387 protein-coding genes, 2 tRNA genes and 1 pseudogene (2 of these 390 only partly in view) are annotated in these 461,373 nt (G+C 44.7%); 212 read left to right on the forward strand and 178 right to left on the reverse strand.

Going from position 1 to position 461,373, the window contains the following annotated elements:
* The 7 genes from ACX6CI_RS14665 to ACX6CI_RS14695 all read right to left on the reverse strand — a co-directional run.
* A protein-coding gene (locus ACX6CI_RS14665) for a NifB/NifX family molybdenum-iron cluster-binding protein (protein ID WP_458774389.1) crosses the window boundary here: on the reverse strand, nt 1-243 show its 5' portion. The gene continues 138 nt to the left of window position 1, outside the view; only the first 243 of its 381 coding nucleotides appear in the window; its start codon is at nt 241-243; its stop codon lies beyond the left edge, outside the window.
* A 457-nt stretch (nt 244-700) separates the two neighbouring features.
* Nucleotides 701-949: a LysE family translocator gene (locus tag ACX6CI_RS14670; RefSeq protein ID WP_458774390.1), complete on the reverse strand. Its 249-nt coding sequence runs from the start codon at nt 947-949 to the stop codon at nt 701-703.
* Between the two features lie 307 nt (nt 950-1,256).
* Nucleotides 1,257-1,694, reverse strand: a complete 438-nt coding sequence (locus ACX6CI_RS14675) for a hypothetical protein (protein ID WP_458774391.1) — start codon at nt 1,692-1,694, stop codon at nt 1,257-1,259.
* Between the two features lie 193 nt (nt 1,695-1,887).
* Nucleotides 1,888-3,267 carry a sigma-54 interaction domain-containing protein gene (locus ACX6CI_RS14680; protein ID WP_458774392.1) on the reverse strand — a complete coding sequence of 460 codons (1,380 nt, stop codon included), beginning with the start codon at nt 3,265-3,267 and terminating at the stop codon, nt 1,888-1,890.
* Nucleotides 3,267-3,938, reverse strand: coding sequence for an arylesterase (locus ACX6CI_RS14685; RefSeq protein ID WP_458774393.1), 672 nt, complete (start codon nt 3,936-3,938; stop codon nt 3,267-3,269). The genes ACX6CI_RS14680 and ACX6CI_RS14685 overlap by 1 nt, the downstream gene beginning before the upstream one ends.
* The gene (locus ACX6CI_RS14690) at nt 3,938-6,439 is read right to left on the reverse strand and encodes an ABC transporter permease (protein ID WP_458774394.1); all 2,502 of its coding nucleotides are present in this window, start codon (nt 6,437-6,439) and stop codon (nt 3,938-3,940) included. Before ACX6CI_RS14690 ends, ACX6CI_RS14685 begins: the two co-directional genes overlap by 1 nt.
* A complete protein-coding gene (locus ACX6CI_RS14695) occupies nt 6,439-7,122 on the reverse strand; it encodes an ABC transporter ATP-binding protein (protein ID WP_458774395.1) in 684 nt (227 codons plus the stop codon). The genes ACX6CI_RS14690 and ACX6CI_RS14695 overlap by 1 nt, the downstream gene beginning before the upstream one ends.
* A gap of 135 nt (nt 7,123-7,257) precedes the next feature.
* Between ACX6CI_RS14695 and tenA the strand changes: the two genes are divergently transcribed.
* On the forward strand, nt 7,258-7,950 hold the full coding sequence (tenA, locus tag ACX6CI_RS14700) for a thiaminase II (protein WP_458774396.1): 693 nt from the start codon (nt 7,258-7,260) through the stop codon (nt 7,948-7,950).
* A 73-nt stretch (nt 7,951-8,023) separates the two neighbouring features.
* Here tenA and ACX6CI_RS14705 read toward each other — a convergent pair whose 3' ends face one another.
* The 3 genes from ACX6CI_RS14705 to ACX6CI_RS14715 all read right to left on the reverse strand — a co-directional run bounded on the left by ACX6CI_RS14705 (nt 8,024) and on the right by ACX6CI_RS14715 (nt 10,245).
* Entirely contained in the window at nt 8,024-8,869 is an 846-nt protein-coding gene (locus tag ACX6CI_RS14705; RefSeq protein WP_458774397.1) for a 4Fe-4S binding protein, read from the reverse strand.
* Entirely contained in the window at nt 8,866-9,468 is a 603-nt protein-coding gene (locus ACX6CI_RS14710; RefSeq protein ID WP_458774398.1) for a 4Fe-4S dicluster domain-containing protein, read from the reverse strand. Before ACX6CI_RS14710 ends, ACX6CI_RS14705 begins: the two co-directional genes overlap by 4 nt.
* Before the next feature lie 378 nt (nt 9,469-9,846).
* On the reverse strand, nt 9,847-10,245 hold the full coding sequence (locus ACX6CI_RS14715; RefSeq protein WP_458774399.1) for an H-NS histone family protein: 399 nt from the start codon (nt 10,243-10,245) through the stop codon (nt 9,847-9,849).
* Nucleotides 10,246-10,746: 501 nt separating this feature from the next.
* Here ACX6CI_RS14715 and ACX6CI_RS14720 point away from each other — a divergent pair.
* The 4 genes from ACX6CI_RS14720 (at nt 10,747) to ACX6CI_RS14735 (ending at nt 16,764) form a co-directional block, all read left to right on the forward strand.
* On the forward strand, nt 10,747-12,132 hold the full coding sequence (locus tag ACX6CI_RS14720; RefSeq protein WP_458774400.1) for a sigma-54 interaction domain-containing protein: 1,386 nt from the start codon (nt 10,747-10,749) through the stop codon (nt 12,130-12,132).
* Nucleotides 12,133-12,328: 196 nt separating this feature from the next.
* Entirely contained in the window at nt 12,329-12,934 is a 606-nt protein-coding gene (locus tag ACX6CI_RS14725) for a universal stress protein (protein WP_458774401.1), read from the forward strand.
* 201 nt (nt 12,935-13,135) lie between these two features.
* Entirely contained in the window at nt 13,136-14,947 is a 1,812-nt protein-coding gene (locus ACX6CI_RS14730) for an ABC transporter ATP-binding protein (RefSeq protein ID WP_458774402.1), read from the forward strand.
* Nucleotides 14,944-16,764, forward strand: coding sequence for an ABC transporter ATP-binding protein (locus tag ACX6CI_RS14735; RefSeq protein ID WP_458774403.1), 1,821 nt, complete (start codon nt 14,944-14,946; stop codon nt 16,762-16,764). Before ACX6CI_RS14730 ends, ACX6CI_RS14735 begins: the two co-directional genes overlap by 4 nt.
* Here the strand turns inward: ACX6CI_RS14735 and ACX6CI_RS14740 are convergent.
* Together ACX6CI_RS14740 and ACX6CI_RS14745 are read right to left on the reverse strand one after the other, a co-directional pair.
* Nucleotides 16,737-17,024 (reverse strand): hypothetical protein, encoded by a 288-nt coding sequence (locus ACX6CI_RS14740; protein ID WP_458774404.1) that lies wholly within the window; start codon nt 17,022-17,024, stop codon nt 16,737-16,739. The genes ACX6CI_RS14735 and ACX6CI_RS14740 overlap by 28 nt on opposite strands.
* 204 nt (nt 17,025-17,228) lie before the next feature.
* Nucleotides 17,229-17,696 (reverse strand): HAD family hydrolase, encoded by a 468-nt coding sequence (locus ACX6CI_RS14745; protein ID WP_458774405.1) that lies wholly within the window; start codon nt 17,694-17,696, stop codon nt 17,229-17,231.
* Nucleotides 17,697-17,811: 115 nt separating this feature from the next.
* Here ACX6CI_RS14745 and ACX6CI_RS14750 point away from each other — a divergent pair, with 115 nt between their 5' ends.
* From ACX6CI_RS14750 to ACX6CI_RS14770, 5 genes are all read left to right on the forward strand, one after another.
* Nucleotides 17,812-18,213, forward strand: coding sequence for a HEAT repeat domain-containing protein (locus tag ACX6CI_RS14750; protein WP_458774406.1), 402 nt, complete (start codon nt 17,812-17,814; stop codon nt 18,211-18,213).
* A gap of 2 nt (nt 18,214-18,215) precedes the next feature.
* Nucleotides 18,216-18,512 carry a hypothetical protein gene (locus ACX6CI_RS14755; RefSeq protein ID WP_458774407.1) on the forward strand — a complete coding sequence of 99 codons (297 nt, stop codon included), beginning with the start codon at nt 18,216-18,218 and terminating at the stop codon, nt 18,510-18,512.
* A gap of 237 nt (nt 18,513-18,749) precedes the next feature.
* Entirely contained in the window at nt 18,750-19,217 is a 468-nt protein-coding gene (locus ACX6CI_RS14760; RefSeq protein WP_458774408.1) for an Lrp/AsnC family transcriptional regulator, read from the forward strand.
* Between the two features lie 315 nt (nt 19,218-19,532).
* The gene (locus ACX6CI_RS14765) at nt 19,533-20,207 is read left to right on the forward strand and encodes a hypothetical protein (protein WP_458774409.1); all 675 of its coding nucleotides are present in this window, start codon (nt 19,533-19,535) and stop codon (nt 20,205-20,207) included.
* Nucleotides 20,208-20,237: 30 nt separating this feature from the next.
* Nucleotides 20,238-21,071 (forward strand): 50S ribosomal protein L11 methyltransferase, encoded by an 834-nt coding sequence (locus ACX6CI_RS14770; protein ID WP_458774410.1) that lies wholly within the window; start codon nt 20,238-20,240, stop codon nt 21,069-21,071.
* A gap of 80 nt (nt 21,072-21,151) precedes the next feature.
* On the opposite strand, the gene htpX is transcribed toward ACX6CI_RS14770, so the two are convergent.
* Nucleotides 21,152-21,982 (reverse strand): protease HtpX, encoded by an 831-nt coding sequence (gene htpX / locus ACX6CI_RS14775; protein WP_458778474.1) that lies wholly within the window; start codon nt 21,980-21,982, stop codon nt 21,152-21,154.
* Between the two features lie 191 nt (nt 21,983-22,173).
* The gene (locus ACX6CI_RS14780; RefSeq protein ID WP_458774411.1) at nt 22,174-22,572 is read right to left on the reverse strand and encodes a GatB/YqeY domain-containing protein; all 399 of its coding nucleotides are present in this window, start codon (nt 22,570-22,572) and stop codon (nt 22,174-22,176) included.
* A 182-nt stretch (nt 22,573-22,754) separates the two neighbouring features.
* Between ACX6CI_RS14780 and ACX6CI_RS14785 the strand changes: the two genes are divergently transcribed.
* The 5 genes from ACX6CI_RS14785 (at nt 22,755) to ACX6CI_RS14805 (ending at nt 25,960) form a co-directional block, all read left to right on the forward strand.
* Nucleotides 22,755-23,141 carry a (deoxy)nucleoside triphosphate pyrophosphohydrolase gene (locus ACX6CI_RS14785; RefSeq protein WP_458774412.1) on the forward strand — a complete coding sequence of 129 codons (387 nt, stop codon included), beginning with the start codon at nt 22,755-22,757 and terminating at the stop codon, nt 23,139-23,141.
* A gap of 66 nt (nt 23,142-23,207) precedes the next feature.
* A complete protein-coding gene (locus ACX6CI_RS14790; RefSeq protein WP_458774413.1) occupies nt 23,208-23,867 on the forward strand; it encodes an alpha/beta hydrolase in 660 nt (219 codons plus the stop codon).
* A 48-nt stretch (nt 23,868-23,915) separates the two neighbouring features.
* On the forward strand, nt 23,916-24,305 hold the full coding sequence (locus ACX6CI_RS14795) for a DnaJ family domain-containing protein (protein ID WP_458774414.1): 390 nt from the start codon (nt 23,916-23,918) through the stop codon (nt 24,303-24,305).
* 381 nt (nt 24,306-24,686) lie between these two features.
* A complete protein-coding gene (locus ACX6CI_RS14800; protein WP_458774415.1) occupies nt 24,687-24,998 on the forward strand; it encodes a hypothetical protein in 312 nt (103 codons plus the stop codon).
* Between the two features lie 50 nt (nt 24,999-25,048).
* Nucleotides 25,049-25,960 carry a P-loop NTPase gene (locus tag ACX6CI_RS14805; RefSeq protein ID WP_458774416.1) on the forward strand — a complete coding sequence of 304 codons (912 nt, stop codon included), beginning with the start codon at nt 25,049-25,051 and terminating at the stop codon, nt 25,958-25,960.
* A gap of 122 nt (nt 25,961-26,082) precedes the next feature.
* Here the strand turns inward: ACX6CI_RS14805 and ACX6CI_RS14810 are convergent, their stop codons facing one another.
* From ACX6CI_RS14810 to ACX6CI_RS14830, 5 genes are all read right to left on the reverse strand, one after another.
* Entirely contained in the window at nt 26,083-26,790 is a 708-nt protein-coding gene (locus ACX6CI_RS14810) for a hypothetical protein (RefSeq protein ID WP_458774417.1), read from the reverse strand.
* Between the two features lie 109 nt (nt 26,791-26,899).
* Nucleotides 26,900-27,508: a LysE family translocator gene (locus ACX6CI_RS14815; RefSeq protein ID WP_458774418.1), complete on the reverse strand. Its 609-nt coding sequence runs from the start codon at nt 27,506-27,508 to the stop codon at nt 26,900-26,902.
* Nucleotides 27,509-27,557: 49 nt separating this feature from the next.
* On the reverse strand, nt 27,558-28,334 hold the full coding sequence (locus ACX6CI_RS14820) for an AraC family transcriptional regulator (RefSeq protein ID WP_458774419.1): 777 nt from the start codon (nt 28,332-28,334) through the stop codon (nt 27,558-27,560).
* Between the two features lie 59 nt (nt 28,335-28,393).
* A complete protein-coding gene (locus ACX6CI_RS14825; protein WP_458774420.1) occupies nt 28,394-28,627 on the reverse strand; it encodes a hypothetical protein in 234 nt (77 codons plus the stop codon).
* Between the two features lie 42 nt (nt 28,628-28,669).
* Nucleotides 28,670-30,211 carry an aminotransferase-like domain-containing protein gene (locus ACX6CI_RS14830; RefSeq protein ID WP_458774421.1) on the reverse strand — a complete coding sequence of 514 codons (1,542 nt, stop codon included), beginning with the start codon at nt 30,209-30,211 and terminating at the stop codon, nt 28,670-28,672.
* 241 nt (nt 30,212-30,452) lie between these two features.
* On the opposite strand from ACX6CI_RS14830, the gene ACX6CI_RS14835 reads away from it, so the two are divergent.
* On the forward strand, nt 30,453-32,063 hold the full coding sequence (locus tag ACX6CI_RS14835) for a protein adenylyltransferase SelO (RefSeq protein WP_458774422.1): 1,611 nt from the start codon (nt 30,453-30,455) through the stop codon (nt 32,061-32,063).
* A gap of 69 nt (nt 32,064-32,132) precedes the next feature.
* Here ACX6CI_RS14835 and cooS read toward each other — a convergent pair whose 3' ends face one another.
* The 6 genes from cooS to ACX6CI_RS14865 form a co-directional block, all read right to left on the reverse strand.
* Nucleotides 32,133-34,022, reverse strand: coding sequence for an anaerobic carbon-monoxide dehydrogenase catalytic subunit (gene cooS / locus ACX6CI_RS14840; RefSeq protein ID WP_458774423.1), 1,890 nt, complete (start codon nt 34,020-34,022; stop codon nt 32,133-32,135).
* A gap of 155 nt (nt 34,023-34,177) precedes the next feature.
* Nucleotides 34,178-34,837, reverse strand: a complete 660-nt coding sequence (locus ACX6CI_RS14845; RefSeq protein ID WP_458774424.1) for a Crp/Fnr family transcriptional regulator — start codon at nt 34,835-34,837, stop codon at nt 34,178-34,180.
* Nucleotides 34,834-36,015, reverse strand: coding sequence for an MFS transporter (locus ACX6CI_RS14850; RefSeq protein WP_458774425.1), 1,182 nt, complete (start codon nt 36,013-36,015; stop codon nt 34,834-34,836). The genes ACX6CI_RS14845 and ACX6CI_RS14850 overlap by 4 nt, the downstream gene beginning before the upstream one ends.
* A 305-nt stretch (nt 36,016-36,320) precedes the next feature.
* Complete coding sequence (locus ACX6CI_RS14855) at nt 36,321-36,479, reverse strand: hypothetical protein (RefSeq protein ID WP_458774426.1); 159 nt, start codon at nt 36,477-36,479, stop codon at nt 36,321-36,323.
* A gap of 293 nt (nt 36,480-36,772) precedes the next feature.
* Nucleotides 36,773-38,803, reverse strand: a complete 2,031-nt coding sequence (locus ACX6CI_RS14860) for a response regulator (protein WP_458774427.1) — start codon at nt 38,801-38,803, stop codon at nt 36,773-36,775.
* Between the two features lie 91 nt (nt 38,804-38,894).
* Entirely contained in the window at nt 38,895-39,809 is a 915-nt protein-coding gene (locus ACX6CI_RS14865) for an AEC family transporter (RefSeq protein ID WP_458774428.1), read from the reverse strand.
* Between the two features lie 368 nt (nt 39,810-40,177).
* Here ACX6CI_RS14865 and ACX6CI_RS14870 point away from each other — a divergent pair, with 368 nt between their 5' ends.
* The 4 genes from ACX6CI_RS14870 to ACX6CI_RS14885 all read left to right on the forward strand — a co-directional run bounded on the left by ACX6CI_RS14870 (nt 40,178) and on the right by ACX6CI_RS14885 (nt 43,528).
* Nucleotides 40,178-40,387: a SlyX family protein gene (locus ACX6CI_RS14870; RefSeq protein ID WP_458774429.1), complete on the forward strand. Its 210-nt coding sequence runs from the start codon at nt 40,178-40,180 to the stop codon at nt 40,385-40,387.
* A gap of 59 nt (nt 40,388-40,446) precedes the next feature.
* The gene (locus tag ACX6CI_RS14875) at nt 40,447-40,662 is read left to right on the forward strand and encodes a hypothetical protein (RefSeq protein WP_458774430.1); all 216 of its coding nucleotides are present in this window, start codon (nt 40,447-40,449) and stop codon (nt 40,660-40,662) included.
* A 39-nt stretch (nt 40,663-40,701) separates the two neighbouring features.
* On the forward strand, nt 40,702-41,535 hold the full coding sequence (locus ACX6CI_RS14880; RefSeq protein WP_458774431.1) for an aminotransferase class IV: 834 nt from the start codon (nt 40,702-40,704) through the stop codon (nt 41,533-41,535).
* A 232-nt stretch (nt 41,536-41,767) separates the two neighbouring features.
* The gene (locus ACX6CI_RS14885) at nt 41,768-43,528 is read left to right on the forward strand and encodes a cyclic nucleotide-binding domain-containing protein (protein WP_458774432.1); all 1,761 of its coding nucleotides are present in this window, start codon (nt 41,768-41,770) and stop codon (nt 43,526-43,528) included.
* Nucleotides 43,529-43,553: 25 nt separating this feature from the next.
* Here ACX6CI_RS14885 and ACX6CI_RS14890 read toward each other — a convergent pair whose 3' ends face one another.
* From ACX6CI_RS14890 to ACX6CI_RS14915, 6 genes are all read right to left on the reverse strand, one after another.
* Nucleotides 43,554-44,555, reverse strand: coding sequence for a response regulator (locus tag ACX6CI_RS14890; protein ID WP_458774433.1), 1,002 nt, complete (start codon nt 44,553-44,555; stop codon nt 43,554-43,556).
* A 237-nt stretch (nt 44,556-44,792) separates the two neighbouring features.
* Nucleotides 44,793-47,096: an ATP-dependent helicase gene (locus tag ACX6CI_RS14895; protein WP_458774434.1), complete on the reverse strand. Its 2,304-nt coding sequence runs from the start codon at nt 47,094-47,096 to the stop codon at nt 44,793-44,795.
* Between the two features lie 87 nt (nt 47,097-47,183).
* Nucleotides 47,184-48,596, reverse strand: a complete 1,413-nt coding sequence (gene lpdA / locus ACX6CI_RS14900; protein WP_458774435.1) for a dihydrolipoyl dehydrogenase — start codon at nt 48,594-48,596, stop codon at nt 47,184-47,186.
* A gap of 138 nt (nt 48,597-48,734) precedes the next feature.
* Entirely contained in the window at nt 48,735-49,994 is a 1,260-nt protein-coding gene (locus ACX6CI_RS14905) for a 2-oxo acid dehydrogenase subunit E2 (protein WP_458774436.1), read from the reverse strand.
* A gap of 169 nt (nt 49,995-50,163) precedes the next feature.
* Entirely contained in the window at nt 50,164-52,821 is a 2,658-nt protein-coding gene (gene aceE, locus ACX6CI_RS14910) for a pyruvate dehydrogenase (acetyl-transferring), homodimeric type (RefSeq protein ID WP_458774437.1), read from the reverse strand.
* A 105-nt stretch (nt 52,822-52,926) separates the two neighbouring features.
* Nucleotides 52,927-53,460, reverse strand: coding sequence for a nitroreductase family protein (locus ACX6CI_RS14915; protein ID WP_458774438.1), 534 nt, complete (start codon nt 53,458-53,460; stop codon nt 52,927-52,929).
* Nucleotides 53,461-53,763: 303 nt separating this feature from the next.
* Between ACX6CI_RS14915 and ACX6CI_RS14920 the strand changes: the two genes are divergently transcribed.
* The 4 genes from ACX6CI_RS14920 (at nt 53,764) to ACX6CI_RS14935 (ending at nt 57,138) form a co-directional block, all read left to right on the forward strand.
* Nucleotides 53,764-54,399 (forward strand): LysE family translocator, encoded by a 636-nt coding sequence (locus tag ACX6CI_RS14920; RefSeq protein WP_458774439.1) that lies wholly within the window; start codon nt 53,764-53,766, stop codon nt 54,397-54,399.
* Between the two features lie 57 nt (nt 54,400-54,456).
* Complete coding sequence (gene rsgA, locus ACX6CI_RS14925) at nt 54,457-55,368, forward strand: ribosome small subunit-dependent GTPase A (protein WP_458774440.1); 912 nt, start codon at nt 54,457-54,459, stop codon at nt 55,366-55,368.
* 82 nt (nt 55,369-55,450) lie between these two features.
* A complete protein-coding gene (locus ACX6CI_RS14930; RefSeq protein WP_458774441.1) occupies nt 55,451-55,696 on the forward strand; it encodes a hypothetical protein in 246 nt (81 codons plus the stop codon).
* Between the two features lie 185 nt (nt 55,697-55,881).
* Nucleotides 55,882-57,138, forward strand: coding sequence for a mechanosensitive ion channel family protein (locus ACX6CI_RS14935; protein WP_458774442.1), 1,257 nt, complete (start codon nt 55,882-55,884; stop codon nt 57,136-57,138).
* Nucleotides 57,139-57,325: 187 nt separating this feature from the next.
* On the opposite strand, the gene pyk (ACX6CI_RS14940) is transcribed toward ACX6CI_RS14935, so the two are convergent.
* Entirely contained in the window at nt 57,326-58,744 is a 1,419-nt protein-coding gene (pyk, locus tag ACX6CI_RS14940; RefSeq protein ID WP_458774443.1) for a pyruvate kinase, read from the reverse strand.
* A 283-nt stretch (nt 58,745-59,027) separates the two neighbouring features.
* On the opposite strand from pyk (ACX6CI_RS14940), the gene ACX6CI_RS14945 reads away from it, so the two are divergent.
* Nucleotides 59,028-59,777, forward strand: a complete 750-nt coding sequence (locus ACX6CI_RS14945) for a dienelactone hydrolase family protein (protein WP_458774444.1) — start codon at nt 59,028-59,030, stop codon at nt 59,775-59,777.
* Between the two features lie 97 nt (nt 59,778-59,874).
* Here ACX6CI_RS14945 and ACX6CI_RS14950 read toward each other — a convergent pair whose 3' ends face one another.
* Both ACX6CI_RS14950 and ACX6CI_RS14955 read right to left on the reverse strand, forming a co-directional pair.
* The gene (locus ACX6CI_RS14950; RefSeq protein ID WP_458774445.1) at nt 59,875-62,715 is read right to left on the reverse strand and encodes an FAD-binding and (Fe-S)-binding domain-containing protein; all 2,841 of its coding nucleotides are present in this window, start codon (nt 62,713-62,715) and stop codon (nt 59,875-59,877) included.
* Nucleotides 62,716-63,073: 358 nt separating this feature from the next.
* On the reverse strand, nt 63,074-63,652 hold the full coding sequence (locus tag ACX6CI_RS14955; RefSeq protein ID WP_458774446.1) for a response regulator transcription factor: 579 nt from the start codon (nt 63,650-63,652) through the stop codon (nt 63,074-63,076).
* Between the two features lie 242 nt (nt 63,653-63,894).
* Between ACX6CI_RS14955 and nudC the strand changes: the two genes are divergently transcribed.
* Both nudC and ACX6CI_RS14965 read left to right on the forward strand, forming a co-directional pair.
* Nucleotides 63,895-64,749 (forward strand): NAD(+) diphosphatase, encoded by an 855-nt coding sequence (gene nudC / locus ACX6CI_RS14960; protein WP_458774447.1) that lies wholly within the window; start codon nt 63,895-63,897, stop codon nt 64,747-64,749.
* On the forward strand, nt 64,739-65,275 hold the full coding sequence (locus ACX6CI_RS14965; protein WP_458774448.1) for a WbuC family cupin fold metalloprotein: 537 nt from the start codon (nt 64,739-64,741) through the stop codon (nt 65,273-65,275). The genes nudC and ACX6CI_RS14965 overlap by 11 nt, the downstream gene beginning before the upstream one ends.
* Nucleotides 65,276-65,307: 32 nt before the next feature.
* Here ACX6CI_RS14965 and ACX6CI_RS14970 read toward each other — a convergent pair whose 3' ends face one another.
* The 3 genes from ACX6CI_RS14970 to ACX6CI_RS14980 all read right to left on the reverse strand — a co-directional run bounded on the left by ACX6CI_RS14970 (nt 65,308) and on the right by ACX6CI_RS14980 (nt 69,663).
* Nucleotides 65,308-66,381, reverse strand: a complete 1,074-nt coding sequence (locus ACX6CI_RS14970; RefSeq protein WP_458774449.1) for an ABC transporter ATP-binding protein — start codon at nt 66,379-66,381, stop codon at nt 65,308-65,310.
* A 29-nt stretch (nt 66,382-66,410) separates the two neighbouring features.
* Nucleotides 66,411-68,498 (reverse strand): ABC transporter permease, encoded by a 2,088-nt coding sequence (locus ACX6CI_RS14975; protein WP_458774450.1) that lies wholly within the window; start codon nt 68,496-68,498, stop codon nt 66,411-66,413.
* Between the two features lie 136 nt (nt 68,499-68,634).
* Entirely contained in the window at nt 68,635-69,663 is a 1,029-nt protein-coding gene (locus ACX6CI_RS14980) for an ABC transporter substrate-binding protein (RefSeq protein ID WP_458774451.1), read from the reverse strand.
* 631 nt (nt 69,664-70,294) lie between these two features.
* Here ACX6CI_RS14980 and ercA point away from each other — a divergent pair.
* Together ercA and ACX6CI_RS14990 are read left to right on the forward strand one after the other, a co-directional pair.
* A complete protein-coding gene (gene ercA, locus ACX6CI_RS14985; protein WP_458774452.1) occupies nt 70,295-71,464 on the forward strand; it encodes an alcohol dehydrogenase-like regulatory protein ErcA in 1,170 nt (389 codons plus the stop codon).
* 159 nt (nt 71,465-71,623) lie between these two features.
* Nucleotides 71,624-73,243, forward strand: coding sequence for a response regulator (locus tag ACX6CI_RS14990; RefSeq protein ID WP_458774453.1), 1,620 nt, complete (start codon nt 71,624-71,626; stop codon nt 73,241-73,243).
* Nucleotides 73,244-73,659: 416 nt separating this feature from the next.
* Here the strand turns inward: ACX6CI_RS14990 and ACX6CI_RS14995 are convergent, their stop codons facing one another.
* The 4 genes from ACX6CI_RS14995 to ACX6CI_RS15010 are packed head-to-tail and all read right to left on the reverse strand — an operon-like array spanning nt 73,660 to nt 79,518.
* The gene (locus ACX6CI_RS14995) at nt 73,660-74,910 is read right to left on the reverse strand and encodes a TolC family protein (RefSeq protein WP_458774454.1); all 1,251 of its coding nucleotides are present in this window, start codon (nt 74,908-74,910) and stop codon (nt 73,660-73,662) included.
* The gene (locus ACX6CI_RS15000) at nt 74,897-78,010 is read right to left on the reverse strand and encodes an efflux RND transporter permease subunit (RefSeq protein ID WP_458774455.1); all 3,114 of its coding nucleotides are present in this window, start codon (nt 78,008-78,010) and stop codon (nt 74,897-74,899) included. Before ACX6CI_RS15000 ends, ACX6CI_RS14995 begins: the two co-directional genes overlap by 14 nt.
* Nucleotides 78,010-79,059, reverse strand: a complete 1,050-nt coding sequence (locus ACX6CI_RS15005; protein WP_458774456.1) for an efflux RND transporter periplasmic adaptor subunit — start codon at nt 79,057-79,059, stop codon at nt 78,010-78,012. Before ACX6CI_RS15005 ends, ACX6CI_RS15000 begins: the two co-directional genes overlap by 1 nt.
* A 9-nt stretch (nt 79,060-79,068) precedes the next feature.
* Nucleotides 79,069-79,518 (reverse strand): MarR family winged helix-turn-helix transcriptional regulator, encoded by a 450-nt coding sequence (locus ACX6CI_RS15010; protein ID WP_458774457.1) that lies wholly within the window; start codon nt 79,516-79,518, stop codon nt 79,069-79,071.
* Nucleotides 79,519-79,825: 307 nt separating this feature from the next.
* Here ACX6CI_RS15010 and ACX6CI_RS15015 point away from each other — a divergent pair, with 307 nt between their 5' ends.
* From ACX6CI_RS15015 to ACX6CI_RS15025, 3 genes are read left to right on the forward strand one after another with little or no spacing between them, the layout of a single operon-like run.
* Entirely contained in the window at nt 79,826-80,422 is a 597-nt protein-coding gene (locus ACX6CI_RS15015) for a LemA family protein (protein WP_458774458.1), read from the forward strand.
* Nucleotides 80,423-80,443: 21 nt separating this feature from the next.
* Nucleotides 80,444-81,346: a TPM domain-containing protein gene (locus ACX6CI_RS15020; protein ID WP_458774459.1), complete on the forward strand. Its 903-nt coding sequence runs from the start codon at nt 80,444-80,446 to the stop codon at nt 81,344-81,346.
* Nucleotide 81,347: 1 nt separating this feature from the next.
* Nucleotides 81,348-81,998 (forward strand): TPM domain-containing protein, encoded by a 651-nt coding sequence (locus tag ACX6CI_RS15025; protein ID WP_458774460.1) that lies wholly within the window; start codon nt 81,348-81,350, stop codon nt 81,996-81,998.
* Between the two features lie 58 nt (nt 81,999-82,056).
* On the opposite strand, the gene ACX6CI_RS15030 is transcribed toward ACX6CI_RS15025, so the two are convergent.
* Nucleotides 82,057-82,389, reverse strand: coding sequence for a carboxymuconolactone decarboxylase family protein (locus ACX6CI_RS15030; RefSeq protein ID WP_458774461.1), 333 nt, complete (start codon nt 82,387-82,389; stop codon nt 82,057-82,059).
* Between the two features lie 166 nt (nt 82,390-82,555).
* Nucleotides 82,556-84,961, reverse strand: coding sequence for a helicase HerA domain-containing protein (locus tag ACX6CI_RS15035; RefSeq protein ID WP_458774462.1), 2,406 nt, complete (start codon nt 84,959-84,961; stop codon nt 82,556-82,558).
* 424 nt (nt 84,962-85,385) lie between these two features.
* On the opposite strand from ACX6CI_RS15035, the gene ACX6CI_RS15040 reads away from it, so the two are divergent.
* The 7 genes from ACX6CI_RS15040 to ACX6CI_RS15070 are packed head-to-tail and all read left to right on the forward strand — an operon-like array spanning nt 85,386 to nt 91,471.
* Nucleotides 85,386-86,732 carry a Na(+)-translocating NADH-quinone reductase subunit A gene (locus tag ACX6CI_RS15040; RefSeq protein ID WP_458774463.1) on the forward strand — a complete coding sequence of 449 codons (1,347 nt, stop codon included), beginning with the start codon at nt 85,386-85,388 and terminating at the stop codon, nt 86,730-86,732.
* A 45-nt stretch (nt 86,733-86,777) separates the two neighbouring features.
* Nucleotides 86,778-87,986: an NADH:ubiquinone reductase (Na(+)-transporting) subunit B gene (locus tag ACX6CI_RS15045; RefSeq protein WP_458774464.1), complete on the forward strand. Its 1,209-nt coding sequence runs from the start codon at nt 86,778-86,780 to the stop codon at nt 87,984-87,986.
* The gene (locus ACX6CI_RS15050; protein ID WP_458774465.1) at nt 87,979-88,761 is read left to right on the forward strand and encodes a Na(+)-translocating NADH-quinone reductase subunit C; all 783 of its coding nucleotides are present in this window, start codon (nt 87,979-87,981) and stop codon (nt 88,759-88,761) included. The genes ACX6CI_RS15045 and ACX6CI_RS15050 overlap by 8 nt, the downstream gene beginning before the upstream one ends.
* The gene (locus ACX6CI_RS15055; RefSeq protein ID WP_458774466.1) at nt 88,754-89,377 is read left to right on the forward strand and encodes an NADH:ubiquinone reductase (Na(+)-transporting) subunit D; all 624 of its coding nucleotides are present in this window, start codon (nt 88,754-88,756) and stop codon (nt 89,375-89,377) included. The genes ACX6CI_RS15050 and ACX6CI_RS15055 overlap by 8 nt, the downstream gene beginning before the upstream one ends.
* Entirely contained in the window at nt 89,377-89,985 is a 609-nt protein-coding gene (gene nqrE, locus ACX6CI_RS15060; protein WP_458774467.1) for an NADH:ubiquinone reductase (Na(+)-transporting) subunit E, read from the forward strand. The genes ACX6CI_RS15055 and nqrE overlap by 1 nt, the downstream gene beginning before the upstream one ends.
* A gap of 43 nt (nt 89,986-90,028) precedes the next feature.
* Nucleotides 90,029-91,246, forward strand: a complete 1,218-nt coding sequence (gene nqrF / locus ACX6CI_RS15065) for an NADH:ubiquinone reductase (Na(+)-transporting) subunit F (RefSeq protein ID WP_458774468.1) — start codon at nt 90,029-90,031, stop codon at nt 91,244-91,246.
* 27 nt (nt 91,247-91,273) lie between these two features.
* The gene (locus ACX6CI_RS15070; RefSeq protein WP_458774469.1) at nt 91,274-91,471 is read left to right on the forward strand and encodes a hypothetical protein; all 198 of its coding nucleotides are present in this window, start codon (nt 91,274-91,276) and stop codon (nt 91,469-91,471) included.
* Nucleotides 91,472-91,531: 60 nt separating this feature from the next.
* On the opposite strand, the gene ACX6CI_RS15075 is transcribed toward ACX6CI_RS15070, so the two are convergent.
* Entirely contained in the window at nt 91,532-92,614 is a 1,083-nt protein-coding gene (locus ACX6CI_RS15075; RefSeq protein ID WP_458774470.1) for an alkene reductase, read from the reverse strand.
* Nucleotides 92,615-92,889: 275 nt separating this feature from the next.
* Between ACX6CI_RS15075 and ACX6CI_RS15080 the strand changes: the two genes are divergently transcribed.
* On the forward strand, nt 92,890-93,333 hold the full coding sequence (locus ACX6CI_RS15080; protein ID WP_458774471.1) for an Lrp/AsnC family transcriptional regulator: 444 nt from the start codon (nt 92,890-92,892) through the stop codon (nt 93,331-93,333).
* Nucleotides 93,334-93,402: 69 nt separating this feature from the next.
* Nucleotides 93,403-94,518 carry an alanine dehydrogenase gene (gene ald / locus ACX6CI_RS15085; RefSeq protein WP_458774472.1) on the forward strand — a complete coding sequence of 372 codons (1,116 nt, stop codon included), beginning with the start codon at nt 93,403-93,405 and terminating at the stop codon, nt 94,516-94,518.
* A 107-nt stretch (nt 94,519-94,625) separates the two neighbouring features.
* On the opposite strand, the gene prfB is transcribed toward ald, so the two are convergent.
* From prfB to ACX6CI_RS15100, 3 genes are all read right to left on the reverse strand, one after another.
* Nucleotides 94,626-95,736 (reverse strand): peptide chain release factor 2 gene (gene prfB, locus ACX6CI_RS15090; protein WP_458774473.1). Its coding sequence is split into 2 segments (ribosomal slippage): nt 94,626-95,664 and nt 95,663-95,736, totalling 1,113 coding nucleotides; the frame shifts between segments, so codons are not numbered across the junction.
* Between the two features lie 106 nt (nt 95,737-95,842).
* A complete protein-coding gene (gene lnt, locus ACX6CI_RS15095; protein ID WP_458774474.1) occupies nt 95,843-97,396 on the reverse strand; it encodes an apolipoprotein N-acyltransferase in 1,554 nt (517 codons plus the stop codon).
* A gap of 3 nt (nt 97,397-97,399) precedes the next feature.
* On the reverse strand, nt 97,400-98,272 hold the full coding sequence (locus tag ACX6CI_RS15100; RefSeq protein WP_458774475.1) for a hemolysin family protein: 873 nt from the start codon (nt 98,270-98,272) through the stop codon (nt 97,400-97,402).
* A 608-nt stretch (nt 98,273-98,880) separates the two neighbouring features.
* Here ACX6CI_RS15100 and ACX6CI_RS15105 point away from each other — a divergent pair.
* Nucleotides 98,881-100,284: an ATP-binding protein gene (locus ACX6CI_RS15105; protein ID WP_458774476.1), complete on the forward strand. Its 1,404-nt coding sequence runs from the start codon at nt 98,881-98,883 to the stop codon at nt 100,282-100,284.
* Between the two features lie 23 nt (nt 100,285-100,307).
* Complete coding sequence (locus ACX6CI_RS15110) at nt 100,308-102,587, forward strand: carboxyl transferase domain-containing protein (RefSeq protein ID WP_458774477.1); 2,280 nt, start codon at nt 100,308-100,310, stop codon at nt 102,585-102,587.
* 100 nt (nt 102,588-102,687) lie between these two features.
* Here ACX6CI_RS15110 and ACX6CI_RS15115 read toward each other — a convergent pair whose 3' ends face one another.
* Nucleotides 102,688-103,113 carry a PilZ domain-containing protein gene (locus ACX6CI_RS15115; RefSeq protein WP_458774478.1) on the reverse strand — a complete coding sequence of 142 codons (426 nt, stop codon included), beginning with the start codon at nt 103,111-103,113 and terminating at the stop codon, nt 102,688-102,690.
* A 380-nt stretch (nt 103,114-103,493) separates the two neighbouring features.
* Here ACX6CI_RS15115 and ACX6CI_RS15120 point away from each other — a divergent pair, with 380 nt between their 5' ends.
* The 11 genes from ACX6CI_RS15120 (at nt 103,494) to ACX6CI_RS15170 (ending at nt 118,755) form a co-directional block, all read left to right on the forward strand.
* The gene (locus ACX6CI_RS15120) at nt 103,494-105,044 is read left to right on the forward strand and encodes a sensor domain-containing diguanylate cyclase (RefSeq protein WP_458774479.1); all 1,551 of its coding nucleotides are present in this window, start codon (nt 103,494-103,496) and stop codon (nt 105,042-105,044) included.
* Between the two features lie 45 nt (nt 105,045-105,089).
* A complete protein-coding gene (locus ACX6CI_RS15125) occupies nt 105,090-106,319 on the forward strand; it encodes an ABC transporter substrate-binding protein (RefSeq protein WP_458774480.1) in 1,230 nt (409 codons plus the stop codon).
* On the forward strand, nt 106,319-107,233 hold the full coding sequence (locus tag ACX6CI_RS15130; RefSeq protein WP_458774481.1) for an ABC transporter permease: 915 nt from the start codon (nt 106,319-106,321) through the stop codon (nt 107,231-107,233). Before ACX6CI_RS15125 ends, ACX6CI_RS15130 begins: the two co-directional genes overlap by 1 nt.
* Entirely contained in the window at nt 107,226-108,026 is an 801-nt protein-coding gene (locus ACX6CI_RS15135) for an ABC transporter permease (RefSeq protein WP_458774482.1), read from the forward strand. Before ACX6CI_RS15130 ends, ACX6CI_RS15135 begins: the two co-directional genes overlap by 8 nt.
* A complete protein-coding gene (locus ACX6CI_RS15140) occupies nt 108,026-109,057 on the forward strand; it encodes an ABC transporter ATP-binding protein (protein WP_458774483.1) in 1,032 nt (343 codons plus the stop codon). The genes ACX6CI_RS15135 and ACX6CI_RS15140 overlap by 1 nt, the downstream gene beginning before the upstream one ends.
* A 157-nt stretch (nt 109,058-109,214) precedes the next feature.
* A complete protein-coding gene (locus ACX6CI_RS15145) occupies nt 109,215-111,263 on the forward strand; it encodes a methyl-accepting chemotaxis protein (protein WP_458774484.1) in 2,049 nt (682 codons plus the stop codon).
* Between the two features lie 290 nt (nt 111,264-111,553).
* A complete protein-coding gene (gene sthA / locus ACX6CI_RS15150; RefSeq protein WP_458774485.1) occupies nt 111,554-112,948 on the forward strand; it encodes a Si-specific NAD(P)(+) transhydrogenase in 1,395 nt (464 codons plus the stop codon).
* 28 nt (nt 112,949-112,976) lie between these two features.
* A complete protein-coding gene (locus ACX6CI_RS15155; protein ID WP_458774486.1) occupies nt 112,977-113,858 on the forward strand; it encodes a DMT family transporter in 882 nt (293 codons plus the stop codon).
* 294 nt (nt 113,859-114,152) lie between these two features.
* Nucleotides 114,153-115,244, forward strand: a complete 1,092-nt coding sequence (gene aroC / locus ACX6CI_RS15160; protein WP_458774487.1) for a chorismate synthase — start codon at nt 114,153-114,155, stop codon at nt 115,242-115,244.
* 451 nt (nt 115,245-115,695) lie between these two features.
* Complete coding sequence (locus tag ACX6CI_RS15165) at nt 115,696-117,792, forward strand: chloride channel protein (RefSeq protein ID WP_458774488.1); 2,097 nt, start codon at nt 115,696-115,698, stop codon at nt 117,790-117,792.
* Nucleotides 117,793-117,861: 69 nt separating this feature from the next.
* On the forward strand, nt 117,862-118,755 hold the full coding sequence (locus tag ACX6CI_RS15170) for a DMT family transporter (protein WP_458774489.1): 894 nt from the start codon (nt 117,862-117,864) through the stop codon (nt 118,753-118,755).
* 54 nt (nt 118,756-118,809) lie between these two features.
* Here the strand turns inward: ACX6CI_RS15170 and ACX6CI_RS15175 are convergent, their stop codons facing one another.
* Nucleotides 118,810-119,424 carry a hypothetical protein gene (locus tag ACX6CI_RS15175; RefSeq protein WP_458774490.1) on the reverse strand — a complete coding sequence of 205 codons (615 nt, stop codon included), beginning with the start codon at nt 119,422-119,424 and terminating at the stop codon, nt 118,810-118,812.
* Between the two features lie 241 nt (nt 119,425-119,665).
* On the opposite strand from ACX6CI_RS15175, the gene pyk (ACX6CI_RS15180) reads away from it, so the two are divergent.
* A complete protein-coding gene (gene pyk / locus ACX6CI_RS15180) occupies nt 119,666-121,465 on the forward strand; it encodes a pyruvate kinase (RefSeq protein ID WP_458774491.1) in 1,800 nt (599 codons plus the stop codon).
* An 82-nt stretch (nt 121,466-121,547) separates the two neighbouring features.
* Here the strand turns inward: pyk (ACX6CI_RS15180) and ACX6CI_RS15185 are convergent, their stop codons facing one another.
* A complete protein-coding gene (locus ACX6CI_RS15185) occupies nt 121,548-123,158 on the reverse strand; it encodes a hypothetical protein (protein WP_458774492.1) in 1,611 nt (536 codons plus the stop codon).
* 303 nt (nt 123,159-123,461) lie between these two features.
* On the opposite strand from ACX6CI_RS15185, the gene ACX6CI_RS15190 reads away from it, so the two are divergent.
* The 6 genes from ACX6CI_RS15190 to ACX6CI_RS15215 all read left to right on the forward strand — a co-directional run bounded on the left by ACX6CI_RS15190 (nt 123,462) and on the right by ACX6CI_RS15215 (nt 128,855).
* Nucleotides 123,462-123,605, forward strand: a complete 144-nt coding sequence (locus ACX6CI_RS15190; RefSeq protein ID WP_458774493.1) for a hypothetical protein — start codon at nt 123,462-123,464, stop codon at nt 123,603-123,605.
* Between the two features lie 88 nt (nt 123,606-123,693).
* Nucleotides 123,694-124,170 carry a glycine zipper domain-containing protein gene (locus ACX6CI_RS15195; RefSeq protein ID WP_458774494.1) on the forward strand — a complete coding sequence of 159 codons (477 nt, stop codon included), beginning with the start codon at nt 123,694-123,696 and terminating at the stop codon, nt 124,168-124,170.
* A gap of 111 nt (nt 124,171-124,281) precedes the next feature.
* A complete protein-coding gene (locus ACX6CI_RS15200; RefSeq protein WP_458774495.1) occupies nt 124,282-125,073 on the forward strand; it encodes an acid phosphatase in 792 nt (263 codons plus the stop codon).
* Nucleotides 125,074-125,154: 81 nt separating this feature from the next.
* Entirely contained in the window at nt 125,155-126,642 is a 1,488-nt protein-coding gene (locus tag ACX6CI_RS15205) for a DUF1254 domain-containing protein (protein ID WP_458774496.1), read from the forward strand.
* A 31-nt stretch (nt 126,643-126,673) separates the two neighbouring features.
* Nucleotides 126,674-128,182, forward strand: coding sequence for a DUF1254 domain-containing protein (locus ACX6CI_RS15210; RefSeq protein ID WP_458774497.1), 1,509 nt, complete (start codon nt 126,674-126,676; stop codon nt 128,180-128,182).
* Nucleotides 128,183-128,282: 100 nt separating this feature from the next.
* Entirely contained in the window at nt 128,283-128,855 is a 573-nt protein-coding gene (locus ACX6CI_RS15215; protein ID WP_458774498.1) for a lipid-binding SYLF domain-containing protein, read from the forward strand.
* Nucleotides 128,856-129,057: 202 nt separating this feature from the next.
* Here the strand turns inward: ACX6CI_RS15215 and ACX6CI_RS15220 are convergent, their stop codons facing one another.
* The 11 genes from ACX6CI_RS15220 to ACX6CI_RS15270 all read right to left on the reverse strand — a co-directional run bounded on the left by ACX6CI_RS15220 (nt 129,058) and on the right by ACX6CI_RS15270 (nt 145,489).
* Nucleotides 129,058-129,867 (reverse strand): XdhC family protein, encoded by an 810-nt coding sequence (locus ACX6CI_RS15220; protein WP_458774499.1) that lies wholly within the window; start codon nt 129,865-129,867, stop codon nt 129,058-129,060.
* A gap of 18 nt (nt 129,868-129,885) precedes the next feature.
* On the reverse strand, nt 129,886-130,614 hold the full coding sequence (yqeC, locus tag ACX6CI_RS15225; RefSeq protein WP_458774500.1) for a selenium cofactor biosynthesis protein YqeC: 729 nt from the start codon (nt 130,612-130,614) through the stop codon (nt 129,886-129,888).
* A gap of 4 nt (nt 130,615-130,618) precedes the next feature.
* Nucleotides 130,619-132,901, reverse strand: a complete 2,283-nt coding sequence (locus tag ACX6CI_RS15230; protein ID WP_458774501.1) for a xanthine dehydrogenase family protein molybdopterin-binding subunit — start codon at nt 132,899-132,901, stop codon at nt 130,619-130,621.
* Entirely contained in the window at nt 132,901-133,350 is a 450-nt protein-coding gene (locus tag ACX6CI_RS15235; protein ID WP_458774502.1) for a (2Fe-2S)-binding protein, read from the reverse strand. The genes ACX6CI_RS15230 and ACX6CI_RS15235 overlap by 1 nt, the downstream gene beginning before the upstream one ends.
* Entirely contained in the window at nt 133,340-134,137 is a 798-nt protein-coding gene (locus ACX6CI_RS15240; RefSeq protein WP_458774503.1) for an FAD binding domain-containing protein, read from the reverse strand. Before ACX6CI_RS15240 ends, ACX6CI_RS15235 begins: the two co-directional genes overlap by 11 nt.
* 238 nt (nt 134,138-134,375) lie before the next feature.
* The gene (locus ACX6CI_RS15245) at nt 134,376-135,713 is read right to left on the reverse strand and encodes an MATE family efflux transporter (protein ID WP_458774504.1); all 1,338 of its coding nucleotides are present in this window, start codon (nt 135,711-135,713) and stop codon (nt 134,376-134,378) included.
* A 1-nt stretch (nt 135,714) separates the two neighbouring features.
* A complete protein-coding gene (locus ACX6CI_RS15250; protein ID WP_458774505.1) occupies nt 135,715-136,272 on the reverse strand; it encodes a TrmH family RNA methyltransferase in 558 nt (185 codons plus the stop codon).
* 73 nt (nt 136,273-136,345) lie between these two features.
* Complete coding sequence (locus tag ACX6CI_RS15255) at nt 136,346-137,761, reverse strand: FAD-dependent oxidoreductase (protein WP_458774506.1); 1,416 nt, start codon at nt 137,759-137,761, stop codon at nt 136,346-136,348.
* A 9-nt stretch (nt 137,762-137,770) separates the two neighbouring features.
* Nucleotides 137,771-142,237 carry a glutamate synthase large subunit gene (gltB, locus tag ACX6CI_RS15260; protein ID WP_458774507.1) on the reverse strand — a complete coding sequence of 1,489 codons (4,467 nt, stop codon included), beginning with the start codon at nt 142,235-142,237 and terminating at the stop codon, nt 137,771-137,773.
* A gap of 161 nt (nt 142,238-142,398) precedes the next feature.
* Nucleotides 142,399-143,835, reverse strand: a complete 1,437-nt coding sequence (locus ACX6CI_RS15265; protein ID WP_458774508.1) for an aldehyde dehydrogenase family protein — start codon at nt 143,833-143,835, stop codon at nt 142,399-142,401.
* 13 nt (nt 143,836-143,848) lie between these two features.
* Complete coding sequence (locus tag ACX6CI_RS15270; RefSeq protein WP_458774509.1) at nt 143,849-145,489, reverse strand: acetolactate synthase large subunit; 1,641 nt, start codon at nt 145,487-145,489, stop codon at nt 143,849-143,851.
* Nucleotides 145,490-145,684: 195 nt separating this feature from the next.
* On the opposite strand from ACX6CI_RS15270, the gene ACX6CI_RS15275 reads away from it, so the two are divergent.
* Nucleotides 145,685-146,473, forward strand: a complete 789-nt coding sequence (locus ACX6CI_RS15275; protein WP_458774510.1) for a transporter substrate-binding domain-containing protein — start codon at nt 145,685-145,687, stop codon at nt 146,471-146,473.
* A gap of 91 nt (nt 146,474-146,564) precedes the next feature.
* Here the strand turns inward: ACX6CI_RS15275 and ACX6CI_RS15280 are convergent, their stop codons facing one another.
* From ACX6CI_RS15280 to ACX6CI_RS15290, 3 genes are all read right to left on the reverse strand, one after another.
* On the reverse strand, nt 146,565-146,939 hold the full coding sequence (locus ACX6CI_RS15280) for a hypothetical protein (RefSeq protein ID WP_458774511.1): 375 nt from the start codon (nt 146,937-146,939) through the stop codon (nt 146,565-146,567).
* 406 nt (nt 146,940-147,345) lie between these two features.
* Nucleotides 147,346-147,870 (reverse strand): rhodanese-like domain-containing protein, encoded by a 525-nt coding sequence (locus ACX6CI_RS15285; RefSeq protein ID WP_458774512.1) that lies wholly within the window; start codon nt 147,868-147,870, stop codon nt 147,346-147,348.
* Nucleotides 147,870-148,343, reverse strand: a complete 474-nt coding sequence (locus ACX6CI_RS15290; protein WP_458774513.1) for a MauE/DoxX family redox-associated membrane protein — start codon at nt 148,341-148,343, stop codon at nt 147,870-147,872. The genes ACX6CI_RS15285 and ACX6CI_RS15290 overlap by 1 nt, the downstream gene beginning before the upstream one ends.
* A 226-nt stretch (nt 148,344-148,569) precedes the next feature.
* Here ACX6CI_RS15290 and ACX6CI_RS15295 point away from each other — a divergent pair, with 226 nt between their 5' ends.
* From ACX6CI_RS15295 to ACX6CI_RS15305, 3 genes are all read left to right on the forward strand, one after another.
* Entirely contained in the window at nt 148,570-148,890 is a 321-nt protein-coding gene (locus tag ACX6CI_RS15295; protein ID WP_458774514.1) for a hypothetical protein, read from the forward strand.
* A gap of 75 nt (nt 148,891-148,965) precedes the next feature.
* The gene (locus ACX6CI_RS15300) at nt 148,966-149,100 is read left to right on the forward strand and encodes a hypothetical protein (protein ID WP_458774515.1); all 135 of its coding nucleotides are present in this window, start codon (nt 148,966-148,968) and stop codon (nt 149,098-149,100) included.
* Nucleotides 149,101-149,278: 178 nt separating this feature from the next.
* A complete protein-coding gene (locus ACX6CI_RS15305; protein ID WP_458774516.1) occupies nt 149,279-150,907 on the forward strand; it encodes a hybrid sensor histidine kinase/response regulator in 1,629 nt (542 codons plus the stop codon).
* A gap of 43 nt (nt 150,908-150,950) precedes the next feature.
* On the opposite strand, the gene ACX6CI_RS15310 is transcribed toward ACX6CI_RS15305, so the two are convergent.
* The 10 genes from ACX6CI_RS15310 to galE all read right to left on the reverse strand — a co-directional run bounded on the left by ACX6CI_RS15310 (nt 150,951) and on the right by galE (nt 162,732).
* Nucleotides 150,951-151,196, reverse strand: coding sequence for a hydrogenase/urease maturation nickel metallochaperone HypA (locus tag ACX6CI_RS15310; RefSeq protein ID WP_458774517.1), 246 nt, complete (start codon nt 151,194-151,196; stop codon nt 150,951-150,953).
* Nucleotides 151,197-151,276: 80 nt separating this feature from the next.
* Nucleotides 151,277-152,362: a hydrogenase formation protein HypD gene (gene hypD / locus ACX6CI_RS15315; RefSeq protein WP_458774518.1), complete on the reverse strand. Its 1,086-nt coding sequence runs from the start codon at nt 152,360-152,362 to the stop codon at nt 151,277-151,279.
* Nucleotides 152,363-152,560: 198 nt separating this feature from the next.
* Nucleotides 152,561-152,803, reverse strand: coding sequence for a hypothetical protein (locus tag ACX6CI_RS15320; RefSeq protein WP_458774519.1), 243 nt, complete (start codon nt 152,801-152,803; stop codon nt 152,561-152,563).
* A gap of 331 nt (nt 152,804-153,134) precedes the next feature.
* On the reverse strand, nt 153,135-154,487 hold the full coding sequence (locus ACX6CI_RS15325; protein WP_458774520.1) for a Ni/Fe hydrogenase subunit alpha: 1,353 nt from the start codon (nt 154,485-154,487) through the stop codon (nt 153,135-153,137).
* 1 nt (nt 154,488) lies between these two features.
* The gene (locus tag ACX6CI_RS15330; protein ID WP_458774521.1) at nt 154,489-155,430 is read right to left on the reverse strand and encodes an NADH-quinone oxidoreductase subunit B family protein; all 942 of its coding nucleotides are present in this window, start codon (nt 155,428-155,430) and stop codon (nt 154,489-154,491) included.
* 12 nt (nt 155,431-155,442) lie between these two features.
* Entirely contained in the window at nt 155,443-155,862 is a 420-nt protein-coding gene (locus tag ACX6CI_RS15335; RefSeq protein ID WP_458774522.1) for a hydrogenase iron-sulfur subunit, read from the reverse strand.
* 113 nt (nt 155,863-155,975) lie between these two features.
* Nucleotides 155,976-159,059 (reverse strand): FAD-dependent oxidoreductase, encoded by a 3,084-nt coding sequence (locus ACX6CI_RS15340; protein ID WP_458774523.1) that lies wholly within the window; start codon nt 159,057-159,059, stop codon nt 155,976-155,978.
* 78 nt (nt 159,060-159,137) lie between these two features.
* Complete coding sequence (locus ACX6CI_RS15345; protein ID WP_458778475.1) at nt 159,138-160,586, reverse strand: 4Fe-4S dicluster domain-containing protein; 1,449 nt, start codon at nt 160,584-160,586, stop codon at nt 159,138-159,140.
* Between the two features lie 14 nt (nt 160,587-160,600).
* Nucleotides 160,601-161,095: a hydrogenase maturation protease gene (locus ACX6CI_RS15350; protein ID WP_458774524.1), complete on the reverse strand. Its 495-nt coding sequence runs from the start codon at nt 161,093-161,095 to the stop codon at nt 160,601-160,603.
* Between the two features lie 623 nt (nt 161,096-161,718).
* On the reverse strand, nt 161,719-162,732 hold the full coding sequence (gene galE, locus ACX6CI_RS15355) for a UDP-glucose 4-epimerase GalE (RefSeq protein WP_458774525.1): 1,014 nt from the start codon (nt 162,730-162,732) through the stop codon (nt 161,719-161,721).
* 430 nt (nt 162,733-163,162) lie between these two features.
* On the opposite strand from galE, the gene ACX6CI_RS15360 reads away from it, so the two are divergent.
* Complete coding sequence (locus ACX6CI_RS15360; RefSeq protein WP_458774526.1) at nt 163,163-163,351, forward strand: tautomerase family protein; 189 nt, start codon at nt 163,163-163,165, stop codon at nt 163,349-163,351.
* Nucleotides 163,352-163,356: 5 nt separating this feature from the next.
* Here the strand turns inward: ACX6CI_RS15360 and ACX6CI_RS15365 are convergent, their stop codons facing one another.
* Nucleotides 163,357-165,324 carry a BRCT domain-containing protein gene (locus tag ACX6CI_RS15365; RefSeq protein ID WP_458774527.1) on the reverse strand — a complete coding sequence of 656 codons (1,968 nt, stop codon included), beginning with the start codon at nt 165,322-165,324 and terminating at the stop codon, nt 163,357-163,359.
* A 247-nt stretch (nt 165,325-165,571) separates the two neighbouring features.
* On the opposite strand from ACX6CI_RS15365, the gene ltaE reads away from it, so the two are divergent.
* Nucleotides 165,572-166,594, forward strand: coding sequence for a low-specificity L-threonine aldolase (gene ltaE / locus ACX6CI_RS15370; protein ID WP_458774528.1), 1,023 nt, complete (start codon nt 165,572-165,574; stop codon nt 166,592-166,594).
* Between the two features lie 22 nt (nt 166,595-166,616).
* Here the strand turns inward: ltaE and ACX6CI_RS15375 are convergent, their stop codons facing one another.
* The 3 genes from ACX6CI_RS15375 to ACX6CI_RS15385 are packed head-to-tail and all read right to left on the reverse strand — an operon-like array spanning nt 166,617 to nt 170,511.
* Nucleotides 166,617-167,957 carry a protein kinase domain-containing protein gene (locus tag ACX6CI_RS15375; RefSeq protein WP_458774529.1) on the reverse strand — a complete coding sequence of 447 codons (1,341 nt, stop codon included), beginning with the start codon at nt 167,955-167,957 and terminating at the stop codon, nt 166,617-166,619.
* Between the two features lie 3 nt (nt 167,958-167,960).
* Nucleotides 167,961-168,686: a metallophosphoesterase family protein gene (locus tag ACX6CI_RS15380; protein ID WP_458774530.1), complete on the reverse strand. Its 726-nt coding sequence runs from the start codon at nt 168,684-168,686 to the stop codon at nt 167,961-167,963.
* Between the two features lies 1 nt (nt 168,687).
* Complete coding sequence (locus tag ACX6CI_RS15385) at nt 168,688-170,511, reverse strand: ABC-F family ATP-binding cassette domain-containing protein (protein WP_458774531.1); 1,824 nt, start codon at nt 170,509-170,511, stop codon at nt 168,688-168,690.
* A 253-nt stretch (nt 170,512-170,764) separates the two neighbouring features.
* Between ACX6CI_RS15385 and ACX6CI_RS15390 the strand changes: the two genes are divergently transcribed.
* From ACX6CI_RS15390 to ACX6CI_RS15400, 3 genes are read left to right on the forward strand one after another with little or no spacing between them, the layout of a single operon-like run.
* The gene (locus tag ACX6CI_RS15390; protein WP_458774532.1) at nt 170,765-171,670 is read left to right on the forward strand and encodes a peptidoglycan DD-metalloendopeptidase family protein; all 906 of its coding nucleotides are present in this window, start codon (nt 170,765-170,767) and stop codon (nt 171,668-171,670) included.
* Between the two features lie 29 nt (nt 171,671-171,699).
* Nucleotides 171,700-172,128 carry a bactofilin family protein gene (locus tag ACX6CI_RS15395; protein WP_458774533.1) on the forward strand — a complete coding sequence of 143 codons (429 nt, stop codon included), beginning with the start codon at nt 171,700-171,702 and terminating at the stop codon, nt 172,126-172,128.
* Between the two features lie 40 nt (nt 172,129-172,168).
* Nucleotides 172,169-172,411 (forward strand): hypothetical protein, encoded by a 243-nt coding sequence (locus ACX6CI_RS15400; protein ID WP_458774534.1) that lies wholly within the window; start codon nt 172,169-172,171, stop codon nt 172,409-172,411.
* Nucleotides 172,412-172,518: 107 nt separating this feature from the next.
* Here ACX6CI_RS15400 and ACX6CI_RS15405 read toward each other — a convergent pair whose 3' ends face one another.
* Nucleotides 172,519-172,836: a TusE/DsrC/DsvC family sulfur relay protein gene (locus ACX6CI_RS15405; protein WP_458774535.1), complete on the reverse strand. Its 318-nt coding sequence runs from the start codon at nt 172,834-172,836 to the stop codon at nt 172,519-172,521.
* A gap of 569 nt (nt 172,837-173,405) precedes the next feature.
* Between ACX6CI_RS15405 and ACX6CI_RS15410 the strand changes: the two genes are divergently transcribed.
* Complete coding sequence (locus ACX6CI_RS15410) at nt 173,406-175,301, forward strand: SurA N-terminal domain-containing protein (protein ID WP_458774536.1); 1,896 nt, start codon at nt 173,406-173,408, stop codon at nt 175,299-175,301.
* A gap of 370 nt (nt 175,302-175,671) precedes the next feature.
* Nucleotides 175,672-179,841: a DEAD/DEAH box helicase gene (locus ACX6CI_RS15415; protein ID WP_458774537.1), complete on the forward strand. Its 4,170-nt coding sequence runs from the start codon at nt 175,672-175,674 to the stop codon at nt 179,839-179,841.
* 27 nt (nt 179,842-179,868) lie between these two features.
* On the opposite strand, the gene ACX6CI_RS15420 is transcribed toward ACX6CI_RS15415, so the two are convergent.
* The 3 genes from ACX6CI_RS15420 to ACX6CI_RS15430 form a co-directional block, all read right to left on the reverse strand.
* Nucleotides 179,869-180,273: a cereblon family protein gene (locus ACX6CI_RS15420; RefSeq protein ID WP_458774538.1), complete on the reverse strand. Its 405-nt coding sequence runs from the start codon at nt 180,271-180,273 to the stop codon at nt 179,869-179,871.
* Complete coding sequence (gene cobA / locus ACX6CI_RS15425; RefSeq protein ID WP_458774539.1) at nt 180,254-181,801, reverse strand: uroporphyrinogen-III C-methyltransferase; 1,548 nt, start codon at nt 181,799-181,801, stop codon at nt 180,254-180,256. The genes ACX6CI_RS15420 and cobA overlap by 20 nt, the downstream gene beginning before the upstream one ends.
* Nucleotides 181,802-182,024: 223 nt before the next feature.
* Nucleotides 182,025-182,705 (reverse strand): adenylate kinase, encoded by a 681-nt coding sequence (locus ACX6CI_RS15430; RefSeq protein WP_458774540.1) that lies wholly within the window; start codon nt 182,703-182,705, stop codon nt 182,025-182,027.
* A gap of 343 nt (nt 182,706-183,048) precedes the next feature.
* Between ACX6CI_RS15430 and ACX6CI_RS15435 the strand changes: the two genes are divergently transcribed.
* The 6 genes from ACX6CI_RS15435 to ACX6CI_RS15460 all read left to right on the forward strand — a co-directional run bounded on the left by ACX6CI_RS15435 (nt 183,049) and on the right by ACX6CI_RS15460 (nt 190,090).
* Nucleotides 183,049-184,353, forward strand: coding sequence for a homoserine dehydrogenase (locus tag ACX6CI_RS15435; RefSeq protein WP_458774541.1), 1,305 nt, complete (start codon nt 183,049-183,051; stop codon nt 184,351-184,353).
* A gap of 8 nt (nt 184,354-184,361) precedes the next feature.
* Nucleotides 184,362-185,585: a cofactor-independent phosphoglycerate mutase gene (locus ACX6CI_RS15440; protein WP_458774542.1), complete on the forward strand. Its 1,224-nt coding sequence runs from the start codon at nt 184,362-184,364 to the stop codon at nt 185,583-185,585.
* Between the two features lie 6 nt (nt 185,586-185,591).
* Entirely contained in the window at nt 185,592-186,047 is a 456-nt protein-coding gene (locus tag ACX6CI_RS15445) for an acyl-CoA thioesterase (protein ID WP_458774543.1), read from the forward strand.
* A 43-nt stretch (nt 186,048-186,090) separates the two neighbouring features.
* Nucleotides 186,091-186,167: transfer RNA gene (locus ACX6CI_RS15450), tRNA-Met, on the forward strand.
* Nucleotides 186,168-186,372: 205 nt separating this feature from the next.
* A complete protein-coding gene (ovoA, locus tag ACX6CI_RS15455) occupies nt 186,373-188,478 on the forward strand; it encodes a 5-histidylcysteine sulfoxide synthase (protein ID WP_458774544.1) in 2,106 nt (701 codons plus the stop codon).
* Between the two features lie 466 nt (nt 188,479-188,944).
* Nucleotides 188,945-190,090, forward strand: coding sequence for a hypothetical protein (locus tag ACX6CI_RS15460; protein WP_458774545.1), 1,146 nt, complete (start codon nt 188,945-188,947; stop codon nt 190,088-190,090).
* 24 nt (nt 190,091-190,114) lie between these two features.
* Here the strand turns inward: ACX6CI_RS15460 and ACX6CI_RS15465 are convergent, their stop codons facing one another.
* A complete protein-coding gene (locus ACX6CI_RS15465; RefSeq protein WP_458774546.1) occupies nt 190,115-191,944 on the reverse strand; it encodes a glycosyl hydrolase family 28-related protein in 1,830 nt (609 codons plus the stop codon).
* Between the two features lie 77 nt (nt 191,945-192,021).
* On the opposite strand from ACX6CI_RS15465, the gene ACX6CI_RS15470 reads away from it, so the two are divergent.
* Complete coding sequence (locus ACX6CI_RS15470) at nt 192,022-193,464, forward strand: MBOAT family O-acyltransferase (RefSeq protein ID WP_458774547.1); 1,443 nt, start codon at nt 192,022-192,024, stop codon at nt 193,462-193,464.
* Nucleotides 193,465-193,496: 32 nt separating this feature from the next.
* On the forward strand, nt 193,497-194,483 hold the full coding sequence (locus ACX6CI_RS15475; RefSeq protein WP_458774548.1) for a hypothetical protein: 987 nt from the start codon (nt 193,497-193,499) through the stop codon (nt 194,481-194,483).
* Here ACX6CI_RS15475 and ACX6CI_RS15480 read toward each other — a convergent pair.
* Nucleotides 194,467-195,801: a glycerate kinase type-2 family protein gene (locus ACX6CI_RS15480; protein ID WP_458774549.1), complete on the reverse strand. Its 1,335-nt coding sequence runs from the start codon at nt 195,799-195,801 to the stop codon at nt 194,467-194,469. The genes ACX6CI_RS15475 and ACX6CI_RS15480 overlap by 17 nt on opposite strands.
* A 213-nt stretch (nt 195,802-196,014) precedes the next feature.
* Here ACX6CI_RS15480 and ACX6CI_RS15485 point away from each other — a divergent pair, with 213 nt between their 5' ends.
* The 25 genes from ACX6CI_RS15485 (at nt 196,015) to ACX6CI_RS15605 (ending at nt 230,724) form a co-directional block, all read left to right on the forward strand.
* On the forward strand, nt 196,015-197,118 hold the full coding sequence (locus tag ACX6CI_RS15485) for a BMP family ABC transporter substrate-binding protein (protein WP_458774550.1): 1,104 nt from the start codon (nt 196,015-196,017) through the stop codon (nt 197,116-197,118).
* 100 nt (nt 197,119-197,218) lie between these two features.
* A complete protein-coding gene (locus ACX6CI_RS15490; protein ID WP_458774551.1) occupies nt 197,219-197,860 on the forward strand; it encodes a phosphoribosyltransferase family protein in 642 nt (213 codons plus the stop codon).
* Nucleotides 197,861-197,864: 4 nt separating this feature from the next.
* Nucleotides 197,865-199,385: an ABC transporter ATP-binding protein gene (locus tag ACX6CI_RS15495; protein WP_458774552.1), complete on the forward strand. Its 1,521-nt coding sequence runs from the start codon at nt 197,865-197,867 to the stop codon at nt 199,383-199,385.
* Nucleotide 199,386: 1 nt separating this feature from the next.
* Complete coding sequence (locus ACX6CI_RS15500; protein WP_458774553.1) at nt 199,387-200,466, forward strand: ABC transporter permease; 1,080 nt, start codon at nt 199,387-199,389, stop codon at nt 200,464-200,466.
* A 135-nt stretch (nt 200,467-200,601) separates the two neighbouring features.
* Complete coding sequence (locus ACX6CI_RS15505; protein WP_458774554.1) at nt 200,602-201,531, forward strand: ABC transporter permease; 930 nt, start codon at nt 200,602-200,604, stop codon at nt 201,529-201,531.
* 782 nt (nt 201,532-202,313) lie between these two features.
* On the forward strand, nt 202,314-205,424 hold the full coding sequence (locus ACX6CI_RS15510) for a PAS domain-containing sensor histidine kinase (RefSeq protein WP_458774555.1): 3,111 nt from the start codon (nt 202,314-202,316) through the stop codon (nt 205,422-205,424).
* 22 nt (nt 205,425-205,446) lie between these two features.
* Nucleotides 205,447-208,623, forward strand: a complete 3,177-nt coding sequence (locus ACX6CI_RS15515) for a response regulator (protein WP_458774556.1) — start codon at nt 205,447-205,449, stop codon at nt 208,621-208,623.
* Nucleotides 208,624-208,953: 330 nt separating this feature from the next.
* Entirely contained in the window at nt 208,954-209,214 is a 261-nt protein-coding gene (locus ACX6CI_RS15520) for a hypothetical protein (RefSeq protein WP_458774557.1), read from the forward strand.
* Between the two features lie 170 nt (nt 209,215-209,384).
* Complete coding sequence (locus ACX6CI_RS15525) at nt 209,385-211,733, forward strand: sulfatase-like hydrolase/transferase (protein ID WP_458774558.1); 2,349 nt, start codon at nt 209,385-209,387, stop codon at nt 211,731-211,733.
* A 201-nt stretch (nt 211,734-211,934) separates the two neighbouring features.
* The gene (locus ACX6CI_RS15530) at nt 211,935-212,327 is read left to right on the forward strand and encodes a hypothetical protein (RefSeq protein ID WP_458774559.1); all 393 of its coding nucleotides are present in this window, start codon (nt 211,935-211,937) and stop codon (nt 212,325-212,327) included.
* A complete protein-coding gene (locus ACX6CI_RS15535) occupies nt 212,321-212,746 on the forward strand; it encodes a hypothetical protein (protein WP_458774560.1) in 426 nt (141 codons plus the stop codon). The genes ACX6CI_RS15530 and ACX6CI_RS15535 overlap by 7 nt, the downstream gene beginning before the upstream one ends.
* Nucleotides 212,747-212,764: 18 nt before the next feature.
* Nucleotides 212,765-214,513, forward strand: coding sequence for a SulP family inorganic anion transporter (locus ACX6CI_RS15540; RefSeq protein ID WP_458774561.1), 1,749 nt, complete (start codon nt 212,765-212,767; stop codon nt 214,511-214,513).
* Between the two features lie 155 nt (nt 214,514-214,668).
* Complete coding sequence (locus ACX6CI_RS15545; protein ID WP_458774562.1) at nt 214,669-215,733, forward strand: DUF1214 domain-containing protein; 1,065 nt, start codon at nt 214,669-214,671, stop codon at nt 215,731-215,733.
* Nucleotides 215,734-215,750: 17 nt separating this feature from the next.
* Nucleotides 215,751-217,223, forward strand: coding sequence for a DUF1254 domain-containing protein (locus tag ACX6CI_RS15550; RefSeq protein ID WP_458774563.1), 1,473 nt, complete (start codon nt 215,751-215,753; stop codon nt 217,221-217,223).
* A gap of 67 nt (nt 217,224-217,290) precedes the next feature.
* Complete coding sequence (locus ACX6CI_RS15555) at nt 217,291-218,772, forward strand: DUF1254 domain-containing protein (protein WP_458774564.1); 1,482 nt, start codon at nt 217,291-217,293, stop codon at nt 218,770-218,772.
* A 73-nt stretch (nt 218,773-218,845) separates the two neighbouring features.
* Entirely contained in the window at nt 218,846-219,262 is a 417-nt protein-coding gene (locus ACX6CI_RS15560) for a hypothetical protein (RefSeq protein ID WP_458774565.1), read from the forward strand.
* Nucleotides 219,263-219,608: 346 nt separating this feature from the next.
* On the forward strand, nt 219,609-220,850 hold the full coding sequence (locus ACX6CI_RS15565; RefSeq protein WP_458774566.1) for a threonine/serine exporter family protein: 1,242 nt from the start codon (nt 219,609-219,611) through the stop codon (nt 220,848-220,850).
* A 72-nt stretch (nt 220,851-220,922) separates the two neighbouring features.
* Nucleotides 220,923-221,765, forward strand: a complete 843-nt coding sequence (locus ACX6CI_RS15570; protein ID WP_458774567.1) for a mechanosensitive ion channel family protein — start codon at nt 220,923-220,925, stop codon at nt 221,763-221,765.
* Between the two features lie 193 nt (nt 221,766-221,958).
* Complete coding sequence (locus tag ACX6CI_RS15575) at nt 221,959-223,245, forward strand: metal-dependent hydrolase family protein (RefSeq protein ID WP_458774568.1); 1,287 nt, start codon at nt 221,959-221,961, stop codon at nt 223,243-223,245.
* A 186-nt stretch (nt 223,246-223,431) separates the two neighbouring features.
* Nucleotides 223,432-223,917 (forward strand): hypothetical protein, encoded by a 486-nt coding sequence (locus ACX6CI_RS15580; RefSeq protein WP_458774569.1) that lies wholly within the window; start codon nt 223,432-223,434, stop codon nt 223,915-223,917.
* A 52-nt stretch (nt 223,918-223,969) separates the two neighbouring features.
* Entirely contained in the window at nt 223,970-225,274 is a 1,305-nt protein-coding gene (locus tag ACX6CI_RS15585; protein ID WP_458774570.1) for a carbohydrate porin, read from the forward strand.
* A 117-nt stretch (nt 225,275-225,391) separates the two neighbouring features.
* Complete coding sequence (locus ACX6CI_RS15590) at nt 225,392-226,195, forward strand: hypothetical protein (RefSeq protein WP_458774571.1); 804 nt, start codon at nt 225,392-225,394, stop codon at nt 226,193-226,195.
* Between the two features lie 446 nt (nt 226,196-226,641).
* Nucleotides 226,642-227,868, forward strand: coding sequence for an alpha/beta hydrolase (locus ACX6CI_RS15595; protein ID WP_458774572.1), 1,227 nt, complete (start codon nt 226,642-226,644; stop codon nt 227,866-227,868).
* A gap of 121 nt (nt 227,869-227,989) precedes the next feature.
* Nucleotides 227,990-228,304: a lipoprotein N-acyltransferase Lnb domain-containing protein gene (locus tag ACX6CI_RS15600; protein WP_458778476.1), complete on the forward strand. Its 315-nt coding sequence runs from the start codon at nt 227,990-227,992 to the stop codon at nt 228,302-228,304.
* 44 nt (nt 228,305-228,348) lie between these two features.
* Entirely contained in the window at nt 228,349-230,724 is a 2,376-nt protein-coding gene (locus ACX6CI_RS15605; protein ID WP_458774573.1) for a fatty acid cis/trans isomerase, read from the forward strand.
* A gap of 861 nt (nt 230,725-231,585) precedes the next feature.
* On the opposite strand, the gene ACX6CI_RS15610 is transcribed toward ACX6CI_RS15605, so the two are convergent.
* Nucleotides 231,586-232,449: a YitT family protein gene (locus ACX6CI_RS15610; RefSeq protein ID WP_458774574.1), complete on the reverse strand. Its 864-nt coding sequence runs from the start codon at nt 232,447-232,449 to the stop codon at nt 231,586-231,588.
* A gap of 662 nt (nt 232,450-233,111) precedes the next feature.
* Between ACX6CI_RS15610 and ACX6CI_RS15615 the strand changes: the two genes are divergently transcribed.
* The 12 genes from ACX6CI_RS15615 to ACX6CI_RS15670 all read left to right on the forward strand — a co-directional run bounded on the left by ACX6CI_RS15615 (nt 233,112) and on the right by ACX6CI_RS15670 (nt 247,808).
* Entirely contained in the window at nt 233,112-233,579 is a 468-nt protein-coding gene (locus ACX6CI_RS15615; RefSeq protein WP_458774575.1) for a hypothetical protein, read from the forward strand.
* Entirely contained in the window at nt 233,576-235,135 is a 1,560-nt protein-coding gene (locus ACX6CI_RS15620) for a two-component system sensor histidine kinase NtrB (RefSeq protein ID WP_458774576.1), read from the forward strand. Before ACX6CI_RS15615 ends, ACX6CI_RS15620 begins: the two co-directional genes overlap by 4 nt.
* 1 nt (nt 235,136) lies before the next feature.
* On the forward strand, nt 235,137-235,496 hold the full coding sequence (locus ACX6CI_RS15625; RefSeq protein ID WP_458774577.1) for a response regulator: 360 nt from the start codon (nt 235,137-235,139) through the stop codon (nt 235,494-235,496).
* 36 nt (nt 235,497-235,532) lie between these two features.
* Nucleotides 235,533-237,650, forward strand: coding sequence for a molybdopterin-containing oxidoreductase family protein (locus tag ACX6CI_RS15630; RefSeq protein ID WP_458774578.1), 2,118 nt, complete (start codon nt 235,533-235,535; stop codon nt 237,648-237,650).
* Nucleotides 237,647-238,099, forward strand: a complete 453-nt coding sequence (locus ACX6CI_RS15635) for a 4Fe-4S dicluster domain-containing protein (RefSeq protein ID WP_458774579.1) — start codon at nt 237,647-237,649, stop codon at nt 238,097-238,099. The genes ACX6CI_RS15630 and ACX6CI_RS15635 overlap by 4 nt, the downstream gene beginning before the upstream one ends.
* 73 nt (nt 238,100-238,172) lie before the next feature.
* Complete coding sequence (locus tag ACX6CI_RS15640) at nt 238,173-239,858, forward strand: GAF domain-containing protein (protein WP_458774580.1); 1,686 nt, start codon at nt 238,173-238,175, stop codon at nt 239,856-239,858.
* A complete protein-coding gene (locus ACX6CI_RS15645) occupies nt 239,855-240,292 on the forward strand; it encodes a hypothetical protein (protein WP_458774581.1) in 438 nt (145 codons plus the stop codon). Before ACX6CI_RS15640 ends, ACX6CI_RS15645 begins: the two co-directional genes overlap by 4 nt.
* Before the next feature lie 96 nt (nt 240,293-240,388).
* Nucleotides 240,389-242,089: a sulfite exporter TauE/SafE family protein gene (locus tag ACX6CI_RS15650; protein ID WP_458774582.1), complete on the forward strand. Its 1,701-nt coding sequence runs from the start codon at nt 240,389-240,391 to the stop codon at nt 242,087-242,089.
* A gap of 98 nt (nt 242,090-242,187) precedes the next feature.
* Complete coding sequence (locus ACX6CI_RS15655) at nt 242,188-242,814, forward strand: hypothetical protein (protein WP_458774583.1); 627 nt, start codon at nt 242,188-242,190, stop codon at nt 242,812-242,814.
* Nucleotides 242,815-242,849: 35 nt separating this feature from the next.
* Nucleotides 242,850-245,315: a PEP/pyruvate-binding domain-containing protein gene (locus tag ACX6CI_RS15660; protein WP_458774584.1), complete on the forward strand. Its 2,466-nt coding sequence runs from the start codon at nt 242,850-242,852 to the stop codon at nt 245,313-245,315.
* A gap of 37 nt (nt 245,316-245,352) precedes the next feature.
* Nucleotides 245,353-246,366 carry a protein-tyrosine phosphatase family protein gene (locus tag ACX6CI_RS15665; protein WP_458774585.1) on the forward strand — a complete coding sequence of 338 codons (1,014 nt, stop codon included), beginning with the start codon at nt 245,353-245,355 and terminating at the stop codon, nt 246,364-246,366.
* Nucleotides 246,363-247,808: a sigma-54-dependent transcriptional regulator gene (locus ACX6CI_RS15670; RefSeq protein ID WP_458774586.1), complete on the forward strand. Its 1,446-nt coding sequence runs from the start codon at nt 246,363-246,365 to the stop codon at nt 247,806-247,808. The genes ACX6CI_RS15665 and ACX6CI_RS15670 overlap by 4 nt, the downstream gene beginning before the upstream one ends.
* A 5-nt stretch (nt 247,809-247,813) precedes the next feature.
* Here the strand turns inward: ACX6CI_RS15670 and ACX6CI_RS15675 are convergent, their stop codons facing one another.
* Nucleotides 247,814-250,222: a PAS domain S-box protein gene (locus tag ACX6CI_RS15675; RefSeq protein ID WP_458774587.1), complete on the reverse strand. Its 2,409-nt coding sequence runs from the start codon at nt 250,220-250,222 to the stop codon at nt 247,814-247,816.
* 83 nt (nt 250,223-250,305) lie between these two features.
* Complete coding sequence (locus ACX6CI_RS15680) at nt 250,306-251,493, reverse strand: MFS transporter (protein WP_458774588.1); 1,188 nt, start codon at nt 251,491-251,493, stop codon at nt 250,306-250,308.
* A gap of 337 nt (nt 251,494-251,830) precedes the next feature.
* On the opposite strand from ACX6CI_RS15680, the gene ACX6CI_RS15685 reads away from it, so the two are divergent.
* The 7 genes from ACX6CI_RS15685 (at nt 251,831) to ACX6CI_RS15715 (ending at nt 259,315) form a co-directional block, all read left to right on the forward strand.
* Nucleotides 251,831-252,211: a hypothetical protein gene (locus tag ACX6CI_RS15685; protein WP_458774589.1), complete on the forward strand. Its 381-nt coding sequence runs from the start codon at nt 251,831-251,833 to the stop codon at nt 252,209-252,211.
* A 125-nt stretch (nt 252,212-252,336) separates the two neighbouring features.
* Nucleotides 252,337-253,269 (forward strand): citrulline utilization hydrolase CtlX, encoded by a 933-nt coding sequence (gene ctlX / locus ACX6CI_RS15690; protein WP_458774590.1) that lies wholly within the window; start codon nt 252,337-252,339, stop codon nt 253,267-253,269.
* Nucleotides 253,270-253,556: 287 nt separating this feature from the next.
* Nucleotides 253,557-254,438, forward strand: coding sequence for an ATP-grasp domain-containing protein (locus ACX6CI_RS15695; RefSeq protein ID WP_458774591.1), 882 nt, complete (start codon nt 253,557-253,559; stop codon nt 254,436-254,438).
* Between the two features lie 14 nt (nt 254,439-254,452).
* Nucleotides 254,453-255,361 (forward strand): ABC transporter ATP-binding protein, encoded by a 909-nt coding sequence (locus ACX6CI_RS15700; protein WP_458774592.1) that lies wholly within the window; start codon nt 254,453-254,455, stop codon nt 255,359-255,361.
* Nucleotides 255,358-256,125, forward strand: coding sequence for an ABC transporter permease (locus ACX6CI_RS15705; RefSeq protein WP_458774593.1), 768 nt, complete (start codon nt 255,358-255,360; stop codon nt 256,123-256,125). The genes ACX6CI_RS15700 and ACX6CI_RS15705 overlap by 4 nt, the downstream gene beginning before the upstream one ends.
* A gap of 164 nt (nt 256,126-256,289) precedes the next feature.
* On the forward strand, nt 256,290-256,529 hold the full coding sequence (locus tag ACX6CI_RS15710) for a glutathione S-transferase N-terminal domain-containing protein (RefSeq protein WP_458774594.1): 240 nt from the start codon (nt 256,290-256,292) through the stop codon (nt 256,527-256,529).
* A 314-nt stretch (nt 256,530-256,843) separates the two neighbouring features.
* Entirely contained in the window at nt 256,844-259,315 is a 2,472-nt protein-coding gene (locus ACX6CI_RS15715) for a response regulator (RefSeq protein ID WP_458774595.1), read from the forward strand.
* 56 nt (nt 259,316-259,371) lie between these two features.
* Here ACX6CI_RS15715 and ACX6CI_RS15720 read toward each other — a convergent pair whose 3' ends face one another.
* The 7 genes from ACX6CI_RS15720 to tgt all read right to left on the reverse strand — a co-directional run bounded on the left by ACX6CI_RS15720 (nt 259,372) and on the right by tgt (nt 266,459).
* Nucleotides 259,372-261,801 (reverse strand): glycosyltransferase, encoded by a 2,430-nt coding sequence (locus tag ACX6CI_RS15720; RefSeq protein ID WP_458774596.1) that lies wholly within the window; start codon nt 261,799-261,801, stop codon nt 259,372-259,374.
* Between the two features lie 6 nt (nt 261,802-261,807).
* The gene (locus ACX6CI_RS15725) at nt 261,808-262,251 is read right to left on the reverse strand and encodes a PPC domain-containing DNA-binding protein (protein ID WP_458774597.1); all 444 of its coding nucleotides are present in this window, start codon (nt 262,249-262,251) and stop codon (nt 261,808-261,810) included.
* Between the two features lie 100 nt (nt 262,252-262,351).
* Nucleotides 262,352-262,966, reverse strand: coding sequence for a flavin reductase family protein (locus ACX6CI_RS15730; RefSeq protein WP_458774598.1), 615 nt, complete (start codon nt 262,964-262,966; stop codon nt 262,352-262,354).
* Nucleotides 262,967-263,016: 50 nt separating this feature from the next.
* Entirely contained in the window at nt 263,017-263,712 is a 696-nt protein-coding gene (rnhA, locus tag ACX6CI_RS15735) for a ribonuclease HI (protein ID WP_458774599.1), read from the reverse strand.
* A gap of 77 nt (nt 263,713-263,789) precedes the next feature.
* Nucleotides 263,790-264,710 (reverse strand): response regulator, encoded by a 921-nt coding sequence (locus tag ACX6CI_RS15740; RefSeq protein ID WP_458774600.1) that lies wholly within the window; start codon nt 264,708-264,710, stop codon nt 263,790-263,792.
* A gap of 190 nt (nt 264,711-264,900) precedes the next feature.
* Entirely contained in the window at nt 264,901-265,248 is a 348-nt protein-coding gene (yajC, locus tag ACX6CI_RS15745; RefSeq protein WP_458774601.1) for a preprotein translocase subunit YajC, read from the reverse strand.
* A 92-nt stretch (nt 265,249-265,340) separates the two neighbouring features.
* Nucleotides 265,341-266,459: a tRNA guanosine(34) transglycosylase Tgt gene (gene tgt / locus ACX6CI_RS15750; RefSeq protein WP_458774602.1), complete on the reverse strand. Its 1,119-nt coding sequence runs from the start codon at nt 266,457-266,459 to the stop codon at nt 265,341-265,343.
* A gap of 429 nt (nt 266,460-266,888) precedes the next feature.
* Between tgt and ACX6CI_RS15755 the strand changes: the two genes are divergently transcribed.
* The gene (locus ACX6CI_RS15755) at nt 266,889-268,253 is read left to right on the forward strand and encodes a response regulator (protein WP_458774603.1); all 1,365 of its coding nucleotides are present in this window, start codon (nt 266,889-266,891) and stop codon (nt 268,251-268,253) included.
* A gap of 39 nt (nt 268,254-268,292) precedes the next feature.
* Here ACX6CI_RS15755 and ACX6CI_RS15760 read toward each other — a convergent pair whose 3' ends face one another.
* The 5 genes from ACX6CI_RS15760 to guaB all read right to left on the reverse strand — a co-directional run bounded on the left by ACX6CI_RS15760 (nt 268,293) and on the right by guaB (nt 274,566).
* Entirely contained in the window at nt 268,293-269,369 is a 1,077-nt protein-coding gene (locus ACX6CI_RS15760) for a phosphotransferase enzyme family protein (RefSeq protein ID WP_458774604.1), read from the reverse strand.
* A gap of 144 nt (nt 269,370-269,513) precedes the next feature.
* On the reverse strand, nt 269,514-270,341 hold the full coding sequence (locus tag ACX6CI_RS15765) for a mechanosensitive ion channel family protein (protein WP_458774605.1): 828 nt from the start codon (nt 270,339-270,341) through the stop codon (nt 269,514-269,516).
* A 261-nt stretch (nt 270,342-270,602) separates the two neighbouring features.
* The gene (locus ACX6CI_RS15770) at nt 270,603-271,367 is read right to left on the reverse strand and encodes a LabA-like NYN domain-containing protein (RefSeq protein ID WP_458774606.1); all 765 of its coding nucleotides are present in this window, start codon (nt 271,365-271,367) and stop codon (nt 270,603-270,605) included.
* Between the two features lie 143 nt (nt 271,368-271,510).
* Nucleotides 271,511-273,061 (reverse strand): glutamine-hydrolyzing GMP synthase, encoded by a 1,551-nt coding sequence (gene guaA / locus ACX6CI_RS15775; protein ID WP_458774607.1) that lies wholly within the window; start codon nt 273,059-273,061, stop codon nt 271,511-271,513.
* Between the two features lie 35 nt (nt 273,062-273,096).
* The gene (gene guaB, locus ACX6CI_RS15780; protein ID WP_458774608.1) at nt 273,097-274,566 is read right to left on the reverse strand and encodes an IMP dehydrogenase; all 1,470 of its coding nucleotides are present in this window, start codon (nt 274,564-274,566) and stop codon (nt 273,097-273,099) included.
* Between the two features lie 245 nt (nt 274,567-274,811).
* Between guaB and ACX6CI_RS15785 the strand changes: the two genes are divergently transcribed.
* Nucleotides 274,812-275,423 carry an L-threonylcarbamoyladenylate synthase gene (locus ACX6CI_RS15785; RefSeq protein WP_458774609.1) on the forward strand — a complete coding sequence of 204 codons (612 nt, stop codon included), beginning with the start codon at nt 274,812-274,814 and terminating at the stop codon, nt 275,421-275,423.
* On the opposite strand, the gene ACX6CI_RS15790 is transcribed toward ACX6CI_RS15785, so the two are convergent.
* The 5 genes from ACX6CI_RS15790 to ACX6CI_RS15810 all read right to left on the reverse strand — a co-directional run bounded on the left by ACX6CI_RS15790 (nt 275,407) and on the right by ACX6CI_RS15810 (nt 281,660).
* Entirely contained in the window at nt 275,407-275,691 is a 285-nt protein-coding gene (locus tag ACX6CI_RS15790) for an HU family DNA-binding protein (protein WP_458774610.1), read from the reverse strand. The genes ACX6CI_RS15785 and ACX6CI_RS15790 overlap by 17 nt on opposite strands.
* Nucleotides 275,692-275,829: 138 nt before the next feature.
* Complete coding sequence (locus ACX6CI_RS15795; protein ID WP_458774611.1) at nt 275,830-277,560, reverse strand: 30S ribosomal protein S1; 1,731 nt, start codon at nt 277,558-277,560, stop codon at nt 275,830-275,832.
* A 306-nt stretch (nt 277,561-277,866) separates the two neighbouring features.
* Nucleotides 277,867-279,414, reverse strand: a complete 1,548-nt coding sequence (locus ACX6CI_RS15800; RefSeq protein WP_458774612.1) for a DEAD/DEAH box helicase — start codon at nt 279,412-279,414, stop codon at nt 277,867-277,869.
* 259 nt (nt 279,415-279,673) lie between these two features.
* Complete coding sequence (locus ACX6CI_RS15805) at nt 279,674-280,396, reverse strand: hypothetical protein (RefSeq protein ID WP_458774613.1); 723 nt, start codon at nt 280,394-280,396, stop codon at nt 279,674-279,676.
* 79 nt (nt 280,397-280,475) lie between these two features.
* A complete protein-coding gene (locus tag ACX6CI_RS15810; protein ID WP_458774614.1) occupies nt 280,476-281,660 on the reverse strand; it encodes a type IV pilus twitching motility protein PilT in 1,185 nt (394 codons plus the stop codon).
* A gap of 144 nt (nt 281,661-281,804) precedes the next feature.
* Here ACX6CI_RS15810 and ilvD point away from each other — a divergent pair, with 144 nt between their 5' ends.
* The 8 genes from ilvD to ACX6CI_RS15850 all read left to right on the forward strand — a co-directional run bounded on the left by ilvD (nt 281,805) and on the right by ACX6CI_RS15850 (nt 294,365).
* Complete coding sequence (ilvD, locus tag ACX6CI_RS15815) at nt 281,805-283,643, forward strand: dihydroxy-acid dehydratase (protein ID WP_458774615.1); 1,839 nt, start codon at nt 281,805-281,807, stop codon at nt 283,641-283,643.
* A 303-nt stretch (nt 283,644-283,946) separates the two neighbouring features.
* On the forward strand, nt 283,947-285,719 hold the full coding sequence (locus tag ACX6CI_RS15820; protein WP_458774616.1) for an FAD-dependent oxidoreductase: 1,773 nt from the start codon (nt 283,947-283,949) through the stop codon (nt 285,717-285,719).
* Nucleotides 285,716-287,563 (forward strand): 2-oxoacid:acceptor oxidoreductase subunit alpha, encoded by a 1,848-nt coding sequence (locus ACX6CI_RS15825; protein ID WP_458774617.1) that lies wholly within the window; start codon nt 285,716-285,718, stop codon nt 287,561-287,563. The genes ACX6CI_RS15820 and ACX6CI_RS15825 overlap by 4 nt, the downstream gene beginning before the upstream one ends.
* A complete protein-coding gene (locus ACX6CI_RS15830) occupies nt 287,560-288,612 on the forward strand; it encodes a 2-oxoacid:ferredoxin oxidoreductase subunit beta (protein ID WP_458774618.1) in 1,053 nt (350 codons plus the stop codon). Before ACX6CI_RS15825 ends, ACX6CI_RS15830 begins: the two co-directional genes overlap by 4 nt.
* A gap of 84 nt (nt 288,613-288,696) precedes the next feature.
* Nucleotides 288,697-290,205, forward strand: a complete 1,509-nt coding sequence (gene ilvA / locus ACX6CI_RS15835; RefSeq protein ID WP_458774619.1) for a threonine ammonia-lyase, biosynthetic — start codon at nt 288,697-288,699, stop codon at nt 290,203-290,205.
* Nucleotides 290,206-290,549: 344 nt separating this feature from the next.
* Nucleotides 290,550-292,205: a PAS domain-containing sensor histidine kinase gene (locus ACX6CI_RS15840; RefSeq protein WP_458774620.1), complete on the forward strand. Its 1,656-nt coding sequence runs from the start codon at nt 290,550-290,552 to the stop codon at nt 292,203-292,205.
* Nucleotides 292,206-293,489: 1,284 nt separating this feature from the next.
* The gene (locus ACX6CI_RS15845) at nt 293,490-293,831 is read left to right on the forward strand and encodes a hypothetical protein (protein ID WP_458774621.1); all 342 of its coding nucleotides are present in this window, start codon (nt 293,490-293,492) and stop codon (nt 293,829-293,831) included.
* Between the two features lie 42 nt (nt 293,832-293,873).
* The gene (locus tag ACX6CI_RS15850) at nt 293,874-294,365 is read left to right on the forward strand and encodes a hypothetical protein (RefSeq protein WP_458774622.1); all 492 of its coding nucleotides are present in this window, start codon (nt 293,874-293,876) and stop codon (nt 294,363-294,365) included.
* Nucleotides 294,366-294,558: 193 nt separating this feature from the next.
* Here ACX6CI_RS15850 and ACX6CI_RS15855 read toward each other — a convergent pair whose 3' ends face one another.
* From ACX6CI_RS15855 to map, 5 genes are all read right to left on the reverse strand, one after another.
* Nucleotides 294,559-295,683, reverse strand: coding sequence for a nucleotidyltransferase family protein (locus ACX6CI_RS15855; protein ID WP_458774623.1), 1,125 nt, complete (start codon nt 295,681-295,683; stop codon nt 294,559-294,561).
* Nucleotides 295,680-296,522 (reverse strand): hypothetical protein, encoded by an 843-nt coding sequence (locus ACX6CI_RS15860; protein ID WP_458774624.1) that lies wholly within the window; start codon nt 296,520-296,522, stop codon nt 295,680-295,682. Before ACX6CI_RS15860 ends, ACX6CI_RS15855 begins: the two co-directional genes overlap by 4 nt.
* Nucleotides 296,506-296,793 (reverse strand): PqqD family protein, encoded by a 288-nt coding sequence (locus ACX6CI_RS15865; RefSeq protein WP_458774625.1) that lies wholly within the window; start codon nt 296,791-296,793, stop codon nt 296,506-296,508. Before ACX6CI_RS15865 ends, ACX6CI_RS15860 begins: the two co-directional genes overlap by 17 nt.
* 623 nt (nt 296,794-297,416) lie before the next feature.
* The gene (locus ACX6CI_RS15870) at nt 297,417-297,653 is read right to left on the reverse strand and encodes a hypothetical protein (protein WP_458774626.1); all 237 of its coding nucleotides are present in this window, start codon (nt 297,651-297,653) and stop codon (nt 297,417-297,419) included.
* Between the two features lie 2 nt (nt 297,654-297,655).
* Nucleotides 297,656-298,651, reverse strand: a complete 996-nt coding sequence (map, locus tag ACX6CI_RS15875; protein ID WP_458774627.1) for a type I methionyl aminopeptidase — start codon at nt 298,649-298,651, stop codon at nt 297,656-297,658.
* 586 nt (nt 298,652-299,237) lie between these two features.
* On the opposite strand from map, the gene holA reads away from it, so the two are divergent.
* The 16 genes from holA to ACX6CI_RS15955 all read left to right on the forward strand — a co-directional run bounded on the left by holA (nt 299,238) and on the right by ACX6CI_RS15955 (nt 318,733).
* Nucleotides 299,238-300,605: a DNA polymerase III subunit delta gene (gene holA, locus ACX6CI_RS15880; protein WP_458774628.1), complete on the forward strand. Its 1,368-nt coding sequence runs from the start codon at nt 299,238-299,240 to the stop codon at nt 300,603-300,605.
* Between the two features lie 112 nt (nt 300,606-300,717).
* Nucleotides 300,718-301,032, forward strand: a complete 315-nt coding sequence (gene clpS / locus ACX6CI_RS15885) for an ATP-dependent Clp protease adapter ClpS (RefSeq protein ID WP_458774629.1) — start codon at nt 300,718-300,720, stop codon at nt 301,030-301,032.
* Nucleotides 301,033-301,073: 41 nt separating this feature from the next.
* The gene (clpA, locus tag ACX6CI_RS15890) at nt 301,074-303,347 is read left to right on the forward strand and encodes an ATP-dependent Clp protease ATP-binding subunit ClpA (protein WP_458774630.1); all 2,274 of its coding nucleotides are present in this window, start codon (nt 301,074-301,076) and stop codon (nt 303,345-303,347) included.
* A 438-nt stretch (nt 303,348-303,785) separates the two neighbouring features.
* Complete coding sequence (locus tag ACX6CI_RS15895) at nt 303,786-305,711, forward strand: cache domain-containing protein (RefSeq protein WP_458774631.1); 1,926 nt, start codon at nt 303,786-303,788, stop codon at nt 305,709-305,711.
* Between the two features lie 2 nt (nt 305,712-305,713).
* Nucleotides 305,714-306,103 (forward strand): response regulator, encoded by a 390-nt coding sequence (locus ACX6CI_RS15900; RefSeq protein WP_458774632.1) that lies wholly within the window; start codon nt 305,714-305,716, stop codon nt 306,101-306,103.
* A complete protein-coding gene (locus ACX6CI_RS15905; protein WP_458774633.1) occupies nt 306,100-307,353 on the forward strand; it encodes a formate/nitrite family transporter in 1,254 nt (417 codons plus the stop codon). The genes ACX6CI_RS15900 and ACX6CI_RS15905 overlap by 4 nt, the downstream gene beginning before the upstream one ends.
* Before the next feature lie 247 nt (nt 307,354-307,600).
* Nucleotides 307,601-307,939: a histidine triad nucleotide-binding protein gene (locus ACX6CI_RS15910; RefSeq protein ID WP_458774634.1), complete on the forward strand. Its 339-nt coding sequence runs from the start codon at nt 307,601-307,603 to the stop codon at nt 307,937-307,939.
* A gap of 202 nt (nt 307,940-308,141) precedes the next feature.
* Nucleotides 308,142-309,488 carry a DNA recombination protein RmuC gene (locus ACX6CI_RS15915; RefSeq protein WP_458774635.1) on the forward strand — a complete coding sequence of 449 codons (1,347 nt, stop codon included), beginning with the start codon at nt 308,142-308,144 and terminating at the stop codon, nt 309,486-309,488.
* A gap of 247 nt (nt 309,489-309,735) precedes the next feature.
* Nucleotides 309,736-311,265: an AMP-binding protein gene (locus tag ACX6CI_RS15920; RefSeq protein ID WP_458774636.1), complete on the forward strand. Its 1,530-nt coding sequence runs from the start codon at nt 309,736-309,738 to the stop codon at nt 311,263-311,265.
* A 57-nt stretch (nt 311,266-311,322) separates the two neighbouring features.
* Nucleotides 311,323-312,144, forward strand: coding sequence for an amino acid ABC transporter permease (locus tag ACX6CI_RS15925; RefSeq protein WP_458774637.1), 822 nt, complete (start codon nt 311,323-311,325; stop codon nt 312,142-312,144).
* A 48-nt stretch (nt 312,145-312,192) separates the two neighbouring features.
* On the forward strand, nt 312,193-313,026 hold the full coding sequence (locus ACX6CI_RS15930; protein WP_458774638.1) for a transporter substrate-binding domain-containing protein: 834 nt from the start codon (nt 312,193-312,195) through the stop codon (nt 313,024-313,026).
* Between the two features lie 99 nt (nt 313,027-313,125).
* Nucleotides 313,126-314,040 (forward strand): amino acid ABC transporter permease, encoded by a 915-nt coding sequence (locus ACX6CI_RS15935; RefSeq protein WP_458774639.1) that lies wholly within the window; start codon nt 313,126-313,128, stop codon nt 314,038-314,040.
* A gap of 50 nt (nt 314,041-314,090) precedes the next feature.
* Complete coding sequence (locus tag ACX6CI_RS15940; RefSeq protein ID WP_458774640.1) at nt 314,091-315,434, forward strand: MFS transporter; 1,344 nt, start codon at nt 314,091-314,093, stop codon at nt 315,432-315,434.
* Nucleotides 315,435-315,550: 116 nt separating this feature from the next.
* On the forward strand, nt 315,551-315,961 hold the full coding sequence (gene nikR / locus ACX6CI_RS15945) for a nickel-responsive transcriptional regulator NikR (protein ID WP_458774641.1): 411 nt from the start codon (nt 315,551-315,553) through the stop codon (nt 315,959-315,961).
* Between the two features lie 266 nt (nt 315,962-316,227).
* A complete protein-coding gene (locus tag ACX6CI_RS15950; protein ID WP_458774642.1) occupies nt 316,228-317,949 on the forward strand; it encodes a methyl-accepting chemotaxis protein in 1,722 nt (573 codons plus the stop codon).
* A 49-nt stretch (nt 317,950-317,998) separates the two neighbouring features.
* Entirely contained in the window at nt 317,999-318,733 is a 735-nt protein-coding gene (locus tag ACX6CI_RS15955; RefSeq protein ID WP_458774643.1) for a substrate-binding periplasmic protein, read from the forward strand.
* A 70-nt stretch (nt 318,734-318,803) separates the two neighbouring features.
* Here the strand turns inward: ACX6CI_RS15955 and ACX6CI_RS15960 are convergent, their stop codons facing one another.
* Nucleotides 318,804-319,076 (reverse strand): hypothetical protein, encoded by a 273-nt coding sequence (locus ACX6CI_RS15960; RefSeq protein WP_458778514.1) that lies wholly within the window; start codon nt 319,074-319,076, stop codon nt 318,804-318,806.
* On the opposite strand from ACX6CI_RS15960, the gene ACX6CI_RS15965 reads away from it, so the two are divergent.
* From ACX6CI_RS15965 to ACX6CI_RS16025, 13 genes are all read left to right on the forward strand, one after another.
* On the forward strand, nt 319,029-319,316 hold the full coding sequence (locus ACX6CI_RS15965) for a sensor histidine kinase (protein WP_458774644.1): 288 nt from the start codon (nt 319,029-319,031) through the stop codon (nt 319,314-319,316). The two genes, ACX6CI_RS15960 and ACX6CI_RS15965, sit on opposite strands and share 48 nt — an antisense overlap.
* A gap of 66 nt (nt 319,317-319,382) precedes the next feature.
* On the forward strand, nt 319,383-320,237 hold the full coding sequence (locus tag ACX6CI_RS15970) for a histidinol-phosphatase (RefSeq protein ID WP_458774645.1): 855 nt from the start codon (nt 319,383-319,385) through the stop codon (nt 320,235-320,237).
* 218 nt (nt 320,238-320,455) lie between these two features.
* Entirely contained in the window at nt 320,456-321,580 is a 1,125-nt protein-coding gene (locus ACX6CI_RS15975; protein WP_458774646.1) for a two-component system sensor histidine kinase NtrB, read from the forward strand.
* Entirely contained in the window at nt 321,577-323,355 is a 1,779-nt protein-coding gene (locus tag ACX6CI_RS15980) for a sigma-54 dependent transcriptional regulator (RefSeq protein WP_458774647.1), read from the forward strand. The genes ACX6CI_RS15975 and ACX6CI_RS15980 overlap by 4 nt, the downstream gene beginning before the upstream one ends.
* A gap of 256 nt (nt 323,356-323,611) precedes the next feature.
* Nucleotides 323,612-323,827: a hypothetical protein gene (locus tag ACX6CI_RS15985; RefSeq protein WP_458774648.1), complete on the forward strand. Its 216-nt coding sequence runs from the start codon at nt 323,612-323,614 to the stop codon at nt 323,825-323,827.
* Between the two features lie 60 nt (nt 323,828-323,887).
* Nucleotides 323,888-325,768 carry an ATP-dependent zinc metalloprotease FtsH gene (gene ftsH, locus ACX6CI_RS15990; RefSeq protein ID WP_458774649.1) on the forward strand — a complete coding sequence of 627 codons (1,881 nt, stop codon included), beginning with the start codon at nt 323,888-323,890 and terminating at the stop codon, nt 325,766-325,768.
* Between the two features lie 121 nt (nt 325,769-325,889).
* A complete protein-coding gene (locus ACX6CI_RS15995) occupies nt 325,890-326,795 on the forward strand; it encodes a hypothetical protein (protein ID WP_458774650.1) in 906 nt (301 codons plus the stop codon).
* 12 nt (nt 326,796-326,807) lie between these two features.
* Nucleotides 326,808-328,241 (forward strand): cytochrome c3 family protein, encoded by a 1,434-nt coding sequence (locus ACX6CI_RS16000; protein ID WP_458774651.1) that lies wholly within the window; start codon nt 326,808-326,810, stop codon nt 328,239-328,241.
* Between the two features lie 462 nt (nt 328,242-328,703).
* Nucleotides 328,704-329,105 (forward strand): hypothetical protein, encoded by a 402-nt coding sequence (locus tag ACX6CI_RS16005; RefSeq protein WP_458774652.1) that lies wholly within the window; start codon nt 328,704-328,706, stop codon nt 329,103-329,105.
* A 411-nt stretch (nt 329,106-329,516) separates the two neighbouring features.
* A complete protein-coding gene (locus tag ACX6CI_RS16010) occupies nt 329,517-330,515 on the forward strand; it encodes a methyltransferase (protein ID WP_458774653.1) in 999 nt (332 codons plus the stop codon).
* A gap of 14 nt (nt 330,516-330,529) precedes the next feature.
* Nucleotides 330,530-330,976 (forward strand): YhcH/YjgK/YiaL family protein, encoded by a 447-nt coding sequence (locus ACX6CI_RS16015; RefSeq protein WP_458774654.1) that lies wholly within the window; start codon nt 330,530-330,532, stop codon nt 330,974-330,976.
* 383 nt (nt 330,977-331,359) lie between these two features.
* A complete protein-coding gene (locus tag ACX6CI_RS16020) occupies nt 331,360-332,451 on the forward strand; it encodes a cache domain-containing protein (RefSeq protein WP_458774655.1) in 1,092 nt (363 codons plus the stop codon).
* Nucleotides 332,452-332,457: 6 nt separating this feature from the next.
* On the forward strand, nt 332,458-333,006 hold the full coding sequence (locus ACX6CI_RS16025) for a DUF4388 domain-containing protein (RefSeq protein WP_458774656.1): 549 nt from the start codon (nt 332,458-332,460) through the stop codon (nt 333,004-333,006).
* Nucleotides 333,007-333,046: 40 nt separating this feature from the next.
* On the opposite strand, the gene ACX6CI_RS16030 is transcribed toward ACX6CI_RS16025, so the two are convergent.
* From ACX6CI_RS16030 to ACX6CI_RS16050, 5 genes are all read right to left on the reverse strand, one after another.
* Nucleotides 333,047-334,537 carry a sensor histidine kinase gene (locus ACX6CI_RS16030; RefSeq protein ID WP_458774657.1) on the reverse strand — a complete coding sequence of 497 codons (1,491 nt, stop codon included), beginning with the start codon at nt 334,535-334,537 and terminating at the stop codon, nt 333,047-333,049.
* A 190-nt stretch (nt 334,538-334,727) separates the two neighbouring features.
* On the reverse strand, nt 334,728-336,020 hold the full coding sequence (gene eno, locus ACX6CI_RS16035) for a phosphopyruvate hydratase (RefSeq protein ID WP_458774658.1): 1,293 nt from the start codon (nt 336,018-336,020) through the stop codon (nt 334,728-334,730).
* A gap of 247 nt (nt 336,021-336,267) precedes the next feature.
* A complete protein-coding gene (yedF, locus tag ACX6CI_RS16040) occupies nt 336,268-336,876 on the reverse strand; it encodes a sulfurtransferase-like selenium metabolism protein YedF (protein ID WP_458774659.1) in 609 nt (202 codons plus the stop codon).
* 70 nt (nt 336,877-336,946) lie between these two features.
* A complete protein-coding gene (selD, locus tag ACX6CI_RS16045; RefSeq protein ID WP_458774660.1) occupies nt 336,947-337,993 on the reverse strand; it encodes a selenide, water dikinase SelD in 1,047 nt (348 codons plus the stop codon).
* A gap of 94 nt (nt 337,994-338,087) precedes the next feature.
* A complete protein-coding gene (locus ACX6CI_RS16050; RefSeq protein ID WP_458774661.1) occupies nt 338,088-338,501 on the reverse strand; it encodes a helix-hairpin-helix domain-containing protein in 414 nt (137 codons plus the stop codon).
* 372 nt (nt 338,502-338,873) lie between these two features.
* Between ACX6CI_RS16050 and ACX6CI_RS16055 the strand changes: the two genes are divergently transcribed.
* Nucleotides 338,874-339,698, forward strand: a complete 825-nt coding sequence (locus ACX6CI_RS16055; RefSeq protein WP_458774662.1) for a lipase family protein — start codon at nt 338,874-338,876, stop codon at nt 339,696-339,698.
* A 16-nt stretch (nt 339,699-339,714) separates the two neighbouring features.
* Here the strand turns inward: ACX6CI_RS16055 and ACX6CI_RS16060 are convergent, their stop codons facing one another.
* From ACX6CI_RS16060 to ACX6CI_RS16100, 9 genes are all read right to left on the reverse strand, one after another.
* A complete protein-coding gene (locus ACX6CI_RS16060; RefSeq protein ID WP_458774663.1) occupies nt 339,715-340,125 on the reverse strand; it encodes a YkgJ family cysteine cluster protein in 411 nt (136 codons plus the stop codon).
* 119 nt (nt 340,126-340,244) lie between these two features.
* Nucleotides 340,245-341,273: a histone deacetylase family protein gene (locus tag ACX6CI_RS16065; protein WP_458774664.1), complete on the reverse strand. Its 1,029-nt coding sequence runs from the start codon at nt 341,271-341,273 to the stop codon at nt 340,245-340,247.
* A complete protein-coding gene (locus ACX6CI_RS16070) occupies nt 341,266-341,826 on the reverse strand; it encodes a GNAT family N-acetyltransferase (protein ID WP_458778477.1) in 561 nt (186 codons plus the stop codon). The genes ACX6CI_RS16065 and ACX6CI_RS16070 overlap by 8 nt, the downstream gene beginning before the upstream one ends.
* A 53-nt stretch (nt 341,827-341,879) precedes the next feature.
* The gene (locus ACX6CI_RS16075) at nt 341,880-344,954 is read right to left on the reverse strand and encodes a PAS domain-containing protein (protein ID WP_458774665.1); all 3,075 of its coding nucleotides are present in this window, start codon (nt 344,952-344,954) and stop codon (nt 341,880-341,882) included.
* Between the two features lie 69 nt (nt 344,955-345,023).
* On the reverse strand, nt 345,024-346,568 hold the full coding sequence (locus tag ACX6CI_RS16080; RefSeq protein ID WP_458774666.1) for a chemotaxis protein CheW: 1,545 nt from the start codon (nt 346,566-346,568) through the stop codon (nt 345,024-345,026).
* Between the two features lie 11 nt (nt 346,569-346,579).
* A complete protein-coding gene (locus ACX6CI_RS16085) occupies nt 346,580-346,990 on the reverse strand; it encodes a hypothetical protein (protein ID WP_458774667.1) in 411 nt (136 codons plus the stop codon).
* A gap of 368 nt (nt 346,991-347,358) precedes the next feature.
* On the reverse strand, nt 347,359-348,747 hold the full coding sequence (locus ACX6CI_RS16090; RefSeq protein ID WP_458774668.1) for a sigma-54-dependent transcriptional regulator: 1,389 nt from the start codon (nt 348,745-348,747) through the stop codon (nt 347,359-347,361).
* On the reverse strand, nt 348,740-351,025 hold the full coding sequence (locus ACX6CI_RS16095; RefSeq protein ID WP_458774669.1) for a hybrid sensor histidine kinase/response regulator: 2,286 nt from the start codon (nt 351,023-351,025) through the stop codon (nt 348,740-348,742). The genes ACX6CI_RS16090 and ACX6CI_RS16095 overlap by 8 nt, the downstream gene beginning before the upstream one ends.
* A 58-nt stretch (nt 351,026-351,083) precedes the next feature.
* Nucleotides 351,084-351,863 carry a response regulator gene (locus tag ACX6CI_RS16100; protein ID WP_458774670.1) on the reverse strand — a complete coding sequence of 260 codons (780 nt, stop codon included), beginning with the start codon at nt 351,861-351,863 and terminating at the stop codon, nt 351,084-351,086.
* A gap of 499 nt (nt 351,864-352,362) precedes the next feature.
* Between ACX6CI_RS16100 and ACX6CI_RS16105 the strand changes: the two genes are divergently transcribed.
* The 4 genes from ACX6CI_RS16105 (at nt 352,363) to ACX6CI_RS16120 (ending at nt 354,511) form a co-directional block, all read left to right on the forward strand.
* Nucleotides 352,363-353,040, forward strand: coding sequence for a metal-dependent hydrolase (locus tag ACX6CI_RS16105; protein ID WP_458774671.1), 678 nt, complete (start codon nt 352,363-352,365; stop codon nt 353,038-353,040).
* 27 nt (nt 353,041-353,067) lie between these two features.
* Entirely contained in the window at nt 353,068-353,520 is a 453-nt protein-coding gene (locus tag ACX6CI_RS16110) for a tellurite resistance TerB family protein (RefSeq protein ID WP_458774672.1), read from the forward strand.
* A 64-nt stretch (nt 353,521-353,584) separates the two neighbouring features.
* On the forward strand, nt 353,585-354,028 hold the full coding sequence (locus ACX6CI_RS16115; protein WP_458774673.1) for a flavodoxin domain-containing protein: 444 nt from the start codon (nt 353,585-353,587) through the stop codon (nt 354,026-354,028).
* 132 nt (nt 354,029-354,160) lie between these two features.
* A complete protein-coding gene (locus ACX6CI_RS16120) occupies nt 354,161-354,511 on the forward strand; it encodes a SpoIIAA family protein (protein ID WP_458774674.1) in 351 nt (116 codons plus the stop codon).
* A gap of 93 nt (nt 354,512-354,604) precedes the next feature.
* Here ACX6CI_RS16120 and ACX6CI_RS16125 read toward each other — a convergent pair whose 3' ends face one another.
* From ACX6CI_RS16125 to ACX6CI_RS16140, 4 genes are all read right to left on the reverse strand, one after another.
* Entirely contained in the window at nt 354,605-359,434 is a 4,830-nt protein-coding gene (locus tag ACX6CI_RS16125) for an ABC transporter substrate-binding protein (protein WP_458774675.1), read from the reverse strand.
* Nucleotides 359,435-359,687: 253 nt separating this feature from the next.
* Nucleotides 359,688-359,900, reverse strand: coding sequence for a dodecin family protein (locus ACX6CI_RS16130; protein ID WP_458774676.1), 213 nt, complete (start codon nt 359,898-359,900; stop codon nt 359,688-359,690).
* Nucleotides 359,901-360,189: 289 nt separating this feature from the next.
* The gene (locus ACX6CI_RS16135; protein WP_458774677.1) at nt 360,190-361,413 is read right to left on the reverse strand and encodes a mechanosensitive ion channel family protein; all 1,224 of its coding nucleotides are present in this window, start codon (nt 361,411-361,413) and stop codon (nt 360,190-360,192) included.
* A gap of 40 nt (nt 361,414-361,453) precedes the next feature.
* Nucleotides 361,454-361,906: a CBS domain-containing protein gene (locus tag ACX6CI_RS16140; protein WP_458774678.1), complete on the reverse strand. Its 453-nt coding sequence runs from the start codon at nt 361,904-361,906 to the stop codon at nt 361,454-361,456.
* A gap of 340 nt (nt 361,907-362,246) precedes the next feature.
* Here ACX6CI_RS16140 and ACX6CI_RS16145 point away from each other — a divergent pair, with 340 nt between their 5' ends.
* Together ACX6CI_RS16145 and ACX6CI_RS16150 are read left to right on the forward strand one after the other, a co-directional pair.
* A complete protein-coding gene (locus ACX6CI_RS16145) occupies nt 362,247-364,619 on the forward strand; it encodes a cytochrome C (RefSeq protein WP_458774679.1) in 2,373 nt (790 codons plus the stop codon).
* Between the two features lie 184 nt (nt 364,620-364,803).
* Nucleotides 364,804-365,250, forward strand: a complete 447-nt coding sequence (locus ACX6CI_RS16150) for a hypothetical protein (RefSeq protein ID WP_458774680.1) — start codon at nt 364,804-364,806, stop codon at nt 365,248-365,250.
* Nucleotides 365,251-365,265: 15 nt separating this feature from the next.
* Here the strand turns inward: ACX6CI_RS16150 and ACX6CI_RS16155 are convergent, their stop codons facing one another.
* The 4 genes from ACX6CI_RS16155 to ACX6CI_RS16170 all read right to left on the reverse strand — a co-directional run bounded on the left by ACX6CI_RS16155 (nt 365,266) and on the right by ACX6CI_RS16170 (nt 368,940).
* Nucleotides 365,266-366,300, reverse strand: a complete 1,035-nt coding sequence (locus ACX6CI_RS16155; RefSeq protein ID WP_458774681.1) for an energy-coupling factor ABC transporter ATP-binding protein — start codon at nt 366,298-366,300, stop codon at nt 365,266-365,268.
* On the reverse strand, nt 366,287-366,991 hold the full coding sequence (locus ACX6CI_RS16160) for an ABC transporter permease (RefSeq protein ID WP_458774682.1): 705 nt from the start codon (nt 366,989-366,991) through the stop codon (nt 366,287-366,289). Before ACX6CI_RS16160 ends, ACX6CI_RS16155 begins: the two co-directional genes overlap by 14 nt.
* Nucleotides 366,992-367,095: 104 nt before the next feature.
* On the reverse strand, nt 367,096-367,989 hold the full coding sequence (locus tag ACX6CI_RS16165) for an ABC transporter substrate-binding protein (RefSeq protein ID WP_458774683.1): 894 nt from the start codon (nt 367,987-367,989) through the stop codon (nt 367,096-367,098).
* A 3-nt stretch (nt 367,990-367,992) separates the two neighbouring features.
* Nucleotides 367,993-368,940 carry a substrate-binding domain-containing protein gene (locus tag ACX6CI_RS16170; protein ID WP_458774684.1) on the reverse strand — a complete coding sequence of 316 codons (948 nt, stop codon included), beginning with the start codon at nt 368,938-368,940 and terminating at the stop codon, nt 367,993-367,995.
* Between the two features lie 296 nt (nt 368,941-369,236).
* On the opposite strand from ACX6CI_RS16170, the gene ACX6CI_RS16175 reads away from it, so the two are divergent.
* The 3 genes from ACX6CI_RS16175 (at nt 369,237) to ACX6CI_RS16185 (ending at nt 373,719) form a co-directional block, all read left to right on the forward strand.
* On the forward strand, nt 369,237-370,922 hold the full coding sequence (locus ACX6CI_RS16175) for an ATP-binding protein (RefSeq protein ID WP_458774685.1): 1,686 nt from the start codon (nt 369,237-369,239) through the stop codon (nt 370,920-370,922).
* The gene (locus ACX6CI_RS16180; RefSeq protein ID WP_458774686.1) at nt 370,923-372,224 is read left to right on the forward strand and encodes a sigma-54-dependent transcriptional regulator; all 1,302 of its coding nucleotides are present in this window, start codon (nt 370,923-370,925) and stop codon (nt 372,222-372,224) included.
* A 268-nt stretch (nt 372,225-372,492) separates the two neighbouring features.
* A complete protein-coding gene (locus ACX6CI_RS16185) occupies nt 372,493-373,719 on the forward strand; it encodes a response regulator (protein ID WP_458774687.1) in 1,227 nt (408 codons plus the stop codon).
* A gap of 216 nt (nt 373,720-373,935) precedes the next feature.
* On the opposite strand, the gene ACX6CI_RS16190 is transcribed toward ACX6CI_RS16185, so the two are convergent.
* Complete coding sequence (locus tag ACX6CI_RS16190; RefSeq protein WP_458774688.1) at nt 373,936-374,337, reverse strand: roadblock/LC7 domain-containing protein; 402 nt, start codon at nt 374,335-374,337, stop codon at nt 373,936-373,938.
* Nucleotides 374,338-374,763: 426 nt separating this feature from the next.
* Here ACX6CI_RS16190 and dtd point away from each other — a divergent pair, with 426 nt between their 5' ends.
* Nucleotides 374,764-375,213 carry a D-aminoacyl-tRNA deacylase gene (gene dtd, locus ACX6CI_RS16195; RefSeq protein ID WP_458774689.1) on the forward strand — a complete coding sequence of 150 codons (450 nt, stop codon included), beginning with the start codon at nt 374,764-374,766 and terminating at the stop codon, nt 375,211-375,213.
* A 29-nt stretch (nt 375,214-375,242) separates the two neighbouring features.
* Entirely contained in the window at nt 375,243-378,161 is a 2,919-nt protein-coding gene (locus ACX6CI_RS16200; RefSeq protein WP_458774690.1) for an insulinase family protein, read from the forward strand.
* A 99-nt stretch (nt 378,162-378,260) separates the two neighbouring features.
* Here ACX6CI_RS16200 and ACX6CI_RS16205 read toward each other — a convergent pair whose 3' ends face one another.
* Both ACX6CI_RS16205 and ACX6CI_RS16210 read right to left on the reverse strand, forming a co-directional pair.
* On the reverse strand, nt 378,261-379,598 hold the full coding sequence (locus tag ACX6CI_RS16205; RefSeq protein ID WP_458774691.1) for a sigma-54-dependent transcriptional regulator: 1,338 nt from the start codon (nt 379,596-379,598) through the stop codon (nt 378,261-378,263).
* A 33-nt stretch (nt 379,599-379,631) separates the two neighbouring features.
* Entirely contained in the window at nt 379,632-381,203 is a 1,572-nt protein-coding gene (locus tag ACX6CI_RS16210) for an ATP-binding protein (RefSeq protein ID WP_458774692.1), read from the reverse strand.
* Between the two features lie 431 nt (nt 381,204-381,634).
* Between ACX6CI_RS16210 and ACX6CI_RS16215 the strand changes: the two genes are divergently transcribed.
* From ACX6CI_RS16215 to ACX6CI_RS16240, 6 genes are all read left to right on the forward strand, one after another.
* On the forward strand, nt 381,635-382,015 hold the full coding sequence (locus ACX6CI_RS16215; RefSeq protein WP_458774693.1) for a cytochrome c3 family protein: 381 nt from the start codon (nt 381,635-381,637) through the stop codon (nt 382,013-382,015).
* Nucleotides 382,016-382,046: 31 nt separating this feature from the next.
* The gene (locus tag ACX6CI_RS16220; protein ID WP_458774694.1) at nt 382,047-384,434 is read left to right on the forward strand and encodes a molybdopterin oxidoreductase family protein; all 2,388 of its coding nucleotides are present in this window, start codon (nt 382,047-382,049) and stop codon (nt 384,432-384,434) included.
* A 128-nt stretch (nt 384,435-384,562) separates the two neighbouring features.
* The gene (locus tag ACX6CI_RS16225; RefSeq protein WP_458774695.1) at nt 384,563-384,859 is read left to right on the forward strand and encodes a chaperone NapD; all 297 of its coding nucleotides are present in this window, start codon (nt 384,563-384,565) and stop codon (nt 384,857-384,859) included.
* Between the two features lie 412 nt (nt 384,860-385,271).
* Complete coding sequence (locus ACX6CI_RS16230) at nt 385,272-386,435, forward strand: ABC transporter substrate-binding protein (protein ID WP_458774696.1); 1,164 nt, start codon at nt 385,272-385,274, stop codon at nt 386,433-386,435.
* The gene (locus ACX6CI_RS16235) at nt 386,432-387,577 is read left to right on the forward strand and encodes an ABC transporter substrate-binding protein (protein WP_458774697.1); all 1,146 of its coding nucleotides are present in this window, start codon (nt 386,432-386,434) and stop codon (nt 387,575-387,577) included. The genes ACX6CI_RS16230 and ACX6CI_RS16235 overlap by 4 nt, the downstream gene beginning before the upstream one ends.
* Nucleotides 387,574-390,375 (forward strand): response regulator, encoded by a 2,802-nt coding sequence (locus tag ACX6CI_RS16240; RefSeq protein WP_458774698.1) that lies wholly within the window; start codon nt 387,574-387,576, stop codon nt 390,373-390,375. The genes ACX6CI_RS16235 and ACX6CI_RS16240 overlap by 4 nt, the downstream gene beginning before the upstream one ends.
* Nucleotides 390,376-390,645: 270 nt before the next feature.
* On the opposite strand, the gene ACX6CI_RS16245 is transcribed toward ACX6CI_RS16240, so the two are convergent.
* Nucleotides 390,646-391,062 carry a hypothetical protein gene (locus ACX6CI_RS16245; protein WP_458774699.1) on the reverse strand — a complete coding sequence of 139 codons (417 nt, stop codon included), beginning with the start codon at nt 391,060-391,062 and terminating at the stop codon, nt 390,646-390,648.
* Nucleotides 391,063-391,731: 669 nt separating this feature from the next.
* On the opposite strand from ACX6CI_RS16245, the gene ACX6CI_RS16250 reads away from it, so the two are divergent.
* From ACX6CI_RS16250 to ACX6CI_RS16275, 6 genes are all read left to right on the forward strand, one after another.
* Entirely contained in the window at nt 391,732-392,277 is a 546-nt protein-coding gene (locus ACX6CI_RS16250) for a hypothetical protein (RefSeq protein WP_458774700.1), read from the forward strand.
* A 2-nt stretch (nt 392,278-392,279) separates the two neighbouring features.
* Complete coding sequence (locus ACX6CI_RS16255; RefSeq protein ID WP_458774701.1) at nt 392,280-393,080, forward strand: 4Fe-4S dicluster domain-containing protein; 801 nt, start codon at nt 392,280-392,282, stop codon at nt 393,078-393,080.
* Nucleotides 393,080-394,276: an NrfD/PsrC family molybdoenzyme membrane anchor subunit gene (gene nrfD / locus ACX6CI_RS16260; protein ID WP_458774702.1), complete on the forward strand. Its 1,197-nt coding sequence runs from the start codon at nt 393,080-393,082 to the stop codon at nt 394,274-394,276. The genes ACX6CI_RS16255 and nrfD overlap by 1 nt, the downstream gene beginning before the upstream one ends.
* A gap of 125 nt (nt 394,277-394,401) precedes the next feature.
* Nucleotides 394,402-395,988: a multiheme c-type cytochrome gene (locus ACX6CI_RS16265; protein WP_458774703.1), complete on the forward strand. Its 1,587-nt coding sequence runs from the start codon at nt 394,402-394,404 to the stop codon at nt 395,986-395,988.
* Nucleotides 395,989-396,094: 106 nt separating this feature from the next.
* The gene (locus ACX6CI_RS16270; RefSeq protein WP_458774704.1) at nt 396,095-396,721 is read left to right on the forward strand and encodes a hypothetical protein; all 627 of its coding nucleotides are present in this window, start codon (nt 396,095-396,097) and stop codon (nt 396,719-396,721) included.
* Between the two features lie 51 nt (nt 396,722-396,772).
* Nucleotides 396,773-397,021 (forward strand): hypothetical protein, encoded by a 249-nt coding sequence (locus ACX6CI_RS16275; protein ID WP_458774705.1) that lies wholly within the window; start codon nt 396,773-396,775, stop codon nt 397,019-397,021.
* A 20-nt stretch (nt 397,022-397,041) separates the two neighbouring features.
* On the opposite strand, the pseudogene ACX6CI_RS16280 reads toward ACX6CI_RS16275, so the two are convergent.
* The 5 genes and pseudogenes from ACX6CI_RS16280 to mrcB all read right to left on the reverse strand — a co-directional run bounded on the left by ACX6CI_RS16280 (nt 397,042) and on the right by mrcB (nt 401,539).
* Nucleotides 397,042-397,334, reverse strand: a pseudogene (locus tag ACX6CI_RS16280) (SpoIIAA family protein).
* A 66-nt stretch (nt 397,335-397,400) separates the two neighbouring features.
* Nucleotides 397,401-397,829, reverse strand: coding sequence for a YidB family protein (locus ACX6CI_RS16285; protein WP_458774706.1), 429 nt, complete (start codon nt 397,827-397,829; stop codon nt 397,401-397,403).
* Nucleotides 397,830-398,054: 225 nt separating this feature from the next.
* Nucleotides 398,055-398,735 carry a Rossmann-fold NAD(P)-binding domain-containing protein gene (locus tag ACX6CI_RS16290; protein ID WP_458774707.1) on the reverse strand — a complete coding sequence of 227 codons (681 nt, stop codon included), beginning with the start codon at nt 398,733-398,735 and terminating at the stop codon, nt 398,055-398,057.
* 30 nt (nt 398,736-398,765) lie between these two features.
* A complete protein-coding gene (locus ACX6CI_RS16295) occupies nt 398,766-399,227 on the reverse strand; it encodes a tetratricopeptide repeat protein (protein ID WP_458774708.1) in 462 nt (153 codons plus the stop codon).
* A 20-nt stretch (nt 399,228-399,247) separates the two neighbouring features.
* Nucleotides 399,248-401,539 (reverse strand): penicillin-binding protein 1B, encoded by a 2,292-nt coding sequence (mrcB, locus tag ACX6CI_RS16300; protein WP_458774709.1) that lies wholly within the window; start codon nt 401,537-401,539, stop codon nt 399,248-399,250.
* Between the two features lie 96 nt (nt 401,540-401,635).
* Between mrcB and ACX6CI_RS16305 the strand changes: the two genes are divergently transcribed.
* Entirely contained in the window at nt 401,636-402,307 is a 672-nt protein-coding gene (locus ACX6CI_RS16305) for a uracil-DNA glycosylase family protein (RefSeq protein WP_458774710.1), read from the forward strand.
* Between the two features lie 37 nt (nt 402,308-402,344).
* Here the strand turns inward: ACX6CI_RS16305 and ACX6CI_RS16310 are convergent, their stop codons facing one another.
* The 3 genes from ACX6CI_RS16310 to ACX6CI_RS16320 all read right to left on the reverse strand — a co-directional run bounded on the left by ACX6CI_RS16310 (nt 402,345) and on the right by ACX6CI_RS16320 (nt 404,391).
* Entirely contained in the window at nt 402,345-402,815 is a 471-nt protein-coding gene (locus ACX6CI_RS16310) for a hypothetical protein (protein ID WP_458774711.1), read from the reverse strand.
* Nucleotides 402,816-402,899: 84 nt separating this feature from the next.
* The gene (locus ACX6CI_RS16315) at nt 402,900-403,355 is read right to left on the reverse strand and encodes a hypothetical protein (RefSeq protein WP_458774712.1); all 456 of its coding nucleotides are present in this window, start codon (nt 403,353-403,355) and stop codon (nt 402,900-402,902) included.
* 25 nt (nt 403,356-403,380) lie between these two features.
* Nucleotides 403,381-404,391, reverse strand: coding sequence for an amino acid ABC transporter substrate-binding protein (locus ACX6CI_RS16320; protein ID WP_458774713.1), 1,011 nt, complete (start codon nt 404,389-404,391; stop codon nt 403,381-403,383).
* A gap of 278 nt (nt 404,392-404,669) precedes the next feature.
* On the opposite strand from ACX6CI_RS16320, the gene rsmB reads away from it, so the two are divergent.
* The 4 genes from rsmB (at nt 404,670) to ACX6CI_RS16340 (ending at nt 408,520) form a co-directional block, all read left to right on the forward strand.
* Entirely contained in the window at nt 404,670-406,028 is a 1,359-nt protein-coding gene (rsmB, locus tag ACX6CI_RS16325) for a 16S rRNA (cytosine(967)-C(5))-methyltransferase RsmB (protein WP_458774714.1), read from the forward strand.
* A gap of 170 nt (nt 406,029-406,198) precedes the next feature.
* A complete protein-coding gene (locus ACX6CI_RS16330; protein WP_458774715.1) occupies nt 406,199-406,789 on the forward strand; it encodes a DUF6657 family protein in 591 nt (196 codons plus the stop codon).
* Between the two features lie 62 nt (nt 406,790-406,851).
* Nucleotides 406,852-407,952, forward strand: a complete 1,101-nt coding sequence (locus tag ACX6CI_RS16335) for a M24 family metallopeptidase (RefSeq protein ID WP_458774716.1) — start codon at nt 406,852-406,854, stop codon at nt 407,950-407,952.
* 235 nt (nt 407,953-408,187) lie between these two features.
* A complete protein-coding gene (locus ACX6CI_RS16340; RefSeq protein ID WP_458774717.1) occupies nt 408,188-408,520 on the forward strand; it encodes a hypothetical protein in 333 nt (110 codons plus the stop codon).
* Between the two features lie 73 nt (nt 408,521-408,593).
* On the opposite strand, the gene ACX6CI_RS16345 is transcribed toward ACX6CI_RS16340, so the two are convergent.
* Nucleotides 408,594-409,604: a DnaJ C-terminal domain-containing protein gene (locus ACX6CI_RS16345; protein WP_458774718.1), complete on the reverse strand. Its 1,011-nt coding sequence runs from the start codon at nt 409,602-409,604 to the stop codon at nt 408,594-408,596.
* Nucleotides 409,605-409,802: 198 nt separating this feature from the next.
* Here ACX6CI_RS16345 and ACX6CI_RS16350 point away from each other — a divergent pair, with 198 nt between their 5' ends.
* Nucleotides 409,803-409,964, forward strand: coding sequence for a hypothetical protein (locus tag ACX6CI_RS16350; RefSeq protein ID WP_458774719.1), 162 nt, complete (start codon nt 409,803-409,805; stop codon nt 409,962-409,964).
* Between the two features lie 30 nt (nt 409,965-409,994).
* On the opposite strand, the gene ACX6CI_RS16355 is transcribed toward ACX6CI_RS16350, so the two are convergent.
* The 5 genes from ACX6CI_RS16355 to ACX6CI_RS16375 form a co-directional block, all read right to left on the reverse strand.
* Nucleotides 409,995-410,477 carry a DUF4442 domain-containing protein gene (locus tag ACX6CI_RS16355; protein ID WP_458774720.1) on the reverse strand — a complete coding sequence of 161 codons (483 nt, stop codon included), beginning with the start codon at nt 410,475-410,477 and terminating at the stop codon, nt 409,995-409,997.
* Between the two features lie 11 nt (nt 410,478-410,488).
* Nucleotides 410,489-411,328, reverse strand: a complete 840-nt coding sequence (locus ACX6CI_RS16360) for a metal ABC transporter permease (RefSeq protein WP_458774721.1) — start codon at nt 411,326-411,328, stop codon at nt 410,489-410,491.
* Nucleotides 411,321-412,118: a metal ABC transporter ATP-binding protein gene (locus ACX6CI_RS16365; protein ID WP_458774722.1), complete on the reverse strand. Its 798-nt coding sequence runs from the start codon at nt 412,116-412,118 to the stop codon at nt 411,321-411,323. The genes ACX6CI_RS16360 and ACX6CI_RS16365 overlap by 8 nt, the downstream gene beginning before the upstream one ends.
* Nucleotides 412,115-413,047 (reverse strand): metal ABC transporter solute-binding protein, Zn/Mn family, encoded by a 933-nt coding sequence (locus ACX6CI_RS16370; RefSeq protein WP_458774723.1) that lies wholly within the window; start codon nt 413,045-413,047, stop codon nt 412,115-412,117. Before ACX6CI_RS16370 ends, ACX6CI_RS16365 begins: the two co-directional genes overlap by 4 nt.
* A gap of 176 nt (nt 413,048-413,223) precedes the next feature.
* Entirely contained in the window at nt 413,224-414,330 is a 1,107-nt protein-coding gene (locus ACX6CI_RS16375; protein ID WP_458774724.1) for a SprT-like domain-containing protein, read from the reverse strand.
* 208 nt (nt 414,331-414,538) lie between these two features.
* Between ACX6CI_RS16375 and ACX6CI_RS16380 the strand changes: the two genes are divergently transcribed.
* The 3 genes from ACX6CI_RS16380 to ACX6CI_RS16390 all read left to right on the forward strand — a co-directional run bounded on the left by ACX6CI_RS16380 (nt 414,539) and on the right by ACX6CI_RS16390 (nt 416,838).
* On the forward strand, nt 414,539-415,348 hold the full coding sequence (locus ACX6CI_RS16380) for a M48 family metallopeptidase (RefSeq protein ID WP_458774725.1): 810 nt from the start codon (nt 414,539-414,541) through the stop codon (nt 415,346-415,348).
* Between the two features lie 21 nt (nt 415,349-415,369).
* On the forward strand, nt 415,370-416,671 hold the full coding sequence (locus ACX6CI_RS16385) for a CBS domain-containing protein (protein WP_458774726.1): 1,302 nt from the start codon (nt 415,370-415,372) through the stop codon (nt 416,669-416,671).
* Between the two features lie 92 nt (nt 416,672-416,763).
* Nucleotides 416,764-416,838: transfer RNA gene (locus ACX6CI_RS16390), tRNA-Gly, on the forward strand.
* A gap of 160 nt (nt 416,839-416,998) precedes the next feature.
* Here ACX6CI_RS16390 and lon read toward each other — a convergent pair.
* Nucleotides 416,999-419,434, reverse strand: coding sequence for an endopeptidase La (lon, locus tag ACX6CI_RS16395; protein WP_458774727.1), 2,436 nt, complete (start codon nt 419,432-419,434; stop codon nt 416,999-417,001).
* A gap of 321 nt (nt 419,435-419,755) precedes the next feature.
* Here lon and ACX6CI_RS16400 point away from each other — a divergent pair, with 321 nt between their 5' ends.
* The 5 genes from ACX6CI_RS16400 (at nt 419,756) to acnA (ending at nt 424,534) form a co-directional block, all read left to right on the forward strand.
* Nucleotides 419,756-419,932: a hypothetical protein gene (locus tag ACX6CI_RS16400; RefSeq protein ID WP_458774728.1), complete on the forward strand. Its 177-nt coding sequence runs from the start codon at nt 419,756-419,758 to the stop codon at nt 419,930-419,932.
* Nucleotides 419,933-419,955: 23 nt separating this feature from the next.
* Nucleotides 419,956-420,621 carry a nitroreductase gene (locus ACX6CI_RS16405; RefSeq protein ID WP_458774729.1) on the forward strand — a complete coding sequence of 222 codons (666 nt, stop codon included), beginning with the start codon at nt 419,956-419,958 and terminating at the stop codon, nt 420,619-420,621.
* A 79-nt stretch (nt 420,622-420,700) separates the two neighbouring features.
* Nucleotides 420,701-421,201, forward strand: coding sequence for a ferritin family protein (locus ACX6CI_RS16410; RefSeq protein WP_458774730.1), 501 nt, complete (start codon nt 420,701-420,703; stop codon nt 421,199-421,201).
* Between the two features lie 58 nt (nt 421,202-421,259).
* Nucleotides 421,260-421,739, forward strand: a complete 480-nt coding sequence (locus ACX6CI_RS16415) for a DUF3124 domain-containing protein (RefSeq protein WP_458774731.1) — start codon at nt 421,260-421,262, stop codon at nt 421,737-421,739.
* Nucleotides 421,740-421,870: 131 nt separating this feature from the next.
* Nucleotides 421,871-424,534 carry an aconitate hydratase AcnA gene (gene acnA, locus ACX6CI_RS16420; protein WP_458774732.1) on the forward strand — a complete coding sequence of 888 codons (2,664 nt, stop codon included), beginning with the start codon at nt 421,871-421,873 and terminating at the stop codon, nt 424,532-424,534.
* A gap of 111 nt (nt 424,535-424,645) precedes the next feature.
* Here the strand turns inward: acnA and ACX6CI_RS16425 are convergent, their stop codons facing one another.
* A complete protein-coding gene (locus tag ACX6CI_RS16425) occupies nt 424,646-425,518 on the reverse strand; it encodes a hypothetical protein (protein WP_458774733.1) in 873 nt (290 codons plus the stop codon).
* 242 nt (nt 425,519-425,760) lie between these two features.
* Here ACX6CI_RS16425 and ACX6CI_RS16430 point away from each other — a divergent pair, with 242 nt between their 5' ends.
* Nucleotides 425,761-426,621: a HesA/MoeB/ThiF family protein gene (locus ACX6CI_RS16430; protein ID WP_458774734.1), complete on the forward strand. Its 861-nt coding sequence runs from the start codon at nt 425,761-425,763 to the stop codon at nt 426,619-426,621.
* A gap of 70 nt (nt 426,622-426,691) precedes the next feature.
* Here ACX6CI_RS16430 and ACX6CI_RS16435 read toward each other — a convergent pair whose 3' ends face one another.
* The 11 genes from ACX6CI_RS16435 to ACX6CI_RS16485 form a co-directional block, all read right to left on the reverse strand.
* Nucleotides 426,692-427,162, reverse strand: a complete 471-nt coding sequence (locus tag ACX6CI_RS16435; protein ID WP_458774735.1) for a YfeK family protein — start codon at nt 427,160-427,162, stop codon at nt 426,692-426,694.
* Between the two features lie 43 nt (nt 427,163-427,205).
* Nucleotides 427,206-427,814 (reverse strand): LysE family translocator, encoded by a 609-nt coding sequence (locus ACX6CI_RS16440; protein ID WP_458774736.1) that lies wholly within the window; start codon nt 427,812-427,814, stop codon nt 427,206-427,208.
* A 33-nt stretch (nt 427,815-427,847) separates the two neighbouring features.
* Nucleotides 427,848-428,204, reverse strand: a complete 357-nt coding sequence (locus tag ACX6CI_RS16445; protein ID WP_458774737.1) for a hypothetical protein — start codon at nt 428,202-428,204, stop codon at nt 427,848-427,850.
* Nucleotides 428,201-428,782, reverse strand: coding sequence for a hypothetical protein (locus ACX6CI_RS16450; RefSeq protein ID WP_458774738.1), 582 nt, complete (start codon nt 428,780-428,782; stop codon nt 428,201-428,203). The genes ACX6CI_RS16445 and ACX6CI_RS16450 overlap by 4 nt, the downstream gene beginning before the upstream one ends.
* Before the next feature lie 81 nt (nt 428,783-428,863).
* Entirely contained in the window at nt 428,864-429,892 is a 1,029-nt protein-coding gene (locus ACX6CI_RS16455; RefSeq protein ID WP_458774739.1) for a threonine aldolase family protein, read from the reverse strand.
* A 42-nt stretch (nt 429,893-429,934) separates the two neighbouring features.
* Nucleotides 429,935-430,309, reverse strand: coding sequence for a YkgJ family cysteine cluster protein (locus ACX6CI_RS16460; protein WP_458774740.1), 375 nt, complete (start codon nt 430,307-430,309; stop codon nt 429,935-429,937).
* Between the two features lie 35 nt (nt 430,310-430,344).
* Nucleotides 430,345-431,499: a succinylglutamate desuccinylase/aspartoacylase family protein gene (locus tag ACX6CI_RS16465; protein WP_458774741.1), complete on the reverse strand. Its 1,155-nt coding sequence runs from the start codon at nt 431,497-431,499 to the stop codon at nt 430,345-430,347.
* On the reverse strand, nt 431,480-432,214 hold the full coding sequence (locus ACX6CI_RS16470; protein ID WP_458774742.1) for an ABC transporter permease: 735 nt from the start codon (nt 432,212-432,214) through the stop codon (nt 431,480-431,482). The genes ACX6CI_RS16465 and ACX6CI_RS16470 overlap by 20 nt, the downstream gene beginning before the upstream one ends.
* Nucleotides 432,215-432,217: 3 nt before the next feature.
* Nucleotides 432,218-432,907, reverse strand: coding sequence for an ABC transporter permease (locus ACX6CI_RS16475; protein WP_458774743.1), 690 nt, complete (start codon nt 432,905-432,907; stop codon nt 432,218-432,220).
* 82 nt (nt 432,908-432,989) lie between these two features.
* Nucleotides 432,990-433,769 carry an ABC transporter substrate-binding protein gene (locus ACX6CI_RS16480; protein WP_458774744.1) on the reverse strand — a complete coding sequence of 260 codons (780 nt, stop codon included), beginning with the start codon at nt 433,767-433,769 and terminating at the stop codon, nt 432,990-432,992.
* Nucleotides 433,770-433,822: 53 nt separating this feature from the next.
* Nucleotides 433,823-434,596: an ABC transporter ATP-binding protein gene (locus ACX6CI_RS16485; RefSeq protein WP_458774745.1), complete on the reverse strand. Its 774-nt coding sequence runs from the start codon at nt 434,594-434,596 to the stop codon at nt 433,823-433,825.
* 157 nt (nt 434,597-434,753) lie between these two features.
* Between ACX6CI_RS16485 and ACX6CI_RS16490 the strand changes: the two genes are divergently transcribed.
* From ACX6CI_RS16490 to ACX6CI_RS16500, 3 genes are all read left to right on the forward strand, one after another.
* Nucleotides 434,754-435,425 carry a helix-turn-helix domain-containing protein gene (locus tag ACX6CI_RS16490; protein WP_458774746.1) on the forward strand — a complete coding sequence of 224 codons (672 nt, stop codon included), beginning with the start codon at nt 434,754-434,756 and terminating at the stop codon, nt 435,423-435,425.
* Nucleotides 435,426-435,589: 164 nt separating this feature from the next.
* Nucleotides 435,590-436,663, forward strand: a complete 1,074-nt coding sequence (locus ACX6CI_RS16495) for a hypothetical protein (RefSeq protein WP_458774747.1) — start codon at nt 435,590-435,592, stop codon at nt 436,661-436,663.
* 73 nt (nt 436,664-436,736) lie between these two features.
* On the forward strand, nt 436,737-437,249 hold the full coding sequence (locus tag ACX6CI_RS16500) for a YgjV family protein (RefSeq protein ID WP_458774748.1): 513 nt from the start codon (nt 436,737-436,739) through the stop codon (nt 437,247-437,249).
* A gap of 107 nt (nt 437,250-437,356) precedes the next feature.
* On the opposite strand, the gene ACX6CI_RS16505 is transcribed toward ACX6CI_RS16500, so the two are convergent.
* Nucleotides 437,357-437,983, reverse strand: a complete 627-nt coding sequence (locus ACX6CI_RS16505) for a PEP-CTERM sorting domain-containing protein (RefSeq protein ID WP_458774749.1) — start codon at nt 437,981-437,983, stop codon at nt 437,357-437,359.
* A 357-nt stretch (nt 437,984-438,340) separates the two neighbouring features.
* Nucleotides 438,341-438,733 carry a YkgJ family cysteine cluster protein gene (locus ACX6CI_RS16510; RefSeq protein ID WP_458774750.1) on the reverse strand — a complete coding sequence of 131 codons (393 nt, stop codon included), beginning with the start codon at nt 438,731-438,733 and terminating at the stop codon, nt 438,341-438,343.
* A gap of 187 nt (nt 438,734-438,920) precedes the next feature.
* Between ACX6CI_RS16510 and ACX6CI_RS16515 the strand changes: the two genes are divergently transcribed.
* Nucleotides 438,921-439,676, forward strand: a complete 756-nt coding sequence (locus ACX6CI_RS16515; protein ID WP_458774751.1) for a tRNA threonylcarbamoyladenosine dehydratase — start codon at nt 438,921-438,923, stop codon at nt 439,674-439,676.
* Here ACX6CI_RS16515 and ACX6CI_RS16520 read toward each other — a convergent pair.
* The 3 genes from ACX6CI_RS16520 to ACX6CI_RS16530 form a co-directional block, all read right to left on the reverse strand.
* A complete protein-coding gene (locus tag ACX6CI_RS16520; protein WP_458774752.1) occupies nt 439,667-440,434 on the reverse strand; it encodes an acyl-CoA dehydratase activase in 768 nt (255 codons plus the stop codon). The genes ACX6CI_RS16515 and ACX6CI_RS16520 overlap by 10 nt on opposite strands.
* Before the next feature lie 169 nt (nt 440,435-440,603).
* Nucleotides 440,604-441,881 (reverse strand): double-cubane-cluster-containing anaerobic reductase, encoded by a 1,278-nt coding sequence (locus ACX6CI_RS16525; protein ID WP_458774753.1) that lies wholly within the window; start codon nt 441,879-441,881, stop codon nt 440,604-440,606.
* Nucleotides 441,882-442,148: 267 nt separating this feature from the next.
* On the reverse strand, nt 442,149-444,170 hold the full coding sequence (locus ACX6CI_RS16530; RefSeq protein WP_458774754.1) for an FAD-dependent oxidoreductase: 2,022 nt from the start codon (nt 444,168-444,170) through the stop codon (nt 442,149-442,151).
* A 293-nt stretch (nt 444,171-444,463) separates the two neighbouring features.
* Here ACX6CI_RS16530 and ACX6CI_RS16535 point away from each other — a divergent pair, with 293 nt between their 5' ends.
* On the forward strand, nt 444,464-445,333 hold the full coding sequence (locus ACX6CI_RS16535) for a radical SAM protein (protein WP_458774755.1): 870 nt from the start codon (nt 444,464-444,466) through the stop codon (nt 445,331-445,333).
* A gap of 99 nt (nt 445,334-445,432) precedes the next feature.
* On the opposite strand, the gene ACX6CI_RS16540 is transcribed toward ACX6CI_RS16535, so the two are convergent.
* The 7 genes from ACX6CI_RS16540 to ACX6CI_RS16570 all read right to left on the reverse strand — a co-directional run bounded on the left by ACX6CI_RS16540 (nt 445,433) and on the right by ACX6CI_RS16570 (nt 452,833).
* Nucleotides 445,433-446,650, reverse strand: a complete 1,218-nt coding sequence (locus ACX6CI_RS16540) for an OmpP1/FadL family transporter (protein ID WP_458774756.1) — start codon at nt 446,648-446,650, stop codon at nt 445,433-445,435.
* Nucleotides 446,651-446,968: 318 nt separating this feature from the next.
* A complete protein-coding gene (locus ACX6CI_RS16545) occupies nt 446,969-447,373 on the reverse strand; it encodes an acyl-CoA thioesterase (protein WP_458774757.1) in 405 nt (134 codons plus the stop codon).
* A 217-nt stretch (nt 447,374-447,590) separates the two neighbouring features.
* On the reverse strand, nt 447,591-447,902 hold the full coding sequence (locus tag ACX6CI_RS16550; RefSeq protein ID WP_458774758.1) for a hypothetical protein: 312 nt from the start codon (nt 447,900-447,902) through the stop codon (nt 447,591-447,593).
* 15 nt (nt 447,903-447,917) lie between these two features.
* Nucleotides 447,918-448,835 carry an electron transfer flavoprotein subunit alpha/FixB family protein gene (locus ACX6CI_RS16555; RefSeq protein ID WP_458774759.1) on the reverse strand — a complete coding sequence of 306 codons (918 nt, stop codon included), beginning with the start codon at nt 448,833-448,835 and terminating at the stop codon, nt 447,918-447,920.
* Between the two features lie 8 nt (nt 448,836-448,843).
* Complete coding sequence (locus ACX6CI_RS16560) at nt 448,844-449,617, reverse strand: electron transfer flavoprotein subunit beta/FixA family protein (RefSeq protein WP_458774760.1); 774 nt, start codon at nt 449,615-449,617, stop codon at nt 448,844-448,846.
* Nucleotides 449,618-449,662: 45 nt separating this feature from the next.
* Nucleotides 449,663-451,645 carry a heterodisulfide reductase-related iron-sulfur binding cluster gene (locus ACX6CI_RS16565; RefSeq protein WP_458778478.1) on the reverse strand — a complete coding sequence of 661 codons (1,983 nt, stop codon included), beginning with the start codon at nt 451,643-451,645 and terminating at the stop codon, nt 449,663-449,665.
* 42 nt (nt 451,646-451,687) lie between these two features.
* On the reverse strand, nt 451,688-452,833 hold the full coding sequence (locus tag ACX6CI_RS16570) for an acyl-CoA dehydrogenase (RefSeq protein WP_458774761.1): 1,146 nt from the start codon (nt 452,831-452,833) through the stop codon (nt 451,688-451,690).
* A 243-nt stretch (nt 452,834-453,076) separates the two neighbouring features.
* On the opposite strand from ACX6CI_RS16570, the gene ACX6CI_RS16575 reads away from it, so the two are divergent.
* Nucleotides 453,077-453,490, forward strand: a complete 414-nt coding sequence (locus ACX6CI_RS16575) for a helix-turn-helix domain-containing protein (RefSeq protein ID WP_458774762.1) — start codon at nt 453,077-453,079, stop codon at nt 453,488-453,490.
* A 158-nt stretch (nt 453,491-453,648) separates the two neighbouring features.
* Here ACX6CI_RS16575 and ACX6CI_RS16580 read toward each other — a convergent pair whose 3' ends face one another.
* Nucleotides 453,649-454,479, reverse strand: a complete 831-nt coding sequence (locus tag ACX6CI_RS16580; protein ID WP_458774763.1) for an amino acid kinase family protein — start codon at nt 454,477-454,479, stop codon at nt 453,649-453,651.
* A gap of 43 nt (nt 454,480-454,522) precedes the next feature.
* A complete protein-coding gene (locus ACX6CI_RS16585; RefSeq protein ID WP_458774764.1) occupies nt 454,523-454,735 on the reverse strand; it encodes a hypothetical protein in 213 nt (70 codons plus the stop codon).
* Nucleotides 454,736-455,163: 428 nt separating this feature from the next.
* On the opposite strand from ACX6CI_RS16585, the gene ACX6CI_RS16590 reads away from it, so the two are divergent.
* The 4 genes from ACX6CI_RS16590 to ACX6CI_RS16605 all read left to right on the forward strand — a co-directional run bounded on the left by ACX6CI_RS16590 (nt 455,164) and on the right by ACX6CI_RS16605 (nt 458,653).
* Nucleotides 455,164-455,910 carry a hypothetical protein gene (locus tag ACX6CI_RS16590; RefSeq protein ID WP_458774765.1) on the forward strand — a complete coding sequence of 249 codons (747 nt, stop codon included), beginning with the start codon at nt 455,164-455,166 and terminating at the stop codon, nt 455,908-455,910.
* 257 nt (nt 455,911-456,167) lie between these two features.
* Nucleotides 456,168-456,407 (forward strand): hypothetical protein, encoded by a 240-nt coding sequence (locus tag ACX6CI_RS16595; protein WP_458774766.1) that lies wholly within the window; start codon nt 456,168-456,170, stop codon nt 456,405-456,407.
* A 25-nt stretch (nt 456,408-456,432) separates the two neighbouring features.
* A complete protein-coding gene (locus ACX6CI_RS16600) occupies nt 456,433-457,044 on the forward strand; it encodes a DUF1294 domain-containing protein (RefSeq protein ID WP_458774767.1) in 612 nt (203 codons plus the stop codon).
* A gap of 322 nt (nt 457,045-457,366) precedes the next feature.
* Complete coding sequence (locus ACX6CI_RS16605; protein ID WP_458774768.1) at nt 457,367-458,653, forward strand: cyclic nucleotide-binding domain-containing protein; 1,287 nt, start codon at nt 457,367-457,369, stop codon at nt 458,651-458,653.
* Between the two features lie 188 nt (nt 458,654-458,841).
* Here the strand turns inward: ACX6CI_RS16605 and ACX6CI_RS16610 are convergent, their stop codons facing one another.
* Nucleotides 458,842-461,373: the final stretch of a tandem-95 repeat protein gene (locus tag ACX6CI_RS16610; RefSeq protein ID WP_458774769.1), read on the reverse strand. 6,156 nt of this gene lie beyond the right edge of the window; 2,532 of the gene's 8,688 nt are visible here — the last part of the coding sequence; its start codon lies beyond the right edge, outside the window — the gene reads right to left on this strand; its stop codon occupies nt 458,842-458,844.

Genomic DNA, 461,373 nt, shown 5'->3' on the forward strand with positions numbered 1-461,373 from the left:
TATGACCTCTACACCTGCAGCCTCTACCCTGTTAACAGCGTTCTCACACATGGCTCCACAAACCAGAAGCTCAACCTCATTTTCAACAAGTAGAGTAATAAAGCTCTCATGCAGTCCGGGCTGAAACAATTTCAACTCACGACCAAGGGGTTCAGTATCCCCCAGCTCCACGAATAGCAGAGTACTTGCAGCATCGAACACAGGTGAAATACGGTTGCCCCATACTGTAATGGCAATTTTCATAAGCAAGACTCCTCTCCTTTTCTATTATTAACATATGCAAGGAAAGGACCAAAAATTAGAAAATAGACAACATGCTGAATTATTTGATTATTTCAGGAATGAGGCCAAAAAGACACAGTCGCATTATCGCAACCGTACAAGAATACAGAGTCGCACACAGCACTCATAGATTGCGACTGTGCAACCCTGCGACCCTACTGTCTATCTATGGAATGAAGTAAAAGTGGTGAGAAAGATGGAACTGATTTCTAAGGCCTGAATCAAGCCCCCTTGTAAACATGAAGAAAGTGATTCAACATAAAGATCTATACCTTAATTCAAGATGGGGGAGGGTAGTTGTCGGAGGCCAATAAACTTTTATCAGTTACAATATAGTTTGATCAAAATTGGAAAGTATCAACACTATTATTCGAGCTATACTTTCTGTTCTCCTGGAATCAGCTTTGTAGATACAGTTTCAGGTGTTTTCCTTTATGAGTTTTATCCCCATACCCATGAAAATTGTTCCTATCACCTTATTTAACAAAACTTTTATCTTTGGATTTGAGCGAAGATTTTGAAAGCTAAGTGAAGAAAAATAGGCCAATCCTAAGCACCATATTGTTCCTGTAAAAATAAATATTGCTCCAAGAATTAAATACGAGGAAATCTGATATTCACCTCTAGGGTCAACAAACTGAGGAAGAAATGTCAAAAAGAAAAGCAACCTTAGGGTTCAATATGTTTGTTAGAAGACCTTGCTGGTAAATTTAAAAGGAGTTTGAGATAATTGCTTCTTTAACCTCAAGTTGAGAAACTAGGTCATTTTCATTTCTATAAAGTAACATTGCACCCAAATAAAAAAATAACCAGCACCTATCCATTTTATTAATGAAAAGAGCAGTGCAGATGAGGCAACAACGGCTGAGATACCAACAGATGCTGCAATCGTATGGATGATAGACCCTGAAGTCATGACTTAGAATCAAAGCTGATAACACAAATAAGGGAAAATCTTGGCTACCTCATTAGGATTAAATCTTTTTCAAATTTACACATTTTTTAGTGAAATACTCAGGGAATTCCTCCTTAGGCTTACCAACTGGTTTACCATACAAAACCTTTTGCTTTTCCTCTGCATAGCATAAGGTCATTTTATTACCATTGATTTTATAAATAGCGTATGGGGTCTTTAATTTGCTATTTAGGGCATAAATAATTGTGTACAGCTTATATGGTACATCGCTGGTATCAACGGTATAGGAAAACTTTAACTTATACTCTCCGCCCTTAATATCTAGTGTGTTCCCGTTTAGACCCAAAAGATCACCTTTAAACGTTAGCGATTTAATCTTGTTCGATGGATTTTCAAATGCCCAACTTCCTGCCAACTCTGGGTCAATACTGTTGTTGCTACATCCTGAGAAAATAAACAGCGCAACGAGTGCTATATAAAAAGATGTGATATTCATGCTTTCTTAACCTGTGTCTAAAGTTGTTGTGTGAAACATTCCCTAGTATCAAACATATAGAGCACTATATCCAGGAAATACCGTTAGACAACCTGCAAGATAGCACGGCATTAATTGACCATCAAAGAAAGAGCAAAATGGTCAAACTATATTGTTCGCCGACAGTAGTACAAATAGCATTGTAACTTTCGACTTAGCCTTTGCGACTCCTGCCGTCGCGGTCGGGAAGTTCAATACCGTATTTTTTGAGTTTTCGAAAAAGAGTGCTCTTGTGCATACCGAGTTCTTTGGCTGCGGCCAGGCGGTTGTAGTCACACCGCCTGAGACTCTCAAGGATGATGTCCACTTCAGCTCTTTGCAGATTTGGAACCATCTCTGGGCCAGGCACCGGTACAGTTTTTCCTGATTGATTACCCAGGTATGTTGGAAGATGTTTTTTATCTATTTCACCTTCCTGACAAAGCACAAATCCATGCTCTATTATATTTTCAAGCTCCCGGATATTTCCTGGAAACTCATGGGCAAGAAGCAGTGCCATTGCCTCCTGATTAAGCTGGGTAATACAACGACCTTTAATACGATTGAGTTTCTTGATAAAATGCTCAACCAGAAGCGGCAGGTCCTCTTTTCTCTCTCTAAGCGCAGGAAGCTTGAAGCGAACAATATTAATGCGGTAAAACAGATCACGTCTAAAACTACCCTCTGAAACCTTCTCCTCAAGATCAAGATTGGTTGCCGCAATAATCCTGGTATCTGTCGTACATTTTTCAACACTGCCAAGTGGCTGAAACTCTTTTTCCTCAAGCACCCGCAGCAGACGAACCTGGAACGCGGGGCTGGTATCACCAATCTCATCGAGAAAAATAGTCCCCTTTCCAGCTGCTTCAAAAAGACCTGGCTTATCTTTGTCAGCCCCGGTAAAAGCCCCCGCTTTATAGCCAAAAAGCTCTGATTCCAGCAGAGAGTCGGGCAGAGCACCGCAGTTAATCGCTATAAAGGGTTCATCTTTTCTCCCGGAATGACTATGGATTGTGGACGCAAGAACCCCCTTTCCTGTTCCGGTCTCCCCTTCAATAAGGACCGTTGAATCACTTTCTGCGACCTGGGGAAGAATGTTAAAAATCTGCCGCATGGAGGCACTCCTGCTCACCATATCCCCAAGGACATAACTGGCAGTAATTTCACGCCGCAACTCTTCCACCAGTGAGTGATCTCTGAAGGTTTCCACACCTCCTAAGACCTCACCCTTATCATTTTGCAAAGGGGAAGTAGAAACTCCGATGGGCACACGCTGCTGCTTGTTATTGATTATATAAGTGGAAGTGGAGACAAATGATTTATTCTCCTTCATCGTTCTTTTGAGTGCACAATCCCCCTCACACATATTAGAACGGAAGACCTCCCAACAGAATCGCCCTATGGCCTCTTCTCGTGGTGTCCCTGTAATGTTTTCCGCGGCACGGTTGAAACTCATTATCCGCCAGTTATGATCCACTGTAAACACACCGTCAGAAATCGACTCCAGTATGATTTCATTGGCTGCCTCTGAAAACACTTTTTTCTTATCATCCATCACGAATTTACCGATTCAATAACGCGAATAACATAAGGATAGATATTCTCAACAATCACCTTATACCCTTCTGCATTGGGGTGTATACCGTCACCCTGATTCAGATTTGACCTCGTGGCCACATCTTCAAGGAAAAAAGGCATCAACTCCACACCCTTTTCCCTGGCTATTTGAGGATAGGTCGCATTAAACTCGGCCACGTACTCAGGTCCAAGATTCCACACCATCTGCATTCCCGCAACAAGGACGGCAACATTTCTTTCCTGAAGAATTGTGACAATTTGTCTAAGGTTCTCTTCAAGCAGGTCCGTTGTAACACCACGCAAACCATCGTTTGCTCCAGTCTCAACGATCACAATGTCTGGTTTTTGGGTAAGAATCCATTCAAGCCTTGCAAGAGTCCCACTGCTGGTCTCACCGCTGACGCCTGCATTAATCACCCTATAATCATAGCCATTGGCCTTAAGTTTTGTTTCAAGAAGAGAGGGATAACTCTCACTCAGGTCTACGCCAAAACCGGCAGTCAAACTATCTCCTAAGGCAACAATCGTCTTCACAGGTATTTCCTCTGTTTGTTCTACATTTCGGGCAATGGCTTTCTCTGGCTCCCCAATACAACCAAACAACATACATGCCATCACGATAAAAACTGACACTAGATTTCGCATCATTACTCTACACTCTTTTTTGAAAGGAACTGGCCTGGCTTTTTTCTAATAATTGATAATGATGATACAAGTCCCGTTGAAACCACAATAACAGTTGCTGATCCAAGTAACAGTAAGCAGAACATGAGATCCGGACTGTGTTTGATATCAAAGGCGAAGTTACAAAGCGTCCAACTGGCAATCTGCGAAATAAGGAAGGCGCATCCCCCGCTCACAAGAGCAAGGATGAGGTTTTCTATGGCGAATACCCGCCATACAAAAAAGGAGTTTGCGCCCAGAATCTTATAAAATACCGCCTCTTGTATCCGCGCAAGACGGGTGGCGAGAATTGAACTAACAAGAATGAGAAGACCTGCAACAATAGAAAACAGTGAAAAGAAGGTGATCACAGAAGAAAGTTTTTCCATTATCTTCCCGAGTTCTTTGGCTGTCTCAGCAACATTTATCGTAGAAATATTTGGGTACTTTGCAACAACTCTATTTTCAACCTGACCAATTTCAGCAGATGGAATTGTCAATGCCGCAAAAAAAGTCTGGGGAGCAGGACCAAGGTCTTTCTCTGAAAAAACATAATAAAAGAAGGGATACAGCATCGATTTAGTACGACTTCTCACCGACACCACTTGGGCCTTCAATGTTAAGCCTTGTACATTAAAGGTGAGGATGTCGCCCATGCCCATATTGCCCATTTCTGCAACGGAATCAAGAAGAGAAACAGGAACAAGTCCCGGCTCAACAACTCCTGTACCTAAAAGAGAATCGCCTTCTAAGAGGACCTCATCCTCAAGTAAACTATCCCGATAGGTCAAATTGAATTCCCGGGCAAGACTATCACCCCTTTTTTCCAACTCCTGTTCCCGCACGACCTTTTCACCATTTATAGCAAGGAGTCGTGCTCGAATTACAGGAAACAACTCAGCTCCACCTTCTCCTAGCAACTCCACAAAACCATCTTTTTGGTTTTTTTGAATATCTATACAAAAAAGATTCGGCGCATCGTCAGGGTAGGAGGCAATATAGGTAGATCGAAGATTATTTTGAACAAGGCCTATGGTGAGAAGCAGGGTCAGAGCGGAGCTAAGGGTCACAATGATTGTTTTTGCAGCATTCCCAGGTCGCAACAGACTTCTCAGCGCCTGACGGGACGAAAGCGTTCCCGATGATATCCGCCCCATAAAAAACAATAACAGAACAACCAGCAATGTTGTCACGGCCACCAGAGAGAAGATTCCCGCCACAAAATAGAGTCCAATCTTAACATCATCGAGTTGCCTGATGATAAGCCCTGTAAAAAGAAAGACGCCACAAAGAAAGAAGATATAGGTTGATTTGGAATATTCAGCCTCCGTTTCCTTTCGTAACACCGCAACCGGCTTTACCAAAGAGAGAGAGCGCAGGGGAAAAAATGAAAAGAAGGCAACCACAGCCAGCCCAAGTAAGGTCCCTTCAACAATATCTATTGGCGATAATCCAAGCTGTATATTATCCGGTAGCAGTCCCGCAAAAATTGTAGTGAAATTCTGTTGCAGAATATACGCCCCAAAGATACCAACTCCACACCCCACAAGGCTCAGAGTAAGCACAAGAACGATATAGTGTTTAAAGAGAAATGAGGAACTTGCGCCAAGGGCTCTGATGACCGCCAGACTCTTTTCTTTATGGCGTAAAAGTGCAGCCAGTGAGCTCTGCATCCCAATGCCTGCCAAAAGCATGGTGAAAACGGAAATAAGAGAGAGAAAAAACAGTAGGTTATCAAAAAAACGTTTTACACGGGAGGGGGCACTTACATAGGTAGAAACATTTTCCTGCCCCGGCGTTGCAAGTTGTTCAAAGCTCTTTGCCAAAAGATCGGGATCACTCTCGCCATCCATTTTAATAAGAGCCTCATAATGTGCCCTGCTTCCAGCTTTTAAGAGATCCATCGCTTCCAAGTCTGACGAAGAGACAAAAATACGCGGACCAAAATCAAAGAAATTGACTGGTCTCTGGGACTCTGACTCAATTACATCTGCAATTGTAAGCGATATAGAACCAACCTGAATCTTTTCTCCAACCGCTACCTCAAGTCTTGCGAGCAAAGAAGACGCAACCACAGCCCTGCCCTGTTGCAGTACATCTTGAAAATTGTTTTCGGATGCAAGACGTACAGCCCCATACAGAGGATAGTATTCATCCACTGCCTTGATATTTGCTAGCACCGTCTTTTCCTTGGTGGCAGACCGCGCAACCGAATAGAATTCCCAACTCCTGCTGACGTCAACATCCTTAAGATCTTTCAACTCCCCCAGCTTAGTGACGATTCCTTGAGCGAGGGGATGATGGGAGCGAATGATAACATCACCACCGTGTAATTTACGGGCATCAGCCATAAGTGACTGATTCACATTACGGTGAAAACTATTTATCGCCACCAAACTCACAAGGGACAAGGCAACACAGACCACAAAGATCAGGCCCTGTCCGCGGCTATGGGATATTTCAGAGAGAATGAAGCGAAAATTCATCACATACCCCGCCCTTCTTCAATACGTCCATCATTGAGACGGATAATCCGCCCAGCCCGGGCAGCAAGGGAGTGACTGTGTGTTGCGATGACCAGGGTCGTCTTTGATTCCATATGTAAGCTGTACAAAAGATCAATAATCCCTTCGCTATTTTCTGAGTCGAGATTTCCAGTGGGCTCGTCGGCAAAAACAATCTCAGGTTCATTAATCAGGGCCCGGCAGATGGCAACGCGCTGCTGTTCACCACCTGACATCTGCGACGGATAGTTCCCGGCACGGTGGCTCATCCCCACCGTATTAAGGAGGTCTCTTGCTTTTTCCCTGGCAAGACTATCTTTTTTAAGTTCCGCTGGAAATTGAATATTCTCGATGGCTGTCAGTGATGGAATGAGGTGAAAGGACTGAAAAACAAAACCGATCAACTCATTTCGAATGGGAGCGAGCTCATCCTCAGAAAGGGGTGTGATATCAACAGATGCCAGTTGAACCCGTCCATCGTCAGGCTTATCAAGCCCCGATAGCACGCTTAAAAGAGTAGACTTACCACTCCCACTACTCCCCGCCACCACGACAAACTCTCCGGCATCAACCGCAAGACTGATGTTATCTAAGATCTGAACACGTTGGCCCCCAGGAGTAAAATGTTTTGAGATGTTATCCGCTTCAATAATCTTTGTCGTCATTAGTCAATCCTTTGCAATAGAGCCTCAGTATTATAGAGATACCTGACTACTATAATACCTGTTCAGAGAAACAAAAGAGGGGTATAGTATTTGGCCATTTTTCATTATTTGAACTCAACCATGCAGGACATAAATATGACTGACAACGACAACCAGCCCTTAACACCAACTCTTTTTGATCAACTCAGTTCCGGTTGCGAAAAGGAATGGCAAGCCTACTGCAACCATGAATTTGTCAAACGTATCGGGGCTGGCACTCTTGAGGAAAAATGTTTTCGTCACTACCTGATGCAGGACTATCTTTTTCTCATACATTTTTCACGGGCATGGGCCCTTGCCGTATATAAATCAGAGACACTGGCTGACATGCGTGCGGCTGCAACAACGCTTAATGCACATCTCAATTTTGAAATGGATCTCCATGTTTCCTACTGTGCACAGTGGAACATTACCGAGGACGAGTTGGAAAAGATCGACGAATCAAACGCGAACATGGCCTATACCCGTTACGTACTTGAGCGCGGCCTTGCAGGAGATATTCTCGATCTCCATGTGGCTCTTGCCCCATGTGTTATAGGCTATGCAGTCATCTGTAAACGTTTAATGGAAGATCCGGCCACAAAACTTAATGGTAATCCATATAGAGACTGGATAGAAATGTATGCTGGAGATGAATACCAGGGGATTTCACGAGGTGCAATTGCTCATCTAGACAAACTTGCTGCCTCACGAATGGGTAATGACCGCCTGCAAAGCCTCCAAAAAACATTTAAACAAGCCACAACCCTTGAGATAGGGTTTTGGGAGATGGGGCTGCATTTGAGTTGATACGATACCTACGGAAACAGACAAAAGAAGAGTTGGGAAAAATGAGCATATCAGACACTCGTGTGCTCTTCTTTTACTTTTCCTTCCAGCTATAGTGCAGGGCGTCAAAATGACAGCTGTCCAAACACTCGCCGCAGTTCCAACAATAGCTACTTCCCCCCTCTCCCTGCTGGGGATCAAGACCCATTGGGCAGACCCGCTCGCAGATACCACAATTGACACAATTTGACGTATCGATTGTCACCTGAAGACTTCTTTTCCTACCGATAAAAGCAAGCAGAGCCCCCAACGGACAAAAACTTCTACAAAAAAATCTACGGGTAAGAAGCTCTAAAAATAAGATGAGCAGCAAAATACCCCCCTCAAAAGCAAATGTCTTAAAATAGACCATCATCATAATCTCCCGTCCAACAAGCCCTGGCGGAGAGAGAAAAACAAAAACAGGAGCACCTAAAATCATACTCAGCAGAAGTTCTGCAATAAGAGTAAACCACAACACCTTCTTGGCGACGAGAAGACCATTATTAATATACTTCTTTCCTGTAAAAACTTTTCGAACTCGATCAAATATTTCTAATATAAAAGTTACTGGACAGAGCCAGGAACAAAATACCCTACCAAGAAACAGGGCAAGTAAAACTGGTATAACCATTCCTGCTATAGAAGGGAGGTAAAAAGCCTTACTTATGAGCAGACTTTCTAACCCTTCAAGTGGAGATACGAACCAGAGTTTGCCTATTCCAAGAGATTGATACCATCCTTGAATAAAATTTTGATGCAGATAATAGTTAACAAAAGGGTTAATTAAAATAACAAGAAAGGCCAACGATAAAATAAAAAATCGATACCGCCCATAATACGTTCTTTTTCCGGGCTGACTTTTCTGTAGGCCCAGCTTTTTATTTCCTACACCAATCATTGAGTCACCTTTTCTTTTGCATAGAGCGGCTCAATATTAACTGCTTTTTTCCCATCTACTGTAGTCACAGGACAGGCATGGGTACAAAGACCGCAACCTGTACAAGCATCCTTATCAATGACTGGCCGTAACTGATCAAGCCTGATTGCTTTTTCTGGAAAAGGACATTTATCATAGCAGGTTCGACACATGGTCTTTCCCTCCCATGCTGCGCATACGAACTTGTTGATCACCGCACATCCCATTCTCGTTTCAGTCTGCTTAATTCTCTTCAGACTTCCTGTTGGGCACACATCAACACACTTCATACAGAGGTAACAGGGAATTTTTTCTGCCTCAATTAGTGGAGTCCCTGCATGGACACCTGAACGAATATCCAACATGGTGATTGAACGATAAGGGCAGACTTCCACGCAACGACCACATCGAATACATTTTGCGGGAAATATTTCTTCAGGAACTGCGCCAGGCGGCCGTAGACGGTTTGTTACAACGGGAGACTTCAGGACTGAAGCAAATGACGAATGTGTAAAAACAGGTAGAAGTGAAAGGCAGGCGGAGCTCCCGCCAAGAAATTGTAGAAATTTTCTCCGTTTCACCAGATAACCTCAAATAGAGTTAAGAATGAATTTCAATTAACTGAAAGTAACATACCATAGTTACAAGGCAAAAATAGTATATTTTTTCAGTCTAGAATAACAGAATATTCCAACACAACATTGAGTTTTCTATTTAAATACAATCAATTACTCGATTAAAGAACTCAGCTAGTCCAGGAATGATAACAGGCCATAAACAAAAAAAGTATTGTTGGCCTACCGACCAACAATACTTTATAAAACTTACACTATTAACCGATGCAAACAGGAGATACATCGGGAAAGCTCCCTTGATGCCGCAAACCATTCCCTAATACCTCCGGTTATTGTTTTTTCGTTACAATTTTCCAGGAGGAATTAATCAAACAACGGAAACAATCACGCTTTTATTAGAAATTCCTTCATTTTTTTCCCTTTTTCCACCTGAGCCTTAAACACATTCGGCATACGGCCTTGCCCTGTCCAGGTCACACGTTCGCCCGCATCATTTTTTATCTCATATTTCGGTTCACGCGGAGCACGCTTTGCTGTTTTTTTAGCTGGAATTGCCTGCAATTCTTCGACTGCAATTCCATCAGCTACTAGCATTTCCTGAATTTTTTTAATTTTCTCTAACCGTTCTGCATTTTCTTTCTTTTGCTCTTCAAGTTCCTTAGCACGATCTATAATTATTTTATCCAGCTTCTGTTTAACTTCTTCCAACTGTTCTACAGTTAATTCTTTAACAGCACTTTTAAATCGTCTTGCATGACAAAGAACAGCAGTAAATTCATTCATGGAAATTCCTTTTTATGGGTTAATAATATTGTATGTAACGAAATTTTCACCTTACAATTAATCCCTTTCTCTTACTTGTCTACTTATTTCTCACAATCATATTATATTAATCCATTACAACTAATCCAACTACTATAAACATCAGAATATGTTTCTATATGCACAGGATACGTTTCTCCAAATATATTACACACAGCCCATTAAGTTTCCCAGTTAATCTATTTACACCCATAGACATTTTCGATATAAGCACAAGTCATTTTATCAATATTTCAATATATTATTAACAGGTTAAACAAAACCGAAATATAAGCTACAGAACTGTTTCATTTGCGTACGAGTTGTCAAATCTGATACAGTATGAAACAAACAATCTATTAATAGACAGAGATGAATGAAAAACAATGAAAAACACACTCCCAATTGACTAACTGCGAAAAAAAGTGTTCTTTTGCATTATCTAGTATTCAATTAGCCTAATCTCTTTTCTGGACCTCACCAATGCCGCTTCAACATATACTCCCCAGTATTGATATCACCGAGTTTGCCAAGTTATTATTACAGTATGGTACCGACGGTGTGCTCCTCACTGATTCCACCGGTCGTGTTGTCGCACTGAACGCCACCTATAGTAAAATATTTCAGATACCAGTCTCAGAGGTCCTTGGATGTAATGTATTAGAACTTGTGAAGCAGGGAGCATGGTCTCCTAACCTGTTTCAGCGTGTCATACAGAAGAGAAAAACGATGTCCGTTGTCCAGACTACCCAAAAAGGAAAGTCTATTCTTTCCACCGGAACACCAATTTTTGGTGACAATGGAGAAATCCGTTATGTTCTTTTTAACGATCGGGACATGTCCCTACAATCCCTTCTGGAAAAAGACTCCAGTAAGTCTGTTGAATTAACTATTAATGCCGACACAAAGGACGAGCACTTAGATGCAGAGACAGGACAATATACCCTTAACGGCATTGTTGTAAAAAGCAATGCAATGAAGAGTAAGCTTAACCTGGCTCTCCAGGTTGCGAAGTTTCCTATCCCAGTACTGCTAACCGGTGAATCCGGAGTCGGCAAAACCATGTTTGCCCGTTTTATTCACGACCGATCGTCAAGAAGAGAAGGGCCATTTGTCGCCATAAACTGTGGAGCGATACCTGACCAGCTTGTCGAATCTGAACTATTTGGCCATACCAAAGGTGCATTTACCGGAGCAACCGCAGCAGGAAAAAAAGGGCGAATTCTTGCAGCCGACGGAGGAACCCTGTTTCTTGATGAAATCAGTGAACTCCCATATATACTGCAGGTGAAACTATTACAATTTCTTGAAACAAAGCAGATCTATCCAGTTGGTGGGACAGTACCAATTAATGTTGACTGCACCGTGATAGCCGCGACAAATAATTGTTTAGAAACAATGATGGAAAATAAGTTATTTAGAAATGACCTCTATTATCGCCTCAATGGTATGCCCATCCAATTACCCCCCTTACGTGAACGCAGAGAAGAAATTTCAGTCCTCGCCCGTTTTTTTTTAGAACAATATTCCACCCGCTTCGGCTTAACAGCCACACTATCTCATACGGCCCTTAACACGTTGGAACGACTACCACTCTTAGGTAATGTGCGGGAACTATCTCTGCTTATTCAGAGACTTTTAATTGTTACCGGAGGTGGTGAAATTAATGCGTCCCATGTTCAGGAATGGGCCACAACTAAAGAAGATGATACACCCCAGATAAGATCACAATACGCAGGCACCCTGAATGAACAGGTATCACAATTTGAACAGGACATAATTAAGAAAACCATACAGCAATGCGGCAACCAGGCCGAAGCCGCAAAAATATTAGGAGTACACCAGTCCACTCTTTCGAGAAAACTCTAACCAGTTCATTTCGCAACCCGACCCCGATATGCATAATTGCATCACAAGTCGCATATTCGCATGACAGCATTTCGACAGCCGGGACAAATCCAACACAACCATCTGCAATTAAACACTTTATTATCCTGGCACGACTTCTGCAAAGTAAATTACACATAGAATACTGTAGTTAATTTACTTTAAGTGAGGATCCATCATGAATCAGAACATAACTCATCATAGCGTGCCAAAAATGTCCGAAAACAAAAATCATATACGCAGAATACTGTATGCGACTGACTTAACTCAATCAGCTCCAAAAGTGTATCAGTATGTACTCTACCTTGCTCAGCAGTTTGATGCTGACATCATCTGTTTAAACGTCATTGATAAATATTCTGATGATGCATACCTGACCATCAAGACCTATTTAACAAAAGAGATGCAACAGGAAATTCGTCAACGGGAAACCCAAAAAGCCCTAGATGAAATGGCACGTAGAAATCGTCAGAGTTTTATCCGTCAGCAACTTGGTTTAGAAGATGGCCTCTGTCCTGACCAGCTAGGACTCTCTATAACCGACAAGGTTGTATACGGTAACATTGAAGAGCAGATACTTAAAGCATCTGTTACCGAGGATTGTGATCTCATCGTCATGGGAGCCCATGAAAAACCATATTTTAACTTCACAACAACCCTCTCGAAAAGGGTCATGAAGCGATCTAAGGTGCCTGTCACTGTCGTACCGTTGCCAGGTGAGCGAAAGAAACAATCAAAATGGTTTCTGCCAATTTTCTCCCCTCAGCTTCGCAGCCAGGTTTAAGAAACAAACTAGCGACCTCACTTTGGCTCTGTTTTACTTTCCTTGTAAAACAGGGCCTTTTTTATGCTCAATCACCCCTCTTTTTCTAAGGGAAGTAATCTCTTTAACAAAAATCACAGTGACATCCTGCCAGCTTTTACTTATCTTCTTTAGCTTAACGATATAATTTCTTTTCTCTTAACAACTTCTACGGACCATCATTTGAAAACCCGACTTTCATCCAAGAAAGAAAAGGATAGTTCTAAAAAGATAACGGCAAGTGAGCTTAAAGCCTTACTCGGCCCTCTTTTCAAGGCGCATCGCTACCGACTTCTTATAGGCTTTGCAGCCCTTTTACTGGTCGACCTCCTGCAGCTCACTATTCCAAGGCTGATAAAACGTGCTGTGGATGGTCTGTCAGAGCAAACTATTGATCAGGGGAACCTGCTCCAGATCGGCCTTATTATACTTGGCATAGCGATACTCGTTATTCTACTTCGTTTCTCCTGGCGCTACCTTATTATAGGTTTTTCCAGGTTACTAGAACGAGCTATCCGTAACCGGCTTTTTAATCACATTATCAAAATGGACGCCCAGTTTTTTGAAAAGCACTCAACCGGCGACCTCATGGCCCACCTTGGCAATGATCTTTCCTCAGTACAGATGGCTTGCGGCATGGGCCTGGTTGCCGCAGTAGATGCCCTTGTTATGAGTATTGCAGCCATCGGCTTCATGTTGGCTATTGACCCTGCGCTCACGGGACTTGCTCTTCTCCCCATGCCGATTCTAGCAATATCCACTCGAATTCTCTCTGGCAAACTGCATAAACGTTTTGCAACTGTGCAGGAACAGTTTTCCAGTATGACAGAGTTCTCACGCTCCACACTGCTTTCCATTGACCTCATCAAAGCCTACACAATGGAAAATTTTCAGGAATCACGCTTTAATGTGCTTGGTAGAAATTACGCAAAAGCCAATATCAATGTTGCAAAAATCCAGGGATTGATCACTCCCCTTGCAAGCCTGGTTGGTAGCTGCGGCATGCTCATGATTCTCTTTTTTGGTGGACGACTTGTCATCTCCTCCACAATCAGCCTTGGCGATTTTGTAGCCTTTATCACCTATCTGTATATGTTAATCTGGCCAATGATGGCCATCGGCTGGGTTGCCAACCTTGCCCAGCGCGGCCTCACATCACTTGGTAGGATTCAGCATATTTTAAAGGCCACACCTGACCTAATTGATCGTCCTAACTCTGAAAGCACACCAAGCCTTAAAACTGTTGATTTTTCTCTAAAAAATCTCTCTTTTAGTTACAATTCATCCCTACACCCCGCACTGTCAAATGTATCACTTAATTTTCCTCCAGGCGTGTACGGAATAACTGGAAGAACAGGCTCTGGAAAGTCAACACTTTGCAAAATTCTCACCCGGGTCTATCCTCTAGATGATGGGATGCTCTATTTCTCTGGAACCGATGTGAATACACTTTCCATCGACTATATCCGCTCCCATATTGGTTATGTTAGTCAAGAACCGACTCTTTTTTCCGACACCATAGCCGCAAATATTGGTCTTGGCAGTCCTCTGAGTTCGCGTGAAGAGATCACCCAGGCTGCAATAAATGCTGCCATCCACAAAGACATACTTGAGTTTAAGGACGGCTACGACACCCTTATTGGTGAACGGGGAGTAAAACTTTCAGGAGGACAGCGCCAACGACTGAGCCTTGCAAGAGCTCTTCTTTGTGACCGTCCTGTAATCATTATTGACGACGGGCTATCCGCTGTGGACGTCTCGACAGAACACGATGTCTTCAGCGGAATTAGAAAACATCTTGCCAATAAAACAGTAATAATTGTCTCTAACCGCATTAAACTACTTTCCATGACTGATCGTATAACCATCTTCAAAGAGGGTGAGATTGAATTCCAGGGAAGCCACGAATACCTGCTCAGCAAAAGCCCCCTGTATCAAATCATGCATGAAAAACAGATGAAAAACAACGATTCCCTGGAGTCTTCCGTCCTATGAGAAATTACGGTTATAGCGAGAAGGGACAGCAGGGATCTCTCAGTGATTTTCGACTGTGGCAGCGAATCATTCGCTTTTCAGCACCGTATAAGCTAGGTCTTATTGCGGCAGTGCTCATTTCATTTTTAATAACGGCCTGTACCCTTGCACTACCATATCTTGTGCAGACAGCAATCGACAATTACATAACCGCAGTTGACCTGGCCCAAAACCAGCGTCTGGCAGGCCTTAGCCAAACGACCATGCAATATGGCGTCATTATTATCATCGTCTTTTTTGCCACATTCAGTCAGATACTCACCCTTGAATGGGTTGGTCAATCGGTCATGCACACGGTGCGTCAACGTCTTTTCAGTAATACCTTGTCCCTCGATCTCACCTTTTTCAACAGTAATCCCACAGGAAAACTTGTTACCAGACTGACGAATGATATACAGAACATGAACGAGATGTTCACCTCTGTTATTGTGACTCTTTTTAACGATCTTCTCCGCCTTGCAGGTATCCTAGCCCTGTTGTTTTATATGAACCCGAGGCTAGCCACGATCATGGCATGCTTTGTACCAATTGCCCTTTCCATAACCATAATTTTTGCAAAACTTGCACGGGAGAGATTTAGGGAGATCCGAACAAAACTGGCCCAGATGAATTCATATCTATCTGAAACCCTTGCCGGCATTTCTATACTTCAGATTTTCAACAAACAACAACAGTGTAAGAATAACTTTGAGGAACTGACAGAAGGTTATCTTCAAAAGACCCTGAGACAAATAAAACTCTTTGGAGCTTTTATGCCGCTCACAGAGTTTATGAGTTCTGCAGCAGTGGCAATTATTCTCTGGTACGGAGGGGGAGAAATACTTCGGGATCGCTTAACGCTCGGTGAACTTGTGGCCTTTATTTCCTATATGCGCCTCTTTTTCCAACCGCTAAGGGAACTGTCCCAAAAATATTCTGTTGTGCAGTCAGCCATGGCCTCAGCTGAACGCATATTTCAGTTACTTGACACCAAAAGCGGCATTAAAGAAATCCCTGCACCAAAAAAAATTACAGCACCAAAAGGCCTGCTGGAATTCAACAACATACACTTTAGCTATGAACCACAATCTCCAATACTTCAAGATATTTCATTTTCTCTTCAACCGGGCCAAACAGTAGCACTTGTTGGTACCACCGGTTCTGGAAAGACAACCCTTGTCAATCTCCTCCTTCGCTTTTACGAGCCCCAGAGTGGACAAATAACCATAGACGGCCATGATATCCGTGATCTTGCTCTTAGTGATCTTCGTCAAATGGTTGGCGTAATTCTCCAAGATGTCTTTATCCTTCAAGACACACTATTTGCCAATATTGTTATGGACACAGGGTGTAACAGGGAAACAGTAGAACAGATATTGTTACAGACTGGAATAGACAGGTTCAGTAGCAGATTGTCTGACGGTCTTGATACTATGATTGGGGAGGGAGGTGTCAGCCTTTCAACAGGTGAAAAACAACTGCTTGCCTTTGCCCGGGTACTATGTCGTAACCCTGCAATTCTCATCTTAGATGAGGCGACAGCAGCCATCGATACTGAATCTGAAAATATCCTTGAATCAGCAATAACTGATAGTTTTACCGGCAGAACCAGCCTGGTCATTGCCCACCGACTTTCAACGATCAAACGTGCAGATAAGATCGTGGTAATGGACCATGGTACCATTGTAGAACTCGGCACCCATGAAGAACTCGTCTCGTTAAACGGCCACTACTCAACACTTGTGGCAATGGACCTTGAAGAGGAACAGATTTATACAGGAGCCAGGACAACCATATAATGGATTCCACCCTCAAAAATCGCCACAAACCAGTTACCGCTTGAAACAAAGTACTGTGTATTTTCAATGGTTACAGAGCGTGCACCATCGGGTAAATGGTCAAGTAGAGTCCCTGTGACAAAAGGTCCTGCCCCAGCAAGGGCAGACAACTCAACGACCTCATCAATGGGATCCTCAACAAAATACTTCCCTGCACCCGGTGTAGCCGTTGATAAAATAATCAATACCGGCAAAATCAGATTCCATACAATGGTACTCATAGCATTCCCCCCTTATTTTTCGCAATAATCATCCCCCACGTTACTAATAAAGAATGTGCAGAGAGTATGCCAGACACATATAAGAATTTTTCTCACATGTTTTCAATGGGTTGGTCTGATGATGTTACAATGAGCCGAAGTTTTTATGGGAATATTTTGCACACCAGTTCATTTATTTCCCACTAAAAAAGTGAGATAAACAACCTAATTTCGAAGGGTGGCTACTAAGCGTTTAGGAGTAAGCAACAGATCAAGAGCGTCATTTATATCCTTACACATAACGTCACAACCGTGCATTGCTGTGGGTGACAGCCCCTCTATCTGGAGCACAGCAATACCAACGGACGCTGCTCTAAGCATCATGCCATCATTTCTACCGTTGCCAATAGCAGCACAATGTGGACCTAGAGTTTCAAGATACGAAGCTTTTTGAACATCTTCCTGCCCTTCACTAATGACATGAACTAAGCAAACAAGCCCCTCTACCTTTTGGCGCACAGTTCCGTGGGTATCTGCCGTCAGTACATGGAGCTGTATTTTTTGAGACAGTTGTTGTAAGCGTTCTGTAACTCCTTCTATCAATTCCCCGTCGAGGGCAAGGGTCCCATTATAATCAAGAACCAGATGATCAATTATGAGGTTTCTGTCAGAAGAAAAGTTTATCTCGATCATTTTTTTCTACCTGTAAAGTGTAATAACCTTCTATTACTGTTTTTTATCTTGCCTTGGGCGCAAAGAAGATGCACTGTAGTTTCACCTTATTAACAAACACAAAGGTACAACTTCAATGCAGAAAAATCATGAAGTAAGCGATGAAGAATTAAAAAATGTAATCGCTGATTTTCTTGAAATGGGTCATATCGATAATATTGTGGCAATGTTTCGTCAGGATCCGAGATATTACTCATGGAGTGGAGACATTCTAAAAGACCAACGGTTTAATGTCCGTCTGGGCATGGCCGTACTCTTTGAAGAGCTTAAAATAATTCAACCGACTGAACTGGAAACAGCACTGGATTCCCTACTCCCTCTTCTTGATGCTGAAGAGCCGTTATACCGTGGAGAAGCTGTTTCTCTACTTGGAATAATCAATAGTCCTAAGGCGCGTAAAGCCGTTGAACAGAAAAGAAATGACCCCAACCCCCAGGTTCGTGAGATGGTAGAGCTTGTCCTCGAAGGCGATATATGACAATGGATGAAGAAAAACAACAGGACACAATAGTCGAAGAAGAGCAGACAAATCAGTCAAAAAGACGTACTCCGTGGTGGGTCAGTATTCTTTGTGCCATAGCTACCTACTGCACACTTAAGTACCTATTACCCGGTCTGAATCCACCAAATCAGGTCCTGCAGGATCTTTTTCAAATGGGCCCTACTGCGGCGCCTGTTATGACCATTCCTTTTTTACTCCTGGCAGCTAAGCAACTCTATGATGTTGATATTCCGGATGAAGAGGTTAAGGATGTGGATGAGGGAAAAAAAGATTAAATTAGACTTTGGAAAAAAAGATGACCGCTACCTATTGAGCAACCACTAACCCCGGCTAACAGCAAGAGAGACCGGGACTCAGTTCAGTACCCCCTTGAGGGGTGTAAGTGCCTTCACCTAACTCATCCCCAAAAAGCCGGGAATGAATTCATAAGGCACTAAAAATCTTTCGTATTTAGAGAAAAAAAGCTACTATTTATAATGACCATCAACATATAACCTAATTTTTATCATATAATGATTGACGATACAGACAAAAAAATCCTGACCATTTTGCAAGATAACGGGCGTATTACCAACTCTAAGCTCGCGCAAGAGATTGGCTTATCACCACCTGCGGTCCTTGAGCGCGTCAGGCGCCTGGAATCATCGGGGGTCATAGATAAGTATGTAGCGATACTCGATCGAAAACAGACCGGTTTTGAAATACAGACCATTGTTATGGTCTGTGTCAGCCACCACCAGACGCCCTCGCTTGAAAATATTGTCAATCGACTCACAGGGATGGAAGAAGTACTTGAGTGCCACCAGCTCACCGGAGAAGTGGACTTCCTGCTCAAGGTTGTTGTCAAAGACATGAACAGCTACACTGATTTTGTTAATAATAAGCTTTCAGGGATACCAGGGATTCAGAATGTTAAAACCTCCTTTATTCTTGAAACCATCAAAAACAGTACTTCACTGAATTTCTCAGGAGACAAGTAACTCGCCCCTCCTCAATCATATATGTAAACCTGATACATTTGAAGAAAGATCATGATAAATTCATTAAGCAAAATCAAAGGATGAATTTATAAAGCGCTAACTACTGGAACAAAAGAGTTATTCCGAGAAACATCCAGAAGGGGCACATTCTGCAGGTGATAATTTTCCCATATCGGGGTATATGGGAGAAACTTTTATATTATACTTACATTTTACAGTGACCACTGTTGTACCGTGATAATTACTTTTCTCACAGCTAGAACAGGTAAAATATAGGTTGTATTGCATTTAATCTTTCACAGAGTCGAACGTACCATGAAAAACCGAGAAGATCTTAAGGGACAGGCATCAGCACTTATCAGACAGGGTGATAAGGTTTTAGAAACCGAAACGGCGACCACCAGCAATTCCAATCCACTGGTCAGTGAACAAAAATTCCACGAATTTCGAATTTCTGCACTCTCCTACCTGAGCAGGGTCTTTGGCAACCATAGCACATACTATGAAAGCTTTAAGGCAGAAGTAACCCACGCCACTGCCAGTCGAACACGAAGAGGACTTGCAATCATAAAGGCTGGTCAAAAAGATATTGAGGGTGACTGGCTTGAGACCACCCGGGGTGCGGTCACCAAGGACATCCTAAGTGACATGCTGAAAATGGCAAAAGCTCAAGCGGACCTTAAAAACAATAGTGCCGCTACTATTATGATGGGCAGTATTCTTGATGAACTGCTCCGCTGCCTCTGCCTGAAGGCTGAGATCAAGTTGCACAATGAGATCCAGGGTAAGGCGGTTGCCAAAAAAGGTATACAGCTCACTGGGGAAGCGTACAAAAAGAAGGTGTACGAACGCCAGGAAAACAAACAGATAATAGCCTGGCTTGAACTCTATGATGCCGCCTTAGCTGGCAAAACGGAGGAAGTCACCCCTGGTAAAGTAAGTCAGATGTTAACCGGTATGCAGAGTTTTCTTTCAGCGTGTTCTCTGTAAAATTTTTCGTCCCAATCCCTATTGTTGAATATGGAACAGACGCCTCAACTATTACGACCCGACACCCAGCTCTTTATATACTATATTGAAGGGATAATTCCAGCTCACCACCGGGTTGATCACTCAGGTTTTATCGGTAACTGGGTTGAAGATAATTTTAGTTTTTTATTCTTCACCCAACCGGCAGCAGAAGTCGTCAAAACAGTCCTTAGCTCCTTTCCTGACTTTACTCTCGTTGATGAATATGAGATGAGCTATGGTGAGTGGCAGGGGGGCAGTGTCGAACCCATCCGTATAGGTCGTTTTCTCCTCAACCCAACATGGATTAAAGCCTCCCCTGGCGAAAACGAAATCGCAATTACCCTTGATTCCGGCGTGGTCTTTGGCAATGGCGGGCACCCCACAACTCAGGCCTGTCTTGAGGCCATGGAAATTGCCTGTAATGGGAGTAAAACCAAGAGTATGCTCGATCTCGGTTCAGGAACTGGTGTACTGGCCCTTGCAGGAGCAAAGCTGGGATGTGAAAAAGTTCTCGCTGTGGATTACAACTTCCTTGCTACCAAAACAGCGCGCACCAATGTTTCAATCAATGGTCTGGATAAGCAGATACTTGTTGTAAACGGTAAGGCGGAGGAACACCTCTCATCCATAACCGATCTGCTGGTGGCAAATATCCATTACGATGTGATGAAAGAGTTGGTCAAGCAGGAAGGGTTTTACAAGCAGAAGTGGTTTATTCTCTCAGGTCTGCTCACAAGTGAGGCCGATAAAATTCTCTCATTTTTAAAAGATCAACCGGTTCTTATCCTCAAACGCTGGGGAGAGGGTGAGATCTGGCACACGATACTTGGTATTACTCAGTAACAAGACAAGTACCCTCAGCACAAATAAAAAGCGCCGGGCATTAGAGCCCGGCGCTTTTTTACGTTGTTGTACCAGTATTTTTAAAGATTGCGTAAGGCTGCTATACGATCCTCAAGTGGAGGATGGCTTCTAAACAGATTAGCCAAACCACCCTCTTTAGGACGAATACCAAAGGCTGCAACCTGATCAGGTAACTGCGAAGGTTCGTGACTAGCCTGCAACCGCTCTAGAGCACTCACCATCTTTTCCTTACTGGTCAGAAAGGCTGCACCCTTATCAGCAGTAAATTCTCTTTTTCTTGAAAACCACATGACAATAATGGAAGCGAAGAGCCCCAAAACAAGTTCTAAGACAATAGTTACAGCCATATAACCCATGAATCCAAGCCCGCCTCCTTCCTCATCACCGCTCAGAAAATTGTCGATAATATTTGCAGCAATCCTGGATAGGAAAATAACGAAGGTATTCAGTACGCCCTGGATAAGAGAAAGAGTCACCATGTCTCCACAAGCCACATGGGTGATCTCATGGGCCAGAACAGCCTCAACCTCATCCTTTGACATATTTTGCAGTAACCCTGTAGAAACGGCAACCAGAGCATTATTTTTATTCATACCTGTAGCAAAGGCATTCATATCCGGTGAATTATACATGGCCACTTCAGGCATTCCAATTTCAGCCTCTTTTGCCATGCGCTGCACAGTCTCGTAAAGCCACTTCTCAGTGGGATTGCTCGGTGTCTCAATGACATGAGCCTTGGTAGATTTTTTTGCAATCCACTTAGACATGGCAAGGGAAATAAAAGAACCTCCCATACCAAAAACGCCTGCCATGAGAAGTAAGCCGGAAGTAGAACGACTATCAATCCCGAAAACAGTCATTACAATGCCAAGCAGGACCAGAATAGCCATATTTGTGGCAAGAAACAGCACAATTCGTAACACGTTAATCCTCCATTTTTTCGTCTCTATCTACTCTGCTGAGTATTCCATAACTCCCTCAGGCAGAACCCTTTAATTTACATTTGGTTAATTTAAACATCCTTTTGTCCGCCACAAGCTTTACATCTTCTTTTTAGAATATTTTAAATATAGGCTACCGACTACTTAAACGTTTGCAGTACTTTTTTAACAAGATTTCCCTCAGCTGCTGCACCAAAATGCTGCATAACCGGCTTCATGGCCTGCATAAAATTTCCAAAGGCGGAAAAATCGATATTAGCCTCAATCCAGGCCCGAATCTCTTCCTCTGTTGCCTGCTGGGGTAGATAGCTCTCAAGCACCTTGATATAAGCGGACTCTTCTTCACCCTTTGCAGCAAGTAATTCCCGCTCAGATTTTATAAGTTTTTTAATGATTGCGATCACCTGATCATCACTGAGTTCTTTTTCATTTTGACGACCGAACTCCCCCATGATGATACGAACAGCCTCTTTCTTCTCAGTATCTTTTGCCTTCATTGCCGTGATCAAATCAGTGTGCATCTGTTTCTGTAAACTCATTTCTTCTCCAACAAACTGTAGTATTATATAAATATGTTATATAAATGTATTGTAATCGTACCTGTAAAAGACTTCTAAGATACCATTTACGAAGGATTTACAACAGCAAATTTAGAACACAAATGTATTTGTCGAACCGATTTATGGTCACAAAACTAAAATTTTAATTTTCATTACACAAAATGTTAGACGTCACAGCAGCTATTATTCAAAGAGATGGACAGACTCTCGCTGCACGCAGAAAACCGGGTTCTCATATGGAAGGCTTCTGGGAATTTCCAGGCGGAAAGATTGAACTGGGTGAAAGCCCTGAGGAGTGCCTGCAAAGAGAGTTAAAAGAAGAACTGGGGATTGATTCTGTAATTGGCTCTTTTTTTGCTGAATCATGCTACAATTATGGCACCAAGCATGTCAGACTGCTCTGTTATTTAGTCGAGTATAATAAGGGTTCTTTTTCCCTCAATGACCATGACGAGATCAGGTGGCTCAGCACTGACCAGATCCTTAGCGTCAACTGGGCTCCTGCGGACATCCCCATCGTAAAAAAACTGGGCAAACTAAAAAGATAACTTATCTTATTAGGATCTATAGTAATTGAATACCAATCCTTCTCGACCTAACCCCATGGAACATATATGACACTCCTACCAGCAATAGAAACTGAAACCGGACCAAATCCCAGCTGCTCAGTAATATGGCTCCACGGCCTTGGCGCTGATGGCAATGACTTTGCACCAATCGTCCCTGAGTTACGCTTACCAGAGGAACTCTCTGTTCGTTTTCTCTTTCCCCATGCGCCATCAATTCCTGTCACCGTAAATGGTGGTTTCGTTATGCCTGCATGGTATGACATATTAGAAATGGATATCGACAGAAAGGTTGATACCGATGGTCTCATTGAATCATCTGATCAAATTGAAAAGTTCGTTGATCGTGAAATCGAAAGAGGCATTGACAGCAAGAAAATTGTTATTGCGGGGTTTTCCCAAGGGGGTGCGGTGGCCTATCATTTTGCCCTTGGCTACAACAAACCTCTCGCAGGTCTGCTTGCAATGTCCACTTATTTTGCAACTTCCGATATTTTGAGCTTGAGTGATGAAAACAAATCAATCCCCATTGCGGTCCAGCATGGCCAACACGATCCGGTTGTCCCTGAACTACTTGCCAGAAAAGCTATTGATGACCTCAACTCCAAAGGGTATTCACCAGAGTATACTACCTACCCCATGGAACACTCAGTCTGCCCCGAGCAGATAGGTGACATATCTAAATGGCTACAGAGCGTAATCAGTTAGCAACATACGAAGAGCAGCCAAAGCTGCACTCCAAAAAGGATACATTCAATGGATTTTCTTACATCTATTGCAGAACAGAAGATATTAAAGGCCATGGAAGAAGGTGACTTAAACTCTTCTAAATGGAAGAATAAGCCTCTACCACTTGAAGACGATCACCTCGTCCCCGAAGACCTGAAGATCGCTTATAAGATGCTAAAAAACAGTGGTTATCTTCCACCTGAAGTGGAGGATCGTAAAGAAATTAAACGTATTGAAGATCTCATAGCCGCGACAGAAGATGAGCATGAGCGACTCAGGCAGATGAAGAAACTCAATGTTCTTCTTATGAAAGTAGAAGAAAAACGATCTTTTAGCTCAAACATTGCTGCCCAGGACGACTATTACCGAAAGGTTGTCGAAAAAATTTCGGTGAAAACAAAGGCCAGTAAACAGTAAGGAAATTTTGTACTCAACCTCGTATCGTCATGGGCGCTAGAAAATACCCCTTCGGCGTTTTAAACTTCGCTGAGAGATATTAGTACCTTCCTCCTCCCGGCCACTCCACTCCCTGACCTCTTGTACTTCCTCCACAAGAGGTCTAATATATCCCAGCTAAAACGACCACAAATTAGCGACATAGACTTTTTCCATATTATCTCAATAGTTTGATCTCTATAGAAACTTAATATTTTCGGTAATTATGCCGAAAAGTAGACAGTTTCCCGAAAAAATTGCGTAGAAAAATGACGGATGGGTTTTTCTTTGATAAAATTCAATAAGAAGCAAAGTCTAAACTACGTGTTGATAGCTCAATTCACCCTTTTTCTATGACAACTTATGCGATTTTGTAACGATTGTGGAACAGTTCTGAATCTCTTTGGTAACAGAGAAAAAGAACTTTGCTCCGCCTGCATCCAGCATAAGAAAGAAGCAGAAGTTATCCATATTCCTGCAAAAGTTAAAGAAACTGAAGAGGCCAGTATCCTCAGTGACACAAAAATGTCCTGTGAAAATGGCAAAATCGTCCTTCGCTCAAAAGAAGGCTGGGAACTCTGGAGCGCTAGCCTTAATAGTACAACTGAACTACAAACTATTATCAAAAGAGCCAAACGAATTTATGAAATCAGGCTCCGCCGACAAAAAAATTAATCCAGGCAAAGGTACAGGAACGCCGGGATACATCAAAAAAAACGAATTATATGCCAATAAAAATTTCAATAGGCTCGGGTAAGGGTGGCGTCGGCAAAACCATGATTATGGCCAACCTTGCCATGTTACTTGCCCAAAGCGGTAAGAAAGTATGCCTTGTTGATCTTGATATCGGAGGAGCGGACACCCATATATTGTTCGGACTATTCCAACCCAAAAAAACCCTTACAGATTTTATCACCAGAAATGTCGAAGACATTCAGAATGTAGCTCACACTTTTTATGCACATAATGGTCTACAACTGATTCCAGGCACAGGCGACACGCTGCAAACAGCCAACATGAATTTCCAGGAAAAACTCCGCCTTCTTAAAGCCATAGACAATATAGAGGCTGACATTGTGCTTCTTGATGTGGGTGCAGGGACAAGCTATCATGCTCTTGATTTTTTTATGCACTCAGACATACAGATCTGTGTCACCCTGCCGGACCCAACTTCTATTATGGATCTGTATAATTTTCTTCAACTGGCCACCATCAGAAAGATGCTCACCAGTTTTCTTTCAAAAAGTGATGTTGCAACTGTCTTAAAAACCACCAATTTCAACTCCCTAGGAGAAGTCTTTACCCTCGCCGAACAAACGAGTGAAGGGGCAAGAGACATGGCCCAGGACGCATTGAAATACTTTCACCCACTTCTGGTCGTCAACAGAGACAGCGACAATGGTAGGCTCAATAAGGGTAAACTGAAAAAGATGGTCAACAAATATCTTGGAATTGACATCCCTGAATTAGGTGAAATACCGGATGACCCTCAGGTACAGGTGGCCCTTAAAACGTTCCTGCCCATATCAGAGCTTTATCCTGACTCACCATCCTCAATTGCACTCAAAAGTGCTGCAACTAAACTTGGGAAACTGGTTGATCTTTTCAGTTTCCACAACAGCACAAATAATGCGTGAACATTTACATTCTTCGTAATATTTTATGCTCTTTCATAGTTTCTCTGTATTTACTGTGAGAATATACCGCTTGATTAGCCTCGCCCTCCACACACTACATTTGCACTATACGTTTGATTTCCCTATTCCCCACGAGAGTCCAAGGTAGCCTTAATAAGAAAAACAGCCACAGGAATATAGGCTGAAAGAGCAAGGGCTGCAATATTTGGAAAGATGACACCAGTATCAGGCGCATAGATCAAAAGATAGGCAACCAGAAGTGGAACCTTATCGAACTGGAAGAAGGTGAAAAAGGCCAATACAAACCTGCGCATAAGATCAGGATTGGTATCACTATTCCCTTTGGATGCCATGTAAAAGAGATAACAGGAACCACTAATACCAAGTAAAAACATGATGGTGCCAATGAGTACTTCTGTACTGAGTGCCGAGGCATCTGCTGCCAGACGCATTTCATCGGAAGGGAACCAGTAAATGGAGGAGAGAAAAAGACTTGTTAAGTAGCCGCCAATTCCACCAATCAAATACTTAAAATGTACTGAAGAAGCCTCTTCTGACTCCACCTGTTTTATCTTTAGAAGAAACAGGCCTGCGACCATGCCAAAAAGAATAAAGCCGAGGACAAAATATGGCCAGGCAGGTACCTGTTCATGGATTGGGAAAACCAGCCTGTCTGCATCAACAGGCAATAAAAACAGACCGCCTAAAAACAGAGAACTTACTGCCCCAAATCCTACAAGCAATGCAGTCATCAAACGTGCAAGACCAGTCAGATAACTGAGACCTGAAACCAACGAGGCAAAACCCGCTATAAGAATTCGTACAATCATCTTGTATCTGCTCCATCATCAATTATTAACAGCTTCTCATCACATAGTTAAAAGGTAACTCTTAAATGATGGTGGTGCAAATAAATCGACATGTGAAACTACGGTTTTCTCAAGAAAAACTTAAGAGAACTCCAAAAGATGCAAGTATCACCCCCGACATCTTTTCAATATAGTACATGGTTCCTCCTAACTTATCTTTCACTCCCTTTTGACCAACAAATGCTGCAACCATTGCATCCCACAGAAATACAACACCCACCATCCAGATCCCATAGAGACTCCTTATAAAAAGTGACGTTTCGGGGGATACCATGGTTGAAAATATTGCCAGGTAAAAGATGGCATTTTTCGGATTGAGGATGCCTGAGAGAAAACCCAGGTAAAATTGTTTTACATGGTTCTGTTGGTGCATAAAACCAGACGTTCCCTCAACTGTGATAAATTGCCTGGAAGAGCGAATCAGCATGATCCCTACAAAAATGAGATACCCACCTCCAAGGTAATGTAGCCCCTGCTGCAATAAAGCGGACTGGCTGACCAGTTCGAGGCCCATGATGGCAAAGGCGAGATAGATACCATTTGCCATTGCAATACCCAAGCATAGTGCAAGGCTATAACGCAGGGGAAGACGCAATGCTGCCTGCAGGATGAGAAAGAAATCTGGTCCTGGGCTGAGTAGTGCCAGAAAATGTGCCACTGCAAGTAGTAGAAATTCCATAGTATCCTCCATTGTTAAAATGGGAATACTAAAAAACTATGCAGGAAAATTATTGTACAAAATTGACACGGTACTGGGATGGAGTGATTGTGGTCATCGCCTTAAAATGTCTGTGTAGGTGTGATTGATCAAAGAAACCACATTCTAGTGCTGTTTCTGCTATATCAGCGCCCCGCTGCAGATATTTTTTAGCTCGATCTATTCGGCAATTCATCCTGTAGGCGTGGGGAGTAAGACCTGTGACTTTTTTAAATTGCCTGAGCAGGGTATAGGGGTTTGCACCAATCTCAACAGCAAGACTTTCAAGTGTGATGTCATCCTGTAGGTTTGAGCCGAGCTTACATCGCAGGTCGTCGATACCGGCAGTAACCTCAACCGACTTCTGCCCCACCTGACAGGATACACGAAAAATTGAGACCATAAGTTCAACGAGCTGTTGTTCTTTTTCCAACAGATGACTCTTCTTATCCATGAGGAGTGTCATGGTCGAAATATAGCGTTGATACAAACCTGGACTATCAAGGCGAACAGATGATACTTTCCTGAAGGCTGGAACATCCCATAATGTTCTTTGTACCTGATGGCACCAGTCCACATCGAGGTAGAGCATATAATAGCTTCGCTCACGTGTGCCCACGCTATTACAGGCGTGAATAACCTCTGGATTGATAAGAGCAAGGGAACCCTTTTTGAGGCTACTGTCTTCAGAGCCCACCGTATATGCAACTTCACCACGGTCCACAGCCCCCACACTAAATGTTTTATGCATGTGTGGCTTAAACTGCCCTGCACTCCGTGCTGAATAACGGCATTCAGCAAACGGCATACGACTGTCCTTAAAAAAATGTTCTCTACCCATTGTACGGATTTTTTCCTTTGTAAATCCTAGGACTGAAGATGGTCATGATACAGCCCTTCTTTTATGGCCAGATTGCTTTTTGCACTGTTTTCAAGCCTTGTCCCGATCCTGACCAAAAACTTTCCAAGCAGGAGACTCGTCCGAGCTATGAGGCCTGGATTTGCCCTGTTGTAGAGGTTAACCAATCGACAATGGTTTGCATTTTTCTCCGCCTCAAGTTTCTTTTCCTTAATTATCACTTCTATCAATAATGGATTCATAGTTACACCATTTGTTCTCCCGTCTCAATACTCCCTATTGTTTTAACAAAAGCTACCCAGCCCACTCAGACCGGAATCCCCAGGAGGACGACGAAGCAGTTCCTCCACAGCACCAGCAAGAAGCTCAACACCCTCTTTAATCTGCTCCTCATCAATCCAGGCATAACTGATACGGAAACAGTGGACAAAACGTTGATCGATATCAAAAAGTGGTCCCGGCAGAAACGATACACCCCTCTCAACTGCTGCCAGAAACAGTGCAACACTTGAGTAACCTTTCGGAAGGGTCAGCATCAGTGAAAAACCTCCACCTGGTCGTGACCACTCCACACCTTCCGGCATATATTTCTCAAGACTATCCATCATCACCGCGCAGCGTCTAGCATAGATTACTCTCATCTTATCCGTGTGACTGTCATACCTGCCCGAAGTAAAAACGGTATGTGCAATACCCTGGATAAGCGTTGGACATGAATGGTCCATGAGCCGCTTTAGTCCAGCCAACTGCTGGATACGCTCCCTTGAGCTAATTATCCACCCCAGTCTTAGGCCCGTCATAATCGACTTTGATAACGAACTGATGATGATCGTCTGCTCAGGCCCAAGAGCCCGATAGAGACTTGGCTGAACCTTAGCTGTAAAACTGAGGTCCCTGAACAGTTCATCGGCTATGAGAATACTGGAATTCTTCTTTGCCCATTCAACAAGGCTCTTATACCTCTCACTACTTAAGTGAACTCCCGTAGGATTATGGGAATATGGACAGAGATACAACAGGTATGGATTCTGCCCCTCCCCTTTTACTGGAAGCTGCGCCATGGTTCCCTTGTGATCGACTGAAACAGTCTCTACCCACTGGCCAAGTGCTGTGAAGGCATCCGTTACCCCTTTAAAACATGGGGTTTCACTCAACACCTTGTAGTTCATGTCGAGATTTAACTGGGCCACAAGTGTAATTGCCTGCATGGAACCATTGGTGATAAGCACCTGATCAGGTCCCACAAAACCGTTCTCTTCTGAAAACCTTGACGCTATTTCCTGTCTAAGATCATAGTTTCCAAGGGGATCAGTCTGCTCATACAGCGCCCCCCTATCCCGTGTTATTGTTTCCTCGGTAACCTCGGCTAGAAAATTTTCACCTAAAAATTGCGTGTCAGGCACTCCTCTTGTCATCTGAAGGATCCCCGGTTTGGCTGCAAGTGACATAATGTCAGTGAGCGCCTTGCCAACTCCCATCCGAAGCCTTCTTGCTGCAAATTCGAGAGATTTATTCTGTGCCTCAACAGGCGATGTTCCAATGTCAGGTGAAAACTGTCCGCCTGATTCAACCTCACTTTGCTGATCGTCTGGATTTTGCACAAAAGTGCCCCTACCTACATGACAAGACGTGTGCCCTGTTACTCGTAAATCCTTCAAAGCCCTGCGCACAGTGGCTTGAGTTACACCAATACGTTTCGCCAGATCAATTACAGACGGCAGCCTATCCCCTGGCTTTAACGCCCCTGTCTCTATAGACTCTTCAATAAGAGATTTAATCTGAACATAGAGTGGAACATCTGATTTTTTATCTATTGCGTAATTCATTGCATCAACCTTTCTGTGAGACAAAACAAGCTTTTTAAACGTCAAAAATAGTGAAAACAATGGAAGTTATCAGCATACGACCGCCAAACAACCATATCAATACGGTATCAATACAGTACCTATGCATTTCCTGTCAACAAAAAAGTGTCACAGCCAGACCCTTGCACCACAATGTAGGATGCTTAAGTTGACATGATGGACATCTGTTTTTGCCAGATCAAACAACATCAATAGGTCATCTATGAATTCAATTGCACCAGCAACCGATTTGGAAACACTCGAATTTGATAATAGCTTTATTAGGGAACTCCCTGGAGATACGCAACCTGGCAACCATGTTCGCCAAATTCAACACGCCTGTTATTCAAAGGTACTGCCGAAAAAAGTCAGCAACCCTCAACTTATCGCCTACAGTAAAGAGGTGGCAGACGAACTTGGTCTGTCCGTGCCTAGTTGTACTTCAAAACGTTTTACAGAAATCTTTTCAGGTAATGCCCAGCTTGACGGAATGGAACCATTTGCCATGTGCTACGGCGGCCACCAATTTGGCAGTTGGGCAGGCCAACTTGGCGATGGCAGGGCAATCAATCTTGGTGAAGTGATCACAAAAAGTGGTAACAGACAGGTATTACAACTCAAAGGCGCTGGGCCCACACCTTATTCAAGAAGTGCCGATGGTCTTGCGGTTCTTCGCTCATCAGTTCGTGAATTTCTATGCAGCGAGACTATGTATCACCTGGGCGTACCCACCACGAGGGCGCTTTCTCTTGTCACAACAGGGGAATCAGTAATGCGGGATATGTTCTATAACGGTCATCCTAAAAATGAACCGGGTGCCGTGGTCTGTAGAGTATCCCCTTCATTTATTCGTTTTGGTAACTTTGAAATTCTCTCTGCCAGAAAAGAACTCTCACTCCTAAAGCAACTCACTGACTATACGATCAGAACCGACTTCCCACACCTTGGTGCTCCCTCAAAAACTGTCTACCTCAAATGGTTTCAGGAGATCTGCGATACAACTGTTGCTATGATTCTTCACTGGATGCGAGTGGGCTTCGTCCATGGAGTTATGAATACTGATAACATGTCTATCCTCGGTCTGACCATAGATTATGGTCCATACGGTTGGCTTGAGGGTTATGATGCCAACTGGACACCAAATACAACAGACGCCCATGGCAAAAGATACAGTTACAGTAATCAGCCCCACATGGGCCAGTGGAACCTGTTTCAGCTTGCGAATGCTCTGTACCCACTTATTCAGGACAAAGAGGCCATAGAGGACGTGCTGAAATCCTACTCTACTAGTTTTCAGCTTGGCTGGAATAGTATGATGGCTACTAAACTCGGTCTCTCTACATTTGATCAGGAGACTGATGACGCGCTGATTGGTGATCTCATTGATATACTCCAGGAAGTGGAAACTGATATGACAATCTTCTTTAGAAACCTTGTTAAAGTTCCTGAGTCAGAAGATCCAACAGATACGGCAAGTCCCGACCACCCTCTATATGAAGCCTATTACAGCCCTGAAAAACGAGGCAATGAATGTATCGAAAAGACAAATCGTTGGCTTGGTCAATACCTGAATCGTCTTACAAAAGATCCCAAGAATAACAGGCAGAGAAAGGAGGCTATGAACCTCACTAATCCTAAATATGTGCTGAGAAATTACCTTGCTCAACTTGCAATTGACAAGGCAGAACTGGGGGACAATTCACTTGTGAATGAACTTCTTGAGGTGTTGCGATACCCATATAATGAACAGCCAGAGAACGAGAAATACGCAGTAAAGAGGCCTGAATGGGCAAGAAACAAGGCGGGATGCTCCATGCTTTCCTGCAGTTCATAAGTCAAGTCGTACACAAAGCTCATTTCCCGGGATCTAGTCAATACCGGGAAATGAGCTACCCTTCAAACGTTATGCAGATAAGCCAAGGCCGAGCCTCTTTTCTTTAATTCTCTCATCCATGATTTCTGCAGCTTTGGCAAAATCAGGTTCCACCATGAATGAAGCTCCAAACACATCTTCTAATCCGGAAAGAGCAAGATCAGTAACAAGCTTAGACCCGGTGATCTGTGGAGGAGTTCCAAGCTGTACTGGGATTCCTGATGCTACACAATATAACCCGATAGCAACCGCTTTCTCTGAGTACCATTCAGGTGATGCGCCCCAAACGGGCAGGTCTGAAATATCGACCCCAAGGGCATCTGCCACCAGACCACATAACTGAAGAACCCTAGAATTATCCACACAGGAACCAAAATGAAGAACAGGTGGAATATCCAGAGCTGAACAGATTTTTTTAAGCCCCGGCCCCGCCATCTCCACCCCTTCAGGAACCAAGAGTCCCGCCTTACCAGCAGCGGTCGTTACACACCCGGTGGCAAGTACAAGGATGTCACGCTTTATGAGTTCCTTGGCAAGGCCTACATTTTGGGAATCATGCTGAAACTTTGGGTTATTACAACCGACAATGGCACACACTCCACGTATTGACCCGTCCTTAATGGCATCGAGCAGCGGCTCAAGAGAGCCACCTAACATATCAAGTAGTGCCTCATTGGAAAAACCTGCGACAATATCCACCGGTTTGCCAGGAATTTCAACTTTGGATTGATCGCGCATCTTGTACGCCTCAATGGCCATTTCAATTATTTCCCGCGCCTGGGCACCTGCAGTTTCGGGCTTAAACGAGATATGGGTGGCTCCGGTAAACCGTGCCTTATCTGCTGTGGTAATAAACTTTGTATGATAGCAGGCGGCTGCCTGAACCATGCTTGGCATAATACATTGGTAGTCAACTACCACGGCCTCAACAGCACCGGTCACAATAGCAAGCTCAGTCATGAGGTGGTTCCCCGCCATTGGAATGCCCTGACGACCAAGAAGTTCATTACCAGTACAACAAAGACCACCAATATTAATACCCTCTGCACCAGCGTCCTTTGCAAGAGCCTCCATTTCAGGGCTCTGCGCTGCCGCCAAAACCATTTCTGAAACAACAGGATTATGTCCATGGACGAGAATATTGATCGATTTTTCCTTTAAAACTCCAAGACTCACTGTGGACTTAACAGGCTTTGGAACACCAAAAATAATGTCCGAGAGTTCGGTTCCAATCATCGACCCACCCCAGCCATCGCCAAGCGCGGTTCTGGCGGCATGGAGTAAGGTGCTCACCGCATCGTTATCACAACCCATATGGGTACGATGCATCATCTCAGCAATCTCACGGTCTACGCCTCTTGGCATAACCTGTAATTTACGCCATTTTTCTTTACGCACCTCAGGGACACGACTGATAAAACCGAGCTCTTTTTTCCTGCTGCCAAAATCAGAAAAACAGGCATCAACCAACTCAACAGCTACAGCTTGAACGTCCCTTCCCTCAGTTTCAATACCGAGTTCTCCTGCTATGCGTACAAGCTTATCTTCGTCTACAATACTATAATCCGGCGCATCACCTTCAACTATGGCTTCCAGAACTTCGATTAAATCGCGGCCATGGTCTGAATGGCCTGCAGAACCACCTGCCACAAAACGTCCAAAGTTTCTGGCCACAATAACGTCTCCATCAGCACCACAAACTCCTCGCTTCATTTTTCCGTCTTCTTTGAAGCTGATCCTGCAAGGCCCCATATTACAATTTTTACAGGTCAGGCCAAGTTCGCAGAATTTGCACCCGGGTGTCTGTTGTGCAAAACGATCCCATACGGTTTCTACTCCGTCCTTTTTCGCTTTTTCAATCATTTGCTGTGCGTCTTCCCAGATGGACAATTCAGCGGCTGGTCTTGGATCTTTTGCCATGATACACCTCATATCAGAGTTATCGTTTAGGATGCTCGTACCACTCTTTCATAAAGGTCAGAACATACCAGTAACAAACATATGGGTGAGAGAATATCATATGGCCTAGTTAAAAACTGTCACCTACATGACAAAACGTAAAAAAAGGATGTTGATCAGGAATGGACGACACCTGCTACAGATTCGAGCAGACTAATATCAGGAATGAGGAAATTCCCTCGTCCGGATCGAACGATAAGTTCTGCGCGAACAAGGTCACCCAGAAGAGTAGAGATTGTCTGCCGCGATGCCCCCACAAGACGGGCAATCTGCTCCACAGAGAGGTCGATTGTAACGCTAATGCCACCCTCTGTCTCTGTGCCGTGCCTTCGTGCTTCTCCCGCAAGAAGCGCCACAAGACGAGAATTGGCGTCTTTAAAAACGAGACCATCAATGATGGAAAAAGAGGTTTTAAGAATATTACCCAACACCCGTACCATGGCCTTTGTTACTTCGGGGTCTTTCGCCATCTTACGCCTAAAGGTGGTAACATCTGCCATAAGCAATTCCGTCTCCTCCATTGCCTGGACAAATGTTCTGGTATGGGTGGAGTAGATATCGCCTTTGGAGAGAATCCCTAGATTGAACTCTTTTTCTTCATAACCGAGATAAACCCGTACCCGACCACTTGCAAGAATAAAGATGAGATTCTCTTCCTGGCCAGGCTGGCAAATATAGGCCCCCTTGGTAAAAGAGCGTTGGACCAGAGAAGAGAGCAGCTCTGCAAACTCTGGCCTTCTGAGGTGATCCAGGAGATTTTCTTCTAAGAATTTCACTGCGTCTCACCCCCTGCGGCATCTGGCTTTATTGTAAAAACAAATGGGATGCCCACAAGCCCAATCAGTCCACAAAGAACAAAGGTCTTCTCAAGTCCAATCATATCCGCCACAAAACCGACCAAAACCACCACAGCTGATCGAGCAAGAAAACTAATCATCATAAAGACACCATTGGCAGCTGAAGAGCCATTCACCGAATATTCCTGAACCATTGCCAGCATCACCGGCGTTGTTGACAGAAGCGACACACCAACAACAAGGAGCATGACCAGCTGCAGCCAACCCGAAACAGCGGTGAACATCAGCATGGCAATGGGTGCCACGATAAGACAGAACGCAAGCAATCGTCTCCGTCCAAAACGATCACTGAGGCTTCCCACGGCCAATATTCCAACCACTCCGGCCGCCTCAAAACAGGCAAGGGATATTCCTGCAAGCCACAGGTCGCCACTCTTGGACATAATATAAAGAGGTAAAAATGCAGTCAAACAGGCGTGCATAAAACCTCTGACAATGACAATGCCAGAAAGCGGCAGGAGTAAACCCTTCATCTCCCTGCAGGTCTTACGAATTGAAGGCGTGGAGCGCGGATTGACTGTTACCGGCATATCACGAAACTTGAAATACATAACCACGGAGGCAATGACTCCAAAGACCATAATGGGATAGTAGCCATCAAAGCCTAAAAGAGAAACAGCACCGATAATCGTGATGGGACCAAGGGTTCTCGCAAGCTCCCCTCCAGTCATATAAAAACTCATCCCCTTACCGGTCTTCTTACCTGAAACCTTATAGACAAGGGCCGGTGCCGGCACATGAAATAACGAGACGCTTACACCGGTGAAAAACATGAGAATGAGTAGTACAGTGTAGCTTGGTGCAAGGCCTAAAAGTGACATGGGAATGGCTGTCATGGCTGGAGCCAGGATAATAAAGTAGCGAACACTGATCCTGTCTGCCAGTTTGCCGATGTAGGGGTTAAGCAGTGCGGGAATCTGCATCACCGTGGACAAAAATCCTGCCTGGGTAAGGGAGAGACCAAACTTTTCTATAATCAGCGGTAAAAGCGGTGCCAGAAAACTTGAGTACACATCGTGGATGAAGTGACAAAGTGATAAAAGAAGGACCTTACCCTGCTCAAAGGGTACTTCGTTTTTGTTTTCTGTTGTTTGCACGATATCCCACATAAAAAATGAATCTACACAACATTATGCCAAGGCAAGTATTACTTCGGCTATCATAAAAAGTCACACAGATTCAAACCACACAGGGGATATTCTCTCGCAATTCTACAATTTTGTCAGTCCATATTGCCCAGATTTTAATGGCCGTAAACTCCTTGTAAATGACCTATGGAAGGTAGCGAGGATTAACTACAGAGTTCAACATGCTCTTTAAATGAAAAAGGGAATTCACTGACCATAATTCATGGCCGGTAATCCCCTTTACCTTGTATAACTATAATGAACAAGGATAAGAATTAGTTCCAAATCACCATCGTTTCGAGATACTCTTCCTGCTCTTTCTCGCTCGGTTTTTCACTGGTGTTTTTTGCTGGTGCTTGTCTGTTTAATGCACAGACAAATTCTCTTCCGTCCTTAACCTTCACTAAGATAAATGCTTCGTATGTGCCTCTCATGATCTACTCCTTTATGTTCTATAACATTATTGAAGTTCTTACTGTTAACCAAAATCCGGTATTACATACTGCTCAACCGTTTTGCGGCACCCAAGATCACGTTAACACTGGAGCAACGCTACTTCCCCCCCTACTGGTTACCTGTTGTGGGATTATCTCCCGCCATTCACAGTACACTCAATTAACTACTGTATGGTTTATTATATGTCCGCTTTAGGTGAAGAACCAGCCATTTTGAGAATATTTACTGTCTCTTTACCTTTTATTTCACCTTCAACTTAAATTCTTTGACTCTACGGTGTCTTTTCTGTACAATTTTTGGCCAGTGTCTCTACAATCCGATTTGCATCAGTTACGGCCCTATGAATTCGCTCCATATGCCTCTTCTCTGAGGCAGAATCGTCTTTTGCTGCCAAGGAGAGCTCCGCACTACCATAAATTGCGAGTAGCATATTTTTAAGATCGTGTAACAAGACTTTATTTTCACCTCTCTCCGTTTTCACCGTTTCCCCTTCCTTCACTCTCTCTGACGGGATAGTCCCCTCTTCCTCTGGGGATGCAGGCTCTACTCTTTCTGCCTGATCCGACAACAGAGGCTGCAACCAGTGGTGCAATTTTTTCCTGAGTAGCTCTGCTGTAAATGGCTTGCCCAGATAATCATCCATACCGGCGTTAATGCATTTTTCTCTATCTTCCACGGTCACATGGGCAGTAAGGGCAACTATTGGCAATCTCTTATTTCCTCCCCCCCGGCCCTCTTTTTCACGAATCATCCGAGTTGCAGTGTAACCATCCATCTGGGGCATCTGACAATCCATAAGAACGAGATCAACCGTATTCTCTTTGAGATACTCGACAGCCTCAAAACCGTTTACGGCAAGTGCTACTGAGCAATGCATATTCTCCAGCTGGTTGACCACTACCTCTCTATTTATTTCATGATCTTCAACCACAAGTAGTTTAGGGGGCCTGGTCCAGCCCAAAGCGAGAGTGCTTTTTTTCATCTCGTCTTCAACTTCCCTCACAGTTTCTTCACTTGGCTCAGGGAAAAACAGATTAAAGCTAAAAGAAGCCCCCTCACCCAAAACACTGTTTAAGATGAGCTTACCTCCCATCAAGTCAATAATTCTTGAGGCAATCGCAAGACCTAGTCCGGTTCCCCCATATTTTTGGGCGACCCCACTATCCGCTTGCCTGAATGGTTCAAAAATCATAGCCTGCTTGTCTGGCGCTATACCCAGCCCAGTATCGGTTACAGTAAACTGAATACGTACGCCATCCCGTTTCCGTAATATGACTTTGGCAGAGAAATGAACTTCTCCTTTTTTGGTAAACTTAAGACTATTTGAAACCAGATTGCTAAGCACCTGATTAAGCCGTAGTTGATCTCCCACAACCATTTCAGGCAAATTATTATCAAGGGAACTTGTGAACTGAACTTCGCGATCTTTTTGTAGTCCCTGGTATAGAGCACAAAACTGCACCATCGCAGAAGAGAAGTTATAGGTTTCTGAAGAAATCAAAAATTCGCCGGCCTCAATTTTAGAAAAATCAAGGCCATCGGTTATCACTCTCATCAACCATTCACTGGAGCGTGAGATGAGATTCACATAGTGTAATTGCTGGCGAGACAAATCGGTCCTACTCAATATTTCAGTCACCCCGACCATACCATTTAAGGGCGTGCGTATTTCATGGCTCATGGTGGCCAGAAAATTAGACTTCGCCTTATTGGCTTTCCTTGCCACCTCAAGGCTATTGGTTAACTGGTTAAGTAGAGATGCAACATAGAGGGGAAGAACCACGAGTCCTGCAAACAAGCCAAAGGTCACGTGCGAATTCATCTCATATCTGTCGGAAAACAAAACCACAAAGGAAAATCCCAACACACTGAGTGTTGCAGATAAGGCAAGGTACCGCTGTCCAAATCTAAACCCATTTCCGAAACTGACCCAGAGATAGATGATAAAAAGTGGAGTTCCAAGCATCCCATGAAAATACAGGACTGCTGTTGTCGCTCCATTATCTATAACAATGCCCAATACCCGCCGCACAACCGATACACCGGGGACAATCGTTAACCAGAGCAGAATAAAAAAAGCGATGATAAAAAAAGTTCCTGAGGTAAAAAGAACATACCAATCATCACCGGACAGACTTCTATCCCCCAGTATGGTGTAGAGCAGGTAAGCGAAAGCAATAAGCCCCACCCCAACCCGTAACAGTGCCTGCTGATGTTCAAGGTCCGGACGATTATCCCAATAAGAAACGAGGTTTCTAAATCGGTTAGTGCCCATTTTATAGGTTTTTTCCAACGTCTTCATTGCTCTTTAACCTTTTTAAATACTCTTTACTCTACAATGTATCACACATTGAAAAAGGCGAACAAGCCACATTGCTTTTTTTCTGTGTTAACTACAGTAGAAGTACAACTGAAAGAGAAATAAATGAAAGAAGGGTCGAGATGACAATTGCAGAAGAGGCGAGTTCGGTATCACTATGCATCTGAGAACTCAGGACATAGATGGCAGTGGAGGTGGGCAGGGCAAAAAATAGTAACCCGGCTTTAAACGCCACCCCGACCACCCCAAAAGCGGACAAGGTGCACCAACCAATGACAGGAAAGACTAAAAGCTTAAGAAGAGCACCAATGAGAGACAGACTCAAATTTTCCCGAACCCCGTTAAAGGTTAAGGTTCCCCCTATGGAGATCAGGGCGAGCGGCAAAGACACCATTGAAATAAGAGCCAATGAATTATCAATAAACACAGGAAAAGGAATCGCCAGGCGACTATAGAGAATCCCGGCCAAACATCCCAGAATAAGAGGATTTGAAATCACCGCCCGGGAGATTATCTTTGCCCGTTCTCCAGATTTAAGCTTACCTTCCGAAAACCAGATGAGTACTGTCACAGCAAAGAGATTAACCAGAGGAATGACAAATCCAATCAAAAGACCAAAATACTGAACCCCTTCGGAGCCAAGACTATTGAGAACGACAGCAACCCCAATATAGGTATTAAAACGATAACAACTCTGGGAAAAGGAACCGGCCTGAAAGGGTGTAACCCTGCACACCTTAATGGCAAGAGATGATAACAAAAACATGAACAGAAAGGGTAGTATCCCGGCACAGACAAAGATCCAGTCGATACCTCCTGGAAAAGATGCCCCGCCAATTTTCCAAAACAACATGACAGGAAAAAAAAAATAGTAAATTAACCTGTCCGCTGTCTGTAAAAATTCGTTATTGGTGAGAGACCTGTTTTTAAGAAAACCTCCAATAAGGAGCAGTATAACGATAGGAAATAAGGAATTCAGAACAATCACAATCAGGCCCCATATGAATCATTAATGATTTACTCCGACTTTCTCATGAACATTTTGATCGTCAACTGTCAACAGCTTGTATTTGAGACATATGTTTTCAATTTTTAGCACTGAATTGACTGACAAAATGTTCACCAAAGGTCAACCAATCTAGCATAATCTGCTTTGTTGCTGGACCAATAAACATAACTGATTATCGGAGTCTACGCTTACCTATTCCCTGAAACTCTCATCTCCTGGCCATTGGCTGATGAAAAAGTCAGACTATCTATCATGAAATATCGCTTGAACTCTGCACACTGACTATACTATTGTCAGCTGAGAAAAACCCAATAAAAGATCCATATATATACAAAAAGAGCAACAACATGACAGACGAATACAGTGATCGTTTACGACTCCTTGAAGAGAAATTTGAGTATCAGGAACAGATGATCGACAGCCTGAACGAGGTTATTATCGATCAGCAAAAACAGTTAACGAACCTCACAGAACAAGTCCACTATCTCAAGTCACAGATGGCTGCATCCAATGAAGATCAGCCGGCTGGAGAAGATCCACCACCACCCCATTATTAAAGCTAACCCTGACAAACGGAAAATATGCCAAGATTAGTACGCATACCCCAGGAGGTTACATGGCCCAAAAAACTATCGTGCACAAGGGATACCACGGCACAATCAAAGTAGACACTAGCGATTACTCCCTTTTTGGAACAATCCTTTTCATTGACGAAGAGGTTTCCTACAAAGGGAAAACATTTGTGGAATTAGAATTGGATTTTCAGAAAGCTGTGGAGGGCCATATAAAAGCCTGCATAGAAAAAGGTATTGAACCACCCTTTTCTGAATAGCCTGCCACACGATGAAGCGCAATTAAGGAGAAAACCAGCATGGATATTTATTACGTCGGTGGTCAGTTTGTAAAAGAAGACGAAGCCCTGATCTCTGTAAATGATCTCTCTGTCATACGAGGTTACGGTGTTTTCGATTTTTTACGAACATACAACGGAGTACCCTTCCACCTCAACGACCACCTTAAAAGATTACAAAATTCCGCAAGGCTCATAGGCCTCAAGCTGCCCTTACCTGTAGAAGAGATCAAAGTTCTTATAGAAAAAGGTCTTTCTCTCAGTGCTCACAAAGAAAAAAATGTTAAAATCATAGTAACCGGAGGCTTGAGCGAAGATGGCATTACTCCAGGTGAGACACCACAACTTCTTTTAATGATCACGGCCACCATAGCTTTCCCAGCTTCCTACTATGAACAGGGGGCCAAACTTATAACGAGTCATGTAGACAGGTTTATGCCGGGGGCTAAAACCATTAACTATATTCCGGCAATCCTCTGTAAAAACGACGCTAAAGCACAGGGAGCAGTAGAAGCTATCTTTGTTGACAGGAACGGCTATATGCAGGAAGGAACAACCTCAAACCTCTTTGTCGTGCGAGATGGGTCTCTCATAACCCCACCCTGCGACAGAGTTCTTCCTGGAATTACCCGCCAGGTAGTTCTTGAACTTGCAAAAAAATCCATGGATATTATCGAGCGTCCAATCCATAAAGATGAAGTCAGACTCCTCGATGAGGTGTTTATAACATCTTCAGTTAAGGAAGTTATTCCAATTACCTGTATTGACTCAACAGAAATTAACAACAACTATATAGGCCCAATCACCCAAAACATTATGACCTGGTTTGCGGAGAGAACAGCCAACTATATGTGAGTCTTTCGTAAAAAAACAAGAAGAGTGCAAGGCACACTGTAATACAAGCCTTATTGTTTATGTATATTCTTCATATATTGTCTTTATAATTGATGTAATCCTGTGCGGGTACTTGTACAATTGCACTCTTGCATGAAGCAAACACGGGGGACGGGGTATCTTACCATCAGTCAGGGGCTGAGGATAAGGCATCATAGACACGAGTGCCTTTGAAAGGTTTTTTTACAAAATCATGATCACATTTTTAAACAAAATAGCCAAGCTGCCTTCTATTCAAAATGTTCTTCTCCTTTCACATCAAGGAGAAGTTCTGTTTGGTGAAAGCAGTACGCCGTCCTCCCCTGTTACTCAGCAGAACAGCGCTGCTTTACATACTGTAGTTGCCTCACTGAAAAAACCCCAGACAACCACCCTGCATTTCAAAAAAGGCTTCATCTACCTCCACTCTACGTCCATTGGCTATATTGTCATCACCATGCAAGGTGACAAAAATTTAACAAAGCTCAAAGACGCCTGCCTGAATGTTGCCAAAAAACTTGAGCAAAAGAACGTTGCCAAAAAAGTTTTATTGACGATGCTCGGAAAAAGTGATGACACCTTAAAACCTGAGCTGATAAAGGCACTAATCCCCCACGCCGACAAAGATGTTGCAGTGACCATAATAAATGTCATCGCAAATGCTCCTAGACTCTCAGAAGATTCAAAGGATACTATACTACTGGTTGCATGCCAGACTCTTGGCTACTGCTCATATTTTGAAGCAACCTCCTGTTTGAAGAGTTTGCTGGCAAATCATACTTCGGGAAAAGTCTCCCTCAACCCCTATATCGTTGAAGCAGCCCAACTCTCCATTCGGCAATTAAAAGAGATCAACACCCAGGAAATGCAGGCACCACAACAACCTGTAGTCCCTGCACCATCTCCTCAGCCCCCCCCCACAGCCGGCAAGAGTAAAGCGGCCCCTGTTGCCCCTACTGTCCCAGCAGAACTAAAAAATCTACCAGAGAAGGGGAAAATCGAATCCCTGATTGCAGAGGACAAAAAACCTGCAGCACTAGAGGTAATTATAGATCTCATAAAAACAGCGACTCAAAACAAAGAGTTTGATAAGGCTGAAGCCCTTCAAACATGGTTACTGCAAATTGCGCCCATGGCTTTAACTGAAAGCATCAAGGCTGCAGAGCTCATTGAAGAGAGTAAAAAAGCACTTATCAGTGAAGAATTTTACAGTACCTGGCATGGGATAGTAAAGGTTCTGAACAATGATGAGTTCATTGATTTCTACCATGCCATGAGCATAAAAAATTACCCTAACGGGGAGCATATTGTACAGCAAGGACAAATCCGCGCAGAACTGATGTTTGTCAACAGCGGAAGAGTGCAGTTGTATACCCAAATCGAAGGGAGGGAGATAGGTCTTCAAATGGTCCAAGATGGCGATTTACTAGGGCACGATACTTTTTTTGAGCTCTCAGTATGGACCAGCGGCGCCAAAAGTCTGGGCGCCGAGGTGTATTCACTATCGTTTGAAAATTTACAAAAGCTCGAAAAGAAATTCCCTGGCATAGAATCTAAAATGGCAGATTATTGCAGCCGCTTAGATACATCGACGACTCTGATGCGAAAGATGAAGCGTTCCAGACGACAACTTGAACGAAAAGCAATATCCGCAAGAGTTTCTTATGTATTACTGGAATCAGAAACAGAGACAACTGGTGTAAATGGCAAAGGAGATATCCTGGATATCTCCCAGGGCGGCCTCTGTTTTATTGTGCATTCATCAAAAAGAAAAAACACCCACCAGTTCTTTGGTAAAAAGATACTTCTTAAGATAAACAAGAGCCATACGAGCGCACCAGTGGAACGAAATGGGAAGATTTTAGCGGTTAGAGATCACGATATAATAGGCAATGCCTACTCTGTACATGTGCAGTTCAACACCATACTGACCGGTACTGAGCTCCGTGAAATAGTGGCATTTCACAGACAATAGCCTGTCGGAAAAAAAAGAATATCTGTCAAGAACTACCCCCTAGAGTATTCACAATTTCCATGGCATCAGTTTCAGGAGAACAGCTGATTTCGATGGGGGGTTTACTGGGGAGAAGGATAACCTGTTCAGTCCCATGGCTCACAGCACCAAAGTGAAATCGGCCCAAACCAGCCTGCTCACCAAGTACTGATATGTGTTCTACAACACTTGTCATTTCAACATTCTCAGACATTTCAACAACCTTGTTAGCCTTGACGTCACCTGCCAGTATATTTTTCACTTCACGCAGTGGAGTTGACCTGAGTTTGGTGTAGGTATCTCCGGCCAGACGATCGCGACCTTCCTCCTCATCCTCATCACTCATACTCACCGCCTGCATGATAACTGTCTGCAGGGGCAGGTTGATGTTATCTTCAATGTCGGGGCATTTATTTTCTATGAACACCGTCACATCGCCCCAGCCAAAAACAACATGGGCAGCATCCAGCCCCGATATCATTCCAACTTTGGCCTCAACCAGTTGTCCTTCAACAAAATAGAGAATCCCACCATGGGCCGAACTGTTGTCCAGCACACGGGCAGTACAGGTTTTTGCCTCCATTTCCATAAACTGAAAAAACACAGGTGGCGACACATTGTTCATGATACCGCCCTCCGCTTCTTTCTGAAGATAGTTCATAATACTCTTACCTAATACCTGCGTATCAAATGGTTTGGTAAGGTATTCCAGCACACCCTTGGGAGGTATTTGCTTCTGCATCTCCTCTTTTGATTTTCCAGACAAAATAATTACAGGCATATACGGGAAATTACTTCGTATATGGGCAAAGAGGTTAGCCCCCTTCATTCGCGGCATAATAAGGTCAATGCAGACAAGAGAAAAACAGCCGTTTTCCAGCTTTTTAATTGCATCAAGGCCGTCATTCGCAAAAACCAGACTAAAGTGGTCAGCAAAGCCTGCCAGCTGTTGTTCTACAACTATTTGTATGACGCGATCATCATCGACAAAGAGAATTTTTCGGATCATGGTGTGCGCTGTACGCCTCTCTTCTGAATATTGATTTTACTATGAACTTTCATCTTACACCTTAGATCTGTCTATACCATAATAATTCTTATTCAGTTCCTAGCCAAAATACTATTAGTGCCTTACTCCCAGGCTTCTGTAAAAAAACAGGTAGCGTTGACTCTGAGAAACTGAGTTGAGGTGAATTCATTGTTTCGAGTAATTCACAAGGTACTTATCCCGTCCATCGGGATTAGATTAAGCAGCTAAAGCTTCTAACTTCGCATAGGCTGCAAGGAGCACCATCTCCCCATGATCATCAAAGAGTACGGTGAGACGACCCTGCTTTTTGTCCTTAATTGCTGTAACGACTCCAGAACCAAATGCTGGGTGGAAGACCATGAGGCCCTCAGTGATATCTGAGATACCAAGAAATGCTGGTTGCTGTGTGGTGGGCTTAGTATTACTCTTTTCTTTTGGTGCAGAACGTTCTTTTTTTCGAATGAGCGTTGTTTTGGCCCCTAGGGCCAGGAGATAACTCTCTGCGATAATTACTTCATCAGCAGAGTGATCTTGATCACCCGACGCATCGGATAATGACCTGCCAAGAGATGTTGAGAGACCAATATTTGCCTCATACAAGAATCTGCTTGCCCGAAGGCTGCCTGTGGGTAACTTGCTATAATTCTGCGCGATGTTTCGCTTTAACTGGGCGTCGGTTGGGTGAATACAGACGACTTTTTCAATCCCACGGGTCATGGCCACATAAAAGAGCCTTCGCTCATCTTCAAGATTACCATCCTGTTCCCGGTCTCTGTAAAAAGGAAAACTTCCATTTTCAAGTCCTGGCAGAATAACAAGGGGCCATTCCAGTCCCTTTGCCCTATGAATGGAGGTCAGCAGGATAGTCTCTTCATGCTCACCATTTTTTTCCTGCTGTAGCGCATGTATCTTATCGATCAAACCCGCCATACTCAGATTATGGATACTTGCAAAATTAATAAATGCTTCACAGGTTTTCACCCTGTTTTCAGCGGTTGCTGCACGGGCAGAAAAAGAGTGATAAAACTCATAGAGTTTCAGCTTGTCCACCAGCTTTTTGAGAAAAGGCCCTGCCATCCCGGAACGGCCCTGTCTCTGTATCCACTCCCAGGTCTCTGCCGCCTCACGAAACCGCCTTTTTATAAATGGTGGAACATCACCGTCACACCAATCATTTAGAATGGTGGCTCCCCCACTTAAATTCTCAGTAATGGTGGTCGCAAGGGAGATAATTTCATCCTTTCGTACCCCAAGATGCGGCTGAGAGAACATCGCCTCTAACTGCTTTTGCTGCTCTTCAGGAGAATTATCAGCAAGTGAACCAAACCCGAGTTTGAGATAACCCATCAAGGCAACAATTTCTTTACAGTCAAAAACATCCGCACCCCCCTCAAGCCTATAGGGAACCCCGGCCTCAAGAAGCGCAAGCTCCACCGGAACAGTCTGGGCAAAGAGCCGAACAAGAATTGCAGCTTCCGTGAGAGATCTGCCGCTCGCCTGCCAGGAAACAACCTCCTGCAACACCCCTTTGCCACTTTCCGCCTCAATACAGGAGAGTTCAGTCTGGCTGGTTGACTGGTGGGAGACGCAAATTTTTTTATCTCGTTTTCTGTTATTGGCAATGAGGTGATTTGCAGCAAGTGAGAGCTGGTGCCCATAACGAAAGGTGTATGAGAGCTGGTAATTGGTAGGACGCGTAAAGTCAGTTGCAAAGCGTGTGGTTATATATTCTGGTCGTGCCCCTCTCCATTCGTAAATGCATTGGTCAACATCGCCTACAACCATCACTTTGGCACGACTACCTGCTACCGTTTTAATGAGTTGCTGTTGGCATTCATTTATATCCTGATACTCATCTACAATGATGTGCTCAACCCTGTTTGCAACCCAGCCCGCGAGTTCGTCACTATCAAGCATTGCCATCAAGGGTTCATAAATAAGATCTGAGTAAAAACGGATTTTCTCTTTTTTCCTCGCCTCCTCAAACCGGCGAAATGCTTCAGGGAAAAAATGCAGACGAGGCGATAGATCCTGCTCTTTAAAAACCTTTTTCGGTCCTCGAGTAGTTGACTTTACCTGGTCAACGAAGGTGAGAAACTCTTCAATATCGTCCCCCATGAGATATCCATCTTCTTCGCCTGAGTCACGGTAGGCTTCATTTGCTACCTTTCTGGCGATTCGTTCCTGGATATACTCTTCGGTTACTAGTCGGTACTGAGCGAGCGCTCCTTTTTTTGAAAAACTATTCACTAAGCGCAAGCCAAAGGAATGGAAGGTCCGCACTTCTGGCAAAGGTTTATTAAGAGTAGCAAGATGTTTTTCCATGGCCTCCTGAAAGGCATCTCTCGCTGAACGGTTAAACATCAGGATAAGGATGCTATCTGCTGCTACTCCCGACTCTAGAAGATGACCAATCCTAGCCACCATGGTGGTGGTCTTACCAGAACCCGCAACAGCACTTACACGGGCATGACCACCGCTGTGCTCAACTATTCGTAACTGTTCTTGGGTCAGGTTCATGGAAAATCAGAGATGTATACAAAAACAGAAGACAGGGCCGCAGTACATTTCACTGTGGCCCTGAGGTGATTGAAAAACCAGGTGCGATTATTTCTTTTTAGGCGGCATGACATCAGTAATTGAGCCATCCACAATTTCAGCTGCAAAGGCAAAGGTCTCAGCAAGGGTCGGATGGGCATGTACAGTTAAACTAATATCTTCAGCTGTTGCCCCCATTTCAAGAGCCATTACCGCCTCATGGATGAGTTCTCCCGCATTAATACCACAGATTCCTGCACCAATTAAACGGCCGCTCTTTTTATCAAACAGAGCCTTGGTTACACCGCTCGACGCCCCAGCACTAAGAGCCCTGCCACTGGCACCCCATGGAAATTTACCCTTTTCAAAGTCGATTTTCATGGCCTTGGCTTCTTTTTCCGTAAGCCCCATCCAGGCCACTTCCGGATTAGTGTACGCAACAGATGGAATAGTCATGGGCGTAAAGGCTGCATCGTGGCCCGCAATAACCTCGGCTGCCACCTTACCCTCATGGGTTGCCTTATGGGCAAGCATCGGTTCACCAATAACATCCCCAATGCCGTAAATGTTTGCAACAGAGGTTTTCTGTTTTTCATCGGCAATAAGAAAACCACGTTCATCAAGAGCCAGACCAATCTCCTCAAAACCCATGTCTGCAGTATGGGGCCTTCTACCAACTGCCACAAGTACCGCATCGTACTCACCTGTTTCAGGAGCTTTAGCTCCTTCAAAAGCAACTGTTACTCCAGTATCACCAGGAGTAATTTCGGTTACCTTGGTTTTAGTGTGAATGGTGTATTTCTTTTTAAGCTTCAAAAAAAGCGGCTGGACGAGATCCTTATCTGCAGGTGGAATAATCTGCTCAAGCATCTCAACTATAGTCACTTCAGAGCCAAGAGCGCTATAGATCTGGGCCATTTCAAGACCGATAATACCACCCCCAATGATGAGAAAACGTTGAGGAATAGAGGTGAGGGCCAGTGCATCACTGGAATCCCAGATCCGTGGATCCTCCGGGATACCTGGTAGGGCAAATGGGTATGAACCGGTTGCAACAATGGCGTTTGCAAAGGTGATCTCTTCCTCTGTTCCTTCGCCTCTAACGCTCAGCGTATTAACATCTTTAAAAATGCCCTTACCTTGCACTCGAGTAATCTTGCGCGCCTTACAGAGACCATCAAGACCACCAGTGAGTTGCTCAATCACCGCATTTTTCTTGCCAAGAAGCTTGGTGATATCAATTTCTGGTTTTGAGAAACTCACACCATATTCATCAATTTCAGTTGCTTCTTCAATGACTGTGGCTGCATGGAGCAGAGTCTTTGAAGGAATACAACCCACATTGAGGCAGACCCCGCCAAGGCGTTTTTGCTGTTCAACAAGACAGACAGAAAGACCGAGGTCTGCTGCACGAAATGCAGCGGTATAACCACCGGGACCACCCCCCAACACTACCAGATCATATTTTCCTGCATCAGCCATTTATATACTCCTTAATGGATCAGAAATTCACTGACTGTCCAAGCTTTATACTTGTTTCTTGTGAATGAATTTCGTGAAGATATTTACCCCCACACGGGGCGCTGAACTGTGTTCCGCCGTATGTTCTTTTAGCCGGACTTATATAAGAGTTCTTTTCATGTCTTCAATATTCAGTTTCAGGGCCTTACAGAATCTCGCGGCCTCTGCACCATCAATTACTCTGTGATCATAGGATACAGAGAATGGCAGGGTAAGTCGTGGCACAAATTTTTCACCATCCCAATGGGGCTTCATATAGCTTCTGGAAAGACCAAGAATTGCTACCTGTGGATTGGATACAATCGGGGTAAAACCTGTTCCACCAATTCCGCCAAGACTTGAGATAGTAAATGTGGCACCCTGCAGATCGCCAATACCCAGTTTACCAGCTCTTGCGTTTGTACTGAGCTGTATCACATCGCTCGCTATCTCTGTGCAGCTCTTTTGATCCACATCTTTGATGACAGGTACGACAAGGCCATCAGGGGTATCAACTGCAATACCTATATTGTAGAATTTTTTCAAGATGACTTTATCGCCTTCAGGCACCAGAGAACAGTTGAAAAAAGGAAATGCTTTTAGGGTTGCAGCTACAGCCTTTGTTATAAAAATCAGAGGGCTGAACTTTACCTCACCCTCTCGGGAACCACCATTAAGATCCTTTCTGAAGGCTTCAAGATCTGTAATGTCGGCCTCTTCAAAATGGGTGACATGGGGAACTGTAACCCAGCTTCTATGGAGATGCGGTCCGGATATCTTTTTGATCCGACCTAAGGCCAGCTCTTCCACTTCACCATACTTGCTAAAATCTTCAAGGGGTGGCGCAGGCATTGCAAAACCCTGTGCTCCCGCAGCAGGCACTTTTCCGGCAGCCGCCAGCACATCTTCTTGCAAAATACGTCCGTTGGGTCCGGAACCTTTAATCTGAGTAAGATTTACCCCCTGCTCCCGTGCATAAATACGTACTGAAGGCGTTGCATGGGACACAGCTCCAATCTCCTGTTTTACAACAGGCCCCGCGGCATCCTTTACACTACTTTTTACAGGCTTTTCTTCCTTAGGCTCTGGACTCGCCACAGCTTCCTCCTTTACAGGAGCTTCTTCATTTGCCTCTGCACTTCCGCTAGTCTCTATGAGGGCGATAACATCACCACTTGAGACAACATCGTCCTCTTTAACCAGAATCTCTTTAATGACACCAGCAAGGGGGGAAGGTATGTCCATTACCGCTTTTTCACTTTCAAGGGCAATGATTGAATCCTCCACCTCAACCGTATCACCAGCCGCAACAAAGATTTCTACAACCGCAATTTCCTGAACATCACCAAAGTCGGGAATCAGTATTTTTTCAACAGCCATCTAATATTTCTCCAAGTAAGATTGCAAATTTAGTACCTTATAAATTATTTCGAAGTCGGCGTTTATCTCTGCGTTTTTGCGGCAGAGATAGGTGTAGAATTCGAAATAATTTGGTGAAGGTACTTATCCCGACTTATTTCCCATCTATCGGGGTTAGAATCCACATTAATTATCTCTCAAGTGCGTGAGGCTCATCCGGATTCACACCATATTTCACTATCGCCTCGCTTACCTTTGTATACGGTACTTTGTCCATATCCGCTAAGCTTTTCAGGGCTGCAATAACAACATGGTATTTATCAACCTTAAAGAAACGCCTCAGGGTTTCTCTGGAGTCGCTTCTACCATAGCCATCGGTTCCAAGTATGGTGAGAGGTCTATCAATAAAGCGACGCAGTTGCTCACAGTAGGCCTGAACATAATCGGTACTCATAATTACCGGGCCTTCATGGGAGGCAAGCTGCTCCTCAACATAACTTTTCTTTGGCGGCTGCTCCGGGTGCATACGGTTCCAATCTTCAATGAGAACACCTTCACGGTTCAACTGGTTTGCACCAAGGATAGACCAGACATCAGCCTCGACACCAAAGTCGTCACGCAACAAGTCAGCGGCCTCTATAACTTCTCTAAGGATTGCCCCGGAACCCATAAGCTGGACTTTAAGATCAGCATCACCACCTTTCTGGTAGAGATACATGCCGCGATTAATACCGTCTTCCACCCCTTCCGGCATCTCAGGTTGGGCATAATTCTCATTTAAGAGAGTGATATAGTAAAAAATATCCTCCCCTACTCCATACATCCGCTCAATTCCCTTATGGACAAGAACTGCAACCTCATAGCTAAAGGTTGGGTCGTAGGCCACACATGAAGGATAGACCGAGGCAAAGAGCAGGGCCTGACCATCCTGATGTTGCAGACCCTCTCCATTTAAGGTCGTTCGACCAGCAGTTGCCCCCATGAGAAAACCTCTGGCGCGACTGTCCCCCGCCCCCCAGAGCTGATCCCCGATTCTCTGGAAACCAAACATGGAATAAAAGGTGTAAAACGGAATCATCGGAACCCCATAATTGGTATGGGCCGTTGCAGCTGCAAGCCAGGATGAAATAGCCCCGGCCTCAGTAATCCCTTCTTCCAGAATCTGCCCCTTAGGATCCTCTTTGTACCAGGAAACAGTTTCAGAGTCCTGTGGTTCATAAAGCTGTCCGGTGGGAGCATAGATGCCAAGCTGACGAAACAGTCCTTCCATACCAAAGGTTCTGGCTTCATCTGGGATAATGGGTACAACCTGCTTACCGATTGCCTTATCCTTCACAAGGGTTCCCAGCATACGGACAAAGGCCATGGTTGTTGACAACTCGCGGCCCTTTGAAGAGGCAAGAAGTGCTTTGAATTTCTCAAGAGGCGGCACCTCTATGGGCACATGTTTTGTTTCCCTGTATGGAACAGGTCCACCCAGAGCCTCGCGCCTTTCCTTTATAAATTTTGCCTCAGCACTGTCTTCAGGTGGACGAATAAATGGTAAATCCGCCAACTGATCATCTTCTAATGGCACATGAAACTTATCCCTGAAGGTCTTCAGAGACTCAACATCCATCTTCTTGACATTATGGGCTACCATTACAGACTCTCCAGCCTGTCCCATTCCAAAACCCTTGATGGTTTTCACCAGAATGACAGTTGGCTTGCCCTTAAATTTACTCGCCTCTGCATAGGCGGCATAGACCTTTCTCGGATCATGGCCTCCCCGCGTGAGCTGCCATAGTTTTTGATCATCAATATCTTCGACCAGGGCCATGAGTCTTGGATCATCACCAAAGACCTTTTCTCGCAGATAGGCTGGCCCACGAGCTCGGATGGTCTGAAAATCTCCATCCACCATGGAGCCAAATTTCTTAACGAGTAAACCGTCAGTATCACGCTGCAGGATTTTGTCCCACTCACTTCCCCAAATAAGCTTTATAACATGCCAGCCCGCCCCGCGAAAACGGCCTTCAAGTTCCTGGATAATCTTACCATTACCTCGTACCGGTCCATCAAGGCGCTGGAGGTTACAGTTGACCACAAAGATGAGGTTATCAAGACTTTCCCGTGCGGCAAGAGATAGTGCACCCAACGACTCAGGCTCATCGGATTCTCCGTCACCCATAAACACCCAGACCTTTCTATCACCACACTCTTTCAGACCACGGCTGTCCATATATTTCATGAAACGTGCCTGGTAGATTGCAGCCATAGGCCCAAGACCCATGGACACGGTGGGGAACTGCCAGAAATCAGGCATAAGCCATGGATGCGGATAAGAGGACAATCCGTGCCCATCAACTTCCTGCCTAAAGTTGTTCAAGTGTTCTTCATCCAGCCTGCCTTCCACAAAGGCCCTTGCATAAATTCCTGGAGAAGAGTGACCCTGAAAATAGATCATATCTGCGCCAAAAAGCGCATCAGGACCTCTGAAAAACCAGTTATAACCAACTTCGTACATTGCCGAAACAGAGGTAAAGGTTGCAATATGTCCACCCAAGCCCTTACCGTCTTTATTGGCTTTGGCAACTGTCGCCATGGCATTCCAACGCACATAGGCTGCGACATTTCTTGCAAGAAGAGAGTCGCCTGGAATCTGCTCCTCATTTTCAGGCAAAATGGTATTGGAATATGGTGTAAGCACACCAGGCGAAGTCGAGACACCAAGCGAGCGGGCATAGTCGGTCAGGCTGCTCAGCAGATAATCCGCTTTTTCACCACCTTCATGCACCACAACACCTTCAAGAGAATCGAGCCAATCCTGAGTCTCCTGAGGATCCTGGTCACGAAAATAAAAACTCATAAAACACCTCTTTTATATAATCTGTCAAACACAGTACCTGACAACATAACAGCGCACTATCCGGAGTAAACGAAAAAGGAAGGTCCGGATAAGACGCAACACTCATTATTTCTTTTGACCAAATTTCTCGTAACTCACCCGCTCATAGAGAAGAGAGGAGTCGGGCTGGCCTTCTTTTTCTTCTTTGGGGTAACCAATCGCAACGATAGCCTCAACACGCATGTCGTCCATAAGATTTAAGACCTTCTTGACATATTCCTCTGAAGAAAGAATATCGTCATACTGTCGCTCACGAATCTGAACCCAGCAACTGCCAAGGCCGATATCCGCTGCAGCTAAATGTATATTAAGAGAGGCAATAGAACAGTCTTCAACCCAAACGTCGGAAACAGATGGATCCGCACAAACAACTATGGCCAGAGGCGCATTTTTAAGAAAAGTCGCGCCATGGGGTTTTGATCCTGACAATTCCTCGATCACCTTTTTATCTGTGACCACAACAAAGTGCCATGGATTGAGACTTCTTGACGAGGGGGATCGAAGCATAGCCTCAACGAGGATGTCTACATCACCCTGCTTGACCGGACGACTCTCAAATTGTCGTATGCTTCTTCTTTTTCTTAGGAGTTCAAGGAACATAATTCCACCTTTTTGATAGATATGGGATCAGTAAAAGTGTAACATCCAAATAACATAGGGAGAAATAGTATTCATTCTCTGTTAATTTAAAAGAAGTATAACAAGAAAAAAGACAAACTAACCCCGATAAACGGGATAAGTGCCTCGAAGCTCTCACTATGTTCACTATCTGGTGGCAAGATTAAACTTATGATTTCAAAAACAATTCCTGAGTTTCTCGGAGTCTACGCTACCTGTTTTTTATGACAGGCTTTCAGGAGTAAGGCACTCAATCTGTTCTTTAGCGGAACCAAGAAAAATACCATGGATCCACACACATTTATAACCTGTCTCATTGCTGTAACACTGCTCACCTTAACCCCCGGGGTAGATACCATGCTGGTGATACGCAACACCGGCAGGGGCGGATGGTTGGATGGTGCGACCACATCCCTTGGGATCTGCAGCGGGCTCTTTGTCCATGCAACACTTTCAGCACTCGGAATTTCAATTATCCTCTTGAAAACCGCCTGGGCATTTACCTTACTGAAATATCTGGGTGGAGCCTATCTTATCTGGCTCGGAATCTTCAGCTTAAAAAACGCGGCCGTCAAAAATAATACGGCCCCTCCTGCACGCTTTAATATGTGCCCCGGTTCGTTTCGTATAACACAAGCACTTCGTGAAGGATTTTTATCAAATGTATTAAACCCAAAAACTATACTGTTTTATATGGCCTTCCTGCCACAATTTATTGACCCGGCGGGCAATCATCTGCTTCAGTCCCTATTCGTCGCCTTTATCCATTTTTGTATCGGGATGATTTACCAGTGCAGCCTTGCAGCAATGGTGGGTAAGGCAAAACAGTATATACAGGGTGGTAAGATTGCGAGATCACTCAGTGCAATGACTGGAGCCGTTTTCATTTTTATTGGCCTGCGCCTCGCCACAAGTAAATAAAATAACATCACTCACAACAGGGTACATAATTATATTTTGAAAGAAACTAAACAAAGCATGACAAGAAAAGGTGTTATCGTCGCCCACTACGGTGTGGCTGTGGATGTTCAATTTGCAGACGGTAACAAAGAAATGGTCCGGGTAAAGCGTAATTCTGGTCATGTTGTTGGTGATAACGTCATCATCGAAGATGAAACACTCATTCGTCAGGAGCGTATATCTGAACTTGCACGAATGGACGCAAGGGGCGGTGTCCACATAGTCGGGGCCAACCTCGATGTACTCTGTATAGTTGTCACCTGCGAACCACTGCCTCCTCCAGGATTTATTGACAGGGCTATTGTCGCAGCGCGGGCATCAGGCCACACTCCAGTACTGGTGCTTAATAAATCTGACCTTGCCTGTTTTAACGACTACGAACAGTTCATTCGCCCTCTCTATAAAAATTCTGTGGATATTTTCTCAGTCAGTGCCGAAACCAGCGACAACCTTGAAGAGATAAAAACCTTTTTCAGTGAAGGTCATCGTGGAATATTTGTCGGCTCCACAGGGGTAGGTAAAAGTTCTATCTTAAACAAGATTCTTCCTGAAATTATGCTCGCAACCGGCGAGATCAGCGAGTCCAAGAAAAGAGGACGCCACACCACCACCGTCTCAACACTACATCTACTCGATGGTGGCGGAGAACTTGTGGACTCACCAGGATTTAATGATTTTGGCTTAGTTGACACCAGTGTTGCAGAACTTTCGCTCTTTTTCCCAGGTTTTGAAGCTGCAACTGAAGAACCTTGCAGATTCAGAGATTGTAAGCACCACAACGAACCGGGCTGCTCGGTAAGAGAAGCCCTTGCGGCGGGCAACATCAACCCGGACCGTTATAAGACCTACTTACAGATCCTGGAAGAAGTGGAAGTGATTGATCAGGAACCTAAATACAGAGAGAGAAGAAGTCGACGAAAGAAGAATTAGCCTCATGGTGTTTACTTATCTTGAGACATCTGTTTCACCTACTCTACTACTCAAACAATAGCCGCTCCAAGGACTTAACACCATGAAATCATTTATTCTATGCATCTCACTATCTCTATTTCTCACCACTGGCTGTGCAAGTAGCATTCAAAACCTGCAAAGAGAATCAGCAAGAAATATCGGAAATAACCTTACGCCTACTGAGATATCAGTAACAGAAGTTGATAGAAGTGCCATGAATGTACGTTGGAAAGCCACAGCGCCAGATGGAAGTATATATAATTGCAGTGCAGATGACATGGTTCGTCGAGTCAATTGTGTCAAGTAAAGTAGACGTTGTTAATTAAACAAAGTTACCAGACTTTTCAGTAACAACATTTTGTCACAGTGTACTCACAAACGCATTAGAAGTGTTTGCCTGACCAGCCACAATGCTATCAAATTAATTGATAGTACGCAGTGCCATCAACCAACAGACCCAAAAGAAGATTTAAGCATTAAAGATATATTCATATGAAAACAAATTGGCTCACGTCTTTTTTAGGATCGTACGATCTATCACCAGCTATGGTAGAGCTATTTTCCTACATTCTCACTGTGTTTGCTGTTACCCTCACATCAGCAATAGCAACTCTCATTGTTCGCAAAACTCTGTTAAAATTTGTCGTCAACTGGATTCAAACAAATAATTACAGATGGGATGATCCTCTAGCTGGAAACAAATTACTTTCCAAAATCAGCTGGATTGTACCTGTTACTATATGTTCGCTTGCAATAGATATGTTTCTTAACCCGGATGCGACAATCTACCTTCCCGCTAAGCGACTGATAACAGCAGGCTTTGTTATTGTTGCCGTCCTCAGCCTCACCGCCCTACTCTCTTCTGTTAACGATATCCACCGTATTATCAGAAAGAATAAGGGAGCCAGCCTCCGCGGTTACACTGATGCAGGAAAAATACTAACCTATCTACTCGGGGCAATATTTCTTATCTCCATTTTCACAGGAAAATCCCCATGGGGGATTCTTTCTGTCCTTGGTGGTTTAACTGCGGTCACCATGCTGGTTTTTAAAGACTCGATTCTAGGCTTTGTCGCTTCAATTCAGATTAATTCAACCAACATGGTCCGTCTGGGGGACTGGGTTGAGATACCTCAGTATGGTGCTGATGGTGATGTTATAGATATGTCCATCCACTCGATTCAGGTGCAGAACTGGGATAAAACTATTTCAACAATCCCCACATATGCCCTGGTCTCAAACTCTTTTAAAAATTGGCGAGGCATGTCCGAATCGGGCGGTAGACGAATAAAACGGGCAATAAATATAGATATACATTCAATCCGCTTCTGTGATGAACAGATGCTCACAAATTTATCCAAAACATCCTTACTCACAGATTACATAAACAGTAAACGAGAGGAAATTGAGGAATATAACCAGCATCATAGCCATAACCTCAGCAGCCGCCGACAGACCAATATTGGAGTTTTCCGTGCATATATTATCGCCTACCTCAAAAACAACTCCCACCTCAACCAAGAGATGACATTTCTGGTCAGGCAACTTGCTCCAAGCGAGAACGGACTTCCCCTTGAAATCTACGTGTTCTCAAAAGATCAATCCTGGAACAACTACGAAGCTATTCAAGCTGATATCTTCGACCATCTGCTGGCTGCAGCACCCGAATTTGGGCTGCGAATTTTTCAACACCCAAGTGGCTTTGATTTCCGCTCTATAATGAAGGCGGGTCCATCCGACTGTGCCTGATAACAGTAAGAAACGGATCCGATTTGCTATCATGCCAACATTAGAAATATTGATAAGTATATAATTTAGAAATAGAAAAAGAAGAAAACTGAAATTTGTTTCTTTGCATGAGTGTAAAAAAAACATTTAAGCACACCATGTTGGTTCATTTGAACGAATCAACATGGTGACAAAGAACCGACAACAACTAAATCCTACCGCAATTGCGTCTAAAGTTTGCAGCAGAACTGATCTCAATATAGGAAGCACCTTCCGCCACCCCGAAACTACCGGCAAGAACAACAATAAGGTCCGTGTCCTGAAACTTATTCTCACCAATCATACGGCAAATAGATGCCTTGAGTGGTTGATTCTCTGTGAGGTCAAGCTGTTGATATTCAGCGTGAACACCATAGGACAGAGACAACTGCCGTGTTACCCGCCTATCATACACCTGAGCATAGATAACGTTTGCGCCCCGATAAGCAGCTAGAGCTCGGATTGATTGACCGCTCACCGAATCCGCAACAATAGCCTTAGTTTCAAGACGATTTGCCGCCTTAACCGCCGCCTTGGCCAAATAAGCAGCAAGCTTATTACTACTGTATGGCACATCAATATTACCAGGATTTTTCTCCTCAACCTCCATTGCAATCTTGGACATCATACGAACTGCAAGGTCGGGGTATTTTCCGTTGGCAGTCTCTCCTGAAAGCATCAGAGCATCAGTGTGATCCAAACAGGCGTTAGCTACATCTGAGACCTCTGCCCTTGTGGGTCTCGGAGACTCAATCATGGAGTGAAGCATCTGTGTTGCAACAATGACCGGCTTTCGTCTCTCTATGCACTCACCAATAATACGTTTTTGGATCATAGGGATCTGCTCGGTGGGTATTTCCACCGCAAGGTCTCCCCTGGCAATCATGATACCGTAACAATGATCAAGAATTTCTGTGAGATTTTCAACCCCTTCTGAATTTTCAATCTTGGATATGATCTTCATTGGGGATTTCTTTTCATCTAAGATTTCCTGTACCGCCTTCAGATCTTCTTTATTTCTCACAAAGGAGTGAGCGATAAAATCAAGATCATTATCTGCTGCAAAAGCAATAAATCCTTTATCTTTTTCACTCAGTGCGGGCAGGGTGACGTGAACCGATGGAATATTGATGCTTTTCTTCTGATTTATAACACCATCGTTTTCCACACTGCAAATCAGGTATCCATCCTTCTTATCTTCAACACCAAGGGCAAGCAATCCATCATCTATGAGAATAGAACTCCCCACGGGAACGTCATTGACAAAACCTTCGTGGGAAACATAAACAATATCACCCGTAGATCTTTTCCCAGGTGCCCCTTTGATCCTGACAATGTCACCGGATTTCACTTTCAGTGGTTCGTCTGTGGGACAGGTTCTAATTTCAGGTCCTTTCGTATCGAGCAGGATTCCGATATTTTCAGAAACGGCCCGAGTGTTACGAATTACTTCCAAGGCATCTTCGTGCTCCATATGGGCTGTGTTAAGACGTACAACATTCATCCCTGCAGCATGAAGATCTTTAAGAAATGGAACAGAACAGTTTAAATTAGAGATAGTTGCTACTATTTTTGTTTTTCGGCGCATGAATATATTCCCTGAAGAGTTACGTAATCTCGTAACAAAACTACGAGTTGTTTTCTTTTTGTTTTTTCTTAGTGAGTGAAGGTAGCATTTCGGGACTTCTTGTCCAGTTTTTTTTTAAGACCTTAAGGCACAACATCTATTTCACAACAATTATTCGCCTTGCATCAAGAACTTACGATAACTACAATAGTATTGGGGTTAGTGTTCTATGAATATGATTCCTCAATTATTTCTTATAGCGCAGGCTATACGATTTCCCTCTCAAAGTAACAGGAGATTAATTATGAAATTGTTATTTTCATTTATCTTTTTCATTTCTATCTGCTCTACAAGCTATGCAGATAATACAGGTAATGGTGTTCCCTATTCGGTGGATGGTAAAACCTATGAAGGATATTACGCAGTTGCAAAAGCAGGTGCCCCCCTGGTCATTCTAATCCACGATTGGGATGGGCTTACCGGTTACGAAAAGATGAGAGCCAAAATGCTCGTTGAACTCGGTTATAATGTTTTTGCTGCAGATCTTTATGGAGCAGGAGTTCGCCCTGTTGAGATTAAGGATAAAAAGCAACAGACAGGAGCTCTTTATAAGGACCGGCCAAAGATGAGAAAACTGATCCAGGCCGCAGTAACTCAGGCTTCTGACCTTGGCCTTGATACCCAGAACGCAGTTATCGCCGGTTATTGTTTTGGAGGTGCTGCAGTTCTTGAATTCGCCAGGTCTGGTGCTGATCTTAAAGGTTTTGTAAGTTTTCATGGCGGTCTTGCGACACCTGAAGGGCAGGATTATGAGTCTGCCCAAGGCAAGTACCTTATCCTCCACGGGACTGCAGACGCCATGATTTCAATGAATGATTTTGCAGCTCTCGCGGTTGAGCTTGAAGAGGAAGATCTTAATCATGAGATGGTGAGCTATAGCGGCGCTCCCCATGCATTTACGGTATATGGCTCGAAAAACTATCATAAAGAGGCTGATTTAAAATCCTGGAGACAATTCACCCAGTGGCTTGATTCGACCTTACAAGGTAAATAAAACAGAGAGTCCTTCCTGAAGTAGAATCACACAATGAAGAAAGGGAGATGGTATGACACCATCTCCCCATTTTTAATTCAAAAAACTATTACAAAGATCAATCAGCTACACTTGCCTTTGGACTACTTGCATCATCCACAAGATACAGGATTGACCGGTAGGGAATACCGCCATGGAGCGACAGACCAATCTCACAGGTCTTACTCGTTGAATAACCCGCATCACAAGTACAGACATGGTCTTTTAAATCTTTTAATGCCGCCTCATTGAGTTCAGGGAAGTTAAAGCCCCGATCTCCTGCAAAACCACAGCAATACACATCCTCAGGCATGACAACATCCTTAGCACAGGCCTTGGCGAGCTGTTCAAGCTTATCTTCAAGCCCCATTTTTCTGGTTGAGCATGTCGGATGAACGGCTATCTTTACATCCTGTCGTGTGAAATCGAGCTTATCCATAAGGTACTTCAAGACAAACTCTATGGGTTCCAACAACTCCAAACGCTCATCACTGTTTGCTCGCATTCGATACAAACAGGGGCTGGTGTCACAAAGAACAGGTATCTCACCATTATTGGATGCTACCAGCAGTGCATCTGAGAGTTCTTTTGATTTAGCATCGGCCTGCTTGAGAAAACCTTTTGATTCAAATGCCTGTCCGCAACAGTACTTATCAACCTTTTCTGGATAAATAATTTCATACCCGGCCTTCTTCAAAAGGGAAGCCGTCTTTTGCGGCAGAGCATCCCGTTCGGTTTCTTCCCGTGCAGGACCACTCATGGAGCGACTGGCACAGCTTGGGAAATAGACAACCTTTCTTGGGTTTGCCTCGTTGATCGGCTCAGGTTTTATCTTAGGAACACCTGCTGGCATCTCTTTGTTCCAGAGAGGCAGATTATCAAGAGTTGCCTTTCTGGCAAGCCCTGATGCCGTGTCCATAAATGGGGTTCCCGTCATTTTATGGACAGAGTCAACAATATTGAGGGTCGTGCTGATAGTTGGTACCAGGGGAGCGAAACCACCTGCAACCCAGTCCGCCACCTTATTGGCCAGAGGACCATTCGCTTCTTCACGGAGGGCCTTGACCATCTTACCGGTGTCGATGCCAACAGGACAGCGGGTGGCACAGAGACTATCGGCTGCACAGGTATCTTTACCTGGGTACTCATAGGCCTTTGTTAAAGCCTTTACCTCCTTTGGATCACCACCGCTCTCCATGCGCCTGCTGATTTCTCGGCGACCAACAATACGCTGCCGAGGAGTGAAGGTAATATCTTTGGATGGACAGACCGGCTCACAGAAGCCACACTCAATACATTTGTCAACGATCTGGTGGGTTGCGGGTAGCGGTTTAAGATCCTTAATGTGAGCTTCCGCATCATCGTTTAAAATAACGCCGGGATTAAGCAAATTATCTGGATCAAAAAGAGCCTTGATTTCACGCATTAAATTAAACGCGGCCTCACCCCACTCTTTTTCAACAAATGGAGCCATGTTACGCCCGGTTCCATGCTCAGCTTTCAGCGAACCATCATATTTTTCGACAACGAGTTTAACTACCTCATCCATGAAATCGCGATAGCGGACAACCTCTGACTGGATTGAAAAATCCTGGGTGAAGACAAAATGCAGGTTTCCATCAAGGGCGTGACCAAAGATCAGCGCCTCATCATAGTTATATTTTTTAAAAAGATCCTGGAGATCAAGAGAGGCGTTGGCAAGGTGCTCCCCAGGAAAGGCCACATCTTCAATAATGACTGTGGTGCCGGTTTTACGAACTGCACCAACAGCTGGGAAAAGCCCCTTTCTGATCTTCCAAAGAGCATTGTATTCAGATGGAATATTTGTAAACTCTATGGGACGAACAGTCTCTAGAGCGCCAATAGCCTCTACAATCTGAGCAATCTGACTCTCAAGCACATCAACAGATTCCGCTCTTGTTTCCACAAGAAGGGCAGTAGCTGTATCTGATAAGTCTTTGAGATAGGACGGCATACCATCCTTTTCTTCCACCGATCTTAGCCCTGCACGGTCCATAAGCTCAGCGGCAGCAACCGGCTGATTCTGCAGGATAGGGATTGCCTCACAGGCAGTTTTCACATCAGGATAAATAATTAGGGCACTCGCCTTATGGCGATGCTCCACAACGGTGCGATAAACAACATCAGAAATAAAACCAAGCGTTCCCTCACTACCGATCATAAGATGGGTCATGATATCGTAAGGGTCTTCAAAGTCCACCAGGGCGTTGAGACTATAGCCGGTGGTGTTTTTGATTTTGAATTTATAGCGAATACGATCACTCAGCTCGTCATTTGCCAAAACCTTTTCACGAAGCTGTGCAAGACCATCCAAGATACCACCATGAACCCGCTCAAATTCTGCCCGACTCTTGTCTTCAGCTGTATCCACGGCTGTTCCATCAACCATGACAACCCGCATACTATCCAGGGTCTGGTAACTGTTCTGCTCTACGCCACAACACATTCCACTCGCATTATTAGCTAGGATTCCACCAATTTTAGCACTATCAATGGAGGCGGGATCAGGGCCAATCTTTTTGTCAAATTCAGCGAGAATAGCGTTGGCTTGACTACCAATAATGCCCGGCTCCAGTTGAATTTTTTCTGCCCCATCAAAAACTCTGAAATTCCTCCACCCTTCCCCAAGTCTAACCAGTATTGAGTCTGTAATGGATTGGCCCGAGAGGCTTGTCCCTGCGGCCCTGAATGTTACTGAGAGTTTTAACTTACTGGCCTCCCTGAGGATAAGCTGCACTTCCTTCTCATTTTTTACATTAATGACAATCTTAGGAATGAGACGATAAAAGCTGGCATCGGTGCCATAGGTTATGGTTCGAAGTCGATCTGTGATGATATCTTTTTTAGAAATGGTTCCTGCAATCTTCTTATAAAACTTTTCGTATCTCTCAGGCAACATGGCAGACCTCTAGTTAGGGTTAATTATCACTTGATAATTATACTCATTAGCGCAAAGGTTTCCAGCGATAAATTTCAGAAGCTCTGTAAACTCGGTTCAGTAAAGGGACCAGCCTTCGACAGGCTAGTGTAACATATATATCTTCTCAATATTGCGAAGTAAAATCAAATAGAGAAAAGTATTTCCATGAAAAACAGGCAAACAGAAACGACACTATTTCCTTAGAAATAGCTGCAAAATGGTCTAAATCACTATATAAAAGAGGAAAAGAGAAGGGAAAAATGGCTAAAAAAACCGCCACCTTTTTGTCAGAAAAGATAAAAAGGTGACAAAATTGAAAGTTCGAACGACCAGAAAGCTACTTTTGTTGGCAATCTGGACAGGTGGCAACGATAAACCTGGGATCAGCACCATTATTAATAATATCTTCGCTTGTATGCCATTCACCATCATAAGGACTGAAAACTGACTGACATGTATCGCACATCTCAACTCCGGTCTCAAGCATTTCAAGTTGATTAAGGGCTTCTTTAAGCTCAGAGACCGTTGCAGTAAGAGAAGACTGAGTGCGCACTAACCTTTCTGCGACCCTTACTCGTGCCTGCAGTTCATTATCATTAAAAGGCTTTGTCATATAGTCGTCAGCACCTGCATCAAATCCTCTGACAATATCCATATTACTGTCACGGCCTGTGAGAAGAATTATATACGGAGGGTTCTCAAGACCCATTTCTTTTACACGCCTGCAAACATCAATTCCATCAAGTTCAGGCATTTCCCAGTCAAGAATCGCAATATTGGGAGCATCGGCGTTTTGTAGTTTTGTCCAGGCATCCTGTCCATTCGTTACACTGGTAACACTATATCCCCAATTCTCAAGACTCACCTGAACCATCATTCGAGTGGTGAACTCATCTTCAGCTATAAGTATCTTCAAAATCTTTCCTCTGCATGTATATCTCTGCAACGGGGAGAAGTTGTTGTTCCATCTTCCAACCTCTGCTGCATAAGAGTATTAACTACTGTAAATTCTGGACTATGTTATATACCTGTCTTGACTTTTACCATCAGAATGTCAATACATCAAGAGGCAAACTTTAGAGAGCAAAAAGCCCTATTACCGCGACACAAGCAGTTCAACTGTGCCACAAAGCAACCATCTTATTATTTACACCTAACATGGAACAGAGCAAACACTTTGCACTAAAACAAAGATTTACGCCTGCAGTTGAAAAAGGTGAGCCACATGTGGCTGGCCACTGGTTTATTTTTCGCGGGGATCAATTACTTATAGATAATAAACCGACCCCTGCGCCTACCGGAACCCCCTATAGCCCGGACGATCATGGAATTACGCTTCAGTTCGCCCAGCTTTTTGGGTATTACGATGGGATACCCTGCTTTCTTGCAGCGGTTGACATAGACCAGACCATTCCGTCCATGCGCCCCGTGAACCTGCGTACACTTTTCGGAACAGTGGATGAAGACTACTTCAGCCTTTCAGGTCGGGCCCTTCAGATACTTCACCACACACGGGAGCATATATACTGTTCAAAATGCGCAACCCCCATGGAAGACCGAGCAGGTGAGCTTGCCAGAATATGTCCCCAATGCGGTTTTATCAGCTTTCCAAGAGTCTCTCCAGCTGTGATCATGTCAGTTGTGAAAGGTGACCATATCCTGCTCGGCCGCAGCCCCCACTTTACAAAAGGTATGTACAGCACCCTCGCGGGTTTCGTGGAGGCTGGAGAAACGCTTGAAGAGGCTGTATGCAGAGAGGTGCTCGAAGAAACGAGTATTAGTGCTGGAAAAGTAGAATATGTCACCAGCCAACCGTGGCCATTTCCCCACTCTGTGATGATTGGATTTTCTGCGCAATATATTGAGGGTGATATAGCGATAGACAAAACAGAACTTGAAGATGCCAACTGGTACCACTACAAAGACCTGCCTCAACTCCCATCAAAAATCACCATAGCCCGTCTGTTAATCGACAACTTTATAGAATCATGTGAAAAGCTATATGGAAAATAACAACTCCAGCTTCCCTAAAGCGCTAGCCGCTCCCTCAACTGATAACACTCTTATTACAACAACGTGCATCCAGGAATGTGTTGAGGCCTCTAGAAAGAGTCCAAGAAAACGAATCATCCTCCCCCTGCATAAGTCGGGTGACGCAAGCCTCCACAGGATGCTCAACGCCATTCAGCCGGGCAGCTATATCCAGCCCCATAGACACCTGTTCCCACCAAAGGCTGAATCAGTCATTGTTCTTCAAGGTGCAATGTATGTGTTTATTTTTAATTCAGATGGAAAAATTATAGAGATACACACGGTTCAGGCGGGTGGTATTAACCTTGGCATCGACTCAGAGCCCGGTGTATTCCACACCTTTGCAGCCATAAAGCCAGACACCGTACTCTTTGAAGTAAAGCCAGGACCATACAACCAGGCTGATGATAAAGACTTTGCGACCTGGGCACCTGCTGAGGGTGAGCATGGAGCTAAAGAGTATCTTCAGCATCTTTATGAGAAAGGAGACAACTGGGATAAGAAGTAAGCCACTTCATATGGCAGCTCCCACCACTCATATTATTCAGGAATAGGGGCAATACCTGGTGGTGTGATTAATACTTTTGCCCTATCCCCAATTGCGAATTCCTGATTTCCCGTGGCAGAAACCAAAAAGAGTTCCTGGTTATTCCACTTCACAGTATACTCGATGGCCGCGCCAATATAGGCTTTTGTCACAATAGTACAGGGCAAACCTGGAGCATTATCATCAACAGTTATAAGTGATAGAGCTTCAGGACGGATTGCAATTTCAATACTTTTGTCAATATATTCAGCAGGCATAGGTTTATCAGTTGTAACCTCAACATCATCAATGCGAAGGAGTGATTTTTCCCCTCCCGCGAGCACCTTGCCTTCAACGATATTGGCATCACCCATAAACGTTGCAACAAATTTGGAATGGGGTTGCAGGTAGAGTTCTTTTGGCGTGCCCTGCTGAGCAATTTCACCATCCCTCATGACAACCACTTCATCGGATACTGCTAAGGCTTCATCCTGATCATGGGTGACATATACTGAAGTAACGCCCAATTGCTGCTGCAGACGACGAATATCCTCTCGCATCTGACGGCGCAGTTTACTATCGAGATTACTCAGAGGTTCATCAAACAACATCACTTTTGGTTCAAGAATTAAGGCTCTCGCCACAGCAACACGCTGTTGCTGCCCGCCAGACATCTGATCAATATATCGTTCCTGGAAGTCATCAAGACCAACTGAGCCAAGAGCCTCAGCTACCCGTTGCCGCCGTGTTGCTTTATCGACGCCCTGCATCTTGAGCCCATACCCAACGTTTTGGCCAACAGTCATATGAGGAAATAAAGCGTAGGATTGAAAGACCATGGCAACATCACGCTGGCTGGCAGACAAAACGGATACATCATCATCACCTAAAATAACCTGCCCTGATGTCGGCAACTCAAGCCCCGCAATTAAACGTAAGATGGTTGTTTTTCCGCAACCTGAAGGACCGAGCAGGGTAGTAAGGGACCCAGCCTGTATATCCAGATCAATTCCATGAAGGACAGTGTTATCACCAAAGCTTTTGACAACATTGCGAAGTTGCACTCTGCTTGATTCTTGTTTTATCATATATATTTCCTAACGAGATCTAAGTCTCTTTAAGCTCTCTCTATCCTTGATCTACCAATAAACTTCTCAACCAAAAAAATAACGAGCAGCATGGTTACTATAAGAACTGAACCGTAGGACACAGCCTGTCCGTAGTCACCATCTTCCACTCGGCCCATTATATAGGTCGTCGCCACTTGCGTATCTGCGGTAACTAAAAAGATAATGGCGCTCACCGTTGTCATGGATTTCACAAAACTAAACACAATTGCAGAAATCATCGCAGGTCGGAGCAGAGGTAAGACAATAGTAAATATAGTACGTATCGAGCTTGCCCGTTGCGTCAGTGATGCCTCCTCCAGCGACTTGTCAATTTGCGAAAGTGCTGAGATACCTGATCGAATTCCAACGGGCATATTTTTAAAAATAAAGGAGATAACAATAATAATAGCGGTACCATTGATGAGTATCGGCGCTGTATTAAATGCAAGGACATAACTAATACCAATGACCGTACCGGGAATGGCAAAACTGATCATAGCACTGAAATCAACCACACCTCTGCCGATAAAGCGTTTCCGGGTTGTCACATAGGCGACCATTAAACCCATGAGCGCTGTCAGAGGTGCACCAATTGCTGCAAACTTCAGAGTAGTAATGTAGGAAGGCCAACCGCCGTAACCGATTCCTCTACTCCAAAGCTCTTCATAGTGGGCAAGAGTAGGTGTGTAATCGGCACCCCAGTTCACCACAAAACCGCCAAGTAAAATACTGCCGTATAACACAGCAGTGAAAATCATCCAGGTGAGTGAAACAGAGGTGGCTATCCTGCTTACCCATGGTGGCAAAGGCTGAAAGTACCCCCCGGATCCTTTCCCTGTCACTGTGACATAGGATTTTTTCCCTATCCACTGGCGTTGAATTATAAAGGCCAATAATGAAAATGCCAGAAGCAGGATTCCCAGAGTTGATGCTCGTGCATAATCAAGCTGAGCGCCTACAATACTGAAGTATATTTCAGTGGCAAGCACGTCATAATCACCTCCCAGGACCATAGGATTACCAAAATCAGCCAGAGATGAAATGACAGCAAGGAGAAAAGCGTTGGCGATACCAGGACGCAGGAGTGGAAGTGTCACATAATAAAATGTCTGGGAGGTTGAGGCCCTCATGGTAACAGAGGCCTCCTCAACTGCGGGGTTAATGGTGGAGACCATGCCAACCAGCAACATAAAACAGATTGGAGTAAAGGATAATGTTTGAGCTAAAAAGACCCCCCAGAACCCATAAATATAGGCAGAGCGTTGAAACCAGCCCTCGTTTCCCGTACCAATAAAGAGGCCATCGTTACCAAAAAGAGCGAGGAGGCCATCATTGATGGTTCCATTGCGTCCAAAAATAAGAATGAGGGAGAGGCCTATGACAAATGGAGGTGTGACGATGGGTAGCATGGAAAATATCCGAGCTAACCCTTTAAAACGTTTGGTGATTCGTACTGTAAATAACGAAAAGCATAAACCCAGAAATGTAGATGACATACCGACAGCTACCGCCAGCATCAACGAGTTCTGTAAGGTTCGGGCCACTCCAAAAGAAGTGATATTCTTATAGAACGCCATTGGGGTGAAGGTGCCATCTTCTAAAAAAACAACCTTTGAAAAAATGGTGGAGATGGGAAAGAGCACAAACACTGCAATGGATGCCATGATTAAAACAATGGCAGTTGTCATGAAAGGATCGCCCTGGATGTAGCCCATACGCGCCAAAGCGAGAGAAAATATAAAGAGAAAGAAAGTCAGCTGAAAAGCTGCTCCATACCCCAGCGACTCATTGAAATAGGCTGCTACAAACAGAGTGAGAACAAAGCATGTAATTGAAACTAGAGCATCTATAAAATTCGACCTGCTATGTGACTTCCAGGGACGGAGCAGAAAAAGAAGAGTGATCCCCAGTGGAATAAATGAAGTATTGATACTTTTCCAGGCAAAGGCGTCGATAATTTCTGAGCGTGTAGATTCAAAAAGTCCATACTCCAGCCCCTTCCATGGGAGGATGATCCACGCCAGGAGTCCCAGTAAAACCCACTTATTCCGTGGTTCCATGGAGGAAAAAAAACTGGAAATAGATGTCGTATTCATACGATTAAGGGGGCCAGAATGATCACAAATTTTTTCTTTATTTGCGAGAGGATCAGTACAAGCGGCTCCTGATGTTCACACTTTTACATACATGTGTTCTGCAGAAAGCCGCTATGGGCGGTGAAAATGTGTACAACTAACGTTCTAGAGGTTTGATTTGCTCAACCCAACGGCTGATAAGTGCTTTACGTTTTTCTTCGCTACCATAGGTAACAAAATCGTAATCAATCAACTTCACATCTTCAGGTCGTATTGCTTCTGCAGGAATTGCCGCCTCAACATTGGTAGGAACCTGGAAGGACTGTACAGTTGCCGCAACTTCCATACCCTCTTTAGACAGAGCCCAATCGACAAACTTCTTCGCATTTTCCATGTTACGAGCATTTTTTATAATACTCAGGCCACCAATTTCATAACCAGTTCCTTCGCAGGGAGCAACGAGTTCAAGCGGAAATCCCTTTCCTTTTTCCTTACCATGATCATGTAAGAAGCCGATACCGACCATAGTTTCACCACGGGCAGCATTTTTACCGGGGGCTGAACCCGACTTAGTGTATTGGCCAACATTTTGATGTAATTTTGTCAGGTACTCAAATGCCTTATCTTCTCCCCATAATTGTGTGAATGTTGCCAGTGCTGTGTAGGCTGTACCTGAACTTTGAGGGCTTGCTACCTGTATTTTGCCTTTGAACTCGGGCTTGATGAGATCATTCCAACATTTAGGCATTTCCATTTTGGCATCTTTTAACAGATCAGTATTGACGCTAAAACCTAGAATACCGATATACACACCAGTGGAATGATTTTGTTTTGAAGCAGCCGGATTACGGTACGGTTCTGCAATTTTATCGAGAGCTGGTGATTTGTAAGATTCTAACAATCCATTCACACCCGCCTGGCTATGCGGATCTAAGGTGCCACCATACCAGACATCACCACGAGGATTCTCTTTCTCCGCCAGTATTTTTGCGTATGTACTACCCGATCCATTCCGGGTCATGGAGACTTTTACGTCGAATTTTTTACCAAATTTTTCGCTCGCTTTCTGACACCAATCACCCTGGGCACTGCAGTAAATCGTTAATCGACCTTCTGCTTGCACACTTTGAGTTACTCCAGCTATCATCAGGGCAGCCAACGGTAAGGATAAAAAAAGATTTTTCATACAGGACTCCTACTGTAGTTAGTTGGGTACCTCTATAACATCAGCAAGGTACCTTGTTTAAGGGGATGGCCAATACTGTATTGTATCCGATACCTACAAAACAAAGCACTATTAAAAGTCAGGTGTAAAATAAAAAGCAGTACGCAGAACACCCACCTGATTAAAAAAGTCCAAGGAAACCAACCTACCTCACCCGGGATAAGCCTAACAACACCAGCCTTCACAGGATGCTTAGCGCTATGCAACCGGAAGAATATATCCAGCCCCACCAACATATCAGTTCCCACCTAAGGAGGAGTCGCTCATCGTTCCTCAGGGGCCAAATTATGTGTTTATTTGTAATGGGAATAGGGAGATTCTTGATATCCTTACAGTTCAAGCAGGTGGCATTAGCCATGGAATCGATTCAGAACCAAGTGCCTTTCTCAAAAAAGGCAGTCTAGCAACGCAATTAAACACAACATAAACAGCTATTTACGCATCAATTCTTTACATTTACATTCGTAAATCATAGTAAATTTTTCACTTAACAGGCGACAATATTGATGATACGCTTAAAAAAAAGACAGCTTTGAATCACCGAGGTAATCTTTTTCTATACTCAATTTAACCCGCACATGGGCAAGCTCAGATGGACAATAATATTTTTTTAAACCTTAGAAAATTTCTTGTCCCTGAGATCGTCTATGGGGCTGGTTCGATTGAACTCGCTGGTCGACATGCTGTGAATTTTGGGGCTTCAAAAGCTCTTGTTGTTACCGATTCTGGCGTAGAGGCAAGCGGCTGGACTGAAAAGGTTGAGCACAGTCTGGTCGACATTGGTATTGAGCATGTTACGTTCTCTGAGGTTTCTCCTAATCCAAGAGATTATGAAGTCATGTCCGGCGCTGATGTATTTTTGCAGAGCAACTGCGATCTGATCGTTGCAGTGGGCGGCGGTAGTCCTATGGATTGCGCAAAAGGAATAGGTGTCGTCGCGACAAATGGTGGGTACATTACGGATTATGAAGGAGTGGATGAAATATCTGTTCCGGTGCCGCCTCTCATTTTTATTCCAACCACCGCAGGAAGTTCCGCCGATGTTTCGCAATTTGCGATCATCTCCGATACCAAAAGAAAAGGAAAAATTGCCATTATCAGTAAAATGGTCATCCCTGACATTGCTCTTGTGGACCCACTGACAACGGTGTCCATGCCTCCTGATCTTACTGCAGCAACTGGTATGGATACACTATGTCATGCCTTTGAAGCATATGTTTCGACTGCTTCGTCCCCACTCACCGACATGGCTGCAATATCTGCAGTACGACTGGTTTCTGATAACTTATTAGGTGCATATAGGGAACCTGAGAATACTCGTTACCGTGAAAATATGATGATGGCAAGTCTGATGGCTGGCCTTGCATTCTCTAACGCAAGTCTAGGTATTGTCCATGCAATGGCTCACAGTTTGGGAGGAGCACTGGATCTTCCCCATGGAGAATGTAATGCCATTCTTCTGGAAAAAGCTGTCTTATACAATTACATGTCAGCAGCAGATAAATACAATGAACTTGCAGAAGCAATGGGTCTGGAACTTCACGATACTAGAAAAGATGGAAATGCAAATGCGGTGGCCGATTGTATTACATCTCTTCGAGATAAACTGAATATAGATGAGCGATTGTCCAGTATGGGAGTTGTGCCTGAAACATTTTCACGTCTTGCCGAATTTGCATTTAACGACCCCTGCTTAGCAACAAACCCACGTGAATCTACTCAGGAAGACATTGAAGAGCTTTTTCGACAAATCTATAAATGATTTATTTCTGTCAATTGTCTCTTTACCAAGACCTGAATGTAAATACAGAAAAATGTCGTACCCTTAGCAATATCGGTTTTATGGTAATGTTTTACCTGTTCTAATGGTTAGCGACTAATGTCGTCACTTTCTTTTGGGTATACGCCAACTATCTAAGATATGAAGAAAAAATCGTTCGAATCAGCCCGAGAAAAATTTTTGGGATTTAGTCTGGAGTCATCTCGTAAGAGCTATTATCCACAGTTATTGGAACAACTTGAAAATGCAAAAAATAACGAGAAACGCCTGCAACTTCTGATCGATAACCTACCAGCTCGTATCTCATATGTAGATACCAAGGAAATTTTTGTATTAGCAAATAGCGGATATGAATACATTTTTAAGAAAAAAAAGGATGCAGTAATCGGTAGTTCGTTAAAGGATGTCCTGGGCGAGGTCAATTATAAAAAGGTCAAACCATATGTAGAGAAAGTTTTGGAGGGAACTGAAGTTCAATTTGAAACACCTGTAATTACACCAGACGGCAAGACATTTTGGAATGAAATCAGCTACATTCCCACATTTAAGACTTCAGGTCAGGTTGATGGTTTTTATGTACTTGCCCGTGACCTAACAAGTAAAAAGCGATCGGAAGAGGAAAAAAAGAAACTGGAATCAAAGCTTTATGAAACAGAGAAATTTAAGACCATAGGTACACTTGCTGGCGGTATTGCTCATGATTTTAACAACATGCTAGGGGTGATTACTGGTTACTCTGAATTGATCCTCGCCCAAACAGACTCATCTCATCCATTCTACGCTGAGTTGGAAGAAATTCGTAAAGCAGCTCGGCGCTCTGCGGACCTGACCCGCCAGTTGTTAACGTTTGCTCGCAAGCAAACCGTAACGCCAAAGGTTCTTAATCTGAATCTAACAGTGGAGGGGATGCTCAACATGCTGAGACAACTTATTGGTGAGAACATTAATTTCGTATGGGCCCCCGGAACTAACCTCTGGCCTATTAAGATGGATCCATCGCAGATTGATCAGATTCTGGCGAACCTCTGTATCAATGCAAGGGATGCTATACTCCCAGATGTAGGCAAAATCACTATTGAGACCAAAAATACAACTGTCTGTGATAACACAGATTTTATATCTAAAGAATTTGTGAAGATTGTTGTGAGCGATACTGGTGGAGGTATGGATAAGGAGACATTGAGCCACATCTTCGAACCCTTTTTTACAACTAAAGGTGTTGGTGAGGGAACTGGCCTTGGTCTCGCCACTGTGTACGGCGCAGTAAAGCAGAATAACGGTTTTATTAAAGCCTTTAGCAAACCCGGTCAAGATACAGCTTTCATAATCCATATCCCTCGCTATATAGGGGAGCCAACATCGACCATAGAGTATAAAGAATCCATTCCCCATGGAGATGAAACCATCATGCTCGTAGAGGATGAGCCGACATTTTTAAAAATGACCAAAAGGATGCTTGAGAAACTTGGTTATACTGTGCTTGCAGCAGGACACCCTAAGGAAGCCATTCTTCTGGCTAACAGTTTCGACGATCACATCCATCTTCTCGTAACTGATGTAATCATGCCTGGGATGAATGGTAGTGAATTAGCGAAACAGCTTTTAGAAATTCGACCAGAAATGAAACGTTTGTTCATGTCAGGGTACGCTGACAATATCATAGCCAACCAAGGTGTGCTGAAAGGAGGAATGTTTTTCATTCAAAAACCTTTCACGATAGACGATATTGCCAGCGAGGTCCGGAGGGCTCTTCGGGGTTGAGATTAAATATTTTCTTCATATCTTATATTTACAACACCACGTAGACTCTCCCTCTTGAGATATTTTCCACCACTTAATATCAAGGGGGATGCTAGAAGCGGGGCAAGCAACGATAGTAAACTATGCCCCTTGCCCCTGCGATGCCCCGGATTTCGTTATATTGAATAATGAGAAACTCTTACCCCGATGAACGGGATAAGTGCCTCGAAGGTCTCACAGCGTTCACTATCTGGTGGTAAGACGTAACGTACGATTTCAAATTCAACTCCTGAGTTTCTTTGCTTATGACATGCTTTCTGGAGTAAGGCACTAACCCCGATGAACGGGATAAGTGCCTTGGTGGTAAAACGTAACGTACGATTTCAAATTCAACTCCTGAGTTTCTTTGCTTATGACATGCTTTCTGGAGTAAGGCACTAAAATCCGTCAACCATCCTGATAATCTGAAAATTATTAGAAAACGCAGTCCGTAGAACAGTCACATAATTATACTGCGCCCTTGAAAGACTGGTAATGGCGTCCAGCAGATCAGATTCCCGCTGCAGACCTTCGTCATATTTCAGCTGAGTAATCCGCAGATTTTCTTCGGCCTGCTCAATAGATCGATTCGCCACATTGACGTTATCAAGACTCACTTCAAAATCGATAAAGAGGTTGTCCAAATCAGTTGTGAAGGTATCCTTTAACTCGGCAAGTTCATACTGACCTGAACGGGATGAAAGCTTTGCCTTTGTGACGTTTGCCTCGGTAGCTCCCCCCCTGTACAGATTCATGGATAGTACCACCTGAGCACGCAGTTCATCCTCGTCTTCACTGCCCTGGCCCGTAATAATATCGTCTTCATACAAGGAATAACTGCCCACAAAATCAACATGGGGATAGTATTCGCTTTTCTCTCGTTTAGCCTGGGCGTTACTCACACCGATCAAAGCCTCAAGAGCCTTAATTTCGCTTCTTGTGTCGAGCATAGTCTCTGTATACTTGACCTTGTCCATAACAGCAGGAAGAGTCTTGAATTCCGCAAAATCGAGATCATCAAAACTGATACGACTACCAACCTGACGGGAAAGATCATTGATACTTTTCCTCAGACCCGCATCAGCTGCTTTTAACGTGATATCCGCATTATCATAGTCAACTCTAAAGGTCAGAAGTTCATTCTTTCCGATCAGGCCAACCTCATACCTGCTTTCTCCATCACGGTACACCTTACCAAGGGTTTCAAAAGCTGACTGGGCAACTTTTTTGTTAGCAAGCCGTTCGTAAACAGAGAGGTAGGCGAGAGCCACGGTGAGTTGCAGGTCCTGCTGCACTGCCACAACACTATATTCTTCAACATCCCGCAGTAGTTCTGCTGACTCAATATTATACTTATCTCTAAAACCAGCAAAGAGGTTATAGCTTACAGCTCCCACAATAGTGGAATTCTCCTTAGCCTCATAAACACCATCTTCATCCAAAGCGTTAGCGGTATAGCGTACATCCACAAAGGGTAGGTATGGAGCCTTTGCAATAGTAATATCTTCTACACTCTGTTCAAGACTAGTGACGTACTGCTGCACCACCTGCCGGTTACCAAGTGCCATCTCCTGCATTTCCGTAAGGCTTACGGCCCAGGCGGTAGAACTAAAAAACAATAACAGGACAAACGTATTAATTAACTTCATCAGTTCGACTCCTTTCAAATCGGATTACAAAGGCAAGCAGTGCCGGAATAACAAACAGAGTAAACATTGTTGAAACGCTCAATCCCCCAAGCAGAATACTTCCAAGACCACGATACAACTCACTACCGGAACCAGTGGACATAACAAGAGGGCTCATGGCAAGCACACTTGTGGTTGCGCTCATAAAAATTGGGCGAATCCTTGTTCGTACCGCATCAGAAATTGCATCCAGCCCCACAAGGCCATTATAACGTACATTATTCAGAGATTGATGGACAATGAGAATAGCATTATTTACCACTGTTCCAATCAAAATAATGAATCCAAGCATGGCCAGAACATCAAAACCCTGCCTGGTGATAAAGGTATTTACAGCCAGTAGACCCACAAAACCACCCGCAGCCGCAAGGGGTACTGTAAATAAAATAATAAGTGGGTAGAAAAAGTTTTCAAATAGAGCTGAAAGTAACAGGTAGGTAATCAGAAGTGCCAGCAACAAATTCCACTGTAAAGCTTCTCCTGTCTCCACAAGCTTATCCGCATTGCCACCAATTGTAATGGAAACTCCCGGTAATTTACCTGCAGCCGTGAGTGGTCCCACAAGATCGTTTTCAATGGACTCAATTGCAGTTTGCAGTGGAATGGTGGAAGGCGGTGTCACCTGAAGTGTAATTGTGCGTTTTCTCTCCAAGTGGTTTATCTGGGGCATTGACTGGCTATACTGTAAGTCAGCAACATCTCCTACCTTGATGAGGTCGCCATAGTTATTAACGATGGTTGCATCAAGTATACTCTCAGGGCTTGTAAATTTCGCATCACTACCTTTCACAACCAGATCAATCTTCTTGACTCCCGCAGGACTGAAATCATCAATCCGCCTACCGTCCATTAAGATATCCACATAGACGCCAAGATCTTTTTCACTCAAACCATTGGCTGCCAACTTTTGTTTATTAGGGATAACCAAAATCTCTGGATAACTTGTTTCAAGTGAAGGAATCGGTCGAATCTGAGCACCTTGTATCTTCTGAGAGATACCGCCATAGAGCATCATGGCAGAACCGGCGATGGTATCAATATCTTCACCAGAGATATTCACCTCAACGGTTCTTCCTGCCCCGAGACCTTGTTCGAAGATACCTGCCTGAATACTAACCCCGAAAATACCCGGAATTGAATTCATAATTCTTGAAAAAAGAGGGATCAGCTCAGAGGCCCTTGTCTCATGGGTTGAGATCGCACCAAAGAGAGTAAATCTGTCTGCACCAACAAAGAACATCTGTTTAATCTGAGGAAAACCGTCCTTCCCATCTTCTTCAAAGTACGGCACAGACTCATTATAAATTCCCTCGCCGATCTCTTTAAATTTGTCCACAGAGTAGCCTGGAGGCGGAATCAAGATATTAAGGATTAGATTTCTATTCCCCTGGGGCAGATACTCAGCCGGTGGCTTGAGTGCATATATTGCCACCACTGAGATACTGGTAAAAAGTACCACCGTCAACAATCTGGTGAAGACATTTTTAAGGCAAAATCCGGATATACCCATGATGAATCTGACAAAGATCGGGCCGACATAACTTTTCTGTAGAGTATTCTTACTCTTTTGCTTCGAATTCTTATACAGCTGATTAATAAGGGTTGGAATCACTGAAACCGAGACAAGCAAGCTGATTACGATGGAAAAAGTGATGGCTATGGCAATATCACGAAACAGCTGGCCCGCTTCTTCCTGCATAAAAATTACAGGTAAGAAAACAGCAACAGTGGTTGCTGTGGAGGCAAAGACAGCGCCCCAGACCTCTTTTGCTCCCACATAGGCAGCATCAAAGGCGGATTTTCCGAGCTGGCGGTGTCTATCAATGTTCTCTAAGACAACAATGGAGTTATCCACTAACATTCCGACAGCAAAAGAGATACCCGCGAGACTCACCACATTAAGATTTCGACCGGTTAACCAGAGGAAAATAAAGGTACCAATAACAGAGATCGGAATGGCAATGGCTGTGGCAAATGTTGTTCTCAAACTGCGCAGAAAGGTAAGCAGTACCACCACCGCAAGCAGGGCCCCCACAAGCACATTCTGTTTTACCAGGTCAAGGGCGGTATTAATGTAACCCCGCTGGTCATAGACCATTTCAATATAGAGGCCGTTATCTCCCATTATACCATCGTTGAGCCTATTGACTTCAGCCTCAACAGCATCACTCATTTCAAGGACATTGGCCCCCGTTTCCTTACGAAGCCCCACAACAAGAATCTGCTGACCATTATGGAGTACCGCTGCGGACTCTTTCTGATATCCTTTATCAATACTTGCCACATCTCGTAAATACACCCTTTTGAGCCCATCATCATAGATGACAACATCAAGAGCATCTTCGGGGGTTTGGAACTGACCTATGGTACGTATTCTGTAATTCTTTCTACCAATTCCAAGGACACCGGCAGAGGTGGTGGTGTTGGCCTGGACCACAACACCGGAGAGCTGATTAATACTCACCTTGTTCTGAGCCATTTTTTCCATATCAAGGGTTATATGGAGTTCATCTTCGGTTCCGCCGAAGATGAACATAGAGCCAACACCCTTAATACGCTCAAAGTTCTGGCGGACATTGTCCTCAAAAAAGGTCATAAAATGGGTGATGTCTTCCTTATTTTCTTCCTTTGGTTTCACCACCATCCAGACAATTGGAGAACTATTGGCCCCGGCCGCCTCGATGACTGGCTTATCGGCATTATCAGGATAATTCGAGACTTCATTAAGTTTATTAGAGACCCTCAAGAGAGCATCGGAGACCTCAGTCTCAAGAGCAAAGGAAAGAGTCACCTCACCAAAACTATTATAGCTCGAACTCTCCATCTTGGTCAGGCCTTGCAGGCCCTTCAGCGACTCTTCCTGTTTTTCGATTATCTCTTTTTCAATTTCAAAGGGGGTAGCACCACCCCAGGTCGTCTGCACCGTAATCTTCGGGGTCTCCACATCGGGCGTCAGCTGAATCGGTAGCTGATTGAGCCCAATAAGCCCGAAGGTAACCAGCAGGATAACGGCAACCGCCACCGAAACCGGTTTTTCGAGTGAATACTTTACAATATCCATTATTTCCCTCCAACAACCGTTACGGGCTGATCAGGACGTAATCGTTCGTTCCCTTCAACCACAACCGGAAAACCGGGTACAATATACGGGGTATCAGTTGCAATCATCTGCCCCATATAGGAAACGATATTTACAGGCATAATTGCAGCCTTATCATCTTTGACTGAATAGACAAAATCTTTGCCCTGATATTTTATAATGGCAGCCCGGCTCAAGACACTCAATTCCTTTTTTGCACTGCTTGGAACGAGGACTCTTGCGGACATATTCTGGGCAACAGTATCCATGGGTGGGATTTTGATCTTTAAAAAGATATTTTTAGTTTTTAAATCTGCCACCGGATCTATGCCAATAATAGTTCCTTCAATGTCTCTATTAAAGGCGTTCAGAGTCAAAGGAATTGTCTCTCCTATCTGGACAAACTGGAGCATATCTTCAGCAATGGGTGCCCGGACAAAAAGATCAGATGAGGAGCCGATACTCACAAGCAACTTTCCCTGCTGCACCCATGCACCGGAGTCGACCCCCTTACTCAGTACAACCCCGCTAAAAGGAGCACGAATCACAGAGCGTTTCTGCTCAAGGAGAAGCTTAGCAAGATTATCCTGAACCGCGCGTTTCTCCATCTGAGCGTCCTGATAGGCAAAATAGGCATCATCAAAATCTTTTTCGGAGACACCTGAACTGTTAAACAATCGTTCCAACCGTTTGTAGTTCTTCTCCTGATTTTTTATCCTCAGATCAGATTGAGCAATACGGGTTTTAGACAACGCTATTTCTTTTTCAAGAATTTCAGTGTTGAGACGAACGAGCAGATCACCTTCTTTGACCAGGTCGCCCTGGCTTACCTTAATTTCATCAACCAGACCAACTACCTCTGTGGAAATCTCGCTTACTCGCTCATAGTAGAGAATACCTGTCACAGACTGTGTTGTAGCAACCTCTTTTTTGACAACCTCCCCCAGTACAACCTTTGCTGGTGGTGGGCCTGCGGCATGGGCTGCTGCGGCCAGTGATAGAGCACCAATCATAATAATTTTCTTTAACATTTCGTCCCCTCACCCTTTGTGTTCAGTGACACATTCTATTCTACTTTTTATAATACTCAGTACTTCGATTGTCTGATTCCGTTGAGTTACATCAATATCTTTTAATAGTTCTAGTCGCATATTATCAAAAGCATCGCGCACCTCTTCACGGATTTGCATCCCATCACTCGTCAAATAGACAAGACTTGCCCGCCTGTCCTCAGGATTTTTCTTACGAATTATATATTTTTTGTTCTCCAAACGATCCAGCAACCTCGTGATGTTCGCAGCACTTTTTCCAGAAAGACAGCAGAGCGCACTCTGGGTTTGCCCTTGATCGCTATCCATTCGCTTTAAGACGTGAAGCTGTTCCATCGTTAAATCATATTTCTTTAGCCACTGATCAGCAAAACTCCGCATAACCTGTGCTGTCGTGCTCACTAAATGTAGCAACTGCTCATTATCACATGCGTATTCCATTAATTGCCCCCTTAATATTTAACAAGGCAACTAATACCGTTTTTCCAGCTATTTTGTCAAGCACCATTGCAATATGCCCTACCCCATGCTGCCCTCTCTTCTCTCGCCACGAGCTGAAAATCATCCACAAGGTGTCATCAGTCCCTCACCTGTATGTATGTTCTTTATTTCAGTAGAGTCTTAAGATTTCTTGTTTTTATTGCACTTTTTCTAGAGTAATGTACTAAGAAGAACTACTGTTGATTGCTAGAATCATACAAAACAACAATGCTCCACCATATTTTATTATTATTTTCCAGGAGGAATCATGTTGCGAATCATGCGCTCTTTTTTCATTTTAATCACCTTTTTGACCCCGATTCTCTTTCTAAACGGCTGTGGCTACAACTCTCTTCAAGTAAAAGAAGAAGGGGTATTCAAAGCCTGGGCCGACGTTGAGGCCACACTTCAGAGGCGAGGCGACCTCATTCCCAATCTTGTTGAAACGGTAAAAGGCTACGCCAAACATGAAGCTGAAACTCTGGAAGCTGTTATAAATGCCAGGTCCAAGGCAACTTCAGTACAACTCTCCCCTAAAGACTTGAGTAACCCCCAGGCCATGAGTCAGTTTCAGGCAGCCCAGGGTGGGCTTACTTCAGCCCTTGGAAAACTCATGGTTGTTGTGGAAAGATATCCGGATCTAAAGGCGAACCAGAACTTTCTTGATCTTCAGACCCAGCTGGAAGGGACTGAAAACCGAATCAATGTTGCTCGTCAGCGTTACAATGAGGTTGTCGAACTCTTCAACGGCTCCATTCGTAAGTTTCCTGAAAGCCTCACCAATAGCCTCATCCTCCATCTTGACCGAAAAGAGTACTTTAAGGCGGATGAAGCAGCTAAAGCAGTTCCAAAGGTTAAGTTTTAAGTTGTTATGAATAGTCATAACATGAAATTTTTCTGTAATCTTAAGTGGTTCGTAGTCTTCGGCTGCAGCACATTCTTACTGTTGTTCGTGACCCAGCAAAGTTTGGCCCTTGAAGTTCCCAAACTGAGCCAGCGGGTAACTGATAAGGCCAGAATGCTGAACTCTGCCACTGTGAGCCAGCTCGAACAGGTGCTCACAGTTTTTGAACAGGAAGAGTCGACACAAATTGCGGTGCTTACCATCGGCTCACTACAGGGGGCAAATCTCGAATCTTTCTCCCTTAAAGTAGTAGAGAACTGGCAGCTGGGTAGTGAAGATCTGGACAATGGGGCCCTGCTTCTCATTGTTCGAGATGATAGAAAAATACGCATCGAGGTAGGGTACGGTTTGGAAGGTAGTCTCACTGATCTTACTGCGGGCCGTATCATCCGTAACACAATAACCCCCCAATTTAAAAACGGTAATTTTGACCAGGGAGTGATCGATGGTGTCTCTGCCATGATAGCCGCTGTTCGAGGTGAATACATCGGCGAATCACCACAGAAGAAACAGGGAAAACAAGAAGAGGTAACCGGATATATTATTTTTATTTCCTTCCTACTTTTTAATCTTGGTAAGATTTTTGGTCGCAACAAAGTGCTTGGTGGCCTGGTTGGGGCTGGAGTTCTGCCTCTGGCGATAAGTCTTTTCGTCAGCTTCAGCTGGTACATGTTTTTAATCCTCATTCCGGCGGGGTTTCTCGTTGGCTATCTGTCCAGTCTTCTCATGGGGCGTTCCCGCTCCACAAGAAGAATAGGGGGGAGCCGCAATCGAAACTCCAGTACCTTCCCAGGCGGTTTTGGCGGTGGAAGTTTTGGTGGTGGGGGAGGTTTTAGCGGAGGTGGCGGCGGTTTTGGTGGCGGCGGAGCCTCGGGAGGATGGTGATATGAAAAGTCTTGCAGAGTTGTTCCTTACATCAGAGGAACAGAAAAACATAACCCAATCAGTTCAAACTGCTGAAAAAATAACCTCGGGAGAGATAGTCCCCATGGTCGTTTCAAAAAGCAGCGATTATCCCCTTGCCTCCGTGGTCTGCAGCGCATCGTTTACTATCCCTATAAGTATATTACTCACTGTTATAATTGGACAAATGGCCTGGATTGGCCCCAGCAATATGTGGCTGTTTCTTACCATTTCCTCTCTACTCTTTTTTCCTGTCTACTTTCTGGTACAAAAAACAGACAGACTCAAGTACTATTTTTTACATAGTGACCATGTTGAAACAGAGGTCAGCCAAGCTGCTCTTGCTGCGTTCTACAGCCAGGGCCTGTATAAGACCAAAGCCGATAACGGAATACTCTTATATATTTCAGTCCTGGAAAAAAAGGTGTGTGTTCTGGCGGACTCAGGGATCAATGAGCACATTCCACAGGACAGATGGGATACAGTAGTTGAGGAACTGACAGCAGGAATCAAGCAAGGAGAACAATGTGAAGCTATATGTGCAGCAATTGGGTCAATAGGTACGGCACTACAAGCCCACTTCCCTCATGAAAAGGGTGACAAGGATGAACTACATAACCTCATAATCGGCTAACACCCAAAAAGGCCGCTACAGAAAAACCGCAGCCTTTTTAAAATTCTAGGAAAAAGACTTACTCTCCCCCTTCCCCTTCCAGAATATCACGACACCATGAAATGGCTGCCATGGTCTGAGGGAAACCAATGGTAGAGATTAACAACAACAGGGTGTGGTAAATTTCCTCCCTGGTAGCACCAGCTTTTTGGGCCCTTCGGGTATGTGAATGAACTGAGCCTTCAGACCTTGCTGCGGCAGCTGCTGCAAGTTGAATGAGATGGCTTGTTTTATCATCCAGTGGTCCACTCGCACGTACTGTTGAGCCCAACTCTTGAACGGCACTAATAACATCAGGATACCGCTTTGATACGTCATGGTAGGTTCTACTCGGGATGTGATCCTTAGTCATGGCAAATCCTGTTGATTGCAATTAACACTATATCCTCGGCACCCCTTTTGGCCTGTTCAGAATACCAAGTTCCTCTCTTCCCTCTAACTACATCACATCTAGAGTAAAAAGCAAATGATTTCATAACGCTTTTATAACTTTTTCACCTATCCGAACAAAGAGCTCATTAACCTTCTTGTGCTACGACCAACTCCCAGACAACGGCTACGCGCAGATCAAAAATATCTGAGCGTCTTGGTTTGATTGCAAAGGTCTCTATTTCAAAGTTATCCACCTCATAATTGTCACCAAGCTCAAGCACCTTATCCTCAATTTCTATGGCAAGCTCATCTATGGCTGCCTGCACATCCTGCACAGCCTGCTCGGCTCTTTTCACATCACTTTTTTCCTTAGAAACCCTGCCAACATTGCGGATTCCTGTAGCCGCCTTGCCAATATTTGTGGCTGAGAGTTTTTTCCTACCAAAAAATGCTCCCACGATAGCCGCTCCAAAGGAAATAATTGAATCTGTGGTCTTAGACTGAACGTCCTGCTCCTCCTTATCAACCTTTGCCATGGCTCTTTGAAGTTTTTGTTCCAGTCTTTCCTGCTTAGTTCGATACTTTGACTCCAATTTTTCTATGGCTTCTTCCTTCTTCTCACGCAGATGATCACTCAGGCGTACCTTAAAATCGACCAAGGGTTCCTCCGGGTCAGACTCCAGCCCCAAGGTGGTTACCCGAAACAGCTCCAGCCGCCTATTCTGATAGAGGTAGTCGGAAAAAGATTTCGTAAGACTTTTGAGATCTTTTAAGTCTGCAAAACCGTCTGGAAGGGGATAGTAATGACTATCAGTGGGTGGGGTTGTGACACAGTCATCAAGAGTGTACTCGGGGACAAAACTACTTTCCCAGTCCGGGCGGGAAAATGTCTCATCTAACTGGAGCTGTTCATTAAGTTCAATAACCCTATCAATATTTCGTTTGGCGTTGAAAAACCGCACTGAGGCGGCAAGACCAAGCCGTGGCCTGAGGCAGTTTTCCTCATGTATAACATTGTGCATATAATAGAGTTGCTCGATGTTTTTCGACACAACTGGCGGCAATCCAGCCCCACGAGCTGTTGGGCCAGATCCTGCCGATTCTTGCTCGGTCAGATTACTATCAGGCGCTACCGCACCCTTCCCACCTGCCATGAGTTTTTTTATATCGTTTTTGGAAATAGGTCCCTTCAGATATGACATGACCCAACGGGTCTCAAACAGCACCGGTTCATCTACATGGGCAGAATTCATTAAAAACTGCCGTCCCTTCATATCAGAGAGTAGAGAACGAACCTTAGGTGCATCCAGATTTCCATCACTGGCTCCAACAATGCCTTCAACAACCTTTTCCTGATCCTGCCTGGTCTGTAACCTGCCCACAAACCATGTCCCGATGTTGGATAAGCCCTTATAATCAAGATCTACAGGATTCTGGGTTGAAAGAACGACACCTACCCCAAAGGCTCGAGCCTGCTTTAACAAGAGCATCATGGGCTTTTTTGAGGGTGGATTGGCCGTTGGTGGGAAATAACCGAAAATCTCATCCATATAGAGCAGGGCCTTTAGAGAGGATGCCCCCCGCTGTCTCCGCATCCAACCAATAAACTGATTGAGGAGCATGGTCACAAAAAACATTCTTTCCGCATCACTGAGATGAGAAATTGAAAAAATAGCTGTTTGTGGAGTACCGTTATCCCCGTAAAGTATTTTCTGAATATCCAGTGGTTCCCCTTCTGTCCAGGCCGCAAAGGTTGGGCTTGCCAGAATATTATTGAGGGTCATGGCAAGGGACATCCGATCCTTTTGAGGGTAGAATGTATCAAGAGAAAATACTCCCACCTTGGTAAATGGAGGACTCACGATCTGCCCGATAAGTGCTTCTATGGAAAGGTCTTCCCCTTTCCGCCAGAAATGGAGCAGCAGTGAACTCAGGAGTATATGCTCTTTGCTCTGGAGCGGATCACCATCAATATTCACAAGGGCGAGCAGGCTTGTAGTGGTGGCACCCACAAGGCTATTGAGTGTATCAGTGTCTGCGAGAACAGACTCATCAGGGGCCAGAAAACCACTGAGAACTGAAATTGGAACTCCGGCACTACTACCGGGGGTGTAGATGGTCATTGTGGTTTTAGAGCGTAACGCCCTAATGCGTTCCGGACCCTGCCCCCAAAAGGCCAGGCCTTCTTTCCAAGTTTTAGCAGTGACTGCTGCAAACTCATCCACAGACATATCTTTTCTTGCAGCCTCTGCCGAATCGACCCATGGGGCAAAATCTTCAGGTTTATTTTCTGGAAAGCTCAGGAGCAAATTACCCATATCACCCTTGGGGTCAATTACGATGGAAGGCACATTATCCATGATCGCCTCCTCAATAAGACCGATCCCAAGACCTGTCTTACCACTTCCGGTCATACCGATGATGACACCATGGGTGGTGAGATTCTTATTCTTATATAAAAACGGTAAATCAGAGGGTTCGCCACTTTGCAGATCGAGTTCCCTGCCAAGGTATAAAAGACCTAACTTCTCATATGGGTATTTGTCAGCCATGGTATCCAGCCTCCTTAAAGAATAAATATTTTCACTCTATTGAATTAGATTATATTTACTGTTAACACGATTCCTTAATAATTCAACAATTTGTAATTAGAGTTTACCTCTCATTTACATTTGCCAAATGGGTGTCAGTGTTTAATTATTATTCTCATTATTTGAGCAGAATCGATATTTACATTTGCTGCCAGAAATGGTTCAGTTTATAGTAATTATGAGCAACTGCTACATTCATATTATGTTTTTATGAATGAGCTACCAAGGCACGTATCCCGGCGTACTCCAGAGAACCGGAGTAAATATCGTTTTATGATGTTTTCAGGGGGCGACTTCCATCCAGATCAAACACCCTCACAGGCGTGTACTTTCTGGGTCTCCGGACATTTTTTGAGAAAACTACTATCCTGAGGTTTTCCGTATCATGCAGACAATCCACATAAACAAAGGTCTCGACATTCCTATCTCCGGAGCTCCGATGAACTCCATCAGGGATGGAAACAAGATCGGCCAAGTTGCCCTGTTGGGTGACGACTATATCGGTATGAAACCGACCATGCTGGTCAAAGAGGGTGACAGGGTCACACGTGGCCAGGCGCTTTTCACCGACAAGAAAAATGAGGGGATAATCTTCACCTCACCCGGTTGCGGCATAGTCTCCTCTATTAATCGCGGAGAAAAGAGAAAATTTGAATCAATTGTTATCCGGCTCGATGGGGATGAGGCTGAGGAGTTCTGTACGCCGGGCACTTCACTTGATTCGTATACCCAGGAGACCATACGAGAGCTGCTTATAGCATCGGGGTTATGGACCACCATCAGAACACGGCCCTACGGGAAAAACCCTTCCATCGATTCTTCACCATCATCACTGTTTATTACAGCTTCAGACAGTGCGCCACTTGCAGCAGACCCACAGACAATAATTGAAGACTCAGCTGACGTATATCAGCTCGGCCTGCAGGTTTTGAGAAAAATGCTCCCCTGCCCGATCCACTACTGCAGCCAGGCAACAGAGTTGCTTGACTGTGAACAGACAGGTGGGGTTGATTATTACAGCTTTCAAGGGCCTCACCCAGCGGGATTGCCATCCACCCACATCCATTTCATTGATCCGGTCCACGAAAATAAAACGGTCTGGCATATCGGTTATCAGGATGTTATCGGCATCGGGCACCTGTTTAGCCATGGTACCCTGCCAACTGAGAAAATCGTTTCTCTCTGCGGGGCCGGAACCATAAACCCTGCACTGGTACGAACCAGAATAGGGGCAAACCTTGCGGAACTCTGTCGGCGTGAGCTTTCCCTTGAAGACAGTCGAATCATTTCAGGCTCTGTCCTCAGTGGCAGGGAGTCTGATGGCGTCACAGGTTATCTTGGCAGATTCCACGATCAGGTTTCCGTCATTTACGATTCTACCGGGCGCTCAATTTTCAACTGGTTGCTCCCTGGACTCAAACGTTTTTCAACAAGGCCCGTCTTTGCCTCCGCCTATGTGAAAGATCTGAAGCTGCCTATGAACACAGCTCTCTGGGGTGGAGGACGGGCTATTTATCCCCTTGGCACCTATGACGAGGTGATGCCCCTTGATATCATCGCCACATCGCTTCTCAAATCCATCTCAAAGGGTGACACTGAAAAATCCGTTGCCCTTGGCTGCCTTGAACTCATTGAAGATGATCTTGGGCTGTGCGGTTTCGTCTGCCCCGGTAAAAACGAATTTGGCCCCGTTCTCCGTAATGTTCTTACAGCGGTGGAGCTGGGTGGATAATGTCCTCCCTCCAATAAAATTGAATAAAAAGGTACTAACTGACCTATGAAATTTTTAAGCAAATTCATGGAAAACCTCGGGGAGCACTTTGAAAAAGGTGCCCCCCTTGAGCGCTGGTATCCTCTCTATGAGGCTTTCGACTCCTTCCTTTTTGGATCGAACCAGACCACAAAGATTGCCCCCCATGTTCGCGATTCCATCGATTTAAAGCGGATCATGACGACAGTCCTCATCGCTCTGTTTCCCTGTACCCTGATGGCCATGTGGAACACAGGCTACCAGGCAAACATCGCACTTGAAGCAGCCGGTATGACAAGCTTTGAAGGCTGGCGCGGCGTTATTATGGGAACCATTGGCTGCAACTCGGCAAGCCTTAGCTCAAACTTTATCCACGGCTCCCTCTACTTTTTACCCATCTACATTGTCACCATGATTGTGGGGTCAATCTGGGAGGGTGTTTTTAACATTATTAGAGGCCATGAATTTTCCGAGGCTTTTCTGGTAACCGGCCTTCTCTTCACCCTGACCCTGCCCCCAACTATTCCACTTTGGCAGGTTGCAGTAGGTGTGAGTTTTGGACTCATCTTTGCTAAAGAAGTCTTTGGCGGTGTTGGACGCAACTTTATGAACCCCGCCCTTGTTTCCAGGGCCTTTATCTACTTTGCCTACCCTGCCCAAATTACTGGTGATTACGTCTGGACAGCTGTGGATGGAATTTCCAGCGCCACCCCACTGGCTCAAGTTGCAGGGGCAGACATAAGCGGTGCCATGGGGGGGCTCAATGTTACCTGGATGCAGACCTTTCTCGGCACCATCCCCGGCTCCATGGGAGAGACATCGACTCTTGCCTGTCTCTTTGGCGCCTTTGTACTGCTTTTAACCCGTATTGCCCCGTGGAGGGTGATGGCTTCAGGCCTCATTGGTGCCCTTCTTTGTGCTACATATTTCTATGTGGTTGGAAGTGAAACCAATCCACTCTGGGCCATTCCTCCCCACTGGCATCTTGTCATCGGCGGCTTTGCCTTTGGTCTGGTTTTCATGGCGACTGACCCTGTATCAGCTGCCCATACCCACACCGGCCAATGGTTATATGGCCTCTTAATCGGAGCTGTTGCTATTATGATTCGGGTGGCTAACCCCGCCTATCCTGAAGGAATAATGCTCGCTATACTTCTTGGAAACGTCTTTGCGCCCCTGTTTGACTATTTTGTAATCCAAGCCAACATCAAGAGAAGGATGGTACGCCATGGCTGATGAACATCCACTAAAACCATTTTATTCGGTTCTGGTTCTAGCCTTTGTTTGCTCTGCACTGGTTGCGGGTGCTGCTGTTGGCCTACGGCCTATGCAGGAGGCAAACAGAATCCTTGACCAGAAAAAGCACATACTCTATGCAGCAGGCCTCTATGACAGTGGCAAAAGCATTGAAGAAATGTTTAGCCCTATAGAAACCAGAGTTGTTGAACTGGCAACAGGTAGCTATGTCGGTGAGGGTGTGGTTGACCCAACAAATTTTAAGCAGGCAAGGGCAGCTTTTACAGACGAATTTGGCCGCCCCCTTACAGGCGATGAAGATATTGCCAAGCTCAAACGTGTTGAAAAATATTCAGTGGTTTATCTCGTTAAAAATGGAGATAAGACTGAGCAGATAATTCTTCCGGTTCGGGGCAAGGGACTCTGGTCCACCATGTATGCCTACGTCTCCCTTGACGCTGACATGTCCACTATTAAGGGCGTCTCCTTCTATGAGCACGGTGAGACACCCGGGCTTGGTGGAGAAATTGAAAATATAGCCTGGCAGAGTAGCTGGCAGGATAAAAAGATCTACTCCGAAACGGGAGATGTTGCCCTGGGCTTTGCCAAAGGAAAAGCATCAACCACTGATGAAGCAGTAGTTCACGAGATTGACGGGCTTTCCGGTGCGACACTTACCACCAAAGGAGTTGATAATCTCATGGAATTCTGGTTTAGCGACCAAGGCTTTAAACCTTTTATTTCACTAATGAAAAAGGAGAACTCCAATGGCTGAAAGTAATAAGGAGCTCCTCTCCCGCTCCATTTTTAAACGTAATCCTATTGCCTTATTGGTCCTGGGCATCTGTTCGGCACTTGCGGTCACGGGCCAGATGACCACAGCCTTTGTTATGTCGATCTGTGTAACACTGGTTGTTGCCTTTTCAAGTCTTACCATCAGTATCGTACGTTTTCAGATACCAAGCAGTGTTCGAATAGGTCTACAGATTACGGTTATCGCAACGCTGGTAATCCTGGTCGATCAGGCTCTAAAAGCATTCTATTTTGATCTATCAAAACAACTCTCTATCTATGTTGGACTCATTATTACCAACTGTATTGTTATGGGTCGTGCTGAAGGTTTTGCCATGTCAAATCCTCCCATCCCAAGTTTTATAGATGGTTTGGGTAACGGTCTTGGTTATGGTTTTATCTTAATGTCAGTTGCCTTTGTTCGGGAACTGTTTGGCTCAGGTTCACTCTTTGGCTACGAAATCCTTCAGCTGACGACAAATGGTGGCTGGTATATTAGAAACGGTTTTCTGGTGCTACCAGCCAGTGCCTTTTTCCTGATTGCCTTACTCATCTGGCTCTTACGTACCATTGATCCCGAACAACAGGAGAGCGAATAATGGAACATCTTCTCGACATCATCATCCGTTCAATATTCCTGGAGAACCTGCCTCTGAGCTTTTTCCTTGGCATGTGTACCTTTCTTGCCATTTCAAAACAGGTCAAAACAGCCATCGGCCTTGGTGTTGCCGTCCTGGTTATCCAGATTATCACGGTGCCCATAAACAACCTGATTCTGAACTATCTTCTCAAACCCGGCGCTCTGGCCTGGGCAGGATACCCTGACATCGATCTCAGTTTTCTGGGGCTGCTCACCTATATCGCTATCATTGCAGCTGTCGTCCAGATTCTTGAGATGTTTCTCGACCGCTTTATCCCATCACTCTACAACACCCTTGGAATCTTTTTACCGCTCCTCACCGTTAACTGTGCCATCTTTGGCGGGACTCTTTTTATGGTGGAACGTGACTACAACTTCTCAGAATCCGTTGCCTATGGCTTTGGTTCCGGGGCTGGGTTCTTTCTCGCGGTGGTTTGTTTAGGAGGTATTCGGGAACGACTTGAATATGCTGACCCACCTGCAGGGTTAAGAGGTCTAGGGCTTACCTTTATTTCAGCGGGCCTTATGGCAATTGCCTTCATGGGCCTTGCGGGCATGGAAATGTAACGAGGTCTCACAACTGTAAACGAGTACACAAGGGAATCAGGCAATGACAGAAATATATATCGGAGTGATCTGCTTCTTAGCAATCCAATTCATTCTGGTCACTTTAATTGTAACTGCTAAAAAGACCCTGCTGCCAAGCGGTGCGGTCGAGATTGAAATTAACGGCAACAAAAAATTTGAAGCCAAACCAGGCGGTAAACTCCTCACGACCCTTTCAGAGCAGGGCGTTATACTCTCTTCAGCATGTGGAGGTGGTGGAAGCTGCGGCCAGTGCCGTTGTATAGTTTCTGAAGGCGGCGGCTCGATCCTGCCAACAGAAAAGGGCCAGATCAATAACCGGGACGCCAAACAGGGGATGCGTCTGTCCTGTCAGGTCCCTGTAAAGCGTGACATGAAAATTGAGGTTCCAGCTGATATGCTGGAGGCAAAGAAATGGCAATGCAAGGTCGTTTCTAACGAGAATGTTGCAACCTTTATTAAAGAACTGGTGATTGGCCTTCCCGAGGGGGAGCAGGTCGACTTTAAAGCGGGTGGCTATATTCAGATTGAAGTACCGCCCCACACCATCGACTACCAGAATTTTGAGATTGATGAACGTTTTCTCTCTGACTGGACCAAGTTTAAGATGTTCCAGTATAAGTCACACGTCCACACTCCGGTAACAAGAGCATACTCCATGGCGAACTATCCCGGGGAAAAAGGCATAATTAAACTTAATGTCCGAATCGCAAGCCCACCGCCAGGTCAGGCTGCAATACCACCAGGACAGGTTTCATCCTATATATTTAACCTACAGCCAGGTGATGATGTGACCATCGCAGGGCCATTCGGTGAATTCTTTATGGATGACAGTGATTCTGAAGTTTTACTTGTAGGTGGTGGCGCTGGAATGGCCCCACTTCGCAGCCATGTTTTTGACCTGTTTAAGGGGAAAAATACCGATAGAAAGGTATCCTACTGGTACGGCGGTAGAAGTATGAAGGAGTGCTTTTATCTTGATGAATTTGAAGAGATTGCCAGGAACAACGATAATTTCGATTTTCACCTGGCACTTTCAGATCCACTTCCGGAAGATAACTGGACCGGACATACCGGTTTTATCCACCTTATTCTTTTAGAAGAGTACCTTAAAGACCACCCTGCACCTGAGGATATCAACTACTATCTCTGTGGACCTCCTATTATGAACCAGTCTGTCTTTGAGATGCTCGATAATCTTGGTGTTGAAAGTGAAAATATCCACTTTGATGATTTTGGCTAATTTGAGATCTGTGATTACTATATAAATATGACAACATTTATACTTTCACTACTCCTTACATTCTCCTGCATCCTGGCAACTGCTACGCTTATCAGCTATTGCAAGAGACGACAGGCGAGAACTAAACATGGCCTCACAGGCATGTGCCATAAATCGGGTGCTGAAATGGGGAGTTGCTGTAGCGCTAAGATGTTTGAAGGTAAGGGCGCATCCTGCAAAAAATAAAAAAAGGGAGGAGGCTTTCTACGCCTCCTCCCTTTTTCACTCTATTCTTGTCCTTAGCTTTTACGATTTATACGGCTTATAATCTGTATACCCCTCAGGACCATCAGTATACCAGAGACTCATGTCATCTGATGGATTCAGGGGCCAGTCGTTTTTCAGCCGCTCCACAAGATCCGGATTAGTAATATATGGTCTGCCAATTGCCGCCACATCCGCAAGTCCCGCCTCTAGTCGCTCTTCAGCATCTTCTTTTGAATATCCACAGTTACCGATAATTACACCGTCATAGTGAGCTCTGAACTCAGACAGGGTCATTGGCTCTCCCTGTTCATGGAAACCAAAAGCCAAACCATCCATTATGTGAACGTAGCCTAGGTTTAATGTATTAAGCTCTTTGATCACATGGAGATATGTTTCCCGGTAATCACTACCCCCCATATCGTTAAAAACACCATTCGGCGAAAGTCGTACTCCAACACGTTCAGAGGGCCAAACCTCCATTACAGCAGCAAGAACCTCTCCAAGCAACCGGTATCTGTTTTCAATACTGCCGCCATACTGATCCTCACGCTGGTTGGTCTTTGAATCGAGAAACTGATTGAGCAGATAACCATTAGCACTATGCACCTCGACTCCTGAGAATCCTGCATCTTTCGCATTTTGAGCAGCAGCTCTATAGTCGTTCACTAAACTGGCTATTTCAGATGTTTCAAGCGGTCGTGGTACCTCATAATCCTTTTTACCTTTTGGCGTGTGAATTTGATCACCGTTTAATTTCACAGCAGAAGCAGATACAGGTAAATCTCCATCATGAAAATCACTATGGGAAGCACGACCACAATGCCACATCTGTAAAAATATCGGCGTTTGCTTGTCTTTTAATCGGTCTGTTACTCTTCTCCAGCCTTCGACCATTTCCCTTGTATAAATCCCCGGAGAACCAATCCAACCTATTCCCTGCTCTGAAATAACTGTGGCTTCGGTAATAAGTAACCCGGCCGATGCCCTCTGATGATAATACTCAGCCATCATGTCATTAGGAACTCTGGTCTCTCCTGCCCGTCCTCTTGTGAGTGGAGCAAGAGCTATTCTATTTTTTAATGTCAGATCTCCAATACGCAATCCATCAAATAATTTCGTCATTTAAAATCTTCCTTTATGGTTAAAGTTACGCCTATTTTGGCATTTCAACACTATAAGTAATATTTTTTAAATGTCTTCTTTATTGATGACTTCAATGAGATCTATCAACTTATGCTATCATACCAACCACTTGTCAGGCGGCCAATTATTCAGAAAACCCAAGTTTAGAATAATTTTTTTGCGGTTTATATAATTTAAAAACATTTTATTTGACTTTTACATAAAATAAAAGTTTATACACTTACATATTCACAAATAAACCAGAAAGGACTGTCATGGAGATTGATGAGACAAACATAGAGATTCTTCGCCATCTAAAAGATGGTAGAAAATCTTTTAAGCGGATCGCTGACGCACTTGATGTTACCGAAAATACGGTACGGAGTCGTGTCAATAAACTCCTCGACGAAGGAATTCTGGATTTTTCCGGTGATGTTGCCATCGATGCCCTGCCAGGACACAGCATGCTGTATCTCGGTATTAAGCTCGGGTCCATGGACCTGAAGGACAAGGCCTCCCAGTTTAGTAAATTAAAGGGGGTCGTTTCAGCAGGAATCGTCACCGGAAGATATGACATTATTCTACAGGTACTTCTTGGTAACAACTATAACCTGCTTGAGTTTATCACCGAACAGGTTGCAACTGTTGGAGATGTTCAGACCGTAGAAAGTTTTATTGTGTACAAAGGTTATAACCTAAAGGTGCCCTACATTCTTTAGGAACATCGGTTCTTTCTTTTTGGAATCAAAAAGAGGAGCCACACCACTTACCCCACTCAGGAGAACGCTATGATCGTTGGAATTTTAAAAGAAATCAAAGTACTAGAGAACAGAGTTTGTATGGTACCTTCCGGCGTTGCAACTATGATTGCCAACGGCCATAAGGTCATCGTTGAGAAAAATGCCGGTGCTGGTGCCGGTTACCCTGATGCAGAATACACTGCTGCCGGAGCATCCATTGCCGACACTCCTAAAGAAGTATTTGATGCTTGCGACATGGTTATGCACGTTAAAGAGCCACAACCATCTGAATACGACTTGATCCGTGAAGGTCAGATTGTCTTCACCTACCTGCACCTCGCTGCAGACCTGCCACAGACCGAAGCACTTGTTAAGGCAAAGTCTATTAACATCGCTTACGAGACCATCGAGAAAGCAGACGGTTCTCTTCCACTGCTCGTACCTATGAGTGAAGTTGCCGGTCGTATGGCCGCTCAAGAAGGTGCAAAATATCTTGAAATGCCACAGGGCGGCATGGGCGTACTTCTCGGTGGTGTTAAAGGTGTTGCTCCTGCTACCGTTGTTGTTATTGGTGGCGGTGTTGTTGGTATCAATGCAGCTAAGATGGCAGCAGGTCTTGGCGCTCAGGTATACATGCTTGACACGAATCTTGAAAGACTTGCATATCTTGATGACGTTATGCCTGCAAACGTTTTCCCAGTTATGTCAAATCCAGCAATTCTTAAAGAATATGTTACTAAAGCTGATCTCGTTATCGGCGCTGTACTTATCCCCGGTGCAAAGGCTCCAAAGCTTATCACCAAAGATATGCTCAAAGACATGAAAGACGGTTCTGTTATCGTGGATGTTGCAATCGATCAGGGCGGATGTATTGAGACTTCTAAGGCAACCACCCACGCAGAGCCTACCTATGTAGTCGATGGCGTTGTACATTACTGTGTTGCCAACATGCCTGGCGCTGTTGCAAAGACTTCTACTCTTGCTCTTACCAACGCAACCCTCCCATATGCTGTGGCAATTGCCAATAAGGGCTGGAAGAAAGCATGTATCGACAACGTTGAGATCGAGCGCGGTCTTAACGTTGTTGAAGGCAAGATCACCTACAAGGCCGTTGCTGAAGCTTTTGACCTGGACTACACCCCTTCAGCTGACGTTTTGAAGTAAGATCTACTGATTCTATAGCAGTAAATAAAAAAGGCCGACTCCTTAATTGGAGCCGGCCTTTTTTAGTTTATAATATTACCTGCTATACTAAACGATCAACAAAGAGCTTACTTGCCCCACAACAGATAAGCCTTAATAAAAGGATCAAGATTTCCGTCTAAAACCGAATCAACATTACCGGTTTCATGCTCGGTTCTGTGATCTTTAATTAATCTGTACGGCTGCAGAACATAGGACCGGATCTGACTCCCCCAGGATATTCCCTTTTTATCACCCGAAAGCCCTTCCTGCCGTTCAGCATTCTTCTGCTTTTCAAGTTCGTACAATTGAGCTGCCAGCATCTTCATGGCCGTCTCTTTGTTTCTATGCTGGGACCTCTCATTCTGGCACTGAACCACAACTCCTGTAGGTAAATGTGTCAGACGAATTGCGGAATCTGTCTTGTTAACATGCTGCCCACCAGCGCCGCTGGCTCGGTAGGTATCTACCCGCAGATCCTTATCCTCGATCTCCACAGTAATGGAATCATCAAGCTCAGGCATAACCATCACAGAGGCAAAGGAGGTGTGTCTTCTCCCACTTGCATCAAAGGGCGAGATCCGAACAAGCCTGTGTATTCCAAGCTCTGATCTGAGATAGCCGTATGCGTATCTTCCGGAGAACATGATGGTCACACTTTTTACACCAGCTTCATCACCAGCAAGATAATCGAGGATTTTGGTTTTAAAACCTCTATCTTCAGCCCAGCGAAGATACATCCTCATTAAAATACTCACCCAGTCCTGGGCCTCAGTACCGCCAGCCCCTGCGTGAATTGCTACAATTGCATTGGAATTATCATGCTCTCCACTAAGCATACACTCAAGCTCTGCCTGGGCAAGCTGACCGTCCATAGCAACAATTTTTTCAGCAATCTCCTCTTCCAGATCAGGATCTTTTTCTTCCACAACCATCTCAAGAAACAGCTCGGTATCCTCAAGCTCTTTCCACTGCTGGTCCCAGTTATTAATCACATCCTGAAGCTGCCCATGTTCCTTTTGAACAACCTGTGCAGTGTCGGTATCATTCCAAAAATTGGGAGCCAGAGTCTGTCGCTCCAGTTCTTCAAGGCGATCTTTTTTCCTGGCTAAGTCAAAGATGCTCCTTCAGAGCGAGCAAACGACCCTTCAAATCACCAATCTTCTGCTTAGAAACTGCAGCACCTGTATCAATTGCCATACTACTACCTCTTATATTCTAGTTATTACTATTGCAGCTCCATACAGCCCTTACGAGTTGCTCTAGGGTTGCTCTCTATGGAGTGTATTTCAATTTCCCATCAGTCTCAATCATCCCTCCTGGCCAAGAGAACAGTCAAGATAAGCCCCATCACTGCAAGTCCTAAACAAATCGGGGCAAAATTATATCCATATCTGACCCAGACTGTCTTTTCATCACTCAGTGTTAATTTACCCTTTTCTGCCCAGGGAACAAAAATATCAGATTTCTTACTTATCTCCCCCAAGGGAGTAATAAATGCCGAAATCCCTGTATTGGCAGAGCGAACAACACTGCGCCTTGTTTCAACAGCTCGTAAAACCGTCATTGCAAGGCTCTGATAAGGGGCACTCGACTTACCATACCAGGCATCATTAGTCAAATTAACGAGGATATTGGCCCCCGCAACCGCCCACTGTCGACTCAACTCTGGAAAAACAGATTCAAAGCAGATAAGCACACCGATCTTACTCTTCCCATGGATAAGGGGGGACTCTATTGTTCCTGAAGTAAAATCTCCTACAGCTTCCACAAGTGGTGCCAGAAACGGTAAAAAACGTTTAAAGGGGACATACTCACCAAAAGGAACAAGGTGTGTTTTATAATATTTCCCGTGATAGAGCCCATCAGCCCCGAGAAGTACAGCACTATTATAAAACTTTATCTTGCGCGCCTTAGGGTCAATAATTTCATACCACGGCGCACCAGTCAGGACTGCTGTTGTATTATCTGCAACAAAGGCAAAAAGTGGAACCATCGACTTATTTGAGGGTGGGTAAAACGGAAGTGCTGTTTCAGGCCAGACGGTCAAGTCAGGAAGATCTCCCTCAAGCAGGGATTCGGTCATACTTGTGTAAGTGAGTACAGTTTTTTGCTGTATCTCTGCTGACCACTTCTGCTCCTGCTTTATATTGCCCTGAACAACACCCACCGTAACCACAGATTCAGTAGCAGCCTCAAACGAGGTTTTCACTTCATCATACCTGTTTGCAGAGTAAAAACAGGCAAGAGCCAGCACAAGACCTGCAGGCACAAGACTAAAAGCTCGCCCAGGTTTCAGTGGATTACTTAAGAGAAAAAAGATAAGGCAGTTGCTCAATACAATACAAAACGTAACCCCATGATGCCCAAAGATATCCGCTATCTGTATCAGGTATGGAACTTCATAGAGCGAATAGCCAACATCCATCCATGGAAAACCGGTCAAAAAGAGGCCCCGGGCCCAATCTATACCAACCCAAAGAGCAGGTAACATCCATAAACTCAGCCAGACAGGTGTGGTTGTTAAAAAGATTCGTGCTCCAATTACAAAAGCAATAAGATAAAAACTCATATAAAGAGCGAGAAGGACCAGTCCCTGGATAGAGACAAACCAGGGCATACCCCCATATTTACCAAGAACAATAACCACCCAGTACAACAGCAAAAGATAGTGGGTCAAACCACAACTCAACCCCACGAGCAAACTGTTTTTCAAAGAGCTGTTGTTGATAGCAAAGAGCAGTGGAACAAGGGCAACAAAAACCAGGGGCCAGAGTTCACCACCGCCAGGAAAGGCTATCCAGAGCAGGACTCCGGTAAGCGACGCCAGGAGAAAATGTCTACTCAAAAAAAATGACACAGCCTATTCTTCCTCCAGAACGCGGGTTACCCTGATTTTTTTTATCTGTCTGGTACTTGCACTGATAACAGAAAACTCCAGGCCGGCCACCTCCACAGTGTCCCCCATTCGGGCAAGTCTCCCCAGCATATGAATAACCAGTCCGCCAACAGACTCAAAGGGCCCATCCGGCATCTCCAACTGATAATATTCTTCAATTTTTTCAATATCTACCCAACCATGGACATCAACAACGCCCTCGGAGATAACATCAAGGAACTGCTCTTCGTCATCATACTCATCGTCAATTTCACCAACAATCTCTTCCAAAATGTCTTCAAGAGTAATGAGCCCCCGCATGGTTCCAAACTCATCGGTCACCATAGCCATGTGGACTTTACGCTTTTGAAATTCACGGAGCAGATCTACGATGGGTTTATCCTCTTCGATAAAATATACAGGACGAAGATAATCTGAGAGAGTCTCAACGGCAGAATTTGGTCTGGCACAGAGTTTAAGCAGATCTTTTGCGTGGATTGCCCCAATGACGTTATCAGGGTTTTCCTTATATACGGGAATCCTTGTAAACCCCGATTCGATGACAACCTCAACAATTTCAGACATGGGTGAATCTTCACCAAAAGAGACGACTTCTGCCGCCGGCGTCATAATCTCTGAGGCATCGGTCTCCCTGAATTCGAGAATTGAATTAATCATCTTCTCCTCTAAGGGAGAAATTAATCCATGTTCTTCTCCTTCTTCGAGGAGTTCCTGAATTTCATGATCCAGATCTTCTTTTGTTCCGGGTTTTCGAAAATCGAGAAAAGATATCAATTTCTTAAATATACTTTTCACTTCATCAGGTGCCTGTACGTCTGTTATCTGTTCGTTATCCATTGAAAGTCGGAGTTTTTTTGACTCCACCAAAATTGTATAAGGGAAATAATCTGTCTGAAGTTATTACATTAATAATGGGATTACTACAGAGCAAGAGAATCCTTCATCTCAGTACAAAGGACCTCAGAGAAGAATGGTCTAATATAGACTCACCAAACTTCAATTATTGTTCAGTAACATAGATCATCTCAACTTTTAAACTACTCACCCCGACAAACGGAATAAGTACCTTGTGAATTACTCGAAACAATGAATACACCTCAACTCAGGTTCCCGGAGTCTACGCTACCTGTTTTTTAGGACAGGTTTTCCTGAGTAAGCTACTAATAACATTTGATACAGAAAAATCAATCATATCAAAAAAAATGCTTCTATCATCGGTTGTTACAAAGAAAAGGTGTGTCAAGTATAAACGAAACGATGTGGACATCCATCACCGGTACATTGCAAAACCATCAAAAAATACATATTTTTTCTTTTCTAATTGACATCACGTGACTATAGTAGCGTCGATTTTAGTTTGATAGTGTAGTTTGATTTGTGCATGTGCAAGAAAGTGACGAAACTTCAGTTACTTCATTTTCAATTTGACCTAAGCGAGGAACAGTTTGGAAGGAAAGGTTCTTATAGCCAATCGAGGCGAAATTGCCATTCGGATCATGAAAGCCTGTAAGGATCTTGATCTCGATTTTATAGTTATATATACAGACGCGGACAAGGATTCTGAACATGTTCGTTGTAATATTACCAGTGGGCCCGATCAGAATGCCTGGAGAGTTACCAGCTACACAGAGCCAAATGATCTTTTTGCGATAGCTGACCATACAGGCTGTACAGCAATCCATCCCGGATACGGTTTCTTCTCGGAAGATTTCCGCTTTGCCAGAAGAGCCACAATTCGTGAGCGGTCACTTACATTTATTGGGCCTAACTGGGAAGTTATCCGAGATCTAGGTGATAAAATCAACACAAAGCGTGTTGCCAATCAACTGGGCATCCCTACAATCCCTGGAACTGATGCTCCCATCTACAACGAGATGGAAGCAGAAGAAATCGCAGCTCAACTCCTGCAGACCCAGATTGAGGATGGCATTGATAACCCATCAATCCTCATTAAGGCCGCAGCAGGTGGCGGTGGTATGGGTATTGAAGAAGTGACTGAGATTGAACAGTTCAGACGGGTATACAGACAACTCCAGAGCTACGCTAAACGACAGTTTGGTGATGGTGGTGTTCTCATCGAGCAGTGCCTGCGTGACTACAATCACCTCGAAGTTCAGCTTCTCTGTTCTAAACATGGTGAGAGAGTTCACTTTAGCTCCAGGAACTGTACCATCCAGTCTACAGGTCGCCAAAAACGTGTGGAAGCAGCACCTGGTTTCCATGAATCCTGCTTTGATTACGATTTTGACGAAACAAAAGTCCTCGACCAGATTGTTGAGTACTCCCTGAAGCTTGCCAACCACGTGAAATACGATAACGTTGGTACATGGGAATGGATTGTCAGCAGATCCGGACAACCATACCTGCTTGAAGTGAACACCCGTATTCAGGTGGAAAACGATATTTCTGCACGTATCAGCTACATTGATGGCGAACAACCAAACCTGATTCGTGAACAGATTCGCCTGGGTCTTGGTGAAAAAATTGGTTACAAGCAGAAACATGTTAAATTTTCTGGAGCCGCAATTGAGCTTCGCATTGTAGCCGAAGATACCCGTAGGGGTTTTGCTCCATGGATCGGAACCATCAACGAATTCAAGTTCCCTGATCACCCATGGTCCACCGTCTACTCACATGTTCCAACAGACAGGCCATACCCAATCCCAAGTGACTTCGACCCAAACCTGGCTCTGGCCCTCGTGTGGGGAGATTCAATGGATGATGCCAAGGAGAAAGCGGCACAGTTTATTGACGAAACAGTCATCCGTGGTGAAGATTCGAGCGGCAACAGCATTATCACCAATCTCGATTACCTTAAAAATAACCTGGACCGTCTCCTCGCATTCTAGGATCAGACCAAAACAGTTTTATAATGAACGAAATACTCAAACAGCTTCTTAAAATTGAAGAGCGGATCAACTATCTGCTGCAGATAAAAGATTTTTCTAACTGGGGCAACCTGGACGGCTTTAAAATCACCTGCGAAGAGCTCAAACAGAATATTTACGAATATAGTGAAGAGTTACTGGCGGGTGAGCTCCGAAAGCTTGATGAATCAATCAGTTTCCTCGAAGAACGGGCAGAAGAACATCTCACCCCCATGGAACGGGTAAGAATTGTTCGCAGCATCCAAAGATTCAGCCTCAAGGACATCCTTGAAAATGTCTACGAGGATTATACTGAGCTTGGCGGTGAAGACGATGCCAATGTTGATCCTGCTATGATTTGTGCAAAAGCCACCATCACCAGACGAATCAAAAACAAACCTGTGACCGCGTCAGTTATGGTCATCGGCCAGGAAACCGGCCACGGTGAAGAGTTTAGAAACGGTGGATCCTGTAAGCCACAGGGCAATGAAAAAGCACTTCGCTACATGAAGGTTGCCGAAACTGAAGGCATCCCCATCCATTTTTATGTCTTTACCCCAGGTTCATACCCGATCGAAGAAGGGTCTGGAGCTGCCCAGCAGATTGCACGAAACATCTATGCAATGACAAAACTGCGCGTTCCAATGATATCCATGATATCAGAAGGTGGCTCCGGTGGTGCTGAAGCGATTGGTCTATCTGATTACAGAATCATGGCCTCCCACGGTTACTATTCTGTTATTTCCCCTGAAGGCGCTGCAGCCATTGAAGGGAAGATTCGGGAAGGCTCCAAGGTACCAAAAGAGCTTATTGAAGTGTGTGCCGACCGCCTAAAACTGACTGCAAAAGATAACCTAGAGCGACAAACCATCGACCGGGTTATTTACGAGCCTGCCCTTGGGGCCAGACGGGACGATTTTTCGTTTTTTGCTAAACTACGGGCAGAGATGCTCCGCGCAACAGACAAGGTTGTACTCTCTACCAAGAGCTTTAGTGCTATGCGCTCCTATGAAATCAGGCGTAAAAAGCACAAACCTGCAGACGAAGAAGAGTTTCAACTCGCCATCTCCTGGGATCTTAACAAAGAAGAGATCAAGCGACTTCTCTCCAATCGTTCAAAAAAATATCTGGCCATGGGCAAAAATGGCTTTTCCGGTCATGCCGAGCAGGAAGAAGGTGTCTACAATCTTGCCAAGGTAAAGACGGAAAAAGTATATTACTCCCTTCGTTATGACGTTATGAAAAACCATAAACGTCAGGTCAGAAAGGTCATCGATGATGTTTCCGGTGAGAGTTCGGTTATGCTTCAGCGGATTAAAGAACCATTTGCTGCCATAAAAGACCTCTGGGGCAAGAAGAAAAAAGAAAAACCCCAACGCCTCATCACCTATACAGGTAACGGCAATCAGGATTCTACTACTCAACGGGTAGACCCACTTGAACTGACCGACACCTACACCAGCCCCCTTGCCAATTCAGACAGGACTGTAAGTTGCCCTAATGCTGAGAAAAAAGGTTGTAAAGATTTATGGATTCCGGACCTTTATGGCGAATTTGCAGGAGTCTGTGAGACCTGTGGACACCACTTCCCACTGGAGCACCAGTGGTACCTGGAAAACATTTTTGATCCGGGTTCTATCAGACAATTTAACACTGACATCACCTCTGGAAACCCACTGAACTACACCGGTTTTACAGAACGATTGCGGGCAGCCCAGACCAAGACAGGTCAACGCTCAGGAAATATGACCTTCCATGCGAAAATTAATGGGATACAGATCATTGTCGCAATGCTCTACTCAGATTTTCGTAACGGTACTGTAGGATCTGCAGAAGGGGAGAAATTCGCCCAGGCCTGTGCTCTTGCCAAGCGAAAGAAACGTCCATTCATGGCCTATATTCACACCACGGGTGGGATTAGAATCCAGGAGGGAACCCTCGGTGTGACCCAGATGCCAAAATGTACCATGGCTGTCAGGGAATATATTGACTCCGGTGGATTATACCTTGTTGTGTATGACAACAACTCCTATGCGGGACCACTGGCATCATTTCTTGGTTGCTCTCCATATCAGTTTGCCATCCGTTCCAGTCGGGTTGGATTTGCTGGTCCAAGAGTTATCCGTGAAACAACTGGTGATGATATTCCACCTGATTATCACTCAGCACGGAATGCCCTTAAACGCGGTCATATACAAGGCATTTGGGATAGAAGGGAATTCAGACGCAACCTGCACAAGGCACTCCTCACCATGGGAAGTCCCAGCCTTTATTACAGGCAATAACAAGCGCAGACAAAAGGCCCTGATCTCTAAGAGATCAGGGCCTTTCTTCTATCTTTTATCCATGTTTTTCACTATCTAAAATCACTTTGCACTGATAACACTATCCCTGCCCATAACTTTCTGCTGATACCAGCTGAACGATATACTCCTCGACTTTCTGAGGCAGGTCAACAAACTCCATCCCGACCCTGTGGTTTGCGGCAACACGTACGCTATTTTTAGTCACTGCCTGTGACACGATAGTCTCCTTACCGAGATGAAAACCAATTTTACCATTTGCACCTTTTTCAAGAGCTCCATCGAAGATAATACCAAGTCCTTTTTGACTGATGTCAACCAAACGTCCCCGCATCTCTGACTGGGCTGTGATCATTTTTACAGGGGTATGTTTTACACCAAAGAGCCGATGTAAATCCTTTTGCATCAGTCTTTTCCACATTCGCTTGCCAAGTGAATTTTCTGGTTCATAATCCCAATCAACAGAAAGGTTTGGGATAGAAGGAATTTTGTCCCAGCTCGATGCCATAAGATCCTCCTTCCAACAAATTTACGGTAAACCATTCGACAACTGCATATCCATCTGCACATCAAACAGTATTATAGAAATGAGTAAGAATTGTAATCCTTACCTATAAAGGTACATCTGAAAATCAAAAAATTCAAACTGGAGCTGTCATATTTTCTTCGCAGGACCCAACATTTATTAACCACAATCTACTCATAAGCACACCTATTCACACTGTTCCCCTCTCAAGTTCTCGTAACCACAGAAGATTCAGAATTACGGTCCTTTACAAAACCCTAAAGACAAGCAAACGATGCGACTCATACTGTTAATTTATTTACAATTATCGATATTCAAGATATGTTATTTAAAGCACATTCACCCCTCATTCAGGAATAACAATGACGTATACTGTTTCAAACGAAGAAATCTGGCAATTACTTGACAATAAGGTCAACCTGCCTTCGCCTCCGGCCATTGCTGTCCAGATTTTAAGTACAGTGCAAAAAGAAGATTTTTCCCTTGATGACCTGGAAAAAATTATTTCTGCAGACCCCGCACTCACCAGTAAAATGCTGCGCCTGGCAAATTCAGGTTTCTATGCTATTCCCAATGAAATAAGGAATATAAGTCGTGCCCTTGCAGTTCTTGGAACCAATGTAATAAAAAACATCGCACTCTCCTTTGTTATTGCAGCAGACCTCAAAAACACTGAAGAATCATACTTTAATTTCGATTATTTCTGGAGACGCTCTGTAACAACAGCTGTTGCTGCAGAACTCGTTTTTGAAGCAATTGGCAGAAAAGATGAGGATATTTTCGTTACCGCTCTTCTGCAGGATATTGGTGTGCTTGTTTTATATCTCAGCCAGGGAGCAAGTTACGTAGACCTGATTAAAAAAGCTGTCAATGATGACTCCCTTTGCCTCATGAAGGCTGAAAGAGATTTTTTCCAGTTTGATCATCAATATTTTGGAGCACTGCTTCTTGAAGACTGGGGTATTCCAAATTCTATCACTGAGCCTATTCGCTATCACCATGAACCGGACCGGGCACCCAGTGACATTCTCCAGAAATCATCCATCCTTGATGTTGCAAACCTGTTATCAGCCATATACACCAATAAGGAAACAGCTCAAAATGTGAGACAACTCCAGGAAAAGCTAGAGTCCTTCTTTTCCATGGATTCTGACAAAACACGGGAGCTGCTTGACACTGTTGCAACGCAAAGTATAGAGATATTAAACATATTTGAAATCGATCCTGGTGATATCAAACCCTACTCACAAATGCTTCAAGAGGCCAATGATGAGTTAGGTAAGCTCAACCTCTCATACGAACAGCTGGTACTTGAATTAAAAGAGAGCAAGGCAAAGGCTGAAACTTTTGCAACTGAGCTGCGCAATGCTAACAGCAAACTTGAAAAGCTCGCCTTTCGTGATGGTCTGACCAATTTATACAACCACCGCTATTTCCAGGAAATACTTGCAAAAGAGATTGCAAGGGTTGAACGTTACGGTCACCCCATAGCGCTACTGCTCTTTGACATAGATCATTTCAAAAAAGTTAACGATACCTATGGACACCCTGCAGGTGACCAGGTCCTCATCAATATGGCCCAGGCAATCACAAAGGCTGTTCGGCCAAGTGACATTATTGCCAGATACGGTGGAGAAGAGTTCGCTGTCATTTTACCTGAAACCAACTTTACTGGAATGAAGGTTTTTGCAGAGAGACTCAGGCGCTGTGTTGCCGCCGTCTCAACTGAAGTAGAGAATCATTCTATCAAGGTTACAATCAGTTGCGGAGGCGCCCATTATACTTCTGGAGATACAATTTCACCAAGTCTCATCATCAGCGCCGCAGATCGAGCACTCTACATGTCCAAGGAAAATGGCCGTAATATGGTAACATCCCTTCAACTTTCTGATCCAGAGTCTACAGCCACATAACATACGCTGCAGGCCTTTTATTCCCCATAGACCTAAGATTTCAGTATGAACTTAAAAACCTGCCTATTCATTTTCGCGCTCTCTTTATATTCTCTCTTTCATTCACTTGCAGATAAAGCCCTGGCAAAGTCTGATACAACATGGCAGGAAACCCTCAACCAAGCCAAAGGCCAAACCGTTGACTGGTATATGTGGGGTGGTTCTCCTGCTGTTAACAGCTATGTCAATGGATACCTTACAACTGAATTACAAACACGTTTTGGGATTACACTTCGCCAGGTTCCGGTTAAGGATATAGCTGAGATCGTCAGCAAGATTGCCGTTGAGAAGCAGGCCGGGAAAATTACTGATGGCAGTGTTGATCTCATGTGGATAAATGGCGAGAATTTCAGAACATGTAAAAAACTTGAACTTCTCCACGGCCCGTTTACCAATACGCTACCCAATGCAGATAATCTTGATTTAGACAGTCCTGCTCTTAAAAGTGATTTCGGCACCCCTGTCGAAAATTTTGAATCCCCATGGGGAAGTTCACAACTGGTGATGATCTACGACAGCGCCAGAACACCACATCCTCCCCAAAGTATTCCGGATCTCCTCACCTGGATACAAGAAAATCCGGGACGGTTTACCTACCCTGCGCCACCCGACTTCACAGGTTCTGCCTTTATCCGACATATCTTTTATCACGCTACAGGCTCCAGCCAGGTGTGGCAGGAGCCCTATAGTAAAGCTGATTTAGCAGACGGAGCAGATGCAACCTTTACAATATTACGTGATATCAAAAGCTCTCTTTGGCGAGGGGGCGAAACCTATCCGGAATCTCCTGTTAAAATGGATACCTTGTTTGCCGACAATGAAATAGATTTTTCGTTTTCCTACCAACAGGGATCAGCCTCTCAGAATATCAAAGATGGCATTTTTAAAGATACAGTTCGTACCTACGTCTTTGACAGCGGAACCATCAGTAACACCCACTTTGTTGCCATCCCCTTTAATGCCAAAGACAAAAGTGGAGCCATGGTCGTTGCAAACTTCCTTCTATCTCCCGAAGCACAGCTTGAAAAAGCAAAAGGTGAAGTGTGGGGTGACTTTCCCGTAATACACCTTGAAAAACTATCACCGGAATGGCAGATCGAATTTAACAACCTGCAAAAAGGCGTAGCGACTCTAAGCGACAGTGAACTGCAAGCGCACCAGCTCCCTGAGCCGCCATCTGAAATCCTTATTTTCCTTGAAAAGGGGTGGCAAAAACAGGTTCTTAGAAACAGATAATGAGCAGATTGAATCCAGAAAAAAAGACCGTCATTTCCAATCCACCAAGCAGTGCCCCTCTGTTTCAACTTGTGTTACTTTTGGGCCCGGCTCTTGTGGTAGTCGCCTTTCTTTTTGGAGGCGGTCTGCTCCTGGGGTTGTTCCAGGCCCTTGGCTGGAACCCAACAGGTGGACTGGACAATCTCAACATACTACATTTTAAAGGTGTTATAACAGACCCGGACTTTCTCACAAGCCTTGGTCTCACCCTTTATATCGCTCTCACGTCGACCCTTATTGCTGCAATTGTCAGTATCTTTCTGGCCCTTGCCATTAACCGCTGGGCAGGAAATAATACGATCATCCATTTCCTCCTGCAAATTCCTCTCGCGGCCCCCCACCTTGTGATCGGTATTTCAGTAATCTTTCTTCTTGCTCCAAGTGGAATGGTTACACGCCTGCTCACATCCATCTTTGGGCCGGAGATACAATCATCATTTCCCATCTTAGTAAATGATAACTGGTCCCTTGGTATCATTCTGGTCTATGTCTGGAAGGAGATACCATTTATCACCCTGATGCTACTTGCTGTTTTGAAAAATATGGGCAACGAACTCCATGAGGTGGGAGCCACATTAAAAGCCACACCATTACAGCGATTTCGTTACATCACCCTACCCATTATAGGACCTAACCTCAGCGGGGCCTGTTGTATTGTTTTTGCCTTCACATTTGGTGCATTTGAAATCCCCTACCTCCTCGGTAAAACCTATCCGCTGACCCTGCCTGTCTGGGCATATCAAAACTACAGCGACATTGACCTGCTCTCCCGCCCTGAAGGGATCGGAATTGGCCTGATCATTGCTGTTATTGTTATTATCTCCGTTCTCCTTGCTGAACGTATGACTTCCAGGACACTCAAAAGTAATGCGTAAACGACTACAGGCTCAGCATACTATACTTACCCTTATCCTTCTGGCAGTCCTTGTACCCTTTGTACCTCTACTACTATGGTCTGTCTCTAAGCAATGGTTCTTCCCCGCCATAATCCCTCAACAATTTGGACTTCGTGCCTGGCACTATATTTTCTCGACGACAGGAACACAGATTATAAGCGGGGTTTGGGCAAGCTTTGGAGTCGCTTTTCTGACAATGACGATTTCTCTACTTTTTGGAGTTCCAGCAGGAAGAGCTCTTGGTCTCTACCAATTCCCCGGAAAACGAATCTGTGTTATCATTCTTCTGCTTCCCATTGTCGTTCCCCCACTTTCAACATCCATGGGCCTGCACCTCTGGTTTCTACAACTCGGTCTCACCGAAACCATAACTGGTGTTGTCCTGGTCCACCTCACCTTCTGCCTCCCCTACACCATTTTTGTTCTTTGGGGAGTTTTCGCTGATTTTAACCCTGATTTTGAGGCTCAATCCCGTACGCTTGGAGCATCAAGAATACAAACCTTACAAAAGGTTACTATACCAATGGTTCTACCGGGAATAACCGTAGCCGCCCTTTTTAGCTTTTTACTCTCCTGGTCACAGTATCTCTGTTCCCTGATTATAGGAGGCGGAAAAATTCTCACCCTGCCAATTCTACTTTTTTCCTTGATGGACAGTGGCGATCGACCGGTCGCTTCCGCCGTCAGTCTTGTCTTTATATTACCGGTTGTATGCCTCTTATTGGCAAGTGCTCATTACCTCGGCAAACGCAGTTTAAGGGGAATGCGCTGATGGGAAATCTAAAACTTGATAGTATAGATATCGGTTATGGCAAGAATACAATTATCAAAACGCTGACCCTGGATGTGCAGGACGGTGAACTCCTGTCACTGCTCGGTCCAAGCGGAGTTGGAAAAACAAGTCTGTTAAAATCCATTGCAGGACTTGCAGCTCCAATAAATGGATCAATCTCCATTGACGGGAAAGATGTTACCCACCGTTTGGCAGAAAAAAAGGACATAGTTCTACTCTTTCAAAAACCTCTTCTATTCCCCTTCCTTAATGTCTTTGACAATATTAGTTTTGGCTTAAAGGTTCAAAAATTAGATTCGAATCAATTAGAGTTGAAGACCCGTGCGGTCATGGAGCTCACCGGTATACCTGCCCTTGGACACAAAATGCCAAGCGACCTTTCAGGAGGACAACAGCAGCGGGTAGCTCTTGCACGGGCACTTGTTCTAGAACCATCTATATTACTCTTAGATGAGCCCTTCAGCAGCCTTGATGCCGACCTTCGCAGGAAGATGCAACGCCTCGTTCGCGAGCTGCAACAAGAAACAAAAACAACCATGCTCTTTGTTACCCATGACCAGAGTGAAGCATTCTCCATCAGCGATAGAATCGCCTTAATGCTTGGTGGTAAAATCGTACAAGTCGGCTCACCCGAGCAACTGTTTTCCACTCCAAAAACTCCTGAGGTGGCAGAGTTTTTTGGTAATCCCAATGTAATGTCAGGCAGGACGAAGGACAATATACTCTTTAGTGATAATATACAGATCCCTGTAAATCACGAGGATGATGCTCATTGCACAGCAATAATCCGACCTGAAGATATCACCCTTTCAGAAAAAAAAATCCAAGGAGCAATCCCTGGAAATATAATAGAACGTCACTTTGAAGGCCCACTTACGCGACTTGTTGTAAAACTGCAGACACGGACGTTTACAGTACTCTCTCCCACCAGTTCTCTCAGCCAACACCCACAGGTATGGCTGAGCCTGTCTAAAGACAAAATACACTTCTTTCAAGACGACCGGGAATAATTCCTTTAACTACGAAGTCGCTGGTAGCATTAAACAGGATTTTTTTCAAAAATCTCTTTTAGTTACTAACACTTTTTTTTCCATGCCCCTATAATTGGTTTCATAAATGTTAACTCCCTTTGGGTAGCATCCATTAACAATCAATTTGGAGAAGAAATTGTTCAAGAAATTACAAACCATCAAATTTACGACAAAACTGTTTATAGCGGTTGTCTTTATCTCTGTCACTTCCATTCTCATAACCTCAGGAAATGGTGTACGAATGTCAAACCAGGGGCTTTACGCCCTCGGTGAAGCTGCAATAGAAGATACCCATAAAGCTGTAATGAATTCTTTTAGCATGTATACAAATTCATCACGTAAAAAACTGATGGGAGACCTTCAACTTTTCAAAGGAGAATTAAGGACCAAAGGTGGGATTATGCTCGACGACGGTAATATGATCGAGCAAAAACTAACTAACCAAATCACAAAAGACACCATCTCTAAAAAAATCCCTCAACTTCAAGTCGGCATCAGCTACCTCAATAACAATTATGACCTAGTAGACAAGATTGAACAAATAGGTGGTTCCTCAGCCACAATTTTCCAACTGGTGGATGATAAACTCCTGAGAATAGCCACAACTGTTAAAACCCTTGAAGGTAAACGAGCGACAGGAACCTATATTCCCTCTGACAGCCCCGTCTACAAATCACTTTTAAGCGGAGAAGTCTTTAATGGAAGGGCCTTTGTTGTCAAGGAATGGCAACTCACAACCTATGCACCATTACGCGACATTGATGACAATGTAGTTGGCGCGCTTTTCGTTGGCCAGCCAATGTTAAGTGATGAATTACAACACTTCATTTCAGAGACTAAAATAGGCCCTGGATATTTTTTCTTATACAAACCAAATGGTGACATCCTTAGTCACCCAACAATGACAAAGAACCTCTTTGAAGAGGTTCCCGATTTTAAAGAACACAAAGAGGGCTTTCTCGACTACAAGCTGGATGGCATCCCCAAGGCAGCGTATATACAATATCTTGAGGAATTCGATGCGTTCTTAGGCGTAGGCCTTGAGCGTAAGGACCTCATCGCAGGCCTTGATGTTAAAATGCTCACAAACAACCTTCTCGTAGGGCTAGTGGTTGTTGGAGCGGGTGTCATACTCACCTTCTTCCTCGTTCGATCAATCAACAAGCCGCTACGGGAGCTTGCCGAAAAGAGCACTCTTGTGGGAGAGGGAGATTATACCATTACCTTTTCTTCAAATACCGACGATGCCATTGGACAGCTTACCAATGCTCTTGGGCAAATGACCATGAGGGCAAAAGAGATGCTCGAAGATATTGTTCACTCATCCAAGGCGTTGGGAGATGCATCTGATGGCCTTGATGACATATCCACCCATATGCTCGAGAACGCCGATTCCACCACCAGCATTTCTGATCAAGCAGCTAAAAATGCCGCTGAGGTTTCAGATAATATGAACTCCGTTTCAGCCGCCATGGAGCAATCCACAGTCAATCTTGACACGATTGCTTCAGCCTCTGAAGAGATGGGCAACACCATCCAGGAAATTGCAGAAAACTCTGCCAGAGCCAGAGTCACCACAGAAAATGCAGTTGTCAGTGCACAAAAATCCCACGCAGGTGTGATGGACCTTGGAGAAGCAGCAAAGTCAATAGGCACTGTCACCGAAACTATTACAGAAATTTCTGAGCAGACAAACCTTCTTGCCCTTAATGCCACCATTGAGGCTGCAAGAGCAGGAGAAGCTGGAAAAGGCTTTGCCGTAGTCGCCAATGAGATAAAAGATCTTGCTCGGGAAACTGCATCTGCCACTGGTAAGATAAAACTGGCCATTGACGAAATTCAGAACCAGACCGGTGAAACAGTCAAAGACATTGAATCGATCACCGCTGTTATCTCAGAGGTCAATGAAATTGTGACAACAATTGTTACAGCTGTGGAAGAACAGTCGATCACCACCTCTGAAATTGTTGCCAATGTAAACCAGGCATCAACTGGAATAGCCGAAATTAATGAAAATGTTGCCAGTAGCAGCCAGATGACCAATCTGCTCTCAGAGGGTGTCGACCAGGTTAAAGACACCTCCATTGCAGTTAAAAACAGCAGCCTCCAGGTCAGGGATTCTGCAGCAGACCTGAAAGAGCTCTCCAATAAGCTGACAGCTCTCATCTCTCAGTTCAAGATTTAACCTCCACAATCCTCCGGCCCACATCCACTGGCCGGAGGATTGCCCACCTCTCCCGAATCATTTGCTTATTGCTGTGCTTTATGATAGCAATATAAGGTGTAATAATAATATATTATACGTGTCCCCCTGTTTGATACTCACCACTGGATGAATAGAGTTTTTTGTCAGGTCATATTTTATCTATCCTCCTGAATCTTACATATATCAGGTTGAGATACTGTGAGCCTATTCATTGCATAACAACGCAATGAATCCCTAGAACATGAACCCTTAAGCTACAACATACTCCCATGACAAAAGAACAGTACGACTTCATAGTTATTGGCTCAGGTCCTGCAGGTATGGCGGCTGCAATGACTGCTGCAAAATCAAAAAAGAAAGTCCTCGTTCTCGAAAAAGAAGGATCTCTTGGTGGTGTTTGTGTCAATACAGGGACCTTCCCCAGCAAAACCCTTCGGGAAGCAGTGCTCCATCTCACAGGACATCTGAAACGAAAAGTTTTCGAAGAAGACTACTGTTCAACACAGGATGCCGAGATATCCATGGAGAGACTCAAGCAACGCCTCCATGATGTTCGGCAACAGGAGCACTCTATAATTAATGCAAAGCTTCAACGTAATGGCATTGAAATAATCCGGGGAAATGCCTCATTTGTTGATCCTCATACATTACAGATCAGACAGGTCGCAACCGATACAACCATTGAGGTGTATGGGGAGAAGATATTCATAGCCACCGGGTCACAACCCAGGAATCCACCGGAGATTCCATTTGACCATGAAAGTATAGTCGACTCCACCTCGATTCTTAGTATGAAGAACATACCAAAATCCCTCATCATTCTTGGTGGCGGAGTTATTGGTTCAGAATATGCCACTATTTTTGCTGCACTCGGAGTAAAAGTCACTCTATTTGACAGGGGAGAGCGTTTACTGAAATTCCTCGATCAGGAAATTAGTGAACAACTGCAGAAAAACTTTCCTAAGGGTAATGTCGAGTATATTAGCAACTGTGGAGACTTCACTGTTGAAAAAACGGAAAATAGCGCAAAGGTCACCCTGGCGGATGGCCTCAGCTATAGTGCTGAATGCCTCTTTTTTGCCCTTGGCCGTGAAGCCAACACAGCTAGTCTGAACATTGAGAATGCCAGGATAAAACTGAACCAATATCACTACATTGAAGTGAATGATCTCTACCAGACCTCGTCCAGTCATATTTATGGGGTTGGTGATGTTATTGGTTGGCCCAGTCTTGCAGCAACTTCAATTGTTCAGGGGCGTCTTGCGGCACTGAATGCATTAAAAAGTCGTGTTGAATCCTTCCCAACTATATTTCCCTTTGGTATATATACCATTCCCGAAATTTCTTATGTCGGCATAACCGAAGAAGAGGCCAGACAACTCGATTATAAAATTGTTATTGGCAAGTGTATGTACCATGAGCTGCCCCGGGGCCAGATTTCCGGAGAATCAGAGGGGATGCTAAAAATGATTGTCCATAAGGACACCCGCGAGATTCTGGGGGTGCATATTCTTGGGGGAGGTGCCACTGAGATTATCCATATTGCCCAGATGGCACTGTTTCATAATGACAAAATCGATATATTTATAGACAATATATTTAACTACCCAACATATAGTGAAGCCCTGAAAATCGCAGCTCTTTCTGCATCAAACCAGATTTAGCAGACCAAAGTACAGGCAGGATATTTCCATGATTTTACTAAGGGCCCATCTTGCCTGCATGCTGATTGTCTGTATCTGGTCCGGCTGGATTACTATCTCCAGGTATGGCGTTCACTCAAGCTTGCAGCCCGCAGATATTACACTGCTCCGTTATTTAACTGCACTTATCTTTGTTTCACCCCTTATCCTGAGACACAACTGGTCCAAATTCACCATTCCCCAGTATCTTCTCGTGGGTCTCGGCATCGGTTTTCCCTATACCATGGCGAGCTTCTATGGACTTCAGGAGCTAAAAGCGGCCCATGCTGGTGTTCTCGTCAACGGGATGCTGCCAATTTTTGGGGCAATCGCAGCATGGTTTGTACTCTCACAGAGTGTCTCCCGGATGCGATATATTGCAATTTTCATCATCTTTTTCGCCAACTTTGTTATGGCGGGAGGAGATACCTTTTCCCTTACCCATATCGGCGGCATCCTCCTACTCCTTTCGGCAGCCATTTTTTACACCGTGCACATGGTCTGCCTCAAATTGTGGCACTTTGACTGGAAGGACGTTCTCGTAACAGTGCCTGTTGTCAATGTAGCCCTCTTTATTCCGCTCTGGTTTGTCTTTCCAACGAATCTATTTGAAGCTGACATGGTCGATATTCTCAGCCAATCCTTTTACCAGGGAATTCTTGTAAATATTTTTGCCCTGATGTGCTCCACCTTTGCCATCCGACATTTAGGTACAATTACTGTATCTATCTATATGTCGGTTGTACCGGTGACGACTGCTCTACTTGCATGGATCATCTTAGGAGAAACACTTAACAACTTTGAATTAGCTGGTATCACCGGTTGCTCAATCGGACTATTTATCTATAGCCGAAGCCAATTTCTGGAATCAAAACACCACTCACTCCGCTAAATATGGCAAACAATACAACTGCAGGGCAAATGTTCCGTAAAAGAGCAACTTTACAAAAGAGTATTTAGTACACATCATAAAGCAACTTGGATTATTCACCCCGGTCAACAATTCAATAAGCCGGGATACGTGCCTTGATGGTACAATTAAGTTCACAACCTCAACTCGAGTTTCGGATTTTTTTTGTATTTGATATATGTAATTCAGGATTAAGGCACTAACATACACAAACAATTTGGGTCCTGGGCACTCTACACAGTTTGCACCCATCACAAATAAAGAGGAGTTCTATCCATGTCGAGTAGTTTTGGAAACCTGTTTCGAGTTACAACGTTTGGTGAATCACATTGTAAGGCAGTAGGTGTTGTTGTAGATGGCTGCCCTCCTGGCCTTAGCCTTACCGAAGAAGATATTCAGCCACAACTCTCAAGAAGACGCCCTGGCCAGAGCGCTCTCTCAACCGATAGACAGGAAGCTGATCAAGTTATCATACTCTCCGGCACTGAAAACGGCAAAACCCTGGGAACGCCTATCGGACTGCAGGTTGCCAATAAAGACCAACGCCCAAAAGACTATGGCGATATGAGCAATATCCCAAGGCCCTCGCACGCTGATTTTACCTATCAGATGAAATATGGGATCAGGGCTTCTTCCGGCGGCGGAAGGTCCAGTGCCCGGGAAACCATCGGCTCCGTTGCCTCTGGTGCCATTGCAGCTAAGGTGCTTAAAGAAAAGTATGGTGTAGAAATCGTTGGCTGGGTCAGTAGTGTTGGCCAAATTGAGTCCCAGGGAATTGATGTGAGCAGCTTAACTAGAGAAATCGTTGACCAGACAATCATACGCTGTCCTGACACAGCGGCTGCAGAGAAGATGGAAACTCTTGTGGCAGAGTTAAAAGAGGCTGGTGATTCCGTGGGTGGTGTTGTCTCCTGCGTTATCCGCAACTGCCCCATCGGTGTTGGAGAACCCACCTTTGAAAAGCTTGAAGCCAAATTGGCCCAGGCAATGCTTGCCATTCCCGCAACCAAGGCCTTTGAAATAGGCTCAGGTTTTGAAGGTACTACGCAAAAAGGCTCCGAACATAACGATCCATTTACCATTAAAGATGGTAAAATTGGTACACTCACGAACAACTCCGGTGGGATTCAGGGCGGTATCTCAAATGGTGAAGATATCACTCTCCGAATTGGCTTCAAGCCTCCTGCAACCATATCGCTCCCTCAGGAAACTGTTGATTTTGCAGGGATGAATGCAACTCTTGAGGCAAAGGGCAGACACGACCCTTGTGTTGTCCCACGGGCTATTCCCATCGTTGAAAGCATGGCTGCCCTTGTCATACTAGATCTGGTCATGCGCCAAGAATCACGAAAAGCTCTTACATACTAAACAGATAGGGCGGTCTTACAACAGACCGCCCTGGTATTTTCATTACTGATAGTCTACAAATATATTTTACTTGTATCTCCGCTCTAAAAACGCTATTTTCTGTGGTTCTGCGTTATTTTAGTACTTTGCTCCTGAACTTCTGTGCTACAACATAAGAAACTCAGGACACTATTTAAAATCGTGCAGTTGATTTTTTCCAATACCACTTATCCCGGCTTGATTGCTCATGTTCCCGGGTTAGGTGTATTGTTGTTTGTGCATTAGAAATTCATTCTACGTTTTTTTTGTGTTTCACTTTTTATTGATGAATTTCGTGTAGGTACATACCCCTGCTATAGTCTTAATGTAGCAGGGTTATATTGTTATAGACTCAATTATTGCCATTGAATGCTTTAGTACAAATATTCTTGCGCGATTTTTGAAGATTATCATTTTTTGACGGACCCATGTTATGACACCGAAACGGCCCATGCTCAGCTGGTATCTTGATCGTTTTTCTCCACCAGAAGGCCTTCTCCTACTTATACTCAGCGTTATAGTGGGTGCTACCACCGGGGTCGCCTCCGTATTTTTTGTTAAACTTATTTTTGCCATACAGGATATCGCCTACGGCTCACTGTCATCCGCGGTCCCTTTCCTCGGCAAATGGATTTATCTGGTCGTTCCTGTTCTTGGTGGCCTACTTGTCGGTCCCCTCATTCTTATGGCCCAGGAAGCAAAGGGCCATGGTGTCCCTGAGGTTATGCAGGCACTTATCCTCCGTGGTGGTCGCATACGAGCCCGCGTAGCAGTTGCCAAGATTGCCGCATCAGCCATCTGTATCGGAACCGGAGGATCAGCTGGCCGTGAAGGCCCAATTATTCAGGTTGGCTCGGCCCTTGGTTCGTCCATCGGGCAGGTACTTCGCTTATCTGACGAACGTATCCGAAACCTTGTCGCCTGTGGAGCTGCTGCCGGAATCGCTGCAACATTTAACGCACCGATCGCGGGTGTGGCCTTTGCCATAGAGGTTTTGATGTGCGGTCTGCAAATGCGAGCTTTTGGTAACGTGGTCATTGCCGCAGTATCCGCCTCAGTTGTCAGCCGCTCAATTATCGGCGACAAATTTGCTTTTCAGGTTCCAGCCTACTCCATGTCCAGTCCCTATGAGATTATTCTTTATCTCATACTTGGCCTAACTGCCGCTGTTGTGGGAATCATGTTTATGAAGATGCTGAATTATTCTGAAGACATCTTTGATAACTGGAAATTTCCTCAGCTATATAAGCCCGCCATTGGAGGAGTACTTCTTGGTATCCTCGGTATGGCATATATGAATTTGCCAAACCTGAGCTTTCCCCCAGGTTCCGGAGCCCATGGGGCTGGCCTAGATACCCCAATTCCACACATGTATGGCTCGGGCTTCCCATTTATTGAAGCTGCTATTCAAGGAAATGCAGCTCTCTGGATACTAATAGCACTTATCTTTATCAAACCAATTGCCACCTCCATGACCCTTGGTTCCGGAAACTCCGGTGGTGTTTTTGCCCCATCCCTTTTCACAGGCGCTATGCTGGGTGGGGCCATGGGACATCTGTTTGGTTACTTTTTCCCATCAATCAGCGGCAATGAAGGTGCTTTTGCTCTTGTGGGTATGGCAGCCCTCTTCTCAGCCACTGCTCGGGCACCACTGACTGCCATGCTTATCGTCTTTGAGATGAGTAATGACTACTTCATGATTCTACCACTTATGGTGGCAGGAGTTACAGCAAGCTACTTCTCACAATGGCTGCACCCTGAATCCATCTACACCATGAAACTTGCAAAACGTGGTGTTCGCTTCTCAGAAGGTCGCGATATGGACATCATGCAGGGAGTAAAGGTGAGCGAAGTGATGAAGTCTAAGCCTGTAACTATTCATAAAAACAGTTCATTTTCAGAACTAATGGCGCTGTTCCAGGAAAATAATCTACTTGGATTTCCTGTTTTAGCCGACCATAACAGACTCTGGGGCATTGTCACCCTACAGGACGTTCACCGGGCGCAGTCTAAAGAAAACTTCAGCTCCAAAGGACTGACTGTTGAAGATATCGCAGTTGAAGATGCAATAACCGTCTATCCCGATGAACCAATTTACGTGGCGATCCAGAAGATGTCTCCCAGGGATCTCGCACGTTTGCCTGTTATTTCAAGGGATGGCTCCAACACCCTTTGCGGCCTTATCAGCAGAAGCGACATTTTAAGAGCCTATGATGTTGGTATTGTTCGAAAACAACGCGGACAAATTGTTGAACACCAGGTTGAACTGCGTAAGTCAAAAGAAAATGGATACGTGGAGTTTGTCCTCAAAAATGAAGACACCTGCAATGATGCCCTGGTAAAAGATCTATCACTGCCTAACACCATTAATATGGTTTCTATTAAGCGTGGAGACCAGATGATCATCCCAAGGGGAACAACCACCCTAATGACTGGAGATGTCATCACGGTCTACGGTCGGCTCAAAGATATTGAAGGTATTAAGGATATCCTTAACACCTGTACTCTAAAGACCTCTCAACCCCAATAGGGTTCAGTAGTCAATCCCACCCTGGCGCCATTGTACATAATGGAGTCAGGGACTGGTAAGTGAATACATATGCTTTTTAGAACCTACCTCTCCCTTGTGTTCACTATGTTTCTCTGGGGTGGAACCTTTATCGCGGGCAGATTGCTCGGTGAAACAGTACATCCTGTGGACTCTGCATTTTTGCGTTTTTTTATCGCTTCACTCGCTCTCATACCTGTTGTTATATACACGGAGAACAAGATTCCAATACCGCCCGTTAAGTGCATATTGCCCTTGTTTCTGTTGGGATTATCCGGTGTATTTGGCTACAATGTGTGTTTTTTCTATGGCCTTCAACATATTACAGCGGGTCGTGCAGCACTGATCATCGCTTTAAACCCCCTTGCCATAACTATGTTTGCTGCATTTTTCCTCGGTGAGCGTCTCACGATATTAAAGTCCTGCGGAGTACTCACCTGCCTGACTGGCGCCATTGTAGTCATTAGTAATGGCCACCCCAGCGCTCTTTTTACTGGAGGTTTTGGACCAGGCGAAAAAGCCCTTCTTGGTTGCGTACTTTGTTGGACTACTTACTCACTCATCGGCCGACAGGTTCTTAAAACCATGAGTCCCCTCGCCTCTGTATGCTATTCATCCATTATTGGAACATTACTTCTGGCAATCCCCGCTTTTCAGCAGGGACTACTGAGCGATCTTACCAATATCACTCTACCTGGCTGGCTCAGTCTCTTATTCTTGGGCGTTGGAGGAACAGCAATAGGCTTCTCCCTCTACTACCATGCCATACGAAAAATTGGGGCCGCCCGGACAGGAATTTTTATCAATCTGGTACCTGTCTTTTCTGTTCTTCTATCATGGCTCATTCTTAATGAGGCTGTAAAACCCATCGTCATCACAGGAGGCATACTCATCCTGACAGGTGTATGGCTTACCAACTACAGCCCCGCACATCAGAAGCTGTAGTTTTTCTTACTCAACAAGACGTCATAAACTCACAGGTTATTAACCTCTCTAGTTTTATGACTGGCAACGAGCCTTCAGGTTATGATCATTACGAACTTTCTGTAACTTAGCCTTTGCACTAACCATTATTTTTTCAGCATCTTCCGTACTCCTAACCTTTGCATCCTGCTTAATCAATTCAGGAAAAAGCAGGCGCGCTTTCTCAGGCTGCTGCCGATCCGCCTCTGTAAGAACCTCAAGCCAAAGGCCAGCGAGCGCGAAATCTTTGTTCTTTGACTGACTGCTCGACCTTGCATACCCTAGTGCAACCTCATGCTTACATTCTGCAAGGGCTACAAGTCCACTATAGGCATCATCACCCAATTGTATTTTCAAGTTCGCTTCTTTAGCCGCTTTTTCTTTGGCTTTCTGAGCATTATCAGCCTGGGCTCCTGCAATGCCACCGGTCACCGCCCCTGTACTTGCTGCCCATACCGCACCTCTAGCCGCAGCCTCGCCTACATCGCCCCCAAAAACCAGTGCAGAAACAATTCCTCCAACAGCACCTGCAGCGCCACCAACGGCCGCCCCTTTTCCTGCGCCCTGCATTGATTTCTGTGAACACCCGCTGAAAATCATCACACTAATCAATACAAGTCCACAAACACCACTCTTCCAATAGTTTTTCATACTCTGCACCCTTATAGCTATTTTTTGTTTTATCGAGCCTTGATCCTCTTTTCACTTAGACAAAGATACTCACATGTTTACATCAGGCAATAGTTATCATTTAGATTCTGTACATTGAGCAAACGACTCCATCTGTAAGATAACAAACGTGCCTTTTTCATTTGCAATCTCCCGTTTAATTCACATATGCTTTATATTAACCAATAGCAGTACGTCCATTCCCTGAACAGGTCCCTTAACTATGCGTATACTACTCCTTGAAGATTCACCCTCTGTACAACTGCTTACCAAAAAGCGCCTTGAAAAAGAGGGCTTTGAAGTTGATGCTGTTGATAACGGCCACCAGGGTTTCCAATTGGCTGCAGGAAAAAGCTATGATGTCATTGTCAGCGACATCCAAATGCCACACTGGGACGGATTTAAATTTCTTGAGGCCATGCAGGTTATTTGCCCCAACCTGCCAATCATCACTGTCTCCTCAACTGAAGGAAATCCAGACGTCACCAAACGACTGGAAGCCCATAGTAATGTTGTAGCAGCACTTCCCAAGCCCCTTGATTTTAAGATTCTATTTGAACTTCTTGGAAAAGTCCAAATTCAAGGATTTCAAGGGGTAAAAAAGAAAGCACGTATTGTATGTACCATTGGTCCTGCCAGCAATAGCCCCAAAGTGCTCGAACAGATGATTATTGCCGGTATGGATGTGGCGCGCCTCAACTTTTCCCATGGTAGTCATGAACAACACGAGGCCACTCTTACAACAATTCGTGAGGCAGAAAAAGTATGGCACAAACCAATTGCTGTGCTGCAGGACCTTTGTGGACCAAAAATTCGTACAGGGAAGATGGAAAACGATCAGATCATCCTCACAACCGGAGATCAGATTATCATCCAGAAGGACGACATACTTGGGACCAGTGAGCGGATATCCACAATAACCCCTGAAATAATAGCTGATCTTAAACAGGGAGACCCGATTCTTCTTGATGACGGCCTTTTTGAGCTCAAAGTCATAGAAGAAGGAACTGATGAGGTGACCTGTGAAGTGATTATCGGAGGTGTTCTTAAATCCTCTAAGGGCATTAATCTTCCAGGGACCGCATTATCTCTTCCAAGCGTTACTGAAAAAGATTGGGCTGATCTTGACTGGGCTCTTGAACACTCTGTTGATTATGTGGCCCTTTCCTTTGTCAGAACGGCAGATGAAATTACCAGTATCAAAAACTATATCAAGACATCAGGAAAGCGTGAATTACGGGTTATTGCCAAAATTGAAAAACCCGAAGCAGTCAAAAATATAAAAGACATTATAGAGGTCTCTGATGGCATCATGATCGCCCGGGGTGACATGGGAGTAGAACTTCCTGCACCAAGAGTTCCAAGGATACAGCAGGAGATCATCCGCCTCTGCTGGCAGATGAACACCCCTGTCATCACAGCTACTCAGATGCTCGACTCCATGACCACCAACTCTCGACCTACCCGTGCAGAAGTGACAGATGTGAGTACAGCCATTGGTGAGGGTACTGATGCCGTCATGCTCAGCCAGGAAACCGCTACTGGAATAGATCCTGTAAATGTTGTGCGGACCATGGCAACAATCATTTCAGAAGAAGAACACTACTCTCAAATGGACGCCGAACAACTGGATCTTTTAGTACAGGAAAATCTATCAAACCCTGTTCTCACAGCTGTTGCTGGATTTAAAAACTCAGCTGCAACCCTACTACTTGATGCCACCGGAGAATTGTATCCAGCCCTTTCAAAATGGAGCAGAACAATACCATCCGTACTAGTGACAAAGTCATTACATGTGGCACGCCATGCCACACTCTATAAAAACATAGTGCCTCTCATAATACGTGAAGATCTGGACCGTGACCAGACAGTTTTTCGAGGATTGGAACTCGCCACAAAGATCGGTTTAGTCAAAGAAAACGATCTTATATCAGTGGTTGAAGGTGCACGGCTGACACAGGGTGGGATTCTTCAAAAAGGAGCTCTGCAAATTATCTCAGTTCCTAAAAATTCCTCCTACTGAGAAGATTGTTTCAAACCACTCTTTGTAAGAGATATTATAGAAAGTGGTCACCAGCGTCTTTTTCTATGTGTTTAAAAACCTCTTAATCAAACACCAGCCCACACTTCTTGAGACCACCAGCAATAAGATCTGCAACATTACTATGTTTTACAAATCTACCTATCAGAATACGGCCACGGCTAGGGAAGTCAGGTTTAAGGGCAAGTAGATCCTGAGCGAAGAGTCGCCCCTCATCAGCCCGACCAAGGTGCCCAAGGGTTGAAGCCTTGAGTAGCGGCTCCCAAAAGATATTTGGGTTTCTAAAAGACAATGTTTCCTGATAGGCCTGCTCAAGGTTTTCTTGTTTGACCCAATTTACCCAAAGTGCGTGATGCACATAATCACCGTAATACGGGTTTCTTTGAATTGATTTTCTGATCAATGTTGTTCCCTGTCCCCAGTCTCCGGATAAGGTCATCACATAGCCAATGGCGTCGAGAAGAACAATGGATTCAGGATACAGTTCATAGGCGAGCCGAGCCTCTTTTTGGGCAGCAACTGTTTCGCCCGTTACGAGCCTGATAAAAGCAAGAATTGTATGTGTAAACTGACTATCAGGAGCAAGTTGAACCCCTTTTTCAGCACAGATAATAGCCTTACGTTTTGCATCACCATGAACAAACCCATTAATTTCAAATGAATATATAATGATATAGAGACGTGCAAGCATTGACCAGACGGTGCTACACAGGGGTTCATTTTTTTTGGCATGCTCCAAACCGTACAGAGCTTGTATAAAGCCTTCTTCAGTTGGAGCTTGCATATATTGAAGAAATCTCAAAATGGCTTCATATGTGTTTAATTGCTCCGGAGCCTTACCTATGGAGTCCTTAAGAATTGTATTGGCAATAACTCCATTTTCACACCCTATCTGGCTTGCAACAATCTGCACTATTTCTTTTTGAAAAGTTACTAACTGGGAAGGGTTAATGCCACAATTGAGACCTTTAGACCAGAGTTGCAGGTTGCTCGAAGTGTCTGTCAAGGTAACAATCACTTTGAGCCCCTCCATGTCGTTAAGAATCTCTCCATCGAGCACAAATCTGGCAACTGTGTCAACTGAGCGTTTAACTCCTTCGTCTCGATGGCCATTTATTATCAGAATATCCCTGATTTTAGTCATCACCATTCTGAGTTCACTGGCAAAACCCGCTCCTAGCCAGTTAAAAGAATTATCCCCTGTTAAGTTTAAAAACGGGCGAATGAGAATTGTGGGCCACGATTCATCAGTGAGCGTACACCTCTCTCTATTCACTCTTGATTCGACAACAGGAGTAGACGGTGAATGCTCTGTAAAAACCGGAACGTAGGTACCTTTTGGGATGTCGATATGCACTGAGTCGTTCTGCCCCGCGACCAGATAATAGCGTTCCAGGGCCCGTCGTAATTTATTCGCCTGTATACTGACAATGGGATCATTTGCCTGATCAAAATCATCTCCCCGGCCAAAGACACAGGTTGCCACTGTGAATCCCTTAATTTCACTACTATATCCCGCAAGAGTCTGTAGTACGACAAAGTCTAAGAATTTTCGTTGACTTTCCGTAGCAGTAAATTCAGAACTAGCCAGTATGCGCTGCAGCTGATTTCGGATAGAGTCGATTGAAAGTTCTTCCGGAGGAAAAAATGGGATCGATGTTTTTGCCTTCGTCATACAATGAAACCGTTTGGCTGATGATATTCGTATAAAAATCTGTCGTTACATCTGCTATCAGAAAATAGTTATCCTAAACTAGGTGTAAAAAAAAACCATATACTATATCAATTCATAATCAAAAGGATAAATAACAGGTAGAGAAAAGAGGTGACCACTATGCATGAGAGTTACTTTACAGTATCGAAGTATTTTCCTGCTTACCGCCCGTTAATTCAGTACCTTTTTCGCAGTAGTTCTGTTTTTCGGGAAACATGTATAGATTATCATAAATGTTTCAAAGCCCTACACTATTGGAGCAAATTGTCTTCTCAGGAAGCACTCCTTCGAAAACAGGAATATTCAACTCTTCTTGATGAGTTAAAACAGGAAATATTACAATGCGTGCGTCTTTTTGACGACGATATAGCTGCCAGCGGTAGAGATAATATAGGAAAACATAAATGATGACACTGTGCTGTACTCTTTAAGAAAATATTTGTCGCAATACCAGATCGTTATGCTGCTGACCATAATGTAGACTAAGGAGAAAAAAATGAAACACTATCGAAAAGTACTCTGTAGTTGCCTGATCATATCTTGTGTTACCGTGGCACCCTGTATTGCTGGAACAATTGTTTATCCAGCCAAGGGACAGAGCCAGGAGCAACAGACGAAAGATGAAGGCGAGTGCCGCCTGTGGGCAACTGAGACAACCGGCGTTGATCCGCTGCAGGTAGCTAAAGCTGCATCTAACCAGAGCGCACCCCAACAGGAACGTAAGGTAATAAAAGGTGCTGCGGGTGGTGCACTCGCGGGTCTCGCTGTGGGAGCAATTGCTGGAGATGCCGGGAAAGGTGCTGCAATTGGAGCAACTGCTGGGGGAATAGGTGGTGGAGTTCGGAAACATCAACAGCAAAAGGCACAACAGAACAGCGCCCAACAAACTCAAGCTCAACAAAAGGCGAATTTGGATCAATATGAAAAAGCCTACCGTGCCTGCATGACTGGCCGGGAGTACAGTATTCAATAATTAATGTAGTGGAGTACAGTCCACTACACTAATGTCCTTAAGAGTTCTTTATCTCTGGGATCATCTGGGTCTGAACACGCCTGTATTTCAAGAATACATTTAAAGGAAACAATGAAAAAGTTACCTGCTACAGTACAACTGCTTACCACAATAGCGCTGTCAGTTTTACTATGTGCTTGTGCACAACAAACAACATTAGATAAGCAACCCATTACGTCCTTATCAAAAGAAATAAAAGAAATCCATGAAGGAATTTTAGAAGGGTATTTATCAAAAGATGAGAGTCCGAACAGTTTGAAATTAGTACCCCCACCACCACAGGAAGGCTCCGCAGCTTTTACCTTAGATCAAGAAATTGCTGCTCACTATGTGGCTTTGAAGGATGAGGCCAGGAAAGAACAGGCCGCTCAGGATGCCATACTTGCGTTTCCCCAAGCTGGTGGTGCTTTTAATGGTATCTTAGATGTTCAAATATCTGAAGAAACCACACCTCACCTGTACATGCTGATTCGCAGGACTCTGGCTGATGCCGGTTTGTCAACGTATGCTGCCAAAAACCATTATCAGCGTAAACGACCATTTATGGTGAACAATACGCCTATCTGCACGCCTGATGATGAAGCGGCTTTACGTAAAGATGGATCGTATCCTTCAGGCCATACTGCTATTGGCTGGGCCTGGGCATTAATTTTAGCTGAGGTATTTCCCGAACAAGCCGATGTGATTTTAGAGCGAGGAAAACAGTTTGGCATAAGCCGCAATGTCTGCAATGTACATTGGCACAGCGATGTCGTCTACGGAAGAATGATGGGGGCAACAACTGTAGCCGTGTTGCACGCAAATACTGATTTCATGGTTGATCTACAAGTAGCAAAAGAAGAGATTATGGCTTTGAAAAAGTAGTAGATACTACAATATGTCAGAACATGAGCCAAAACCACTTCTTTAGGGTCAAGGCTATGTTGTAAAAAACAAGGAGATGCAATGAGAGTATGTGTAAAAACAAAAAAAATCCTGAGAACGACAGTATGTGCTGTTCTTAGCATTCCGTTTTTCATATCGGTTTCACACGGTGAAATGAGGGAAACCAGTATTGGGTCAGTGGAATATATCGGTGGATACCCCACAAAAGAAACAGCACAGAAATATTACGACGAACTCGATCTACAGCGAGCCGTAGAAGTTTATCTATGGGCGCTTCCCATGGCTTCTTACGGTGCCATGGCTGATGCTCACCGCAAGATTGGAGCAGATGATCATACTGTTATCGTGGTTGATAAGGCGGCGGAATCGCAACAACTGGTCCTTACTGCCAACCAGGACACGATTTATATGTCCGGCGTGCTAGACCTCTCAAAAGGCCCAATGGTCATCGATGTTCCCCCGGGTCTGCTTGGCACGATGAACAATATCTGGCAACAACCGCTGGTTGACATTGGCGGACCTTTTTCTCCTGAGCAAAACAAGGGTGGTCGCTTTCTGATTCTACCACCGAGTTATAAGGGTCCTATGCCTTCAATCTCTTATCATATTGCTCAATCGGATACCAACACTGTGATTTTTTACCTCCGGGCGATCCCCCAGTCCCAAGATGATTTGCCGAGACTACAAAAACTGGTTCGCACCTTCCGTCAATACCGTTTGAAAGAAGCTCAAAACCCTCCTGAAATGACATTTATATCAATGACGGGAAAGAAGGCTGATTTTCTCACCCATGAGGGTTTCCAGTTTTTCGAATCGCTTTCTCGCTACATTAACGACAACCCTCCACGTCCTGAGGATATGGCCATGCTTGGAATACTAGAAACACTTGGAATAGCACACGGTCGAGAATTTAATCCTGATAAGCGGATGCGTGGAATTTTAACTGACGCCGCCAAGAAAGGACGCGCCATGGCTGAAGTTATTGCCTGGCATCCACGGGTACCAGAAAAGGATCTTCATCCCTACGATGGCAGTCCATGGAAAAAAATATTTATTTCTGAAGACCCAACTTTTCATACTCCGGATTATTTATCCGTGGATCAACGCTCGCGCTATGGTTTTGAAGCAGTTGGAACCTCTAAATCAATGACCGTCGCAGCTCCTGGCCAGGGATCACAGTATGTTGGTGTCTATCAGGATGATAAGGCCCAGTGGCTTACCGGCGACAACACCTTTAACATCCATCTTCCAAAAGATATCCCAGCAGCAAATTTCTGGTCACTTTCGGTGTATGATAATTTTTCCCGATCACTTATCCAAAATGATCAAGGACGTGCCACTGTCGGTACTGTACACGGAGTGGTTCCAAACGCTGACGGTTCAGTGGACACCTACTATGGGCCTACACTTCCTGATGGTGTACCTGAAGAAAACTGGATTCAGACAAAGCCTGGTGTTGGGTTCTTCGTCTACCTCAGGCTCTATGGACCACTGAAAAGTTTTTTTGATAAAACCTGGCGACCTGGTGATCCTAAGCTTTTACAATAATGGCAATTAAAAAGTAACTGGTGCGAACGTTATGAATACGAAGAAAATGATGTACGGTATGGGCATTATGCTAACGATTTTGTTGCTCACTTCTTTTGCCCATGCAAAAGGGCCGAAATACGCAGCTGATGTTCCAAAATTTCTGCTTACCCCTGACAAGATTGAGACCGCTTTTTTAGGGGAGCTTGAGTTTTTCGATGGTATGCCCAGTGAATCAACGGTTCAAAAAACGTATGATTTCCTCGACCTATCGCGTGGCGTAGAGACCTTTCTCAACGGAATGCCTGCCGTCTCCATATACGCATTTCTTGAAGGACTTAAAGAGGCCGGACTCGAACCTGGCGACCTGGGGATCACAGAAGATTTGGCAGATGCCCGCGGCCTATTACTAACTGCCCAATCAACAACGCCATATGCGTTCGCTGAAATTAATGTAAAAAACGGTCCCATTGTCGTTGAAATCCCTGGACCGGTTCTCGGAGCAGTGAACGACGCTTTTTTCCGTTTTGTAAGTGATGTCGGACTGACCGGCCCTGATAAAGGTAAGGGTGGAAAATATCTCTTTATTGGTCCGGACTACGAGGGGGATATCCCAGAAGGTTATTTTGTTGCACAGTCCAAAACCTACCGCCACTGGATCTTTATGCGCGTTTTTGTCAAAGATGGCGATTTGAAAGCTTCTACAAAAGAACTTAAAGATGGTTTTCGTTGCTATCCTCTAGCCCAGGCAAACAAACCTCCAAAGCAAAATGTCCACAATCTCTCCGGCAAAACGTTCAATACGATCCATGCGAACGATGAGTACTTTTATGATGAACTCAACGCGGTAATCCAATATGAACCTGCGGATGCATTTAATCCAGAGCTTGTTGGACTCTTTGGGGCCATCGGCATTAAAAAGGGAATACCCTTTGAACCGGATGCACGTATGGAGAAAATCTTAAAAGATGCGGCTGCAATTGGTAATGCCACGGCCAGATCAATTGTTTTTAGACCACGTCATAATGAGGCCTATTTCTATCCAGACCGTCAATGGTACACCTCCTTTGCCGGCGGCTATGACTTTATGGACAATGGAGAGTTAGTTTTAAATGATCGCATCATGTTTCATTATGCGGCTACCGGTATTACACCTGCTATGGTCACGCCAAAAGTAGGCACAGGATCAGCGTATGCGTTTACCCCCCATGATGCCAAAAGCAACTATCTCGATGGAGGTAAAACATACAAGGTGACCTTACCTGTCCCGATTCCAGTCAATAACTTCTGGTCATTTATGGTCTACTCCGGTCAACATCGCTCGATGCTCGAGACCGATCAAAAATCCGCCGGACTTGACAGCAACAGTCCATCCATCAAAGCCAACGACGATGGTTCGTATACGGTATGGTTTGCCCCAAAAGCACCAGAAGGTCACGAAGGTAATTGGATACAAACCCTCCCAGGTAAAAGCTACAATGTTTTACTCCGACTTTATGGACCGTTGGAACCGTGGTTCGATAAAAGTTGGAAACCTGGCGATCTTGAGCTTGTGGAGTAACCAGAGCAAAACTTGCGATACTCAGATCAATATTTATTCTTAACGCCGGTTAACATTGAATGCCGGAAAAAATTCTTTACAAACAAAAAGGAGAACCAGCATGAAACAGATTCTTCGTATGCTACTATTGGCACTATTTTTTGCATCATTCTCGAGCAATGTCTGGGCTGACAAGTATTCAGATACAATAAAAATGTTTTCTGATGCGGGTATCGCCGATATGTTTGACACTGCATACGGTTACGCACTTTTCCCAACTATTGGTAAAGGTGGTATCGTCGTGGGGGCAGCATATGGTGAAGGTCGTGTTTATGAACAGAAAAAGTATGTAGGTGATACCAAGATGGGACAGGCGAGTGTTGGCTTCCAGATAGGAGCCTCTGGCTTTAGTCAGGTTATATTTTTTGAAGACAAACGGGCCTTTGAGGAATTCACGGGTGATAGTTTTGAATTTGGTGCAGAGATGAGTGCAGTGGCACTGACGGCTGCCGCACATGCGTCAGGCAAGACTGGAGGTAGTTCGGCCACTGCCAGCGGTGGGAAAAATAATGCTACAGCCAAAGGACCCGGTTATCACAAAGGAATGGCAACTTACACTATCACTAAAGGTGGAGCAATGGTAGAAGCCAGTGTGAGTGGCCAGGCTTTTAATTTCACGAAACGACCAGAGTAAAACATAATCCAACGTTCACTCACTTCAGATTTGGTGAGCTCATCACAGCGCCACTAATCAGCTGATCAGCTGCAATGATTTTTACTTCAACTGATTTAGTGGTCTTTTTGAGAGTTACCACAACAAATGATACAAACACCTGTTTTTCAGACACGAACATGGAGGAAGCAGGTGTTTGCCCACCAAACAATGTGATCAACAATTACACTGTAATATTCTTCACTGTCTTCATATGCTCAGGTGAGCCATTGTTTTTAACGAGCAGAATCTCACTGATGATCGATACCGCAATCTCTTTAGGTTGAATTGTTGCTACGTTAAGGCCCATGGGGGTGTACAGTTTTGCAATTGTCTCTCTTGAAATACCCTGATCCAACAGATAGGTAAGGGTTTTCTTGATTTTTTTGCTGCTGCCAATCATACCAATGTAACCAGCACCTGAGTCTGCCACCGCTGCCAGAGTCATCCTGTCAAGATCATGGGAGTGAGTGGTTATGGTGACAAAGCAGTTGCTGTCAAGTGGGTAGTCTGTAAGCTCTTGTACCGGATCTCCGCAGACAACTTTTACAGCATCTGGAAAGCGGTCTTTTGTGGCGATCCCCTCTCTATCATCAAAAATTTCAATTTGATATCCCTGCAACAGACCAAGCTGGTACAACTCCATCCCTACGTGCCCACCACCAGCTATGATAAGCCTTGGCTGTGCTGAAAACACCTTAATGAAAAAATGAACCTTTCCACCACATGCCATTCCAAGACCACCCTTTTCAGTAAGAGCATGTTCCACCTCTCTGCTCCTGCCCAATCGAATAGACTCCTGAGCCTCTCCTATAACCTTAAGTTCGAGGCTGCCACCGCCAATAGTTCCACACATGGCACCAGAACTATTCACGAGCATTATTGCACCGCACTTAGCAGGCGATGAGCCACTGTTACTGAGCACAGAGATCAGGGCTACAGACTCACCTGCAGCAACACTTTGGGCCAAGGCTTCAACAACTTTTTTTTCCATCGCGTATCACCAGCTCTATTACTTAGAAAAATAGATTCGTTTCATCTTCACACTTCCTGCACACACAGTATAGCCCGGTACAAAGGTCTGTAAGAGCTTTGCATTTTCAATATTATCATCAGACTCCACCTTATTGATATAAACTATCCGCTGCCCCAAGGAGTGAAAAAAAAGGCCCTTTTCCCCGGTGATAATCCTGGAAAGATGATCAAGAGCGATCTCATCCCCAACCGTTGCTCCTGTAAGCAAGCAAAAACAATCAAGACGGTGAACAAGATCTTCGCTTGCGGCCCTTCCAATGATTTGGATATCCACCACACCAATGGTGTGAGTTGTGTATGGGGGAATAACAGGCTCTGTTTCCAACCAGCCTTTCAACGGCTTTCTGGCTGCCCCGTCGGCTTCCAACAGCACAAGATCAAAGTGGTCTGCACTTTTTAAAAGAACATCACCTGCCAAACCTTGCATTTTTACTGGAGACACCTGCCTTCCAGCGACATAAACGCCGGGGGGCACTAGGATTATTTCTGTATACCCCGAACCCGAAAGATCAATATGATCATATTGGACAGGTTCAGGGATGAACATTTTGGTGGTTGTGGAAACTAAGGTCCTTAGACCTAAAGATTTTGCTTCAGCGGCAAGCCTCCACATAAGACTGGTCTTACCACCAGCCCCAACGATACAGGCAACTCCTCCTTTACCTAGCCCAAAGGCATGGATGAAAGAGGAGTTCTGAGAATACATTCTGTCAGCCTTCACCTAAAAGGATTTTTTCTGCACTGACAGGAAGACTGCGACAACGCAGACCGGTTGCATTATAAATTGCCTCGGTAATGGCAGGAGCTGGTGTGTTGCAGACCACCTCTCCTATGGATTTGGCTCCATATGGGCCTGTGGGCTCGTGGCTTTCTTCAAAGGCCACCCTGATCTCTCCGATGTCCTGCCTGGAGGGGATTTTATACTCCATAAAAGAATTGGTGGCCAAACGCCCCTTACCACTAAAGCGCACCTCTTCATAGAGCCCCATGCCTATTCCCATAACAATACCACCTTCCACCTGGATTCGTGCAAGGTTTTCATTGAGTACAGTACCGCAGTCAACCACAGCAACATAATCTGTAACCTTCGCCTCTCCGGTTTCAAGATCAACCTCAACTTCTGCAAAGCCTGCCATAAAAGGTGGTGGAGAAGTTTCCCCACCATAGGTACCTTTGCTCACAAGCTGATCCATCCCTGCAAAGGAGCAGAGGGTGGTGGCAAGATCAGAAAGAGTCATTTTTTTGTTGCCCGGCCCTGTCAAAACTCCGCTATCATACTCAACCTCCTCGGGAGAAAGCTCCAGGAGTCGTGCCGCTGCGTCACACATCTGATCTCTCATCTGTTCTGCTGCGATAACAGCTGCTCTACCTGTGACATAGGTGCCACTTGATGCATAGGCGCCGGGATCATAGGGCAGAGTATCAAGGTCAAAACTTGCAACGATGATCTGATCCATCTCAATCTCAAGCACCTCGGCAGCGATCTGACAAAGCATGGTATCGGAACCCTGGCCCATATCAGATGCGGCATGGCTGAGGGTGAAAAAGCCATCTTCATTGAGCTTAATGGTGACCGAACCTGTATCAATTTTAGAAATACCTGAACCCTGCATGGTCACCGCCATGCCATAGCCACGTTTCTTATTGGGAGCAAGAACTTGAGCTGGATGTTTTTTCTTCCATTCAATCAACTCCATTCCCTTTTCGATGCACTTGTGAAGACTACTACTGGCCAGAAGTGCCGGAGCGCCGGGAACTGAGCCAGATAAGGCTTCATGGCTCTCACCTTCTCTAATAAGGTTTTTCAACCGCAGTTCAGCGGGATCCATGCCAAGCTTTTCTGCCAGCTCATTGACAGCGGATTCAAGGGCAAATGTCCCCTGGGTTGCGCCATAACCACGTAAGGCCCCAGCTGGGGTTTTATTGGTATAGAGAGCATGGCCGTGGTACCTGCACACGTGAGAATAAAGTGGCAACGTCTTTTGGCCAACCACCCAGAAAACAGTGGGGGCATGTTCTCCATACGCCCCAGTATCAGAGAGTGTATGAATATCCACCGCCTTGATATTACCTTCCTTGTCAGCTCCAAGACGAACGGTCAAAATCATTGCATGACGGCTGGTAGTACAACTGAAGGTTTCGCCCCTTGTGTAGACCAGTTGAGCCGGTTTTCCCGTTTTCACCGTGACAATGGCTGGAAATATTTCAACTGAAGCTGTCTGTTTTCCTCCAAACCCTCCACCCACTCTTGGTTTTAGAATTTTAATTTTACTCTTTGGAAGACCTAAGATATGGGAGAGATGACGACGCACATGGTATGGAATCTGAGTACTGGTCATCACCTGCAGACGTCCCTGAACATCATAGGAAGTGGTGGCCCGATAGGTCTCCATCATAGCATGGGCCTGGGCCTGGGTTCGGTAGGTCTCTTCGACTATCACATCACAGCGACTCAGCTCAGCTTCCACATCTCCAAACTCAAGGCTATGACCTGCTGCAACATTACGGCTGGCATCGCAACCCACATCAAAATTTGTGTGTGGCTGGCTTTCATGGACCAGAACGTCATTATCCAGTGCACTCTCAACATCTAAAACCGGAGTACGCAATTCATAGTCCACCTTAATCTTTGCCATGGCCTTTAGAGCAGTTCGCTCATCCACAGCAGCAACGATAGCTACCTCATCGCCAACATAACGAAGGACAGGATCAAGTATCCTCCTGTCATAGGGAGATGGTTCCGGAAATGATTGCCCAGCCAGGGTAAAGGGCGTTTCAGGGACATCCTTATGGGTCAGTACACACTCAACTCCAGCAACTGCCATGGCAGCTCTAGTGTCGATAGCTACAATGCGCGCCGATGCATGGGGACTACGCAGTATTTTAACAACAAGGGCATTGTTGTGAATTGCCAGATCACTGGTATATGCTGGGGTTCCTTTAACAAGGCCCACACCATCGATTTTAGGGATTCTCCTTCCAACGTACTCCATTACTCAACTCCCATATATTTTACTATGGCTCTCATCTGCCCCTTATATCCCGAACACCTGCAAAGATTCCCGGCAAGATAGTGGTTAATCGACTGGACTGTGGGACGTGTAAGCTCCCGCTTCATGGCAAGTACAGTCATGGTAAACCCTGGTGCACAAAAGCCACACTGCTCTGCACCTTCTGCTACGAGAAAATGGGCAAACTCCTCCGCTTCAGAGGCAAGGGCCTCAATGGTGGTGATTTGGTGGTTTTCCATACGAGCAGTAAGCGTTGAGCAGGAGAGGACAGGTGAACCGTCAACCCATATCGTACATAGGCCACAAGACCCAGTATCGCACCCCTCTTTAACACTCAGATATCCATAGCGCCGCAGCGTCTCTGACAAAAACTCACCGGGCTCAAAACTCAAGGTAACTCTATTTTTATTTATCGTTGTATCAAGCTGCATCAGCTACCTCCAAAAGAGCGCGTTCTATTAATACCGGGCAGATTTTCTTCCTATACTCAGCGCTCCCGCGAGGATTATCGCCAAACTGTATGGTCTCAACAGCGATTTTTCCTGCCTCTTTCGCACTCTCCGTAGTAATTCCGTTCTCTGCGAGATAGTGTTCAGCACTATCAACACGGACGGCTCTACTTGGACGACTCCCAACAACAATGCGATAGCCTTCCTCATCCTTTGCAACAGCACAGTTAAGAACCGCATAATCTGTGGCGGATTTTCGTACGCTTGTAAATGCTGCCAGCACGGAATTTTTAGGAAGTATTATTTTTGTGAGAATATCCCGTACCCCCTTGGCTTCAAGATAATCCTTTAAAAAGACCATTCCCTGGCCATGGAATAGGAGCTGGGCATCAAGGGCTAAAAGCGCTGTAATCGGATCGGAAAATGGATACCTGCCAGCAACACTGCCGCCAAGGGTGACACATTTTCTCAACTGAATGCCAACGATATTCTCAACAGATCTTGCCAGCAGTCCACGACCATACCCAGTGATGAGTGGATTTATCTCAAGTTCCCTGAGACTCACCATGGCACCAATCTCAATCCCGTTCTCAGTTTGAGTGATTTCATCAAGACCCAGTTTTGAAAGGTCGATTGCAGTACCTATCTTCCTTGAGCCGAGGCGCAAATATCCACAGCCCCCCAGGACAACACTGCCGGACACTTCGCGAAGTGTGGCCAATGCCTCATCAAGGCTTGATGGGAATATAATATTTTCGATTTCCAGCATAATGAAAAGAGTCCTTTTCTAAAAAACACACGATAAGATATTGAACAAAGCATCAGTAATCAGGCGTAAATACTCTAGGACAGAAAACAGTGAAATGCAAAGAAATAGTCTTTTACAGCGGCTAAGAGCAGCGTAACTACTGAGCTAACAATTCCTACTTCTCAGTTACTTCCCTACTTGCTTTCTGTTATTAGGCACTTGCCTGACCAGGATTAGGAAGATGGGGTTTTAGTAGATGTTAACAAAGTGGACTACGGGGTGATCCAGGCCAAATGCGCAAGACACCAAAAGCTGCCCTTATACAAATCCAGCACCCAGTAACCCACCAGATTAAATTCAGGGAAGCCAGGCCAAAATACTCTGCAATGATGAGGGATAATGCACTCAGAGACGTTGCAAAGACCACCACATTTCGGAGATATCTAAAATCCCCCGTCCCCCAGTGTATACCGTCAGTTACAAAGGCAAAGGCGGCAATGGGTTGAAAAAGGGTTGCAATCAACCAAACCGGGAAGAAATGATCACTGCTCACCGTAGGGACGAGGAGACGATACACCAGATCTGATCCCACAAACATGAGCACCATAAGGACGACACCAAGCCCACCGCTCCAGAAGCAGACCAGTCTTGCCACCTGCCGTGCCTGTCCTTTTTTTGCAGAACCGTAGTAATAGCCGATGACACTTTGCGCAACCACGGCAGTCGCATCGAGGAAAAATGCGGTAAAAACCCACACCTGACGAATGGCCTGGTTTATCGCCCCGGCTTCGGGACCAAGCCCTGTTGCAAGACGGGTAGCCAGAAGAAGAAATAAAATCATCGAACCTGTCCTAAGCAGCATATCCCTGCCAATTTTCACAAGCCTTCTAATGTTGCTCAGCTCAATATCAGAGGTGAAACCTATTGCTCGGCTGACAACAAGTCCGCAGGCAATTGCTCCAAGGTACTGACTGACAATACTTGCAATTGCCACCCCAGCTATGCCCATTGGAGGAATCGGGCCAGAGCCAAAGATGAGCAGAGCATCGAGACAGATGTTTACCACATTTACCCCCACCGCAATAAAAAGCGGCGTGCGCATATTACCAAGACCATAGAGAATACCGGTAGATGTCATGGTGATGAGTACTGCAGGCATCCCGAGGGCTCGTATTTTTATATAGGTCAGGGCGTAGCTATGGGTAACACCAGCTGCACCCATGAGTGTTGTTAATTGTTGGGAAAAAAAGAGGAATAAGAGTGTGAGAATACAACCGATACTTACAGCGAGAAGAAGGGCAAGACTTGCTAATTTTTTTCCCTGATCAGGTTCCTTTCGACCGACAGCCTGTGAAACCTCAGTTTGGCTACCAACACTTAAAAAATTAAAAAGCCACAAACCACCACTGAGTACCACGGTACCTACACCCAATGCAGCTAAGGCTTCAGCTCCTAGGCGTGCGACAAAGGCAGTATCAACAAGGCCGGTTAAGGGCTCAGCCACAAGAGATACCAGCACTGGAATCCAGAGAAAGAAGAATGATCTGGCTGGACTTACGAGAAACTGCTCCCGGTGTGATCTGTTTTTTTTGCTCAACTTACACCACTATCTCAGCATGTTGACGTTGGTACTCATACATAACAACAGAGGCGGCAACACTGACATTCAGACTTTCCACACGACCATATTGAGGAATGGACAGTCCTGTTACACCTTCATAAGCATCAGGGTCAAAACTGAGGCCAAATTCTTCATGGCCAAAGACAAAACCACTTTTAACTGGAAAGCTTGTCTTAGACAACAGATTATCCCGCTCAGGCTCCATTGTAAAAAGCGTATACCCTTCTTCAGTTAAGCTCTGATAACAGGCATCAAAGGTTGTATGAAAGCGAGCAGGTACCCACTTAAACGAGCCCTTGGCTGATGTACACTCGAAGTAATCAATACCAATAAGATGAACTTCCCGAGCACCAAAGGCATCAGCACTCCTGAATATCTTGCCAATATTATAGGTGGGTTTGAGATTATCGAGGATAATTACAAATTCATGGATACCGGGCCTTGCGTGGACAAGATTATGACGACGCTGTTTTTCATACTGCTTTGCGGCCCACTTTCTGGCAAGCCGCAATGTTTCCTTATGACTTTTCCCCACTGTCTGCTTCCCCTAAGCCCGGTAAAGGCAAAACAAGAAACAGCAAGGCACTGCACCTTTTTTGGGTATTGGCTTACACATCCAGATATTCCATAATACTCTCAGCAGCAGTCCGTCCTTCATAAATTGCAGTGACCACCAAATCTGAACCCCGAACGGCATCTCCGCCAGCAAAGACCTTTTCATTTGTGGTCTGGTAAGGAAAAGTGGATTCGGCAGGCGCCTCGATTAATTTCCACTGGCTGAGTTCAACTCCGTTGTCGCTTAGCCAGTCTGGGGGACTTGGTCTAAAACCAAAGGCCATGATGACACAGTCCGCCTCAAGTGTTGTTTCAGAACCCTCTACTTCAACAGGGCGCCTGCGCCCCTTTTCATCGGCTTCTCCGAGTTCTGTTGAGATCACCTTTACGCCGCATACTTTACCGGCCTTATCAACCTCTATCCCCTTGGGTTGAAGATTAAAGAGAAAACGAACCCCCTCATCTTCGGCATTACCAACCTCACGGACGGAGCCTGGCATATTTACACGATCTCTTCTATAGGCGCAGACCACTTCCCTTGCCCCCTGCCGAACAGCAGTGCGCAGACAATCCATGGCGGTGTCACCACCCCCAAGGACGATAACCCGCTTGTCTTCAAGATTAACGTAGGAATATTCATCTCTTCTAATACCCATCAGATGATCGGTATTACCTATGAGATAGTCAAGGGCGTCATACACCTCAGGTGAATCTTCGCCAGCAAGTCCCGCTCGCATGGAGGTGTAGGTTCCGGTGGCAACAAATACAGCGTCATACTCTTCCAGGAGCTCTGCAAATTGAATATCTTTTCCAACTTCAACCCCTAAGCGAAACTCGATACCCATTTCTGTGAAGATCTCCCGCCGAAGTTCCATCACCTTTTTTTCAAGCTTAAAGGCTGGAATCCCAAAGGTGAGCAGACCACCAATCTCAGGATGTTTGTCAAAGACCACCGGGGTTACACCATTTCGGATAAGAACATCAGCGCAACCAATGCCGGCAGGCCCAGCCCCAACCACAGCCACCTTCTTGCCCGTGGGAGCGACCTTGGACAGGTCAGGCCTCCAGCCCATGGCAAAGGCGGTGTCAACAATGTATTTCTCTATATTTCCAATGGTTACCGCACCAAAATCGTTATTAAGGGTGCAGGCACCTTCACAGAGCCGGTCCTGGGGGCAGACACGGCCACAAATTTCAGGCAGACTATTTGTCTGATGACAAAGTTCAGCGGCCTCAACAATTCGTCCCTCATTGGCGAGCATCAACCAATCGGGAATATAGTTATGTACAGGACACTTCCACTCACAGTACGGGTTACCACAATCAAGGCAACGATCCGCCTGCATCTGCACCTGGGATTTCTGAAACGGATTATAAATCTCCACAAATTCGTGGCGGCGACGCTCTATACCTTTTTTTTGAGGATCGACCCGTTCTACTTCGATAAACTGAAAAAGATTCTGATTCATATTCTACCTTTATTGCACAACCGCGAGGGTTTCCCGAGGTGAGTTTCCACGACGTCCGAGCAGTGAATTCACATCCGATGTCTTCGGTTTTACCAGCTTGAAGAGCGATACATAGTGCTCCTCAAATCCTGTGAGTATTCGCTCGGCCTTTCTGCTGCCGGTCTCTTCTTCATGGCGATGAATAATAGACCGTAAATGTTCCTGTAGCACAGCGCGTCCATCAAGGGTGAGAACCTCCACGAGTTCAGGATTAACCCGTGATTCAAGGGTCCCCGATTCATCGAGAATGTAGGCAAAGCCACCAGTCATACCAGCACCAAAATTTACGCCGGTGGGCCCAAGGATGGTAACAACACCACCGGTCATATATTCACAACCGTTATCGCCAATACCCTCAACGACGACCTTGGCACCGGAATTCCTCACACAAAAGCGTTCCCCCGCCTTACCGGCTGCAAACAATTTTCCTCCTGTCGCTCCGTATAGACAGGTGTTGCCAACAATCACAGCTTCATGGCTCCTGTAACTCACCCCTAAAGGAGGACGTACAACAAGTTTTCCACCGGCCATGCCCTTTCCTACATAGTCATTGGCATCCCCTGTGAGGACCATGTTCAAACCACCGGCGTTCCAGGCACCAAAACTCTGGCCTGCTGTACCGTTAAAAAGGAGAGTAATTGGCGTCGTCTTCATATCGCTATTACCGTGCAAACGGGCAATCTCACCTGAAAGTGTTGCCCCCACACTGCGATCAGTATTACGGATGGCAAAGCTCCCACCGCCACCACTTTTAGTCTCCACCGCCCCACGGAACTGCTCCACGAGCGTAAGGTTAAGGCTGCCTTTATCATCAGGGGTATTAGGATCAGAGAAAAAGAGTCCACTTGTGGCTGGTGCTTCCACCGACTCCAGAATCGGTGACAAATCGAGGCGTTTTTGCTTATCAGTTACTCCATCAAGCTCGATTAAAAGGTCAGTTCGACCTATAAGGTCGGTGAGTTTTGCAACACCAAGCTCTGCCATAAGTTCCCTTGTTTCTCTTACCATGAACTGAAAATAGTTCATGACCATCTGAGGGATCCCGGCAAAGTACTCATTTCTAAGGGTCTCGTCCTGGGTTGCAACCCCGGTTGCACAGTTATTAAGATGACAGATCCGCAGGAATTTACATCCAAGGGAGATAAGGGGGCCAGTTCCAAAACCAAAACTTTCTGCACCCAGGATCGCGGCTTTTACAATATCACGTCCTGTTTTCAAGCCTCCGTCCACCTGCAAACGAACCTTATGCCGTAGACCATTGGCAACGAGCGCCTGCTGGGTTTCTGCAAGACCGAGTTCCCACGGACTGCCTGCATATTTTACCGAGGTAAGTGGGCTTGCACCGGTGCCACCATCATAGCCGGAGATAGTAATAAGATCGGCATAGGCCTTTACTACACCTGTTGCAATAGTACCTACTCCCGGCTCAGAGACCAGCTTAACGCTGATGAGAGCTTTTGGGTTGACCTGCTTAAGATCAAAGATAAGCTGGGCCAGATCTTCGATGGAATAAATATCATGATGGGGTGGAGGAGATATAAGGGTCACCCCTGGAACAGAGTGGCGCAAGGAAGCAATCTGAGGTGTAACCTTATGGCCGGGTAATTGACCACCTTCACCAGGCTTTGCCCCCTGGGCAACCTTAATCTGGATGACTTCCGCATTGACCAGATAGTGCGGTGTAACCCCAAAACGACCGGATGCCACCTGCTTAATTTTAGAAACCCGCTCGGTGCCAAATCTGGCCGGATCTTCGCCACCCTCACCACTGTTTGAAAAACCACCAAGTCGATTCATACCGATAGCAAGCGACTCATGGGCCTCCTGACTGAGAGCTCCAATGGACATTGCAGCAGAATCAAAGCGACTGTAAAATGTTTCAGCTGGTTCCACTTCCGCTACAGGAATTGGCGTTTCAGTGGTTTTAAGTTCAAGCAGATCCCTCAGGCAGGCAACAGGTCTCGTATCAACCAGCTTTGAATATTCCTGATAGTCACTGAATTCACCACCTCGAACAGCTTTTTGTAAACTTTGTACCACATCAGGATTATAGGAGTGGTACTCACCACCATGAATATATTTAAATAATCCTCCACGTACAAGGGGCTTATGCTGTCGCTTCCACCCCAGTTTTGCCAACCGCAGCTGCTCCCTGTGAAAATCAGCAAAGGTTGCACCTTCAATCCGGCTGACAACATCACTAAAGCAGTAATCCACAACCTCACTTGACAACCCCACCGCTTCAAAGAGGTGGGAACATCTATAGGATGCGATGGTCGCGATACCCATTTTGGAAAGAATCTTGAGTAGACCCTTATCGATCCCTTTGCGGTAATTGTATACCGCCTCATTAAAACTAAGGGCCAGCACTGACTCATCGACCAGCTGACCAACGGTCTCGTAGGCAAGATACGGGTAGACAGCTGTCGCTCCCATTCCAAGTAGGACAGCAAACTGATGGGAGTCCCGAACCGAAGCGGTTTCCACAATGATATTGGTATCACAGCGGGTTGAATGTTCCACAAGGGTCCGCTGCACTGCCCCCACCGCCATGGCGGCAGGAATAGGTACAGTATCAGCTGAGATATTTCTATCTGACAACACAAGGAGCACCGCCCCGCCATCCACCTCCTGTTTTACGGAGTCGCAGAGTGTGACAAGAGCCTGCTTGAGATCACCATCAACTGGATAATTAAGGTCACAAGTAACATGCTTATAGTGGTCCTGATCCAATGCCAGCAGGTTTTTCATGTCCTGCTCGACCAGAACAGGGGACTGAAAAATCACCCGATATGCATGACCCTTCACCTCATCAAACACATTTTGTTCCCGCCCTATACAGGTGGCAAGAGACATAACATGGCGTTCACGAAGTGGATCAATGGGAGGGTTGGTCACCTGGGCAAACATCTGCCGGAAATAGTCATAGAGACTTCGCTCTTTTTTAGACAAAACAGCCATGGGAGCGTCATCGCCCATGGAAGCAATGGGCTCCTGCCCAGTTTCAGCAATAACCTTTACCACCTGTTCTACTTCTTCACTGGTAACCCCAAACAGCTTTTGATATACAAGCAGTTTGTCATTTGACAACAGACGTGTGCAATCCTCTGCTGCTGTATCTGGAGTAAAAAGAGGTAGGGGCTGACAACAGTTATCCATCCATTGACGGTACGGATGTCTGTTTTTCAGTTCCTGATCTATGTCCCATGAGGTCCAACGAGTTCCATTCAGGGTGTCTATGACAAGTAATTCGCCCGGACCTACCCTGCCTTTTTCAATCACCTCATCCGCCTCATAGTCCCAGATACCGACCTCGGAGGCAAGGGTTATCCATTTATCTTTGGTGACCACGTAGCGTGCAGGTCGCAGCCCATTTCGATCAAGTCCACAGGCGGCGAATCGGCCATCACTCATAACAATTCCCGCAGGCCCATCCCAGGGTTCCATATGCATGGAGTTAAAATCATAAAATGCCCGCAGATCATCATCCATATTGGGATGATTCTGCCATGCTGGTGGAATAAGCAGACGAAAGGCCCGGAAAAGATCCATGCCCCCTGCCAGAAACAACTCCAGCATATTATCGAGGGCTGAGGAATCGGAGCCACTACTATTAACAAAGGGTGCCGCCTCTCCCATATCAGGCAGAAGCGGAGACTTAAACTTATAGGACCTGGATTTCGCCCACTGCCGATTACCGGTGATGGTATTAATCTCCCCGTTATGGGCCAGAAAACGAAAGGGCTGAGCCAGGGGCCACTTAGGCAGGGTGTTGGTTGAAAATCGCTGATGAAAAAGACATATAGAGGACTGCAACCTGATATCTGCAAGATCTGGAAAAAACTGCTGCAGATCAACAGGACGACATAGGCCTTTATAAATAATGACAAGGTTGGAGAGGCTAGCGATATAAAAATCGGAATCATCCGTGATTCGCTTTTCAATCCGTCGCTTCACCATATAGAGTCTGCGTTCAAGGTCCTTTGAGCCCCAGCCAAATGGACCGTTAAAGACAACCTGCACTATCCGGGGCATGGTCTTTTTTGCAAAGTCCCCAAGGACAGTATCGTCTACAGGCACCTCACGCCAGCCTAAAAACGACAGCGATTCAGCCTTTAACTCCTCCACAATCACGTCTTGGGCGACCTTCCTTTTTTCAGGATCCTGGCTTAAAAACAGCATCCCCACGCCATACCGGCCGCCCAGGGCCCATCCGTTCTCTTTTGCAATAGCCTGAAAAAAACTGTCAGGTTTCTGCATCAAAAGTCCGCATCCATCCCCAGTCTTGCCATCCGCTGCAATCCCTCCGCGGTGAGCCATTCGTGCAAGAGATGAAATTGCCGTACGAACCAGCTTATGACTGGCCTCGCCTTCCATATGAGCTATAAGCCCAAAACCACAATTATCCTTTTCCAACTGGGGGTTATATAAGCCCATGGGGTCCTCTTAAAACGTAATCTAAATCTTGCTGTGAGCAGCTTCTGCAATATTAATTTTTCAAAGAAATAGTGAACCATATCGAAATATTGATGTCACCAAACTTTTTTATGATTTTTATATCCTGAAGCCATAACAGACTCTATATTATTGTGATTTCTTTACAGTTCACGGGAGTGCAAAACCAACATCTTTTCAATCTGCATATCATGTATTGTGTGAGGAATGCCACCAATGCCGTATCCTGATTCTTTCAGCCCCGCAAACGGCATCCAGTCAACCCTAAAGGCCGTATGGTCATTTACCATAATAGCCGAACCATTAATTCCCTTGTAGGCCTTCATGGCAAGATCAATATCCTGGGTAAACACTGCTGCCTGGAATGAGAAGGGGAGCTGATTGGCCCGAACCACCGCTTCATCAATATCTGAGTATGAATAGATACAAACAACCGGCCCAAAGACCTCCATCTGACTAACCTTTGCAGACTCTGGAGGGTTAAGCAGTACTGTACAGCTGTAACAACTTTCCGAGAGGATTTCGCCGCCACAAATAAGGGTAGCACCAGCTGCTACCGCCTCTTTCACCCAGGTATCAACTCGTTCAACTTCGCCTGGATCAATGAGAGGACCGATATCTGTTGTACTTAACGTAGGATCACCCACAGTTAATGCTTTGGCCTCTGCTGCAATCCTATCTGCAAGTGTTTGTACTATGGACTCATGGGCGTATACCCGCTGTACGGAGACACAGACCTGTCCTGCGTGATAAAACCCACCTTTGACAAGTTTAGGAATTGCCATATCAAGATCAGCATCCGCTGCAACAATTACAGGGGCAACTCCACCATGTTCAAGGGCGCATCTGGTACCAGGAGATAGCTTTGAGCGAAGCATCCAGCCAACACGGCTGGAACCTATAAAAGAGAAAAAGTCCACTCTGCTGTCTGTCACCAGCTCAGTTGCTATTGAGGAGTCGGCAATAACGAGCATCTGACACCACTCTTCAGGCAGGCCTGCCTCACGAAGTATCTCCACAAAACGGTAACAGGAGATGGGGGTTTTACTGGCAGGTTTAACGATCACAGGACAACCACTTGCGACAGCCGGTGCCACCTGATGAACAATGAGATTTAACGGGTGGTTAAAGGCACTCACTGCCACCACAACCCCGATTGGTTCCCGGGTGGTAAAGGCAACCTTACCAAGAGATGCGGGGTTTGCGCCCATGGGGATGAGCTGTCCAGCCTCCGTGCGCATGGTTTCGATGCAGAGCTTTACCCCATCAATTGCACGGGCAACCTCAACACGGGAATCAGGAAGAGGTTTGCCCCCCTCACGGGCAGCTGCGACTGCAAGCTCTTCAAACTCACCCTGCATAATGGTGGCTGTTTTTTCAAGTATTGCAAGACGCTCAGGCAGAGCAAGCCAGCGGCTCTTATCACGAAAGAGTTCATCGGCTGTTTTCAGCGCAGCTTCAACGGCATCACGGCCTGCAACATCAGCCTCAGCTATAGGCGTAAAATCAAAAGGAGCGGTGACGTCCAGTTTCTCTCCACAGCCTCTGGCGCCAGGCACCAATAGTTTTAATTCTCTCATCAACACTACTCCCTTATAAAAATCTACTTTTCTGTTTTATATCCCGGTTTAATATCTGGTCGTTTTCAGAATAATCAACGGGTATTTCAATAACGTGTACTCCAGAAGTATTAAAACAGGCAGTTATACATTCGGTAAATTCAGCCGCTGTACTCAGCCTATGCCCAATGGCACCATAACTCTCTGCATATTTAACGAAATCAGGATTTCCCACATCTAACCCATAGTCGTCAAATCCCATATGGGCCTGCTTCCATTTGATCATGCCATAGGCATTGTCACAGAGAATCAGAACCACAAGATTAAGGCCCAGACGCACTGCAGTTTCAAGTTCCTGGGAATTCATCATGAAACCGCCGTCACCACAGATTGCCACTATGTTTTTTTCAGGATAAACAATTTTTGCAGCAATGGCCGATGGAAGCCCCGCACCCATGGTGGCAAGAGCATTGTCCAGTAAAACTGTATTGGATTTATACGCCTTATAATTTCTGGCAAACCAAATTTTGTACACTCCATTATCCAGAGCTATTATTCCGTCATCTGCCATCACTGAGCGCAGATCATAGACCAGTCTCTGGGGATACACAGGAAACCTGTCATCCTCCACACCCTCGAGCAGATGCTCTTCTGTTGCCCCTTTGATATCTTTGAAATAGCTAAAATTCCAATGTTCTTTTTTAGTTATCTTCTTAGTTAACTGATAAATGGTGTTAGCTATATCTCCTATTACACCCAGCTGCGGATAGTAAACCGGGTCAACGGCTGCTGAAAGATAATTAATATGAATAACCTGGAAGCCACCCTCTTCCATAAAAAATGGAGGCTTTTCCACCACATCATGGCCAACATTTATTATCAGATCCGCATGGCTGATGGCCCTGTGAATAAAGTCATTTGCGGAAAGTGCAGCGTTTCCTAAAAAGAGTGGATGACGTTCATCGATCACCCCTTTTCCCATCTGGGTACTAATAAAAGGAATACCGGTCTCATCGACAAACCGGCGTAGCATCTTACTCGACTGCTTGCGATTTGCCCCAGCACCAATAAGTAACAGTGGCCGCTTTGCCTTATGAATCATGGCAACCGCCATCTTTACTGACTTTCCTTCTGCGAGGGGACGGCGGTAGGTACTCTTTTCAATCACCTCCAGCGAGGTATGTTCACTGGCAATATCCTCAGGTAATTCTAGATGGGTAGCCCCGGGTCGCTCTTCTTCTGCAAGTCGAAAGGCCTCTCGAACCCGACTGGGGATATTTGACGCGCTGGCAATCTGACAGGTATATTTCGTTAGAGGCCGCATCATATCCACAATATCCACGATTTGAAACTGACCCTGCTTGCTGGACTTAATGGGCTTCTGGCCTGTAATCATGAGCATGGGCATGGCCCCAAGATTAGCATAGGCGGCAGCCGTGACTAGATTTGTGGCCCCGGGACCAAGAGTTGACAAACAGACGCCAGCTTTTCCTGTCAACCGGCCATAGGTCGCTGCCATAAAGCCTGCTGCCTGCTCATGACGGGTCAAAATGAGTTTAATGGAAGAGTCTTTTAAAGAATTTAAAAAATCTAGATTTTCCTCTCCTGGAATACCAAATATATACTCGACCCCTTCCGCTTCAAGGGCCTTAATAAATAAATCCGATGCCTTCATTGCACCACCGATATTGAATTTTATTAGTCAATACAACTTTTTCCCAAAACAACATAAGGACTATTGTCACAAAACCAAGGATCGGATATTTTCAACCGACGTATTTGCTGTATTTTATTCAAACCACCTATTCATGTACTCACTGTTCACAGTACAAACCATAGGATTTAATCGTTAACTTACCAGAGGTGAAAAATGAAATTTGTTACATCAGCACGGACTCTTCTGTCCATTGTAATCCTGTTTGCCTTGTCAACGACATGTTTGGCAGAACAATCCCGTTTAGATACAATTATGGATCGCGGCTATATTCTCGTTGGTTCCACCGGTGATTACAAACCTTTTAGCTATTATAACGAAGAGACTCAAACCTTTGAAGGCCATGACATTGATGCCGCTGCTAAACTGGCAGAGGCCTTAGGAGTAGAAGTTCGTTATGTTAAAACAACGTGGAAAACCCTGGTTCAGGGGATTTTGAATGGGAGTTACGATGTAGCCATGTGCGGCATCACCAGAAACCTCTCCAGACAAAAACAGGTGGGGCTCACCACTCCATATATCAGTGTAGGCAAATCGCCGCTTATTCGTGCCAAAGATAAGGATCGATTCAAGACTCTTGCAGATATTGATACCGCAGGAGTTAAGGTTGGAGTGAACCCTGGAGGCACCAATGAAAAATTTGTTGTTGCCAACATCAAGAATGCTGAAATAGTGGTTATAGAAAAAAACCTGAGTATTCCCGATAAAGTTGCGGCGGGGGAGGTTGATGTGATGATAACCGATAATGTTGAGGCTATGCTCGTGGCTGGTAAAAACGAAAAATTGTATGCGGTTTCACCTGGTAAGACATACACAAAAGATGATTTTGGCTACATGCTCCCCCGTGATGACGTTGCCTTTCTTAACTGGATGAACCTTTGGATGCACCAGATGCACACCAAGGGAGAATTCGAGACCCTTAAAGCCAAGTGGATATCGAAATAACTCGAGGATATCAAATCGCCCTCACGTCATAACAGTGAGGGCAGTTTGTTGCATCTTTTATAGAGTAGGTTGTAAAAATCTGAAAAACAACTTAATAGCCACTGCCAACTATCAGGTTGCTTTTAGACCGCTTTGCAAAGGTATTCTTAACCTTCCCCTTCCACTCATACTGAATCCATACGCCTTTACCATCTGCCGCGGCTAAGGCCTGATAGACCGGAGGAGCTTTTTCCTTTAAGCTCTCACCTGCAAGTGATGGATGCACAAGTAGTTTTCCGTTATCTTCTAAAATAAACACGTAGGGAGTAAAAGCGTCGGACTGAAAACTGGTTGAATCTTTGCCTGCATCAATTTCAGCAACTATCGTTTCAACATTTTGACTAATCGCCACCTTATCTATGGCCAGAGCGCTGGAAACGACAATAAGTAATGATAACATTGAAAGGGCTAAAGCTATTCTTTTCATTGAGTTCTCCTTGTTGAGGAAGTCATACTTGAAACACAACGTATCTCGCTGATACCACAGGCAACTACTTCCAGGAAGTATGTAGCCTGAACTAACAGCCCCACTGTTTTACACTTGCTGTCCTCTCCTCTGGCATCACCTCCCTGAAAGTTTTTGAAAACCCACCATTGGCATAACGTAGCCAAACAAGTCCCCCGCCTCCGGGACGTAGACTCATTTGGGGTAACGATGATCTTCTCATCAAGCACAAAGCATGCCTAACAGTAATTATGGAACTAATGGCACAAATGAACAGTTACAGAAGAAAACTATTGGAAAGGCGGGAATAAAAACTGCATTTTTTACCCACGGGCGGGTAAAAAAGGAGCAACAGCTAACCATTGCTCCTTTAGAAACGAGGTTCTGGCTACTTAACAGAAGCAGATTCTAAATCAGCACCTTTCCAGGCAAAGATCCCACCGGGATAACGGTACACATTTGTATACCCAAGCTTTTTGGCCCACAAAGCGCCGTTGTGACTTCTGGTACATTTGACAAAACCGCAATAGACAACAATCTTCTTTTCTTTGTCAGGTCCCAGAAGTGCCATGAAATCATCCTGACTCTTTCCTGCGGTTTCATTTGCATCCCACTCTTTCATCTCAGGGATTGGAAAAAGAAATTGAACTGCGCCTGGAACGTGATTCTTTTTGTAGCTGGCCTCATAGGGCATGGTGTCGACAATAACAATATCCTCACCACTAGCCTTAAGCTCTGCCAGCTCTGCTGTAGTTATCACATCATAACCACCGCCCACAACCTCACGTACAAGCTTTACAGCTCCTGTTTCTTTCTCAACTTCATTTTTAAACTTTGAACCACCAAAACAAAATGCATTCGATGCGGATAACAAAAGAATAAGTGTTACTGCGAGAACATTCCTCATTTTCATTAATCTCCTAAAATTTGGTTATTTGATTTCCGGTATTTGCAATACCAGATAGAATATACAAGAAGTACAGTCAGTACAACATCTCTCACAATTGCCACCCGAAGACCTTGAAAGGCCCTGTGCTCGGGATCTTCCGGCCCAAAACAGCCACAGTCTATATCGAGGCCCTGGAAGATAGCATTTCCGAGAATAACAATGAAAAATAGAAGCAAGAAGACTGTCAGATACTTACTTATTCGAGAGTTAAACAAAAGCCCCACAGCAAGAACAATTTCAAACATTGGAAGAAATATTGCCACTGGCTGCACAGCCCAAAGAGGTATCATCTCATAGGCGTTTATAATAGCGGCAAAATCAGCAATATTGAGTAATTTAGGAATGGCTGCAAAAAATAGCACTGCAATCACAACATAGCGACAAAGATATTCAGCTGCTAAAAAAAACTTATTCCTGCTTACAATACTCTGTTCCACTCGTGTATCCATTACGTTAATATTTTCGCAGTTTTCCCTCAAAAAACATGCAAAACAAGATGCCGTAAAGGCACACCTTTGTCCAATAGTTTAAGCCTATGTCAAAGCACCCGCCCATCGGTTGATCAGATAGGAAGACTGAACATATACATTTATATTTGGAACTCCTCATATGACCTGATAAAATAAGAGTGACTCAACAAACATCAGTCACGAGGTAAATGAGATGGCCGAAATAAAAACACACACTCCCGCCGCCTTTAAGCTGGCGCTCCTCAATCTCATAGCAGGCACTATTGGTATTGTTTCTACTCTTTTATTCTCGGTAACAAAAGGTGTTGGAGAAATCTCCATCGGCCTTATTCTTTTAGGTCTAGGAGAATATATAAATAACCCACACTACAACGTACCAAGGCCCCCAGGCGAAAACCGGGAAAAACCTACCAGCTATTTTTCCCGTAGAAGAAACGTGAGTTCAATTGGCAATCTTTTAGATATTGCAGGTTTGCTCATGCTCTCAATAGGTGGCGCAACTCTCTTTTTTTAGGTACACTCTTTAGACCACGCGAGCGAAACTGAGTTTTATATCAATATCTTTTTTACATTCAATGATGAGGATCCAGTGCAAAGTACATCCAAACATTTAAAAAAAGGGAAGAAAAAGCAAGGTGCCAATGGATTTCTTCCCTTTGCGATATTTGTTTTTACAGCTCTTGCTGTTGGCCTTGTTGTAATCCTTATGAGAAGTCAGGCGTAATTTCTGTACTTTTCATAGTTCAGCCGATACACTTGAATTAAACGTTGCCCGACCGCCTGATTATTTTGTTTTTTTAATAGGAAACCACGGTTTTCATTGCGACCAATAGAACCAAGGCAACAGAGGCAATGTATTTCATAATATACCAGATTATTACACCTTACATTTAATAATTCATATGTCCTCACCCACGCCGATGGAAATACAACTTTTAGCTGAATTGGACGAATCAAAAAAACTACTCCAAGAAGCTAAAATTCGCGAAGATCAGCTCAAACAGGAAACGGTTTACCTGAGAGAACTCTATGAACGCTCTCCCTTAGGTTACCAGTCCCTTGATGAAGCGGGCCGCCTTATTGAAACTAATCAGGCATGGCTCGACATTCTTGGCTACGAAAGGGAGGAAGTAATTGGTCAAAGTTTTGGAGATTTCCTTGGTGAGGAATGGAAAGAGCTCTATAAACAAAATTTTCCTAAGCTTAAAGCCGTCGGTGAAATATTAGGATTTGAATTTGAGATGATCAAAAAGGACGGGTCTGTCCTTACAGTTAACCTCGATGGCAGAGTAGGCAAAAACACCCTGGGTGAATTTCAGCAAACATATTGTATCATTAAAGATATTACACAACAGGTAAAGGCAAAAGAAGAGCAGAAAAAGCTACAGGAGCAACTGTTACAGTCTCAAAAACTGGAATCCATTGGTCAGTTTGCCGGTGGCATCGCCCACGATTTTAATAATATGCTCACAGCTATTATCGGCCATGCTGAACTTGCAAAAATTCACACCAAAGAGGAACACCAGGTTTACGCAAGACTCGACAGTATTGAGGATGTAGCCCATCGTTCAGCCGCCCTTGTGAGTCAGCTCTTAGCATTTGCCAGAAAACAGACCATTGACCCCAAAACACTCAACCTCAACGATTGTGTGACTACTATCCACAACTTGCTTAAACGTGTCATTGGGGAAGACATAACCCTTAACACTAACCTCGGGAAAGATCTGTGGTCAGTGAAGATTGACCCAAGCCAGGTTGACCAAATACTCACCAACCTTTGTGTCAATGCAAGGGACGCTATTAACGGCGTTGGGACAATTATAGTTGAAACTAAAAATGTAACATTTGAGCCTAAGAACACCGTGCATCCGCCACACCTTACTGCCGGGAAATACGTCCAACTGAGTGTAAGTGATAATGGCGCAGGGATGGATGAAGCAACTATCCAACAAATTTTCGAACCCTTTTTCACAACAAAGGAGCAAGGCAGAGGGACTGGCCTCGGCCTCTCAAGTGTGTATGGCATTGTGCAACAAAACCGTGGCTTTATAAATACCTATAGTGAACCGGATATTGGTTCTACATTTAAAATATTTTTACCATGTGATAAGAAGAAGAGCGAAAGTGCCCATTATAAATTAACAGAACCACCCCTTGGTAATGGGGAGATAATTCTTCTCGTTGAAGATGAGGAGACAATCCTTGAAGTGGGCAAAGATATGCTCAGACAACTCGGCTATAAGGTATTTTGCGCTTTGTCGCCAAGCCAGGCACTGGATTTAGTACAAGATAGCAACTCGCCTGAATTTGACCTACTGATAACTGATGTAGTAATGCCTGAAATGAACGGAAAGGAATTGGCAAACCGGCTTTGTTCACTGGTACCTCAATGCAAGTGTCTTTTCACCTCAGGGTATACGGAAGATATCATAGCCCACAATGGAATACTGGAAAAGGATGTACATTTCCTGCAAAAACCATTTTCATCCACCGAACTGGCCACTGTAGTTTCGGAAATATTAAACACCTAGCCCCAATATCTCATTTTTTTTGATAAGACAGGTGGACGACACCTTACTCAAGCTCCAGGCGCTGCAGAATGAGATCACTGCCTTCATCACGGGTCACAACGAGATCAATCCCCTTGGTTTCCTCATACTGATCAACAAGAACATTAAAACCAAAGAGAAAGGATTCCTCCACAATACCGGCATTATCTCCAACAACAATCTCGGCCATTCGCACACGCTTCATCCCATGTTCACGGACAAGATCCATAAGCTGGGTGTGTAAGCCCTGGGCAAGAGAAAACTCATGCATAGAAACGCCCTCGTAGTACCTTACTCCAGAAAAGCTGTCATAACGTATACATTAAGAATGAGTAACGCAAATCATCCATCTCAGGATGATCTGGTAGACTGGACATGATATTTAAAATAGGAGTGGCAGATTCCTTCGTCTGAAATCATACAGGGCCCCACAGGAGACTGGGGAGAACAGACCATTCCAAATGCGGGACAGTCAGGAGGTAAGCCTCTTCCTGTAATAATTGCATTACATTGACACATACACGACTCTTCGCCTTCTTTGAAGCGAACATTAAATCGTTTTGTTGCATCATACAAAGAAAGCTCATCACGGATCACAAAACCACTTTTTTCAATGGTGCCTAAGCCCCGCCAATCAGTATCCACGGTAAAAAACACCTCAGAAACCATTTTTCGGGCCTTGCGGTTATCATCAGATGAATAAATAAATGCAGAGGTGTCATCAAAGAGCGACTCGTCATTACGAATCTGACGAACAAGGCTCACAATACCTTCAATAATATCAATTATTTCAAAGCCAGCTATATAACAAGAGAGCTTATGCTTTTTGGCAAGATCGGTATAGGCTTCAGTGTCTGAAATAGTATTAATATGATCTGAACAGAGCAGGCCACGAATATTGAGCTCCGGGTCCATCATCAACAGATCGATGGTTGGAGGTAATAGCCTGATTGAGGGTACAACACAAAAATTTTCAACACCAAGCCTGGCTGCTTCTAAAATCGTTTCGGCAACACTTGGCGCAGTGGCTTCAAAGCCAACAGCCGGATAAACAACGGTGTAGCCAGGTTCACGTCTGGCTATATCGAGGGCGTCCATGGGAGAAGTGATAAGTTCAACCCTGGCACCTTTGGACATAACGGACTCGAGGGACTCTTTACTTCCAGGAACCTTTAGTAGATCTTCGCAGCCTGCTGTAATAACATCGGGCTGAACAGCAATTTTAACAAATGCATCAATATGCCCTGCTGGCATAACACAGACACTGCAACCAGGTCCTGCAACGAGATCAAGATCTTCTGGTAACTGATCACGAAGATCATGTTTTAATATCGCCTTGTTCTGTGTACCGCAGACGACCATAAGGCGCATCGGACGATCAACGAGCTTATGCAACTCATCCAACAGCAGCTTTTGACGATCAAGATCCTTACCCAAATTACAGCTCCCTATACCATACCTAAAGCCCAAGCAATAACCATCACCTGGGCTTTAGTATTTTCGTACGTAATTAAGTTACCCTCAGCGAACGAAAAGTAAGCTAAGATACGCACCTTCATGAAGTCCATTCCTAAAGCATACAACCGAAAAGGATTCCTAACGTACTAAATAATCTTAATTTTCTTATAAAAAATTTTACTTTTCGGCTTCCGCCTCTTTTTTCATTTCCTGATAACTTGCCGATTCTGACACTTTTTCTGATTCAAGTTTCTCAATTTCTTCATGGGTAAGATGAAATTTACCACATGCGGGACATGTGCCGTCAAAATCGTCACCAACGGCTCGCGCCTTCAACTCGTCGATGGTCATATGATCAAGCTTTCCACAGGAACCGCTTGGATTTTCTGCGCGAACCTGTGTTCTACGTCGGTTTGACATTGGAGCTTCCTCCACAAAGTAAGTCACCCGATAAACGGAGGACATTATAATAAGATCTATATTACCTTTTCAATCAAAAAAAACAATAAAGGCGGTCAACTAAAATCATCTTTACCTGCCGCCTTTACTTCTCTACCCATAAGCAAAAAGATTATGGTTTCCCTTGATAAAAGCTCTTAACCCCGGTGAACCACAAATAACCGTGGGTACGTACCTTCACCAAGTTCAGAAGGTGCTAACTGACTATATTGTCAATCTCTGTACCTTTTGAATCTTTGATTGAGACTGATACTGGTATGCCGCCATCCAGGCGGTGGGTTGCGCAAGACATTCAGGGGTCGTAGGCTCGGACCGCCATCTCCACCTGATTAAGCAAACCCTCGTTATAGACACCATCTTTGATGAGCGTTGTAGCAGCCTGCTTAACACTCATATTCATTGGTGCAATATTATGGGTTGTACCAACAATGAGATTGGCCTTGGTTATACAACCGTTGTCATCGGTCTGGTAATCATGAATAAGAGTACCACGAGGAGCCTCAACAATACCAACACCACGTCCAGCCTTAGGTTCAGCCTTAGCCCGTACATTTGTATCAGTAATACCTTCCCACTCCAGAAGCTCTATGGTGCGCTCACATGCATAGATCATTTCAATGAGTCGTGCATAATGATAGAGGAGCGTCTGCTGTGCAGGACGACCAAAAGAAGCACGGAATTGTTCAAGTGCAGCCTGGGCCTTTGGTGTGGAAATCCTGTCACAAACATTTATGCGTGCAAGGGTGTTTGAGCGGTAGATTCCTTTAGGAGCAGAAAGCTCCATATCAAAACCTTCATTCCAATTCTTGGCATAAGGCATTTTTGAATACCCCCATGGCTCAACGTGCTCGCCGAGATGGGTAAGGTAATCAGTCCCTTCAAAATCATCGTAACTTCCGTCAGGCTTCATCAAACGAAGCTTGCCATCATACAGTCTGAGCGCTCCATCTTCCCGGTCAACTGTCCCTAGGAATCCGGTAGTAATCACACCAAGCTCGCCAATAACATCCATGTATTTAGAAAATACATTTTCAACGGCAAAATCCAGTGCATAGGTGGAGAAATCTAGCAGAGTGCGACTCCCTTCAAGGAGTTCGAGTCGCTCTGCTTCTGTCATTGGTTTTGCAAAACCACCAACAACACCCGCAATGGGATGAATCGCCTTTCCAGCAAATTTATCCAGCATCATCTGACCGAGCTGACGCATCTTAACAACCTGGGTTGCAAGCTCAGGAGCCGCTTTAACAACACCGATAACATTTCTGACAGAATAATCTGCATCCGGACCTAAAACAAAGTCAGGCGCTGCCAAAAAGAAAAAGTGTAGAATTTTATCATTGATGTGAGCTAAAACCTGGCACATTTCCCGAAGCTTATGCCCTGTTGGAGTAGGTGTTACACCAAATGCTCCATCAACAGCCTTATTGGATGCTAAGTGATGCATCCATGGGCAAATTCCACAGATACGATTAACGATACGGGGCACTTCTTCAGCAGGCCTGCCCTCTATAAATTTTTCAAACCCGCGAAGAGACTGGATATGGAGAAACGCATCATCCACGTTACCATCATCACCAAGATGTATCGCAATCTTAGCATGCCCTTCAATGCGGGAAACTGGTGCTATATTTAATACCTTTCCCATCTTAATCCTCCTCTACGACCTTCTTTTTCAGAGGTCGAAGTGTTCCATGGGCTCCTGAAAACCTCAGTATTGAGCGGCGATCTATAACTGATTTATAGTCAATGCCGTTACTTGCAAGAGCGTTCATCATATCAAGCAGCTGATTTCCATCTTTTCGTACCGGGCCAAAGCAACCGCGGCATGGCACTCTTGCACTAATGCAGCTTGGTGCTCCACGTTTTGCACAACCCGCTGCAGTTACAGGACCCATGCAGAGGTACCCCTGCTCAAGCAGACAGCGCATTTCATCAATTGGCTCACCCGCCTTAAATTCGGCATTGGTCAGAAAACGCTTCAACTCCTTCACTTCCCCCTTTCCTTCCCGCCTGGTTGGACAACTATCACAGACACTCTTTCCAGGCAAAACCGGATCTCTGCCTTCAACAAGTGATATGATAACCTCTGCAATAAGCGCAGGATTTGGTGGGCAGCCAGGAAGCTGCATGTCGATTTTCACCTTCTCATCACATGCATACACACGGTCAAGAAGCGGTGGTACCTCAACACTTGGAATCGGAGAATCAGGATCTGTTGATTCAGTGCTGAATATATCGGCCACCGCATCATCTAAATTCTGCCCATTCATCAGAGCAGGAATCCCACCATGGGTGGCGCAGGTACCAAGGGCAATAAGTACCTGACATTTTTCCCGCATCTCTTCTAAGATTTCAATGTGCTCGTGATTGCTGACGCCACCGGTCACAATTCCCACAACAGCTTCGGGAATTGTGAGGGTCACACCCTCACCACACTGACCAAAATATTTATGATCCATCAACACCGGCGCATGTACAATATCCAGTGCTTCAGTGATTATAGGAACGAGATCTTCACCGATATTCAGGATGGCAATTTCACACCCTGAACAGGATCCCAGCCACTCCATAGCTGTAGTTACACCCATATCTCCCTCCTGTTATGCCGCTTTGGCATCTTCACTGATTACAGGACCCAACTTTTTCACCTGGGCAGTCATTGTAGTGACCGCGTCGACAAATTTATCAGGTTCCGCTGAAGATACCCAGGCAAGGCTGAATCTCTCCGCTTCATATCCAAAATCTTCCAACAACTCTACGACCATATCTGAGCGGGTCATCGCTTTATAATTACCATCCAGGTAATGACATTCACCGAGGTGTCAGCCAAGTACCATAACCCCATCTGCGCCCTGATTAAGTGCATCCATAATAAATTCAGGATGAACCATACCAGAACACATAACTCGAATAATCCGCACATTAGCCGGATACTGCATTCTGGCAGTACCCGCGAGATCAGCGGCGGCATAGGAGCACCAGTTGCAGCAAAAAGCAACAATTTTAGGCTCAAAACTCATGTGATCTACTCCTTTCAACTTTAAATTTTATCTCGAAAATCCCCTCCACGCCGCACAGGGAGAACAACGCATGCGACAGGAGAGGCTTCGATTTAATTCAAGATTTTTTTAAATCAGACAGCAAGAGCCGCCTGTATCTGCGCACTGATCTGCTTCATGGTGAATCCTGCAACAAAGACTCCACGCTTAGGACAAGTTCCCTGACAGAGACCACATCCCTTACACTGCGCCTTATTCACCCTGATGATCTGTCCCTCACCAGCCTCTCGGTCGGTCAGCGTAATCGCACCGTAAGGACAAACATCCACACAGAGAGCACAACCATCACAAAAATTCTCGTCCACAGTTGCCTTTATGGCATCAAGTGAAACACTTGTTTTCGAGAGCAGGGTTGCAGCTCTTGAAGAAGCAGCAAGGGCCTGGGCCACCGACTCTTCAATGGGTTTTGGATAGTGGGCTAACCCCGCGACAAACATACCGTCGGTTGAAAAATCAACCGGACGAAGTTTGGCGTGAGCCTCCTGGAAGAATCCGTGTCCATCAACAGGAACCTTATAGAGCTTACCAAGATCAGAAGCATCAGCCTTAGGTCGTACAGCAGTTGCCAGAATCACAAGATCAGTCTCAATTCTGAGCGGTCTATGCAGAACATGATCCCACACTTCAACATTCAGAACCGTGCCATCTTCAGTGACCTTTGGTTTGCCGTGCAGTTCATAGTTAATGAAAATCACACCAAGCTTTCTGGCCTGCTTATAGAGAGCTTCCCGCTGTCCGTAGGTGCGCATATCCCGGTAGAGAATGTACACATTACGTTCAGGGTTTTCTTTCTTAAGAGCAATGGCTGACTGTACAGAGTGGGTACAACACACCTTTGAGCAGTACATGTTGTCACCTTCACGGGAACCAACACACTGGATAAAAACAAAGCGCCTGGCACTTTTCACATGCTTTTCTTTCAGCTCAAAGAGTTTATCAAACTGTACAGAGGTAACCACGCGGGTAATGTTATCGTAGTTATATTCCTGCGGAGTAAATGGCTCCCCACCGGTTGCAACGATTCCCGCACCATGCTCAATAACCTTACTTTTACCATCTTTTGTGGTAACGGTTGAACGGAAGTTACCAACAAACCCCTCAACAGCAGTGACCCTGGTCTCCTTATGCAGGATAATCTTGTCGTTCCAGATCACCTTATCTACAAGCTTTGCCAACTGTGTCGGCACATGCTCGCCTGCCCAGGTATGCTTAAGATGCAGGGCGTTACCACCAAGGGTATCAGTCTGCTCGATCAGGTGAACTTCAAAGCCCTGTTCGGCAAGGTTGAGTGCAGAGGTCATCCCCGCTACACCGCCACCTATGACCAGACCTTTCTGGGTTATTGGTACTGAAATGGGCTTGAGAGAATCTCCATAGGTTACCTTGGCCGCAGCCATGCGAACGAGATCTTTAGCCTTCGCCGTTGCACCCTTCGGATCCTGCACATGTACCCAGGAATCGTGGTTTCTGATATTTGCCATCTCAACCAGATACTCATTGAGGCCAGCGGCTTTTAGGGTCTCTCTAAAAAGCGGCTCATGGGTACGTGGTGTACAGGCAGCAATAACAATTCGGTTAAGATTCTGTTCCTGGATACGCTTGGTGATCATATCCTGAGTATCCTGGGAACAGCTGAAGAGATTACGCTCCACATACACAACATCTGGAAGCGTCTCTGCATACTGCTCAACCGCCTCAACATCAACGATACCGGCAATATTAGAACCACAGTGACAAACAAAAACACCGATTCGAGGTTCTTCTTTGGCGATATCCTTTTCAGTTGGAAAGGTTGCCTCAGTAGTCAACTCATGTCTTGTTGGAGCAAGAAGATCAGCTACAGCTGCAGCGGCGGCAGAACCTTCAACAACAGATTGTGGAATATCCTTAGGGCCAGCGATGGCTCCACAGGTAAAGATTCCCTCGCGAGACGTCTGAACAGGGGCAAAATCAGAGGTGGCTGCAAAGTTATCTGCAGTCAGTTTGATGTCTGCTGTGTGAGCAAGCTCCAGCACATGCTTTGGAGTCTGCAGACCAACAGAGAGAACAACCATGTCGTAGAACTCTTCTATCTGACGGCCTTCTTCGTTAACATAGCTAAGACGACAATCACCACCAACACCATCGGTTTCAACGCCGTTTACACGACAACGGACAAAACGAACACCTGATTCATTCTTGGCACGCTCGAGATACATATCGAACTCTTTACCATGGGTACGCATATCCATATAGAATATGGAAGTCTGCAACCCTGGAACGTGGTCTTTAGCTATCACTGCTTCCTTGATTGCATACATACAACAAACTGAAGAGCAGTATCCGTTACCACAAAGATTTTCATCCCTTGAGCCAACACACTGGAGGAATGCTACCTTACGGGCAGGCTTACCATCGGAGGGACGGATAAGGTGTCCTTCGGTGGGGCCAGAGGCTGAAAGATATCTTTCAAGCTGCAGCGCGGTGATAACATTTTTATTGGTACCGTATCCCCAGACACCTGCATCTGTTGGATCATATGCTTCAAAACCGGGAGCAAGAACCACAGCGCCCACATTGATTTCGTGCATTTTTTCGGTGTCATCAAAATTAATTGCACCGGCATCACAAACCGTCTCACAAAAGCCACATGCACCTGGTTTTTTTAGACGGATACAGGAATCCGGATCAATTTGATACTTGAGGGGTACAGCCTGGGCATATTTAACATAAATTGCCTTACGCTTACCCGTTGCAGCGTCATATTCGCTATCAACTTTTTTCGGACATTTTTCAGTACATGCCCCACAGGCGATACACTTATCCACATCCACGTAACGGGGAGATTCTTTTACCGTTACATTAAAATTCCCAGCGTTACCATCTACTCCAACAACTTCGCTGAGCGTCATCAACTTTATATTCAAGTGCCGACCGCACTCTACCAATTTTGGCGCGATGATTCACATCGAGCAGTCATTGGTCGGGAAGGTTTTGTCAAGCTGGGCCATGGCACCGCCAATGGCTCCAGACTTTTCAACCAGATACACGTAGTATCCGGAATCAGCGAGATCAAGGGCTGCCTGCATCCCTGTCACTCCACCTCCCACGATCATTACCGACCCAACTTTCTTTGTGTCTAGCATGACGTGTGTCTCCTGTCGAATGGTTCTCAACATCCTCTTGTATCTTCAGAAGGATGTCTCATTTCTAAATATGCCCAGCCTCAAAGAGGATACGAGCACTTCCTCTTAGCTCTACTGCTTATCGGGCATAATCAATGAGTCTGAAACAAGCTCCCAAAGATATTTCACTTCAATACCTAAATCATATTCCTTGTTCAGGGATTTCATGATCTGATCGCGGCAATTGTGACATGGGGCAACAATCAGTTCAGCACCGGACTCAGTGATCTGACGTGCCTTGGTTCTGCCATAGAAAACCCGTTCATCAGCGTATGGTAGCGCCCAGGCACCACCACCGGCACCACAGCAGTATGCACCATTACGGTTGGGATTAAGTTCGCGGACATCATCACAACAGGCACTGGCTACTGCGCGGCCTTCTTCAAAATAGGCCTGACCAAAGGCTTTCAAAGACTTGCGACCGTAGTTACATGGATCATGGTATGCAGTGGGAATATTATGAATAGCCTTATCAAGCTGAATCCTGTCATTCTCTATATATTCAAGGAGAAGATCGAACACAGTTGCAATTTTGAATTCTTTGAGTGCTTCAGGGTACCATCTGTTCAACCCGGACCGGGTTGCAAAGTATGCATGGCCTCACTCTGGGAGGAGGAGGACTTTACAGTTCAACCTCCGCATGTTGTCGACTATTCGCCCGACAACGGTCTTCATCGATTCATCATCACCGGAAAATAATCCCCAGTTAACACCTTCCCAGTTTTCTGTGGAAATGGTCCAGGACTCCCCTGCGGCATAAAAAATTTTCCACCACCACTTCATGTCATCGGGCTCTCCAAAAGGCTCTTTGGAGTTCACAGTAACCAGCACTCTTGCGCCATGAACATCAAGGGGTGTTACAAAACCTGGACAACTTTCTTCTGCCAGTTCTTCCCCAAGATCTTCACAGAGAAAAACAAAGTCATCTTTTGGAATACCGAGGTTATTACCGCGCTCAAGACACATAACCACACCTTTGTGGATGGGCCCTGGCACCTTATCACGCTCTCTTGTGCCACGAATTTTTCGCATAAGCGAGATAATCTGAATGTTTTCAGGACAAGCCTCTTCACACTTGGCACACATGGTACATTTCCATGGCCAGGTTGAATCAACGAGTTCCTTATCCATCCCTAGTACAGCCATACGCACAATCTTTCTGGGATCAAGACCATCTACACCTGAAATGGGGCAAGCACTTGCACAAGTTCCACAGGTGAGACAAGAGTCTGCCCAGGATGGATCGAGTGCCAGTTGACTTTTAAAACCATTTACCGCATAGGGTTCCAAGTCTGTTTCTTCAAAGGCCCCAAGGGCCGATGGATCGACATTAGTACCCGGACTGACATGTGGTTCTCGGCCGAACTTCTCGCAGAGTTTCTGGTAGTCGTGAAACTTCATAAGATACTTTCTACCAGGCCCTTCTGTCGCGGGAAGGGTTCCGGCATTAATCCAGTTTCTTATGGTGTTTCGATGGACTCCAAATTCTTCTGCAAGCTGGCTGACTTTAAATTCGTACATCATAAAAGGTCACCTCACTTAACTTTTAGAGAAAGAACTTGTGAAACCTTCTCACACGCTATATTAACGGCTTTTGTCATTGCAGGAGAAAGCCCCGGCGCAATTTCTTCGGGGATAAACTCAATTTGTGCAGCTAAAATCAACACCTTGATACCGGTGTTTTCCTCTAACTCCTGCAATAAATTAACAGTGGGGAATTGATGGAGGGAAAAATCGTGGATCTTCTTGGCAGGAATTTCAGTGGGGCGAATCTCAAAAACGTCACCCGGAGCCCTGTCTGTAAAATCGACAGCATCCAGAATAACAAGCCTATCAGGCCGCCCTTCTTCCATTAATAGATAGTCAAACAGATATTCCCGTATACAAGTCCCCACGTCAATCGCCTCAACGTGGTCCGGAAGAGCATAGGTATCATTTAACTTGTCAACGACGGAGGGACCATAGGCGTCGTCCCCCATAATAACATTTCCACAACCAAATATTTTAACGACTTCGTCTTTTGTTCTCATTGTGCAAACAGTGCCTCATGTTCAAAGTTTCAGAGAAAGTACCATTGGTCTTCTGTTAAAGCAATAGCAATTTTCCCTAAGATTCCATGACCTACAGCATGTTTGTGAAACTATTACTATTCTAGACCAATTTTTCCTGTCCATTATTACCATAACAGCAAACCCAGCACCACAAAGTGACACTATCCACACTGTTTCAAACACTTAGACCACATTAACTCCAAATATACCACGATGAAGGACCTGATAAAATTGGTATGAAACAGGGGTATTGGTATTACCAAAGACAGAACAAGGACCATAATGTACAGGAGGAAAAAAAGTAAAAAACCAACAGAGAAAGGTAAAAACGAAAACTTATTCAGATGTGCAAATGAGGCTCTAGCGAGAACTAGAGCTTGAAGCAGAACTAAGAAAAAAACTATAATTTACTCAGCAACAACTCACTACAGTTACTATCTGTAGTGAGTTTAATAGGGTACGCACGCAACTCATCGAGACTAACCCGACAAGCGGAAAAAATTTTAGTATCGCTGGATCAGTACCGTGTGAATTACCCGAAACAATGAATTTACCTCAACTCAGTCTCTTGTTTTTTATAACAGGTTTTCCTGAGTAAGGTACTAAAACCCATTGGGATTATTTTTCTGCCAGCGCCAGGTATCTTCGCACATTTCTTCCAGACCATACTGTGCTTTCCACCCCAACTCATCGAGGGCTTTAGCAGGATTTGCATAACAAGCCGCAATATCCCCAGCCCTGCGCTCTACGATCTGATAAGCGATTTCAACGCCAGAAACCTTGCCGAACGCTCTGACCATATCGAGTACGCTATAACCATTACCAGTACCAAGATTATAGATAACAACGCCGGGTTTTGTTACCACCTTGTCAAGAGCCTTCACATGCCCGAGTGCCAAATCAACCACATGGATATAATCCCGCACCCCGGTTCCATCTTTAGTGTCGTAATCATTACCGAAAACTGACAACTTCTCGAGTTTACCTACTGCAACCTGAGAGATATATGGTATCAAATTATTGGGAATACCGTTGGGATCTTCACCAATTTCACCGCTCTTATGGGCCCCAACCGGATTAAAGTATCGAAGCAAGCAGACATTCCATTGATCATCTGCTGCATGCAGATCTGCCAGGATTTCCTCAACCATGAGTTTTGTTCGACCGTATGGATTGGTACATGAAAGAGGAAAGTCTTCAGTTATAGGGACCGTCGCAGGATCACCGTACACTGTTGCAGAAGAGCTGAAGATAATATTTTTCACTCCGTACTCCGCCATAACTCCCGCAAGAATGAGGGTTCCGGTTATATTATTATGGTAATAGAGAAGTGGTTTTTCCACCGACTCCCCCACCGCCTTTTTACCGGCAAAATGAATTACAGCATCGAAACGGACATCAACACCGGCAAACACCTTCCTCAGAGCCGCCCTATCAAGAAGATCGACTTCAAAGAAACTGACAGCCTTGCCTGTCAATTTTTCAACACGGTGTAACGACTCAATACTTGAGTTTGACAGATCATCAACTACAGTTACCTGATGACCACAATTCAACAACTCAAGACAGGTATGACTCCCAATATAGCCAGCCCCTCCGGTCACAAGAATATGCATATAATCACTCTCTTTTTAATTTAGCTGAGATAAAACATTGTGTACTTAAACCCTGCAAAAGACTACCCCAATGAGCGGGATAAGTGTCTAGAAGGCCTCACTACGTTCACTATCTGGTGATAAAACTAAACGTACGATTAGAAATTCAATTCCTGATTTTCCCGGACTCTACGCTACCTGTTTTTATGACAGGCTTTCAGGAACAAGGCACTAACTGCACTTCTAAAAGTGGACTATAAAAATTCCGCTTTGTTCATTCCAGAAAACGGAGTACCTTAGCAAACATTGCACAACCGTCTGGGAAAAAAGGCGTTACCAGTAGTTCATTTGACCATCAGAATAAACAACGAGCTACAGGCAATCACCAGCATCCTTGACATAAACACACAAAAGCACATCAACACATTAACACACAGCAGGAGTCATCACCATGCCATACGTAAACATCAGAGTTGCCGGTACCTTAACAAAAGAACAGAAGGCTGAAATTTCAGAAGGAGTCACTAAGGTTATCAGCAAGGCCGCCAACAAGCCACCTGAGGCGATCCTTCTTTTTATAGACGAAGTACCCCACGAAAACATCGCTAAAGCAGGCAAGCTTCTCGAGCCACCAAAGTAAAACAGTTAATTGCTGAGCATCTGAAGATACTCATCTTCACTGAGTATCTTCACGCCAAGATCTTCAGCCTTTTTCATCTTTGACGCCCCAACCTTTGCTCCGCAAACAAGCAGGTCAGTCTTGCCGGTAATGGAGCTTCCCACCTTGGCCCCCAGATTTTTCGCCTGCTGTTTCATTTCATCACGACCGCCTTTACGCATAGTACCTGTAAAAACAATGGTCATCCCAGAGACTGAACTTGTCATAGTTGCTGCAGAATCACTCTGAATCTCAGTTCTGACAAGATTAAAGCCAAGCCCCAACAGCGTTTGAAACATTTCTTTCACACTTGCAAGACCTGGTAGAATCTCGTCAGCAATCTTCTCGCTAAAACCCTTTATCTCTACAATTTGTTCGCGGTTAAGCTCAAAAATATCTTCTAACAAATAGACCCCAAGAAGCTTTTCACAATTCCCCATCCCCATACGATGGATGCCAAATGCGGCCAAGAACCGCCAGTCTTCAATAGCTTCTTCCCTACTGCGTCGCATCTGACTGACCATATTTTCCGACTGCTTCGGTCCAAAACCAAAGGAAACAAAGTCTTCTTCTTTAAGGCTATAAATTTCAGGCAGGGTTTCAACTCCACCAGCATATATTTTGGCAATTGAAGAAGGTCCAAATCCATCAACATTACCGAGCACCTTAAAAAAGTGTTCAATGGAGTGGGTCTTCTGGGCGGCGCAGTCCATCACATTCACACAGACGAGATAGTCACTTTCCCAGACAAGCGCTGAGTCGCAGCTGGGGCAAGTTTTTGGCAACTGCGGTGTTACCGATTCCAACACCTCCTCAATTTTAGGAATAACCTCCCCACTGCGGGAGAGCCTAATCAGAGCACCCGCCCCAATACCATTATCTCTCACCATACCGTAGTGATGGGCAGTTGCCCGCTGAATAAGAGCTCCACTTAAGCGAGTCGGCTCGATTTCTGCCACAGGATTGACCCGGCCAGACCGTGATGTCTGGGCAACCACGTTCAAGACCCTGACATTTGCCATCTCACTATTCTGCTTATAGGCAATCTGCCATCTATGGTGGTGTCTTGTGGCCCCCATGTGTTCTTTTACAGTTTCATCGATTATCTCAAAAACAATACCATCTATATCGTAGTCCACTGCTTCCCAGAGCTTTCCTACAACGGCCTCAAAGTCGGCAGACAGCTCAGCCCAACTCCCCTGCCAATGGGGTAACTCACTAAAAGGGTAAAAGAGAGCGGCACCTTCAACCATTGCCTTTGCGGCTGGCTCCTCCAACTCCTTTTCCTTAATAAGACTTGCCTGGAAGTTTCTCGAATTTTCGAAATGCTGGGCCAGATGAGCCTTAAAATAGGATTTGGCCACGACAATCTCACCGGGTCCAAGCCCCCGCTCGCCGCTACCTGCAACCTGCAACCCCCGGGCAAAGGCGCGACTAATATCAGTCCCCTTGCGACCGTCCCCTCTGGTATACAGCGTCCTGCCATCGTCAAACGCTGCATAACCATCTAACTTTGGACTGCCTCGAAAAACAAGATCATCAAAGGAGACACCGCACTCTTGTGCGGCTTTTTCAATTCTTTTGCCCCAGCTACACATGCTTGCATAATCATAGGCCTTATCCGTTGAAAGCATCCGGACCGGCAAACTCACGGTTTTAGCACTCGCAAGGGCTTCCGGCTCAACTTCTTGAAGGAAACTATGTTCTGGATTGCGGTTTTTCAACTCGGAAAGAAATGTAAAATCATAACTACTATCCGAACAAATTGGTTCACCATTACGATACAATAGATTTGCGGCTATCAAAAACTCAAGAAGCTCGTCATCGCTTAATGTTGACGCATCGTCAAGACCTGTCACCTCCACAAATGACGCCGCCGTTAGAGCTGAGAAGGTAAAACCGCTCTTTTGAAGTATTTCTATTTGCTTGTCACTCAGCTCTTTACCTATTTCCATTTCACCTTCTCACAAATCATGTTTATATGAGCACCTTAGAAGTCAATTTCTGCGTTTTGCAGGCAGAATTAATTTTGTGCAGGTACTTATCCCGACGTATTAGCCGCCTATCGGCGGGTGGTTCATTACAATATCTTTTATAACGACAAAAGCGGATACTATACTATTTTACTCTTAAGAAAACATAGAGCTGTATCTATATCAGCTACATAATACTTTTTCCATCTTGAAACAACCGAGAGAAACCATGCAAAAAGTGATTGATTTACGCAGTGATACCGTGACCAAACCATCTGAAAAAATGCGCGACGCCATGCTAGGCGCCCCAGTGGGAGATGATGTATATGGCGATGACCCCACCGTGAACTCTTTACAAGATACAATGGCGAGACTCACAGGGTTTGACGCTTCGCTCTTTACCGCAAGTGGAACCCAGGCAAACCTCATTGGCATAATGAGCCACTGCGGCCGTGGAGATGAATACATTGTCGGCCAACAGGCCCACACATATAAGTATGAGGCAGGGGGAGCTGCAGTGCTCGGCTCTATCCAGCCACAACCAATTGAATTCGAGAAAGACTCGACCCTTGATCTTATAAAAGTTGAAGAAAAAATCAAACCGGACGATGTCCATTTTGCTAAAACGAGACTTCTCTGCCTGGAAAACACTCAAAACGGCAAGTCCTTACCTCTCTCCTATATCGAGGAAGCATCAGCTTTTTGCAAAAAGCAGGGTCTCAAAATCCACCTCGATGGAGCCCGCCTCTTCAACGCAGTGGTTGAGCAACAGTGCGAGATTCATACCATTACACAACATTTTGACTCAGTGTCCATCTGTCTTTCAAAGGGTCTCGGCGCCCCGGTGGGGTCAATCCTCTGTGGCAGCACCACCTTTATCGACCAGGCAAGACGATGGAGAAAAATGGTCGGTGGCGGTATGCGCCAGGCTGGATTACTCGCTGCAGCTGGCACCTATGCCCTGAAAAACAATATAGAAAGATTAGCAGAAGACCACAATAACGCAACACTCCTATCGGATGGATTAAAAAACATAGATGGAATCACGGTCGATAGTGTTGCAACGAATATGGTGTTTTGTCGTCTGGAGCAGGCTGTAGCCCGCGAGCTTGAAATCTATCTTGCACGTCACAACATACTCATCAGTGCGGGACCAACCACACGGCTTGTCACCCACCTCGACGTTGATACAAGTGATGTGACCTATCTACTGTCAAAGGTCACAGACTTTTTCAAACTACAAAAACCGTAGCCTACTCCCTGAACTGACCGAGCTAGACCTCAGAGCTAACGGCACAAACAGAGGCAGAACCATCACGGTCAAGACGCTGGTAAAAGCTCTCTACGACATCAGCCACCCACGCCTGCTTCTTGTTGCAATGATCAGCAGTCCAGAGCCAGTGCAGCGACCTGTCAAACAAGGGCCAGTTCGAACAATTCTCTGTGTGTACAGGAGGGTTTAGGATAAGAGCGACTTCCTCAACTGTTGGAAGCCGCCAATTGGTTCTGTTTTCCCAGGAGATTTCGTTGAGATGAGCCACATAATCTTGGGCCTGCTTCCAGTTAAGGGTAAAACCTGCCCCCCTTCGCTGCCAAAAAAGACCACTGCTCTTATCCCTTACAACCCCAGAGTTCAAGACAGTGAATTGCGGTCGATGATATGTAAGCGGACGAAAGAGCTCATCCAGACCAAGCTGTTCCCTGATATCTTTTAACATCACCCTCTCAGGTAAGGATCTTACAATGGGACCTGAAGAGACTGTGGGATTACCTGCAAAGTCACCACTACAGCACGCCTCTTGTTGCAACACAGGAAGAGACTCCAGTGCAAGACGCATGGAGAGAGCACTATCAAATCGATCTTCAGGTTGCCTTGCCACAGCCTTTCCAAGAAACTTCTCCCAGGGAACCGATACCTCCGGTTGCAATAGCGGCAGAGATAGTCCTTTTTTAGATCGAAGATAAAGCTGCCCGGTCACCATACGATAGCCCAAGACGCCAACACTATACAGATCAGCTCTGGCGTCCGCTGTCTCAGGATTCCTCTCCTGCTCAGGCGCTGCATAATACGGAGACCCCACCTGCATACCTGAGATCAACATTTTCTCTTCCCCCCGCACTCTGGAGAGGCCAAAATCTATAATTTTAACCCGGTCATCATTTGTAATCATCAGGTTATATGGTTTTACATCCCTATGGACAATACCTGCAAAGTGCAGTCTCTCAAGCCCCTTGAGGGTCTGCTCCAGATAGTGTCTGGTTTTTCCAAGGGAGATTACCCGGGAGGCATCTTCCACCCTATAGGCTTCGCCAATGAATGTTCCAATAGAGTGGGCAAAATACTCAAGCACTATAAAGGGTTGCCCCTCATGTTCGTCACAATCAATTATCTTAGCCACATGATCATGGGAAACTGTCCCCATAATCCTTCCCTCTTCAATAAATATTTCCTTAAGACGTTCATAGCCCACGAGCGCCTCAAAGATATCATCCCTCGGCTGAAGTAGTTTTAAGGCAACCAGGCGACCTGTAACGGGGGCCTTCGCCTTATACACACTACTCATGCCCCCTCTACCAAGGCGGCCTGTTATCTCATATCGTCCTATCTTCTTCATAACTTACCGCAACCTCAGACCATACACCTTGGGAAAACCTCGCTCAGCAATCCTCGCCATGGCTTTTTCAATATCGTACGCTATAAACCGTACTTCAATCTCATGGGAGACGGTATCCCAGAGCAGATATTTTGCACTATGATCACCATCCCGTGGCTGCCCTACACTGCCACAATTGACAATGTATTTTTTCTGTTTTTTAAGCGTAACAAGACCTTTTTTAAGGGGCTTACGAATCACCTGTTCTCCCTCTCTACATACGAGCTCCAGGTCATGGGTATGACCTACAAAAAAAAGCCTGGCACTATACTCTTTAAAAAGCTGAATTATCCGGTCATCATTTTGTTTGGGCAGATAGCGAAACACTGATTCTTTTGGAAAACCATGGACAAAGTACCCCCCCTCATATTCCAGAACCAGAGGAAGATTACATGAGTAATCCAGGTTTTCCTGAGACAACAATTTTTCTGTTATCTCATTATTTTCAGCGGCCTGAAAATTAAGCCATCTACGCCCCCGCTTGTCACGAAGAGCAAATTCATGATTTCCAAGTACGGACTCCACTCCCTTCGCGCGAAGCATACTGACAACACTATCAGGATCCGGCCCGTAGCCAACGTTGTCTCCAAGACTCACCATGCGATCCACCCGAAACTGTTCAATATCGTGGACAACGGCTTTGAGTGCCTCAAAATTGCCATGGATATCAGCTAGAATCGCAATCTTCATTTCATTTTTCTTCCAGTTTAGCTTCAAGCTCATCCCAGCGAGCATACAACAACTCAACTTCCTGCTGGGCGACCTCAAGTGCTTCCCAGGTTGCGGCCAGTTCAGTAGAATCTGAAACCACCTCAGGGAGTTCCATCTTAGTCTGCAACTCACTCACACTGCTTTCGGCCTCAGCAATCTTATCTTCAATCTGATCATATTCCCGCTGATCCATATATGAGAGACGGCCAGCTTTCTGGACAGGCTTAGGAACCGTAGTGGATTTTTTGGCGATCTTTTTAGCAGGTACAACCTGAGGCAGGTCAGCAAGCCACTGTTCATAATCAGCATAATAGGTTACCCCGCTCTTTCCACCAAAACCAAGAAGACGATCACAGACACGGTCTAAGAGAAATCTATCGTGGGTTACGAGAACAAGTGCTCCAGGGAAATCCAGCAGACTAGATTCAAGGACATCAAGGGAGGCGATATCAAGATCATTTGTCGGCTCATCGAGAAGTAGAATATCAGCAGGACTCCGCATTAATCCGGCAATAAGAATCCTCGCCTGCTCTCCACCCGACAATTGACCGACCGGAGTTTCAAGCTGGTCAGGACGAAAAAGAAACCTCTTGGCCCAGGAAACCACATGGAGGGATCTGTCCCGAAACATCACTGAATCGCCCTCCGGTGCCAAGGCACGCTTCAAGGTAATGGTAGGATCTATGCCTTCACGATTCTGATCAAAATTGACAATCTGGACCTTGTCCGCCACCCGTATCGTTCCAGTATCAGCGCTCACCGCACCATCTTCACCTGCTGCGAGCATTTTCATAAGGGTGGACTTTCCACAACCGTTTCGTCCTAAAAGGCCTAAGCGACTGCCAGGCGCCAGGGTAATATCCACATTTTCAAAAAGAAGGTTGTCGTCAAAGGCCTTTGATACCCCCGTCATCTCGAGTAATTTCTTCGTCTTTCGACCGGTGGCCTCAAAATCAATTTTCACACTGGAAACAGAACGATTACGGGCCTTAACCTCAGCCAAGTCATCCGTCAGCTTGTATGCTTCATCAATCCTGTACTTTGCCTTAGTCGTTCGAGCCTTAGGGCCTCGCCGTAACCACTCGACCTCTCGGCGAGCCTTATTGGCAAGCCTCAACTCCTCTTCCTCTTGCCCTGTTAAAAACTCTTCACGCATTTCAAGAAATTTTGAATAGGCCCCTTCAACCTGAAGGGTTCCTTCAGGGTAGACAGAAGATAGTTCAACAATTCGATTGGTACTGTTTTCAAGAAACCTTCGATCATGGCTGACCAGCAGATATGCACTGGGGCCACCCCCTCCAGCCAGAATTTTTTCAAGCCAGAGAATCCCTTCAATGTCAAGGTGATTCGTGGGCTCATCCATAACAAGGACATCAGGATTAACCAGCAATGCTCTACAGATTGACAAACGTTTTCGCCAGCCACCAGAAAGATTCTTAACAAGTACATCGTTATCTGCAAACTCTGCACGACTGAGAAGAGTATGCACCTGAGTATACTTTTCCGCATCTTCCAGATCTTCTCCATCCAGTGCCACAAGCAGATTGTCAAAGACTGAACAATTATCATCAAAGAGATCTTCCTGGGCAAGATAACTTAAACGAATAAACTTTTGTCGAACCACCTGCCCGGAATCAGCCTCCTCCATACCACAGAGTATCTTGAGAAGGGTCGACTTCCCGGAACCATTTGGCCCGATGACACCAATCTTGTCTCCTGCATGAACAATGAGGTCAATATTCTTAAATAACTCCTGAGCACCAAACGACTTGGATACACCTTTACTAACTATTATGTTTGACATTGATTTATATTAAATTGGTAGTGGACGGCACGTTCCCATCTGGATGGACAAATCAAGCTGTACAACAAAAATATCTAACATCCACATGGCTTTCAAGAATATATCAGCCCACTGATTCTGAACGTTTTATATTGAATATATCCCCACATTCGAGTATAAGCTAGGAGATTTTAAGTGCTGTTTTTGGGATATTTTAGACCAGAGCACAACATACTTTTTGTTTTTCAAATTAACAACATTTTTGGATCAGTGCATGGACGACCAGCTCCACATCATCATAGCAGGGGATAGAGGAAAAGTTCTCAAGATCCCTTGTTCGCGTAAAAAAGTTCGCTTTATTGCAACAATTTCAGCAATAATAATTGTCGCGCTCACCGCAACCAGCATCTTTTCAATTTCATTTTTTACCCGCGAACACTTCTCTTCTGACAAAATCAGCTCCCTCCAGGCAAAACTGGATAAGAGCAAAAAGCATCAGCACGAATTAGATATTAAAATTGCTGAGCTAAAAAAGAGCAAAAAAGCGCAGGAAGTTGCATTTAAAAAAGAGAAAGAAAGCCTTATCACAAATGCCGTAAGTGAGCTCACAGAACGCAGTGAGCTCATCGAAGAGATTGTCGGTTCCATCGGAATTAAACTGCCTAAAAAAACATCTACCAACACTGCAAACAGTGGTGGTCCTTTCATCGAAGATAAGGCTCAGTTGCAGGATGAACTGATCTATCAAGCCGACAAATACCTTCAAACCATTCGCCTCCTCCCTCTCGGAAGACCTGTAAAGGGAAGAGTAACTTCCAGTTACGGCAAGAGAAAAGACCCCTTAAACAAGAGATCGGCATTCCACACAGGTGTTGACTTCAGGGGAAAACGCGGAGAGGAGATACGGGCGACAGCTGACGGTGTTGTAAAAAAAGCGTTTCGCAACGGAGGCCACGGCAATTATGTGATGATTGACCATGGCAACGGTTACACCACCTCTTTCTCCCATATGAAAAAATACATGGTGCGTCGGGGTGATCAGATTAAAAGAGGTCAAGTCATTGGCCTTATCGGCAATACAGGCCGCTCAACCGGTCCACACCTGCACTACGAAGTCGCCCTTGATGGCAAAACAATAAATCCTTACAATTTCTTAAAAATCGTAAAATTCAAAAAATAGACAGTTCTATAACGGAGACAACAAGGATCATGGGAATGTTTGGCAAGGTAGAAAACGTAGAACAGGAAATGAAGAAAGTTGAAAGTGAAGCTATCTCTTCAATAATTGATAAGAGCATGTCCATCACCGGAGAAATTTCTTTTAAGGGAAAAGCCCGGATTGACGGGACAATCAACGGCAATATTGACGGTGAGCACCTGATCCTCAGTGAAACAGGTAAAGTCAACGGCGACATTACAGTTTCATCCTTTAACTGCTACGGCGCTCTCGAAGGAAACATCAAGGCCGGCATGCTCACAGCACGTAAAAACTGTTCCATCCACGGAAAACTTGAAGCATCAAGTCTTACCGTCGAACCCGGTGCCAGTATTCAGGGTGAAATCAAGGCCGCAGCAAAAGATGAAACTCCTGCACCCAAACAACAGCCGGCTGTTACAGCAAAAACCGGCAACAAATAACTACTATTTCCGCACAAGGGATTAAGGCGCAACCAGAACTATGTCACTATCACAACCGAAAGTCGCAAACCTCCTTACGTGTCCCCATTGTGGCAACAGCACTGAGTTCTTTGAAATTTCAGACGATGTTATAACCACTACACACTATATACAAAATGGTGATGGCAGCTTCACCATTGAGAGTAAAAGCTCCCAGTCCCTTGGAGATGTAAAACTCTTTTGCGGCAACTGTGAGGAAGACCTCAGCACCTTTCACCAGCGTTTTTCTGAAATGATATTCTAGCAGGAAAACTTCTTGGTTTTTACTGACTCAAATTAAATAAACAAAAAAAGGGCGTATGCTAAAATAGCATACGCCCTTTTTGACTCTACTACGTCAGATTGTGTTAATTATACACAACCTGTAGGCTTAGGAAGACCAGCCATTTTACATGCTCCCTTACCAGGTCCTGATGGGAACAGTTCGTAGATTCTCTTGAGTGGGAAACCAGTGGTCTTGGAAAGAATACGTACCATTGGTGCGATACCGTTCTTCTTGTAGTACTCTTGAAGAGCGTCAATGACTTTCTGATGCTCATCAGTCATTTCAGAGATACCCTCTACACCCTTAACATAGTCAACCCAATCAGTGTTGAAATCATCACCTTTGAGAAGAAATCCGTCCTCATCTACCTCGAAGCTACTTCCGTTGTGTTCAAGTGTTGGCATTGCAAACCTCCTTAAAATATTATTTAGAACTTCTCGCCATTTTTAATTAATTCATAAGCTAACTAGGGCTTAATACTATAGCAAAAACATTTTGTCAAGTGAATGGCTGATCATTTGACGAAACATTTTACATGTTCTATTACAGTAGATATGTTGCGAAATTTCAACAAGATAGACTACCGCCACAAGGTAGTCAAACAGAGAAAAAATATGTGTAATTTGTGCAGGATAGTCAATTTACAACAACGCATACGTACACATCAAACAACATGATTCCAACCATCAATTCGATGAATAACTACCCTCATTCTTTGCATATGTCAAAATCTTTCTTTCTTTACTACCTATTTTTATGAAAAAGATCCCATAGGCTTTTTCTCTAACCGTACAGATGGAGCTGAAAAAGCAATTTTCCTTGCAGTGGAGCGTAAGAAAGAGTAAATCGAACACAATCGTAAACAATTAACTTCGACGACCTTTTCCTTCAACTCCGGTTTATGCGAGCAACGAATTATGCGAGCAATTAGATTTGGTCACATTTATTAACCCGTACCACTCAACTAACCTCCATGCTTCAACTATTACGCAAGAAAGCACAATCGACCTTTATACAAATTATTGTAGTCATCATTGCCCTTGTTTTTATTTTTTGGGGTGTTGGCTCTAATCTTTCCGGTGACCGGCAGGCTGCATTGGTCATTAACGGTGAAGAAGTCTCTTTTCAGGATTACCAGCAAGCCTATGACCGAACATACGAAAGATTCAGTGCTCAGTTTGGTGGCAACATGCCCAAAGACCTCGCCGAATCCCTTGGTATTAAACAACAGGTAATCAACCAACTTATTCAGACAAGCCTATTGAGACAGGGTGCTGAAAAGATGGGGATCTATGTTAGTGCTGAAGAAGTACGCAAGGTTATTGAAGAGATGGTCCAGTTCCAGGAGAACGGATCGTTTAACATGGATCGCTACAAGGCTGTTCTTGCAAATATAAGGACTGCTCCCACCAAGTTCGAAAAGTCCATGCGAACCGACAGACTGGCTGAGGTCGGAGCAAGAGAGATTGGAAATTTTGCCTCTGTTGCAACAGACTCAGAAATCAGAGAGATCTACAGTCAGCTCAACGAACAGGTTGAAGTCGACTTTGTTACGTTTTTACCATCTGACTTTGAAAAAAAGGTTGAGGTCAATAACGACGCGCTAGCTAGTTGGTTTGAAACTGTAAAAGATAACTACAAATCTGCACCACAAACAAAACTCCGTTATTTCGCCTTTACCTATAGCGACATCGCAGATAAGGTCGAAATTGATGATGCTCAGATTAAGGACTATTATGAGAGTAACAGTCAAATGTTCACCCAACCTGAGCAACGTAAAGCCTCCCACATTCTTTTTAAGGTCGGAGAAAATGACTCAGAAGAGGTCAAGGAGAAGCAACTTGCCCAAGCGAATATGGTTCTTGCTAAGGCTAAAGAAGGCTCAGATTTTTCAGAGCTTGCAAAAGAGTATTCTGAGGGTCCCTCCAAGGACAATGGTGGAGAACTAGGGTTCTTTACCCAAGGGCAGATGGTTCCCACCTTTGATGATGCGGTTTTTTCCTTAGGAAAAGGTGAAATCAGTGATGTTGTCAAAACCCAATTCGGATACCACATCATACTCGTGGAAGACATTAAACCGGCAAGCAAAAAGTCCCTCGAAGATTCTAAAAAGCAGATACTCTCCAACCTGCAAAAGAAAGAAGCTGAAAGCCTCGCCTTCCAGGTTGCTAACAGTACCTATGAAAGTATTATCAGCGCTGGCGGACTGGATCAACATCTTGAAGCAACCCCCGACGCAGAAATTAGAACAAGTGATTTTTTCACAAGAGATGACGCTCCCAATGACCTGAAAAATGACGCAATTTTTCTCGACAAAGCCTTTGAACTTAAAAAAGGTGAATTCAGTTCGCTTATTAAGGGCGACACCGGATATGCTATTTTTCAGGCGGAAGATGTAAAAGAGCCTGAGGTTCCATCCTTTGAAAGTATCAAAGACACTCTCGAGGATGATTTTAAAATAGCGAACTCTAAAGATCTTGCTAAAAAAGCAGCATCAGAACTGCTCGCGACTGTAACTGATGCAGGCACCCTGTCAGAAGCCGCAAAGGATCTTGGATACACCACCCAGAGCTCAGGCCTTCTGGGACGTAATAATCAGAATCAGGATACAGACTTCCCTGGGGCACTGCTTGAGGACGCATTTCTCCTTTCGGCAAACTCTTCCCTGCCTAAAGATGTAGCAGAGGATGGTGGAAGCTTTTATGTCTACAGCTTCAAAAACAGGGTTCTCCCTGAAATGCCTGAAGATTCTGAGGAAATTGAGCAATATAAAACGAGCCTCATGAATTTTAAACAACAGCAGCTTATTTCTGCATGGCTGCAAAGCCAGCAGGCACGTGCTGAAGTCGTCATACACCCAAGTTTATAGACTTTTTGACGTACCAAACCGAAGCCTTCAGACGTGTTCTGCGGCTTCGGTTTGTCTGTAGTTCTTCTTCCCAGGCTTATTCTCCAATTATTCTCCAATTATTCTCTCATAATTCTTCAATAGTACTTCAATTCTTTCCCACTCCTTCCCCCTGCAAACGGCGTAGTCCAAAATGTCTTTGCTATACTCCTTTAATATTTCAAACAATCCCCGTTAACCAGACTCCCCCATATACAACAACGACAATATGGTAAAGTTTAAGGTTCTCATTAGCCCCATACAATGCTATAATGGCTGATTGCCTTTTCGACTTTTGACACTAACTGATTAATCAAATATCATTTTCCTCTGATTTCCACATCAAGCAACCATGCAAACCGACCTCTCACTTTTAGATCAATATTACAAACTTTCTCAGTTCGAGCAGACTCTTCTTCAATTTCTATCAATTACCTATGAGCCGGCCCATGCCACTCTCATCGTTAATTGCCTGAGAAAACTCGATCTTAAAAACCCGAGAGGTAACAAACCAACAGCTGCAAACTTAACTCATTACTTTAACAAGTTTGAAGAGCTTGGTCTTCTTACCAAGGATAAACAGGTTGTTGAGGAGGTTGTAGAAGTACTGAGTAAGCTTTCCGTAAAACAAGGGACCTTTGAACTCTTTGCCACCACTATCCAGGAAGAGGCCCCCGTATCCTATTATTACGGAAAGTGGACCACCCGGTGCTGGCGTGGAATGAGGGAAATGCGCATAGGTATCTACACCCAGCAATTTGATTTAATTGACGACGCCTCTGAATTTATCGACAGCCAGTGTCGAGAACTCATTGCTGCTCCCCCTGCCACTGTGCGGGTAATGACTCAACCATTTGACGCCGAGTGGTTCAGGAGTCTACCAACCTCATTTCAATTTTACCTACTGAGTAACGTCCTTCAATATGGCCAGTCAGCACTTATTGATTACCCGGAAATTATAAATTTTCTTACCTCTGAAGAAGAGTTCACCAATCTCACAGTTGATGAGCAACTTCCATTTAAGCGACTTTTATTCAATGAGCTTACCTTCCGGGGCAGAATTGATGATGCCAGAGAACTGGTTCTTGCTCATGATGAATCATTCAACGGCACCGGTGCTCTTGGAGCAGTTCATTTTCTCCAGGGTAAAACCGAAGAGGCAATGGCTGCTTTTGAAGAAGACATCGCTTTTCTGCAAAAATATAGCAACGACAATAAGGTCGCTTTTTTTGGCCCAGCCGGTCTTTTTTATATCCTGGCTCAGCTCTCTACCTGTAAAAAAGATGAGTATTACTTAATCGCCGACTCTATCTCCACAGCACTCACAATGTTCCAGGGTGCTCGAGAAAACGATGCGTATACCTATCTCGCCGCCGTAATGAGTTCACACATTAACAAGGGAAGTAAGGGCGAAGATATTATTCTTCCGGAAAACCCTGACCATGACGTGATTACGGTAGCCTTTGCGGGAATTTGTCAATACTGGCTCAACAGTACAGTTTCAAGCATTGTTGAAGAAGAAATGCACAATTTCTATACCCAGGCGAAAAAAGAGGGGTACTCCCTGCTCACTGTTTTACTTGGAGAGACACTAGGCACAATTCGCCACGGTAATAGTGAATATCACGAAACTGTTGATGCCCTGAGAACAGAGACAGGAATTATTCCAATACTCCCTCTGCTCGTTCCCGAAGAGCCATGGAAAAGAAGCCTTCAGGCATTAATATTTGCAACCACTGAGGAGACCCACAGCAACCAGCAGACCATTCGTATGGTCTGGATGATCGCTTTTGAAGGCAAAGAGGTGACCATATCACCAAAGGAGCAGAAATTATCTCCTGAAGGTGTATGGAGTAAGGGACGGCCAATCTCACTTGCCCGCCTCTATCAAACGGGAAAATTCACCTACCTCACCTCCCAGGATAGAAAGATTTGTGCGGCAATAAAAAAGAGCCACAACCCGACCACCAATGGTATCAATTACAACTTTGAGATGGATAAGGCCCTCGTTGCGATGATTGGCCATCCCTACCTCTATCTTGCTGACTCCCCAGGGACTCCCATGGAGTTTGTGCCAGGCGAACCTGAACTACTTGTGGAAGAACGGGGAGAGAATCTTCATATTCGTTTTGCCCATCCTATCTCTGAAGAAAATATTAACTTCACCAAAGAGACACCAACCCGGATCAAGATCATCAGCATCAATGACAATCACCGCCGTATTGCACAAATTACTGGCAAAAACGGGATTACGGTACCGATGTCAGCAAGTGAGGAAGTGCTCACTGCAATTGGAAACATTTCCTCTTTCATGACGGTTCACTCCGCCATTGCAGCGGACAGTAAAAGCAGACAGACAAGCAATATTACCTTTGTCGATGCCGATTCTTCAATTTACATGCACCTCATTCCCTACGGCACTGGTTTTCGTTTGGAGATGTTTGTGAAACCATTTCTTGAAGGCGGTCATTACCTCAAACCCGGTCAAGGTGTGGAAAACATCATGGCCGAGGTGAATGGCAAGAGACTGCAGACCAAGAGAAACCTGGCCCTTGAGGAAGAAAAGGCTCGAGATATCGAGGAACTATGCCCTATTTTAGACCTTGCCATCGACATGGAACAGGACAATGACCGTGAATGGCATCTCTATGACCCGGACGACTGCCTCCAGGCGCTCATGGAACTTCAATCCATACGGGACAAGGTAATTATCGAATGGCCTGAAGGGGAAAAACTATCGATCTCCCAAAGAGTTTCCGTTGATAATCTTAACCTTAAAATCAGAACCAATAAGCAGAACTGGTTTGCCATGAGCGGTGAACTCACACTTGACCAGGGTCAGGTCGTAGAGTTGAAGGAACTGCTCCTTAAGGTAAAGAGCTCTTCCGGCCGCTTTGTTGAGATCCGTGAAGGACAATTCATTGCGCTTACCCAGGAATTTAAAAAACGCCTCGAAGATATTAACCTCTTTTCCGATGGCCACAGGGATGAGGAAAGCGGGGAAATCCTGGTTCATCCCCTCGCTGCAATCCAGCTCGAACAGATTGCAGAACAGGCAAAGACCCATGCAGATAAAGGCTGGAGGGAACAGCTCAAACGTATCAGCGATGCCCAGAATTTTCAGCCGGAACTTCCATCCACCCTTCAGGCTGATCTTCGTGTCTATCAACGTGAGGGTTTTGACTGGATGGCTCGCCTTGCCCACTGGGGCGTTGGAGGTTGTCTTGCCGATGATATGGGGCTTGGAAAGACCCTCCAGTCACTCGCCATTGTACTCAGGCTCGCCTCAAATGGTCCCTCTCTTGTTATTGCACCAACGTCAGTATCAACAAACTGGCATTCTGAGGTACAAAGATTTACCCCAACCCTCAAGATTAAGTACCTGAGCGCCAAGGACAGAAAGGCGGATATTGAGGCACTGACTAAGTTTGACCTGCTCATTACGACCTACACCCTACTGCAGCAGGAGAGTGAGCTTCTCTCCCAGGTGAAGTGGCAGACCGTTATCCTTGATGAGGCGCAGGCCATTAAGAATGCTGCGACAAAAAGATCCCATGCCGCCATGGCCTTGCAAGCTGAGTTTAAATTGATCACAACAGGAACGCCCATTGAGAATCACCTGGGTGAATTATGGAACCTGTTCCATTTCATCAATCCAGGGCTACTTGGTACCCTCAGTTCTTTTAATGAGAGATTTGCAGCACCCATAGAACGATTTCAGGACAGGGATGCCAAAATCCACCTCAAAAAACTGATTCAGCCCTTTATTCTGCGACGTATTAAATCGCAGGTTCTTGAAGAGCTGCCATCACGAACCGAGGTGACCCTCGATGTGGAAATGTCCGAGGAAGAATCACATTTTTATGAGGCTCTTCGACAAAATGCCATCGACCTCCTTGAGCACTCTAAAGAAAAGAAGGGACGTCACCTGCAGATCCTTACTGAGATCATGCGGTTGCGCCAGGTCTGCTGCAACACCCGACTCATTGATAATAACAGTTCCATTGAGAGTTCTAAGCTTCGAGTATTTTCCTCTGTTGTTGAGGAACTATTGGCAAGTCGCCACAAGGCACTGGTTTTCAGCCAGTTCATTGGCCACTTAAGCATCATCCGGGAATACCTCGATGAAAAGGGTATCAGCTATCAGTACCTCGATGGTGGCACCACGGCCAAGCAGAGAAAAGCCAGGGTCGATGCCTTTCAGGCGGGCCAGGGCGACCTCTTTCTCATCAGCCTTAAGGCAGGAGGTCTAGGACTCAACCTCACCGCAGCTGACTACGTCATCCATATGGATCCATGGTGGAATCCTGCCATCGAAGACCAGGCTTCTGACAGGGCCCATAGAATCGGCCAGACACGGCCGGTTACTATCTATAGACTGGTGTGCAAGAACACCATCGAGGAAAAAATTGTCAAACTGCATCAGGAAAAACGTGATCTAGCCGGCAGCTTGCTTGAAGGAACAGACATCAGTGCCAAGATGACATCTGAGGATCTGCTGGACCTTATAAAAAAGAAGTAATTGTGCTACACCAGGCTCAAAGAACAGTTATTCTTTGAGCCTGTTCAGTATTAGTCCCCAAAAACCATCACTGTCCGACTCAAAATACCAGCCTAAATGGGTTTCACACCCGGAGCAGAGTGCAAAGCTCCAGAGATAACCGCTAAACCAGGAAAATTCTGTAGAAGGAATACCGACAGCACGGCATCCCTTTGCATGCCTATAGCAGCCGAGTTCGAAAACAATTCCCGCAGGGTTAAAAAAGGTGTGACGAAAAGAAGAGTTGATGCTGATGGCCTGTTTTTGTGCAGTTATTTCTTTCCCACAGGCCTTGCAAAAGATAGCGCGCTTTGGCTCATCTTTTGTCTGATGCTTTCTGGCAACAGAAGGCCGACCGGAACCTTTGTCCCGATCGGTCTTTAACCAGTATTTTCTACTTGTCTGAGTCTCCACTGTAGTAATCCACAACAGCATCAACCATATCGGAGATGGTGAACTGGTCAGGTTGTACATGCACCTCAAGACCATTGTCAGTTACAGTTTTAGCAGTAATCGGCCCAATTGCAGCAATCTTTACGTCTTTAAGCAGCTGTTGCAACTCTTCCTGATCCTCTGCATCGATCATCTTAACAAAATTACGTACTGTAGAAGAACTGGTAAAGGTTACCATATCAACCTTATTTTCTGCAAACTCAGCACGTATGCTTGCCTTATCACCTTCCACAGGACAGTTCTGATATATAGGTGTAACTGTCACCTGAGCACCTGCTCCACGAAGTGTCTCCGGCAGAATTTCTCTCGCCTGGGTGGCCCTTGGAATAAGAATGTTACGGCCTTCCACGCCCTGATCAAGCAGACTTTCGGCAAGACCTTCACCGGTAAAGGTAGATGGAATGAGATCAGCATTAAGTCCATACTTTAGCAGCAGGTCTGCGGTACTCTTACCAACAACTGCGATATCTGGCCCTTTAAGATCCCTTGCATCCATACCCTTGGCATAGAGGCGGGCAAAGAAATACTTTACCGCATTAAGGGAGGTAAAGAGAATCCAGTGGTACTCCTTTAAACGCTCCAGCTCTTCATCAAAGGCCTCATAATTCTCAACAGGCTCTATATTAATGGTGGAATATTCAAGACAATTTGCTCCAAACTCTTCAAGCCCAGCCACAAGACCACTGGCCTGCTCGCGGGTTCTGGTAACCACAATACGCTTACCAAAAAGAGGCCTCTTCTCATACCAGTCAATCGTTTCACGAAGTCGTACAACCTCACCCACGATGATAAGGGAAGGCGGTTTAATTCCAGCACCCTGAACGACGTCTGTAATGGTTTCAAGGGTCCCGACGACTGAACGCTGTTCAGGTGTTGAAGCCCATCGGACGACAGCCACTGGGGTCTTGGGATCCCGACCGTATTTAATCAGATTATCAACTATAATGGGCAGATTCTTAATTCCCATATATACAACGAGGGTTCCTGCACCTGTGGCGAGTTTTTCCCAGTCGATATTTGACGTCTCTTTTGTGGGGTCTTCATGGCCTGTAATAAATGCAACTGAGGCTGTGTAATCCCGATGGGTAATAGGAATACCTGCATACGTTGCCGCGGCAGTCGCAGACGTCACTCCCGGAACCACCTCAAAAGAGGCCCCGGCTGCGTATAATTCTTCAATCTCTTCCCCACCTCGTCCGAAAATAAAAGGATCTCCACCTTTAAGACGAACGACCATCTTACCGGCCAGGGCGTGATCCACAAGCATTTGATTGATCTCTTCCTGGGTATGGGCATGTTTACCGCCACCCTTTTTACCAACATAGATCAACTCAGCATCCGCTGGAACGTGTTTAAGCAGTTTTGGCGAGGCTAGATAATCATACACCACTACCTCTGCACGCTCGAGTAGGCTTTTCCCACGTACAGTAATAAGACCAGGATCACCAGGACCCCCACCAACGAGATACACCTTTCCGGTTTTCTTCATTTTCGTTCTTCTTCCATTAGTAATACGAATAAGCGGCAGCTCTACAGCAACTTCACCAACAACTGAAAAACGCTACCTGCAAAACCTGTTTTAAATAAGCTACTTACACAGGCATAGTACGTTGATTTTAAAAGACAAAAAGGGCCTTCCTAATATCCAGGAAAGCCCTTCCACTTATAGCATGTACTCTAAATCAGAGCAGTTCTGATTTCATAACACTGATTTACAGCTCTTTCATGATTAATTCAGTTACATCACCGATGGAAACAGAACCATCAACAGAGATAACTTTTGCGCCATCACTTGCCTTGAAATAATTCACAGCAGCCATGGTTCCGGTTTCTTCATCATAGTAGATACCATGACGTTTGCCGATTGCCTCTTCGTCCTGATCATCTGCACGGGTGTTCAGATCGCCACCACAAACACGACAAACAAGCTTTCCATCCTTTTCCACTGGTTTAATAGCATCAAAGGCGATGTGATTTGGATGATTGTTATCATTTACACAGAGACGACGTCCCATGATACGCTCTTTAGCGATCTGACGATCAAGGACAATCTCGATGACGTAATCAAGGGCAAGACCTTCCTTTTTCAGGGTTTCAGCAAGAGTGATTGCCTGATCCTTAGAACGTGGAAAACCGTCTAAGATCCAGCCATCCTTACAATCATCTTTCTGCAGACGGGCAACCATCATTGGAATGGTAATTTCATCTGGAACCAAATCACCTCTTTCGATATACTCTTTAGCCTTAAGGCCGAGCTCAGTTCCACCACCGATGTGCTCTCTGAAGATAGCACCGGACTCAATATGAGGGATGTCATATTTCTTTTGAACAATGGCTCCCTGAGTACCTTTTCCACTACCATTTGGTCCAAAAAACAGAATGTTCTTACCCATAATTCCAATCTCCTTTTAAACTTTAATTAATGACTGCGGTATCTAAAAAACTTTCGTTTTTGTATGTAACTTCAGGGAAAAGCAACCCCCATGAAAGATTGGTGTGACTCTGGGGCATATACATACTTTTCGATTTGCAACAACCGGAATACTATAGACCAATTTCCAGCTTTGGGCCATAAAAATTTCTCGTCTTCGTTTTGACTTTCACCAAGAAAGCGGTTACTTTCATGGGATTGCTGTCAACTCAGTATATCCCCGCACTTTGCGGACCATTCATACGCGCCTCTTTGATTGATTCACCACAGGCTCGGATTTATTAACATACAACATCACATACACCATGAAAGAAATACGCATTGGTATAATCGGATTCGGTACAGTTGGAGAAGGCCTTGGTCAAACAATGCTCGCTCAATATGAACGTCTTCAACAAAGAACCGGCATATCATTTATTTTAGCATCTGTTGCAGACATCTCACTCACCTCCTTGCCTGCAGGATTTGAAGATGTAACCCTTACAAAGAATGCGGATGATATTTTCACCGACCCGACCATAGACATTGTCGTTGAACTCATTGGTGGAATGGAACCGGCCAAAACCTTTCTCCTTAAGGCCATCGAAAATGGTAAGCACGTCGTTACGGCCAATAAGGCGCTGCTTTCTGTCCATGGTAGAGAAATCTTTGCTGCGGCCAATGAAAACAATGTTGAAGTTGGATTTGAAGCAAGTGTCGGTGGCGGTATCCCCGTCATTAAAGCCCTTAAAGAGGGCCTCGTTGCTAATAATATCAACTTTATTAAAGGCATAATGAACGGCACAGCCAACTATATCCTGAGTCAGATGACTGATCATGGCACACCGTTTACGGAGGTCTTAGCTGAAGCCCAGGCCCTTGGTTTTGCTGAAGCCGATCCTACCTACGATGTTGAGGGAATCGATACGGCCCATAAACTTGCAATCCTCATGTCCATCGCCTATGGCCTCAATGTGCATCTGGATGACATCCATGTGGAAGGTATTTCTTCCATTATGCCCATCGATATAGAATTTGCCAGACAGTTTGGCTACCGTATTAAACTCCTTGCCATCAGCCGCAACCATAAAGATCACGTTGAAGCACGGGTACATCCGACCATGGTTCCAAGTAATCACATGCTTGCAACCATCAATGGCGCCTTTAATGGAATTCAATTTCAGGGTGATACCGTAGGAGACGTTCTTCTCTACGGCCAGGGTGCTGGTATGATGCCAACAGGAAGTGCCGTTGCAGCAGACGTGGTTGATATTGGAAGAAATATTGCGACAGAATCTGTCAACAGAGTTTCTCCCCTTTCCTATCTGCCAGAGACAATGGGAGAGCCGGTTATTACCCCAATGAACGACCTTGTTTGTCCATTCTACTTCCGTATTACAGTCGAGGATAAACCGGGAACCCTTGCTCTGATCACTGACATATTTGGGAAAAATGATATTTCAATTAAGTCCATGATGCAGCAGGAAAATGAATCAGATGGCCCTGTCCACATCGTTTTCCGCACCCACCTCACGACAGAGGGTGCTGTAAATAAGGCACTGACTGAAATCGATGCCCTCGATGTTTGTACAGCACCGACCGTTAAAATAAGAATCATGAATGCTGAGTAGATAACGCTATGAAATATCTTATTCTTGTAGGCGATGGAATGGGGGGATATCCACTGAAACAACTTGGTGGAAAGACCACTCTTGAGGCCGCAAATATCCCAACCATAGATGAATTATGTGCAAAAGGTGATTTCTTTTTGAATCACACCGTGCCAGAAGGTTATCCACCCGGAAGTGACGTCGCCAACATGTCTCTCATGGGATACAACCCAGCGTCCTACTACACGGGACGGGCACCGCTTGAAGCGGCCGCCATGGGTATTAAGCTTGCCGAAGATGAAATTGCCTACCGCTGTAACATGGTCACCCTTGATCATGGTACGGGTGGTAGTGCAACCATGCGGGACTTTAGTGCAGGGCATATAACTAATGAGGAATCCCATCAACTTATCGCGGCCTTGGAAGCTGAATGTTCAACTGAGAAGTTTCATTTTAAACCGGGGGTCAGTTACCGACACCTACTCATATACAAGGGTGAGCATCCCGGTTTTGAAACCGTCCCCCCCCATGACTACATAGAAAAAGATATTTCCGAGCACTACCAAAAATATCTCAACCTTCCCGAGTGGAAAGAGCTGCTTGAAAAAGCTAAAGACGTTCTCGCAGTCCACCCGGTGAACCTCAAACGTATTGAAGAAGGTAAAAACCCGGCAAGCCTTGTCTGGCTTTGGGGAGAGGGGAAGATGCCCAGCGTACCAACGCTTACAGAGAGATTTAATATCAGCGGCAGTATGATTAGTGCGGTGGATCTCCTTAAGGGTCTTGGTGTACTGGGGGGTTTAGCTCCCCTAGATATCCCTGGTGCCACAGGCTATATCGACACAAATTACGCTGGCAAGGCGAATGCTGCCATAGACGCCCTCAAAACTGAGGATTTTGTCTTTGTTCATCTTGAAGGCCCCGATGAAGCCGGCCACAAAGGTTCCATTGAAGACAAGATTACAGCCATTGAGGATTTTGACAGCAAGATCGTTGCCCCTATCATTAGTCAGCTAAGAAAAGCAGGAGAAGATTTCCGTGTAGTCATCACCATGGATCACTTCACCCCAATAGCCCTTCGTACCCATGTATCTGATCCTGTACCTACAGTTCTCTACGATTCACAGGAAAAGACTGCAGGCTCGGGTCAAACCTTTTCTGAGAAAAGCTGTAATTCCTATGCTGCAGAAATGAACAACAGTATAGCTGGCGGCCATGAGATGATTGAAAAACTTTTTAACGGTGAAGGGTAGTACGTAATGTCAGAACATATATTCACAACCACTGTCCGTGTACTCTATGGTGACACCGATGCGGGTGGTGTAGTTTATAATGCCAATTATCTGAGGTATTTTGAAATTGGCAGAACGGAACTTATGCGGGAATGGATTGCTCCCTACAGTGAAATAGAAAAACTAGGCTTTGTTCTACCAGTCACTGAGTCTTGGCTCCGTTATAAGGCTCCCGCTGTATACGATGACCTTCTCACCATAGAAACGACAATTAGTGAGGTTAGTCGGATCAAATGTAAGTTCAGCTGCAAGATCTTACGCGAGCAGCCAGGAGACGCGAAACCTAAACTGCTTGTTAAGGGATACACAATCCACGCAGCAATCACAAAAGATGGTAAACTCACTAGATTACCCTCGGATATTCAGAATAAACTCATCCAATATGCAACTCACTCTGAAAAGGTTTGTGAAACAGCTCAATAGCCATTGACATAAATTTTCAGAGGTGTATATTGACCAGACTTATCGCGGGGTGGAGCAGTCTGGTAGCTCGTCGGGCTCATAACCCGAAGGTCATAGGTTCAAATCCTGTCCCCGCTACCAAGACATTTCAGGCACTTAACTAAATTTTAGTTAAGTGCCTTTTTTTTGTGCAGCATACCTACTGGGTCTACCGCCCCCCCCGACCAATCATGTCTGCACGCCCCACTTCCTATCAAAAAGAACCTGTTGACAGAAAACAGACAACACCTATAATTTCAATTCATTACTTATCTGACATTCGCCAACATCTCCCATTGGGGTAAACATGGATCTATTGAAAAGTCGTACAACAATCTTAAACAGTGGTTCAGCTGAGCAAAAACGAAAAGAAATTCTCGAATACTTCCTTCAAACCTTCGACATAGACAGCCGTCTCTACGATCACCTCACGGACGACCAAGGATTCTACGTGCGTTCAGAACCTCTGCGCCACCCGCTCATCTTCTATTACGGCCATACGGCAAGCTTTTACATAAATAAGCTGAACATTGCAAAACTCTCAGAAACTCGGATCAACCCTGAATATGAATCGATGTTTGCCATCGGGGTGGACGAAATGTCCTGGGACGACCTCAATGAACAGAATTACTCCTGGCCAACCGTTGATGAAGTACGTAATTATCGTAGACAGGTTCGTGATTTTGTGACACAGGTAATACAAGACCTGCCTCTTACCATGCCCATATCATGGCATAGCCCATTTTGGATTATAATGATGGGTATTGAGCATCAGAGAATCCACCTTGAGACTTCATCAGTTATTATTCGGCGCCTGCCCATAAATCTCGTTCAACCCCTTGACGGGTGGACCGACTGTCCTGACTCAGGAGACGCTCCTGAAAATACACTTCTATCTGTTGCCGGGGGCACCGTTCAACTAGGCAAAGATACATCCCATCCACTCTATGGCTGGGATAACGAGTACGGGGTATTTGAGTCGGATGTTCACGACTTTAAGGCGGCCAAACATTTGGTATCCAATAAGGAATTCCTCGAATTTATGGAAGACAACGGCTATACAACGGAGGAGTATTGGACCACCGAAGGATGGCAGTGGCGCACGTACACTGAGGCTACCCACCCTATATTCTGGATTGAGAATTCAGGAAAATACCTCCTGCGAACTGTTTCATCGGAAATAGAGATGCCGTGGAGCTGGCCGGTTGAAACAAACTATCTCGAAGCCAAGGCTTTTTGTAACTGGCTTGCCAAAAAGAAGAACAGAGCGATACGACTACCCTCTGAAGCAGAGTGGTACAGATTGCATGATCTACACAACATCCCGGATCAACCCTACTGGGAGAAGGCTCCCGGCAATATTAATCTTGAGCACTACTGCTCTCCCTGCCCTGTTAATACTTTTGAATTTGACAAGTTCTACGACCTTATCGGCAACGTCTGGCAGTGGACAGAAACCCCCATCTCCGGTTTTGAAGGGTTTGAGGTCCACCCATGGTATGACGATTTCTCCACCCCAACCTTTGACACCCAGCATAACCTCATTAAAGGTGGCTCCTGGATTTCCACAGGTAATGAGGCCACACGTGACAGCCGCTACGCCTTTCGCAGACATTTTTTCCAACATGCGGGATTTCGATATGTGGAATCCAAACAACCCCTTGCAATCAATGAAACGATGTATGAAAGCGATGCTGCGGTCTCCCAGTATTGTGAAGCACATTACGGTCAACGTTACTTCGGGGTAGATAACTTCCCTGAAAAATGTGCCTCGATTTGCCTTGATCTCATGGCCGGCAAGCCCAAGTCAAGAGCTCTGGACCTTGGATGTTCTGTAGGTAGGGCCAGCTTTGAGCTGGCCAAGGAATTTGACTTTGTAAACGGACTGGACTTTTCGGCACGGTTTATTCGCATAGCACATCAGATGCAGGAAAAGGGTTATATCCGATATGAGTTGCAGGAAGAAGGAGAGATTGTTTCCTACCATGAACGTAAGCTCAAAGACTATGAGCTTATGGAGACTGCCCCTAAGATCGAATTTTACCAAGCCGATGCCCAGAACTTAAAGCCCCAGTTTAAAGATTATGACCTTATCTTGGCAGCCAATATTCTTGATAGACTGTCAAAGCCCGGTGTATTTCTGGAAAACATCCATAAACGAATCAATAGGGATGGATACCTCGTCCTCACCTCTCCCTACACCTGGCTTGAGGAATTTACGGCGAAACAGAACTGGGTCGGCGGATTCCGTAAAGACGGAGAACCATTTGCCAGTCTCGATGGTATACGGAATACATTAAACCAACATTTTAAGATGGTTCACGATCCCATAAATTTAGAATTTATAACCCGTGAAACAGCCAGAAAATTTCAGCACTCGATCAGTCAGGTGACTGTCTGGCAAAAACTTTAAGCCTTTACGGCTTCTGATTTTTTCACTCTAACTCCGATAAACGGGATAACTACCTCGAAGGTCTCACTACGTTCACTTATCTAGAGGTAATTTGAAGTTCGCAATGTTAAAAGATTCTCCAGTTTTCTCAGAGTCCAGGCGACCTGTTTTTTACGACGGGCTTTCAGGAGTAAGGTACTAACAACCCGTGTAAGTTCCTATATCCCAGGTATTTACACGGGTAGACTTTGCACTGTAATTATCAGCAACCATCACTCTATTGTCTCATCCTGTAGACACTCTCTGTTACCCTTCCCACGTCTCTACTAATTCTCACAAGTCACTACCATGTGGCATACTCCTTGCTGCTCTATTGTTAGGACCGCACCCCATTCCCAACAACAATGTGCTTAAGGGATAAGGAGTGGTACCAGCTCCATAGGTAAACGCATACTCAAAGGGTAGAGTAGTAACAAACCTATATATCATGAAAAAGACTAGAACCAATTACAATAATTACGTTTTGTTCCTTGCAATAACGATATTGTTATGCCTTTTACCCTGTGCTGCGGTCGCCGATACATCCCGGTTCCAGGACAGCTATGGTCCACAGGAAAACGTATCCTACGATCCTGCCCGTTTTAACTATTCTAAGAAAACATCCAGCTACCTCACAAAGTTCAAAGGACAAATCAGTAAAACCGCCCTTGGTGATTCGGGTACAACGAGACAGGGGAATATGAACATGGAGTATGGTCAGCTCTTTTCCCCATCTGACTTCGGTTATCGTGGATTTAGCTATCTCTCCGCCAAGATTGACAGTTCAAGCAGGATAAAATTTATAACCAGTGTCGGTCATTTTGTTGAGGCCATTGATGGCGACCTGTTTTTCACGTATCGCTTACTAGGAGCTAACCAGGATCATACACTTGCAACTCTTGGTACTATTGATGATCGGCTCTATGAAAACAGTTTTGCGGTGAGTTACACCAGATATTCCGATAGATTTCTTAGGGAAACATCGTTGAACTATAGTTTCAGTACAATACCTGGAGATGAATTCTCAAGGCAGGTGTATCAATCTCAACCAGGAACAAACCTTCCCAGCGCCAACATAGTTGGAGGTTATGGGGACATAATGATCCATGAAATAGACGCCAAGGTTGCCTTCGGCTACGAAAGCCTTGGTACTGGCTTTCTCAGGGGCCTGAAAACCAACCTGGGGCTAGGATACGAATATGGTGTCCAGAATGAAGTGTATAACTATACAGGTGAGGTAAATGAAAGTCTGTCCCTCATGGCCGGTTTTGAACACAAAGCCGCCTTTGGTCTCATAAACACATCCTATAAATATCAGGATTCCTCACAAACCTTGTACGCAGGCTACTCCATACAAGGTATTGATTTGTATATTCAAGAAACCAGGTATCAGGACAATAAAGAAAACATACTCCTCGGCTTTCTGCTTAAATTAAACCTGTGGAATCCAAAAGATCCATTGAGAAAAATCAAAGATCTCTTTGGTAGGAACTCCCGTTCAAAAAGAGGCCTTGAACAGATACGTCAGAGTGTAAGCCTTAATTCAGACAGCTTTTCCGTAACCCCAAAACCTGCTGAGTTTATTGATTCTTAACCACCCTCTTCTTCCCCATAAAATTCACTCAGTGGCAGCTTCTCTACTCTTACGTTGCAGCTCATACAAAGAGACAACACCAATATCTTTTTTCCCCAGACCTTCTATAACATGCCACTTCGTCTGTTTATCTTCACTACTATTGCCTACGGTCAAAGAACGCCCACCCTCCCTTCTGATGCCAATGAAAAATGCCTGGGGCAGATGCTCGTACATCGTCTTTCTGCTGTTGGTTGAGGTTGTTGCTGTAGCATACGTCCTGAAAAACTCGCTATCAGCCTCATCCGTATAACAGCTCATTGACTGAGGAGCGACAATATTCCAAAAGACATTCCGCACACCTGCATGTGGGAGTACCGACAAATCCCCACCTGGACAGACATAAAAACCACGCAGGTTTTCAAAAAGATTTTCAAATGGAAAGAGTCCATGAAAATCTATCACCGTGTCAGTACCCGCATACTCATCCCTCCCTTTATAATACGTCTCAGAATCGGTAATAACATTACCCGAGGACATCATTGTAAGAGTCACAGGATGAACAAGAGGAGCATAAAATTTGGCCCCGGAAACAAGCAGATCATTGCTTCGCCCCAGAGTGACTCCTGCATGGCCAGGCTTGCCTATAAAAGTCAGATCATCAAAGGTGCTATCTCCTACAAAACTAGTGATAATTCCCTGGGTCAGATTGTGAAAAGTTACATTTTTTGCCCAAACATTTACAGCATGACTCACCCAAATACCATTCCATAGATAGTCCTGTTCCTTGGCAGAGCGAACAACTGTACCATCGTTATCTATAAAAGGCTTATGATGCTGATACCCCCCCGGCCACATGCTTTCAAGCCGAATGTTTTCAATCCCCACCTCCTGCACACCATTAAACTGTAAAATGTGTGGTGAATAACTCAGAAGATGATCAAAGCGAGCTGTCTTAGCTAAACGAATGGTATGGGAATCTTTTATCTCTGCGACTTGGACCAGCCAGGTATAATTCTGTGCAGCCTTTCCGAAAGTATCGTGCTGCTGCGCCAAAAGATTGTAAGGTCTTGTTAACTGAGCTGCAATAGCAACTTTATCAGGAGATGGCGACGCCGTATCGATAAGCGGATCTTTCATCGATACAACAACAATCTGACCTGAAAAAAGAGCTGAACTATCCGCCACATGGATTACATCTTCACCACGTTTAACAGTTTGCACAATATCAGTTATAACTACGTGCTCTTCATTGCCTCGAATACTGATAAGCGCACCACTTCGTGCTGCACTATCTGCAGGCACTGTTGCAAGGCGACGTACATTTTCGGCCGGTGCCGCTGAACAAAGATTAAGAATCGTCCCTTTCTCACCTGCTCCTGCACCACGAATAATAATATTACTGCTCCGAATCTTCAGTACGGGTAGACTTGGGTCCTTACGGATTTCATAATGCCCGGATGGTAGGTACACCACACCTCCCCCATTACGTTCCGCACTGTCAATTGCCGACTGAATAGCTAAGGTGTCATCCCTGCCATCATCTGGCACTGCGCCAAAGGGTGGCTCAGTTACTATATATACAGGCCCTGTTGATAATGGGGTTGCACGCTCCCCCATTCCATAGCCGGCTCTTGAAAAATCAGGCAGGGGAATTGTGGAGCCAGCCTTGTTCTGTGAAAGCACTTCAGGAATCCACCCTTGCTCCACAGGATCAGCTGATGTTTCCAAAGCTCCAACTCCCTGCCCTACAGTAAGAGTAGGACACATGTTCAAAACAACCAAAACTAACAGGAGCAGTGGGTGGCGCAGGCCCAGAAAACCTGCCCGGGCAGCTTGTAACTCTACAGAGATTTGAATAGTAATATTTTTCATATCGTATATAAAATCATAATGTTATAGTTGTGTAATTTTACTATACCCCAAAAAGATCGCACCCAAGATCCCATACAATGTTATTTAATTCTCTGCAGTTCTCTCTATTTTTTCTGGTTGTGGTCTCAGTATACTTCATACTTCCACATCGTTTTCGCTGGGTGCTGCTACTGGCCTCAAGCTACTACTTCTACATGTGCTGGAAGGCTGAATATCTGATTTTAATCGTCTGTTCCACATTGGTTGATTATTTTGCTGCCCGAAGAATGTCGACCCACTCGGACCAGAAGAGACGTAAAAAATATCTATACCTCAGCCTCACCTGTAACCTAGGCATACTTTTTTTCTACAAGTATTTCAATTTTTTAAGCACATCGGTTACAGAGACACTACGGGGTATTAATATCTACTACGAGGCCCCACTCTTTCAGGTCCTGTTACCGGTGGGCATATCTTTTTACACCTTCCAAACTCTCAGCTACACCATAGATGTGTATAAGGGGCGTATACCAGCCGAACGACACCTGGGCATCTACGCCCTCTACGTTTCCTTCTGGCCCCAACTGGTTGCGGGTCCCATCGAACGGACCAAACATCTCCTCCCCCAATTCAGAAAACGTTGCACCTTTGAATACGCCCGGGTAACAGAAGGCTTACGCCTCATGCTCTGGGGACTGTTTAAAAAAGTTGTAATTGCGGACCAGTTCGCACTCTATGTAAACCGTGTGTACAATCATGTTGATGACTATCAGGGCTTTCCCCTGCTTATTGCCACCTTCTTTTTTGCAATCCAGATCTATTGTGATTTTTCCGGATATACCGATATGGCCCGAGGAGCGGCTAAGGTTATGGGTTTTGATCTTATGGAAAATTTCAGACAGCCCTATTTTGCAAAGTCAGTCCGCGAGTTTTGGCAACGCTGGCATATCTCTCTTTCCACCTGGTTTAGAGATTATGTGTATATTCCCCTGGGTGGTTCCAGACAGCTCAAATGGCGCTGGTACTATAATCTCATGGTGACCTTTCTTCTCAGCGGGCTGTGGCACGGAGCAAACTGGACCTTTGTTGTCTGGGGCGCCTTGCATGGCATGTATATCGTTTTGGAAAATATAACCAACTCCTTCCAAGCCCGTATAGCTGGTGCTGTATCTCCCCGTAAAAAGAGCTTTTCCAATCGTCTCATTCAGTCCGCCATTACCATGTCAATGGTCTGCTTTGCCTGGATTTTCTTTAGGGCAAACACTATTTCAGATGCGTCCACCATCATTGGGAAAATGTTTCTAATTACCCCAAACGATCCTGGAATTAGTGTGATAGGTGCTCCTGCTTTTATGCGTGCCATTGTTCTTCTCATAATCCTCCTGGTTGTGGATATGACTGAACGAAAGTTTTCAGTTCATACGACAGCAGCAGAGCTACCACTCATGGTCAGATGGCCGATATATCTCGTTTTATTTTGGTCGGTTATTATTGCGGGAGTTTTCGGGGTTCAGCAGGAATTTATCTATTTTCAATTTTAATCGTTCATCTGATACAGGGTGAAATAACAAACATGCAGATACAACGGTTCATACTCAAGTCAATGGCATTTGCCCTTATAAACAGCATCATCCTGTTGGCACTGCTCCTCTATTTTTCCGGAGAAAATCGCAATACACATTTAGACATTGCAGAAAGTGAATCAAATTTATTGGTTACTGGCGAAAACCAGCACTACGATGTGGCCCTTCTTGGTACCTCAAGGGGGCGTGTATTTTCAAGAGATACCAACCATCAACGTGTCGAAGAACTATTGAACAAAAAAGTCGTCAATCTATCAAAGGGCGGTGGAGGAGGTCTTATGCCTGCAAAGCTCCACCTCTCCCATTTTTTTCACCGTGGCAACAGTGTGGATCAGATCTTTTATCTCGTTGATCCATGGGTGTTCTATAGCCCAATCAATAACGACAGGAACAACTTTTTCCTTAGAGATGAGCCCTTTGAGTTGGCAATCTTCTGGCAATTACTCGTAGATAAATATCCACTAAAGACCATTCTTGCATATCTACAAAAGATTGCGGTCAATGACTGGGCGGAAATTTCCCGCTATGCAGGAGCTGGTCTCACAGAAGGTACCCTGCACCATATTGATTCGGAAAAAATTGATAAGGCCAGAATATATTATGCAGGAAGGTACGATCCAAACGGCTTTGAAAAGTATAGTCAATTTGTTGATACCATCAACGGTATGGCAGAGGAACAGGGCGCTACAATCACATACATCATACTTCCTCTTCTGATCGAAAATTTCCCGGGGATTGACCGAGTGGCGGAAAAACTTCAAATAGTTGCACATAAAAACAGCCATGTGAGTTTTCTCAACCTTTCAACCAAAATGCAATCGCCCACCTACTACTACGACCATATGCACTTTAACACCCGGGGCATCGACTATTTCACCAGCACCTTTCTTCTGCCTATTACTCAAAATAATAATACCAGCGCCCTTTCTACAGAACTGCGTCCCCCCCCCCGGCGCGCCTTTAGTCGATTAGTATAATTCGTATATCCATAACATTGGTGTTGGTGGGACCGGTCTTATATAGGTCGCCTACAGCTTCAAAATAGTGGTAGGAGTCGTTTGTATCCAGATAGTCCTGTAGCGACAAATCTAACTGATGAGCCTTTTCCTGAGTCGCCTTGTCCAGAATAGCCCCGGCGGCATCAGTGGGGCCATCTGTACCATCAGTTCCTGCTGAAAAAACCAGAACATTGTCCATATTTTTCTGATGAACACCACTGGCTAAAACAAACTCCTGATTACGCCCACCCTTTCCGCTACCCTTAATTGTTACAGTCGTTTCTCCCCCTGAAATCAGACAGGCAGGTCTTGCCACCGGGTCATTATTTTCCGCAATTTCCTTTGCAAGTGCCATATGAAAGGCAGCCACATCTTTGGTTTCACCCTCAAGCTGAGAGGAGAGAAGAAGCGAATTATAACCAAGCTCCATCGCCTTGTTCTTTGATACTGCAAGTGCGCCATAGTTACAACCAACGATGGTGGTTGAAATCTTTTCAAAAAATCTTTTCTCTAAGGCCCAATTTTCCTGGGTCACGTCCTGGACACCACGCTCTATACAATCGTGTACATTTTTAGAAACTTTTTCTTCAAGACCATATTTTTCAAAAATCCTAACACAGTCTGAAAAACTGGTTGTATCAGCAACACAAGGGCCGGATGCAATGCTATCAAGATCATCCCCGACCACATCTGAGAGAATCAGGCAGATCATTGTCGCAGGAAAGGCCGCCTTTGCAAGTCCTCCGCCCTTAATCCGGGACAGATGTTTTCGAACAGTATTAATCTCATGAATATCAGCCCCGCACCTAAGAAGCAACTCAGTGGTCTTCTGTTTATCAGCGAGCGTCACCCCGTTAACAGGGTAAGGCATCAAGGCTGAACCACCACCGGAAATCAAACATATGATGAGCGTATTTTCATCCGCCCTCTCAGCCAGATTATAGAGAGCCATCGCCCCCTCACGTCCATTTTCATCGGGTACAGGATGGGCCGCCTCCACTGTTTGGATCTTTCGCAGTGGTTGGAGATGGCCGTATTTCACCACAATAAGCCCCTCATCTATCTTATCTAGGAGAAGATCTTCAACGGCTCCAGCCATTGAAGCACCAGCTTTTCCGGCTCCTAAAACAAGAACACGATGATAAGTATTCAGGTCGTAGCGGGTCCCATCAACCCAAAAGATATCGCCCTCACGTCTGCAATATTTTTTTATCGCAGTACCTGGAGCTACAGCCCTTAATCCCGCCTGGAAAATCTCCACTACATCACGTCTCTTATCCTTTGACCCTTTCCCCATCCTTTCCCTCTATCTTTTCACTCAGTGTTAAGCTCTGCAAAAGTCACAGTGTAAAAACCGCATGTTTCAAATAGTAAATTGTTGCACAGACCCTCATATTAAAATAGGATACTTTGCTGATAGTTCAATAGAGATGAATACTGCAGTGATCTACACATCAATATAATTCAGTAAACAATTCGTAGTAAACACAAACTCCAAGGAGAAGCAACCATGACTAAAAAAGTTCTGAGCTTGATCGTAGCAGGTCTTGCCACCTTTTGCTTACTGGCGCCTCATTCAGCATTCAGTGCTGAAAAAAAAATTAAAGTTGCCTTTGCCCTGCTCTGGACCATTGATGATCAAGGCTGGACCACCGGCCACTACGATGGCATCGAATACTTACGAGAAAAAATGGGTGATACAATTGAAATTGCCTATACCGAAAAAGTTCGCGCGGCCGACGCTGAGCGTGTATTCCGCGACTATGCAGAAAAAGGTTTTGATCTGATTTTCGGTACAACCTTTGAGCATATGGACGCACTCATGAGGGTGGCAAAAGATTACCCGGATATCCGTTTTGAACATTGCTCCGGCTATAAAACCAGTCCTAATATGGGGAACTATTTCACCCGCATGTACCAGGCTGAATACCTCTCCGGGTACATGGCAGGTCTCATGGGCTTTAAAAATGTTGGTACAGTTGCCACCCAACCTATTCCTGAGCCTGTACGAGGTATCAATGCCTTCACAATCGGCCTCATTAAAGGTCTTGAGGAAGCAGGTGTTGAGTACGACATAAACAAACTCAACACCGTTGTCTGGCTGAAATCATGGCGTGACCCCATTAAAGAGACCACCCTTGCTGAAACCCTTGCAGCACGTAAACATGACCTGATTCGCCAGATGGCCGATACTCCTGACAGCTCTAAAGCTGCATGTGCAGCAGGTGTTCCTGCCATTGGTTACGGAACCGATGCCGCCGCAGCGGGAGCCGACTGCGCCCTCGTATCCTCCCTTTTTACCTGGGGACCATACTATGTTGAAACCGTTAAAGCAGTTATGGACGGCACCTGGAAACTACGCCAGTACTGGGGTGGATTTGACAAGGACGGCATCCAGCTCAGTCCGTTTGGCAGCAAGGTTCCAAAGGATATCCAAACAAAGGTAATGGCTGAAATGGACAAGTTGAAAAATGGTGATGATCAGATTTTTGCAGGTCCTGTCATGGCACAGGATGGCAGCGTCCTCTATCCTGAGGGAAGCTCTGCAACTGATGGAGATCTTCTTTCCATGCGCGTATTTATAAAGGGCGTTAAGGGTAATATTCCTCAGTAACTCACCCAAAAGTCCCTCATCAGAGCGGGGTAGAGGGTATACTCGCCCTGCTCTTCTTATTTCCTTTTCAAACGATCTCTTCTAATCAAGCTGAACTGCCATGGATATATTAAACGGTCTGGAGTCCGGAGAAAAGTTTAACCTCTCTGTCGACGGTCTCGACTATGACATAGAACTGCCCTACGTACGTATTAACTCAGGAGAGAAAAAACTCAAAATTGCCTCTCTAAACCTCGTCGGCCAGACCCGGTTCAACCAGGATCTGGGCATACTCCTTGCCGAAAAAATTAGAGAAAACAGTAATGACCTTTCAAAGGTTGCTATCCTGACTGTGGTAGAAAAGGCTTTACAAATTACTCAGGTTACAGCACAAGAGCTGAACATTGACGCTGTGGCCGTCGCCTACAACCGTGTCAAACCGCATATGGAGCCAGATAACAGGCCAGTTATCCAGATCGGTTCGGACTCTATTACAAGTGGCAGTAAGTTCCTTGCGATCTATGAACGTGATATGGGAATTTTGGCCCAGGCAGAGTCTGTTATCTTAATAGATGACGTTGTCTCTACAGGGGGAACATTTTTAGGTCTCATGGACCTCCTTGAAGAAGTTGCCCGGCAAAACCAGACCAGGCCCATAGAGGTCAGCGGTATGTACTGTGTGGCCGTTGAAGGCGACAAGGCTCCCATCCTTTCAGCCCCTGTTTATTCTCTTGCCAACCTTCCTGCTCCCGTAGTGGAATAGATTTATGACGCAAAAAGAATCAGCCCCCGCTCTTCTTTCCTGCCATCAGGTTGAAAAACGCTTTGGCCCTGTCATTGCTAATAAAAACATTAACCTCGAACTGTTTCCAGGCGAGGTCCTTGCCATTTTAGGAGAAAACGGGGCAGGCAAAAGCACCCTTATGTCTGTTATTGCCGGCCGCTATAAGCCTGACGAAGGAGAAATCCATGTGGATGGTAAACCTGTTCGATTTTCCTCGCCTGCCCAGGCTTTAAGTCTTGGTATAGGGATGGTCTACCAGCGCTTTATGTTAATTGACAGCCTAACGGTCACTGAAAATATACTGCTCGCAGCAGATGCCTGCGGGAAAAAGGTGTCCCACAAAATAATAGTAGATGAAATAAAGGATTTAGGCCAACGCTACGGACTTGATATTGACCCTGACGCTCGAGTTGGAAATCTTAGCATGGGGGAGAGGCAGCGTACAGAAATCCTCAAACTTTTGGTACAATCAGCAAAATTGCTCATTTTTGACGAACCGACTGCAGTTCTGGCCCAACCTGATGTTGAACGTTTTTTTTCTGTGGTGAAAAAGCTGCAGCAGGATGGACGAGGTATCATTTTTATCACTCACAAGCTTGAAGAGGTCCTGATGGTCGCAAGCCGTATTGCTATCCTCAGGAAGGGACAAATCATTGCCCAGACCACACCGGACCGGGTCAATAGCAAGCACGACCTGGCCCGCCTGATGGTCGGTCGCGAAGTTGTTCTACGGGTGGATAAACCTCAGGTTACAAAAAAAGAAACCATCCTCAAGGTAACGAAATTAAGTGCATCGCCCACCCCAACAGGCGTTCCATTTACCGATATCTCATTTACAGTACAAAGAGGAGAAATACTCTCCATCATTGGAGTAGCGGGAAATGGTCAAACAGCACTGTGTAAGGCCATCAATGGGCTGGGGCGATGCCAACACGGATCCTTAGAATTTCTCGGTCAAGAATATGACGTCCAGGCATGGGTGGCCCTGCGACACCAGGGGATATCATATGTTCCTGAAGACCGGCACCATACTGGTAGTGTCGCAGATATGGATCTTGCTGAAAATTTCCTTCTCACACGGCTTTCCCATGGAACAAATAATCTATGGCTCAACCACAGCCAGATGGAAGAAGATATTGGGACAGCCATTAGACAGTATAGTATTGTTGCCCATAACACCCGAACCCTTGCTGGGCAGCTATCCGGAGGGAATCTTCAAAAACTCATCCTTGCCCGGGAACTCGCCAAAAATCCGGATCTATTTATAGCCGAACAACCAACCCAGGGCCTTGATATAACAGCCACCGAAGAAGTCTGGCAGTCCATCCTTGCCCAACGGGAACAGTCAGCTGTCCTTCTTTTTACTGGGGATCTTAAAGAGGCCTTGTCACTCTCTGATAGGGTTGCAGTCATCTTTGCAGGCAGGATTGTTGAAATTATTGAGACAAAGGACGCTGAATCTGTTGGACGAATAGGTTTACTTATGGCTGGGGCAGGAGGCTGATATGAGACTTACTTTTGAGAGGCGCTATGAAAAGATCGCCATGGAGCCTCTGGTCACAACAATAATATCCCTGACACTTGCTCTTTTTGTCGGAACTGTAATCTTCCTCACCTACGGTGCCAATCCCATAGAAGCATACCTCGTCATGGCCAAGGGAGCCTTCGGTTCAACACTTAGCATCAGTGAGGTCATTGTAAAAGCCATTCCCCTTATGCTGACTGGCCTTGCAGTAGCCATTGCTGCGACCATGCTGCTGTGGAATATCGGTTGCGAAGGACAATTTGTCTTCGGTGCCCTCGGTGCCACCTGGGCAGCACTTTATCTCACCCCCGGCTGGCCAGCATACACGGTACTGCCTAGTCTCATAGCCTGTGGTGCCATAGGTGGTATGGTTTGGGCACTCATCCCCGCCATCTTAAAAACATATTTTCAGGTAAGCGAGATACTCACAACCCTGCTGCTTAATTATGTGGCCATAATCATTATGGAGCACCTCTATTTTGGCCCCTGGCGTGACCCTGGTGGGATGGGATTTCCCGGGTCTGCTCTGTTTCCAGATGTAGCTGCCCTACCCCGTTTTTTTGATTCCCGTATTCACCTGGGCCTTCTCATAGCTATAACAGCTGCCATATCTCTCCACATCCTGCTTAAACATTCGAAATGGGGTTTTCGCATCCGCGTGATAGGCAAGGGCGCTCAAGCTGCCGAATATGCGAATATGAATGTAAATATTGAGGTTATCAAAGTCATGGCCATAAGTGGGGCCTTAGCAGGACTGGCTGGTATGAGTGAGGTTGCAGGAATCCATCTGCGTCTCCAGGAAGGACTGAGTGTAGGATATGGTTACGATGGAATTATTGTTGCCTGCCTTGCTGGCTTTCGCCCCAAAATGGTACCCATATTTGCCATTGTCCTTGGTGGACTCATAATTGGTGGAGAGCAACTGCAAAGTGACATGCATCTGCCCGCATCAATTGTCCAGGTACTGGAAGGGGCCCTTTTGCTCGGCTTTCTTCTTAGTGGTGCGATCCTGCGCTATCGACTGCGATTTACAGGTCCCGATAACCCAACGACAAACTAACCCCAATAAACGGGATAAGTACCTTGGTGGTAATACTAAACTTACGATTTCAAATTCAATTCTTGAGTTTCTTGTTTTTTATGACAGGCTTTCAGGAGTAAGATACTAACCCGCCGTCTTCTAAGGCCTAATGCTATGATCGACGATATTGTCTTTATCTCACAAATCACCATCAAATCATCCATCGGGGTGCTCTTTGCCGCCACTGGAGAAATATTTACTGAAAAAAGCGGCATACTCAATCTCGGTGTCGAAGGCATGATGCTAGCGGGTGCACTCACTGGTGCTGCAATTGGTCTTGCCGGGGGGCCACCGACACTTGCCCTCGCAGGAGGCATGCTGGCAGGAGCAATCCTCGCCATGTTACACGCTTTTTTCTGTATTACACTAAGGGCAAATCAGACACTTTGCGGTCTTGCCATTGCAATCCTTGGAGGTGGGCTCTGCAATTTTTTAGGACGCCCCATTATCGGTGAAGTCGGTATACGCTTGCGAGCTGTTTCCATTCCCTATCTCAACGACATCCCCTTTGTGGGAGAGATTTTTTTTAATCAATCCCTTATGGTCTACCTTGCATATTTTATTATTCCCTTAGCAAGTTACATCCTGTTTCATACCAGAACAGGACTAAAGATCAGGGCTGTGGGTGAAGACGCTGTTTCTGCAGACGCCATTGGCATCAATGTTACTTTAATTCGGTACTGCTGCACGGTCTTTGGAGGTCTTATGGCGGGGCTTGGTGGGTGCTATCTTTCACTTGCCTACACCCCGGGATGGAAAGAAAATATGACAGCAGGCCAGGGATGGATTGCCATTGCAATGGTTATTTTTTCTCTCTGGTCACCGTACCGTGCTGTACTGGGTGCCCTTCTCTTTGGTGGCCTGACTGCACTGCAATTTTTCTTCCAGGCAACAGGAGTAGAGGTTATTCCAGTTTACATTCTGCTCATGCTACCCTATCTGCTTACCATAGGGGTTCTGGTCATCGTCATGCGGCTTAAACGCTCAGGAAAAGGTGGTGGAGCACCAGCCTGCTTGGGAATTCCCTTTAGCAGAGAGGGCTAAATAACAGGAGACTGTATTGGAAGTGCGCTTATCAGCATTTGTATAGGAAAGTAACCTCTTCCAATGCACTTCCGCGCAATGGAGCAACTTAGGGTGTAACATGCTCCAAAAAGAGACAGGAAGAAGCTCAAGAGGGAGCATAAGCCTAAATCCGGCACCTTCGACATGGCAATGTAAACGGCAAAACTCTGTCGCTGAAATTGCCTTGTGAACAAAATAATCAGCTATGCTTCAACACCACTGGGGTAGATGATCTTTGGTAAGGTTCAGTCTGTAGTTACTCCATTTCTGAGAAAATCCATAATTAATCGTTTACGTACCTCTGTATGAAACTCAGCTATGAATTGGTTTTATTAGACTACTGTTGTATTCCAGCAGTGCAATCCGGTTTTTGTAAAAAACTTTCGGAAACCGATGATAGATCAAGATCACGCAGTTTCCTGGCTGAGTTTGCTTAAGAAGCACGATCATTTATCTCAAAAAATAAAGAATTCGTGATTTAGTAACCTATACTAGGTACTGTGTGTGCTAACACATAATCGAGGAAATATATTTATAGCAACGCCCTAATAAAACATAACTGCTACATATAATAAGGCATTGTAATGATAACGTTGGATTGGATAACATATCAGTTAAAGTTCCTACGCCTGTGGACTTCACGAGAATATCAATTTCAATTTAAGTGTATCCCACGTATTTTCAAGAAAAAAAACAAAGCTTTATCCCACCTTGTTCATACTCCCGAATTATCCTTGAATCGTTTGGCGATTTCATCTGTATTGAAAGTACTTGTTGTTGCACTTGTTGTGTTGGTTAGCCCTTCTAACAATGCTCTTGCTCAAGATGGTGATCAAGAAGCCTCGTTGACTGGGCAAAGTAGTCATCTGATTTATTCCCTGTCCATGGAAGAAAAAGCCTGGTTGACAGAACATGGTCCCAAGGTCAGGGTCTCTTTGGTCAATCTTCCACCACTGCAATTCGAGCAAGATGGAGAATTCACCGGGTATCAGGTTGATATCCTCGAAGCGGTCCTAAAGAAGGCAGGGCTTCAACCAGATTACACCTTGGAACCTTTTGCAACCGTGTTTGCGGATTTTAAAGAAAAGAAAACCGAAATTTCACTCGATTTTTTCCCTACAGAGGAACGCCGCCAGGTGCTGCTGTTTTCGAAAAAAATGTTCGACGTATATGTGGGGATTTTTGCACGAAAAGAGAGGACAGATTTAAATTCTATTGAGGCACTGAAAAATGCACGCATCGCCTCCCACCCGGGATATGGACTTGAACCCAAGCTAAAACGTCTCTTACCTGATGCCGAGATCGTTCACGCAGTCGATCCTCAGGGTATGTTTAATCTTGTCTCTTCAGGAAAAGCTGATGCGGTCGTTCATGGCTTAGAAGGGGGCAACTTCATCGTGCAGAAAAACATGATTCTTAACGTTATGAGTCATGGTAATTTTTTACCAAAAGGTGAATCAAGGCTGCAGGCCGCAGAATTTGTCGTACGAAAAGATCTGCCGCACCTCATGTCAATTATCGATAAAACCTATGCGTCGATAGCTGAGGCTGAGAAACAGGCGATCTGGGATGAATGGTTTGGCAAGAACGATTCGAAATTGAAAACCTCGAGCATCCTTTACTCCGATATGGAACGTGCCTGGATAGCTCAGAACCATACCGTCAGGGTTCGGGTAGCGGACCGTCCACCCTTCATCTTTCTTGACAAGAAGCGGCCCGCTGGTCTCTCCGTTGACCTCATTGATGAGGTTTCTAAACGTACGGGGATTCAATTTCACTATGTTCTACCTCCCCGGTCTTTCAAAGAAGATTTGAATGGTCTTATACAACATGTTGGGCCCGATCTTATCTTAACTCTTACGCCTACCAAAGAACGTGAAAAGATTATCGATTTTACAAAATCATATATGTCTTCTCCGAAGTTTATTTTTATCCGTGAAAACAGTTCTTTTGTTGCCTCCCTTGAAGAACTGGATAACAAAACAGTTGCCGTTGTAGATGGCTTTATTGTTCATGATATTCTTGCCCGCGATTATCCGAAAATAAATCTGATGATCGTTAAGAACAGTAAAGACGCTCTCAGTGCTGTTTCTTTGGGAAAGGCCTATGCCTTTATCGATAGTATATTTACCACGCCTGCCATGATAAATAAATTTGGATTTAAAAATCTGAAGGCAACGGCTCAAGTAAGCACTTTACCCGTCTCTTCCGCGAGTATGGGGGTTAGGAACGACTGGCCTGAATTGCGAGATATTTTGGACAAGGCGATTGAGTCGATTCCACCTGATAAGATGACAGCTATGGTGAATAAGTGGTCGACTATCAAATTTGATCACGGCCTCAAACCTTCAGATATTTGGAAATGGGTCCTTGTGGTTGTAGGATTTGCGTCCACATTAGTTTTTCTATTTATTTTCTGGAACAGATCCCTTGCCAAACAGGTACGGGACCGTACAGCAGAATTGGAATATCAGGCAATACTGCTTGAGAATGTTTCGGATGCGGTTGTCTCTATTGACCTGGATTTTCGAATCATGAGTTGGAATGCGGCAGCTGAAAAAACCTACGGATGGAAAACTGAAGAAGTGGTGGGTGAGGTCTTTGCTGAATTGACTGCTATTGAATACAATAATGACAGTCGTGAAGAAGTTTTCAGGCAAATCCCCGAAAAGGGCACCTGGCAGGGTGAAATTGTACAGTCTCGAAAAGACGGTGCAAGGATAATTCTTCAGACGACGCTTTCAGTTGTTAAAAATAAGAATGGTGACCCAATTGGATATGTTGGTGTCAATCGTGATATCACCGAAAAAAAGAAAATTGAAGAGGAACTGAAAAAGAGTGACGAGTATTTCTCAAAAGCATTTCACGCTCAAGCCCTCCCCATGGCTATCATTAATGTCAAGTCGGGTGAGAGACTGGACTTTAATGAGAGCTATATAGAAATGTGTGGTTATTCCAGAAAAGAACTCCAGGAGGATACCATTACTACTCTGAAACTGTGGGGAGAGGATCATGACCGTGAAAAGGGTATCGAACAGTTACTCAGAGAAAGGGTCGTACGTGATGTCTCAGCTGATCTAGTGACTAAGTCAGGAAAAATCAAGAACCTTCTCGGCAGTGCCGCCATGATAGAATTCGGCCAGAAAAATCTGGCAATAACGACATGGCTTGACATTAGCAAACGTAAACAGGCCGAAAAACAAATTCAGGAATATCAGACTCGACTCAAGGCATTGGCCTCTCAATTAACCATAGCAGAGGAAGTAGAAAGAAGCCGAATTGCTGTAGAACTGCATGACCATGTCGGCCAGACCCTTGCCTTTTTACACATCCAGGTCGGAAGAGCCCAAAGGTTTGCCGCAGAAGAGAAGCTTCAAGGAATACTGGAAGAAGTCTCAGAACAATTGCTGGTATCCATTCAATACACTAAAGAGTTGGTTTTTGACTTAAGCTCGGCACTTCTTTATGAAAGGGGAATCACTACGGCTATTGCTGACTGGCTGGAAGATCATGTGAGCCGCAAAAATGGTATTAATACTGAACTGATTGGCAATTATGATGAATTGTTTTTGAGTAGGGATCTGAAATCTATATTATTTCGCAATGTTCGTGAGCTCCTTGCCAATGTTATAAAACATTCTCAGGCAACGAAGGTGACGGTTTCACTTGAAAATAATAGTTCGCAACTCTCTATCATTGTTCTTGACGATGGTGTTGGGTGTGAATTAGGTCCAGAAACAATAGACAATGTATCCAGTAGTGGATTTGGACTTTTCAGCATCAGGGAGCGGCTTGACGATTATGGCGGGTCCTTGGATATAATTTCTTCACCCGGTAAGGGATGCAAGGTTACCATGAGCATACCAATGTGAAAAATTGAAAATGGAAACTCGTATGAATGATATTAAACATACCATACTGCTTGTCGACGACCATCCGGTTTTTCGCAGGGGCATGCGCTCTCTATTGGAAGATGAAGAGGATATTCGGGTCGTCGGTGAGGCTGGCGATGGAAAGTCAGCGTTAACGCTCATGAGAAATCTGTCTCCAGATATAATTATAATGGACGTCACCATGCCCGAGCTTAATGGTATTGAGACGACAAAACGTATTCTTTCTGAATATCCTGATATGATTGTGGTTGCCTTGTCCATTCACGCTGAAAAACAGTTTGTTCATGACATGCTCCAGGCTGGTGCGACTGGGTATATGTTGAAAGACAGCGGGTCCGAAGAACTCATCAAGGGAATCCGTTCCATAATAGCTGGTCAGGGATATTTAAGTCCGGCAATAACCGGACTTGTCGTTTCGCAATTTAGAAAAGCTGTGGCACTGGAACATCATCATGAGGCGGATTATGAAATCCTCGAGACAAAATTTCACGTGCCCATATTGCCTGACAATTATGTTGCTCGACCAAGGTTGCTTAAACGATTAGAAATGAATTGTCGTCTTTCTGTCCAGTGCATTATCGCTCCGGCAGGATATGGAAAAACCACCCTGGTAAGTGACTGGATCACTCAACACGATTGGCCCTATGCATGGGTATCTCTGGATGATTATGACAATGATTTTAGAAAGTTTATTACCTGCGTTGTACAGGCCATTGAGGTTATATTTCCCAATGCATTAGCAAAAAGCAGTGCCTTACTAAAAGCAGCTAGTATGCCGCCTATTCAGGTTCTTGCGACAACGTTGAGTAATGAACTGAACATGATCAGAGAAAATTTCACCCTTGTACTTGATGATTTTCACGTGATCAAGGAAAAGTCGGTGCACGATCTGTTTTCAGAGTTGTTTAGGCACCCGATATCTGTAATGCATATAATTATCGTGAGTCGGACAGATCCATTTCTGCCGCTGTCAAAGCTTCGGGCCCAAAATCATCTTGCAGAAATACGCCTCAATGGACTGGCGTTTACCGAAGGGGAAACAGCAGCCTTTCTCAAGATCATATTTGATAGGGATATAGAGCAATCTGTATCCTGTTCCTGGAATAAAAAAACCGAAGGCTGGATTACAGGATTGCGACTGGCTGCTCTTGCCATTTGTCACAAGGAGGACCTTGATCACTTACTGCGGGAGGCACATGGTAGTGGTTATTATATCAAAGAATTCCTCTTTAACGAAGTATGGGAAATACAACCGGAAAATATTCGCAGACATATTGCGACAGTTTCGATTTTACAGCGATTCAATGCATCGTTGCTTGACGTTCTTTGCCCATATCGTAATGAAGGGTGTGAGTTGAACGGATGGTATATTATTAACAGGTTGAAAAAAAATAACCTTTTCCTGGTTCCTCTCGATAATGATGGGCAGTGGTTCCGCTTTCATCACCTCTTCCAGGAATTACTGCAAGGTCAGCTGAAGCGTACCTGCAGTGATGAAGAAATTGATGAACTTCATTATAAGGCAGGTAACTGGTTTGCGGAGAACGGACTTTTCGAGGAAGCTATACAACATTTTCTTGCTGCGGACAGACCAGATAGAGCGGGAGAACTGGTGGCCGAACTCGGGCATACGCTGATTGATCAGGAACGAGTGGTGGACCTTGATACATTTCTGCGAAAATTGCCTCAGGAAGTCATCGATAATAACCCTTTACTTCTCATTTATGAAGCATGGCTTTCGCGTGTCAATCTCTTGGTTCCTAAAATCGGAGAAAGTCTCAAAAGAGCGGAGGAAATTCTACAACGAGACCCTCCATCCAAGGCCATGTCTGATATCATTTGGGGATATTTGCAAACAATACGCAGCTATGAGCGATATTGTATGCTCGACCACGAAAAAGCACTCTCCTCGGCAAATCTAGCCCTGAAAATTATGCCTCTTGATTTCCCCTATATGAGGGCCTTTGCATCGATCATACACGCTGCAGTACTTCAAATGACGGGTAGGTATCAGGAAGCACTGTCAGTTATGAAATCGGCTCAAAGGGATCCAGGACTGCAACGCAAGCATAACCAGGCAATTTTGCTGGCTGGACTGAGTCCTATCTGTATGTTGGAGGCGGATGAATTCATGCTGCAGAAAACTGCTAGCCGACTACTGCAGCTGGGTAAGGACACCGACCTTTCTGTTTACCGCAGCTGGGGGCGTCTTTACCTGGCCTGCAGCTACTATTTACAAGACGATTTGGAGCAAGCGGAACATATGCTCGCTTCTCACCTTGAAGATCGACATCTTATGTACCCGGATGTTGTCATTGATGGAGCTGTAATTCTTTCTCTTTGCCATCAGCAGCAGGGACGGCCACAGGAAGCCTGTGAAGTGGCTGACTTGCTCAACCGTCATGCCCTGGAAACAGGTCATGACGGCCTGCTGTCAGCAGCTCACGCCTTACATGCTGAGCTGGCCCTTTGCCAGGGACGTCATCATGAAGCGATAGCATGGGCAGAAGCGTTTGAATCCAGAAAACTGCATGCTCATTACTTTTTCTTTTTACCGGAACTCACTCTTGTAAAAGTTTTGATAGTACAGGATACAGCTGACAGTTGTCAAAGAGCACAAAGCCTGCTTCTAGATCTCGAGAAATTTTCCAGATCTACCAGCAATCGATCGGTGCTTATTCCAACTTTGTTATTGCAGGCTATAGTTCTTTATACTCATGACCGGTCTGCCTCACTTGCGAAAGCTACCGAGTCAATATCTCTTGCGCAAACCGGAGGTGGTCTTCGCTTCTTCCTCGATTTAGGTTCACAATTAAAGCATATATTGCTACATCTGCGTGAAAATGCTGCTTTGAAGGGCTTGGTTGAGCGACTGATTACAGGTATAAACAATCACGCGCAGGGAGCCCAGCATTTTCCATCTTCTGCTTACCCTAAACTAGAATGTTTGACTGATCCCTTGACAGACCGTGAACAAGAGATACTGAATCAGTTGGTACAGGGGAAATCAAACAGGGAAATTGGTGAAAATTTATTTATTTCCATCGATACGGTGAAGTCACACCTGAAACGTATTTTCCATAAACTTGATGTGAAATCACGTCTTCAAGCAGTCGCCAAGGCTACTGATCTCGGTATTTTAGATACAAAATCAGCTAGCCCTGGTAAACAGGGTTAGATAACCCTCCCCATCTTTTTCTTATCATTACCCTTACCGTGTCGGCTTGCTTGAAAATTTCACCGACAATTAATAAGACCTCGCTTTAGTTTAATGTGCTGAAAATAATAACAAAAATATTTTAAAATATCTCAGTTTCATATTTCCTACCTATTGCTTCTCCCCCTTTAGGGTGAAGGCTCTGTACCTTCATTCGTCCTATTATCCTACTTTCAGGCGATTTCATTTTCTTTACAAAAAGTATTCAATGAAGATGGGAAAGGTCCTATTTCTAGAGAATATACACAGTACAATTCTAGTTGTTCAATCCATAATGGGAGATTGGCGATTATGCTGAATTATGAGAAGTCAAAACGAATAAAAATGGGAGATACGGTTACTTACAGGATTTGTGTGCAGGGCTATCTCGAAGACGTTTGGTCCGACCGTTTGGCGAATATGACGATTCAGGCAAACGTTGATAACAAAGAAAGTCCAGAAACAGAATTGGTTGGCATAATCAAGGATCAATCAGAGCTACTGGGAGTACTTAACAGTCTTTATGAACTGCGTTTTCCCATATTGTATTTAGCAGTCGAATTGATTGAGTAAACGACTGCGAACTCAATTGGTGATACGAACCTAAAAGTATCAATAGCCATGTAGGAAGAGTGTACAAAGTTCCTCTGCCTGAGGATGAAAACAGTTATGTGGTTCAAATATTTAAAGGTTTACAATTCAAAAGAATGAACCCTGAATCCAATACAATAAGGAGAAAGGTCATGAGAAAAAAAGTAACTTTTGCGACACTCGTGCTTGCCATGTTCTGCCTGCCGCTCGCGGGGGTTGGCCAGGATGCCCAGGTCGATCGCACGGAACTGCCCATCAAGGGTCCATGGTATCCGCCTATTACAACGTTAGATGCGCGGGATGCCAAGGCACCACCAGTATTTGAGGTCAAGGCTCCTAAAGATGCACCTAATGTGGTTGTCATTCTACTGGACGATCTCGGTTTCGGTGGCACCAGTACGTTTGGCGGGGTGATTGATACACCTCATATTGACAAACTCGCCAGTCAGGGACTTAAGTACAACCAATTCCACACCACGGCTCTCTGTTCGCCGACCAGGCAGGCACTAAAGACAGGCCGTAATCACCACTCAGCCAATCAAGCCAAGATAACAGAAGTGGCAACTGCATTTCCCGGCGCAACGGGTATGTTACCTAATGATATCGCTAGTATCGGTGAGATGTTACGGCTAAACGGGTATAGCACCGCAGCATACGGCAAATGGCATGAAACAGCCGTATGGGAAATCAGCCCTTCTGGTCCTTTCACTCGCTGGCCGAATTATCAGGGCTTTGACGAATTTTATGGTTTCCTTGGTGGTGAAACTAACCAGTGGGCACCCGCCGTTTATCATAATCAGAATCGCGTTGAGACCCCGGATGATCCCAAGTACCATTTTATGAACGACATGGCCACCCAGTCCATCAATTGGATGCGCTTCCAGCAGGCACTTACTCCGGATAAGCCATTCTTTGTCTACTTCGCGCCAGGGGCAGTCCACGCTCCACACCATGTACCACAATCCTATATCGACAAACAGAAAGGGCGCTTTGATGAAGGCTGGGACGTTATTCGCCAGCGGATCTATGCAAAACAGAAGGATCTCGGAGTCATCCCTGCTGATACCAAGTTGGCGGACAAACCGCAAGACATCAAGGACTGGGCAGATCTTTCGGATAAGGAAAGAAAACTTTTTGCACGCCAGGCTGAGGTTTTTGCGGCCTATCTTGATATGACCGACCATGAAACAGGCCGTGTCATCAAGGCAATCGAGGATATGGGGGAGCTTGATAACACCCTCATCATATATATCGCCGGCGATAATGGAACCAGTGCAGAAGGTCTTATGAACGGGCTGTACAACGAAATGACCTACTTCAATAACGAGCCGAAGGGATCGGACATTGATTTTATGATGCAGCACTATGATAGCTGGGGAGGCCCATCCACCTATCCACATATGGCGGCAGGCTGGGCAGTCGCTTTTGATGCGCCGTTCACCTGGACGAAGCAGGTCGCTTCTAATTACGGTGGTACCCGCAACGGTATGATCACCCACTGGCCAAACCGGATCAAGGCCAACGGAGAGTTGCGCAGTCAGTGGCACCATGTGATAGACGTCGTGCCGACCATCCTTGAGGCCGCCGGTTTACCACAACCGCGGATTGTCAATGGTACGCCTCAGCGTCCCATCGAAGGTGTGAGCATGGTTTATTCATGGGACCATCCAAAGGCTCCGGGGCGCCATCAAATACAGTATTTCGAGATGTTTGGAAACCGTGGCATTTACTTCGACGGTTGGTTTGCCGGTACCGTCCATATCAAACCGTGGGGCAAGGTGGAGAACAAGTTCACCGAGGACACCTGGGAGCTCTACCACGTCAAGAAAGATTTCAGCATGTCCACGGATCTCGCCAAAGAACATCCAGAGATCCTTAGCAAGTTACAAGATGTGTTTATCGGTGAGGCTGTCAAATATAAGGTGCTTCCTCTGGACGATCGACGACAGGAGCTCTTTAATCCCAAGATTGCAGGAAGACCGGATTTGATGTTCGGACGAAAGAGCCTGACTTTATACGAAGGCATGCATGATCTGCTTGAGAACGATTTTATCAACATAAAAAACAGTTCTTTTGAGATTGTTGCAGACCTTGAAAGTAGTGATAAGCCTGTGAACGGTGTCATCGTTGCCCAGGGTGGTCGCTTCGGCGGTTGGAGCCTCTACGTCAAAGACGGTACACCGATATTCATGTATAACTACCTGGGAATTGATCGTTTCACCGCCACCTCGAGCATCAAGCTCCCCAAGGGCAAGTCCACCGTGAAGATGGATTTTGTCTATGATGGTGGAAAGCCTGGATCAGGAGGGACCGCAACGATTTACATTAACGATAAATCGGTGGGTTCCACCAAGGTCGAGAAGACCGAATTTGCGGTTTTTTCGGCCGACGAGACGGCAGGTGTAGGCATTGATGCCGAAACGCCCGTTTCTGAGGACTACACACGCTCCAGCAGCAAGTACAGCGGCAAAATCGAAAAGGTAACCATCAGCCTAAAATAAGTGAGGCCAATATTGATTATGCCAACACATTTCAGAAAAAGAATTGGTTGGTATAATCAAGGATCAATCTAAGCCTCTGATGGATCTTAACGGTCTGTACGAGCAACGTTTCCAATATTGTATTTAACAATCGATTCGCCGGACGCTGAATAATTATTCCCATCTGTCCATTACTCGAAAAAATGTGCAAGGAGTGGAAATATGAACAATACATCCCTCTCCATTACGTTGTGTGCTTTAATTTTATTCGTTGGATGTTCATCAATAAGTTATGCGGCTGACAATGTAAAGGATTTAGCCAAACAATCTCAAAACCCGGTAAGTACACTCATCAGCGTACCGTTTGAAATGAACAATACACTGAATAACGGGCCGGAAGATGCCTATGCAATGACTCTCAATATTAAACCGGTTATTCCCATGAGTTTTGGTGAAAACTGGAACCTGATTAATCGGGTTATTGCACCGGTTGTCTATCAGGATGAATTTTACCAGGATGAGGGGAGCGTTTTTGGCCTGGGAGACATTACGTACCAATCCTTTTTTTCGCCAAAGAAACAGGGAAATTTATCTGGGGTGTGGGACCGATGTTGATGATGCCAACAGGTATGGATCGACTCACCACGAATCAATGGTCACTCGGTGCCAACGCTGTTGGCCTTACCATGCCTGGACACTGGGTCTTTGGTGCGCTGGTTTCAAATGTCTGGAGCGTTGGCGATGGGTATGACGACGCCCAGGATGTCAACATGTTTTCTAGTCAATATTTTATCAATTACAACTTGGATGATGGTTGGTTCCTGTCTATGTCACCAACTATCACAGCCAATTGGGAAGCGGAAGACAGTGATGATACCTGGACTGTTCCCTTTGGTGGCGGTATCGGCAGGGTGTTTAAAATCGGTAATCAGCCAGTGAATATGCAAGTGAAAGCGTTTTACAATGCTGTGAGACCAGACGATGCTTCTGACTGGAACATGCAGTTAACCTGCATTTTTCTGTTTCCGAAATAAAAGATAAAGGTAAATGATATGAACGGTCAGCAACAAACAGGTCCTTCAGAAGGAATATGGCAGAAGGTCTGTCGTTTTGTACCGGGAATAAAAGCTCTCTCACGGTACCAACCTTCCTGGCTGGGCAGCGATGTGGCTGCTGGCCTGTCGGTGGCCGCCGTTGCCCTTCCCGTAGGTGTTGCCTATTCAGATCTGGTTGGTGTTCCTGCGGTATATGGAATCTATTCGGCAATCTTTCCCCTGCTGGCGTACGCGCTGTTTGGTTCTTCAAGACAGCTGATGGTTGGACCTGATGGGCCATTGTGCCTTCTGGTTGCATCAAGCCTGGCTCTGCTTGCTGGTGGAGACCCGACCCGCTACCTTTCGCTTATGGTCGCAATGACGCTGCTGACAGGTGTATTTCTGGTTGTCGCCGGATTTTTTCGTCTCGGCTTTATCGCTAACTTTTTGTCGCAGCCGATTCTTACGGGATATCTCACTGGGGCCTCTCTTATCATTATGGTCGGTCAGTTGCCCAAGCTGCTCGGGATCCCCGTGGAGGCCAGTGGTTTTTTCCCTAAAGTAGCGCAGCTCGCAAATCGGATAGGCCAGGTTCATCTGCCGACCCTCATTCTCGGCGTCAGCATGATTGTTGTATTGCTTGTGCTTCGTCGTCTAACCCCAAGTCTTCCCGGCGCGTTGATTGTATCTGCCGCCGGCGGTATTGCGGTGGCCACTTTACACCTCCAGGATCTGGGCGTTGCGGTACTCGGTCAGGTACCTGGTGGGCTCCCTCAATTCCATTTACCATCGCTGGAGGTGCTGAGTAGCCCTTCTCTTCTGCGTGATGCCGCAGGCGTTGTCCTGATGAGCTTCACAAGCGGTATGTTGACGGTAAAGAGCTTCGCCCGACGTAATCACTACGATGTTGATGCCAATCAGGAATTGATTGCCTTCGGCGCCTGTAATATTGCCTCTGGAATAGGGCAGGGTTTTCCGGTAACCGGGACAGGATCGCGCACGGCTGTCAACGACGCCATGGGCGGTAAGAGCCAGCTGGTCGGGATCGTCGCCGCTGCAGTCATGTTTTTGGTGCTGCTTTTTTTCACCGCACCGCTTGCTTTTGTGCCAGTAACCGTTCTTGCCGCCGTAATCATTGTGGCCTCCTCTGGTCTTTTAGACTTTGCAGCGCTTAGGGATCTTTCTGCAATCAGCCGCCGCGAGCTTGCCCTCTGTCTATCGACCACAATCGGCGTCTTAGTCTTCGGTATGCTCCCCGGTATCCTGTTGGCCATCATTTTATCTCTGATGTGGCTGTTGAGTGTGGCTTCTCATCCTACAGAAGAAGTGTTGGGTAAGATTCCAGACCAGGAGGGTTTTCACAGCGTCACGATCCATCCCAATACCGAAACAATTCCTGGTCTGTTGTTGTATCGGTTTGATTCCAGTCTTGTTTTTTTTAACGTTGACGCATTTCGAGATGGTCTCCTGAAGCAGGTCAGCCTCAACCAGAGCAAGGTTGAATGGGTTGTCGTGGATGCGAGCAACTTCAACGTCATTGATGCAACTGCGGTGAGTAAGATAGATGAACTTCGTGAAGAATTTCAAGCAACAGGAATACAAATGATTTTCGCAGGCCTCAGGCATGATTTGTCGAGGTTTTTCAAATCTGCCTGGACCAGAAAACGATATGAAGCTGAGGGCCGCTTCGATTATCCAACTATGATCTCAGCGATAGAGGCGTTCAGGGAATATAACGATAATAAATCAACTACAGGCCGACAATAGTAACACAATCAAAGGCACCAAAAAGCATGAGATTGGGAATGGGAAAAATATTTATTTTGTCGGCTGAATTCATCTGTGACTCTTACAACACGCCTAACTAAAAAAAGGTCAATTGGAATTATTAAACACTTAAAAGTCTTAATGAGGGCAAGAAAATGAAAACATGCAAACTGATAAAACTGGTATTGGCCGCATTAATGGTAACCACTCTGATAACCACGGCAGGAGCGAATCAGACTCACGTGGATAAAACTATTACTTCTTTAAGCACTGTAAAAACTGTCCCCGTGACCTGGAAGAATTTTGTCCGTGCCGAAAGCGACAAGATGCTCAAGAGTTACGTTGACATGGGTGGTTTCGGCAAATTCCTGCATATCCCAAAACCTACGCCCATTGATCAGCAAAAGGTGGTTCGCATGAACCGGGATACCATCTATTCGCTTGGTGTCTTTGATCTGACCACACCGGTTACCATCACCAAGCCCGATACCGGCAAACGGTTCCAATCCATGCAGGTGGTCAACGAGGATCAATATACCCCGATGGTTGTCTATAAGCCGGGCACCTATACCTTGACCCAGGAGAAGATGGGCACCCGTTATGTGTTCGTGGTTGTCAGAACACTGGTTGATGCTGAGGATCCTGAAGATATCGAGAAGGTGAATGCAATCCAACAGCAGACTACGGTGGAGCAGGAGTCAGTTGGCACATTTGAGATTCCCAACTGGGACACAGCGTCGCAGGACAAGGTACGCGCTGCTTTGAAAGTGCTCTCCGCAACCATGGAAAACTACGATGGTGCGTTCGGTAGCAAGGACGAAGTCAATCCGGTGAAATTTCTCTTTGCCAGTGCCACCGGCTGGGGCGGAAATCCGCAAAAAGATGCCATGTATGCGGGCGTCACTCCTGAGAAAAATGATGGAAAGACAGCTTACACGATCAATGTGAAAGATGTACCGGTGGACGGCTTCTGGTCTATCAGCCTGTATAACAAGGAAGGGTATTTTCAGAAGAACCAGTACAACGCCTACTCAGTGAACAATGTCACTGGTAAGAAAAATTCGGACGGCAGCATGACCATCCATTTCGGCGGCGACCCCAAGCAACCCAACTTCCTGCCGATCATGGACGGCTGGAACTACCTTGTACGGCTCTATCAGCCGCATAAAGAAATTATGGATGGCAGCTGGAAGTTCCCTGCGGCAAAGCCAGTTAACTAAATTCCAGGAGAGAAAAAATGAAAGCTTATAAAATTAACACGGGGATATTGGCCCTGATGGCTGCGTTGCTGCTTTTTGCTGCTTCTACAGCATCAGCAAAAGTCACCCCTGCCGAGGCTCAACAGATTGCTGAAAAAGCCTATACGTATGGTTTGCAGCAGGTCATCTATTTCGGACAACGATATACCTATACTCAGGATAGCAGTAAGGACAACCAGTCCTATGTAGGCGTTAATCGGTTTTACAACGTCAGGGAAAAAATAACGCCTGATTTCCCGGTTGTCACACCAAATGCCACAACGTTGTATGGCACCGGCTTCCTCGATATGCAGAAAGAGCCTGTGATCATCGAGATGCCGGCGATCACTGACCGTTATTTCAGTCTGCAGATCATGGACCAGTACGGCATCTTCTACCTGATGGCAGGAAATCAGTTCAATGGCACCGAAGCGCGTTCCTACATCATCGTTCCCAACGACTTTAAAGGCAAAATACCGGCCGAGTTCGCCACCACCGAAATGATTCATGCGCCGAGCAAGACAAGCTATGCCTTGACGCGGATAGCGGTGCTCACTGGCTCGGATAAAGACATATCTCAGATCAACGCCTACCAGGATCAGATCAGCATCACGCCATTAAGCAAGTGGGTGGCTAACGGCAAAAAGGGCGTTTCCCAGTCCAAGGTTGGCGTGGTTCCCGGTACATTCAAAAAGTACCCGCGCATGCCAAAAATAGTCAAGGGACAGGTGGACACGGAGACTGCCGAGGACTTTTTCTCAATTCTTCACATGATTCTGAACGACCCCAGCATGACCTTGATGAAGGACTCAAAAAAAGAGGCTGACATGCTGGTTCAGCTCGCAACCATTAATATCGGCCCCGGCAAGAATTTTAAATGGTCCGATCTGGACAAGGGCACACAGACGGCCATGGAGCAAGGGTTTAAAAAGGGGTACGACACAGTCAAGAAAACCTTCAAGACCAGCCTGTTGTCAATGAACGGCTGGATGGTGGTGCAGAATGCAGGAGGGTTTGAAACCGACTACCTGAGCCGGTCGGTCATGGCGGATGCCGGATGGGCGGGGCCTGATAAAAACGTCTCTCATGGTGCGGCGTTTCTGTTTACCGACAACGACGACAAACCGCTCGATGGCAAGAACAAGTACACCATGACCTTCGACATGAACGATCTGCCGCCGGTCACCCAGTTCTGGTCCATCCCGATCTACAATAAGGACGGCTACTTTGTTCGAAATCCAATCGATCGTTACACAATTAACAGCTTCATGATCGACCAGAAGCAGCTCTACGTTGCAGACGGCAAACTTGTGATCTACTTGCAGAAAGACAAACCTAGTGACCCGAACCAACTGAAAAACTGGCTGCCGGCGCCGGAAGGCAGTTTCCGGTTTGCGGCACGTTTTTACGGGCCCAAAATGTCACTCGTCGACGGCTCATACAAGATGCCAAGACCGTTGCTGGTGAAATAGATATTGATTAATCGCGGGGGGCGGAAATCTCCGCCGCCCCTGGCCCTGAATACAAAGGATAACGAATATGAAACAAACTTATAAGATTAAAAAAACACTCATGCTTCTGGTGGCTGGTTTGTTGATACCTTGCATCAGTATGGCAGCTACGATGCCTACCGATCCGATTGGCGGTAAACCACCGGTGGGTTCTAAGGTGTCCGTAAAAGACCTGGATTACCAGGTGAAATACCAGCGCGCCTTCGAGGCCGTGATCTGGTCTATGCCGGCGGTGGCAGTTTACGGATGGTTCAAAGGTGCGAAAGCGATCGGCGCGGGGAACAACACGGTTCTGGCTTGGTCGGGGCCGGCGAAGCCCAATGCGGAATTGCTGACGGCGAACAATGTGACCCCTTATCTGTTCTCGCAGACTGATTTGAGCAAGGGGCCTGTGGTGGTAGACATTCCCGCAGCAACGGACAAAGCAAGTTTTTACGGGCAGATCGTCGATCACTGGCAACTTTCAATTGCGGATGTCGGACACTCAGGCGTTGACAAGGGCAAAGGCGGCAAGATCCTGCTGACGCCTCCGGGATACAGTGATGAGGTTCCTGCCGGGTACATCGAAGTAAAAAGCCCAAGTTATCGGGTCACCTTCGGATTCCGCTCCATCAAGAGCGCGACCGCAACCACAGCAGATGCCTATGCCTATGCCTATGCCAAGACATTGAAAATGTATTACCTCTCCGAGTTGCCGAATCCGAAGCCTACGCAAATCATCGATCCGCTCGATATGAGGTATCCAACACTGCCTTACTTTGATGAGCGCTGGTTCGAGGACGTACACGCTATCTTCAGCCTCGAGAATGCTAAAGAGCAGGACAAGGTGATGATGGGTATGCTGGCCTCACTCGGAATCGAGAAAGGCAAGCCCTACAACCCGGATGAGAAGACGAAAAAGGCCATGTGTCAGGCAGTGATCGATGCCTACTACTATATGCAGCAACGAATCCTCCACCCAATGGATGCCTCCAGAACATGGTGGGAAGGAAAACATTGGAGCAATGGTTTATTTGCCGACGAGAATAGTGCGTTCAGTTGGGTGTACGACAACTTAATCGATATTGACACCCGTGCAGATCGCTATTTTATCGGTACCTACTACCCCAAAAAAGTGGGGCCGCAGCCAGCGACACAATACCTGTTTGCTTTAGCTGATGCAGATGGAAATGAACTTGAGGCAGGTAAAACTTACTCTTTCACCATGCCACCAAATGCACCGATTAAGGAGTTCTGGTCGCTGATCATCTACGATTTAGAAACCTGGGCTTTTATCTACACACCTGAAGGCCGTATAGGACTGTCATCGGCAATTGATATGAAAACCATGAAGAAAAATAAGGATGGCAGCATCACCCTTTATTTTGGACCTGAATCACCAAAAGGACAGGAGAGCAACTGGATACCAACTGCGGGTAAAAAACCCTTCCCTGTGCTTCGTGTTTATGGCGGCACAGAAAAGTTCTGGGACAAGTCATGGACAATGCCGGATATCGAATTGGTGAAATAGATATTGAATAATCGCGGGGGGGGGCGGAATTCTCCGCCCCCCCCCTGGCCCTGAATGGCAAAGGAGATTGAATGTGAAAACAAAAAAACTTATTACCCTGGCACTGGCTGGATTGATGGTATCAAGCCTTGTGGAAACATCCTGGGCAAAATCGCCCAAGATGAAAATGACCACCCCCATCCCGGAAGAGATTACCACGCCGGACCAGGTGAAAACTCGTATCGGCACCCTGAACTTCAAAAACGGCATGCCCGATCAGGCGACCATGGACAAGCTCTGGGATAACCTGGACTTCTCCCGTGCGGTCTCGGTGTATCTGAATGCATTGCCGGCAATGAATATGTACAGCGTCCGAAAAGGGCCTCGTGATGCAGGTGTTCCTGATAACACCATCATGACCATGGAGACCATGATGGACTCCACCGGCATGTATATAACGCCATACCCTGAAGCGGCCCAATCGGAGTTCAGCAAACGGTTGCCAAAATGATAATGTTGTGCCGTAAAGACCATTGCGTGATAAGTCGAGGCATGACACAAGTTTGCTCCCTGCACCCTTGAAAATAAAACCGCATCATCAAGCCAGGTAGTAACTTCTTCAATAAATAAACCGGAATATTATGGAGATATTTCTATCTCCCTCTTTCGGGTGAAGCGAAGTTTCCCCCCTTCAGGCGATTCCACTCTCTCCTTAAAAAAAGTAAGATTACAACAGTTACAGTCAAACTCAGGAATTCTGAATACTGCAGTTCTGTATTGTGCTGAGTTTCGGTATTTGAAAGTCTTTCAGACAGCGCACATATACATTCAATTAACCGATTGATTCGAGAGGTTGCATGGTGAATTCAGATAAAGATATACAAGAGATCGCTTTTGATGAAGCCTGCAGTTTCATCATAAAACTCGGCACGACCGTGCATGGCTATGGGCCAAATGCAATTAGACTTGAGTCCTACCTACATCGTTTGACAGAAGCTCTTGGATATCATGGGGTGTTCAAGTCCACACCGCGGGAGCTGTTTTTTGCTTTTTCTAAAGAAGGTGATCTGTGGCAGCGAACGCATTTAGCAAACATGCCCGGCACAGGTCTCGACCTCGCCAAACTGACCCGAGTCGGAAAACTTGTTGATGATGTTATCGCAGGTCACACGACAATTAAAGACGCCTTGTCTCGCTTGGAAGAGATCGACAAAACACCACATCCCTGGGGCCTTTTGGCCAACGCCATAAGTTATGTCTTCATTGGATCCGGTTTTGCTGTGCTGTTGTCCGGCAGCTGGTGGGACATATTGTTCTCTGCAATCTTCAGTCTTGTTGTGTACACCATCGTCCTCTTGGTCGGCCGCTTCGGCGCGCGGGCAAATGAATGGCTCCCCTTGTCCAGTGCTTTTATCGCTGGAGTTATGGCGACCATGACAAAAGTGTTGGTGCCGGAGCTGAATGTTGTCCTGGTTACATTGTCGGCAATTCTTGTTCTGATTCCAGGCTATTCGATCAGTGTTGGAATTATCGAGTTGACAAGTGGACACGTCGTCTCAGGTACCGTGAATCTGATGAACGGACTTGTCTATCTCGTCAAACAATTTGTCGGCGCCTGGCTTGGAGTTGGACTCATAAAGTTAGGTTTTACAATGCAAATGGCCAATGCTGTATCAGTCAGTCCAAGCTGGCTGTGGATTGGGGTGCCGATTTTGATCATCGGGCTCTGCACGGTATTCCAGACTTCTCCTAAAGATTTTATCTGGGCAAGTCTGGGTTGCTTTATTGCCTATGGTGGGGTTTTGCTCGGTAGTGCCCTGGCAGGTGCAAACCTTGGAAATCTGGTTGGTACAACAATAACGGTTGTTTTCGCAAACATCTGGGCTGCAAATTTTAAACGGCCCACCTCCATTGTTTTGCTGCCGGCTATAGTCTTGCTTGTCAGCGGAAGCATAGGATTCAGGGGGCTTGCTGCCATTGCTGTCGGTCAAACCGGAACAGGTGAACAGCAGCTCGTTCAGATGTTCGTGGTCGCTCTCACCATTGCTGCGGGTTTGCTGGTGGGTAATACAATAGTTCGGCCTAAGGTAACGCTTTAACTTTTTCGAGAAACTCTTTGCGTAATATTAATCTGAAAAAAAACAAATCATTCAAATGATTACGGAGAGTAGATGAAGGCACTCAGCAATTGGTTCTCACCAGCATCAGAATCTTTAGTTTTGCTCAATGGAGTTTTAGCAAACAAGTGGACTCATGCTTTGCTTGTGCTGATAGCGTTCTTGATACTTTCCCGCATGTTACAAAAGATAGTTGCTCGTCATTTAAGTCACGAAGAACAATATGATGAATCTGCTGTTCAAACTTACTGCAATATAACACGTTTTGTCGTGATGGTTCCTGGAATTCTCCTGGCTATTCATATTCTCGGTATCAACTTATCTTCCGTGTTTACCACAAGCGGTCTTTTCGCAGTGGCCCTCGCTTTTGCCATGAAAAATCTTGCTGAGAACTACGTTTCCGGCATGATGCTGAGGGTTGAACAGACCATCAAAGCAGGAGATGTTCTTGAGATTGGAGGGGCCATGATTCGAGTCAAGAAAATCGGCTTTCGCGATACCATAGCCAGGTCAAAAGATGAAAAAGACATCCTGATACCCAACTCTCACCTGGTGCAGGAAAAAGTGGCAAATTACACGTTCCGGGATTCAATTTGCCGGGTTTGGACGTTTATTGGCGTGAGTTATTTCTCCGATTTACGAAAGGTTCGGCAGGTACTTGAAACGGTATGCGATAATTTTGAGGGTCTTTCAGATCAACATGCCCCTGAGATCTTACTCACTGACTTTGGTGAGAGTTCAGTAAATTACAAAATAAGTGTCTGGATTGAAAATCCATGGCTGGCAGGACCTGTGAAATCGGATCTCAACGAAGCGATCTGGTGGGGGCTCAAAGAGGGCGGTATCAAGATTGCTTTCCCTCAACTCGACGTTCACTTTGATAAGAATGTCAGTTAGGAGCAGGTTGCTCATCGTCCGTATTTTAATATTTACAGTTAATAAATATCAACGATTCAAGTGGTTTGACCTAATATTTACGGAGCAGGCAAACGAAAGATCAAGGGAAAAGAAAAAATTGTAGCCAAGGTGGAAAACTCAAATCAGAAAGTGTGGTTTGGTAAAACAAACATGAAAAATTGGAGGAATTACAATGGGAACAGCGGAAAAAACAACTCTTATCAAGAACGTTAATATCTTTGATGGTACGTCAGACACGTTAATTACCGGCCAGGATGTCATCCTAGAGGACAACAAAATCAAAGGATTAATTGCTGCAGGTGGTAAGGAGGACTCCTTCGATGCAGTCATCGATGGAAGTGGAGGCACCCTGATGCCAGGGCTCAGTGACGTCCATACCCACCTGGCCTTGTGCCAACCCCCGCCGCACCTCGTGAACCTCTATTCCTGGGACTATATCGGTGCCGTCATGACCAACGAAGCGGAACGTTACCTGATGCGTGGTTTCACGACGGTTCGCGACGTAGGTGGCCCGACGCTCGGCTTGAAAAAAGCCATTGACCAGGGTTTGGCCAAGGGACCGAGAATTTTCTCTAGCGGCATGGGACTTGCGCAAACCGGTGGCCATGGTGATATGCGAAATCCGAATGCCTACTCGAAGTACTTCGTGGGTGAACATTTCAGATTGACAGATCTAGGGTATTTCGTCCTGGCTGATGGTGTTGCCGAGGTGCAGAAGGCCTGTCGTGAAGCATTGGCGTCACAAGTATCGCAGATCAAGATCTGCACAGGCGGTGGTGTCACCAGTCTGACTGACCCGTTATACTCCGTGCAGTACACGCCGGAAGAAGTCTCAGCGGCCGTTGACGAGGCGACACGCTATGGCACGTATGTCGCTGCACATGTTCATACTGATGAGGGGATCAATGTCGCACTCGATTGCGGCGTCAAAACAATCGAGCACGGCCTGCTGATCAAGGAAGAAACCGTGAAAAAACTGGTCGACAAGGGGGCATGGATCGTCCCCCAGTCCTACATCGTCTCAAAGGAAGCTAACGACGGCAACCCGGTGTTTGCTGACCCTATCCAGAGTGCAAAAATGGTCCAGGCAATGGACGGATCGGTGAACTGCTTCAAGTGGGCGAAGCAATACGGCGCCAAGGTAGCCTGGGGAACTGATATGTTCGGTATGAGAGCAGCCTACGACAACACCAATCTCGAGTTCAAGACCCGTGCCGAGTACTACTCGAACGCGGAACAACTGAAGCAGGTCACCAGCGCCAATGGAGAGCTGCTGGCCCTCTCCAACCTGAAACACCCTTATCCCGGAGCAAAGCTCGGTGTCGTCGAAGCGGGAGCATATGCCGATTTGTTGATAGTTGATGGTGATCCCCTCGAAGATATAAAGGTCATGCTGGATTACGAAAACAATTTCAAACTGATCATGAAGGATGGCATCGTCTATAAAAATACCCTTTAGGGGTGGTGGACATAATCGAAGCCAAAGCTCCAAAAAAAGGCCGGTATCAAGCTGAAACTGGCACTTGAAGGTGGAAAAAAAATACATATGAAAAAATGTCAGCACATTTCCATGTGTGCTGACAGTTTTTCCACAAATCTCGAACTATAGCAATTAGTTTTCAAGTGACTGCTGAGGAGAACCAGTATGACCAGAATAAAAAATCTTGCCTTTGTATGGGCTGGAGGACTGCTGGCTTTGGTAATCGTTGCAAGTAATGCTCATTCAGGAGCAATGGTATATCCAGCAAAAGACCAGGATCAGGTCCAACAAAATAAAGATGAGGGTGAATGCCATCAATGGGCGGTACAAAATTCGGGTGTCGATCCTGCGGAGTTGGCTGCCCAGGCAAGTAGTGGGGAAGTTTATCAGCGGCACCATACAGCGCTTGGAGGGGCCGCCCGAGGTGGGTTGCTCGGATTAGCCGTAGGAGCAGTTGCCGGTGATGCAGGCAAAGGAGCCGCTATTGGCGCAGTAGTTGCCGGAGTAGGCAGCGGTCTGAGGGGGCGACGTGATCTTGAAATGCAGCATCAGGTAACCGCGAACGCTCATGCTGAACAACAGGGACTGCTGCAGGACTACGATAAAGCATATGGAGCCTGTTTGTCTGGGCGGGGTTATACGGTTCGTTGATGAATTTTGTATTGCTTCCTTGCGGAAAACCAGAGCAACGAGGGTACAGCTCATGAACAGATATTCGTCGGCTCTTGTCTTTTGCATTACGGCCCTGTTCGTAGATATTGGGTTTGATACGGCAGTTTGTGCGCAAAACAGCCAACATACTACTGATATTGTCAGGCCTCTAACGGCTGAAGAGGATATCTGGAGTACACCTTTTGGTGGGCCGAGCAGTGTTGGTGGTTCTTTTAAAAAAGACCAAAAAGCAAAGTTGGCGATACATTCAGAAACACCAACTTTCTCGCCATATTTTGACTTTAAAAAAAAGATTGCTGAAGACTATGGACTCTCCTTTGGTTTTGATTACAACGCCTTGTATCAGGCGGCTACCGCAAGCCTTGGTGAAAAAACTGCTTCAGGAGGTGTTCTACGCATGTTTGGTCGGTGGCTGTTGGTTGGAAAGGGCAGCAAAAATACTGGCACCCTTGTGTATAAAGTGGAGAATCGTCATAAGCTCGGGACCGAAATAATCCCTCAGGATCTTGGCTCTCAAACCGGTTATGCTGGGCTGACGGCAGTTCCTTTTTCCGATATTGGCTGGGCATTGACCAATTTTTTTTGGGATCAGCAGCTTCTGGATAACCGCCTGGCCTTTGTTGGGGGATTTATTGATGTCACCGACTATGTAGATGTTTATGGCCTTGTCGATCCCTGGAGTGATTTCAGTAATCTCGCCTTTTCAACCGATCCGACGATACCGGCACCAAACCAGGGGCTGGCTGCCGCTGCCCGGGTGCTGGTGACTGACCATGTCTATTTACTTGGTGGCATCGCCGACGCAAACGGCGACCCCACTGATCCTGGTAATGGTTTTGAGTCTTTTTTTGATCAGGGGGAATACTTTACTCACCTTGAAATAGGCTGGGTTCCCTCAATTAAGCAGGGCTTTTCCGATAATGTACATTTTACCGTCTGGCATGCCGATGAACGGGTGGAATCAGGAGTAGACGACGGCTGGGGGATGGCCGTTTCTGTCAGCAGCCTGATAGAGGACACTTGGGAACCTTTTTTACGAGCGGGCTATGCGGAAGATGGTGGTGCATTATGGGAGAATTCGCTGAGTATCGGCACCGGTTATCACATCCGCAAAGATAAAAATATGATTGGAATTGGGCTTAACTGGGGCAGGCCCTCTGAAGCGTTATTTGGGGCAGGGGCCAATGACCAGTATACAGTAGAACTCTTTTATCGCCTTCAGTTGTTTACAATAGTCACGATTACTCCGGATGTGCAATTGTTGTTTAACCCCGCAGAAAACCCAGAGGAAGATACGATTGCAATTTTTGGACTTCGTGTGAGATTGAGCTTTTAGTGTCTTATATCGAGAAAGCTTTCACTCCGTTCAGTTTGTCAGGGTTAGGATGTATGACGATCCGGGTTCTATACCCAGGCATCTTGAAATCACAAAAGAATGAAAAAGGGGGAGTAAATGAATATCAATAAAAATACATCATTGAAAAAAAAGGTGCCACTCTTAGCATTGGTTCAGGGGGCGTGCAAGCCTCTGTGTCTAGCTCTTATCACACTTTTGTCTACTATGTCGCAGTTACAGGCAGCGGAGTCTAATGATTGGCTGTTTATGGCGGAAGCATATTTTTGGGGAGCATCGGTGAATGGGGATACTGTTTCAGGAAGCGATGTTGATATTGATATCGGAGATCTTATAGATGACCTGAATATGGGGTTCATGGGTGCTTTTGGAGTCAGCAAAGACAAATGGTCATTTCTTGTTGATACCGTTTACCTCGATGTCAGTGACAACAATAATGTTACAATCGATGGAGAGGGCGTAAATGGGGATGTAAGTCTTACTGGATGGATTGTTACTCCGACTGCTGGCTACCAAGTTTATGCCACAGGAGAAACAAACATTAGTGTTATTGCCGGTGTCCGCTATCTTGACCTTAGTACTGACATTGATCTGCGTAATGCCGATCAGACTGCTTCGAGTTTTAGAATGTCCACCTCTGATTCAGGTAGTAACTGGGATGGCATTATCGGTGCTAAGGGTGATATGTTTTTGAATGAAAATTGGTTTATTCCCTTCACCGCAGATATCGGGGCCGGTGATTCCAAATTCACCTGGCAGGTTTACGGCGGTCTAGGATATCGATTTAACAGATTCGATGTTCTCGTAGCGTATCGTTACCTTAGCTGGGATTTTGATGATAGTGATGTTTTTGACGACCTTAATTTCAGTGGTTTTGCAGGTGGTCTAAGATTCAATTTCTAACCTAATGTGACAACACCTTACCTTGGAACCTGTCCGAAAATAAATTTTTTGTACAAAAATACATTCTCAGACATTCATCCGTATTTAAAGGGTAGGTTGTGACATCAGAAACCCAAATAATATCAAATATATTCGTCTATCATGGTGGTGATTTTCTCATGAACGGTCTGGCGGTGCAGTAGGAAGACGCGCTCGATGTCCGCGTTGCGACACGTTGGTTCACTTGAAAAAACTATCGCTCTTAGTTTGACCGGCCTACTACTGTTAATACCCGCCATGTCTATGCCGCTAATTTATACGCAAGTGAGAAGGCGGTTGCAGAACATACTTGAGGCGTAATTGAATAGATTGGGGATACGAAAATGCTTCAACACAAAACACTCTACTACACTGGAATCTTGTCTTTTATTCTTTTTTTAGCCGGGTGTCAGCCAAAGGTGTACTTGATGCCTTCTCCGATAGGCATCCAACCCGACGGGGTGTTGTTTGATCTGTCTGAGGGGAGTACGGATGAAAATCTACTCTACACCCTCTATGCCACCAATCGTCAGCCTGTGGATACGAACAATAAGTCGGATCATTATACTATCTTTCCATCCGAGACACTTAAAATTGGTTTTGTGGCACACCGAGTCGGAAAAGAGAGAATGTCCTGGGATGAAATATATGAAGAATCCCTAAGACGTAAACGGAGTAGAGATCTCCTTTTGACCCGAGTATATGCCCGTGAAGTTCTCACTTATGATATTAAAGACGATCTTACGAAAACATCTGAGCAAGGTGATGGGTTTTTCCTGCGCATAAATGAAATTCTCGATAAACGTATTGATAAAGATCTTCTCATTTATGCCCATGGCGCGAACAGTAATTTCTACCGTGCCACAGCACAAGGTGCGCAATTTCATCACTTTAGTGGTCACAATTCTCTGGTCTTAACTTTTTCCTGGCCTTCTGCTGAAAGTCTTCTCAAGTATAAAACTGATGTTATGCACGCAAAGAAGACTGTACCTGCCTTTGCAAGGCTCCTTGAGTTACTCGCAACCCACACAAAAGCAAAACATATAAATATTTTGGCCTATAGCGCAGGAGCCCAGGTTGTCGCACCAGGACTTGCATACTTTGAAGAAGTGTATCCAGATCTCTCTAAAGAAGAACTAAAGAAAAAACTGCGTATTGGTGAGGTCTATTTTGCTGCCCCTGACACAGCGTTTAAACCCTTTGCTCAGCGGTACATAAAGTTTAAAGATATTGTAGAGCGTACAACAGTTAACATTAATAAAAATGATTCAGTGCTCAGGTTGTCAGCCTTTCAAAATGGAATGTCAAGGCTCGGAAGACCTGATGTCTCAGAGGTGACAGAGGAAGAATTGAATATCCTTGTTGAGGCGTCCAAGACTCCTCAGTTAGATTTGCTTGATATAGGTGGATCCGAGGCCCTTCATATCGGTGGCGCCCATGATTCATGGTATAACAACCCATGGGTGAGCTCAGATGTGTTGATGCTGCTATTATTTAATTCAGATCCTCTTGCGAGAGGTTTGGAAAAGCATGTGTATGAAGATGGTTCGGAGGGATATCGTTTTCCAAGTGATTATGAAACGAGGATACATGAAATAGTAAACGAACACAGGGAAGAGCTCATGAAAAAGCTACAATCTGAAGACCGGAGTTAGTCATGTCATCTTTTAGAATAACTCAGATATAATAGAATATCAATAAGGTAGAACATGCAGGTCAAATGTAGTCACTGGAAAATAGCTGCGAAAATTATTGTGATAAAAGCGTGGGCTGGCACTGTTAAAGGACTATTTAGACAAATTGAACAGTCTGGTACATAAACCGGAATTCTATAACGCCCTTACCCACAACTGCACCACCACAATCCAGATACACGCAAATGCGACCTGGGAAGATGCTCCTCCCTTGGATTGGAGATTTATCGCAAGTGGTCATGTTGATGAACTGTTCTATGATCGTGGAGTAATACAATCTGATTTAGCCTCTGCCGATCTGGGAAAGTTGAGCCGAGTGGATTTAAAAATACAGCAGGAGGGTGAGGAAAACTTTTCAGCCGAAATGCGTGAATATATAAAGAGTAGCGTGAAATAATATTAGAGATATTTGAATTCAAATGGTAGGCAAAGGAGAAAAAAATGAGAATATCACTTTACCTAGTACCACTGATCTTTCTGCTTCTATCGGGTTGTGCAAAGCCTCCTATACTGCAAAACCCTGCCTATCAATTTGAACCACCTACTCGTCAGTTGGAATACCTCGCCGATGTGGAACCGGTTCTTATTAAGAGATGTGTGGTATGCCACTCCTGTTACAATTCTCCATGTCAGCTCAAGCTCAGTTCCTGGGATGGTCTAGAACGGGGGGTTAGTAAAGAACAGGTTTACAATGGCGGCCGTCTAAAAACCATGGATCCGAGCCGACTGTTTATTGATGCACACTCAGCAGGCGAGTGGCGTCAAAAGGGTTTTTCTACGGTAAAGCAGGAAGGCTCACAAGATTACACCGATTCTTTGATGTTTATGATTCTTGACCATAAGCGGCTGGCCCCGAAGGTGAGTGGAGAGTACTTCTCTGAAGCAACGGATCTTACCTGTTCTGAGAACAAGAGCGAACTCAATGGTTACCTTAAAAAACATCCGAATAGAGGAATGCCGTTTGGATTTCCACCGCTCAAACAGGAGGAGTTTAACATGATCGCAGGGTGGCTGAGCCAGGGGGCTTATGGCCCTTCTCCTGCAGAGCAGAAGCAACTTAAAGCGATAGCTAACAAGGACCAGTTAATGGTTGAAAAATGGGAAACATTTCTCAATAAGGCTGATCCGAAACATCAAATGACGGCACGTTACCTCTATGAGCATCTCTTTCTTGCCCATATAACTTTTGATAATGACACTGCTGCATTCTACGAACTTGTTCGGTCAACTACCGGTCCAGGTCTGGATATTGATATCATCCCAACAGTCAGGCCCTACGATGATCCGGGGACGAACCAATTTTATTATCGGTTCAGAAAGATTTATTCAACTATTGTCTTTAAAACCCATATGGTTTTTGGAATGGGTGAAAAACAGTATAAAAGAGTTCAAGAACTTTTTATTAAGCCTCAATGGAATAAATTACCCCATCTGATTGGGTATGATAAGATAATCAGCGCCAACCCTTTTGAGACGTATGCTCAAATCCCTGAACGCTCGCGGTATCAGTGGTTGCTTGATAATGCACACTATACCATCATGACCTTTATCAGGGGCCCAGTATGTAAGGGACAAGTGGCACTTAATGTTGTCAATGACCATTTCTGGATTATGTTTTTGGACCCTGAGTATGATTTGGCAGTGAAATATCCTGGTTTCCTAAAGCATCAGTACTCCAATTTACGTATGCCAGGGGAAGAGGGAAGTGATTACAAATTATATAAATCTCTTCTTGAACACCCGCACTATAAGTTGGCAATTGATTATTATAAGAATCGCCAGCAGTTTTATAGCATGCATTACCCAGATGGCCTGAACACATCTGCAATATGGAAAGGTGATAGCGCTGACGACGATCCACTTCTGACGGTTTTCAGACACTTTGACAGTGCTTCAGTTCATCGAGGTGTAATGGGAGGTTTACCGAAGACGATGTGGGTGGTGGATTATCCTTTACTTGAACGTATCTATTATTCGCTGGTCGCTGGATTTGACATCTATGGCACTGCCGGGCATCAACTTGCCACAAGATTATACATGGATGCGTTACGCATCGAAGGTGAAAGCTATTTTGTTGACTTTATGCCTGAAGATCAAAGAAAAGAAATGATGCAGGATTGGAATATAGGTGTGAAATTTGATGATCTTCACCATACTCCAGCACTAACTCCTACAGGAGTCAAATTTACAACGAAAGAGCCGAAAAGAGAGTTTGTGGAAGAGGTTGTGAAAACGAAGATCGCAGCAAAGGGAATTGATTTTGATCAAAATTATCTACCTGCTGGTGTTTCGTATCCAGAATTGCCAACGAAATATGAATATGTAAGTCATGAAGATATTCTTAATGGCTTTATAGCTGTTTCTGCACCGGGCGTTTCTTTTTTTCGTCATGTTAATGATCACAATGCTAACTTAGCATGGGTTAGGATTACTGATATTCCAGACAGAGAAGACCTCGTTGTCTCCGTGGTCATCGATAGATGGCATGATAACGTTAGAGCCCTTTTTAGAGAAGATGGGCATCTTAATTCGGAAAAAGATCGGGCTGATTTCCTTAAAGGTTTTGTCGGCTCCTACCCTAATTACTTCTATGTAGTGAATTATACTGATCTTCCAGATTATTTTGAAATTCTCAATAACTACGACAATAGTGAAGATTATATCAAAAGGCTTGAAAAATATGGAGTCAATAGAGCCAAAGGTGATTTCTGGGATGTCTATGACTGGTTTCAAAAGGAATTCGAGACATTCCATAAGAGCGATGGGGGAGTCGTTGACTTGAACAGATATTATTATTTAGCAAGAGAACCGAAATAGCCATACAATGAAGATCTGATGGAGTATCTTCACCACATCAATGGCTTGTGTGATGAAGATACAACAGCTGTTTTACCAAGATAGGAGTACCATAACATATGATCTGAATAATCTTCAGGGAGTAGACATTTTTCTCCTTTACTAGAGGTGTGAGTAGCCCATGCAATTATCAAGATGGATTATGGCAAAGAGGGGCGCCAGCCTGCCTCCATTGAGACAAGAAAGCATAAGAATCATGAATATTCAATAATTAAAAGTTTTAATTCATTGCTCCATTTTATCGATAATTGGCGACTGATAGTGCGCTCTGAGATTCAGTCCTCTGTTAATATAGCATGAAGACACCTTTCAAAAAGGAGACTTGACTCTAACTTGAGAGATCTACTGTATCTAAGAAGTTATGCTTTCCCAAATACCTGACAACCAAAAAAGAATTTGAGAGTAAAGCTTATCCATGAACACCAAAGCATGATGGTATTTTGGGATAGAATCAAGATGCCAGAGAAGTTGCGGATAAACCCGACAATTTGATTTTCGAGGTTAGCTTTGGCAAGGTCAAACACTTCAGAAATCCTGCGCCTTAGAATTGTTCCTGTGTTTCTGCTGCGAAACGACTCGACGGACAAGCTTTAATGTTGTCAGGCAGCATGAAATACAACACAGCAGTAACATGCACCATATCGAACACCACAAGAGTTAAGACAAACAGGTAGCTACACCACCAGCTTATTATGGCAGCAGTTCAGGGCTACGACACTTACCCCGATAAACAGGATAAGTACCATGAAAATGGTGCGATATCATCAAATCCCCCAACACTCAATCTCCTGTTCCCCATGACAGTCCCCCCCAAGTAAGACACTAATATATCTTTCTTTTTCTAAAACTAGAACCGATAACATCAAAGCTGTTTTCAACAATGAACAGTGCTTCAGGGTCGATGGAAAAAACCTTCTCCTCCATACGCTTGAGCTGGATATTATTGGTTATCGCCATGAGTATTTCCTTATCTCTGCCAGAATACGCTCCACGACCTTTTATAAAAGTCGCCCCGAGCTGGAGATCGTTCACCATGCTCTCTGCAATTTTAGATGAAAGATCACTAATGACATAGACGATCTTTCTCTGGTTAAAGAGAGTAAGAAAATATTCTATACAGCTGCTGGTAACGAAGGTGAGAATTATTGAGGCAATAAGAATATCTGCCGTATAGTTCGCTACAACCATCGTAAAAAGCAGCACGTTAAAGATAAGAAAGGTCTTGCCCACTCCAATATTGTATAACTTATGAAGAATGATTGCGACGATATCAAGGCCACCCGCTGCTCCAAGTGTTCGTAGTATCAAGCCTCCTCCGGCCCCACTAATACAACCCGCAGCGATGGCGGCATAGAGCTGATCATGAATACCAAAATCCAGAACAATCAGCTCTGATGCTATAGTTATGAGTGTACTGCCATATATGGTGTAGAGAACAAAACGTCTGCTGATAAGAAACCAACCAAGAATATAAAAGGGGATATTAAGCAACAGGAATATAATTCCAGGTGACAGAAATCCTGTCTTATAATAGATAAATAGGCATAGACCATAAAGGCCCCCTGGAATAAAAGAGTGATGAACCACAATACCATTAATCCCAATCACAAATAAAATTGACCCAACAGTAATAAGTAAAAGGTTCCATGGAACGCTGAACTTTATCTCAGCAAATCTACTGGCCATATTACACACCTAAAAGTGATACTATTCATAGTAGTGGCTAGCTTTTAAAAAGCTGACACCAAAACTAAAATTACAAAAATTCTCATTGTTAACTGCTACCATCAGATAGCAGTTATTGAGCAATTCTCAAACCATTTGTCCTGACTAGAGGTCCCCTTCTTCCAGACATCAACTATCTCAAAAAAAAGAGGCTGGGTTATTATCTGAATAAGCCAGCATTGTCAATTACATTATCAGTTTTTATGGCAAAAATAAATAACACCCTTGTCACCCAGCTCACAGACAGCCCGAAAGTGCATTATTAATGTTGCACCAAAGCTATCCCTGCTTCTCTACACTTGTATAAAACTACCCCTTAGATAGAGCTTTTAACGAGTGCAACATTTTCGATGCACCACACTCAGACCAGACATAACACACCGTAGTATCTAAATTTTATTTTTTCTAATGATCTCAATCCCTCAGGCTTTTTAGTGTACCAAAAAGTGCAACCGTGATGTTGCACTTTTTTCCCCCAAGATGTTTAATCTTATAATAGGTTAGGTGCGGTGAATCATAAGTAAAAAGATAAAGACCTGATATTACGTATCATTTAAAAATCCACATCCCAATACGTAAATCAGGCACAGGAGATGCTATAGCAGACTTCGATGAGAGATATTATGAAAAAACCACATTATGCCCATATCATTGCAGTAACCCTTTCCATTCTTTTCGGTAACGTTGAGAACAGCTGGGCACTCCAATCCCATGGGGCGCCGGAGGGCATATACGTCCATCAGATGGCCCACGTGCTATTTCTAGGGGCACTCGGATATCTCTACTGGCACACCAGAAAGTCCCCCGCCATAGAAAGTAAAGGATGGAAATACCTCCAAATATTCTGTTTCTTTCTTATAGCGTGGAATATCATTGCCTTTACTGGTCACGAGGCCTTTGGCCATTTATCCCCATCAGATTTTATAGATAAGGGCAACTGGCAAGAACAACTGGCCCCGCCCATTACAGGAATAAAGGTCCTCTATTATCTCACAAAGATGGATCATTTTCTTAATGTTCCCGGTCTCCTTGCCCTTGTGATCAGCCTGCGTACCTTTTATCAGGAAGCGCTACTGCAGGAGGGCAAATGAACGGCATCCCACTCCTTCCTGCAGTCACTGTCGAATTTTTTGGTTCAGCCCTTGCCATCCTTTTCTCGTTCATGGCACTCCGCTATGCCTGGTCTCTGGTGCGACTCCAACCGAGCAACTTCATATGGGGGTTTTTGTTCTACTTCTGTATTGCCATGACCGCCTTCTCCCTCTCCCGTGGAGTTGGTCACATGGTACGTATTGTACTCGTATACAGCGATAATAGTGCACTATGGAAACAACTGTCTCCATTCTCAGGCGGCTTCAACACAATGTTGATGATCTCCGTTGCAGCCGTCATAATCTATTACCACAAGGGACTTGCTGCATATAAGCTGATTCGTCAAAAAGCTGCCAAACTCTCTCATGCTAACACCCAGCTTGCTCTTAGCGCATCACAACTGCAGGAACTGAACGCCCATCTGGAAGAGATGGTGGAAGTCCGTACAAGAAATCTTTCCGAATCTGAGAAAAAATTCAGAAACTTTTTCGAAAACTCTCAGGATATTATTTATTTCTGCGACCAAGAAGGCAATATCACCAATATCAACAGTAGTGGTATTGATCTTCTTGGATTTGAGCAGCCGTTTGAACAATTGAATTTCCACGATCTATTTGCCGACAAGAAAGACCTGGACGCTTACCTGCACAATCTTAATAAAAACGGTTTCATAAGCGATCTGGAAATTGAGTTCAAGGATAACCACGAAGAAACAAAGCGTATCCTGCTGACCGCAACCGCGGTTTACGACGACCGAGGCACCTTCATTGGCTGTGAGGGCATCGGTAAAGATATGACCCGCCTGCGAACGATGACCGAACAGCTCATTAACCAGGAAAAGATGGCCTCCGTCGGTCAGATGGCTGCAGGCGTCGCCCATGAGATTAACACCCCCTTAGGTATCATCTTAGGCTACACTCAGTTGATGATGGATGACTTCGATATTGAGTCCGAAACCCACTCCAGTCTGTTGGTCATGGAGCGTCAGACCAAGGCCTGTAGAAGAATTGTTGCTGATCTGCTTAAATTTTCACGCCAGGCTGATAGTGCCAAAGCATCCATCAACCTCAACAACATCATCAGTGAAGTCCTTGCCGTAACCGAGCACACCCTCAATATTAACCGGGTTGATATAGAGCGTCATTTCGGTGAAAACCTGCCGCAAATCACGGGTGATGCCGAAAAGCTCCATCAGGTCTTTATCAATCTCTTCAACAACGCCCAGTACGCCCTCGAAGATGGCGGCGAGATAATAGTGACCACCCAAGTTGATGGTGATGAGATAAAAACCACCGTCCAGGATACTGGTACCGGTATCCCCGATGAGATTAAAAACAAAATTTTTGATCCTTTCTTTACCACCAAAGATGTCGGAAAAGGTACAGGTCTTGGCCTGTCCGTCACCTACGGCATCATTAAAGACCATGGCGGACGTATCAGCCTCGAAAGCCCGGTTACAGATCCAGAAAATAACACAACAGTGCAGGGCACAGCCTTTCATATCTGGCTGCCTGTAACAACAAGCCAAAGCGACGAAGATAGGGAGCAACACTAAAATGGCAGAGATACTCGTTTTAGATGATGTGCTGGATGCGGTGATTCTTATCCAGAAAATCCTCACCAGAAAAGGACACACAGTAACAACCTTCACCGAGGAAGAAGAGGCAATAAAATATGCCGCCAAGAACCCAATTGATCTTGCTATTCTCGATATCAAACTCAAAAAAATGAGTGGGATACAGGTGCTGGAAGAGATGAAAAAAACGACACCTGCAATGAAGGTCATCATGCTCACCGGCTACCCGACCATTGAGACAGCACGAGAAGCCATTGAGCTTGGAGCTGGAGAATACTGTGTCAAACCAATAGATAAATCAGAACTTGAAGAAAAAGTAGCAGGAATTCTGGCACGATAAGGCCAGAAAACAGGAATTATCTACGAGGAGATTTTAATGAAGAAATCAGTCTACTCCATATGCGGGATGTGTACTGTCCGCTGCCCGATTCGCGTGGAGTCACAGGATAACAAGGTTACCTGGATCGAAGGAAACCCACACCAACTCGACGGTGCTCTCTGTGCTAAAGGGTCTGCAGGTGTCGCCATGATGAACGACACTGAACGTCCGCAGCAGCCGCTCATTCGTGTAGGAGACAGGGGTGCCGGCCGCTGGAGAAAGGCGAGCTGGGATGAGGCTCTCGATTTTATCGCAGATAAGATGAAATCAATAAAAAAAGACTTCGGCCCCGAATCAGTTGTCCTCTCTTCAAGAGGCGGTCCATGGCAGGGAATGTACAAGGCGTTCATCCACGCATACGGTTCCCCGAATTACACAAACCATGACTGCACGTGCGGCCGCAATACCCACCACGCAAGCCTTTCCATAAATGGGGTTGGCCGCAAGGGGTTTGCATACGACATCAAAAATGCAAAACACCTGGTTCTTTTTGGCCGGGATATGTTTTCTGCTCTTCGTATTGCTGAAAACAACCAGACCCTTGATATGCTTGAGGCTGGTGGTCGCCTCACCTACGTTGATGTTCGCCAGACCATGACAGGCGTCAAGGCCACCCGGTTTTTTCAGGTGCGCCCTGGAACCGATTATGCTCTCGCCCTCGGTGTTATTCATCAGGTCATTAAAAAAGGCTATTACGACAAGGATTTCTTAGAACGCTATGTAACTGGCTTTGATGAACTCTGCACCTTTGTTGAAGAATACACCCCTGCATGGGCTGCTAAAGAGTGTGATGTAAAAGAAAAAGACATCATCGCCTTTGTGGAGGAGATCGGTCAGGACCGCCCTAATGTTATCTTTCACCCAGGCTGGAATCTTGCCCGCTATGGCGATTCGTTTTATGCAAGTCGCGCAATGCACATCTTAAACGTCCTCATGGGCAATATTGAAATGAAGGGTGGGCTCTTTATTCCTAAAGGTGCTGGAGACTGCGGCAAGAAGGGTATCAGAAGTATCGATTGCGGTAAGCCCGATATTAAACGCGGTGACGGTGTAGGCTGGGAATTTAACCATTTCGATAAGGGCCCTGGCCTTGCCCATCTCTTTTTCAACCGCATGATCGCAGAAGATCCGTATCCAATCAAGGCGTGGATCGCAATGCGGCATGATCCATTTAGTGGCATGCCCGATCCTGAGAAGCAGAAACTTGCCATGGACAAGTGTGATCTGCTCGTTTCCATAGATACCAACTACAGTGAATTTGGCTGGTACTCAGATGTTATTCTGCCGGAGTCTACCTACCTTGAGCGCGATACTCCAATCGTTCAGCAAAAAGGCCTTAAGCCACGACTTGCTGTGAGACGAAAAGCGATAGAGCCTATCAACGATACAAGATCCTCCTGTGAAATTTTCACGGCTTTGGCCCATCGTCTCGGCCTTGAAGAGACCTTTCCTTTCAAGACCATTGAAGAACTCTGGGCGTGGCAGTTGGAACCCACCGGCTACACCATGGCTGACTTTGAAGAAAAGGGTTTTATAGAACTGACCGACTCTCCGATCTTCTATGACCGTGAAAAACTTGATGGCCAGTTTAAAACCCCCAGTGGCAAGATTGAAATACTCAGTGAAAAGCTCGACCAAAACAACCTGCCATCCCTCAAACCTTTTGAAGCCCCCGATAAGGCTCCAGAAAAAGGAATGTTCAGGCTCATCTACGGCAAGGTAGCAATACACACCCAGGGGCACACCACAAACAACCCTCTGCTTTCTGAACTCATGCCAACCAACACCCTATGGGTGAATACCAAGCAGGCCAAAAAGATGGGCATTGTAAGTGGTGATCTTGTGGAAATATCCTCAAAAGACAAATCATACAATGCAACCGTTGCAGCACATGTAACTGACCACGTCCATCCCGAGGCGGTCTTTACCACCCACGGCTTTGGCAAGGATATCCCAAAACAGACCCGCAGCTACCTCGCAGGCGTCAGTGACCAGAAACTCATGGTCGGAAAGCTTGACGACTGGGATAAGGCCGGTGGAGGTGTCAACCTCTGCGAAGCGTTTGTATTTGTGAAAAAGAGTATCCGTAATAGCAAGGGGAGAGCAGAACTGTGAAAAAATATATGATCCACCTTAATAGCCGCAGATGTATAGCCTGCCACGGTTGTGAGGTACATTGCAAGGTAAACAAAGATTTGCCGGTAGGCCCATTTCTCTGCGATATCAGCACCACCCCTCTTAAAAAGATTGGTGGCGTTCCTCGCCTTGAAATCACCTTTTCCACCTGCCGACACTGTGATGATCCACTCTGCGCTCCGGTTTGTCCAGCAGATGCGATGATCCAGAGAGCAGACGGGATTGTCTACATTGACCAGGAAAAATGTATAGGTTGCATGGCGTGTAAGACTGCATGTCCCTGGGATATTCCTGTACAAAACCCTGATGATGGAAAAGCTGTGAAGTGTGACATGTGCATGGATCGTTTAGATGCGGGATTAAAGCCTGCCTGCGTCTCTAAGTGTACAACCCACGCCCTTAAACTTGTTGAGCTTCAGCCGGTTTAAGCTGCACACTGTTTTATTAAACCTCCCATTCTGGCGCGCCCCGTTCCCCGGGGCACCAGAACTGTAAGTGACAATGGATGCAACACAAAAACAGAGCGGTTACCTTGATGTATTTCAGGAAGTAACACGGCTGATAAGTAGTCTCCACGACCCCCAGCAGGTGATGGATCTCGTGGTGCGACGGTTGCCTGAACTTCTTGAAGTTGACGCAGCAACGATTCGACTACTCGATGCAGGCACCGGTGGTTTTACCCTGGGTGCCGCGTGGGGACTATCTGAGCAATATTTATCCAGATCTACCATCGATTCCAGTGAGGTGATGGAGTCTCTGAAAAAGGGCAAACCAATCGCCAAAAAGGATATGGACATTATCTGTGATCACGATTCCTGTATTTATTTCACCCAGGAAGGTGTGAAGTCGGCTATGTCACTGCCCATCATTTTCAATAACGAGGTGATCGGGATACTGAGGTTACTCACAAAAGACTCGAGGGAATTTGCCGAATCTGAGATTGCCTTTGCCATGTCCCTTGCCGAACAGGTTGGAATGGCGTTCACCAACAGCCGGTTATTCCAGGAACTTGAAGTCCAGGTGAAGTTTTTGTCCGAACTTCGTGAGATCTCAAGTCTTGTAAATTCCACACTTAATCTCGATGAAATTCTCAAAACCATAGTCAACAAGCTTCCCCCACTCTTAAAGGTGAAGGGATGTACGGTACGACTACTACACCCGGCAACAAACCGGCTCGAACTCGTTGCTGCCTCGGGCCTGTCCCAAACCTACCTGGACCGTGGAAGCATAAGCCGGGAAAATGCTTTTTTCAAAGCGGTTAAAGGGGAAGCTGTAGCCATTTTTGACGCAACAACTGATCCAAGGGTTGATCACCACGTAGCTATAAAAGAAGAAGGTATCAAATCAATTCTGGTGACCCCCATTCGTGACGGTGCAGAAATTATCGGGATCTTACGACTCCTGACCGATGAGCCCAGGTCATTTTCCAAAAGTGAGATCGATTTTACGGTAACTGTTGCCAAAGAAGGCGGCAATGCCATCCAAAAGGCACGGACCTACCGCAAGATCACTCTCCTATTTGAGCAGATTGAAGAGCATGAGCGCTTCCTGCAAACAATTCTTGATTCACTCTGGATGCAAATTCTGGTCATCGGACCTGATAAGCGGATCATTATGGCCAATAGTTTTTTCCTTGAAAGCCTCGATTTCAGGGAGAGTGAGATTCTGGGTGAACTCTATGAAAAGATAGTTCCCTGGGGATCAAACGGCAGTCACGCCTGTCCCATTGATAGTGTTTTTGAAGAGCATAATCCCTTATCCATCATGGATCACCTGGGAGGAGAGGGATCAACAGATGGATCCAAATGGTACGAGCGCCACCTCACCCCAATCATGGGAGCAGATAACAAGGTTGATTTCGTCATAGAAGCTGTTCGTGATATTACCGATCAACAACTGCTCGAACAGGAAAAGATGGAACGTATGAAGCTTGAAGGAGTTGTTGAAATGGCCGGCACTGCCGCCCATGAACTCAACAGTCCGCTTTTTGCAGCCCTAGGTACCGCCCAGCTCCTGCGCGACGACCTTAGCTCTGATGAGATGATCGAAGAGATGGACATGATTATCCGAAATATGAAAAAAATGGGTGAGCTTACCCGTGCCATGACGGAGGCCACCGGCTTTGAAACGCAAGAATACGTCGGTGACACCAAAATCGTCAGCCTTAAATCAAGAGATCAAAAGTGATTGATATATACACAAACGGAGTTCAAGGTACAGTGGACAAAATTAAACAATTCATAGCCTCACCCGTAGGTGTTTTTCTCTACGCCTTTATCACCGGTGCCATCGGTATCGTGATACTCCTGGCATTTTTATCAATGTTCGTATCCACTTCCGCCCTCCCCATGGCACTCCCTGCACTCATCGCCTTTAACTGCGCAGCAGGTGGATACAGTCTCACAGATAAGAATAGAACAGATAACCAACTACCAAAACTATCCCTCTGCCTCATGGCGATACTACTCACCATTGCAGGTTGCAATGTAATCCTGCTTTTTTGCCCATGGGAAAGTCTTGTTAACATTAACCGATACCTCATTTGTGGCTCAGCTGCCCTGATATTCACTTTTCTGGGAGCCTGGATCGCCCGTAAAAACCGTCAACTCAACAGGTCATAACGATCATTAATTCTACAGGAGGAGAGCTAAGTAAGAAGACATAATCAAAAACCTGTACAAACATATCCACCCATTATTCACAGAGGAGAAAACAGCATGAAAGTAATGCGCACCCCCTTTATCGTCCTTGCAAACGTTACCCTGTTTCTGCTGGCAAGCTACAGTCTTTCATTTGCAGAAACTAAGGTCACCACCAACGGCAGTGCCGGCGATACCGTAACAATTGAAGGCAGTATCGAACCAGGTCAGGAATTATACCTGGCAGTAGCTCAGCAGAATGAGTTCAAGCCTTCCGACGCAACGATGCCCCATGAGAAAAAAAGATTTGCCAAAGAGACAAAAAAACAAGGTTTTGCAGCAGACACTTCCATCCCGCCGCTCTACTATGTTTTGACATCCAACCCATCCGCTTTCGGTAAAAAAGCAGATACCAAGTTCGGTGGCCCCAGCATAATCTTCAAAAAGGGCCAGGGACTCTACTCTACCACGAAGTACGCGCTGACAAAAGATTTCAACTCTATTGATGCGGCTGCAAAAGCAGGACTCGGTCCTATCGCCAGCGCAGAACAGTGGAATTTCCTGCGGTGGGCTAATGAAAACAGTTATGGTATCAACACCATCGTCAAGGAAGGCAGCAAGGTTGGTAAAATTGTTATTTTCTCCCGTACTGTACTCACCGATGCCTCCAGCGGAAACTACTGGGACAAGGACACCAAGGTTGATCTTGACAAAGCAACCGGTAAATTCACCGCTACCTTCAAGTCCTATCGTCACACCGCTCCAGATACCAAATTTGACGTCTATGTAAACGGTGCCAAAGAAGCTGATTTTACCCTCGCTGGCAAGGGTTTCTGGCTCACCAAGGGCTACCGCTACATGAACCCACTCTGGATCACAATCGGGGCTATCCTCGTTGGTACCTACTTCTCCATGATCGGTGCCGCCGGTGGTATGCTCATGGCCGCCTTCCAGGTACTCATTGTACAAACCGCAGGACCTGTTGGTGTTAATGCCGCTAACGTGCTCAAGCCTTCCAACATGGCTCTTACCCTTTTCTCCCCGCTCGGATCTTTTTACCGATTTGCAGTGGTTGAAAAGCGTGTTGCATGGCCTGTTGGTCTTTCTTTCGGTGTCGGTATCTTCATCGGTTCCATCTGGCTTGGTAAATACGTCTCTGCTCTACTGCCCATGAAGGAATACAAAGAGTGGCTTGCTGTTCTCGTTGTTATCATGGGTATCAAGACCCTGATGGAAATGACACCCAAGGCCATGAACAAGCGTAAAAACATCAAGGCCATGACCCAGAAGTTCAACGCAGCCGTCAAGAAAGCAAAAGAGACTGGTGAAGCTATGGAAATGGGCTCCATCGAGCCTGTGAAAAGTGGTCTTACCGACTACCGCTTCAAGTTTTGGGGTGAAGAGTTCCGCATCAACCCACTGCTCTTTGCTATCCTTGGTGTTCTCATCGGTATCGTTTCCCGATCTTTTGGTATCGGTGGTGGGTTCCTCCTCGTACCCGCAATGACCACCTTAGGTGCGCTACCAATGTACGTTGCTGTACCTATTTCTCTGATTGGCACATGTTTCTCCAGTATCGGTTCTTTTATCGGTTATGTTATGATCGGTTACTGGCCCGACTGGGTACTCGCTGGTGCTATCATTATCGGTGGTTTTGCCGGTGGTATGCTTGGTAGCCGTGCACAAAAGCTGTTTAGTGAAATGCAGTTGAAGGTCGTTTTGGCCATCACCCTGTTCTTCCTGTTCTTCCGTTTCTTCAAAATTGAAGTTTGGATCTGATACAACAGCGAGAAGACAGCAGTTCGAAGAATACACTGCTGCAAGTCGGGATGTAGTTTTCCGACTTGCAGCATTATTGAAATAAGAGAGTACAAGCAATGGATGCTTTTTTAGATACAGTTTGGGAATATATGGCCGCAGGGTTTATCGTTCTTGCAGATTCTTTTTATGGGGCTCTTCAGAACTTCCATTTCCTGGGGCCAGTTGTATTAATTTTTCTTCTTGCACTCGGCACCATAGGCGTCATCAAAATTCTCACACGCTTGATTACGACCAAACGCTACACTGAACTTGAGAAAAAGTTCAACTACTGGTCTGCAATTCGTGATGAAGCCATGCGGTGTGAAGATAGGGAAAAGGGCAAAAGAATGGCGAGGAATATCGATAAGGCAGAACTCAACAAAGCCTATTACGACTACTTCTTCGAAGGATTTATGCTTGGTATTGCAAGAAAGATTATCCCGATATTTTTTATGTTTGCCTTTATAAATGAATATTACAGAACAGAGAAGCTCACCTCTCTATTTGGACAGGCTTACGTCGTAAAACTCCCATCAACCAGTGGAGATCCGATCCTCGTTGGTGCAGTTTTCTGGTACCTCATTTCCTTGTTTTTGGGGTTCCTGGTTTGGTTTGCGGTGGCAAGAATCATACAGAAATTACAACCTGCCAAAAGAGATTCAATGTCCTCGCTTCACTCCCCAATAAAAGAGACAAGCTGTTAATAGCTTACATAATAACGCGGTGATCTGGAGGAATAATGCAGCTCAATTCATTATTTAAGCATTGGAGTTACCGTATTATCGCGCCTGGGACTCTTTTGCGTGAAAAATATGAGGCGCTGAAAGAACTCCTCAGCTATGACATCAGCTGCCATGAAGAAATGGCAGAATTCCAGGTACTACTCCACGACGGCAACCGGGAAGATTTTGCCCGGATACGAAAACGATTCAGCTCATTTTCCAGGCACGTTGCCGGAATGATCCAGGCCCTTGAGACCATGGATCCAGGCCGCTACTCATCACTTAAAAGCTATCATAAAAAATTTGATTTCTATACCCGTTTCCTCATCGCCACACCCGCAATACATTTCGGGCCTCCCTATGTTATCCCATTTGATATTATTGAAAAAGACGATTTAAATATCGGCAACAAGGCCAAACATCTTGCCATTCTACAACGAACTCTGGGCACCGCAGTACCACAAGGCTTTGCGATCTCCAGTAGCGGCTACCACTACCTCATAGAATACAACAATCTCCGCCAAACCATAGAAACACACCTTGCTGAACTTAATATCTATTCAGGTAAATCCCTTGAACATATTTCACAAAAATTACGCGCAATTATATTAGAGTCAGAGCTCCCCCCAGACATTGAAAAGGCGATATACACAACATACGACAGTTGGGGAACGAGCGGTGATAGTAGTATTAAGGTCGCTGTACGATCCAGTGCCATAAATGAGGATGGAGACGCTTCCTTTGCCGGTCAATATGAAACTGTCCTTAATGTGGTAAGATCCGACATCGGTAAAGCATACAAACAGGTGGTTGCCTCTAAATACTCACCTGAAGCCCTTTTTTACCGAATAAGCCAGGGCTTAGGTGATGAAGAGACAGCCATGTCCGTTCTTGTCCAGGAAATGGTAGACTCTGCCAGCAGCGGTGTTCTTTATTCCACAGGGGTGACCAGTGACAGCCGTGACCGTGACTATATCCACCTGCATATTACTCCAGGCCTCGGGGATCAGCTCGTATCAGGTTCAGTCAATCCCGATTACTATATGATCCAGAAAAAAGCCGGTCACAGTATCATTTGCAAGGAGACCCTCAGTCCTATTATCACTGACCAGCAAGCCCTTGATCTTGCCAAACAGGGGATGATGATTGAAGACTATTTTGGTACTCCCCAAGATATAGAATGGGCAATAGACAGCGATGATGAGTTATATATCCTACAGGCACGTGAACTACACATTTCAGAAGATGATGACTCATCCACTGATGACAGCGATTACAGAACGCAGATTCTTTTGAGCGGCTGTGAAAAGGCTTCATCCGGTGTTGCTGGAGGTGTAGTATATCGGGTGGACAGCAAGCACGATCTTGAAAATATCGCCCACGGTTCAGTCATTGTAACGCAAGATTCTCCTCCCGACTTTGTTAAGGTTATTGACAGGGTGGCCGCCGTTCTTTCAGAACGTGGCAGCCGTGCCAGCCACTTTGCCACCGTAGCAAGAGAATTTCAGATACCCTTCCTGACAGGAATTGAAAACGCCAGAGCACGATTTAATCCAGGGAATTATGTCACAGTTGATGGTAACAGAGGTCTGGTTTATGATGGTCTGCTTGAAGAACTTATCAAGACCCATCGTAAACCACCCCCCAACAACCCGTATCACCGAGTCCTCAGTGAGGCTCTGAAATTTATCACGCCCCTTGAGTTAACCGATCCCGCTGGAGACAATTTTACCCCGGAGGGGTGCAGGTCGATGCATGACATAATCAGGTTTTGTCATGAAAAGGCCTTATTTTCCATGTTTTCTGGTGCAAAGCCCGGTACAGGCCGCGGCTCGCTGCGTCTTGCCGCCGACATCCCCCTTGATGTATTTCTCTTTGACGTGGGTGGTGGAATTAGCGAGGAGATGAAAAAAGGACAATCTGTCCCCCTCCCATCGGTGTCATCAGCCCCCTTTCAGTCACTCTGGAGCGGACTGTCCCATCCTGATGTGCAATGGAAACAGAAACCCTTTGACTGGGACGCCTACGATAAGATCGAACTGGCAGGAGGAGTCCCGCCCAAAAAAGACAGCTTCGCCTTTGCAAGCTACGCAGTGGTGAGTGCTGACTACCTGCACTTCAACCTGCGCTTTGGCTACCACTTCACTATCGTTGATGTTATGTGCGGAGAAAAACAAGCCGAAAACCATTGTATGCTTAGATTTGCTGGAGGTGGTGGAGATTACGATCAGATGTCCTGGCGGATAGATTTTCTTTCTGGAGTCCTTCTGCGACTAGACTTTATTGTTGATAAAAAAGGAGATCTTCTCGAGGCTAAATTCCAAGGTTACTCTAAAGATATGATAATAGAACGACTGGATATGCTCGGTCGCTTGCTCGGTGCCAGTAAGCTTATGGACATGGTGCTCGACTCCGATGAAATGGTGGATCGCTGCGTTGAAGATTTTTTTGCAGGCCGCTATTCCTTCTCCCAGGAAGGATAAAATCCTTTAATATCTTAATTATACGAGTATAAAAAACATGTCAGGTTACCAACTCACATGGATCACCAATAATCTAGCAGTAGGCCACGCCCCGATGTCCTACGCCGAACTCGACGATATTCGTGATCACGGTATTGATGCCATTGTCAATCTCTGTGAGGAATTCTGCGACCTCCATGAACTTGAAGAAAACTCCGGTTTTGAAGTCTTTTACCTCCCCATAACCGATGAAAAAGCTCCAAAGATGGAGGAAATGGAGGAGGCTCTCGCCTGGATTGATGAGGCCATGTATCTTGGTAAAAAGGTCCTTGTCCATTGCAAACACGGGGTTGGCAGAACTGGTACCTTTGTCACCGCCTACCTTCTTCGACGCGGTCTGGGCTTACGAAAGGCGGAGAAACTCCTCAAAAAGACAAGGGCTAATCCCACTAATTTCAGCCAGTGGTGGCTACTTAGAAAATTCGGAAAAAAAGAAGGTACGTTAAAGATAGGTCAACCCACGGCGGCCAACAGAGACGGACTGGACCTCAGTTGTTTCTATACGCGTTATGAGCAACTTCTTAAACGTGTCGATTTTATTGTACAGTCAAAACTACCTGAAACCGTAACAACCGATCCAGAACGTTGCTGTAAAAACAACTTTTCCCTTGCACCCATAGAGGCTCTCTACTTAAATAGTAAGGTAAACGTCGGACTGTCAGCCAAAGAAAGACAACTGGTAATTGACAAGGCATCTGGGGGCTCTGGCTCCGGAGCCCTCATTGAAAACGCTCATACATCAAAGGAAGTATGCCCCCTATATGGTGAAGAAGGATGTATGCTCCCCCAAAACAGACCTCTGCAATGCCGCCTGCAGGGAGTTGAATTTACTGAGGAACAACTAGCCGAGATAAGTCTTGAACTCAGCGCACTGTCCCAGGAGATCTTTCGTGCCCTTTTTGGCGAGGACAACAAAACAACGCCACCCTCCGTTGGAAGATCGGACGCCATATCAGGAAAATTCATCCAAAACTATTTTCAATTTCTTGCATCACAAAAAAAGAACAGATGACAAACTATAAAAATGGAGAGACAGCAGACCAACAGAAGCTGGTAATGGTGGTCGATGATGAGCCTGATATGCTCTCCATGTTACAACTGGTTTTAAAGAAAAAATGTGACTGCAGAGTAATCACTGCCTCCTCTGGAATTGAGGCCTTAGCTCTTTTACGCGACAACAGTCCTGATGTTGTGGTTTCAGATATCAAAATGCCTGATCTCGATGGCTTACAGCTTTTACAAAAGATCCAGGCCCACGATTCCGCAATATCTGTTGTGATAATGACAGGCTACGGCACCATCGATGTAGCAGTTCAATCACTTAAAGACGGAGCCTATGATTTTCTACAAAAACCATTTGAAAAAGATCACATTGTTCGGGTCGTCAATAACTGCATTGAGCGCACCGCGTTACTGCGGACCAACCAACAGCTTAAAGAGAAAATAAGCACCCTGTCGCCACCCCAGGGGTTTGTGGGCCAGGGCCCGGCACTTACCCACGCCTTAGACCTCCTCTCCCGCGTCGCCAATACCGATGCCACCGTTCTCATTAGAGGAGAAAGCGGTACTGGTAAAGAGGTCGCTGCAAGGGCCCTTCACAGTATGAGTAGTCGTAAGCAGAGGCAGATGATCACTGTTAACTGCCCCGCATTACCAGAAAATGTGCTTGAGAGTGAATTGTTTGGCTATAGTAAAGGTGCTTTTACCGGGGCCAATAATGATAAAAAAGGGTTGTTTTTAGAGGCCCATGGTTCAACCATACTCCTTGATGAAATTGCTGACATTCCGGTTTCTATTCAGACAAAACTATTACGGGTTCTGCAGGAAAAAGAGATACAACCCTTAGGACAAAATAAAACCATTAAGGTTGATGTCCGGGTGGTTGCCTCCACCAACCAGGATCTTGAACAGAAAATCAAAGATGGCGATTTCAGAGAGGACCTCTTCTATCGACTCAACGTCGTTACCGTTACCATGCCTAGTCTCCGTGAAATGCGCGAAGACATACCACTTCTTATTAACCACTTTTTCACAAAGTTTAAAAAACAGTATGAGAGGAAAAACCTGATGGTACCACCAGAGGTACTTCAACACCTGTATCAAAGAAGGTGGAATGGGAACATCAGAGAATTGCAAAACAACATTAAAAGAATTGTTCTACTCACCCCAGGTGACAGAATGGTGGCTGCTGATCTGGAAGACTTACTCGAGCACTCAGAAGAAAAAGTTGTCGAAACTGGAACAACTGCAGGATTTGAGGATCTCTACGCCACCCCGTATAATGAAGCGAAAACGGAGATCATTAAAAGATTTTCCAAAGACTACCTCCACAATCTCCTTACTATTTTTAATGGAAACGTGACCAATGCGGCGGCCTCCTGTGGTCTGGAACGCCAAGGCTTACAGCGTATCATGCGAAGATATAATATCCTTTCGGCCAACTACAAAGAGTGACAGGTTTACAGATCGAGCAATGCCCGTATCTTATCAGTAAGAACCTTTCTGGAAAAGGGTTTGGCAACTAGTTCAAATCCCTCATCAAGAACCCCATTGTGACCGAGGACATTTGAGGTATAGCCCGACATATAAAGAATTTTAATATCAGGAATACGCTCTTTTATTTGTTCACTCAACTCCTTGCCATTCATCTCAGGCATGACAACATCGGTCAGCAACAGATCAATACCAACCTCACTTTTATCAGCACGTCGTAATGCCTCAGAACCACCACTTGCCATTAAAACATTATATCCTGTTTTTTCAAGCATTCTTCTGGTCATATCGAGCAGTGTCAGATCATCTTCCACTAACAGAATTGTTTCGTTCTGACCTTCATTAAGACGAGTCGTCCCACCCCCTTTACCAGGAGAAAGCGGCTCAACACTCAGGGGAAAAAGAATGGTAAAACAGGTGCCCTCACCCTTACTACTTGTGACACTTATATCACCGTAGTTTTGTTGCACAATGCCATAGACGGTGGACAGACCAAGGCCGGTTCCCTGTCCTTTTTCCTTGGTGGTAAAAAACGGCTCGAAGATTTTATCAATCTCAGCCTCGTCAATACCTTCCCCATTGTCAGTTACCTTTAACTGCACCACCTCATCCCCTGGAGAAAATATCATCGGATTTCCCAGGAAATCGTCCTCAATCACCCTTTTCTCTGTGGTAATTGTCAATTTTCCAGTACCGGCTATTGCATCCCTGGCATTAACACAGAGGTTGGCAAGAATTTGATCCACCTGTGAGGGGTCAATTTTAATGGTCAAAACCTGAGGATGGGGTTGCCATCTCAACTCAATATCCTCACCGATAAGACGCCTGAGCATATTTAACATACCATCAACCCCACTATTTATATCAATCACCTCCGGGGCAATGGCCTGCTGTCTACTGAACATCAGCAACTGACGTACAATGTCAGCGGACCTCTTTGCGGCATCGTGGATTATTTTCAGATCATTATACAACTTATCGGTGGGCTCACTATTTCTAAGCGCCATCCCGGCATAACCAAGGATTACACCCAATATATTATTAAAATCATGGGCAACACCACCGGTAAGACGCCCCACCGACTCCATTTTCTGGGCTTGATGCAGTTGATTTTCAAGCTGTATCTGCTTTGTTATATCACGCTTTATCGCTACATAACTCACGACGTTTCCCGCGCTATCAACGATGGGAGAAACAGTTGATTCCTCGGTGTAAATCTCTCCGTTTTTACGCTTATTGACCATGCGGCCAGTAAAGGTCTTTCCCTGGGTGATCAGGTTCCAGAAATCCCGATAGAACGCTTTACCATTCTGTCCACTTTGCAATAGGCGAGGGTTACGTCCCAACACTTCAGCCTGGGTATAACCTGTCACTTCCTCAAATGCGGGGTTAACATAGGTAATGTTACCAAGATAGTCAGTAATCATAACAACATCACTAATCTGTTCAATGGCTGCATTAAGGCCCCGCAGTTCCTTCTCATCCTTATTGCGATCAGTGATATCCCGCATGATACCGAGGTTACCAATCCACTCATTATTGCTGTTAAAGAGTTTCGTTCCAAAGGCTTCGCCCAAAAAAATCCTGCCAGACCGGTGGCGATATTTTGCCTGGTGTAAGATCTTATTTCTAGAGGCATCTTCAGTAAACAGCTTATCTCCTACCTCATCAAAGACATTACTATACGCATACAGCACTTCTGCACTCTTACCAACCAGAGCCTCAGGTCTATAGCCAAAGGTAGACAACACCCCATCATTGGCAAGCTGTATAACACGATTTATATCGGTTATAATTATACCATCCGTGATGGAGTTAAAGATGGTCTCAAAGAGCACCTTCTGCCGATACAGCTCCTGTTCCAAGCCTTGTGAATAATCCGTTTTAACTGTTGATGATCCAGAAGGCTCTGTTCTGGCCATTATTTTAGCGATATGAACTACAAAAATACTTCCATCCACCGGATGAATAATCCGAGATGATTTAATGGAAAGAGAAGCCCCGCTGGTTTTGTGGAGTAGTTCAGAATAACAGGTGAATTCAGTCGCATTATAATCGCGAAAAGCACAAACAGAACACAAACTATCCCGACATGTCAAAATCTGATAACAATAGGTCTTTTGGGGAGAAGCTGTTGAAAAACCAAAGAATTCTTGTGCTGCTTTATTAGCTTTTATTACCCTGAACCTATCGTCTTGGATAAAAACAATATCATCCAGCAGATCAAATACATCTGACCAGATGCCATCTAAGGTATTGGGCTCAACAGCCTTTTTATTTTTGTAATCTATAACAGATTTTTTCTTCAATTCAACCACACAGCCAACAGATACAACGGTGAACTCTTCCTCTAGCAAAGAGCGTATAATGTCCATTAATACTTCTTATAATGATACTTATGGTTGGCACTTAGTAAAGAAATTTTCTCAACAAGACAGATCCTGGCCCAACTCCTTAGTTAGGTTTCAACAGTTCCATCGTGCCGCCAGCCATGCAGCCCCCACACCAGGCAAATGAGACCAACGACAGTTAATAAAGAGGCAGACCAGGCCACAAGGGAAATACCACCAAATTCCCACAATAATCCACCTGCAAGTACACCAATCATTCTGCCAATACCGGAACACGCATAAAAACCGGACATCATGGTAGCCCTTGCACCTGGCAACAACTCAGTACTCAGTGAAAAACTTGTTACCATGACAATCTCAAAGAAGAAGAATACAAAAAACATTCCTATCATGGCATAAGATAGAGCCGTCCCCATGAAGGGAAGGACAAAGTAGGCTGTGCTAACACAGCACAGGCTCATAATAATTGTTCTTTTTTTCCCGAGTTTATCTGCAAACAGAGCCGTTACTGATTCCCCCAACAGCTCTGCCCCACCAATTGCAACGGTGCTAAAGCCTAGAGCCACCAGAGAAACACTAAAACTGTCTTCCAACCATAAGCCATACACTACAAAAAGTGCATCGTTTGCAATGGAAATCCAAAAACCAAAGAGCAGCACCCCAGCAGTACTCCGCCTCCTAAAAAGTGATATAATACGGGGTATAAGGCCTAAAGACTCAGTTGTTCCATCACAGGTTTTAGCATCTTCTGGTAACACCCTTGCTATCATAAACCAGCTCAATGCCCCGAGCGTTGCCAAAACATAAAAGGAAACTCTGAGCCCTGCGTGTTCGATGATAAGAGCAAATGCCGGGATTCCCATAAGGGTCGACCCTGCCCATGCGGTTTCAATTATTCCGATGACCCGACCACGCCTTGCATATGGTACATGCTGGCCCACAAAGGACTGAACTGCCGGATCAAAAATTGTTTTACCAAAACTGGCAAGGACCAGACCTGCAAACACCACCCAATACTCTTGAACCAGTCCACAAATCAGCATGCCAATTGAGAGCATGGCCAGTCCCGCACGCATTACTACTCTGTTGCCGATACGATCAGCTATCGGCCCGCTGAAAAGACCCAATAGCGAGGTAAACTGACTGGATGCAATGATAGTTGTAATTGCCGTCAGAGGTACATCCAGAGACCTGCTAAGGGCTGGGGCAAAGGGATAGATAAAACGCCGACCGGTATTAAGGAGAAGACGAATAAGGAAAATAAAGAGTAACTGATAGGTAAATCGCTGTCCCATAAAGTTTCGCGTATAGAGGTACATCTTATATTGGTGAATAAAAAACAGGTAGCGTAGACTCCGAGATGACTAGAGAACCTTTTAACATTGCGAACTTAAAATTACTCCCAGATAAGTGAACGTAGTGAGATCTTCGAGGTAGTTATCCCGTTTATCGGGGTTGGAATAATTCACATCGTCGATCTCCACAAATACCTCGAGTCCTCCTCCTGACTCTGTTAAGCGGATTTAAGTTGTACTAAGCCCTGTATCATTTTATATTCCTTTTTTCATCATAAAAAAATGTGACAGACCTAACAGTACTGTCGCCGTAAATATAACGATATAGAAGGAAATAATGACTAAGAAAAGTGCATTTGCAGGCTCCGGTAAAACAGCTGCCAAAATACAGAAAAAACAACAGAAGGCAGAACAGGCAACAGCCCAAAACCATCAACCGATGCTACGGGCAATGGTCTGGTATAAAGAAGAAGATTATGAGACCTTACTCGGCCTCTTTGACGACACTGAATTACTTCCCAGGACATATAGTGATTGGGAAAAAAGAGCAGAAGACAAAAAGCAGGAAGTTGAAGCTGCGGGTGATCAGGTCCTGAAGGTGTTTATCGATCCTGAGACATTTCCTGGATGGTGCGAGAGTAAAAACCTCCCCATGGATGCAAACTCACGGTCACAACTTGCCATTGAAGTTGCCCAGGCAAACAGCTTTGCCGTTTAGCATTGAGTTCGAATTCAAGGGACCACAACAACCGGCGAAACCACTGCAAGGGTTTGATAAATGCTGTATTGTAAGCTCAAACAACCTTTTGGGCTTCTTTCAACCTTAGAGAGGATCAGTACACTATGACTTCGAAATATATTCAAGCCCCTGCTGCTGTAGTTATGATACGCCCCCACAGATTTCACCCTAATCCGGAAACTGCAACAGACAACGCTTTCCAGAGAACTGAACGCGATCAGTCCACAAGAAAGATCGCTAAAGCCGCCTACGATGAGGTGACTGCTGCTGCTGAAAAGCTTGAAGACCATGGCGTCAAGGTGCACATTTTTGAAGATCGTGGTGAAAAAGAGACGCCGGATTCTGTTTTCCCAAACAACTGGTTTTCCACCCACCCGGGAGGCCACGTTGCTGTCTTTCCAATGTATAATCCCAGCCGCAGGCGTGAGCGACGATACGACATCTTAGAAATGCTTAAAGCCGAATACCGGGTACAGGATGTTATCGACTATTCATGTCTTGAGTTTGACGACCTCTTTTTAGAAGGCACCGGTGCCATGGTACTGGACCATATTGCCCGGGTAGCCTACACAGCTGAATCGAACCGGGCTAACCCCATTGCACTCGAACGATTTTGTACCCATTTCAACTTTGAACCCATGGCCTTCAGTACTGCAGATGAAGAGGGCAACTCGATCTACCACACCAATGTGATCATGTGTATAGGTACCGATTTTGCCATGGCAGGGTTTGACATCATGAGTAATCCGGACAGGCGGGAAGAGATTCGTAGCAGGATTTCAGATATGGGAAGAAAAGTAATCGACCTCAGCAATCACCAAATACGGGAGTTTGCTGGCAATGCCATTGAGCTCTCCGGTAAAGACGGCCGCATCCTTGCCATTTCTTCACGAGCTGTGGCGTCACTGACACAGGAACAAAGAAGAGACATTGAGGAGTCAGCCAAGATAGTTGCCCTTGACGTTCCAACAATTGAACTCGCCGGAGGATCAATCCGCTGTATGCTAGCAGGTATCCACCTTGCCAGGCGATACTAGGCACGTAGCTCTATATAACACATTTAAACGCCCTCTCATAATTTGGTGAACGGTTTAAGTCACTGGAAAACATCCCTACGTCCCCGATTGTGTGAGTTCATTATTTTCTTTACTTGATTGAAATCGCAAGAATTCATGTTTTTTTATAAAAAACAACAAATAACCGAAGACTTCGATTGAATTTGGTGGAAGTACTAACACTCTTGCCAAAGATGATTATAAAACTATGCATTGAAAAAACATAGTAACCCCGATTCTTACATCCAGCAGATACATGAGGAAATTTTATGGCATGGCTTGTAGTTCTTGACCCTATCGATGGGTTAGCCCCGGAAACCGATACATCTATAGCCCTGATCAACGAAGCACGCAGACAGGGAATCCAGGTGGATACAGCGACCATTGAGGATCTTTATTTTGAAAATTTTGCAGCCGTACTTGCAACTGATAGCAAAGAGCAGAAAAGTGCGAAAAAACTTGGGGATTATGCACTTATTCTGATGCGAAAAGAGCCGCCCTACGACCTCGCTTTCCATTATGCAACACACCTGCTTTCTCTCTCAGGGACTCTGGTGGCCAACAGTGCGACATCTCTTCGAAACTTTAATGAGAAACTTATAGCTCTTCCTTTCAAAAGGCATATGCCGCCGACTATTGTGAGTTCAAACAGAGATCTCATACTGCAGTTTATTGACAAACAGGGTCTCTGCGTCATTAAATCTCTTGATAGTTTTCAGGGCAAGGCTGTTCAGAAGATCTCAACCACTGATAATACAATCATCAGTGAGTTCACAGCAGATGGCAGCAGTCCGGCAATGGTACAACAGTTTCAGGACCGTGTTTTTGATGGTGATAAACGGGTGCTCATGCTGGGTGATACGTTCATCGGAGCGGCCATGCGTAAACCCAAAACAGGGTTTCATGCAAACTTTGCAAGCAGCGACGCCCTTGCCACTCAGCTCACCCCAAAAGAACAGGCGGCAGTGGATGAAATCGGGCCATGGCTGCTCAGCCAGGGAATCCACTTTTCCGGGCTCGACTTTATTGGAGAACAGTTGACAGAGATTAATATAACCTGCCCCACAGGTATCATCCAGATCGGGAAACTTAATGGCAGAGATCTGGCCAAAGAAATTGTCGACTACTTCACCAACCTCAGCCAGAAATAGGACAAGAGACCTCTATGGATGCCCTCAGCATCAACAACGTACACAAGACCTATAAAAGTGGTTTTAATGCCCTCAAAGGTGTCACATTTGATGTTAAAGAAGGTGACTTTTTTGGACTACTCGGCCCAAATGGTGCCGGAAAAACGACCACCATCAGTATAATCACATCTCTTACAACGAAGTCAGGCGGGACTGTGAAAATATTTGATATCGATATTGATAAAGATTTCCCTGCAGCAAAACGACTTATTGGTGTTGTTCCCCAGGAATATAACTTTTCTATCTTTGAAAAAGTTCAGGATATAGTCACCCAACAGGCAGGTTACTACGGTATGGAGCGAGGTCAGGCCCTAAAAAATGCTGAAAAATACTTAAAGCAGCTGGGGCTCTGGGATAAAAAAGACACTATTGCCCAGGAGCTCTCTGGTGGAATGAAGCGTCGCCTGATGATTGCACGGGGTCTGATCCACGACCCGCGCCTGCTTATCTTAGATGAACCCACCGCAGGCGTTGATGTTGAGCTCAGGCGTGGAATGTGGGATTTTCTTACCGATCTTAACAGGCAGGGAACCACAATAATCCTTACAACTCATTATCTTGAAGAGGCAGAACAACTCTGCAAGCAGATTGCCATCATTAACCATGGTAAAATTGTTGAAAACAGCAGTAAGAAGGATTTACTCAAAAAGCTGGATAAGGAAACTTTTATTTTTGAAACCAGAGATCCAGTCACTGCACTGCCCCCTTTGGGCGACATAGCCTTTCAATTAGCCGATGAAACGACCATTGAGGTGACCATCGGCAAACAGCTCTCTTTAAATGATATATTTGCCCATCTGAGTCATCACAACATTACTGTGGAAAGTATGCGCAATAAGTCAAACCGACTTGAAGAATTGTTTATGGAGATGGTGGAACAATGAGACAAAACCTGATTTCCCTGCAATCAATAGCACGAAAGGAGATGATACGCATTTTTCGTATCTGGATACAGACCCTTGTCCCGCCAGTGATCACCATTACCCTCTATTTTATCATTTTCGGCAGTTTCATAGGCTCGCAACTCGGTGATATGGATGGCTACAGCTATATGGCCTATATAGCACCGGGGCTTATTATGATGTCTATCATCACCAACTCATACTCCAACACCGTTTCTTCGTTTTTCAGTGCAAAATTCCAGCGCAACGTAGAGGAACTACTGGTCAGTCCAACCCCTGACTATATTGTTATCCTCGGCTATGTCGCAGGAGGAATGACCCGCGGCCTAAGCGTGGGGTTTCTTGTTTCAATAGTGAGTCTCTTCTTCACCAGACTACCGCTCTATAACGTTTTTTATGCGATTATTTTTGCACTTCTTACAAGCTTTGTCTTTTCCCTTGCTGGAATGATAAATGGAATATTTGCCAAAAAATTCGACGACATTTCCATTATTCCAACCTTTGTCATCACCCCACTTACCTACCTTGGCGGCGTATTTTATTCACTTTCACTGCTCCCTGACTTTTGGCAGACCTTGTCAAAAGCCAACCCTATAGTGTATATGGTGAATGGATTCCGCTATGGATTTCTAGGAACCTCCGACATTAACGTGTATAGCGGTATGGCGATGCTTGTTCTCTTTTCAGTGGTACTGTTTTCTGTAAACCTTTATCTCTTTAAAAAGGGTATTGGTATACGCTCTTAACCCCGATGAACTGGATAAGTGCCTCGAAGGTCTCACTTCGCTCACTATCTGGTGGTAAGATTAAACTTAGGATTTTAAAAACAATTCCTGAGGTTCTTTTTTTTACGACAGGCTTTCAGGAGTAAGGCACTAACTATCGATTCAACACATTTACGGTGACTACAATGATTCAATTATACGTAAGAAAAGGATGTCCTTTTTGTAAGAAAGTAGAAACGGCAGCAACAGATCTTGGACTCGTGCCTGGAGCTGATTATGAACTAATCGATGCGGCCCCCAATACCCCGGGCCGAGATGTTGTCCTCAAAGTTGGTGGTAAGGCCATGGTCCCATTTCTCATCGATGGTGAAACCTCCATGTATGAAAGTGACGATATCGTTACATACCTCAAGAATAGTAAGTAATGTATGCCTGACACGAAAACAGTCTCAAAAGGGATTGTTTTTGTGTCAGCATCAGTATTACCTGAGCTACCCTTACCAATCCCAACAGCATCTTGAAACCAGTACTATTCGTTTATGAACATTCATAGAGATAGTGATTCACCCAGGTAAATAATTGGGTTGTAAGGTACTAATTTCTTCATCTCATTTGACTATCCCCTCACTTACGTCATATATTTAAGTATAGCAGCAATTTGTAGGATATTTATCAGCCGCAGACAGTAATTTTATTTAAATAACACCAGTTCAAAGATTCCTCATTTTACGAATAAGAGATGCGTATACTAATCCTCATGAAGGCACTATTCCCCAAACGCTCTCTATTGCTCTGCCTTGTAACGCTGATACTTTGTGTTTTCCAAGGCAACGCCTTTGCCCACATCCCCATAACGGTGGGAGTATATAATAATAAGCCGACGATTTTCATCAACGAACAGGGGCAGCCTGATGGAATATTTATCGATCTGCTCGAAGAGATTGCCAGTAGAGAAGGCTGGAAGATTTCCTATACAACAGACCATTTTTCCTCATTGTTCAGCCAGCTCAAAAGCGGAGAGATCGATCTCCTTCCTGCAACGGCCTACTCAAAACAGCGAGATGAGGTTATTGACTTCAACTACACAACAGTGGTTGCAAACTGGGCAGAATTATATAGTGGCCAGGATTCAACCATCAGTTCATTCTTAGAACTTGAAGGGAAAAAAATTGCTGTCAAAGCAGGGGACATTCATTTCTACACCCTTAAAGATATGACCAAAAACTTCAACATCAACTGCAGGTTTTGGGAAACTGATGAATACCAGACAACATTTGAGTTACTTAATGCTGGAGTGGTGGATGTTGCGGTTGTTAACAGGCTCTATGGAGAAGAGAACAAACACACGTATGCAGTTAAAGATACATCCGTTATCTTTAACCCCATTGAATTACGCTTTGCCCTGCCAGAGGGGAAGAACCACGTAATTGCAAATACTATCGACACATACATCTCCCAGTTCAAAAACGACGAGTCTTCTATCTACTATAAAACCATCAATAAATGGCTTGTGGTGGATACGAAGAATGACGGCCCCAGATGGCTGCTACACGCATTCTATACTGTGATTGGTATTGCACTGTTCCTCATAGGAACCGCCATACTCTTCCGTAGACAGGTAAAAAATCGTACAGCAGAGCTGATACAGGTCAACAGGAGTCTCACTGATCAAATATCAGAAAGAAAAAAAGCGGAAGAAACCTTACAAAGATATGCCAGGGTGATAGAGGCTTCCAGTGACGCCATAGCTCTAATAGATCGTGACCATAAACATATTTTTGCAAATGGTGCCTATAAAGATATCGCGGCTCCCCCCTCAGACAAACTGGAAAACACCACTATCATTGACTTCTTGGGCAAGGACTTCTTCGATCTCGAATTAAGAGAAGCTGTAAATCGTTGCCTTACCGGAGAAACGATCTATTTACAGACAAGGCCCCGCGCAGGGCATTCCAATGACTTTTACTGGAATCTCACCATCAGCCCATACTATTCAGCAAACAATACCCTTGAAGGCTATGTTATGGACATCCATGATGTAACTGACCAGGTGGAATTGCAAAATCGCCTGAAAAACTCCCAAAAAATGGAAGCTATCGGAATGCTTGCAGGGGGAGTGGCCCACGATCTCAACAATATCCTTTCCGGCCTCGTCAGCTACCCTGATATGCTCCTGATTAACAAGGGGCCCGATGACCCAATGACAACGCCACTCTTAACCATCAAAAAGTCAGGGGAACGAGCTGCAACCATCGTCCAGGACCTGCTTACTCTTGCCAGACGCGGAGTTGGAAATCAGGTGCCCACAAACATTAACATCATAGTGCGTGAGTTCCTTGCCAGCCCGGAGCACCGATCAATTACAAAAGGTGTCACAGGAGTAGAATATATTTTGGATCTTGATAGCAGTTTATCAAATATTAAAGGATCTACAGTTCACCTCTCCAAGATTTTGATGAACTTTTACACCAACGGGGTGGAGGCAATGGCTGAGGGAGGAGTACTCACCATATCCACTAAAAACACGATTCTCACTGAAGAATACGCAGGCTATGAGGTTATTCCACCGGGTGAATACGCAACGATTACCATCTCTGACACAGGAATCGGGATGTCCACCGGAGAGATCAACCGTGTATTTGAGCCATTTTATACCAGTAAAATTATGGGCCGTAGCGGAACAGGCCTTGGGATGGCTGTAGTCTGGGGAACCGTCAAAGATCATGATGGCTATATTGACATTAAAAGTAAACCGGGCAAAGGGACGACCTTTACCGTCTATATTCCAACAACTGATGAATTAATGCTTGAACAGTCTAAAACGACGTTGCAGGATTACCTGGGAAATGGAGAGAAGATTCTTGTGGTCGATGATCTTGAGGAACAACGCACCCTCACCCACGGTATTCTGGGCAGCCTTGGTTACCAGGCAGATGTTGCAGCATCAGGGATTGAGGCCATTGAAAAATCCAAAAAGCAAACCTATGACCTCCTCATTCTCGATATGATCATGCCTGGAGAGTATGATGGGCTGGCAACATATGAAGCAATTAAGTCTTCCAACCCCCAACAAAAAGCGATTATTGTCAGTGGATTTTCTGAAACATCGAGGGTGAAAAAGGCCCAGGAGTTAGGTGCAGGTGCCTATCTGAAAAAGCCGTACACGGTGGAATTGCTGGCAACGGCAATTTACAGAGAGCTGGCAGGATAGATTATAAGAATTTTCTGTTGATTCTCGTCAATTTCGCACGTCACACACAATGCGGATTAATCCTTTCCAAATAACCAGTCCAGATACTCCGTTTCATCTACCCCCCTATCACACAGCAGACTCCTGTTATAATAAGGTAAAATTTTATCCCTGTTGCCCTGTATGAGTGCCTGGAATAACCGTTTTTCTTCCTGCTGGTTATCCGTTTCACAAGCTAAACCAGAAGTGCTTCTCTCTTTTCTATCCGCAATTGCAAAAGGGTTGTAGACTATTTTTTTTCCTGCAGCTGTTAAGCGAAGACTGAGATCTGCCGTGGCAAAGATGTTGGGATACTCTTTGGTGGAAAACCCACCCACAGCCTCAAAGCAGTCTTTTTTTATCAGTGTTATATCCCAATCTGAAAAGCTCATATCCTGCAGACAGTGCAAACCTGCCATATGTCTAGAACTATTACATAAAAACTCATATAAATAGTCCCCACTCCTATTGGCTATATCCGGCAACAGATATGAAATGCCATCACCACCACTGTAAGATGTCCTTCCGCATACTATGGCAACATCCGGCAACACAGACATCGCGGCCAATTCAAACAACCAATTGTCACTCAACCTGCGTATATTGCCATCCAGAAGACAAATATTCGCACACCGAGATTCCGAGATCAGCCTTTGCAAGACCTCTGCCTTACCTTCACCCTTTGCAACTGTGACAATATTCCAAGCATCGCCTCCTGACCCATGAATACAATCCCGTAATGTATCACTCCGGTCTTCTCCTGTAATTACTGTAACGTCGATAATTAACTCATCATCACAAGGAGTAGAGGTAATTGATGTAATTGACGCAATAAACTCAGGACTAAACAATTCAACCTCTTCTGCCCAAATAAACACAGCGTATGTGCCTTTAACAGAGGTAGCCTGGAGCCGATAGAAAAAGTTCAGTTCTGTATCTACTGCCTTACATGGTATCTTCCGACGCTTAAGAGCCATCTCTAGGGCTAAGCGACCAGCCTCATGAGCATAATTTTTCTGATCATGATTAATACTGGTGGAACTTTCAGATGCCCGCCAGTGGTAGAGTACCTTGGGAATATGAACCACAGAATCACACTGCTCTGAGAGTTTCAGCATAAAATCATAATCCTGGGCTCCGTCATATCGACAGTCAAGGCCCCCAACCCTATCAAAAAGAGCCTCTTTCACTACAACGAAATGGGTTATATAATTATGGGAAAGTAGGAGATTCTGATTAAATCCCGGCTTTCTAAAAATAGAAAGGGTCGTACCATCATCACCGATGAGATCTTCATCACTATAGACCATATCCGCACCCTCGCGGGTGAGGGTCTCAACTACCTCAAGAAGACAATCGACAGTCAACTCATCATCATTATCGAGAAAACCGAGATAACTGCCCGTTGCAAGTGCTCTTGCACTGTTGGTTGCCTTTGCAATTCCACCGTTTTCTCTGTGAAAATCCACCTTTATTCTGCTATCTTTTTCTGCCCACTCCGTGAGTAGCGGACGAACATCCTCCCGGGGACTGCAGTCATCCACCAAACATAACTCCCAGTGGGGATACGCCTGGTACAGTACGGATCTGATACAGTTACGTAACACAGCAGGCTCAGGATTATACACCGGTACGAGAATGGAGATAACAGGTGTAGAAGGTAAAGAGGCGACGCGCGGATGTGGGTAGATACACTTAAAAACACCCACGCTCACATAGTGCGTTAGGGCATCTCCCCGGGAGACATCAACATCACATTGTCCTCTATAAAAATCCGGTTCAAACAGTTGAGCTGGACAAGTGGTAGAACTATGTGCTGTACTTAAATAATGCGATAGGGGGTCAACTAATGACGTCTTCCCGCCTCCTACCTGTTCAGTATAGAACTGTGGATCAAAAACCGGAAGCGGACTTTTCCCAATTGAAGCACCGTGTAATTTATAGTGCTTTATGATCTCCTCCCCAACTCCGGCCAGCACGGGATTTTTGTCAAAATAAAAGGCAAAGTCAAAGGCCAAAGATGGGCTCAAACACTGTTGTTTTCCATAGTGGACATAGTGGGTTAGCGGGTCTCCCTCATTGACACTCCAGCCACTATTTTTCCCGTACACGACAGGGTCAAAAAATGGCCCCGGCCTATATCCACTTTTCCAGCCGACAGTCAGGTAATGAAGTAGTGGATTCTGGGATATTCCATCAGAGAAATAGTGTGACAGGTAATAGCTGGTATCAAAGAGAGGATGTGGATCAGCCTGCTGACTCCAACCTGAATCATCGTGCAGAGATGCATCTACTGATTCTCTCCCTGTTCTGACATAGGTCCAAAGAGGATCAAGATCATCCTCAACGGACTGCCCCTTGCAACTCAAATAGTAGCCTGAATCGAATATTTTCAGTTTCCGAAGACGTCGATATTCTCCACTAACGCACAACCGGAGCAGTACCAGAACAACCTTTTTTATATTCATGAAAATCTAGGGATGGAGTAATTTCAGATCAAGAGGTGCCTCTATGATTCTTTTGGCTGAAGTATCCAGAAGTTCATGGATTATAACCTCCATAACCCGCCATACCTTGACCCCGGAACGAATACAGCCAGTTATGGTTTCATCCTCTCTACCACAGGCCATATGCATATGTAAAAGCGGTGTCCCTTCATCATCGCAAAAGAGTGTCCCGGTACCCGCAACTTCATGGGCGTTTGTAAGAGAACGGCTCATCGGATTAAGGGGTAGTTCCCGATCTGACTCAGGACCAACGACCAGCTTGCTACCATCGTCAGCGCCACCAACCACGATAAGTGAGGCGGCTGTTATATTGTGGTCTACTGCAAACTGTTCAATAACTTCGTGGACAATCTCACCATCTTCCAACCGAACAATAAAAACCCTGCCCTGTTTTGCCTCTGAGTATTTCATACGCCACTCCCTTCACAGGTAAAATAGTAACTCTGAGTTGTATCCAATCCCAGTAAAATTGGACGGAAAGGCCCCAACAGAGCCAGAGATAATTCTAATTTTATTTCTTCTTTTTCTGGTATCGCTTAGCGTGATTTGCCTGGCGGGTGGATTTTTTGGCAACAGAGTGGCCAAAGGTACCAAGGGGGTGCCTGCCGAGGGAAAAATATTCGCCATGACAGTAAGCAAGGAGTCCCGCACGTGCGAGATCAAACTTTCCATCCTTATCTATGATACCCTTCTCCACCTTATTGCGTACAATTTCTGCAAGAAACAGATCGTGGGTCCCAAGTTCAGTAACCGAGTGGACTTTACACTCAAGGGCAACAGGACTTTTAGCAAGGGACGGAACGCTGACATCGGCCCCCTCCTCAAGTTCCAGTCCAAAATGTTTAATTTTATCCACCTTTCTCCCCGAACGGCAGCCGCAAAAATCTGTCACTTTAAGCATATCCTTCGTGGTCAGATTAATGACAAACTCACCTGTCGCCTGAATATTTTCATAGGACAGCCGCTCCTTTCGAACAGCGATGGTCACCATGGGAGGCCGGGTACAGGCAATTCCTGTCCAGCCAACGGTAAAAACATTTACCTTACCGACAGCATCAACAGTTGTCACCAGTACAGCAGGAAGAGGTCCCATCAGTACTGAACCCTTAAATAGTTCTTTAGCCACAATATTTCCTCTGGTAAATTAAAACAGAACCTTCCAATCGTACAGCGCTTCTATGTTTCATACCCCGCATCAACCGTTGCAGGAGAATTCTTTGCTGCAGCAACAGCTAGTCTGTCGCATCGCTCATTGAGCTCATTTCCGGCATGCCCTTTGACCCAGTGAAAGCTCACATCGAGTAAGTCTAGTAGATCGAGCAACCGTTGCCAAAGGTCTCTATTAACAGCGGGTTCACCATCACTTTTCTTCCAGCCCCTGGCCTTCCATTTTTTGGCCCACCCCTTTTGCACTCCGTTAACCAGATAACTCGAATCCGAAAACAGATGAATTTTCTGCTCAGTATCACCCAGCTCCTCAAGTGCTACAATGGCTGCCGTCATCTCCATACGATTATTAGTCGTTAAACGAAACCCACCACTATATTCCTGCCTCTCACCATTTCTTTCAATAACAGCCCCATAACCTCCTGGACCTGGGTTATTAATAGCGCCACCATCTGTATAGATAACAATATCATCACTATCAATTGAAACCTCAGGCACACTATTTTTACTGGCAGTCTTGCCTGACTTGGCGGTTTTTTGAGCGTACACAGGATCACTCAGCCAGGCTCTTGCCTCACTTTCTGTGGGAAAGCTCTTATATTTTGCGCCGGCAAAACCCTTGACCTGGCTTTCTGTCGTCGCCCAATCTGTAAACACTCCCTGCGTGCGACCACTAGCAACCGCATAGAACTTCTTTTTGGCCATACTTACTACTCCACATTATCAACTAAAAACCTTCTAAATAGCCTAAAACTTTAGGATAGCTTGAAAAATGAGCAATCTTACAAGGTAGCCTTTACTATACCAGTGACCCTATTACCCTTCTCATTGAAGAAAAGCTTGTCAAAACTCATCATATTCGCCATGGCAATTCCTCGACCATGACTATGTGTCGCTCGATCAGGATCAACCTGCAGATAGCTTCTCCAATCAAAGCCATCCCCCATATCAGTGATGATGAGCTTATATCCTTCATCATTTTTTTCAAAGGCCACCCCCACACTCTTATCTCTGTACTCAGGCAGGGCAAGTCTGGAATCAACCTCCTGCTTTAGTGTGTTTGATTCAAGTAGCCGACCTTTTTTTTCATAACTGATGCCTAGATTTCCATGCTCCACCGCATTTATAAACAACTCTGCAACTCCAGTGAACACCTGATCGGGATCTGGAAAAAATTGACTCAGAAAGACTGCGAGCTTTTCGCCCTCTTCAAGGGTTGCAAAACTACAGTTCAGCGACTGGACCATCGTCATGGACTCCTGACGCTCCAGAAACCGTTTTCTTTGTACCCTGTATCTATGAATTTTAATCCGAGCAGCTTCTACAATGGAAGAGAGCGTCTCAAAGACAAGAGGCTTTACAAGATAATAGAAAACCCCGGCCTCAATCCCTTCTTTAATTTCCTGGGGCTCGCCTGCTGCGGTCTGCATAATTACAGGGATACGTCTAAATCTCGGATCAGCCTTAACCTTCAAACAAAACTCAATCCCATCCATCCGGGGCATGATACGATCCAGTAGAATAATATCAATCAACCCACCATGCTCTTCCATGACACGGAGCGCATCCACCCCGTCAACCGCAGTTAACACCTGATACTTATCCCTTTCCAGCATCGACTCAAGAAGACGGAGTGCTGCTGGGTTATCATCAACAGCCAGAACAGTTGTCTTATGAACCGGTACTATATTAGTGAGATGCACGGCTGACCCTCAGTATCACTCGATGTAAAGCGTAAAAAGTATTTTGAAATACTGTAGCATATTGTTTCGCAAAAGAGAGAAATTTTCAATAGCGAGAGGCACTAAAAACAGAAAAGCCGGATACTCCCAAAAGGAATACCCGGCTTCTGCCCAACTTTACAACCTGTAAAGGCTAGCATCCTTTGATGCCTCAGCCTCCAATGCTTTTCTTCTTCTCTTCCTTCTTTGGAGCGCCTTCTTTTGTCAAAGACCCTGCAACCGCATCGCGGGAAATTTTAATAAGAATGTCTTTTGCAATCTCAAGGGTAATTACGTTATCGGTGATTCCGGTAATGGTACCGTGAATTCCGCCCTTCGTAATAATCTTGTTGCCCTTCTTCAGGTCATTCAAGAAAGCCTGATGCTGTTTTGCCTGCTTTTGCTGGGGACGAATCAAAAGAAAGTAAAAAACAACGAAAATCAGAATAAGTGGGATAAAAGAGGCAAAGCCTCCCGCTGCACCAGCAGCCGGGGCAGCCGCATGAGCAATACCTACCATAATAGTTCCTCCAAAAAAGTAACGGAATTATGCAAACGTCAGCTGAACTAAGCTCTCGTCACATCTGTTTATTAAAACTCTGAGCAAAGTAATCATTCATTCTCAAGCTTGCTATAAAAATCTTTACGAAACTGAGCAAAGTTATCCTCTTCTATGGCCTTGCGGATATCAGCCATCAGATTGAGGTAAAAATGAAGGTTATGAATTGTATTCAGGTGGGAACTTAAAATTTCCCGGGCGTGAAAGAGATGTCGAAGATAGGCCCGTGAATAATTTTTACACGTGTAGCAACTGCATTCTTCATCAATCGGTCCGTGGTCATTACGAAACCGTGCATTCTTAATGGAAATTTTTCCCTTTGTGGTAAACAGGGAACCGTTCCTGGCATTTCTTGTGGGCATGACACAGTCAAACATATCAACCCCCCTGTAGACCCCTTCCACCAGATCAGCAGGAGTTCCCACCCCCATCAGGTAGACGGGATACTCTTTTGGTAGAGAAGGGACAGTCGCCTCTGTCATATCGTGCATCAAATGCTTGTCTTCTCCAACACTGAGCCCACCAATGGCATAGCCGTCAAAACCTATATCAATAAGGGCCGCAGCATGGTCCTGTCGTAGTTCGGGGTACATCCCACCCTGGACGATGCCAAAGAGTAGCTGATCCCGCTTGGTATGGGCCGTACGACAACGCTGTGCCCAGCGGGTGGTAAGATCAGTTGCCTTAATGGTTTCATCCTTGGTTGCAGGAAATGGTATACAAGTATCCAGACACATCATGATATCAGACCCCAGCGACTGCTGTACATGTACTGCATCCTCGGGGCTTAGAAATAATTTTGACCCATCAAGATGTGATTTGAACGCAGCTCCTTTTTCAGTGATGGTCGCAAGTTCTTTCAGGCTAAAAATCTGAAAGCCACCGCTATCAGTGAGGATTGAGCCCTTCCAGTTCATAAATTTATGTAAACCGCCAAAACTTTCGATCAATTCATGGCCAGGCCGAATAAAGAGATGATAGGTGTTGCCCAGAATAATCTGAGCATTCATCTCCTGCAGGTTTTCAGGGGTGACAGCCTTAACAGTGCCCTGGGTCCCTACTGGCATAAAAACAGGGGTCTGAATTACACCCTGTCTGGTTTTCACTTCTCCACGCCGGGCTGCACATTCGGAGGACTGTTTGTGTAATGTAAACGGTGAATTATTGTCCATAATTTCTTCTATTTTTATCTTAATGTTACAAGGAGTACTTCACTTGTATGGTAATGCGTCTTTATATATTATAAGTAGGCTTAACTTTTTTAGATAGGGTCAACAAAAGTGTACCACTGCAGCCTACTCTCTGTCACGGGTCTTAGCATTGCTTAACGGAATTTGCAATGATGGAAAGGGTTACAAACGGATAGAGAGCTCTTTTATGCATTACGCATCTTCACATTTTATTGCCGTTACTGTACAGCTTACCACACCAGAAAATGGAGTATCACTCATTTTCCCGGGCAAGCCTTGCTCATGGGTGTAAACGTAATAATACTTGATTATTCTCTATTTTTCTGCATACTTAAAAGTGGCGTTCTTTTATATACATATTCAAAATAACACGGATACAGCTTTGCACCCCACCTTTAACTCGACATACAAATGAAAACAATTGTCATCATAGAAAATGAAGCTGTGCAGCTCGAGGCCTTAGTCCATTTATTTAATCAGTGGCAAAAAGAGATTAACGTCCTTACTGCCACTGAAGAACAGGCCGCTATCTCCATAATCTCTAAACAGCAGGTGGACCTCGTTGTCTGTGATCTGACAATTCCAGCCACCTTCAAACTGGCCAACTTCTCTCTTTTAACGAAGACCTTCCCCTACGTTCCCTGTATTGCACTCTCTGAAGAGAAGGGTCCACATGCCAAGGAAGTATTGGAATATGGTGCAAGCCACTGTCTCATGAAGCCATTGGACACGGATAAACTCTTGGATTGTGCCTACGAAATTCTTGAAGGATCACCCACCGGAACAACAGAAGGAATCCCAGTCCACAGTTTTCTTCAGATGCTTGAAAGTGAGGAGCAGACTTGCACTGTAGAGGTTAAGACCGCAAGCGATCGAGGTCTCCTCTATATGAAAGACGGTCAATTAATTGGAGCAGAAACCAAAACCTTTGTGGGGGAGGAAGCAGCTCAACTCATTCTATCCTGGCCTGAAACCCGGCTAAAACTCCTCTACTTCAACGGTCAATACACACGACAGATACAAAAGGATCTACTCTCCATAATTATTGAGTCGTTTGAACTTTCATCTGAACTTAACCGTACAAAAGACTCAGAGAAGGTCAAACCATTGCACCAACTGCCACTACAACACGCCACCACCCAAGGCAAGGAACTACCACTAAAGCTGGGTGCCCGGGTGAAAATAATCTTTTTTGATCTTGAGACTGAAGTTGAAACGAATCTCGTGGGAATGGTTAAGGGTAATTCTATAATTGTTGAAAACCCTCTTCCAGAAATAGACCTGGAACCTCAGATTAATGGCAGGCGAGTTCTAATCAAGTACATCAACAATGGGAGAATGTTGATGTTTAAGTCCCAATTGCTCTCTACCACAGAAAGTCCTACCCCCTTACTTTTTCTAGAATATCCAAAAGTTATACACTTCCACGAACTTCGTAAGGCAAAGCGGTCCTCTATATTTATCCCATCCACCTTTCACCTCCAGGGCGAAAAGGAGCTTTATGGAGTCCTCATCGACATGAGCCTTACCGGAAGTCTCTGTCAGATAAAACACACCACCCGACAGGAAGTGCCGGTCATGGATATTGATTCAACGGTTATTCTCCGTTGCCTGTTGCCTGGCATCCCTGAGGAGCAACAGCTCTACGGCAAGGTGAAAAACATGAAGATTAAACATGGAGAAACTCGAATAGGAGTAGAGTTTGATAGTCTACAACCACACTTAACCGATACCATAGGAAAATATCTCTATTCCCTTGATAACCCGGCGGCCTGAACAGAACGTGCTATTTCCAAACGAATACATCATAAGCGCTCAACGCTTTTTATATAGAGACGCAACAGATTTTCTGATAACAGATTCCTGCCGTACTATTTCTTCGAGCAACTTACATTGTTTTTTGGCCCTCAATAGATTTTCCCCGTCCTCCTGAACCCGGAAATATCTATTACCCTCCAAATGATCTGTAAAAAATCGTAGGCCCAGCTCAAAACATATGGACATAAGTCCATCGTAGATAAGCTCTGGTCGCACATCACAACGATTCTCACCATCACCTGAGAAATAACCAGCAACTATCCATTCACAGTATTCAAGGTCAAACCCTGGTGGACGTTTATCTGCGATAGACTCCCCACTGATACTACAGGCAGAACGAAGGCAATCACCAAGATCATGGTAAATAAGTCCTGCCCCCACAGTATCGAGATCGAGCAAGCCTGTGGCCTGTCCTTCTCGTGTAAAAATAAAATTATCAAGCTTAGGATCCCCGTGGATCGTTTGAGAAGTGAGTTCTCCCCTGTTTCGTGCCCTCTCAATGGTGGTTGCTGATTCTCGAAATGTCTCGATTATCCTATGACAAAAAGAAAGGCTTTCCTCGTAATCCTGAACGAAATTTCCCGAACTCTTATCATAGGCGTCAAGATACGAGAAGAGATGATGAAAGCCCGGCAATGGATCTTTGAGGTTACCAAGGGGTAAATCATGAAACAACGTATGAAATTTTGCGAGAGTAACTCCAACTGATTGTGCCTGTTCCCTCGAATCTATGGCATCCACCGGAATGGTTTCAACATAGCTTTGAGCACGCCAGCAATCACCAAGTCCATCGACAAAACAGACGGCACCAGTATTAGTGTAGATTGGAGCAGCCATTACAAGGCCACTAGACCCTGCCTTATCCTTACGCGCGAGATGATGATGTATCACCTCATAATTCTCTATAACCGCAACAGGTTCAGGAAATACTGACCTACTGATCCTTTGCAAAACAAAAGGCTGTGGAGCGGCATCAACTATATAGGTTTCGTTGATATTACCATTACCGAGCGGACGGACGGAACTATCGACATTGCAGGAAAAAGCTGAAAGAATATCAGAAAAATCTGTCATCACGGACTGTTTCCCTCCACCAATTTAGTGCCTTACCCCTGAAAGCCTGTCATAAAAAACAGGCCACAGCAGGAAGAAATCCTACCGTGGCCTGAACTTTCAAAAGATATGAATTTATCACATCACTTTTCAACGTATATCCGATTATTTGTCAGCTTTAAAAAGATGAACATCCTGTTGAGGATATGGAAAGGATATACCCTTTTCATCAAAGGTGAGCTTAATCTTTTCAGTAAGAGAAAAATACACATCCCAATAGTCTCCCGTTTTAACCCATGGACGAACAACCAGATCAACAGAAGAGGCGCCAAGAGCGGAAACCGCAACCGTTGGTGCGGGATCTTTTAAAATAAGATCCTCAGACTGTAAGATTTCCTCAAGGGTTTCCTTTGCCTTACGTATATCATCGTCATAGCCAATGCCTACAACAAGATCGACGCGCCTTGTAGGATTAGCGGTGATATTGGTGATGGTGGCATTGGAAATAGTGCCATTTGGAATGATTTTTCTCTGGTTATCCCCAGTATTCAGGATAGTAGAAAAAACGGATACTGCCTCAACCTTTCCTGTTTCCCCACCGATGGTCACAACATCACCAACTTGAAAAGGTCTGAAAAGAATCAGCATAACGCCGGAGGAAAAGTTCGCAAGAGAATCTTTTAAAGCCAGACCAATGGCAAGAGAAGCAGCACCAAGTACTGCCAGGAAGGAAGTTGTTTTAATACCGAGTTGCCCGGCTGCAGCAATAATAACACTGGCAAGTAGAGCGTAGTAGATAATACCTTCTAAAAACTTTATAAGAGTAACATCTACATCCCTGCTCTTCATAAGCTTGATCACTACATTTGTTATCCTTCTCGCAATCCATTTACCAATTATAAAGACGAGTAAGGCAGCAAACCCCTTACCAGCGTAGGATAGAACCAGCGGCTGGAGAGTTTTAATCATTTCCGGATCAATTACAAAGTTCATAAGTCCCCCTATTATTCAATGTTAGTACCTTATACATTCACTCAACGGCTCCGCTTATCCGAAGTCTGCGCTTATCCGAAGTCTACGCTTATCCGAAGTCTACGCTTATCTGTCTTTTTTTTATAAGTGAATTTACTGAAGGTTCTTATCCTGGGTACATTATCTTTTTCCCAGGGCTAAATGTATGAGATGCAACTACACAGTATCAATGAAATAAGGCAGAAAAAGCAATAGTACAAGTAAGTTTAATGTAAACGTCCCTTACTCATCCAGGGCGCGAATATCCCAAGCCTCAGTTCTGCTATTATTGTCAGGATTTTTAACGATTGTAAACTCAAAAATTTGAGATGAGTCATTAAAGAGTGAATCGTTTACATCAGGGGCTTTAGAACAGTGAAAAAATACGGATTCAGGCAGGAGACCTTCAGCAGTGAGATTATAAAATCTCATAAAACCAAAACCCCGTTCAGGATTATAATTTATGGGTATACCGCGTTTACGTTCTTGTCCATTTTGGGAGGGAATTGGAAGCAGACCCGGGATAAGAAAACCTGATAGAAAACTATCAGCGGTTTCTTTTAGTTCGTGGCTGACATGATCAAAACCAATGACTTCAACCCGACATCCCATATTTTGCAATGCCAGTACCAGTCGAATAAAGTCACCATCGCCTGTGAGTAAAACAACCCTGTCCAAATTTCTTGCCTGTAACAGGGCGTCAATGGCAAGGTCCATATCTGCATTGGCTTTGGTGGTTAAAATTCCTTCATCATCCACAAAGTGTTTAACGAATTTTTTGATAACCTTAAAACCGCATTGACGAATAACATCATGGTATCGATATAACTTCTGTCTGTAATCAGCATCGTCCTTAGTGCGCTCCCTGTCTTCAGCAAGGTAGGAATTGGCTCGGAGCAGAGTTGAGTTCCCAGCTCCTGCAAGCTCTACGAGCACATCATAACGCATGCCGTAGCCACCACACATGCGGATATTTTCCGCATCGACATAGATTCCAGTTTTCAGCATATCAATTAGTAACTCTTCTATAGTTCTATTAAAACATGACCAGGGCAAATGTTTGATAGTCAGGCGGGATAAATCCATTATCCTTTCGACAGCACACCAGGAGCAATCGAAAGGATAGTTAAAACGAAGGATTTAAGAAACCATTATTCCCACTCAATGGTGGCTGGTGGCTTTGAGGAGATATCATAAACAACCCTGTTCACACCGCGTACCTCGTTGATGATGCGAGTTGAGATCTCACCCAATATTTCGTAAGGAATCTTGCTCCAATCCGCAGTCATTGCATCTCTTGAGTCAACTGATCTGATAGCAACCACATGCTCATAGGTCCTGCCATCGCCCATAACCCCAACGGTCTGAATTGGTAAAAGTACGGCAAATGATTGCCAAACTTTGCGATACCAGCCAGCTTTTCTCATTTCATCCAAAACAATGACATCAGCTTGTCTCAGGATGCGAAGACGCTCCGCTGTAACCTCACCCATGATGCGGATACCAAGGCCAGGACCAGGAAAAGGCTGTCTATAAATCGCCTCTTCAGGTAGTCCCAACTCAAGCCCCAGATCACGAACCTCATCTTTAAATAACTCACGGACAGGTTCAATGAGGTCCAGTTTCATGATTTCAGGCAGGCCGCCAACATTATGGTGGGACTTAATAGGAGCCTCACCCCTAAAACTTACAGACTCAATCACATCTGGATAGAGTGTACCCTGGGCAAGATATTTCACCTTGCCAATTTTCTTGGCCTCTTCCTCAAAGATCTTAATAAACCCAAGACCAATCCGTTTTCTCTTAACTTCAGGATCTTCAACGCCATCCAGTTCGCTCAAGAAATACTCTTCAGCGTTGACATCAATGACATTAAGTTTCGATTTTTCCTTAAAAAACCTGAGGATAGACTCAGACTCACCGGTACGCATAAGACCGTTGTTCACATAGATACAGGTGAGTTGATCACCGATGGCCCTGTGGATAATTGCTGCAACAACAGAGCTATCGACACCACCGGAGAGCGCACAGATAACATTGTCATCTCCAACCTGTTCGCGTATGGCTTTAACATTCTGCTCAATAAAGGAGTGCATGGTCCACTCAGGCTTACAGTCGCATATGCCAAAAATGAAGTTCCGCAGGACATCATTACCAATAAGAGTATGGGCAACTTCCGGATGAAACTGGACCGCAACAAAAGGCTTTTCAGTGTGACGAAGAGCTGCATATGGTGAATTTTCACTCACAGCACTCGCCTCAAAACCGTCAGGAATAACCTCAACACGATCTCCATGACTCATCCACACCTGATGGGTTGCATCTCCTGTCTCAAGACCTGCAAAAAGCCCCGCTGTAAAGTGTACTTTAAGCTCCGCCTTACCAAACTCGCGTTTTTCAGCCTTTTCAACCTTCCCCCCAAGCTGCTGCATCATTAGCTGGGCACCGTAACAGATCCCGAGAACGGGAACACCAAGGTCAAAAACTCCAGGATCACTGAGAGGGGCGTCTTCATCATACACAGAACACGGTCCCCCGGAGAGTATAATACCGGATGGTTTGAGTTCTTTAATTTTCTCTAGAGAAGTTGAGAACGGATGAATTTCACTATAGACTTTTTGCTCACGGATACGCCGTGCAATAAGTTGGGTGGTTTGCGAACCAAAGTCGATGATGATAATTTTTTCGCTATGAATATCCATGGATTATCCCGTAAATTCTATTTTTTACTGTAGTCTTAAGCAGTTCTGTAATTTGGAGCTTCTTTTGTGATAATAACGTCATGGACGTGAGACTCTCTGAGACCTGCTGCAGAGATCCGAACAAAAGTAGCTTTTTCCTGAAGCTCCGGAATTGTTGCAGCGCCCACATAGCCCATGCCCGAACGTAGCCCGCCAAGCATCTGATACAAAACGGTGGAGATTGGCCCCCGGTAAGGAACTTTTCCTTCAATACCCTCAGGAACAAGCTTCGATGAAGAGGTCACCTCAGACTGGAAATACCGGTCAGCAGACCCATCCGCCTGACTCATTGCACCAATTGACCCCATACCACGATAGGACTTATAGGTTCTGCCCTGATAAAGAAATGTATCTCCTGGAGTTTCATCTGTTCCAGCAAAAAGTGATCCGAGCATAACCGAAGATGCTCCGGCACCGATTGCTTTAGCAACATCGCCAGAATGCTTAACTCCACCATCAGCTATAATCGGTATATTAAACTTATTGGCAACTTTTACACATTTTTGCAGAGCGGTCATCTGAGGTACACCTACTCCGGCCACAACTCGTGTTGTACAGATAGATCCTGGCCCGATACCGACTTTCACAGCATTAGCTCCGGCCTTAATGAGCGCTTCCGTTGCCTCTCCGGTTGCCACATTTCCTGCAATTACAGACAGGTTAGGAAAGGCGTTCTTCACTCTGGATACGGCACCCATCACTCCCTGGGAATGGCCATGGGCCGAATCAACAACCACAACATCAACGCCTACCTTAACTAATTTTTCTGCATGGCTTTCAATGTTTGGCCCGACACCTAAGGCAGCGCCCACAAGGAGACGTCCAAAATCATCCTTTGCTGCATGTGGATATTTCTTAATTTTCTCAAGATCCTTGATGGTAATAAGACCTGTTAACGCACCAATATCATTTACAACAAGGAGCTTTTCAATTCTGTGCTCATGGAGAAGCGCTTTCGAATGTTCAAGAGAGATACCAGCCTGCGCAGTAACAAGCTTTTTAGAGGTCATAACATCAGAGACACGCAAACCATCATCGGACACGAAACGAAGATCTCGATTTGTCACAATACCGACAAGTTTTCCTTCGTTAAGTACAGGAAGACCAGAGATCTTATACTCGCTCATAATCTTTTGAACTTCAGCCACTGATTGATTTTGGGTAACAGTTATCGGGTCGATAATCATACCCGATTCCGACTTTTTAACCCTTTCAACCATCAAAGCCTGCTCGTCAATGGACATGTTTTTGTGAATGATACCAATACCACCCTCTCTTGCCATTGCAATTGCAGTGCGATACTCAGTCACAGTATCCATGGCTGAGCTTAAAAGCGGCGTCTGAATATTAATGGTGTCAGTTAACCGTGTTGCAAGACTCACTTCGTTAGGCAGAACATCGGAAGCTGATGGAACAAGAAGTAAATCATCAAATGTGAGTGCAGTTTCTATCTGGTCTGGTAACATGTTCCCTCCTTTTCAGGGATTGAAGTCAAAAACTACCTCAGAGCAACCTCTCTTGGGGGTTTTTATACTCTAACCCGGACGAGAAGCTCAGTTGGCCCTTTTGTATTTCTAATTATGCGTTATATTTTAGAGAAGTACAGTAAGGCATTTCTCTAAATAATCTTTTAATATTTTGTATGCTATCTCTTGAGATAACATCAAGGCCGAACCATAAACCTTTACTACAGTAAAAGGATTCTCAGCCAATGCTGCTTGAAATTAATCCATTCAATCCACAGCAACGATTAATAGATCGAGCTGTAAAGATGCTCAAAAGCGGCTCAATCATCTGTTATCCAACAGATACCGGATATGGACTCGGCTGCGACCTCTTCAATGCAAGAAGTTTAAAAGAGATCATGCAGTTAAAAAAACGGCCCAAACACAAGCCGTTTTCATTCATGTGCTCCGACCTGAGTGATATCAGTCGGTATGCCCATGTCTCAAACACTGCGTACAGGCTCCTGAAAAAAAATCTTCCCGGCCCATATACCTTTGTACTACCAGGTACTAAACTGGTCCCAAAGGTTATGGCAACCAAGCAGAAGACAGTGGGTATAAAAGTCCCGACCCATCCGATCAGCAAGCTCCTTTTAGAAACTCTGGGCAACCCCATCGTTAATACCAGCATTCAGCTGGAAGACGACGAAGCCACCCTTGCAGAGCCTTATGAGATAGATGAGTATATCGGTAACAGAATAGGCATCATTATTGACGCAGGTTCTATATATCCCGATCCATCTTCAGTCATTGATCTTACCGGTGATTATCCTGAAATATTGCGTGAAGGAAAAGGAGATGTTACTCCGTTTCGCTGATCAACGCCTCTTTCAACGATTTACTCATGGTAAAATGTAGGGTCTTTCTATCCGGAATATCCATGATCTTTCCGGTACGGGGGTTTTTTGTGGATCGTGGTTTACGACTTCTCACTGAAAAACTTCCAAAACCTCTCAACTCAATACGCCTGTCTTCAACCAGCGCTTTTGACATCGTGTCGAGCATAATATCCACCGCTAGACTTACATCTTGTTTTTGCATGGACAGCTCGGAACTTACCTTATCTACGAGATCTTTTTTCAACATACCTGACAACTATTATAAATAGAGATTACCAGTGCCTATACCCACGGCACCAAAAAAATATAAAAAAAGGTTGTCTAGCCAGAATCCTGGCAAGACAACCCTTTATGCTACATTGAAAGCACCAGTTACGGCGCTACTTTACTCGTTTTCTGTGGTGTCGCTACCTTCTGCTGCAGCTTTGAGGAGGTCACCAAAGGTTGATGGAGCCGCTTCAGTAGCAACTTTTTCAGCCTTCTTGAACTTCTCTACTGCTACTTCCTCGTCGTCACCCTCAAGGGTTTTAACAGAGAGACCGATTTTACGATCTTTTGCAGAAACATTGATAACGATAGCTTTCAGGACATCACCCATCTGGTACATTCCGACAGGGGTCTTCACCTTGTCTTTGGAAAGCTCAGACACGTGTACCAGACCTTCAATACCTTCTTCAAGTTTCACGAAGACACCGAAATCGGTAACGTTAGTGATTTCACCTTCAACAACAGTTCCGGAAGGATAGTTGTTGTACGCTGCCTGCCATGGATCTGGAACCATCTGCTTGATACCAAGGGAGAAACGCTCGTTTTCTTTATCAATCTTTAGAACAACCGCTTCAATGGTCTCACCTTTAGCGTACTTCTCTGAAGGATGCTTGATGCGCTCGGTCCAGGAAAGATCAGATACGTGAATCAGACCATCGATGCCTTCTTCGATACCGATGAACACACCAAAATCAGTGATATTCTTGATCTTACCTTCAATAACAGAACCAACTGGGTAGTTATCAGTAACCAGATCCCAAGGATTAGGCTGAAGCTGTTTCATACCAAGGGAAATTCTCTTGGTCTCGGTCTCGATGTTGAGAACCATAACTTCAACTTCATCACCTACTGAAACCATCTTGCTTGGGTGACGAGGCTTCTTGGACCAGGTCATTTCAGATACGTGAATGAGGCCTTCAACGCCCTCTTCAAGTTCTACAAAGACACCGTAATCGGTGATGGATACAACCTTACCCTGGGTGGTTTCTTTTACTGGGTAACGGTCAACAACGGTTGCCCATGGATCGTCGCGAAGCTGTTTAACACCAAGGGATACACGATCATGCTCTTTGTCGTACTTAAGAACTTTAACTTCGAGATCTTCGCCGACTTTGTACAGCTTAGCTGGGTGCGAAACACGTCCCCAGGAGAGATCGGTGATATGACAGAGACCGTCCATGCCGCCCATGTCGATGAAGAGACCGTAATCGGTGATATTGGTAATCGCACCGGTAATGATCTGACCTTCTTCGAGCTTGGAACGCATTTCTTCACGAAGCTTGTTACGCTCTTCTTCAAGAATTGCACGACGGGAAATAACAACGTTGTTTCTCTTCTTGTTAAACTTAAGGATTTTGAAATCCATGGAATTGCCGATGAGCGCATCCAAATCCTTAACTGGACGAAGATCAATTTGAGAATATGGAAGGAAAGCTGGAACACCGATATCAACAGACATACCGCCTTTGACACGACTTTCAATTTTTCCGGAGATAGTTTCATCAGCTTCCTGAATCTCTGCAATCTTCTCCCAAACTTTAATTGCAATGGCCTTTTCTCGTGACAGGAGGAGTCCACCCTCTTCTTTACGACGCTCTACGAATACTTCGTAGACATCACCAATGTTTATCTCTTCACCATCTTCCAGGCGGAATTCAGACTTAGCGATATAGCTTTCTGCTTTATCTCCAACATCAACAAGGAGGTAATCATCAACGGTTCCGATGATAGTTCCCATGGCGACATCGCCAACGGCAACAACCTTATTGTTTTCTGGCATCTCAAAGAGCTCTGCAAAGCTCATTCCTTCCATACTGTCCTGGGCTGATTGATTAAGTTGTTCTGTCATGGATTATTTTCTTCCTGTGGACCTAAGGACCAACTGCGTTAAATTCATCTACTCGTTACCACTGCAGGGAGATCAAGTAGAAAGTAATAAAGGCCACACTCCACAGCGGAGAGTAACCTTCTCAGATTTGAACAGTATTGTATATCAAATTTTCATCGAAAGGACAACTACTTCTTACCGAATTGTGTTTTTTTATTTTTTGAGGCAGCCACCCTGAGGTAACTGCACTCCCTGCATACAGAAAAAAACAGAGACCAACCACCAACATAACATTTTGAATTTATGAATTTTTCCCATAAACACCATCTATTTTGGCGTAGTATTACCGGTACTGGAAGATGGTTTTTTATGATAGGTCTTTTTTCGTGGTCTCTGTCCCTGTCGTTGTCCTTTTTTATGGGTAGACTTGGGCCGGGCATTGTCGTGGGGCTTTGCAGTACCTTTTGGTGCTGGAACAAGGAGGGATTCTTCAGGAACAACGCACTCAAGTTTTCTTCCAATATATTCCTCTATTTCAGGTAGATAGAACGACCCCTCTTCACAGGCAAAGCTTACTGATTTACCCTCTGCCCCAGCCCTGCCGGTCCGACCGATTCTATGGACATAATCTTCCGGTTCATAAGGGAGGGTATAGTTCACCACAAAGGTAATTCCATCTATATGGATACCTCTTCCGGCAACGTCAGTTGCAACGAGAATCTTCACCTTACCGGACCTGAAACTCTCAAGGCGGGTCATTCGTTTATTCTGCGCCACATCACCTGAAAGCAACACACAGTCAATGCTATTGCGCTGTAGCCTGTCGGCAAGCCGTTTCGTCTCGTTTTTCATATTGGCAAAGACGATAATTCGATCATCCGGATGCGCTTTTATAAGATTATAGAGAACGGCATATTTTTCCTCAGCTGTTGTGAGATACACGGTCTGTTCAACCGTATCTACTGCCACCTGCTCCGGTTCTGCCTCCACCACAGCCGGCTTTACACACCACTGAGAAGCGAGACGTTGAACATCATCTGTTACTGTCGCCGAAAACATCATGGTCTGCCGCTGATCCTTTGCTGCAACGCGACCAATAATACGACGCACATCAGGAATAAACCCCATATCAAGCATCCGGTCCGCTTCATCAAGAACCAGAATCTTACAACGACTCAAATCCACAATTCCTTTTCCCACAAAGTCAAGTAGCCTGCCGGGGGTTGCAACCAGAAGATCACAACCTCTGTTCACTAAAATTTCCTGCTGCTTCTTATAATCGACCCCTCCATAAACAGCCCGTACAGTAAGATTACAATATTTGGCAAGTTGAGTTCCATCCTTTGCAATCTGCACAACCAGTTCTCTTGTAGGAGCCAGAACCAGTGCCCGTGGCTGACCTTTTCTATTCTTTTTACCGTGCAATAATCTAGAAAAAATCGCCAAGAGAAAAACCGCTGTCTTGCCGGTACCAGTATTTGCTTTTCCAACTAAATCCTTCCCCGCGAGCACATCTTTGAGTGCCTTTTCTTGGATCGCTGTGCAATATTCAAATTTAAGATCGGCTATGGCACGCATCACTTTCAACGGTATCTCAAAATCATGAAATCGTGATTTACCTGGCATTGGAGTTACTTCAAACTTATCAATAGACCAGGGAGGCTTTCGCGGTTTCGGAGCTGTCTTTCTCTCTTGTTGCGGCAGAGTTTTGGCCCTCGATGTCTGTTTTACCGGCTCAGCAACGTCCATACCCGCACTCGGCTCCGCCTCGACGATTTTCTTCTCTCCAGCTCCCACAAACCTGCCATAACGCAGCTTGCCCGCCTGGAATATTCGCTTCATTTTTTTGGAAGCGGAGAGGATAATTTTTTTCATTTTAAATACTCAATTGAAGATGGAATTACGCTGAGCTACACTACAGAAATCAGCCGTAAAAGAGAACTACTCAGGTTGCATTGCGTGCAATGGCCATGAAGAGTTAGAATTACCCCCGGAAAATTGGGAAATAAACCGAGCCCACAATAGTAGGCTCGGAGAAATATAACAACAGGAGAGAAATAAATTGCTGCGGCAGACAAGAAATAAAGACAAACTCTACTCTGGTACTATAGAAAAACTGCTGCACCCTCGATAATTACTGACCCTTTCCTGCTATACGAAGTTCATCCATAATTGGCCCAAACAGCCGTTCATACTCAGGAATCGTCTTTTTAAGAACAACACCAATGTGATCGAGTTCCCGATCATTGACCACAAGATTTGCCGAATAGGCGAGGGCCTGCAGATCGTACAGCGTTTCGAATTCATCACCCAAAAGTACATATAAGATATATCGCCTGCGAGACATATCCATGGTGCGCATATAGCTGTGAAATTTTCCAGAAAGAATACCCGCATTCTCATAGCCACTATGGAGAAAAACAGCCGCATAATTAACAAAACGCATCTTCTCAATAGCCTCATCCACATCCTGTACCTGCTCAACCTGATAGCCAAACTTCACTGCGGCCTGGATCACTATCTTTTTAGAAGGAACATCAGGCATGAGGATCAGTGCCCGTGGTATATCCTCAACCACCTCTTCATCATCAAAGATACCTTCAGCCAACCAATTCACGTCAGGTGGCGCCGGTGGCCGGATTTTACTACCAAGGGGCACTGAAGGGGCTGGAGTCTTCTTCCGCACATCTTTAGGTACTGCAGTTACATCAACACTCAGGGCATCTAGACCAAAAGGTTTGGTGCAATACACGCATTTCACCTTGATCTTCTGGCCAGGTGCCAACTTCTCGATACTTTCCCTAATCTTACCACTTAATTTCAGCTGTTTTGCACAATGGGGGCAGTTTACTTGCATGATCTCCTCATACCTTCAAGTGATTTTCCAGACTATTCATGGTGAGTCTGAGCAGCGTATAACAATTTAAGATAACAGCTTAGCGACGATATGAGCCATACCCTTGATCTTCTTCCTCTTCCTCCATGGCGAGACCAGTCAAGTTTGTGGTCGACTCGCCCCTTTCAGACTTGATCCTGTCAAGCCCACGATTCATCTCAGCTCGCTGGGAACAGAAAGTGATAGCACTTTTCTCAGTTATAATTCCTCTACTAAAGAGCTCAAGGATATGCTGATCAAACGTCCTCATATCAAGGGCTGAGCCCTCACTAATTATATTGTAGTAGGTTTTATCTTCTGATTCGCCGTTCATGATGAGATCTTTTACTCTCAAACTGGTTCTCAGAATTTCCATTGCTGCAACTCGACCACCACCAACACGAGGCGGCAGACGTTGACTGACGATCCAACGAAGGGTATCCACCAACCTGTTTCGAACCTGCGGCTGCTCTTCCTGCTCAAACATACCGAGTATACGGTTAATGGTCTGCCCAGCGTCGATTGTATGCAGGGTTGAGAGAACAAGATGGCCAGTTTCTGCAGCCGTCAAACCAATTTCCATGGTCTCCCTGTCACGCATTTCACCCACCAGAATAACCTTTGGAGCCTGGCGCAGTGCTGCCCGCATCCCCACAGGAAAGGTTGAAAAGTCATTCCCCAGTTCCCGCTGGTTAAAAGTTGCCTGCATCTGTTCATGCACATATTCTATGGGATCTTCCAGGGTCACCACATGTACAGATCGTTCCTGATTGATGCGGTTTAACAGTGCGGCAAGAGATGTTGTCTTACCGGTACCGGTGGCACCGGTAAAGAGGATCAATCCATTAAGTTCTGCCGCCATCTTGCCAAAGGCTTCAGGAAACTGCATGTTTTCAATGGAAGGAACCTGGGTCTCAAGCTTTCTCAGGACCGTTGTAAAGTAACCTTTCTGGGTAAAAATATTTACCCTGAACCTCGCCTTATCTGAAAGCGAATAACTCATATCGCAGGAGCCTGTTTCCACAAGGTCCCGCAACAGACGGCGATTATTACCAATGAGATTCAGAGCGAAAACTTCGGTCTGAAAAGGTGTCAACTGAGACACAGGTGGGGCCACTTTGACGGGCACCAACACACCTGACGATTCAACCTGTAAAGACTTCCCCACGGTTATATTTAGATCCGACACGTTGCTGTGAGCCTCAAGCATTGCCGCAATCCAGTAATCTATTTCCGTTTTTTTCATACTGCTCCCCTGAAAAATTGTGCACGACCACTGATTTTCGTAGTATATTGTCGTAAGTCTAACAATTTTTACATGTTTTATGCAAATTTTCTACACATTTCTTCTTGTTACATATAGACAACATATTTTCCGGAGTAAGACATCATGGCGATTCAACTGCGCAGTGCTACAACAACCCAGGGACGAAAAATGGCTGGAGCCCGAAGTCTTTGGCGGGCCAATGGAGTAAAAGAAGAACAATTTGGCAAACCTATCATTGGTATTGTCAACTCATTCACCCAGTTTGTCCCCGGCCATGTCCACCTCCACGAGATCGGCCAACATCTCAAAAAGATCATTGAAGATGCCGGTTGTTTCGCCGCAGAATTTAATACCATCGCAATCGATGATGGTATTGCCATGGGTCACTCCGGCATGCTCTATTCCCTGCCCTCCCGAGATCTTATTGCGGACTCAGTGGAATACATGTGTAATGCCCACACCGTTGATGCAATGATCTGTATCAGCAACTGTGACAAGATCACCCCTGGAATGCTCATGGCAGCAATGCGCCTTAATATTCCAACCATCTTTGTCTCTGGTGGCCCCATGGAAGCAGGTGTTGACGGAGATAAACGCTATGATCTCGTTGACGCCATGGTTCAGGCTGCTGACAAAAATGTGAGTGATGAGGATATAGAACGAGTTGAGCGATGTGCCTGCCCTACCTGCGGCTCTTGTTCAGGAATGTTTACAGCCAACTCAATGAACAGCCTTAACGAGGCACTCGGTCTTGCCCTTCCAGGAAACGGTACTGTCGTTGCTACACATGCCAACCGTAAACTCCTCTTTGAACAGGCCGCCAGACGAATAGTTGAAATGGCCCACGCCTGGTATGACAATGAAGATGCCTCAGTCCTTCCACGCTCCATAGGTTCAAAAAGCGCTTTTATGAACTCCATGACTTTAGACATCGCCATGGGTGGTTCAACAAACACTGTACTCCACCTTCTTGCCATAGCCAAAGAGGCCGGAGTTGACTTTACCATGGCAGACATCGACTCCTTATCGCGCAAGGTGCCAAACCTGTGTAAAGTTGCACCAAGCTCCCACTACCATATGGAAGATGTTAACCGGGCTGGCGGCATTATGGCCATCCTGGGAGAACTTGATCGGGCTGGACTCATCGATTCAAGTGTCAGCCGAGTAGATTCTCCAAGCCTGAAAGCAACTCTTGCTCAATGGGACCTCTCAAACACCAGTCACACCGAAGCGGCAAAGACTCTCTACCTTAGTGCGCCTGCACAAACTGGGTTAAATCTTGTCATGGGCTCCCAGGACACCATGTACCAGGAAGCGGATCTTGACCGGGCGACCGGCTGCATCCGCGATCTCGAAAACTGCTACGACAAGGAAGGTGGCCTCGCTGTTCTCTTTGGTAACATCGCAGAAAACGGCTGTATCGTTAAAACCGCTGGGGTAGATCCTTCTATCTTTACGTTCACCGGCACCGCACGGGTCTTTTCCTCCCAGGATGATACCTGTGATGCCATCCTCGGTGGCAAAATTACAGCAGGAGACGTTATTATCATTCGCTACGAAGGTCCTAAAGGCGGCCCAGGAATGCAGGAGATGCTCTACCCTACCTCCTATCTTAAATCTATCCATCTCGGAAAAGAGTGTGCTCTTGTAACCGACGGCAGATTTTCCGGTGGCACCTCAGGCCTTTCCATCGGGCACGTTTCACCTGAGGCTGCAGCCGGCGGAGCCATTGGTCTTATTGAAGATGGAGACACCATCAATATAGATATCCCTGGAAGGTCTATTAACCTCGATATCTCAGATGAACTGATGGCTGAAAGAAGAAAGGCTGAAGAAGCAAAGGGCAAAAAAGCCTTTAAGCCTGTTGGCCGTCAACGTCATGTGAGTGCTGCTCTTAAAGCATATGCACTGTTTGCCGCTTCCGCCGACCAGGGGGCAGTAAGAATCCTGCCTGAAGACTAGGGCAAAAAAACAATCTTAGAGCAGAACAAATAAAGGGTGTGGTCAGATACGACTCCACCCTTTATTTATTTTCTGCTTTTATCAGATAACTTCTTTACTTGTTAGTAATAAAAATTACTTTTATTTCGTTCCTGAATTTCTTATTTTAATAAAAGTAATTTATAGCAACATACAAACCTCACCTGAAGGGAGACCACATTGCCAGATGCCAATACTAATTATTGTCCGCAATCTCGTATACTGTTGGTTTCCATCGCAGTACCTTTCTTTACAACTCATTTTAACGAAACTGAGGAGTGATTCTTGAAACCGACAAACATCGAAGATGTCAATTACTTCCATAAGGTCATTGACTGCCAATATGCGTGTCCGGCCCATACACCTGTGCCAGAATATTTACGCCTAATCGCCCAGGGCAAGTATGATGAAGCCTTCAAAATCAACTGGATATCCAATGTTTTCCCTGGAATCCTGGGACGCATTTGTGACCGCCCCTGTGAACCGGCCTGCAGACGCTCACGGGTAGAAGATAATCCGGTGGCGATTTGTCGCCTTAAGCGGGTTGCTTCTGATTACAAAAGTGATGACACCAGTTTTCTCCCTGAGATCCCAAAAAAGAAAAACGGTAAAAAGATAGCCCTCATCGGTGGAGGTCCCGCCTCGCTGACTGTTGCGCGTGATCTCCTGCCCCTTGGCTATGAGGTTGATCTCTTTGATGACCAGAGTAGGGCCGGAGGTTTTGTCCGAACCCAGGTTCCATCTTTTAGATTGCCTGAAAAGGTCTTAAATGAGGAGGTTGATCGTATTCTAAACCTCGGAGTAAACACCCATTTTAACCACCGTGTTGACAGCTTAAAAGAGATACTTGAAAAAGATTATGATGCCGTCTTTGTAGGCACCGGCGCCCCCCGTGGCCGTGATCTTCCCAACCTGCCAGGCAGAGAGGAAGCCGACCCATCTGTTTTTATCGGCATCGAATACCTCGCCTCTGTACTCTATCGTCATATCACCAACTCTCCTCCACGGGTACTGGTTCTCGGTGGTGGAAACACGGCCATGGATTGCTGCCGGATGGCCAAAAGGCTTGGCGGCGATGAGGTTAAGGTCCTTGTACGAAGTCCAAAGTCTGACATGAAGGCCTCTCCGTGGGAGATTGAAGACGCAGAGGAAGAAGGTATTCCAATCCTTGACAACCATTCCCCGGTAGATTTTGTCGTCAAAGCCGGGATTCTTGTGGGTATGCACTTTCAAAGAGTTGAAGCCCAATACGATGCAGAGGGCAAACGTTCTCTGATACCAAAAGATGAGCCTCCAGTGTTTATTCCCTGCGATCAGGTTCTAATGGCGGTTGGACAGGAAAACGCCTACCCTTTTCTTGATGTAGATCTTGAGATGAATCAATGGGGTCTTCCGGTCCTGGACGAACTCACCCACCAATCATCCATTCCCAAGCTTTTCTTTGGCGGGGATGCAGCCTTTGGCCCCAAAAATGTGATCACTGCAGTGGCCCACGGCCATGAGACAGCCATCTCCATCGATCTCTTCTGCCAGGGTAAGGATCTGTATGATCGCCCCGGCCCCACCACAACACTTATCAGTCAAAAAATGGGCCTGCAGGAGTGGCTCTATGAGAGCCATATTTCTGAGGATAAGAGATATGCGGTTCCCACTGTGGACAAGGTCAAATCTTTGAAGAACAGGCTGATGGAGGTGGAGCTTGGTTTCAGTAAGCTCACCGGGCACCAGGAGGCGCTTCGTTGTCTTAACTGTGATGTCCAGACCGTATTTGATGCACCAACATGTATCGAATGTGACTCCTGTGTGGATATTTGCCCTGAAAACTGTATCAACTTTATAAGTAATGGCAGTGAAGAGGAGCTCAGAAAAAACCTCATTATTCCGGCCGACAACAAGGAGCAGTCCCTCTATGTTTCTGAACCACTTCCCACGGGAAGGGTTATGGTTAAAGATGAGAACGTTTGCCTGCACTGTGGTCTCTGCGCTGAACGCTGCCCAACCTCATCATGGGAAATGCAGAAATTCACCTTTACAACTCCAGAGGCGGGACAAAAATGAGTAAGATTGAAAGCATAAATGATTTCGTTGTTCGCTTTGCCAATGTCAACGGCTCAGGCTCTGCGAGCGCTAACAACCTTTTCGCCAAGGCAATTTTCAGGGCAGGTGTCCCTGTCAGTCCTAAGAATATTTTCCCGTCAAATATTCAGGGTCTCCCCACCTGGTATGAGGTACGGGTAAATGAACAGGGTTTTCTAGGAAGGCGCGGAGGCGTTGATCTTATGGTAGCCGTCAATGGCCATACCCTATATAAAGATTACCGCGACCTGCTTCCCGGAGGTTATTTCATCCATGACTCCTCAAAAGACCTGCCTGAGGACTTCCAGCGCGATGACATCACCGTAATTGGTATTCCTTTCACCCAGCTGTGCAATAGCGAATTCAGTAACCCCAAACTACGCCAACTCTTAAAAAATATTATTTATGTTGGCTCCCTTGCATATCTTCTGGACCTGAAATTTTCCATCCTCACGGATTCCATAAAAAAACAGTTCCAGAAAAAGCCAAAGCTTGCAGAACCAAATATCAAGGCCCTTGAGCTTGGCTACGACTACGCCAAGGAACACTATCCCGATGCATGTAAGCTTTCCATCAGAGAAAGTGACCAGGTGGGCGATGGCATACTCATGGACGGAAACTCTGCAATAGGCCTCGGTGCTGTTTATGCAGGAGCAACAGTTACAGGATGGTATCCGATCACCCCGTCGACCTCTGTCATTGAAGCCTTTGAACGCTATACTAAAAAATTCAGGGTCGAAGAGGAGACCGGTCGTAACAAGGTTGCCATAGTCCAGGCCGAAGATGAACTAGCAGCAATTGGTATCGTCATTGGTGCTGCCTGGAATGGAGCACGCTCTTTTACTGCAACTTCAGGCCCCGGAGTCTCACTTATGGCCGAGCTTTTAGGTCTCGCCTACTTTGCTGAGATCCCGGCAGTTCTTGTCAACGTGCAGCGATCAGGACCAAGTACAGGAATGCCCACAAGAACCCAACAGTCTGATATTCTTGCCTGTGCATATGCATCCCACGGCGACACAAAGAATGTTTTGCTTTTTCCCTGTGACCCGAAAGAATGTTTTGAACTCGGTGCAATGTCCTTTGATCTTGCAGAGCGACTGCAAACTCCTGTTATTGTCATGTCCGATCTCGATTTAGGTATGAACGACCACCTCTCCGGCCCGCTTGAGTGGGATGATAAACGGATGTATGACCGGGGAAAGGTTTTAAGCGCAGAAGACCTGGATAATCTCAAAGAAAAGTGGGGACGCTACCTCGATGTTGACGGCGACGGTATCTGTTACCGCACATACCCCGGCACCCACCCCACCAAGGGCGCCTATTTTACCAGGGGTACATCCCACAATGAGTACTCCGCTTACACCGAAGAAAGCTCAATCTACCTCGCTGGTATGGAACGACTACTCGTTAAATGGGATACCGCGAAAAACATTTGTCCAGCACCCAGAAAGAAAATTCGTGATCCAAAAAATAAGGTAGGTGTTCTTTTTTTTGGAACATCCACCCACGCCGCCTACGAGGCCATCAGCAGATTTGCCAAAAACGGCCTTAAAATCAACAGCCTTAGAATCAGGTCTTTTCCTTTTCAGCAGGAGGTGGTCGACTTCATCAATGACCACGAAACAATTTTTGTTATAGAACAGAACCGGGACGCGCAACTGCGCACCCTTCTCATGACTGAGGACAACATTTCTCCCATGAAGCTACAGTCCATCCTCAACTATGACGGCCTGCCGATTACGGCTAATTTTATAACTGAAAAAATAGACTCCCTGCTGAGTGCAAACCCTCAGCCTGAGACAATAAATAAGGGAGGAAAGGCATGAGCTTTGATCGACCCAATTTCCGTCACCCGAATCAGAAGAAAAATTCGGCCGGCTACACCAGACAAGACTATGAAGGTGCTATCTCAACCCTCTGTGCCGGTTGCGGGCACGATTCAGCAACCAACGGTATAATCCAAGCCTGCTTTGAGTTGGGAGTGGAGCCACACCGGGTGGCCAAGATGTCTGGAATCGGCTGTTCATCGAAGACTCCAGCCTACTTTTTAGGAAGGTCCCACGGCTTTAACTCTGTCCATGGACGAATGCCATCCATTGCAACGGGGGCTAACATGGCCAACCGTGACCTTCTCTACATCGGGGTTTCAGGAGATGGTGATACTGCATCCATCGGCATGGGACAGTTTGCCCACGCCCTGCGTCGTAACCTCAACCTAAACTACCTCTGCATGAATAATGGTTGTTATGGCCTCACCAAGGGCCAGGATTCCGCCACCGCTGACAAGGGGTCAGCCGGCAAGAAGGGTGTGCCAAATCCATATTCATCCATCGATCTCTGTGAGCTTGCCATAGAACTTGGAGCAAGCTATGTGGCCCGTGGTTTTTCAGGAGATAAAAAACAACTGGTACCACTGATAAAAGGAGCCTTTGCACATAGTGGCCTTGCCTTTATTGACATTATCTCCCCATGTGTAACCTTTAACAACACCTCTACTTCCACAAAGAGCTATGAGTATGTGCGGGAACACATAGAGGCAACCAACACCTTTGATTTTGTTCCTCTGCAACAGGAAATACTTGCAGAATATGAAGAAGGTACCAGCCGGGAAGTCACTATGCACGATGGTAGCAAGATCTTGCTCCACAAGAGTGACAACACTAAAGATGTTACAGACAGGCTTACCGCTGTAAACAATCTGGAGACCGAAAAAGCAAAGGGTCGACTGCTCACCGGACTTCTCTATGTGAATCAGGATATCATGGAAACCCACGATATAATCAACTCCACCCACAGGCCTTTAAACAGCCTGACTGAAAAAGATCTCTGTCCTGGCAACGCTGCCCTGCAGAAAATTAACGAAGGATTGCGATAACATACCCCTTTCACCGTACTGCTTTTACACTGAAGCAGTACGGTCTTATCCCCCACTTTTTTCACTCCTTTTGAGGTAACTCCATTGCACACGCTTTTTAAACAAATTCTTACCTCACGGGTTTATGAAGCCGCCGTTGAAACCAGCCTGGATAAGGCAGAAGCCCTCTCCCTACAGACCGGTAACACCATCCTTTTAAAGCGGGAGGATCAGCAACCGGTTTTTTCCTTTAAGCTGAGAGGAGCCTACAACAAGCTCTCCCACCTCACCGCTGAAGAGAAGAAAAAAGGTGTCATCACAGCAAGTGCCGGCAACCACGCACAGGGAGTTGCATTTTCAGCAAAACGACTTGGCATAAATGCCCTTATCGTGATGCCGGCCACAACACCTGCTATCAAAATCGAGGCAGTGGAACGAATGGGTGGAACGGTTGAACTCTTTGGCAACAACTACTCTGAAGCAGCAGAACATGCAGAAAAGTTGAGAAAAAAAACAGGTATGATCACAGTCCATCCCTTTGATGACCCGCTCGTTATTGCTGGCCAGGGTACTATTGGCGATGAATTGTTGCGGCAGAACCCAGGGCAACTTGACGCTATCTTCCTACCTGTGGGTGGTGGCGGTCTTATTGCGGGAGTAGCGCTCTACATTAAGACACTCCGCCCGGAAATAGAAATCATCGGGGTTGAACCCATCGACAGTAGCGCCATGCACGACTCCCTTGCCAGTGGCGATCGTGTTCTACTTAAAACCGTGGGCATCTTTGCTGATGGTGTGGCAGTCCGTCAGGTCGGCTCCCTCAACTTTGATATTTGTCGCAAATATGTGGACCGGGTAATTAAAGTCAGCACCGATGAGTTGTGCAGTGGCATGAAGGCGATCTACCAGGCAACACGCTCCATTGTTGAGCCTGCAGGTGGCCTCGGTATGGCTGGGATTCTCAAATACATCAAAGAAGAAGAGTGCACGGGAAAAACGCTCATCGCCATTAATTCCGGGGCCAACATGAATTTTGAACGCCTCCGCTATGTCGCTGAGAGGACGCTTATTGGCGAACATCAGGAAGCACTATTTGCCGTAAAAATCCCTGAACTCCCAGGTAGCCTCAAAGCCTTCTGTACCGATTTGGTTGGAGAACGCAACATCACCGAATTCAACTATCGACTATCCAGCAGGAGCGCTGCACACATCTTTGTCGGCATCTCTGTTCGAAACAGTAACGAACGCACTGAATTTGCCCGACAACTCACAACTGCGGGCTACGAAAACCAGGACATCACGGACAATGATCTCGCCAAAACCCATATTCGTTATATGGTCGGGGGCAAATCCGACGTGGTGAATAATGAACGACTGTTCCGCTTCTGGTTTCCTGAAACTCCCGGTGCTCTCACCCGCTTCTTAGAAGCGACCAAGGGCAATCATAACATCTCCCTTTTCCACTATCGCTCCCAGGGTGGTGACTTTGGCCGGGTGCTCATTGGCCTAGAGTGCCCCGAGGGAATAGACAAGAATCTTGAAGATAGACTGGACTCCCTCGGCTACCGCTACAGGGAGGAAACTGATAACCCTGTCTACAAACTTTTTCTGTAACGTCCCTGCTCCGTCAACGAGATAGCTTGCCTAATGAAAGGCAGGCAAACTGACATCATCGGACATGGATGAAACAACTATCGTTTGTCCTCTCAGCCCAGCGAAGAGAACATCAACTTTTCCCAAAGCCATCAAATATGATACACTTTATTTAGCTCGCCCAAATAAAAGGGCTAAATGCCGGAGCTTACGATGAAATTAACTCAGCCAAACGACTGTTATTATTACTAATATTATGTTACACAGGGTGATCTATATTTTGATAAACAATGTTTAATTCATATTGTTTGCTGTACAAAAATTTCAATTAGACCAACGAATTCTACGTTTTCTGGACATTCATCATGACATCTTCACCCACTCCGACTACTCAACAACTACTTGATCGAATAAACGAACTGGAGCAGCAGCTACAGCAAACCAGAAAAGACAAGCAGTTCGAGACAACCGACTCCCACTCACAAATCACGAGTGAACTGCAAGACCGACTCACCTTTATACAAACACTTTTTGATACTATTCCAAATCCGGTTTTTTACAAAAACACCAAAGGAATCTATCTCGGCTGTAACCAATCTTTTGCTGATCTGATTTTGGGTATCAGCCCCCAAGAACTCATTGGCTCGTCCCTATACGACCTCCCTGACGCAATCCCAAAGAAGCTCGCAGATATTTACTACCAGCAGGATCAAAAACTTTTCAACTCCCCCGGTATCCAGGTCTATGAGACTAAAGTACAGTGTACTGACAAAATTTTGAGAGATTTCATTTTCTACAAATCGACCTACGTAGATCATGAAGGTGAAGTAGCCGGATTACTTGGCTTGATGCTTGATATCACCGATCGAAAGAATATTCAAAAGAACCTCGAGGAAAGCGAAGAAAAATATCGATCAATGATGGAATCCATGACCGACGCAGTATATATATGCAGCCCTGATTTAACCATTGAATATATGAACCCTAAAATGGTTGAGCAAATTGGTTACGACGCCACTGGGCGTTTGTGCCATGAGACACTGCATAATTTAGAAGTCAGATGCCCCTGGTGTGCCTTCCCCAGAGTAAATAACGGTGAAACATTGGAGCAGGAAGTGCAAAGCAAGCATGACGGCCGCACCTATTTAGTAACTAATTCACCTATACATCATCTGGATGGCTCAGTATCAAAAATGACCATCTACAGAGACATCAGTAATCGAAAACAGATGGAGACCGAACTACTACTTGCCAAAAAAATTGAATCAACGGGCATTTTCGCTGGTGGCATAGCCCACGACTACAACAATTTGCTTTTGACGATTTTAGGTAATCTCCTTATGCTCAAGCAGTCCACTGCTCTCCCCCCTGATTCTCACGCTTCATCACTTATAGTTGAAGCTGAAGATGCAGTAAAAACAGCTTCACAGTTAACAAAGCGTCTTCTCGCGTTTACCCATGGGGAAGCATTGACCTTTGAAAAAAAATCAATCAACAGCTGTATTGAAAAAGTGTTAGAGCGCTTCCCTACTGGCAAAAAATTCCCTGTAGAGATTACTTTTCAACCCAATCTCAAACCTGTATACATAGATGAAGGCCTTTTCACAATAGTAGTCCGATCAATAGTGGACAATGCGAAGGAGTCAATGGCACATGGAGGTCCCATCACCATTACAGTCTCCAATATAGATATAGGTGAAACGTCTCCACTATATGGAAAGAGATTAATTGAAAAGGTTGGTGATTATATCGAGATTAACATCAAAGATAAGGGGGAAGGTATAGCTAAAGAAGTCCTAGCAAAGGTATTTGACCCCTATTTTTCTACCAAAAAACGTGGCGCCCAAAAGGGCCTAGGCCTTGGTCTCACCACAAGCTACTCGATTACCAGGAAACATTCAGGCCATATAATAATTGATCAAGAAGAAGGTTTTAGCACCGTAGTTACTATCTATCTACCAACATGGAACCCACACTCCATATCTGACCACCCTACTGTCACCCCTAACTTAAAGACATAACTTCCTGTCTAAAAAATCATCCACATTCAACCAACTACTCATGTAATCGCCCGATCAAATGACCCGATCGACATTGCAGGTTTATTCTCTGAGCAACTGGCAACTCATAGGTAGTGTTACTACAGCCGCAAGGCTAACACCTATAAACGGGATAAGTACCTTGTGAATTACTCGAAACAATTTACCTCAACTCAGTTTTCTCGGAGTCTACGCTACCTGTTTTGTATGACAGGTTTTCCTGAGTAAGGTACTAAGTATGGAATTGTTCTGTTTTCGATAGTTGAGGGGTGTTCTTTTTGGTAGGTGTAACCCATTTTCTCATAGAATCCTCTCACATTGGGGTCTGCCAATATACCGATCTCAGTGAGTAAGTCAGCTGTCATCAAACAATATAGTTTGACGTGTTCTACTAATCATCCCCGCTTTCAATGCCCTTCCGCGCAATGGAGCAACTTAGAGTGTAACATGCTCCAAAAAGACACAGGAAGAATCTAAAGTCTGAGGGTGAGGCATAACTGCTTACCTTCGGCTTGGCAATGCTAAGCACGAAGATCAACTGCTGAAATTATGTGATTTTAGGAAATCTCTGTTCTACAGTTACTCCATTTTGGCACAATTCAATTGGAATAGACGGTTCTACCCTTTCAAGAAGAAGTTCAGCCACAAAAACATACAAATCGGTTTACATTGGTGATGTGCATATTCAACATTCTCCTGCACCTTGTGGTTGCGTCCTACAATTTTCCTGGGAATTTTTTGGTCAATCACAGATAGAAAATCAGAGTCAAATTCTTGATCATGCCAGGGTTTGATTAAGCGGGAGTAATATTTAGTCTAATCAGAAAAACGATAGATATAGAATTCTACTAGAGACTCCAATACCGGGGTTCCGTAGGGAGTGTCAATATTATTCTCTGTTTTAAAATAGATTGCTTCTATATCTATTCAACCAACACTCTTTGCACATTTGCCACTTACAGACTTATGTTTAATCGTCATCAAGTTTTGTAATTTCGAATATATTCTCCATGGAGCGACAAAGAATCGATAACGAATTGTATGTTGCGTCGCTATCAGAAGCCTATCCTTTTAACGTATTTCCAAAACTGGTTATACGTATGCTAATTTCTAACATGTATCAACACTTTACAATTCACATCCCTTACACGTCTTTGGGGTTGATAATATCAAACAAAAGATGTAGTGTAGGCGCCAAAAAACATAATAAAACCATGCTAATACAACTATGTACTATTTTGTAACAAATCTCGGAGAGGAGAATCCATGACAAACAAAGCGAAAGAAACTACCGATGCAAAAACAGGCGATAGAGTTGGCCTTGAAAATACCAGCAGGCGTAAGGCTGTAAAAACTATCGTTGGTGGCGTTACTGCACTTGCTGCATACAATATGATGCCTGCAAAATGGGGAACCCCAATTATAGAACAGGTATTCTTGCCAGCTCATGCTGCAACCAGCGGTGGATCAATCATAAATAATCTTGCAGTAGAATACAGATTAGGTGATTCAACTACTAAAAATATCACGGTAAAAGTTAGCGGGTTTGTTAACCCAGCAACTGCTGGAGTGCCTGTAAAAATCGTACTCACACCGTCTAAATCTTAATTAAATGCATGATAAGAATTTTTATATAATGGAGAAGATGAAATGGCTGATAGCACGACAGTAGTAGTAACAACGAACGAACAAGGATACTTTGAAGCCTTCGTTGAGGTAGGTGGAGGTCCGGGAATAACAAGTGTGGCAACCAATGTTACTGCGGGAGATGGCGCAGGTGGACCTGCAAGTGAAGCAGTTGCCTCCGAATCTCGTCCGAGCAGTACAAGTAGTAATAGCAATTCGAGCAGTACCAGCAGTACAACTACTGTAGACGTAACGGGTAGTTGGCGTTTTAGTGATTCTGACAGAACTACCGGTACTATAACTTTTAATGCGAACGGAACTTGGACTTCGCGTATCGACGATGGTACAAGTCCAAGCGGTACCTATTCTGTTTCTGGAAATACGATTGATATTTACGCCAATAATAGCACTGCAGATGAAAACTATGATTTGATAGGGGCCACAATTAGTGATGATGGAAATACAATTACACAGCTTGACCCTAGCGACAACTATAGTGCGACGATGACACGGTAATAACCTGAATTCGGCATCGAAATAAAACGTCTTACTCTTGATTAAGGCTGAGTACGTGGTTTTCCAGACTTGTGAGAACCCCAATAAACTTTAACTATTGTACAGAAATAAAGGATTATGATACTCGTGATGACCAGAAAGGCCCTGCAATAATGAAGGCAGCTGCAGTCACCTTGGAACGTGCAAAGTAGTACTAGAGTTTTTTTGAGTATAAACTCAACAGTCGATACCACCACTTAATTTGAGCAGGATGCCTCCACAACAGACAACGGAGGCATCCGAGAGCCGTCAGCTCTCCATAGTACACGCCTAGCCACCATTTCGACGGTAAGAAAGTAGTCAACAATATCTGAGACAGTGGTTTTCCCTCCGCCTGCAGTTCTTTGCGCCTTTTCCGTGGCCAACCATTAAACGGTAACGGTTCCATGCGGCGCTTGCGAGCCTTCGAAGAAATAAAACTCTCAGGAATACTCTCGAAGTTCCACGGAGAGATATGATGCAGCAACGGCAACGTTTTTTCTGTCAACGGGAAGCGCTCCCGAATCAGATGCCAACCCAAGGTGTGGAAATATTTTTCCGTAAAACTGATGATATCAGCAGCGTTGATCAGCTTGTATGGCTCGTATGTCAACGGCGTGCGAAAGGCGTGTTGATATAGATAGTCTAGGGTTTCCTCGTCACTGAAGGTCATAGCGTCGAAATTTGCAACACTGATTTTTCTTCCCGTCCTCAGCAAATACTCGAAATCAACTTCAGGGTAATGCGGCGGACAGTTCGGATACAGTCCACGATGCAGTTCGATACATATCGTCACATTTTCAATTGTTTTATGCAAAGACGGTAAATGAAAATGATCCGATGCTATCGGAGCAGCAGACTGTATAAAACCGACACTCCTCAGCACTCCCTGGGCCTCATCCACTTCCGATGGTCGAAAGAGTATGTCCATATCGCGCATAGGCCGAAGTCCGGGATCGGAATAGAGAGTACAACAGAGGGCTGCGCCTTTAATGAGCATCGGGGTCAGTCTGTGTTGCTGAAACAAGTCCAGTATCTCTTCCATTACCTGCAATCGCACAGCAGCATGTCGCTGGTGCCGTTTATAAAGGACACTTAGACTCCTGCGGACCGAAGGCGGAATGTCAGCTTCTGATTCCAGCAGATGTTTCCGTAGCAATGGTGCCATACCTTCACGCTCAGAACACTCAAGCAACCCCTGCCAATCATCAAAACCACGACAATACTCCCGCAGTATCTGGTGTTGTATTTCGTGCCCTTCAATCCTGGCGCAGACCTCAAGGATCGGATACCGTTTCATGCAAACTGCTCCGACTTCTGGCTGAAGATGTCCCGCAGGTCATCAAATGAACGGTAGCAGAGAGTGAACGACCGGCATTTTTTGACTATAGAGGCCATTTCAGAGACACCATGCCCCTGCAGGTTTCGTGCATTGACATGAGAACGGAGCAGATAAAGGCTACTTTTGGCCGGTGAGATTTCCTTTAAGCCGGGTTGAGCATCAGGTGCATATTGCGGAAAAATGATATCGCTGGCCTTCGGCTGTCTGGGCTTAAAGTTATTGTTCAGTAACCGATGAGGAATCATGGAACCAGAATCGCTTGTGATAATGCCATCATGCTCCTCTGTCAGTAACCATGATTTATGCGATGGGCCGACCTTCAGGCTGATTGGTCTTGTTATCGGTAGCACCTGCGCGTCCTCATCCAGGAAAACGAGTTCATCCGTCAGATACTGGAATCCGTTCATAATCAGCCAACTGCAAAGTGTGCTTTTACCATTACCGCTCTGACCCGGTAGGATAATACACCTGTTATCTCGATAGACAGCACCGGCATGCAAGGCATGGTGGCTTGTATTAGTATTGATACAACAAAAGAAGACCTCATTCATCAGAATGTAAGCCAACTGATACCGAGAAGTACCAAAATAGAGCCGCTTGTCACCTTCCCACAGAGACAACATCGGGATCGGTCCAGATGAAATGATATCATATTGTTTTATGGAAGTTGCTGCCATCGACCCTGGAAAGTCCAGAAACAGAAACTCAGCTATGCCATAAGCATCATCATTGTTGCAACGCATTTCAAATGTATGATCGCCGAATCCAATCAGGTAGACTCTAGGATTGCCATTCATCTGCAAACTCAATCACACCGTTTGTTTGAAGTGTTTCCAGAGCGGACACAACATCGTCTCCTATTTGCTTTTTCTGGTTTGGATAAACCTCTTTAAGATAACTGATCATCTGACCGGTAGTCATGTTCTCTTTACATAACAACCAGACGGCATATGCTGCATCATTGAGGTAAACTGCCTGAGTCCCTGCTTCGCTATAGAGAAGGGTCTCGCCATCAAAGTTTTCTACTGTAAATGATCGATTTACTATCGGTTTCTGATAATCTTCCATACTTATGTCACGTCATAGAGTTGTTTACATTTGTCGGAGTAATAATTCACTCGATTTCAATACAATTATCTCAGGTAATGTTCCGTACAGATTGGTGATTACGACCCATGCAATGTGACACTACCTATAAAGCATCATCATACCTCAGGCCACGGGAGAGAGACACAATGAGATCCACTAAGAATCTAAAATATTTAGAAACCTGCACGTTCACCACAATCCTAGTATATTCAGGTGTAAATGTCAGCTCAAATTCGGCCAAAAACCTGACTTGTAATTGCGCCACTGTCTCGCTAGTGAACGACTAATATTACTTTGGTCTGGGGCCTTGAGGCTGGCAGGAAAAATTTCTTGAGGAGCAGCTTTAAACGGATGAACACCTTACTACTGCGAATCTGCAGTGACACAAGTTATCGCAATGGTACAAGCTATCAATGGCAATGATAACCATTTAAGTAAAACCGCAACTAAGGACTATTCCTGTTTCTGCGAAACGACTCGACGGATAAGCTTTAATATTGTCAGGCAGCATACAATACAACACAGCAGAATCGATCAACCGCTAATAGTAAAAACTGTCTGACTTTATTGTCTGCCTGCATCAGCATAACCTTGACCACCACCTACTTCTTGTTCTGCTTGGTTCCGGTATGGGTAAAAGAACCGGCAATCATACGATAGTGGCCATCCTTATCCACACCTATGGGCTTACCACATTTACAAAACACCTTGTGGCCGACGACATCGGCCTTATACCATTTGGTAATCCTCTCCTTATGGCAACGCACCACATGGCCATGGCCACGTTTTTCATACTTCCACAGCTTCGTTCTGCAGGCGGCACAAAGAATCGTCAGCATAATTACTTCAGAAAAAATGGTTCTCGACCACCGGTAAGAATCTCAGCGCCGTCTGCTGTTACCAGGATGGTGTGCTCAAACTGAGCGCTTCTAAAGAGATCTGTTGTGACCGCAGTCCACTTATCACTCCAAAAGCGACACTCGGCACCTCCAGCGTTAATCATCGGTTCGATGGTAAAGGTCATACCTTCTTCGATCACCTTCTTATTACCCGCTTCATAGAAATGAGCAACATATGGGGCCATATGAAAATATTGGCCAATTCCGTGGCCGGTGAACTCACGAACGACACTAAAACCATTGTCTGTGGCGTGTCGCTCAATAACCTTACCAATCGCATTAAAGAACACGCCGGGCTTCACCACATCGATACCTTTCATCAAACATTCCCAGGTTACCTGAACGAGTTTTTTAGAGGCCTCATCAACGGAACCTACAAAGACAGTCTCGGAGCAATCTCCATGCATCCCATCAACATAAATTGTTACATCACAGTTGATGATATCTCCGTCCACAAGAGTTCTTGCATCGGGTATTCCATGGACCACTACTTCATTGACTGAGGTGCAGATCGATTTAGGAAACCCCATATAATTAAGTGGGCTGGGATAAGCTCCTAACTCAATGGTCCTGGCATGGGCTACCTTATCAAGCTCATCTGTTGTGATACCAGCTCTCACTTGACTCAAAACGGTATCAAGGACATCCCGTGCTATCCTGCCGGCATTACGCATCAGGTCAATTTGGTTTTGATCTGTTTTTTTGCAAGAAAGTTTTTTCGTGGTGGGCTTTCCAGTTACAGCATACTCAGGCCGACCTATGGATTCAGGTACTTCGAGCGTCGGACTAATTCTGCCTGCAAGAACTGTTGGGTTCTTCATCTTTTGAGCAGTACCAGGAGGTGAAGTCTCACCTCTTTCATCTGAGAGGAGGTGACATTTTTTATATTTTTTACCACTGTTACACCAGCAGAGATCATTTCTTCCAAGTAATTTCATGATAGCCAACGGACCTTTTAATTCGCGTAATTTTCAACTTACGTTTTTGTTAATATATAGTGTAGCCGAGTATCTTTTTCAGTTAAGGCCACCTTGAACAATTGGTCCTTCGCCCAACTTCATCGTTGCGCTCAGAACTTTATCTTCCGAAAAGCAGAGACTTCGAGATATCAATTATATGCCAGTGGTAAAATTCTTCACACGTCTTGAATTTGAACAAATCACCTAATTTTTCAGGGTACCCTTAAGAACATATTTTGCATTCTACTCCTCTCTCAGTCGCATCTCTAGTAGAAAAGAGACACCTCAGGTCTCTTTATACGAAAAATCAGCATAAATTAGAAATAGGAGAATACCAGATGTCGCCTTACTATCGCTATAGCCCCAAAGATCCCCCCTCTTAAACTGCAAGAGACCAATGAACTCTTTCCCTTATCATGTAAAAGACCTATAATAGTTGCTTGGTAAAAATTTGAAGGAGAATAGGACACCATCCCCACAGCCCAGACAACGTTTCGCTATTTCTCCAATAAAAAGGATCCATTAATTCACCTGACAGCACGAGGAACCAACCAGTCTATTTATTATGGCACTTATAAAACGATCAGAATTTGAAACATCTCTTAAGGAAAGCACTCCCCTGCCCCTGCCCCAGGTCTTTCTCTTTTTTGGTGAAAGATACCTTTGCCAGACTGCAGCGGATAACCTCCAGGAACGTATATTAAAAGACGCCCCAGGTGCTCTTCATACTATCGATGGAGATCAGGAAGACCCAGGCCAAAGTCTTGCCCGGCTTATGAGTTTTAGCCTGCTACCAGGAAGACAGATCTACCGGGTGAATGACAGTCGTATTTTCCATAGTAAAACTGTTATCTCTAAAATATGGGACAAGGCTCTCCAAAGTTTTACTAACGGCAAGCATAATCCAGCCAAAAGACATCTCCAGGCAATGGTGCAGGCCGTAAATCTCAAGGTTGACAGTCCTGAAACCTTGTCTCAAATCCCCGGTCCTGAATGGAAGAAAATTTTTGGCTTTGAAAAACCGGGCGGCGACCTATCATGGGCCGATTCGGCTCTGTTTCAATCAAGGGATGAGATTAAAGCCAGTAGTGCAGATATTGTTGACCAATATGTCACCGCCCTCGATAAGGGTTTTCCTGGAGGCAACATCCTCATTCTCATAGCTGAAACTGTGGATAAGAGACAAAAACTTTTCACGTATCTTAAAAAAAACGAAACCATCGTTGACTGCTCAGTCGCAGTTGGAGCTTCCAACGCCGCACAGGGAGAGCAGAAGCAGGTACTTAAAGAAATGATGATGCAAACCGTTGCGGGCTTTGATAAGAAAATCGACCCAAGGGCAGTGGATGCTTTTTTTGAAAGGGTCGGCTTTCATCCGGTGGCGGTTGCAACGGAAACAGAAAAACTCGTCCACTATGTAGGGGATCGTCCCAATATTAGTCTTGAAGACCTTGCAGCTATGGTCGGTCGAAGCAGGGAAGACGCTCTCTACGAGCTGACAGACGCCTTTTCCAAAAGACAATTGGGTAAAACCCTTACCCTCCTCAGCAGACTTCAGGAACAGGGGGTACATGGCCTTGCAATCCTCGCAACAATGAGAAATTTCATACGTAAACTTCTTATATACAGATCCTTGCAGATGGCTTCGTCCCCTCCCTGGCATAAGGGAATGAGTGCCAAGGATTTTCAGGGCAATTACCTCCCTGCATTAAAGTCAACAGGCGAGTGGGATGACGTCCTGGGTGGGCACCCCTACGCTTTATATATGAGCTTCACAAAGGCTTTTGAATACTCATGCCCAATCCTCAAACGCTGGCTATCCATGCTACTTTCCGCCGAATTTAACCTAAAAGGATCATCCATCCCGCCGCACCTTGTACTGGAGGAACTCTTTATTTCGATGCTCAAAGGAAGTCCAAGGCTTCCAATCTAAATATGATTTGTGATATATTGAAATAAGAGATTTCATAACTATGTTAATGAAAACTATTATTGATAAGCTTTCTTAAGGGCTTTCATAAAGTAAAAAAAGATACCGTTAAACCATGACCGATACACATAATGACCAAGAAGGATCAGTAGTCACAGAACATATTCTGGAAATAAAGGAGCCGCAGTTATACAAAGTATTACTGCATAACGATGACTACACAACAATGGAATTTGTAATTTCCATATTGGAAACAATTTTTCACAAGACTGCTAATGACGCGGCCCAAATCATGCTTAACGTCCACAATGAGGGAGTAGGAATCGCAGGCGTGTACACCAAAGAAATTTGCGAGACTAAAATTTCAGTTGTACATCAGCTTGCGAAAAAAAACGAGTTTCCCCTACGCTGCTCCATGGAAACTGTTTAAACGGTGAAGGCGTTGCTTTCACGCAAATACACGCTGATAATATGCTGAGTAAATCACTTGAAAAATCACTGATACTGGCGATAAGAGAAGCTAAGAATCATAATCATGAGTACGTCACGGTAGAGCATATGCTCTACGGTCTTCTCCATGACGACCTCACGAGTTTTATTATAGAGGAATGCGGTGGATCCATCGATACACTCAAAGAACAGCTGGAAAAGTTCTTTGTCCGTGAAATTCCTAAACTCTCTTCAACTGGAGTCGGAGAGCCGGCACAAACAATTGCTTTTAACAGGGTGCTTCAAAGAGCCGTGGCCCATGTGCAGAGTTGTGGTAAACAGCAGGTAGATAGTGGTGACGTACTCGTTGCTATATTTGCAGAAGACGAATCCCACGCTGTGTATTTTCTTACAGCAATAGGAATCGGCAAAGTCGGTGTTGTCAATTTTATATCCCATGAACTTCCTGCTGAAGGACTGCAAAAAGAGCCCTTTGATTCTCCTCCTGAGTCTCCAAGCCCTAATCCTCACCAGGGGAATACGAAAGACGCGAAAGCTCTTGATGAGTTCACTGTTAATCTCACCCTTCAAGCGGGCAAGGGAAAACTAGATCCGCTTATTGGACGTGATATTGAGCTTGAACGCATCATGCAGGTACTGTGCAGACGAAAGAAAAACAATCCGCTGCTTGTTGGAGAACCTGGTGTCGGTAAGACTGCAATGGCCGAGGGGTTAGCGCTTCGTATCCATGAAGATAAGGTCGCTCGGAAAAATGGTCACAACCCCCGGGTACCTGACCTTCTTGAGAATATCGACATCCATCTCCTCGATATGGGAACACTGGTTGCCGGCACTAAATATCGTGGAGATTTTGAAAAACGCCTCAAATCTGTAGTCTCTGCTATTGAAAAGAAAGATAATGCCATCCTCTTTATCGATGAGATGCATACAATCGTGGGCGCTGGTGCTACAAGTGGTGGCTCAATGGACGCCTCAAATCTATTAAAGCCTGCTCTTCAGGCTGGTGTACTCCGCTGCATGGGCTCAACTACCTACAGCGAGTATAAGAATCAGATTGAAAAAGATCGCGCCCTTTCAAGACGTTTTCAGAAGATTGACATTGAAGAGCCATCGGTAAACGATACCAAGCTCATATTGAAGGGCCTACAGCCCAAATACGAAGAGCATCACAACGTCCGATATTCACAGAACTCTATCAAGGCCATGGCGGAGCTATCGGACAGGTATATCAACGAGAAATTCCTGCCAGATAAGGCCATTGATGTAATGGACGAGGTTGGCTCTCTATTTCGCCTTGAAGGGCGGCAAGGCTCCATGGTCAAGATCGGCGATATCGAAAAGGTTATCTCGCGGATCGCCAGAATCCCTGCTAAGAGCAGTAGCAGTTCTGAGGTGACCCAACTCAAGGAACTTGAGAATAATCTCAAAAATGTAGTTTTCGGTCAGGATGAGGCCATTATTGCCCTCTCAACCGCGGTTAAGCGCTCAAGAGCTGGCCTTGGAAACCCTGACTCACCCACAGGTAGTTTTATTTTTGCGGGGCCCACAGGGGTCGGTAAAACAGAAGTTGCAAAGCAGCTGGCAAACGTACTCGGTATTCATTTTGAACGATTTGATATGAGTGAGTACATGGAAAAACATGCTGTTGCGCGCCTCATTGGCTCCCCTCCCGGCTATGTCGGGTTTGACCAGGGCGGTCTTTTAACCGAGTCCATTCGAAAACACCCATATTCAGTGCTGCTTTTAGATGAGATTGAGAAAGCACATCAGGATATTTTTTCTATCCTCCTCCAGGTGATGGATCACTCAACCCTTACTGATAACTCCGGTCGTAAAGCCGATTTCAGAAATGTTATTATCATCATGACCACCAATGCAGGTGCCCGTGAAATGGCGACCAAGAGCATTGGCTTTGTAACTGATAATAAGGGAAAAGACAAAACAGCCATAGATAAGTTGTTTGCCCCTGAGTTCAGGAATCGTCTTGACGCCACGGTCTCTTTCTCCTCACTTGATCAAGAGGCAACAGAAAAAGTTGTTGATAAACTGATCACAGAGTTGGAAGCGCAACTGGCTGAAAAACGCGTTTCAATTAAGCTCACCTCTGCTGCGAGAAAATATCTGGCAAAAGAAGGTTACGATCCTGACTACGGAGCACGACCTCTTCGTAGACTCATCATGAAAGAGATTGGAGACACTCTCACTGAAGAAATCCTATTTGGCCAATTGGTCAAAGGTGGCGAAGCACTGGTTGATAGAAAAAAAGACAAGCTGGTTTATAGCTACACCAAATAAAATCTTTCCTTCATACTCAAACAGCAACCGCAAACCGGTAGATATTACTGGTTTGCGGTTTTTTTTGTACTGACCACTGTCATTCTAACAGTTCAGTAAATCGGTTCTCGACAACACCGTAAGAGTTCTATTTCTTCCCTCTCTACACTGACATGGTTAAGTATCTAGACCTATGTATCTTTACAACCGTATCAAAAAACAGTAAAAAGATGACATTATAGTATTTCCCATGTTTATCTCTGCGGTTCCATAGTCAGACCTCTGCTATCATCCAACCGTTACATACTATCTGAGTTGAACACATTGAAAACGAACCTTGTTCTCATGATTCAGTACATTTTCATGGGCTACCATCGCACACTGAAAATAATCACGCACAAAAAACACAACAGAAAACCACGTTAACCCATACTAACTGAAGAGAGACGTAGAATTACAATGCCCCAGTTTCGAGATAAAATTCACTCCATCAGATTTAAACTGATCGCAAGCCTTATTGTTGTCTCCCTCTTTGTTTGTTCTATCTCTATTCTGGTTGGTGGGAACATGCTGTTTCGTTCCGTTGTCAATGAAGCCAATCACCGTATCCAACAAGACCTCAATGTCGCACGGGTTATATACGATGATCGAATCAATGCAATTCGCCTGGCGCTTAAAATCACAGCATCCATCCCCAACAATGACAGAGAAACCACAAGCACGAGTCTGCCTCGTACAGGAGAAATTGATGAATTGGCCAAACAGCTACAGCTCGATTTTCTTGGAATGTCAGACGCCAGTGGACAACTCCTCTATCAATACGACCAACAGAGTAGTTTAAACGTCGGCAAGATGAGTCAAAACCCATTGATCACAGCTGTTCTCAGTACCCTGCAACCCATCTCAGGTACCGTCGTTTTAGACAGTGAGCAGCTGCGCTTTGAAAACCCATCTCTGCGCACCCGAAATGATATGCCTGCACTGGCCATTGGGGTGGCAATACCAATATTTTCCAACAACAGTATTACGGGTATCCTATACGGAGGGTTTCTCCTCAATGAAGACACCAACATAGTCGACAAAATTGGTGAAACAGTCTTTAAAAATGAGACCTATAAAGGCCGGAACATGGGTACCGCTACGATATTCTATAAGGACGTAAGAATAGCAACCAGTGTCAAGAAACCCAACGGGGAAAGAGCATTAGGCACTTTGGCATCAGCAGAAGTTACCCAGCATGTGCTACAAAAGGGTGAAAAATGGACCAACAGAGCACAGGTGTTGGACGACTGGTATATTGCCGCCTATGAACCTTTAATTGATATTACAGGCAAACGTGCAGGTATGCTCTATGTTGGAATACTGGAAGCTCAATACCTCGATATCCGCAAAAAGGCCTTTACAATTTTTGCAGGTATCAGCATGGTTGGGGTACTCATTGCTATTATTCTGGGATGGCTTTTTACCGGTAGGATCATGCAACCGGTCACCCATCTTATAAGGGCCAGTTCTGAGATCTCTGATGGAAATTTTTCTCCAGATATCGGTCCGATTTCTAAAGACGATATAGGTCGTCTGCAAAAGAAATTCCTCAAGATGGCCGGGGCCTTAAAAGACAAGGAACAACGCCATAAAGACGAACATGAGACCCGACTGCTTCAATCAGAAAAGCAGGCAAGTGTTGGTAAACTCGCCGCTGGAGTCGCCCATGAGATCAACAATCCTCTCACCGCTGTTCTAACGTTCACCCATCTCATTCTCCGAAGAGATGACCTGCCTGCTGAGGTTCTAAAAGATTTAGAAATAGTCAAAACTCAAACGGAGCGGGTCAGGCAAATTGTCAAAAGTTTACTCGATTTTTCCAGGCAGACAGTCATCAAAACCGAACCTACAGACATAGACAGGCTTATCAAAGACTGTGTCGGCCTGCTGAAGAACCAGGCACTCATCAAAGATGTAAACCTCTCTTTTGAGCGAAGCAAAGACCTTCCATCCCTTATCCTTGATAGAAACCAGCTCCAAAGTGCCTTTATAAACATTATCATTAATGGATTAGACGCTACCCCCCCAGGTGGACACATAGTCATTAAGACAATGCAAGCTGACAATGAAGGTGAGAGCGGAGTTGAGATAAGAATTTCAGATACCGGAACAGGCATTTCAGAAGAGAATTTAGACCAGCTCTTCGATCCATTTTTTACCACGAAAGAGGTAGGCAAAGGCACTGGACTTGGACTGGCTGTGACTGCCGGAATCATCGAACGTCACGGCGGAACCATCAAGGTATGGACACAAGAGGGCGAGGGAACAACATTCACTATCTGGATGCCCCGTCGAGTAAGTGGTGCTTCTTCAGCCTTACCGCCCCCAGCAAGAGGATCCTGATCATGAAAATACTGATAGTTGATGACGACGCAATTGTAGTTCAAAGCTGCGTACGCATTCTGGAAATGGAAGGAATTGAAACTCAGGTTGCACACACAGTTGAAGATGGAGAAAAGTTACTCAATGCGGTGGGAGCAGCGTTCCCATTTGCACTCATTCTAACAGACGTCAAAATGCCAGGGCAAGATGGATTTGAAATGATCAGGCGAGCCCGAAAGATACGACCGGACATCCCAATACTTATGATGACCGGCTACCTAACCAATAAAACAATGGAAAAAGGTCGCCGCTATGGAGCGGACAACTATATTGCAAAACCATTTACACCGGATGAACTCGTTGATGCCGTGCAAAAAACGACAGTTCAAAAGAGAGGAGGAACCAAAAAATGATCCAATCAATGCTGATTATTGATGATGACACAGCAGTGTTAGCATCCTGCCAGCGAATCTTCACCGAAGAAGGTTTTAAGGTAACCACCACCACAAACCCTGCAGAAGGTATTAACCTGGCAACAGAGAACAAGTACACCGTTATTCTTTGCGACTGGCATATGCCAGAACTCGATGGAATGGACGTTGTAACAAAACTTGAGACTGGTGCACCGGAGTCTGCAATCGTAATGATTAGCGGTTACCCTTCTGTTGGTCGAGCCACAGAGGCCATGCAGCGTGGAGTTATGGACTACCTCCCAAAACCCTTCACTCCTGAAGAGATTGGGGAAGCAGTACAAAAAGCAGTAGCCGCCAAAGTCACCCAGGAAAAAAAGGCCCTTGGGCGTTTTGAGAAAGTACTTGGCAAGTTTCCAACCCAGCAGCCCCTTGATGATAAGGCGCCAAAAAATATAGCAGAAACAGTCGCAGAAACCGTTGGCGTATCAAAGGCAACCTCTCCCTGGCTCTCACTATTTGTTCTTGGTATTATGGCTGGGGCCTATGTTGCTTTTGGCGGACTATTTGCCACCTCTGTCACCTTTGACCTTCCCCCGGAAATGGGCATTGCCTTTAAAAAGCTCATTGCGGGTGGGGCATTTAGTATTGGACTCATGCTTGTCATCATTGCAGGTGCAGAACTATTCACCGGTAATACCCTGATGATCTCAAGTATCATTACCGGACGTATTACCTGGAAAAATACACTAAGCAGATGGACAGTGGTCTACTTTGCAAATTTTGTCGGCTCAATCATAGTGGCTCTCCTTTTCTACTATTCCGGTCTTTGGAAAACGGGCGGCGATGCGCTCGCCGTTGCAGCGGTAAAAACTGCATATGGAAAGGTTCACCTTAGTTTTGCAGAAGCCCTTATCCGTGCCATAGGTTGTAACTGGATGGTCTGTCTGGCTGTCTGGATGGCACTTTCTGCACGTCAAACTATCGGTAAAATATTTGCTATATTCTTTCCAATCATGGGTTTTGTAGCAATCGGTTTTGAGCATTGTGTCGCTAACATGTACTTTATTCCGGTTGGTATTTTCCTCACACAGTATGCGGGTATCGCACCAGAAGGAATGGATGTCAGTTCGATTACCTGGAGCGCCTTTGTCATCAACAACCTTGTGCCAGTTACAATTGGTAACATAATTGGCGGAACGGTATTTGTTGGGCTTGGCTACTGGGGCGCTTACATCAGACCCTCAAAATAAGTCACATTTACTTTTTTGGATTGCACTTACCGCATAATCGTACACGGTAAGTGCAATCCACCTTTCAATTATTCTTCTCAATTACCCCAATAGAGCTGTAATTCGCTGGGATATATATAATTCCTAGCTTTTTTCACAAATATCGCAAATAGTACGTAAGGCTGACGGCTTCTTAAAAGTCACATCCACTCACGTCAGCCATCGTTGCAACGGAAAAATTACCCTCATTTTTTATAAGGAACCGACCATGGATGACTGTATTTTTTGTAAAATTATTGCAGGGGAAATCCCCGCCCAGAAACTGTATGAAGATGACGACGTCCTTGCCTTCTGGGACATTTCTCCCCAGGCACCTAAACACTTTCTCGTCATCCCCAAAAAACATATTAAAGGCCCCTCGTCGGTGACTAAGGAAGATGAGCAACTGATTGGCAAGCTCATTCGTGTAGGTGGCGATCTCGCACGAGAACATGGCGTCGGAGATGATTACCGGATCATTTTCAATAATGGTGCAAAATCAGGACAGGTTGTCTTCCATATCCATATGCACATTCTTGGTGGTAAGGGAAAACCCTGGCCAATCTGATTTGTGTCGATCTATTACCCCAAATTCTCCCAATTTCGTCGTTGGCCCCAAATTGTATTCTTTAAAATACCTTGAATATTCCGAGGATACAATTTTGAACAAAACGAAAAGATTAGGCGAAAAGACACTTTTGCAAGCGGCTCTAGTGTCACAATTTTATTACACAAGCTCGGCTCTTTAGTACGTAACAAGACAAAAACTTATGACTACCACATTTCAGGGCCTCATCAATAGACTCATCAACTCCCTGCCCTCCACGATAGATGGTCAGTCAATCTCTTTTTTGCTTGGACTCGTTGCGATAATTGGCGCTGTTACCACAATTTTCTTATTTGCTAAGGTTTCAAACCAAAAGAGGGAGATACGGCGGCAAAACCTCGCCCACAAGCAAATTCAGGATAAGGTAGACGAACTCTCGCAAAGGATTAATGAGCAATCCATTCGAGAAGCAAAATTGACGACTCTCTTGCAAAATGAACGCAAGCATACAGAGGATAAACTTCGCCTGCTGGAACAGGCTCGAAATGAGCTGAAATTACAGTTTGAAAATCTTGCAGGACGTATTTTCGAAGAAAAAAGTTCCAAGTTCACCGAACTCAACAGTGAACGGCTTGATTCCATACTCCAACCTTTTAATAAAGAGTTACTGTCCCTTCGTAAAGAAATCAACACAATCTACCAAAGTGACAGCCGAGAACGCCTCAGTCTTAAAAATGAAATTGACAACCTACGTGATCTCAATCAACAGATCAATCAGGAGGCAATCAACCTCACCAACGCCCTAAAAAATGACACCAAGGCCCAGGGAAACTGGGGAGAACTTGTACTAGAGCAGGTATTACAACGTTCCGGCCTAAGACTCGGATTTGAATATGATACCCAGCAAGGTTTTCGTACCCATAACAATCATCTGCAAAAGCCAGATGTCATTATCCACCTTCCTGAAAACAGGGATATAATAATCGATTCCAAGGTCTCACTTGTTCACTGGGAAAGATATATGAACAGTGAGTCCGACGATGAGAAATCACAACACCTCAAACAACAGGTTAAGGCTGTCCACGACCACATTAACACCCTTAGCTCCAAGGACTACCCAGGCCTCTCCCAAATACACTCTCTGGACTTTGTTTTAATGTTTATGCCAATCGAGGCGGCCTTTGCAACTGTATGCCAGAGTGACCTGACCTTACTTGAAACAGCACTTAAGAAAAATATCATGGTTGTCACCCCTACGACCCTGCTAGCCACCCTCCGAACTGTAGAGAACATCTGGAAATTTGAGCAACAGAGCAAAAGTTCGGTGGAAATTGCAAGACGCGCTGGCCTTATGTACGATAAATTCCGTGGCTTTGTTGAGGAAATTGAAAAAATTGGGAAACAACTCAACAACTGCAGAACCAGCTATGACAGTGCCCTGTTAAAATTAACCCAGGGCCGTGGAAATCTGGTCTCCCAGGCAGAACAGTTACGAGAGCTCGGAGTGCAGGTCAAAAAAGAGTTACCAAAGAGCATCACTGATCTAAGCGACCATAATCTAAAGAATTAAAGTTACTTTGAAACATTGCTCACGCTTTTCGAATTTGAACCAATTATCTCATTTCTCAAGGTACCTTGATACGGGATTTTCCATCAAAAACCAAACACTTGACAGTATCCAATTAGTGCAAATCCCCAGTGGCGTTGCCAAATCCTGCAAAAAATGTTAGTTGGATCTTTACCAAAGACGTAAATTTTCATACTATATGCAAACGAAGGCTCATTGCTGAATATTCACCTTTCACCCGGAGGTGCCGGTGCTACTCCATCAACAGTTTATCGATATTGCCAAGACATTTGGTAAAAAACTGGCTATTCACGATTTTTCGACCAACAGAGAGCTCACCTATTCAAAGACCCTGATTGCCAGTTTGATTTTAACCCGGGTAATCAAAAAAATGGATACCGGCTTTATCGGTCTCATGATCCCCACCTCTGCCGGCTGTATATTATCGAAAATCGCCATTTTAATGAGTGGTAGAAAACCGGTAATGATCAATTACTCAACCGGAGCTGAGCAAAACGCTAAGTATGCTCAGCAAAAATGTGATTTCAGGACCATTATTACTTCAAAAGCGCTCTTGGAAAAGATCGAATGCCCTTTTATTGACGGAATGATTTTTATAGAGGACATCATGGCCTCTATCACCACAGCTGATAAAATCCGTGCAGCGATGATAGCTGCTCTACCTGCTGGTATCATCAAAAAACTGGTCCATAGGGGAGACGTGAACGATACAGCTGTCATCCTTTTTACCAGCGGCAGCGAAAAAGATCCAAAGGCCGTACAACTCACACATAAAAACATACTCGCAAACCTTCAGGCCATAACTCCAATTTTTGGTTTTAAAAGTGAAGATGTGTTTATGTGTACCCTACCCTTCTTCCATGTTTTTGGCCTAACAGTTGATCTATGGCTCCCCATTTACCATGGGATGTCCATGCTCACCTATGCCAATCCCCTAGATTTCAAGAAGGTTTGTACCATAGTACGGGAAAAGCAAGCGACATTTCTTGTTGGGACCCCTTCATTTTTCTGGGGCTACCTGCGCAAATCAGAGCCCGGTGATTTTGATAGTCTGCGTATAGCTCTCACTGGTGCTGACAAATGTCCTGAATCTCTTAGAGAAGGGTTTAAAACCAAACACGGCATCACCGTATTTGAAGGCTATGGAGCAACAGAATGCTCCCCGGTCATCTCGACAAATACTCCGACCTATAATTGTCCCGGTAGTGTAGGCAAACCCATCCCTGGCCTACAGGTACGCATTGAACATTACGAAACCGGAAAAGAGTGTGAATCAGGAGAAGATGGACGAATCCTTGTGAAAGGTGACTCCGTCATGAAAGGATATTTCAACGATTTTGAGCAGACCTCTCTACATATCCGCAGTGGATGGTATGATACTGGTGATATGGGTAACATCGATGCTGATGGATACCTCTGGCACGTTGGCAGACTCAAGAGATTTGTCAAAATTGGCGGGGAAATGGTCTCACTTGTTAAGATTGAAGATATTCTTGAAAAATTTCTGCCGGAAGAAAGTCACTGCTGCGTTGTCGAAATACCAGACGCAAAAAAAGGAGCCCGTATTGTAGCTGTAGTGACAACCCCCCTTGATGAAAAAGCAGTCCTTAAACAGATGGCAGAACACCTTCCACCGATTTCACTGCCAAAGATTTTTCTGGTTTGGGAATCTCTTCCTAAAATGGGAAGTGGTAAAATAGATTTTAGAACAATCTCTGAAATGGCAAGAGAGCAATTAGGCCGAAAATCAATTTCGTAGTGTAATCATCTGCCACCACCAACGTCAGCAGTCACAAGACAATCACATAACAATCGCATGACAAATAACTCTGCATACGACAAGGATGGTGGTACACAGATACCGTTTTTTCGTAGTCCCTTGTGGGATATTATCCAATTCATTATCCTCCTTGGCGTCCTGGGCTGGCTTGCTGGAAGAAGTGCCAGTAACATTGGTTACAACTGGCAGTGGTACAGAATACCCCAATACCTGCTCACTGAAACGGACACAGGGCTTGTTGCAGGACCTCTTTTAAAGGGCTTATGGATTACCCTTAAAATTTCATCAATCAGTCTGGTTTTTGCTTTTATTATTGGTCTTATTACCGCAATGCTCAGGCTTTCGAACTCCTTTGTTGCAAGATCTCTAGCAACCCTCTACCTTGAAGTCAGTAGAAACACTCCTCTGCTTATTCAGATTTTCTTTATCTATTTTGTCCTTGGCCCAACCCTGGGACTTGAGCGGATACCTTCTGCAATACTTGCCCTCTCTCTTTTTGAAGGGGCTTACACCTCAGAAATTTTCAGATCTGGTATTCAGTCCGTTGCCACAGGGCAAACTGAAGCCGGAAAGACGCTTGGTCTAAACACTTTTGGGATATACAGACACATCATTATTCCCCAGGCAATACGAACTATTTTACCTCCCCTGGCAAGTCAGGCAATTTCCCTTGTGAAAGACTCGGCTCTTGTGAGTACTATTGCAATCTATGACCTTACTATGCAGGCCCAGGCACTTATTGCAGAGAGTTATCTCACCTTTGAAATCTGGTTTACAGTCGCAGTCATTTACCTGGCAGTTACAGTATTTTTATCTCTTGCAGTTGGTTTTATGGAAAAACGACTTAAGTTACCATGAGTAAAGAACTTTTACCCATACATTTCCTACAATAAAGGGGGCTTCAACATGCAACAACGCAGCAATATTTTCCGTCTTATCGCCTTGACTCTTTTTTTTCTATGTCTGAGTAGCTTGAGCTATGCTGCCTCAATCCAAACAGATATCGTCCGCTCCAGTACAATTGAAACAATTAAGAAGAGAGGGGTTCTGAAAGTTGGAATGGACGTCTTCCAACCGTGGGCCATGAAAGATAAGACAGGTAAACTTATCGGTTTTGAAATTGATGTTGCCACGCGACTTGCCGAAGAGATGGGTGTTAAAGTTGAATTCATCCCCACAGCATGGTCCGGTATCATCCCTGCGCTCCTCACAGGTAAGTTTGACGTCATTATTGGTGGAATGGGCATTACCACCAAACGTATGCTACAGGTGAATTTTACCAATCCTTACGAATATTCAGGAATGAGTATCGTCGCAAACAAAAAAATGGCGCCTGATTTCAGCTCCCTTGAGGATTTCAACAAGGCTGGTATTGAAATTGCCGTCAAGACCGGGACCACCGCAGCTGCAGCCGCGAAAAAGTACCTGCCTCTCGCGACGCTTAGAATGTTTGACTCTGAACCCCAAAGCTACCAGGAGCTACGCAACGGTAAGGTACACGCGGTTGTAGGTTCTGCACCTCGCCCTGCATATGAGGCTGTTGAATACAGCGACAGTCTTTATCTCCCTGTAAAGGGAACCTTCACCAAAGAGCCCATCGGTTTTGCCCTCCGCAAAGGGGATCCTGATACACTTGCTTTCTTTAACGGCTGGATTACCATCGTAACCCTTGAGGGTTGGCTCCAGGAACGCCATGACTATTGGTTTGGCAGCAAAGACTGGATTGGACAGGTGGAATAATTTTAACCTGAGATAGTGCAGGCCAGTTTTGGCCTGCACTCTTTCTCCCATGTAAAAGAATCTTCATCCACTACCTGTTCTACGTTGAGTAGGCTGCTTATGCAATCCCCAAAACCTGCAATTAAACCACTCGACGTTGTTGTACTCACAGCCGTTATTGGGCTTGTCGCTTATATTGCTTACCGGTTGTTTTTTTCACTTAACTACAACTGGAACTGGTCAGTTATCCCCACCTACATGCTCCACCAGGATCAGGCAACAGGTAACTGGCGGATGAACTTACTCCTTGAAGGGCTTGTCACCACTATCAAGCTCAGCATATGGGCAACTCTTCTTGCTGTTATCATTGGTTTTATCATAGGTTCAATGCGGGTTTCACCGAGGCTGTTCTTCCGTCTTATAGGAAGGACATATATCGAGGCCATTCGTAATACTCCTCCACTCGTTCTGGTCTTTATTTTCTACTATTTCATCAGCGACCAGCTTATGACCTTTTTTGGAGTGGAGGATTTTTTCAGGGCCAGCTCACCTGCCCTGCAGAAATACTTATCTGTTTTCTTTACTACCCCCAGCCTGATCACACAGTTTTTCTCAGGAGTCCTCACCCTGGCCATGTTCCAGGGGGCATATATTGCTGAAATTGTACGGGCAGGAATTCAGGCAGTGGAAGTAGGACAGTGGGAGGCAGGACAGGCCCTTGGACTAAACCGCTGGAAAACATTACGTCTTATTGTGCTTCCACAGGCCATCAAAATAATGTTGCCTCCACTGGCCAACGAATTTATTAATACTATTAAGTGGTCTTCTATTGTCTCAATAATCTCCATACAAGAACTCACCTTTCAGGCCCTTCAAGTTATTGCCTCAACCCAGGCAACCATTGAGATATGGCTCACCATTTCAGTTATGTATCTTGTGCTTTGCCTCGGCCTTTCACTTTTAGTCCGAAAAGTGGAACATTATCTTGCCAGATCTGAAGGCGTCATGAGCACCTACCAGCAGACTGGACCATAATTTTTTAACACGTCGCAATGTAGATCATACGATGCAAGGATTGAAAAACCATGGCAACATCCGCTTTTAAAATCAGCAACATCAAACTCTTTATTGCCTTCCGGGTGTTTTTCAATGCCAGGTTTTACTATCCTGTTTTCACAATTTTATTTCTCGATTTTGGACTTACCATAGAGCAATTTGCCCTACTCAATACAGTATGGGCAATAACAATTGTCTGTGCCGAAGTACCCTCAGGTGCCCTTGCGGATATCCTTGGCCGGAAAAACCTTATAGTTACAACATCACTGCTTATGGTGGTGGAGCTTTCTCTACTCGCCTTTGTTCCACTTGGCAACGGCACCCTGATTTTCTGGGCATTCTTACTCAACAGAATACTCAGCGGCCTGGCCGAAGCTATGGCCAGCGGCGCCGATGAGGCAATAGCCTATGACACCCTTGTGGACAGGGGTTTAGAGGATGACTGGCCAAAGGTTCTGAGTCTGCAGATGCGTGTTCGTTCCATTGTCTCCATTGCAACAATGACCCTTGGCGCCCTCTTCTATGACCCAAAAGCCGTTAATTCGATCCTTTCCTGGTGTGGGTCTAGCCTTGTCCTCGATCAACAGACCACCATGCGCTTTCCTATATACTGCACACTGGTTCTTGCTGTCCTGGCCACAATAACAGCCTTTAAAATGGTGGAAGCGCGTCCTGAAAGAACGTCTTCTTCCAGCTTCAATACCAGAGAAGCATTTAAGAAAACCATGGGGGCTGGAACATGGATCTGGCGAACACCATTCGCTCTTTGTATCATACTTTTTGGCATGTACTTTGACCACGTTCTCAGAATGATTGTCACCATGACCAGCCAGTATTTTAGATTAATTGGTCTCCCGGAGGCAAGCTTTGGTGTTATTGGTTCCGGAATTGCGATCCTGGGACTTGTTACACCCAAAATCGCAGAATATATGGCTGGGGCCTATAGTCCCGCTATAAATATGTTCATTGTTTTTGTAATAAGTTTTCTAGGCCTGATGGGGTTGACCGGTTTTTATCCTTACTGGGGCCTGATCCCTGTCGCCTTTATCTTTATAGCACTCACTTTCGTTTCATTTTTCACGAGCCATTATCTTAACAAGATCACAGAATCCCATCAGAGAGCCACTGTGCTGAGCTTCAAAGGTCTTGCCTTTAACCTTGCCTACGGCTTTATTGGTTTTGTTTTCGCAAGCCTCATTGCATCACTAAAAACACAGAACAGTGTTGAGTACCCGGCTATGAGTTCAGAACAGGTTGGTGATCTTGCCTTCATCGATGGTATAGGTTATTTCCCCTGGTATGCTCTCGTCGGTTTTATACTTATTTTCAGCTACAGCTGGTGGTGCTTAAGAGATAACAAACCTCTTCGTTAAAAAAGATTCTATAGCTCTAAAAGAATTGCATGGTAAGACAAATAGCCTTGCAGGGAATCTAGCGAGCTTTTATAATGAAAATCAATTGTTGGAATTATACGGGGAGACCACATACCATGCTAAAGAGATTTTCAATTTCACTGGAAGAAAAGTTACTCGATATTTTCGATGAACATATCAAGGCAAACAGCTATAGCAACCGCTCAGAAGCAATTCGGGATCTGATTCGCAAGGCCTATGTTAAAGAAGAGTGGGAGTCAGATAAACAGGTAATGGGTGTTATCAGCCTCGTTTATGACCACCACCAGCCTAATCTCCAGGAAAAAGTCACCATCGTCCAGCATGACTACCACCACCAGATTGTATCAACTACCCATGTACATATGGATCATGACAACTGTCTTGAAGTCATCGTCGTTAAAGGTAAAGCCAAAGAGGTGAGAGATCTTGCGGCCAGACTCACTGCACTAAAAGGTATTCGCGATGGAAACCTTGCCATGTCCAGTACAGGAAAATTCTTGCATTAAGGGAAACTTCAGCGCGCTTCTCCCATAGGCAAGACACCCGCGGAACAACTTTTTTTAGCACATTCTCCGGTCAAAAGAGAGGTTATGTCTCCAATCATTTCGACCTCAAACTCTTCGCCCTACTACCTCACAACCGCTTTACCTTCGAACATCACCTCTTATCGAAGGTTTAACAGTCCAATATAATTTTGACATCCAACTTTCCACTTTGATACCATTCAGGATAGGTTCAGCCAAAAACCATCCCTTACTCATATGGAATCATAATGGATATACAATCACTTCAATGGAACAAGCTGTCACTCACCACCAAAATGGCGTTCTTCACTACAACTGTAGTGTTGATTCTTCTTTCCTTAACAGCTGTATTTCTTATTAAGCAACAGGCCTCACTCAGTTCATACATCTCGGGTCAGTACTATGAAATGATACAAAATAGTTCTGTCACACAGGTCTCAACTGATAAATCTTCGCTCAAAGAACGACATCAAATCAACAGTAAGATAAGTAGTGGACTTTCCGGTTACTTTGTCTACAATTTCGATACAGATGGCCTGAAAAACAATCTCGAGAATTTACTCGAATTACCCGACATCCTCGCAATTCAGATTAAAGATACAGACGGCAATCCCTTTGTATCTGTATGGAAATCGGAGGGGAAAATTCTCTCCGACACCTCTCTTGACAGTTCCATATCACTCAACCCATCAACAATGTTTTCAAATGAAATATTCTATGAGAATGCAGTCGTAGGTACAGTCACACTCTATTACACGGACAAGATATTACTCGATCAACTCGAGCAACAGGAAAAGGTTCTCACAATGGCTCGGGAGACCCTCTTCACAACTATTAAAACCGAAGAAACGAAAGGAATGTACACCCAGGTCATTGCCTTTGGAATTGTCATCATTGTTCTTCTGCTTACAACTGCTCTTACACTGAAGTTTCTTGTTACCAATAGACTAAAAAACATCACATCTAGTCTAAAAGACATCGCAGAAGGTGAAGGAGATCTCACCAAAAGACTCGAAGACAACTATGACGATGAGATAGGGGATTTAAGAAAATGGTTCAATCTCTTTGTCGAAAAAATTCAGGACATTATCAAAGATGTTGATGAAGGTGCGGCGAATCTTAATCGAGCCTCCACAGATCTCATGAATCTTTCAGTAGAAATGAAAGAAGACGCACGTCAAACATCTGAAAAGTCAAGCAGTGCTTCTTCCTCTTCAGCACTCATGAGCGACAACATGGCTTCGGTTGCAGCAGCCATGGAACAAGCCTCTACAAACATTAACATGGTCGCTTCTGCCGCGGAGGAAATGAATGTTACCATTACTCAAATCTCTGAAAATACCACTACAGCCAAACGAATAACCATCGAGGCCGTTGACCAAACAACCAGTGCATCTGAACAGGTCGATCAACTTGGAGATGCTGCAACAGGCATTGGGAAAGTGCTTGAAACCATAGCTGAGATATCAGAGCAGGTTAATTTACTCGCGCTAAATGCAACAATTGAAGCAGCAAGGGCAGGAGAAGCCGGTAAGGGTTTTGCAGTTGTTGCAAATGAGATTAAAGACCTTGCCAAACAAACTGCTGAGGCAACAGATGAAATCAGATCAAAAATTGAAGGTATCCAAAATTCGACAGATGGAACGGTGGCCCATATTGAACAAATTGCAAAAGTTGTAGGAGAAGTAAGCTCTACCGTCGAAACCATTGCAACGGCTATAGAAGAACAATCGCAAGCCACGAACGAAATAGCCAGCAATGTTGCCCAGGCAAGCGATGGGATAAGTGAAGTAAATGACAATGTAGTTCAAAGCAATGAATCAGTGGGATCAATTGCAGCTGAAATTGGGGAGGTCAATAGTGCTGCAGCAAAAATTACCGAAAACAGCGAATCAGTGAGTAAAAGTGCGGAGCAACTTTCAAAGCTTTCGGATCAACTGAGTGCAATGGTAGGAAAATTTATCGTTTAGACAGAAATCTAAAAATCCACGTTAACCTTAAAAACAGGAAAGGACCTACATGAAACTACTTAACAAATTTTTTATAACTACAATGCTGTTTTCCCTGATGGTTGCAGTAAACCAGGTATCAGCTACTGATTTTAAAATTATGACCGAAGAGTACCCCCCATTTAACTATACAGAGAATGGAAAACTCACCGGCTTGTCAACAGATGTAATGATGGAGCTTACAAAACGGGTAGGTCATAGTGCAGACTTTGAAGTACTCCCATGGGCCAGAGGTTATGGTCTTATCCAAAAAAAGAGTGGTCAAATTCTCTTTTCCATGACTCGAACGGAGGCAAGAGAAACACTGTTCAAGTGGGTTGGCCCTGTCGCGTCCAACAAATGGGTTTTTTTCGCTAAAAAAGGTAGTGGAATAACTGTATCCTCTTTAGAGGATGCAAAAAAAGTTAAGAAAATAGGCACCTACAAGGATGATGCTGCAGAAACTTTTCTGAAGGAGGGAGGTTTTTCAAATCTCGACAGTGTTGTAAATGATGAGCTTAATGTACCAAAACTCATGGCCGGAAGAATTGATTTATGGATTGTTGGTGAACTCCAGGGAATATACAAGGCTAAAGCTAAAGGAGTGTCCGAAGATCTCGAAAAGGTAATGGATATTAAAGATACTCAACTATACATTGCATTTAGTAAAGAGACTTCGGATGAAGATATCAGCATATGGCAAAAAGCACTTGATGATATGAAGGCGGACGGCTCCTACGACACTATTTTAAAGAAATATCTATAATCAGTACATCTTCGACGCTCCCCAGAGAGGCAACGCAACTCTCTGGGGAGACATTCGCCTGTTTAATGTTTTACATAACTACCAAATTATCAGGTAAGAGTAGATCAACAATCTTTACCCATCCCCAAACCATCTTATTAAGATATTTTTGGCCATCGAAAAAGACAAAAGCTTGTCGTCCGAAGAACATGGACGGAAGGAGGCCCTCAAGCAAATCAGCCACCAGAATGAAAAGATGTTGCGTTGAGTCAATGATGCCCAGGCCACCAAGGCAGTTAAGGATAGGGGGACATCCATGGGCTTGATCAGCGTCACAACCACCTGCGATGAAGATTGCATTCACATTATGATAGAAGACACCGGAGGCGGTATTCCCGATGGAATTCAAGATAGGATCTTTGACCCGTTTTTCACAACAAAAGAAGTTTGCAGAGGTTCGGGCCAGGGCCTGGCCATATCCCACACCATTATTCGCGAAAAACATGGTGGAGAGATGGACTTTATATCGAAAACAGGTGTAGGTACAACCTTTACTATCAGTCTTCCCCTTAACTACGTTGCCCTATTCTTTCGTTCATGGTAGGACCTGATTCCTGAAAGAACATATCGAAATCTTGTTACATGATATCTCCCTAACCTATCCAGACCAATGCCCAGACAACCGCAATTCGTATCCGTACATGGTGGCCATAGCGGCCAATTTTGTGACCATGCAACCGACGCCCTTAAAGAGATAATTGAACAGTATATTGAACTTGATTTTAACTGGGTTGGTATAACTGAGCACACTCCTGCAATCACAACTGAACTCCTGGATCCAGGCCAGCTGAAGTTGGGTCTTACACCTGAAAAACTCCTCCTTAATTTTGCCTCATATATGGAGGAATGCAGGCGACTACAGCAACAGCACCATGACAAGATACAAATTTTTGCGGCAATGGAGATTGAAACCTATAGTGGCTATGAGCAATTTGTTCCATACCTGATAGATCGTTTTCAGCCTGATTACATAGTAGGCTCTGTACATTTTGTGGATGATATCAGCATCGACTATTCTAAGAAAAACTATGCAAAAGCTGTTAATACGCTCGGAGGGATAGAACAACTCTACTGTAAATATTTTGATCAACAGTACGAAATGCTCTCACTATTTAAACCATCTGTGGTCGGTCACTTCGACCTCATCCGTATTTTTGATGATGAGTACAGAATGCGACTTGAGCGACCTGAAGTGAGCAAACGAATCCATCGAAACCTTGAGTTCATCCAGGAAGCTGATCTCATCATGGATCTTAACCTCCGCGCCCTTGCAAAGGGAGCAGATGAACCCTATATTAGCCGATCTATTCTTGATCTAGCCCGCGACATGGATATTGCCGTCATTCCAGGAGATGACTCCCACTCCATTTCTTCTGTGGGCAATTACATGGACGAAGGAATTTCCCTGCTTGCAGAGTTAGGGTTTTCAACTGACTGGAAAACTCCTCGTCTACTCAACTATTAAAAAACTCATCTCCATCTTTTTCTCAACACGATTATGGGGAGCCTTCCCGCATAGCTGCATTTTAAAGTTAGATAATAGTTATACAAAAGTTATACTATTGGTTTCATCTTCGCTATAATGGTTATTAACAATTGATCTTGTTTGCAGTACAATAGGTCATATGTCACATTGTAACACTTGATTGATGTTTCGTTTTTTTCCATCAAGGAGCATATGAGATGAGCCCACGCCCAGATGAGCAGAGTAGTATAATACGCACTATTATTTCCAATGAGGTGGGCTGTGAACTCTTCAATTCTCTTCAGGACCCTCTCCTGCTCGTGGACTCTAATGGCGTAATAAAAGAGGCCAATCCGGCGCTTGTAACTGCAGCAAACAAACCATATGATGAAATCATCGGCCACGGCATCTGTGAAATTATCCACGGCGGCAGATGGCCCCATATAGAATGCCCCCTCGAAGAATTTCTCCGCACATGCTCACCACGAACTGAAGACACCAGACTCCCGGGACTAGGAGGTGAATACTCACTTTCAATTATCCCCGTCACTGGTGGCGATACCAGTGAGCAGCTTATTCTCCTTATTGCCCGACTCCTCACAAAAGAAGAAATACGTAAGGTTGATTCCATCCGAACAGCACAACTTGCTGCCATTGGCGAACTCGCAGCAGGCGTTGCCCACGAGGTAAACAACCCTATTAATGGAATTATCAACTTTGCCCAGCTTCTGCTCGATGACTGCCCGCCAGACTCAAGCCAGGAGGAGGTTCTAAAGAGGATAGTCAACGAGGGAGAACGTATTGCAACAATCATCTATAACCTTTTGTCATTTGCCCGGGAAACAACAGACACATTTGCAATCGTTGATCTTAACGAAGTCGTACGGGATAGCCTGTCACTTGTTGCCCATCAGCTCAAGTATGATGGCATAGAAGTTACAACGACTCTGCTCGAACCGTCCTGTCTCATACTGGGGAACCATTCGCAACTCCAGCAGGTGGTTTTAAATATTTGCAGTAACAGTAGATATGCCCTTAACGAAAGATATCCAAATTCAGTTCCCGAAAAGAAGATTGAAATAACCTCAACTATTTTCTACCACGACGATCGTAAATATTTTCGCCTGTCCCTGCGTGATACCGGTACCGGAATCCCCCAATCGATTCTTGATAAAATGTTTGAACCTTTTTTCACCAGTAAACCTGCACTTCATGGTTCAGGCCTTGGTCTGAGTATCAGCTACGGTATTGTTTCAAACCACAGTGGCTTTCTCCGTGTCGACTCTATTTTAAACAAATACACAGAGTTAATAATCGACATTCCTGCTGCGGAGGGACTATGAAAAAAGATAAACAGGATATCCATATTCTCATAGTAGATGATGAGGAGAGTATCCGTTTTACGTTTGAAATGTTTCTCCAGCGTGAGGGGTATGGCAAGATTACTACAGCCTCAACACTCGAAGAGGCATTACTGCTCATTAACGAAGAACGATTCGACCTGATAATCAGCGACATTGTCCTTGGAGATGTCTCCGGCACCGACCTGCTCAAACACATTCTGAACACAGGTATCCAGTGTCCTGTTGTTATGATTACAGGGTTTCCAAATCTTAAAACGGCAGCTAAGTCTGTTCGATATGGAGCCTTTGATTATATTTCAAAGCCTGTTAATAAAGAGACCCTTCTTCGTTTTGTCCGTCAGGCCCTGGAACACTGGTCTCTTGAACAGGAAAAAAAAGCATTACGCCTTGAAAATGAACGCTATCGAAGACACCTCGAGGTAATTTTCAGCTCAGTCTCCGATGGTATCATTACCGTGGACAATGACATGAATGTGGTCCAAGTCAATGATGCGGCCTCCTTCTGGTTCCACACCTCCTCTACCGACAATGGACTCAATCTCAGACATATGACAGGGGATGTTGCCCTCGCCTGCCTGCACGATGCACGTTCAGTCATTAAAGCCAGGAAGGCTGTGGATGAACACCATGTTGAGTGTGTGCTCTCCAGCGGTGAAAAACGTATGATCAGCCTGACAGCTGCCCCCCTGCGTGACCAGAATGAAGAATTTGATGGAGCTGTAATCGTGATCCGGGACATTACCCTTGGCGTACCGGAATCAAACAGATCCAGGCTTGCCTCCTTCCATGGTTTTGTCGGCTCAAGCTCGGCTATGCTTTCAGTATACGAACTCATACAGAATGTGGGAAAGGTTGATACCGCAGTACTTATAACCGGAGAGTCCGGAACCGGAAAAGAACTGGCCGCTGAAGCTGTCCATCTTGAGAGTAGACGAAAAGAACAGCAACTAATTAAAGTCGACTGTGCAGCTGTCACTGAAGATCTGCTGGAAAGTGAGTTATTTGGCCACCGTAAAGGTGCATTTACCGGTGCAGACAGTGACAGGCGTGGCAGATTACTCCAGGCGGATAAAAGTACGTTATTTCTTGATGAGATTGGAGATATTTCACCACGTATGCAATTGCGTCTTCTGCGCTTTTTACAGGAGAAAACATTTACCCCGGTCGGTCAGGATACCCCGGTACAGGTTGATGTCCGTGTGGTTGCTGCCACCAATGTAGACCTGCAGGAGAAGGTGAGAAGGGGCGAGTTTCGTGAAGATCTCTACTACCGCCTCAAGGTTGTGGAAGTCGTTATTCCACCCCTACGAGAGCGACTATCAAGTCTCTCTCCCCTTGCGAGATATTTTATTTCCTACTTCGCCGAAAAGCACAATCTTCCTGTTTACTCAATCTCAGACCAGGCAATGGAAGCACTACACAATTACAACTGGCCTGGAAATGTTCGTCAGTTTCGCCACATCATTGAAAGAGGCTGCGTCATGTGTGGTGGAACAACGATCCAACATCAGCACCTTCCAGAAGAAGTTCATTCAAAAACAGATGAACCACCTATTCCCGGTGCGACACAAATGACACGAAATATGAATGTTCGGCATCTTACTCCAAATGTATCTTCCACCAGTGAATTGGAGATGCTTCAACAGACCCTGGCGCAGACAGGTGGCAACAAAGCAAAGGCCGCCAGAATTCTCGGTATTGATAGAAGCACGCTCTACAGGAAGCTGAAACGATATAACTTTGCAGAGAGTTAAACACAACTCCGCAAAATGAGTGGTACAGTGCACCCCTGCAAGTGTTGCATAAGTGTCGCATAAGTGTTGCACCTGTCGCAAACGCAACACTTATGCTGTGGCGCAATAAACATTGACCAGACAGTAGGCTGAAGGATTTATAGAATGAATTCTAACACATAGAAAAACCACCACATTGTGGCACATGACTTGCTATTATTTCCATACAGAGACCCAGCAATATCAACCTGAAACGTCACTGGAAATGGAGATCATCATGAAAACAAGAACAGCGATTACCAAGTCAGGAGTATCGAATCCTTCACTCTCAAGCACTGACACTAAGATTTATACAGTTACCCTCTCAGTGGTCGGTCTTTTCGCTTCTGCCGTTGGAATATGGGCTTTTGCATGTCTCATAGGCGGAATGGTCGCAGGCGGCGGCCCTCTTGGACTTATCACAGGATGGTTTAAAGCTGTTAGCGGCCTGTAAAAAAGCTATTATCTACAATAACATGTCAAATATCTAACAACCCTGGAACGTGGCTAACCTATGGCAATAGTAATAAGAAATTTATTTATACTGTTTCTTGTGCTTCTCTTTTTATCCATAGGTTTATCTGCATATTACATTGAGAATCGTCTCCCTGAAAAAAGTTACAATCTCCTGCTGCAAACAATTGATGCAGGCGAAGTTGTAAGTCTGGATGTTACTGGCAGTAAGGTGGATGTACAGACACAATCGGGATCGTTATTCCGGGTCTTTCTTCCGGATGACTACTCCTGGATGGGAACTGGGATTGATCTAAAAACAATAAGAATACGCTTTCATAAAGATTACAGTGCCTACTATTTTAACGGAGGGTTAGCGTCCATTGTAACGCTTACCCTCCTCATACTTTTTCTATCAGTCTATAGAAAACGTCAAACCGGTGATGATCTGCAATTTGCCAAAGACCGGCTCGTTTTACCTTCAACAGGCCCAACGACTGTCACATTCGCCGATGTTGCAGGAATCCCCGATGCCATAGAAGAACTGCAGGAGGTTGTTGTCTTTCTCAAGAACCCTCAACAATTTCAAGACATAGGGGCGACAATACCAAAAGGATTACTCCTGCAGGGACCGCCCGGTACAGGCAAGACGCTTCTTGCCCGGGCAATTGCAGGGGAAGCGGGGGTTCCATTTTATAACTTTAGTGGTTCTGACTTTGTCGAAATGTTTGTCGGAGTTGGCGCTTCAAGGGTTCGTGATCTTTTTACAGAAGCTAAAAAAAATGCTCCCTGCATCATTTTTATTGATGAGATTGATGCCGTAGGTACAACCAGAACCGGTGGGTCAGCCGACGGCAATGATGAAAGAGGCCAAACTCTGAATGCACTTTTGGTGGAAATGGATGGCTTTTCCACCAGTGATAATATCATGATGCTTGCAGCAACCAACCGGCCCGATATTCTAGACCCTGCCCTGCGGCGTTCAGGCAGGTTTGATCGCCAGATCACAATTTTAGCCCCTGATCTCAAGGGCAGGATAGAGATTCTTGAGACACACTGTAAAAAAGTAAAGCTTTCTGAAGACGTCAAAATAGCCGAAATAGCACACTTCAGCTCAGGTTTCACAGGTGCTGAACTTGCAAGTCTTGTTAATGAAGCGGCACTCCTTACTGCTCGAAAGGGAAACTGCGTTGTTGACAAGGCGTCCTTTGATCTGGCCCGGGACAGAATTCTCCTTGGTGTTGAGAGAAAAGGGATGGTCCTTACTGAAGAAGATAAGAAAATTCTCGCCTACCACGAAGCGGGGCATGCCATTGTTGCAAAATTACTCCCGGACGCAGATCCCATCCATAAGATTACTATTATCCCAAGGGGACGTTCCATGGGCCAAACCCAGCAACTGCCCCTGGGGGATCGCTACGCCTACGGCAAACGCTACCTTATAGACCGGATAACCATGCTCCTTGGCGGGCGTGCTGCCGAGAAACTCGTCTTTAACGAATTTACCACACGCACAGAAAACGACCTGGTACAGGCAACAGACATTGCCACCAGTATAGTTTGCAGATGGGGAATGAATGAAAAACTTGGGCCACAAACCCATGTGGTTCAAGATGAGGGTTTTCTTGATAGCGTCAATATGAGACGCACCATGTCCGACAAAACAGCCCACCGCATTGACGAGGAAGTGAAGAATCTCCTCAACAGTTGTTACGAAAGAGCTCTCAAAATCCTGGAAAGAGAAGCTTATTTCTTACATGCTCTCTCTGAAATCCTCCTGGAAATTGAGACCCTCGACAGTGAAGAATTTGAAATAATACACCAATGCTCTCTCACAAAAAGAGAAGAGCATGGTGATGAGATACAGAACGAAGACAAAGAATGTTCTCTATGCCCTGCCAGAGGACAGTGCCAGAAGAAGGCACATGTACCGATTCACTAATTCCTGATTGAGGGTACGTACCCTAAAATCATAATTTAAAAATATATTTCGCCAATTTACATTTCGCCTTTTGCGAATAAGGAACTAAAAAAACATTTACACGAACCTCAAATAACTGCCTATGTTCTCACTGCGCAAATTATTCTGGTTAGTCTTTCCGACAACTATGCTCCTCCTTGGCATGGTTATCATTCTTGGCGCACGACAATACGCCCTTTCAGGCAAGTATACTGATATTATCACCGAAAATGAGAAAGCACTTTTTCATTTCATCACAATACGTGAGGACATTACAGAAGCTTTAATTACCAAAGATTCTCAAAAGCTCCTGAACCTCATCCCTGATATGGAGAAATTGAATGCTACCTTTTCAAGGATGCAAGAAACTCCATACGTCCCGGCAGAGCTTAAACTTGACCTGCTCAATAAGATCGATCTTCCTGGCATTGTAATTCAAATTAGAACACTTGCCACAGAGGATGGGGGCGGTTCTCTGAAACAAAATATTCAACAGGAAATGCGTAACATAGGGACCTATCTCGTTCAATATGATCGTATACTTGCCACTCAGACGCGTTCGAGAATCCATAATCTGCAACTCATCATCATTGGCTCAATGGGGATTATTCTCAGTATACTCAGTTTCTCCCTCATACTTCTCTATCGAAATTCTATCCTGCCTGTTCTCAACATAACAAAACAACTGCAACAAGAGTCAGTGTCAGACACCGACCTTCAGCCTGCAAACAATGCCAGCCTTGAAACACTGGAACTCGTAGAGGCTATCCACTCTCAAATACGAGCTAAACAAACCTTGAATTCGATACGTGATGAAGAAGAGTCTGCACAATACTCCATTCTCATTGATCAAATCAATGGGTCAACAAACCAGCTCAATGGCCTTATCAACTACGCCCAGCTTCTCGCTGACACAGACGAACACCTCTACTCCGCGCAGCAAAAGAAACTATTGGATAAAATCATAGAGACAAGTAGTGAAATTGAACGATCATGGAAACAATTTTAACAGGAGGGAAACATGACGGATAACAGTCCCGACAATGGACACAAACAGGATGCATTTGACGACCTCACCTGGCAGGAACAACTCGGCGTTTCATGGAAAACACCCATGGGCCTCTTTGGTGTTGGCCTTACCACCATCTGCTTTACCCTGCTGATTCTTGGCCTCAGTGCTCATATCTCAGGACTCATTGAAAACCACTACGCCGCAATTGTTACATTTATGATTTTTCCTGCGGGTATCATCTTCGGCTTGATTCTTATTCCATTATCTTTTTACATGCGTAGAAAACGGTGGTTTAGACATAGCCTTATAGCATCTTCGATGATTATTGATTTTGGCAAGAAAGTCCATCGGCGTGCGGTTTTCATTTTTTTAGTGCTCTCAGTTGTTAACCTCACAATTTTCACTCTTGTTGTCTATGAAGCATATCATTTTACAGAATCAGATTATTTCTGTGGAGTCGTCTGCCACCAGGTTATGGCCCCTGAATATACTGCATACCAACGCTCTCCACATGCCAAAGTCGGATGCGTTGAGTGTCACATTGGTTCCGGAGCTGATTGGTACGTCAAGGCTAAACTATCGGGCCTTCGTCAGGTAAAAGCAACATTTGATGGAAAATTCAGTAAGCCCATCCCTGCACCAGTGGAGCATCTTCGCCCGGCAAGGGATACCTGTGAGGCCTGCCATTGGCCTGAAAAATTTCATGGTAAAAAAATTAAGCAGTTTATTTCATACACAAATGATGATCAGTTAGAGCCTACAGTCGATGAAATTGCCCTGCATATCGGTGGACGCAACCCCCATACCGACACCTTCGAGGGAATCCACTGGCATGTCAGTAACGATGTTAAAGTTGAATATTATTCGTTAAATAAAACAAGAACCTCTATTGGTCAAATACGTGTAACAAAACCCAACGGAATTACCGAAGAGTACAATAACGGTTCCACAGAGGCGGATGCTGAAGATGGAGCCCACTGGCGGACAATGGACTGTATCGACTGTCATAATCGACCAACCCATGTCTATGAAGACCTTGGCCAGAAGATTGACGAGGGACTGTACAGTAGGAAGCTGGATCCATTACTCCCTGGTCTTCGTGAAGATTCATTTACTGTTATGAAAACTGAGTATATCAGCCGGGATGAAGCCAAGGAACAGATTGTAGAAAATCTGATGTCACTACAGGCAAAAAGAAATGGAACTGACTTTGTGGCCGAACACGAAGAACAGATTATAACATCAGGAAACTACCTGCTGGATATATATATGGGTAATGTCTGGCCGAAGATGAATGTAACCTGGGGTACCTATAAAGGGCATAATGGACATCTCTATGCAGATGACGGCTACGGCTGTTTCCGTTGTCATGACGATGAACATGAGACAGAATTTGGCAAAACCATTTCCCAGGACTGTGCCCAGTGCCATGACGAGCCTTAACAACAACCCCTTTACTGACTCTTGATTGAGGTACTCAGCAGCTATGGATGAAAACTCATCCATAGCTGCATGTCTGAGTAACAATTCTACATCGTGTTTGAATGTTTTCCTGCCTGAAAGGCTGTTTGTCATTGCAGGGAATCTTGCCCGGCACCCCAGTGTATATGATAGTTTCGCCTGTAACTACTGGTGCCATCTCAAGTGGTGATCCGACTATCATTGCCTCCGCAGCTGAACTAATATTATTAAAAAAAATAGGTCGCTCCTCTCTCGGACTCCCAACTCCTGACAAAATTGCAGTATGGTGCTGCGCGTAACACCGTTTAATATATCATTACTCTGGCTTGATAAAGCAAAACTGGTATTAATACCTATGGACAACGTTCACTTTGATCGTTAGGATTGCTTCTTCAATTTTTTGATGAGATTTACTCATCATATAAAACTTATGGAGAAACCTATATGAAACATGTTTGGAAACCAGCTATGCTTGCCGTTGGGCTTTGCCTACTTTTACTCGCAGGTGGTTGTGTGACTGCAAAACAAAAAATGTTAGATGCTGGAATAAACCCATTAACAGATGAACAATTGAGAGTTCTTTTTTCTAAGCCCACCGATGTAAATTATAGTGGTAATAAAGGAAATGCATCTATAAAGCATTCACCAGATGGAACCCAGATTATTACTTACAGCGGAGGATCTGACGAAGGATTTTGGAGAATTGCAAATGGTGAAATCTGTGGTAAATGGAAAAACATCCGTCAGGGATCTGAAAACTGCAATACCATGTTTCAAGTGGAAGACAACAAGTACAAACTCGTGAACAAAGCAGGATCAGTGCTTGGCACTCTGACTTTTAAGTAACAAGTTCCTATCCCCCTGGCCATAACTCTAAATGGAGTAATTTGTGACTCCATTTAGAGTCAACAGTGTATCGAATAATTCACACGGTACTTATCCCATTTATCGGGGTTCGGACTTTTGCCCAAGGCAAAAGCAAGCCTTCAAAGCGAAAATCTCCAGCACAGCGGCCATTATCCATGACAAGATTAGTGCATTACGCCTACGATAAACCTATCTTTAAAAAATTCACCCAAACTCCGCCCATTACATTTCACACACAGCGTCTATGATAATACTTACGCTAAGTGTACCATTTGACTAAGAGAAAAAATCTGTTATAGAAAGAGTTGTACATCATTTCTGTATCATAAAGTTTGCATCTAAGTTCACTGCTCATCTAAATATTTTAATATTTTACAGGGAGAGGAAGAAATGGCGCAAGACTGGAACGTTGGAATATTGCTAGGGGTTTCAAGTGGGTATTGGCGTGGCTGTGCTTTACAGGCAGCTGTCCGGTTAAAGATATTCTCCATTCTCGACAGCAACTCCATGGATGCAGAGGAAATTGCAGATCTGGCCTCAACCAATAGTCGCGCCACTGAGTTACTACTAGACGCTCTCTCGGCAATGGGCCTTCTGGTCAAAGCAGGTAACAGGTATACCAATAGCCACTTTGCCCAAAAGCATCTCCACGAAGAGTCCCAGGAATATATGGGGCATATCATACTCCATCATCACCATATCCTTGATGGGTGGGCCCAGCTGGATAAGGCAGTTTGCACTGGGCAGAAGATTGAAAAACGCTCCTACGGTGCTGAGATTGAGCGAGAAAGTTTTCTACTTGGTATGTTTAACCTCGCAAAAGGAATAGCACCACAAATTGCAGCCTCTATTAACCTCTCAGGTCGCAAGCGCTTACTTGACCTTGGAGGAGGCCCTGGAACCTACTCCATACACTTTTGTAAAGAAAATCCTGAGCTTGAAGCTGTGATTTTTGATCGTCCAACCACTGAACCCATTGCCGCAAAGGTCATCGCCTCCCATAACCTCTCTGATAGAATTTCATTTGAAGGTGGAGATTTTAATACAACACCACTTGAGAAGAACAGTTTCGATGTTGCCTGGCTGTCCCATATTCTCCATAGCAATTCCTATGAAGAATGTGAACGATGCATAGAGAATACTGCAGAAGCACTCACTCCAGGAGGCCTATTGCTCATCCACGACTTTATCTTAAACAGCGAGAAAAATGGCCCTGAGTTCCCAGCGCTTTTTTCTCTCAACATGCTTGTTGGTACCGATCAGGGCAGGTCATATTCTGACCTGGAAATCATTGCCATGCTACAACGAGCAGGCCTGACGGAAATAAGTCATCACAGCTTCAGGGCGCCAAACGATTCTTCGATAATTTCAGCTGTTAAGCCTAAATAACACACGGGTACATTATGATTTTAGATGAACTGAGTCAGTGTAATCGCTACACACCACTGCATACCAACTTCAAGCAGGCCTTCACTTTTCTGCAACGGCCAGATATTTTAAGCCTTAAAACAGGCCGTTACGAAATAGATGGTGAAGAAGTTTTTGCTATCATCGCAAAAGATCAAGGAAGGAAAAAAGATGAAGCTCAACTGGAAATCCACAATAAATACATAGACATCCAATTCGTGTTACAAGGCATTGACACCATGGGCTGGAAGGCACGATCAGCGTGCACTGATGATGCAGGAGCATATGACCTGGAAAACGATATTCAGTTTTATGCTGACCTGCCCACAGCATGGTTCTCCACAAGACCTAACCACTTCACCATTTTTTTCCCAGAAGATGCCCACTTGCCCCTCATTGGAAATGATATTATTCATAAGGTTGTGGTAAAAATCGCTGTTTAACAACATCAATTGATCGTATTCAGCCCCCCACAAACACCTGAAAAAACCACGAAAATATACCATATTTACAGCATCTCCAGAGATTTCTTGACTTTAATAAAGTTTGCTTTTCTAATCCACTTTATGGTCTAATGTGAAACCATTGAAAAAATCAACTATTAATTCAACAAATGGTAATAAATACTAACCCCGATAAAAGCGATAAGTGTTTCGAAGGTCTCACTACGTTCACTATCTGGTGATAAGACTAAACTTACGATTTGAAATTCAATTCCTGAGTTTCTCGGAGTCAACGCTACCTGTTTTTTATGACAGGCTTTCAGCAGGAAGGCACTAAAAGCAATATTAAAACATAACGTTAAATACTTGGGAGTGTGGAATACATGGCTGGTAACGAGGCTTCACAATCAGGATCAGGCTTTAAAATTGCTTACCAAATTTTAATCACCATGTTTATTGTGGCCTTAGTGCCAATTGGTGGCCTTTGGTATAACTCCGTATATCTGTCACAACAAAACTGGGAAATTAACGTTACTGAAAACCTCACCTCCAATGCACAAAGTCTGAGTCAGAATATTGATGACTGGACCACCATGAACCTCAAAGTTCTGGAACAAAACAGTCAGACCCCGGCGATCCTCTCCATGGAGGCTGAGTCACAAAACCCAGTACTTAAAACTATCAGTGATAAATACAACTGGGTCTACCTCGCATTTACCATTCTCCCCAATGGCCAAAACCTTGGGCGAAGTGACGGAAAGGCAACGAGGTTTTACGGTGATCGAGACTACTTTAAGCAGATTGTCGAAGGGAAAGAAGTAGGCCATCAGGTACTGCTCGGCAAAACATCCAACAAACCTGCCTTTATTCTTTCCGAACCCATTCGTGATGAAGGCTCAAATCTTCTTGGGGTTATAGCTATTGCAATGACCCTTGAAGAACTTTCAAACACAATAACAAAGAACAAACTCGGCAAGACCGGGTATGCAATCCTGCTCGACGACAAAAATCGTCTGATTGCAAGCGGTGAAGACAACATTTCCTTTAACCTCCAGGACTTTAGCGCCCAACCTGCCATCGCCCAAAAACCTGCATCAGGTAGTGGCTTCTATGTCTTTAATGACAAAGGCCGCAAGGTGGTTGCCTATACGACAAAGACCGAACAAGGCTGGACTCTCATCCTGCAGCAGGATTACAACGAAGCATTTTCCGCAGCCAATAAGGCAAGACAGAATGCCTTCATCCTCCTTGGCGTCACTCTCATTGCTGTCTTGTTCATTGCGTACCTGCTTGCTGTAAGACTGAGCTCACCTATCCAAAATCTGACACGAATCGCCGATGACATCAGCCGTGGCAATCTTGAAGCAAAAATCAGTGAAACAAGTCGAAATGATGAAATAGGGGCACTCGCAAGAGCTATTGAACGAATGGGAGTCAGTTTACAAATGGCTTTTACCCGACTACGGAAAAAATAGAATACAATGAGCGAACAATACATACCATTTGCGGATCTGGTTAAACATATAGAAGTCCTCTGCACACGTAAGGCATCCGGAGTACTATTTATTGCCACAAAAGCCAACCGTAGCGCCCAAATTGTTCTTGAAAACGGTACCATCGTTTTTGTCTATTTTTATAACAAGCAGGGACAGGAAGCGCTGGAACTGATGCTGACTATCCAGGCTGGGCGCTACAAGTTTCAGGAAAATGCAACCTCACCACGACGAAACAAGCTCCCTCCCACTCAAGATATCCTGCAATTTCTTTCCCAAACAGACAACACAAAGACTCTGGCTAAAACAGAACCTCTGACTGAAGCAGAGGTACTGCCGCAACTCACAGATGAACAAAAATCAATTTTAGAGAGTATTCTTGCCGAATTCATTGGCCCCATGGCAGCTATTATCTGTGAGGATCATCTTGACTCAACACCAGATATCACTGCTGCAATTAACACCCTCGCCTCAGAGATACCTTCTCCTCTGCAGGGAGAGAAATTCAAAACGCAGGCAAAAGCAAAGTTAAGCTGATAAACCCTGCCGAAAAATGGTCATCAACCGTTCTCAGCTCTTAGCCTAAGTACAGTTTTTCCAGGGGTACCCTGATCTGAACAATGGTCCCCTCCCCCACAGAAGACATTATACTGATTTTCCCATTTACGAATAAGAGTCTGTCCTCCAGGGAAAAAAGACCAAAACCGTCATGATTAACATCTGCGTCAAAGCCTACACCCTCATCGGCTACTTCAACTATGAGTTTTGTCCCGGTAATTCGTAAGAGTATTTGCCCATCAGGAGTCTCTGCATGTTTTATTATATTGATTACCAGCTCCCTGACAGATCTGTACAAAACGATATTCTGCTTCTGTCCCGGCCTAAGCGGAGAACCAATAAGATTAGTGAAGACCAATCGCATATTATGTCGGCTGTTCACATCCTCAACCAGCCACTCCAGAGCTGCTTCCAGACCAAAATCATAGAGTACCGGGGGACTGATCTGAAAGGTAAGTGCTCGTAAATCAGTTAAGGCCTTACCGAGGTTTTCCTGCAAGGTGTCTAAACCAGCCAGATCATCATGCTTACCTTGAAGAGTTGCAGCATCTTTAACACTCAAAGCCAGTAACTGGGTGACACTATCGTGTAGATCTTCTGCAATAGCACGTCTCTCGCGCTCTTCTGTGGTCACAAGTTCATGGGAAATTTTGGCTAGCTTTTGTTCACTACTCACCCTCTCCTGCTCGACTAATTTTTCCTGAATCGCAACAAGCCGTTCAGTACGCTCAGCTATAATTTTATCCCTGGTAAAAATCTGTTCCTGATATTCTGCCTCTATTTCCTCTGCCTGCTCGGTCAACTTTCGAACCCAGGGAACTGTCAGCATAAGTGCCCGAAACAACCGATTGAACAGATGAGGTTCTTTGTAGTAGAGATCAAAATCCCATATCGCCTGTCCTGCACCACCGGCAACAGTCGGTCCAGGATCAAGGCAATGCGTTTCAACCTCTATATCATTTGCTCCGGCCAATTTACCATAGGAGACAAAACAACCGGCATTCCACTGCATTGTAAAATCACTCACCTTGATTCCCGGATTATGAACAACCCGCAGACCAACATGGCCCTTTTTCAACGAGCGTACACTATACACCTTCGTCCTGTTATACTTTGCCGCCTCCAGGGATACTTTTTTGGCAACCCCGTGCACTCCAAGCAAAGATACTCCCAAGGTTGTCAAAATAAGGGGTTTGGTTTTATATATGGTGCGCCCTATCTTATAGGCAAGCCTGGGATCAGGAATACACTCCTGAATAGCATCGTGTAAGGCTTGAATAAAATCGTGGGAAAACCAGTAGCGTGGCATTTGTAAATGGGCCACAGTCACCGGTTCAATTTTTCCTGTCTCAAGGTTTTCAATATAACAATCTTGCTCTGCTGCTATACTTGCAACTATGGCATCAACGTCTACATCAACATGATATTTGTGAAGATATTGTATAAGCCAGAAGGTATTAAGGGCTGATATCTCCTTTGCCATTACAATGTTTTTTTTTGCAATCGTCATCAATTCTTCGTCATCTATTGTGCCGCTTCAAAGGAAACTCTTATGGTTGTTGTATAACTACTATCATTAGTAATTAATTTACATTGCAGTAAACGTCCACAATTTCAAAGCCTCACGCTCAAAAAACGAAAAAAGCCCCAGGCACAAAAGAGTACCTGGGGCTTTACAGACAACCTGTAACAATAAACCGTTACTGACCTTTAATGCTTTTTTTACCCTTGTAACCAACCTTGTCGCCCAGTTCTTCTTCTATACGGAGCAGCTGGTTATATTTTGCAACACGGTCTGACCTGCAGAGTGAACCGGTTTTAATCTGACCTGCGGCTGTACCCACAGCAAGATCAGAAATGGTTACATCTTCGGTCTCTCCACTTCTATGGGAGATCACTGCTGTAAATCCCGCATCTTTTGCCATACGGATAGCTTCCAGAGTTTCGCTCAAAGATCCAATCTGGTTGAACTTAATGAGAATTGAGTTACCAATTGAATTATCAATACCGCGTTTCAAGATCTTGGTATTAGTTACAAAGAGATCATCTCCAACCAGCTGAATCTTAGAACCAATCTTCTTGGTCAAATACGCCCAACCGTCCCAGTCACTCTCATCAAGACCATCTTCAATGGAAATGATCGGGTACTTGCTGCTCAGTTCTGCCAGGTAATCTCCAAAGCCTTCCGAATCAAAAACCTTGCCTTCACCTTTCAGATCGTACTTTCCATCAACATAGAACTCAGAGGCAGCGCAATCAAGGGCGAGGGTAATATCTTTGTCCATTTCATAACCAGCCGCTTCAACGGCCTGAATGATAACGGTCAACGCCTCTTCGTTTGAAGCAAGATTAGGAGCAAAGCCACCCTCATCACCAACAGCAGTGCTCAGTCCTTTAGCACTGAGTACTTTTTTGAGCTGATGAAAAACCTCTGCACCCATCCGTAAACCTTCGCGGAAATTCTTGGCACCCACAGGCTGGATCATAAATTCCTGGATATCTACATTGTTATCAGCATGCTCTCCACCATTGATGATATTCATCATAGGAACAGGCATCAGATACTCACCCGGGGTTCCGTTCAACTCGGATATATACTGGTAGAGTGGAATGTTCTTGTCAATAGCAGCGGCCTTTGCCACAGCAAGGGATACAGCAAGAATAGCATTGGCACCTAATTTCTCTTTATTTTCTGTGCCATCAAGATCGATCATAAGCTGATCGAGTCCTTTCTGGTCATAGCCATCTTTGCCAATAATTGCTGGAGCAATGCTGTCATTTACAGCCCCTACTGCCTTAAGCACGCCCTTTCCAAGATAACGCGCCTTATCGCCATCACGTAGTTCAAGGGCCTCCCTGGAACCTGTAGAAGCACCAGAAGGTGCACATGCTCTACCCCAGGCTCCTGATTCCAGGTAAACATCTGCTTCAACGGTTGGGTTTCCGCGTGAATCCATTACTTCGCGACCAATTACTTTGCTGATCTTAGACATAATCACTCCTTTCAAGCTATTATCAAGCTATTAATTTCGCCTTAAATACTAACGACGGTTGACTGAATATTTCTTCTTTCCAAGACGAATAGGTAGAATTATTCGTGGCTGTATGATTACACCGGCATAGAATAACAACGAATACACTAAAAGAAAGGAAGAAAAATAAACCTGTTACAACTCTAATCCTTGTAAATGGGAAGAAAATCCGGAATAAGTCTCTTTCAGCGACCTTATTATTCCCAGATTAATAAATGGAAACAACCTTATCGGCACATTGGGTGGCTGTAATAATATCCAGCATATTTGTCGTTCCACCCACCTGTTTTTCTTCTGTTAAACCAAAGTGCTCCAGACAGGTACCGCAAGAAAGAATTATGGTTCCAGACTTTTCATAGTCCTGCAGCTCTTGTAAAACCGGAGATGATGTTGTGGTCAGCTTTACACCACCATTGACAAAGATAAGCTGCCAAAGCTCCGGCCCCATCTCTTTGATTGTTTTCAAATAACTTATCATCAACTTCCGGCCAAGGACATCATCACCGGACCCAAGGGTGTCACTGGTTACCAGCACCAGTACTCTCTGCACAGTCTCGTCACGAACTACTGAAGCTTTCTCGGGAACAGCCGAACCCTGCACAGCACCTGAAGCGGCAACCAATCGAAACACACCATCTTCTTCTGTTTCAGTAACTGAATACCCCTTGGTTGTTAGAAAACGGGTCACGTTTTCAGCAGATCCCGCATTATCAACAAGCACGGAAAGATCTATTCCCGCTGCTTCTTCCACTGCATCTTTTACGAGCAATACAGGCCCTGGACAGGCAAGTCCACACGCATCAATCATCTTTGTCATCTACCCTTTCCCTTATATAAAAAATTGCCATACTACAGCGGCTACAACAACATAAGAAGCAGGATAATGCTCACTGCAACTCTATTTTATTACCACTATCTTCTGTTACATATCCAATTACAGCCGCTTCTTCCACCCCAGAGTCATGCAGGCGTTGTACCAGCGTATCCACATCGTCTTCCCGACAACCAACAAGCAGTCCGCCTGAGGTCTGGGGATCAAAGAAGATGTCTCGCATCACAGGATCAAAGCCCTGGTGCGCGACAATAAGCTCCTGCCTGTATTCCCTGTTATTATGTGCACCTAAAGGAACAAAGCCCATGGAGGCAAACTCCACAGCCTCACTGATGACCGGAACTTTTTGTGAATACACTTTTACACCAACAGAGGTACCGATTATCATCTCAGCCAGATGACCAAGAAGACCAAAACCTGTGATATCCGTGCAAGCTGAAACCGTGAAACCTGAAATAACCTCGGCAGCCCTCCGGTTGAGTGTTGCCATAATCCCTGTAATCTTCTTACAGGTATCATCGGAAGCTAGACCACCTTTAATTGCAGTGTTTACGATTCCTGTGCCGAGGGGCTTAGTAAGGACAAGACAATCTCCGGGGTTTAGCCCCTGATTGGTAAGAATCTTGTCAGGATGAATAAAACCGGTCACTGACAATCCATACTTCAATTCTTCATCTTCTACACTGTGACCGCCAAGAAGTACCGCACCGGCTTCTTTCAAAGTCGATCCACCTCCTGCCAACATCTCTCGCAAGGCTTCTTTTCCAAGTGTTTGCATCGGATATGCCACAATGTTCATTGCGGTTTTAGGCGTACCGCCCATGGCGTAGACATCGGAGAGGGCATTTGCCGCTGCAATACGACCAAAATCATATGGATCGTCTACGATTGGGGTAAAAAAATCGAGGGTCTGAATTAATGCAAGATCATCTGAAACCCTATAGACCCCTGCATCGTCAGCAGTTCCCAGACCAACCAGAACATTTTCATTTGTCGGGAAGTCCATCCCCTCTAGTGCTTGTTCCAGGTCCCCTGGAGCAATTTTAGATGCTCAACCGCCCCCTTTCACACAGGCGGTGAGCCGCTCCATCTTCTTTTTCATCTATTACCCCAACCATAGGAAAGATGCGCCATTCTATTTCAAAACCTTGCGTTCCCGTAACTACAATATAATGAAACAGAGGTACATCCAGACGCTACTTTGATTTCTTTTTACGTGAAGATTTCTTCTTTTTCTTCGACTTTGACTTGCCAGCCTTATCTTTCTTTTTCTTTTTCTTTTTCTTACACAGCTTCTGGGTGACCACCTTTGGACCTGACGACTTCTCAACTTTTTCTTCTGTTTTCTCTTCTGCGACTTCTACCTCTGCAGAAGCTTCAATTTCCGGCTGAACCGGCTCCTGTTGAGCTGAACCCTCCTCAGCAGTACCAACTAATGCCTGGGCAGCCGCAATAAACTTTTTAGCCTTTGAAGGACCAAAGCCACTAATTTTCAACAGATCTTCTTCTTTTGCTGCAGCCAGAGCCTCAGCACTTTGAAAACCATTTTCCATTAATATATCTGCTGTTTGAGCACCAATACCAGATACCGAGGTTATGGGTGTTGCCATGTAACTTCTCCTTCTTTCTCTTACTATTTACGTAGAACTCAACTGTATAATTTTATGTAGCATTCCAACATTCCAACTGTTGTAAATGACTCGTTTCGAATGACCTATTCGATTTTTTGTGGCCAACAATATAGCACAGAAGCGCCAAGATACAACACAACAGTAATAAAGAATGGCAAAAGCACACAAACTCAATATGTTCTACCAATTATTTATCTATAGAAACCTACGAACAGCAAACCAGTACAAACCATACGCTCACAGAGGGATCATCCTCTAACATTTTCTTGACACAAATCGCAACTCACCATAAATGTCAATCATATGCAAACATATATTTTAACACACCAAAAAGAACCACACGAGAGATGTATGCAATACAGTTATGACTGGAAAGATGTTTTCAATCCTGGAGACGCTGATAACTTTTTCACACACCGGTCTCCTGAAACATCACCTGAAGCCTTCGAGCCGGACAATCCAATGTTTAGTCAGAAAAATGCATGGTGGTTATCTGAAATGTCACGCCTTATTTATTCGAAGGGAACAAGAGAAAAAGAGGAAGCTGAGGTAAGAAATCTTCAACTTGAACAACACGGATTACAAGAACCTTGGTTTTACAATGGTAAACATCTCAAATGTGCAGTTATTACTCCAACAGCAGAACTGGATATTTCTTTTTCGGTGCTGGTGTTCAGAGGTACTGCCGGCAACATTTCCAACTGGCTTTACAACCTGAAAACAACATTATCTCCCTGGGGTTCAGGCGGAAAAGTTCACAATGGTTTCAAACAACTTCTCCTTGAAAGTATAGAAGAAATTAAAGACCAACTCAAAACATTACGCCGTCCCGTTTACTACACTGGACATAGCCTTGGCGGCGCACTTGCTGTACTCACCGCCTCTCTACACGCTCCCCACGCAGTATACACCTTTGGCGCACCTAAAATCGGTAACGATGAGTTTTTATCGTCTCTACAAAACATCAATATTTACCGACTGGCTAACTGTAGAGATATTGTCACCACCATCCCACCTCTACCCACAATGCTCCATGCAGGGCTACCCTACTATCTTAAGGGATCACACCACGAAGCCACTAAGCGGCCATGGTTAGGCGCACCAGAGTTTCTTGCGGCACACTCACCTGTTAATTATTCTGCCCGGCTTGAAACCGTTGATCTCTTAGGTTATTGACAACACGGGAAAGAAATCACAGTCCATAAGAATCTTTACCAAGGAGATGCATTGCAGACTCCCCTGCAAACAGATCAAGAAAACTGTCATCGGCGAGATTACAGCGAAACCCCTGACAAACCCTGGGCCTATAATGGTAGATACCGCAATAATATTTATCGTTTTTATGTTTTAAAAATACACAGCCCTTGTCATCGGGATGGATCATATACATCTTCCCATCTTTTTTAGCATCCCGAGTTGCGAGATCCAAACCCTTTTCCCGAATCTCTTTCATACTCACATTAACTCCGACATGCCCTCCCATCTTCTTAATAAAGTCGACCTCTTCCGCCTGTAATGAGATCTTTTTGTATTCTCTACAACAGGTTCCACACTGGCGACACTCATGCAATATCGTTTTTAATACGTTATCATCGACACTCATCTATCTATCCTTATCAGTGCCTTACTTGGTTTGAAATTAAAACTTCAACTCACACCATGGCACGTATCCCGTTCATCGGGTACTGAAAAGAGTCTCGGCTTATTCCATGTTTACCGAGGTTAAAGAGTCCAACAGCTCCGAAATGGGTGGTCTACAAGTAAATTATTTCCTCTTTCAGAGTGCAGAACCCCAATTTTTCCAAGTCTTTTTGTACATAAACTATCCAAGGTCTCCAGAACTGAAGACTCCAGTGAGACCGGATTATACCCACCCTCCAGTACCATTAACAATCGACCGTCGCAGGCAGAATCAGCAGCTTGTTTAATAAGAGCAGTGGCCAAACCAAACCATTCTGTTGTCAGAATGGTCCCACTGATACTATCATCCTGGTGGGCATCGTATCCCGCTGAAACGAGAATAATCTGGGGTAAATACTGTTCTGCTACAACCTGCAGTAATCGTCCAAGTAGAAAGGTATATTCAGCATCACCAAACTGTGAATAGACAGGTACATTTATGGTATATCCCAACCCCTTTTCAGTCCCTACCTCAGAGACATCACCCGAAAAGGGAAAAATATCCCTCTGATGCAGCGACATGACCATCACCTCATCGGTATCATAGAATGCTTCTTGAGTACCATTTCCATGGTGGGCATCAAAATCGATTATAAGAATCCGGTTTAATCCGTACTTTTTTCGAAGATATTCTGCAGTGATAGAAACATTATTAAAGACACAAAACCCCATACCTCTGCCAGGTTCAGCATGGTGCCCTGGCGGCCGGATCAGGGCAAAACCTGAATCCAATTCATCACCCAGCAGTCTATCAGCAAGGTCTAAGCAACCACCAGTTGCCAACTGCGCCGTATAGATTGACTGCTCCATAAGATAGGTATCCTTATCGTAGGAAAAGGGATTCCCATTAACACTGTGTTCCTTCAGCTGTTCGAGGTAAAAACGGGAATGCACAAGCTCAATATCATCAAACCCCGCCTCCCTCCCTGAAAACAACTGGCACCGTTGTGCAAACTGCTCCCTCACAACTGTCGCCAGGTTACGAAGTCGCTCGGGATTTTCTGGGGACGGAGTCACTATACGATGGTCAAGATAACGATCATCAACCACAAGACCAACTCGATTATTCATAATGATATTGATAGTAAAGACAATTTGAATAGGTTGCCTGATCGAGGCGAAACAGATGTCCAACCCGACGAACATGGTGGTCATCATAGCTAAGCGTTTCCACAAGCTCAAAGCCCAGTTTTTTAAGACAGCGCTGTTGGGGGAGATTATTGATATCAGTATACATCTCAACCGCCTCCAATTTTAACCGCTCAAAGAGATTGATAATGACATACTTTTGAGCCTCAGTACCGTATCCATTATTTCGTTTTTGGGGATCAGAAATTTTCAGCGCCATTACCCCGCACTTCTTAAACTCAGACCTCAGCCAGTAGTGAACGGTACCAATGGCCGAGCCACCTTTTTCTTCCACCAGAAACACTCTGTTTTCATCATTCCACAACATACCTGAAGAGATTTGAGCCTGGGCCATCTGGCTATCGAGGCCTTCAGGTGTCAAATACTCCCCGTGAGCATTGGCACTATTACTCCATTTAACCAAAAGGGAGAGATCATCTTGATATACCCGTCTCAGGCTAAGGCGCGGTGTGAGTAATTTATCTCCAAAAATCATAATCAAGACCTGTCTCCAGCTAAAGAGCTACTCTTTTGCTGGAGACTCATAAATTAAAGATTCTGAATGGCACCCTGAAGACTCTCACTGGAACGTACTAGACGATCAAGGGCATCAACACTTTCAGAAAGGGAACTATTGACAACAGAAGTTGATTTCTGATTTTCCTTAGATGAAACGGCAACCGCCTGGATTCCCTGCATAACATTTTCACCACTTGAACAAAGACTTTTTGACTGCAGGCTTAAATTATCTACAGAAGTTGAAATAGTCTGTATCCCTTCAGAAATTGTCTCCATACTCACAAGCGCTGTGTTGATCACCTTGCCGCCATCGCTTAGCATCGTCATTCCTGACTGCATGGCATTGATGGTTTGCATCGAGTCCTTTTCCACCTGCTTGACTATGTCAGATATATCGATTGCAGATTTAGAACTGTTCTCAGCAAGCTTGCGAACCTCGTCGGCCACCACGGCAAATCCTCGCCCGGCATCCCCTGCCCTTGCGGCCTCAATGGCTGCATTAAATGCTAACAAATTTGTCTTGGAGGCAATATCTTTGATGATATCAACAAAGCCTGAAATCTTTTCAAGCTGATTAACAAGCCCGCTCACCATTTCATTATTTTTTTCCATGGTGGCGTTTATTTCAACGAGCTTTTCTTCGGCATTTTTCCCTGCGGCCTTCCCGGTCTCAGCCTCTTTTGTCAGGTCACCCGCAAGCTTATTTGACTCAGCGGAAAGACTCAACATCTCCTCAGATGCCGCAACCATTTCTTTTACCGTTTCAAGGGAATCATCAAGCTTCTGGACCCCATCATCAATGAGTTCATTCATCTCATCAACCTTGCTGTTGGCTTGGTCCATCTGGCTCTTGGACTCACTCACAAGCGCGTTTACGTCACCCACAGCCTCACTAATCAAGCGCTCCACAGCCTTTTCAGCAGTAACATCTGTAATATACTCCAGAGCCCCCTTAATATTGCCTTTTGCATCTTTAATAGGGGATGCGGTGTATTTAATCGGCATTTCTTTGCCATTGGGGTGGGCGGTTGTCTGTTCATTAATAACCGTCCCTGTCCGCATTGCCTGGGAACAGGCACAGTTATCTGTTCTACAATGATCGGTATTAAACATGTCATAACACTTCTTACCGATTACCTGATCAGGGGTCTGACCGAGGACTGAGGCCCCTGCAGGGTTCATAAAGGTGATATTATAGTCGGCATCAATGGACATGATAGGCGTTGGGATAGTATTAAGATTTTCAATCTTCTCATCCGCTGCCTGCTTTTGCTTCGACTCTTCTGTCATATCAAGAACATATTCAAGAGCCCCTTTAATATTACCTTTGGCATCCTTAATCGGTGCCCCGGTATATTTAATGGGGATTATTACCCCTTCTGCCGGACGAGCTATAGTGTGCTCCGTCACAACAGAGTCTGTTCTCATCGCACGGCCACAGGCACATTTGTCGGTTTTACAATGGGGCGTTTTAAAAAGGTCGTAACATTTTTTACCAACAACCTCATCAGGGGTAGAACCAACAACAGCGGCACCTGCAGGGTTCATAAAGGTGATTGAAAAATCAGTGTCAATGGACATGATAGGCGTCGGAATGGTATTGAGATTTTCGATCTTCTCATCTGCCGCCTGCTTCTGTTTGGCCTCTTCCGTCATGTCAAGGACATACTCCAGCGCTCCCTTAATATTACCTTTGGCATCTTTAATGGGAGATCCGGTATATTTAATGGGGATAATAACCCCCTCTGCGGGCCTTGCAATGGTATGCTCGGTTACCACTGAATCGGTTTTCATTGCTCTGGTACAGGCACATTTATCGGTTTTACAATGGGGCGTTTTAAAAAGATCGTAGCATTTCTTACCCATGACCTCATCTGGAGTAGAACCTACAACAGCAGCTCCTGCAGGATTCATAAAGGTAATATTATAATCGGTATCAATTGATAATATCGGCGTCGGAATGGTATTAAGGTTTTCAATCTTCTCATCCGCTGCCTGCTTTTGCTTCGACTCTTCTGTCATATCAAGAACATATTCAAGAGCCCCTTTAATATTGCCCTTTGCATCTTTAATCGGTGCCCCTGTATATTTAATCGGGATAATTACCCCTTCAGATGGCCTTGCAATAGTCTGTTCAGTTACCACAGAGTCTGTTCTCATTGCCCTGCCACAGGCACATTTATCGGTTTTACAGTGGGGTGTCTTAAAAAGGTCGTAGCACTTTTTACCAAGCACCTCATCTGGAGTTGACCCTACCACTGCAGCTCCTGCAGGATTTATGAAGGTGATGGTGAACTCCGTATCCATGGACATGATAGGCGTCGGGATGGTGTTAAGATTTTCAATCTTCTCATCCGCTGCCCGCTTCTGTTTGTTCTCCTCTGTCATATCAAGGATATACTCTAAAGCCCCTTTGATATTACCCTTAGCATCTTTAATTGGTGCTCCGGTATATTTTATCGGTACAATAACACCATCCTGAGGCCTGGCTATGGTCTGGGCCGTCACGATGGAATCTGTTTTCATGGCCTTTGCACAGGCACATTTATCCGTTTTGCAGTGGGGAGTCTTGAAAAGATCGTAGCATTTTTTTCCTATCACCTCATCTGGAGTCAAACCTGCCACAGAGGCTCCTGCAGGATTCATGAAGGTGACATTGAACATGGTGTCTATCTCCATAATTGGAGTAGGGATCACATCAAGATCTGTGGACAGTTGATGCAGACGGCTCTGGGTTTCTTTCAGCACATTGATATCGTGCAACGTAACAAAAGTTGAGCCATTACCGTTCATTGGAACGGCCTTTGAGGTAAAAAACGACAAACTCGTATCGTTTTTATGTATAACTTCCGCCGAAACAGCTTTACCTATTCGCTGTGCCTTATCCACAGGGCAGTCTTTGGTACCACACAGTTGTGACGGGCATGCCTCTTCACAACTCATCTGATCCATGACATTTTCCTCTACAAGATCAAAGCTCTCCAGAAAAGCCTTATTGGCCCATGTGATCACTTTTTTTTCATTAACCACATAACTTGGTTCCATCAATAGGCTCAAACATGAAGTATCTTGCTCAATGTTATTCCCTGCTTCTGTGTGTCCCATTTTACTTCTCCCTGCTGTTGGATTAGGCGTAAACTAATTGTCTATTTGACTACATTTCTTGGCGTATCGTTAGGTCGCTGCTATATCGATATGATTACGGATCAGGTTGTGCACGTTGAGAACGAGAACATGCTCACGACTATTTTCACCGTTATCAAAAACTATGAGGCGATCAAGAACATCGCGCTTACCGGACAATTCTGAATTAAGAGAGGTGGTAGCCTGGTACTGTTCCTGTTTATAAATTGTAACTATAGAGTCCACTTTAAGTGCCAACGTTCGACTGCCAGCCTTACAAATAACAAGCTTCTGCTCTCCTATGATGGACTCATCTTTCTCATAATTAAAAAAATTACGCAGGTTAATTACCGGAACTACATCTCCCCGGAGATTGATTACTCCAGCCCGATATCCGGACTCCCCGGGCAGGTTTATAACCCCATCTTCTTCTATGATTTCCTGTACATCTTTGAGTTGCACAGCCATGGAATTTCCGATACCAAATACCAGATAACAATTTTCAGTAATGAGGTGATGGGCTGTATCAACTACTGCTGTATTATCAACCTCTTCAACTTCATCAAAGTCGGCACTGAGACGACTCATTGCTTTCAACTCATCCAGCCTGTCACAAACCAGATTTTTCATCTCCAGCAGTGTCACATTATCGCCACCCACTCGCTGATAAATTCCACTAACCCCTGCCTGCAAAGCTCCTACACTGCTATTCACAGATAGGATTTCGTCATCAGGAATTGCTTCAATGGCATGAATCTGTTCAACTATGAGAGCAACGTAGCAACCATCTCCAGATAGTACTAAAACTCTGGTGCTTTCATTAAAAGCCCTGTTACCAGTTACACTTCCCCCGCTTAGAAGGCGGTCTGCGTATAAGACAGGTATGGTTCTGCCCCGAAGCTGCAGTGTTCCATCAATATCACCATGCCTAAAAATATCATCTAAAGATCCGGAGAACCCCGGAGGATCATGTTCTTCCTGTCCATTAAACATTTCTGCCAATGAATCTGTGAATGTAATTTCCTGAACACATTCGACCGGCACCCCATACAACTGGCCAGAATTTCCAAAAACCACATACCTTGAATAGGTCTTCTCTTTTGTTTCTGACTGCACTCCCGCAAGGGCTGCACCAGCTTTTTCCAGTTCAACAGAGTTTTCCGCAAAAAGACAGCCAAGGTCCATCAACTCAACTGTCCGCCGTCCCTTTTCCCGTAGAATAAGGGCTGAGATGATTTTATCACTTGTCTGTAAGGCACTATCAAGCTCCTGGACCTCATCACTATCAGCCCCGAACACCTCCCTGATATCATCAAACAACAAGCCATATCGCCTATGAAACAGTCGAACAACAGCGACCTTTGCATCGTCATCGTACTCGTGGCCAGGTAGTCCTAGTCTTTTCTTCAGGTTAATTATGGGAATTGGCTCATCTCTTAAATGCATAATTCCCTCAACAAAATTAAGACTTGCAGGCAAAGGAAGTATCCTGCCGTTAACCGGAGTTGCTTCCGCAACCACGTCGGCCCGCAATGCAATCTCCAGGCCCTCTGTTTTATCGAGCATAAAAGATGCAAACAGCTGTTCTTGTGACATGGTATTCCTCTTTACGACATACTATTGATGGGGATTTTCATTTTTTCGATTACCTGCCCAAGTTCTTCAACGGTCCTACTTGCCTGGGTGATATATCTGGGAGAAAGTTTATGGAACATAGTCCCGTCAATACCTGAGGCATCGGCCACGACAAGAAGTTTTTTCATTCCTTCAAAACATTCACTGCTACTATTCATGAGACAAAGTTCTTCACTATTCTGAACGAATAAAACCACAATATCACCATGTTGGGGAAAGCCAGAAACACTTTGAATTCCAAAGGTGATTGGACCTTCGAGGGCGTAATACTCTCCCCCATATTTCTGGGCCTGTAGTTTATTAAAATACCGCTTAGAGCAGGTGTTAAAATTACAGTTCTCCGCACAGCGAGGACTGGTAACTGTATAGAAAAATGTTTTCATATGCATTTAATTCGGGAAATTCTCTCTGTTAACTTTTCTGCAATACCAACACATACCCTGTCATAAAGCAGTAAACATGCCAGCAAAAAGACCCTGACCCCATTTTGTCATTTAATGCTGTATTTTCAATGCTTTGCTACAGGATTGGCATTTCTCTGAAATAAAAAGGTACAGTATGAAAGTGTTAACAAAAAGGGATCCGTCCCGTTTTGTTAACAGTACAGAAAGCTTGATTGACTGGTTAAAAAGATATGTAACGAAGTCTTATTAATAGGTCGTCTGGAAGATTTGAATTTTCGATCAAGCTCGAGGCGAAAGCAGGTTTTACTATCGATAGGATTGGGAAAAATGCAGTTGTCTGGATCAGCCTAAAAATCGATACCGTGTTTACTGATAAGCTGGTAGAGCCTGGTCCTTGAAATTTTTGACAGTCTTGCCGCTTGGGCAACATTTTTTCCCGATATACGTGCAAGAGTTGTGAGGTAATCATGTTCACATTGTATCTTGTGTTCACTCCAGGGGAGCAAGGAGAGTTCTGCCCCTTCAACCGCCGCGGCTCCGGAATCAGCTTGGAACTTAACACCAGCTCGGGCCTGAATAACCCTGAACTCTGGCGGAAGATGAATTGCAAACAAGGTCGGTCCTAAATTGGGATGAGTAAACACCTGCTCCACAGTTTGATATAACTCGCGCACATTTCCCGGCCAGTCATGGGCCTCAAGTGCCTCGATAAAATCAGCTGCCACCCCTTTAATTTCAAGCCCATACCGACTGCATAAACGTGCCACACAGTGAAGAACAATATCTCTCACATCCCCAAGACGATCTTTCAACAGGGGCAGTTCAATAGTATAGGCCTGCAGCCGAAAGAGCAGATCTGCTCTAAATGTTCCCTTGGTGACACACTCCTTTAAATTTCTATTGGTCGCGGCCACTACCCGAAAATCACTATAAAGGTGTTTACTTGAACCAACGGGCCTATATTCATGCTCCTGAAGCAGTCGTAAAAATGTCTTCTGAATAGACATGGGTAACTCACCCACCTCATCAAGAAATAACGTCCCTTTGTGAGCGTGTTTAATAAGTCCATCACTTGCGGTGTCTGCATTAGTAAACGCTCCTTTTACATGGCCAAAAAGAGTACTTTCGATAAGTGTCTCAGGAAGAGCAGCGCAGTCAACCACCACAAAATTTTCTCCAGCACGATCACTGTTTTCATGTATACAATGGGCAAAAAGCTCTTTTCCAGTACCGGTAGCTCCAGTAATAAGAGCAGAGACATTTGAAGACGCAGCTCGTGCTACCTGATCCAAACAGCTATTGATCCCGACACTGTCGCCAATAATATTATGTCGTTTTAGAGCAACAGGTATTTTCATCACCCGTTCTTTTTCTTCTCTATACTGTAACACCCGGGTCAATTGCAGGGGTAACTCACGAATAACATACGGTTTCTCGATATAACTCCATGCACCACTCAAGACCGCTCTTTCTGCGCCATCGGCCTCCCCCTGCCCCGTAATAATGATTATCTCAGGCCGTGAGGGGGCTCCTGCAATGGCCTCAATATAGTCAAGACCATTACCATCGGGCAACTGTACATCCAGGAGAACCACATCAGCCTGAGTTTCCTGCAACTCAGCCAGACCCTCTACCAGCCTGTGTTTTACCGTAACATCATGACCTTTAGCTCCTATATGATCGAGCAGCATATTCGCCAGTACCTGATCATCATCTATGATCAATATATTAGCCATTTTCCAATACCTTTCGTACAATTTGACGTAAGACCTTATTTCTTACAGGTTTAAAGAGATATTCTTTCAAACCAATCTGCTCCGATCGTTTCCGGTCAAAATGTTCACTGTAGCCGGTCATCATAATGATGGGCAGATCTTTTCGTATTGATAACATTTCCCTTGAGAGCTCAGCCCCTGTCATATTTGGCATTAGCATATCAGTGATCACCAGATCACAGCAATAGGGATCGTCTCTGAAAGCCATAACTGCCTGCATACTATCATTATATGTACTCACCCGGTAACCAACATTTTTGAGACAAGAGGCAGTCACATTTGCAACCTGCACCTCATCATCAATCACCATGATTTTTTCATTGCCACCCTTCTTACTTTCAACCTGTACCCTTTCACCTTTGAGAGCCCTACCATCAAGGGGGAGATATATTGAAAATGTCGTCCCTGTTCCAGGCGTACTCTCAACCTTGATCTTCCCATTATGCTTTTGAATGATTCCGTGGACAACCGCGAGCCCCAAGCCTGTACCCTGCTCTTTCGGTTTGGTTGTGAAAAATGGATCAAAGAGTTTAGGTAGATCCTCCTGTTCGATACCGCAGCCATTATCACTGACCTCAAGTAAGAGATATGGATCTTCCGGGTATGTTAAAGTAGAATTAGCGTCCGCATCACTTGCACACACCTCCTTCAGCGTAATCGAAATCGTACCATGACCACCACCTATGGCCTGCCTGGCATTGGTGCAGAGATTCATAATAACCTGATACAACTGACTAGAGTCGGCATAGACTGAGCCACAATTCATATCTATTGCATGGACGAAATCAATGGTAGAAGGAAGGGATGGACGCAAAAATTCAATACTTTCTGTTATAACATGCTGCATCTTTACCACAGAAAACTCACCACTGGCTTTGCTTCTGCTAAAGGTGAGAATCTGCTTTACCAAATCAACAGCCCTATCCCCTCCATCAAGAATCTGCTGCAAGTCAGGCTGCACTGGGTGATTCAGATCCAGCTTCCCCCTCGCTATTTCACCATAGCCAATCATTGAGGAAAGAATGTTGTTAAAATCATGGGCAATCCCCCCTGCAAGAGTACCCAAGGCCTCTATGCGAGTGGCATGCTGGAGCTGCTGTTCCAGTTGCTCTTCACGGGTAATATTTCTTTTTAAGGCGACAAAATTAACAATGTCCCCGTCACCATTTAAAACCGGAGAAATAGTTGCGTACTCCACATATATCTCACCATTTTTGTGGCGATTTATCAACTTACCTCGCCACACTTGTTTGCTTAACAAGGTGTTCCATAGTAACTGATAAAAATGTTCTTCGTGCTCTCCACTTTTAAGAATACGTGCATTCTTACCGACCGCTTCTTCTTTACTGTAGCCAGAACTTCTCTCAAAAGCGGGATTGACGTATTGTATATTTGAGTGAATATCTGTCATGACAACAGAGTCTGAGGTCTGCTCTATGGCCGCCATCAGTTGATTCTTTTCCAACTCATCCTTTAAATACTGAGACACATCTTTTGCGACATGCACAAGTTGGTGCATCCTCCCGGATTCACTAATAATTGGAAAGGAAGATACCTGAAACGTTTTGTTAACATGCTCATTATAGACGAGCCCCGTGTGCGGACAGCTATCCAAACCGGTTTTAGTTACAGGACAGCCCGAACAGGGCTCATCTTGACCCAAAAACGCCTGATAGCACTTTTTGTTTTTCAGTCCTCCCAGTTCATAACCAAAAAGTTCATGGGCAACTTTATTTGCCCGAACAATCTCCATGTCCATATTCTGGATGGTGACAATATCCTGCAAGGCATCGACTGTGGTCTCCCATTCATTTTTTGCCTGGACAATCTTGCTGTGACTATCTTTTGAACTGATAATTTCCGTTATATCAGTCAAAGTCACAATAGTATGTTTTTCCCGCCCGGTTGTATTTTCGGACGTTGAAAGTGTCACTTTAAACCACTTTAAGCCACCACCATCACCAGCATTAACTCCTATTGTTTTGGAAAAAACTCTCGACCGAATACACTCAACACAACCTTTGAAAAAATCAATGCACAACAAGGGCCGACTCTGTTCTGAGCAGAGAGTATTTTCTATCTCATGGAAATAACCAGCCTGTAATTGCTGGTGTGAACACCCAAGAAGATCTAAAAATTGTTGGTTGGCTGTAACGACAGAACAGTCCTCATTTAAAACGACCAGAGGAAGTCCTATATTTTGAAAAAGACTATATTGATAAAAAGTCTTGGCAGACATACGTTTAAAACCAGCAAAAAGGAACGGTACAATGCAAATCGGGAATATGCAGAAAAGCTTATCTGGCCGTCTTATCCCGCAGCAGACTATGTAGATTTACTACTTCAAGAGCTCTACTCACCTTTGTGTAAAACTCTTCAACGATAAAAGGATCGGTGCCAAAACAATCGCTTGCTCCGCTTTTGAGATAGGCCACCCCTTTCAACCTATCTGATATTGGAGTAAATCCAACAATGGCCAGATCCTCCAGGGTATGGTTTTCCCTGATTTTCTGGGTAAAATTGCAGCCGTCAAAACCGGAGGCCTCAAAATCGGCGATAACAAGTTTAATCTCAGGGTACTGTTCTAATATTTCCTGCGCGGTCTCAGGATTTGAAGCGTTTAAGACTCTAAACTTACGTACATAAAGTAGTTCTGAGAGGTATGTACGATTAGTCTCAGACTGATCAACAATGAGTACAAGAGTATTTTGATTCAGCTCAAACTGACGGATTGTTGAAACAACATAATCCAGACTGTTCGGATCTTCTTTTATGATATAATCAGCAACCCTTTTATCCCAAATTCTGCTTCGTACCTCATTACTCATATTGGTTGTGAATACGATTGAAGAAATACCCTGGCCCACAACCTTATCAATAACCTCTCCGTGGGGTGCATCAGGCAGATTAAAGTCCAGCAGGGCCACCGAGAAATTCCCATTTGCCTGCTCCAATAATTTTTCTGTCTCAGCGAGGGACTGTGCCCAGAAAACAGGAACATCAAACACTTTTTCAAGTCGTTTTTTTGCCAACCTGCCAAACATCATACTGTCTTCGACGAGAAGCACCTGCTGCATATTCAGTCCTGTTTTCCAAGTTTAATTTCAAAGCACTATCCATGGAGGTAGCTGAGCCAAGATGATCATTGGTCCCTCTATCTTTACGCATTACCTATTAGACATTTCTAATCTTATGTGAGATTTCAACCACGAGTCAAATAAATATCTCATTTTTAATTATAAACCCGAAAAAAGACTCTAACTCCGATGAACGGGAAATAAGCCAGTATAAATACCTCCACGTTGTATTTAGGATAACGCCTATTAGGAGCAAATATGTTTACCACCAGTGCAACTCCACACATCACTAAAACTTTTGCTGTGGCAGGAATAAAGGCATAGAGATAACCTGGATCCCTGCGTAGTAAAAATACAATAATTATTATCATTTCTATACAAAGCGATTGAAAACATAGAAAATTCCTGCTACTCTTTTTTCAAGGAAAACTAGTGGATCCCATCCATATTCTGACACTGACACTACCGATATCTATCAACAGATAGAATGGAGGCAGGCATGAAACTGAGATTTTTCTCCCACTCGTCCTTTCAGATAACAACAGATGCCGGTCAGATACTTCTTATTGACCCTTTTTTAGACGATAACCCCACCTCACCTGTTCGCTCAGATGAGCTCAGCGCAGACTACATTATCCTTACCCATGCTCATGGAGATCATATTGGCGACAGCTTTGCCATAGCAAAGCGTACAGATCCTCTTTTTATTTGTGTAAACGAGCTCGCTAACTATTGTATCGACAAAGGTTTTCGTGCCCACAATATGCACATTGGAGGTGCTCATCAATTTGATTTCGGCAGATTAAAGTTTACCATTGCCCACCACGGTTCCATGACACCGGACAATAGTTATGGAGGAGAGCCGGGGGGAGTATTACTCACTATAGACGGAAAAACGGTCTATCATACCGGGGATACAGGTCTATTTTACGATATGAAACTTATTGGTGAAATGAACAAGATTGACTACATGCTGCTCCCCATAGGAGATAACTTCACCATGGGTATTGATGACGCTGTTAAAGCGGTGGAACTCACTTGTCCGCAACTTGCCATCCCAATGCACTATAATACCTTTCCTGTTATTGAAGCCGATCCAGAGCTGTTTGCTGAAAAAGTATCAGCAAAAGGTTATAAGGCACGTGTCATGGAATATGGTGAAGAAATAAAGCTTTAACCACTTAATATATATTAAAGGATTGACATGTTTGACTTTGTAAAAAATATACTTGGCGCCAGTGATAAAAAAAGTAGTAACGCCCCCACCTTTGATGGACATATTGCTCTTTGTGTACTCCTCCTTGAAGCCGCCCATGTGGACGGCGAATGTTCAACTGAAGAAATCAGCCATCTCAAAGAAACTCTCATAACAAAATTTGAAATCAAGGCTGAAGATATCGATGAACTTGTTGCAAATAGTGGAGATACACGAAATGAGTCTGTTGATATCTTTCGCTTTACCCGCCATATGAACAACAACTACTCAAAAGATGAGAAAATAGAGGTCATGGAGTCAGTCTGGTCCATCCTGCTCGTTGACGACTACCTGGAAAAACACGAGGATCATTTTGCCCATAAACTTGCAAACCTGCTGCGCTTGACCCACTCAGAACTTATAGATGCTAAACTTGCAGCGCGAAAACAACTGTCTCAATAATTTTACAGTATGCACCTGAAGTGAGAACTAAAACCAGCTGAAGTACAATTCAAAAGGAGATTCCATGAAAAAGGTACTGATCGTCTACTCAAGCAGGACAGGAAAAACAGAGACCATGGCAAATTACCTTGCCGAAGGATTACGTTTTGCAGCGTGTGAAGTTGAGGTAAAAAAAATTGCAGAGATCGAAAATGAACTCGATATCATGGGTTATGACGGTTATCTCTTTGGCTGCCCCACCTACCATAAGGATATGACAGGCGGAATGAAGCAATTTCTATTTAAAGCCGAACTTGCAAATCTTGTCGGAAAAATAGGTGGAGCCTTCGGGTCCCATACCCATAGTGGAGAAAGTGCTCCTATGATTTATGATACCATGCAGCATGTTTTTAAAATGGATATGACTGATCTTGGTGCGCTTAATTTGACCGAGGCCATGGTCACCCAGGACGAGGGTCTAAAAGCATGTCAGGACTATGGGAAGGCCATTGGTGAGAAACTTGGCTAGAAGTGACTCCTTTCAAGGCAGCTTTCACTTTGAAAACTGCCTTGGAGTAGCTCGTCTCCCAATCACATAGGCCACATTGGCCAGCCTCATAATAGTATACAGGCCCCCACCATGATAGAACATGAGCTCCTTGTGGAAGACAAAATCCTAATAGTCCGTCCAACAGAAGCCCTTGAAGAAGATGACTTCAGAACTCTTGCCCAGCTTGTAGACCCGTTCATTGTAAAGTATGGCCTTTTAGATGGACTCATGATTTATACAGAATCATTTCCCGGCTGGGACAGCTTCGGCGCCCTCATCAGTCACTTAAAATTTGTAAAAGATCATCAGAAAAAAATCACACGGGTGGCAGCGGTTACAGACAGTGGATTTCTCAAAATCATGCCAAGTATAGCTGATCATTTCACCCATGCCGAAATCAAGCACTTCTCCTACAACGATAAAGACGATGCACTTGACTGGTTAAGAAAGAACCAGCAATAAAGGATATTGGAACTGGCAATGCTCATACACAGACCAACTTCACCAAACACACCACTCCGGTTTACATCCACTTTCAGCTATAAAACCTGAATATCAAGGAGTATCCAACACTTTTCGGATTAAGGAGTGCAAGGTGTCTCTGGTGAATGGTTTGGATATGTATTCTTTAATCCCCTGGGCTTTGGCAATCTCTTCATTAACAATACTGCTATAGCCGGTACAGAGTATAATTGGTATTTCAGGTCGCTTTTGCAACATTCTTTTAGAGAGGTCTAACCCGGTCATGCCAGGCATGGTCTGATCGGTTATAACAAGGTCAAATTCGTCAGGTTGATTTTGAAAAATTTTCAATGCCTCAAAGCTATCCATTTTGACAGTGACTGTATAACCGGCTTTTTCAAGCATTCCCTTGACGATTTTTGTAATATTCTCTTCATCATCAACAAATAAAATTCTCTCTGTCCCTCCAAGGATATCAGAGCCACTAATGGGGGCAGGAGTTGGTGTGTCTTCAAAGCGTGGGAAATAAACATGAAACGTAGTTCCTTTACCCATCTCACTTTCCACTGTAACACCACCACCATGCTCTTTGGCGATTCCATAAATTATGGATAATCCCATTCCAGTTCCTTTCCCTTGTTCTTTCGTTGTGAAGAATGGGTCAAAAATCTTAGGTATTGTTTCCTTGTTAATCCCCTTACCAGTGTCACTCACCAACAGTTCTATATATCCCAATACACTTTCTGGTAATTCAGATGGGACAATATCTGCGCGTTTCAATGCAACCGTCATTGTCCCGCCCTCATCCTCCATGGCGTGAAAGGCATTGGTGCACAAATTCAACATTATTTGATGAATTTGTGTGGGATCGACAACGACAGTTCCGCAATCTTTATCAATATTTTCATGAATTTGGATGGTCGTTGGAATTGAAGAACGAAGCATCTTCAACGCTTCCTTAACAATTAATCCAGGCTCAAGTGGAACAGAGTTAATTTGAGATTGGCGGCTAAATGCTAAAATCTGCTGGACCAATTCCTTCGCCCTTTGGGCAGCCTTTAACACTTCACTTAAATCTTCGTATATTTCAGAACCTTTTGATGAATTTTCCTTTGCCAGACCTGAAAAACCAACGATGATACTTAAAATGTTGTTAAAATCGTGGGCAATACCACCAGCCAGGGTACCTATGGCTTCCAGTTTTTGGGACTGCTCCCACTGTTTTTGCAGCTGTTCTTTTTCTAGAGCAAGCTCTTTTTGCTCAGTGATATCGTGCATGAAGCCAACAAGAGTTTCCGGGCCATTCTCTCCTTCAATAACGGAGACAACATCTCTGATCCACCGATAGGATCCATCCGCATGTAAAGATCGGTAGACAAAGTCGTGATCCTGTCCTTTCTCTGTTTCAGTTTCACAAAATAGTATAGCAGCATCTCTATCTTCATGATGCACTCTCTCAGCCCATACGGCCATATCTTTCCAAGAATCAGCAGGATACCCAAGGATCTTCTCTATCTGAATTCCCATGAAGGTGAATACACCACTGCTAAGATCAAGCTCCCATGGCACTGTTGATGTAGACTCCAACACGTTTCGATACTTGGTTTCACTTTCTTTTAGTTCCGTAGTACGTGCTACAACCTGTTTAGCGAGGATTCTGTTCCAGAAGAAAAAGAGGAGGAGTAAACCTGATGCGATTCCCGCAACTATCAAAATCCATTTAACATATTCAGCAGTTGTAGCTTTGTCATAGTGTACTGTGATGTATTTGTTGTAAATTGCCCTTTGTTCGTCAGGAGTTATGCTGGCCAGGCCCTTATCGACAATACTATTCAGTTCAGGCCAATCATTACGAATCCCCATGGCAGCAACCTGATCTCCAAATGGACTTGGAGCTACAATTTTCAAGTTGAGCAATCCTTTATTTAAAACAATATAGGAGGCCATCGTCATATTACCGATGTATGCGTCAGCCTGTTTATTGGAAACCGCTTCCAGAGCTTTGATATCAGTATCAAAGAGCTTAAGCTTAATATTGGGGTACTCCTTTTTCATTGTTTCATATTGGGCTGCACCTTGTATCAGAGCTATTTCCCTGTCACTGATATCCTCCAGGCTGGAAACAATCTTCTTTTCATCAGCACGCATGAAAATCATGTAGGGAGTTCTTAGGTAATCTTTTGAAAAAAGGATGGATTTAGCTCTTTCGGGGGTACGGACAACTATCGGCATCAAATCCACCCCCTGATGTTTTTTGAGACTATCAAGAGCCTGCGGGAATGTTTTCCCTGAATGAACGAAATCGAATGTAACCCCGGTACGTTCAGCAATTAAGTTTAGATAATCAATGGTTATCCCTTCAGGGTCAGTATCATCTTTTAGAATAACATAGGGTGGATAATTAGGGGCACGAACCCTGACAGAATGTTTTTGGGAGAGCCATGCATTTTCTGCAGCTGAAAGTACTACCTTGCGTACCTTGATAGCCGGGGTGTTGAACCATTTGGCCTTTATTCCCTCCAGCTGATTTGGGAGAAAGCTGTTGAGACCTTTGTTGATGATTGGCACCAGCTCCGGTAAGGCAGGATTGACTCCGAAACCTATCTCCGAAGGCCTGTTAAAAAGAGTGTAGACCGGCCTAATACCACTCAAGTTATACTTCGCTATCAAATAATTGTTGCTGGTTAGCCCAAAGGCTAGGTCAACTTCTCTATTATAAAGTGCCTCTAACACTCCAAGGTTTGTAGCGTATTTTTTAAGACTAATGTCATCCCGATACGGTTCAAGGATTTTTTCCATCGGCTCAGAAGATTGAAGGATTCCAACTGATTTTCCTTTTAGAGCATCAAGTGTTGTAAAGGTAAAAGACGCATCTTCTCGGGCAAAAAAAGATGGATAAACAGAAAAGATTGTTTCAGATTTCAATAAACCATTAGCCTCGGCAGTCTCACTCGACACAACCAATACGCCAGCGAGCTGGTTATCTTTGTTTTTCTTCAGTACTTCCGACCAGGAATCAACATCTATACTAAAGTGAGAACCAAGATTTTCATTGAGCTTGCTCAGTACATCAACCATTACACCTGTATTTCTACCGTCCGATGTTTTTATCAGATAGGGTGGAAAGGTGTCAGTAAAACCGAATTGGATATCAGAGTGAGCTTTGAGCCAAGCACGTTCTGTCTCGCTCAGCGGCACCTTAATTGTTTTCTCCACATCCCTGGTAAAAAGCCATTTATCTATAATACCGTTAATTTCTGCAGGTGATATTTTTGCCAGGGCCTTATTGATAATTGAATGGAGTTCCGGCCAGTCCTTACGGATGGAATAGACAACATCCACCTTGCTTCCAGGCACAATGTATTCTGGATGAACATCCGTAAACATTCGGTCCTGGAGGTAATACCTGAAAATGTTACCACCAATCACGGCGTCTACTTTCTTGTTTTGCAACAGCAATACGAGAGCATCCGCATTATCTGCAGGGACAGGGGTAACTTCTGGATAATTTTTTAGAAAATTTTTATGAATTCCAATGCTACGTTGATATGCGACCCGCTTTCCTTTGAGGTCGTCCATTGATGTTATTTTTAATGTCGTAGTGAATATGTATTTATAAGTGCTATATGGACTGTTGGTGAATAGAAAGTATGGCGCTGTCTTTTTTTGAGCGGATGAAACCAACAGACCGTCGATCTCCCTGGCTTTTGCTTTTTCTATAACCTGTAGTCGTTCTCCAACAATGATACGGATATTGGTGCCGGCAATCTCATTAATCCGTTGTATGAGATCCGCCTCAATGCCTGAGAGACTGCCATCCGGAGCAACAATTATATAGGGCGACCAGTCCTGTCCTGTGCCCAGCGTAACCTGAGGGTGTGCTATAAGCCAAGCTTGTTCCTTGAAGGTTAAATCAAGTTTAGATGTCTGCTGTTCACGGTAAAATAAGCCTTCTGGTATTTCAGCGCTGTCAATCACACCGAGACGGGCATAGCCTTTAGCTATTTCTTTGAATCGCAATACATCAATTTCGCCCATTGGAATTAAATCAGGCAGGATCATCTGTTCCGTTACCTGTGACTCGTAGACCAGTTTGTCTCGATCGGCCTTGGGGTCATAGTTATTAATGATCAGATCGATGATCTCATTTTTATTCTTGAGAGCGTATTGCCATCCTTTAATGGTGGCGCGGATCATCTTTTGAGCACGCTGTGGGTTGTTACGAAGTTCAGTTTCGCTGGTAAACAGGTTATCCCCAACATAATCGATCCCGTAGCCGCGAGGGTGGAGTACGTTGAATTCAAGACCACGCTTTCGCAGTTGGTATGGCTCATTTGTTAAATAGGCCGAGACAAGCTGAACCTTTCCATCGATGAGATCATTAATATTGTATGATTGGGGAACAATTTCGAAGTTTTCTGAGCCTCCCAGTGTTTCAAGAAACAGCATATTCAACGAGGCGCTGCTGGCATCGAACATCACCTTTTTACCACCTATATCATAGGGGGTGTAGATTCCTGTCTCGCGAAGGCTGAGAAATATCTGAGGAGAATGTTGGAATATTTGCGCCAGTAAGACAACAGAAGCCCCTTGGGCACGGGCAGCCAACAGCGAGCCATCAGCAACACCGTAATCAGCAGTACCATCTATTACCGGGTTTATCATCCCAGTGCCGCGCTGTATTGTTTGTAGCTCAACATCAAGTCCTTCGTCTTCGTAGAAGCCTTTTTCAATAGCAGCATAGTAGCCAGCAAATTGAAACTGGTGCTTCCAGCGAAGATGTAAGGTGACGTTTTCGGTTGTGTTAATACCGGAGGCTACAGCTGACAGGGAGAGAAAGGATGAGCAACATACAAAAAGGAGGAGAATAAGACAAACGGTTATGAACCTAGAATTTTTATCTATTACTCTCAAATAAGTCACTTATATTATTCCTGTTAGCTGGAAATATAAATTTGTGTTGAGTATGCATTACCCTAAGAATCCATAGACCGTATATAGAAAAATTGTATCGTCATTCCATCTAAAGATCAAACAGATTGTTTCGAAGACACAGTCAGATACATAAAGACAGTTGTCAGGGATACCATCGAAGAGTTTAACTGAAAGAGAGAAGGTAAAAATTGACACTACAAGCCCCCAACGATTCAATCAGGAACTTGTAGTTTTGAGGTAGTTAGTCCGAAAGAACTTTAAACGAGAGTTTTACCCGTGCACGGTACAGTGTCCCCTCTCCGTCCTCAACTTTCAGATCGAGTTTCTCAACCTCTGCGACCCGTAAATCTCTAATACTGAGTCCCGCTGACTTGATAGCGTTCTGAGTGGCATCTTCCCATGAAGTTGGGCTCGCCCCCACCATTTCAATAATTTTGTAGACAGATCCTGACATAGACATTCTCCTTGGCTAAGGTTGGCTAACAGATACTGCTCTCCAGTGCAGGGCAACTGATAACAGTGCCCCACGTACATCCAAGAAATTTCTATAGTTCTTAATGATATCACAACACGCAGAAAACAGGCAGGAAGAATATTAATGCCTTACTCCAGAAAACCTGTAATAAAAACAAGAAAATCGAGAGTTCATTTAACATCAATAACTTGAAGCTAGAATAAAGGTACTTATCCCAGCTTATTTCCCCATTTACCGGGGTTAGTTGACAGCCTGTATCAGCATCATCCTATACCTGCACATCTTCCTCAGCTGCACGGTGTGCAAAGTTTTCCGGAAGACCTTTGATATAGAGGTCCTGTTTTGTATAGGGAATTTCAATTTTCAGTCGTTCGAATTCCTTATAAATTTTACTATTGAGTGCATCAATCACACGACTGCAATAAACAGGATGATAGACCCAGCAACGTAATTCAAAATCAAGGCTGGAAGCACCAAACACCCTGAACCTGAGACTAGGTTCGGGGCTGTTACACACCTGTGGTTCGTTTTTGGCAATGGAGAGCATGGCCTCCCGTACCACATCGATATCTGTGCCGTATGCCACACCTACAGTCAGACGAATCCGCATCTTTTCAGACGGTCCACCAGACTGATTTATGATCGTTGAGTTGCCGATAATGGAATTGGGAATGGTTACCTCAACATCATCCCTTGAAAGAATGCGGGTGGACCTGAGGCCAATGTGGGTAACCTTGCCCCTGCCACCTGTATCCATGACAATAAAATCTCCAACCTTATAGGGCGCATCAGCCAAAATAAAAACGCCTGAAAAGAGATTTGACAGGGTATCCTTTGCAGCAAACCCAACTGCAATCCCTACAATACCGGCAGAAGCAAGCCAGGCAGTCATATCTATTTTCCAAATAACAAAAATCAGATAAAGACCAATACCAAAGATTACAACCTTTGCCACATTATCAAACAAGGTAACAGTTCGACGTTCGATAAAGGCGTATTTATGGGAAAGTGTGGCCAGGCGAGTCAGCAACAGCGACGCCAGTCTGCTGAAAAAAAGAATCCAAACCACAACGCCCAGACTTTGAATGGACCGAGTCCCCATCTGTTGAATAGCCTCGGAGAGCGGCATGAGTGACAAGCCGTAGGTGAAGCCACTCACAAGGCAGGTATAGTAGACCGGTGGTCGAGCAAGAAGTGTAATCTGATCATCGAGTTGAGCCGCAGTTTTAGCTGTAATCTTTTTTAAAACCTTAAAAAGAATCCAGGTAAGAAAAGAGGCCACCGTAAAGGTTGCAACTATTACAGCACTCCCCTGTAGCCAACTGTTACCTGCAAACAGTTCAATTACTGGTTTCAATCCTGAAATAATCGTCTGATCAATACTGCTCGGTGCTTTTTCTGCTGCCGCTAAAAGCAGTTGAGGTATTAACAATACACTGACATACAAGATCCCTTGAGAAACAAACCTCAACCGCCGAACAAACATCCCCATTACTCCTCCATAAGGGTCTCTATAAAAAAATTATTACAACTTAAGATATCAAAGTTTTTATAATATCTTTCTTACCTATTATTCCCACTAATTCATCACCACGCATAACTGGCAGAGTATGAATATTTTCTTCAGACATTATGGTTGCTATATCTTCTAAGGTCGTCTCCTCAAGTACTGTTTTAGGATCCTTAGTATAAATATCACCCACCGTGGAGCCAGCCATTTTCAGTACTTCTTTCTCCATTTTATCAGGGCTTTCGAGATAGATAACAGAATCCAAAATTGTCAGCACAGTAGGAATATGCACTTTTTTCTTCTGGTCTATGAGATCACTCTCCGTCACAACCCCAAGCAAATGACCGGACTCATCCACCACCGGTGTGCCACTAATGCTGTGGGTGGACAGGAGGTTTGCAAGCTCAGCAACGGTTGTGTTTTCCTGTACCGTAATCACATCTTTGGTCATAATATCAAATGCTTTTTTCATCATCAATCCTCCCTGCTTAAATATATCTCACCTACGCTATTACATCTGTATAAGGTAGCCTGTAATTAAATAATACATCTTCTTAATGACTATAAACACTACTTTTCTTTAAATAACTCCATCCTGTTATTTTCTTTCCACCCAGATCCTTCCCCTTTCCCTGACCACACAAATACCTTGTAGTTGCAGACCTCATCCATTCAAGAAAACCCTAACGCAAAAAAGTTAGATCCCAAGCGACATCCGTGATATACAAGAGAGACCAAATTACCACTTTGTACTCTGCTCATTTATCTCACCCTGGTGAACTGAAAAGGTAGCCATAATTATTAAGGAAGAGATCATGTTTACAGTTTTAAGCCGTTATCTCCCTGCTATTATCGGACTCTATCTTATTGGGGCACCAATGGCCAATGGAGCGGTCGGTTGCTCCACCCAGGAATGCCATCTGGGAATCGCCAACATCAAGCCTGATGACCATGAGATGATGCGCACCATCAAGATGATCGGATCCCACCACGGAGACCCGGACGGGTGTGTCATGTGCCATGGTGGTAATCCAAAGGCCGTGACAAAAGAAGAAGCCCACAAAGGAATTCCACCAACGCTTCGAATTGCTCCAGGCCCTAAAGACTACTACCCGGATCCGGGGTCAATCTGGATAGCCGATAATAGCTGCGGTGCCTGTCACCCCGGCTATGTGTACCGCTCAAAACTTGGGCTCATGAACACGGAAGCAGGGAAAATCCAGGGTAATCTGGTGACATGGGGCTTTGCTGAAGTACAGGACTACAATGTACCGTGGGGCAATTATGATACGGAGGACATTGATTCCAGTGTACCATTTTCAGGCACCCCCACCTACCAGAGCTATATGAAGCAGCAGATCGCCATGTATCCAAAACAGTACCCTGAAAGCCTGAAAATGCTTCCACAGGTCACCATGGATCAGGTGAATGCAGATCCGAAACAAGCAGGAATCACCTATCAGCGTCACGACTGTAACCGCTGTCATATTGGAGTAAGAGGGCGAGAAGAACGTGGTGATTTCCGTGGCATGGGTTGTTCCTCCTGCCATGTGCTGTACGGAACAGACGGCTACTACATGGGTGATGACAAGACCATTTCCAAAGACAAGCCCGGCCATATGCTGAGGCATGAAATTGTTGCCACGAGAAAAACAGGTGGCATCCCCGTTGAAGCCTGTAGTTCATGCCATAACAGAGGAAAGCGTATTGGTGTCTCCTTCCAGGGGTTGATGGAATTCCCATACGGCTCCCCATTTAATGAAGAGGGTAATAAACAACCCAAGCTTCATACCAAACGCTACCTGTTTATCTCCGATGATCTCCATCATCAGCAACAGAGCCGCAAAGGTAACCCTAAGGGTGGCATGCTCTGCCAGGATTGTCATACATCAATCGATATGCACGGTGATGGAAATATCCACGGGACGACACTTGCCCAGGTCGAAATAGAATGCTCTGACTGTCACGGCCTTACAAACAAATACCCATGGGAACTCCCTGTAGGCTATGGCGATGAATTTGGAAAAGATCTGAATAAAGACGGTCGTGGAGTTGCCACAGAACGCCTCATCCCTGGAAGGCAGTTCGGTTTTCCTTATGAGGCTGAGGACGGTTTTATCCTCACAGCCCGCGGTAATCCCTTTGGCAATGTCATAAAACGTGAAAACAAGGTTATAGTTCACTCTGCCACCGGGAATGACTTCGAGGTTCCGGTCCTCAAAGGACTCCGTGATGAGAACAAGTGGAAAGATCCTTCTGCAGAAGTTGCCATGAACTCTGTGGCCAAACACATGGATAAACTTGAATGTTACTCCTGCCACGCTTCATGGGCTCCCCAATGTTATGGCTGTCATGTAAAGGTTGACTATACGCCTAAAGATGGCAAACCTGTCACCGGAACCGACTGGATAGCCTCTGGCAACGACCAGAAGACAAACGGCCAGACGGCTGAATCAGTACTTGGTTCTGGCGGTCTCAAGTCACCTGGTAAGATCAGCGAAACCAGATCGTATCTGAGGTGGGAAGACCCGGTTCTTGGAATTAGCGGTGAAGGGCGAGTCAGCCCATTGATACCTGGCTGCCAGGTCACATACACCATCATTAACGACAAGGGAGAACCCCTTCTCAATAACGAAATCGCCTTGAATATAACTGAAGGCAAGGAACTTGGTCAGCAACCTGCTCCGCTTGCCATCGACATGGCACCTGTTCAGCCACACACAGCGCAACGTAAGGCTAGAACCTGTGAGTCCTGCCATACCAACCCCAAGGTTGCAGGACTAGGTATCGGCAACGGTACTTTTGGCAATCGTCAGGGCGAAAATATTGTCATGGATCTTATGGATGCCACAACGCGGGAAATCATTCCTGCAAAATACAGTGTGCAGATTCCTGCAATTCCAAAGCTTACCTTTGACTGGTCACAGATTGTGGATCGTGATGGAAAGCAACTAGCAACAGTCGGTACCCACTGGCCAATGTCCAGAGCATTTAACAAGCAGGAAATTGACAACTTTATGCGTGCAGGAACCTGCATGGGCTGTCACCAGAACATGAGTGAGGCTGAACTGTGGAAGAAGGTCTCCACTGAAGGGACTATTGATCCTATAGCCCACCTGGAAGCGATGAATAAAATAATCAAATTCATGGCAGAGCAGGGAGCAAAACCTGCTGAAATCAACAACTAAAACCTCAATACAAATAAACTGCCCAAAAAGACCTGCGAGGCAGGCGCCTGACAGGTCTTTTTTTATCCACGCTGGACATCCCATGCACAAATTGCTCATTTCTTCTATTTTTTAGGAATTTTTCACAAATTCCATGTATGATACTGTTTGAATTAATCAATTCCACACAATCAGGACGAAGAGTATGAGTACGAGTACGAGTATTATCGACACCAAGCCGCTGTTTAAAACCTGCTCCATGTGCAAGACGATATGGGACAATATGGACGTTTTTTTAAGCGACCCACACCTTTCATTTAATGGGTATCAGCCAAACTTTGGTCAACTGGAACAGGGGATTTTCTTTTTCACCCACAACACCGACGAATGCGGCTCCACCATTGGCTTGAGCGTTCGCACCTTTGCCCCGCTCTACACTGGACCAAGACACACCAGCAGCAAGCAATTATCCAAAGACTGCCCTCGCTACTGTCTTGACAAAAACAATCTCAAACGCTGTGATGCACATTGCGAAAATGCCTATGCAAGGGAGATATCCCAAATCATTAAGAACAAGATGAATAACCCAAGAAAAACAAACATATGCGTACACGATCTTAAAACAGTACCTGGAGTTCTGGAACTACGATAAACCTAACAAACGACATTAAGTAGAGGAGTAACTGCTCACTCCAAACGCCTCATCGGGGATAGATATCTCTAGTTTTTCACCAAGTGCTGGCTTACTACGAAGATAAATCGCCATGGGAACCTTTACCACAAGATTCACCCCAACATTAACCCCAAGCCTCACTGTACCGCTCTCCTGCACTATCTCAGTCACATGCCCTGCAACAACATTAGCTCCACCTGGCTTGCTCTCTTGCCCATAGGTGAGCAGGCCCGATTTAATATGGATTTTTAAAAGAGAACTATCCTGGGGCAGGGTTTTTCTGGGAACACGAAGCATGAGTTGTCCCGTCAGCTGACAAAGCGCTCTATCTTCTTCGAAACCCGCAACCGTAATACGAAAAATATTCTCATTTGCCATATCAGACAAGGCCCCGTGCTGCAAAAGCAGGCTGTGGTCCGCAAGCCTCTGGCCCTGAGAAAGATAATGGGTTGAAAAAATTACTGAGGTGTTCTGTTCTTTATTAATTTTTGCGATGGTCTCAAGGATAATCTGTTGGTTTTCACCATCAACATTTGCAGTGGGTTCATCACAGAGGAGCACCTCCGGCTGCAGGACCAGAGCCCTTGCAAGGGCAATCCGTTTTGTCTCACCACCTGAAAGTCCACGGGCATTATAATCCTTAAAACGCTCCATCCCCACAAGGGCGAGAGCCTCCCAGATCCTTCGCTTTTTCTCCTCACCCTCAACACCACGGACCTTCAGACCATACTCTATGTTTTTCCACACAGACCCTGTGAACATAATAGGGCTCTGATCCAGCAGCACCACCCTTCTACGAATAGCCTGGAGTTGCTTTTCAGTACGCCCCACCTGCTCTCCCAAAAAATGTATGGTCCCACTACTTGGCAGATCCAGAAAGGAGAGGAGCTTTAACAGAGTGGTCTTCCCCGCACCATTTGGACCGATAAGGGTATAAATCTTCCCCGGCACAATGGCGAGGTCATCAATACGTAGAGTGGTACGGGTACCGTGAATTCTTTTTATGTTTTCAAGCTTATACAGTTTCACGTCCCGTCCTTCCCTGGAAAAAGTGGAATAGCATGTTGATTAAAAACGCAAGGCTCATAAGGGTAATACCCAAGGCCACCGCCAACACAAACTCACCTTTATCGTACTCCAGCGCCATGGCCGTGGTCATGGTTCTGGTGAATCCCTTGGCATTGCCCCCAAGCATCATGCTGATTCCGACTTCGGCGATAACCCTGCCAAAGGCTGCAATCACCGCCGCGAGAATCCCGTAACGTGCCTCCTGAAAGATAACTGCTGCCATTTGCAACCTGTTGGCGCCAAGGGTGAGGGCCGTCATCCGGTATCTATCATCAATTCTGCTCACAGCGGCGATGGTCAGCGTCATTATGACCGGAATAATCAGGATAACCTGGCCGATGATAATGGCCTTTTGGGTATAGAGCAGATCAAAGGAACCAAACAACCCCTTTCTTGAGATAAAGGAATAGACCAGAAGACCAATGACAACGGTGGGTAGAGCAAGGAGGGTATTGAGGCAGGTGAGCACCAGCCGTTTACCGGGAAACGTTGAGAAAGCGATAACGAAACCACCAGGAATACCAACAAGTGAGGCTATAAGAGTTGCAAAGAAACTGACATTAAGTGAGACAAGAACAATCTCAATCAGTTCCGGATCAAAGGACATGAACAGAACAAAGGCGGACGCTACGCTATCAAAAAGAAGATCCATGAGCCATAACTGGGGAGAAAAGAATCATAACAACATAAAAACTACGGGAAGATGAATAATCACCTTCCCGTAGTTTAAGACCTTATTCTACTCTTTGCCAGAAACTATTTTGCATCCGGGTAAAAGAGTTGCTGGTCCTCAAGACGATACTCTTCAATCATCTTTTGACCTTTCTCGGAGATGATCCACTCTACAAACTGCATAGCCAGATCATTTTGTACATGTGGGTGTTTGGCAGGATTTACAGGGATGATGCCGTATGGGTTGGCAAGATCTGCTCCGCCTTCAGTTACAATATCAAGATCAACCGCAGGAGTTTTGCCATATTTAAACTTGATGTAGGTACCACGATCACTCATGGTGTACGCCTGCTTTTCTTCAGCATAGGTTATGGTCTTCCCCATTCCCTGGCCAATTGAACGATACCATGCGTCTGAATCAGCAGGAACCTTGGAGCTCACTTCTTTTTTCTTACCTTTTTTTACAATTGTCTGGGTCTGCTCAACGAGCTCAACACCTGACTGCCCCCAAAGATACTGCTCCTTGGTGTGGGTACCACTATCATCACCGCGTGATACAAATGTTGCCTTTACACCTGCGATTTTCGCAAGCGCAGCCGCTGCATCTGAAGATCCTTTAATTTTAGCAGGATCAGCGGATGGCCCAAGGATTACAAAATCATTGTGCATAACAGCGTATCTTTTGGTACCAAAGCCATCGGCAACAAACTTTTCTTCACGGCCTTTTGCGTGAACAAAAATAACATCAACATTACCATCCTGACCATCACGGATAGCAGCACCGGTTCCTTTAGCGATAACCTTTACTTCAACACCGGTATCGGCTTTAAATTCAGGTAAGAGTAAATCCAACAATCCTGAAGACTGGGTACTGGTGGTGGTGGACATTTTCAAAACCTTATCCGATGCAGTCGCTCCGGACTGCATAGCAAACACAACACAGAGTGCCGCTACCCAAACACTTACTTTTTTCAACATGTACTATTCCTCCTGATTAAAATTGTCTGGAAAAAGCATTTTTCCACATAATGATACATCGTATCCCTCAAAACTCGCAGCAAGATCGCGAAACTCTTTTTCATGGAGCAAACCGATAAAATTCTGAATACCTCTCTCAAAAAAACGTTCGCGAAGAATCAAAAGATCAAACCGTTCCCATCTAAGAGGTACAAAACCTAATCCAAGCACCCCTGCTACTGAACGAATCCCCGGCGCAACATCCACTCGACCTGAGAGGACCTCAAGCCCCGCATCCAGATGTTTGGACGCTTCACGCTCATAACCTGAGACCTGACTGGCAGAAATTTCAGATTTAGCAATTTCATAATCGAGTAGTAACCTGGTCCCTGTTCCCAGGGGACGGTTGATGATACGAATATCATTTCGAGCCAAATCGGCCACACCAGTCACCCCTTTCGGGTTACCTTTGGGTACTAATAATCCTTGCTGTCTACGACTAAAATTGACAAACACAGGCGCCTTATCAAGCTCCTGGTCAGCAAAATCAAAATTATACTCTTCATTGTCATCTTGGAGCAGATGACAAACACCTATATGACACAAACCGCGTCTAAGGCTTTTGAGCCCCCCCATACTACCGAGATTTGCAAAAAAACCAACCATTCCCGGATCTTTTTGATGGAGTAGCGACAAGGCCCGTTGAAAAAGCAGGTCATCGCTACCCGCAAGCAGTAAGACCCCCTCATCACCAAGATTACCAAACCCGGGCTTTTTATAGTTAAGGATATGGGTTTCAAGCCAGTCTTCAACAAGTCGCCTTGGGAAAAGCCACTTCCCGGTCACCTTTGTTGCGGGTAAACCCTTGTCGTTGACAAGGGAATAGACCATTTTATCGTTAACATGGAGTAGCTTTGCCACTTCCTTGGTCGTTAGAAATTTGTTTCGCTGTATTTCGTTCATTTTTGCCATACTCTCCTTTAAGACCAGAAAATAGTCACAAAACTGAGGTACTCAATAGCCGTAAATTTTTCCATGAGTACACGAATACAACCCTTAAAATGACCAATAATAACCAAAAGCAACATCACAGGAATGAAATATTACGGAATGAATTGATAAATTGCCCAACAAACAGCCCAATTTTTATAAAATCTTTTGAACTATCGCTATAGTTCTTGTTTTTCCCATAAACTTCAATGTATTATTTGGATCTAGTCATAAGACAATCTGTCAGAAAAAATCAGGACAAGGATGCGTAACAGACCATGGAATCCAGTGACTTTCATGAAGACCTTTCTCTTACACAATCAGACGTTGGTAGTCTGAGCCATCAGTATATCCTGATAAATATTCTCCAGGCAGCTCTCAAGCCACACCCATTTCAAGTCAAAATTCGGAATATTCTAGACTATATAATCGAACAAAAACACCTCAATCTTGGTGAAAGGGCCGTTTTTTTTCTGGTGGATCATGCTACAGAAACCATGACCCTTAAAATCACGAACAGACTCACCACAATTGAAGATATGCCCTGTGGAGACCATCCCATTGGCATCTGCCATTGCGGTCAGGTTGCTGCAAGTGGAAAGCCACAATATTTCTCTGCTCCGCCTCCGCTGCACGATTTTGCCCGTAACCCGCATCCTTTCCCTGGCGCCTATTGTGTTCCAATCACCAAGGACGGCTACACCCTTGCTGTACTATCTATTTATGTCGCCAACCAGCAGCCTCCAACTGTAGAGGTAGAATCCCTTTTAGAGGCTGTGGCCAACATCTTTGCTGTAATCATAGAAACGCAGCAAATGGATCAACAGCTCATTAAGCTGGTTAATGATTTGCGCAATTCTGTAATTAGTCTAAGAGAAGAGAAAAAGTTCTCGGAATCGATTATCCAGGGACTCAAATATGGGCTTATTGTAGCGGATCTTAAAGGGAAAATAATAAAGAGTAATACCGCTGCTGAAAAGATACTTAGATCATTTAGCCGGTCTCTTGATAATCAGTATCTTGCAGATATTTTTGACGATGAATCGGCACTCAAGCTTCTTGAAGTGCTCCCTGCCGGCTCTGAACAACTCGACCGCGAGGTAGCTGTACGTAATAATGACGGTGAGAATAAAATAATTGGTTATTCCAATGTCAGTCGTGAAGACGCGCGGGACAATAAGGTGGGAGTAATTATATCCATGGCGGATATCTCGGAGCTTAAGTACGTGCGAAAAGAGATGGAAAAAATGAACCGCCTCTCCACAGTGGCTGAGATCGCATCCGCTGTTGCCCATGAAGTCCGTAATCCCCTCGCCGGTATAAAAATTATGGCCCAGTCCATAGAAGAAGAGGCCGGAGTCAATAGTGAGCAGCTGGAGTGTTCCCAAAGGATCATTCGCCAGGTCGACAGACTCAACATCCTTCTCAGTGACTTTTTCTCCTACGCAAGACCCGCAGAACCAAACAAAACCCCGACTGCACTGGCAACAATTCTTGCCGAAACAAAACCTCTCATTCAAAATAAACTGAGTAAGAGCAACATCGTCCTAACAGAGGATATAGGGGATAGGCTACCACCCATCATCGCTGACCCTCACCAGATACAGCAGGTTTTCCTCAACCTCTTCCTTAACGCTGTTGATGCTATCCGCCAACAAGGGCACATCAACGTCAGTGCGAAACTCATTGGCCTTGAGGAGTTAAAAGCATACAAAAAGGCCTACCCCGGACTGTTATCTGATGTCCCCTATGTGGTTGTCGGCTTCACAGACAACGGATCCGGCATGCCGCAAAATGTTGTAGATCAGGTATTTGAGCCATTTTTCACCACAAAAACATCAGGCGCCGGTCTTGGACTTTCCATCGTCTATCGAACCCTCAAAGAAAACGACGCAGAAATTGTACTCAACAGTGTTGTAGGAAAAGGCTCAACCTTCACAATATTCTTCCAGGCGGCAATATAGATGAGCTCTGTACTCATTGTAGATGATCAGGAGGATCTGCGATACGCGCTTTCAAAGGTTGTCACAAAGGAAGGCTACTCTGCAACCACCGCCTCCACAGGAAAAGACGCCATCGAAATCCTGCAATCAACGGTCATCGATCTGGTCTTTCTTGATATCGGCCTACCTGATACCAACGGTATTCAACTTATTCCAGAGATTAAAGAGATCAATAATGACGTAGAAATCGTCATCCTAACAGGTCTTAATGACGCAAAAACAGCAGTTGATGCACTACGGGCAGGGGCACTTGACTATATAGTCAAACCATTTGATCTGCTGGAATTCAAATCAGCCCTTAACAGAATAGTTCAAGCGCAAATAACTCAGAAGAAAGCAACTCTCGCGGAAACACCTGTAGGCCTTGCAACAATTATTGGCACAAGCCCTGCCATGTCAAAGATTAAACAAACTATTGTAACTGCAGGAGGAGTTGATTCAGCTGTGCTGATCTCAGGGGAAACCGGAACTGGCAAAGAACTTGTGGCCAGAGCCATCCACGAAAGTCGCCCTGCCCAAAATGGAGTCTTTGTCAAGATCGACTGCGGTACTCTTTCAGGCTCACTCATTGAATCTGAACTATTTGGTCACGATAAGGGTGCCTTCACCGACGCAAGCCATGATAAGCAAGGTTTGGTTGAAATTGCAGCAGGCGGCACACTGTTTTTAGATGAAATTGGCAACCTCCCCATGGACCTTCAGCCAAAACTTCTACGACTCATTGAAGAATCAACTTTTCGCCGGGTCGGAGGAGTAAAAGACATTAGTGTCAATATCCGGATCATCGCAGCGACCAATGCCGATCTTAATGAAAGTATTGATAACTCAACATTTAGAGAAGATCTCTACTACCGGCTCAATGTCATTCCAATCCCGCTACCTCCGCTTCGCGATCGAGGCAACGATGTCATTGCACTTGCGGAGCATTTTCTTCAACAATTTGCTGTGGAATTAAAACGGTCAGTAGAAGGCTTTACCCATGAGGGGATTGACCGCCTGAGGCAGCACGATTGGGACGGCAATATACGTGAACTGCGCAACACCATCGAGCGAGAAGTGATATTTAACAAAAGCCGCTGGTTCAATATGGCTGGCCTTGGTAATACAACACCTGACAAATCAGAAGACAGGTCACCACTTGTCAGCCTCAAAGAGATGGAGAGGCAATATATCAAAAAAGTTCTTGCCCGGGTGAACAATAACAAATCTAAAGCTGCCCGAATCCTTGAGATCTCAAGGACCACCCTCCGAGATAAATTATAAATTCCCGCCACCCGGTAAGTGGCCAGAATTTGACCACCTGACCAGTATCTGACCAGTTCTGTCACTGCCTTTTTCTTCTTACTTTCGCCCTATAACCTTCACTATTCCAAGGTAGCAGCAGTTAAACAGCAATCACTCACTATCTCACAAACTGGTCCAGCTATTGCTATGTGTTATTAATGATTGCGTATGTTCCATGGCGCGACTCCATCGTAGTCGCCTATATTTTGTACACTCGAGATAACAATTGAAAAAAACTGGTGAACCTATGAAACGAGTACTGGTTGTTGACGACGAAGAAGATATGCTCTGGATGCTCCAGAGAAATCTTAACAAAGGCATGAAGGATGTTGAAATCCTCGCAGCAAAATCCGGAGAAGAGGCCCTGGCCGTCCTCAGTGATAAAGAGGTTAACCTTGTCATCACTGATATCAACATGCCCGGTATCAGCGGTCTGGATCTTCTGGTTGAAATCAACAATAAATTTCCTGATACCGGCGTAATTATCATGACTGCCTACCCATCCAACGCCTATGAGAATAAAGCGATGATGAGCGGCAGCCTTCGCTTTATAGAAAAACCTTTTGATATTAAAGACGTCCGCGCTATTGTGGAGGACATTCTCCATCCCGCCGAAAGATTTCAGGGAACTGTCGATGGCGTTGATCTCATTGACATTGTTCAATTCAACGGGTTATCCAGATCAACAGCGGCCCTCAAGGTCACCACAAAAAACAGTGAGGGGATGATCTTTTTCAAAGACGGGTCAGTCGTCCATGCCATGTGTGGTGACATTACCGGTGAAGAGGCCTTTTTTACTATTTTAGACTTCAATGGAGGCTCTCTTCAAAACATAAACGGCGTTCAACCGCCGATTGTCAGTATTGAAAAGAGTATTGAGGCACTCCTCTTTAAGGCGGCAGTAAAAAGTGACGAAAGGTCTGAAGACGATGACATCGCCGCCCAACTCAAGGAGGCCGAAGAACTTATTGCCCAGGGTCTTGAAGACAACTTTGGCACCAGTGACGACGATATTGTTTTTGAATCAGCAGAGGAGACTATTCCAGAGGAAGCTGATTCAGTCGAAGATATAGAAATAGATGACGATGCTACAACTTTAAATGAGGAATTTGAAATGACAGAGATTCAGGCAATACTCGCAGAGTTTACAAACATTGAAGGTGTCCACACCGCATGTCTTGTTGGACGTGATGGTTTCTTACTCGACAGCCTTGCCCGGGCGGATATCGATGCTGAAATGATTGGAGCCATCGCCTCATCTGGCTTTGGATCTGCTGAATCCATGGGTAGTCAATTAGGTCAGGGCGACCTGCGAATGACCATGTTTGAGTTTGAGAACGGCCCTGTCCTGTTTGCACCTGTCGGCGAAGAGGCCTTTTTAGTCATCGTTGCAGAACAGGAAACAAATCTTGGCTGGATCAGAATCAGTATCAAAAAGAATGCTACCAAAATTCAGGAAGCTGCGTCCCTATAATTTTTACTTAATACATTTAAGGGTTATGATGCAAATCATCATAACCCTTACACACAAATCCTACATGTAGGGTATCTTGAAAAATTAAGCTTTTGGGGCAAAATCGAGGCATGTTAAAAATTTTACCGCAGGCATATAACTCATATCGGAGTCTAGACTTACCTCCGAGGATAAAATCTTTTACATAACGAAGAGTTTGGCCGATAAAGCAATTTTTCAAGTTAGCCTGTAGTTTTCTTCCAGAAACCCACTAAACTGCGTAAACTCCACTTCATACTTTTTAATCAGCTTACGAGCCTTACCAAGCCACTCATCTTTTGTTGTCATAAGAAAGACAAAAAACGGCTCCCCATCCACATGGCGAATAATAAAATGATATTTACTTGTGGTAATAAGTATATCATCAACAACCTCGTCATCTGCCAGCAAATTAATAGCCTTGGAATTTGATTTTACTATAGATGCGAGATAGGCAGCCGCCACAGCTGGTTCAATTTCATCATTACGACTCACCTCCGCAATTGACATACCATCTTCAACGGTTACAACCGCCACGGCGAGGATTCCCGGGAGCTCACCGGAGAGCTGGACAATGAGGTTTTGAAGTTGCTTTATCATAGACGTTCCTGCATGTATTGATGTAGAGATTTAGAAAATTTCCTGCAAAGACCTGTCATTAGGGTCATTTTTTATCGGTCAATACCAAAAGTTAAAACTGCATATTGCAAAAGTATATCACACCACTCCTAATAATTTGAAATAATTTCTACATATTAGTGCCTTACTCCTGAACTTCTGTTAAAAAACAGGTAGCGTGGACTCCGAGAACATGAGTTGAGGTACATTCATTGTTTCGAGTAATTCACAAGGTACTTATCCCGTTTATCAGGGGTAGTACCTTATAAAACCCTATAGCACCCTAAAAGTTCATTTTTATTGGATTTGGATTAAGGAAAGACAACCTAACATATTTATTCATCGCTGGACACAGAAAAACTACCCCAAAGAGCAAAGAGATTAAAAAGAGATAAAGGGAAAAAGAATATGAGAACCGTTGTTCAAAGAGTCAGCAGAGCCCAGGTTAGTATTGACGGCATAGTCACAGGAGCAATAGCCGAAGGCCTTGTTGTCTTAGTTGGAATCCAAGCTGAAGACAGCACAAAAGACCTGCAGTGGCTGGCAGAAAAAATAGTCCATCTGCGCATATTCGAAGATGATTCTGGAAAAATGAACAACTCCCTTACAGACATTGGGGGGGAAATGCTTATTATCTCACAATTCACGCTGTATGGAGATTGTCGTAAAGGGAGAAGGCCCGGTTTTTCAACCGCAGCCCCTCCTCAAATTGCGGAACCTTTATATCAGCAATTTATCCATGAAGTACAAGAAAAAGGGATTAAGGTTGTCACTGGCACCTTTCAAGCAGACATGCAGGTTGAACTTATCAATGATGGTCCAGTGACCCTGCTTCTCGATTCAGAAAAGAAAATTTAGCATCCACCTCAAAAGAAGAAGGATTTTTCATGACTTTTACCGAAGGCTCAACATATTCTGGTTTCACCCTTAAAGTTCATAAGTTTATCAATGATATAAATTCAGATGTGTACCTGTTTGAACATAAACTCCTGAAATGTCCGCTTCTCGCCATAAAAAACAGTGACAGCAATAAAACATTTTCAGCAGCCTTTAACACCATACCAACAGATTCTACCGGTGTTGCCCATATCCTCGAGCATTCAGTGCTCATGGGTTCAAAAAAATATCCCATTAAAGATGTTTTTGGCGAAATCAATAAGGGGGGGCTTACAACTTTCTTAAACGCAATGACTGGTGGGGACATCACCTACTACCCCTTTGCCACAAGAAACCTCAAAGAGTATTTCAATATCATGGACGTTTATTGTGATGTTGTCTTTAATCCTCTCCTAGAACGATCAACCTTTGAGCAGGAAGGATGGCACTACCATCAGGAGTCTGCAGATTCGCCCCTTGAGTACCAGGGCGTTGTCTACAACGAGATGAAAGGGGCCTTTTCTGATCCTATCCGTTATATTTTTCATCATGTGTACGCAGGACTGATGCCTGGCTCTACCTACGCCCATGAATCAGGTGGAGATCCTAAAAACATTCCTGATTTAAGCTATGAAGAATTCTGTACCTTCCATCAGAACCACTATCACCCTTCTAACGGAATGTTTTTTCTCTATGGAGACGCACCGCTTACAGATGAACTTGAATTCCTTCAATCTAAGTTCTTTGGTAGTTACAGCGAGGCCGTTGACAAAGCTACCATCACCGATGGCACCCTACCAACGGAACCTACCTTTATAACTGATACCTACGCAGTGGACAGTGACGATCTGCGCGAAAAGACCTTTCTGGCCGTTGGAACCAACATAGCAACGGTCACAGAGCGTGAGAAGAATACCGCCTTTCAGATCATTGCCAACATCCTCTTTAATTCTGATGCGTCACCTCTTAAAAACAGCATTGTTTCAAGCGGTGTATGTAAGGACTTTGGAGGTGTGTATCTAGCGACCTCCTCCTATAGAACACTGATGCTGACCTATCTTGTTGGCAGTGAAGAAGAGCACAGGGAAAAATTCCTTGAGCTGTACAATGACGCCTTACAAGAGATGGTAAAGAATGGGCTTGATAAGGAACTGATTTTATCAGAGCTCAACAAGTTTGAATTCAACTTCAGGGAAGAGTCATCCAAGGCACAAAGAGGTCTTGATATCATTGGTAAATCCATGACGGCCTTGAAATATGGAACCGATCCACTGGAGTATCTCAGCAGTGAAGAGCTTATAGCCTCCCTTCGTCATAAGGCTCTCGAGGAAGGCTATTTTGAAGAGTTAATCAAGACCTACCTGCTCGATAATCCATCAAGGGTTACAGTAACCTTAAAACCGGATCAGGAGAAACAGGCTGAGGGCCAAAAGCTGGAACAGGAACGCCTGCAAAAAGCAAATAGTAATGCAACAGAGGCAGAACAACAGCAGCGAATTGCCAGGACCCAGGAGTTAATGGCAATGCAGCAGGAACCAAATAGCATGGAGACCCTGTCTCTTCTGCCCCAACTCTCCCTTGGTGATCTGACAAGTGACATTACATTCCACTCAATTGAACCGGTGGAGATGTTTGGCCAACAGGTACTGGTAAGTGATCTGCCCACCAACCATATCAGTTATATCGATATTGGCTTTGATATCTCAAGTTTACCCGCCCAGTCCCTGCCGCTCCTCGATCTATTTGGAACTGTCATTACAGAAATCGGAACCAAACGACTGAACTATCAGCAATTTGCCAAAGAAGTCGCCACCTGCACAGGATCCCTTTCCTATTCGCTGACAAGCTATACCAAAAAAAATAATGGTGAGACAACTCGACCTGTTTTCTGGTTACACCTTAAATGTTTGCCCGACTACCTTGAAAGATCACTGGCCCTTGTGGCCGAGATCTTCTCCTCCGTTTCTTTTGCAGACAGAGGCAGAATTAAAGAAATTGTTGCAAGGGAATATGCATGGGCGGAACACGCCGTGCAGAGTGAGGGCTACTCACTACCTGCTTCACGGGTTTTCGCCCACTTGAGTGACGCCGGCAGGTACAATGAAATTTTTAGCGGAGTAACTGCCTACCTTGCCTTAAAAGTTCTAGCCCATAACTACGACCAGGAAGAAGAAAAATTCATCCAGAGTCTACAACAAACGGCCAGACTCCTTTTTAACAAAAACAATCTCATTTTATCAAATACAGCAGACCGAAGAGAACTTGATCAGTTTGCACAAGCAGGTCGTTGCATAATTGACAGCCTTGCAACTGATGAGGTCACCCGTCACAGTGTTCCTGAGCTTAAAATTGACAATCACGAGGCATTTATTACCGCTGCAGAAGTTGTCTTTGCTGTACAGGGAGGCAATCTTTTTAAGGATGGTGTTGGCTATAATGGCCATTTTGAAGTGCTCAAAACCTACCTCAGCCGGGACTATTTATGGAATACAGTTCGTCAAATGGGTGGTGCCTACGGCTGTTTTATTCAGTTTGGCCAGATCAGCGGCAACCTGGCATTTGTCAGCTACCGTGACCCACAGGTGAAAAAGACCTATGACGCCTATAATGATGTGCCTAACGTTGTGGCAAAACTAGAGGTCCCTGAAAAAGTCATGACTCAGCTCATCACCGGAACATATGGTAATTTTGACCCACTTCAAAGTGCTCCTGGCAAGGGTGCCACAGCGCGCAATGAATATCTCAACGGGTTAACACCAGAGTTTAAGAAGCAACGAATCGAAGAGATTATTGCAACCAAACCAGAGGACCTCAGATCTTTTGCGGATAATTTTGCACAGATGACTCCAAAGAGCCACAGGGCAATTATCGGTAACCGTATGAAAATTGAGCAGGATGCGGATCTTTTTGAGACGTTTACTAACCTGTAGGCATGAATTCTCATGAACATTTTCATCAAAAACTGATGAGAAATCTGAAGTAGAAATCAGCTAAAAAATCGGTGGCACAACACGAGCCACCGATTTTCTTTAAATAATTTTATGGTTCTTCATTTTTTCCCAGAGATTTTTACGACTAATCCCCAAAACCTTTGCGGCTTCCGTTCTATTCTCTTCACAATGAGCCAACGCCTTTTCTAAACACCTCTTTTCAGTTATGGCCAACTGATCTGCGAGGTTAAAAGTTGTGGGTTCTTCCTGCATTTGACAGTTTATATCCAAAGGGAAATCGCCCGGCCCAATCACGTCACCACGACAGAGCACAAAGGCCCTTTCAACCAAATTCTTCAACTCCCTGGCATTTCCCGGGAAGTCATATTGCTCTAATGCATTTACGGCCTCTGCCTCTATCTGAACATGTCTGCCATGGATAAGATTAAACTCTCGCAGGAACACTTGGCAGAGTTCATCAATATCCTCCTTATGTTCTCGAAGAGGTGGCATCTTAAGTGGAATAACCTGCAGGCGATATAATAAGTCCTGGCGAAATCGCCCCTCCTCCACCTCACGCTGTAGATCCTTTGAGGTGCAGGCCAAAATTCTCACATCAACAGAAATTGTTTTTGATCCGCCGACTCTTTCCAGCTGACTCTCTTGAAGGACACGTAGCAGCTTTGCCTGCAAGGGGCCAGGAAGATCTCCAAGTTCGTCAAGCAGAAGAGTTCCATGATCCGCAAGTTCAAACTTACCTTTGCGGGAATGGTCTGCTCCTGTGAAGGCTCCACGTTCATGACCAAAAAATTCGGACTCCATCAAACCATCGGGGATGGCTGCACAGTTAATTGAAATAAATGGTTTGTTTCTTCTTTCACTGGCTTTATGGATTGATCTGGCAGCAAGCTCCTTCCCGGTACCAGACTCTCCTGTAATAAGTATGGTGCTGCTGCTGGGAGCCGCCTGATCAATCAACGAATATACCTGTTGCATTGCAGGGCTTGAGCCATACAAAGTATATCCCATATCACGCTCGCAGGTGGCCTCCAGAACCTCACACTTGGCCTTCACCTCCTGAGTCTCAAGAATCCTCGATATCCGAATGATGAGATCATCCATATCAAATGGTTTCAGCACATAATCTGTGGCCCCCTGACGCAGACAGTCAATGGCCGCATCAACAGAACCATAGGCAGTCATTATTACAATGGCGGTCTCAGGGCTCTGTTGTCTCACCCTTCTAAGCAGGGTGAGGCCATCCATCCCGGGCATACGGATATCAGAAATTATCAGGTTGTACTGATGACGCTCAAAAAGCTCCATCGCCTTAAGTCCGTCTTCAGCTTCCTCAACCACCCATCCCTGTTTTTTCAGACTGTCACTGACTGAGATTCTCATGATCTCATCGTCTTCAGCTAGAAGAATTCTCGACATTGTTGTCTCTTATAAAGGTTACTCTACACCTGTCTATGTGCCCTCGGGCCTATTCACAGGAATCTGTATTTTAAAGGTTGTTCCCTGATCGACCTCACTATCCACAATAATCTTGCCATTCATCCGCTGTACAAGGGAGTAGGTAACTGCTAAGCCGAGACCAGTCCCCTCACCCACATCTTTTGTGGTAAAAAAAGGATCAAAAATATGGGGTAGATTTTCTTTTTTAATACCGGAGCCCGTATCCTGAAACTGCATCACCAGTTCCCCACCGAGTTCATAACAGCTGATATAGAGATCACCTCCTCCCGGCATGGCCTGAATGGCATTCAGACCAATATTAATAATGATCTGCTTGCACGCCTCTATATCAAGGAAATAGTCTCTCTCCATGGCAATATCGGTTGAAAGGTTAATGCCGCCCAACTTGTAGGATAATAAAACAATACACTCCTCAAACAATTGCTTTAGGTCAACATTGCTGCTATTGAGTGGCTCGGTTCTTCCAAAATTGAGGAGCTGACGCATCACCGTTTCGATCTGTCTGAGGCCTTTATCCAGCAGCGGCAGGTACCGCTCGGTCAGCTCAACATCTTCTGGATTTTCCCGCATGGATTTTACACAGTTCAGCATGCCCCCAAGTGGGTTATTCACCTCATGGGCAATACCCGCCGTAAGGATTCCAAGAGAAGACATTTTTTCGTTTTGGAATGACTGGGCCTTGGTTTTCAACAGATCAGCCTGGGACCTTTTCAAACGATCACAAAACACAATAAAATTCTCGCCCACTACATCGAGCTCGTCGTTAAAAACGGAGGGCAGCATTTTCTGATCCGGCAAATCCTCTGGAAATGCATCCATTGCTTCTGAAAGCCTATGTATTCTGTGAACAATGAGCGACTCAAACATTAAAAACAGGGCTCCAGTCACAAAAAGGATACTGGCAATACCTGTAAAGATAAGAGAGTGAATATTACGCTCAATGAGTTCATGGGCCCAGTCGATTGGAATGGTTATAGACAGCCCCCCTCTGATATCCCCCTCCTTGTATCCGTGTCTTGAATGACAGGTAAGACAGGACGAAGTCACCTTAAGTGGCGAGATAAAACGGACAACCCTCCCCTCTTCAGTGATGGTGGTCCTCATAACTTCGCTTGCTCCAGCATTGAATTCTTCAAGAGCTCTTTTTTCAAATTCATCGGGAACATTATTTGGATTGACGGGGTGCAAACTCGTCACCCGAAAAAAACCTAAGCCGTCTCTTTTCGCATACGCTGAGAGCTCACGGGTAATCATTGCCGGATTGCGCAAATAATATGTATGTCCTTCAACATCTGTTACTGTGGGCAGGTCGAGGTAAGGGTTTGCCTCGACCCCTTTACGCTTTAAGATAAAAAGACCATTATGATCTGATGCCCACTGCCTGGTGAGAAGGATTTGCTGGTACAACATCCGCGCCTGCTGCTCAGCCTGTTTTAAAATCATGGCCTGATCAAAAACAGCAGTACGGTGGAGCATATAAAAATAGAAGGCAGATATGATCGCTCCGATAAAAATGATAAATTTCGTTCTAAGCGAGACAGACGTTGTAAAGAAACGAGCCATAAATAAATCCTAGGGTTAAACTGTTTTCATACCTGATTCCACAGGCTTTGCGGGCACAGCATTTGCGGCATATTAAACATTGGTCGCAATATTCACACCACCCCACACCAGCAACTATAAATGAATTACACCGTAGTGGCAAAGCCGCTAAGCTGTTGCGAGAACAAGAACCAGTATCTGTTTGTACACCGTTTCACTTCCTTCAATAGTATCTCCTCAGCAGCAAAGAGTAACCGTACGGTAACACCAGCCACCGTCAAACGTAACCATACGGTAACACAAAAGGGCTTCCTGACAAAATATCTTCATTATTACGTAACAATTTCCATGGCACAGAGTTTGCTTAGTTACAGTCTACATAATTAAGCTTACGCACAAATCAATCTTTAGAAAAAATAGTTTTATTTTAAACCACAACAAGGAGGTAGAGGGTGAAAAAACAAAAAGGTCTTCGTTGGATCAGCGCAACACTATCAATGATGGCACTACTCATAATGTCTGTCGCCGCAATAGCGGAGAATACTGAACAGGCGGTGCATCCGGAACTATCTGAGCAGGAAATGTACATTGCATGTTCAGACTGTCACAAAGAAGCAACCCCGGAAGTTGAAAGCCAGTGGTTCAAGTCATCCCATGGAATAGCGATGGTAAAGTGTTACCAGTGTCATGGAACCTTCGAAACATTTAAAGTCACCCCAACCAAATCTGACTGTGCTGTCTGTCATGTAGACCAGCTTGAGAAGTGTGCCAAAGCCGAAGATAAAGCTTGCTGGGATTGTCATGTGCCCCATGTATTTAAAGCTGAAAAATAATCACACGACTATAGATATAAAGGAGAATATAATGGCACAAACAAGACGAGACTTTATCAAAAAAGCAGCAGCTCTGTCAGCTGCGTCCTATGTGGGCATGAGTCTGCCCATCGACAAACTCAACATAGCCCGCGCCAACGAAGGTATTGAATGGCACCGTGGCAGTTGCAGGCTTTGCGGAGTCGGCTGCAGAGTAGAACTAGGCGTCAAAGATGGTACCCCAATGGGAATTAGAGGAGTTGCAGATTCTCGTACAAATTATGGTTATGTATGTATGAAGGGTATGCATTTCTGGAAATGTATGCGTCATCCAGATCGATTGACAAAACCCCTCTATCGTAAAAAGAAGACCGACAAATTCCAGGAAATTTCATGGGATAAGGCTCTTGATATTGCTGCAACCGAATTTGCCAAAGCCCATAAGGAAGGTGGCGGAGAGGCAGTTGCCTATTATGGTTCAGGTCAGGCTCAGACTGAAGAGACCTATTTCTTCCAAAAAATCATGCGCGGCGGCCTGCAATCAAATAATGTAGAAGGCAATCCCCGTCTCTGCATGGCTTCAGCTGTTGGTGGGTACCTCACCTCCTTTGGTGCCGATGAGCCCATCGGTGGATATTCTGATCTTGAAAAGGCACACTGCTTTTTCATTGTTGGCTCAAACACTGCTGAAGCCCATCCGGTTCTCTTTAGACGAATCATGCGTCGTAAGCTCGACAATCCTGATACCGTTAAAGTTATCAATATTGATCCCCGTATCTCCCAGACTTCAAGAATTGCTGACAAGCATCTGCAGTTTAAACCAGGAACCGACCTCGGCCTTCTCAATGCAATGGCCAACGTTATCATTGAAGAAAAGCTCTACGATGAAGAGTTCCTTAAAAATTACGCGACCTTTAGAAAGGGTAAAAAAGAAGCTACATCCTTTGAGGATTTTAAAGCCCATGTCGCCAAATATACACCTGAGTCCGTAGTAAAGACCTGTGGTGGCTCCTTTACTGCAGAAGATGTTCGCACTATCGCGCGCTGGTTCGCAACCTCTAAAGGTACTGTCAGTCTCTGGTGTATGGGCCTTAACCAGCGTAAGCAAGGGGTTTGGGCTAATAACCTGATGAATAACCTCCATATTCTTACAGGCCAACTCATGAAAGACGGTGCAGACAGCCTTTCTCTTACCGGCCAACCTAACGCCTGCGGTGGTGTCCGTGAAGGTGGTGGTCTCTGTCACATTCTGCCTGGCCACCGCCTGGTAGTAAAAGAAAAACTGCGCAACCAGGTAGAAGCTGCCTGGGGTGTTCCAGCCGGTCGAATCCCGCCAAAACCAGGTCTTCACACCATGGCTATGTTCTCTGCAGTCAACGAGGCAAAGGTCAAAGCAATCTGGATTAACTGCACGAGCCCTGTACAGAGTCTTCCAAACTGTAACCTATACAACAAGGGAATGGACAGAGAAGATGTCTTCATGGTGGTCACCGATATCTTTCAAACCCTGACAACACAGAAAGCGAACCTTATTCTGCCCACCTCCTTTCACTTTGAAAAGACCGGAGTCTATGGTTGTACAGAGCGTCGTTCGCAAATCACCAAAAAGGCCATCGATTCCCCAGGTGAGGCAAAGCCTGAAGTGTGGATTATTCGAGAATGGGCAAGAAAGCTTGCTGAAAAATTGAATGATCCTGTCATTACCCAATGTATCAAGCCATTTGAAGGTCTTGAGGAAGGATACGACCTGCCAAAGGCTATCTGGGATGAGTACAGTCAAAAACTCACCGCCCACCGGGATAACGATCTTCGCGGGGCGACCTATGAGGTTTTAGAATCCATGGCCGATGGTGTTCAGTGGCCAGCACCAACCACTGAATTTGCTCTTACCGGTGGTACTGTAAAGAAGTTTGTTAAAGGTCGGGATCCCATGGCTGATAGCGAATCTAAAAATGACCTTCCCTACCAGTTCTACGGTCCGGCCCATGCAGATCGCACTCTGTGGATTTGGCATAGAGACCAGGCTGACCCGGATGAGATTCCAGATGCGGAGTACCCTTTCTATCTTTCAACAGGTAGAATTGTCGACCATTGGCACACCATGTCTATGACCGGTAGGATTCCGGAGCTTCTTCGAGCTAATCCATACGCTTATGTGGAGATTAACCCCAAAGATGCGGAACGCCTGGGGATTAAGCCTGGAGATATGGTAGAGATTAAATCACGAAGGGGTGTAAATCTCCTGCCCGCCAAGGTCTACGAAGGACCTATTGAAGGAATGGTCTTTGCCTACTGGCATGACCAGCACAAAGATCGTATGATCAATAAGGTGACCAAGGATGCCATCGATCCGGGTTCAAAAGAGCCTGAATTTAAGATCTGTGCAGTGCAGGTTAAAAGAGCATCTGGTCCGCAGCCACTGAGGCCTTATATTGTATAGACCTTTAGCGCCGGTATTTATCTAAACACCGGCGCAGGGTTGTTTTTTACCCTCGTACACTCAGAAGCCGACAGATCATTGTCGGCTTCATTATTCTTTATTAATTGTAGTATTGCGGAGTTCAATTCATGCCTATCAGTGGAATCATCATTACCAGCACCCCCGAAAATATAGATGCAGTTCTCGCAAGCTTACAACAGATTCCTGAAGTTGAAGTGCACGGAGCTGACGAAAAGGCAAACATTGTAGCTGTGCTTGATACCAAAAGTTCTGAAGATATGGAAACTATCATCGACCGTATCAATAAGGACGAGAAGATTTTAAATGTTGGCGTGACCTACCTCAACACCGAAGATGAGGCGGATAAAATGGCTCAAGGTGAAAAACTGCCTAAACCATTTGGATTTCGCAAACCTGCCTGCTGACAAACTGTCTCTTAAAAGAGACAGTCACCCTCCCATTTCCATTCATATTCACCACCAATCAGAGAACCTCTATTGATATATTGATCGGTAGTAGATCAAGAGCTCTCCCCGATTTTCAATAAAAACAGTATTATTGTTAGGCTTTCAGTAAAGGTTGTGTTTTTTGCTATTTTGAGATGTTTCTCTTAAGACTCAGCCGATCCTCGGAAAATTTGCCCTGAGGGATTGTACAATGTATAATGAGAATGTAACCTAATTCGATTAGTTATATAGGAAGAACGGCAATGATTTATGGTTGTCACAACGTACCTGATACCAATAATTTCCCCCCGTTGCTCCTAACAATTTTTTTGCACTAAAGATGTAGTGTCATAAATGTTTCTTCACTCAAGACTATTTGATGATTTTCTGCATGAACTTAACAATCTGCAAAACTACAAAGACAAAAAATTTGAGGTTTAGAGGAATATTTGGGGTTCTACTGTTCTTTTCTACCTGCCTCTTTCCTTCTTTGCTCATTGGTTCTGAGCCAATTCGCATAGGTGCGGTTTTCTCAACAACTGGTATTGCAGCCCCTCATAATCGGCCAATGCTGGAGATGACGGAGCTGGCGATAGAGGAGCTTAACAGCAAGGGTGGCCTCCTCGGCAGACCGCTTCAACTGATGGTTATCGACAACAACAGCAGCCCTATCGGCTCTTCTATTGCTGCAAATCAGCTGGTTAAAGAGAACGTCTGCGCAGTGATTGGAGCTCACTGGAGTTCTCACTCTCTTGCGATGGCATCTATCCTTCAAAAGGCAAAAATCCCGATGATTTCTCCGGGTTCAACTAACCCTGAGGTAACAAAAGAAAGGAATTATGTTTTCCGAGCATGCTTTATCGATTCCTTTCAGGGGCGTGCTATGGCCAGATTTGCCTATGACGAGCTCAAAGCCAGAAAAGCGGTCGTGGTGACAAATATAGACGAAGACTACAGCACCACCCTGGCGAACTATTTCAGCTCCTCCTTCATGTCTATGGGAGGTAGAATTCAGAAAAATATGAGTTATCGCGGTTCAGCCACCGACTTTTCATCGGCCATAGAGTCAATTGAGTCCATGAAACCTGATGTGATATATATACCTGGCTATACAAGAGATAGTGGTCTTTTCATCAAACAGTCCAGAAAAATGAACCTGAAAACTATTTTTCTTGGGGGCGATGCCTGGGATGAGATTGAAAACGTTGCCCAGGATCATATCAATGGCAATTTTCAATCAGCACCCTGGCACCCCGAGGTACCTTTTCCTGAAAGCAAAAAGCTGCAGCAGCTCTATCAGGAGAAGTTTGGAAAACCCATTCAGAACATGAGTAGTCCTCTGGCCTATGATGCGGTAATGATTCTCGCACAGGCAATTACAAAAGCTGGTTCAGCTGAACCTGTAAAAATCCGTGAGACACTTGCGGAAACTGATCACCTCGGTGCAACCGGCCACATTCAATTTGACCATAATGGCGACCCGATTGATAAGGCGACGATAATCATTGAATTTCAAAACAGTAAAAGAGTCTTTGGAAAGGTGGTATCACCATGAGAAACTTTTTTATATCATCCTTCACCATCACCCTTTTCTTCTTTTGTTCTACTATCTCCCAAGCTGAAGTTGTAAAGATTGGAGCTATATTTGCGTTATCAGGTAAAGCACGAGCGTCCAATGATCCAGCGATTCGGGGAGTTAAGCTGGCCATGAAAGAAATTGCCAAAATAGAGGAAGAGCAAAACTCAAAAAGAGACATTGAAATCATTTTTTTTGATAATGAGAGTACCCCCATTGGCTCTCATCTGGCAGCAATGAAGGCTGTGGAGCAAAATGTCTCTGTTATCATAGGGGCCAGCTGGAGTTCACATTCTCTCTCCATTGCCCGAGTAGCCGAAAAAAATGGTATCCCAATGATTTCTCCCATCTCAACCATTCCCTCTCTTACCAGGATCGGAGATAACATTTTTCGAATCTGCTATACTGATGATTTTCAAGGGAAGGCCATTGCAACATTTGCCTACCTGAATCTTCCATCAAAAACAGCACTGATTTTCACCGATATTGCCAGTGACTTCAGCCTTAATTTATCGAAAACTTTTAAACATACCTACACTGAGCTTGGGGGTGAAATAGTTGATATCGTGGAGTACAAAACGGTAGATGGGGAATTTCAAGCAAAATTGCAACAGACACAAACATTGAAAGCTGATATAGCTTTTCTCTCAGGCCACGATGAAAGTGGCCATATCGCCAAACAGTTGCGCGAAGCTGGTATAGCCGCAATTCCAGTTGGAACTGATGGCTGGGTGGCCGAAAGTTTTTACACTGGAGGGGGCGACACAATTAGCGAGGGATATTATATCAATCACTGGGCTCCCTGCAAAACACCCAAAAAGTGGCAATGGTTTATTAAAAGCTATAGTGGGAAAAATCGTATCATGGCGCCAACTGCACTGGCCTTTGATGCTGTGATGCTGGCCGCAGAAGCTATCAAAAACTCTCCGACAACCGCGAGATCAGACATCAGGAATACCATCCACAACATTCAAAACTATGAAGGATTAACAGGGGTAATACGTTTTGATCAGACTGGGGATGCCCTAAAAGGTGCCTGCATAAATAAGATTACGGATGGGAGATCCTCCCATTTAGAATGTGTGTCACCCTCGCTGTCGGAAACTGCCTGGAGCCCATGAAATTACGATTAGACAGCCTCTCCTCAAAAATCAACCTTGTTACCATCATTGCATTTGTCTGTATTGCTATTGGAAGTATTGCGGCACAGCACTTTATCAATAAAAACCGCTTTAATAATCAGCTTTCTATTACAGAACTTCTACTCGACACACTGTTTAAACAGAAACAGAATGATCTGGCTAACGAGCTTTTTGCCAACCATGAGCTGGCTCTGAAAAGTTCCCTTGATGATATTAAAAACACTGTTGAAGACATCCAGCTTGTCTGCCTCTTGATTGAGAAAAACCCTGGCAAATATTGTTCCGGCAGCGACAGTGGATTAAGTGATACCATTGGCCCTGAAATTCTGGCCGAGCCACAGTTTAGTCTGCTTGCTGAACAAGCAAATTCAATTGCCGTTTACTCCAACAAGATAGAAGTCATCGGAGAAACAATTGGCCACATCGTCATATACTATGACCTGCAGCATATTATTCGTGAGAACAGAAATATCTTTCTCATCTCCGGCTTCATTATCCTCATTGCCACTGTCACCATCCTGGTTCTCCTCAATTTTTTTCTTTCCAAATCGATAATTGGTCCACTGAAATCTCTTAGAAATGGTATGCATTTACTGGAAGAAGGAGCTCTTGGAGAAACAGTTTCAATTAATTCAGATGACGAGATCGGTGAAATTACCCGGGCCTTTAACGATATGTCAGAGAAACTGCAGCGAAACAGAGAGGAGCTTGATCGAGACCAGGAACAGCTTGAGGAACTCATTAAAGAGAGAACTACGGAACTTGAAATAGCAAAAGAACAGGCAGAAAAAGCAAGCAGCGCAAAAAGTGAATTCCTTGCCAACATGAGCCATGAAATCAGAACACCACTCAACGGGGTCATTGGCATCTCTTCCCTGCTCAGGGATACCAAACTCAGTCAGGTGCAGGCACACTACATTGAAAATCTTGAGGCGAGCAGTAGTTCCCTTCGTACAGTGATTGAAGATATTCTAGATTTTTCCAAGATTGAAGTCGGCAAGATGGAGTTAGAACGAGTCAGTTTCAACCTCCTTGAGTTACTCGATAGTTTGCTTGGTCTGGTGAGTCTTAGTGTAGATGACCACGATCTTGAATTGATCTGCTCCGTACCTCCTGATATACCAACTCAACTCATGGGTGATCCTGGCCGGTTGCGGCAGATATTGCTTAACCTCGTTGGCAATGCAATCAAATTTACCAAGAAGGGAGAGATATACATATCCGCTGAGCTCCAATCTCAATCGGAAAACGAAATGCTGCTGAAATTCCGCGTGAAAGATACAGGGATAGGGATTCCTGCTGAAAAGCAACTCCAGCTCTTTGAGAGCTTTTCTCAAGCTGATAACTCTACGACAAGAAAATATGGGGGAACAGGACTGGGGCTTGCTATTTCTAAAGGACTGGTTGAACTTCACGGCGGCAAGATTGGGGTAGAAAGTATCGCGGGTGCCGGCTCACTTTTCTGGTTTACCTGTTCCTTTTTGAGGGCTCCTGCACCCCATAGGGCCGCTAAGCAAATAAGAATTCCGCAAGGTCACCAGATCGTAATTTTCGAGCCGAACAGGAGTCTACAGACGCTCATATCAGAGAGATTACATAGCTGGGGTGCTACTGTTCGACTTTCCGATGATTATACTGCTATCCTGGATATCCTCCGCCCCCAGAAGGAGACATCATCCCCAATTGATCTGATCTTTATGGATATTGAGGCAGCAGGAGAAGATCTTGATTCTCTTCTCACGACTCTCAGGAAAGAGTCTGCCGATACTGGCACGCAGATAGTAGCCATGTCAACATTTAAACAACTTTCATCGATAAAAACCATTATTGAAAAACATTCTCTAGTTACTCTCCAAAAACCAATAAAATTCAGAGGATTAACCGATATAATCAGATCACGCTATGACAGGAATTCTGAGAAAAAGCTAGACCATGCTGACAACAACTCCTCCCAATCAGCACCTACTCCTGGTGAAAAGTTAAAAATATTAATTGCCGAGGATAACCCTATCAACCAGCAGGTTCTTGCAGGAATCATGAATAACCTCGGCTATACTCAACTGAGTCTGGTGAACGACGGAATAGAAGCAATCAGAGCACTGGAGCAGGAGTGGTATGATCTTGTCCTTATGGATATCCAGATGCCTCGCCTTGACGGTGTTAAGGCAACCATGAAAATCCGATCACAAGAGGCAAATATCCTGAATAAATCTGTTGGAATAATTGCAATAACAGCCCATGTGATGAAGGAGGAAAAGGAAAAATTCATCTCCTGCGGCATGAATGGCTATGTGGGTAAACCCATTGACCCTGCCGTTCTGGATAGAGAAGTGAGAAGGGTACTTGATAAAAGAGAAGAGCAAATAGAACCAGAAGTATCTGTTAAAAACGAAACAGCAGAACCTCCAGACCACAATTCACCAAGACAAAATATTTCTGAAGTAGAGATCCTGGATTACGACTACTTTATTGAAAAACTGCAGGGAGATATCGATTTTGCTCATAATATACTCAATACCTTTATAACAGATATGCAAGAGCAGTTGCAGGATCTGGAAAACTCAATAACAAGTGAGGACTTCGAAACAAGTCGAAAATCAGCCCATAGACTCAAAGGCACCAGCGCTAATATCTGTGCGCAACAACTCCATCTACTCTGCAGCGAAATGGAACTGGCAGCTCAAAATGAAAACAAGCCCAGATTACAGGAGCTAATGGTAAAAGCTCAAAAACAACAAAACCTTCTTATAGAACAGATACGCTCATATCTTGCCTGAGATCAAATTGCTCATGAGCGGGCATAAAGCCCAAAGTAACGTTTTCTATGATATAGTTTCCCATCAGAACAGACGAATATAAGGCAAAACATGATTTAACCCCAGGCTTTTAGACACAGGAACAAGAGAGCTTCGAAGTGGCTATAGTAACGTGCAGGGTAACCGGCGAGCCTTAGTGAGACCGAGTTGACCCGTTTGTTAACCAAATATTTATATTATACTTTGACAATAAGACTCTTTGTTAAAGAGCCTTTTCCATTCTTGAAAGTGCTAATTGTATTTTTTCTTAAGCTTGTACTTTGGAGTGGTCTTACCCTCCATAGTTTCTAAGATATAATCACCCTGTTTGGCGACATCGTAGCACTGCCAACCGTAATTTTCAGGTTTTCTACAAAGCTGATTGTTTTCAATTTTCCATTCCCCTGCAACATTCTTTGTTTTTTGGGGAAGGTCAACCCGTACTTTAAAAGTTTGATCTAAAGTATATGTAAATTTAACACCATATCCATTCATCAAATTTTTCCCCTGAAGAGTACCTGTGTACAGTTCAGATAACTCATTGGTCATAGCGAGGACTGCTGCATCAGGTTTTATATGAGCTGAAGTACCATTCATACTGGTTTGAGTACAGGCAGAAAAACTAAAAATACAACTAGTACAAAGTGCTAATAATACTTTCCAAGACATTTTCTGTTCCTTTTCTTAGTTTGGTTTTTTACTTGCCTTCTGTAGAACTGCTAAATGTGATAAATTTCGGTGGAACATTTTGTAAAGACCAACTTCGTTTCTAGTTTAGAAACGAATTATTCTCTGTTTTCCTTTTTTATATGCTACAACACGACAATCTTACTACCAAGTTAACAGGATATCACGTTTACATCGTGTATTTACACAGAAGAGTATCTCGTTAGGCTAGACACAAGATAACAATTTATTATCAATATGTTACCGAATTTCAGCTTTGCACTGTATGAAGTAAACTGTCTATTGCATGACAGAGGTATGATGTTTCCTGTAAAGGTAGACACACCTATTTCTTACGAATTGTATAGAAATGGAATGGCAGCATAGAAGCTCTACCCAAAAGAACCTTAAAACAATTCTTGTTACCTGCAGGTAACACGCCTCCTCTCACTCCGTTACCCCAAGGTAACAACCACACAATCCCAGCAGTGTAAGTTACTGACATCACAACAGAGGCTAAACTGGAACCAAACTTGCTATTTCGATCAGATAGTATCTAACCCTGATGAACGGAATAACGCTGCAGTCTGGTTGTGTCGCTTGGAAGGCTGCCCGGTCTCCCTTTTATTACGATGACAACACAGCCAAAAGAAAAATTTTAAGGAGGATTACGTGCACAAGGAGTCGAAATCCAAATACAACTCCCACCTCATCAAACTGATTATCGCGTTTGTGATCTTTGGAGTAGCTGCATTTTTCGGTCGACAGTTTTTTATCCCAGAGAGCATGGGACAATACGGTCATTATCGAGGTACTGATATTGAAGACCAAAGAAATGTCCCTGTTAAGCTGCAATCCAACGAAGCCTGCTTCGACTGCCACAAACCTATTCGCAAGATTCACAAGAAGGGTGTCCATCAAACTGTATCCTGTGAAATCTGCCACGGTCCATACGGCAACCACATTAAGGATGGCAAAAAGATAGGGACGCTCCCTGTGAAACGTGATGCAGAAATCACAACACTCTGTTTGAGATGTCACAATAAAATCATTCAGGCAAGACCCCGTGAGTCAATAAAGGTCATTGGTATGCCAGAACATCTAGAGCAGAAAAAGGTTCGAATTACCCACAACTGCAATCAGTGTCATATGGTTCACGACCCACTTCTCTGGGTTAAGCAGGCAAAAGAAATGATGGGTATAGCGGAGGCGAAGTAACAATGACACGAGACGAAATACAAAAAGAAATCAGTCAAGATAGGCGAGGTTTTATAAAAAAGGTATTGGGCGGCACCATTGCCGGCTCTCTTCTTTTAGTACTCCCCGCATCAGCCAGAGAAATAGCAGAGCAGATCCCCGGCATGAGGGCAGAGGACTCGGTTTTTACCCAAAAACGATTTGCCTTTGTGGTAGATGTCACAGCCTGTATTGGCTGCGGCTCATGTTGTATTGCCGACAAGGCTGAATACGACGTACCGGACGGGCATTACAGGACCTGGGTTGAGCGGTATGTTATCGACGATCACGACAACGTGTATGTTGATTCACCTGACGGCGGCCTTGGTGGATATACCACTCCACGATCAGGTCTTCCCAACCCTACCCGTGACACTTTTTTTGTGCCTAAACTCTGTAACATGTGTGAAAAGCCGTCCTGTACCCAGGTTTGCCCTGTTGGCGCAACATACAAAACAGAAGACGGCTTTATCCTGGTGGACAAAGACCGGTGTGTAGGCTGTTCCTACTGCGTCCAGGCCTGTCCGTACTCCGTTCGTTTTATTAACCCTAAAACCCACACAGCTGAGAAATGCACATGGTGTTACCACCGTGTCCGAAAAGGGTTGCTACCGGCATGTGTGAGTGTGTGTCCCGTCCACGCCCGTAAGTTCGGAGACCTCAACGATAAAAAATCAGAGGTCTGGAAAATTTTGCATGAACCCCATGTAATTTCGGTTCTCAAGCCCGATATGGGGAACCAACCGGCTCTGCACTATGTAGGCCTCAGAAGGGAGGTGGTCTAATGAGCGCTGTTATGCAACATGGTGATGCCATTTCTGCACTAACCAACTATGTGTTCCCCAACGACCTGCACGTTCACTGGGGGCTCATGATTGTACTCTATCCCTATATTACCGGAATCGTGGCTGGAGCATTCATAGTCTCATCCCTCTACCATGTTTTTGGGATCACAGCACTGAAGCCGATATCAAGATACTCGCTGGTCTTTGCACTTGCCTTTTTATGCTGTGCTACCTGGCCGCTGCTCCTGCACCTTGGTCATCCAGAACGATCGTTTAACATGTTCTTCACGCCTAACCCCACTTCAGCAATGGCAGGTTTTGGATACATCTATTCGGCGTACTTCATCCTCCTTCTCCACGAAATCCTTTTTATCTACCGCCCCACCATGGTGGCGCAGTGGAAGAAGTCGTCAGGGTTAATGAGAAATCTGTACGCCTTTCTCTCTTTTTATAACGACAACCTGTCTAAAGAATCCCTTGCACTAGATCATAAAATTATCAGCTTTCTCGCTGGTATTGGGATTCCCATGGCGTGTACCCTCCACGGTTACGTGGGATTTATATTTGGCGGCATCAAGGCAAATCCACTGTGGGCAACCCCGCTCATGCCGGTTATTTTTCTCCTATCGGCCTGTGTTTCTGGAATTGCTGGGATCATTTTCAGCTATATCCTTATTAAAAAATTCACTGGACAACCTATTGATGTCACCTGTATCCGTACTGCCCTCAAATTTTTATGGGGTTTTTTCATCCTCGACTTTGTCTTTGAGATGCTCGAGGTTTTCAGCCATTTTTATATGTCCACCCACCACTGGCATGTGCTGGAAAATCTTCTCTGGGGACCACTCAACACCACTTACTGGCTCCTGCAGGTAAAAGTGTTCTCTATTATTCCTCTCGTTTTGCTAGGATTTCTTTGTCTTATTAATTTCAAAGACAAACTCATCCTCTTTTTTGCACCCATTGTCTCTCTGATGATTCTTCTTCAAGTTTTACTCATGCGCTGGAACGTTGTCATCGGTGGACAGTTAATGTCCAACTCCACGAGGGGCCAGGTATCCTTTTTCCCTACATGGGAAGGCAGGGAGGGAATTATCGCTGCAATAATTGTTATGGTGGCTCCCCTCGTTATTCTCTTTGTTCTTGGGAAAATATTCCCGTTCTGGATGGGAGAAGAGGCGGAAGACGCCTCATAGGGCAATACATATTTTGATGTAAACAGTTTTTTATCACTGCCTATGAAGGAGGGATATGGAACGAAACGAAGGGTCGGACTCCCCGACAAAGCGGTTTTTAATTTTTATCAAACTGGAGGAAAAAAATGCAACATTGGCGTAAGGTTCTATCGTTAGCATTCCTCGGGTGTTTTGTTGCTGGGTCAGCTTTTGCCACAACAAAATTATCCATGGATGTCACTAATGAGAAAAACAAGGAAATTAATGTAAAATGCATTAATTGCCATTTAAAGGAGAATAACTCACTGGTTCAACAGTGGAAAAACTCTCCCCATGCAGCAGCACAGGACGGTTCTGTCGCCTGTTACACATGTCATGCTGCAGATAAAGACGACCAATTGGGTTACACCCATGAGGGGGCCTTTATTAAATCTATCCAGACTCCAAAAGACTGTGGATACTGTCACGAAAGAGAAGTCAAAGAACAACAAAACTCCCATCACGCTGCAGCCGGTCAGATCATGGCATCGCTTGATAATGTAGTGGGTGAAGTGATCTGTTCCATGGAAGACAAGGCCGATGCTGTTAACGGTTGCTGGCAATGTCACGGTTCTCAGCTTAAAGCTCAGATCGGAGACGATGGAAAAACTCTGAAGAACGAGCATGGCGCAGTTATGCTCGACCCAATGACATATCCAAACTCTGGTGTTGGCCGCCTGAATCCTGACGGCACCAAAGGCGCTTGTAACGCATGTCATGGAAAGCATAGTTTTAGAGCATCTACAGCCCGCCAACCTGAGAACTGTGGTAAATGTCACCTTGGTCCTGATCATCCACAAATTGAGATCTACACTGAGTCTAAGCACGGTATTGCGTACAACTCAGCATCCCGCGCCCATGGCATGAATGGTATGAACATCATGAAGGCTGGCAAATGGGTACTTGGCAAGGATTACTACACTGCCCCTACCTGCTCTACCTGTCACATCGGTTCCTACCAGAAGTCTGACGGTTCTGTTGTTCAAAACACCCATAATGTTGGTGATAGAATTTCCTGGACTCTACGACCAAAGGTCTCTGCCAAGCTGAACAGGGTTGTCTTTGCTGATGGTACTGAGAAAGATATTCCCGGTGATATTCCGCCACAGGCTGGCTCTGAGATTAAGTACAAAGAGTTCAAGTTTGTTGACGGTGCCTGGAAGAAGGTAGCTGTTGAAAAAGAAGCTGTTGAGGTTGTAAGCTGGGAAGACCGCCGTAACAACATGAAAGGTGTTTGTAAGCAGTGTCATGGCGAACAAAAAGTAAGCAATTTTTACAAGCAGTTTGACTCCCTCGTTGTAACGTATAACGAGAAGTTTGCAAAGCCAACCAAGAAGCTTTACGGCATGGCAATGAAAGATGGTTTAATTCACGGATCTACCTTCCATACCGAACTCGGCTGGCATTGGTGGGAACTCTGGCATCATGAAGGACGTCGTGCTCGTCACGGTGCTGCAATGAGTGGACCGGATTATACCCATTGGCATGGAATGTATGATGTTGCCCATAACTTCTATTTCAAATTCATCCCTGAACTTATGCATCTTGCAGAAAAGAAAGGTATGACTGAGAAGTATGAAAAAGAAGTTGGTGCAATTTTGGCCCGACCAGAGCATGCCTGGTACAAAGAAGGTTTTGATGCTGACTTAATGCAGGAAATCAAAGCCGAACAAAAAGATCGCTACAAGCAATAAACTACTACAGTTAGTTCACTTTATTGCATGATCTTTTGCCTAAACAACCACCCCGGCATTTCGCATGTCGGGGTGGTTCTCTTCTAGATAAGGTTAAAACAAGATTATGAGAAATATGTATCTGCTGCTACTGAGTCTACTCTTCGCCTTGACTTCCGCCAGCCAACTACTGGCTGAGGATGGTGCTACTGCAATGAAACGCCTTGGAGGTCAAATTTCAGAGCTGAAACTTGGCTTTGGTGATTACGTTCTTGGCCAGACACTCACTGAACGACAAAAAGAGACCGCCAAGAAAAATGCGATAGAGAAAACCATAAAAGGGAGCTACAAATTTCAGGATAACTCCATCTTTGTCATCGCCAGTAGCGCGGACGATATGGTTATAGGCTTGTACAAAGAAAATCGTTCAGCTTCCCAGCAAGACATGAAGAACATGGTTGGTGAGCTGATGATGCAGTTTGAAGAGCCAACGAAAATGGCCCATGACAAGCTCGTATACTGGGCATTTAACAGAGAAGGTCACATACCTCAGGACCTTTTTGACCTGGCTAAATCTACAGATTCCGAGATAATCGCAACGGTCAAATTTTCAAGCGATCAACCTATCAGGCCATCAGACAAACCCAAAGAAGGTGAGGAATCAAAAGTAAAAGAGAGTGATAAACCTGCTTCAATATATGCTATGATCACCTCTGATCCACTCTCAAAGATTTTTATGGCTCAAAATAAATAAGCCCGGTACGCTGGGGATAAGTACCTGTCATCAACCTTTCTGGACACTACTATGATTAACAAAATACTCGCCTGCCTTGCACTCAGTCTCTTTTTAACAGGCTGCGCGCAGCAACAACAAAAGGTCCCGATCTATGAAAGAAAAACAGTTGATGACTCAGAAAGAAGATCTGGCCCTGCAATGCTGCTCTATGAACAGGCGGAAATTGATCAAGACATAAATGACAACGTGATAGTCACCCCGCCTGCCCCGGAAAAGACGGATGATTCACACCAGGCTGATACTGCTACCAAACAGTAACACCTCCCCTGCTCGCAGAGCTACTCTGCGAGCCAGGCCTCTGCCTCTACAACCGCCTCTCTATCAAAGGCTTTTATCTCAAGGCCCGGAATTAACATTCCCTCAAATTGGCTAAACGTCTTAACCATGTTTTGTCGCATAGTATTGGAGCACGGCCGAATCGTTTAATCAATGTAAACAGTTCAGGCAAACGTGACAGTTCAATTCCAAGTGCTCCAAGGGTGGGAAATTGAAAATCGCCGATGGTGTAAAGCATGCGACCAGCCTCAATCCCCTCCCCCTTCCCTACGAGTTCATCTAGTACTGCCCGCATATCATTACCATCAAGCTTTCCGGAAGTACGTTACACCCATGGAGTTTTCAATTTATGAGGAGACTCTTACTTCCCAAACAATTTACCAGCAAGACCAATAGCGCCCTCAATTCCACCAATAGCATCGAGTAAAGAGCCGCCGCTACTGCCTTGATCCATGATTTGCGGTAGGGCCTCAGACAAGCCGCCAACAGCCTCATCTGTACTCAAACCAAGTTGTGAGGCAAAATCCGCAATTTTATCTGAGCCTAAAACACTTGTCACCTGCTCAGGAGAAATCCCTTCATTACCACCATCACCGAGCCATGACTTTGCAATATCACCGAGACCACCAGCATCAAGATTACTCAGTATAGAACCAAGATCAAAACCCTGACCACCTGTCAAGCCTGAAAGTGCGGAAACAATTGAGCCAATATCCAGATTAGACCCTGCATCACCGCTCAAATTGCTTTCGCTAAATACCTTTGCGCCCATCTGTAGCAAATCGTCCATGTTCATCCTGTCACCTCTTTGTCATATTTCATTTGAAAAATATCCCTCCCCCATACAATCAGCCCTCAGATATATACTATTGAGGTACGATTTAGAAGGTAATCAATCAACCACGGAGAGACCAGTAAGCTTTTGGTAGTTATTACTCACCTGACCTTAGAATAAGGATAATTTTATTGATAAGCCAGCTCCACCCAGTTGATAACACTCACAAGAAAGGAGTACTTAACAAAGAGCCAAAAAATCATCCCAGATAAGTGTTGTATAGCCTGAACCTTTAGTTATCACATTGCTGGCAATTGCACAGCCCAGTCGTTCAACAGGAATCCCTCTGTATTTTCGCAATCGCCCCATTAGGAACGGCGTGAGTAATGGCCAGATTTTGAGGGTAATTGCCTGGGAAAGACCGTAGCGATTCGTTGGTGTTAAAATCATAGAGGGCATAAAAACACTCAACCGTTCAAACTGCAGACCCTTGAGCTCTTCCACCAACTCACCTTTTGTCCGAAGGTAAAATGACCTGGATTGAGGATGAATAGCAACAGAGGCCAATAGTTGAAAATGGACAATTCCTGCAACCTTGCATCCTCTCGCAAAATCAAGAACAGCATCCTTGTCGATCCGAAGAAACTCCTCACGCCCCATTTTACTGGGCTCTCCAACCCCAAGGGTACAAATCGCGGTATCATGTCCTGCAAGATATCTTTGATAACTTGTTGGATCAAAGATATCAATAGTCTCCTGCTGCACCTTTGTGCTCTCTGGGGCTGGAAAGCGCCTGCGACCAAGTAAGGTCAGTCGCTCGATATTTTCAATGGTAAGAAGTTTATTAACCGTCTCGGTTCCAACAGCACCAGTTGCACCTAACATCACCACTGACTTTTTTTCTATCTCTACACTTTGCATGAATCATGGACCTCAAAGTCTGAAATACTCTTACTTGCTCTTTGCAATAAGGCGATCATTGAGTTGAATGAGCCTACTGTCCCCTCTGGCAAGGCTCTTTGACTTCAGGCACAACTGTACCGTTTTACCAAGTTGATGCTGGGAATAGGCAATTTCAGCTAAGGTATGCCAGTAATAACCGTTCTTTGGCTCAATTCGTAACGCGCGTTCCATTGCAAGCTCTGCCTGTCGGTACTCCTTTTGTGCCAGTAACCCCTGAGCTTTTTTATGCAGTGGTGCTGCAGGTCCGACCAAAACATCAGTCTCTGGAGGTGTCGGAGTAACTTGTACATCCTCAGTTGTGGACTCCGGATAATCCCGCTGATCTGACGGATGATAGACCGGAACTGCTGGCCTTCCACCACAGCCATAGAGGAATAGACCCATAAAAAGTAGTACAGCAAATGAACATATCTTTTTCTGGGTAAACCTTTTTTTTGTATTATCTTCCATGACATCCCACCCCCATGGGGTTAGTTAAACAATTTATTTATTGACTTCATAAGGTTACGTGCTTCCTGCTCAATGGATTGCAGCCCTGATGAAACGGATGTCCTCGTATTTTGGGGTTCTGTTCCTTTGATAAACGGAAGTCGTGTTGTGTATGGTCCCTCATATTCAGGACCATGAATCGAGCGTATATCTATTTCACCCCAGACAAGATCAGAAGATGGTTCCAGAGAAGATGGCCCATCCTCAAGGGACTCCATTATATTGCCCCAGACCTTCAGAGCTCCAGAACTGCCTGTAAACGGCGTTGGTTTATTGTCGTCTCTCCCAAGCCAGACTACCCCACTATAATCATTTGAAAAGCCCGCAAACCAGCTGTCTCTAAGGCCATCGGACGTACCTGTTTTACCCGCGTAAAACCTGTCGGGACTAAAAGGAAAGCCACGGCCTGTCCCTTCGGTTACGACTCTTGACAGGGCATGGGTCAACAACTCCAGCAAGGCCGGTGAAAACCGCTGCTCAATCTCAAGCCCATAGCGGGTAACAAGCTCACCGTCTTTTGTTATAACACTCTGAATAGAGCGTAACGGCAGATAAAAGCCACCAGATGCAATAGTCTGATAGAGTTGACTCACCTGTAAGGGAGACATATCAATAGCCCCCAGGAGAAGCGAAGGGTAGGCTTCTATCTGCTCTCCATAGCCAAGTTTTTCTATGGTCTCTATAACCTTTTCAACCCCGACATTGAGCCCCAGGTGAATAGTCGCAAGATTATAGGATTTGGCCAAGGCATAATAGAAGGGTACCAGTCCATGCTCTTTCTTATCATAGTTCTTAGGTTTCCAGTTTCTATCACTCCACTCCAGGCCATCCACACTGTCAAGTAGTGGAGTTGCCAGGGTATAACCTTCTGAAAGACCGGTTAAAAACACAGCAGGTTTTACAAGAGAGCCTATGGGACGCTGCGCATCAAGCGCCCTGTTAAAACTACCTGAAGAGGTTTCTTTTCCACCAACTAAACCAAGAACTTCCCCACTTTCCCTGCCTGTAATTATGGCTGCTCCCTCAACCTCTTGCGCATTACGCCCTTCTCCAATACTGGCAAGCGTCTCTTTGAGCTGATCCTCAACCTGCCACTGTACCTGAGGATCGAGGTTCGTAAGTATCCGCAGACCACTGGTTTGCAGGTCATCTTTCTGATATTCATCTTGTAATTGAAAACGAACAAGATCCAGATAGGCAGGAAAGCGGTTAAAACCATTTTTCTGTTTCAAACCCAATCCAAGAGATTCGGCCAAAAGTTCTGGATATTCCTCTTTAGTGATGATCTGTTCCTCAAGAAACACCCCCAGCACCACATCTCGTCTGGCCTTGCAACGATCGGGATATCTTCTTGGATCATAATATGACGCACCCTTAACCATTCCGATTAAAGTGGCTATCTGGCCCTTCGAAAGATCGTTTAAATCCTTTTGAAAGTAGAACTGACTCGCCAACCCAAAACCGTGAATGGCCCTTGCACCATCCTGTCCCAGAAAGACCTCATTGATATACGCGGCCAGAATTTCATCTTTTGAGTAGTGATAATCAAGAAGAAGGGCCATTAAGGCCTCATTCACCTTGCGTTTTAATGTCCTGTCACGATCAAGATACAGGTTTTTCACCAACTGCTGGGTGAGCGTAGAACCTCCCTGAACGGTTTTTCCTGCCTTAAAATTTGTAATAAGCGCCCGGCCGATACCAAGTGGAGACACGCCATGGTGAGACGTAAAGGCCTTATCTTCAACCGCTATGATACCAAGTCGGAGTAAATCCGGTATCTCTTTAAGTGCAAGCACCAACCTGTCTTCATGAACTTGTGGATGGAAACTGCCAATGCGGGCAGGATCTAATCGTACAAAGTCAATTTCTTCTTCAGTCTCCCCGGAGCGAATAGTTGAAATGACACCATTTTCAATTGTGAGATACATGGCAACAGACTTTTCAAAGCCTGAAGCAAAGTGAAAACCCCTTGTATAGATGCCAAAGGTTCCTCCCTCCCTGAAATATCCGCCGGCTGCTGTGACGGGCGCCTCCTTTCTGTAATCGGCGAGCTGAAGTTCTTTCTCTAAAAGATCAGGATCAAGTTTTTTAGAAGGATACAGCTCCAAGGGTCTTGCAAAGACTATAGCGGGGAGTTCCCATTTTTTTCCATCAAATTTTTGTTGTATAACTCTGTTAAGCTTCGTCACATAATTGTAGGTAAAATAAGTAACTGATGTTGATACAGCTATGACGAGAAAAAGAAAAACGGGGAAAAATGATCTATTTTTCATGGTCCAAGAGGTTGTTTATTTAAAGTAGAGAACACAGTGTAGTAAGAAAGCTTAATTTTGAAGTTTCTAACGCTACATCCACCTACAGGTTATCACGTGCCCGCGAACGATTTTCTCCACGAACATCCCTACGATGTATTCATACCAGATGGAACCACGAAAATCATTGTCGGAACACTGCCACCACCCCGATTTTCTGTAAAAAAATTAAAAGAAAGGGATGTAGATTTCTGTTACGGCAGCTGTGACGGTATGCTCTGGCCAGTTCTCGACGTAATTTTCGATCTCTCCCTTCGCTTTGATAATTCAACAGAGGCTGTCATTGAGCGAAAAAACTTCCTCAAAAAACAACACATCGGGATCTGCGATATAGTAGCCTCATGCACCCGACAAAAAATTGACGCCTCTGACATTGGTATGTCCAACATCATTCTACGAGATATCCTCTTTCAGTTGAGAACACATAAAAGCTTAAACACAATCATTTTCACAGGGGGAAGTTCTAAAAATGGGCCGGAATATTTCTTCAGGAAACAACTTAAAGAACATGGTCTACAGCTTACTTGTATCCATGAGACCATTCCCAGAAAACATAGATTTTCCTATTCGGGAAAAGAGATAACAACTATTGCACTGACCTCTCCCTCAAATGCTGCAAACAGGGCAATAGGTAGTACGGCGCTGTACAAAAGAAAAAAAGCTGCTCATCCTGACTACACGACACTTGATTATCGGATTGAACAGTATCGCGAAGTATTTCTGAAATAACTATCCCCGGTAAAGGGAAGTACGCCGGGATACGTGCCTACAACAAACTTTTAAGCACATTTATAACAGATTCTTTTCTATTTAAGAGAATAGCCTTCACCTTCTTCTCTTTGAGGTCCAGGATATCTCCCATCGAGAAAGAATCAACATCCAGCCGACAAATTAAAACCCGGCCGCCCTGACTCTTATGAAGAAATTCTAATTGGCGATAAAATCTTGGTGATCCGTCATTTGTTACAAGTAACAGTCGTGAAACACGGTCGCTCTGATTATTCACTTTTTGCAAGCCGTGCAATTCATTTTTTAAGGTCTTTTCAACCTCAGCAAAACCAATAACCAATTCGTCTCGAAATTTCGCAAAACAAATCTGTTTACGCAGTTCCGGGTTGAGTTTTAAAAGAGGAATAGAAATGCTCGAATCACTACAAAGCTCGATGCTCTCTTGTTCTAATACCGCCCGTACACCTGACTCGACGCCTTCCTTCTCTAACTGTTTTGGTAATTTCATTCTTTTCCTATACTACTATTATACACACAATACCTTACGAGAAGGGACTTTGAGCTCTATAAATTAGACTCCCGCACACGTTCTTTACTCAACACGCTCAGTCTCAGGAGCTGTCATTTCATGGACCTTAGCCTTGGTCATATCCACTATTTCTGCAGAACCTTCTTTTGTTTTTACCCAGGTCTTTTTGCTTTTTTCAGCAGCATTTTTGGCAGCATCCTCAGAGGATTCAACCGTTTTATCTATTATTTCATTGCTCTTATCTACGGCGCTAGACCATGCCTCAGCACTCTTTTTTTTCATTTTCTCATAGGATTTCTCTGTGGAATCTTTGGTCTTATCCCAACTTTCCTCAGATGCCTCACCAACTGCTTTTACTGCCTCGGAAATCTCTTTACCGGCCTTACTCCATTTGCTTGGTTGCGCAGCTGTAATTTCACCTTCCACAGGCGCCTCAGTAGCGTATCCATTTGTTGCAACAGGCATAAAGCCCAAAATAACCAATGAGAATAAAACGAATATGCATTTTTGATATAACATCTTTTCCCCTTTTAAATAGAACAAATTAACGCAACGGAGGTGCGTAAAGCAGCCCGCCATCAGTCCATAATTTATTCATTCCCCTCTCTATGTTCAAAGACGAATCGACCCCCAGGTTACGTTCAAAAATTTGCCCATAGTTACCAACCTGTCGAATGATATTCGCCGCCCAGTCACTTCCAAGACCAAGCCCTATACCACTATTTCCCTCAAGACCGAAAAACCTCCTCATATCAAGGCGGTTACTAATCTTCATTGATTCAATATTCTCTCTGGTAATACCCAGCTCCTCACCATTTATCATGGCAAAAAGTGTCCATCTCACAATATTAAACCAGACATCGTCACCCTGTCGAACCACTGGTCCAAGGGGTTCTTTGGCGATGACATCGCTGAGAATTGTCGCAGAATCAGGATTTCTCATCTCTTTTTTAATCCCGTACAAACGAGACTGTTTAAGTGAAATGGCATCACAACTACCACCTAATCCTTTTACAGCAAGCTCCCAGGACTCATAGGGGATGAGTTTAAAATCCATTATATTGCGATCTGAATAGTCAGCGAGCCGGACAGCCTCATCGGAATCAACAGCAACGCAAACCTTTGCCTTTTTCAGATCTTTTACTGACTCCGCCTGCAATTTACTCAGCACAAGAAACCCCTGGCTATCGTAATAACTGGTTCCAACAAAATGAACAGACAGTGCAGAATCTCTTGTAAAGGTCCACTCAGCCTGTCGGGCCAAGAGATCAACCTTCCCAGAAAGAAGAGCGGTGTATGCTTCATTGCTCCCAAGAGGAGAGAACTCAACTTTTGAACTGTCACCAAGGGTGGCAACGGCCACAGCCCTGCAGAAATCAACATCAAAGCCAGACCACTGCCCTTTAGAATCAACAGAGGAGAAACCGGGGACTCCGGTGGACACCCCACATTGCAGGTAGCCTCTTTTTACAATTTCCTCCCTGGTGTAACCATGTACCTGAGAGGCGAACAGAAGCCCGAACAGCAGAGCTAAAATCCAGTTTTTAATTTGCATAACAGTATGTTATTAAATATTTTTCGCATAACGTAGAGTTCTTTCAATATGTATACAAACATACCAGCACCCGTGCTAATTGTCCATTGAAACAGCGACTGCGGTTACTGTTAACCTTCGGGTTACCCCGCCTTTATTTCCATAGCCTGCTGAGAAAATACCTGATAAGATGCTCATTGTTTTAAGAACAGTTCTGACTGTAGACTATCACGCTGTAGTTAATATACGACACTATTTTTTCCATACCAACACCATCAATCCAGGCAGGTTCTTCTACATTGCAAAAACAAAACAACAAATCGGCCAGATATTGTGCCGCAAAAATTCTTTGTTCCCTATTTAAGAGTCAAAAACCCGTAAAACCCATCTTTGATCGTGTAGTCCAGGAAAACAATCTTCCATCCAACGATCGTAACCTCACCATGCAATTGGTGTACGGCGTACTGCGCCAGCGCCAGTTTCTTGATAAGATTCTCGCCATGCTCTCCCGAACCCCAATCCGCAAACTGGACCCTTTTGTACACCAGGCTCTGGCAGTCGGCTTATTTCAGATATTCTTTCTCTCGCGTATTCCTGAATCAGCTGCGGTAAACGAAGCTGTAAATAGCTGTAAGGCAGGAAAAATCCACAAACGTCTCCATGGTTTTGTAAATGGTGTTCTGAGACAAGCTATCCGCACAAAAGATGAATTGAAACAAAAAGCGGGTAAACACAAAGGTAAGAAGATTCCTAATCATCCTGAGTGGATGGTTGCAAGGTGGCAAAAACATTTTGGTAATGATGCCACGACACAGCTCTGCGAAAGTAATAACTCACCTCCCGTACTGTCACTTAGAATCAATACAACCCAGGTAGATCCGGCCAGTTTTTTAGCTCTTCTGGCTGATGATAACATTGAAGCCGAAGCTGGTCGCTACTCAAGTGAAGCTATCATTCTGCCAAACTTTTCAGGATCTATTGCTGCACTTCCTGGCTACGACAAAGGATTCTTCCAGGTTCAGGACGAGGCGGCTCAACTTGCAACAACCCTGCTATCACCATTTATCCATGGAGGGCAATATCTCGATGGTTGCGCAGGGCTTGGTGGTAAAACATCCCATATTATCCAGAAGATTATCCCCCTGACCGGACAGGTGCACGCGGTAGACCCCGAATCCTTTCGCCTTGAAAAACTTGCAGAAAACATGCAGCGCCTTTTTGAAACCCCACCACTTGTGGTTCATGAAACAAGCCTGCTTGATCTCAGCCCAAAAACACTCCCATCCTTTGACGGTATTCTCATAGATGCACCCTGTTCTGGAACCGGAGTCATTGGCAGGCATCCGGACATACGCTGGAACAGGCAATTAGACGATTTACAATATTATCAGGCTGAACAGATCGCCCTACTATCCCATGGGGCAACACTGCTTAAAACCGGCGGGGTTCTGGTCTATGCAACCTGCTCACTTGAGCCTGAGGAAAACGCAGAAGTGGTTCACGCGTTTCTTCTGGATAATCCTGAATATGAGTTGACCGACTGCAGGGATTTTCTTCCGGAATCAGCCCATCATTTCGTGAGAGATGGCTTTTTCCATCCCCTGCCCAGTGGCTCTATAGATGGATTTTTTGCAGCACGACTCATGAAGTGTGGATGAGCCAATGGACACTCAGATGTCCATCTACAAAGGCGCCCATAAAAGTATGCCTTAAGCCAAGCTTTTTCTTTGCCAAGGATAATACTCTGTTGTAGAGTCTCTGCAATTCTTGAATACATTACATTTTAACATTCGATCGATAGTTCGTTTATACTAGAAAAGGACCAAATATGGCTGAAATAAAGAGTACAATGGAAATGGTTTTAGAGCGAGCCGCGAGAATGGCAGAGGCAGCTCCAGAGGTCGTCGCAAATGAAGACCTGATAAAAGACGGAATGAAGCTCGCTGCTGATTATCTCAAACAGGGTGAGACTGACCTGAGTGCATCCCTTGGTTCTCACTCAGCTGCAGATCAGGCAGAAATCATGAAGGGAATGGCCCAGACCCTTTTGAGAAATATTGTTCTGCCACGGGATGAAGAACTTGAGGTCACAGGCCAGGCAGCACTCCAGGGAATTCTCAATCTTTCCCAAAACAACGGTGAAATCCAAACAATTTGCCAGGAACTGGCCCAGATTTTAGCACAATACGGCCAGCATCAAGAACAGAGCACACAGCAGCTCAAAGATGCCCTCAAGGCCCAGATTCAACAGCAGCAGATGTCCATGGGTCAGGAATCCCAGGAAGAAATCAATCCGGTTATGCATCCTCAGTTTAACGAAGAGCTTAACAAGATGATGACCAGCCTGAACAATCAGTACAACGATGCCATGACCCAGCGCAAAGACATGATCCTGCAGCTTTTTTCACAACAGGGATAATTTTAATGTTAGCTAAGCACCTCACTTAGAAACAGCAGCTGTACAAACAGGACACAGAAGCAATGAACTACCAACTTCGGTTACAGAAACTCCGAAAAAAACTGCGTCGGAAAAAGCTGGATGCAATACTGATCTCCCAGCCTGAAAATCGCAGATATCTGTCAGGCTACAGTGGTGGAGACCATGGCATTGCCGAAACTTCCGGTGTGCTTCTGGTTCCTCAAAAAGGTCCTGTATTTCTCCTCACTGATTTCCGTTTCAAGATTCAGGCTGAAAAAGAAACAAGTGATATTCAGGTACTGCTCTACCCCAAGGGACTCATTGAACTTCTCAGCAGAATGCTGCCGGATCTTGGAATAAAGACCCTTGGTTTTGAAGCCCACTACACCCTGCACAGCACTGTGAAACAGATGACTGAACAGTTGGGGAAAAAGAGGGTTACGATATCCCCCCTGGAAGGGCTGGTTGAATCTCTTCGAATGATCAAAGATGACGATGAGATCTCCATTCTCAAGAAATCTGTCCAGCTCAATGAGAAGGTTTTTGAAGACGTTTTCTCCTCTTTTAAAGACTACAAATCCGAGATTGATGTGGCCATAGCCATAGAAACTGCTATGCGTAGGTATGGGGCAGAACGTCCAAGCTTTGATACAATTGTTGCAACCGGTTCTAATGGTGCACTTCCCCATGCTGTTCCAGGCACTGACCGTATTAAAAAGAACAAAAGTCTCACCATTGACATGGGACTTATCTTAGATGGTTATTGCTCTGATATGACGAGGAATTTTGTTCCACATAAAGCTAGCAAAAAATATATAAAGCTACACCGTATTGTAAGAAAGGCCCAGCTTGCAGGGATGGCTGCAATCCGCGCTGGCATCCCTTGCAGTGAAGCTGATGCAGCCGCCAGAAACATTATTGATAAGGCTGGTTTTGGAAAATATTTTGGCCACTCCCTTGGTCATGGCGTTGGACTTGCTGTCCACGAGGGTCCATCTCTTTCCCCACGAAGTAAGAAAAAGCTCAAAGCTGGTATGATTGTCACAGTGGAGCCTGGAATATACATCCCCGGCTGGGGAGGGATACGCCTTGAAAACATGGGTGTTGTTAGAGAAGATGGCTTTGAAAACTTCAACTCTAATTGTACCTGGTTGGATATTTAGAGCCTTATTTAGAAAACAGTTACAACGAACAAAACACAAAAATTCCATCGTCTAAAAAGAGGAACTAACAAGTTACCCACAAGGCTCTTATCCCGCGTAGCGGGGTTAGAGTTGAGAACCGAATCAGCTTTTAACAACAAAGGCTCTTATCCCGCGCAGCGGGGCTTTGGATCTTCGGAAATGTTTTAAGAAATTCAAATTTCAAATTAACACCACAAGCACAAGGATTTTCGCAATGCGGCAAATAGTAATTGATGAACTCTCTCCCATGGAGCAGGACAATATTGACTCTTACCTGAAACGTACCTTAAAGCAGGGGCCTATGGTTGGTTTATACTGGATGGAACTCCCCCCTGACCTGCTCTCTGAGGCCCAGCAAGGCCACGAAGATCACGGGCCTTTTTACCTGGCCGTTGAAGTCACACGAGACGGGGTAAAGTTTGAACTGCTCGTTCGCAGCCAGACCAATCTCCACTGTACCTGCATCGCCCATGCAACAAGCACACAGAGACAATTTGTCCTGGATTTTATGGATAAAATGCTAAAAGAAGAGATGATCAACGCTTAATAATACAAAGAGAAAGGCGAACCATAACAGGTCCGCCCTTCTTGTTCTTGACTTTGCTTCTGTCCTATTTTTATCACATGACCTTCACCGGCTTCTGCTCCTGGTCCTTTCGGGGATCAAACTGAGACTCAGTTGCCAGAGTTTTGAGTAGTGTTTCCTCACTATCACTTAAACTAGTCGGCAAACGAATTTCAAGAATCACAATAAGATCGCCTGCTGTACCATCCTTTTTAGTCAGCCCCTTAGCCTTTACTCGTAATTGCTTACCATTTTGGGCCCCTTTAGGAACTGTTACCTTTACATCACCACTCAAGGTCTCCACAGGTATTTTTGCCCCCAACATTGCCTCCCATGGAGATACTGCCACTACAGTCTTGAGGTCATACTCATTCACGCTATAGCGACTATGGGGCAATATTTTAAGTCGGATATGCAGTTTTTCGTTATTGGCTCCTGCACTACCTAGTCTGATCACAGAACCATCGGTTACACCTTTAGGGATTGTGACCTTAATTTCTTTATTTGCCTGCTCTACTTGCCCCAGAGTTCCTCTTTCAAATATCGGTAGAGAAATATGCTTCACGCGGCCGTGATACACATCCTCTAGACTTACCTGAAGTTCGTACTCCATAGGTGCATCTTGCATTCCCTCACTGCTCTGAGCCCAACCAGTATGTTCTCCAGCACCTGAAAAAGATCCTGCCTGCCCGAACAATTGACTTAGTATATCATCGAGGTTTTCAGATTGTGAGAACCGACCCTGGCCAGAGTAATACTGGTGTGAACCGTTATCATATTTTCCATTTTTTGCATTAAAATCACTAAACCCGCTAAAGCCATGCTCTGCACCCGCAGTTTCAGCTTCCTTCCATTTCTTACCATACTGATCGTATAGTTTTCGTTTTTTACTATCTTTTAGTACCTCATACGCCTCTCCAATCTCCTTAAACCGATCCTCAGCACCTGCATCCTTATTTATATCTGGATGAAACTTACGTGCAGCTGTGCGGTACGCTTTTCGAATATCATCATTGGAAGCGTTTTTAGAGATACCAAGAATCGCATAGTAGTCTTGTGTATGCATGACTTTGCTCCATATTCCAAGTTTTTACTCAGATTAATCATTATTTCACACAAGACATTAGCCATAATATTACTTTTGTCAACATTGCATCTTTAGTAATATGCAGCTCAAGTAACCTCTGCACCAACCCAAATCCCTGTCCATAGTGGGTGGAAAATGGTAAAATAAGAAAAGTATAAAAGATATGATGGAGGTGAAATGATGAAGATCAGACTGCCCAAAACTTTATATCATGGATTTCCACTTTTTTGCATACTTGTTGGCTTCCTGGCCATTGCCCTGCTCCACAACCCCTTTGGAATAGTCATATCAACAGGGTTGTATATCTACGCCTACCGCATTCTCTGGCTGAGACTTTAAGGAAGTCAAAGTAGTAAACTCGTCCAATGCTCACGGTGACTTAACGCCGTTTTTCTTGCGTATATAAACCGTCTTATACACTCGAGCTACGGGAGAATGTGCCTCATCAAAGATATCCACACGAAAGTTTTCATGCATCTTTTTACCGGAGGCAGCCTTTTCACGGAGTTCAGCTAATTTTTCCTCGTCAAGCATGAAATGAGCCATCACCCTACCTCGGCCCGGTTGGACAAATTTGATTTTTGCAGAACTGTCCCAGATAATATAGTCCTTTCCCAGGTTGGCTATGAGCATCAAGACTAAAAATGGATCGGTCATAGAAAACAGACTGCCACCAAAGTGACTCCGCAGATAATTCTTGTTATACCATCGGAGTTTCATGCCAACTTTAATATTTCTCCAGTCCTCACTTATATCTTCCACGCGAACCCCTGCACCAAGATACGGTGGCCAGCTATTGAGCATAAACCGAAACAGGTGGGGATGATTCATCGGGTCAAATCTAGTTTTCATAATGCTCATACCTATTCATGAGCCTTATGCCAAAGTCGTTTCTTCCTCTGAGCCACTATGGTATCGAGACCAAGAGAGAGAAAGAAACCTGCACCAGCCACAAAAATTATAGCAGCGCCTGAGGTTAGGTCGTATCTGTAGGCACCCCAGAGTCCGGCTGCAATAAACCCCATTCCCAAAAGACAGGAGAGCATCATCATCTGCAGCAGCGATTTTGTGTATTTCTCGGAAATATAGGGAGGAATGGTAAGTAAGGCGATCACCAGAATAAGACCCACAACCTGCACCACGATGACTACCGTTATTGCCACTGTACCGATCAGCATGAAATAGAGGGGCCGAACGGCAACACCACGTACCTGGGCAAATTCCTCATCATATGACATTGCAAGCAGGTCATCATAAAAGAAAAATATGATAAACAGTATGGCAACTGTGAGCGCCGCCATGCCTATAAGCTCAGACCCCGGAACGCTTAGAATGGAGCCAAACAAATAGCTCATCAAATCAACGTTGTAGCCGGGCGTCATATCAAGAAGCAGTATACCTGTGGCCATACCAACCGACCACATCACCCCTATAATTGTGTCCGCCCGCTGCTTTGATTTTATCGAAACAGCAGCCATAATCATAGAGGAGGCAAAGGCAAAGCTGGTCGCCCCAAGCATATAGGGCCAGCCCATAAAAAAAGCAAGACCTATCCCGCCATATGCACTGTGGGCAATACCACCCGACAAAAAAACCAGCCTATTTACTACGATCAGCGTACCTACAACCCCACAGATAATAGAGGCAAGAAGCCCCGCCATGAGCGCGTTACGAATAAATTCAAACTGTAAGGCTTCAATCATTTTCTGCCTCCTGCTGACCTTCCGGCTTTCCCTGGGAAAGAACTCCCACCGGGCATATTTCCTCAACTGAACAGGAGTAGAAGGCGTCAAGGACGTCGCTTGAAGAGCCAAAGGATTGATGATAATGCATCCGTTTATTGAGACAGGCTATGGATTTAGCGTAGTTGGAGACCACAAGGAGATCATGGCTGACCATAAGAATAGTTAACTCCTTATTTAACTCCACAAGTAGTTCGTAAAACTCAGTTTGACCCTTGGTATCGATAGAAGCGGTGGGTTCGTCCAGCACCAGAAGCCTTGGATGTGAAACAAGGGCCCGGGCAATGAGCACCCGTTGCCTCTGCCCCCCTGAAAGGGCAATTATTTTTCGTTCTGCACAGTCACCGATACCGAGCTTTGCAAGTGTATCGCGTGCATTTTCACGCTCTGCAGCAGTATTACCGAAACGAAACCTCCTCCCCGGCTTATGATTTCCCATGAGAACCACATCCAGCGCTGTAGCTGGAAAACTCAAATTATGATTCACATGTTGGGGCACATAGCCAATTGCCGCCTCCCCACTTCCACCTCGTGTGTTCTTTTTTATCTCGATACTACCTCTGGTGGGTTTGAGTAAGCCTAAAATAAGTTTAAGCAGGGTGGTTTTACCGCCCCCATTTGGACCGATGATCGAAATAAAATCCCCTTTATTAACAGTCAGATTAATATCGTGAAGAATATCAACCCCACTATTTGAATAGCAGAGGTGGGAAATTTCAACTATGGGCTCGGTGATACTGACAATGTTCATTGTATAGCATCCCTAAATTGCTTAGCAACAAGCTTCATGTTATCCAGCCACTTCTCTGCCAGAGGGTCCACGGTTATAACTTCGCCCTTAATTTCCCGGGCGATCAGTCGGGCACTTTTAGTGGAAAACTGAGGCTGGGCGAAAATAACCTGAATATTTTGTTGTCTGGCAAAAAGAATCAGTTCCTTAAGCTGTGATGATTTTGGTCCCTTGCCCTCAAACTCTATGGGTATCTGCCTCAAGCCATAGTTCTCTGCAAAATAGCCCCAGGAAGGATGGAAGACCATAAACCCCATCCCCTTTTTATCCTTCAAGATCGTATGCAGTTCCATATCGAGTTCTTCAATTTGATTGTTAAAAACGCTCAAATTTTTTTCAATCCTTTTGCTTTCTTCCGGGAGTAGCTTTGTAAGTGCGGCTGCAAGTATCACAGTCTGCTTTTGCACCAGCGTAGGAGAGAGCCAGATATGGGGATCAAGACCATCTTCCATGGCTGCGTCATGGTCTCCATGTTCATCTTCATGTCCATGGCCATCATGATCATCGTCTTCTTCGTGGCCATCATCTTCATGAAGATGTTTTTCCATAGCATTTTTTTCAATACCTGCATCAGTTTTCACAACGAGCATCTGCGGGTTAACTCCGGCTATTCTCTCGAGCCAGGCCCTCTCAAAGGGTACCCCGATGGAAAAATAAACGGCACTGGATGCAAGTTTTTTCATCTGGGAAACTTTCGGCTCATAGGTCGCAGGACTTGCCCCGGGCTTAACCATCACCTCCACATCAACAAGCCCGCCAGCTAACTGCTCAACGAAATATTTTTGAGGTAGAATACTTACAAAAACAGTCGGCTTTTCAGCGGCCACAAGAGCCGAGCTACTCAGCATCAGCCACAATAAGCTGACACAAAAAACAATGTATTGACGCATAGTTCCGCCCCTATAATTAATTAAAATAATTCCGTTAGATAAAAAATACGCCCAGACTTCAGATATGCGAAGACCTCGAGCGAATTTCTAAGGTACAACATATTGTAAGCCAAGTATATTGCGGAGTATTCCTTTTTCCAATAATTAAATAGCCTCGGTATCAGGAGCTACTGAGCTTACTCTAAATAATTGAGCCCATAAGATTTTTTATGGTTAACTCCGGCAGTAAGGGTCAGCTTTCGCCCCTCTACCATCCCTTTGTGGTAGGTATCGCTATCTAAACGACTACTGCGGGAACGCGAGCGTCTTAAACGAGGAAAACACATCTGTACAAAACTATCAAGCCTCCTGTCTTCGAGCACCAGAAGCTCTTTTTGCTCACTTCTTTCAGAGGTCGGTGACACGTTCTGCTCACTAAGTTTGTGGAAAAATCCTAAGACCACACCGAGGTAATAACTGTTTTTCTGGGTTCTTCCACTGACTTTAGCGCTACTGCGAAATTCCCTCCATAGCACATCCAACTGATTCTCCAAAAAATAGTAACAATATTCAGCGATGGATGTGTTCTCCCTTGTGCCCATAATCTCAATGGTTTTCTGCCTGCCATTTGACACCGGTACATAGGCCTCAGACAACACCACCCTCACATAGAAGAAATCCTTTAAGATTCTGCAAATATGACGTTTATAGGTCGCTACCTGTTTTTTTCCGGTTTCTATCACCTTAACCGTAAAATCCTCATGGCCAGGAGATTTGAGGTGCTGAACATGGTACTTATCAATAAGCATACTGGCTTTTTGTAGAGCAGCTTCTGCTTCGTGAATATTTGGCGACTCCCCCAGTGCCAGCAGTTTTTCTATTTTTTGCAGTACTGTGCTTGTCTGCCCGGCACCATACTCCACATTAGACAGTTCCTTGAGTAACTCCACTGAAAGCACACGGCTCCCCCTGAACTCTGGCAGGACACCTAAAAGTATACAGGCAGATTGAAATTCCTCCCCGTGGGCCAAGGTCTCTTCACCAATAACTTCCGAGCAATACTGGTGGGCCATCTCATGGCGTAGAACCTGTAAGGTGGTGCTCCACGGATACGAGAGAATAACGTCTTCACTGATCCGTAAATTCCGGGTCGTACTCTGCCAGCACCCCAACTGAGTTGTACCACTTGAGATCTCAAAAACTGGTGGTTCCAGCATCACTCCATGGGTACGACAAATTATAGAAAACTCTTCCTGCAGCCGAGTGAGCCAAAAGCGCATGAGACTGTTTTTATCAATTTTCAACTTCCCCCCTTTAAGCAGGTTACAATCTTAAATATCTGGTAAATATTACTCCAGGCCACCTTGATATTCCTTGTATCGCCAGTATACTTTACACTGGGTGTAAAATAGTTCATATTCAAAGGATTACCTCCCCGTCACTTGCAAGATTGGAAAATTGCAGGAAGCTTTAGTGACATACATAAAAAACAAACTGAGCTAAAAGTCCACAATGAAAAAGCTATTTATTCTCATTCTCTTAGTCAGCCTTTCTGCCTGTGCCACCAGTCCTACTGGTAGATCACAGCTTATGCTGGTTTCACCGGAGCAGGCCATAGAGTCCTCAAGGACAGCCTATGCTCAAACACTTCAACCGCTGCAGCAAAATGGCAAAATTGATAGCGACATCCGCGTCTCAAAGCGAATCCGTCTTATTACAGGAAGACTCATCGCCCAGGCCATTATATTGTATCCCCACACCGAGGAGTGGGAATGGAGTGTCAAGGTTATCGATGATCCGGAAACGGTGAATGCCTGGTGTATGGCAGGCGGAAAAATGGCTATATACACCGGTCTAATCGAGAAGACTAAGGCCACAGACGACGAAATTGCCCAGGTGATGGGCCATGAAATATCCCACGCCCTTGCCAACCATACAGCCGAGAAAATGTCTGTTGCCATGGCCTCCCAACTTGGACTTATGGGACTTGCAGTTGCAGTCGGAGGCAATGAATACAGGGGTGCCATACTTGCTGGAAGTGCTGCTGCCGCAGCCGTTGCTGTCACCCTGCCAAACAGCAGGACTGCTGAAGAAGAGGCAGATGCCCTTGGCATAGTGATTGCTGCACGGGCAGGGTACGACCCAAAGGCCGCAGCCAGTCTATGGCAGAAAATGGGAGAAGTTGGAGGTGAAGGTCCTCCCCAGTTTCTCTCAACCCACCCATCTCCGGATAATCGTAAAGAGACGCTCACAGCTCTTGCAGAAGAGGTTATGCCCTACTATCTCGACAAATCAGAACGCCCTGTGTATCAGCTTCAATAACCTTTTCGTATCATCCAAACAATGCTCATAGCAACCACGCACAAAAATACGGACTTTGATGCCCTCGCCTCAGTCATCGCGGCAACCCTGCTCTACCCTGGTTGTATTGGGGTTGTTCCTAAGATGACCAATAAAAATGTGGAGCAATTTCTCTCTACCCATAAAACCGCTTTTAATCTGGTGCTGCCAAATGAAATTGACCCAGACAAGGTCGAAAAGCTCATTGTGGTTGATACTGACCAGTGGCACCGTCTGGATCGCATGGAAAAGCTCCGGGATAAAGAAGGTCTTGAGATCGACATATGGGATCACCATATGACAGGCAAGGGTAATATTGTGCCAACATGGGAGACAAGGGAACATATCGGCTCAACCGTTACCCTGCTGATTCGTGAAATGAAAAAAAGGGGCACCAAGCTTACCCCACTTGATTCCACAGTTATGCTTTTAGGGCTCTACGAAGATACCGGCCATCTCTCCTTTCCATCCACAACGAGCGAAGATGCCATGGCGGCTGCCTTTCTACTTGAGAACAAGGCTGACCTTAATGTCGCAAGTTTCTTTCTTAACCCACCCTACGAAGAGACTCAAAAAGAGATCCTTTTTGAGATGATGAAGGCCACCGAAAAGCAGATTATCAATGGACATCCTGTTGGTTTTAACTGTGTTAAACTGAATAAAAAAGTACCTAATCTTGCGGCAGTGGTTTCTATATACCGTAAAATCGTTAATGTCGATGCACTCTTTGTTATTTTTAACAGCGACGACACCAACACTGTAATTGGCAGGAGCGGTGTGGAAAAAATTCATGTGGGTGAGGCGATGCAGGCCCTTGGTGGAGGTGGACACGCGGGCGCCGGTTCAGCAACTGTTAAAAGCCGAAAATATGGTATCGAAAAGATACAGGAGATCATAACAGAGGTACTCACAGCCTCAAAAAGTGAAACAGCATCCATTTCAGACATCATGTCTTTTCCTGTGGTCACAGTTCCCCCTACAACTAGTATGCGTGAGGTACAAGCGACCATGGCCAGGGAGAAAATCCGTGGAATTCTTGTCACCGAGGGTGATGATATTGTCGGAATAACAGTTCTCTGGGATTTTAAAAGGATCAAAAAGCAGCAACATTGGGACAGCCCGGTTAAAGCATTTATGGCTCGTGATGTCATAACAATCACCCCAAAAACCTCCCCCACCATGGCAGCCCGCCTCATGATCGAAAAGGATGTCGGCTACCTCCCCGTAGTTCAGGACAAAAAGGTGATTGGCATTGTCACACGTACCGATATTCTGACATATTCCTACGACCTGCTGCCCGATTAAAAAGAAGCCTTAATGGAAAAATCATATTAAAAAATTGTTGACTTCCCTTTCTGCTTCTGCTAAAAAGCACATCCTCAGCAGCAACAAAATGAGCGGGAATAACTCAGTGGTAGAGTGCAACCTTGCCAAGGTTGACGTCGCGAGTTCGAATCTCGTTTCCCGCTCCATTTTTTCTTTGCAGTTCTTCTTCCCTTTCCCAAATTTTCACGATTAGTTCAACGCAGTAAGAAATTCCCACGTCCGTATTTTTTGCATAAAAAAAATCCCTACCCGCATCGTACAAGTACGTGCAAGCAGGGATCCTTTTATGAGGTGACACTCTATCTGTTAAGCGAAACAGAGTTTTCTCACCTCTTCAAAATTCGAGACAAAATGGGCTGTAATACCCTCTTTGATATGCTCAGGCAGTAACTCAAAATCCTCCTGATTATCTTTTGGCAGTAGTACCTCTTTCACCTTGGCTCGCTTTGAAGCGATCATCTTCTCTTTAACTCCACCAATAGGCATAACCATACCGGTAAGAGTCAACTCCCCTGTCATGGCAAGATTGGATTTAATCGCCTTTCCTGTGACGATTGAATAGAGCGAACATGCCATTGTGATACCCGCAGAAGGCCCATCCTTTGGAGTGGCACCAGCCGGAACATGGAGATGAATCATGTTCTTTTTAAAGAATTCCGCTCCTTCGTCATTGTTCTGCATCAGGGAGCGCACATAGCTATACGCAATCTCTGAAGACTCAATCATGACATTACCCAGCTGTCCGGTCTGCTTAAAACCGGCCTGACCAGTAGGAATTGCCACAGACTCAATATGCAAGGTTGCTCCCCCCATACTGGTGTACGCAAGGCCTGTTATAACTCCAACCCTCGATTTCTTATAGGCCTGATCTTCACTGAAGTATCGTTTTCCTAAGAGATCTCGCAGGTCACTCTTTTTAATGGTGATCTTATCCTCCGGTTTCTCAATGATCTTCTGTACAGACTTTCGAAGGATTTTTTTCACACAGTTTTCAAGCCCACGCACCCCAGCCTCACGGGCGTAGCCGTCAACAATTCCACTTACTGTTGCCTTAGGCAGACTTATCTGCTTACTGGTCAACCCATGCTCTCTCAACTGCTTTGGAATAAGGTGACGCTTGGCAATCTCCACCTTTTCCTCGAGGATATACCCAGGCAACTGAATAACCTCCATACGATCCATCAAGGGACCTGGAATGGTATCAAGCTGATTTGCCGTACAGATGAAAAAGATCTTAGACAGATCAAAACGAACATCAAGGTAGTGGTCAAGAAAGTCTCTGTTCTGCTCAGGATCCAAAACCTCAAGTAAGGCAGAAGCAGGATCGCCATGAAAACTTGCTCCAATCTTATCTATCTCATCGAGCATGATTACAGGGTTTGCCGTCTTAACAGTCTTAATCGCCTGAACAAACTTTCCAGGCATAGCACCAATATAGGTCCGTCTGTGTCCCTTAATCTCAGCCTCATCACGCATTCCACCCAAAGAGAACCGATAAAACTCACGACCCAGACTTTTAGCTACAGATCGTCCTATGGAGGTCTTACCGACCCCCGGAGGGCCCTGGAGGAGCAGAATGGTCCCTGAGAGATCACCTTTAATAACACCTACGGAGATCAGCTCAAGAATCCTGTCTTTAACATCTGTGAGGCCGTAGTGGTCCTTATCAAGAATCTTTTGGGACTTGGCTCTGTTATAACTGTCCTTGGAGTAGACTCCCCAGGGTAGAATTGTGAGCCAGTCAAGGTAGGTCCGGGTAACATTGAACTCAGGCGAAGAACTACCGAGCAATTTTAGTTTTTCGATCTCCTCTTTGACCTTGTCCCTGGCCTCATCCGAGAGGACCAGTTTTTTCAGGCGCTTCTGATACTTTTCAATTTCGGACTGGGTGTCATCCTTTGCAAGACCAAGTTCCTTTTTAATCTCCTGCAACTGCTGTTTGAGAAAAAACTCTCTCTGCTGCTTGGATAACTGCTCTTCAATTCTTTTAGAGATCTTTGCCTTGAGTTTAGATATCTCAACTTCATTTTTGAGTAAGATCAATACCATCTCAAGACGTTTTCTGATTTCTGCAGTTTCTAGAATCTTCTGAATTTCCGACCCTGAAGAGGTGGTCATGGATGCTGCAAAATCGGCAAGCGACCCCGGATCACTCAAGTTAATCCGCTCTATAAGCAGACTTAAGCCCTCTTTAAAGAGAGGATTTAAGTTCACCAGCTCTTTAATACAATCAATAATTGCAACGGAATAGGCCTTAAACTCCTCAATATTTTCCTGAATAGTTTCAAACCAGTACTTCACATGAGCGGTAAACAGAGCCTTATCTTTTCTCATGGAAAGAACATCAAAACGCTCCAGAGCCTGAACGAGGATCTGAAGTGGTTCTCCCTGTTTGTAAGGAGAAACCTGGATGACCCGTGCAGCAACTCCCACTTTAAAAAAATCATTCCTGCTTGATGCCGGGTGTGCCATTCCATCGTCTGTGGGCCGCTGGAGGATAAGGGCAAAATAGAGCGGAGTATTTTTATTCACATGCTTCATGACAGCCTGCTGCAAACCAGGGTCATCAATAATAATAGGGCCCATCATTTTAGGAAACATTGGCCTGTCGTGAAGGGGGATAACCATAATGTTTTCAGGCAGCAGATCCTTTGCCACCATTAAGGATTTATCTGGTCCCAGTTTCTCATCGCCAGGAGATTCGATTCCATCGGGGGTTAAAACAGTTGTTTCTTCAGCCATCTACTCTCTCCTTTTTTTGTGCACGGTGTCTTCTGAGGACACCTCTATAAATTGACGCCCTTTACAGGGAGCGGAAGTATTTGAGAATTAATCTAAGACCGACAGTGAATATTACTACCCTTTTCTTAATAAAAATGATAATCATTTGCAATTAGATATATCTTTTATTTTCTACAATTATTTACTTTTTCTCCTTACCAACGGTTGTATTGTAATATTTTGACTACAATTCTTGATCTCTTTGTCTTAATAGTTATTCTCTTTTTCTGGAACAGGTAGACCTCGCAGTACAAACTCATACTAATCAACTGAGGTGGAACCATGAGTGATACAATTCACAAAGTCGTTTTAGAAGAAGAATTCCGTACCTGCCCGGTCTGCCGATATAGTGATGGTTTTCATACCATGCTTAGACGTGACGAAGAAAACGATCTGGTGCGCTGGCTCTTTATCTGCCCCTCCTGCCATGAAATTTTTGATATAGGCAAGATCGCCTAAAAGACAAGGTGAAATATACTCCTATGAATATTACTGAAGCCATTAAAAGCCGTAAATCTGTCAGAGCCTTTCTCGACAAAGAGGTCAGCCAGGACCAGGTGAAAAATATACTAGAGGTTGCACGACATGCTCCATCGGGCACAAATGCACAGCCCTGGGAGGTTGCTGTAGTTCAAGGTGAAACGAAACAACAACTGACAACTGCCCTTCTTAAAACATTTCGTGAAGGTGGACTTGGGGAAATGGACTACAACTATTACCCTGTAAAATGGAAGGAGCCATTTAAAAAGAGACGTGTAGTCTGTGGAGCTCAACTCTATTCAGCTCTAAAAATTGAACGTCGCGACAAAGAAAAACGTCTTGAACAGTGGGAAGCGAACTACAAGGGCTTTGATGCCCCGGTTCTGCTCTTCTTTTTCCTCGATAGCATCATGGAAAAAGGCTCCTTTCTTGACTATGGCATGTTTATCCAATCTATAATGCTTGCAGCCCTTGAGGAGGGCCTTACCACCTGCGCCCAGGCTGCATTGGGACAATACCCAGAAGTTATCAAGAAAACCCTGGGATACGAAGATGGCTACACCCTTATCTGCGGTATGGCCCTCGGCTATGAAGACACAAGCGCCCTGCAAAATAACTACCGAACAGAAAGAGAGGAGATCGAGGTGTTCACCAGATTCTTTAAATAAAGTACTATCCTGTTTTGCTAAACGCTGTACAATAGGGTATAGGCTTCCCCTGGATACCAGCACACATAAGTAAAAGCGTATGAGCAAAAACAACGGAGAAACTATGTTTACCTTTGGTGACATCAGAAATATAGCAATACAGATTGAAAGAAACGGTAAAGAAAGCTACCTCAAGGCAAGTAAGGTTTCCACCAACCCCAAAGTGACAGAAATGTTGCTCTGGATGTCAGAGCAGGAACGCAAACATGCCATCTGGTTTACGAACCTGAAAAGCACAAAGCCCCTTACCCCTGAGCAGAATGAAATGGAAGCGGTTGGCCGGACCTTATTGCAGGATATGGTGAAAGGAAACAATTTCCTTCTCGATACAAAGAACCTGGAACAATCCAATTCTGTTAAAGAAGTACTCGACATCTCAATATCATTTGAAGAGGACACCATTCTCTTTTATAATTTTCTTCTGGATTTCCTCGATGACGAAGATGACCGTGAGCAATTGCAGCAGATCATCGCAGAGGAGCAGAGTCATATTGCGCAACTTGAACAACTGCTCGCCGATGTGGATGAGCTCCCCTGCTGACAGGAAGCGCAATTCACTCGACCTTTGGGAACCGCAAACACTTAAACAATACATTTCTATGCATCAGACGATAAGAACCACAGCACAGATCATACTGCTCATTATCTTCTGCCTGTTTACTGAACAATTCTGCCTGGCTGAAACAGGAAACCAACTCAGCCAGGGACAGGATATCTATATCCCTGCCTACTCCCACATCTATCACGGCAACAAGGAGACTCCACTGCTCCTTTCAGTGACATTAAGCATCAGAAATATTGACTTAAATAACTCCATCACCATATCAAGAATAGACTACCACGAGACCGATGGCCCTCTGGTTAAGCAATATATTTCTGAGCCCATTACCCTCGGACCGCTGGGATCTGAACGTTTTGTGGTGCCGCAAAAAGATAACACAGGCGGATCTGGAGCAAACTTTATAGTTACCTGGAAAGCCGATACGCCAACAAATCCTCCAATCGTCGAATCAGTTATGATCGGCACCCAGTCCCAATTAGGTATTTCCTTTACTTCACGGGGACAAGCACTAGAGTAATCATTGAGATAGTTGCACAGTTTCAGATACATGAACCCTCTCTGAACACGACTTCTGTGTCCTGAGACACCGTATACAACCAACAGTTTGATCCTTAATCATTAACGCAAAACACCATTTGTGAGGAGACTATGGACAATAAAGACTTCATGCAACAGTTACAGGTCGGCGGCACCAACTACAGTTATTTTGACCTGCGTGAACTCGCAAAACAAGGCGTTGGCAATATAGAAAGACTGCCCTACACTATCCGTATTCTCGTTGAGAATTTACTGAGAAAACTCGATGGAAACATCGTCACCAAAGAAGATTTAACAGAAATAACCAATTGGAAGACAAGCTACACACTCCCTGTTGAAATCCCTTACCACCCTGCCCGTGTTCTTATGCAGGATTTCACTGGTGTGCCTGCGGTAGTTGATATCGCCGCTCTGAGAGATGCAGTAAAGGATCTCGGCCACGACCCATCCATAGTGAACCCTAAAGTACCTGTAGAGCTTGTTGCCGATCATTCAGTCCAGGTAGACTACTCAGGAACATATGACAGCCTCACCAGCAATGTCGCCAAGGAGTATGAGCGAAACAGTGAGCGCTATGCAGTCTTTAAATGGGCCCAGACAAGCTTTAACAATTTCAAGGTTGTTCCACCTAATTCCGGGATATGTCACCAGGTGAACCTTGAACACCTCGGTCGAGTAACCATCACAGAAGACGCGGGTGCTGGTCAAGTCGCCTATCCCGACACCGTAGTCGGCCTTGACTCCCACACCACAATGATCAACGGTATCGGTGTTATGGGGTGGGGTGTTGGTGGCATTGAGGCAGAGGCTGTCATGCTTGGCCAGCCCTACTACATGTCTATTCCTGAGGTTATAGGGGTTCGTCTGGTTGGCGAGTTAAAAGCTGGCATCACTGCAACAGATCTGGTTCTAACCCTTACGGAACTTCTTAGAAAAACAAAGGTTGTTGAAAAATTTGTTGAATATTTTGGACCGGGTATGCAGAATCTATCCATTCCGGATCGTGCAACTATCTCCAACATGACCCCTGAGTATGGTGCAACTCTAGGCTTTTTTCCTATTGATGAGAAAACCATCGAGTATTTAAAGCTCACTGGCAGAAATCACCATGCAGCCGTTACCGAAGCTGTGGCAAAGGCCAGTGGACTTTTCTACGAAGACAGTGAAAAACGTGAGTACACGCAGATAGTTGAATTTGACCTCAGCACTGTTGAACCATCCCTTGCAGGCCCAGCCAAACCCCAGGACAGGATTCCACTATCTGCAATGGCAACCGCCTTCAACGCACAAAAGAGCAGTAAACAGAAAAAAACTGCTGAGATTGAGTTCAACATGAACAACAGAACTCAAAAAGTAGGCGACGGTAGCGTAGTCATTGCAGCAATCACCTCCTGCACGAACACCTCAAACCCCCATGTACTCATCGGTGCAGGTCTTATTGCCAAAGAAGCTGTCAAACGTGGTCTCAAGGTCCCAGGATACGTAAAGACCTCCTTTGCGCCTGGATCAAAAGTTGTGAGTAACTACCTCTATCAGAGCGGCCTCATGCCTTACTACGAAGCCCTTGGCTTCCATATCACCGCCTTTGGCTGTACCACCTGTATTGGTAACAGCGGCCCATTAAACCCTGAACTTGATCGGGTAATATCGGATAATAAGCTTAACGTTGCCGCCGTTTTGTCTGGTAACAGAAATTTTGAAGCCAGGATACATCAAAAAATCCAGTCAAACTATCTCGCCTCTCCAATGCTGGTACTCGCCTTTGCAATTGCTGGCAGGGTTGATATCGATCTCAGCACTGAACCTCTCTCCTACGACCCTAACGGAGAGCCAGTCTATCTGGCTGACCTCTGGCCAGAAGCTAGCATTGTGGATGAGATGGTGGACAAATATGTCACCCAGCAGGCATTTTTAACCGAATACAAAGGTATTTTCGAGGGTGATGAATTTTGGAAAAAACTCCCCGTTAAGGAAGGGACAACCTACAACTGGAATCCACAATCAACCTATATCAAAAAGCCTCCATATTTTGATAATTTTGATCTGACCCCTCCTGAAACCGACAATATTATTGATGCTCGTACTTTTCTACTATTAGGCGACACTGTGACCACAGATCACATATCTCCTGCCGGAGCCATTGCAAAAGAATACCCGGCCGGTCAATATCTCATGGAGCAGGGTGTTACTGTAGAAGATTTTAACTCATACGGCTCAAGACGGGGCAATCACGAAGTAATGATGCGGGGAACTTTTGGCAACATCCGGATCAAAAACAAGATGATTGAACCAAAGGAGGGAGCATTCACCCTCAAACAGCCGGAAAACACCGAGATGTATAACTACGATGCATCGGTTGCCTATAAAAAAGAATTAACACCACTTATTGTTCTGGCAGGTAAAGAGTACGGCACAGGTTCTTCCAGAGACTGGGCCGCCAAGGGCGCATACCTCCTCGGAGTAAAAGCAGTTATTGCCGAATCTTTTGAGCGAATCCACCGTAATAACCTCGTCGGAATGGGACTCCTTCCCCTCGTCTTTAAAGAGGGTGAGAATATTCAATCCCTGGGCCTCACTGGTACGGAACTCATTACAATTGAAGGACTTGCGGACATCAGCCCGAGAAAAACGATTAAGGTTTCCGCCAAAAAAGAAGATGGCTCAACGCTACACTTTGAGGTTATTGCCCGACTTGATACTGAGGTTGATGTAACCTACTTCAAACATGGTGGTATTCTGCATTATGTACTGAGGCAAATGGTTAAAGGAGATTAATCTCCCCTGCCTGTACTGACAAATACAAAGCCCCGAATCTGATTCCAGACTCGGGGCTTTGTAGTTTCTTTATTTCCTGTAAAGTGAATGAACAGGAAGCGTTAAATAAAATCAGTTTGCCTCGTCAAAGAGCACCTTTAACTCAGGCTTACGGATAAGAATCTGCTTTTTCAAGGTCTCCACAAGGGCATGATCTGGATGCATCTTGACAAAGTCATAGGCTTTAACATAGTTTCTCTCCACCAGGACATCGATCATGGTTTCGACCTTTGGATGGTCCGGCGCCACATCAAGAATAAATATAACGGCGTTTGGGGTGAGTCGGGCGATATCAGCATTATCGCTGATTGCATAAATTCCGTCAAAGATACTGGACACATGGGGGTGGTCCATCTTTTCCTGAAGTAGTAGAACTGCGATATTAGGATCACGATCAAACATCGCTTTTATGAGGGTTTTAGCATACTTATTTTCAGGATTTTCTGTAATAAAATCGAAGGCATTGGTCAGATTCTTCCTCGCAAGTGCAGTGGTCAACTCGTCAGCAAGGGGATGATCGGGAATAATGGTCAGTATCTTGCCGATGACATCGGAGCGCAATTCCTGAATAAAGTCCCGCTCCAACCCATACATACCCTTAATAATCGAATCACTACCAGCATGTCCCGGCATACGCTCCACAACCTTTACAGCACTGGCATAGCTTAACCCTTTAAGCAGTTGTCCGGTTGTTGCGTACATCTGACCCATAAGAATTTCCGCCTCACTACTATCCGGATATCGTTCTATAAAATCAAATGCTCTATCGAAATCCCAACCGGTCAAATGCCCTGGATTTTTCTTTACCGCTTCAAACTCGGCCGTCATTAGCTTTTTTTCATCACTTTCCACTGGACCCTTTTCGGCTTTTACTTCAGTATCTTTACCAGACATTTTTTTTCGAACCTTACCGAAAAACTTACTTCTTGATTTCTCTTTTTTCATATAGTCAGTCCAATTATTGTAAAATTCAGGGTTCAACTCTCAACCTGAGCCAAAAGTTACGACCCCACCAGAGAGGTCCATGCATCCACTTTTTTATACACCAATATAAGTTCAGTTGCAAATTACTGTTTACGTGGTAATTCAGACAGTACAGGTTTTTTACTGCCCCAACAACGTTGTTGTGTTGATTAAATACAACATGTGTAAAACCAAACAGATTACTCCAACAAAGGACTCCAGTCATGCAAGAGCAAATCAGCCTTCTCCTTAAAAGATATTCTAAACAGCTACTGCGTCCAGACGGAAGTCCTTTTATGGCAATAGATCTTCAAGATGCGAAAGATATAGCTCAAAAAACATCCTCTTCACTCTATGAGGTGGAACAACTTGCCCTTATAAGCGGTATAACCCCCACACGATTTGCGCGTAATCAGCGCTTACTCTCTGTTACTAACCAACTTAGCCTGCACGGGGCCAGGGTCGCAGTTATTGGCCTTGGAGGGCTTGGTGGTGGCGTTACAGAACTCCTTGCAAGGGTCGGGGTTGGCAACCTCACCCTTATTGACGGTGATGTCTTTGATGAAAGCAACCTTAACCGACAGCTACTCAGCACCGTTGCAAATATTGGAACTGCCAAAGTTACCGTGGCCGGCAAACGAGTCCAGGACATTAATCCGGCAGTGCAGGTAACACTTTTTCCTGAATATCTCGGCGATGAAAATGGACATTCTCTACTGCAGGGGGCTGATATTGCAGTCGATTGCCTGGACACCATATCTGCCAGATTTTCACTTGAACGACATTGTATAGCGCTCAACATCCCAATGGTTTCAGCTGCCATTGCCGGAAAAAGCGGACAGGCAACCACCATTTCTCCGGGTACCAGTGGTCTTATCAACCTCTATGGAAAAGAGAGTGACGCGCCCAAACGAGGTGTAGAGTCAGGCCTGGGAACCTTGGGATTTACCGCTTCCCACATGGCATCTATAGAGTGTGCCGAAATAGTTAATCTGATTTTAGGAGTTGAATCACCCCTTAGAAACAGTTTGTTGTTTTCAGATCTTAGCGACTACAGTGTTGAGCACCTTAAAATAGGCGCCTAGTATTATTTACAGAGGTTGCACAATCTTCGGTGAAGAGTAGCATCCTCGCCCAATCACGAAGTAATGCAATCTATTTCGCTAAGCGATAACGGGCCAGTTCAGTGTTCAACCACGAAGAACACTCCACAACCTTGGCGTCCCCACATTGTACCGTATAGACCTTACCGGACATGCTGCTTTTAGTCGCCGCGTATTTGATAAAATCTTCAGTGGTTTTGACCAGGCCTTTTTTCTTCACATACCTGTATTTTTTTGCAATATGCTTTGCGGCTTCCACAGGATCATACCACTTACCATTCCTGTTAAATTGACATCCAGATGTCTCTACAAAGGTAATCAGCTGATCCACCTCAACTGCGACCTGCTCACTCATATCTTTTGCAAAAACAACCCGCACACCCACAGATGAGATGATAAGTAGTATCAATAATAGACTACACAATGCTTTCCCTCTTACCGAGCAACGAATGGTTGCTGATCCTAGAAGTTTATTCAGCATGAAGTCATGGGTTGAATGATCAACAGCAGATTCTACTAACATACATTTCCTATTACGAATTAAAGTAGTTAACCACGCTCAATATCTAATCAGTGAGAGCCAGTTTCGCACCTAAGGTCGCAAAGGACGCCGCAAATGTTCGCTGCATCCAAATGATACAATTGGGAGAATTAACTACATAGTGCCGAACTCCATTGGCGGAAAGACCATAGAGCATAAAAACAGCAAAGGTCATCCCCATGAAAATTATGCCAAGAAGTCCCATCTGCACAACTGGTGACGAAGCTGAGGGCGAAACAAAAAACGGTAAAAACGCCAGAAAAAATATAGAAAGTTTGGGGTTAAGGATATTGATTAAAATTCCTCGGGTTATAACTTGTCTATATCGCATATTCGAACAAGCTGAATCGAACTTCAAGGACCCCGTTTCACGCCACATTCCCCATGCTAAATACATCAGATAGGCAGCACCTGCGATTTTAATGGTCTGAAATGCAACAGCACTGATATGCAAGATTGCAGATAACCCGAGTATACTTGCAAGCAAATGAGGAATGATACCTAACGTACATCCAATGGCCGCCGCAATACTGGCCCGCCAGCCAAGAAAGATTCCATTGGAAATAGTATATATAACACCTGTACCCGGAATCAAAACAACAACCAGGGACGTTAGAAGAAACTCAGTACTCATCGTACTTACCTCCGAAAGTAGGGTCAGTGGAACTTAAGGCTTGATTATACTGCAGATTTCTTTGTATATTTTTTTACTGCTGTGCACGACAAATGGCTCTTCTCCCACCATTGTCATTTTGTAATACACATCATCTTCTTGTCTCTTAAACCAGTTAAGAATGGTATAACAAAAATTCGTAGGTAGTAGAAACGTAGGATTTTTCATCCCCCATTCCATGGTTCCTGAGTAACCTGAATTGTTCTTTACCCCAATCAGTTCGACCTTTGTAACTTCACTGGTAGCAACTGTTTTTAATTCGTTTGATTGACTCACGAGTTTTATTTCGCTGGAATCAAATTCCATAACGTCAAACCGCGTAAACTTGAGATTTTCTCCAATAGTTATCATACGCTTTTATTCTTTTTCCTTGATAAAAAATAGCCGTAAATGACAAAACTTAAGGATACGATTTGTTGGGATGCCAATAGCGGCTTGTGTTGGATAAGCATTAGAGTTGCCATGCTCCCGTTCATTAACATGAAAAACAGCCAACCCTTCCGGTTATTTTTAGCCAGCAGATAACTCCCTAACAAAAAGCCCAGCATTACACCTATCTCTAATACCTGAGAGATGGAAGATATTCCGCCATAATCGAGCAAACTATAACCAACCCCAACCATTATTGAGCCAAATGTGAACAGTGAAGCAACCTTGTCAAAGGTTCTATTTGGTACTTCAGCGTTTTTATACACATTATAGAGGCCAAATAACATTGAGGGCACGCCTCCAGCTTCGATAGATGCAGCAATCCAGTTATGCTTACCTATAAGTATTATAACCCAGGCTGGGACACCTAGGATATAGATAGCCCAGCTAAAAAGCTTTAATTTCCTCTGTAAATCCTCTGCCTTGTTCTCAGCCAGGGCGAAGAGGACTTTATTTATGAGGTAAAAACTACCACCCCAGAGTTGTAATGCTATATCCATATTGTCATCTCATAAATCGAACTAGAATGTCTGATAATGACAAACCATTTCATGGCATGCTGCGGTCTATCAAGCTAAAGTTCAGTTTAATGCTGCAATATAATCGTCTACAAAGCCTTTTACTGAAGCCTCTGTTGTTGTCCAAGATGTAACAAGACGTACTGCCGAGTGTGTCTCATCTATTGCTGCCCATACGTAGAATTCGTACTTGGTCAATAACTGCTCTATTACTCTATTTTCCATAATTGGAAAAATCTGATTTGTCGGGGAATTGATCAAAAATCTGCATCCAGTTTCTTCCAGTTCAGCGACCATATATTGCGCAGATACATTGGTTTTTCTGGCAAGATCACAGTAGAGATTATCTTTAAATAACTCTTCGAACTGAATCCCTAAAATACGACCTTTAGCAAGTAGGCCACCCCTCTGTTTTATCAGGTAGCGGATATCTGCCCGTAGAGTTTCATTTCTTATGACCAGTGCCTCTCCAAGCAGAGCACCATTCTTCGTACCACCTATAAATAGTGCATCAGTCAGCTGATACATTTCAGCCATTGTGAGATCTGCGCCCTTGCAGGTGAGTGCTGCTCCAAGTCGGGCACCATCCATATAAATGAGAAGGTTCTTCTTCTGACAGTAGGAATTCAAAGACTTCAACTCTGACCGTGAATATACCGTTCCCAATTCCGTTGGATTAGAGATATAGACAAGACGAGGCTTTACCATATGCTCAAAATGGTGGTCAATCAAAATGGGATCAATACTTTCTGGAGTAAGCTTGCCGCTCTTAGTGTCTACCGTGAGAAGTTTATGTCCTGTGGCCTCGATGGCACCCGTTTCATGGGTTGCAATATGACCAGTTGCTGCGGTAATACAGGCTTCATGTGGACGCAGGAACGAACTAATGGCGAGCAGGTTTGTCTGGGTACCTCCTGAAAGCAGATGAACGTCTGCCCTCTCATCCCCCAGAGCCTTTTGAATTGAAGCGATAGCATTTAGAGTGTGGCGATCTCCACCGTAACCTTCTTCCTGCCCTAGATTATATTTCACAAGAGCATTGAGGATATTTGGGTGGGCTCCTTCACTATAATCGTTTTTAAAGCTGTACATGGAAATCCTTTCGTGGGTAGCTTATAGAGATCAACAAAGAAATTAAGGTGAGGGATAACTCGCTTCTACCTTTGGAGATATGATTGCAAGTAGATCTTCACTATAGAGATATGGGCAAGGCTCGTCGTAGGGAAAGTCTTTGCACTGCTGGGGACTGGCCATGTGGATGCCGCAACGTTTATTGAGTTTACCATCGACCAAAAAAATGCAAGAACCGTCTGCTTTTACTTTAAAGGTGTTTTTACCTTCAATATATTTCCTGCGAACCTCACCATCACTGATGTTAAAGTGGCGGGCTATGCGGTTAATATCAATGGCTGTTACATAAAGAGTCGAACCGGGAAGACGATAGCAGCAGAAACCGGGGCAATAGTTACAAAATATCCTATGTTTGGAACCTGTACGACCTTCTTCCATACCACAGCCCTCCAAACGTCTCTTCAGATAAGCCCTCAGGATGTGAGGAGTTTAGTACCTTTTGGCACCAGCGCTTCTTTACCAGCCACCTTTGCTACAATTTTCCCGGGTCGCGCAAAACGATCTACACTTCTGGCAAAGAACATCCCTGCCGTACTACTTTTAACAAAAGAGCGTTTTCTACTGTCAGCACCCGTAAGACTATCATTAATTGGATCAACAATTTCAGCAAGAATATCCCCTTTTTCTACCCAGGTTCCGGGTGTCTTCGTAAAGGTCAATATCCCTGCAGATCCGGCTTTAATATAATCCACACCTTCAAGCGGTGTGGCCTCACCTTGAAGTTCGGGTAAAGGGCCAGCCTCACCTGCGATATAGCCCCTTCTTTGCAAAAAGAGAAAAATATTATCTGCGTCCTCTGTCGTCTGGTCGGGATCTGTATCCAGAATCCCCCGCAATTCCACCGTTACAGCAAGGCATGCAGACGGGATTGGATATTCGGGAAATTTTGCTGCAAGTTCCCACCAAATTTTACTGTTTGCCTCGTCAAAGGGCACGTCTCCTGAGTCCTCTGCCAGCAAGTTTACCGACACACCCATCTGGGCTGAAAGATCAGAGCAATCTGGCCAAAGCGGTGTACCCGCATAGATATGCAACAAAGCCTGATGATCACAGTGTAGATCGAGTACAATATCCGCATCGTGGGACAGTTTAATTAAACCATTCTTCAGATGATCCGCCTCTGTGAGGGGCGTTCTGGCCTCTAAAATTTCTCGACTGCAGTCTCGAATCAGTTGTATATTTTTACTTGAATCCTGAGTCAGTTTGCCTTCAATTCGTTCGACCAAATCTGCAGTGAGGTCTTCGTGGTGACGATTAAAGTTAACCTGATCAACCTTGTCAAAGCGTCCTCGAACAATATCCGTATCCCACTGCCCAAGACCAATTGGATTAGCTGCGGGAACCACAATGATTTCTTCTAGAATCTCACCCTTTTCATCGGCTGCGCGGAGCAGATCAATAAGTTTACCTGCAACGAGATATCCCGGAGCCTCATCGGCATGAAGACCAGCCTGAATATAGGTTTTTCGTTTACTGTTTTCTGGTCCGAAATGCAGACTCACAAAAAATCGTTCATTACCAATTGCCGCCTTGGGCAGATGGTGATACTTAACCCGCAATGTCTTCATGGGGAGCCTCTATTTTCACGACACTTTGATCTGCTGGCTGCAGGTGAGCATGCCATTTCTTCTCAAGCTGTCTAATGCAAAAAACCAGAGTGAATGTAATGGCCATATAAAAAAGAGCAGCCGTAATAAATGCCTCATAGGGACTGTAATATCGGGAATTTATGATCCGCGCTGCACCGGTGATATCGATGATGGTAATAACGCTTGCAAGGGCACTACCATGGAGCATAAAGATAATTTCATTGGAATAGGCGGGAAGCGCCCGCCTAAAAGCACTGGGGAGTATTATACGCCGAAGCATCAACAGCTTTGACATCCCTGCAGCCGTTGCCGCCTCAACCTCGCCATGGGGGGTTGCCACAATGGAGCCACGCAGGATTTCCACAGTATAGGCACAGGTGTTCAGTGAAAACGTGAGGAGAGCGCAGAAGTAGGCCTCCTTAAACAGTGGCCAGACAAAGCTCTCTTTTATAAAATCAAACTGACCAAAACCGTAGTACACCAGAAACATCTGGACTAACAGCGGTGTTCCCCTGAAAAAATAGACAAAGGCACGTATGGGCAACTGCACGAAGCTATTGCCAACCACTCGCAATACCGCAAGGGGAATTGCCATCAGTAGTCCAAGTACAAGTGAGATAGACACCAGGATGAGGGTGTTCTTCATCCCCTCAAGATAGACATCGAAATTCCCGGTTATAATTGAAAAATCCATATTCTAATCCCTCCTTACCCCAATTGAATACTTATCTTCCAAAAACTTTAACAGGTAGATGGAGACAGTTGTGATAAGCAGGAAGTTAATGGCAACAACCACATAGAAGGTAAAAGGCATCCTTGTGGCACCAGCAGCCATGGAAGCCTTACGCACCATATCATCAAGGCCGATTATTGAAACAAGGGCCGTTGTTTTCACAAGAACCAGCCAGTTGTTACCAAAACCGGGAAGTGCGTGCCGTACCATCTGAGGAAAAAGAATACGTCGAAACACCTTGAAACTACTCATACCATAGGCATAGCCCGCTTCAAGCTGACCCTTATTGACAGCAAGAATAGCCCCGCGAAAGGTTTCGGTCATATAGGCGCCAAAGATAAACCCGATGGTTAAGACACCGGCAACAAAGGGGTTGATATCGATATACTCATCGTACCCTAATAGCGGCGCCATCTGATTTACAAAGACCTGACCGCCAAAAAATACCAGCAGCATAAGAACGAGATCAGGAATACCGCGAATGACTGTGGTATAAACTGTTGCAGCCCCTCTCAGAACAGCAGAGCGCGACAACTTAGCCAGGGCACCAGACATGCCGAGTATCATGGCAAGAAAAAGAGAAACAAGAGAAACTTCGAGGGTGAGAATTGTCCCCTCAAAGATACTTGGTCCGTAACCGTGCAGTGAAAACATAGGATAGGGGCTACGATAAAAAAACAGGAATTCCCTGCCGGATAATCCGACAGGGAAGGTAAACTACGCCGTTATCGGGCAATTAGTCGCCATAAACGTCAAAATCAAAATACTTATCCTGGATGGACTTGTACACTCCATTGGCGCGGATGGTATCGATGGCCTTATTGAGTAATTCTTCCAGGTCTTTGTCCTGCTTGCGAATAGCAATACCTGCACCATCACCAAACCATTTACGATCGTTAAGATCCGGTCCAATGAACTCGTAGTCCTTTCCTTCTTCTTTTTTCAAAAAACCATCAGAAAGTGCAACACTATCAGCTAAAAGAAGATCAACACGACCTGCAACCAGATCCAGATACGCTTCATCCTGGCTTCCGTAACGCTTAATTTCAACATCCTTGCCATACACATCGGTAAGATACTGATCATGGATGGTTGCACGTTGAACACCAACAGTCTTTCCTTTCAGGGCATCATTTGAGAAAGCAGGAATTGCGCCCTTCTTGGTGATGAATTTTGCAGGAGTTCTGTAGTATTTCTTACTGAAATTAACCTTTTTTAAACGCTCTTCAGTAATGGACATGGAGGCAAGGATGCAATCATATTTTTTGGCCATAAGAGCTGGAATCATACCATCCCAGTCCTGGGCAACGAGGGTAACTTCAGCACCCATTGCCTCACCAAGGGCTTTTGCGATATCAATATCGAATCCTGCGAGTTCACCATCAGGTTGAACATAGCTAAATGGAGGATACGCACCCTCAACACCAATACGAACCTTCGTCCAGTCCTTGGCCATAGCAGGGCCACTTGCCGCCAGAAACATACACAGTGCAAAAACAACCATGAACTTCTTCATTTACAGTCTCCTTTTATGTTTTAAAATATCAGAGTTCGCCTACAACACTCCTATTACATCATTGCTGCAATAAAGGTCTTGAAACGCTCTGTCTTTGGTGAGTCAAAAACTGACTGGGAGGTGCCATCCTCGATGACAAGCCCCTGTTCTAAAAAGATTGTCCTGGAGCTTACTTCGCGGGCAAACCCCATCTCATGGGTTACAACAATCATGGTGCGGCCTTCATCGGCCAAATCCCTCATAACCTGTAGTACTTCACCAACCAGTTCAGGGTCAAGAGCCGAAGTGGGTTCGTCAAAAAGCATAACCTCCGGTTCAATACAGAGGGCACGGGCAATGGCTGCTCGCTGTTGCTGACCGCCTGAAAGGTGGATCGGGTATGCATCAAGCTTATCACCAATCCCAACCTTATTGAGATACTCGATTGCCCGTTCGCGTACTTCTTTACGGTTCTGCTTTAACACATGAACCGGTGCTTCCATAACGTTATCGAGGATGGTCATATGGGCCCAGAGATTAAACTGCTGGAACACCATGGCAAGTTTTGAGCGAATACGCTCCACCTGCTTCATATCAGCGGGTAAACTCTCCCCTTTACGATTTTGTTTCATCAGCACCTCTTCACCTGCAACCCTTAAAATCCCGGAGTTTGGAATCTCCAGCAGGTTCATACAGCGAAGTAAGGTACTTTTACCCGACCCAGATGAACCCAACACTGAAATAACTTCACCCTTATCTGCGGTGAGGTTAATACCTTTGAGAACTTCATTTGCGCCAAAGCTTTTATGGAGATTTTCTACAGAGATAGCATGCTGACTGGTATTCATAAAGCCTATTTCTTCTATGCTGAGGGGGAACAACGATAGTTTCTCTACCCACGAAATGTGTCCATGATATAATAAACAATTACGATGAAAGTCAAACCGAAAGAGTGACAAAGTATTTTTATTGTACCATTGGCTTTGCAACGAAAAGGATGATTCAGTGGGAATATCCGGTTATAGTACATATAGCTGTGTAAAATCCATTGACGAAATTATCAATTTTTCTGTGAAAAAACAAACCACTATGCCACCTGACGTTAAAGAAGAGCTTGCTTCCCTGGATATAGGATCAAAAGTCCGAATTCTCCGAACCAAAAGAGAGATGACCTTACAGGACCTGGCAACACTCACAGGCCTATCTAAACCCAATCTCTCACAGATCGAGAATAATCTGGTTAGCCCTCCCATTGCCACCTTACTAAAGATTTCAAGTGCACTGGGTGTTGCGATTGGACATTTTTTCTTAGAATCTCCCCAGGAAACTGACATAGTTGTTGTTCGTAAAGACAAACGCCACGGTATAGCCAAAGGAAAACATATTTCACATATCGGTTACCAGTACCACCCACTTGCCTACCCTAAAATAAACAAAAGTATGGAACCTTTTGTGGTCCTTATGGAAGAACGGGAACCTGGGGATATCGCTTTTAACAACCATAGAGGTGAAGAATTCGTCTATGTGCTGGAAGGTACCCTGGAGTTTCACAGTGGCGACAAGGTGGTGGTACTCGAAGAAGGCGACAGTATCTACTTCGACTCTGTGGTACCCCACGGTTATCGAGGTGTAGGTGGTACTGCCAAGGCACTTGCCATCATTCACAGACCAAACTGAGTTCTATCTTCTGCCCTCTCCTGCAGTACACTAAACAGTGAAGTATGTTTATTGTATTGTTACTACTTACACACCTGTCCTTCATGGTGAACGAAAAGATCTGTTCAGCCTTTTTTCAAAAAACGTACTGTAATTTTCAAACTGCTCTTAGGCGACAATACTTTATGAAACTTCTTCAAGCAAAATTACGTGGAACAGGCCCCCTTATTAGCAGTAACTGGTTTCAACTCAGTAGCGGTCTTAATCAGTTCCATTTTGCTGATCCTTTAGAAGGGACACTTTTTCTCCGGAGCCTGCAGACCCTTAATCCACTTTTTTCATGTTCAGCAGAAGATCCTTTTAAAAACCTTCCTCACTATGAAAAAAGGGGCAATTATCAGAAACATATCCAACCCGAAAAACGAACCATCGCATTGGGAGTATTCGCTGCAACGGCTACATTAGTTCATGAACTTGGAGAACTTGATCAAAACCTGTACGAAACTGACCGAATTGAGATAGGCAGACGTCTTGATTACAGCCGTTGGCTCAACTTTGTTGAACTATCCTCTTCTACCAGATGGGAGGAAATTAAAGAAAACATCTGTGCGCTCCTTGAACTTCTACCGCAACAGAACAACCATAAAAACAGAGCCAAAGCGTTCACCCAGAGCCTTGATTCAACAGATAGAATAAAAGGCACGGTAGCTGACAAGTTACTCTTTTTTATCAAGCAGATTGAGAAAAATACCAAAAACAAGGATATCTACAGTGAAACAGTTGAACTGATAGAACGGGATAAACATTTCCAGACCGCCAGACAAATTGTACTCAAACGGCTTCCCCTATTCATCTATTTTAATCCCTATGGCGATATTAGCCCTTTGGATCAAACGTCCCAAAACATAGGAACCAGCGACCACATTGAACTAAGCGGGTATCTGAGGCAGATGAATAAGAAGATTTCAACACCTTCAAATGTCACAACCTTGAAGAAAATAATATCCGGAATTGAATTAGCGATTTCTGCAAGCACACGACTTTCACGAATGGATCCTATATTTTTCTTTGATTCACCGGAAAAAAACACGCCAACTTCTGAACATAACAAACTGCAGCAACTCATCTTATCCACAGCAGAAAAGCACCAGTGCTTCTACGTATGTCATAAAGGAAATTTCTTCAGTCCTGAATCAACAGGAAAAAATTACAGTGAAGCTGACTTACACATTGCTCCTCAGGTACCAAACAACAGTTAATAGCCGAAACCTAAAGGAGGGTGTATACTCTGCGGCACTGTATTCTTTTCTTTAACCGTTGAGGCTCACCCCAATGTCACCATTTGTCATATCACAAATCCTTGTCGGGCTTGCCTTATGTACGGATATATTGTCCTTTCAATTTAAAGAGCGTAAACACATTGTCAGCTGCTTGCTCGTCTCCTGTCTGTTAATTTCCAGCCATTTTATGATACTGGGTCACTGGACTGCAGCTGGCCTTGGATGTATTGCAGCGCTACGTTTTACCACGTCTATCTTTTCAACTTCGAGATATTTCATGTATCTCTTCATTGCTGCCACCTGGGTGGTATCTCTTCTGACATTTCAGGGTTTATTGTCCATTATCGGCTGCGTTGCCGGGACAGTCGGCACAATGGGTTCTTTTTGCAAAGAGGATAAGAATCTACGCCAACTCATGTTTGGAGCCACCCTGCTCTGGATTACCCACAACTATCTTGCAGGCTCTCCCGGCGCCGTTATCCTTGAAATATTTTTTGCCAGTTCCAATATCTTCGGGTATTACCGCTTCTATATCCGACCACAAAAGCAGGTTCTCTCACCATAAGATAGTTGTTTCTATGCTTAACGTTCTACAATGAATCACTGCTCTGCAATAAAAAAGGCAGAACCATTGCTGGTCCTGCCACGTATTCATAGAGTGGAATTATTGTGTTATTTCCTTCTTCTGCGCTGCACTCCCGCAAGGCCCAAAAGACCAGCACCAAAAAGCATCATAGTTGCAGGTTCAGGTACTGGTGCAGTACCGATCAATTGACTTTGATTATCCTGGCCGTTTTTTGAAATGTTCACTGCAACTATGTCCCAATCAGCATAATTCAACTTCGTGCTGTTCCAACTATACAGATCTTTTAAATAGTTCCATGAACTTTCGCTTCCGCCAACCTCACCCTCTAACCACCAAATAGCGTCTTGAACTTTTTGATTACTTTCACCTTTTTTATCAGTTAGATAAGAAGCAAATAACCATTTAGTCTCATCCTCAACTTCATCACCGCCAAGTCCAACGGGTGTATAAGTTGCACCATCCCATTGAGTTCCTCCGCCAAAAGCAGTCCCACCTATAGTATCAACTGTATACGTTGCTCCTGAAGTAAAGTACTGTTTACTCTCTAAGCAAAATGAATGATAAATATCATCTCCTTTTTGCAGGCTATAATGTCCATCTTTACTCCACATTGTTACGGTATCATCTTCGTAGATTGGTAATGCAAACCCCTGTGTCGCAAAAAAAAGTAATGATATATTAAGTAATACAATTATTTGTTTAGATATTTTCATATTCTCCCTCTCTTTATAAACATATGCGTTTATATAAGAGGAGTAAAAGCAATAACCATTCCCATTTATGAGAAAAATGTTATGCTTTGCTAAGTTTCTAACATTATTCTAATTTTTATACTTTGAGATTTATAGACTTACATCCAAACAAAAACAATTCCAGCAAAACGAACAGAATTATCCTATTGTTTTTGTGTGTTTTTCCCCACACAAAAGCTTCAACATTGTTTTAAACACACCGTAAACAACACTACTTCTAAGAAGATTTACCGCGATATAACGGGTAATTGCTACCACTATGTAGCACTCACAAGAGAGTGGTTTTCCTTTTAAATGAACCAGGTATGAAACAATTCGCTATTTCGGAATATACGCACAGTAGCCGGAACGAGGTCCAACCTGCGGATGGTTGCGACACGTGTTGGGACGTCTATCATAAATAGTACATCGCCTGCTTGAAGGATCGAGATAGAGACAATCTCCATTTGCCATACGAGTGAGGGTAAAGGTTTCACTCTTTGCATGGTAATGTTCCACCAACCCTTCTTTACTCAGGCGTTTAAAAACGCGCTTCATATTGTCTTCAAGTTCAAAAACGTCCACCACGCCAATACGAACAAGATCTTCAGCCTTAACTTCCACGGGGAGACTGCAACAGGTTCCTCTACAATGGTCACACATTTTCTTTCTATACTTAGCCCAAGTTTTCAGATCATCGATACTTGCTGGCACGCTTGGCATTTTTGACATAATAAATTTACTCTCCCCCGCGGACTGGGATACAAGACGTAACTAACTATTTCTATTTCAAAAACCAAGAAAATTGTTTGTGAACGTCTAAATAGGCTATATTGTTTTCCTCCGATAGTCGGAGAATAAAAAATGGCCTATTTAGCATATAGAGACAAAAAAAGGTAGGGGATTGCGGGAAACAGTTATGGATCGATTCAGAAGAACAGAACAACTACTTGGAACTGAGGTTTTCAAACAACTCCAGGCAAAACACGTTACCGTCATAGGCCTTGGAGCGGTTGGCGGCTATGTACTCGAAGGTCTTGCCCGTGCCGGAGTTCAATCTCTACGTATTGTAGATTTTGACACTATACAAACCAGCAATATCAACAGACAAATCATTGCTATGGAGTCGACCCTGGGCCGAAGTAAAGCAGAAGTCCTCAAAGAGCGACTGCAGGATATCAACCCTCGGTGTACTGTTGAGGCCCTTCATCTTTTTGCAGGAGAAGAGACCCTCGAACAGATTTTAAGCCCCAGACCAGATCTTCTCATTGATGCCATCGATTCCCTCAACCCAAAAACACAACTGCTTCATGGGGCATACAGTAGACAAATCCCCACGATAAGTTCCATGGGAGCTGCCCTTCGAACCGACCCTAGACTTATAAAAACAGGGGATATCTTCGACACATCAAACTGTCCATTAGCAAAACACGTAAGGAAAAGATTACGACGTAGAGAGGTGGGACGAGGAATTACCTGTGTCTACTCCACAGAGAAAGTAAACTTTGATTACACACCGCCCCAAGACGACACAACGATTGGTGACACACCATATAGCGATCGGGGCAGGTCCAGAAATATCCTTGGCAGCCTCCCCACAATCACTGGTATATTTGGCCTCACCATCGCCAATCTTGCAATATTCAAACTCATAAATGTCGAGGATTACGCTTGAGCTTCGTTCTCCCGGGCAATAAGAGCAGCCCCAAAGGCTCCTACAAACTGAGGCTCATCAGGAACCTCAATCTTACGATTTAATTTCTTCCCTAAGAGAGATACGATACAGCTATTTTTTGCAACCCCACCTGTGAACACCAGCCCACCATCACTTTCACTGGAGAATCTGCAGACCATACCCGCCGCCCGCCTTACAACACTTTCATGCAGGCCGCGAGCGATCTCTCGCCTATTCTCCCCTTTAGCAATAAGCGAGGTGACCTCTGATTCTGCAAAGACAGTACACATACTAGAAATACTAATCTCTTTTTCAGCAAGCAGCGCTTCTCCTCCAAAGCCACCTATATCAAAACCCAAACTAACCGCCATGATTTCTAGAAACTTACCGGTGCCTGCAGCGCAACGATCATTCATCTCAAACTTTTTTACTCTGCCATTATCAGCCAGAACAATGACTTTACTATCCTGACCACCTATATCAAGAATAGTGTGAACATTAGGAAACAATCTTCTCGCACCGGTTGCATGGGCCTTTATCTCTGTCACAGTGGGAGCATCAAAGGAGAGTTCAAACAGATTTCGCCCATAACCTGTGGCCATAATATGATCATAAGTAAGACCCTGCATCATGGTTTTGGCCTCTGTCATTGGATCAAAGCCAGTATCGGCCTGCAGCTTATCCTGCACTTCGCCACTCTCATCCACAACAACAACTTCAATGGATCTGGATCCTATATCAATTCCTGCATATCGCATCGTATCTATCGCCTCAGTACTTAGAAAAGTACTTAAGGGTACCTTGAAAAATTAGCTCAAATTCGAAACACGTAAAAAATTTTATCACAGGCATATAACTGATATTCCACGGATAAAATTTTGAACGTAACGATGAAGTTGGGCCAATTAGCAATTTTTCATAGTAGCCTTAGGAAAGTTGTTCAACAAAGGCCTCAACCCTGGTCTTCAACTGCCCTACATCCTCCATGGAATAGTCGGTTTCAATACGTAAACAGGGTATTCCAACATCCTCCATGGTCTGTTCAACAGGAATCGCTTCCATGAGGTAAGGCTGGCAAAACTGGAGACCATAGTGAATGACCCCGTCAGCGCCATAGCTCTCAGCCATTTCTTTAATATGCTTTGTTCGCTCCTGGTTAGGAGTAAAAATTGCACAATCAACTTGAAAATAGCGATTCACAATAGCATCCATCATCTCATCAATAGTTGAGCCACTATCATCAATGAGGTTTCTGGTGCCACGCTCTCCCACACAGGACTCTTCACCCACAATTACAGCACCGGAACTTTCAATAATACTTGGAAGTTTCCAGTTTGGTACAGCCTGGGGGCAACCTGCAATAAGTACTCGAGGCGTTTTCGCTGCAAACGGTCCCTGCTCCTTTGCTATGCGCTGTTCCAGCTCATCACATATTGTATTAACGGAGGCCGTAAATCGCTCCGGATTGTCATAGAAATAGACTTGATTGGCCAAAAGCGCATCAAGACCTGAGATGGGAGCCGGGTTTGCTTTACGTAGTGCCAACAGACGATACATCGCCTTTCTTTTATCGTTTACCAGTCGGATAGATTTCTTCAGGGAGTCCGCTGTAATTGTAACACCGGTCAACTCCTCCACCGCCGTTTTAAAACGATAGTATTCTGCTTTCAACAGATCCCGACCGACTTCAGTTTTCACCTGGGGAAGATCCATCACATACAAATTATCTATCATCTTACCTAAGGTTTCATACCCCTTTTTCTTGCCATCGCAGGTATTCTCCCCTACTACCATATCCGCAGATTCAAGATAGGGGCAAACCTTGCCGATCTTAAAACCAAATGCTGACTTTATAAGGGCACAGGTATTACGAGGTAGAAGCTTCTCCACCTCCTCAATGGCAAAATCAGCTCCTGAACAGAGGCCCACTAAGGTTGCATTGGCAGCAAGGGCAATTTCCTCAGGGACAAAAACACAGTATGAACCAATTATCTTTCTTCCTGCAGCTTTTTCATCAAGGAGCTCTTTGATACGAAGGCCATGGACCTCACTCATTACAAAGTCAAAATATGCCATCCCCTCGGGACGGTCCTTTTGGGAGAGAAAGACATCCTCATACGCCTTACCCAGCACACCTAAAAGCATATCGTGCGCCTCAAGGTCAAGGCCCATTTCTTTCCACATTGGTCGGTAGTCTTCAGCCATATTTTACTCCATATGTATGCGTAACGATTGTCACATCATTATTGATGTGAAATATAAAATGCCATTTTTTCAATAACCTCAAAATTGATGCTGGTTATAACCATTACATTCACCACCTGTCCAACAGGTAATCCCTATAGATACAGCCCCACAAATAGAACTCACCTATACAAAACAGATAAAGGGGGAGCAATAACTTCATTGCTCCCCCTTGCCATCACCATATACGTATATTCTGTTACAACTACAGTAGCTTAATAGAACCCATCACAGTTTATCGGCTATTTCTACTCCCTGGGATATCGCTCTTTTCGCATCGAGTTCACCTGCCTTAAGTGCCCCGCCGATTATATGATAGCCAACACTCTGGTTATCTAACTCTTTCACCAGATCGAGTGCAGATTCCTGGCCGGCACAGATAATAACATCATCAACCTCCAGGTGCTGTTTTTCGCCACTCTGACGTATAGTTAGCCCAGTGGGATCAACAGAGAGATATTCGCAACCTGTCAGCATCTTCACCCCATTTTTTTTCAACGTCGATCTGTGAATCCATCCGGTTGTCTTACCAAGGTCTGCCCCTGGTTTGGTTGTTTTCCTCTGGAGAAGATAAATCGTTCGCCTGGGAGAAGTTTTTACTGGTTGACGCAGGCCACCCGGATCGGAGTATTCCATATCAACGCCCCACTCTGCCATAAAGCCCGAAATAGACTCCTCCTTTTCCCCATGAATTAGATAGGTAGCCATGTCGAAACCGATCCCTCCGGCACCAATAATGGCCACCGCCTCACCCACTTCTTTTTCCCCACTCAATACTTCATTATATAAAGAAACATTTCCGGTTTCACTTCCAGGCAGACTAATTTGCCTGGGGACAACCCCTGTACTTATGACGACTTCATCAAAACTTTTCAGTTCATCTATCGTTGGGGACGATTCCATTTGCACATTAACCCCATGTAATTCTAGCTGTTTGTTATAGTAGCGAAGAGTCTCTGCAAACTCCTCTTTACCTGGAATCTGTCTTGCCAGACGAAACTGCCCGCCTAAATGTGCTGATTGCTCAAATAACGTTACATCATGCCCCCGCTCGGCTGCCGTTGTGGCACAGGCCAAACCCGCTGGCCCCGCTCCAACCACAGCGACCTTTTTTATTGTTCTCGCAGCCACAAAAGGTTTTTGAGTTTCAAAACAAGCCCTTGGATTGACCAGGCAGGTTGAGGTCTTGCGTGCAAAGATGTGGTCCAAACACGCCTGGTTACAGCCAATACAACTATTTATTTCATCACTTCGTCCGGTAACGGTTTTCTTTACCCATTCAGGATCAGCCAAAAACGGCCTGGCCATACTCACCATATCCGCACAGCCATCTGCCAGTACAGACTCTGCAACCTCGGGCATATTTATCCGGTTGGTGGCAATAAGAGGCACACTGACCTCTCCCATGAGTTTTTTAGTCACCCAGGTAAAACTCCCTCTTGGAACGACTGTGGCAATTGTTGGTACCCGTGCCTCATGCCAACCAATACCGGTATTGATGATTGAAACACCAGCCTTCTCCATCAGCTTAGCAAGGGCAACGACCTCCTCCCAGCTTGAACCATCTTTCACAAGATCAAGCATGGAAAGCCGATAAATAATTATAAAATCCTCCCCCACCGCCTTACGAACTCCTCGAACAATTTCCAGGGGGAAACGAACACGATTTTCAAAGGAACCACCCCAGTCGTCGTTTCTCTTGTTGGTCTTTTTGGCGATGAACTGATTGAGGAGATAACCCTCTGATCCCATTATTTCAACACCATCGTAGCCAGATTCTCTGGCCAGAGTTGCACACTTAATAAAATCAGCGATGGTGCTTTTTATTCCACGGACGCTTAGCGCCCTTGGTTTAAACCTGTTAATAGGTGCCCTGATGGCACTTGGAGCGACACAGAGAGGGTGATATCCATACCTTCCGGTGTGAAGGATCTGCATACAAATTTTACCATCAGCTTCATGGACTGCGCTGGTTACAATCTGATGATCTTTTATTTGGGAGGCCTTAGCGAGCCGAATAGAAAATGGAGAAACCCAACCGGAACGGTTAGGAGCTACACCACCTGTGACCATCAGCCCGACACCACCAGCAGCACGAGCAGCAAAATAGGCGGCCATTCTTTTAAAACCATCCTTTTCCTCTTCAAGGCCTGTGTGCATTGAGCCCATCAGCACACGGTTTTTCAAAGTAGTAAATCCAAGGTCAAGAGGTTGAAGCAGATTAGGATAGGTTATTTTCCCCGTTTTCATAGCTGGATGAATCCTCCATAACGTAATGTCTTAATACCTTACTCCAATAAACCTTCCACAAAACAAGTAAACTGGAGACTCTTTTGAAATTAAGAATGCAAATTTACCACCATGGTAGTTAGCCCGTTTACAGGGCCGGTTTTCCTTGCGCCTATAAACTGTTATACTATATAGTTACATCTTGCATACGCAAAGCATAGAAAAATGATTTTTGATCGTAAAACAGGATCTTGCACTACAACAATCTATTTCGTAGCTCGCCTTTTCGTTAATCTTCACATCAGGTGTTCATTATGCAATATCAGGGTAACATCTTCAGACCGCCCAGTGAGGCAAACTCTATTCTCCTTCAGGTTACCACCGGCTGTTCCCACAACAAATGCACCTTTTGTGGCATGTACAAGGGGATTCGATTTTCCATCAAAGATGACAAAACAATTATGGCAGATATTGGCTTTGCTGCTATCCACTGCCAGAGACAGGAACGCCTGTTTCTCTGTGATGGTGATGCCCTCGTCATTCCTCAGAAAAAATTGGTTACAATCCTCAAAGCAATCCAGCTCAAACTCCCATGGGTTACCCGTATTGGCACCTACGCCAACGTCAAATCAGTTAATATGAAAAGTGAGGAGCAGCTCCGGGAGCTCCACGACCTCGGGCTGAAAATTGCCTACCTCGGTCTTGAAACAGGAGATGACATCACCCGGGAAAACATTAACAAGGGTAGCAACAGTGCCCAGGTCATTGAGATGGGAAAAAAGATTCGCGCAGCAGGAATCAAACTTTCCATCACGGTACTACTCGGGATTGCAGGAACCGAACGTTCCCAGATCCACGCAAAAGAGACAGGTCGTGTTCTCAGCGCGATTGACCCCGAATACGTTGGTGCCCTCAGCCTTATGCTCACCCCTAACACCCCGCTCTATCAGGATAACAAAAAGGGTATTTTTAGTCTTCCACGCTCTCACGGCATGTTAGAGGAACTGGCCACGATGTTTGAGGCAACAGAACTCTCAGACGGCTACTTCCATGCCAACCATGCCTCAAACTATCTTCCCATACGTGCCAAACTACCAAAGGACAAGGCTGCAACTCTTGAACTTATACGAAAAGCACTTGACGGTAAGGTAAATCTTAAACCTGAATATATGAGAGGACTTTAAGCCACTTCGATCATGACCTAACGATTGCCGCAAAAAAGCCCCTTGCTGCATCTTTTGGCAACAAGGGGCTTTTGTTTTCATCAAACGTCTCTAATCACCTTAGAATCTGTAATTCAAACCAACGGTAATCAAAAAAGCAGAGGCATCTGTGAATTTTCCGTAAACATTCCCAGCCGGATTAACCAAAACTTCGCGCTCTTCTTTGTAATCATAAAGGGCCGCTATACCTACATCCATCTTGTCATTGACAGCATATTGCATACCGAGAGAATATAGCCAGGCATCTGAATCCGGGATAGAAAAGTCAACATTCTCTGTTGGAATAGGATTGTTGTCATAACCAAATCCTGCCATCAGATCAATTGCATCATTCAATCCATACGTTAGGCCTATACGAAATGCATCGGTATCATCCCAATCTCTTGCAACGGGTGCTTCAAAAGGATTTCCTGGAATTTGTGGAGTATAATTAAAGTCAAGAGTGTCATACTCAGACCAGAAAGTTCTATCCCAAGTTAACTCAACATTGAGATTTTCCATGACATCATAGGCTACTGAAAGTGCTATCACTCCCGGTGCAGGAACAGATACAGTTGCAGGAATGCGCATCGCAGTTCCCATGAGACTAAGGTCTGTTGTCTCATCAAAATCCATATCAACATTTGACCTGAATGTAGCAGATATATTTAACTGTTCCATAGGTTTTATAGAAAGAGCAGCATTCCAGCCCCATTCCACAGTATCACCTTCCATACTTCTTGATACTGGGACACCAATTCCTGAAGCATCACTTGAAACAGTTGCATCAGCATAGATCATCCGAGGCCCTGCTGCGATGGAAACCTTGTCCATAAAAGTGTAAGAAATGGTTGGGTTTACCTCTATAACAGTAAGAGAAAACTCTTCTGCAAAAGCCTTTCCATAACCATCTTCCCAGCGCTTAGACAGGCCATATGGTGCAGTAATCGCTACACCAAAACGCGCTCCACTATAATCAGGAGAGACAACAAAACCTGTTGGAACGAAAAAATGCTCTGACTCGGACTCGTCACTCATCATAGCACTGCGAGCATCAGTGTATTCGATTGGGGAAAGATAAATGTAACTTGCATTGGCCTGAAGATGCCAGGTATCCTCCATCCATCCCATATTTGCAGGGTTAAAATATGCAGCATCAGCTCTTTTAGCTGAGGCGATATTAGCACCTGACTTTGCAGTTGAATCAACAGATTGTTCAGGAATACGCCAACCAGAAGCCATTGCAGAACCCGCTACAAAAATCGATGCTAATGCCAATACAGATATCTTTTTTCTCATACTCTTCTCCCCTCAGTATTAAGAATTTCCTGGACTCCACCCGGACTTGCAGCAGATAACCCAAAACATCCGCCCCAGCTATATGCCAGAACAGAAGCTCCCCGACGACCACATAACCTTTACGTACAGGTAAACAGTATTAATAATATACCCCTTTCCAAAGATATGCTCATTGTCTAATACATAAACCTAATATATGTCAACTATAAAGATAACTTAAAGCTCACCCCAGAAGCCTGCTCCGGCTCTATATTTTGGTTAATTCCTCCATGAATATATCTCAAAAAAGTAACTCAAAAACAACCCATTTTTAGTAATTTATGAAGCGCGTAATTTTTCAATTTCTTGTAGCATCTCACCTTCCATCAAAACGGCCTTACCTGTCTTATCGGCAATGACAAAGGTAATCAGTGCATCCGCTGCCACTTTTCGACTCTCTTTAAAAAGGATTTCCTGCTTTAAGATTACGCTTCTGTTTCCAATTTCTGCAACATCAGTCGTAACCACAAGTACCTCACCCACCGGAACAGCCTTCCTGTAATTTACATTGATATTAACCACCAGAAAAATAACGCCCTGCGCTGCCCATTTTCTTAAATCAATCTTTGACTCCAGCTGCGCCCAGCGGTCTTCTTCAAAAAACTCGAGGTAACGAGCATTATTTACATGACCGTAAAAATCAGCATGGTAGCCTCTCACCTTGATCTCAGTTAATACTTCCATCTCATCCCCTGCTTATTTTAGAATAGAAAAACAAAAAGCACCCTACAAGACACTTACATCTCTCCAATAAATGTAGAGGTAATGGGTCTGTTTATATTACATGGTGCTTGATGTACTGAACTGAGCCCCGGATTACGTATCTTCACCGGGATACATACAGCAACAAGCTTCGCCGCATTTCCATAGAGAATACGGCGAAGTTTTTAAGCAACAGATATCAGGCAGGTTTACCGAAACCCTTTAAAAAATCTTGCAGAGCGTTAGGATTGTTTGATTTAATGGTTCCGGAAAGAAAGTCTTTCATCCCCGGCCGATAGTCGTCTTGCCAAATTTTGACGAAAAACTCAGGACTGGTTTTACAAACGCAATCAGCATTATCCAGAACCCTCCCATCACTTATTTCACATGATTCTGGACTGAGCTGCACCGTCTTTTTGGTATCACCCAGCGAGAAATAAAAACTCATGGGCTTTGCTACAGCGCCTTCTACAAAGACATCGCTTAGACTTGCAAAAATATCGTCAACCATTGTCACTCCTCATGCCTACAGGGCTTGAATTTTTCCAGTTAGCGCAGGAACAAACTCTTTCAGATCGGAAACAATAAGTACATCTGCAACCTCACCTATCGGAGCATCCTTATCTGTATTGACTGCAACAATAAACTCGGACTGTTTCATGCCCGCCAAATGCTGAATGGCTCCTGATATTCCGCAGGCAAGATACAACTTTGGTGCAACAGTCTGTCCTGTTGTTCCAACCTGCCTGTTGTGTTCCACCCACTCAGAGTCAACCACTGGTCTTGAGGCGCCATACTCCCCGCCAAGGGCTTTGGCCAGATCAGAGATCATGCTCACATTTTCAGGTTTTCCAATACCACGACCGGCACTGACGATAATTTGAGCCTTACCAAGATCAACGCCTCCAGCTGCAGCCTGCTCAAAACCTGTGAACTCAACTTTCCCTACAGCAGTTCCACCGATTTTTTCAATGGTTGGCGAGCCGGATGGCTCATCAGCAAGACCGAAGGCACCGCTTTGCAAAGTGACTACCGTTTTTTCGGTATTCGATTTTACATCCCTACGCAGTTTTGCATTACATACCGGTACAACCATCGTGCCATCAGCGACACCAACTACCTCAGAAACCTGGGCAGCTTTCATAGCGTAGGCAACTCTTGGGGCTAAATCCCACCCGTATGAAGAGTGACAGAAAACAACACAATCAGGATTTTCTTTGGCAACTACATCCAGGATAAGAGCCTTATGCCCATCGGGGTTATACTCCCCAGCTTCAGCTACATCAGCAAGATAGAGGGTGCCATCGCACTTGGGAACATCTGCCTCACTACCGACCATGAACATGGCCGTCTCTGCGCCCATGGCTTGTGCAAAGGCTACCAGTTCATAACTGCCGCCCAGGAGTTTTCCTTCTCTGCTTTCCGCAATAAGTAGTAATTTCATATTTCCTCCTAGGCCAGAACGCCAGTTTTTTCTTTGAGTATCTTAATAAGCTGATCCGCCAAGTCTCCAGCATCACCTTCAAGCACCAACCCGCCACCCTTCTTTTCAGGTGTGTACATCTTCAAGGTTTCCTGACGCGGGTCAACCTTAAGTAACTCAGAAATATCAGTTGAAAGCAGTTCTTTCTTCTTTGCCTTCATGATATTGGGCAACGTTGGATAGCGTGGTGTGTTCAAGCCAAGCTGACAGGTAATAACAACAGGAGTTGCAACATTAACACATGCCTTAATTCCACCCTCTAACTCGCGTTTGGCACTGACCTTGCCATCATCATAGGCAAACTCAACCACGGTGGAGACACTTGGAACCTCAAGGATCTCACCAACAAGGACACCAACCTGGCCACTGCCTCTATCCTGGGACTGCATACCTGTAAAAATAAGATCAAAACCCTTATCCCGTGCATACTCTGCGATAACGCCAGCAATCTGCAGCGGTTCCTTACCAGAAGCATCATCGTCAGCAATATGAGCACCACGATCACAACCCATGGCAAGGGCCTTTTTCATGGTTTCTTTAACCTGATCAGAGCCGATACAAAGAACTGTGATATCACCATCCTTTAATTGCTCTTTTACCTGAACGGCCTGTTCAACGGCATATTCGTCATACTCATTCATTCTCCAGGCCAGATCCGTTTTTGCGTACCAGGTCCCGTTATCATCCACTTTAAATTTGGATTCCATATCTGGAACCTGCTTGATACATACAAGTATTTTCATTATATCCCTCCAGTTTTCAGGGGTTACTGAGTTCAACTTACCAGTTTAGACAATTCGTTCTGCTAATATTTCCGCGATATCCTGAGGCTTAAGAACTCCCTCAAGTTCAGCACCTTTTACACCATCTTCAAACATCGTCAAACAGAAAGGACAGTTGGATAGCAGCACATCCGTTCCTGTCTCTGCAGCCATCCGTACCCTTTTAATGTTAATGCGTTCACCTATGTTTTCTTCTGCCATTATCCTTCCACCACCGGCACTACAACAGAAGGCCTCTTCCCTATTTTTTTCCATTTCCACAAGCGTACCACCAGCAGCTTCAATCAACGATCTTGGGGCATCATAGATATCATTATGACGTCCGAGATAGCAGGAATCATGGTAAGTACAGGAGAGATTTTCGGAATTAATCTTCAGCCGACCTTCCGAGATCAGACTTTCCAGAAAAACAGTATAGGTGAGGATTTCAGCCTCAAAGCCCATGTCGCGGTAGTCTTTTTCAAGGGTATTGTAACAATGAGGACAGGTGGTCACTATCTTCTGAACACCGTAGCCTTTGATTGTCTCGATATTTTCAGCAGCAAGAGTCTGATAAAGATATTCGTTACCCATCTTCCTCATTGGCTCACCACAACATTTTTCTTCCTTACCGAGAATACCAATCTTAACGCCTGCTGCCTGACAGAGTTTGACAAAACTTGTGGCAACGGCGATGTTTCTCTTGTCAAAAGAACCGTAGCAACCAACAAAGAAGAGAACTTCAACATCAGCGTCTTCAGAAAGTGGTTTAATGCCAAGATCCTTAACCCAGTCACCACGCTCTGCATAGCCAACACCCAATGGATTACCGTTTACTTCGGTAGCTTCCATAGCAGCCATTACCTCTTCACCAGGGAACTCACCTTCCATAAGCACCATGGAGCGTCTGAGATCGATAATTTTATTTACGTGCTCAATACTGGCAGGACAGATCTCCTGGCAGGCACGACAGGTGGTACAGGACCAGAGGACATCCTTTCCGATGGTGTCCACCAGAACACTGTCAGGTGCATTAAAGGCCACATCGCCCAATTGACTGATGAGTTTCATGGGTGATAGGGGTTTATCTGTATTAAAAGCAGGACAACGATCCTGGCAGCGCATACAAAGAGTACAGGCATCTGTATCGAAGATATCCTTCCAGGTCATCTCTTCTATCTTTGAGACACCAAAACTCTCGGCATCTTCATCTTCAAGATCCAAGGAGACAAGCTTTCCCTTAGGCCCCAGGTCGGTAAAGAAATAGTTGCCACTGGTGGTGAGAATGTGTCTGAATTTTGTATATGGAATGAGGATGAAAAATCCCATCACCAAAAGCATATGAAACCACCAGGTAACCTTATGAAGGGCTAGCAAGCCGCCCTCCCCCATACCCTGAAGAGATTTTGCAAAGATAAAACCAACTGGAGACCAGGCAGCAAGCGGTGTGTTCAGCTCTGTTACCGCCATTCGCGCACCCTCTATAACAAAACCTGTAATCAGAATGATAAAGAGGAGGCCGTGCATTATGGCGTCGTCATTTTTTGTCTCAAGACCTTCAGGTGCGTAGAAATACCGTCTGATCAAAAGTCCACCCAGCATGACGATACAGATGAGGCCTGCAAGATCCAGAACTATTGAAAACAGCTTATAAAACGTCCCCTTTAAAAATTTGATTCCAAAGAGCAGATCAGTAAAATCAGCCTGGATGACAATGAGGGTTGTTCCGATAACGAGAAGTCCAAAGCCCCAGAAAAATAGCCCGTGCAACATGCCCGGCCAGGCCACCTTGCTCACCTTTTTCTGCAGTAACACATTTTCCAACATGTACTTCACCCTCGAAACACGCTGATCATCGCGAGTAAGAGGAAGTCCCTGCTGATACACCTTAATCCGAGCGTAAAATCCTTTAGCCAGCAGACCAAGTGCTACAATTACCAACAGGTACATAGGAACCAAAGTCCACGCTCCATGGCCAACATTCCAATAAATTTCCCTGGTGTATTCCATCATTGTCTCCATTCACAATGTGTCTTCAAACTGTTATACATATTATCTGGTCAGTGAACTGCCAATCACCAGCCGCTGTATCTCACTTGTCCCTTCATAGATCTCTGTAATCTTTGCATCCCGCATCATCCGCTCCACAGGAAAATCCCGTGTATAACCGTAACCACCTAGAATCTGAACGGCCTGGGTTGTTACTTTCATGGCGGTTTCACTTGCCATAAGTTTTGCCATGGCGGCTTGCTGTGAATAACTGAGGCCCTTGCTCGCCCGATAGCCCGCATTGTAAATGAGCAACCTGGAAGCTTCAATCTGGGTCGCCATGTCAGCAAGCTGAAACTGGACCCCCTGAAAGGAACTGATAGGCGTATCGAACTGTTTTCTATCTTTGGCATAGGCAACAGCAGTATCAAGTGCACCTTGGGCAATACCTAGCGCCTGGGAGGCGATACCGATTCGGCCACCATCGAGAGTCTTCATGGCAACCGTAAAACCCTCTCCCTCAACTCCTAGAAGATTTCCAGCGGGAATCAGACAGTTATCAAAAAGAATTTCCATGGTGGGTGAGGAACGGATTCCCATTTTTTCTTCTTTTTTACCAAAAGAAAAACCAGGCGTTCCCTTCTCGACAATAAAGGCAGATATGCCGTGATGCTTGGCTGCATCCTTATCAGTCCTGGCAAAAACAATATAGGTATCCGCCTCACCCGCATTGGTGATAAATATTTTAGCACCATTTAAAAGCCAGCCAGCACCATCCTTTACAGCAGTGGTTCTGGTGCCACCTGCATCTGATCCGGCAGAAGTCTCTGTAAGCCCGAAGGCCCCCATCTTCTCACCTGTCGCGAGCGGTGTTAGAAACTGTTCTTTTTGCGATTCTGAACCAAAAAGGTATATGGGATTGGAACCAAGGGAGAGATGCGCTGAGAGGGTAACACCTGTTGAAGCGCAAACCCTGGACAACTCTTCGACGGCAATGGCGTAACTGATATAGTCAGCCTCCGCCCCTCCGTAGATTTCAGGAAAGACAATCCCCGTAAGACCAAGCTCAGCCAAACGGTCAAACATAAGCGAACGGTCGAACCGTTCATTTTCATCGCGCTCTCTGGCAGACGGCTGAACCTCAGCTTCGGCAAAATCACGAACCATCTCACGCAATAGACTCTGTTCTTCGGTGTGTTCAAAAATCATAACAGGTTCTCCTCAAGAGAGATTACAACTTAGACATCACACTCAATCGTATTCTCCCTCCTTTATAAAAAATGTTTACGTAAAGGTCAAGACATTAAACTCTACTTTTTTCATTCCACCCATATTCGATTATATGGTGCGGAAATCTCACTTTTTCAATTGACATGCCAAGACAGCCCATGCTAAGTTTATGCACATCAGATTACGTAAAGGTGAGGTTTAACCTCCATAAAGGAAGCAAAGATGAGTAAACCAGAGCAGAAATCAGTACAGATAGGTGAGTTAGCTAAGAATCTTAACATCACCACCCGGACCATCCGCTATTATGAAGAAATTGGATTAATGGGGAAAAATGAGAGGCTTGATGGCGCAACCAGATCCTACAGTAAGGATGATGTGCTTCGACTTAAGTTCATCCTCAAGCTTAAAACAATGGGAATTTCTTTGAAAGAAATTCAACAGTTGTCTGATATTTTTGATATTAACGAAAAGAATTTTGATACCATTACACCAAAGCTTATTGAAATTCTCGACAGCCATATAGCAAAGGTAGATGAGAAGATGGCTAACCTCTCATCTCTACGTAACGATATTGTTGAATACAGGGTACGCATTACCGATCTACTCAACAATGGTTTCAACCCGAAAGACAGCTGAAAAACACATTGTACTAGCCAGCAACCAACCCCGATAAACGGGCTATGACAGCTTTTCTGGAGTAAGATACTAAAAAGAACCTCTGCCATCTGGCAGAGGTTCTTTTTTTTACAGCAAAAATCTACTGCACGATTCAGTGAATCATATAGGGTACATGTCTACTCTTTATAAATATATGTTCCTACATGCTCACCATTCAAGGCCCTGGTTATATTGCCCGGAACCATTCCATTTATGATCTGCACTTTTTCAAGAACTTCACTGTTTTGGATTATATCAAGACAAGGCCTCTCAATAACCAGGTCATCCTGACCACTCTCTAACAGTTCTTTTGCACTGATCTCTGGAATAAAGGTCGCATCAGGATCCTTTTTGGGATCATTAGAATAAAGACCGTTCTCATCTTTTACAAACAGCACGGTGTCAGAACCGATAAGGTCTGCAAGAATAACAAGTCCTACATCGGTGCGATGAATTGGAATTCGACCAACCTTAGGCTTAATTGCAAAATAGTCATAGGGCGGCATACCATGCATTACCGGAATAATACCTTCTGCAAAATAGGTCGGCAACTTGACAATATCAGCATGACCAATCTGAACGCCTCCCCACGGAGAGAGTAAGGTTGCAATCATCAGTGCATTTTGCTCTGAGACCATACTACCAAATTTAGCAATGACCCCTGTGGGCATACCCATTTCAAGACCGAGAGTGTAAATGTGCCTGGATCGCGTCCCTCCACCTGTCGTCAAAACCATTTTGTGACTTTTACGGTTCTGGACTATTTCCTTTAAAATATCCGGAAGGGCCTTCACACCACGATCACAAATTGACTGTCCGCCAATCTTCATGAGTTTGACATCAGGGTACAGCTTTTCCTGGGGAGCTATATCCAACTGGCCAATAAACTCTTTACTCACAAGACTTTCACCCATCAGAGTACTTTTGACATGCAGCCTTTTTCCATCTTTTTCTCGCACCAATGCCATGTATTATGTCTCCCTTTTTTGCATAATATGGAATGAAACGTGATTACTTGTTGGACTTAGACTTAGACTTCTTGTCACGCTTTAAAAGAACCAAATCAGCCTTGGTTTCCTTACCAATCTGCTCTATTTCTTTTCTACGTAGATGTGCTCCATAGACCTTCAAGTCAAGTCCGCTTACTGCAACTATACGATATCTTGGGGTCCGTGATCCTTCTTTTGCCTTTGATCGTTCTCTATAAAATATTTTTCCTGCCATTGTTTATCCTCCTGAAAATATTAAAAACCGCAGTTGGTCGTTACAAAATAGTTAATCGGCAAACCGATACTCTTAGTTTAGGTGCTATTAAAACGGTTGGCAAGGGCAAGTGGAGCAATTTTTCCAAACTTTCGAATGTTATTTAAGGTCAGTTAAGGTTATTTAAGGTTTTAAATACCCACTATTCTAAGGCATATATTGACAGAGGGCATGGTCAGAGTTTTATTGAAAATTCATTTTTTATGTAATGCCTTACACGAGAAAATTATCACAACAAGCAAGGAACCTGCGTATTGATTGAAGACTAATATCAAAATTTAATCTCCAGATAGCGGATTCAGAAAGACCTTCAAAATATTTACCCCCGTCTTTTCTTCACGTTTACCGGAGTTATACCAAGGGACAAGATTTAACCCAGAAAGGATAAAATGGAAATATATCTCAGCGTAGACGACACTGACAATTCGACGAGCATAGGCTCCGGCCAACTCGCAGAAAATCTTACCGAAGAACTTCTCCAATGTAACCTTGTCCAGAGTTGCTCGAACATCACAAGACATCAACTCTATTACCATGACGACATCCCCTACACCTCCCACAACAGCGCAATGTGCTTTACTGCCTCAATACATCCAGCATTGCTTCCAGATCTCGTAGCTTTTTCTTCTGATTATTTAAAAAATAATTCCGCACCTGGATCAGATCCTGGCCTCTGCATAGCAGAGAAAAGTGACCAACTGGATGAAGACGCCCTGATCGAGTTTGGCAGACAGGCAAAATGTACAATATTAAACAAAGACAAGGCCTATAACCTGGCAAGTAAGGTGCACGTCCACCTGTCTGAGCATGGTGGAACGGGAGATGGAGTGATCGGAGCGCTTGCAGGAATTGGTTTACGTATCGAGGGCAACGACGGAAGATTCAGAGGTTGGTTCCATATGGGCAGAGCAGGCGAAGAGACAACTGCCGGCAAACTATGCGAGAACCCCAATGTTGTAGATGTTATCGATGAAAATGGTAACTCACTGACCCCCCAAAGCCCCATTCGTATCACCGACGATAAAATCAAAACAATCCTCCATAACCATATACAGGTGATTCCTGTTACTTGCGAGCAGTACTCAGGCACAACCATTTGGAAAACTCTAAGCCGAAAAGAGGTTAAGAAATATTAACTACATTTTGCACTGACTGCATGAGTAAGCAGTCAGTGTAAACTAATGGTGTCGCTGGATAATAGGCCATCTTATTTTGAGGACAATTCTGGCATATTTGCTGCCTTGACTGTCACATTACCTTTCGACTATCTAACTGTATAATCTTACAAAATGTATGTTGTGCAGTTTCTGTATAATTACTTGTGAACCAAAGAAAAAACAACAATTTGAATCAGTAGCAAGCTGGGATATTAAAATAGGAACAGGGGATTTGTATGGCTGATATATTATTTATAATAGGTTTGGTAATTTTCATTATTGGTGGTATTGGCTTTCTCATTGCGGCATTCAAAACAAGTTTGCTCTGGGGGCTTGGATGCCTACTCCTTTCACCACTCCAAATAATATATCTATTTGTTCACTGGAGCAGTGCGAAAAATCCATTCTTTCTTCAACTAATAGGTGGAGCTGTATTGTTGTTCTCGACATATTTACAAGGAAATATAAATATATAACAAAACATTGATGGTAAATTAAAATATGAACATGCAAGTCGGCTCAATAAAAAAATGGAATGACGATAAGGGTTTTGGCTTCATAAAACCAAAATCTGGTGGCAAAGATATCTTTATTCATATAACTGAATACAGCAAAGCACATAAGAAACCATATGAAGGTCTCAATGTTAATTATTTTTTATCTTCTGATCCACAAGGAAGAAAGTGTGCGGTTGATGCTCGTCCAGTTAGCGGTCATAAAAATAATGGTCGTGAGCTTAGGCAAAAATGCTTATCTTTAATACTCACAGTTGTTGCGTTTTGTTCTCTTTACCTTCTTTATAATTTGCAACTAATACCTATAGAAATTATTGGAATATATCTAACTGTTAGCGTTTTGACATTTGTGATGTATGCTAAAGATAAAAATGCAGCTCAACATAATCGGTGGAGAACACCAGAAAACACATTGCATTTTTTATCATTATTGGGCGGCTGGCCAGGTGCTTCAATGGCACAAGGGTACTTACGTCATAAATCAAAGAAATTTTCATTTCGGTTTATATACTGGGTAACAGTAATATTGAATTGTAGTGTTCTATACTGGGTCACTACATCTGATGGGCAAATGTGGATCAAAAGCATACTACAATAATTAAACTTCTACAATAAATACAAATAATTAGAATGTCGCCTAACACCGTTCTCGTTGGTCACTCGGACTCGCTGAGCGTGAATGATACAATACAAAAGTCAATCACTAGTCTTAAAATTGTACCGTACATGATCTATTCAACGTGACACAACAATTCATATAAAAGCTCTCCCCCCTATCCCAATTCCTAAAAAGTCGAACATCATACCTTTATTTCACCTCCCATTCTTCCACTTCCGCTAAGATATCTGTATACTTTACAGAACAGGTCTCACATATCACTGGATTTCATTAAATTATTGTCACAAAGAGTGGATACAAGATGGCTAGCTCAACTGAAAACGCAATCTCATCAAAATCAGACAATTCAGAAAAGAAGGTAGTCATTCTGCTTTCTGATATGGTTCGTTATTCACAGAAGACAGCTGATATGCGGCCGGGTGAAGTGAGAGACTTTACTGTTGATTATCATAAAAACTTACAAGAAGTCGTCAACACAGACAGTAGATTTTTTCAAGAAATAGAACCATCTGCAGGAGATGGGGCTAGGGCAATTTTTGAAAGACAAAAAGGAGAAAGCAAGACCGACCTCTGCGACAGAGCTATTAAAGTTGCAATAAATATCAGCAAGGCTGTAGAAAAGGAAGTTATACAGCAGACCCGAATTGGGCTTTTCGCTGGAGACATAATTGAAGCTCAAATCGGCAATAAAACCATGCAATTTGGTGCGAGTTTTTCAGTTGCAAGCAGATTAGAGGAACTTTGCGGTTATTTTGGTGTTAGTTTCTTAATGGACCGAGAAGTCGCTTTCTGGCTGAAGGACGAAAAAGAACATTTAGTCTCCATTGGAAAAATCACTCCTAAAAACTTTACTCATCCGATCCACGTTTTCTCAATATACAGACCGGGTATTAATAATTGCCCCATAGATGTAGACAGGGATTTGCTAGACCAATTTATCGAGAAAAAAAATCAGGCAGTAGAGTTTTTCTGTGGCAATAGGCTGCAAGGCATACAACCCGACTACCCAACGGCACGTGAATGGCTCCATAAAACCCAAGAACTTTTTGTTCAAATGACCGGTAAGAAGGATGTGCCTTCAGAGAGATTGCTGGAATACATTCAAAATTTTCCTTACCCTACAGACGATTTTCAAAACGTTGGCATGAAGATCAGACAGACAACGTCTGAATCCATAGGAATCCGCCTCCTCCACCTCTCAAATGAGCTGCTCAAGGCTATGGATTACGACTTTTATCAAACACTGGTCATCGATACAGATTGGGAACATCGCTTTAAACTGGTGTGGAAGAAAAAAGGGGAAACAATTGTCAAAATAGATGCTCACCCTGATGGAGTATACTACATCGATAATGGTAGCGTTAACGCTATAGATAAAAACGGTAAGCTTATAACGACTTTAACCGCCGGAAATGTCTTTGGTGAAATGGCCTATTTTTCTGATCACCGTAAACGAAATGCTACGATTGTAGCTAATACAGATGTGGTACTCCGTAGAATTTCTGGTGATGAGTTGGAAAAACTACCAATTATTAAAGAGATTTTTCAAAAAATATCATCAAAACGTAAAAAGGGACTAAATGTATAAAAAATAGCGTTTCGGACTGTCGCAAAATCCGAAACGCTACAGAGGCAGGCTCCCCCAGCTTTGCCGGGGGGGGGGACCTAATAGAACTTAATTGTTGTCCGGGTACAGTTCATTTTCCATAAGAACAAGGCGTGTAGTTTAAAGGTGAACAGTACTGATTTAAGTTGATAGATATGTGGCTTAAACTATTAAGCTATCATCAGTGCATCCTGATCAACATCTCCTGTTACATCAACATAGTCCACATCGTTAGCGGGCTCGATAAAAACAATATCTTCTGTTCCATTTGCGGGAGTTGAGGAGGCCATATCTGAGAGCAATTGACTTAACTGACGATTTAATTCAGTTTCATCCAGAGGAACACTGTCGCTGCTTGACTCTACATTGTTGGGTTCAGTGTTCTCTGTTATAGAGTTTTGAGTTATGTCCACTGATTCATCGGTTTGAAGTGGTGTTGCTTCAGAAGTGGTTAAATCTGTGGAGGACGTTTGCTCTTTAGTGTCTTCGGAATCGCTCTCATACGGGGTCTCTTCGTCCAGTATATTGTCTACTTGGGTGAACTCAATAGTTTCACCGGTGAGCCCTACATCACCAACATCACCTTCACTACCATCTTCTCTATGAAACGTTGTTTCTCCATAAATAACATTGCCAGACTCTTCTCTGTACTCTTCATCACTTTGCAGTTCAATTGAGGTAATATCTGTTTCATCCATGATTAAAAATTCACCTGCATCTGTTTCACCATTGCTGTTTTTGTCCTGCCAGATACCAAAAACATTCCACTCATCATCTTGTTGGTCAAATACGCCATCCTCATTGGTGTCAAAGACCTGCAAACCCTCAAGGTCCGTATTTGCACCCGGTTTGTATTCTTTTAACGCTAGTTCATTGGCATAATGTACAGCCTGATCTTTATCGTAATCGTAGACCAAAAAACCATCATCCTGACCCACCCAGCCTGTTTTCTCAGCCGTACCATCAAGATTCCAATCAAAGGTAACTCCTGCAGCAACATCGATTAACTCAACACCATCGCCATCTAAATCAAGGACCACAGGGCTATAGTGGTAAGTACCATCAATTTTATTTAAATGAGATAGGGTTACTCGAATGGTACCGGTCGCTCCTGCCTGGTCGGCAACAGTCAAAGTCAGGGCTGCATTGTCAACGTCACCTTTAAACTTGAAAGTACCAGTTCCGATGTTCGAACCATCCTGAGTTACAGAGCCGGTGTTTGGTGCAGAGGCACTAATTGATGCGATATCACCATAATTCCCCCAACTGTTCCCTCCATTCTTGTCTTCTGCGTGAAAGTTGAACCAGACTGTATAGCTATTTTTCCAGCCGATACTGTATACCCCTGAAAACGTTGGTGCATAGTTGTGTTCAAGGATGGTAGGGATGGTGAGTGTACTGTCGGTCTCACCTCCATGGCCATCGGAAACGGTATAGCCGACAACTACACTCTTCGCACCTTCTTCAGGTATTACCAAAATGTTTTGACCTGATGTTGTCACATTCGCCTTACCGCTAATTTTATGGACATTAGTAATGGAAAGACTATCACCATCCACATCGTAAGCGTTAGTAAGTAAGCTGGAAAAACTATAATAGTTATCTATAACTTCTTCAGCAGGATCTCCAATCTTCGACTCAGCAAAAGGTTTATCATTTACGGGTGTAACATATATTTCGGACTGGATGGTTGTAGCTGCGCCATGGGAATCAACAACTCTATAACTAAAGGTCTCAACACCGTTGAAATTTTGATTTGGGTTGTAATATATTTTGCCGTCGGCTTCGTTGTAACTGAGTGTTCCGTTATGTGCACCCCAGGCAGTATCAAAGGATATGGAATCTGTTTCATATGGGGAGTCCATCTCAACATCGCTATCATTACTCAGAAGATCAGTTGTCAGAAAAGAAAACGAATTATCCTCAACGGCCCCTGTTATACGTTCAGCTACCAGAATAGGGGCATCGTTTACTGGATCAATATCAAACAGAGCAACTGCAGTGACAGGATCACTAATACCATCGGTCACCGTATATCTAAAACTCGCCTGGCCAGGATGGAGGTTATTATAGTTAAGTTCTGGGGTAAAGCGTATTCTGCCGTCAGCTATAAGCTCTACATTGCAATGCTCTGCCTGATCCACACCAGTGATATACATGGTATCACCGTTGATATCTGAATCATTGGCCAAGAGTTCAGCTTGCGATATGTAGGAGATAAAATCTTCTTGGGTCTCAATGATCTCAGAGTAGACATCCGGCGATGTGTTGAGTTTCACATCAATTTCCGCAACCGCCTGGGAGGCAGCACCTTGGCCATCACTGAGAATGTAGGTAAAGCTGTCTACCCCCACCCAGTTATCTGAGCCCGCGATATAGTGGATGTTACCAGCAGCATCAACTGAGACGGTGCCAAATTCTGCACCACTAACGGAAGTGATAGAAAGAGTATCTCCATCAACGTCATAATCGTTATCAAGAAAGGTCGCTGCGAGAAAGACGTTCTCATAGGAGTTATTGCTCCAGGCAAGAATCTTTTCATCATCCAGGGCGACCGGCACGTCATTTACACCGGTTATATCAACCCCCACATAACCAAGGCCGATGCCCCCCTCACTGTCCAGCACCTTATAGCGAAAAAAACCGCTACCGAAATAATCTTTATGGGGGACAAAATGGGCAATGTTGTCAGAGTCGACATA

This window comes from Desulforhopalus glucosivorans (genome assembly GCF_054397165.1).

What these genes read in the sequence shown, in the direction of transcription:
- ACX6CI_RS16505 (WP_458774749.1), bottom strand. Translation starts at nt 437,983, where the DNA reads ATGAAAATATCTAAACAAATAATTGTATTACTTAATATATCATTACTT.
- ACX6CI_RS15430 (WP_458774540.1), bottom strand. Translation starts at nt 182,705, where the DNA reads ATGGGTAAGAACATTCTGTTTTTTGGACCAAATGGTAGTGGAAAAGGT.
- sthA (WP_458774485.1), top strand. Translation starts at nt 111,554, where the DNA reads ATGACAAAAGAACAGTACGACTTCATAGTTATTGGCTCAGGTCCTGCA.
- ACX6CI_RS15235 (WP_458774502.1), bottom strand. Translation starts at nt 133,350, where the DNA reads ATGCAGCTTGATACAACGATAAATAAAAATAGAGTTACCTTGAGTTTT.
- ACX6CI_RS16165 (WP_458774683.1), bottom strand. Translation starts at nt 367,989, where the DNA reads ATGTTGAAAAAAGTAAGTGTTTGGGTAGCGGCACTCTGTGTTGTGTTT.
- ACX6CI_RS15440 (WP_458774542.1), top strand. Translation starts at nt 184,362, where the DNA reads ATGAAATATCTTATTCTTGTAGGCGATGGAATGGGGGGATATCCACTG.
- ald (WP_458774472.1), top strand. Translation starts at nt 93,403, where the DNA reads ATGATCGTTGGAATTTTAAAAGAAATCAAAGTACTAGAGAACAGAGTT.
- ACX6CI_RS16275 (WP_458774705.1), top strand. Translation starts at nt 396,773, where the DNA reads ATGATTAACAAAATACTCGCCTGCCTTGCACTCAGTCTCTTTTTAACA.
- ACX6CI_RS14885 (WP_458774432.1), top strand. Translation starts at nt 41,768, where the DNA reads ATGATCACATTTTTAAACAAAATAGCCAAGCTGCCTTCTATTCAAAAT.
- ACX6CI_RS14825 (WP_458774420.1), bottom strand. Translation starts at nt 28,627, where the DNA reads ATGAATCCATTATTGATAGAAGTGATAATTAAGGAAAAGAAACTTGAG.
- ACX6CI_RS16510 (WP_458774750.1), bottom strand. Translation starts at nt 438,733, where the DNA reads ATGTCAAAAATGCCAAGCGTGCCAGCAAGTATCGATGATCTGAAAACT.
- ACX6CI_RS15675 (WP_458774587.1), bottom strand. Translation starts at nt 250,222, where the DNA reads ATGGACATTATACGCTCTTTGCTAGAGGAAGAGTTCACCGTTGTATCT.
- ACX6CI_RS15480 (WP_458774549.1), bottom strand. Translation starts at nt 195,801, where the DNA reads ATGGGGAAAGGGTCAAAGGATAAGAGACGTGATGTAGTGGAGATTTTC.
- ACX6CI_RS14795 (WP_458774414.1), top strand. Translation starts at nt 23,916, where the DNA reads ATGGATTTTCTTACATCTATTGCAGAACAGAAGATATTAAAGGCCATG.
- ACX6CI_RS15830 (WP_458774618.1), top strand. Translation starts at nt 287,560, where the DNA reads ATGAGCTTTGATCGACCCAATTTCCGTCACCCGAATCAGAAGAAAAAT.
- map (WP_458774627.1), bottom strand. Translation starts at nt 298,651, where the DNA reads ATGAAATTACTTGGAAGAAATGATCTCTGCTGGTGTAACAGTGGTAAA.
- ACX6CI_RS15825 (WP_458774617.1), top strand. Translation starts at nt 285,716, where the DNA reads ATGAGTAAGATTGAAAGCATAAATGATTTCGTTGTTCGCTTTGCCAAT.
- ACX6CI_RS16130 (WP_458774676.1), bottom strand. Translation starts at nt 359,900, where the DNA reads ATGTCAGGATCTGTCTACAAAATTATTGAAATGGTGGGGGCGAGCCCA.
- ACX6CI_RS15695 (WP_458774591.1), top strand. Translation starts at nt 253,557, where the DNA reads ATGGCATGGCTTGTAGTTCTTGACCCTATCGATGGGTTAGCCCCGGAA.
- ACX6CI_RS14685 (WP_458774393.1), bottom strand. Translation starts at nt 3,938, where the DNA reads ATGATGCGAAATCTAGTGTCAGTTTTTATCGTGATGGCATGTATGTTG.
- ACX6CI_RS15900 (WP_458774632.1), top strand. Translation starts at nt 305,714, where the DNA reads ATGAAAATACTGATAGTTGATGACGACGCAATTGTAGTTCAAAGCTGC.
- ACX6CI_RS16500 (WP_458774748.1), top strand. Translation starts at nt 436,737, where the DNA reads ATGTCACCATTTGTCATATCACAAATCCTTGTCGGGCTTGCCTTATGT.
- ACX6CI_RS16075 (WP_458774665.1), bottom strand. Translation starts at nt 344,954, where the DNA reads ATGGGACACACAGAAGCAGGGAATAACATTGAGCAAGATACTTCATGT.
- ACX6CI_RS15565 (WP_458774566.1), top strand. Translation starts at nt 219,609, where the DNA reads ATGGTGAATTCAGATAAAGATATACAAGAGATCGCTTTTGATGAAGCC.
- ACX6CI_RS15605 (WP_458774573.1), top strand. Translation starts at nt 228,349, where the DNA reads ATGAGAATATCACTTTACCTAGTACCACTGATCTTTCTGCTTCTATCG.
- pyk (WP_458774443.1), bottom strand. Translation starts at nt 58,744, where the DNA reads ATGCGCCGAAAAACAAAAATAGTAGCAACTATCTCTAATTTAAACTGT.
- ACX6CI_RS15725 (WP_458774597.1), bottom strand. Translation starts at nt 262,251, where the DNA reads ATGAAATACTCAGAGGCAAAACAGGGCAGGGTTTTTATTGTTCGGTTG.
- ACX6CI_RS15020 (WP_458774459.1), top strand. Translation starts at nt 80,444, where the DNA reads ATGAAATTTTTCTGTAATCTTAAGTGGTTCGTAGTCTTCGGCTGCAGC.
- ACX6CI_RS15870 (WP_458774626.1), bottom strand. Translation starts at nt 297,653, where the DNA reads ATGCTGACGATTCTTTGTGCCGCCTGCAGAACGAAGCTGTGGAAGTAT.
- yqeC (WP_458774500.1), bottom strand. Translation starts at nt 130,614, where the DNA reads ATGTATTCTCAGAACTCCTCTTTCATCCATGCCTTTGGGCTAGGTAAA.
- ACX6CI_RS15130 (WP_458774481.1), top strand. Translation starts at nt 106,319, where the DNA reads ATGAGCAGATTGAATCCAGAAAAAAAGACCGTCATTTCCAATCCACCA.
- ACX6CI_RS15310 (WP_458774517.1), bottom strand. Translation starts at nt 151,196, where the DNA reads ATGCATGAGTTTTCTCTTGCCCAGGGCTTACACACCCAGCTTATGGAT.
- ACX6CI_RS15075 (WP_458774470.1), bottom strand. Translation starts at nt 92,614, where the DNA reads ATGACGAAATTATTTGATGGATTGCGTATTGGAGATCTGACATTAAAA.
- ACX6CI_RS16585 (WP_458774764.1), bottom strand. Translation starts at nt 454,735, where the DNA reads ATGGCAGGAAAAATATTTTATAGAGAACGATCAAAGGCAAAAGAAGGA.
- ACX6CI_RS15720 (WP_458774596.1), bottom strand. Translation starts at nt 261,801, where the DNA reads ATGAATATAAAAAAGGTTGTTCTGGTACTGCTCCGGTTGTGCGTTAGT.
- galE (WP_458774525.1), bottom strand. Translation starts at nt 162,732, where the DNA reads ATGCATATTCTTGTGACCGGAGGGGCTGGCTATATTGGGAGTCATACC.
- ACX6CI_RS15165 (WP_458774488.1), top strand. Translation starts at nt 115,696, where the DNA reads ATGACACCGAAACGGCCCATGCTCAGCTGGTATCTTGATCGTTTTTCT.
- ACX6CI_RS16520 (WP_458774752.1), bottom strand. Translation starts at nt 440,434, where the DNA reads ATGCGATATGCAGGAATTGATATAGGATCCAGATCCATTGAAGTTGTT.
- ACX6CI_RS14715 (WP_458774399.1), bottom strand. Translation starts at nt 10,245, where the DNA reads ATGAATGAATTTACTGCTGTTCTTTGTCATGCAAGACGATTTAAAAGT.
- ACX6CI_RS16565 (WP_458778478.1), bottom strand. Translation starts at nt 451,645, where the DNA reads ATGGAATACACCAGGGAAATTTATTGGAATGTTGGCCATGGAGCGTGG.
- ACX6CI_RS15680 (WP_458774588.1), bottom strand. Translation starts at nt 251,493, where the DNA reads ATGGGACAGCGATTTACCTATCAGTTACTCTTTATTTTCCTTATTCGT.
- ACX6CI_RS15305 (WP_458774516.1), top strand. Translation starts at nt 149,279, where the DNA reads ATGTCCTCACCCACGCCGATGGAAATACAACTTTTAGCTGAATTGGAC.
- ACX6CI_RS15590 (WP_458774571.1), top strand. Translation starts at nt 225,392, where the DNA reads ATGAATATCAATAAAAATACATCATTGAAAAAAAAGGTGCCACTCTTA.
- nqrF (WP_458774468.1), top strand. Translation starts at nt 90,029, where the DNA reads ATGACAGAAATATATATCGGAGTGATCTGCTTCTTAGCAATCCAATTC.
- ACX6CI_RS16005 (WP_458774652.1), top strand. Translation starts at nt 328,704, where the DNA reads ATGAAACATGTTTGGAAACCAGCTATGCTTGCCGTTGGGCTTTGCCTA.
- tenA (WP_458774396.1), top strand. Translation starts at nt 7,258, where the DNA reads ATGACTGACAACGACAACCAGCCCTTAACACCAACTCTTTTTGATCAA.
- ACX6CI_RS16220 (WP_458774694.1), top strand. Translation starts at nt 382,047, where the DNA reads ATGGCACAAACAAGACGAGACTTTATCAAAAAAGCAGCAGCTCTGTCA.
- ACX6CI_RS16145 (WP_458774679.1), top strand. Translation starts at nt 362,247, where the DNA reads ATGTTTACAGTTTTAAGCCGTTATCTCCCTGCTATTATCGGACTCTAT.
- ACX6CI_RS15125 (WP_458774480.1), top strand. Translation starts at nt 105,090, where the DNA reads ATGAACTTAAAAACCTGCCTATTCATTTTCGCGCTCTCTTTATATTCT.
- ACX6CI_RS15475 (WP_458774548.1), top strand. Translation starts at nt 193,497, where the DNA reads ATGCAGATACAACGGTTCATACTCAAGTCAATGGCATTTGCCCTTATA.
- ACX6CI_RS15965 (WP_458774644.1), top strand. Translation starts at nt 319,029, where the DNA reads ATGGGCTTGATCAGCGTCACAACCACCTGCGATGAAGATTGCATTCAC.
- ACX6CI_RS15040 (WP_458774463.1), top strand. Translation starts at nt 85,386, where the DNA reads ATGCAGACAATCCACATAAACAAAGGTCTCGACATTCCTATCTCCGGA.
- ACX6CI_RS16545 (WP_458774757.1), bottom strand. Translation starts at nt 447,373, where the DNA reads ATGGAAGTATTAACTGAGATCAAGGTGAGAGGCTACCATGCTGATTTT.
- ACX6CI_RS15770 (WP_458774606.1), bottom strand. Translation starts at nt 271,367, where the DNA reads ATGCTGAAAACTGGAATCTATGTCGATGCGGAAAATATCCGCATGTGT.
- ctlX (WP_458774590.1), top strand. Translation starts at nt 252,337, where the DNA reads ATGACTTCGAAATATATTCAAGCCCCTGCTGCTGTAGTTATGATACGC.
- ACX6CI_RS14760 (WP_458774408.1), top strand. Translation starts at nt 18,750, where the DNA reads ATGATTGACGATACAGACAAAAAAATCCTGACCATTTTGCAAGATAAC.
- ACX6CI_RS16225 (WP_458774695.1), top strand. Translation starts at nt 384,563, where the DNA reads ATGCCTATCAGTGGAATCATCATTACCAGCACCCCCGAAAATATAGAT.
- lon (WP_458774727.1), bottom strand. Translation starts at nt 419,434, where the DNA reads ATGGCTGAAGAAACAACTGTTTTAACCCCCGATGGAATCGAATCTCCT.
- ACX6CI_RS16560 (WP_458774760.1), bottom strand. Translation starts at nt 449,617, where the DNA reads ATGAAAATACTTGTATGTATCAAGCAGGTTCCAGATATGGAATCCAAA.
- ACX6CI_RS14855 (WP_458774426.1), bottom strand. Translation starts at nt 36,479, where the DNA reads ATGAGAGGCACATACGAAGCATTTATCTTAGTGAAGGTTAAGGACGGA.
- ACX6CI_RS16590 (WP_458774765.1), top strand. Translation starts at nt 455,164, where the DNA reads ATGGAAATATATCTCAGCGTAGACGACACTGACAATTCGACGAGCATA.
- ACX6CI_RS16380 (WP_458774725.1), top strand. Translation starts at nt 414,539, where the DNA reads ATGAAAAAGCTATTTATTCTCATTCTCTTAGTCAGCCTTTCTGCCTGT.
- ACX6CI_RS15855 (WP_458774623.1), bottom strand. Translation starts at nt 295,683, where the DNA reads ATGAAACGGTATCCGATCCTTGAGGTCTGCGCCAGGATTGAAGGGCAC.
- ACX6CI_RS14995 (WP_458774454.1), bottom strand. Translation starts at nt 74,910, where the DNA reads ATGAAGTTAATTAATACGTTTGTCCTGTTATTGTTTTTTAGTTCTACC.
- ACX6CI_RS15285 (WP_458774512.1), bottom strand. Translation starts at nt 147,870, where the DNA reads ATGAAAATGAGGAATGTTCTCGCAGTAACACTTATTCTTTTGTTATCC.
- ACX6CI_RS15795 (WP_458774611.1), bottom strand. Translation starts at nt 277,560, where the DNA reads ATGACAGAACAACTTAATCAATCAGCCCAGGACAGTATGGAAGGAATG.
- ACX6CI_RS15015 (WP_458774458.1), top strand. Translation starts at nt 79,826, where the DNA reads ATGTTGCGAATCATGCGCTCTTTTTTCATTTTAATCACCTTTTTGACC.
- ACX6CI_RS15155 (WP_458774486.1), top strand. Translation starts at nt 112,977, where the DNA reads ATGATTTTACTAAGGGCCCATCTTGCCTGCATGCTGATTGTCTGTATC.
- ACX6CI_RS15865 (WP_458774625.1), bottom strand. Translation starts at nt 296,793, where the DNA reads ATGGAAGATTATCAGAAACCGATAGTAAATCGATCATTTACAGTAGAA.
- ACX6CI_RS15515 (WP_458774556.1), top strand. Translation starts at nt 205,447, where the DNA reads ATGAATGATATTAAACATACCATACTGCTTGTCGACGACCATCCGGTT.
- ACX6CI_RS16400 (WP_458774728.1), top strand. Translation starts at nt 419,756, where the DNA reads ATGAGTGATACAATTCACAAAGTCGTTTTAGAAGAAGAATTCCGTACC.
- ACX6CI_RS14980 (WP_458774451.1), bottom strand. Translation starts at nt 69,663, where the DNA reads ATGAAAAATCTTTTTTTATCCTTACCGTTGGCTGCCCTGATGATAGCT.
- ACX6CI_RS16355 (WP_458774720.1), bottom strand. Translation starts at nt 410,477, where the DNA reads ATGAAAACTAGATTTGACCCGATGAATCATCCCCACCTGTTTCGGTTT.
- ACX6CI_RS16540 (WP_458774756.1), bottom strand. Translation starts at nt 446,650, where the DNA reads ATGAGAAAAAAGATATCTGTATTGGCATTAGCATCGATTTTTGTAGCG.
- ACX6CI_RS15630 (WP_458774578.1), top strand. Translation starts at nt 235,533, where the DNA reads ATGAAGAAATCAGTCTACTCCATATGCGGGATGTGTACTGTCCGCTGC.
- ACX6CI_RS15655 (WP_458774583.1), top strand. Translation starts at nt 242,188, where the DNA reads ATGGATGCTTTTTTAGATACAGTTTGGGAATATATGGCCGCAGGGTTT.
- ACX6CI_RS16460 (WP_458774740.1), bottom strand. Translation starts at nt 430,309, where the DNA reads ATGGAAGAAGGTCGTACAGGTTCCAAACATAGGATATTTTGTAACTAT.
- ACX6CI_RS16550 (WP_458774758.1), bottom strand. Translation starts at nt 447,902, where the DNA reads ATGGTTGACGATATTTTTGCAAGTCTAAGCGATGTCTTTGTAGAAGGC.
- ACX6CI_RS16430 (WP_458774734.1), top strand. Translation starts at nt 425,761, where the DNA reads ATGCAAGAGCAAATCAGCCTTCTCCTTAAAAGATATTCTAAACAGCTA.
- ACX6CI_RS14945 (WP_458774444.1), top strand. Translation starts at nt 59,028, where the DNA reads ATGAAATTGTTATTTTCATTTATCTTTTTCATTTCTATCTGCTCTACA.
- ACX6CI_RS16235 (WP_458774697.1), top strand. Translation starts at nt 386,432, where the DNA reads ATGAGAAACTTTTTTATATCATCCTTCACCATCACCCTTTTCTTCTTT.
- ACX6CI_RS16090 (WP_458774668.1), bottom strand. Translation starts at nt 348,747, where the DNA reads ATGGCTAATATATTGATCATAGATGATGATCAGGTACTGGCGAATATG.
- ACX6CI_RS16150 (WP_458774680.1), top strand. Translation starts at nt 364,804, where the DNA reads ATGAGTACGAGTACGAGTATTATCGACACCAAGCCGCTGTTTAAAACC.
- ACX6CI_RS15765 (WP_458774605.1), bottom strand. Translation starts at nt 270,341, where the DNA reads ATGAACTTTGTAATTGATCCGGAAATGATTAAAACTCTCCAGCCGCTG.
- acnA (WP_458774732.1), top strand. Translation starts at nt 421,871, where the DNA reads ATGGACAATAAAGACTTCATGCAACAGTTACAGGTCGGCGGCACCAAC.
- ACX6CI_RS15810 (WP_458774614.1), bottom strand. Translation starts at nt 281,660, where the DNA reads ATGAAAAAAACGGAAATAGATTACTGGATTGCGGCAATGCTTGAGGCT.
- ACX6CI_RS15710 (WP_458774594.1), top strand. Translation starts at nt 256,290, where the DNA reads ATGATTCAATTATACGTAAGAAAAGGATGTCCTTTTTGTAAGAAAGTA.
- ACX6CI_RS15955 (WP_458774643.1), top strand. Translation starts at nt 317,999, where the DNA reads ATGAAACTACTTAACAAATTTTTTATAACTACAATGCTGTTTTCCCTG.
- ACX6CI_RS15375 (WP_458774529.1), bottom strand. Translation starts at nt 167,957, where the DNA reads ATGAAGAAGATAGGACGATATGAGATAACAGGCCGCCTTGGTAGAGGG.
- ACX6CI_RS14965 (WP_458774448.1), top strand. Translation starts at nt 64,739, where the DNA reads ATGGAAAATAACAACTCCAGCTTCCCTAAAGCGCTAGCCGCTCCCTCA.
- ACX6CI_RS16060 (WP_458774663.1), bottom strand. Translation starts at nt 340,125, where the DNA reads ATGAGTGTCGATGATAACGTATTAAAAACGATATTGCATGAGTGTCGC.
- ACX6CI_RS15715 (WP_458774595.1), top strand. Translation starts at nt 256,844, where the DNA reads ATGCGTATACTAATCCTCATGAAGGCACTATTCCCCAAACGCTCTCTA.
- rsgA (WP_458774440.1), top strand. Translation starts at nt 54,457, where the DNA reads ATGACAAGAAAAGGTGTTATCGTCGCCCACTACGGTGTGGCTGTGGAT.
- ACX6CI_RS15535 (WP_458774560.1), top strand. Translation starts at nt 212,321, where the DNA reads ATGTTGATGATGCCAACAGGTATGGATCGACTCACCACGAATCAATGG.
- ACX6CI_RS14905 (WP_458774436.1), bottom strand. Translation starts at nt 49,994, where the DNA reads ATGGCTGTTGAAAAAATACTGATTCCCGACTTTGGTGATGTTCAGGAA.
- ACX6CI_RS14750 (WP_458774406.1), top strand. Translation starts at nt 17,812, where the DNA reads ATGCAGAAAAATCATGAAGTAAGCGATGAAGAATTAAAAAATGTAATC.
- pyk (WP_458774491.1), top strand. Translation starts at nt 119,666, where the DNA reads ATGCGTATACTACTCCTTGAAGATTCACCCTCTGTACAACTGCTTACC.
- ACX6CI_RS15545 (WP_458774562.1), top strand. Translation starts at nt 214,669, where the DNA reads ATGAAAACATGCAAACTGATAAAACTGGTATTGGCCGCATTAATGGTA.
- ACX6CI_RS15270 (WP_458774509.1), bottom strand. Translation starts at nt 145,489, where the DNA reads ATGAAGGCATCGGATTTATTTATTAAGGCCCTTGAAGCGGAAGGGGTC.
- ACX6CI_RS15910 (WP_458774634.1), top strand. Translation starts at nt 307,601, where the DNA reads ATGGATGACTGTATTTTTTGTAAAATTATTGCAGGGGAAATCCCCGCC.
- ACX6CI_RS16330 (WP_458774715.1), top strand. Translation starts at nt 406,199, where the DNA reads ATGGCTGAAATAAAGAGTACAATGGAAATGGTTTTAGAGCGAGCCGCG.
- ACX6CI_RS16025 (WP_458774656.1), top strand. Translation starts at nt 332,458, where the DNA reads ATGAGCGAACAATACATACCATTTGCGGATCTGGTTAAACATATAGAA.
- gltB (WP_458774507.1), bottom strand. Translation starts at nt 142,237, where the DNA reads ATGGGCTTATATAACCCCCAGTTGGAAAAGGATAATTGTGGTTTTGGG.
- ACX6CI_RS16385 (WP_458774726.1), top strand. Translation starts at nt 415,370, where the DNA reads ATGCTCATAGCAACCACGCACAAAAATACGGACTTTGATGCCCTCGCC.
- ACX6CI_RS15860 (WP_458774624.1), bottom strand. Translation starts at nt 296,522, where the DNA reads ATGAATGGCAATCCTAGAGTCTACCTGATTGGATTCGGCGATCATACA.
- ACX6CI_RS15490 (WP_458774551.1), top strand. Translation starts at nt 197,219, where the DNA reads ATGGATATATTAAACGGTCTGGAGTCCGGAGAAAAGTTTAACCTCTCT.
- ACX6CI_RS15080 (WP_458774471.1), top strand. Translation starts at nt 92,890, where the DNA reads ATGGAGATTGATGAGACAAACATAGAGATTCTTCGCCATCTAAAAGAT.
- ACX6CI_RS16000 (WP_458774651.1), top strand. Translation starts at nt 326,808, where the DNA reads ATGACGGATAACAGTCCCGACAATGGACACAAACAGGATGCATTTGAC.
- ACX6CI_RS15295 (WP_458774514.1), top strand. Translation starts at nt 148,570, where the DNA reads ATGGCCGAAATAAAAACACACACTCCCGCCGCCTTTAAGCTGGCGCTC.
- ACX6CI_RS16065 (WP_458774664.1), bottom strand. Translation starts at nt 341,273, where the DNA reads ATGAATAATCGAGTTGGTCTTGTGGTTGATGATCGTTATCTTGACCAT.
- ACX6CI_RS15905 (WP_458774633.1), top strand. Translation starts at nt 306,100, where the DNA reads ATGATCCAATCAATGCTGATTATTGATGATGACACAGCAGTGTTAGCA.
- clpS (WP_458774629.1), top strand. Translation starts at nt 300,718, where the DNA reads ATGACCGATACACATAATGACCAAGAAGGATCAGTAGTCACAGAACAT.
- ACX6CI_RS14915 (WP_458774438.1), bottom strand. Translation starts at nt 53,460, where the DNA reads ATGTTCCTTGAACTCCTAAGAAAAAGAAGAAGCATACGACAATTTGAG.
- ACX6CI_RS16570 (WP_458774761.1), bottom strand. Translation starts at nt 452,833, where the DNA reads ATGATTTTTGAACACACCGAAGAACAGAGTCTATTGCGTGAGATGGTT.
- ACX6CI_RS16470 (WP_458774742.1), bottom strand. Translation starts at nt 432,214, where the DNA reads ATGGATTTTTCAATTATAACCGGGAATTTCGATGTCTATCTTGAGGGG.
- ACX6CI_RS16285 (WP_458774706.1), bottom strand. Translation starts at nt 397,829, where the DNA reads ATGGACGATTTGCTACAGATGGGCGCAAAGGTATTTAGCGAAAGCAAT.
- ACX6CI_RS16270 (WP_458774704.1), top strand. Translation starts at nt 396,095, where the DNA reads ATGAGAAATATGTATCTGCTGCTACTGAGTCTACTCTTCGCCTTGACT.
- ACX6CI_RS15210 (WP_458774497.1), top strand. Translation starts at nt 126,674, where the DNA reads ATGAATACGAAGAAAATGATGTACGGTATGGGCATTATGCTAACGATT.
- ACX6CI_RS15970 (WP_458774645.1), top strand. Translation starts at nt 319,383, where the DNA reads ATGCCCAGACAACCGCAATTCGTATCCGTACATGGTGGCCATAGCGGC.
- ACX6CI_RS15185 (WP_458774492.1), bottom strand. Translation starts at nt 123,158, where the DNA reads ATGACGAAGGCAAAAACATCGATCCCATTTTTTCCTCCGGAAGAACTT.
- ACX6CI_RS15845 (WP_458774621.1), top strand. Translation starts at nt 293,490, where the DNA reads ATGACAAACAAAGCGAAAGAAACTACCGATGCAAAAACAGGCGATAGA.
- ACX6CI_RS16200 (WP_458774690.1), top strand. Translation starts at nt 375,243, where the DNA reads ATGACTTTTACCGAAGGCTCAACATATTCTGGTTTCACCCTTAAAGTT.
- ACX6CI_RS15790 (WP_458774610.1), bottom strand. Translation starts at nt 275,691, where the DNA reads ATGTTGAAAAAAGATCTCGTAGATAAGGTAAGTTCCGAGCTGTCCATG.
- eno (WP_458774658.1), bottom strand. Translation starts at nt 336,020, where the DNA reads ATGTCTAAGATCAGCAAAGTAATTGGTCGCGAAGTAATGGATTCACGC.
- ACX6CI_RS15625 (WP_458774577.1), top strand. Translation starts at nt 235,137, where the DNA reads ATGGCAGAGATACTCGTTTTAGATGATGTGCTGGATGCGGTGATTCTT.
- ACX6CI_RS16240 (WP_458774698.1), top strand. Translation starts at nt 387,574, where the DNA reads ATGAAATTACGATTAGACAGCCTCTCCTCAAAAATCAACCTTGTTACC.
- ACX6CI_RS15410 (WP_458774536.1), top strand. Translation starts at nt 173,406, where the DNA reads ATGCTTCAACTATTACGCAAGAAAGCACAATCGACCTTTATACAAATT.
- ACX6CI_RS15230 (WP_458774501.1), bottom strand. Translation starts at nt 132,901, where the DNA reads ATGGAGTACGTTGGAAGGAGAATCCCTAAAATCGATGGTGTGGGCCTT.
- ACX6CI_RS15705 (WP_458774593.1), top strand. Translation starts at nt 255,358, where the DNA reads ATGAGACAAAACCTGATTTCCCTGCAATCAATAGCACGAAAGGAGATG.
- ACX6CI_RS16170 (WP_458774684.1), bottom strand. Translation starts at nt 368,940, where the DNA reads ATGGCAAAAATGAACGAAATACAGCGAAACAAATTTCTAACGACCAAG.
- aroC (WP_458774487.1), top strand. Translation starts at nt 114,153, where the DNA reads ATGTCGAGTAGTTTTGGAAACCTGTTTCGAGTTACAACGTTTGGTGAA.
- guaB (WP_458774608.1), bottom strand. Translation starts at nt 274,566, where the DNA reads ATGTTACCAGACCAGATAGAAACTGCACTCACATTTGATGATTTACTT.
- ACX6CI_RS15940 (WP_458774640.1), top strand. Translation starts at nt 314,091, where the DNA reads ATGGCAACATCCGCTTTTAAAATCAGCAACATCAAACTCTTTATTGCC.
- ACX6CI_RS15805 (WP_458774613.1), bottom strand. Translation starts at nt 280,396, where the DNA reads ATGCAAGTAAACTGCCCCCATTGTGCAAAACAGCTGAAATTAAGTGGT.
- ACX6CI_RS16580 (WP_458774763.1), bottom strand. Translation starts at nt 454,479, where the DNA reads ATGGCATTGGTGCGAGAAAAAGATGGAAAAAGGCTGCATGTCAAAAGT.
- ACX6CI_RS16335 (WP_458774716.1), top strand. Translation starts at nt 406,852, where the DNA reads ATGAACTACCAACTTCGGTTACAGAAACTCCGAAAAAAACTGCGTCGG.
- ACX6CI_RS16405 (WP_458774729.1), top strand. Translation starts at nt 419,956, where the DNA reads ATGAATATTACTGAAGCCATTAAAAGCCGTAAATCTGTCAGAGCCTTT.
- tgt (WP_458774602.1), bottom strand. Translation starts at nt 266,459, where the DNA reads ATGGACAATAATTCACCGTTTACATTACACAAACAGTCCTCCGAATGT.
- ercA (WP_458774452.1), top strand. Translation starts at nt 70,295, where the DNA reads ATGGACAATAATATTTTTTTAAACCTTAGAAAATTTCTTGTCCCTGAG.
- nqrE (WP_458774467.1), top strand. Translation starts at nt 89,377, where the DNA reads ATGGAACATCTTCTCGACATCATCATCCGTTCAATATTCCTGGAGAAC.
- ACX6CI_RS15570 (WP_458774567.1), top strand. Translation starts at nt 220,923, where the DNA reads ATGAAGGCACTCAGCAATTGGTTCTCACCAGCATCAGAATCTTTAGTT.
- ACX6CI_RS15100 (WP_458774475.1), bottom strand. Translation starts at nt 98,272, where the DNA reads ATGGATAACGAACAGATAACAGACGTACAGGCACCTGATGAAGTGAAA.
- ACX6CI_RS15485 (WP_458774550.1), top strand. Translation starts at nt 196,015, where the DNA reads ATGACTAAAAAAGTTCTGAGCTTGATCGTAGCAGGTCTTGCCACCTTT.
- ACX6CI_RS15360 (WP_458774526.1), top strand. Translation starts at nt 163,163, where the DNA reads ATGCCATACGTAAACATCAGAGTTGCCGGTACCTTAACAAAAGAACAG.
- ACX6CI_RS14935 (WP_458774442.1), top strand. Translation starts at nt 55,882, where the DNA reads ATGAAAACAAATTGGCTCACGTCTTTTTTAGGATCGTACGATCTATCA.
- ACX6CI_RS16445 (WP_458774737.1), bottom strand. Translation starts at nt 428,204, where the DNA reads ATGATAACTATTGGAGAAAATCTCAAGTTTACGCGGTTTGACGTTATG.
- ACX6CI_RS14815 (WP_458774418.1), bottom strand. Translation starts at nt 27,508, where the DNA reads ATGGAATTTCTACTACTTGCAGTGGCACATTTTCTGGCACTACTCAGC.
- ACX6CI_RS15170 (WP_458774489.1), top strand. Translation starts at nt 117,862, where the DNA reads ATGCTTTTTAGAACCTACCTCTCCCTTGTGTTCACTATGTTTCTCTGG.
- ACX6CI_RS16425 (WP_458774733.1), bottom strand. Translation starts at nt 425,518, where the DNA reads ATGAAAAAAGAGAAATCAAGAAGTAAGTTTTTCGGTAAGGTTCGAAAA.
- ACX6CI_RS15850 (WP_458774622.1), top strand. Translation starts at nt 293,874, where the DNA reads ATGGCTGATAGCACGACAGTAGTAGTAACAACGAACGAACAAGGATAC.
- ACX6CI_RS15985 (WP_458774648.1), top strand. Translation starts at nt 323,612, where the DNA reads ATGAAAACAAGAACAGCGATTACCAAGTCAGGAGTATCGAATCCTTCA.
- ACX6CI_RS15670 (WP_458774586.1), top strand. Translation starts at nt 246,363, where the DNA reads ATGACAAACTATAAAAATGGAGAGACAGCAGACCAACAGAAGCTGGTA.
- ACX6CI_RS14970 (WP_458774449.1), bottom strand. Translation starts at nt 66,381, where the DNA reads ATGATAAAACAAGAATCAAGCAGAGTGCAACTTCGCAATGTTGTCAAA.
- yedF (WP_458774659.1), bottom strand. Translation starts at nt 336,876, where the DNA reads ATGACAAAGATGATTGATGCGTGTGGACTTGCCTGTCCAGGGCCTGTA.
- ilvD (WP_458774615.1), top strand. Translation starts at nt 281,805, where the DNA reads ATGGCGATTCAACTGCGCAGTGCTACAACAACCCAGGGACGAAAAATG.
- ACX6CI_RS15555 (WP_458774564.1), top strand. Translation starts at nt 217,291, where the DNA reads ATGAAACAAACTTATAAGATTAAAAAAACACTCATGCTTCTGGTGGCT.
- ACX6CI_RS14770 (WP_458774410.1), top strand. Translation starts at nt 20,238, where the DNA reads ATGGAACAGACGCCTCAACTATTACGACCCGACACCCAGCTCTTTATA.
- ACX6CI_RS14820 (WP_458774419.1), bottom strand. Translation starts at nt 28,334, where the DNA reads ATGCCGTTTGCTGAATGCCGTTATTCAGCACGGAGTGCAGGGCAGTTT.
- ACX6CI_RS15135 (WP_458774482.1), top strand. Translation starts at nt 107,226, where the DNA reads ATGCGTAAACGACTACAGGCTCAGCATACTATACTTACCCTTATCCTT.
- ACX6CI_RS16230 (WP_458774696.1), top strand. Translation starts at nt 385,272, where the DNA reads ATGAACTTAACAATCTGCAAAACTACAAAGACAAAAAATTTGAGGTTT.
- ACX6CI_RS16485 (WP_458774745.1), bottom strand. Translation starts at nt 434,596, where the DNA reads ATGAATACCAGTCAGCATGCTATCTCTGTAGAAAATCTCCATAAAAGC.
- mrcB (WP_458774709.1), bottom strand. Translation starts at nt 401,539, where the DNA reads ATGAAAAATAGATCATTTTTCCCCGTTTTTCTTTTTCTCGTCATAGCT.
- ACX6CI_RS15115 (WP_458774478.1), bottom strand. Translation starts at nt 103,113, where the DNA reads ATGGCATCGAGCTGGGACAAAATTCCTTCTATCCCAAACCTTTCTGTT.
- ACX6CI_RS16530 (WP_458774754.1), bottom strand. Translation starts at nt 444,170, where the DNA reads ATGAAAACGGGGAAAATAACCTATCCTAATCTGCTTCAACCTCTTGAC.
- ACX6CI_RS16350 (WP_458774719.1), top strand. Translation starts at nt 409,803, where the DNA reads ATGATGAAGATCAGACTGCCCAAAACTTTATATCATGGATTTCCACTT.
- ACX6CI_RS16160 (WP_458774682.1), bottom strand. Translation starts at nt 366,991, where the DNA reads ATGGATCTTCTTTTTGATAGCGTAGCGTCCGCCTTTGTTCTGTTCATG.
- ACX6CI_RS15665 (WP_458774585.1), top strand. Translation starts at nt 245,353, where the DNA reads ATGTCAGGTTACCAACTCACATGGATCACCAATAATCTAGCAGTAGGC.
- ACX6CI_RS14740 (WP_458774404.1), bottom strand. Translation starts at nt 17,024, where the DNA reads ATGAGTACCATTGTATGGAATCTGATTTTGCCGGTATTGATTATTTTA.
- ACX6CI_RS16340 (WP_458774717.1), top strand. Translation starts at nt 408,188, where the DNA reads ATGCGGCAAATAGTAATTGATGAACTCTCTCCCATGGAGCAGGACAAT.
- ACX6CI_RS15550 (WP_458774563.1), top strand. Translation starts at nt 215,751, where the DNA reads ATGAAAGCTTATAAAATTAACACGGGGATATTGGCCCTGATGGCTGCG.
- ACX6CI_RS16320 (WP_458774713.1), bottom strand. Translation starts at nt 404,391, where the DNA reads ATGCAAATTAAAAACTGGATTTTAGCTCTGCTGTTCGGGCTTCTGTTC.
- ACX6CI_RS16190 (WP_458774688.1), bottom strand. Translation starts at nt 374,337, where the DNA reads ATGATAAAGCAACTTCAAAACCTCATTGTCCAGCTCTCCGGTGAGCTC.
- ACX6CI_RS16495 (WP_458774747.1), top strand. Translation starts at nt 435,590, where the DNA reads ATGAAACTTCTTCAAGCAAAATTACGTGGAACAGGCCCCCTTATTAGC.
- ACX6CI_RS15785 (WP_458774609.1), top strand. Translation starts at nt 274,812, where the DNA reads ATGCTGCTTGAAATTAATCCATTCAATCCACAGCAACGATTAATAGAT.
- ACX6CI_RS14890 (WP_458774433.1), bottom strand. Translation starts at nt 44,555, where the DNA reads ATGATCCGAAAAATTCTCTTTGTCGATGATGATCGCGTCATACAAATA.
- ACX6CI_RS15980 (WP_458774647.1), top strand. Translation starts at nt 321,577, where the DNA reads ATGAAAAAAGATAAACAGGATATCCATATTCTCATAGTAGATGATGAG.
- ACX6CI_RS16135 (WP_458774677.1), bottom strand. Translation starts at nt 361,413, where the DNA reads ATGGGGATGTTTGTTCGGCGGTTGAGGTTTGTTTCTCAAGGGATCTTG.
- ACX6CI_RS15070 (WP_458774469.1), top strand. Translation starts at nt 91,274, where the DNA reads ATGACAACATTTATACTTTCACTACTCCTTACATTCTCCTGCATCCTG.
- ACX6CI_RS15385 (WP_458774531.1), bottom strand. Translation starts at nt 170,511, where the DNA reads ATGTCAAACATAATAGTTAGTAAAGGTGTATCCAAGTCGTTTGGTGCT.
- ACX6CI_RS14860 (WP_458774427.1), bottom strand. Translation starts at nt 38,803, where the DNA reads ATGAAGACGTTGGAAAAAACCTATAAAATGGGCACTAACCGATTTAGA.
- ACX6CI_RS15610 (WP_458774574.1), bottom strand. Translation starts at nt 232,449, where the DNA reads ATGGCCAGTAGATTTGCTGAGATAAAGTTCAGCGTTCCATGGAACCTT.
- ACX6CI_RS15505 (WP_458774554.1), top strand. Translation starts at nt 200,602, where the DNA reads ATGATCGACGATATTGTCTTTATCTCACAAATCACCATCAAATCATCC.
- ACX6CI_RS15055 (WP_458774466.1), top strand. Translation starts at nt 88,754, where the DNA reads ATGGCTGAAAGTAATAAGGAGCTCCTCTCCCGCTCCATTTTTAAACGT.
- ACX6CI_RS16110 (WP_458774672.1), top strand. Translation starts at nt 353,068, where the DNA reads ATGTTTGACTTTGTAAAAAATATACTTGGCGCCAGTGATAAAAAAAGT.
- ACX6CI_RS15540 (WP_458774561.1), top strand. Translation starts at nt 212,765, where the DNA reads ATGAACGGTCAGCAACAAACAGGTCCTTCAGAAGGAATATGGCAGAAG.
- ACX6CI_RS15950 (WP_458774642.1), top strand. Translation starts at nt 316,228, where the DNA reads ATGGATATACAATCACTTCAATGGAACAAGCTGTCACTCACCACCAAA.
- ACX6CI_RS16030 (WP_458774657.1), bottom strand. Translation starts at nt 334,537, where the DNA reads ATGACGATTGCAAAAAAAAACATTGTAATGGCAAAGGAGATATCAGCC.
- ACX6CI_RS14780 (WP_458774411.1), bottom strand. Translation starts at nt 22,572, where the DNA reads ATGAGTTTACAGAAACAGATGCACACTGATTTGATCACGGCAATGAAG.
- ACX6CI_RS14735 (WP_458774403.1), top strand. Translation starts at nt 14,944, where the DNA reads ATGAGAAATTACGGTTATAGCGAGAAGGGACAGCAGGGATCTCTCAGT.
- nudC (WP_458774447.1), top strand. Translation starts at nt 63,895, where the DNA reads ATGGAACAGAGCAAACACTTTGCACTAAAACAAAGATTTACGCCTGCA.
- ACX6CI_RS14675 (WP_458774391.1), bottom strand. Translation starts at nt 1,694, where the DNA reads ATGAATATCACATCTTTTTATATAGCACTCGTTGCGCTGTTTATTTTC.
- ACX6CI_RS16255 (WP_458774701.1), top strand. Translation starts at nt 392,280, where the DNA reads ATGACACGAGACGAAATACAAAAAGAAATCAGTCAAGATAGGCGAGGT.
- ACX6CI_RS15500 (WP_458774553.1), top strand. Translation starts at nt 199,387, where the DNA reads ATGAGACTTACTTTTGAGAGGCGCTATGAAAAGATCGCCATGGAGCCT.
- ACX6CI_RS15620 (WP_458774576.1), top strand. Translation starts at nt 233,576, where the DNA reads ATGAACGGCATCCCACTCCTTCCTGCAGTCACTGTCGAATTTTTTGGT.
- ACX6CI_RS15660 (WP_458774584.1), top strand. Translation starts at nt 242,850, where the DNA reads ATGCAGCTCAATTCATTATTTAAGCATTGGAGTTACCGTATTATCGCG.
- ACX6CI_RS15925 (WP_458774637.1), top strand. Translation starts at nt 311,323, where the DNA reads ATGACAAATAACTCTGCATACGACAAGGATGGTGGTACACAGATACCG.
- holA (WP_458774628.1), top strand. Translation starts at nt 299,238, where the DNA reads ATGGCACTTATAAAACGATCAGAATTTGAAACATCTCTTAAGGAAAGC.
- cooS (WP_458774423.1), bottom strand. Translation starts at nt 34,022, where the DNA reads ATGGCAAAAGATCCAAGACCAGCCGCTGAATTGTCCATCTGGGAAGAC.
- ACX6CI_RS15175 (WP_458774490.1), bottom strand. Translation starts at nt 119,424, where the DNA reads ATGAAAAACTATTGGAAGAGTGGTGTTTGTGGACTTGTATTGATTAGT.
- ACX6CI_RS15840 (WP_458774620.1), top strand. Translation starts at nt 290,550, where the DNA reads ATGACATCTTCACCCACTCCGACTACTCAACAACTACTTGATCGAATA.
- ACX6CI_RS16290 (WP_458774707.1), bottom strand. Translation starts at nt 398,735, where the DNA reads ATGCAAAGTGTAGAGATAGAAAAAAAGTCAGTGGTGATGTTAGGTGCA.
- ACX6CI_RS16480 (WP_458774744.1), bottom strand. Translation starts at nt 433,769, where the DNA reads ATGAAGAAGTTCATGGTTGTTTTTGCACTGTGTATGTTTCTGGCGGCA.
- ACX6CI_RS14830 (WP_458774421.1), bottom strand. Translation starts at nt 30,211, where the DNA reads ATGAATTACGCAATAGATAAAAAATCAGATGTTCCACTCTATGTTCAG.
- ACX6CI_RS15520 (WP_458774557.1), top strand. Translation starts at nt 208,954, where the DNA reads ATGCTGAATTATGAGAAGTCAAAACGAATAAAAATGGGAGATACGGTT.
- ACX6CI_RS15525 (WP_458774558.1), top strand. Translation starts at nt 209,385, where the DNA reads ATGAGAAAAAAAGTAACTTTTGCGACACTCGTGCTTGCCATGTTCTGC.
- ACX6CI_RS16100 (WP_458774670.1), bottom strand. Translation starts at nt 351,863, where the DNA reads ATGCAGCAGGTGCTTCTCGTCGAAGACAGTATGATGTTTGGCAGGTTG.
- ACX6CI_RS15445 (WP_458774543.1), top strand. Translation starts at nt 185,592, where the DNA reads ATGTCAGAACATATATTCACAACCACTGTCCGTGTACTCTATGGTGAC.
- ACX6CI_RS16020 (WP_458774655.1), top strand. Translation starts at nt 331,360, where the DNA reads ATGGCTGGTAACGAGGCTTCACAATCAGGATCAGGCTTTAAAATTGCT.
- ACX6CI_RS15460 (WP_458774545.1), top strand. Translation starts at nt 188,945, where the DNA reads ATGAAAAAGACTAGAACCAATTACAATAATTACGTTTTGTTCCTTGCA.
- ACX6CI_RS16180 (WP_458774686.1), top strand. Translation starts at nt 370,923, where the DNA reads ATGAGCTCTGTACTCATTGTAGATGATCAGGAGGATCTGCGATACGCG.
- ACX6CI_RS16410 (WP_458774730.1), top strand. Translation starts at nt 420,701, where the DNA reads ATGAGCAAAAACAACGGAGAAACTATGTTTACCTTTGGTGACATCAGA.
- ACX6CI_RS15435 (WP_458774541.1), top strand. Translation starts at nt 183,049, where the DNA reads ATGAAAGAAATACGCATTGGTATAATCGGATTCGGTACAGTTGGAGAA.
- ACX6CI_RS14810 (WP_458774417.1), bottom strand. Translation starts at nt 26,790, where the DNA reads ATGATTGTACGAATTCTTATAGCGGGTTTTGCCTCGTTGGTTTCAGGT.
- ACX6CI_RS15580 (WP_458774569.1), top strand. Translation starts at nt 223,432, where the DNA reads ATGACCAGAATAAAAAATCTTGCCTTTGTATGGGCTGGAGGACTGCTG.
- ACX6CI_RS14785 (WP_458774412.1), top strand. Translation starts at nt 22,755, where the DNA reads ATGTTAGACGTCACAGCAGCTATTATTCAAAGAGATGGACAGACTCTC.
- clpA (WP_458774630.1), top strand. Translation starts at nt 301,074, where the DNA reads ATGCTGAGTAAATCACTTGAAAAATCACTGATACTGGCGATAAGAGAA.
- ACX6CI_RS14950 (WP_458774445.1), bottom strand. Translation starts at nt 62,715, where the DNA reads ATGTTGCCTGAGAGATACGAAAAGTTTTATAAGAAGATTGCAGGAACC.
- ACX6CI_RS15595 (WP_458774572.1), top strand. Translation starts at nt 226,642, where the DNA reads ATGCCTTCTCCGATAGGCATCCAACCCGACGGGGTGTTGTTTGATCTG.
- ACX6CI_RS16050 (WP_458774661.1), bottom strand. Translation starts at nt 338,501, where the DNA reads ATGGCAACACCCATAACCTCGGTATCTGGTATTGGTGCTCAAACAGCA.
- ACX6CI_RS15585 (WP_458774570.1), top strand. Translation starts at nt 223,970, where the DNA reads ATGAACAGATATTCGTCGGCTCTTGTCTTTTGCATTACGGCCCTGTTC.
- guaA (WP_458774607.1), bottom strand. Translation starts at nt 273,061, where the DNA reads ATGGATATTCATAGCGAAAAAATTATCATCATCGACTTTGGTTCGCAA.
- ACX6CI_RS16205 (WP_458774691.1), bottom strand. Translation starts at nt 379,598, where the DNA reads ATGTCGAGAATTCTTCTAGCTGAAGACGATGAGATCATGAGAATCTCA.
- ACX6CI_RS16345 (WP_458774718.1), bottom strand. Translation starts at nt 409,604, where the DNA reads ATGCATACACAAGACTACTATGCGATTCTTGGTATCTCTAAAAACGCT.
- ACX6CI_RS16095 (WP_458774669.1), bottom strand. Translation starts at nt 351,025, where the DNA reads ATGTCTGCCAAGACTTTTTATCAATATAGTCTTTTTCAAAATATAGGA.
- ACX6CI_RS16535 (WP_458774755.1), top strand. Translation starts at nt 444,464, where the DNA reads ATGCAATATCAGGGTAACATCTTCAGACCGCCCAGTGAGGCAAACTCT.
- aceE (WP_458774437.1), bottom strand. Translation starts at nt 52,821, where the DNA reads ATGAGTTTTTATTTTCGTGACCAGGATCCTCAGGAGACTCAGGATTGG.
- ACX6CI_RS16085 (WP_458774667.1), bottom strand. Translation starts at nt 346,990, where the DNA reads ATGAAAACATTTTTCTATACAGTTACCAGTCCTCGCTGTGCGGAGAAC.
- ACX6CI_RS15700 (WP_458774592.1), top strand. Translation starts at nt 254,453, where the DNA reads ATGGATGCCCTCAGCATCAACAACGTACACAAGACCTATAAAAGTGGT.
- ACX6CI_RS15025 (WP_458774460.1), top strand. Translation starts at nt 81,348, where the DNA reads ATGAAAAGTCTTGCAGAGTTGTTCCTTACATCAGAGGAACAGAAAAAC.
- ACX6CI_RS14690 (WP_458774394.1), bottom strand. Translation starts at nt 6,439, where the DNA reads ATGAATTTTCGCTTCATTCTCTCTGAAATATCCCATAGCCGCGGACAG.
- ACX6CI_RS16015 (WP_458774654.1), top strand. Translation starts at nt 330,530, where the DNA reads ATGATTTTAGATGAACTGAGTCAGTGTAATCGCTACACACCACTGCAT.
- ACX6CI_RS15415 (WP_458774537.1), top strand. Translation starts at nt 175,672, where the DNA reads ATGCAAACCGACCTCTCACTTTTAGATCAATATTACAAACTTTCTCAG.
- ACX6CI_RS16175 (WP_458774685.1), top strand. Translation starts at nt 369,237, where the DNA reads ATGGAATCCAGTGACTTTCATGAAGACCTTTCTCTTACACAATCAGAC.
- ACX6CI_RS16605 (WP_458774768.1), top strand. Translation starts at nt 457,367, where the DNA reads ATGGCTAGCTCAACTGAAAACGCAATCTCATCAAAATCAGACAATTCA.
- ACX6CI_RS15215 (WP_458774498.1), top strand. Translation starts at nt 128,283, where the DNA reads ATGAAACAGATTCTTCGTATGCTACTATTGGCACTATTTTTTGCATCA.
- ACX6CI_RS15975 (WP_458774646.1), top strand. Translation starts at nt 320,456, where the DNA reads ATGAGCCCACGCCCAGATGAGCAGAGTAGTATAATACGCACTATTATT.
- ACX6CI_RS16070 (WP_458778477.1), bottom strand. Translation starts at nt 341,826, where the DNA reads ATGATTTTTGGAGATAAATTACTCACACCGCGCCTTAGCCTGAGACGG.
- ACX6CI_RS15035 (WP_458774462.1), bottom strand. Translation starts at nt 84,961, where the DNA reads ATGGCTGACAAATACCCATATGAGAAGTTAGGTCTTTTATACCTTGGC.
- ACX6CI_RS15530 (WP_458774559.1), top strand. Translation starts at nt 211,935, where the DNA reads ATGAACAATACATCCCTCTCCATTACGTTGTGTGCTTTAATTTTATTC.
- ACX6CI_RS14800 (WP_458774415.1), top strand. Translation starts at nt 24,687, where the DNA reads ATGCGATTTTGTAACGATTGTGGAACAGTTCTGAATCTCTTTGGTAAC.
- ACX6CI_RS16140 (WP_458774678.1), bottom strand. Translation starts at nt 361,906, where the DNA reads ATGATGAAAAAAGCATTTGATATTATGACCAAAGATGTGATTACGGTA.
- ACX6CI_RS16450 (WP_458774738.1), bottom strand. Translation starts at nt 428,782, where the DNA reads ATGGATATAGCATTACAACTCTGGGGTGGTAGTTTTTACCTCATAAAT.
- ACX6CI_RS15220 (WP_458774499.1), bottom strand. Translation starts at nt 129,867, where the DNA reads ATGGAAAAAAAAGTTGTTGAAGCCTTGGCCCAAAGTGTTGCTGCAGGT.
- ACX6CI_RS15615 (WP_458774575.1), top strand. Translation starts at nt 233,112, where the DNA reads ATGAAAAAACCACATTATGCCCATATCATTGCAGTAACCCTTTCCATT.
- ACX6CI_RS15465 (WP_458774546.1), bottom strand. Translation starts at nt 191,944, where the DNA reads ATGAAAAATATTACTATTCAAATCTCTGTAGAGTTACAAGCTGCCCGG.
- ACX6CI_RS15280 (WP_458774511.1), bottom strand. Translation starts at nt 146,939, where the DNA reads ATGAAAAGAATAGCTTTAGCCCTTTCAATGTTATCATTACTTATTGTC.
- ACX6CI_RS15380 (WP_458774530.1), bottom strand. Translation starts at nt 168,686, where the DNA reads ATGAAGATTGCGATTCTAGCTGATATCCATGGCAATTTTGAGGCACTC.
- ACX6CI_RS15995 (WP_458774650.1), top strand. Translation starts at nt 325,890, where the DNA reads ATGTTCTCACTGCGCAAATTATTCTGGTTAGTCTTTCCGACAACTATG.
- ACX6CI_RS15800 (WP_458774612.1), bottom strand. Translation starts at nt 279,414, where the DNA reads ATGAAAAAAATTATCCTCTCCGCTTCCAAAAAAATGAAGCGAATATTC.
- ACX6CI_RS15045 (WP_458774464.1), top strand. Translation starts at nt 86,778, where the DNA reads ATGAAATTTTTAAGCAAATTCATGGAAAACCTCGGGGAGCACTTTGAA.
- ACX6CI_RS14835 (WP_458774422.1), top strand. Translation starts at nt 30,453, where the DNA reads ATGAATTCAATTGCACCAGCAACCGATTTGGAAACACTCGAATTTGAT.
- ACX6CI_RS15255 (WP_458774506.1), bottom strand. Translation starts at nt 137,761, where the DNA reads ATGAATCAGAATCTTTTTCAGTTTATCGAAGTAGAACGGGTCGATCCT.
- ACX6CI_RS14990 (WP_458774453.1), top strand. Translation starts at nt 71,624, where the DNA reads ATGAAGAAAAAATCGTTCGAATCAGCCCGAGAAAAATTTTTGGGATTT.
- ACX6CI_RS16575 (WP_458774762.1), top strand. Translation starts at nt 453,077, where the DNA reads ATGAGTAAACCAGAGCAGAAATCAGTACAGATAGGTGAGTTAGCTAAG.
- ACX6CI_RS16595 (WP_458774766.1), top strand. Translation starts at nt 456,168, where the DNA reads ATGGCTGATATATTATTTATAATAGGTTTGGTAATTTTCATTATTGGT.
- dtd (WP_458774689.1), top strand. Translation starts at nt 374,764, where the DNA reads ATGAGAACCGTTGTTCAAAGAGTCAGCAGAGCCCAGGTTAGTATTGAC.
- ACX6CI_RS15755 (WP_458774603.1), top strand. Translation starts at nt 266,889, where the DNA reads ATGAAAACAATTGTCATCATAGAAAATGAAGCTGTGCAGCTCGAGGCC.
- ACX6CI_RS16315 (WP_458774712.1), bottom strand. Translation starts at nt 403,355, where the DNA reads ATGTTATATCAAAAATGCATATTCGTTTTATTCTCATTGGTTATTTTG.
- ACX6CI_RS14920 (WP_458774439.1), top strand. Translation starts at nt 53,764, where the DNA reads ATGGATCCACACACATTTATAACCTGTCTCATTGCTGTAACACTGCTC.
- ACX6CI_RS15195 (WP_458774494.1), top strand. Translation starts at nt 123,694, where the DNA reads ATGAAACACTATCGAAAAGTACTCTGTAGTTGCCTGATCATATCTTGT.
- ACX6CI_RS16525 (WP_458774753.1), bottom strand. Translation starts at nt 441,881, where the DNA reads ATGGCTGAAGACTACCGACCAATGTGGAAAGAAATGGGCCTTGACCTT.
- ACX6CI_RS14705 (WP_458774397.1), bottom strand. Translation starts at nt 8,869, where the DNA reads ATGATTGGTGTAGGAAATAAAAAGCTGGGCCTACAGAAAAGTCAGCCC.
- ACX6CI_RS16515 (WP_458774751.1), top strand. Translation starts at nt 438,921, where the DNA reads ATGGATCGATTCAGAAGAACAGAACAACTACTTGGAACTGAGGTTTTC.
- ACX6CI_RS15685 (WP_458774589.1), top strand. Translation starts at nt 251,831, where the DNA reads ATGACTAAGAAAAGTGCATTTGCAGGCTCCGGTAAAACAGCTGCCAAA.
- ACX6CI_RS16600 (WP_458774767.1), top strand. Translation starts at nt 456,433, where the DNA reads ATGAACATGCAAGTCGGCTCAATAAAAAAATGGAATGACGATAAGGGT.
- ACX6CI_RS15935 (WP_458774639.1), top strand. Translation starts at nt 313,126, where the DNA reads ATGCAATCCCCAAAACCTGCAATTAAACCACTCGACGTTGTTGTACTC.
- ACX6CI_RS15495 (WP_458774552.1), top strand. Translation starts at nt 197,865, where the DNA reads ATGACGCAAAAAGAATCAGCCCCCGCTCTTCTTTCCTGCCATCAGGTT.
- ACX6CI_RS16105 (WP_458774671.1), top strand. Translation starts at nt 352,363, where the DNA reads ATGAAACTGAGATTTTTCTCCCACTCGTCCTTTCAGATAACAACAGAT.
- ACX6CI_RS15200 (WP_458774495.1), top strand. Translation starts at nt 124,282, where the DNA reads ATGAAAAAGTTACCTGCTACAGTACAACTGCTTACCACAATAGCGCTG.
- lpdA (WP_458774435.1), bottom strand. Translation starts at nt 48,596, where the DNA reads ATGGCTGATGCAGGAAAATATGATCTGGTAGTGTTGGGGGGTGGTCCC.
- ACX6CI_RS16185 (WP_458774687.1), top strand. Translation starts at nt 372,493, where the DNA reads ATGAAACGAGTACTGGTTGTTGACGACGAAGAAGATATGCTCTGGATG.
- ACX6CI_RS14880 (WP_458774431.1), top strand. Translation starts at nt 40,702, where the DNA reads ATGGATATTTATTACGTCGGTGGTCAGTTTGTAAAAGAAGACGAAGCC.
- ACX6CI_RS15010 (WP_458774457.1), bottom strand. Translation starts at nt 79,518, where the DNA reads ATGGAATACGCATGTGATAATGAGCAGTTGCTACATTTAGTGAGCACG.
- ftsH (WP_458774649.1), top strand. Translation starts at nt 323,888, where the DNA reads ATGGCAATAGTAATAAGAAATTTATTTATACTGTTTCTTGTGCTTCTC.
- yajC (WP_458774601.1), bottom strand. Translation starts at nt 265,248, where the DNA reads ATGGTAGGTATTGCTCATGCGGCTGCCCCGGCTGCTGGTGCAGCGGGA.
- ACX6CI_RS15030 (WP_458774461.1), bottom strand. Translation starts at nt 82,389, where the DNA reads ATGACTAAGGATCACATCCCGAGTAGAACCTACCATGACGTATCAAAG.
- ACX6CI_RS14790 (WP_458774413.1), top strand. Translation starts at nt 23,208, where the DNA reads ATGACACTCCTACCAGCAATAGAAACTGAAACCGGACCAAATCCCAGC.
- ACX6CI_RS14745 (WP_458774405.1), bottom strand. Translation starts at nt 17,696, where the DNA reads ATGATCGAGATAAACTTTTCTTCTGACAGAAACCTCATAATTGATCAT.
- rnhA (WP_458774599.1), bottom strand. Translation starts at nt 263,712, where the DNA reads ATGGCCAAAAAGAAGTTCTATGCGGTTGCTAGTGGTCGCACGCAGGGA.
- htpX (WP_458778474.1), bottom strand. Translation starts at nt 21,982, where the DNA reads ATGGCTATTCTGGTCCTGCTTGGCATTGTAATGACTGTTTTCGGGATT.
- ACX6CI_RS15915 (WP_458774635.1), top strand. Translation starts at nt 308,142, where the DNA reads ATGACTACCACATTTCAGGGCCTCATCAATAGACTCATCAACTCCCTG.
- ACX6CI_RS16360 (WP_458774721.1), bottom strand. Translation starts at nt 411,328, where the DNA reads ATGATTGAAGCCTTACAGTTTGAATTTATTCGTAACGCGCTCATGGCG.
- ACX6CI_RS15895 (WP_458774631.1), top strand. Translation starts at nt 303,786, where the DNA reads ATGCCCCAGTTTCGAGATAAAATTCACTCCATCAGATTTAAACTGATC.
- ACX6CI_RS16465 (WP_458774741.1), bottom strand. Translation starts at nt 431,499, where the DNA reads ATGAAGACATTGCGGGTTAAGTATCACCATCTGCCCAAGGCGGCAATT.
- ACX6CI_RS15110 (WP_458774477.1), top strand. Translation starts at nt 100,308, where the DNA reads ATGAACGAAATACTCAAACAGCTTCTTAAAATTGAAGAGCGGATCAAC.
- ACX6CI_RS15365 (WP_458774527.1), bottom strand. Translation starts at nt 165,324, where the DNA reads ATGGAAATAGGTAAAGAGCTGAGTGACAAGCAAATAGAAATACTTCAA.
- ACX6CI_RS16440 (WP_458774736.1), bottom strand. Translation starts at nt 427,814, where the DNA reads ATGAGTACTGAGTTTCTTCTAACGTCCCTGGTTGTTGTTTTGATTCCG.
- ACX6CI_RS14975 (WP_458774450.1), bottom strand. Translation starts at nt 68,498, where the DNA reads ATGAATACGACATCTATTTCCAGTTTTTTTTCCTCCATGGAACCACGG.
- ACX6CI_RS15405 (WP_458774535.1), bottom strand. Translation starts at nt 172,836, where the DNA reads ATGCCAACACTTGAACACAACGGAAGTAGCTTCGAGGTAGATGAGGAC.
- ACX6CI_RS14805 (WP_458774416.1), top strand. Translation starts at nt 25,049, where the DNA reads ATGCCAATAAAAATTTCAATAGGCTCGGGTAAGGGTGGCGTCGGCAAA.
- ACX6CI_RS15930 (WP_458774638.1), top strand. Translation starts at nt 312,193, where the DNA reads ATGCAACAACGCAGCAATATTTTCCGTCTTATCGCCTTGACTCTTTTT.
- ACX6CI_RS16370 (WP_458774723.1), bottom strand. Translation starts at nt 413,047, where the DNA reads ATGCGTCAATACATTGTTTTTTGTGTCAGCTTATTGTGGCTGATGCTG.
- ACX6CI_RS14930 (WP_458774441.1), top strand. Translation starts at nt 55,451, where the DNA reads ATGAAATCATTTATTCTATGCATCTCACTATCTCTATTTCTCACCACT.
- ACX6CI_RS16295 (WP_458774708.1), bottom strand. Translation starts at nt 399,227, where the DNA reads ATGGAAGATAATACAAAAAAAAGGTTTACCCAGAAAAAGATATGTTCA.
- ACX6CI_RS14720 (WP_458774400.1), top strand. Translation starts at nt 10,747, where the DNA reads ATGCCGCTTCAACATATACTCCCCAGTATTGATATCACCGAGTTTGCC.
- ACX6CI_RS16415 (WP_458774731.1), top strand. Translation starts at nt 421,260, where the DNA reads ATGCATCAGACGATAAGAACCACAGCACAGATCATACTGCTCATTATC.
- ACX6CI_RS15240 (WP_458774503.1), bottom strand. Translation starts at nt 134,137, where the DNA reads ATGCTGGAAATCGAAAATATTATATTCCCATCAAGCCTTGATGAGGCA.
- ACX6CI_RS15205 (WP_458774496.1), top strand. Translation starts at nt 125,155, where the DNA reads ATGAGAGTATGTGTAAAAACAAAAAAAATCCTGAGAACGACAGTATGT.
- ACX6CI_RS15265 (WP_458774508.1), bottom strand. Translation starts at nt 143,835, where the DNA reads ATGAGAGAATTAAAACTATTGGTGCCTGGCGCCAGAGGCTGTGGAGAG.
- ACX6CI_RS16055 (WP_458774662.1), top strand. Translation starts at nt 338,874, where the DNA reads ATGCAATACAGTTATGACTGGAAAGATGTTTTCAATCCTGGAGACGCT.
- ACX6CI_RS16555 (WP_458774759.1), bottom strand. Translation starts at nt 448,835, where the DNA reads ATGAAATTACTACTTATTGCGGAAAGCAGAGAAGGAAAACTCCTGGGC.
- nikR (WP_458774641.1), top strand. Translation starts at nt 315,551, where the DNA reads ATGCTAAAGAGATTTTCAATTTCACTGGAAGAAAAGTTACTCGATATT.
- ACX6CI_RS15005 (WP_458774456.1), bottom strand. Translation starts at nt 79,059, where the DNA reads ATGTTAAAGAAAATTATTATGATTGGTGCTCTATCACTGGCCGCAGCA.
- ACX6CI_RS14695 (WP_458774395.1), bottom strand. Translation starts at nt 7,122, where the DNA reads ATGACGACAAAGATTATTGAAGCGGATAACATCTCAAAACATTTTACT.
- ltaE (WP_458774528.1), top strand. Translation starts at nt 165,572, where the DNA reads ATGCAAAAAGTGATTGATTTACGCAGTGATACCGTGACCAAACCATCT.
- ACX6CI_RS15120 (WP_458774479.1), top strand. Translation starts at nt 103,494, where the DNA reads ATGACGTATACTGTTTCAAACGAAGAAATCTGGCAATTACTTGACAAT.
- ACX6CI_RS15000 (WP_458774455.1), bottom strand. Translation starts at nt 78,010, where the DNA reads ATGGATATTGTAAAGTATTCACTCGAAAAACCGGTTTCGGTGGCGGTT.
- ACX6CI_RS15275 (WP_458774510.1), top strand. Translation starts at nt 145,685, where the DNA reads ATGAAATTTGTTACATCAGCACGGACTCTTCTGTCCATTGTAATCCTG.
- ACX6CI_RS15640 (WP_458774580.1), top strand. Translation starts at nt 238,173, where the DNA reads ATGGATGCAACACAAAAACAGAGCGGTTACCTTGATGTATTTCAGGAA.
- ACX6CI_RS14870 (WP_458774429.1), top strand. Translation starts at nt 40,178, where the DNA reads ATGACAGACGAATACAGTGATCGTTTACGACTCCTTGAAGAGAAATTT.
- ACX6CI_RS16435 (WP_458774735.1), bottom strand. Translation starts at nt 427,162, where the DNA reads ATGTTAGTAGAATCTGCTGTTGATCATTCAACCCATGACTTCATGCTG.
- ACX6CI_RS14765 (WP_458774409.1), top strand. Translation starts at nt 19,533, where the DNA reads ATGAAAAACCGAGAAGATCTTAAGGGACAGGCATCAGCACTTATCAGA.
- ACX6CI_RS14680 (WP_458774392.1), bottom strand. Translation starts at nt 3,267, where the DNA reads ATGGATGATAAGAAAAAAGTGTTTTCAGAGGCAGCCAATGAAATCATA.
- ovoA (WP_458774544.1), top strand. Translation starts at nt 186,373, where the DNA reads ATGGATCTATTGAAAAGTCGTACAACAATCTTAAACAGTGGTTCAGCT.
- ACX6CI_RS15575 (WP_458774568.1), top strand. Translation starts at nt 221,959, where the DNA reads ATGGGAACAGCGGAAAAAACAACTCTTATCAAGAACGTTAATATCTTT.
- ACX6CI_RS15650 (WP_458774582.1), top strand. Translation starts at nt 240,389, where the DNA reads ATGAAAGTAATGCGCACCCCCTTTATCGTCCTTGCAAACGTTACCCTG.
- nrfD (WP_458774702.1), top strand. Translation starts at nt 393,080, where the DNA reads ATGAGCGCTGTTATGCAACATGGTGATGCCATTTCTGCACTAACCAAC.
- ACX6CI_RS15320 (WP_458774519.1), bottom strand. Translation starts at nt 152,803, where the DNA reads ATGTCAAACCGACGTAGAACACAGGTTCGCGCAGAAAATCCAAGCGGT.
- ACX6CI_RS16080 (WP_458774666.1), bottom strand. Translation starts at nt 346,568, where the DNA reads ATGTCACAAGAACAGCTGTTTGCATCTTTTATGCTCGATAAAACAGAG.
- ACX6CI_RS15325 (WP_458774520.1), bottom strand. Translation starts at nt 154,487, where the DNA reads ATGGGAAAGGTATTAAATATAGCACCAGTTTCCCGCATTGAAGGGCAT.
- ACX6CI_RS15400 (WP_458774534.1), top strand. Translation starts at nt 172,169, where the DNA reads ATGTCACTATCACAACCGAAAGTCGCAAACCTCCTTACGTGTCCCCAT.
- ACX6CI_RS15760 (WP_458774604.1), bottom strand. Translation starts at nt 269,369, where the DNA reads ATGACAGATTTTTCTGATATTCTTTCAGCTTTTTCCTGCAATGTCGAT.
- ACX6CI_RS14895 (WP_458774434.1), bottom strand. Translation starts at nt 47,096, where the DNA reads ATGAACCTGACCCAAGAACAGTTACGAATAGTTGAGCACAGCGGTGGT.
- ACX6CI_RS16010 (WP_458774653.1), top strand. Translation starts at nt 329,517, where the DNA reads ATGGCGCAAGACTGGAACGTTGGAATATTGCTAGGGGTTTCAAGTGGG.
- ACX6CI_RS15050 (WP_458774465.1), top strand. Translation starts at nt 87,979, where the DNA reads ATGGCTGATGAACATCCACTAAAACCATTTTATTCGGTTCTGGTTCTA.
- ACX6CI_RS15395 (WP_458774533.1), top strand. Translation starts at nt 171,700, where the DNA reads ATGGGAATGTTTGGCAAGGTAGAAAACGTAGAACAGGAAATGAAGAAA.
- ACX6CI_RS16265 (WP_458774703.1), top strand. Translation starts at nt 394,402, where the DNA reads ATGCAACATTGGCGTAAGGTTCTATCGTTAGCATTCCTCGGGTGTTTT.
- ACX6CI_RS15390 (WP_458774532.1), top strand. Translation starts at nt 170,765, where the DNA reads ATGGACGACCAGCTCCACATCATCATAGCAGGGGATAGAGGAAAAGTT.
- ACX6CI_RS16115 (WP_458774673.1), top strand. Translation starts at nt 353,585, where the DNA reads ATGAAAAAGGTACTGATCGTCTACTCAAGCAGGACAGGAAAAACAGAG.
- cobA (WP_458774539.1), bottom strand. Translation starts at nt 181,801, where the DNA reads ATGAAGAAAACCGGAAAGGTGTATCTCGTTGGTGGGGGTCCTGGTGAT.
- ACX6CI_RS16475 (WP_458774743.1), bottom strand. Translation starts at nt 432,907, where the DNA reads ATGTTTTCACTGCACGGTTACGGACCAAGTATCTTTGAGGGGACAATT.
- ACX6CI_RS15140 (WP_458774483.1), top strand. Translation starts at nt 108,026, where the DNA reads ATGGGAAATCTAAAACTTGATAGTATAGATATCGGTTATGGCAAGAAT.
- ACX6CI_RS15470 (WP_458774547.1), top strand. Translation starts at nt 192,022, where the DNA reads ATGTTATTTAATTCTCTGCAGTTCTCTCTATTTTTTCTGGTTGTGGTC.
- ACX6CI_RS16310 (WP_458774711.1), bottom strand. Translation starts at nt 402,815, where the DNA reads ATGAAATTACCAAAACAGTTAGAGAAGGAAGGCGTCGAGTCAGGTGTA.
- ACX6CI_RS16365 (WP_458774722.1), bottom strand. Translation starts at nt 412,118, where the DNA reads ATGAACATTGTCAGTATCACCGAGCCCATAGTTGAAATTTCCCACCTC.
- ACX6CI_RS14755 (WP_458774407.1), top strand. Translation starts at nt 18,216, where the DNA reads ATGGATGAAGAAAAACAACAGGACACAATAGTCGAAGAAGAGCAGACA.
- ACX6CI_RS14725 (WP_458774401.1), top strand. Translation starts at nt 12,329, where the DNA reads ATGAATCAGAACATAACTCATCATAGCGTGCCAAAAATGTCCGAAAAC.
- ACX6CI_RS15350 (WP_458774524.1), bottom strand. Translation starts at nt 161,095, where the DNA reads ATGAGAACAAAAGACGAAGTCGTTAAAATATTTGGTTGTGGAAATGTT.
- ACX6CI_RS15330 (WP_458774521.1), bottom strand. Translation starts at nt 155,430, where the DNA reads ATGGGTGTAACTACAGCTATGGAGTGGCTGGGATCCTGTTCAGGGTGT.
- ACX6CI_RS16210 (WP_458774692.1), bottom strand. Translation starts at nt 381,203, where the DNA reads ATGGCTCGTTTCTTTACAACGTCTGTCTCGCTTAGAACGAAATTTATC.
- ACX6CI_RS14875 (WP_458774430.1), top strand. Translation starts at nt 40,447, where the DNA reads ATGGCCCAAAAAACTATCGTGCACAAGGGATACCACGGCACAATCAAA.
- ACX6CI_RS16245 (WP_458774699.1), bottom strand. Translation starts at nt 391,062, where the DNA reads ATGTCTTGGAAAGTATTATTAGCACTTTGTACTAGTTGTATTTTTAGT.
- ACX6CI_RS16455 (WP_458774739.1), bottom strand. Translation starts at nt 429,892, where the DNA reads ATGTACAGCTTTAAAAACGATTATAGTGAAGGAGCCCACCCAAATATC.